This is a genomic window from Pseudomonas sp. S2_H01 (genome assembly GCF_054668305.1).
The window spans coordinates 6,193,783-6,642,931 of record NZ_CP162756.1 but is presented as its reverse complement, the minus strand read 5'-3'; the positions used below and the strand labels follow the sequence as shown (position 1 = coordinate 6,642,931).

421 protein-coding genes, 2 tRNA genes and 12 pseudogenes (2 of these 435 running past the window's edge) are annotated in these 449,149 nt (G+C 57.2%); 239 read left to right on the top strand and 196 right to left on the bottom strand.

The annotated features are described in order from the left end of the window. Both AB4N84_RS30010 and AB4N84_RS30005 read left to right on the top strand, forming a co-directional pair. On the top strand, positions 1-1,218 hold the 3' portion of the coding sequence (locus tag AB4N84_RS30010; RefSeq protein WP_074753427.1) for an MFS transporter. Its footprint begins 108 nt before the window's first position; the window shows 1,218 of its 1,326 coding nt (coding positions 109-1,326); the start codon falls outside the window, past its left edge; the stop codon is at positions 1,216-1,218. Positions 1,219-1,283: 65 nt separating this feature from the next. Then, on the top strand, positions 1,284-2,090 hold the full coding sequence (locus tag AB4N84_RS30005) for an IclR family transcriptional regulator (protein ID WP_460044628.1): 807 nt from the start codon (positions 1,284-1,286) through the stop codon (positions 2,088-2,090). A gap of 156 nt (positions 2,091-2,246) precedes the next feature. Here AB4N84_RS30005 and AB4N84_RS30000 read toward each other — a convergent pair whose 3' ends face one another. Then, positions 2,247-3,182 carry an NAD(P)-dependent alcohol dehydrogenase gene (locus AB4N84_RS30000; protein WP_460044627.1) on the bottom strand — a complete coding sequence of 312 codons (936 nt, stop codon included), beginning with the start codon at positions 3,180-3,182 and terminating at the stop codon, positions 2,247-2,249. Between the two features lie 313 nt (positions 3,183-3,495). Between AB4N84_RS30000 and AB4N84_RS29995 the strand changes: the two genes are divergently transcribed. Continuing rightward, the gene (locus AB4N84_RS29995; RefSeq protein WP_460044626.1) at positions 3,496-4,548 is read left to right on the top strand and encodes an NAD(P)-dependent alcohol dehydrogenase; all 1,053 of its coding nucleotides are present in this window, start codon (positions 3,496-3,498) and stop codon (positions 4,546-4,548) included. Between the two features lie 292 nt (positions 4,549-4,840). On the opposite strand, the gene AB4N84_RS29990 is transcribed toward AB4N84_RS29995, so the two are convergent. From AB4N84_RS29990 to AB4N84_RS29975, 4 genes are all read right to left on the bottom strand, one after another. Further along, positions 4,841-5,386 (bottom strand): hypothetical protein, encoded by a 546-nt coding sequence (locus tag AB4N84_RS29990; RefSeq protein ID WP_460044625.1) that lies wholly within the window; start codon positions 5,384-5,386, stop codon positions 4,841-4,843. A gap of 84 nt (positions 5,387-5,470) precedes the next feature. After that, positions 5,471-6,712: a hypothetical protein gene (locus tag AB4N84_RS29985; RefSeq protein ID WP_460044624.1), complete on the bottom strand. Its 1,242-nt coding sequence runs from the start codon at positions 6,710-6,712 to the stop codon at positions 5,471-5,473. Between the two features lie 308 nt (positions 6,713-7,020). Continuing rightward, positions 7,021-8,112, bottom strand: a complete 1,092-nt coding sequence (locus tag AB4N84_RS29980; protein ID WP_460044622.1) for a DUF3800 domain-containing protein — start codon at positions 8,110-8,112, stop codon at positions 7,021-7,023. A 386-nt stretch (positions 8,113-8,498) separates the two neighbouring features. After that, positions 8,499-9,422: an SDR family NAD(P)-dependent oxidoreductase gene (locus tag AB4N84_RS29975; protein ID WP_460044621.1), complete on the bottom strand. Its 924-nt coding sequence runs from the start codon at positions 9,420-9,422 to the stop codon at positions 8,499-8,501. Positions 9,423-9,561: 139 nt separating this feature from the next. Between AB4N84_RS29975 and AB4N84_RS29970 the strand changes: the two genes are divergently transcribed. From AB4N84_RS29970 to poxB, 3 genes are all read left to right on the top strand, one after another. Further along, a complete protein-coding gene (locus AB4N84_RS29970; protein ID WP_460044620.1) occupies positions 9,562-9,867 on the top strand; it encodes a hypothetical protein in 306 nt (101 codons plus the stop codon). Between the two features lie 516 nt (positions 9,868-10,383). Next, positions 10,384-11,634 carry an MFS transporter gene (locus tag AB4N84_RS29965; protein WP_460044618.1) on the top strand — a complete coding sequence of 417 codons (1,251 nt, stop codon included), beginning with the start codon at positions 10,384-10,386 and terminating at the stop codon, positions 11,632-11,634. A gap of 35 nt (positions 11,635-11,669) precedes the next feature. After that, positions 11,670-13,391 (top strand): ubiquinone-dependent pyruvate dehydrogenase, encoded by a 1,722-nt coding sequence (gene poxB / locus AB4N84_RS29960; RefSeq protein ID WP_460044617.1) that lies wholly within the window; start codon positions 11,670-11,672, stop codon positions 13,389-13,391. Between the two features lie 119 nt (positions 13,392-13,510). Here the strand turns inward: poxB and AB4N84_RS29955 are convergent, their stop codons facing one another. From AB4N84_RS29955 to AB4N84_RS29935, 5 genes are all read right to left on the bottom strand, one after another. Continuing rightward, positions 13,511-14,377, bottom strand: a complete 867-nt coding sequence (locus AB4N84_RS29955; protein ID WP_460044615.1) for a hypothetical protein — start codon at positions 14,375-14,377, stop codon at positions 13,511-13,513. Between the two features lie 128 nt (positions 14,378-14,505). Then, the gene (locus AB4N84_RS29950) at positions 14,506-15,207 is read right to left on the bottom strand and encodes a hypothetical protein (RefSeq protein ID WP_460044614.1); all 702 of its coding nucleotides are present in this window, start codon (positions 15,205-15,207) and stop codon (positions 14,506-14,508) included. A gap of 409 nt (positions 15,208-15,616) precedes the next feature. Further along, the gene (locus AB4N84_RS29945) at positions 15,617-17,998 is read right to left on the bottom strand and encodes an RNaseH domain-containing protein (protein ID WP_460044613.1); all 2,382 of its coding nucleotides are present in this window, start codon (positions 17,996-17,998) and stop codon (positions 15,617-15,619) included. Further along, the gene (locus AB4N84_RS29940; RefSeq protein WP_460044611.1) at positions 17,995-21,057 is read right to left on the bottom strand and encodes an ATP-dependent DNA helicase; all 3,063 of its coding nucleotides are present in this window, start codon (positions 21,055-21,057) and stop codon (positions 17,995-17,997) included. Before AB4N84_RS29940 ends, AB4N84_RS29945 begins: the two co-directional genes overlap by 4 nt. Next, positions 21,041-22,078, bottom strand: coding sequence for a restriction endonuclease-related protein (locus AB4N84_RS29935; RefSeq protein ID WP_460044609.1), 1,038 nt, complete (start codon positions 22,076-22,078; stop codon positions 21,041-21,043). The genes AB4N84_RS29940 and AB4N84_RS29935 overlap by 17 nt, the downstream gene beginning before the upstream one ends. 489 nt (positions 22,079-22,567) lie before the next feature. Between AB4N84_RS29935 and AB4N84_RS29930 the strand changes: the two genes are divergently transcribed. After that, the gene (locus AB4N84_RS29930; protein WP_460044608.1) at positions 22,568-23,509 is read left to right on the top strand and encodes a type II toxin-antitoxin system RelB/DinJ family antitoxin; all 942 of its coding nucleotides are present in this window, start codon (positions 22,568-22,570) and stop codon (positions 23,507-23,509) included. 222 nt (positions 23,510-23,731) lie between these two features. On the opposite strand, the gene AB4N84_RS29925 is transcribed toward AB4N84_RS29930, so the two are convergent. Next, a complete protein-coding gene (locus AB4N84_RS29925; RefSeq protein WP_460044607.1) occupies positions 23,732-24,010 on the bottom strand; it encodes a helix-turn-helix domain-containing protein in 279 nt (92 codons plus the stop codon). Between the two features lie 318 nt (positions 24,011-24,328). Here AB4N84_RS29925 and AB4N84_RS29920 point away from each other — a divergent pair, with 318 nt between their 5' ends. Next, a complete protein-coding gene (locus tag AB4N84_RS29920) occupies positions 24,329-24,817 on the top strand; it encodes a hypothetical protein (protein ID WP_460044605.1) in 489 nt (162 codons plus the stop codon). A 95-nt stretch (positions 24,818-24,912) separates the two neighbouring features. Here AB4N84_RS29920 and AB4N84_RS29915 read toward each other — a convergent pair whose 3' ends face one another. After that, positions 24,913-25,362 carry a helix-turn-helix domain-containing protein gene (locus AB4N84_RS29915; RefSeq protein ID WP_460044604.1) on the bottom strand — a complete coding sequence of 150 codons (450 nt, stop codon included), beginning with the start codon at positions 25,360-25,362 and terminating at the stop codon, positions 24,913-24,915. A 265-nt stretch (positions 25,363-25,627) separates the two neighbouring features. On the opposite strand from AB4N84_RS29915, the gene AB4N84_RS29910 reads away from it, so the two are divergent. From AB4N84_RS29910 to AB4N84_RS29885, 6 genes are all read left to right on the top strand, one after another. Beyond that, positions 25,628-26,356, top strand: coding sequence for a metallophosphoesterase family protein (locus tag AB4N84_RS29910; RefSeq protein ID WP_460044602.1), 729 nt, complete (start codon positions 25,628-25,630; stop codon positions 26,354-26,356). Then, positions 26,356-26,733, top strand: coding sequence for a hypothetical protein (locus AB4N84_RS29905; RefSeq protein ID WP_460044600.1), 378 nt, complete (start codon positions 26,356-26,358; stop codon positions 26,731-26,733). Before AB4N84_RS29910 ends, AB4N84_RS29905 begins: the two co-directional genes overlap by 1 nt. 22 nt (positions 26,734-26,755) lie before the next feature. Further along, positions 26,756-27,115, top strand: a complete 360-nt coding sequence (locus AB4N84_RS29900) for a hypothetical protein (protein ID WP_460044599.1) — start codon at positions 26,756-26,758, stop codon at positions 27,113-27,115. A gap of 326 nt (positions 27,116-27,441) precedes the next feature. After that, positions 27,442-27,846: a DUF6957 family protein gene (locus AB4N84_RS29895; RefSeq protein ID WP_460044598.1), complete on the top strand. Its 405-nt coding sequence runs from the start codon at positions 27,442-27,444 to the stop codon at positions 27,844-27,846. Between the two features lie 7 nt (positions 27,847-27,853). Next, positions 27,854-28,312, top strand: coding sequence for a DUF6957 family protein (locus AB4N84_RS29890; RefSeq protein WP_460044597.1), 459 nt, complete (start codon positions 27,854-27,856; stop codon positions 28,310-28,312). A 393-nt stretch (positions 28,313-28,705) separates the two neighbouring features. After that, complete coding sequence (locus tag AB4N84_RS29885) at positions 28,706-29,362, top strand: HAD family hydrolase (protein WP_460044595.1); 657 nt, start codon at positions 28,706-28,708, stop codon at positions 29,360-29,362. A gap of 45 nt (positions 29,363-29,407) precedes the next feature. On the opposite strand, the gene AB4N84_RS29880 is transcribed toward AB4N84_RS29885, so the two are convergent. Beyond that, the gene (locus AB4N84_RS29880) at positions 29,408-29,893 is read right to left on the bottom strand and encodes a transcriptional regulator (RefSeq protein WP_460044594.1); all 486 of its coding nucleotides are present in this window, start codon (positions 29,891-29,893) and stop codon (positions 29,408-29,410) included. 485 nt (positions 29,894-30,378) lie between these two features. Here AB4N84_RS29880 and AB4N84_RS29875 point away from each other — a divergent pair, with 485 nt between their 5' ends. Beyond that, positions 30,379-32,481, top strand: coding sequence for an acyltransferase family protein (locus AB4N84_RS29875; RefSeq protein WP_460044593.1), 2,103 nt, complete (start codon positions 30,379-30,381; stop codon positions 32,479-32,481). A 210-nt stretch (positions 32,482-32,691) separates the two neighbouring features. On the opposite strand, the gene AB4N84_RS29870 is transcribed toward AB4N84_RS29875, so the two are convergent. Next, entirely contained in the window at positions 32,692-33,048 is a 357-nt protein-coding gene (locus tag AB4N84_RS29870) for a hypothetical protein (RefSeq protein WP_460044592.1), read from the bottom strand. 446 nt (positions 33,049-33,494) lie between these two features. On the opposite strand from AB4N84_RS29870, the pseudogene AB4N84_RS29865 reads away from it, so the two are divergent. From AB4N84_RS29865 to AB4N84_RS29855, 3 genes and pseudogenes are all read left to right on the top strand, one after another. Next, positions 33,495-33,735 (top strand): annotated as a pseudogene (locus tag AB4N84_RS29865) (hypothetical protein). 1,583 nt (positions 33,736-35,318) lie between these two features. Further along, positions 35,319-35,639: a DUF6966 domain-containing protein gene (locus tag AB4N84_RS29860; protein ID WP_460044590.1), complete on the top strand. Its 321-nt coding sequence runs from the start codon at positions 35,319-35,321 to the stop codon at positions 35,637-35,639. Positions 35,640-35,702: 63 nt separating this feature from the next. Then, complete coding sequence (locus tag AB4N84_RS29855; RefSeq protein WP_460044589.1) at positions 35,703-36,455, top strand: DUF3841 domain-containing protein; 753 nt, start codon at positions 35,703-35,705, stop codon at positions 36,453-36,455. Here the strand turns inward: AB4N84_RS29855 and AB4N84_RS29850 are convergent. From AB4N84_RS29850 to AB4N84_RS29835, 4 genes are all read right to left on the bottom strand, one after another. Continuing rightward, positions 36,380-37,084 (bottom strand): PhzF family phenazine biosynthesis protein, encoded by a 705-nt coding sequence (locus AB4N84_RS29850; RefSeq protein WP_460044587.1) that lies wholly within the window; start codon positions 37,082-37,084, stop codon positions 36,380-36,382. The genes AB4N84_RS29855 and AB4N84_RS29850 overlap by 76 nt on opposite strands. A 226-nt stretch (positions 37,085-37,310) precedes the next feature. Continuing rightward, positions 37,311-37,643, bottom strand: a complete 333-nt coding sequence (locus AB4N84_RS29845; RefSeq protein WP_460044586.1) for a hypothetical protein — start codon at positions 37,641-37,643, stop codon at positions 37,311-37,313. A 392-nt stretch (positions 37,644-38,035) separates the two neighbouring features. After that, positions 38,036-38,692 carry a peptidase M15 gene (locus tag AB4N84_RS29840; protein ID WP_460044584.1) on the bottom strand — a complete coding sequence of 219 codons (657 nt, stop codon included), beginning with the start codon at positions 38,690-38,692 and terminating at the stop codon, positions 38,036-38,038. A gap of 64 nt (positions 38,693-38,756) precedes the next feature. Continuing rightward, positions 38,757-39,947 carry a hypothetical protein gene (locus AB4N84_RS29835; RefSeq protein WP_460044583.1) on the bottom strand — a complete coding sequence of 397 codons (1,191 nt, stop codon included), beginning with the start codon at positions 39,945-39,947 and terminating at the stop codon, positions 38,757-38,759. 213 nt (positions 39,948-40,160) lie between these two features. On the opposite strand from AB4N84_RS29835, the gene AB4N84_RS29830 reads away from it, so the two are divergent. Beyond that, the gene (locus AB4N84_RS29830; RefSeq protein ID WP_460044582.1) at positions 40,161-41,048 is read left to right on the top strand and encodes a DMT family transporter; all 888 of its coding nucleotides are present in this window, start codon (positions 40,161-40,163) and stop codon (positions 41,046-41,048) included. Between the two features lie 95 nt (positions 41,049-41,143). Here AB4N84_RS29830 and AB4N84_RS29825 read toward each other — a convergent pair whose 3' ends face one another. From AB4N84_RS29825 to AB4N84_RS29785, 9 genes are all read right to left on the bottom strand, one after another. Next, a complete protein-coding gene (locus AB4N84_RS29825) occupies positions 41,144-41,431 on the bottom strand; it encodes a DUF1330 domain-containing protein (RefSeq protein ID WP_460044580.1) in 288 nt (95 codons plus the stop codon). 238 nt (positions 41,432-41,669) lie between these two features. Continuing rightward, positions 41,670-42,425 carry an SDR family NAD(P)-dependent oxidoreductase gene (locus AB4N84_RS29820; protein ID WP_460044579.1) on the bottom strand — a complete coding sequence of 252 codons (756 nt, stop codon included), beginning with the start codon at positions 42,423-42,425 and terminating at the stop codon, positions 41,670-41,672. Between the two features lie 12 nt (positions 42,426-42,437). Next, the gene (locus tag AB4N84_RS29815; RefSeq protein WP_460044578.1) at positions 42,438-43,205 is read right to left on the bottom strand and encodes an SDR family NAD(P)-dependent oxidoreductase; all 768 of its coding nucleotides are present in this window, start codon (positions 43,203-43,205) and stop codon (positions 42,438-42,440) included. 69 nt (positions 43,206-43,274) lie between these two features. Then, positions 43,275-44,288 carry a GlxA family transcriptional regulator gene (locus tag AB4N84_RS29810; RefSeq protein WP_460044577.1) on the bottom strand — a complete coding sequence of 338 codons (1,014 nt, stop codon included), beginning with the start codon at positions 44,286-44,288 and terminating at the stop codon, positions 43,275-43,277. A 158-nt stretch (positions 44,289-44,446) separates the two neighbouring features. Further along, complete coding sequence (locus AB4N84_RS29805) at positions 44,447-45,793, bottom strand: NAD(P)/FAD-dependent oxidoreductase (RefSeq protein WP_460044575.1); 1,347 nt, start codon at positions 45,791-45,793, stop codon at positions 44,447-44,449. Further along, positions 45,790-47,307 carry an aldehyde dehydrogenase gene (locus AB4N84_RS29800; RefSeq protein ID WP_460044574.1) on the bottom strand — a complete coding sequence of 506 codons (1,518 nt, stop codon included), beginning with the start codon at positions 47,305-47,307 and terminating at the stop codon, positions 45,790-45,792. Before AB4N84_RS29800 ends, AB4N84_RS29805 begins: the two co-directional genes overlap by 4 nt. After that, complete coding sequence (locus AB4N84_RS29795) at positions 47,300-48,211, bottom strand: dihydrodipicolinate synthase family protein (protein ID WP_460044572.1); 912 nt, start codon at positions 48,209-48,211, stop codon at positions 47,300-47,302. The genes AB4N84_RS29800 and AB4N84_RS29795 overlap by 8 nt, the downstream gene beginning before the upstream one ends. A 293-nt stretch (positions 48,212-48,504) precedes the next feature. Continuing rightward, a complete protein-coding gene (locus AB4N84_RS29790; protein WP_460044571.1) occupies positions 48,505-49,743 on the bottom strand; it encodes an aromatic ring-hydroxylating oxygenase subunit alpha in 1,239 nt (412 codons plus the stop codon). 587 nt (positions 49,744-50,330) lie between these two features. Further along, positions 50,331-51,284 carry a LysR family transcriptional regulator gene (locus AB4N84_RS29785; RefSeq protein ID WP_460044569.1) on the bottom strand — a complete coding sequence of 318 codons (954 nt, stop codon included), beginning with the start codon at positions 51,282-51,284 and terminating at the stop codon, positions 50,331-50,333. A gap of 433 nt (positions 51,285-51,717) precedes the next feature. Here AB4N84_RS29785 and AB4N84_RS29780 point away from each other — a divergent pair, with 433 nt between their 5' ends. The 7 genes and pseudogenes from AB4N84_RS29780 to AB4N84_RS29750 all read left to right on the top strand — a co-directional run bounded on the left by AB4N84_RS29780 (position 51,718) and on the right by AB4N84_RS29750 (position 58,743). Then, positions 51,718-52,755, top strand: coding sequence for a quaternary amine ABC transporter ATP-binding protein (locus tag AB4N84_RS29780; protein WP_460044568.1), 1,038 nt, complete (start codon positions 51,718-51,720; stop codon positions 52,753-52,755). Between the two features lie 46 nt (positions 52,756-52,801). Beyond that, entirely contained in the window at positions 52,802-53,767 is a 966-nt protein-coding gene (proW, locus tag AB4N84_RS29775; RefSeq protein WP_460044566.1) for a glycine betaine/L-proline ABC transporter permease ProW, read from the top strand. A gap of 109 nt (positions 53,768-53,876) precedes the next feature. Then, positions 53,877-54,857 carry a glycine betaine/L-proline ABC transporter substrate-binding protein ProX gene (gene proX, locus AB4N84_RS29770; protein WP_460047183.1) on the top strand — a complete coding sequence of 327 codons (981 nt, stop codon included), beginning with the start codon at positions 53,877-53,879 and terminating at the stop codon, positions 54,855-54,857. A 79-nt stretch (positions 54,858-54,936) separates the two neighbouring features. Continuing rightward, a complete protein-coding gene (locus AB4N84_RS29765) occupies positions 54,937-56,274 on the top strand; it encodes an MmgE/PrpD family protein (RefSeq protein ID WP_460044565.1) in 1,338 nt (445 codons plus the stop codon). Positions 56,275-56,323: 49 nt separating this feature from the next. Further along, positions 56,324-57,385: a GlxA family transcriptional regulator gene (locus tag AB4N84_RS29760; RefSeq protein WP_460047182.1), complete on the top strand. Its 1,062-nt coding sequence runs from the start codon at positions 56,324-56,326 to the stop codon at positions 57,383-57,385. Between the two features lie 290 nt (positions 57,386-57,675). Then, positions 57,676-58,109 (top strand): annotated as a pseudogene (locus AB4N84_RS29755) (MFS transporter). Positions 58,110-58,122: 13 nt separating this feature from the next. Continuing rightward, positions 58,123-58,743, top strand: a complete 621-nt coding sequence (locus AB4N84_RS29750) for an MFS transporter (RefSeq protein ID WP_460044563.1) — start codon at positions 58,123-58,125, stop codon at positions 58,741-58,743. A gap of 572 nt (positions 58,744-59,315) precedes the next feature. Here AB4N84_RS29750 and AB4N84_RS29745 read toward each other — a convergent pair. Beyond that, on the bottom strand, positions 59,316-59,537 hold the full coding sequence (locus AB4N84_RS29745) for a hypothetical protein (protein WP_460044562.1): 222 nt from the start codon (positions 59,535-59,537) through the stop codon (positions 59,316-59,318). Positions 59,538-59,660: 123 nt separating this feature from the next. Here AB4N84_RS29745 and proX (AB4N84_RS29740) point away from each other — a divergent pair, with 123 nt between their 5' ends. The 3 genes from proX (AB4N84_RS29740) (at position 59,661) to AB4N84_RS29730 (ending at position 63,002) form a co-directional block, all read left to right on the top strand. Next, positions 59,661-60,641 carry a glycine betaine/L-proline ABC transporter substrate-binding protein ProX gene (gene proX / locus AB4N84_RS29740; protein WP_460047181.1) on the top strand — a complete coding sequence of 327 codons (981 nt, stop codon included), beginning with the start codon at positions 59,661-59,663 and terminating at the stop codon, positions 60,639-60,641. A gap of 139 nt (positions 60,642-60,780) precedes the next feature. Next, positions 60,781-61,716 (top strand): DMT family transporter, encoded by a 936-nt coding sequence (locus AB4N84_RS29735; RefSeq protein ID WP_460044561.1) that lies wholly within the window; start codon positions 60,781-60,783, stop codon positions 61,714-61,716. A gap of 296 nt (positions 61,717-62,012) precedes the next feature. Then, positions 62,013-63,002 (top strand): isopenicillin N synthase family dioxygenase, encoded by a 990-nt coding sequence (locus AB4N84_RS29730; RefSeq protein WP_460044560.1) that lies wholly within the window; start codon positions 62,013-62,015, stop codon positions 63,000-63,002. A gap of 962 nt (positions 63,003-63,964) precedes the next feature. Here the strand turns inward: AB4N84_RS29730 and AB4N84_RS29725 are convergent. Beyond that, entirely contained in the window at positions 63,965-64,507 is a 543-nt protein-coding gene (locus tag AB4N84_RS29725; RefSeq protein WP_460044558.1) for an NMCC_0638 family (lipo)protein, read from the bottom strand. 176 nt (positions 64,508-64,683) lie between these two features. On the opposite strand from AB4N84_RS29725, the gene AB4N84_RS29720 reads away from it, so the two are divergent. Next, the gene (locus AB4N84_RS29720; RefSeq protein WP_460044557.1) at positions 64,684-64,809 is read left to right on the top strand and encodes a hypothetical protein; all 126 of its coding nucleotides are present in this window, start codon (positions 64,684-64,686) and stop codon (positions 64,807-64,809) included. Between the two features lie 1,430 nt (positions 64,810-66,239). Further along, the gene (locus tag AB4N84_RS29715; protein ID WP_460044556.1) at positions 66,240-66,599 is read left to right on the top strand and encodes a lysozyme inhibitor LprI family protein; all 360 of its coding nucleotides are present in this window, start codon (positions 66,240-66,242) and stop codon (positions 66,597-66,599) included. A gap of 196 nt (positions 66,600-66,795) precedes the next feature. Here the strand turns inward: AB4N84_RS29715 and AB4N84_RS29710 are convergent, their stop codons facing one another. Then, a complete protein-coding gene (locus tag AB4N84_RS29710) occupies positions 66,796-67,149 on the bottom strand; it encodes a winged helix-turn-helix transcriptional regulator (RefSeq protein WP_460044555.1) in 354 nt (117 codons plus the stop codon). Between the two features lie 102 nt (positions 67,150-67,251). Between AB4N84_RS29710 and AB4N84_RS29705 the strand changes: the two genes are divergently transcribed. Further along, on the top strand, positions 67,252-67,998 hold the full coding sequence (locus AB4N84_RS29705) for an NADPH-dependent F420 reductase (protein WP_460044554.1): 747 nt from the start codon (positions 67,252-67,254) through the stop codon (positions 67,996-67,998). 92 nt (positions 67,999-68,090) lie between these two features. On the opposite strand, the gene thpR is transcribed toward AB4N84_RS29705, so the two are convergent. Continuing rightward, complete coding sequence (gene thpR / locus AB4N84_RS29700) at positions 68,091-68,648, bottom strand: RNA 2',3'-cyclic phosphodiesterase (protein WP_460044552.1); 558 nt, start codon at positions 68,646-68,648, stop codon at positions 68,091-68,093. Between the two features lie 18 nt (positions 68,649-68,666). Further along, positions 68,667-69,383, bottom strand: coding sequence for an SOS response-associated peptidase (locus AB4N84_RS29695; protein WP_460044550.1), 717 nt, complete (start codon positions 69,381-69,383; stop codon positions 68,667-68,669). A gap of 99 nt (positions 69,384-69,482) precedes the next feature. Between AB4N84_RS29695 and AB4N84_RS29690 the strand changes: the two genes are divergently transcribed. Together AB4N84_RS29690 and umuC are read left to right on the top strand one after the other, a co-directional pair. Then, on the top strand, positions 69,483-69,914 hold the full coding sequence (locus AB4N84_RS29690) for a LexA family protein (protein WP_460044548.1): 432 nt from the start codon (positions 69,483-69,485) through the stop codon (positions 69,912-69,914). Further along, positions 69,901-71,181, top strand: coding sequence for a translesion error-prone DNA polymerase V subunit UmuC (umuC, locus tag AB4N84_RS29685; protein ID WP_460044546.1), 1,281 nt, complete (start codon positions 69,901-69,903; stop codon positions 71,179-71,181). Before AB4N84_RS29690 ends, umuC begins: the two co-directional genes overlap by 14 nt. Positions 71,182-71,254: 73 nt before the next feature. On the opposite strand, the gene AB4N84_RS29680 is transcribed toward umuC, so the two are convergent. Continuing rightward, on the bottom strand, positions 71,255-71,785 hold the full coding sequence (locus AB4N84_RS29680) for a hypothetical protein (RefSeq protein ID WP_460044545.1): 531 nt from the start codon (positions 71,783-71,785) through the stop codon (positions 71,255-71,257). 111 nt (positions 71,786-71,896) lie between these two features. Between AB4N84_RS29680 and AB4N84_RS29675 the strand changes: the two genes are divergently transcribed. Continuing rightward, entirely contained in the window at positions 71,897-72,136 is a 240-nt protein-coding gene (locus tag AB4N84_RS29675; RefSeq protein ID WP_460044544.1) for a hypothetical protein, read from the top strand. On the opposite strand, the gene AB4N84_RS29670 is transcribed toward AB4N84_RS29675, so the two are convergent. Continuing rightward, complete coding sequence (locus AB4N84_RS29670) at positions 72,112-72,354, bottom strand: hypothetical protein (protein WP_460044542.1); 243 nt, start codon at positions 72,352-72,354, stop codon at positions 72,112-72,114. The genes AB4N84_RS29675 and AB4N84_RS29670 overlap by 25 nt on opposite strands. 364 nt (positions 72,355-72,718) lie before the next feature. Further along, a complete protein-coding gene (locus AB4N84_RS29665) occupies positions 72,719-72,781 on the bottom strand; it encodes a hypothetical protein (protein WP_460047180.1) in 63 nt (20 codons plus the stop codon). A gap of 478 nt (positions 72,782-73,259) precedes the next feature. Here AB4N84_RS29665 and AB4N84_RS29660 point away from each other — a divergent pair, with 478 nt between their 5' ends. From AB4N84_RS29660 to AB4N84_RS29650, 3 genes and pseudogenes are all read left to right on the top strand, one after another. Next, positions 73,260-73,637: a termination factor Rho gene (locus tag AB4N84_RS29660; protein WP_460047179.1), complete on the top strand. Its 378-nt coding sequence runs from the start codon at positions 73,260-73,262 to the stop codon at positions 73,635-73,637. Positions 73,638-73,734: 97 nt separating this feature from the next. Continuing rightward, positions 73,735-74,166 carry a DNA methylase gene (locus AB4N84_RS29655; protein ID WP_460044540.1) on the top strand — a complete coding sequence of 144 codons (432 nt, stop codon included), beginning with the start codon at positions 73,735-73,737 and terminating at the stop codon, positions 74,164-74,166. Beyond that, positions 74,163-74,920: pseudogene (locus AB4N84_RS29650) on the top strand (DUF72 domain-containing protein). The gene AB4N84_RS29655 and the pseudogene AB4N84_RS29650 overlap by 4 nt, the downstream one beginning before the upstream one ends. 115 nt (positions 74,921-75,035) lie before the next feature. Here AB4N84_RS29650 and AB4N84_RS29645 read toward each other — a convergent pair. Both AB4N84_RS29645 and AB4N84_RS29640 read right to left on the bottom strand, forming a co-directional pair. Next, positions 75,036-75,209, bottom strand: a pseudogene (locus AB4N84_RS29645) (DUF2188 domain-containing protein); the annotation flags it as partial. A gap of 2 nt (positions 75,210-75,211) precedes the next feature. Further along, positions 75,212-75,301 (bottom strand): annotated as a pseudogene (locus tag AB4N84_RS29640) (exodeoxyribonuclease III); the annotation flags it as partial. 167 nt (positions 75,302-75,468) lie between these two features. Here AB4N84_RS29640 and AB4N84_RS29635 point away from each other — a divergent pair. Next, positions 75,469-75,702, top strand: coding sequence for a hypothetical protein (locus AB4N84_RS29635; protein WP_460044538.1), 234 nt, complete (start codon positions 75,469-75,471; stop codon positions 75,700-75,702). Between the two features lie 72 nt (positions 75,703-75,774). On the opposite strand, the gene AB4N84_RS29630 is transcribed toward AB4N84_RS29635, so the two are convergent. From AB4N84_RS29630 to AB4N84_RS29620, 3 genes are all read right to left on the bottom strand, one after another. Further along, complete coding sequence (locus tag AB4N84_RS29630; RefSeq protein WP_460044537.1) at positions 75,775-76,764, bottom strand: methyltransferase; 990 nt, start codon at positions 76,762-76,764, stop codon at positions 75,775-75,777. Next, positions 76,761-78,125 (bottom strand): iron-containing redox enzyme family protein, encoded by a 1,365-nt coding sequence (locus tag AB4N84_RS29625; protein ID WP_460044536.1) that lies wholly within the window; start codon positions 78,123-78,125, stop codon positions 76,761-76,763. The genes AB4N84_RS29630 and AB4N84_RS29625 overlap by 4 nt, the downstream gene beginning before the upstream one ends. Before the next feature lie 389 nt (positions 78,126-78,514). Then, the gene (locus tag AB4N84_RS29620) at positions 78,515-79,648 is read right to left on the bottom strand and encodes a sensor histidine kinase (protein ID WP_460044535.1); all 1,134 of its coding nucleotides are present in this window, start codon (positions 79,646-79,648) and stop codon (positions 78,515-78,517) included. 696 nt (positions 79,649-80,344) lie between these two features. Here AB4N84_RS29620 and AB4N84_RS29615 point away from each other — a divergent pair. Continuing rightward, on the top strand, positions 80,345-80,596 hold the full coding sequence (locus tag AB4N84_RS29615; protein ID WP_460044533.1) for a hypothetical protein: 252 nt from the start codon (positions 80,345-80,347) through the stop codon (positions 80,594-80,596). Positions 80,597-80,656: 60 nt separating this feature from the next. Here AB4N84_RS29615 and AB4N84_RS29610 read toward each other — a convergent pair whose 3' ends face one another. Next, on the bottom strand, positions 80,657-80,923 hold the full coding sequence (locus AB4N84_RS29610; protein ID WP_460044532.1) for a hypothetical protein: 267 nt from the start codon (positions 80,921-80,923) through the stop codon (positions 80,657-80,659). Between the two features lie 186 nt (positions 80,924-81,109). Here AB4N84_RS29610 and AB4N84_RS29605 point away from each other — a divergent pair, with 186 nt between their 5' ends. Then, positions 81,110-81,520: a response regulator gene (locus tag AB4N84_RS29605; protein ID WP_460044531.1), complete on the top strand. Its 411-nt coding sequence runs from the start codon at positions 81,110-81,112 to the stop codon at positions 81,518-81,520. 35 nt (positions 81,521-81,555) lie between these two features. Here the strand turns inward: AB4N84_RS29605 and AB4N84_RS29600 are convergent, their stop codons facing one another. Next, positions 81,556-81,759 carry a hypothetical protein gene (locus tag AB4N84_RS29600; protein WP_460047178.1) on the bottom strand — a complete coding sequence of 68 codons (204 nt, stop codon included), beginning with the start codon at positions 81,757-81,759 and terminating at the stop codon, positions 81,556-81,558. A gap of 78 nt (positions 81,760-81,837) precedes the next feature. Continuing rightward, positions 81,838-82,089: a hypothetical protein gene (locus AB4N84_RS29595; RefSeq protein ID WP_460044530.1), complete on the bottom strand. Its 252-nt coding sequence runs from the start codon at positions 82,087-82,089 to the stop codon at positions 81,838-81,840. 369 nt (positions 82,090-82,458) lie between these two features. Between AB4N84_RS29595 and AB4N84_RS29590 the strand changes: the two genes are divergently transcribed. From AB4N84_RS29590 to AB4N84_RS29575, 4 genes are all read left to right on the top strand, one after another. Further along, positions 82,459-82,767 carry an RcnB family protein gene (locus AB4N84_RS29590; protein WP_460044528.1) on the top strand — a complete coding sequence of 103 codons (309 nt, stop codon included), beginning with the start codon at positions 82,459-82,461 and terminating at the stop codon, positions 82,765-82,767. A gap of 119 nt (positions 82,768-82,886) precedes the next feature. Then, the gene (locus tag AB4N84_RS29585; protein ID WP_460044526.1) at positions 82,887-83,744 is read left to right on the top strand and encodes an SDR family oxidoreductase; all 858 of its coding nucleotides are present in this window, start codon (positions 82,887-82,889) and stop codon (positions 83,742-83,744) included. 17 nt (positions 83,745-83,761) lie between these two features. Beyond that, positions 83,762-84,274, top strand: a complete 513-nt coding sequence (locus AB4N84_RS29580) for a hypothetical protein (RefSeq protein WP_460044524.1) — start codon at positions 83,762-83,764, stop codon at positions 84,272-84,274. Positions 84,275-84,284: 10 nt separating this feature from the next. Next, positions 84,285-84,725 carry a DUF421 domain-containing protein gene (locus AB4N84_RS29575; protein ID WP_460044523.1) on the top strand — a complete coding sequence of 147 codons (441 nt, stop codon included), beginning with the start codon at positions 84,285-84,287 and terminating at the stop codon, positions 84,723-84,725. 132 nt (positions 84,726-84,857) lie between these two features. On the opposite strand, the gene AB4N84_RS29570 is transcribed toward AB4N84_RS29575, so the two are convergent. Both AB4N84_RS29570 and AB4N84_RS29565 read right to left on the bottom strand, forming a co-directional pair. Next, a complete protein-coding gene (locus AB4N84_RS29570) occupies positions 84,858-85,079 on the bottom strand; it encodes a PLD nuclease N-terminal domain-containing protein (RefSeq protein WP_460044522.1) in 222 nt (73 codons plus the stop codon). Between the two features lie 19 nt (positions 85,080-85,098). Continuing rightward, complete coding sequence (locus AB4N84_RS29565; RefSeq protein WP_460044519.1) at positions 85,099-86,322, bottom strand: zinc-dependent alcohol dehydrogenase; 1,224 nt, start codon at positions 86,320-86,322, stop codon at positions 85,099-85,101. A gap of 202 nt (positions 86,323-86,524) precedes the next feature. On the opposite strand from AB4N84_RS29565, the gene AB4N84_RS29560 reads away from it, so the two are divergent. Next, a complete protein-coding gene (locus tag AB4N84_RS29560) occupies positions 86,525-87,019 on the top strand; it encodes a CinA family protein (RefSeq protein ID WP_460047177.1) in 495 nt (164 codons plus the stop codon). Between the two features lie 277 nt (positions 87,020-87,296). Here the strand turns inward: AB4N84_RS29560 and AB4N84_RS29555 are convergent, their stop codons facing one another. Beyond that, on the bottom strand, positions 87,297-87,521 hold the full coding sequence (locus AB4N84_RS29555; RefSeq protein WP_460044517.1) for a DUF2188 domain-containing protein: 225 nt from the start codon (positions 87,519-87,521) through the stop codon (positions 87,297-87,299). 123 nt (positions 87,522-87,644) lie between these two features. Next, positions 87,645-88,160 carry a DUF4142 domain-containing protein gene (locus tag AB4N84_RS29550; RefSeq protein WP_460047176.1) on the bottom strand — a complete coding sequence of 172 codons (516 nt, stop codon included), beginning with the start codon at positions 88,158-88,160 and terminating at the stop codon, positions 87,645-87,647. Between the two features lie 249 nt (positions 88,161-88,409). Between AB4N84_RS29550 and AB4N84_RS29545 the strand changes: the two genes are divergently transcribed. The 4 genes from AB4N84_RS29545 to AB4N84_RS29530 all read left to right on the top strand — a co-directional run bounded on the left by AB4N84_RS29545 (position 88,410) and on the right by AB4N84_RS29530 (position 90,920). Further along, positions 88,410-88,910, top strand: a complete 501-nt coding sequence (locus AB4N84_RS29545) for a YciE/YciF ferroxidase family protein (RefSeq protein ID WP_460044515.1) — start codon at positions 88,410-88,412, stop codon at positions 88,908-88,910. A 191-nt stretch (positions 88,911-89,101) separates the two neighbouring features. Beyond that, positions 89,102-89,986: a manganese catalase family protein gene (locus tag AB4N84_RS29540; RefSeq protein WP_460044514.1), complete on the top strand. Its 885-nt coding sequence runs from the start codon at positions 89,102-89,104 to the stop codon at positions 89,984-89,986. A gap of 69 nt (positions 89,987-90,055) precedes the next feature. Beyond that, complete coding sequence (locus tag AB4N84_RS29535) at positions 90,056-90,256, top strand: hypothetical protein (RefSeq protein ID WP_460044513.1); 201 nt, start codon at positions 90,056-90,058, stop codon at positions 90,254-90,256. Positions 90,257-90,695: 439 nt separating this feature from the next. Further along, complete coding sequence (locus AB4N84_RS29530) at positions 90,696-90,920, top strand: DUF6555 family protein (protein WP_074758833.1); 225 nt, start codon at positions 90,696-90,698, stop codon at positions 90,918-90,920. Positions 90,921-91,176: 256 nt separating this feature from the next. On the opposite strand, the gene AB4N84_RS29525 is transcribed toward AB4N84_RS29530, so the two are convergent. Continuing rightward, on the bottom strand, positions 91,177-91,419 hold the full coding sequence (locus AB4N84_RS29525; RefSeq protein ID WP_460044512.1) for a hypothetical protein: 243 nt from the start codon (positions 91,417-91,419) through the stop codon (positions 91,177-91,179). 175 nt (positions 91,420-91,594) lie between these two features. On the opposite strand from AB4N84_RS29525, the gene AB4N84_RS29520 reads away from it, so the two are divergent. Further along, on the top strand, positions 91,595-91,846 hold the full coding sequence (locus tag AB4N84_RS29520) for a DUF1652 domain-containing protein (protein ID WP_460044510.1): 252 nt from the start codon (positions 91,595-91,597) through the stop codon (positions 91,844-91,846). 1,886 nt (positions 91,847-93,732) lie between these two features. Further along, positions 93,733-94,365 carry a LysE family translocator gene (locus AB4N84_RS29515; RefSeq protein WP_460044509.1) on the top strand — a complete coding sequence of 211 codons (633 nt, stop codon included), beginning with the start codon at positions 93,733-93,735 and terminating at the stop codon, positions 94,363-94,365. Positions 94,366-94,514: 149 nt separating this feature from the next. Here the strand turns inward: AB4N84_RS29515 and AB4N84_RS29510 are convergent, their stop codons facing one another. The 3 genes from AB4N84_RS29510 to AB4N84_RS29500 are packed head-to-tail and all read right to left on the bottom strand — an operon-like array spanning position 94,515 to position 98,397. Next, entirely contained in the window at positions 94,515-95,729 is a 1,215-nt protein-coding gene (locus tag AB4N84_RS29510; protein ID WP_460044508.1) for a c-type cytochrome, read from the bottom strand. Between the two features lie 11 nt (positions 95,730-95,740). Continuing rightward, positions 95,741-97,933 carry a xanthine dehydrogenase family protein molybdopterin-binding subunit gene (locus AB4N84_RS29505; protein ID WP_460044507.1) on the bottom strand — a complete coding sequence of 731 codons (2,193 nt, stop codon included), beginning with the start codon at positions 97,931-97,933 and terminating at the stop codon, positions 95,741-95,743. Between the two features lie 11 nt (positions 97,934-97,944). Further along, a complete protein-coding gene (locus AB4N84_RS29500; RefSeq protein ID WP_460044505.1) occupies positions 97,945-98,397 on the bottom strand; it encodes a (2Fe-2S)-binding protein in 453 nt (150 codons plus the stop codon). Between the two features lie 743 nt (positions 98,398-99,140). Here AB4N84_RS29500 and AB4N84_RS29495 point away from each other — a divergent pair. Both AB4N84_RS29495 and AB4N84_RS29490 read left to right on the top strand, forming a co-directional pair. Continuing rightward, positions 99,141-99,770: an FMN-dependent NADH-azoreductase gene (locus tag AB4N84_RS29495; RefSeq protein ID WP_460044504.1), complete on the top strand. Its 630-nt coding sequence runs from the start codon at positions 99,141-99,143 to the stop codon at positions 99,768-99,770. Positions 99,771-99,803: 33 nt separating this feature from the next. Further along, the gene (locus AB4N84_RS29490) at positions 99,804-100,094 is read left to right on the top strand and encodes a YciI family protein (RefSeq protein ID WP_460044503.1); all 291 of its coding nucleotides are present in this window, start codon (positions 99,804-99,806) and stop codon (positions 100,092-100,094) included. Positions 100,095-100,832: 738 nt separating this feature from the next. Here AB4N84_RS29490 and AB4N84_RS29485 read toward each other — a convergent pair. Next, positions 100,833-102,377, bottom strand: a complete 1,545-nt coding sequence (locus AB4N84_RS29485) for an MFS transporter (protein WP_460044502.1) — start codon at positions 102,375-102,377, stop codon at positions 100,833-100,835. A 153-nt stretch (positions 102,378-102,530) separates the two neighbouring features. Here AB4N84_RS29485 and AB4N84_RS29480 point away from each other — a divergent pair, with 153 nt between their 5' ends. Continuing rightward, positions 102,531-103,427: a LysR family transcriptional regulator gene (locus AB4N84_RS29480; protein ID WP_460044501.1), complete on the top strand. Its 897-nt coding sequence runs from the start codon at positions 102,531-102,533 to the stop codon at positions 103,425-103,427. A 114-nt stretch (positions 103,428-103,541) separates the two neighbouring features. Here AB4N84_RS29480 and AB4N84_RS29475 read toward each other — a convergent pair whose 3' ends face one another. From AB4N84_RS29475 to AB4N84_RS29465, 3 genes are all read right to left on the bottom strand, one after another. Next, positions 103,542-103,991, bottom strand: coding sequence for a lipocalin-like domain-containing protein (locus AB4N84_RS29475; RefSeq protein WP_460044500.1), 450 nt, complete (start codon positions 103,989-103,991; stop codon positions 103,542-103,544). A gap of 63 nt (positions 103,992-104,054) precedes the next feature. After that, entirely contained in the window at positions 104,055-104,357 is a 303-nt protein-coding gene (locus AB4N84_RS29470; RefSeq protein ID WP_460044499.1) for a hypothetical protein, read from the bottom strand. A 237-nt stretch (positions 104,358-104,594) separates the two neighbouring features. After that, positions 104,595-105,497 carry a LysR family transcriptional regulator gene (locus AB4N84_RS29465; protein ID WP_460044498.1) on the bottom strand — a complete coding sequence of 301 codons (903 nt, stop codon included), beginning with the start codon at positions 105,495-105,497 and terminating at the stop codon, positions 104,595-104,597. 125 nt (positions 105,498-105,622) lie between these two features. Here AB4N84_RS29465 and AB4N84_RS29460 point away from each other — a divergent pair, with 125 nt between their 5' ends. Further along, positions 105,623-106,015 carry a tautomerase family protein gene (locus AB4N84_RS29460; protein ID WP_460044497.1) on the top strand — a complete coding sequence of 131 codons (393 nt, stop codon included), beginning with the start codon at positions 105,623-105,625 and terminating at the stop codon, positions 106,013-106,015. 69 nt (positions 106,016-106,084) lie between these two features. Here the strand turns inward: AB4N84_RS29460 and flgE are convergent, their stop codons facing one another. Further along, entirely contained in the window at positions 106,085-107,410 is a 1,326-nt protein-coding gene (gene flgE, locus AB4N84_RS29455) for a flagellar hook protein FlgE (protein ID WP_460044496.1), read from the bottom strand. A 499-nt stretch (positions 107,411-107,909) separates the two neighbouring features. Next, the gene (fliD, locus tag AB4N84_RS29450; RefSeq protein ID WP_460044495.1) at positions 107,910-109,334 is read right to left on the bottom strand and encodes a flagellar filament capping protein FliD; all 1,425 of its coding nucleotides are present in this window, start codon (positions 109,332-109,334) and stop codon (positions 107,910-107,912) included. Positions 109,335-110,266: 932 nt separating this feature from the next. On the opposite strand from fliD, the gene flgD reads away from it, so the two are divergent. From flgD to AB4N84_RS29435, 3 genes are all read left to right on the top strand, one after another. Next, on the top strand, positions 110,267-110,965 hold the full coding sequence (gene flgD, locus AB4N84_RS29445) for a flagellar hook assembly protein FlgD (RefSeq protein WP_460044494.1): 699 nt from the start codon (positions 110,267-110,269) through the stop codon (positions 110,963-110,965). 1,273 nt (positions 110,966-112,238) lie between these two features. Continuing rightward, complete coding sequence (locus tag AB4N84_RS29440) at positions 112,239-112,541, top strand: hypothetical protein (RefSeq protein ID WP_460044493.1); 303 nt, start codon at positions 112,239-112,241, stop codon at positions 112,539-112,541. Further along, a complete protein-coding gene (locus tag AB4N84_RS29435) occupies positions 112,474-115,770 on the top strand; it encodes an EAL domain-containing protein (protein WP_460044492.1) in 3,297 nt (1,098 codons plus the stop codon). Before AB4N84_RS29440 ends, AB4N84_RS29435 begins: the two co-directional genes overlap by 68 nt. A 63-nt stretch (positions 115,771-115,833) precedes the next feature. Here AB4N84_RS29435 and AB4N84_RS29430 read toward each other — a convergent pair whose 3' ends face one another. Together AB4N84_RS29430 and AB4N84_RS29425 are read right to left on the bottom strand one after the other, a co-directional pair. Beyond that, positions 115,834-116,340 (bottom strand): winged helix-turn-helix transcriptional regulator, encoded by a 507-nt coding sequence (locus tag AB4N84_RS29430; RefSeq protein WP_460044491.1) that lies wholly within the window; start codon positions 116,338-116,340, stop codon positions 115,834-115,836. A gap of 351 nt (positions 116,341-116,691) precedes the next feature. After that, positions 116,692-117,432, bottom strand: a complete 741-nt coding sequence (locus AB4N84_RS29425; protein WP_460044490.1) for an SDR family NAD(P)-dependent oxidoreductase — start codon at positions 117,430-117,432, stop codon at positions 116,692-116,694. A gap of 94 nt (positions 117,433-117,526) precedes the next feature. Here AB4N84_RS29425 and AB4N84_RS29420 point away from each other — a divergent pair, with 94 nt between their 5' ends. The 3 genes from AB4N84_RS29420 (at position 117,527) to AB4N84_RS29410 (ending at position 120,899) form a co-directional block, all read left to right on the top strand. After that, positions 117,527-118,966, top strand: a complete 1,440-nt coding sequence (locus AB4N84_RS29420) for a TolC family outer membrane protein (RefSeq protein ID WP_460047175.1) — start codon at positions 117,527-117,529, stop codon at positions 118,964-118,966. 126 nt (positions 118,967-119,092) lie between these two features. Continuing rightward, positions 119,093-119,713, top strand: coding sequence for a cysteine hydrolase family protein (locus AB4N84_RS29415; RefSeq protein ID WP_460044489.1), 621 nt, complete (start codon positions 119,093-119,095; stop codon positions 119,711-119,713). 187 nt (positions 119,714-119,900) lie between these two features. Further along, positions 119,901-120,899 (top strand): quinone oxidoreductase family protein, encoded by a 999-nt coding sequence (locus AB4N84_RS29410; RefSeq protein ID WP_460044488.1) that lies wholly within the window; start codon positions 119,901-119,903, stop codon positions 120,897-120,899. 125 nt (positions 120,900-121,024) lie between these two features. Here the strand turns inward: AB4N84_RS29410 and AB4N84_RS29405 are convergent, their stop codons facing one another. Continuing rightward, entirely contained in the window at positions 121,025-121,648 is a 624-nt protein-coding gene (locus tag AB4N84_RS29405; RefSeq protein WP_460044487.1) for a TetR/AcrR family transcriptional regulator, read from the bottom strand. 359 nt (positions 121,649-122,007) lie between these two features. After that, positions 122,008-122,520 (bottom strand): winged helix-turn-helix transcriptional regulator, encoded by a 513-nt coding sequence (locus AB4N84_RS29400; RefSeq protein WP_460044486.1) that lies wholly within the window; start codon positions 122,518-122,520, stop codon positions 122,008-122,010. Positions 122,521-122,787: 267 nt separating this feature from the next. Here AB4N84_RS29400 and AB4N84_RS29395 point away from each other — a divergent pair, with 267 nt between their 5' ends. The 3 genes from AB4N84_RS29395 (at position 122,788) to AB4N84_RS29385 (ending at position 125,918) form a co-directional block, all read left to right on the top strand. After that, entirely contained in the window at positions 122,788-123,411 is a 624-nt protein-coding gene (locus AB4N84_RS29395; RefSeq protein ID WP_460044484.1) for a cysteine hydrolase family protein, read from the top strand. Positions 123,412-123,543: 132 nt separating this feature from the next. After that, positions 123,544-124,164, top strand: a complete 621-nt coding sequence (locus tag AB4N84_RS29390) for a cysteine hydrolase family protein (protein ID WP_093469463.1) — start codon at positions 123,544-123,546, stop codon at positions 124,162-124,164. An 83-nt stretch (positions 124,165-124,247) separates the two neighbouring features. Next, the gene (locus tag AB4N84_RS29385) at positions 124,248-125,918 is read left to right on the top strand and encodes an FAD-dependent oxidoreductase (RefSeq protein WP_460044483.1); all 1,671 of its coding nucleotides are present in this window, start codon (positions 124,248-124,250) and stop codon (positions 125,916-125,918) included. A gap of 44 nt (positions 125,919-125,962) precedes the next feature. Here the strand turns inward: AB4N84_RS29385 and AB4N84_RS29380 are convergent, their stop codons facing one another. Continuing rightward, a complete protein-coding gene (locus tag AB4N84_RS29380) occupies positions 125,963-127,432 on the bottom strand; it encodes a mechanosensitive ion channel domain-containing protein (RefSeq protein ID WP_460044481.1) in 1,470 nt (489 codons plus the stop codon). A 408-nt stretch (positions 127,433-127,840) separates the two neighbouring features. Between AB4N84_RS29380 and AB4N84_RS29375 the strand changes: the two genes are divergently transcribed. Beyond that, complete coding sequence (locus AB4N84_RS29375) at positions 127,841-128,125, top strand: OsmC family protein (protein ID WP_460047174.1); 285 nt, start codon at positions 127,841-127,843, stop codon at positions 128,123-128,125. A 31-nt stretch (positions 128,126-128,156) separates the two neighbouring features. On the opposite strand, the gene AB4N84_RS29370 is transcribed toward AB4N84_RS29375, so the two are convergent. After that, positions 128,157-129,062 (bottom strand): LysR family transcriptional regulator, encoded by a 906-nt coding sequence (locus AB4N84_RS29370; RefSeq protein ID WP_460044480.1) that lies wholly within the window; start codon positions 129,060-129,062, stop codon positions 128,157-128,159. A gap of 132 nt (positions 129,063-129,194) precedes the next feature. On the opposite strand from AB4N84_RS29370, the gene AB4N84_RS29365 reads away from it, so the two are divergent. The 15 genes from AB4N84_RS29365 to AB4N84_RS29295 all read left to right on the top strand — a co-directional run bounded on the left by AB4N84_RS29365 (position 129,195) and on the right by AB4N84_RS29295 (position 143,962). Beyond that, positions 129,195-129,884: a flavodoxin family protein gene (locus tag AB4N84_RS29365; protein ID WP_460044479.1), complete on the top strand. Its 690-nt coding sequence runs from the start codon at positions 129,195-129,197 to the stop codon at positions 129,882-129,884. A 79-nt stretch (positions 129,885-129,963) separates the two neighbouring features. Beyond that, positions 129,964-131,172, top strand: coding sequence for an HlyD family secretion protein (locus AB4N84_RS29360; protein ID WP_460044477.1), 1,209 nt, complete (start codon positions 129,964-129,966; stop codon positions 131,170-131,172). Between the two features lies 1 nt (position 131,173). Further along, positions 131,174-131,935, top strand: coding sequence for an MFS transporter (locus AB4N84_RS29355; protein WP_460044475.1), 762 nt, complete (start codon positions 131,174-131,176; stop codon positions 131,933-131,935). After that, positions 131,899-132,753 carry an MFS transporter gene (locus AB4N84_RS29350; RefSeq protein WP_460044474.1) on the top strand — a complete coding sequence of 285 codons (855 nt, stop codon included), beginning with the start codon at positions 131,899-131,901 and terminating at the stop codon, positions 132,751-132,753. The genes AB4N84_RS29355 and AB4N84_RS29350 overlap by 37 nt, the downstream gene beginning before the upstream one ends. Positions 132,754-133,341: 588 nt before the next feature. Next, the gene (locus tag AB4N84_RS29345) at positions 133,342-134,814 is read left to right on the top strand and encodes an ATP-binding protein (RefSeq protein ID WP_460044473.1); all 1,473 of its coding nucleotides are present in this window, start codon (positions 133,342-133,344) and stop codon (positions 134,812-134,814) included. 219 nt (positions 134,815-135,033) lie between these two features. Beyond that, positions 135,034-135,702 (top strand): LysR substrate-binding domain-containing protein, encoded by a 669-nt coding sequence (locus tag AB4N84_RS29340; RefSeq protein ID WP_460044472.1) that lies wholly within the window; start codon positions 135,034-135,036, stop codon positions 135,700-135,702. A gap of 67 nt (positions 135,703-135,769) precedes the next feature. Next, positions 135,770-137,221: a catalase gene (locus tag AB4N84_RS29335; RefSeq protein WP_460044471.1), complete on the top strand. Its 1,452-nt coding sequence runs from the start codon at positions 135,770-135,772 to the stop codon at positions 137,219-137,221. Positions 137,222-137,394: 173 nt separating this feature from the next. Further along, positions 137,395-137,631, top strand: coding sequence for a hypothetical protein (locus AB4N84_RS29330; RefSeq protein ID WP_460044470.1), 237 nt, complete (start codon positions 137,395-137,397; stop codon positions 137,629-137,631). Positions 137,632-137,743: 112 nt separating this feature from the next. Next, positions 137,744-138,733, top strand: coding sequence for an alpha/beta fold hydrolase (locus tag AB4N84_RS29325; protein WP_460044469.1), 990 nt, complete (start codon positions 137,744-137,746; stop codon positions 138,731-138,733). 72 nt (positions 138,734-138,805) lie between these two features. Then, positions 138,806-139,231, top strand: coding sequence for an OsmC family protein (locus tag AB4N84_RS29320; RefSeq protein WP_460047173.1), 426 nt, complete (start codon positions 138,806-138,808; stop codon positions 139,229-139,231). A gap of 69 nt (positions 139,232-139,300) precedes the next feature. Further along, positions 139,301-140,323, top strand: a complete 1,023-nt coding sequence (locus AB4N84_RS29315; RefSeq protein ID WP_460044467.1) for an aldo/keto reductase — start codon at positions 139,301-139,303, stop codon at positions 140,321-140,323. A 149-nt stretch (positions 140,324-140,472) separates the two neighbouring features. Next, positions 140,473-141,303, top strand: a complete 831-nt coding sequence (rfaP, locus tag AB4N84_RS29310; protein ID WP_460044465.1) for a lipopolysaccharide core heptose(I) kinase RfaP — start codon at positions 140,473-140,475, stop codon at positions 141,301-141,303. A gap of 141 nt (positions 141,304-141,444) precedes the next feature. Further along, positions 141,445-142,920 (top strand): sensor histidine kinase, encoded by a 1,476-nt coding sequence (locus AB4N84_RS29305; RefSeq protein ID WP_460044464.1) that lies wholly within the window; start codon positions 141,445-141,447, stop codon positions 142,918-142,920. Beyond that, a complete protein-coding gene (locus AB4N84_RS29300) occupies positions 142,920-143,543 on the top strand; it encodes a response regulator transcription factor (protein WP_460044462.1) in 624 nt (207 codons plus the stop codon). Before AB4N84_RS29305 ends, AB4N84_RS29300 begins: the two co-directional genes overlap by 1 nt. 50 nt (positions 143,544-143,593) lie before the next feature. Beyond that, positions 143,594-143,962 (top strand): response regulator transcription factor, encoded by a 369-nt coding sequence (locus AB4N84_RS29295; RefSeq protein WP_460044461.1) that lies wholly within the window; start codon positions 143,594-143,596, stop codon positions 143,960-143,962. 92 nt (positions 143,963-144,054) lie between these two features. On the opposite strand, the gene AB4N84_RS29290 is transcribed toward AB4N84_RS29295, so the two are convergent. Further along, positions 144,055-144,312 (bottom strand): type B 50S ribosomal protein L31, encoded by a 258-nt coding sequence (locus tag AB4N84_RS29290; RefSeq protein WP_460044459.1) that lies wholly within the window; start codon positions 144,310-144,312, stop codon positions 144,055-144,057. A gap of 336 nt (positions 144,313-144,648) precedes the next feature. Between AB4N84_RS29290 and AB4N84_RS29285 the strand changes: the two genes are divergently transcribed. Further along, positions 144,649-144,849 (top strand): hypothetical protein, encoded by a 201-nt coding sequence (locus AB4N84_RS29285; protein WP_460044457.1) that lies wholly within the window; start codon positions 144,649-144,651, stop codon positions 144,847-144,849. Between the two features lie 284 nt (positions 144,850-145,133). Here the strand turns inward: AB4N84_RS29285 and AB4N84_RS29280 are convergent, their stop codons facing one another. From AB4N84_RS29280 to AB4N84_RS29270, 3 genes are all read right to left on the bottom strand, one after another. Next, positions 145,134-145,772, bottom strand: a complete 639-nt coding sequence (locus AB4N84_RS29280; protein WP_460044455.1) for a hypothetical protein — start codon at positions 145,770-145,772, stop codon at positions 145,134-145,136. 412 nt (positions 145,773-146,184) lie between these two features. After that, complete coding sequence (locus tag AB4N84_RS29275) at positions 146,185-148,524, bottom strand: putative bifunctional diguanylate cyclase/phosphodiesterase (protein ID WP_460044453.1); 2,340 nt, start codon at positions 148,522-148,524, stop codon at positions 146,185-146,187. 9 nt (positions 148,525-148,533) lie between these two features. Continuing rightward, a complete protein-coding gene (locus AB4N84_RS29270; RefSeq protein ID WP_460044451.1) occupies positions 148,534-150,162 on the bottom strand; it encodes a methyl-accepting chemotaxis protein in 1,629 nt (542 codons plus the stop codon). 591 nt (positions 150,163-150,753) lie between these two features. Here AB4N84_RS29270 and AB4N84_RS29265 point away from each other — a divergent pair. Beyond that, on the top strand, positions 150,754-151,338 hold the full coding sequence (locus AB4N84_RS29265; RefSeq protein ID WP_460044449.1) for a hypothetical protein: 585 nt from the start codon (positions 150,754-150,756) through the stop codon (positions 151,336-151,338). A gap of 311 nt (positions 151,339-151,649) precedes the next feature. Here AB4N84_RS29265 and AB4N84_RS29260 read toward each other — a convergent pair. From AB4N84_RS29260 to AB4N84_RS29250, 3 genes and pseudogenes are all read right to left on the bottom strand, one after another. Further along, a pseudogene (locus AB4N84_RS29260) lies at positions 151,650-152,443 on the bottom strand (NYN domain-containing protein). A gap of 58 nt (positions 152,444-152,501) precedes the next feature. Then, complete coding sequence (locus AB4N84_RS29255) at positions 152,502-152,726, bottom strand: AbrB/MazE/SpoVT family DNA-binding domain-containing protein (RefSeq protein ID WP_460044448.1); 225 nt, start codon at positions 152,724-152,726, stop codon at positions 152,502-152,504. A 70-nt stretch (positions 152,727-152,796) separates the two neighbouring features. Continuing rightward, the gene (locus AB4N84_RS29250; protein ID WP_460044447.1) at positions 152,797-152,991 is read right to left on the bottom strand and encodes a DUF7740 domain-containing protein; all 195 of its coding nucleotides are present in this window, start codon (positions 152,989-152,991) and stop codon (positions 152,797-152,799) included. Positions 152,992-153,122: 131 nt separating this feature from the next. Here AB4N84_RS29250 and AB4N84_RS29245 point away from each other — a divergent pair, with 131 nt between their 5' ends. Then, on the top strand, positions 153,123-153,494 hold the full coding sequence (locus AB4N84_RS29245) for a histone-like nucleoid-structuring protein, MvaT/MvaU family (protein ID WP_460044445.1): 372 nt from the start codon (positions 153,123-153,125) through the stop codon (positions 153,492-153,494). Positions 153,495-153,893: 399 nt separating this feature from the next. Then, a pseudogene (locus AB4N84_RS29240) lies at positions 153,894-154,304 on the top strand (IS66 family transposase); the annotation flags it as partial. Positions 154,305-154,355: 51 nt separating this feature from the next. Here the strand turns inward: AB4N84_RS29240 and AB4N84_RS29235 are convergent. Next, positions 154,356-155,366, bottom strand: coding sequence for a zinc-dependent alcohol dehydrogenase family protein (locus tag AB4N84_RS29235; RefSeq protein WP_460044443.1), 1,011 nt, complete (start codon positions 155,364-155,366; stop codon positions 154,356-154,358). A gap of 182 nt (positions 155,367-155,548) precedes the next feature. On the opposite strand from AB4N84_RS29235, the gene AB4N84_RS29230 reads away from it, so the two are divergent. From AB4N84_RS29230 to AB4N84_RS29220, 3 genes are all read left to right on the top strand, one after another. Next, the gene (locus tag AB4N84_RS29230) at positions 155,549-156,448 is read left to right on the top strand and encodes a LysR family transcriptional regulator (protein WP_460044442.1); all 900 of its coding nucleotides are present in this window, start codon (positions 155,549-155,551) and stop codon (positions 156,446-156,448) included. Positions 156,449-156,459: 11 nt separating this feature from the next. Next, positions 156,460-156,609 (top strand): hypothetical protein, encoded by a 150-nt coding sequence (locus AB4N84_RS29225; protein ID WP_460044440.1) that lies wholly within the window; start codon positions 156,460-156,462, stop codon positions 156,607-156,609. 386 nt (positions 156,610-156,995) lie between these two features. Further along, entirely contained in the window at positions 156,996-157,148 is a 153-nt protein-coding gene (locus tag AB4N84_RS29220) for a winged helix-turn-helix transcriptional regulator (RefSeq protein ID WP_460044439.1), read from the top strand. 41 nt (positions 157,149-157,189) lie between these two features. Here AB4N84_RS29220 and AB4N84_RS29215 read toward each other — a convergent pair whose 3' ends face one another. Next, positions 157,190-157,645, bottom strand: coding sequence for a winged helix-turn-helix transcriptional regulator (locus AB4N84_RS29215; protein WP_460044437.1), 456 nt, complete (start codon positions 157,643-157,645; stop codon positions 157,190-157,192). A 106-nt stretch (positions 157,646-157,751) separates the two neighbouring features. On the opposite strand from AB4N84_RS29215, the gene AB4N84_RS29210 reads away from it, so the two are divergent. Then, positions 157,752-158,690 carry an NADP-dependent oxidoreductase gene (locus AB4N84_RS29210; RefSeq protein WP_460044436.1) on the top strand — a complete coding sequence of 313 codons (939 nt, stop codon included), beginning with the start codon at positions 157,752-157,754 and terminating at the stop codon, positions 158,688-158,690. Next, the gene (locus tag AB4N84_RS29205) at positions 158,687-159,070 is read left to right on the top strand and encodes a hypothetical protein (RefSeq protein ID WP_460044435.1); all 384 of its coding nucleotides are present in this window, start codon (positions 158,687-158,689) and stop codon (positions 159,068-159,070) included. The genes AB4N84_RS29210 and AB4N84_RS29205 overlap by 4 nt, the downstream gene beginning before the upstream one ends. 403 nt (positions 159,071-159,473) lie before the next feature. Here the strand turns inward: AB4N84_RS29205 and AB4N84_RS29200 are convergent, their stop codons facing one another. The 7 genes and pseudogenes from AB4N84_RS29200 to AB4N84_RS29170 form a co-directional block, all read right to left on the bottom strand. Further along, positions 159,474-160,502 carry a restriction endonuclease gene (locus AB4N84_RS29200; protein WP_460044433.1) on the bottom strand — a complete coding sequence of 343 codons (1,029 nt, stop codon included), beginning with the start codon at positions 160,500-160,502 and terminating at the stop codon, positions 159,474-159,476. A gap of 71 nt (positions 160,503-160,573) precedes the next feature. Continuing rightward, positions 160,574-160,801, bottom strand: coding sequence for a hypothetical protein (locus AB4N84_RS29195; protein ID WP_460044432.1), 228 nt, complete (start codon positions 160,799-160,801; stop codon positions 160,574-160,576). Positions 160,802-160,992: 191 nt separating this feature from the next. Continuing rightward, positions 160,993-161,586 (bottom strand): annotated as a pseudogene (locus AB4N84_RS29190) (methyl-accepting chemotaxis protein); the annotation flags it as partial. A 312-nt stretch (positions 161,587-161,898) separates the two neighbouring features. Then, a pseudogene (locus tag AB4N84_RS29185) lies at positions 161,899-162,585 on the bottom strand (cache domain-containing protein); the annotation flags it as partial. 853 nt (positions 162,586-163,438) lie between these two features. Continuing rightward, positions 163,439-165,706 (bottom strand): DEAD/DEAH box helicase, encoded by a 2,268-nt coding sequence (locus AB4N84_RS29180; protein WP_460044431.1) that lies wholly within the window; start codon positions 165,704-165,706, stop codon positions 163,439-163,441. After that, complete coding sequence (locus AB4N84_RS29175; protein WP_460044429.1) at positions 165,678-166,973, bottom strand: ATP-binding protein; 1,296 nt, start codon at positions 166,971-166,973, stop codon at positions 165,678-165,680. The genes AB4N84_RS29180 and AB4N84_RS29175 overlap by 29 nt, the downstream gene beginning before the upstream one ends. After that, positions 166,970-169,432, bottom strand: a complete 2,463-nt coding sequence (locus tag AB4N84_RS29170) for a tellurite resistance TerB family protein (protein WP_460044428.1) — start codon at positions 169,430-169,432, stop codon at positions 166,970-166,972. The genes AB4N84_RS29175 and AB4N84_RS29170 overlap by 4 nt, the downstream gene beginning before the upstream one ends. Before the next feature lie 581 nt (positions 169,433-170,013). On the opposite strand from AB4N84_RS29170, the gene AB4N84_RS29165 reads away from it, so the two are divergent. Genes AB4N84_RS29165 through AB4N84_RS29155 form a run of 3 tightly spaced genes read left to right on the top strand, consistent with a single transcriptional unit; the run spans position 170,014 to position 173,050 of the window. Next, the gene (locus AB4N84_RS29165) at positions 170,014-170,625 is read left to right on the top strand and encodes a hypothetical protein (protein ID WP_460044426.1); all 612 of its coding nucleotides are present in this window, start codon (positions 170,014-170,016) and stop codon (positions 170,623-170,625) included. Positions 170,626-170,636: 11 nt separating this feature from the next. Next, positions 170,637-171,548, top strand: a complete 912-nt coding sequence (locus AB4N84_RS29160) for an NACHT domain-containing protein (RefSeq protein WP_460044425.1) — start codon at positions 170,637-170,639, stop codon at positions 171,546-171,548. Positions 171,549-171,553: 5 nt separating this feature from the next. Continuing rightward, the gene (locus tag AB4N84_RS29155) at positions 171,554-173,050 is read left to right on the top strand and encodes a hypothetical protein (RefSeq protein WP_460044423.1); all 1,497 of its coding nucleotides are present in this window, start codon (positions 171,554-171,556) and stop codon (positions 173,048-173,050) included. 647 nt (positions 173,051-173,697) lie between these two features. Here AB4N84_RS29155 and AB4N84_RS29150 read toward each other — a convergent pair. Next, a complete protein-coding gene (locus AB4N84_RS29150) occupies positions 173,698-174,471 on the bottom strand; it encodes a hypothetical protein (protein ID WP_460044422.1) in 774 nt (257 codons plus the stop codon). Beyond that, the gene (locus tag AB4N84_RS29145) at positions 174,468-175,367 is read right to left on the bottom strand and encodes a TIR domain-containing protein (protein WP_460044421.1); all 900 of its coding nucleotides are present in this window, start codon (positions 175,365-175,367) and stop codon (positions 174,468-174,470) included. The genes AB4N84_RS29150 and AB4N84_RS29145 overlap by 4 nt, the downstream gene beginning before the upstream one ends. A 319-nt stretch (positions 175,368-175,686) precedes the next feature. Here AB4N84_RS29145 and AB4N84_RS29140 point away from each other — a divergent pair, with 319 nt between their 5' ends. Then, on the top strand, positions 175,687-177,861 hold the full coding sequence (locus AB4N84_RS29140; RefSeq protein WP_460044419.1) for a KAP family P-loop NTPase fold protein: 2,175 nt from the start codon (positions 175,687-175,689) through the stop codon (positions 177,859-177,861). Positions 177,862-178,259: 398 nt separating this feature from the next. Here AB4N84_RS29140 and AB4N84_RS29135 read toward each other — a convergent pair whose 3' ends face one another. The 7 genes and pseudogenes from AB4N84_RS29135 to AB4N84_RS29105 all read right to left on the bottom strand — a co-directional run. Beyond that, positions 178,260-179,681, bottom strand: a complete 1,422-nt coding sequence (locus tag AB4N84_RS29135; protein WP_460044418.1) for a UvrD-helicase domain-containing protein — start codon at positions 179,679-179,681, stop codon at positions 178,260-178,262. Beyond that, positions 179,671-181,398 (bottom strand): ATP-dependent nuclease, encoded by a 1,728-nt coding sequence (locus tag AB4N84_RS29130; protein ID WP_460044417.1) that lies wholly within the window; start codon positions 181,396-181,398, stop codon positions 179,671-179,673. The genes AB4N84_RS29135 and AB4N84_RS29130 overlap by 11 nt, the downstream gene beginning before the upstream one ends. A gap of 621 nt (positions 181,399-182,019) precedes the next feature. After that, complete coding sequence (locus AB4N84_RS29125; protein ID WP_460044416.1) at positions 182,020-182,442, bottom strand: hypothetical protein; 423 nt, start codon at positions 182,440-182,442, stop codon at positions 182,020-182,022. A 1-nt stretch (position 182,443) separates the two neighbouring features. Then, on the bottom strand, positions 182,444-184,474 hold the full coding sequence (locus AB4N84_RS29120; RefSeq protein WP_460044415.1) for an integrase: 2,031 nt from the start codon (positions 184,472-184,474) through the stop codon (positions 182,444-182,446). Next, positions 184,471-186,378, bottom strand: coding sequence for a hypothetical protein (locus tag AB4N84_RS29115; RefSeq protein WP_460044414.1), 1,908 nt, complete (start codon positions 186,376-186,378; stop codon positions 184,471-184,473). The genes AB4N84_RS29120 and AB4N84_RS29115 overlap by 4 nt, the downstream gene beginning before the upstream one ends. Position 186,379: 1 nt before the next feature. Next, positions 186,380-187,864: a site-specific integrase gene (locus AB4N84_RS29110; RefSeq protein WP_460044413.1), complete on the bottom strand. Its 1,485-nt coding sequence runs from the start codon at positions 187,862-187,864 to the stop codon at positions 186,380-186,382. A gap of 119 nt (positions 187,865-187,983) precedes the next feature. Beyond that, positions 187,984-188,106 (bottom strand): annotated as a pseudogene (locus AB4N84_RS29105) (NAD(P)-dependent alcohol dehydrogenase); the annotation flags it as partial. A 179-nt stretch (positions 188,107-188,285) separates the two neighbouring features. Between AB4N84_RS29105 and AB4N84_RS29100 the strand changes: the two are divergent. Next, the gene (locus tag AB4N84_RS29100) at positions 188,286-189,191 is read left to right on the top strand and encodes an AraC family transcriptional regulator (protein ID WP_460044411.1); all 906 of its coding nucleotides are present in this window, start codon (positions 188,286-188,288) and stop codon (positions 189,189-189,191) included. Positions 189,192-189,406: 215 nt separating this feature from the next. Here the strand turns inward: AB4N84_RS29100 and AB4N84_RS29095 are convergent, their stop codons facing one another. Further along, positions 189,407-191,071 (bottom strand): electron transfer flavoprotein-ubiquinone oxidoreductase, encoded by a 1,665-nt coding sequence (locus AB4N84_RS29095; protein ID WP_460044410.1) that lies wholly within the window; start codon positions 191,069-191,071, stop codon positions 189,407-189,409. Between the two features lie 526 nt (positions 191,072-191,597). On the opposite strand from AB4N84_RS29095, the gene AB4N84_RS29090 reads away from it, so the two are divergent. The 9 genes from AB4N84_RS29090 (at position 191,598) to AB4N84_RS29050 (ending at position 198,944) form a co-directional block, all read left to right on the top strand. Next, complete coding sequence (locus tag AB4N84_RS29090) at positions 191,598-192,347, top strand: electron transfer flavoprotein subunit beta/FixA family protein (protein ID WP_074753422.1); 750 nt, start codon at positions 191,598-191,600, stop codon at positions 192,345-192,347. Further along, positions 192,347-193,276: an electron transfer flavoprotein subunit alpha/FixB family protein gene (locus AB4N84_RS29085; RefSeq protein WP_074753421.1), complete on the top strand. Its 930-nt coding sequence runs from the start codon at positions 192,347-192,349 to the stop codon at positions 193,274-193,276. Before AB4N84_RS29090 ends, AB4N84_RS29085 begins: the two co-directional genes overlap by 1 nt. Positions 193,277-193,418: 142 nt before the next feature. Then, the gene (locus tag AB4N84_RS29080; RefSeq protein WP_460047172.1) at positions 193,419-194,240 is read left to right on the top strand and encodes a substrate-binding periplasmic protein; all 822 of its coding nucleotides are present in this window, start codon (positions 193,419-193,421) and stop codon (positions 194,238-194,240) included. A gap of 21 nt (positions 194,241-194,261) precedes the next feature. After that, on the top strand, positions 194,262-194,615 hold the full coding sequence (locus tag AB4N84_RS29075) for a DUF4398 domain-containing protein (RefSeq protein ID WP_460047171.1): 354 nt from the start codon (positions 194,262-194,264) through the stop codon (positions 194,613-194,615). Beyond that, positions 194,612-195,427 (top strand): OmpA family protein, encoded by an 816-nt coding sequence (locus AB4N84_RS29070; RefSeq protein ID WP_074753419.1) that lies wholly within the window; start codon positions 194,612-194,614, stop codon positions 195,425-195,427. The genes AB4N84_RS29075 and AB4N84_RS29070 overlap by 4 nt, the downstream gene beginning before the upstream one ends. Before the next feature lie 243 nt (positions 195,428-195,670). After that, entirely contained in the window at positions 195,671-197,110 is a 1,440-nt protein-coding gene (locus tag AB4N84_RS29065) for an aminotransferase-like domain-containing protein (protein ID WP_074753418.1), read from the top strand. A gap of 131 nt (positions 197,111-197,241) precedes the next feature. Beyond that, positions 197,242-197,931 carry a translation initiation factor 2 gene (locus AB4N84_RS29060; RefSeq protein ID WP_460044409.1) on the top strand — a complete coding sequence of 230 codons (690 nt, stop codon included), beginning with the start codon at positions 197,242-197,244 and terminating at the stop codon, positions 197,929-197,931. Between the two features lie 95 nt (positions 197,932-198,026). Then, positions 198,027-198,284, top strand: coding sequence for a YkgJ family cysteine cluster protein (locus AB4N84_RS29055; protein ID WP_460044408.1), 258 nt, complete (start codon positions 198,027-198,029; stop codon positions 198,282-198,284). A gap of 54 nt (positions 198,285-198,338) precedes the next feature. Continuing rightward, positions 198,339-198,944, top strand: a complete 606-nt coding sequence (locus AB4N84_RS29050; protein WP_460044407.1) for an START domain-containing protein — start codon at positions 198,339-198,341, stop codon at positions 198,942-198,944. A gap of 82 nt (positions 198,945-199,026) precedes the next feature. Here the strand turns inward: AB4N84_RS29050 and gltA are convergent, their stop codons facing one another. Continuing rightward, positions 199,027-200,316, bottom strand: coding sequence for a citrate synthase (gene gltA / locus AB4N84_RS29045; protein ID WP_062381071.1), 1,290 nt, complete (start codon positions 200,314-200,316; stop codon positions 199,027-199,029). A 362-nt stretch (positions 200,317-200,678) separates the two neighbouring features. Between gltA and sdhC the strand changes: the two genes are divergently transcribed. The 10 genes from sdhC (at position 200,679) to brnQ (ending at position 213,985) form a co-directional block, all read left to right on the top strand. Beyond that, entirely contained in the window at positions 200,679-201,053 is a 375-nt protein-coding gene (gene sdhC / locus AB4N84_RS29040; RefSeq protein ID WP_074753414.1) for a succinate dehydrogenase, cytochrome b556 subunit, read from the top strand. Beyond that, positions 201,047-201,415, top strand: a complete 369-nt coding sequence (gene sdhD, locus AB4N84_RS29035; RefSeq protein WP_074753413.1) for a succinate dehydrogenase, hydrophobic membrane anchor protein — start codon at positions 201,047-201,049, stop codon at positions 201,413-201,415. The genes sdhC and sdhD overlap by 7 nt, the downstream gene beginning before the upstream one ends. Before the next feature lie 3 nt (positions 201,416-201,418). Further along, positions 201,419-203,191, top strand: coding sequence for a succinate dehydrogenase flavoprotein subunit (gene sdhA / locus AB4N84_RS29030; protein ID WP_074753412.1), 1,773 nt, complete (start codon positions 201,419-201,421; stop codon positions 203,189-203,191). A gap of 11 nt (positions 203,192-203,202) precedes the next feature. Next, positions 203,203-203,907 (top strand): succinate dehydrogenase iron-sulfur subunit, encoded by a 705-nt coding sequence (locus AB4N84_RS29025; protein WP_460044405.1) that lies wholly within the window; start codon positions 203,203-203,205, stop codon positions 203,905-203,907. Positions 203,908-204,197: 290 nt separating this feature from the next. Next, positions 204,198-207,029 (top strand): 2-oxoglutarate dehydrogenase E1 component, encoded by a 2,832-nt coding sequence (locus AB4N84_RS29020; protein WP_460044404.1) that lies wholly within the window; start codon positions 204,198-204,200, stop codon positions 207,027-207,029. Positions 207,030-207,070: 41 nt separating this feature from the next. Then, positions 207,071-208,309, top strand: coding sequence for a 2-oxoglutarate dehydrogenase complex dihydrolipoyllysine-residue succinyltransferase (gene odhB, locus AB4N84_RS29015; RefSeq protein ID WP_074753409.1), 1,239 nt, complete (start codon positions 207,071-207,073; stop codon positions 208,307-208,309). A gap of 170 nt (positions 208,310-208,479) precedes the next feature. Beyond that, positions 208,480-209,919 carry a dihydrolipoyl dehydrogenase gene (gene lpdA, locus AB4N84_RS29010; protein ID WP_460044403.1) on the top strand — a complete coding sequence of 480 codons (1,440 nt, stop codon included), beginning with the start codon at positions 208,480-208,482 and terminating at the stop codon, positions 209,917-209,919. A 204-nt stretch (positions 209,920-210,123) separates the two neighbouring features. After that, positions 210,124-211,290, top strand: coding sequence for an ADP-forming succinate--CoA ligase subunit beta (gene sucC, locus AB4N84_RS29005; protein ID WP_460044402.1), 1,167 nt, complete (start codon positions 210,124-210,126; stop codon positions 211,288-211,290). Then, the gene (sucD, locus tag AB4N84_RS29000; protein WP_074753406.1) at positions 211,290-212,174 is read left to right on the top strand and encodes a succinate--CoA ligase subunit alpha; all 885 of its coding nucleotides are present in this window, start codon (positions 211,290-211,292) and stop codon (positions 212,172-212,174) included. Before sucC ends, sucD begins: the two co-directional genes overlap by 1 nt. Before the next feature lie 497 nt (positions 212,175-212,671). Next, positions 212,672-213,985, top strand: coding sequence for a branched-chain amino acid transport system II carrier protein (gene brnQ / locus AB4N84_RS28995; protein ID WP_460044401.1), 1,314 nt, complete (start codon positions 212,672-212,674; stop codon positions 213,983-213,985). 101 nt (positions 213,986-214,086) lie between these two features. Here the strand turns inward: brnQ and AB4N84_RS28990 are convergent, their stop codons facing one another. Next, entirely contained in the window at positions 214,087-214,341 is a 255-nt protein-coding gene (locus tag AB4N84_RS28990) for a hypothetical protein (protein WP_460044400.1), read from the bottom strand. A 327-nt stretch (positions 214,342-214,668) separates the two neighbouring features. Here AB4N84_RS28990 and htpG point away from each other — a divergent pair, with 327 nt between their 5' ends. Together htpG and AB4N84_RS28980 are read left to right on the top strand one after the other, a co-directional pair. Continuing rightward, on the top strand, positions 214,669-216,573 hold the full coding sequence (gene htpG, locus AB4N84_RS28985) for a molecular chaperone HtpG (protein WP_074753498.1): 1,905 nt from the start codon (positions 214,669-214,671) through the stop codon (positions 216,571-216,573). Between the two features lie 78 nt (positions 216,574-216,651). Further along, on the top strand, positions 216,652-217,377 hold the full coding sequence (locus AB4N84_RS28980) for a dienelactone hydrolase family protein (RefSeq protein ID WP_074753403.1): 726 nt from the start codon (positions 216,652-216,654) through the stop codon (positions 217,375-217,377). 151 nt (positions 217,378-217,528) lie between these two features. Here AB4N84_RS28980 and AB4N84_RS28975 read toward each other — a convergent pair whose 3' ends face one another. Further along, positions 217,529-218,392: a pirin family protein gene (locus tag AB4N84_RS28975; protein WP_460044399.1), complete on the bottom strand. Its 864-nt coding sequence runs from the start codon at positions 218,390-218,392 to the stop codon at positions 217,529-217,531. Positions 218,393-218,592: 200 nt separating this feature from the next. On the opposite strand from AB4N84_RS28975, the pseudogene AB4N84_RS28970 reads away from it, so the two are divergent. Together AB4N84_RS28970 and AB4N84_RS28965 are read left to right on the top strand one after the other, a co-directional pair. Next, a pseudogene (locus AB4N84_RS28970) lies at positions 218,593-219,312 on the top strand (MCP four helix bundle domain-containing protein); the annotation flags it as partial. 42 nt (positions 219,313-219,354) lie between these two features. Continuing rightward, positions 219,355-220,218 carry a methyl-accepting chemotaxis protein gene (locus AB4N84_RS28965; protein ID WP_460047170.1) on the top strand — a complete coding sequence of 288 codons (864 nt, stop codon included), beginning with the start codon at positions 219,355-219,357 and terminating at the stop codon, positions 220,216-220,218. 194 nt (positions 220,219-220,412) lie between these two features. Here AB4N84_RS28965 and fabB read toward each other — a convergent pair whose 3' ends face one another. The 3 genes from fabB to AB4N84_RS28950 all read right to left on the bottom strand — a co-directional run bounded on the left by fabB (position 220,413) and on the right by AB4N84_RS28950 (position 224,296). Then, positions 220,413-221,633, bottom strand: coding sequence for a beta-ketoacyl-ACP synthase I (gene fabB, locus AB4N84_RS28960; protein WP_074753401.1), 1,221 nt, complete (start codon positions 221,631-221,633; stop codon positions 220,413-220,415). A gap of 10 nt (positions 221,634-221,643) precedes the next feature. Beyond that, a complete protein-coding gene (fabA, locus tag AB4N84_RS28955; protein ID WP_074753400.1) occupies positions 221,644-222,159 on the bottom strand; it encodes a 3-hydroxyacyl-[acyl-carrier-protein] dehydratase FabA in 516 nt (171 codons plus the stop codon). Between the two features lie 211 nt (positions 222,160-222,370). Continuing rightward, positions 222,371-224,296 carry a response regulator gene (locus AB4N84_RS28950; RefSeq protein ID WP_460044398.1) on the bottom strand — a complete coding sequence of 642 codons (1,926 nt, stop codon included), beginning with the start codon at positions 224,294-224,296 and terminating at the stop codon, positions 222,371-222,373. Positions 224,297-224,601: 305 nt separating this feature from the next. Between AB4N84_RS28950 and AB4N84_RS28945 the strand changes: the two genes are divergently transcribed. From AB4N84_RS28945 to AB4N84_RS28910, 8 genes are all read left to right on the top strand, one after another. Continuing rightward, positions 224,602-225,627, top strand: a complete 1,026-nt coding sequence (locus tag AB4N84_RS28945) for an NAD(P)H-dependent glycerol-3-phosphate dehydrogenase (RefSeq protein ID WP_460044397.1) — start codon at positions 224,602-224,604, stop codon at positions 225,625-225,627. Positions 225,628-225,720: 93 nt separating this feature from the next. Further along, positions 225,721-226,011: a DUF4389 domain-containing protein gene (locus AB4N84_RS28940; RefSeq protein ID WP_244165849.1), complete on the top strand. Its 291-nt coding sequence runs from the start codon at positions 225,721-225,723 to the stop codon at positions 226,009-226,011. After that, the gene (sixA, locus tag AB4N84_RS28935) at positions 226,008-226,466 is read left to right on the top strand and encodes a phosphohistidine phosphatase SixA (RefSeq protein WP_460044396.1); all 459 of its coding nucleotides are present in this window, start codon (positions 226,008-226,010) and stop codon (positions 226,464-226,466) included. The genes AB4N84_RS28940 and sixA overlap by 4 nt, the downstream gene beginning before the upstream one ends. Positions 226,467-226,645: 179 nt before the next feature. After that, the gene (locus tag AB4N84_RS28930; RefSeq protein WP_460044395.1) at positions 226,646-227,089 is read left to right on the top strand and encodes a hotdog fold thioesterase; all 444 of its coding nucleotides are present in this window, start codon (positions 226,646-226,648) and stop codon (positions 227,087-227,089) included. 113 nt (positions 227,090-227,202) lie between these two features. Further along, positions 227,203-228,036, top strand: coding sequence for an alpha/beta fold hydrolase (locus AB4N84_RS28925; RefSeq protein ID WP_074753394.1), 834 nt, complete (start codon positions 227,203-227,205; stop codon positions 228,034-228,036). Then, on the top strand, positions 228,033-228,887 hold the full coding sequence (locus tag AB4N84_RS28920) for an alpha/beta fold hydrolase (RefSeq protein ID WP_460044394.1): 855 nt from the start codon (positions 228,033-228,035) through the stop codon (positions 228,885-228,887). Before AB4N84_RS28925 ends, AB4N84_RS28920 begins: the two co-directional genes overlap by 4 nt. A gap of 150 nt (positions 228,888-229,037) precedes the next feature. Then, positions 229,038-229,856, top strand: coding sequence for a DUF4892 domain-containing protein (locus AB4N84_RS28915; protein ID WP_460044393.1), 819 nt, complete (start codon positions 229,038-229,040; stop codon positions 229,854-229,856). A 97-nt stretch (positions 229,857-229,953) separates the two neighbouring features. Continuing rightward, complete coding sequence (locus AB4N84_RS28910) at positions 229,954-231,006, top strand: AI-2E family transporter (RefSeq protein WP_074753391.1); 1,053 nt, start codon at positions 229,954-229,956, stop codon at positions 231,004-231,006. Between the two features lie 58 nt (positions 231,007-231,064). Here the strand turns inward: AB4N84_RS28910 and xopAW are convergent, their stop codons facing one another. The 3 genes from xopAW to AB4N84_RS28895 all read right to left on the bottom strand — a co-directional run bounded on the left by xopAW (position 231,065) and on the right by AB4N84_RS28895 (position 234,049). Further along, positions 231,065-231,940, bottom strand: a complete 876-nt coding sequence (gene xopAW / locus AB4N84_RS28905; protein WP_460044392.1) for a XopAW family type III secretion system calcium-binding effector — start codon at positions 231,938-231,940, stop codon at positions 231,065-231,067. Positions 231,941-232,196: 256 nt separating this feature from the next. Continuing rightward, positions 232,197-233,300 (bottom strand): sensor histidine kinase, encoded by a 1,104-nt coding sequence (locus AB4N84_RS28900; protein ID WP_460044390.1) that lies wholly within the window; start codon positions 233,298-233,300, stop codon positions 232,197-232,199. Next, on the bottom strand, positions 233,297-234,049 hold the full coding sequence (locus tag AB4N84_RS28895) for a response regulator (RefSeq protein WP_460044388.1): 753 nt from the start codon (positions 234,047-234,049) through the stop codon (positions 233,297-233,299). Before AB4N84_RS28895 ends, AB4N84_RS28900 begins: the two co-directional genes overlap by 4 nt. Positions 234,050-235,264: 1,215 nt before the next feature. Here AB4N84_RS28895 and kdpF point away from each other — a divergent pair. The 7 genes from kdpF (at position 235,265) to AB4N84_RS28860 (ending at position 243,391) form a co-directional block, all read left to right on the top strand. After that, on the top strand, positions 235,265-235,360 hold the full coding sequence (kdpF, locus tag AB4N84_RS28890; RefSeq protein ID WP_037009437.1) for a K(+)-transporting ATPase subunit F: 96 nt from the start codon (positions 235,265-235,267) through the stop codon (positions 235,358-235,360). A 5-nt stretch (positions 235,361-235,365) separates the two neighbouring features. After that, positions 235,366-237,060, top strand: a complete 1,695-nt coding sequence (kdpA, locus tag AB4N84_RS28885; protein WP_460044387.1) for a potassium-transporting ATPase subunit KdpA — start codon at positions 235,366-235,368, stop codon at positions 237,058-237,060. 10 nt (positions 237,061-237,070) lie between these two features. Next, the gene (gene kdpB / locus AB4N84_RS28880; RefSeq protein WP_074753385.1) at positions 237,071-239,143 is read left to right on the top strand and encodes a potassium-transporting ATPase subunit KdpB; all 2,073 of its coding nucleotides are present in this window, start codon (positions 237,071-237,073) and stop codon (positions 239,141-239,143) included. Between the two features lie 69 nt (positions 239,144-239,212). Next, positions 239,213-239,773: a potassium-transporting ATPase subunit KdpC gene (kdpC, locus tag AB4N84_RS28875; protein ID WP_074753496.1), complete on the top strand. Its 561-nt coding sequence runs from the start codon at positions 239,213-239,215 to the stop codon at positions 239,771-239,773. A gap of 24 nt (positions 239,774-239,797) precedes the next feature. Further along, on the top strand, positions 239,798-239,986 hold the full coding sequence (locus AB4N84_RS28870) for a hypothetical protein (protein ID WP_143024394.1): 189 nt from the start codon (positions 239,798-239,800) through the stop codon (positions 239,984-239,986). Continuing rightward, positions 239,983-242,640 (top strand): DUF4118 domain-containing protein, encoded by a 2,658-nt coding sequence (locus AB4N84_RS28865; protein ID WP_460044386.1) that lies wholly within the window; start codon positions 239,983-239,985, stop codon positions 242,638-242,640. Before AB4N84_RS28870 ends, AB4N84_RS28865 begins: the two co-directional genes overlap by 4 nt. A 61-nt stretch (positions 242,641-242,701) precedes the next feature. Further along, positions 242,702-243,391, top strand: coding sequence for a response regulator (locus AB4N84_RS28860; RefSeq protein WP_074753383.1), 690 nt, complete (start codon positions 242,702-242,704; stop codon positions 243,389-243,391). 624 nt (positions 243,392-244,015) lie between these two features. Here AB4N84_RS28860 and AB4N84_RS28855 read toward each other — a convergent pair. Beyond that, positions 244,016-245,080 (bottom strand): patatin-like phospholipase family protein, encoded by a 1,065-nt coding sequence (locus AB4N84_RS28855; protein ID WP_460044385.1) that lies wholly within the window; start codon positions 245,078-245,080, stop codon positions 244,016-244,018. Between the two features lie 223 nt (positions 245,081-245,303). On the opposite strand from AB4N84_RS28855, the gene AB4N84_RS28850 reads away from it, so the two are divergent. The 7 genes from AB4N84_RS28850 (at position 245,304) to AB4N84_RS28820 (ending at position 252,023) form a co-directional block, all read left to right on the top strand. After that, positions 245,304-245,696 (top strand): tautomerase family protein, encoded by a 393-nt coding sequence (locus AB4N84_RS28850; RefSeq protein WP_460044383.1) that lies wholly within the window; start codon positions 245,304-245,306, stop codon positions 245,694-245,696. Positions 245,697-245,859: 163 nt separating this feature from the next. After that, positions 245,860-246,138, top strand: a complete 279-nt coding sequence (locus AB4N84_RS28845; RefSeq protein ID WP_062381160.1) for a hypothetical protein — start codon at positions 245,860-245,862, stop codon at positions 246,136-246,138. Positions 246,139-246,435: 297 nt separating this feature from the next. Then, positions 246,436-247,353 (top strand): AAA family ATPase, encoded by a 918-nt coding sequence (locus tag AB4N84_RS28840; RefSeq protein ID WP_460044382.1) that lies wholly within the window; start codon positions 246,436-246,438, stop codon positions 247,351-247,353. Beyond that, the gene (locus tag AB4N84_RS28835; RefSeq protein ID WP_460044380.1) at positions 247,353-248,306 is read left to right on the top strand and encodes a DUF58 domain-containing protein; all 954 of its coding nucleotides are present in this window, start codon (positions 247,353-247,355) and stop codon (positions 248,304-248,306) included. The genes AB4N84_RS28840 and AB4N84_RS28835 overlap by 1 nt, the downstream gene beginning before the upstream one ends. A gap of 13 nt (positions 248,307-248,319) precedes the next feature. Further along, complete coding sequence (locus AB4N84_RS28830) at positions 248,320-250,320, top strand: transglutaminase TgpA family protein (RefSeq protein ID WP_460044379.1); 2,001 nt, start codon at positions 248,320-248,322, stop codon at positions 250,318-250,320. 28 nt (positions 250,321-250,348) lie between these two features. After that, entirely contained in the window at positions 250,349-251,119 is a 771-nt protein-coding gene (locus tag AB4N84_RS28825; RefSeq protein ID WP_460047169.1) for a CHAD domain-containing protein, read from the top strand. 109 nt (positions 251,120-251,228) lie between these two features. Continuing rightward, positions 251,229-252,023 (top strand): acyl-CoA thioesterase, encoded by a 795-nt coding sequence (locus tag AB4N84_RS28820; RefSeq protein WP_074753376.1) that lies wholly within the window; start codon positions 251,229-251,231, stop codon positions 252,021-252,023. 55 nt (positions 252,024-252,078) lie between these two features. Here AB4N84_RS28820 and AB4N84_RS28815 read toward each other — a convergent pair whose 3' ends face one another. From AB4N84_RS28815 to AB4N84_RS28805, 3 genes are all read right to left on the bottom strand, one after another. Then, positions 252,079-252,300 (bottom strand): hypothetical protein, encoded by a 222-nt coding sequence (locus AB4N84_RS28815; RefSeq protein WP_460044378.1) that lies wholly within the window; start codon positions 252,298-252,300, stop codon positions 252,079-252,081. A 147-nt stretch (positions 252,301-252,447) separates the two neighbouring features. Next, complete coding sequence (locus AB4N84_RS28810) at positions 252,448-253,767, bottom strand: methyl-accepting chemotaxis protein (protein WP_460044377.1); 1,320 nt, start codon at positions 253,765-253,767, stop codon at positions 252,448-252,450. Positions 253,768-253,848: 81 nt separating this feature from the next. Then, a complete protein-coding gene (locus AB4N84_RS28805) occupies positions 253,849-254,688 on the bottom strand; it encodes a TatD family hydrolase (RefSeq protein WP_074753373.1) in 840 nt (279 codons plus the stop codon). Positions 254,689-254,875: 187 nt separating this feature from the next. Between AB4N84_RS28805 and AB4N84_RS28800 the strand changes: the two genes are divergently transcribed. The 3 genes from AB4N84_RS28800 (at position 254,876) to AB4N84_RS28790 (ending at position 257,923) form a co-directional block, all read left to right on the top strand. Then, a complete protein-coding gene (locus tag AB4N84_RS28800) occupies positions 254,876-256,297 on the top strand; it encodes an MltF family protein (RefSeq protein WP_460044376.1) in 1,422 nt (473 codons plus the stop codon). Between the two features lie 100 nt (positions 256,298-256,397). Further along, positions 256,398-256,835, top strand: coding sequence for a DoxX family protein (locus tag AB4N84_RS28795; RefSeq protein WP_074753371.1), 438 nt, complete (start codon positions 256,398-256,400; stop codon positions 256,833-256,835). 770 nt (positions 256,836-257,605) lie between these two features. Further along, positions 257,606-257,923: a class I SAM-dependent methyltransferase gene (locus AB4N84_RS28790; RefSeq protein ID WP_460044374.1), complete on the top strand. Its 318-nt coding sequence runs from the start codon at positions 257,606-257,608 to the stop codon at positions 257,921-257,923. A gap of 227 nt (positions 257,924-258,150) precedes the next feature. Here AB4N84_RS28790 and AB4N84_RS28785 read toward each other — a convergent pair whose 3' ends face one another. Then, complete coding sequence (locus AB4N84_RS28785; RefSeq protein WP_074753369.1) at positions 258,151-259,167, bottom strand: zinc-dependent alcohol dehydrogenase family protein; 1,017 nt, start codon at positions 259,165-259,167, stop codon at positions 258,151-258,153. Between the two features lie 209 nt (positions 259,168-259,376). Between AB4N84_RS28785 and AB4N84_RS28780 the strand changes: the two genes are divergently transcribed. Then, positions 259,377-259,847: a RidA family protein gene (locus AB4N84_RS28780; RefSeq protein WP_074753368.1), complete on the top strand. Its 471-nt coding sequence runs from the start codon at positions 259,377-259,379 to the stop codon at positions 259,845-259,847. Positions 259,848-259,894: 47 nt separating this feature from the next. Here the strand turns inward: AB4N84_RS28780 and AB4N84_RS28775 are convergent, their stop codons facing one another. After that, positions 259,895-260,797 (bottom strand): LysR family transcriptional regulator, encoded by a 903-nt coding sequence (locus AB4N84_RS28775; protein WP_460044373.1) that lies wholly within the window; start codon positions 260,795-260,797, stop codon positions 259,895-259,897. A gap of 99 nt (positions 260,798-260,896) precedes the next feature. Here AB4N84_RS28775 and AB4N84_RS28770 point away from each other — a divergent pair, with 99 nt between their 5' ends. Next, on the top strand, positions 260,897-262,066 hold the full coding sequence (locus AB4N84_RS28770; RefSeq protein ID WP_460044372.1) for an acetylornithine/succinylornithine family transaminase: 1,170 nt from the start codon (positions 260,897-260,899) through the stop codon (positions 262,064-262,066). Positions 262,067-262,174: 108 nt separating this feature from the next. On the opposite strand, the gene AB4N84_RS28765 is transcribed toward AB4N84_RS28770, so the two are convergent. The 3 genes from AB4N84_RS28765 to AB4N84_RS28755 form a co-directional block, all read right to left on the bottom strand. Continuing rightward, on the bottom strand, positions 262,175-263,410 hold the full coding sequence (locus tag AB4N84_RS28765; RefSeq protein WP_460044370.1) for a M20/M25/M40 family metallo-hydrolase: 1,236 nt from the start codon (positions 263,408-263,410) through the stop codon (positions 262,175-262,177). Positions 263,411-263,519: 109 nt separating this feature from the next. Continuing rightward, on the bottom strand, positions 263,520-264,455 hold the full coding sequence (locus tag AB4N84_RS28760; protein WP_460047168.1) for a hypothetical protein: 936 nt from the start codon (positions 264,453-264,455) through the stop codon (positions 263,520-263,522). Between the two features lie 14 nt (positions 264,456-264,469). Next, a complete protein-coding gene (locus AB4N84_RS28755) occupies positions 264,470-265,171 on the bottom strand; it encodes a hypothetical protein (RefSeq protein WP_460044368.1) in 702 nt (233 codons plus the stop codon). Between the two features lie 218 nt (positions 265,172-265,389). Between AB4N84_RS28755 and AB4N84_RS28750 the strand changes: the two genes are divergently transcribed. Then, positions 265,390-267,753, top strand: a complete 2,364-nt coding sequence (locus AB4N84_RS28750; protein ID WP_460044367.1) for a DNA polymerase II — start codon at positions 265,390-265,392, stop codon at positions 267,751-267,753. Positions 267,754-268,245: 492 nt separating this feature from the next. On the opposite strand, the gene AB4N84_RS28745 is transcribed toward AB4N84_RS28750, so the two are convergent. The 4 genes from AB4N84_RS28745 to AB4N84_RS28730 all read right to left on the bottom strand — a co-directional run bounded on the left by AB4N84_RS28745 (position 268,246) and on the right by AB4N84_RS28730 (position 272,099). Then, on the bottom strand, positions 268,246-268,932 hold the full coding sequence (locus AB4N84_RS28745; protein ID WP_460044366.1) for a tetratricopeptide repeat protein: 687 nt from the start codon (positions 268,930-268,932) through the stop codon (positions 268,246-268,248). A gap of 14 nt (positions 268,933-268,946) precedes the next feature. Further along, complete coding sequence (locus AB4N84_RS28740) at positions 268,947-269,612, bottom strand: hypothetical protein (RefSeq protein WP_083370684.1); 666 nt, start codon at positions 269,610-269,612, stop codon at positions 268,947-268,949. 149 nt (positions 269,613-269,761) lie between these two features. Next, positions 269,762-271,105 (bottom strand): MFS transporter, encoded by a 1,344-nt coding sequence (locus AB4N84_RS28735; protein WP_460044365.1) that lies wholly within the window; start codon positions 271,103-271,105, stop codon positions 269,762-269,764. Positions 271,106-271,175: 70 nt separating this feature from the next. Next, positions 271,176-272,099, bottom strand: a complete 924-nt coding sequence (locus AB4N84_RS28730; RefSeq protein WP_460044364.1) for an amidohydrolase family protein — start codon at positions 272,097-272,099, stop codon at positions 271,176-271,178. Between the two features lie 228 nt (positions 272,100-272,327). On the opposite strand from AB4N84_RS28730, the gene AB4N84_RS28725 reads away from it, so the two are divergent. Together AB4N84_RS28725 and AB4N84_RS28720 are read left to right on the top strand one after the other, a co-directional pair. Next, positions 272,328-273,899, top strand: coding sequence for a gamma-glutamyltransferase family protein (locus AB4N84_RS28725; protein ID WP_460044363.1), 1,572 nt, complete (start codon positions 272,328-272,330; stop codon positions 273,897-273,899). A gap of 130 nt (positions 273,900-274,029) precedes the next feature. Further along, entirely contained in the window at positions 274,030-274,722 is a 693-nt protein-coding gene (locus AB4N84_RS28720; protein ID WP_346830238.1) for a GntR family transcriptional regulator, read from the top strand. 266 nt (positions 274,723-274,988) lie between these two features. Here the strand turns inward: AB4N84_RS28720 and AB4N84_RS28715 are convergent, their stop codons facing one another. Genes AB4N84_RS28715 through AB4N84_RS28700 form a run of 4 tightly spaced genes read right to left on the bottom strand, consistent with a single transcriptional unit; the run spans position 274,989 to position 280,792 of the window. Then, complete coding sequence (locus AB4N84_RS28715; RefSeq protein ID WP_460044362.1) at positions 274,989-276,215, bottom strand: amidohydrolase family protein; 1,227 nt, start codon at positions 276,213-276,215, stop codon at positions 274,989-274,991. Beyond that, positions 276,212-278,704, bottom strand: coding sequence for a branched-chain amino acid ABC transporter ATP-binding protein/permease (locus tag AB4N84_RS28710; RefSeq protein WP_460044360.1), 2,493 nt, complete (start codon positions 278,702-278,704; stop codon positions 276,212-276,214). Before AB4N84_RS28710 ends, AB4N84_RS28715 begins: the two co-directional genes overlap by 4 nt. Continuing rightward, the gene (locus AB4N84_RS28705; RefSeq protein WP_460044359.1) at positions 278,701-279,570 is read right to left on the bottom strand and encodes a branched-chain amino acid ABC transporter permease; all 870 of its coding nucleotides are present in this window, start codon (positions 279,568-279,570) and stop codon (positions 278,701-278,703) included. The genes AB4N84_RS28710 and AB4N84_RS28705 overlap by 4 nt, the downstream gene beginning before the upstream one ends. A 34-nt stretch (positions 279,571-279,604) precedes the next feature. Then, complete coding sequence (locus AB4N84_RS28700) at positions 279,605-280,792, bottom strand: ABC transporter substrate-binding protein (RefSeq protein WP_460044358.1); 1,188 nt, start codon at positions 280,790-280,792, stop codon at positions 279,605-279,607. Between the two features lie 186 nt (positions 280,793-280,978). Here AB4N84_RS28700 and AB4N84_RS28695 point away from each other — a divergent pair, with 186 nt between their 5' ends. The 7 genes from AB4N84_RS28695 to xylB all read left to right on the top strand — a co-directional run bounded on the left by AB4N84_RS28695 (position 280,979) and on the right by xylB (position 288,728). Continuing rightward, positions 280,979-281,377, top strand: coding sequence for a nuclear transport factor 2 family protein (locus tag AB4N84_RS28695; protein WP_074753351.1), 399 nt, complete (start codon positions 280,979-280,981; stop codon positions 281,375-281,377). Positions 281,378-281,811: 434 nt separating this feature from the next. Further along, positions 281,812-282,192 carry a COG4315 family predicted lipoprotein gene (locus tag AB4N84_RS28690; protein ID WP_460044357.1) on the top strand — a complete coding sequence of 127 codons (381 nt, stop codon included), beginning with the start codon at positions 281,812-281,814 and terminating at the stop codon, positions 282,190-282,192. A 298-nt stretch (positions 282,193-282,490) separates the two neighbouring features. Beyond that, a complete protein-coding gene (locus AB4N84_RS28685) occupies positions 282,491-284,041 on the top strand; it encodes a sugar ABC transporter ATP-binding protein (protein ID WP_460044356.1) in 1,551 nt (516 codons plus the stop codon). Between the two features lie 141 nt (positions 284,042-284,182). Further along, a complete protein-coding gene (locus AB4N84_RS28680; protein WP_460044355.1) occupies positions 284,183-285,175 on the top strand; it encodes an ABC transporter permease subunit in 993 nt (330 codons plus the stop codon). A 63-nt stretch (positions 285,176-285,238) separates the two neighbouring features. Then, positions 285,239-286,180, top strand: a complete 942-nt coding sequence (locus AB4N84_RS28675; protein ID WP_074753348.1) for an ABC transporter substrate-binding protein — start codon at positions 285,239-285,241, stop codon at positions 286,178-286,180. Between the two features lie 36 nt (positions 286,181-286,216). Then, positions 286,217-287,215 (top strand): LacI family DNA-binding transcriptional regulator, encoded by a 999-nt coding sequence (locus tag AB4N84_RS28670; protein ID WP_460044354.1) that lies wholly within the window; start codon positions 286,217-286,219, stop codon positions 287,213-287,215. 28 nt (positions 287,216-287,243) lie between these two features. Then, the gene (gene xylB, locus AB4N84_RS28665; protein WP_460044353.1) at positions 287,244-288,728 is read left to right on the top strand and encodes a xylulokinase; all 1,485 of its coding nucleotides are present in this window, start codon (positions 287,244-287,246) and stop codon (positions 288,726-288,728) included. Between the two features lie 66 nt (positions 288,729-288,794). On the opposite strand, the gene AB4N84_RS28660 is transcribed toward xylB, so the two are convergent. From AB4N84_RS28660 to AB4N84_RS28635, 6 genes are all read right to left on the bottom strand, one after another. Continuing rightward, positions 288,795-289,067, bottom strand: coding sequence for a hypothetical protein (locus AB4N84_RS28660; RefSeq protein WP_460044352.1), 273 nt, complete (start codon positions 289,065-289,067; stop codon positions 288,795-288,797). Between the two features lie 126 nt (positions 289,068-289,193). Beyond that, on the bottom strand, positions 289,194-289,457 hold the full coding sequence (locus AB4N84_RS28655; protein ID WP_074753344.1) for a hypothetical protein: 264 nt from the start codon (positions 289,455-289,457) through the stop codon (positions 289,194-289,196). Between the two features lie 149 nt (positions 289,458-289,606). After that, on the bottom strand, positions 289,607-290,026 hold the full coding sequence (locus tag AB4N84_RS28650) for a cupin domain-containing protein (protein WP_143024391.1): 420 nt from the start codon (positions 290,024-290,026) through the stop codon (positions 289,607-289,609). A gap of 109 nt (positions 290,027-290,135) precedes the next feature. Next, positions 290,136-291,467 (bottom strand): OprD family porin, encoded by a 1,332-nt coding sequence (locus AB4N84_RS28645; RefSeq protein WP_460044350.1) that lies wholly within the window; start codon positions 291,465-291,467, stop codon positions 290,136-290,138. A 232-nt stretch (positions 291,468-291,699) separates the two neighbouring features. Beyond that, positions 291,700-292,023 carry a putative quinol monooxygenase gene (locus AB4N84_RS28640; RefSeq protein WP_460044348.1) on the bottom strand — a complete coding sequence of 108 codons (324 nt, stop codon included), beginning with the start codon at positions 292,021-292,023 and terminating at the stop codon, positions 291,700-291,702. A gap of 240 nt (positions 292,024-292,263) precedes the next feature. Next, complete coding sequence (locus AB4N84_RS28635) at positions 292,264-292,581, bottom strand: hypothetical protein (protein WP_460044347.1); 318 nt, start codon at positions 292,579-292,581, stop codon at positions 292,264-292,266. A gap of 548 nt (positions 292,582-293,129) precedes the next feature. Here AB4N84_RS28635 and pstS point away from each other — a divergent pair. The 4 genes from pstS to pstB all read left to right on the top strand — a co-directional run bounded on the left by pstS (position 293,130) and on the right by pstB (position 296,869). Next, positions 293,130-294,149 (top strand): phosphate ABC transporter substrate-binding protein PstS, encoded by a 1,020-nt coding sequence (gene pstS, locus AB4N84_RS28630; protein ID WP_460044345.1) that lies wholly within the window; start codon positions 293,130-293,132, stop codon positions 294,147-294,149. Between the two features lie 70 nt (positions 294,150-294,219). Continuing rightward, positions 294,220-295,215, top strand: coding sequence for a phosphate ABC transporter permease subunit PstC (gene pstC, locus AB4N84_RS28625; protein ID WP_460044344.1), 996 nt, complete (start codon positions 294,220-294,222; stop codon positions 295,213-295,215). After that, positions 295,212-296,090 (top strand): phosphate ABC transporter permease PstA, encoded by an 879-nt coding sequence (gene pstA, locus AB4N84_RS28620; protein WP_074753338.1) that lies wholly within the window; start codon positions 295,212-295,214, stop codon positions 296,088-296,090. The genes pstC and pstA overlap by 4 nt, the downstream gene beginning before the upstream one ends. Then, positions 296,090-296,869: a phosphate ABC transporter ATP-binding protein PstB gene (gene pstB / locus AB4N84_RS28615; RefSeq protein WP_062387611.1), complete on the top strand. Its 780-nt coding sequence runs from the start codon at positions 296,090-296,092 to the stop codon at positions 296,867-296,869. The genes pstA and pstB overlap by 1 nt, the downstream gene beginning before the upstream one ends. Before the next feature lie 264 nt (positions 296,870-297,133). Here the strand turns inward: pstB and AB4N84_RS28610 are convergent, their stop codons facing one another. Beyond that, positions 297,134-298,066: a LysR family transcriptional regulator gene (locus AB4N84_RS28610; RefSeq protein WP_074753337.1), complete on the bottom strand. Its 933-nt coding sequence runs from the start codon at positions 298,064-298,066 to the stop codon at positions 297,134-297,136. A gap of 362 nt (positions 298,067-298,428) precedes the next feature. Between AB4N84_RS28610 and AB4N84_RS28605 the strand changes: the two genes are divergently transcribed. From AB4N84_RS28605 to AB4N84_RS28595, 3 genes are read left to right on the top strand one after another with little or no spacing between them, the layout of a single operon-like run. Further along, a complete protein-coding gene (locus AB4N84_RS28605; RefSeq protein WP_460044342.1) occupies positions 298,429-299,229 on the top strand; it encodes an SDR family oxidoreductase in 801 nt (266 codons plus the stop codon). Then, on the top strand, positions 299,222-301,081 hold the full coding sequence (locus AB4N84_RS28600; RefSeq protein ID WP_460044341.1) for a glycoside hydrolase family 15 protein: 1,860 nt from the start codon (positions 299,222-299,224) through the stop codon (positions 301,079-301,081). The genes AB4N84_RS28605 and AB4N84_RS28600 overlap by 8 nt, the downstream gene beginning before the upstream one ends. A 16-nt stretch (positions 301,082-301,097) precedes the next feature. Beyond that, complete coding sequence (locus tag AB4N84_RS28595) at positions 301,098-301,307, top strand: hypervirulence associated TUDOR domain-containing protein (protein WP_460044340.1); 210 nt, start codon at positions 301,098-301,100, stop codon at positions 301,305-301,307. A gap of 711 nt (positions 301,308-302,018) precedes the next feature. Here the strand turns inward: AB4N84_RS28595 and AB4N84_RS28590 are convergent. The 6 genes from AB4N84_RS28590 to AB4N84_RS28565 all read right to left on the bottom strand — a co-directional run bounded on the left by AB4N84_RS28590 (position 302,019) and on the right by AB4N84_RS28565 (position 308,429). Further along, the gene (locus AB4N84_RS28590; protein WP_460044338.1) at positions 302,019-303,449 is read right to left on the bottom strand and encodes a DUF2723 domain-containing protein; all 1,431 of its coding nucleotides are present in this window, start codon (positions 303,447-303,449) and stop codon (positions 302,019-302,021) included. A 27-nt stretch (positions 303,450-303,476) separates the two neighbouring features. Further along, positions 303,477-304,475 (bottom strand): lysylphosphatidylglycerol synthase transmembrane domain-containing protein, encoded by a 999-nt coding sequence (locus tag AB4N84_RS28585; RefSeq protein WP_460044337.1) that lies wholly within the window; start codon positions 304,473-304,475, stop codon positions 303,477-303,479. Then, positions 304,472-305,224 carry an SDR family oxidoreductase gene (locus tag AB4N84_RS28580; protein WP_460044335.1) on the bottom strand — a complete coding sequence of 251 codons (753 nt, stop codon included), beginning with the start codon at positions 305,222-305,224 and terminating at the stop codon, positions 304,472-304,474. The genes AB4N84_RS28585 and AB4N84_RS28580 overlap by 4 nt, the downstream gene beginning before the upstream one ends. Further along, positions 305,221-306,537 carry an FAD-binding oxidoreductase gene (locus tag AB4N84_RS28575; RefSeq protein WP_460044334.1) on the bottom strand — a complete coding sequence of 439 codons (1,317 nt, stop codon included), beginning with the start codon at positions 306,535-306,537 and terminating at the stop codon, positions 305,221-305,223. Before AB4N84_RS28575 ends, AB4N84_RS28580 begins: the two co-directional genes overlap by 4 nt. After that, on the bottom strand, positions 306,534-307,985 hold the full coding sequence (locus tag AB4N84_RS28570; RefSeq protein ID WP_460044333.1) for a UbiA family prenyltransferase: 1,452 nt from the start codon (positions 307,983-307,985) through the stop codon (positions 306,534-306,536). The genes AB4N84_RS28575 and AB4N84_RS28570 overlap by 4 nt, the downstream gene beginning before the upstream one ends. Positions 307,986-308,159: 174 nt before the next feature. Next, positions 308,160-308,429 (bottom strand): transmembrane sensor/regulator PpyR, encoded by a 270-nt coding sequence (locus AB4N84_RS28565; protein WP_074753328.1) that lies wholly within the window; start codon positions 308,427-308,429, stop codon positions 308,160-308,162. Positions 308,430-308,645: 216 nt separating this feature from the next. On the opposite strand from AB4N84_RS28565, the gene norR reads away from it, so the two are divergent. After that, entirely contained in the window at positions 308,646-310,205 is a 1,560-nt protein-coding gene (gene norR, locus AB4N84_RS28560) for a nitric oxide reductase transcriptional regulator NorR (RefSeq protein WP_460044332.1), read from the top strand. Positions 310,206-310,361: 156 nt separating this feature from the next. On the opposite strand, the gene AB4N84_RS28555 is transcribed toward norR, so the two are convergent. Then, on the bottom strand, positions 310,362-310,550 hold the full coding sequence (locus tag AB4N84_RS28555) for a hypothetical protein (protein ID WP_460044330.1): 189 nt from the start codon (positions 310,548-310,550) through the stop codon (positions 310,362-310,364). Positions 310,551-310,625: 75 nt separating this feature from the next. Beyond that, a complete protein-coding gene (locus AB4N84_RS28550) occupies positions 310,626-312,071 on the bottom strand; it encodes an MFS transporter (RefSeq protein ID WP_074753325.1) in 1,446 nt (481 codons plus the stop codon). Between the two features lie 178 nt (positions 312,072-312,249). Here AB4N84_RS28550 and AB4N84_RS28545 point away from each other — a divergent pair, with 178 nt between their 5' ends. Continuing rightward, positions 312,250-313,506 (top strand): Nramp family divalent metal transporter, encoded by a 1,257-nt coding sequence (locus AB4N84_RS28545; protein ID WP_244165847.1) that lies wholly within the window; start codon positions 312,250-312,252, stop codon positions 313,504-313,506. 187 nt (positions 313,507-313,693) lie between these two features. Here the strand turns inward: AB4N84_RS28545 and AB4N84_RS28540 are convergent, their stop codons facing one another. Together AB4N84_RS28540 and AB4N84_RS28535 are read right to left on the bottom strand one after the other, a co-directional pair. Next, a complete protein-coding gene (locus tag AB4N84_RS28540; protein WP_074753323.1) occupies positions 313,694-314,152 on the bottom strand; it encodes a DUF2214 family protein in 459 nt (152 codons plus the stop codon). 362 nt (positions 314,153-314,514) lie between these two features. Continuing rightward, positions 314,515-315,624: a peptidase C39 family protein gene (locus tag AB4N84_RS28535; protein ID WP_460044328.1), complete on the bottom strand. Its 1,110-nt coding sequence runs from the start codon at positions 315,622-315,624 to the stop codon at positions 314,515-314,517. 90 nt (positions 315,625-315,714) lie between these two features. Between AB4N84_RS28535 and AB4N84_RS28530 the strand changes: the two genes are divergently transcribed. Beyond that, complete coding sequence (locus AB4N84_RS28530) at positions 315,715-317,295, top strand: RimK family protein (RefSeq protein WP_074753321.1); 1,581 nt, start codon at positions 315,715-315,717, stop codon at positions 317,293-317,295. A gap of 4 nt (positions 317,296-317,299) precedes the next feature. After that, positions 317,300-318,232, top strand: a complete 933-nt coding sequence (locus tag AB4N84_RS28525; protein ID WP_460044327.1) for a magnesium transporter CorA family protein — start codon at positions 317,300-317,302, stop codon at positions 318,230-318,232. A 13-nt stretch (positions 318,233-318,245) separates the two neighbouring features. Here AB4N84_RS28525 and ehuA read toward each other — a convergent pair whose 3' ends face one another. The 4 genes from ehuA to ehuB form a co-directional block, all read right to left on the bottom strand. Next, complete coding sequence (gene ehuA, locus AB4N84_RS28520) at positions 318,246-319,040, bottom strand: ectoine/hydroxyectoine ABC transporter ATP-binding protein EhuA (RefSeq protein WP_074753493.1); 795 nt, start codon at positions 319,038-319,040, stop codon at positions 318,246-318,248. 86 nt (positions 319,041-319,126) lie between these two features. Further along, positions 319,127-319,786, bottom strand: a complete 660-nt coding sequence (gene ehuD, locus AB4N84_RS28515; RefSeq protein ID WP_460044325.1) for an ectoine/hydroxyectoine ABC transporter permease subunit EhuD — start codon at positions 319,784-319,786, stop codon at positions 319,127-319,129. Beyond that, positions 319,783-320,442, bottom strand: coding sequence for an ectoine/hydroxyectoine ABC transporter permease subunit EhuC (gene ehuC / locus AB4N84_RS28510; protein WP_460044324.1), 660 nt, complete (start codon positions 320,440-320,442; stop codon positions 319,783-319,785). Before ehuC ends, ehuD begins: the two co-directional genes overlap by 4 nt. 82 nt (positions 320,443-320,524) lie before the next feature. Next, positions 320,525-321,382 (bottom strand): ectoine/hydroxyectoine ABC transporter substrate-binding protein EhuB, encoded by an 858-nt coding sequence (gene ehuB, locus AB4N84_RS28505; RefSeq protein ID WP_460044323.1) that lies wholly within the window; start codon positions 321,380-321,382, stop codon positions 320,525-320,527. 316 nt (positions 321,383-321,698) lie between these two features. Here ehuB and ehuR point away from each other — a divergent pair, with 316 nt between their 5' ends. The 5 genes from ehuR (at position 321,699) to doeB (ending at position 327,762) form a co-directional block, all read left to right on the top strand. Beyond that, positions 321,699-323,093 (top strand): MocR-like ectoine utilization transcription factor EhuR, encoded by a 1,395-nt coding sequence (ehuR, locus tag AB4N84_RS28500; protein ID WP_460047167.1) that lies wholly within the window; start codon positions 321,699-321,701, stop codon positions 323,091-323,093. A gap of 464 nt (positions 323,094-323,557) precedes the next feature. After that, positions 323,558-324,529: a hydroxyectoine utilization dehydratase EutB gene (eutB, locus tag AB4N84_RS28495; protein ID WP_074753316.1), complete on the top strand. Its 972-nt coding sequence runs from the start codon at positions 323,558-323,560 to the stop codon at positions 324,527-324,529. After that, positions 324,526-325,518 (top strand): ectoine utilization protein EutC, encoded by a 993-nt coding sequence (gene eutC / locus AB4N84_RS28490; protein WP_460044322.1) that lies wholly within the window; start codon positions 324,526-324,528, stop codon positions 325,516-325,518. Before eutB ends, eutC begins: the two co-directional genes overlap by 4 nt. 48 nt (positions 325,519-325,566) lie before the next feature. Then, positions 325,567-326,757 (top strand): ectoine hydrolase DoeA, encoded by a 1,191-nt coding sequence (gene doeA, locus AB4N84_RS28485; protein WP_460044321.1) that lies wholly within the window; start codon positions 325,567-325,569, stop codon positions 326,755-326,757. 3 nt (positions 326,758-326,760) lie between these two features. Further along, complete coding sequence (gene doeB / locus AB4N84_RS28480; protein ID WP_460044320.1) at positions 326,761-327,762, top strand: N(2)-acetyl-L-2,4-diaminobutanoate deacetylase DoeB; 1,002 nt, start codon at positions 326,761-326,763, stop codon at positions 327,760-327,762. Positions 327,763-327,845: 83 nt separating this feature from the next. Here the strand turns inward: doeB and pbpG are convergent, their stop codons facing one another. Then, positions 327,846-328,781, bottom strand: coding sequence for a D-alanyl-D-alanine endopeptidase (gene pbpG, locus AB4N84_RS28475; protein WP_460044319.1), 936 nt, complete (start codon positions 328,779-328,781; stop codon positions 327,846-327,848). Positions 328,782-329,062: 281 nt separating this feature from the next. Between pbpG and AB4N84_RS28470 the strand changes: the two genes are divergently transcribed. After that, entirely contained in the window at positions 329,063-329,623 is a 561-nt protein-coding gene (locus tag AB4N84_RS28470; RefSeq protein ID WP_074753311.1) for a DUF5336 domain-containing protein, read from the top strand. 102 nt (positions 329,624-329,725) lie between these two features. Here the strand turns inward: AB4N84_RS28470 and AB4N84_RS28465 are convergent, their stop codons facing one another. The 3 genes from AB4N84_RS28465 to AB4N84_RS28455 all read right to left on the bottom strand — a co-directional run bounded on the left by AB4N84_RS28465 (position 329,726) and on the right by AB4N84_RS28455 (position 330,985). Next, entirely contained in the window at positions 329,726-329,908 is a 183-nt protein-coding gene (locus AB4N84_RS28465) for a hypothetical protein (protein ID WP_460044318.1), read from the bottom strand. Between the two features lie 207 nt (positions 329,909-330,115). Continuing rightward, positions 330,116-330,310 carry a hypothetical protein gene (locus tag AB4N84_RS28460; RefSeq protein WP_074753309.1) on the bottom strand — a complete coding sequence of 65 codons (195 nt, stop codon included), beginning with the start codon at positions 330,308-330,310 and terminating at the stop codon, positions 330,116-330,118. Positions 330,311-330,619: 309 nt separating this feature from the next. Continuing rightward, a complete protein-coding gene (locus AB4N84_RS28455; RefSeq protein WP_074753308.1) occupies positions 330,620-330,985 on the bottom strand; it encodes a hypothetical protein in 366 nt (121 codons plus the stop codon). A 223-nt stretch (positions 330,986-331,208) separates the two neighbouring features. On the opposite strand from AB4N84_RS28455, the gene AB4N84_RS28450 reads away from it, so the two are divergent. Continuing rightward, positions 331,209-332,024: a shikimate 5-dehydrogenase gene (locus AB4N84_RS28450; RefSeq protein ID WP_460044317.1), complete on the top strand. Its 816-nt coding sequence runs from the start codon at positions 331,209-331,211 to the stop codon at positions 332,022-332,024. Between the two features lie 29 nt (positions 332,025-332,053). Here the strand turns inward: AB4N84_RS28450 and AB4N84_RS28445 are convergent, their stop codons facing one another. Beyond that, on the bottom strand, positions 332,054-332,734 hold the full coding sequence (locus AB4N84_RS28445; protein WP_460044316.1) for a YceH family protein: 681 nt from the start codon (positions 332,732-332,734) through the stop codon (positions 332,054-332,056). A gap of 119 nt (positions 332,735-332,853) precedes the next feature. On the opposite strand from AB4N84_RS28445, the gene AB4N84_RS28440 reads away from it, so the two are divergent. Beyond that, positions 332,854-333,363 (top strand): DUF1993 domain-containing protein, encoded by a 510-nt coding sequence (locus AB4N84_RS28440; protein ID WP_460044314.1) that lies wholly within the window; start codon positions 332,854-332,856, stop codon positions 333,361-333,363. Between the two features lie 195 nt (positions 333,364-333,558). Continuing rightward, positions 333,559-334,716 carry an MFS transporter gene (locus AB4N84_RS28435; RefSeq protein WP_074753304.1) on the top strand — a complete coding sequence of 386 codons (1,158 nt, stop codon included), beginning with the start codon at positions 333,559-333,561 and terminating at the stop codon, positions 334,714-334,716. Between the two features lies 1 nt (position 334,717). Here the strand turns inward: AB4N84_RS28435 and nhaR are convergent, their stop codons facing one another. Continuing rightward, on the bottom strand, positions 334,718-335,614 hold the full coding sequence (gene nhaR / locus AB4N84_RS28430; protein WP_460044313.1) for a transcriptional activator NhaR: 897 nt from the start codon (positions 335,612-335,614) through the stop codon (positions 334,718-334,720). Positions 335,615-335,744: 130 nt separating this feature from the next. On the opposite strand from nhaR, the gene AB4N84_RS28425 reads away from it, so the two are divergent. Beyond that, positions 335,745-336,509, top strand: coding sequence for a TerC family protein (locus tag AB4N84_RS28425; RefSeq protein WP_460044312.1), 765 nt, complete (start codon positions 335,745-335,747; stop codon positions 336,507-336,509). A 102-nt stretch (positions 336,510-336,611) separates the two neighbouring features. On the opposite strand, the gene AB4N84_RS28420 is transcribed toward AB4N84_RS28425, so the two are convergent. Further along, positions 336,612-336,788 carry a hypothetical protein gene (locus tag AB4N84_RS28420; protein WP_460044310.1) on the bottom strand — a complete coding sequence of 59 codons (177 nt, stop codon included), beginning with the start codon at positions 336,786-336,788 and terminating at the stop codon, positions 336,612-336,614. Between the two features lie 218 nt (positions 336,789-337,006). On the opposite strand from AB4N84_RS28420, the gene AB4N84_RS28415 reads away from it, so the two are divergent. After that, positions 337,007-337,702 (top strand): peptidase C39 family protein, encoded by a 696-nt coding sequence (locus tag AB4N84_RS28415; RefSeq protein ID WP_460044308.1) that lies wholly within the window; start codon positions 337,007-337,009, stop codon positions 337,700-337,702. Positions 337,703-337,732: 30 nt separating this feature from the next. On the opposite strand, the gene AB4N84_RS28410 is transcribed toward AB4N84_RS28415, so the two are convergent. Then, complete coding sequence (locus tag AB4N84_RS28410; protein WP_460044307.1) at positions 337,733-339,016, bottom strand: NAD(P)/FAD-dependent oxidoreductase; 1,284 nt, start codon at positions 339,014-339,016, stop codon at positions 337,733-337,735. Between the two features lie 204 nt (positions 339,017-339,220). Here AB4N84_RS28410 and AB4N84_RS28405 point away from each other — a divergent pair. Further along, positions 339,221-339,297 (top strand) — tRNA-Val (locus tag AB4N84_RS28405). A gap of 90 nt (positions 339,298-339,387) precedes the next feature. On the opposite strand, the gene AB4N84_RS28400 is transcribed toward AB4N84_RS28405, so the two are convergent. From AB4N84_RS28400 to AB4N84_RS28385, 4 genes are all read right to left on the bottom strand, one after another. Continuing rightward, positions 339,388-339,621 (bottom strand): hypothetical protein, encoded by a 234-nt coding sequence (locus AB4N84_RS28400; RefSeq protein ID WP_244165842.1) that lies wholly within the window; start codon positions 339,619-339,621, stop codon positions 339,388-339,390. Between the two features lie 163 nt (positions 339,622-339,784). Continuing rightward, on the bottom strand, positions 339,785-340,132 hold the full coding sequence (locus AB4N84_RS28395; RefSeq protein WP_074753299.1) for a hypothetical protein: 348 nt from the start codon (positions 340,130-340,132) through the stop codon (positions 339,785-339,787). A 99-nt stretch (positions 340,133-340,231) separates the two neighbouring features. Continuing rightward, on the bottom strand, positions 340,232-341,251 hold the full coding sequence (locus tag AB4N84_RS28390; protein ID WP_460044306.1) for a hypothetical protein: 1,020 nt from the start codon (positions 341,249-341,251) through the stop codon (positions 340,232-340,234). Further along, positions 341,248-341,382 carry a hypothetical protein gene (locus AB4N84_RS28385; protein ID WP_279616215.1) on the bottom strand — a complete coding sequence of 45 codons (135 nt, stop codon included), beginning with the start codon at positions 341,380-341,382 and terminating at the stop codon, positions 341,248-341,250. The genes AB4N84_RS28390 and AB4N84_RS28385 overlap by 4 nt, the downstream gene beginning before the upstream one ends. A 102-nt stretch (positions 341,383-341,484) precedes the next feature. Here AB4N84_RS28385 and AB4N84_RS28380 point away from each other — a divergent pair. The 3 genes from AB4N84_RS28380 to AB4N84_RS28370 all read left to right on the top strand — a co-directional run bounded on the left by AB4N84_RS28380 (position 341,485) and on the right by AB4N84_RS28370 (position 342,787). Beyond that, positions 341,485-341,561 (top strand) — tRNA-Val (locus AB4N84_RS28380). A gap of 242 nt (positions 341,562-341,803) precedes the next feature. Beyond that, on the top strand, positions 341,804-342,361 hold the full coding sequence (locus AB4N84_RS28375) for a DUF4174 domain-containing protein (protein WP_074753298.1): 558 nt from the start codon (positions 341,804-341,806) through the stop codon (positions 342,359-342,361). Between the two features lie 81 nt (positions 342,362-342,442). Further along, positions 342,443-342,787 (top strand): hypothetical protein, encoded by a 345-nt coding sequence (locus AB4N84_RS28370; protein WP_074753297.1) that lies wholly within the window; start codon positions 342,443-342,445, stop codon positions 342,785-342,787. A 166-nt stretch (positions 342,788-342,953) separates the two neighbouring features. Here AB4N84_RS28370 and AB4N84_RS28365 read toward each other — a convergent pair whose 3' ends face one another. Next, positions 342,954-343,586, bottom strand: a complete 633-nt coding sequence (locus AB4N84_RS28365; protein ID WP_074753296.1) for a DUF5666 domain-containing protein — start codon at positions 343,584-343,586, stop codon at positions 342,954-342,956. Between the two features lie 263 nt (positions 343,587-343,849). Next, positions 343,850-345,316 (bottom strand): D-alanyl-D-alanine carboxypeptidase/D-alanyl-D-alanine endopeptidase, encoded by a 1,467-nt coding sequence (gene dacB / locus AB4N84_RS28360; RefSeq protein ID WP_074753295.1) that lies wholly within the window; start codon positions 345,314-345,316, stop codon positions 343,850-343,852. Between the two features lie 321 nt (positions 345,317-345,637). Here dacB and AB4N84_RS28355 point away from each other — a divergent pair, with 321 nt between their 5' ends. Further along, the gene (locus AB4N84_RS28355) at positions 345,638-345,982 is read left to right on the top strand and encodes a YggL family protein (protein ID WP_460044305.1); all 345 of its coding nucleotides are present in this window, start codon (positions 345,638-345,640) and stop codon (positions 345,980-345,982) included. A 58-nt stretch (positions 345,983-346,040) separates the two neighbouring features. On the opposite strand, the gene AB4N84_RS28350 is transcribed toward AB4N84_RS28355, so the two are convergent. From AB4N84_RS28350 to AB4N84_RS28315, 8 genes are all read right to left on the bottom strand, one after another. Next, entirely contained in the window at positions 346,041-349,697 is a 3,657-nt protein-coding gene (locus tag AB4N84_RS28350; protein WP_460044304.1) for a transporter substrate-binding domain-containing protein, read from the bottom strand. A gap of 8 nt (positions 349,698-349,705) precedes the next feature. After that, positions 349,706-350,332: a response regulator gene (locus AB4N84_RS28345; RefSeq protein ID WP_460044303.1), complete on the bottom strand. Its 627-nt coding sequence runs from the start codon at positions 350,330-350,332 to the stop codon at positions 349,706-349,708. A gap of 379 nt (positions 350,333-350,711) precedes the next feature. Further along, positions 350,712-351,110 carry a response regulator gene (locus tag AB4N84_RS28340; protein ID WP_074753291.1) on the bottom strand — a complete coding sequence of 133 codons (399 nt, stop codon included), beginning with the start codon at positions 351,108-351,110 and terminating at the stop codon, positions 350,712-350,714. Positions 351,111-351,413: 303 nt separating this feature from the next. Beyond that, entirely contained in the window at positions 351,414-352,745 is a 1,332-nt protein-coding gene (locus AB4N84_RS28335) for a deoxyguanosinetriphosphate triphosphohydrolase (RefSeq protein ID WP_074753290.1), read from the bottom strand. A gap of 85 nt (positions 352,746-352,830) precedes the next feature. After that, positions 352,831-353,994 carry an EAL domain-containing protein gene (locus AB4N84_RS28330; protein WP_460044302.1) on the bottom strand — a complete coding sequence of 388 codons (1,164 nt, stop codon included), beginning with the start codon at positions 353,992-353,994 and terminating at the stop codon, positions 352,831-352,833. 156 nt (positions 353,995-354,150) lie between these two features. Next, positions 354,151-354,492: a hypothetical protein gene (locus AB4N84_RS28325; RefSeq protein WP_074753288.1), complete on the bottom strand. Its 342-nt coding sequence runs from the start codon at positions 354,490-354,492 to the stop codon at positions 354,151-354,153. After that, positions 354,489-354,875 (bottom strand): phage holin family protein, encoded by a 387-nt coding sequence (locus AB4N84_RS28320; RefSeq protein WP_074753287.1) that lies wholly within the window; start codon positions 354,873-354,875, stop codon positions 354,489-354,491. The genes AB4N84_RS28325 and AB4N84_RS28320 overlap by 4 nt, the downstream gene beginning before the upstream one ends. Positions 354,876-354,880: 5 nt before the next feature. Further along, entirely contained in the window at positions 354,881-355,195 is a 315-nt protein-coding gene (locus AB4N84_RS28315) for an ElaB/YgaM/YqjD family protein (protein ID WP_074753286.1), read from the bottom strand. Between the two features lie 357 nt (positions 355,196-355,552). Here AB4N84_RS28315 and AB4N84_RS28310 point away from each other — a divergent pair, with 357 nt between their 5' ends. From AB4N84_RS28310 to AB4N84_RS28300, 3 genes are all read left to right on the top strand, one after another. Continuing rightward, positions 355,553-356,761, top strand: a complete 1,209-nt coding sequence (locus AB4N84_RS28310) for an ammonium transporter (protein ID WP_460044300.1) — start codon at positions 355,553-355,555, stop codon at positions 356,759-356,761. Positions 356,762-356,899: 138 nt separating this feature from the next. Beyond that, positions 356,900-357,985, top strand: a complete 1,086-nt coding sequence (locus AB4N84_RS28305; protein WP_460044298.1) for an acyltransferase family protein — start codon at positions 356,900-356,902, stop codon at positions 357,983-357,985. 36 nt (positions 357,986-358,021) lie between these two features. Further along, entirely contained in the window at positions 358,022-358,258 is a 237-nt protein-coding gene (locus AB4N84_RS28300) for a glutaredoxin family protein (RefSeq protein ID WP_074753283.1), read from the top strand. Between the two features lie 27 nt (positions 358,259-358,285). Here the strand turns inward: AB4N84_RS28300 and AB4N84_RS28295 are convergent, their stop codons facing one another. Then, positions 358,286-358,552, bottom strand: coding sequence for a hypothetical protein (locus tag AB4N84_RS28295; RefSeq protein WP_074753282.1), 267 nt, complete (start codon positions 358,550-358,552; stop codon positions 358,286-358,288). On the opposite strand from AB4N84_RS28295, the gene AB4N84_RS28290 reads away from it, so the two are divergent. After that, the gene (locus tag AB4N84_RS28290; protein WP_460044297.1) at positions 358,532-358,810 is read left to right on the top strand and encodes a hypothetical protein; all 279 of its coding nucleotides are present in this window, start codon (positions 358,532-358,534) and stop codon (positions 358,808-358,810) included. The genes AB4N84_RS28295 and AB4N84_RS28290 overlap by 21 nt on opposite strands. Positions 358,811-359,023: 213 nt before the next feature. After that, a complete protein-coding gene (locus AB4N84_RS28285; protein WP_460044296.1) occupies positions 359,024-359,914 on the top strand; it encodes a pseudouridine synthase in 891 nt (296 codons plus the stop codon). 182 nt (positions 359,915-360,096) lie between these two features. Here AB4N84_RS28285 and AB4N84_RS28280 read toward each other — a convergent pair whose 3' ends face one another. After that, on the bottom strand, positions 360,097-360,732 hold the full coding sequence (locus tag AB4N84_RS28280; RefSeq protein WP_460044295.1) for a histidine phosphatase family protein: 636 nt from the start codon (positions 360,730-360,732) through the stop codon (positions 360,097-360,099). A 392-nt stretch (positions 360,733-361,124) separates the two neighbouring features. On the opposite strand from AB4N84_RS28280, the gene AB4N84_RS28275 reads away from it, so the two are divergent. Next, positions 361,125-362,462, top strand: a complete 1,338-nt coding sequence (locus AB4N84_RS28275; protein WP_460044294.1) for a PQQ-dependent sugar dehydrogenase — start codon at positions 361,125-361,127, stop codon at positions 362,460-362,462. A gap of 479 nt (positions 362,463-362,941) precedes the next feature. Here AB4N84_RS28275 and AB4N84_RS28270 read toward each other — a convergent pair whose 3' ends face one another. Next, positions 362,942-363,976, bottom strand: coding sequence for a LacI family DNA-binding transcriptional regulator (locus AB4N84_RS28270; RefSeq protein ID WP_460044293.1), 1,035 nt, complete (start codon positions 363,974-363,976; stop codon positions 362,942-362,944). Between the two features lie 234 nt (positions 363,977-364,210). Here AB4N84_RS28270 and AB4N84_RS28265 point away from each other — a divergent pair, with 234 nt between their 5' ends. Then, on the top strand, positions 364,211-365,104 hold the full coding sequence (locus AB4N84_RS28265) for a DMT family transporter (protein WP_460044291.1): 894 nt from the start codon (positions 364,211-364,213) through the stop codon (positions 365,102-365,104). A 12-nt stretch (positions 365,105-365,116) separates the two neighbouring features. Here the strand turns inward: AB4N84_RS28265 and AB4N84_RS28260 are convergent, their stop codons facing one another. After that, on the bottom strand, positions 365,117-366,013 hold the full coding sequence (locus AB4N84_RS28260; RefSeq protein ID WP_460044289.1) for a DMT family transporter: 897 nt from the start codon (positions 366,011-366,013) through the stop codon (positions 365,117-365,119). 133 nt (positions 366,014-366,146) lie between these two features. Here AB4N84_RS28260 and AB4N84_RS28255 point away from each other — a divergent pair, with 133 nt between their 5' ends. Together AB4N84_RS28255 and AB4N84_RS28250 are read left to right on the top strand one after the other, a co-directional pair. Further along, on the top strand, positions 366,147-367,481 hold the full coding sequence (locus tag AB4N84_RS28255) for an aminotransferase-like domain-containing protein (RefSeq protein WP_460044288.1): 1,335 nt from the start codon (positions 366,147-366,149) through the stop codon (positions 367,479-367,481). Positions 367,482-367,657: 176 nt separating this feature from the next. Continuing rightward, positions 367,658-368,341 (top strand): ATPase, encoded by a 684-nt coding sequence (locus AB4N84_RS28250; RefSeq protein WP_460044286.1) that lies wholly within the window; start codon positions 367,658-367,660, stop codon positions 368,339-368,341. 247 nt (positions 368,342-368,588) lie between these two features. Here AB4N84_RS28250 and AB4N84_RS28245 read toward each other — a convergent pair whose 3' ends face one another. Beyond that, positions 368,589-371,012 carry a glucose/quinate/shikimate family membrane-bound PQQ-dependent dehydrogenase gene (locus AB4N84_RS28245; protein WP_460044285.1) on the bottom strand — a complete coding sequence of 808 codons (2,424 nt, stop codon included), beginning with the start codon at positions 371,010-371,012 and terminating at the stop codon, positions 368,589-368,591. Positions 371,013-371,336: 324 nt separating this feature from the next. Between AB4N84_RS28245 and AB4N84_RS28240 the strand changes: the two genes are divergently transcribed. Both AB4N84_RS28240 and AB4N84_RS28235 read left to right on the top strand, forming a co-directional pair. Then, positions 371,337-371,747: an ester cyclase gene (locus tag AB4N84_RS28240; protein WP_460044284.1), complete on the top strand. Its 411-nt coding sequence runs from the start codon at positions 371,337-371,339 to the stop codon at positions 371,745-371,747. 121 nt (positions 371,748-371,868) lie between these two features. Next, on the top strand, positions 371,869-374,079 hold the full coding sequence (locus tag AB4N84_RS28235) for a bifunctional diguanylate cyclase/phosphodiesterase (protein WP_460044283.1): 2,211 nt from the start codon (positions 371,869-371,871) through the stop codon (positions 374,077-374,079). 11 nt (positions 374,080-374,090) lie between these two features. Here AB4N84_RS28235 and AB4N84_RS28230 read toward each other — a convergent pair whose 3' ends face one another. Further along, positions 374,091-374,525, bottom strand: a complete 435-nt coding sequence (locus AB4N84_RS28230) for an NUDIX hydrolase (RefSeq protein WP_460044282.1) — start codon at positions 374,523-374,525, stop codon at positions 374,091-374,093. A gap of 206 nt (positions 374,526-374,731) precedes the next feature. On the opposite strand from AB4N84_RS28230, the gene yghU reads away from it, so the two are divergent. Together yghU and AB4N84_RS28220 are read left to right on the top strand one after the other, a co-directional pair. After that, positions 374,732-375,571: a glutathione-dependent disulfide-bond oxidoreductase gene (gene yghU, locus AB4N84_RS28225; protein WP_460044281.1), complete on the top strand. Its 840-nt coding sequence runs from the start codon at positions 374,732-374,734 to the stop codon at positions 375,569-375,571. A gap of 981 nt (positions 375,572-376,552) precedes the next feature. Further along, entirely contained in the window at positions 376,553-377,491 is a 939-nt protein-coding gene (locus AB4N84_RS28220; RefSeq protein ID WP_460044279.1) for a Dyp-type peroxidase, read from the top strand. 63 nt (positions 377,492-377,554) lie between these two features. Here the strand turns inward: AB4N84_RS28220 and AB4N84_RS28215 are convergent, their stop codons facing one another. Beyond that, positions 377,555-377,908, bottom strand: coding sequence for a hypothetical protein (locus AB4N84_RS28215; RefSeq protein WP_074753268.1), 354 nt, complete (start codon positions 377,906-377,908; stop codon positions 377,555-377,557). A 277-nt stretch (positions 377,909-378,185) separates the two neighbouring features. Between AB4N84_RS28215 and AB4N84_RS28210 the strand changes: the two genes are divergently transcribed. Further along, a complete protein-coding gene (locus AB4N84_RS28210; RefSeq protein ID WP_460044277.1) occupies positions 378,186-380,390 on the top strand; it encodes an OsmC domain/YcaO domain-containing protein in 2,205 nt (734 codons plus the stop codon). A gap of 100 nt (positions 380,391-380,490) precedes the next feature. Continuing rightward, positions 380,491-380,925 (top strand): GFA family protein, encoded by a 435-nt coding sequence (locus AB4N84_RS28205; protein WP_460044275.1) that lies wholly within the window; start codon positions 380,491-380,493, stop codon positions 380,923-380,925. Positions 380,926-380,949: 24 nt separating this feature from the next. Here the strand turns inward: AB4N84_RS28205 and AB4N84_RS28200 are convergent, their stop codons facing one another. Further along, entirely contained in the window at positions 380,950-381,411 is a 462-nt protein-coding gene (locus AB4N84_RS28200; protein WP_074753265.1) for an Hsp20 family protein, read from the bottom strand. A 163-nt stretch (positions 381,412-381,574) separates the two neighbouring features. Then, the gene (locus AB4N84_RS28195) at positions 381,575-382,078 is read right to left on the bottom strand and encodes a thioredoxin family protein (RefSeq protein ID WP_460044274.1); all 504 of its coding nucleotides are present in this window, start codon (positions 382,076-382,078) and stop codon (positions 381,575-381,577) included. A 217-nt stretch (positions 382,079-382,295) separates the two neighbouring features. Here AB4N84_RS28195 and AB4N84_RS28190 point away from each other — a divergent pair, with 217 nt between their 5' ends. Both AB4N84_RS28190 and AB4N84_RS28185 read left to right on the top strand, forming a co-directional pair. Then, complete coding sequence (locus AB4N84_RS28190; RefSeq protein WP_460044272.1) at positions 382,296-383,066, top strand: SDR family oxidoreductase; 771 nt, start codon at positions 382,296-382,298, stop codon at positions 383,064-383,066. A 109-nt stretch (positions 383,067-383,175) separates the two neighbouring features. Then, on the top strand, positions 383,176-384,174 hold the full coding sequence (locus AB4N84_RS28185; protein ID WP_460044271.1) for an NAD(P)H-quinone oxidoreductase: 999 nt from the start codon (positions 383,176-383,178) through the stop codon (positions 384,172-384,174). Between the two features lie 53 nt (positions 384,175-384,227). Here AB4N84_RS28185 and AB4N84_RS28180 read toward each other — a convergent pair whose 3' ends face one another. Together AB4N84_RS28180 and AB4N84_RS28175 are read right to left on the bottom strand one after the other, a co-directional pair. Then, positions 384,228-384,530, bottom strand: coding sequence for a DUF1330 domain-containing protein (locus AB4N84_RS28180; protein WP_074753261.1), 303 nt, complete (start codon positions 384,528-384,530; stop codon positions 384,228-384,230). 196 nt (positions 384,531-384,726) lie between these two features. After that, on the bottom strand, positions 384,727-385,317 hold the full coding sequence (locus AB4N84_RS28175) for a type 1 glutamine amidotransferase domain-containing protein (protein ID WP_460044269.1): 591 nt from the start codon (positions 385,315-385,317) through the stop codon (positions 384,727-384,729). 189 nt (positions 385,318-385,506) lie between these two features. Between AB4N84_RS28175 and AB4N84_RS28170 the strand changes: the two genes are divergently transcribed. Further along, on the top strand, positions 385,507-386,415 hold the full coding sequence (locus AB4N84_RS28170) for a LysR family transcriptional regulator (protein WP_460044268.1): 909 nt from the start codon (positions 385,507-385,509) through the stop codon (positions 386,413-386,415). A 26-nt stretch (positions 386,416-386,441) separates the two neighbouring features. Here the strand turns inward: AB4N84_RS28170 and AB4N84_RS28165 are convergent, their stop codons facing one another. After that, complete coding sequence (locus AB4N84_RS28165; protein ID WP_460044266.1) at positions 386,442-386,876, bottom strand: GNAT family N-acetyltransferase; 435 nt, start codon at positions 386,874-386,876, stop codon at positions 386,442-386,444. A 299-nt stretch (positions 386,877-387,175) separates the two neighbouring features. Here AB4N84_RS28165 and katG point away from each other — a divergent pair, with 299 nt between their 5' ends. After that, on the top strand, positions 387,176-389,440 hold the full coding sequence (katG, locus tag AB4N84_RS28160; protein ID WP_460044265.1) for a catalase/peroxidase HPI: 2,265 nt from the start codon (positions 387,176-387,178) through the stop codon (positions 389,438-389,440). A 419-nt stretch (positions 389,441-389,859) separates the two neighbouring features. Next, positions 389,860-390,006 carry a hypothetical protein gene (locus AB4N84_RS28155; protein WP_460044263.1) on the top strand — a complete coding sequence of 49 codons (147 nt, stop codon included), beginning with the start codon at positions 389,860-389,862 and terminating at the stop codon, positions 390,004-390,006. A gap of 228 nt (positions 390,007-390,234) precedes the next feature. On the opposite strand, the gene moaA is transcribed toward AB4N84_RS28155, so the two are convergent. Further along, positions 390,235-391,233 (bottom strand): GTP 3',8-cyclase MoaA, encoded by a 999-nt coding sequence (gene moaA, locus AB4N84_RS28150; RefSeq protein ID WP_460044262.1) that lies wholly within the window; start codon positions 391,231-391,233, stop codon positions 390,235-390,237. A 409-nt stretch (positions 391,234-391,642) separates the two neighbouring features. Between moaA and AB4N84_RS28145 the strand changes: the two genes are divergently transcribed. The 5 genes from AB4N84_RS28145 (at position 391,643) to AB4N84_RS28125 (ending at position 396,714) form a co-directional block, all read left to right on the top strand. Further along, positions 391,643-393,967 carry an FdhF/YdeP family oxidoreductase gene (locus AB4N84_RS28145; RefSeq protein ID WP_460044261.1) on the top strand — a complete coding sequence of 775 codons (2,325 nt, stop codon included), beginning with the start codon at positions 391,643-391,645 and terminating at the stop codon, positions 393,965-393,967. Positions 393,968-394,149: 182 nt separating this feature from the next. Further along, on the top strand, positions 394,150-394,722 hold the full coding sequence (locus tag AB4N84_RS28140; protein WP_460044260.1) for a DUF3833 domain-containing protein: 573 nt from the start codon (positions 394,150-394,152) through the stop codon (positions 394,720-394,722). Further along, positions 394,719-395,030: a DUF6482 family protein gene (locus AB4N84_RS28135; protein WP_460044259.1), complete on the top strand. Its 312-nt coding sequence runs from the start codon at positions 394,719-394,721 to the stop codon at positions 395,028-395,030. Before AB4N84_RS28140 ends, AB4N84_RS28135 begins: the two co-directional genes overlap by 4 nt. A 2-nt stretch (positions 395,031-395,032) precedes the next feature. Further along, entirely contained in the window at positions 395,033-396,565 is a 1,533-nt protein-coding gene (locus tag AB4N84_RS28130) for a cryptochrome/photolyase family protein (protein WP_460047166.1), read from the top strand. Beyond that, complete coding sequence (locus AB4N84_RS28125; RefSeq protein WP_460044258.1) at positions 396,562-396,714, top strand: DUF2256 domain-containing protein; 153 nt, start codon at positions 396,562-396,564, stop codon at positions 396,712-396,714. The genes AB4N84_RS28130 and AB4N84_RS28125 overlap by 4 nt, the downstream gene beginning before the upstream one ends. Here the strand turns inward: AB4N84_RS28125 and AB4N84_RS28120 are convergent. Beyond that, a complete protein-coding gene (locus AB4N84_RS28120; protein WP_460044257.1) occupies positions 396,705-398,609 on the bottom strand; it encodes a sigma 54-interacting transcriptional regulator in 1,905 nt (634 codons plus the stop codon). The genes AB4N84_RS28125 and AB4N84_RS28120 overlap by 10 nt on opposite strands. A gap of 240 nt (positions 398,610-398,849) precedes the next feature. Between AB4N84_RS28120 and AB4N84_RS28115 the strand changes: the two genes are divergently transcribed. From AB4N84_RS28115 to AB4N84_RS28085, 7 genes are all read left to right on the top strand, one after another. Next, a complete protein-coding gene (locus AB4N84_RS28115; protein ID WP_062387355.1) occupies positions 398,850-399,332 on the top strand; it encodes an MSMEG_0572/Sll0783 family nitrogen starvation response protein in 483 nt (160 codons plus the stop codon). Positions 399,333-399,474: 142 nt separating this feature from the next. Further along, positions 399,475-400,467, top strand: coding sequence for a Nit6803 family nitrilase (locus tag AB4N84_RS28110; protein ID WP_460044256.1), 993 nt, complete (start codon positions 399,475-399,477; stop codon positions 400,465-400,467). Continuing rightward, positions 400,454-401,536 (top strand): MSMEG_0568 family radical SAM protein, encoded by a 1,083-nt coding sequence (locus AB4N84_RS28105; RefSeq protein ID WP_460044255.1) that lies wholly within the window; start codon positions 400,454-400,456, stop codon positions 401,534-401,536. The genes AB4N84_RS28110 and AB4N84_RS28105 overlap by 14 nt, the downstream gene beginning before the upstream one ends. 26 nt (positions 401,537-401,562) lie before the next feature. Beyond that, a complete protein-coding gene (locus AB4N84_RS28100; protein WP_460044254.1) occupies positions 401,563-402,123 on the top strand; it encodes an MSMEG_0567/Sll0786 family nitrogen starvation N-acetyltransferase in 561 nt (186 codons plus the stop codon). Beyond that, on the top strand, positions 402,116-403,156 hold the full coding sequence (locus AB4N84_RS28095; protein WP_460044253.1) for a sll0787 family AIR synthase-like protein: 1,041 nt from the start codon (positions 402,116-402,118) through the stop codon (positions 403,154-403,156). The genes AB4N84_RS28100 and AB4N84_RS28095 overlap by 8 nt, the downstream gene beginning before the upstream one ends. Before the next feature lies 1 nt (position 403,157). Then, complete coding sequence (locus AB4N84_RS28090; protein ID WP_460044252.1) at positions 403,158-403,478, top strand: MSMEG_0570 family nitrogen starvation response protein; 321 nt, start codon at positions 403,158-403,160, stop codon at positions 403,476-403,478. A gap of 186 nt (positions 403,479-403,664) precedes the next feature. Then, positions 403,665-404,945 carry an MSMEG_0569 family flavin-dependent oxidoreductase gene (locus tag AB4N84_RS28085; RefSeq protein WP_460044251.1) on the top strand — a complete coding sequence of 427 codons (1,281 nt, stop codon included), beginning with the start codon at positions 403,665-403,667 and terminating at the stop codon, positions 404,943-404,945. Between the two features lie 46 nt (positions 404,946-404,991). On the opposite strand, the gene AB4N84_RS28080 is transcribed toward AB4N84_RS28085, so the two are convergent. The 3 genes and pseudogenes from AB4N84_RS28080 to AB4N84_RS28070 all read right to left on the bottom strand — a co-directional run bounded on the left by AB4N84_RS28080 (position 404,992) and on the right by AB4N84_RS28070 (position 407,248). Further along, complete coding sequence (locus AB4N84_RS28080; protein WP_460044250.1) at positions 404,992-405,288, bottom strand: endonuclease/exonuclease/phosphatase family protein; 297 nt, start codon at positions 405,286-405,288, stop codon at positions 404,992-404,994. A gap of 371 nt (positions 405,289-405,659) precedes the next feature. Next, positions 405,660-405,752, bottom strand: a pseudogene (locus AB4N84_RS28075) (hypothetical protein); the annotation flags it as partial. A 650-nt stretch (positions 405,753-406,402) separates the two neighbouring features. Continuing rightward, on the bottom strand, positions 406,403-407,248 hold the full coding sequence (locus tag AB4N84_RS28070; protein ID WP_460044249.1) for a hypothetical protein: 846 nt from the start codon (positions 407,246-407,248) through the stop codon (positions 406,403-406,405). 250 nt (positions 407,249-407,498) lie between these two features. Here AB4N84_RS28070 and AB4N84_RS28065 point away from each other — a divergent pair, with 250 nt between their 5' ends. The 6 genes from AB4N84_RS28065 to AB4N84_RS28040 all read left to right on the top strand — a co-directional run bounded on the left by AB4N84_RS28065 (position 407,499) and on the right by AB4N84_RS28040 (position 412,511). Then, complete coding sequence (locus AB4N84_RS28065; RefSeq protein ID WP_074753241.1) at positions 407,499-408,230, top strand: GntR family transcriptional regulator; 732 nt, start codon at positions 407,499-407,501, stop codon at positions 408,228-408,230. Between the two features lie 227 nt (positions 408,231-408,457). Next, entirely contained in the window at positions 408,458-409,744 is a 1,287-nt protein-coding gene (locus AB4N84_RS28060) for an MFS transporter (protein WP_460044248.1), read from the top strand. Positions 409,745-409,801: 57 nt separating this feature from the next. Next, positions 409,802-410,647 carry an amidohydrolase family protein gene (locus AB4N84_RS28055; protein ID WP_460044247.1) on the top strand — a complete coding sequence of 282 codons (846 nt, stop codon included), beginning with the start codon at positions 409,802-409,804 and terminating at the stop codon, positions 410,645-410,647. 395 nt (positions 410,648-411,042) lie between these two features. Further along, entirely contained in the window at positions 411,043-411,453 is a 411-nt protein-coding gene (locus AB4N84_RS28050; protein WP_460044245.1) for a PA0061/PA0062 family lipoprotein, read from the top strand. A 184-nt stretch (positions 411,454-411,637) separates the two neighbouring features. Then, on the top strand, positions 411,638-412,366 hold the full coding sequence (locus AB4N84_RS28045; RefSeq protein WP_074753237.1) for a zeta toxin family protein: 729 nt from the start codon (positions 411,638-411,640) through the stop codon (positions 412,364-412,366). After that, on the top strand, positions 412,353-412,511 hold the full coding sequence (locus AB4N84_RS28040) for a hypothetical protein (protein ID WP_167362069.1): 159 nt from the start codon (positions 412,353-412,355) through the stop codon (positions 412,509-412,511). Before AB4N84_RS28045 ends, AB4N84_RS28040 begins: the two co-directional genes overlap by 14 nt. Positions 412,512-412,557: 46 nt before the next feature. On the opposite strand, the gene AB4N84_RS28035 is transcribed toward AB4N84_RS28040, so the two are convergent. From AB4N84_RS28035 to AB4N84_RS28000, 8 genes are all read right to left on the bottom strand, one after another. Further along, positions 412,558-413,949 (bottom strand): sensor histidine kinase, encoded by a 1,392-nt coding sequence (locus tag AB4N84_RS28035; RefSeq protein ID WP_460044244.1) that lies wholly within the window; start codon positions 413,947-413,949, stop codon positions 412,558-412,560. Then, positions 413,927-414,610, bottom strand: coding sequence for a response regulator transcription factor (locus AB4N84_RS28030; RefSeq protein ID WP_065988603.1), 684 nt, complete (start codon positions 414,608-414,610; stop codon positions 413,927-413,929). Before AB4N84_RS28030 ends, AB4N84_RS28035 begins: the two co-directional genes overlap by 23 nt. Positions 414,611-414,822: 212 nt before the next feature. Beyond that, positions 414,823-415,761, bottom strand: coding sequence for a formate/nitrite transporter family protein (locus AB4N84_RS28025; protein WP_460044243.1), 939 nt, complete (start codon positions 415,759-415,761; stop codon positions 414,823-414,825). Positions 415,762-416,002: 241 nt separating this feature from the next. Next, a complete protein-coding gene (pncA, locus tag AB4N84_RS28020) occupies positions 416,003-416,653 on the bottom strand; it encodes a bifunctional nicotinamidase/pyrazinamidase (protein ID WP_460044241.1) in 651 nt (216 codons plus the stop codon). Between the two features lie 78 nt (positions 416,654-416,731). Beyond that, the gene (locus tag AB4N84_RS28015) at positions 416,732-417,697 is read right to left on the bottom strand and encodes a D-2-hydroxyacid dehydrogenase family protein (protein ID WP_460044240.1); all 966 of its coding nucleotides are present in this window, start codon (positions 417,695-417,697) and stop codon (positions 416,732-416,734) included. A gap of 280 nt (positions 417,698-417,977) precedes the next feature. Further along, positions 417,978-418,631, bottom strand: a complete 654-nt coding sequence (locus AB4N84_RS28010; RefSeq protein WP_460044238.1) for a DUF1345 domain-containing protein — start codon at positions 418,629-418,631, stop codon at positions 417,978-417,980. Positions 418,632-418,774: 143 nt separating this feature from the next. Beyond that, positions 418,775-420,118, bottom strand: a complete 1,344-nt coding sequence (gudD, locus tag AB4N84_RS28005) for a glucarate dehydratase (RefSeq protein ID WP_346830389.1) — start codon at positions 420,116-420,118, stop codon at positions 418,775-418,777. 92 nt (positions 420,119-420,210) lie between these two features. After that, complete coding sequence (locus tag AB4N84_RS28000) at positions 420,211-421,560, bottom strand: MFS transporter (RefSeq protein ID WP_460044237.1); 1,350 nt, start codon at positions 421,558-421,560, stop codon at positions 420,211-420,213. A 346-nt stretch (positions 421,561-421,906) separates the two neighbouring features. On the opposite strand from AB4N84_RS28000, the gene AB4N84_RS27995 reads away from it, so the two are divergent. Then, positions 421,907-422,620 carry a FadR/GntR family transcriptional regulator gene (locus tag AB4N84_RS27995; protein WP_460044236.1) on the top strand — a complete coding sequence of 238 codons (714 nt, stop codon included), beginning with the start codon at positions 421,907-421,909 and terminating at the stop codon, positions 422,618-422,620. A gap of 39 nt (positions 422,621-422,659) precedes the next feature. Here AB4N84_RS27995 and AB4N84_RS27990 read toward each other — a convergent pair whose 3' ends face one another. Then, positions 422,660-423,742, bottom strand: a complete 1,083-nt coding sequence (locus AB4N84_RS27990; RefSeq protein WP_460047165.1) for an alpha/beta hydrolase — start codon at positions 423,740-423,742, stop codon at positions 422,660-422,662. 256 nt (positions 423,743-423,998) lie between these two features. Between AB4N84_RS27990 and AB4N84_RS27985 the strand changes: the two genes are divergently transcribed. Further along, on the top strand, positions 423,999-425,084 hold the full coding sequence (locus tag AB4N84_RS27985; protein ID WP_460044234.1) for a sugar diacid recognition domain-containing protein: 1,086 nt from the start codon (positions 423,999-424,001) through the stop codon (positions 425,082-425,084). Between the two features lie 120 nt (positions 425,085-425,204). Then, a complete protein-coding gene (locus tag AB4N84_RS27980; protein ID WP_460044232.1) occupies positions 425,205-426,341 on the top strand; it encodes a glycerate kinase in 1,137 nt (378 codons plus the stop codon). Positions 426,342-426,495: 154 nt separating this feature from the next. Here AB4N84_RS27980 and AB4N84_RS27975 read toward each other — a convergent pair whose 3' ends face one another. Both AB4N84_RS27975 and AB4N84_RS27970 read right to left on the bottom strand, forming a co-directional pair. After that, the gene (locus tag AB4N84_RS27975; RefSeq protein ID WP_460044231.1) at positions 426,496-426,753 is read right to left on the bottom strand and encodes a DUF2790 domain-containing protein; all 258 of its coding nucleotides are present in this window, start codon (positions 426,751-426,753) and stop codon (positions 426,496-426,498) included. Between the two features lie 126 nt (positions 426,754-426,879). Next, the gene (locus tag AB4N84_RS27970) at positions 426,880-428,424 is read right to left on the bottom strand and encodes an MFS transporter (RefSeq protein WP_460044229.1); all 1,545 of its coding nucleotides are present in this window, start codon (positions 428,422-428,424) and stop codon (positions 426,880-426,882) included. Positions 428,425-428,654: 230 nt separating this feature from the next. Here AB4N84_RS27970 and AB4N84_RS27965 point away from each other — a divergent pair, with 230 nt between their 5' ends. Continuing rightward, positions 428,655-429,530: a LysR family transcriptional regulator gene (locus tag AB4N84_RS27965; RefSeq protein ID WP_460044228.1), complete on the top strand. Its 876-nt coding sequence runs from the start codon at positions 428,655-428,657 to the stop codon at positions 429,528-429,530. Here AB4N84_RS27965 and AB4N84_RS27960 read toward each other — a convergent pair whose 3' ends face one another. Then, positions 429,531-430,388 carry an NmrA family NAD(P)-binding protein gene (locus AB4N84_RS27960; RefSeq protein WP_074753220.1) on the bottom strand — a complete coding sequence of 286 codons (858 nt, stop codon included), beginning with the start codon at positions 430,386-430,388 and terminating at the stop codon, positions 429,531-429,533. A 113-nt stretch (positions 430,389-430,501) separates the two neighbouring features. Between AB4N84_RS27960 and AB4N84_RS27955 the strand changes: the two genes are divergently transcribed. Next, complete coding sequence (locus AB4N84_RS27955; protein WP_460044226.1) at positions 430,502-431,407, top strand: LysR family transcriptional regulator; 906 nt, start codon at positions 430,502-430,504, stop codon at positions 431,405-431,407. 18 nt (positions 431,408-431,425) lie between these two features. Here AB4N84_RS27955 and AB4N84_RS27950 read toward each other — a convergent pair whose 3' ends face one another. After that, on the bottom strand, positions 431,426-433,243 hold the full coding sequence (locus tag AB4N84_RS27950; RefSeq protein WP_460044225.1) for a monovalent cation:proton antiporter-2 (CPA2) family protein: 1,818 nt from the start codon (positions 433,241-433,243) through the stop codon (positions 431,426-431,428). Between the two features lie 202 nt (positions 433,244-433,445). On the opposite strand from AB4N84_RS27950, the gene AB4N84_RS27945 reads away from it, so the two are divergent. The 3 genes from AB4N84_RS27945 to AB4N84_RS27935 all read left to right on the top strand — a co-directional run bounded on the left by AB4N84_RS27945 (position 433,446) and on the right by AB4N84_RS27935 (position 434,661). After that, positions 433,446-433,634 carry a hypothetical protein gene (locus AB4N84_RS27945; protein ID WP_460044224.1) on the top strand — a complete coding sequence of 63 codons (189 nt, stop codon included), beginning with the start codon at positions 433,446-433,448 and terminating at the stop codon, positions 433,632-433,634. Between the two features lie 183 nt (positions 433,635-433,817). After that, entirely contained in the window at positions 433,818-434,084 is a 267-nt protein-coding gene (locus tag AB4N84_RS27940) for a PepSY domain-containing protein (RefSeq protein ID WP_074753217.1), read from the top strand. Between the two features lie 139 nt (positions 434,085-434,223). Next, on the top strand, positions 434,224-434,661 hold the full coding sequence (locus tag AB4N84_RS27935; protein ID WP_460044223.1) for a GNAT family N-acetyltransferase: 438 nt from the start codon (positions 434,224-434,226) through the stop codon (positions 434,659-434,661). A 39-nt stretch (positions 434,662-434,700) separates the two neighbouring features. Here the strand turns inward: AB4N84_RS27935 and AB4N84_RS27930 are convergent, their stop codons facing one another. Continuing rightward, a complete protein-coding gene (locus AB4N84_RS27930; RefSeq protein ID WP_460044222.1) occupies positions 434,701-435,939 on the bottom strand; it encodes an NAD(P)/FAD-dependent oxidoreductase in 1,239 nt (412 codons plus the stop codon). A gap of 138 nt (positions 435,940-436,077) precedes the next feature. On the opposite strand from AB4N84_RS27930, the gene AB4N84_RS27925 reads away from it, so the two are divergent. Then, positions 436,078-437,109, top strand: coding sequence for an Ldh family oxidoreductase (locus AB4N84_RS27925; RefSeq protein WP_460044221.1), 1,032 nt, complete (start codon positions 436,078-436,080; stop codon positions 437,107-437,109). Here AB4N84_RS27925 and AB4N84_RS27920 read toward each other — a convergent pair. Next, positions 437,106-437,303, bottom strand: a complete 198-nt coding sequence (locus AB4N84_RS27920; protein WP_460044220.1) for a hypothetical protein — start codon at positions 437,301-437,303, stop codon at positions 437,106-437,108. The genes AB4N84_RS27925 and AB4N84_RS27920 overlap by 4 nt on opposite strands. 280 nt (positions 437,304-437,583) lie before the next feature. Here AB4N84_RS27920 and AB4N84_RS27915 point away from each other — a divergent pair, with 280 nt between their 5' ends. Beyond that, positions 437,584-437,790, top strand: coding sequence for a hypothetical protein (locus AB4N84_RS27915; protein ID WP_460047164.1), 207 nt, complete (start codon positions 437,584-437,586; stop codon positions 437,788-437,790). A gap of 60 nt (positions 437,791-437,850) precedes the next feature. Here the strand turns inward: AB4N84_RS27915 and AB4N84_RS27910 are convergent, their stop codons facing one another. After that, on the bottom strand, positions 437,851-438,012 hold the full coding sequence (locus tag AB4N84_RS27910; protein WP_460044218.1) for a hypothetical protein: 162 nt from the start codon (positions 438,010-438,012) through the stop codon (positions 437,851-437,853). Positions 438,013-438,202: 190 nt separating this feature from the next. Between AB4N84_RS27910 and AB4N84_RS27905 the strand changes: the two genes are divergently transcribed. The 3 genes from AB4N84_RS27905 (at position 438,203) to map (ending at position 439,678) form a co-directional block, all read left to right on the top strand. Continuing rightward, positions 438,203-438,553, top strand: coding sequence for a helix-turn-helix domain-containing protein (locus tag AB4N84_RS27905; protein WP_074753211.1), 351 nt, complete (start codon positions 438,203-438,205; stop codon positions 438,551-438,553). 88 nt (positions 438,554-438,641) lie between these two features. Beyond that, complete coding sequence (locus tag AB4N84_RS27900; protein WP_460044217.1) at positions 438,642-438,896, top strand: ParD-like family protein; 255 nt, start codon at positions 438,642-438,644, stop codon at positions 438,894-438,896. Beyond that, positions 438,893-439,678 (top strand): type I methionyl aminopeptidase, encoded by a 786-nt coding sequence (gene map, locus AB4N84_RS27895; RefSeq protein ID WP_460044215.1) that lies wholly within the window; start codon positions 438,893-438,895, stop codon positions 439,676-439,678. The genes AB4N84_RS27900 and map overlap by 4 nt, the downstream gene beginning before the upstream one ends. A 191-nt stretch (positions 439,679-439,869) precedes the next feature. On the opposite strand, the gene AB4N84_RS27890 is transcribed toward map, so the two are convergent. Then, positions 439,870-440,124: a hypothetical protein gene (locus AB4N84_RS27890; RefSeq protein ID WP_074753208.1), complete on the bottom strand. Its 255-nt coding sequence runs from the start codon at positions 440,122-440,124 to the stop codon at positions 439,870-439,872. Positions 440,125-440,208: 84 nt separating this feature from the next. Next, a complete protein-coding gene (locus tag AB4N84_RS27885) occupies positions 440,209-440,433 on the bottom strand; it encodes a DUF6555 family protein (RefSeq protein WP_460044214.1) in 225 nt (74 codons plus the stop codon). 484 nt (positions 440,434-440,917) lie between these two features. On the opposite strand from AB4N84_RS27885, the gene AB4N84_RS27880 reads away from it, so the two are divergent. Then, positions 440,918-441,247, top strand: coding sequence for a hypothetical protein (locus AB4N84_RS27880; protein WP_460044212.1), 330 nt, complete (start codon positions 440,918-440,920; stop codon positions 441,245-441,247). Positions 441,248-441,330: 83 nt separating this feature from the next. Here the strand turns inward: AB4N84_RS27880 and AB4N84_RS27875 are convergent, their stop codons facing one another. Then, on the bottom strand, positions 441,331-442,395 hold the full coding sequence (locus AB4N84_RS27875) for an endonuclease/exonuclease/phosphatase family protein (protein WP_460044211.1): 1,065 nt from the start codon (positions 442,393-442,395) through the stop codon (positions 441,331-441,333). Between the two features lie 94 nt (positions 442,396-442,489). Next, on the bottom strand, positions 442,490-442,774 hold the full coding sequence (locus tag AB4N84_RS27870; protein ID WP_460044210.1) for a DUF1654 domain-containing protein: 285 nt from the start codon (positions 442,772-442,774) through the stop codon (positions 442,490-442,492). A gap of 174 nt (positions 442,775-442,948) precedes the next feature. Between AB4N84_RS27870 and AB4N84_RS27865 the strand changes: the two genes are divergently transcribed. Further along, entirely contained in the window at positions 442,949-443,173 is a 225-nt protein-coding gene (locus AB4N84_RS27865) for a YgdI/YgdR family lipoprotein (protein WP_460044208.1), read from the top strand. Positions 443,174-443,233: 60 nt separating this feature from the next. On the opposite strand, the gene AB4N84_RS27860 is transcribed toward AB4N84_RS27865, so the two are convergent. Then, positions 443,234-444,337, bottom strand: coding sequence for an asparaginase (locus AB4N84_RS27860; protein ID WP_460044207.1), 1,104 nt, complete (start codon positions 444,335-444,337; stop codon positions 443,234-443,236). Positions 444,338-444,834: 497 nt separating this feature from the next. On the opposite strand from AB4N84_RS27860, the gene AB4N84_RS27855 reads away from it, so the two are divergent. From AB4N84_RS27855 to AB4N84_RS27840, 4 genes are all read left to right on the top strand, one after another. After that, entirely contained in the window at positions 444,835-445,794 is a 960-nt protein-coding gene (locus AB4N84_RS27855) for a sugar ABC transporter substrate-binding protein (protein ID WP_074753201.1), read from the top strand. 64 nt (positions 445,795-445,858) lie between these two features. Then, a complete protein-coding gene (locus tag AB4N84_RS27850; RefSeq protein WP_460044206.1) occupies positions 445,859-447,409 on the top strand; it encodes a sugar ABC transporter ATP-binding protein in 1,551 nt (516 codons plus the stop codon). Continuing rightward, on the top strand, positions 447,409-448,404 hold the full coding sequence (locus AB4N84_RS27845) for an ABC transporter permease (protein WP_346830422.1): 996 nt from the start codon (positions 447,409-447,411) through the stop codon (positions 448,402-448,404). The genes AB4N84_RS27850 and AB4N84_RS27845 overlap by 1 nt, the downstream gene beginning before the upstream one ends. A 1-nt stretch (position 448,405) precedes the next feature. Continuing rightward, positions 448,406-449,149: the 5' portion of a LacI family DNA-binding transcriptional regulator gene (locus AB4N84_RS27840; RefSeq protein ID WP_074753198.1), read on the top strand. 279 nt of this gene lie beyond the right edge of the window; 744 of the gene's 1,023 nt are visible here — the first part of the coding sequence; the start codon lies at positions 448,406-448,408; the stop codon falls past the right edge of the window.

Sequence of the window (449,149 nt, the reverse complement as noted above, 5' to 3'; positions counted from 1 at the left end):
GACCGCAGCAACCTTTCCATCGCCGCGCCTGCGCTGACCAGCGAGCTGAACATCGACCCGGTACACGTAGGCCTGGTGTTCTCGGCATTCGGCTGGACCTACGCCGCCATGCAGTTGCCGGGCGGCTGGCTGGTGGACCGCGTTCCGCCACGCATCCTGTACACCGTCGCGCTGGCCCTGTGGTCGATCGCGACGATTTTCCTCGGCTTCGTTGGCAGCTTCGTCGGCCTGTTCGTGCTGCGCATGGCAGTCGGCGCGCTGGAAGCGCCGGCGTATCCGATCAACAGCCGCGTGGTCACCGCCTGGTTTCCGGAAAAGGAACGCGCGACCGCCGTGGGTTTCTACACCTCGGGCCAGTTTGTCGGCCTGGCGTTTCTGACCCCGGTCCTCGCCTGGTTGCAAGCCACGTTCGGCTGGCACATGGTCTTCGTCGCCACCGGCGGCGTGGGCGTGATCTGGGCCGTGATCTGGTACATGGTTTACCGCGAGCCGCGTGATTTCAAAGGCGTCAATCAAGCTGAGATCGACCTGATCAAGGACGGCGGCGGCCTGGTCGACATACAAACCGATACCGATAAAGCCAAGAGCGGTTTCAGTTGGAAAGACCTGGGCATCGTTCTGACCCAGCGCAAGCTGTGGGGCATCTATCTCGGTCAGTTCTGCCTGAACTCGACGCTGTGGTTTTTCCTGACCTGGTTCCCGACCTACCTGGTGAAGTACCGCGGCATGGATTTCATCAAGTCCGGTCTGCTGGCGTCGTTGCCGTTTCTGGCGGCTTTCGTCGGTGTGCTGTGCTCTGGCTTCTTTTCCGACTGGTTGATTCGTCGCGGCCACACCGTGGGATTCGCGCGCAAGCTGCCCATCATTGCCGGGCTGTTGATCTCCACATCGATCATCGGTGCCAACTACGTGGACTCGACACCGTTGGTCATCGCGTTCCTGGCCCTTGCCTTCTTTGGCAACGGGCTGGCGTCGATCACCTGGTCGCTGGTTTCGACCCTGGCCCCGTCGCGTTTGTTGGGTCTGACCGGGGGCACCTTTAATCTGATCGGCAACCTGGCGGCCATTGCCACCCCAATCGTCATTGGTTTTCTGGCCTCGGGTGAGTCGTTCGCGCCTGCCATCACGTACATCGCTGTGCTGGCATTGCTCGGGGCGCTGTCCTACATCCTGCTGGTGGGCAAAGTCGAGCGAATCGAGCTGGATAATCCTCGCTGACGATTGGCATGCACTGAAGCGGGCGACGATAATGCCGCCAGCTTTCTGATTCGATAAGGCGTGATATGCAAGATTCTTCCGACACCCCGAGCCCGATGGGCAAAGACACCGCGCCGACCGGCACGCAAACGCTGTTGCGGGGGTTGGGCGTGGTGCAAGCGGTGGCCAGTGGCGCCCGAGACCTCAAGGAGATCGCACGGCTGATCGGGACGACGAAAAGTACGACGCACCGGTTGGCCAGCTGTCTGGTGGAAGAGCGCTACCTTCGGGTGTTGCCACAGGTGGGCTACCTGTTGGGGCCGAAGCTGATTGAACTGGGTTTCCAGGCGCGTGAGGAGTTGCCGTTGGCGATGCTCGCGCGCCCCTTCCTCGATGAATTGTCGGCGTTGACGGGCGACACCATCCATCTGGCAATTCGTGACGGGGACGAGGTGTTGTATCTGCATAAGAATCCCGGTCGCAACGGTCCGGAGATGCGTTCACGGGTAGGCCACCGGATGCCGCTGGCGCGCACCGGCATCGGCAAGGCGCTGTTGCTGGACAGCCCGGAAAGCGAATGGCGCCGGCTGTATGACCTGAGCGTTCCGGAAGTGGCCAGGAATTCGCTGTGGCCCGCACACCAGGAGCAGACGTGGGAGCAGGTGCGCGACCGGATGCACGAGTACGTGAAGGGCGGTTACGCCTTCGACCTGGAGGACAACGAGCCCTCGATTCGCTGCGTTGCCGCGCCGGTCCGCGATGCCAGCAAACGCATCGTCGCGGGGATCAGCATCGCCAGTACGGTGCCGTACATGCCGCTGGAAAAGATGACCGAGCTGGTGCCGGTGATCAAGGAAACGGCGGCGCGCTTGTCGGCGGAGCTGGGTGGGTAGCTGGAGGGTAACGTTCGTCTTGTCGCGCGATCCTGTGGGACAGAATCATTCGGGATGCGATGTTTCGGCCGATGAAGGTGTGTCGGATGTTCCGGCCTCTCCCGAATGAATTCGGTCCCACAGGTTTGGCCCCGCGCCATGCGGGGCGAATTGTCCTTACGCTTTCAGGGTGGCCATATCAATCACGAACCGGTACTTCACATCACCGGCGATCATGCGGCTGTACGCCTCGTTGATGTGCTTGATGTCCAGCATCTCGATGTCGCAGCTGATGTCGTGTTCAGCGCAGAAATCCAGGACTTCCTGAGTCTCTGCGATGCCGCCGATCAATGAACCCGCCAGTACACGACGCTTCATCACCAGATTCGCCGCGTGCAGTGCGGGATCGACCGGCTCGATCAGGCCGACCAGAATGTGCACACCGTCGAAACGCAGGGTTTCCAGGTACGGGTTCAGGTCGTGCTGGACCGGAATGGTGTCGAGCAGGAAGTCGAAGTGGCCGGCGGCGGCTTTCATCTGCTCGGCGTCGGTGGACACGATCACGTGATCGGCACCCTGACGACGGGCTTCTTCGGCCTTGCTCGCCGAGCGGGTGAACAGCGTGACTTCTGCGCCCATGGCTTTGGCGAACTTGATGCCCATGTGACCCAGGCCGCCCATGCCCAGTACGCCAACCTTGTCGCCTGCTTTAACGCCATAGTGTTTGAGTGGCGAGTAGGTGGTGATGCCGGCACACAGGATCGGTGCCGCGGCGGCCGGGTTCAGCTTTTCCGGAATCCGCACCACGAAGTGTTCGCTGACCACGATGCTGCTGGAATAACCGCCCATGGTGTTGGTGCCGTCGATCCGGTCCGGCGTGGCGTACGTCAGGGTCGGGCCTTCGAGGCAGTACTGCTCAAGGTCCGCGGCGCAGGCTTCGCAGTGACGGCAGGAGTCGACCATGCAACCGACGCCGACCAGATCGCCGACCTTGTGTCGCGTGACGTTGGCGCCGACTTCAGTGACCTTGCCGACGATTTCGTGGCCCGGCATCAACGGATAAACGGCGATGCCCCATTCATTGCGTGCCTGGTGGATGTCGGAGTAGCACACAGCAGATTTTAATACCTTGCATTGACAACCTTCTTAACCCCATAAAATAGGGCTTATGAGGCAACAATAGGTTAGATCATTGACACAGTTTTTTCAATCAGAAACATTGACACTCTGAGCTTCTTTCGAACCCGAAATTGACTGAAAAGATAGCGAAAAAATCTTTCTGCCACCAAGGATTGACACCCTTCATCCAGCAACGAACCCTGAATTTCAGGAGCATTAGGCAAAAGACTCGTAGGATCGGTTATCGCTGGCAGGTGCAATTGTTTGGAAAATTAGCGCGTCAAATTTGTTTTCGTTTGAGGTGCCTATGTACACAGCTATTGGATACGCCGCTCAATCCGCCACCGCTCCGTTGGCCCCTATGACCTTTCAGCGTCGTAATCCACGTGCCGACGATGTCGTCATCAAAATTCTGTACAGCGGGGTTTGTCACAGCGATATCCATCAGGCTCGAAACGAATGGGGGATTGCGGTTTATCCGCTGATGCCGGGGCACGAGATCGTGGGCAAGGTCACCGAGGTGGGCACCAGCGTTACCAACCACAAAGTCGGCGACTTGGTCGGTGTGGGTTGCATGGTCGACTCCTGCCGTCATTGCGAAGCCTGTGCGGCGGATCTGGAGCAATACTGCCTGGAAGGCCCGACCCTGACCTACGCTACGCCCGATCGCGTCGACGGCAGCAACACGATGGGTGGCTACTCGAACAGCATTGTGGTCAGTGAGCATTTCGTGGTGCGCATCCCGGAAAAGCTCGACTTAGCGTCCGCTGCACCGATTCTCTGCGCGGGCATCACTACCTACTCACCGCTCAAGCACTACGGTGTTAAAGCGGGTGACAAGGTCGGCGTACTGGGCATGGGCGGCCTGGGCCACATGGGCATCAAGTTCGCCAAGGCCATGGGCGCGGAAGTCACTCTGTTCACCCGTTCCGCCAGCAAGGCCGAGGAAGCCCGCCGTCAGGGCGCCGATCACGTGATCGTGTCTGCCGACGCCGAGCAGATGAAGGCCGCTGCCGGTCACTTCGACTTCCTTCTGGACACCATTCCGGTGCAGCACGACCTGAACCCGTATCTGGAAACCCTGCGCTTTGACGGCGTGCATATTCTGGTGGGCCTCATCGAGCCGATCGACCCAGCCGTGCATGCAGCCAATCTGGTGATGAAGCGCCGAGTGCTGGCAGGCTCGTTGATCGGCGGCATCGCCGAGACTCAGGAAGTGCTGGACTTCTGCGCTGAGCACGATATCAGCTGCGATATCGAGATGCTCGACATTAAGAACATCAACGAGGCCTTCAGTCGAGTGGTTAGTGGCGATGTTAAGTATCGATTCGTGATTGATATGTCTACGCTGGCAGCATGACAAGCAGTTCTAAGACCCGTGCGCTGAACTCGCAGTCGTAGATTGTTTTGTATCTGCTTCGTCCGTGACAAAATATGCGCTTCGCTAGCGAAGCGCTTCAAGCGGCTAAGAGACTGTTAAATTAGCTCATCACCTCTCGCAGTTATTATTCGCGGTTAACAATGCTGTCCTATACGTCCATGACAGGGTATTGTCGGGGGCTGGCGTCGCCATAATGGAGGGGGTCGCCACTCTGAATGCGGGATAGGGCGTTATTAAAAGTTGATAGTGCGAGCCCACATATGTCGATTTTCTACCAATGTGTTGGGTAAGGAAAACCATCACTCCGAAAGTTTTCACCAGTATCCCATGTTGTTTTGGGGGGGGTGGCCCAACGCGCAAGCCATTTTTCTGGGCGATAACTGTAAAAAGCCCAGCCAGGGCCGTCGATGTAACTAAGGTAGGTGTACATGTTTCCGAAAGGAGTTGCCAGAATTGTTTTGAAGTCGGCAATGTCTTTATTGAGCACCTTAATTGCGTCTTTGCATGTCTGGATTCTCCGATTGTAGGCGGAAACTCTATATTCTAGAGTAGAAATAAACCGCTCGCATTGCTCTAGGTCTATATTTTTTAGTTGTTCATTAATATATGTGCTGGCGTCAATGCAATCCTTGAGGGCCTTACTTCGACTTTCACTCCGTTTTATAAGAGAGGTAAGTGCTTTGGCTGCTAAAAGGTGCCTTCTTGATGCTTCCAACTGAAGGGTATGGTACCGAAGGTCTTCTTTGTAGGGGGAAAGAAGTTCTTCAGCTAGCTCCATTGCTTTTTGGACGTCTACATGATTTATTTGTGGAAACATTTCAGATTTTCCAGATTGGTAGGATCAGTAGGCTGAGTTCTTTAGATACTTGCTCGCTAAGTCTTCCCAGCTTAGTCGAAAAGCTTATTCGGTGTGTTCATAACCATAGGTGTCCGAGAAAATGTCTATCGAACTGCCAAGGTAATCACTCGCTAGAATTTTGAAGAACCCAGACTCCTCTTCGTCAGACAGAGCAACGCGAACGAGGTGCGAACTGGATACTGTGGTGGTCGCATTAGGGTGTATCATTGCAATTCTTGGCTTGGCGAGTGACTCGGTTGTACTTGCACGAAACGTATGATATTTACTCAAAGTTCGCTCCATTTCCTGGAGTTGAAACTCATAGAAGCTAGCGTGCCGATCCATCCGTGCTTGTATCTGATTATGGCTTTCCCCGTCCTGCTTTAACCGATTGATTTCTTCTTCATTATTCAAAACGGTGAACATCAACGTGTTAATACGGCCATACATGGCGGTAACTGGCATGTTGCGTCCCGGATTACTCTTGCTCTTCGGATATTCACTGCTATCGTCTCTGACCTTCCAGTAAAAAGAACCTGCACCATAAGCATCATTCGCCCAAGGATATTTCATCTGAAGCTTACGCATCACCCCGGGATATACCGTACTCCAAATGCCACTCACCGCTGGCCCGCGATCCTCGGTAAACAGTGATGTCACATGGATCGCTTCGCATCGTCCCAGACTGACCATCTGGTCTATGCGACGTCGGTGTTCCGGCTTAAGAGACTGGCCTTTGTTATCTACGAACAATAGAAAGAAACATCTGTCTAGACCTTCACATTCAAAGGCATCAAATATTTCGCAGATTGCCCGACCTGAAACTACCGTGTCGACAAAGATGAATTTTTCACTCGGTGCGATTCTTGGATTCACATAAGACGGCCAATGACCTTTTACCAATTTTTCTATAATGCACCGATATGTCTGCAAATGAGGACTTGTCTTATCCCGCCTGATGATTGCGGCTAGCACCTTTGTCCAGAACAACCTGATAGCAGCTGAGGTCTGACACGTTTCATCCGGATCTGCAGAGAACGGTAAAGTCAGTTCCCGATGTATGGGCGACGAAAGCTGCTCATACTTCGCGGCCAACCGGGCATCAAAACCCCCATGGCGCCGTATCTCTAGCTCCCAAAGTGTTTGAGCTAAATCGAGGATTGGATAGGCTCCTCTGCTTGGTATGACGATTGAGTCATACCCATCCAAAAACAGTACCCGATAATGGCTATTGATTTCTCGTGCCGCCTGCGCGTAGCTCTTGAGGTTTTGGTGCGAAAACACGGTTTGCCAAGCTGACGCCATATCGCTGCCTACTCTGATACCCCATCCATATACCTCGAATATAGCGATACGCCATCAATGTGTAAAATTGATACGCGGGCCTGGGCGCAAGCAACCGACCTTTGGAAAGCAGCATAGAACGGCCGCAGTGTTTACCTGGAGCCGGTCACGATACCCATTCCAGAGATCCCAAAACGTGATGGTCGTTTGCTTACAGGTGGCAATCGCGCATGCGAGGCTTTGGGCTTCAGTAGCTCAGTCAAGCTTTGCAATTTCCCGATCTTGAGGGGCGCTGCCCGCCCCGTGGCATTAGCTGATTCGCTGGTTCATTAACGAGGCAGATCTTCGGCTCGGATGATGTAGTGTGCCATGGCATCAGCTGGGTTCTGGCCGTGCTCATTACCTGCTCGACCTAATGACTCTGGGGTTACGTCCAGGCTTGGCCAAATTGAATCTGCAACCAGTTCATCAAGCTTATTCAGTGCGTTGAGCTTGAGGTAAAATTCGTCAGTCCCGTCACTGTAGTGTTTTTTGTTGAGGTAATACGCCAGCGCGCTAGTGATGACATCAGTTGCCTGGACTCCATCAGATTCATGCGATGCGGTAAACCTCAAACTGCGTAGCTTGAGGGGCAGCTCGAAGCTGTTGGGCCCATGACCTATTACCTCGGTTGGCTGCCTAGGATCAGCGACCAGGGCAAAAAAATCGGATTGCTTTTCGACAGGCTCCGAATCGTCGCAGATTGCGTCGAATGCGGCGTACTGCCTTCCCCACATCACGCACAGTGAGAAAAATGCTGGTATGGCCGGGTTGAACGTGCTGTCTTCAATAATCGCCAGTGTTTCCCGGACATTTCGCTGTGTCATCTGCAGTAGCTGCAGTTCGAACTCTGGATTCAGCGTTCCACTGGCAGCAACGGTCTGCATCTGCTCTATATGAGTATAGAAGGCAGCAATGTCGGCCTCTGTCTTGCTCAGGCACATGTCGTAGTACAGCCGAAGGAATTGGTCGAAGAGCTCCTCGCCAACGGCAAGAGGCAGCACGCAGAAAAGCATGTTGCAAAACGCTCGGTTCTGACCATTTTCGTAAAAATTAACGTTCAGGTCGTCTAACAGGTTTTCGAGCAGGTCATCCATTATCTTGGTGAACAGCATAAACCGTTTGTTAAACACCATTGCCTTGAAACGGGCGGGGGATACAAGGGGAGACTGTAGCAATTCGACAATCCGATCTTGCCCTCGACCGGATTTACGAAGCCGCTTGAAGTGAATCTCTGGTGCCTGACGAGACCTCAGTGGGCCTAGTAGTGCCTCACACTCCGCGTGGGTGAAGTCGCAAGACCCCAGGATGAAAATCGGTTGATCCAGATCTCCTAATTGCCTGCCGGTGTTGCCTGATTCGTCGAAGTAAATCGTCGTCATATCCCGCGTATCCATTCAGGTTCATAGGGGCTGGGTCGACTGCTCCCAGGGCTGATGCCAATGCCTATCAATCGTCGAGGGCCGTAGCCCAGCGCTGTCATGACGTCAATTGTGGCTCAGGCTTCTGTTTGCAAATCCGCACACCACATCATGTTCTCTACTCTTTTTTCTGCTTACATCCCGCACGGTTTGCTCCTCAATATCCCAACTGCCAAGCGCCCTCGGCCGGGCTACAGACGCTGGCATCCCATGCGTGACCCGCTATGCATTTATCTCAGCGAGGAGAAGATGGGCCTCTACGCTAACAGCACATGGCTCGGTACAGCGCCCCGTGCCGTAGCGTCGAGCTCATTCAGCGTTTCGCTTGCCAGTGCAGGCGCTGAGAATCAATGCAGCCCATACCGACTTGCAGGCACTCCAGTCTGTGAGGCACTGAAAAGTGCCTGACCTGCGGCTTGGAGCTTATCGAAGAGATTTTTGTCCTCGACTGACGTCATGGTTACCTTTTCCCTCAAATCTAGACCCGCTAGGGCTGCATCAACGCAGTGCTCAGGCGTCATGATGGAGGCAGGGTCTAGGTTTGAAAGCGGGAAGCCTGAGTTTTCCCAGATGTCTGTCGAGGTCGACGCAGGCATTACAAGCTGCACAAATACGTTGGTGTTCTCCACTTCACTTTGCAGACCTAAAGTGAAGTTCATAACGTATGCCTTGGTAGCACTGTAGATTGCGCTGATGGGAAGGGTGAATGCACCAAGCACGGATCCGATATTGATCAGCGTTCCTTGGTTGCGCTCTTTGAATTTCCTCAGAGCCACCTGACTGAGTACCGTAAGCGCCATCACATTCACGCCCATCATTGCCTCACGTTGTTCCTGGGTCGTGTCACCCACAAACGCAAGCTTTGATGCGCCTGCATTGTTGACCAATAACGTAATGCGCGAGTCGTGCTCGACCTCTGTTGAAACCCGCTGCAGATCTTCGCGATCGGATAGATCGGCACTTACCGTTTTCACCTGAACATCATATTTCGCCCGCAGCACAGCGGCCACTTCTTCGAGTTTGTTAGCTCGACGAGCAATCAGCATCAGGTCATAGCCCCGCTCGGCGAGTCTGTGTGCATAAATTTCGCCTAGGCCGCCTGAAGCGCCTGTGACGACCGCCGTCCCCAGCACACCGCCCTTACCTTGGATTTGTCCGCCAGCACTCATAAACGTCTCCGAAGCTTTGAAAGGAACAACCTCGGCGTAGCGCCTCAGTTGGTTTGGTGACATGAAGCACACAAGAAACCGTCGGCCGTGCATATCGGTCATGTTGCTTCAAAAAATGAAGGATGTTATCTATGCCGATGGGTGTCAAGGGGCGGAATGAGGGTTTAGAAGCCTTCATGGCGCTCCTTGCACTAGGAAAATAAGACAACGCCCGCTTGGGGCCACGACGAGATACAAGCCAATGCCACAGATTGATAAAGAAGAATTGCAGTACAAATACAGCTGGACGACAACGATGGGGGATAACCCTCACCTGATCCACGAGGATGCAAAGCATCTCAGTCGAAACGAAGGCTATGAGATGCTCAGTTACCTGAACAACCTAGGCTGGTCGGGTGACGAAACCACGCTTGTCTATGGGAGTGGGAGTGACATGCCGAAAAACGATCGCTTGCGTGCGGAGCGGATGATCAAGATGCATTTTCACTCCACGTCTCCGGGTCGTGGCACCGTTACTGAGTGGCTTAACGCTCATTGGGTACATTAAAAAGGTCGTTCTAAGCCTTAGCTGAGCTCTAAACTGCATAAGGCATGATCGCGAGTTCACTCGGGATCCTGCCTCCTGCGCGATCGCCTTACAGGCGACCGTGGTCTGGCAATGGACGCGACGGCAGCGTCATCTCAACCTCTCCCATGTTTTTTCAAGGCCAGGTTTCTTTCGCTCCGGCCTCTCTGCTCAAGCACTCTTGAACAAAGTATCGCGATCAAGAACTGCTACTAACCTCCATCAGTCCGTCAAGTCTCTCAGCAACGAGCCTGATAATCAGAGGAGTTTGTTCGCCTCGTCCACCATTGAGCGTGACTGATTAATACGTTCGGATAGTATTTATATCCCTAAGCACAATTTTCATTGGCTTTTGGATGATAGGACTCGCACGGCGTTCTTGATAGTTTGGGTGCTGTTTTGCTTTTTCGCAAACTCTATGGGTTTTCTCATTTGAACGGCCTGATCGAGAATGCAGACCGTCTTAATCTATTGCGATAGTCAAGCGGGAGCGACTTGGTGGCGAATATACAACTATTTGATGTTAAGCCGAAAATCGCACATACCGCGCTTTTTATGTTCGTCTTGTGTGGTTTGTTTCATTTCAGTCAGTACGCAGCCAGGTCTGCGCCTGGAGTGATGCTTCCAGAGCTCGGTATGAATTTGGGTATCACGACTGCATCCCTTGGAGCCCTGATCGGCAGTTATTACTACACCTACTCCTTGACTAGCGTGGTAGCGGGCGGGGTGCTGGATAAATTCGGCGCCCGCGCTCCCATTGCTATAGGGATGGTCGTGATGGCGATCGGCTGTGTGCTGTTCACGAACAACCACTACGGCGTCGCGCTTTTCGGCAGGCTTTTACAGGGGGGCGGAGCTGCGCTGGCGTTCACTGGCGCTGTGTACATTGCCACAAAAAGCTTCCCGCCAGAACGGCTCGCTTCAGCCATTGGCATCGTCCAGGCGTTCGGTATGTTCGGTGGATCTGCAGGGCAGTACGCGGTTGCCCAATCTGTTCATCAGTTTGCCTTGCCATGGGCGTACATCTGGTTTGGTCTTGGTGCCTTGGTGTTTGTACTCGCGATAGCAATGCTCTTGCAACGTGCTCTTCCTTTGCACCCAAATCTTGATAGTCAGTCCGCAAAAAAAAGTGCGCTCGATGGTTATCGAGTTGTTTTCTCAAACCCTCAATCTTGGCTCTGCGGCTTTTGCGCCGGCTTTTTATTCATTCCTACAACCGTGGGAGACATGATCTGGCGAGTCGCGTTTTTTACCGAGGGCCTGGGCATCTCCTACGAGGATGCCGTCCGAAGTGCAGCGCTCGTTCTGTTCGGCTGGGTGATCGGTTGCCCCTTACTGGGTTGGATTTCTGACCGTCTCAAGCGACGCAAACCAGTTGTGATCGGTGGCGCGTTCGCGTTGCTGCTTTCTGAAACGGTGATTGTGTACGGGCCATCGACGGTCGTAGACAGCATAGGGCTGAGCCTCTTCTACGGGATCGTCTCGGGCGCAGCGATGATCCCTTACACCATGATCAAAGAAGCCAACCCACCAATGGTGGCAGGAACGGCTACCGGCATCATGAACCTGCTTGTTTTCGCGACCAGTGCGTTGGTCGCACCTATCGCCAGTGCGCTTTATTCCCACGCGGGCCATACCGACGGGATGGAGGTACTCCAATTTCGCGGCATTGGTTTCTTGATGATCGGCTGTGCAGCAAGCGCAATCGTTCTCGCGTTTTTTCTCAAAGAAAAGCCTGCTCAGCGCTGACGCTTTTCGCATCACTACGTGTAGGAGTTGATCAGATGACCAGAACAGTGTCGGATTTTGTGGTTGAGGCTTTGCGAGGCGCTGGTGTGAAGCGCGTTTATGGCGTGGTTGGAGATTCGCTCAATGGTTTTACCGATGCACTGCGCCGAGATGAATCCATCGACTGGATTCATATGCGTAACGAAGAGGCCGCTGCATTCGCGGCAGGCGCTGAAGCGCACATCACCGGTCAACTGACTGTCTGCGCCGGCAGCTGTGGCCCTGGAAATCTTCATCTGATCAACGGGCTTTACGATGCCCACCGCAGCCGCGTTCCTGTTGTGGCCATTGCTGCTCATATACCCAGCACCGAAATCGGGATCGACTACTTCCAAACCACCCACCCGGAAGTGCTCTTCAAAGAATGCAGCCACTACGTGGAGCTCGTCTCGCGTCCTGACCAACTTCCGCAGGTGCTAGAACGCGCCATGCGGGCGGCCATATCGAAGAAAGGCGTTGCTGTGGTGGTACTTCCGGGCGACATCGCGTTGCAGCCTTTATCCAAAGCCGTACCCCGTTGGCTCGTGCCGAGAGAGCCGGTTATTCGCCCGCCCCGAGACCAGCTTGAACAACTCGCGCTGTTGTTAAACGAAGGTGGGAAAATCACCCTGCTGTGTGGGGCAGGCTGCGTGGGTGCACACGATGAGATTCTGGATCTTGCTCAAACGTTGAAAGCTCCGATCGTGCATGCACTTCGTGGCAAAGAATTCATCGAGTATGACAACCCTTACGATGTGGGGATGACTGGGCTGATCGGGTTCTCCTCAGGGTATGCCGCGATGAAGGAGTGCGACACGCTGCTCATGCTGGGTACCGATTTTCCATACCGTCAGTTCTACCCCTCGGATGCCCGCATTTTTCAGATTGACGTGCGCGCGGAAGCGCTTGGGAATCGGTGCAGCCTGGAGATGGGTTTGGTTGGCCAGGTGAAACCCACATTGCATGCGCTGCTACCTCTGCTTGATGAGCACAATGACCGCACCCACCTTGATGCTGCGCTGGAGCATTACAAGGAGACGCGTGCAGACCTTGATGCACTTGCTGAAGGGGGCTCTGATGGCGCGATGATCCACCCGCAGTTTGTGACTCGCATGGTCAGCGAGTTGGCGTCTGAAGATGCCATCTTTACCTGTGATGTGGGTACTCCAACCGCTTGGGCCGCGCGCTATTTGAAAATGAACGGCAAACGTCGCCTCATCGGTTCGTTCAATCATGGCTCCATGGCCAATGCGATGCTGCAGGCTATTGGCGCGCAGAGCGCTTTTCCAGGTCGCCAGGTCATCTCGCTTTCCGGTGATGGCGGTTTCGCGATGATGATGGGCGACGTACTAACGCTCACTCAGCAGAAACTGCCTATCAAAATCGTCGTGTTGAATAACGGCACATTGGGGTTTGTGGAGATGGAGATGAAGGCACACGGTTTTCTGGACGTTGGCTGTGAGCTGCAGAACCCCAATTTCGCTGCGATGGCTCAGGCTATTGGAATCAAGGGCATCCGGGTTGAGAAATCCGGAGATCTGGCCGGCGCATTAAAGGAGGCATTCAGTCACCCAGGGCCAGTGATAGTTGACGTCGTGAGCGAGCGCCAGGAACTGATCATGCCGCCCAAGACTTCATTTGCCGAGGCGCAAGGTTTTGGGTTCTTCATGTTAAAAGCGGTGCTTGATGGGCGGGCAAAGCAGCTCATCGACCTCGCCAAAGTGAATTTGGTGCGTTGAGCCGTTAGGTTCCACCGAGCCAGCACTCAACTGTCTGGTTCGACGCCCCATCATCATATCGCCGCGCATGATCCGTATTGAGCCCTCCATGGACAAGCGATTTTTACTGTAAGTTGTTACTAAGCACCTTCGTTGAAATTGATCACAACCATTTCTCTCGGGATTTTAGCGAAAGAGCAGAGTTCAGATAAAATGCTGTATGTGAAGCGAGCGGCAAGTCCCTCTATCATAAACTGTTCACCAGGTTCAAGCTCGTAGGGCAGCATGAGCGAATATGATGTGCTGTGCATAATTGAGCTCGTATAGTCATAAAGAAAGTCATGCATCCTGCCGAGCCCTACGATTGCTGCTTTATCTTTCCATGAGCGTTTATCTGTGAGTTCCTTGTCCACCCGGCTTGTCTGTCCCTTGAAGTCGAAGAGTGCAACTGCCTCTGGGTCTTGAATTAGTTCTTTTTTTAGTAAGCTCCATTCATCTTCAATCTCTTTTTCGCGGATGCTATGACTCAAGAGGTACTGATCTATGTAGTGGCTAAGCATTCCAGTCCCAAACGACTCAGCGGCATCTAGAAAAACAGAAATTTCATTATTTAACTCTTCATACAAATCGTCTGTCCGCTGTTTGTTAATGGCAAAATTTTCACTAATGTCAAATTGTCTATTTATGTCAAGCTCTGCTTTCGCTAGGGTTTTTAGCCGAGCCAAGTCAGAGCGTGCTTGAACTCCGAGGCTTTTAGATTTTTCGAGTTGATGCCTGTATATCGAGAAACGTATTTTGAATTTGTAGTTTGCTTCTAGGTTAAGTAAGCGAGTGCTGATGCATGTCTCAAAAATGAATCTCAGATTTGTAATTAATGCCAAGGTGGAATTTTTCTGAGTACCGACCTCTCGCAGGCAGCGTTCAACCGCATCTGTGATGTGGATGGTGAGGTCTTGGATAATGGAGTCCGTGGTGAATACGCCATTGAGTGCTCGAATTTGGGCCATCAGTTCGTTGTTATGCTTCGAGACCCTAGCAACCCTTGATTTCGTGTACTTAGCAAGTCCAGTTTCGTAGTTTATCACAGTGTCGAGCGCTCAATTTGAGGTGGGGGCGAGGTGGTTGGTCGGAGAATTTAAAACGCAATATCCGTCCTTAGATTGTTTACTAAATCTTCGTCTGAGATATCTGAGTACGCAAAATCTCCAGCGAGGAAGAAACGAATTAGCGGAATATATTCGGGGTCGTCACGCGTTACGACTTGCTTAAAAGACACCTTTCCTTTTATTTCTCCAGAAATATCAAAGCGTTCGGCTTCGCCTATCATTTCGAAAACTACGTAATTCGGGCCCCAATTTACCCAAGTTTTGAGTTTTGGTGTTGGGTCGTATATTGCACATTGGAATATAGTTTGACGAAACACTCTATGGGTGAGCTCAACAAACAATAATGCTGTATCTACTGCCAGCTCAGCCTGCTCGCGGGTAGGATTTGTAAAGTCATGCTCGATCGAATTTCTTAATTTATTGATTTTTTCGAGAATGCGCGGTGCGACTAGTCCTATTTTGCGTATAGAAGACAGCCGTGATGGGAATCCTCCATTAGCGCGGAGTCCTAATGTTTTGAGTACGGCCTCAACTTGGCAGTCAATAGCTCTTTTGGCATTAGAGACAGCCTCGCGGTTACCTCCCAATGTAAGCCTCGACAGTGACTCTTCTGCTTCGGCCAGGTAGCTGTGAGGCGTGACTTCAAACGGGAATTGAAAGTCACGGAAGGCACCACGTGAAAACTCTGTCAGCAATGGTTGAAAGTCGTGAAGGAAACGTTGCAAATTCATGCTGCTCTGCCTTTCTAAGATGCTTCCGACGTGCGATGCCGGATACTAAAATTTATCGTGCATCATGGTACTCCCCCCGCGCTGTGCTTAGCTACCGCGCATAGGCCGGCCGTTGCCTTGGGAAGATATCTGCGTAGTTCTCGTCGGTGAAGGTTACCAAACTCGCTGCGTTTGACTGGTTCCACGGGAACACGCGGTAAAAAACCCTAGGCCAGGTAACCTAAAGTGAACAACCGTGCAAAAATTTGTGATAGGCCAACAAGGGAGTTTGTAAACATTTAATTTAGTTCTCAAGATGCATAATTTCTCAGAAGTTTTGATCATAAATTGTGCTGTCTTTATAAACTTACCAGGGGCACATGGATCACCCATCTCCATTAACGTGGTTGATTCAGCTGCGCCCCCGTTGTCAGTTAACGATTACCGTGTCCGCCCGCCTTTCAGCACTGGCCGCCTGCCTGTTCGCATCACTCTTACGGCGCATTTCCATGATTGGATGGTCATTGGCAATCTGTGCGCCCAGGTGCATTGGGCTGGGCAGTTTCAAATGCCCATCCCACATCGGAGCGTTGCGACAAAGCAATGCGACCTGCTCGGCTACCTGAGTTGCGGTCGCAAAATGTCCCGGCTCGATGACGGTAATTTCGGTGACGCTCAGTTGTTGCCATGGATCTTTCAGATCCCGTCCGCTTACGTCATACCGGGTGTGCTTGCGAAAGGAAATCGTCGCGTTGTAGAGCTTCGACGGACTGACGAAGTAGTAGACACGGTCGCTTCGCAGGGACTGGAAAACACCTATCCGTTGCCCTACGAAAGCGGGCTTGTCGGGTGATACGGTATGGTCGCCGCTGATTTGTGCGATGTCTTCATCCACCCGGATCCTGATCACCGCTGCCCGAGGTGAGACAGGAGGCAGACCTTGTCCCGGACTGTCTTTCAATGACCCATAGAACGTTCTGAGCCCGCTATCCAGACACAGGATCAGAGGAGCGTTCGCCTTGGTAGTAGGCACCAGAAGCGATTGGGTGATCAGGTCTTTTACCGAGTCCTGATCAAGTAACGTACGTCGGGCATGGATAGCGGCTACGCCATCGGTGAACTCATACCACTTTCCGTTCTGCACTTGATCTGACTCGAACCAGAAAATCTGTGCATGTGGGGTACCAACCACTGCGCGGGTGATGACCGGGAGGTAGATGGATTTCCCCTTGTTGGTGATTCGATCGAGGCGAACGGATAGCACTGTGGTCTCTGCAGGGATCGCGGAGGATTTCATGAATGCAGACGGGAAGTAGCCACTGAGTCTTAGCACCTCTGTCACGGCGTTCAGCGCCTTGAAATCCCTTTTGTCCTTTTTCGACTCTGGACTGTCGCCGATCGTCGCAAGCATCGGGTCATGCATGATGAACTGCGTTGCCACGCCATGCTCGGCAAGCACGCGCCGAATGAAGTGCTTGGGATCCTGATCTCCTTCGCGGGCAGCTGCTTCGATGCTCGTCTCCACGACCGCCACTTTAGACTCTTGCTTGCGTATTTGCGGCAACACCGACTCAACCAACCACTGCTTGAGCTCTACGAGGGTGGCGTTACCCTCTAGCATGCGGCCGGCATCAGCAAGGTCAAGCCTCGACAGATTGATCTGCGGAGGGGAGACCTGTTTGAAGTAGGGCATAGCTGCGCCCAGGGTTTCGCTGGCTTTCAGCAGACGGAGCATTACTTCCGCATGCGCAGCGATGACGACGGCCTGGACAGTAATTGATGGTGCGATGGGGATGGATTTGGTCTTCGCCAAGCTGGAAACGGCTTTTCGTGCGAGCAACGCTCGCGTTCCGTTGATGGTTGAAAGCAAATGGAAACAGGCCTGATCCAGAAATAGCGGGCCGGGGCCCGAACCGATCATAGGCGTCGATGGGGGAGTGGCGTAGATAGGTCTGACAGGGCTGTCGACAGGGATGGCCCCGTCGGTTAAATCCGGAAGGGGAGCGTGCCCCAAAAACGCCAGGAGTTTATTCGTTGGGAACTCGTATTGAGTCTTCCATCCCGAATCGCTCATCCGGCTCTTAACGCCGGCCCGAAGAATGACGTTCTCTGTCTGCACCCATGCGTGCTTTTTACGACCCACCCAGCTCGGCATCACCTGACTGAGTTGTACCTTCAACTGAATAAACGGCTCATCGCAGTCTCGAAGAAGTTTGAGCTCAGGTTCAATGAGGTGAAGTGCACTCGCGTACCTCACATCATTCTTGGCAACGATAGGATCGTCCCATGCCAACAGCGTATTGCTTGAGCTCTGGTGCAGGGCAATGGGCTTGGATGATTGAAGCGGTTTCTGCGACATGGCCTGACCCACCAGCCATGGAATCGCACCATAAGCCAATGGCGAGACAAATCCGGGCTTGATGAGATCACCGGCCGCGAGAGGGATGACGTCTATAACAGCCAGCTTGCTGTCCAAGCCGTCTATGAACTCCCCCCAGATATTCATGACTTCAAGTGACCACAGGTGAAGTGTTTGATTGATCTGGTCAACGGACATTGGTTTGAGCATCAGAATCGCCGAGGCGCCGCCATCCCGATAAGGGTTTGCGCTCACACTCACCGGCCCGCCGGAGTACACCGCCAGCAGCTCGTTCAGCGCATGAGTAGGGAGGCCTGGGTGATGCTTTCTTCCCAAGTTCTGCAGCACTTGCCATGCAGCCAGGTAGTGTTCGCCGACCTGGACTCTGTAGACGTGGCCGAGCTGGGTTGGATCAAAGCTGAATTGGCTGGTACGCAGGTCGAGATGTTTCATCGGCTCTCCGGTACTGAATGGATGATGTACTGCTCAATCGCCGAGGCGACGCCATTGTGATGGTGAGCGAACTGCTGCCATTGCCCTTCTTCCTTGAGGCACCGAACGCTGTCTGAAAGAAGCTTGGCCCAGGTCATTCGGCCTGTAACGAATGCCGCATCCGCGAAGTAGCAGGTCACAGGTGTACCGCCCCGGCGGCCCCGTCCAATCAATTGCGTCAGCACAACCAGAATGTTCATGACCGTGTAATGCCTGATGTCTTTGGGTTGCTGGCTGAATGCAGGAGGCGCACTGCGAATGCTGTTGAGCAGTGAGTTCGCCAGTCCCCGCTCCACGCGCAAAATCTCCCCGAGATCTTCTCGGGGCTGAATGGTGTTCATCGTCTGGTAGCAGATGTGCGCAAGGTTGTCTTCAGGACTGTCAGATGAGGGCAGAGGCCGCACGCACAATACGACGCCACCAATAGCGGAAAGACCATCTACGTTTACTACGTTGTGGCCACGCGACATTGGGTGAAGAGCGCTGACGAGTATCTTTTTATCGCGGTGTTTGCCCGTGATGAATTGGGTGAGGTCATCGTAAATGAGCGCGTGCTCAGGGCTAAGCAGCGTCGGCTTGTGTTCGCTGGAGCGGCCGCGTACCCACCCAACGATGGGCTCTTGAGCAAGATTGGCCAGCGTCACCGCAAGCAGCTCGGCGTCAGCATCACTGGTTGCAACCAACAATAGCCTGGCCCGGTTTTGGGTTTCGGGATCGCCAGCCAGGATTTCCAGGCGGCGCATCAACCAAGGCCAAATCTCTACTGCGAGCTTCTTGATCCTGTCTTTGCGTTCAAAGAAAGGTGCGCCCGAAACAACGGTAGTCAGGCCTACGTTTTCAAACGTCACCTGACCCGTCGCATCAGGAACATCGATGAAGTCGCGGGCCTTGAGATCGAACGCACTGGCGCCCGGAAAATACGCGGTGGCCGAAAACCCCATGGACATGCGCTTTACTCCCGCATACCCCAATGCCACCAGATCAGGCATCGCGAGGAGAGTCCCGTGAGGATCGCCGCGCATAGCAACCACGTTGAGTGAGGATTCGGTCTCGCTGGTCTGAATGCGTTTGAAACCAAAGACCGTGCGATGGAGCGGGCCGATCGGGCTGAACGAAAGCGGCTCACGTCCTTTGAGATCACTCTGGACTTCGTGGGCATATGGCACCTGAGCGCCGGCAAACAGTGGAAGCTCGATCTGCAGGTTGCGCAATGCGACCTCAATCAGGCTGAGTGTCCCTCTCAAAATCAGAGACGCTTTCAGGCGCACCTGGTCGAGATTGTTGAGCTTGCGAGGCAGGTGGTCGCTGTCAGACAGGTGCTTGATCAGGCGGCTCAGCTCTGCTGCCATGAGCTCCGGGCGATTGGAAGGATCGTTGATCCGCCAGAACGCGAGGTTGGTGCGTAAGGATCTGAGGTGTTCCGGGACGTCATCGGAGCCATTGTAGAGGCGATCCAGTGTGGCGATGCCGATGCCTAGTTTCGCCATGATGAAAGCGTCGTCAGCCTGAGGCCAGGTTGTCTCTTTCTTTGGCCACTCGAAATGTCTGCGCTGCTGCAAGTTCATCAACTGATCAACGCTGACCGAACAGTACGTCAACGCCCACCTGATTCGGATCAGACTTCCTTGGTCGATGCCTGGAATTTTTGCGCGGTTACTGACGGTACGCATCAACTGAATGAGAGAGCTTTGCTCTTGAATATTGCCGAGCTCAAGCTTGACCGTGCTGCTATCGATGGCAGTCTTGAGCAAGCCGTCAATTTCATCGACTAAAAAGATGGGTGCGGCTCTGAGCAGCAACTCGATAAGACTGCGGGGGCCTTGGAATTGATCGGAATCCGCCAGCGGAATCCGCGTGCTGCCCGACAACAATGCATGGTGGTTGACGACAATGATGTCGGCCTCCATGGCTTCTGAAAGCACGCGTGTGCGACCACATTTGAAGAGAAAAGGGCAATGAGCAAGACGTTTGGTGGTGTCTGGCTTGCCAGCTTTCTGACTGACTAGGTGCAGATGAAAGCAAGGTTCCTTGTCTGCGGGCATGGCCTCCAGATCATCTGCGAAGGCATTGAGCAGGCACGCATAATCGTACGGGTGATGTTCGCTGTGTTGAGCGAAGTGGACAGCCGCTCGCTCGTGTATGCGTGACAAGGAGTGCAGTGGAGCGACTTTGAGGTGTTCTGCGACGACGGCTGCGGACTGCTTGAGTGCGCTAACCGTGTTCTCCACCTCCACCAGGCTTGGGACAGCAATAACAACCTTGTGGCCACGCTGGGCTGCGTCCAAAGCCATCATGACCATCGCGACTGACTTGCCAGCACCGGTAGGTGCGTTGACTCGGTAGAACTCTCCAGCGCTCGCAGAGCGCCGTGTAGCATCACCCCAGATATTGTTAAGGGACGCCACATGTTGTTGATGGAGTCGCGTGGTTTGGTCAAGTCGCTGAGCGATGGAAAGAAGCGCGTCCTTATCCCAGCTGATGTCATTGACCGCGCTGGCCGGTCGCAGATCCAGATGTTGGTTGGGCGTGGGAATGACAGATCGCTCAGCGTGGGGTATTACAAAAATCCGGGTTTGCTCGGCGGAAATATGCTTGAGCACAACGTCGCCTGAGGCAGGAAGAGCTACTGGCTTGGGGGGCTGATGCCAGCCCTTGAGCGCCTCGATGTTTTCCCGGACGACCTGATCCATATCCAGGCCTGGTTTGATCCGGTATCGGTCAGCCTCAAGCAGCCTTCCACCCTGTTGCTCCGGCGCCGATAATTCGAAAGGGCAGAATTCGTCCTGAAAAACCAAGTCTGCACTTTCCAGGAAGCGACCCGGCTGAGCCAGCGGAGGCGGGCGTAGCCTGAGCCCCACGGCGATGGTGGCTTGTTCTGTCTCGCTCAGAGAGCTCCACCGAGTCCATTTGTGTGTTCTGCCAGCGATGAGAGCCGCCGCATCAGCCAGGCTTGGAGCGCGAGAGTGACGTGCCGCCAGGGCCAAAAAAAGTGACGTTGCGATATCAGAAAGGCTTCGCATGTTTTTTCAGCTCCTTGCTGCAATCGCTTTGGGTGAAAACCTCGATACCAGGTGGGCAGTGCTCACGCAGCGAAGGCACATGCGATTTCTGGTAGTCGGGTACCACGATCCAGCGAGGTGTCTTGCTCGGTAGCTGGGCAATGTGTCGTGAGAGCGCTTGGGTTGAAATCCATACCTTGGCGTCCAGCTCCAGCGTTTTGTCTGGCAGGCGGATCGCAAGATCGGATCGGTCAACATCAGGCCACAACGTCACATCGAACCCATCCGTCGCGAGCTGAGTCGCCAGGCGAAGTTCAAGCAGGCCCGGGATCAGGGTAAATTTCCACAACGCGCTCTTGAGCATCAGTCGTTCCCCGACGGGTTCGCCCCTGAGCTCTTCGCCGGTCACACGGTTGATCAATTTTTTCCCGTCTCTCGTAAACAGACTCTGATGCTCACGGCACCATGCTGAGTCGCATTGAACCTCGCTTCTGCGCAGACTCATGGGCCACTGACATTCAGGGCAGCGGAAGATGTGCCCGTCGTCGCGCACCGCTTGAGGAATAGCCTCGTAGAAGTCTTTTATCTCCAGCCCCAGGGGGATGAAGACGACGGCAGCTTCGTAGGGGAGGACAACGGCGTGCTCGATGAGGAAGCGTCTGAATCGTCTGTAATGCAGGTCACCATCCTTGCGAAAGCGGCAAAGGTCTCTCACCTCTTTCACTCTCAACTGGATGCTCTCCCAAATCTGTTTTGCGTCGAGCTCCAGCAGTAATTCGTTGCAGGTGTGGGTGGGCAGATTTCCGGAGAGAAGGGCCCCGTTGTAGTCGACCCTTACGATCTCGGGGAGCCATTGCTCAAGCGGCACAGACAGCATTCGTTCCAGCTCGCTGGCGGTCAGCAATGGACTATCAGGCACGAATCGCCAGAGATGGGCTTGTGCCTCACGGAGGAAGAGAAGGGCTTGGGTGCGGTTTGTCTCGACCAGATGGGCCGCTTTTGCCAATAGTCCAAGAAGGTGCTCGGAACGTTGAACATCCATGGCTACGCCCGCTTCGCTGCTGATTTTGTGGTTTGCTGCAGGAAGGATAGCGTGCGCGAAGAAGTGCAGGATCCAATCTGCTGCGACCTGAATTTATACGCTGTGATGTCGCGTCGCTACTATCCTTGAGGATGAGTTGACCCAGGCGGCGAACGGGGTTTTGCTGCCGGGTGAGCAAAGCACGTCATGTCGTGATGCTAAGAGTGTCTTTGGCTCAAAATCGTACCTTTATGCAGATGGCCGGTCTGTGGTTTTTAGCCTTTCCATTACTTCCACAGCTCGACTTGCCATCCTGGAGGTGAGCGCTTTGCACTCGCGCTCTTGGGATTTCGATTTCTTAGAAACCCAACACTATTGAAAGCCTGATCGCCCTGCTTGAGGAAAGGCATTCCAGTTCCGAAAAAGTGGCGTATCGCAAATTTGGCGTTTTCGTGAATCGCTGCGTGCCCTCGCCGGTGTGCAGCTTCTTACCGTGATGAGGAGCAGTTGATGGCGCAGTTGAACGCCCGTGTTGCTGACGAGGATAAAGAGAAGGCCGAGAAAATAGTGAAATCCTTCGGCCTTTCTCTGACCGGATACGTTGCCAGTATCATTGAGTACATCGCAGACAGCGGGACGATACCGTTTGAGGTCAGACGACTTCTAGAGAAAGTGAATCTGGACGATTCCTATGCGGAGGCTGTCCATAAATTTGAAGATTTGTACCATGGGCTTCTGGCGTTAAAAAACGTCATGAAACCTGGAATCGAAGATCAGATGGCGCGCAGCCAATCCCTGAGAAATGACCACTCTTTGGTTGCAGGCTTTCTAAAAGAGAACCAGCGATATGTGTACAACGCTCCCTGTCAGATTGACACAATTGGCGGCAGTGAAGGGAGAGAGTTTTCGCTGAGCCGCGAGAAGTTTGCCGTGCTGGATACATACCTGTCAGGTGCGTTGGCCTGTACGTACGACAACAGCCGGCCGCTCGCTCAGTTTGACCTCGATGAGATGACGGACTTGTTATCCAGCGCGGAGGAAGTCATTCAGTCTTTGCTTGCCATGTGCCCTGCGGGAAGCTCCGAAGAGTCTCGTGTCGCATCGTTCGTAGCAGCGGCAGATGATATGGCTCGGTCTGCGAGAGCACTCACCGACGGGCCCTATGATCCTCACGTTTTTCCTGCTCGATTCTCACGGCTCGACGCGGGTAGCCGTGACGTCCAGGCCAATCGCCGACGTATTGGTAAGAGCCGATGGGACAGGGATATCTTTGAGCTTTCAGAACACCTTGTGGAGCTGAGACGTAGCATTGATCGGTGGAATGAGGAAAGGCTGGGCTACGCCACTCGCAACAACTACCAATGGCTTGCTTTTGACGCCTCCGATATTGAGATTGCCGAGGGGATGGTGCGCGCATTGCAACGGCGGATTGACAGGGCTACGGCTCGGTAACACTGATGGGGGCGGAACACTGCGCCCCCGATTAAGATTTCTTCCAGATATCGTTTATCGTCGACCAAGCGATCCCGAGCTCCTGAGAAACCTCTCGTTTACTCTTTCCGGCCATCTTGGCTTCCAGCACGGCCTTTACTTTAGCAGGATCTGTGCGGCGGCCAGGTTTGTGCGTGACCACGTCACCCTTCTGGTAGTACTCATGGATCCGTTCATCGATGCCTAGGGCCGCAAGCTTTTCAAGTTCATTCCCCAAAAGCCCGATGTATTCCCTCGCTGTAATCCCTTTTCTACCTTCGAGGCATAGGCAAGCAGCGCGACGGGATCGACGTCCAGTCGCTGAGCGATTGTCTCCAGACGATCAAGGGTGATGCTGCTCTTGGCGTTTTCGATGTTATGAACGTGTCTGGCTTCCACCGCGCCTGAAAGCTCTTCCTGAGACAGTCCTCGTGAAAGCCTGACGAGCCTGAGCATTGCCCCGAGTGGGCGCATGAGCGGCATGAATAATCCTCAAAAACGAGGATAGAGCCATATTGAAGCGCTCGGAACTATGCAACATAGTGCGTATATCCGTATTTCGTAACGCCATCCCTGTTGATAAGCCGTACCTTGTGGGGCGGGGTGGTTGGATATCGCAAGCCCAAGTTGGCCTAGATCTCCCAACGGACGGTAAACCTCAAATCAATAACTGCATTAATTGTGCAGACCTTGCGGTTCTCAAATCTCAATAAATTTCGCCGGCCAGGTAAGCGTGCGCATTCGCAAACGCTTGCCAAGGCTTTGTCTTGTCCGGCGTGGGCGTTTTCAATGGAGTGCAGTATGAGTGACGTCAGCGTCGTGAGCGGTAAGTTGGAAGTAATGGGGCCGTCTTCGGACAAGCCCGACGGTTCGGAGTACACCTACATCCGGATTGCCGAAAAGGGTGGCAATGTGAAGCTGATCAAAAAAGTCGGAGTAGGACAGTTGATCGAGTCTTACCTGAGGCCTGGTCTGGAGGGCGATTTTTTCTTAGTCAAACTCGGCCGGCTGGGCTACATCCTGTTCGCCATCAAGAAGGAGGATGGGCAGAAGGTCTACGAGGAAAATGGTTTCAAGACGTGGATCAAGAAAATGCGCATGACCGCGTTTCTGTTAGTTCTGTTGTTCTTGCCACTGAGCTTCGTGGGTTTATTGATGGGTGGCTACCTTGGGGTCATTGTACCAATCGGTTTCATCTACGTGATATGGAAGCTGGCGATTGGTTTCCCGAAGGTGCTGAACGAGCGTTTTCTGAGGGGGCAGCTCGACCAGCTCGGCTTCGGAAGATGAGCATCAGTTTGAACGATGCCTGAGCAACTCCTGCACCGTTAGAAGCTTGCCTCCACTCTGGGGCATTCCTGGCTGACTGGCCTGGTTGTTGATGGTCAGGTCAGCCGGTTCCAGTGACGCCCAATTGTCGAGGTGGAAAGCCCCAATGCTTTTGCTACCTGCGCTTGGCTAAGACCTTCACTCTTTAACTGTTGCACCGCCTGAGTGGTTTGCACACCTTTGGCTGTAATCGGATGCAGGATTTCATCTGCATTGATCACCTCATCCAGAAACGCACGGCCATCCAGATCATCCTCGATTCGTTTCAGCAATTTCCGAGGAGTGCTGTCCTCTTCGGCTGCGTAGGCGAGAACCAGCATCGAAAGTGGATGAAGTCCTAGGACGCGTGCCAAGCGATCATTTGCATCAACGGTCACCGAGCTTTTGCCCGACTCCAACCTGCTGACATACGACGCGTCCACCGCCCCCGCAATGTCCGACTGCGACAGGCCCAGGCGCTGACGTGCGAACTTGAGTGCCTGAGCGAAAGCGTGGCGTAGCGGCATACCAATCGTCCCTTAAACAGAACTGTATGCCGGGATTGCACTATCCCTCACAAATGCATATAGTCATTCGAAAGGGATAAATGATGCTCACGTCATTTCGCCGGCAAAGCTGTTGGATAGTCGTGTTCGCTACGATCTTCCCGCTGAAAATCTGGCGTTCGAAGGAAGTCGTTGCAATATACGGCTTAACCGAACTCTAGCTTACGTGGGCCCCTTGCCGAATTTTGGCCCTCGAAATGAAGCAGCGTTGCGGAATTTAGCTCTTATGAAAATTCAGATTTATTCAGATATGCACAACGAGTTTTCGATGTTTGCGCCGACAGCAGGGGACGCAGAATTAGTCATCCTGGCGGGCGACATCGATCACTCCGCGCGAGGCGTGAAATGGGCTAATGAAACCTTTTCTTGTGAGGTGATTTACGTCTGCGGCAATCACGAGTTTTACAAAGGCCACATCGATAAAACCCTGACCAAGATGCGCGACCTTGCGGCGCCACATGTACACATTCTTGAAAATGAAGCGTTGGTCTGGCGTGGAGTTCGTTTCTTGGGTAGCACCTGTTGGACTGATTTTACGTCGTCGGGTGACGTCGTTGCGGCGAGTAATCTTGCGTGGCAATGGATGAATGATTTTAGACAGATCAGGGCAGATGATTCCTTCCGCCGGCTTCGTCCAGATGATGTTGCTGCCCGAAATAAATTGGCGAAGGCGTGGCTGGAGACTGAGCTTTCGAAACCCTATGTCGGGAAAACGGTGGTGATCACTCACCATGCGCCTACCACCACGGTCGCCGGAGACAAAGTTGATGGGCATCTGAGCGCGGCCTACTCGAATCATTGGCCATCCCTTCTGGAGAAAACAGATCTGTGGGTTTTCGGACATACCCATCGAGGCGTTGATACCACCATCGGCGACTGCAGAGTCGTGTCGAATCCCAGAGGCTATCCAGGTGAGGTAACCGGATTCAGAGCTGGCTTCGAGATTGACCTCTGATGGATTTTGATGCTGTCAACACTTCAGCGCCCGGGTACGCCGACTACCTGATAAAGCATTTTGGTGCGACCCGCGACGACCTCTATTTTTTCAGGTATCCGAAAGTGATTTTGAGGGCGATGGAAGCTGTTTCTCATGGGGCTATCGTTGGGTACCTCGCCTGCGCACTTGAGCGACCGACGACGATGACGGGGTTGATGTTTGGTGATCGCCGTCGCGCTTTCCCTGATGGGCTGCCTATTCGCGCACCTGCGGTTTCAAACTGCTTTTTATGTAACGGATTTAGGGTTGTTCAGGTGAAAACAGGGGGCCTGTATGTGATCGCGCACTGGCTTTTCGAGAATGGTGAGATTGGGCCGTTTTATTCGCTTCAGTGAAGTTAAGTGCGAAGGTGGGTTGATGAGCGCAACAGGCAAGGATCGAATCGGAACCATTCCGATGATGGTCAGAGCGGCCAAAGAGATCAATTTCGGTATTAGCGTCACGGCGTATTTGTGCCATGTGTCGTTTCGCGGTCGCTGTGCCGTGGGGATTGTTTTCTGTGATGTATTCGGTCGATTTGAAGATGGCCATGGCATTCACACCTCGAACATCATGAGCAAGGTCATGGTTGGCAGTCATACCATTTTAAGGACGGTCAACAGCGTGTACATCGTATGCAGCTGGTCAGGGAGGGCCTTGAAACTCGTATGTGTCATCGGCTGCACTGACAACGGAAATGGTGATGGGAATGTGGTTTCGGAAAAGGCGGGCACCTGACGGTGATGCCCAAGCAGTGACTGATTCGATCAAATCTTTGAAGACGCTTACTTGTAGAGATGGACGGGTCTCCGTCGATCCTCGGGAGATTTTGGAGTGGCCCGGGTATCAAGAGGCTCGGCGTAGTGCTGCCGCACTTGTCCGGCAACCCTGGTCTCAACACAGTCGAAGCCAGGCTCCTTCGGATTGGAGAAGCTTTGATGAAATAGGCGTTGAGGCGTGGGTCACTGAGGCGATTTCAGTGATGTTGAAAGCGCGAGCGAGCGGAGAATGCTTCTTCGGCGCGATCGAGCAACTAAAGCATTTACGAGCCGAGGGTTTGCGTCATGAATGACGTGTTACATGACGTAGTGGAGTTGTTAAACGGGCCAGGCGAAGCGATGGTCGGGTTCAACGGTAGCGAAGATCAGGCCGAGGCTGCGGCCATTCTGCTTTCCAATGGTAAGCAGTACTGCCTCGTCCGAGATTGGATGATCATCGAGATTGAGGTCACAGACGCATTTAGAGAGTCGCTCGCCCAGGATGGCCTTGAACCTTATGTCCTCTATGCGGGCAAGGTCGTCTGTCACAGCACAATGAAGCGACAACGAAATGATTGGGTTAGAAGCACGTTTCAGCGTTCCTTGCGCGAAGGCTATGTGTTTGAAACTCGGAACACTGCCTATCTGCTTTTTGGGGCGGGGCAGAGAAAGAAAGCCAGAGCTGAGACGGTCATGGCGATAGTTGAGTGAGCTGCGGGTGAAAGAGATTCAGAATAAATTTGCTAGACCGTGGTCAGCGGATGACGAGGCTGTCGGAAACCTTCTTTGGGGGCCAGCGTCTGCGCTTTTGGGATCAAAACTTGCCGATGAGCAGATTTGGCAAGCCGCATCTGAAGCATTCCCTGAAAGAAGGGTATGTATCGCACGACATTGGATGTTGATAGACATCACTCTCACCCATCAACACAACCATTTGATCGATGCACATGGGGTGCAGCCGATGGTGCTCTACGCCAATACGTTGGTTGAGCCAGACGATGCGAGGGAATGGCCGCTGGGCTTTTTGTCCGGCTTCAAAGAGCGCCTGGAAGATTGCTTCTTTGAAACAGACGGGACAATTTATGTACTCGCAGGCAGAGGTGCTCGCAAACACGCGAGCGTTCGATGTGTCCAAGCATTAGCCCGCCGATGCGGAACAGAGCTTATCGATATGTGAAGGGTGATCTGTTGTCGATGCTGCGCCTCAAATATCCAGAACTGTGCAGCGATCCGAACCTGCGCGCATTGGAATATGAGGCCGGCTGGTATGACTTCTGGATAGCCTCTGCAACAGCCTGCAAGCCCATGCCGACGCTCATCCAAAGGTTCAGCCAGTATCGTCCCCATAAATAGAAATGGGGTGAGCTTTGGGTGCACTACAACGGAGGAGACGCATTTTGCAGGCAGATTACCGATGCCGCGAATGTGCGTCGCTGTCGACCTGCGAAGCCTGCGATGCGCCAGGACTGCGGCGTGGGTCTCACTGCTTGAACGTGCGCTGTCCTCCACATTGGAGTGACACCGGGGCAGTATCTTGAGCAGAAAGGCGCCATGAGGTGAGGATGTCGGCATGAAACCGCAACCAGTTACCGGGGTGATTTTTGATGTTTTCGGAACGCTGCTAAGCATTGAAAAACCCACTCAGCCGTACCTGCGACTCTTGAACCTTGGAGCGAGCCAAGGCAGGCGGAGGAGTGCAACTGATCTGCGTCAGCTAATGACGAACCCACTGACCCTTTCAGGTGCGGCGAACCTATTTGGGATCGAAATTACTGATGCGCAAATGCAGATCCTGGATGACCTCTTGACCGAGGAGCTTGCTTCGATCAAGGCTTTTCCCGATGCGCTAGACGTGGTGTCGGCGTTGGATGATGCGACGGTGCGAGTTGGTATCTGTTCCAACCTCGCTCTGCCCTACGGCGCGCCGATCATGCACCTTTTCCCCCAGATCGAATGCCATGCCCTGAGTTTTGAGCATGGAATTATGAAGCCTGACCCCTTGCTCTATCAGATCGCTTGCCGGCAGCTCGGCATTGCACCAGGCAACTATTTTACGGGTGACGGCGGTCGAGTGGTCATGATTGGAGATTCCCGTAAATGTGATCGGGATGGGCCGCGCCTAGCCGGGATTACAGGCTTTCATTTGGATCGTTCAGGGAAAGGCGGGATCGATAATCTTGCGCAGTTTGCTCAATCGATTGTTGAGAGCAATAGCCACAGTGCTTAGTTTTGCAGTGCTTCGACTCAGGTAGCTGCGTTCCAGAGTTTACATCTAACCCGTAATAGCCCCCTCACTGTCCGACTGCCCGTCATCTTCCCAGAGTCGCGCCACCGTAGTTTTCGGGAAGCCCAACGCGGTTTCGACTTGGCTGCGGCTCATCCCCTGATTCTTCAGATCCTGAACCAAGCGTTGCTTTTGTTTTGCTGCGGTCACTCGTGGTGGTGCCAATTTCTGCGGCTCTGCCGGCAACAGTGTGTCCGCGAGCCTCAGCCTTTCTAAATCCGATAAGGCAGATAACAAGACTTCTCTCGGAGTACGTTGCTGCTCGGCGGCGATCACCATTGCAAAGAAGGTCGTTGCGTCCACCTCCAATGCCTTCGCCAGCGAGGCCGTCGTGTCAATTGTTGCTGTCGCTTTTGAGGACTCCAGAAGGCTGATATGGGCCTGGGTGACGTCACCGGCGATCGCATGCTGCGCGCGATTCAAGGATTTGCGAAGCAGTTGCAAGGTGGCAGCGTAAGGACGTCGCAGCGACATTTGAGTGGCTCGTCAAAAAGAGACGGTATGCCGCGTTTGATAAAGACCGTTCAAACATATATAATTATCAGATTGGTCTTTAGGTCAGTCTTCTCCCATGCAAGCCCGACAGACCGACCGAGCGATCTGTTTGCCGGTTTTGTGTTTGGCCGAGAGTGGTGTGCTGCATCGCGGAATAAAAAAGGTGGCCTAGGCGCAAAACCGGATTTTTCAAGATGCTTGTCTGCCCAACCTTTTTTGCGTGCGATACGCCACTTGATCTGTGGAAAAACGGTTGGGTGCCATATGGGATTCAGCCGAATATCCAGCGCTCAAAACCGATCCACGTAGCTAAGGCACATTAGCTTCGCGCTGCAGGCCACGAGACCCGTTTTAAAACCTTAAAGCATGACCGAACCGCTCGATTTTTTAATCGGACGGAGAACGGTCTCGCCTCCATTTTGAGCACGACAACCCAGCAGAGTTGTTCCAAGAGGAAGTAGTCATTGGAAATTGGAAGTGAAGTCGCTGGTGCTTCCCGAGCGGCTAGCAACAGTCTGAAGGCATTGGATGAAGCCGGTAACCGTTCGGCAACAACCCATACCCCAATGCCAGAAATCAGTGAGCGAATGAAGTACCGAGCCGACGTGGACGGTCTGAGGGCCATCGCAGTTTTGCTGGTTCTCCTGTTTCACGGGGGAAGCTCGATTTTCTCGTCAGGCTTCATCGGGGTTGACGTGTTTTTTGTCATCTCGGGCTATTTGATTACATCAATCGTGCTCAACGATTTGGGTGCAAACCGCTTCAGCTTCGCGCAGTTTTATGCGCGTCGTGCTTGGCGATTGCAACCGGCGATGATCACGGTGTACCTGGTGACGCTGATGGTTGCTGCGCTGGTTTACCTGCCGGCTGACTTCATCGATTACCTGAAGAGCGGCAAGTACGCGACGATGTTCTTGGCGAATCAATATTTCGCCCGAACGACCACGGCATATGCGGCGGATGACAGCTCGTGGTTGCTGCTCCTGCACACTTGGTCGCTGGCTATCGAGTGGCAGTGGTATTTCTTGCTTCCAGTCTGCCTTGCGATCCTGCACAGAAAAGCATCGGCTTTTGCCCTCAAAATCATTGCACCTTCAATAGCGGTAATTGCAGCCGCCATCGCGCTGATGCTCTCATCCCACCAGCCAGACGATAATTACTACTCGTTCATCTCCCGCATATTTGAGCTGCAGGTAGGCGCCTGCGTCGTGATTTTGCGTGCTGATTTGCTCAAACTGAGCCGAGTCAGTGCAAGTGTGATCGGGCTCCTTGCCTTAGGCGTTATCCTTTTCTGCGCCACTCGCACCGGCATTCTTCGCGGCTTCCCGGATTTTCATGCCATCTTGGTCTGCCTTGCCACCGGCGTTCTGTTGTTCAAGGACGTAGGCGAGAAGGGTATTCATGGCAGTATCATCGCAAGTCTGTTGCCTCGATCATTGGGTAAGATTTCTTACTCCCTTTATCTTTGGCATTGGCCTGTGTTGGCGCTGACCGCCTACCTCGGACTTACCTCAGCAAAATATTCACAGATGGTTTACTACATCGCAGCCATCGTGCTTGCGATCGTGTCTTACCGGTTTATTGAGAAGCCCCTGCGTCGAGTAAGGCTGAAGCTCATTCCCACGTTGGCAATCCTTGTGATCGTTCCGGCCGTTGCGTACTCGGTAGCGTATAAGATCGCCGATTCGAAAGGCGGCTTCCCTCAGCGCTTCGGCTCACAGTACGCCGAAAGTCAGAAAACGCTTCAGGATTACGAGCTCGAAAACCGACGCTATTGCATTGATGGCGCTACGGATGAGTCCGATCCGCGCTGCGTCGTTGGCGATGTCCACTCTTCTGCCCGTGCACTGATGCTCGGGGACTCATTCAGCAATCAGTACATGGCCTTCATGGATGTACTAGGAAAGGATGCCGGGGTCTCTGTCACGGCCCTGAGCACTTCAGCTTGCCTGGCTCTGCCGGACGTCTACCTCTACAACTGGTGGAAGTCAAAGGACACGCTCTACTACAAGTGCCATGACCGCGCTGTAGAATTCTACAATTTGGTCAAAGCCAATCGTTACAAGTACGTCATGCTTGGCCAGATCTGGGACAACTATGCGGGGGACAGTGTCGTGCATGCGCTGACGGACGAGCGCACAGTAGAGCTGTCGAGGAAGAGGGTTGAGGATTCGATGCGTAACGCGCTCGATGTAATCACTCAAACGGGGGCCACGCCGGTAATTATCAAGGCCGTCCAGACTATGCCGCCTGGCGTGAACGAGTGCCTTTCACAGCATCTGAAGATGCGCGGGCTCATGGGCAGTCCCGAGGTGTCGGCTGGCTGTGTTTCCACGCCTGAAAATCCAAAAGAGAGCAGTTGGTTCGAGACCTTGTTCGTACAGCTTAAGCGCGATTACCCAAGCATCAGGTTTATCGACCCGAAGAACGTCCAGTGCGTGCAAAATGTCTGTAAGACCGTTTTGGAGGGTGTGCCGGTGTATCGGGATGTAGGTCACATCACTGACTTCGCTTCACGCAGATTTGGTGAGCAGTACCTTCAGACATTTGGGAATCCGCTTAAGTAGCGATATCTGCTCGCCCCCAAAGCTAATGGGCAGCTTTGGGTGCGTTCCAGCAACCTTGCACAGATCCTCACCAAACCGGTGGCTCGATGGAGCAAGGCATGCAACGCGAGATCCGTTTGATGAACCGACAGTGTAGAAGCTTGGGTTATGGACAGCGCTTGCAATGAACTCCTCGCACCAGAGTGGTGGAGGAGTGCGGTTGGTCGACGTTCAATTCGCGGGCTTGTACACCCAGTGGTTCAGCCTGCCGAGGGTCTGCGCAGTTTGATGCAGCTGTGCACCTATGACTGCGACTGCCTCATACGTAGTGTTGGGATCACGAACGAGGTGGTATAGCTCATCGAGCTCCGCCAGATAACTCCTTAGCGTCGCCCGGTCTCTGTCTGTGAGGCTAGATGCCCCGAGGTCTGCAAGAATATTACTGCGATAGGAAAAGTATTCACGGCGCATCCGCTTGGCGTGTGGGTAATTCGTGATCGGAATGAGAAAGCAGAGGGCGGCGGATACATAAAATGCTGCTGAGGTGGTAGCAGGGTTCAACCAGCCTGACGACCACAGAGCTGCCATGACTATTCCTGGGAACGCGGTCATCAGGTTGAGGTAGGTCTCCCGCTTGGCTGGTGCCTTATGCCGGGCCGGGAGGTACTTTGATCGCTTCATTCGTTTTGCTTCTCCAAATGCAGGGAACAATGATCATGGAGCTTTTGGTCTTCATACGCATCCCGACTCGATGTAATTCCCCCTGGCCTATGTTGCTCTTGCTAGCGCTCATGAGTCGTTAACTGGCGCTTTGAGCCATATAGGCACCCAGTCGAGCAGTCGTTCGTGGACTCGGCGCCAAGATGCCTTCCAGGTTTGACTCAGCACGTCACGCATTTCCTCTGCTCAGCAGAGCGGTACCACGTCAGAATTGCTAAGTTGCTCGCCGCGCCGAGGCTGCCGAGTACACTGCACATTTTATCAGCCTTGATATTAGGTGCGATGGCTATCCACGCGGTCACGAGGATCCAGTCATGCTCCAGGAACGCATCGAGTACTTAGGCTCCCTAAACCCATTCAGGGCCCGGTGGACGACCTTGTGCGATCGCTAAACGCTGCGAGCACGAAAGAGGACATCGAGAGAGAGGCTGAGATGCAGATCGCCTTCATCATCGACTGGAGGCAGCTCGTCGCTTACGTCCGTCGGACATCGAAGCTCTCTACATAATCTTTGATGATGCCGTGCAGGAAAGGCTTGGTCGGTTGCAGAGTTGAGAGGAGGGCGGTGATCTCGGTTACCTAATGCCCCTCCCTCGACGCTCATCGTATTAGCAAAGCGTCGACCCTTTCCGCTGCGCTGCCCTCAATGCATTGAGCTCGGCTGTCAGCGCATCATTCATAGCCACCAACGTCCGAGTATCTCCCTTGAGTCTTCTGATGTCTGCCCATGCTTCATGGAGTTCATCCAGAAGCATGAGGCATTGGTGTTGGTAGCTTTCGAGCTCAGTGGGAACACCAAGATCGAAAGCTGAATGAGTGGTATGAGTCATGGGAAAATGCCGTTAGGAGTACATTTGTTCTCTTTCTAGGGTAGGCTCAGATGCTGGATGGATCAACAGTGTTTTGACGAATGGGATCAGTTGAAGAAAAAGTGTAATTTTACCCGGGGCGTGCCCTGAGGGTCGGCTGTCGTAAACCAAGCCACACGCTGCGCGGATGTCTTGGCCCTATCGGGCTTCCATCCTCACGCCTGCGCGCTCCGCTTGCTGCTCACAAAAGACGTTAGCTCTATCACTAAGGCGTTGGCGCGGGCACACCAGAAAGACCTTCGGAAGTAAATGCATGGAGCAGATGGACGGTACGATCAAAGCAGCAGGCTTGACCCCGATGATCGTCATCACCGTCGTCTTGGTGTGGCGCTACCGCGACCCGTGACGCGAAGAGTTCGAAGCTCAATTCAAGCGCGCTTTAGCCAGCCTGGACATCAGCGATCACGAGTTCATTGTCGATCGGGTCATCAGTCCGAGGGGAGGCCAAATTGCAGAGGTCTATCGGATTCTCCGAGATCCAAACGATAGGTATTTTCTGTTCATGCAGACCGGGGGGTCAGCCGGGATACTGAAGCCGCTTACGAAAGAGCGAGCGTTCTTGGCAGCCAAGCTGAGTGGCTTTGGACAAGCAGCTCCCCATATGAAACCGAGATCTCCAAATGAAGGGAGTTGGGCGTCTGCCTCTGAGTCTGAACCCGCGTCATGGGGCGACGTAGAAGGTGAGCCGGAAACGACGCAAGACGCACCGCCCGTACCGACGGGTATGCGGTCAACCTTGCATACCGTGCTGGTTAAGCTGTGTCTGTACCTTGTGATCTGGCCCAATATTATCTTGACCTCTTTTCTCACCATCGTAGGATTTGTAGCCCCGCCCGTGCTCATTTTTGTGCTCATTGGCTGGTGGGGGTTGGGATCGCTATTGGTGCTTCACCGCAGGTTTGCCGGCAAGTGGCACCCGCCCGGTAAGCCCGTGTGGTGGGGGTTATTTTTTGCCAGCTTGTTCGTCGCAGGCATCGGCTGTAGAGAGGGCGTAGCCAAGCTAATGGCGCCTTCGATCTACTGGTTGCCGGTGTCATGTATCCCGATCTCTTTCTACTGGGCGTGGCTCAGCCACAAGGGATTTCGGTTTTGAGATCAGCCTCGTGCCGATAGGTCTACATGGCTTGGCGCGCAGTGTCCTTTTAGAGGGATCTAGATTGAAAGGGGTCGTCACATTGCACGTTTTCAAAGTGCTTTTAGGGCTGGTGTCCATGGCGAAATGCCTGGTTCTAGGTACGCAGGCCTTTAAGTGATTGCCGAGGAGTAGTGATGGGGCCAAAAACCGCAGAGTTAATCCGCGTTCTTGAGCAGATCGCTTCGCTCCTGAATAACGAGGGGGTGGATCACTGGTGCCGATGGGCGTGCAAAGCCCGCGCCCGATTACTCGATTCCGACTATTCGGGGATCGAGTACGTTCTATCCGCTTACGGTGGGATGGGATCGTTCAATGACCTCGTTCTTGGACAGAAGTATGAGGACGGCATGTTCAGCACCACATCCGACTACGTTTTCCTAAACGACAAGCTCGAAAAACTCCGTTCAGATGCAGGACGGCTCGCAGAGGAAATTCGCATGTCGCAGAAACCGTGAGTATGTGAGATGTGTATTGATCCAGGCGGGGTGTATTGCACCTTTCTCCAAGGTCACTCACCAGTGTGGCCGCTCCTCTCAATCATTGAGCTTAAACCCCAGATGCATTCGTCACCGACATCCGGCATTCAAAAATGGCAAATGGAGTTTTCCAAAAATGGTCGGATACAGTGCTGGACGCTGATGGAACGTTCGATCTGGCTAATGCTGGAGGCTGAGGGCGAGCTCACATGCCCCATCCGTGAAGCCAACGACGACCCGGTCTTCCAGGACGCGTATGCCTGGATGAAGGGCTCGATGGCGAGCGCTGGGATCTACCCACCGGGGCCCGATTTATCCCCCTGGTGGTGCTGGGTAAGGCGTGAGCAGAATCATCCTGAGCCCTACATTGAGGACACGGAAGGCCTACATGATCCTGTGGTGCTTGAGCTATCTATTCCCGCCGAAAAGATTGTGCTGTCGTGCTTCGATCTTTGGCATTTTGTCCTCAACAAGTGCTACGTCTGGGCGTCGGAGCTTGATGAGCAAGATTTTGATAGGGCTCAGGAGAGTGCAGAGGAGGGATCCGACGCTGCGGTGCAGCTCCAACAGCGGATGCAGAAATCGTGGTCAGCGGTGTTTGAGCTAGATCAATGTGCTGTGGATATGGGCCCACTTGAAGCCAAGAGCATCCAGGGATGTTTTTGGAAACTGAGCTTGGCGTACGTGACAGCTGTCATTGAACGGGACGTGCTGACATCCTACGACCAATCTGAAACCGAGCCTGTACTGCTCGCCTCGAATACCATGCCGCCAACGCTGATTGAACCATCCTGACGAGAGGCGCTGATCTGACAGCGATTTCCTAACCTGACTCCTTGTGAAACAGTAATGCTTTTAGCGAGCAACACGCTGAGCGCGCCTGCTGCGACGCCAGTCGCGGCGTCCTCAAGATTCTCGTAAAGATGATTAAAATTTCGTCCTTCGTATTTATCCGGCTCTCGATGCGCGTAGGCGTAGATGCCACTCACGGCTGATTGCTTCCCCCAATCGACAACCTCCTGTAGCCGAGGACGCAGCGCGTACAACTCATCCGTTGAGACCATTTCGACCAACAACTTGGGACTGCCGATTGACGATATCACGGCAGGTGGCCTGATGGCCGATTCCGCGCAATTAAGCATTTTTGCAATGGTATCGATGGGAGGCGAGAGCATTGTTAGCTGGCCAGGGGTTACGCTGACGTGCAGCTCATTTCCCGAATGCTTGAAGGACAGCAGCTGCCTGGTCATAGAAGTCAGCACCGAGCCGGAATACTCCGCGATCCCATGGGCATGCAGGTAACGCGCAGCCGCAAGGGATGCATGCAGGCATAGGGGGCTTCTAGCGTGTGGGTAATAAAAGTCCAGAACGCATGGCCCGGCATCATCTTCGTTTGAGGTGATAAACACGCACGCGTTGGCCATTTTTGCGGCTGCGAATTCCTGGCGCGCCTCTATCGATCATCCGGAGGACGCACCGAGAAACACAACCAGAGCTTCGTTTCCGGTATCAGGGCCTGTTCCGAAACACTTGTATCGTTTCATGTGCATTCGAGAGTCCTGCTGCGATGGAAATGCGAGGGAGCACGGTCTCGGCGGATGACAGAGTCAAGCAGCCATATTGTGCTAATTTGTCCCCAACAATACGGTGTTACATCGACTTGATGGAAACCACCTCAACGTACCTGAATTTCTTTCGGGCTGTTTTCACTGCTTCTTGCTCAGCGAGAAGTGTGCTCAGCGTGTCAGCTTCGTGAGTTATGTCCTGGGTCTCTCCCTCGAAAACATTCCCTACTCGTAAGGTCACCCTCAGTCTGGGCGTGAACGCTTTCGCCACTTTCTTTTTCGCAACTGATTTTGCTGGCGGCACGATGACGACTTCTGGAACCGACTCTTTTGCTACCGCAGGGGTGATTGGAGCAGATACCTCGGCATTGCCAAAGAGGGCTCGGCGCATCTCTTCTTCTGTTAGTTCAGGGTTCATGCGGTGTCTCGGTGTAGGAGGTTGGGGCATGTTCAATTCTACCAGTATCGCTGATTGACTCTGCATTGCCTGGGTAGATTCGCGGTTTCAAATTTCGCTCGACTTGCTCGGGCGCGCCCTTGCGGGAAAGCTGTCGTGAACCAAGCCCCCAGCATGCGCTGGTGTCTTGGCCCTATAGGCTTAGCGCCTGCGCGCTCCGCTTGCCGATCCTGACCCTCAGCTTGTAGTTTTGAGATGCAATGTCCACGAAAGATCGAGCCAACCAGAAACGAAGATCCAGCTTCGTCCATCGTGTTTGCGCCCGTGCTCGTAGGAAAACAAAGGGTGATGAACCTGCCATATGTCTACGACCTGTGCATCTTCACGGTTTCGACTATCCGCCGTCCTAGCTCTCAAATCCCTAGAAAATTTGTACGCGGATATAACCGATCAACGTTCACGAGTTCTGGGAAGCCTGGATAGGCATCGTCGTGCAAGCCGTTTCGGTTGTCAGCTCCTGGCTTCGTGAGCACACCACGGGGATGGACATAGCTGGAAATTCTCTTCAATGGCTTCTCTCTCCAGGCGATATTGAACGCGCTCAGTCTGGGGAAAAACTGCAGTTCGCTGTACGGAAGATGGTCATGAATCCACCAAGCCATGGACTGCCATTGATGATGGGCTGATATGTGATCAACCAGCCACGGAACGACTATCGTGACCATCGCTCCGGCCATGCCTTCATCATCTCTTTGATCCCAGATATGCCTGCCTCTGTCTGCCTTGTTCGAAGCGCAGCTCAAATTATTGGCGTTGCCAAACTCGTTTACCGCAGGCGACCGGTAGCCTGAACGAAGCGCTATGCGTCCGAACGTTGCCTGAAGTGGCTCTAGAAGCTCCTCACAGAGCTCCCGGCCTGCTGCAATGGCCAGGTCAGGATTGTCGGGCAGATTGGGGATACCATGAATGTTGGTGATTTCGCTGTACAGGAACTCGCGAAGGAAGAAGTTCTTGGAAAGGCGCGTGCGGCCTAGAGACTCAACACCTCGAACGGTAGCGGGCTTTTTCATTCAGCACTCCTATCGGTCGAATACCCACTGGTGTCTGTGGGTACCTCTATGCTTGTATGTGGCCTCACTCTGACCACCAATCTTTCTCTGCACGGATCATGCTGTAGCCGGTAAACCAGCAATCGATGGCCATGGTCAAGGATGTTACGGATGTGCTGTTAGCCCGTAGCGGGTCGAGCATATCGGCTTGTGCAGACGCCCATGAGACCCATAAGGCCGTTTGCTCCTGGACATGCTGTGGGCTGTTGGCGTGTGCCTCACAGGTTGCCTGAATGAAGGCGCGAAGTTCCTGCGCTCGTTGCCAGCTCTTCGAATTCTTCACAAGCATATGACGCAAGCGCCGTTGGCTTTCTTCATGCCTGGCTCGTTCCAGTCGCCGTGCTTCGCGGATCAGGCTTTGCCGCGATTCCTCCTCTCGCCTGGCTCGCATGGCTTTGATTGAAATGGCGATCAAGGAGAGCCCATCGACGACGTCCGCCAGCCTATCTTCAAGCCTCTTCGTTTTGGTGTCCGCCCAGTTCTTGCGCGTGCCGTATTCGGTATCGGCCTCCAGCTGCAAGCTCAGTTCCCCAGTTGGCACCCAGTCATACTGAGGGGCGACCCGAGGCTGAAAGTCCGGCGTCCATGGAACGCCGCGTTTAGGTGGGGGAGGCGGAGGCGGGGGGATGGTTATCCTGGTGATACGCTCCTTCAGCAGTAGCTTCAGCTCTTCTCCGTCGATCTCAATCGACGTTTCGTTGTGAGCCGTTGTTGTCCAGCGCTGACCCAGTGCCTCACTCGCCTTTATGAGAGTGTCAAAAATCAGCGCTGAGCGATCTACCTGAGCAGCTGAAATGTGGGAGCGCAACACATGCTTCCCAGCAGTCATTAGATGGCCTTCGTGAGTCTTAGCAGACTGGGCTTGCTTTAGCCATTTGACTACCAAAGGATGAGGATCAACCAGTGCCTGGGGAACCTCAAGCCGCGTGATAACGGATTTCACCTTCGCGGGGATTTCGGGCCGTGGCGGAAGTGACGCTCTATCCAAAACTTGGAAGCTTATCGATCCCATTTCGGTCGGGGGCTTGGGCCTTGCTGGGCGTTTCGAGGGTTGCTTGGCCCAGTAGCCGCGAGGCGGAAGTGGGATACCTGCTTTACGGCAGGCTTTGGCTAACCCTACGTCCGACACGCCAATCTCTTGGGCGAGCTTCAACACAGGTGTTTCCCATACCTTTTCGAACAGTTCCAAAGTCGTGAAAGTGATCGTCTTGTACATTGGCAGTGTCTGCTGACGTTGCTCGGAAATCGGCGTAGATCCAATGTCAGCCAGCGGAAGGTCTGCGTACCTGGTGATCACACCTAGTCACCTACTGCTCCTTCAGGGAGTGGCGTTGTTGCGCATCACTGAGTCGTTCCTGAGCGAGCATGAGCTATGACCACGCCGCATGATCCTATTATTAAGGACTCACGTGCATAGGCAATGGATTCAATGAGCGCTTCCCCGAAAGGTATCCACCTACCACATGAGGTCTTAAATCCTAGACTCGGCATTGTTCTCTGCTTGTTGTCGATGCTTGTCTTCGCGAGCCAGGATGGGATCACGAAGGTATTGGTAAAAGATCTGCCCATTGCGCAGCTTGTGATGGTGCGATATTGGGTTTTCCTCGCTTTCGCCATTGCCTACAGTGCTTATCAAGGCGGCGTACGAAAAGCCGCCCGCAGCTCCCATCCTGTACTCCAAATCGTTCGAGCACTGCTCGGCGTCGGAGACATCGTATTGTTTGGTTTAGGGCTCCGGTATCTCGGGCTTGCTGAAATGCATGCGCTCTACGCAGTTTTCCCGCTCATGACCTTAGCTCTGGCTGGCCTGTTTCTCCGTGAACTCATCGGCATTCGTCGGTGGTTAGCAGCAGCAATTGGCTTCGGCGGCACCGTCGTGATTCTTCGCCCAAGCAGCGGCGTCTTTGAGCAGGCCGCGTTGATCCCTTTGGTATCTGCTTTGGGCTTCGCTGCCTTCAGCGTACTGACACGGCGTATCAGCCGAGACGACTCTTTTGCGACCAATATGTTGTATATGGGGATTTTTGGCGCAATCGCCATCACGTTGATTGGCATGCCGGGCTGGGTTTCTCCTACCAGCAGCCAATGGTTACTGATGGGCGTGCTCTCCGCCACTGGCGTAGTGGCCCAGCTTCTCCTTCTTCAGGCTCTGAAGTACACAAATGCCTCTACCCTCCAGCCCTTCAACTATATGCTGCTCGTATTCGCAACCTTCATCGGGCTGTTCGTATTTGGTGAACTACCCGATGCATGGACGGTGGTGGGGGCATGCGTGATTATTGCGTCGGGGATTTATGCGGCCCGAGTAAAGGGCTGACGGCCGCCACATCGCTCGATTCACCTGCCGTCGACCTCAGAACCTCATTGTCTTCGACATGAACTGGTTTCGAACAGATGCCGGGCTAACGGTCGTCAAACGAGTAGGCCCTCTATAATAATCAGCTCACGCTTGGACGCGCGAAGCGCAAATACTTTCGCCTCTGTGTAGGCCGGATCTTCATAGCAAGCCTTCGCCTGCTCATACGACTCAAATTCAACAGCTAGAACCCGGTTGCTGGCGCTGGCTTCTTTGAGCACGCCGTCTAAAAGCTTAAGCTTGGCATCGTATTTTTCAGCTATCGGTTTCCACAACCGACCGTATTCTTGCTGAGCGTCGGAGTCGGTGACTTCCGCGCCGAGGATGATCCAGTAACCTTTCATTTTTGTCTCCGTTTGCAGTGGCGAGCAGATCACTCATTGGCATATCAGCAACTCCAGAGAGCCCAGGATATCCAACGATATCCGCCCAATACTCAGATAAGATCCGTGCCATTTGGGCGTGAGTGAGTCAGGTGAGTCCGCAGCGGGTGCGGTGCCTGATTATGGAGCTCGCCAAGACGCTTTAACCCGAAGACATCGCGAAGGGAGTCGGCCTCATTTTCCAGTGAGGCCGAGCTATTCAGAAAGGCAACGGTAGTTTGGCAGTGCGTCCGCCATCCACTACCAGCACTTGGCCGGTAATGAATGCGGCAGCCTCGGAGGCAAGAAATACCACTGCACCGCCAACGTCCGTTGGCAAGCCCGTACGACCCACTGGGTGCAGACCTAGGAGCGCTTCACGCGCCGTGGCAGGGTCAGCTTGCGAATCGATGTAAGCGTCGCTCAGTTCGGAATTGATCCAGCCTGGGGCGATGGCATTGCATCGAACACCATCCTTGCCGAGATCGACAGCCAATGCTCGGGTCAAACCATGAATGCCTGCCTTCGAAGCACAGTAGGCGGCGTGTAGAGGATTGGAACCCAGACCTTCAATGGAGCCAATATTGATGATGCTTCCACCGCCGCGTTCACGCATCTGAGGAAGCAGCGTCTTGATCAGAAATGCAGGCGCTCGCAAATTCACGATCATCATCCGATCCCAATCAGCCTCGGTTAAATCGTCGATGCTTTTCTCGAACATGAACCCCGCGTTGTTCACGAGTACATCCGCCGCGCCGAAATAGCCTCTGGCAGCCTCAGCGATAGCCTGAGGTGCGTCTGGATGCGTGAGGTCGGATGACACGTAAAAGACATCGGGAAGAGAGGCGAGGTCATCGTCCAGCGGCTGACGTTGCGCGACCAATACTCGGGCGCCGGCAGAGAGGAGCTTTTCAGTTATCCCGCGCCCTATGCCTTTGCCTCCGCCGGTGACGACAATGTTTTTACCATGCAGCATTCGATTTCTCCCTCAACCAGAGACGGGTTTGGCACCGGTAACTTCCAACGTTTCGCCAGCGATGTATCGGGCTTCATTGGATGCAAGAAATGCTATGACGTCAGCGATATCCTCGGGCTCGGCGATGCGTCCCAGGGGAACACTTTTGTTCAACTCTTCCACCGCTTTGTCCGGGTCGAGGCCACGGCGTTCAAAACCTGTGCGGATCATTGGCGTGTTTATTTCATGTGGGCACACAGCGTTGACCCGGATTCCGAGCGGAGCGCAGTCGCGCCCTAGGTTTTTGCTGAGTGCCGCGACTGCGCCCTTGCTGGTGCAGTACGCGACATGGCCGGGCCCTGGATATACCCCCCAAACCGATGAGGTGTTGACGATCGCCGCGCCTGGCCGACCTTTCATGTGAGGAATTGCTGCGCGACAAATGTAGAACACTGCGTTGAGATTTACGCCCATCGCGTCAAACCACATATCGTCGGTTGTTTCTTCAATCGTTCCGCGAGGGATGATGCCGGCATTGTTCAAGACGACATCGATGTGTCCAAAACGATTTATGGCTGTACTGACGATCGCCTCGCAATATTCTTTGCTGCGCAGGTCACCGGCGAGATACTCGACTTCACCACCTGATTTCCTGGCCTTGGCGGCGATTGCCTCGCAACCCGCTTCGTCGCGATCAGATAGGAACAGCTTCGCGCCTTCTCCAGCGAACAACAACGCCAGGGCTTGGCCTACGCCCCCGGCAGCGCCGGTTATAACCACCACTTTTTCGGAGAATCTCATTCAGTACACTCCTTTGGTTTTAATCATTCGGTGAGCAATTGCCTCATCCGTGATGGATGTCGGGACGGGTTATGTGGCGTGCCGAATCTCCTTGGAAGGCCGGTAGCCGAAGTAAGAGCTGTAGCATTTGCTGAAGTGGCTCGGGGAGACGAACCCACAGGCGACTGCGACTTCTGTGTGAGATAGGTCGGTATGCTGGATGAGGCGACGAGCCTCCGTAATGCGTAGCTCAAGGTAATAGCGCTGTGGTGTTGTACCGAGTTGCTCCTTGAACAGTCTCTCGATCTGACGGCGAGACCGGCCTGCGTATACGGCCAACTGTTCGAGCTCCAGAGGCTCCTCAAGATTCGCGTCCATCAGTTTGACAACCTCCCTCAAAGGGGCACTGACGGACAGATGCCTTGACGGTTTGATCCTGCGATAGCGAGAGGCTTCGAAAGACAGAATGTCCTCGATTCCCTCAACCAGCTCCTTATCGTGCAGGCCTTTGATCCACTCCAGCACCATCTGAAATGCGCCGGCTGGGCTCGAAGCAGTCATTCTGTTTCGATCCAGCACATAGGCTTCACTGGTCACGTGGGTGATCTTGGATATCTCGGCCAGAGCAGAGCGGTGCTCAGGGTGAATGGCGCACCTATAGCCATCAAGCAGCCCCGCAGCGCCCAGAAACCAGGCGCCATTCCATAACCCGGCCAGAATGACGCCGGACTCCGAAGCGGAGCGAAGTATTGTCGTGAGACATGGCTCGATTTTGAGCTCTGTCCGATAGCCGCCGCAGACGACCAGAAGATCAAGTTCCTTGAGTTCGTCGGCATTTAAAGCGGCATCAGGACGGATGATCAACCCCAGATCGCTTTGAACCTCTTGATCGGTCAGCCCGAACGTTCTGGACGTGAACAGATTGGGTCTGAGCAGGTTCGCGGTGACAACGGTATCCAGTGCCTGGGTGAAGGCGGGGAGGGAGAAGTGCTGAAGCAATAAGAAACCTACTTTAGCCTGGGAGGGCGTTTCTCTCTCGCCCTTGTCCAGATAACGGAAGTTTTTGCACAGTGTTGTACCGCTGAACTCTCTTCGCTCGACCATCTTCTCTTCACCTGAACATCGCCACAATCGTACGGCTCATGCAAAGCCCTACTGCCGTGGCGATGTTTCCGATAGCAATTTGTATTGAAGATGCATGCCTGTCTGAAGCTGTGATCTGGATTGAGCGATGCGAACAACTACAGCCTGTTTGCGCGGCTTTATCCTTCCCGACCGGCTCTGAAGGCCTGCCAGCCGATCACCGAACTCACCCCGAGCTTCGTCAGGATCTTGGGCGGCAATTTGCTTGGCCCTGGCGCTTGGCTGAAGCGATCCAGAAAGGCCGAGCGTGTTCCGGTTGCCAACTCGGCTGCCATCACACCCGCGAGAGTGCTTTTCACTGTACCCAGGCCGTTCTCACAACATGCGGAGTAAAGGTTTTCCTCAACTTCGCCAAACGCCGCAGCGTTGTTACGACTCAGGCACAGTCGACCGGCCCAACTGAATTCGAAGGGGGTGTTCCTCAATTCGGGATAACGAGCATCGAAAGACGCACGTTGCTCTTTCGCCACAGCCGCTACGCGACTCGGTGAAACCTGAATGCTGGGGTCGTAGGTGAACTTGGTACGAATGACGATCCTCGACTCACCATTGGTTGTGATCTTGCGAACTGTGGCGCCCATAGGATCAGCAGGTAGCAACGCCCAACGTGGCTGGCCGGTATCTTCTCTGTCAAATCCGCTGTGGTCGTAGCCAGCTGTCATCGAGGCGTAGGTAAACACGTGAAGCAAACGACCCTTGAAATGGCCAAAGTCTTCAATGTGCCCATTGACTGCCAGAATCACTTTCGGCGCCGTGACTCGGCCCTGATGAGACACAGCGACCCAGTCACGCCCTGATCGGGTCAACTCAACAACAGGGGAGCGCTCGTACAACGTAATTTTGCCGCTCAAGCCATCGGTGAGATCCTTGATGTATTGAGCTGGCTGAATCATCACTGCGCCGGGGGTATACAGGCCCCCGTGGTAGTAATGAGAACCTGTGATCTCGCGCATCTGAGCGGTATCGAAAAGCTCATAGCGCTCGCCGATTGCTTTCAGCGATGCCGCGTAATTGATGTTTAGTTTCAATCCCCGCTCAGTCGCAGCAGCGTTGATTTTCCCGGACGGGTCAAAAGTCTCGGCAGACATTCCGTACTCTGCTGCGGCCTCAGCGGCGAACTTGATGGCAAAGCGGCTCTGCGCTATCTCCAGTGCCGTTGCAGATTCGCCTGCCACCGAATACTCCCCAGTGGTGAGACTATGGGGTACATCGATCATAAACCCTGAGTTGCGGCCTGCCGGGCCTTTTGCGACCTCGTGCGCATCAACCACAACGATCTTCTCGCCAGGTCGAAGCTGAGACAGACGGCGGGCGGCTGACAAACCGGCAAAACCTGCACCGATGATCAGCCAGTCCGCAGTCACATTCCCATCAAGCACTTTTACGGGAGTCTTACGTTTTGAGATGGCCTCCCAACCGGAAATGCCAGTATCTACCGGAAGGCGCTTGATGGAATGGGTATTCATTTTACTGTCTCGTCGACCGACCGATCAGACACATCGATCCAGATGGTTTTGATTTCTGTGTACTGGTCGTGAGCAAACACAGACTTGTCGCGGCCACCGAAGCCCGATTCTTTGTAACCACCGAAAGGCGTCGATGCGTCACCTTCGCCGAAGCAGTTGACGGTAACGATCCCGGCGCGGATTTCGCGCGACAGCTTGATGGCGTTGCGCAGGTTGCTGGTGTACACGGATGCCGCCAAGCCATACACGGTATCGTTGGCCAGCGCGATGGCTTCAGAGATCGAGTTGAAGGTGGTCACTGACAGCACCGGCCCAAAGATCTCTTCCTGGAACAGACGGTTGTCGCGGTCTACCCCATCAATCACCGTCGGTTGTACGTAAGCGCCGTCCTGGGTGTCGCCGCCGTAGACAACGTCGAGTTTTCCTTGAGTCGCGTATTCAAGGTAAGACTTCACTTTGTTGAAATGATCAGTGCTCACCAGCGCGCCTACGCGGTTGTGCGGATCGAGCGGGTCACCCATTTTCCATTCGCGAATGTAGGCACCCATACGTTCCAGCAACTCATCTTTCACGGATGCATGAACCAGCAGGCGAGAGGTCGCCGAGCAGTTTTCGCCCATGTTCCAGAACGCGCCGTTGACCACCTGTTCGGCGACCAGATCGAGGTCTTCCGCATCGTCCATAACCACGGCGGGATTCTTTCCGCCGCATTCCAGGACAACACGTTTGAGGTTTGAATCTGCGGAGTAATGCAGGAAGCGGCGGCCAGTTGCCGTCGAGCCAGTGAAGCTGACCATGTCCACATCTTTATGCAGACCGATAGGCTCGCCGACCTCTTTACCGGTGCCAGTGATGATGTTCAAAACCCCGGCCGGCACGCCTGCTTCGAATGCGAGTTCAGCGACGCGCAGTGTTGTGAGACTGGTTTGCTCGGCAGGCTTGACGATGACTGAGCAACCGGAGGCCAGCGCAGGGCCGATTTTCCAGGCGAGCATCAAAAGCGGGAAGTTCCACGGCAGCACGCAACCAACCACGCCAATAGGCTCACGCACGACCATGGTCAGCGCATTGTTGCCTACTGGAGCTGTGTGGTCGTAAAGCTTGTCGATCACTTCTGCGTGCCAGCGCAGGGTGTGGATTGTGTCTGGCACGTCCACTTGCTGGCATTCGCTCACTGGTTTGCCGCTGTCCAGGCTTTCAAGGACGGCCAGTTCGTGACGGTTGTTCTCCAGCAGTTTGGCGAACTTAAGCAACACGGCTTTGCGCTCACCAGGAGGCAGCAGTCTCCAACGACCGTCATCGAACGCTTCCTTGGCCTTACTGACGGCGTAGTCGACATCTTCCGACGAACACGCTGCGATTTCGGTCAATGTTTCCCCAGTGGCCGGGTTGACGGTGGCGAGGGTGTTACCTGAGATCGCGGGTTTGAACGCGCCGTTGATGAACGCATTGGTTGGAAACGAAATCGATTTGGCGATGGCAGCGTATTCCGCTGCGGTAAGAAGATCACGCATGGTTAGCTCCCGATGTGATGTGTGCGACGGTGCGTTTGACGTTGGTGATGACGGTCTGCAGGCTGCGCTTGTCCCCCGAGTTCAGTGGGCGAAGCGGTGCTCGGACATCTCCGACTTTCAAACCATTGAGTTCACAACCGAACTTGATGCACTGCACAAACTTGCCGCCATCGAGGGCGTTCATCAGAGGCATCATGGCGGACATGATTTGCCGTCCCTTGTCGAAGTCCTTCTCGACTACGCAAGCTTCATAAAGGGCAACGTGCTCTTTTGGCAGAAAGTTGGAGCCTGCGCATACCCAACTCCGCGCACCCCATGCGAAAAACTCCAGGGCTTGATCATCCCAGCCGCAAGAGAGAGCAATGTGCGGGTACTCACGGGCAAGCAGGTGCACGCGTCCCATATCACCAGAGCTTTCTTTGATTGCTACAACGTTTTTCGATTTGCCGACCCGAGCGAGGTATTCCTCGTTCATCTGAACGCACATCCGGCCTGGATAGTTGTAAAGCATGATTGGCAGGTTTGCTGCGCGGTCGATGGTCAACGCATGGATCGCGTTTTCCTGATCGGTGGGCAGAGCGTACGGCGGGGTGGTGACCAGGATCGCGTCTGCTTTGATGCGCTTGGCATCTTCGGCGTAAATAACAGCGTCTTCAGTGCGGATAGCACCGGTACCGACGATCATCTGGACGCGGGAGCCAATTACGTCTTTGGCGTACCCAGCCAGCTTGATACGTTCTTCGGCGGTTTGTGCGTAATACTCACCTGTAGATCCACCGATGATAATCCCATGCACCTTGGCCTCAATGAGAGACTCCAAGACTTCGCCAAATACACCCCAGTCAATTTCCCCATCTGGCGTGTGCGGTGTTACCGCTGGTGTATAAATACCTTCGAATCTCAAGACGATATCTCCGAATGTTTGATGCCTGACCGAGCGTCATCCCCACTTTGGAGATAAACGGCAAGGCGATTTATCATTGAGCAGTTTTGCCGGGATCGCTGTAATCAATCCGATTTCAATTCTGGAAAAGATGCAGTCTCATTTATGTCATGAACGCACAGTTTTTATTATTGGTTTAAAAACTAATAGTCGAATGTGATGAACACGATCTGGCGCTAACCAAACATTCGCACTCGATTAAAATACTCAGGGCTTTAGCGGGCGATGACCGATGACGGTCATCGCCTAACCACCTAGCCGACAGACTTAAGGAATACCTTATCGCCAGTGAGACGTTGTTGCATGATGTCGCAGTACCAGTCGTCAAATTGGCAAACGCCATTTTCAGCGACCTCGGAAAACGGCCCTGGCTCATAGGCGGGTGAGTTAACACCAACCTGCGCACCCTCAACCAAGACTCGGTCTTGGTCATTGGTAGCAATCCAGACCTTGGTCAGACGATCCAGGTCGTAATCCACGCCCTCTTGGGCGGTCTTCTTGACTAGCCACTTGGTAGTGACGAGGGTTTCATTCGGCCCAATTGGCAGTACGCGGAAGCTCAGCGCGTGATCGCCCAAGAAATGGTTCCAGGTTGACGGGTAGTTGAAGTAGAGCAGGGCGCCGATGTTCGGCTCGCCACTGTTGTCCAATCTTCCGGCAACGCCTGGTTTGCCATCCATGGTGTAGCTGACTGCGCCGGCGGAAAGCGGGATGCGAGTCATACGGAAACGACCGTCTTTATCCATTACAAGGCGGCTTGGCAGACCGGCTGCCTCGCAACGATCCCAGTGTCCGGTCAGTTCAGGATCATCATCGCCACCTACGCCCGCTACCGACAAGTTTTCTACATAGGAGTTGAGAAGTTCCGGGTGGGAACCATCGCAGTGGTAGCACTCACGGTTGTTCTCGAACACCAGTTTCCAGTTGCCTTTTTCGATCAGATTCGATTCGAAGGCGACCTTGCAGTCATCCAGATTATGGGGCGCAATGAACGGCGATACGGCATTCCGGAACACCGAAAAATCCGGTGCCACTTCAGCCACACAGACGTAGATGTATGAGTTGACGATTTCACAATGCGCCGGCTTCAGGCCATGCTGAGATTTGTCGAAATCCTGGCCCATATTGCCTGCAAACATAAGCCGGCCATCCAGCTCGAATGTCCACTTGTGGTACGGGCAAACCAGCTTGGCGACTTTGCCATGAGACTCAGGGCATACCTTCGAACCACGGTGACGGCATGAGTTGTGAAAAGCACGAATCTGCCCGTCTGCGCCGCGTACGACAGCTACCGGATATTCGCCAACCTGTAGGGTGAGATATTGCCCGGTCTTTTCAAGCTCGAAGGTATGGCCAGCGAAAATCCAGTCTTTATGCCAGATCTGTTCAAGATCTTGTTGGTATACGTCTGGATTGCTATACAGCTCACGCGGCAGCGCATGGCGTGGTTTACGCTGGGCGATGAGCTTAGCTACTGATGACTTAGTATCCACTTTAAATACACTCCAAAAGCTACGGCGGTGCACCCCTTAGGTAGGAGCAGCGCCGGCTAACCATTCGTTACAACACGGTGCTGGGGGCATCTGGGTACCCATCAAAACCATGCCGCCCTTACCCCGAAGGATTGCGTCCGGGGCGCCACTTCAATTTTCGGCAGTCCAAATGAGAATTGAATGCAGCTAATTTTTATTGTTCAGTCAGCCACGCTAAGCATCATGCTGAAGCGGAGATTCTGAAGAAAAGACATTCCACCTATGTCGCGGAGTGCCTCTTGCTGAAAATCACCTTGCCGTTAGTCATCACGGCTTGTGTGAAGATTACGTGTAGAAAATAGGAAGCAACAAGAAACATTTATGCACGGCTATACATAAACAAAAGTTATCAATCCTGTGCGGGTTGCCTCTGCTCAGAAGTAGAAAGAGCCGGTTTCAGGCAGAAGAATGGGAGCGAGAAGGGCGGATACGCTCGCTTAAATACAGTCCACGCTCGGACGCGGTGGGTTGATTGACACAGGACTAGGGCGGGCAATGCTGCCGGTATGAGCGCCGAAAAAGGATGCTCATACCGGTTAGGCGTTTGTTCAAGTGAGCTCGGTGAGCAGCCACTCGCGCAGTTTGCAGCAGGCTGCGTTGCTCTCTCGATCTTCCTTGAATGCCAGGTAGTGTTGAGAATCCTTGTGCACGACCTCCTCCTTGATAGGCCGAACAAGCGCGCCGCTCTCGATCAGCGCTATGACCAAGTGATTCCATCCAAGCGCTACACCTTGGTTGGCCAAGGTCATGCTGATGATCATGTTGTAGTCGTTTGCAGAGAAGACATGCGGGCTGGCAGAAGGGCGGCGTTCGATGTCTGTCTCGTGAAACGCGAGCCAGACGCCCCAATCGACATGCTCTGCTACCTGAGATCTGCCGTAAGGACTGAGGTTCAGTAGAGCGCCGTCGCGCAGGCCTTCTAGGGTAGACAGTTCCGGGTGATCGTCTCGGTATTGTGGCGTGCACACCGGGTAGATCACGTCGTGGAAGAGGGGGTAGCTGCGGTACCCGCTCTGGAAGCTCGCAAATTTGGTAACAAAAATATCAGGTGTGACGCCAGGCTCCATCGACAAAAAGTTTTGCGTGGTGATCAGGTTCAGGTCGATGTCTTCATGCTGACTGAAGAAGCTTGGCAGCCTCGGCGCGAGCCACAAGGCCGAGAATGCTGGCGAACAGCATAGGGTGACTTCAGACTTTCCAGTGCGGTGAGCCCGAACCCGCTTTGCCGCCTGAGAGATATTGACGAACGACAGTTGCGCGGCGTCGAAGAACGCTGCTCCAGCCTCCGTCAGTTCCACGGTGCGTCCAACTCTGCGAAACAACTCAACGCCGAGGTAGCTTTCCAGTTCCCGGATCTGACGACTGATGGCTGCTTGCGTCACGCAAAGCGATTCGGCTGCACGGGTAAAGCTCTGGTATCTGGCAGCGGCAACGAATGACTTGACCGCTTTGAGGGATGGCATCTGCAGCAGGGTGTTATCAGGATCGATGTGCTTAACCATAGCGTCGGGTATCGGATCTCAAAAAGCCTACGTACGTCGCCTCAAGACGGCTCTCTGCCGCTGTCTAAAGGCCTGTCTGTCGGCCCGAGGATAGCTGATAGCCAAGCGGGATAACAGGGATCAGCTACGCTCAATGAACGATGCTTGCTCGGAATGATGGGCTTGTGACCCGCTATTAATAACCTAGCGTTATTGATAGGCCTGACGAAATGTTGTTAGACGCGCTGGGGCTAAGGTAATAACTTTGTCATCACGGCCCCAGTCCAAAAAAGGGTCAACCTAAAAAAATAAATAATAATAAAGGATAGTCCTAATGACTTATCATTTTTCCTTCAGAAAGTTCGTCTGCCGCGATAAAGATTTTGAACTTTGATTTGGTTGTTCAACTAACGAATTTCCATATCTTCCATAGCACTCGCAGAGGAAAGGGAATATGAGTCTTGGCGACGAAATACTCTCAGTCAAAAATATCTACAAAGTATTTGGCCCCCAGCCAAAACTCGCGATGGATATGCTTAAGGGCGGTGCCGACAAGAGCGAAATCTTCACGAAAACCGGCCAGGTCGTGGGCGTTTTCGATGCCAGCTTCACCGTGAAGCGTGGCGAGATTTTCGTAATCATGGGTTTGTCCGGCTCCGGCAAATCAACCATGGTTCGCCTGTTCAACCGTTTGATTGAACCGACCTCAGGCACCATACACCTGAACGGGAAGGAAATCACCGGTCTCTCTGATGACGCGCTTCTGGATGTGCGACGCAGAGAAATGAGTATGGTCTTCCAGTCTTTCGCGTTGATGCCGCACATGACGGTGATCGATAACACCGCATTCGGCCTTGAAATTTCAGGCGTGGATGAGAAAGAGCGCCATGACCGCGCTCGCGATGCGCTCAAGCAAGTTGGCCTGACCGGCCACGAATACAGCTACCCTCATCAATTGTCTGGCGGTATGCAGCAACGTGTGGGCCTAGCCCGTGCTTTGGCCAACGACCCCTCCATTCTTTTGATGGACGAAGCATTCTCGGCTCTCGACCCGCTGATTCGGCATGAAATGCAAGGTGAGCTGATTCGCCTTCAGGCAGAGCAGCATCGCACCATCATCTTCATCTCCCATGACATTGAAGAAGCTATCAGGATCGGACATCGAATCGCGATCATGGAAGGCGGGCGGGTTGTACAGATCGGTACGCCACAGGAGCTGCTTTGCAGCCCGGCCAACGATTATGTAAGGGCCTTCTTCAAAGGCTTCGATGCCTCGAAAATTCTCCGGGCTGGCGACGTCGCGAAAATTTGCGTCGAACATCCCTTCAATGGCGATGCTTCCAAACCGACACTTCAGGCTGACACGCCTCTCCAGGACATTTTCCATATCGTTGCCGATGCTCCGCATCCGGTGGCGGTACTTGATAGACAAGGCGTGTTCCAAGGCACCATTTCCAAGAGTGTTTTGCTCCAGACAATGAGCCGTCACTGACAGTGTCAACTGAGCAATCTCCAGCTCAGAAATTCAGGTATACACCATGTCCGATTTCAGCTTTCTTGACCCGTTCCAAAACATGACGATCCCTCTCGGCCAATGGGTTGAGGTAGCGCTCAACTATATGGTGCATAACTTCCGAGAGGTATTCCGTTCGATTAGATGGCCAGTGGATCAGATCCTCAATGGCATTCAGTTCGGTCTGCTGTCGATCCCCCCGACCATTTTCATCATCCTCGCCACCCTGATCGGCTGGCAGGTGGGTGGTAAACGTGTCGGAGCGCTTTGCTTCGTTACGCTCACGCTCCTAGGATTGATCGGCGTCTGGGCGGACGCCATGACGACGCTTTCTCTCGTGCTGACCTCTTTAGTGTTTTGCGTGCTCATCGGTGTGCCGCTGGGCGTGTTGTGTGCTCGCAGTGATCGTCTGGAGCGAATCCTACGTCCGGGCCTCGATGCGATGCAGACATTGCCGGCATTCGTTTACCTCGTACCGGTCGTGATGCTCTTCGGTATCGGCAACGTTCCCGGCGTACTGGTCACGATCATCTTCTCCGTAGCGCCTCTGGTGCGATTGACCAATCTCGGCATCCGTCAGGTGCCAGAAGACAAAGTTGAAGCTGCCCGAGCGTTCGGCTGCACCCGACGCCAGATGCTCGTCAAGGTTCAGCTCCCTCTGGCTGCTCCTACGATCATGGCGGGTTTGAACCAGGCGTTGATGCTTTCGCTCTCTATGGTGGTCATCGCATCGATGATTTCGGTAGGGGGTCTAGGGCTCATGGTACTTCGCGGTATCGGTCGGCTGGATATGGGACTCGCCACTGTTGGCGGTGTAGGTCTGGTGCTCCTCGCCATCTTCCTTGATCGACTAACTCAGGCCATGGGCGAGCGCAGCAATATGGCAGTCAAGGGTGAGCGCTGGTACCAGACAGGGCCGGTAGGGATTCTCTACAGACTCAAAAGAAAAAATCACCCCAAGCAAGCCGTCGCTCGTTTGAAACAGAGTTGAGTCTTTCAAGACAGCACTTCCTGACTAGAAGTCTGACCAAAAAAATCTCGCAAGGCTGATCACGATGAATGATGGAAGTCGCAGTATGAAAGCAAAATTTATTCGTTGCATGGCACTTTTTGCCATCGCTGTAGCGCCTACCTTGAGCATGGCGGCTTCGGCCACGGAGCCCGGTAAAGGCGTCTCGATCACTCCGATTTTCCCTACGATCGCTGAAGAGCGTTTCCGGGGTGAGATCGCCATGGCTGGTCTAAAGGAACTGGGTTACGACGTTAAGACTCCGAAAGAGACTGACTACCCGGCGATGATGCTCGCCTTGTCGTATGGCGATGCTGATTTCACCGTGCATGCCTGGGAGCAGTTGCACGCTTCCTTCTACGCCAAGGCTGGCGGCGATGACACGATGGTGAAGGTCGGCAACATCATGCCTGGCGTCTTGCAGGGGTACATGATTGACAAAAAGACTGCCGACCAATACCACATCACCTCGATTGAAGATCTCAAAAAGCCCGAAATTGCGAAGCTGTTCGACAGCGATGGGGATGGAAAAGCCGACATGACAGGCTGCAACCCGGGTTGGGGTTGCGAGGTCATCGTCGAGCACCATATGAAAGCGTACGACCTTGAAAAAACGGTGACCGATAACCGTGGTTCGTACTTTGCGCTGATGGCCGACACCATCGCGCGCTACCAGCAAGGCAAGCCGATTCTGTTTTTCACCTGGGTACCGCAATGGATTTCCAGCGTGCTTGTTGAAGGCAAGGATGTAGTCTGGTTGACCGTTCCGAAGACAGATCTTCCGGGTGGCAAGAACGACGTCAACACCACCTATGATGGCAAGAATCTCGGGTTCGCAGTGGATACCGTTCGAGCTGTCTTGAACAAGGATTTCGCTGAGAAGAACCCGGCAGCGGTGAAATTCCTCTCAGAGATGCAGATCACCACTGCTGATGAAAGCGCCCAGAACCTGAAGATGCACAATGGCGAGAACAAACCAGCGGACATCACGCGTCACGCCGCTGAATGGATTGCTGCGCATCGTGCTGCTTACGATGGCTGGCTCGCCGACGCCCGCGCTGCCAAGAAATAATCCGTTCTGCATGCTGCCAAGCAAGGTTGCCCGAGGTTTGGGCAACCTCTCTCCCACATGAACCTTACGGAAGTGCCACATGTCGCTCTATTCGTTCATCCGGAATTTCAAATTCAGCGATGCCCCCGTCAAGACGCAGGAGCTGCTCAAAACCTGCCTGCTGGACATCATTGGCGTTGCATCGGGAGCTCGGGCGAACCACACCAGCATGACGCTCAAGAATTTTGCCGCGACGCACTACCCAGCTTCATCGTTATCGAGTCGGCTCTGGTTCGACGGCAGGGCAGTGCATCCTTTCGGTGCTGGGTACGCGGGTGGGTTCAACGTCGACAGCCTGGATGCTCACGAAGGTCACTTCACATCCAAAGGTCATGCAGGGGCGACAGTTGTTCCTGCTGTGATCGCTTTGGTGGATGCTTGTCGCGCGCAGGGCAAGGACATCAGCGGCGAGGAGTTGTTGACCGTTCTCATGCTCGGCTACGAGACAGGCCTTAGGGCCGGAAACGCTCTAATGGCAATCGCGCCCGAGTATCACGCCTCTGGCGCGTTTTCAGGCCTTGGTGTGGTGTGCGCCGGCGCGCGACTTTTGAAAATGGATGAAGAGACTTTCCTCCACGCCCTTGGCATCGCCGAATACTTTGGGCCACGTTGCCCCATGATGCGGTTGGTTGACCATCCTTCAATGCTTCGTGATGCGCATGGCGCTGGAGCTTATGCGGGGCTGAACGCGCTGTTCATGGCGCAATCTGGCGTCACAGGTGCACCCGCCGCAACGGTCGAAGCAGTAGATGTTGTCGAATTCTGGGATGGCATCGGTGAAGACTGGGAAATCGATAAGCAATACTTCAAACCCTGGCCTGTATGTCGTTGGGCTCAGCCGGCATTGACAGCGATGACCGCCCTGAAGCTCCAACATGCTGAGATCCTTCCGGAGGCGGTTGAGACTGTAGAAGTCGAGACTTTCCATGAGTCAATGCGCCTGCAAGGCCATCGCCCAAAAAACGCCGATGAGGCGCAATACGCCTTAGCGTTCCCCATGGCCGCGTTGATAGCTCGCGGGCGGGTAGGTGCCGATGAGGTAACTGGCGATGCCATTCACGCTCCTGACATCCTGAACATCAGCGAACGAGTCATCATCACGGAAGCTGCTGATCTGTCAGCAAGGTTCCCTGCGGAAATTCTGTCCCGCGTCACAGTTCAGCTCAAAGGCGGCACCTCCTTTATCAGCCCGATCACAGCAGCAAAAGGTGATCCGGAGAATCCGATGTCGGATGCTGAGTTTGCGGATAAATTCCACATGTTTGCAGACGTCAGCCTGGGCGCCTCCCGTAGTCAGGCCATTCAGGACTCTGTCCGTAGTCTGGCGGGAAAGTCGGACTGTGAAGATTTCCTGAATTTGCTTCTGAAGCCAGTGTGATGCTTCGGCGTACCTGATGTACCACCGTGTAGATTGGGCTTTGAAGGTTATGGCATACGTTTTCGAGAGCGTACTCAAAAATCAGAATATGCTTTATTCATCGGTTGCGAAGGAAGACGCGAGTAGTCCATCTGCAGTGCGCGTCGCCTTTGTGCTGATGGATAACTTTTCGATGATGTCGTTCACAGGTGCAATGGATGCTCTTGTGACGGCAAATCTGATGAGTGAAACACCGGTTTTTGAGATCCTCAAAGTCGGTCTGGCCGGCCGTAGCGCAATGAGTGACCTAGGCATCGCCATTCCTACGGACATGGAGCTTTCCCAGCTTCGCACCCGCCAAGATCTCCTGATGGTCGTTGGAGGGTTGAGGGTCGATCTGAAAGTTAACCAATCCTTGAGACGCAAGCTTGTCAGTGCCGCAGCTGCAGGGGCTATGATCGGAGGCCAGTGGAACGGTGCGTTCTTCCTGGCTGATGCTCATGTGATGGACGGCTATCAATGTGCATTCCACCCGGACGGGCGCGCCATGATGGCCGACGCATTCCCGAAAGTTGAAATCTGCGACCGTAGCTATGCCATTGATCACGACCGGGTTACCTGCGCAGGGGCGAGCAGTTCGTTGCGGATGATGCTGGAGTTCATCCGTGTCAGAAAAGGTAACGCGCTGACTCAGGCGGTAGAAGAGGTGCTTGGCTGCGACGAGCACGATCATCTGGCGGGGATTTCCGCTATTTCTGTTGATACAGATCCAACGCTCCCAGAGACGTTAAAACTTGCCCTTGAGCTGATGCAAAAGAATATTGAAGAGCCATTGAGTATTCCCGAGCTCGCGTCCTGCACCGGGATTTCAAAACGGCAATTGGAGCGCCGGTTCGGTCGTTTCGTAGGTGCCACTCCCTCTCGGTATTACTTGGAGCTCCGTCTGACCCGGGCGAGACAGTTGGTCTTGCAGACCAACCGATCCATTACTGAAATCGCCATCTCGACTGGTTTCGTGAGCCTACCTCACTTTCAGAAGCGCTTTAGGGATTTCTTCGGCGCAGCTCCGGGCAGCTACCGGGCTACCTACGAAAGACGAAAAACACCTATGCCAGCCCAGCTGCGGGCATAAACGCTAATTGATCTACATGGATCGAGCGTTCCAGGCTGCACTGACAACTTTGAAAGCTCATCCCTGCTCACCTTTTCCCACAAAGACGTGGCTGATCTCATGCAGTCCGCAGTTCGAAGGGTATCTCTACAACAAATACCTCAAGGTAGGATCAGGGGTAGACAAAGGGAGAAATATCAGTGTCAACGCAAGCTACCTGCGCGATATCAACGGCGGACACGGCGCCGCGAGAAATATCTGCCAAGCAGCGCAATTTCATCATCAAACTCACCATTCTGTTTTAGGGTGGCATGCTCATCGATGGATTCATCCTCGGTAGCATGGGCATTGTGATGCCTGCCAATACTAAGGATCTGGCGCTATCTGTGACGTGGCAGGGACTTATCGGAGCTTGGGCTCTGATCGGAATCCTCATCGGCGCGCCGCTGGGCGGTTACTTCGCGGACAAAGTAGGTCGGCGCCCCATGTTCACGATCGATCTGGCGGTCTTTTTATCGGCTCGGTCGCTCAGTTTTTTGTGGTGGATGCGTGGCAGCTGTTCGCAGTGCGATTGCTTATGGGAATCGCCATAGGTGCAGACTATGCCATCGGTTGGCCATTGCTCGCCGAATTTGCCCCAGCGCGGGTACGTGGACGTTTGCTCTGCATCCAGGAGGTGGGCTGGTACGTCGGGTACTTGATCTCCTATGTGCTGGGTTGGGCATTGACTGTCAGGTACGGCTAACTGGAATGTCATCTTGGGCTTGAGCACCGTTCCTACCGTCATTGTTTTTCTGATGCGTCTGGGCACCCCTGAATCACCTAGGTGGCTGATGAGCAAGGGGCGAGTGGCTAAAGCGAAGGAGCTGACAGAGGAATATATGGAGGAGGATGAGCAAGCCGATCTGAAGCACCAGAAGTCCGACTCCCGCCACGGTTTTACCTGCCTCTTCTCTCGCAAATACATCAAGGCGACATTGTTTGTCTCAATCTTCTGGGTGTGTAACGTCACTCCGTATTTTGCCATTGGCACATTCGTACCCATCGTTCTGGAGCAGTTAGGGCTTGAAGATGGCCTGACAGCAGGCCTGGCTCTGAATACCATCGCCGTTCTGGGGACGTTGATCGCTGCTGCTTTAATCGAACGAGTGGGGCGACGTAAGTTGGCTATTCCACCTTTTGCGATCTCTACCGTCGCTTTGGTCATCGTGGCTGTTTTCCCCCATGACTCACCGACCTTGGTCGTCGTTTGTTTCCTGGCGTTCTCGTTGGTCAATGCCATCTCGACCACGCTGACGGGTGTATTCCCAAATGAGATGTTCCCAACGGAAATACGCGGCGTGGGAGTTGGTTTTGCCACGGCTGCATCTCGGTTGTAGGCTGCGGCGGGCACATTTCTCCTGCCGCTGTCGATTAGCTCGATGGGGGTGGGCTTTACCATGTTTATCGCAGCAGCGATTCGCCTGATTGGGTGGGTAACTTCTCACTTCCTCGCACCGCAGACGATGGGCAAAAAACTGAGCGGAACGTCGGCTCCCTCGGTTTAGGGGCTCTGGCCGTCGGATCGACGTTTGTAGCTTTTTCCAGCGGGCTGGACACCAGATCCTAAACTCTTTGGGTCTGGTGCTCCAAAGGCGCGCGCTGACGCATTCCTACCTGTTCAAAAACTTGGGAGAAGGTGGCCCAGAATTGTAATGTCTGATGAGTCGGCGCCAAGGAATGCTGCGATGATGTTGCAAGGAACTTGGCGCCAACTTTTTATCAAAAATGACACCCATAGGTGCGTCGATTGATAACGTGCGGTTATCCATTCCCTAGCCTAAATGTTGTTAGACTTGCTGGCCATATGGTAATAATTTAACTCCACCGGCCCGCGTCAGGCCGGGCCATAAGCGAACTCTTCAATAATAATAAAAGGACGGTCGCTATGCTTCAATTCGGTAATTTTCTATCATTTGTTTCCTGCTATTTCATCCGGATTTTCGGCAATCACTATTTCGATATCTCCTGCTTTGCGGTCGTCGTTCGATCTCGAATCGCGGGTTGAGTAAGTTGGCTTGAAAGTGTTGTTGTCACAGCCTTCAGTCCCAGATTGCCCATCGGGCGATTGGATGACTAAAAAGCCCTGAGTGGCAGCTGCCTGCAAGCTGGTTTTGAAAGTCAGGCTGAACACGGCGGCTAAATAACAAGCTGTGCAGTCTCTGCAATCCAAAGGTAAATCTGCCCCTTGATACCAGCCAGGTAGGACGATATGTACCGAGAAATCTACAGCATGAAACAAACTGCGATTCGGATGATGGCCGCATTGGCGTTGGCCATGTCGCCTGTTCTGAGCTTCGCTGCCGACCCCCAGCTTCCGGGTAAAGGCGTTTCCGTCACGCCGGTTTTTCCGACAATCGCTGAGGAGCGGTTTAGGGGAGAGATTGCCATGGCCGGGTTGAAGGCGCTTGGTTATGACGTGCAGCAGCCCAAGGAGACAGAATACGCAGCGATGCTGCTGGCGATTTCCTATGGTGACGCGGATTTCACTGTCCACCTGTGGGAGCAACTCCACGCGACGTTCTACGCCAAGGCTGGTGGTGACGATACCATGGTGAAAGTCGGGAATATCATGCCCGGCATCTTGCAGGGCTACATGATCGATAAGAAAACTGCAGAAGCCTATAACATCAAGGATATTTCTGATCTCAGAAAACCGGAAATTGCCAAGCTCTTCGATAGTAACGGAGACGGCAAAGCTGATCTTACAGGCTGCAATCCGGGGTGGGGTTGTGAACTGATCATTGAACACCATATGAAAGCTTACGATCTGGAAAAAACGGTCACCCATAACCGTGGTTCGTACTTCGCACTGATGGCCGACACCATCACCCGGTACAAGGAAGGCAAGCCAATCCTGTATTACACTTGGGTGCCTCAATGGATTTCCGGTGTGCTGATCGAAGGTAAGGATGTCGTCTGGCTCGCAGTCCCGAAAACGGATCTTCCAGGCGGTAAGAATGACGTTAACACGACTTTCAACGGCAAAAATCTTGGGTTCTCGGTTGATACAGTCAGGGCGGTTCTGAATAAAAAGTTTGCAGAGAAAAATCCGGCAGCGGTCAAGTTTCTCTCGGAGATGCAAATCACCACTGCCGACGAGAGTGCTCAAAACCTGAAGATGCATGACGGTGAAAGCAAACCCGCCGATATCAAGCGGCATGCTGCAGAGTGGATTTCTGCGCACCAGCAAAAGTATGACGGCTGGCTGTCTGATGCTCGGGCCGCTGCTAAATAGCCTAATGACTGCCTGAAAGAAAGGGACTCCATTGGGGGCCCTTTTTTCTATGTCAAACTTGGGCGAAGAGCCTTAATGCACAGCACTCGCTGCCCTTAATATAACAAAGCCTTGAACCTGGCCAATCAGGAAGTATTACATGTCCGATTCGCCTGAGTACGCATCGTCGTTTTTTAAGCGTGCATCTATTTGGGTGGTGCCGCTTCCCCTCCTTGAAGCTGCGATGGTATTAACGTGGAGCTCTGGCTTTGTCGGCGCAAGATTTTCCATCGACTATGCTCCCGCGTTCCTGGTCGTTTTCTGGCGTTGTGTGTTGGTTTCAATCGTCCTGTTGCCGTTCGCGGTGGCTGAATTGCGCAGGTCTTCGCTCAAGACAATCGTTCACTATGTCGGGATCGGTTTGCTCGCAATGGCCGGCTACCTTGGCGGGGTAGTTCAGGGTATCGCCTTGGGAGTGCCGGCGGGGCTGGCAGCGCTCTTGGCGGATTTGCTTCCTATCGGCACTGCAATATTGGCTACGACTCTGCTTAAGCAAAAGCTAGCAGCACAGGTATGGTTCGGCCTAGCGATTGGTCTGGCAGGCGTGATGGTGGTTACCTGGAGCGCTTTGGTTTCGGGCAGCGCTCCTCTGTGGGTCTACGTTCTTCCTTTCCTTGGGATGATGTCCTTAGCCGCCGCCTCTATCTGGCAGAAGCACTCGGATACCTTCAGTTCGATGTCTCTGATTCCTAACCTGTGGCTGCAAAGCACGGCGTCGGCGGTCGTTTTTGGGGTGGTATCCAGCGCCCAAACGGGCCTGACTCCGATTCCCACCACAGGGTTCTGGATTAGCGTTTTGTGGACGGCTGGGATCGCCTCTCTCGGCGGGTATGGCTTGTACTGGTTGTGCTTGCGCCGTTCATCGCCCACGCGAGTGGCAACCGTCCTGTACTTGAGTCCGGCTGTGACGCTGATCTGGGCGTGTGCAATGTTTGGCGAACCGCTGTCATGGCTAATGGCCGTAGGTGTTGCCGTATCCGCATGCGGTATCTGGCTAGTGATACGGGGGGAGAACCCGCGTGAACAACTGATCTGAACTACCGCGGTGGGCGTAATCGCTTTCGGCTCTAACTGGGTCTTTGGTCACGTGCAAGTCAGGCCACGCTAAATATAAAATTTAATAACCTGAAGTTATCTTTTGGCTGGAATAAATGTTGCCTATGCATGTGAACATGGAGGGAAGTTAGTCATGCGATAATAAGCGGCGATGGTGTTTTCGATCAAGCTCTCCTGTCTCAGGTGAGCACAGTAATGTGGAAAAGAAAAGTTAGCTGCGTGAGATGCGGTGATACCTGCTGGCCGCGCAATCATCGATGTTTGGGAAACAAATAAATGACAGAGATTACTGACGTTCGCCTAGCGAGCAAGCAAATAGCATTCAACGAAATTCCAATTATAGATGTAGCTCCCTTGATTGACGGAAGCGATCCGGCAAGTGTCGCTCAGCAGATTGGTCATGCCTGTGAAAAGGTTGGATTTTTTTATATAAAAAATCATGGCGTAGATCAGGCGCTCATTGATGATATGTATGCCTTGACCAGGGAATTTTTTGATCTGCCTTATGATCAGAAGAACAAACTGAACGTCGTCAACTCGGGACAAACCCTGCGCGGCTACATTCCGATGTACGCGGAAAACGTAGATCCTGTCAACACCCGGGATTTTAAAGAATGTTATGACTACGGTGCCCATTCAGAAGTGGTTTCACCGTTTTTTGGCCCGAACCAGATGCCGGCTGAGCTGCCTCGCTTCAAGGTGGTGGCTGAGGACTACTACGCCCAGGTGTTCGCCCTCTCCAGAAAGCTCATTAGTGGGATTTCGCTGAGCTTGGGGTTGCCGGCAGATTACTTCGAGAAGCTTCAGAAAAAGCCGATTACGATTCAACGCATCCTCCATTACCCTCCTCAGATGGGTGAGGTTTCCCAGGAGGAAATCGGAATCGGCGCTCACACTGATTATGGCTTTCTGACTGTGCTGTCCCAAGACACTGTCGGTGGCTTACAGGTGCGGAATCGAGCCAATGAGTGGGTCAGCGCGCCGCCGGTCGAGGGTACTTTCATCGTCAACATTGGTGACCTGGTTCAAACTCTCACCAATGATCGTTATGTCTCCACCATGCACCGTGTGGTCAATATCAGTGGTCGGGAACGTTACTCTATCCCACTGTTTATAGATTTGGATTTCGATGCGGTTGTGGAACCGGTTTCCACCTGTGTCAGCGAGACGCGGCCTGCAAAGTATGAGTCCTATACCTGCGGACAGCACAAGTTCAAGCGATTCGTTGACAGCTATGCGCACCTCAAGGATTTACAACCAGTTTAAGGTACCCCTACCCGAGCCAGCGCACTGTGGTTGAGATCCTGAGTCTGAAAAAACCTCATGTCGCCCCTTGGCCGATGGCCAAGGGCGTCGATAGACGTGTTCATGGCCCGGAAGGAGCTCCTTGGGTGTCTCTAAACAACGGGTAATGCAGAGTTGGTGTTGGCGCCGATACCGCTTTTGGCACGCGCGCTCTGCTGGCTGTATCCGCTTTCGTCTTAATCGGACTGCTGTTGGACGTCGCCGTTTTGCAGCCATTCATGCTCGTTGACGTGTTCGACCCGGTAAGCTTGAGTGTGGCTGGAATCGCTCTCTGCGCAGTCGCGTGTGTTACGCGAGATGTGCAAAGGAAAGGGGCAGAGGCCCTGAACGTTGTTGCAGCATCAGTCGCAACCCAACATCAAGTTGATTAGATGCCTAATCTATTAAAGCTGCAAAAGCACAAAGGTTTCTCGTGACGCTTAGCGGAAACGCTTGGCAGCAGCCTCCATCCATCATGCATCGGAGGCCTTACGATGTTCGACGCATATTCTGAACAGGCGCGAGGCCGCTCCACTGCGTTGTGGATAGTCATTGTCTCAGTGATTATCGGGGGCTGTGCTTCTGGGCAGGAGCCTTAGCGACTGGATTTGCTTTCTCAGTCGTAATCCTTATCTTTCTCCCTGCACCAATGTTTTGCAGCTATGCGGCGTTCGAGCCTTTATAGGCGCTTCTGGAGCTCTATTTCTTGGTTCGGCTAGTAGCAAATGTTGAGCAGGATCTGGGGACGCGCTCGATCTTTGTTGCTCTTCTGATGTTGGGAGCAGGTCATGTCCAAGATTCCAAAGCCCCAAACAGTGTCAGCCCCGTGTTGATGATGTCGGACACCGTCACCGGCGCTGGTTTGTGTATGGTCATGTGCACGCCCCATTCGATTCCCAAATCCTACTTAGATGCGGACGTTCGGTGTGATACCGGCAGGCTGGCTACTGACTTACGATTGCTGCAGAACCTAGCACTTGAAGCTGTGCAGTTTCAGACGCGGCAGTAGTGAGTGTGAACAACATTTTTCTAGCACCGTTTGGAACCGACCATTCGTACGAGACTGTGTGAGTTACTCCGTTAGCCACCGTCTGCTTGTCCTCGTTCATCACCATTCTCGACGTGAATGGGGCAGGGGCATTTGCCACCAGTTTTTGGAACAGGGTATTGGCGACATCTACGTCTGCTCTGCGAGCATGGACGGCACACAGGTGCTTGCCGCTTGGTACGGCAAGCACGAACGTGCCGTGTTTGTCCGGCACCGGCCATGCGTCCCCCGGATCACCTCCAAGAAAGAGAGCAGCTTTGTCAGTTGGCAGCTTCGGCATGGGCGCCAGCTTTTGGCGGAGAGCCTCAAGGTTGGGCAGATTTTGCAGGCAAAGGGATGCGTAGATTTTTGCAAACGAGTTGGCCTGATCATCGGCTTCGCTGGCCAGGCAAAGGTTCATACCCAAGATGGCGGTGAGTGAAACGAAGAGTCTGAACATCAAATTCCTCCATGAATTATCTTAGCCAGGCTGTTGCAGGGTCTGGGCCTGTGGCTGCCGCGAGGGCACTTTTTCTTGGTGATCCTATCCGATGCTGCACGCAGAGCTGAATGATATGCCCTGAACCTCTCAGATTTTCGAATGCCTGATCAAGTACAGCCCCCGATGACATAACCATGGCTGAAGCAAAGAAGGCAACGACCAAGGAAGACGCACTGGCGCACTCCACTGAGCAGGAAAAAGAGCGCCTCGAAGACTTCATTAAAGACGGTATTCCCCTGGATCGAGCTAGGAGTTATTAGCCTCGTTCGTCGTCGAGTATCTGATGCAGCTCAGCCCAAGGCGCCTCGCAGACTTCATCCCTCGCCTTACATTTTGACTCGTGGGTAAAACGCAGGTCACTTTGAGTGATTGGTTGGCTTCGCATGCAGCCGGTGCATACCACCGTCCCACCTATCAATGCCCAAGCGCTTGACCATGTGATCATGCGTTGCTTGCTGTCCATGTTGTCGCGTCCGTTGCGAGAGTTGGTGCTCAGCCTAAGGCTTGCAACCTGGTCTGTACACGCTCAAACAGATGACCTCAAACGGGTATCTTCGGGAACGGTACAACGGTTAATGCTCGCTCAGTTTCACGATCTTCCCCCCCAGCGTCCCTCGCATGCCGGCGAACCTTTACTTCAGCGCGCTCAATGCCTTTCGCTAGGTCAACCACAGGCCTCTTGATCCTGGCCGGTTTCGGCCAGTCGTACTGACGCACTCAACAACGAGGTGTAGGAGCTATTCAGCGTTGTGGCGACCTCTCGCATGCTTCTGATGAACTCAGCGGTGGGCGCATTTGTGTGTACTTGTCTGTTCACAGGCGCCTACCTAGATTGATCGGTCGAAATCTTGACACGGCCTAAGCATATCTCAGAGACAGCTAAACCGGACTTGGTTGCGGCGCCAATGCTTCGAGCATCACCGGTTTACCTAGAGCCGCAGCAAATCGTCTCAATCCTTGGTGACGCGTACCATCCGCTGCACCATAGCCTGTAAGGGCAATCGCTGGCATCGCAGCCTAGCCCGGCAGTTTGCGTAGCGCAGCAAGGAACTCACGGCCATCCATGCCCCGGCAATCCTATGTTCGAAACAACCACACAAAGCGTTGCGACGTCGCAACAGCCAGTGCGTTAGACGGGTGATCAAATGCGGGTAACTGCGCGTAGCAGTTGTGCCTCCAGAACCTCCGGCGAATCGCCTAAAAGTGTCATCAGAATCCCAGCCAGCTGACCTTCTTCCTCATCAGGATTACCGCTAGTAGTCCGATCGGCCACCTCGACCAACGCAATTCCAAGGTGAAGCATTCACCCTTGCCCGTGCCTTCGTAATAGCGCGCATTCGGCCATAGTGGCTTTCGACCCATTGCTCGACCAGTGCCAGGCCAATCCCCAATCCACCCAGGTGTTGACCCGAAGGGCGATGATTGGCCTGGCTGAACATCTCGAAAATGCGTTCCACTAATCCTGTTCAATTCCCGGCCCCGTATCGATCACCTCGATACGCACTGATTGAGCATCAGTTTTCCATAAGTCGCCCGCTCATGCGTTCCTACTCCATGGCCAGCCCGAACTGGGAAGAGCATCTGCAGATCCTCCCGACCGCTGTGAATGGGTCGTATAGATTTTTCCCAGTCCGGCGAAGCGATTGGCGATCAGTGACTGTCCAACCGCTAAATCCCAGCGAGCACCATCATGTACCGACTATTGGCAGTTCTACCCACCGTCCTCTCCGGCCTTGCTTTGTCTGTTTCAATCGAAGCCCAGGCCGCAAGCTTTGATTGCAACAAGGCAGGAACGGCTGATGAAAAGGCTATCTGCAGGGATCTCGTCTTGAACGACAAAGATGTTCGTATGGAGCTGCTCTACAGCATTGACCGGCGATTCATGGGCATGGGTGCCCGAGGCGCCTTAATCGACGAGCAAAGTGACTGGCTAAAACGTCGCCGTGCTTGTGGTGCAAAAACTGACTGCCTGAACGAGCAGTACGACCAGCGAATTGCCGCGCTACGCAAATTCATCGACGAACGCGTGGTAACCCACGGGCCGTTTTAGAAGATCTTTTTTAAATAAAAATCAGCCGGCAGGATCGCCGAGTCAAAGCCGTATCTGGACGAGACATTGATCACTTAAGTCGCGAATGCTGGTAGGCGTGAATCTATCGTACCGGGGCGCGGCAAACCGGTCAGCCTCGGCGATGCGGCTATCATCTAACTTGGCGAAAAGGGCATTCGGTTCGAAGCTTGATCTGTTACGCCTGATCGCGCTTCATCTCCGCCCATTCAATCAACGCCTGGATTGACGGCCCAAGCGCATGGCCGATAGGCGTGAGCTGGTACTCGACCCTAGGCGGCACCTGTGGATATACCGTCCGCAGCACGATACCGTCCTTTTCCAGCTGCTTAAGCTGCTGGATCAGCATTTTCTGATTGATCCCTTCGATAAGCTTCTCCAGGTCGGAGAAGCGAAGCGCATCCTTTGCCGCGAAAAGCTGGCACAAGATGATGATCTTCCACTTACCTTCCAGAACGCGAAGAGTTTCAGTCGTCGCCTCAGCCCAGGCTCGCCGATTGTTCGGGTCGCCGCAGTTCCACTCTCGCTCCATTTCTTCCTCATCGGTGTGTAACCCACCTTTTGGTGTGTACTTACGATTATCTCATGAGCTCACTAAAATCGGAGTTGTTTAATTTATTAAAGAGGCTCAGCCATGAAAATAGGTGTCATTGGAACCGGTAACATTGGGGGAACTCTCGCTCGTAAGCTCATAGCTGCTGGGCATGAGATTCGCGTAGCGAACTCCGGGGGCGCCGATGCTGTCCGCGCGTTTGCCGAACAAATTGGCGCTGAGCCTGTAGATATTCGAGGCGCAGTGGATGGGGCGGACGTAATCGTGCTGTCGATACCCCTACCTGCAACCAGCGCGCTTCCTGCTGACCTTTTTGCCTCCGTACCTGACAGCGTACCAGTGGTCGACACCAGTAATTACTATCCGGGTTTGCGTGACCCTCGAATTGATGAAATTGATCAGGGGATGACGGAGAGCGTCTGGATTACGAAGCAGATTGGGCGACCTGTAATCAAAGCTTTCAACAATGTACTGGCCTATACATTGGCACAGCTAGGTCTTCCGGAGAGTACTGAAGGTCGCCTTGCGGTAGCGGTGGCGGGTGATGATCGTGGGGCCAAAGAGACGGTGATGTCTCTGGTTAACCAAGTTGGCTTCGATCCGGTCGACGGAGGTTCTCTTGCAGAGTCCTGGAGGCAACAACCGTCCACACCATGCTACTGCTGTGACTATGACGCCGATACCATGCGCAAGGCTCTATCGCTAGCAGTTAAGGGACAGGCAGCAGCGAAGCGAGATGAACTGCCCCGAGACTTCAAGTGGCTTGGGCCGAACCCAAGCCATGAGGACGTCGTCGCCATGAACCGCTCCTTCAATCCATTGGATTGACGTTCGCCAAAGGCCGGCGTGTTCAAAATGGAATCCACGAAACCATCTATCGACCGCTATCCCGTTCGTTATTGATAGCATCCTTACCCGAACTAGATGCTCCGGTCATCGTCAGCTGATGGGACTAGAGGCCATTCAGTTATGACTCGATACCGGCCCTTATAGGACTCGTAAAGTGCAAAGCGGTCGGCTCGAAGAAAAAATTCTGGCGGGTTACCTGCCTCTGGAGCTGCGGACTGATAGTCGCGCGCCAACGTGAGATGAGGTCGAAATTCTTTGTACTCTTGATCCTGTCCGAACCTCGACATTGCTTGCTCTAGCGCGTATGACAGTCGCATCAGCTCTGGCGGAGCATCGTCTGGGGTGAGCACCATCGCCTTTGATTTACGCCAAACCTCCAGGCGGTCAAGGACTAGCGTCAGCGGCTTCCCGGGTACTTTAATCTTCGAGGCGGTCGTGCAAATTTCCGCGATCTGACCCTGATCAACTGATCCTAGAAAAAGCAGCGTGAGATGGAAATTAGCAGCGGGAACCGGGCGCCCCGCTCGGAGCGAGAGAAGCGCACGCCATTGGGAGATCGCCTTCCTTAGGGGAGCTGAGCATGTGAGCGCGAAAAACAGTCTCGATTGCGGTTCATTGATCAACGTCATGCCTCGCTCCACACCAAGTTATTGTTCCTCTGGGCCTTCATGCTTCAAGTCGACGGGCTCGATCAACTGCGGCCCCTGGTTACGAACATTGCCGACATCCTTTCCTACTTTGTACCAGTGGAAATCGGTGACAGGTCGGCATCCCTCCACCGCAATTTCCCTAGCGCGTTCAGGTGAGGTTCCTAGATCTATCCACTCACGCGCATGCTTGGGGGAGAGCACCAATGGTTTACGATCATGGATGTCGACCATCCCCTGATCGCTCGCAGCAGTGATGATGACGAAGCCGTCGCGCTCGTCCGGCTCCAAGCCTTGATGCACCTCAGCCAACCCTGCAAAGAACATCGGAATCTGCTCTTTCAACGTGATGAAGTAAGGCTGTTTCTTCTTCGGATCAGTGGGATCTTTGACCCACTCGTACCATCCGTTAGCCGGTGCCAAAATACGTCCGTTCGGCCACAGCTGTTTGAAGAACTTTCCCGTCATGACCGTCTCGACCCTGGCGTTTATCGGATCAGGGCGCTTGCCTTTGGCCCAGAATGGAGCCCATCCCCATTTCACCCTGTCGACACTCAACCCGCCCGCAGTTGGACGGATGATCTCCACGCGTGTCGTCGGCGCGACGTTGTAGCGTTCAATCGGCCAGAGATCGTATCCATTGATCACGAGCTGCTTTGGAGCGAGCTCCTTGAGGTAGTGATCCATGGATTCGTAGATCGAGTACCGTCCACACATGCTGTCACCCGTCGAAATTTCGTGCTTATGAGATTGACCGCAAGCCGAGTAGAACGTTAACTGTATATCCGTACAGTAACCCACAATAAGGCTTGCATCATGAGCATCACACTCCTTGGCCCTGTCGCCAGCGGCGGCGAAAAACTACCTCTCTTTTCGTTTCACGTGCCAGCAGGCTTTCCATCGCCTGCCGCCGATCACATTGAGAAGCACATTTCGCTGGATGAGCTGTTCGATGTCCGTGCACCTCACGTTTACCTGGTAAAGATCGAAGGCGACAGCATGCAAGGGGCGGGGATCTACAACGGCGACATGGTGATCGTTGACCGCAGTTTGTATGCGGAGCACGGGGACATCGTCATCGCAGCCCTCAACAGCGAGCCGGTCTGCAAGCGCCTAGACATGCACGGTAACTCGGTGATTCTGAGATCTGAAAACCCGAAGTACCCACCTCGTCATGTGATGGAAGGCGACGAGTTGGTGATCTGGGGCGTCGTGAAATACAGCATTCGCGATCATGACAACACCTGAGCCAGTATTTGCCCTGATCGATTGCAACAGCTTCTATGCGAGCTGTGAGCGCGTCTTCAGACCGGATCTCGCCCGCACTCCCATCGTGGTGCTTTCGAATAATGACGGCTGTGTAATCGCCCGGAGCTACGACGCCAAGCCTTTCGTGAAAATGGGCCAGCCGTACTTCCAGATCAAAGATCATCTGCGACGTAATGGCGTGGTTGCTTTTAGCAGCAACTACGCCCTCTACGGCGATATGAGCGAGCGTGTGATGACCATCATCGAGACCATGGTGCCGGCGCTCGAGGTCTACAGCATCGATGAGGCGTTCGCTGATTTAACGGGTATTCCAGGTGATTTGACAGCCTTTGGCCGAAACATCCGTGCGACGATTTTCAAGCACACCGGCATACCTGTCGGGGTCGGGATCGCTCGAACCAAGACCTTGGCCAAGCTTGCGAATCACACTGCCAAACGCTTGATCGATCAGACTGGCGGCGTGGTCGATCTTTGCGACCAATTCAAGTGCGACTGGACGCTGCGCAACACCGAGGTTGGTGAGGTCTGGGGTGTTGGTAAGCGGATGAAAGCGCACCTTGAAGTCATGGGCATCAAGACTGCGATGGACTTGGCGAAGGCCGATGCCTGGACACTCCGGCAGAAATTCAGCGTCGTGATCGAGAAGACAGCTCGTGAGCTTGCTGGCATTCCATGCCTGGAGCTCGGAGAGGCTGACCCACCCAAGCAAGAGATTTGCTGCAGCCGTATGTTCGGCAATCGCCTGACAGACATTGAGCCCATCAAAGAGGCTGTGGCCACTTACACCCAACGTGCGGCGGAAAAACTCAGGGCGCAAAACTCACTTTGCAAGAAGATCCGCGTCAGCATTCGTACAGGGATGTTCAATCCGGAGGAAGCGAAGTACGCCAATGGGGCTTTGGTCGAGTTGCCGTACCCCACCAACGATGTGCGACTCATGACCAAGGCTGCCACCGAGGCGGTGAATCGCCTGTTTAGGCCAGGCTTCAAGTACAGCAAGGCTGAGGTGCTTTTTCTGGATCTACGCCAGCCAGGCGAGTACACGGACGATCTGTTCGCGCATTCGCAGCCTGCTGTAGCTGACAAAGTGATGGGGGTGCTGGATGAGATCAATGGCCGCTGGGGGCGGGGCGTACTTCGTTTAGCCAGTGTGCCTGCGGCACCTGGATGGGCGATGCGCCGGGATCTCATGAGCAGAAGCTATACGACCAAGATTGATCAGCTTTGGACTGTAAAAGCGAGGTGACGGTGAAGGACGGGGCCGGCACGCGCTGATACCACTCAGGCTTATGGCGCCCGAAATGTTGGAGATGATCACCTCAAGCTTTTCTCTGAGATTGATGCTGGTTCGACGCATGGCGCCAAACCTTCCAGTAATAGGCAAACGCAAAAGCCATAGATACGATCAGCAAAGCCCATGAATTTTCGTTCCTTTGGGCCGTCGCGACCGCGACTTTGATGTTTTCACACTGAGGCCCTGAGGTGCATTTGGGGGTACAAAGCTGCTGACCATTTAGCTCACACGTCAGGATTTGATCGTTGATGATCTGGAGGCTGAAGATCTTGCCTTTATCCCTATCAAATGACATCACGGTGCGAGTGAAGAGGTCATACAGTTTTTTCAGCTTCCCCGTTTCAACGTCTACAAACAGATACTGTGATGGGGCATAGCGGGATTTCCCTGGCCCAATTACATGGGCGAACTTTCCGTGCATGAGCCGAGCTTCAGATTCAGCGTATCCGAATGGCCCAGGATGGCGGCTATAGCCATACAGCCCCCAGGCGAGGAGGGACTCGACCAGAAGGAAAACGATAGTTATTGCGATAAAACCCAGGCTCCTGAATTGCATCTTTCACCTCCTGTGGATGTGCAAAAGCGTAGGTGAATCTGACGGGCAGCGCACAGTTATCCCAATTCATTGCCGATAAGGCATCAGTGGAACCAGACAGGAGCCTCGAGCATGACCAGTAACAACAACACTCTTCGAAGAGATCTCCAAGGCCTGGCCGCAGATCTTAAGTGGTCGGCAGTCGAGCTGGTCAGAATTGCTGATCGGTTGAGTCAGGCGGGTAACGAGCCTGACGCCCAAGCGCTTCATCGCATGATCGCTATGTTTCAGCGAGAGGAGAGCAAGCTCAGTTCAATCGTGATCGAAATCGTGGCTGGGCGGATTGCTCAGATAGACGAAGCATCTGTTTGAGATGCGGGATTGAGCCCGTCGACGTTCTCGTCGTATCGAGCGGCTAGTTGTCCGATCAGACTGTTCACCTGGGCACTGAATTGTCCCAGCATGCATAGCACTTCATCGATATCACCATCGGATGCCCCGTGCGCCGCCTGATCTGAGACCTGGGACTCAATTGTTGAAGTCAGCTCAACTTTTTTCGCCTCTTGGCGCGCTGGGATGCTGCTATCCATGATGCGACCAGAATCACAACCATGGCAGGCCATTGAATAAAATTCATGGATTCCTTTAGCCTCTCGAACGCACACGTGCATAATCGGCAGACAGCCCGTCGGTCACCTATCTGGAGTTATATGTAGGGATCGTTCAACCGTGTCGGTAGCTGGACGACCCTAAGTGCAAGAGATCCGGATGGTGGGGCGTGGTAACGGCCTGCCACCAACTGATGTGCTTTGAGGGTCGATGTTCATCGCTCGGATAGGCGTCATTCAACAGAAAGAAAAAGTCGTTTGCCCCCCGTTCTTCAAAGCGCAAGCTACCCAAATGGCTGATAGTTGATTGAGGAGTTATCTATCAGCCATGGGGGCATCCACATCGTCATGGAGTGGGGTCGTTACTTGCGCGTGCAGGGTGTGGCGGATTGATTTGAGGATCGGACACCTCTGACGAGTCAGGGTCGAACCTCAACTCTTGCGCTTAACTCGCGCCACCGTCTTCACGGTTCGTCTGGGCATCCTGATCGGAGCCCGGATTTCCTGGTGGAGGACTCCAGTCCTCTGGTCGCTCTTGCGAGCCTTGCTTGGGCTCGGATGTCGTTTTTTCCAGGCCTGAGTCATGACCCTCTCCGGTATCAGGCGCTTCCTCATCTGGGCCGGGATACGCAGCGTCTGGCCCGTTGTTATCAACTGACATGGCAATTCTCCGTTCTTCACGCAGTTCATCCGCGTATAGGGTTCAGAGGGAGAGTGTGTGACAGAAGTGCTCTGGTAGCGACGAGCGGGGCTCGATGGGTGTTCGGGTATGATTCGCGGTACTGTGGATCGATAGAAAACTCGGTGAACTTTCTCTGAGAAATCGACTTCCTTAATGGCATAGACGCGAACGCGCGTCCTTGATTTTCGACTTTGGGGTATCAGTCATGCCACGTGGAAGCAAAGCCAAGTACACCGAAGAGCAGAAACGAAAAGCGGAGCATATTGAAGAAACCTACGAGGAGAAGGGCACGCCCAAAGATGAAGCGGAGGCCCGTGCCTGGGCGACCGTGAACAAGCAGTCTGGTGGAGGTGAGAAGGCGGGTGGTTCAGGTAAGAAAACATCTGCCTCTGCCAAGGCCCAAGCCAAGTCTGATTCGGGCAAGAGGGCTGCGCAAACTCGGAGCGGCCATGGTCGAGACTCTAAGTCATCACTTGAAAGTCAGAGTAAAGCGAGTCTCATGACAGAGGCGCGCTCTCGCAATGTGGCTGGACGCTCGAAAATGACTAAGGCCGAGTTGATCCAGGCGCTCGGGGCGAAATGACTCTCTGATTGGCGCGAACGCTTTAAAGAGTCGGGCATAGGCGTTTGCATAACTGGCCGAGTAGTTGAAACGTCGTGCTGCCTGAAGGAAGTGAGCCATGAGCAAGATTATCAGTGCTGCGGATCTGAATATTGATCTGAGCAGCGAAGATGAGCACGAGCTGTTCAAATGGTTTATCGCCAGCTTTTTGATGGGGAAACGGATCCGCTCAGACATCGCCGCAGCTGCTTACCGGGTCATCATCGAAAAGAATCAACGTGACACCGCGCGCAAGCTAGGCTCGTGCACCCATGGCGAATTGGTGAAAATGCTGGGCGAAGGGGGCTACGCACGATACGACGAATCTACTGCGCAACGCTTATTCAAACTTAGCAAAAAACTGAGCGATGAATACGGCGGGAAAATTGAGAACATTCGGCAGGCAAGCCATGACCGGACAGAGTTTGAAAAGCGTCTCGCGGAATTTGAAGGGATCGGCCCCAAGACCGTTGAGATCTTTATGCGTGACGCGCAACAGGTACTGTTTTGAAAACCGCAGAGGTTTACGTAGGGTGCGCTGGCTGGAAGCTGGCACGGGAGTTCGCGCCTGAATTTGAAGGCGAAGGTACGCATCTGCAACGTTACGCATTACGGCTGGGCGCTGCTGAGATCAACAGCTCCTTTTATCGCCCACACCGACCTGCAACCTATGCGAAGTGGGCATCATCGGTAAGCAGCGATTTTCGCTTCTCAGTGAAAATCCCCAAGTCGATCACTCATGAGAGCCGGCTCGTGGACTGCTCAGAGCTGCTTGATAAATTCTTGTTGGAGATCACTGCACTGGGCAGCGCGCTCGGCTGCCTGCTGATCCAACTTCCACCCTCTCTTTCATTCGATGCCCGGTCGCAAGTCACTTCTTCGACTCGCTGAGAGCTCGCTTTTTAGGGCATGTAGTGATCGAGCCGCGTCATGAGTCCTGGGTGGATGCCCATCAGCTATTGGTCGAGCAACACATAGGACAAGTGGCGGCTGATCCTGCCGGGTTGAGCAACGGCGCGCAGCCAAGTGGCTGGCCGGGAGTTCGCTATTGGCGCTTGCACGGAGCCCCGAGAATTTACTACAGCGCTTATGAACCGCGTTGGCTGGAACAACTCTCGCAGCGCATTAAAGCCTTGGCGAAGGAAAATGTGCCCACTTGGTGTATTTTTGACAACACTGCTGGCGAAGCCGCACTTGAAAACGCTCTGCTCATGCAAAAGTTGCTGAAGATGGGTTGCCTCACTGAGCAGGAACCGGGCAGATAGTCTGCGAGTATCCCCTGCGGCCTCAGTTGCCAAGGCAAAGTATCAACGCTCCTGCCATGGTCACCTGATCATTCGCAACATGGATAAGCATAGAGTCGAGGAACAAGGGATATGCTTAGCCTTTCGTCTTGGCCGGGTCAGCCTTTCTAGGGTACGTGCGCTCTTCTTGGATCGTGCCATTCTCGTTGTGAATCTTCAGTGAAGCCGTCTTGCCCTCAAGGAACTTGCTGGCGAGGGCGGTGATTTCCGCTTTGGTCGACGCCGTTTTCGATGCACGGTCAGCGCCCTGCCAGGCTGCTCGCGGTCAAGCCATTGCAACAAATTGGGCAGTCGGGCACCGATGCCATTCACGTTGTACGTGGCGATCTTCAAGTCTTGCACCTTTGCGTACCTTCGAGCAGTCCGCCTACTCATCTGAGGATCTCCAGGTAGCGGAGTCCGCAATTTATCACTGGACGATGACCGTTCGAGAACTTCATCGAACGATGGTTCATGCATGGATTCTCAAACTTTGAGCCACGACTTATTCGTGGCCAAGCGAGGTGGGTATGAATACTTCAGCAGGAATTCCTGGCGGTACCGAAAACGCCGTCGACTCTATTGAACCGCTGGAACCCGGCGGGCCTGATGTTATCCCCAATCCTCCACCTGGAAGCGACGATCTCGGGCCCAATGAAGGTGAGATTCCTTTGGAGTCAGATGACGAAGCGGCACTTGAGGAGGATACGTCCGATGTTGATGCCAACAATGAGGTATCGACTGAGCATCCTCAGTCAACTTGATCGGTTCGAGGGATGAAGTCTGATGCGTTGTGACGAGGGAAGGTGTTCCTGTCGCAGCGCATCGTCGTGGCCTCATGAATACGCTTTGGTCACCGTCAGAACCACCGCCGCAATCCGTTCGGCCTGGGTATAGTTTTCAGTCTCAAGCTCTTCACCGAAGACGTCAGGGTCAACCTCGCGATACGACCAGGTGAAGCCTGACTGATCCACTATAGGTCGGGCGTGCTCAAGGAACAGATCCACGCCATCAACCCAGGATGTGCCGGTGTAAAGCACCAGACTGCCGCCAGGCGTTAGGCGATTTATGGCCTGTTTAACGATGCGGACGGACAGAGCAGAACCCAGCCGCTCTCCGCCATGCCGGTAGGCTCGTTTCCGGGAATCCTGCATGTAGGGCGGATTGGCGACGATGAGATCGAAATCTCCCGATGCGCTGTCGAGTAGATCGCTGTGCCATGCAGAGACGTTCTCCGTCTCAGCCAGTGCTGCATTCACTGCGGTGAACCTCAGCGCCGTGGGGTTGATGTCCAACGCGAGTACTTGGGCGTCGTGCCTGGCCTTGGCGATCAGGATGGCGCCTGCACCACTGCCGCAACCGATATCGACTGCCGTGCGAACTGGATGAGTCGAGGTGCGCAAGTGTTCTTCGATGGCTTGGGCGAAGCGATAGGTATCGGGGCCGAAAAATACCGAGTCATGGGCCACGGTCGGATAGCCTGAATGGGCAAAAAGCATGTCTTTCAGACTCGACCATCTGACGTCGCTGATCCACAACCCGGCATGAGCCCTGATAACACTACTGCTAAGCAATGCCTTGAGCTCGGCATCAGGCAGCAGCTGTGATTCAAACGGACGATTCCAGCCGAAGATGCCCCGTAAATCCCGGGCCTGCTGATTGCCTTCACGTTGGTTATTGCGTTGATGGGTCAACGGCGTGACGGTCGTGAATTGATACCCGTCTGCCTGAAGACGCCGGCCCAGTTGCAGCAAGGCTACGTTGTGCGTCTGGTCTTCCAATACAGCGGCATCGTTTGAGGTGGCGAATGCAGGGGACTGACTCATAGTGCTAACGATCCTTCGGCGAGTTGGCGAGCGTAGGCTCGGGTGGCGAGCAAACCCTCGGGGGTGCAGTGATGGGCAGGCGAAAGTAGATCGATCAGACGAGATGTTGAGTGAGGGGTCTGTGCCGATGAGGCAATCTCAGCGGCCTCGGCTCGAGGGCGATTGCGAAATTGTGATCGGAATGGATTGGCGGACTTAGCGGTGCCCGTTTCTTTCCAGTCCCCGGTGATCCAGTCTCGCAATAGCTGCATTTCATAGCCGCTGAACACACCAAACATCACGGCACCCGGCCCGTCAATCATTTGCCAGAAACGACTCTCCGACGGATCTTGATAGCGTTTTATCCAGCCCTTGTTTTCAAGCGCCGCCAGGAATGCCCTGCATTGCCCTGGCTTGGCCAGCCACTCATTGACTGTCAGGCCCTCAATACGGCAGTAATCGGAGTGCATGTGTTGGCCGAACGAGCGCTTGCGCTCCAACATCGCCACCACTTCTTGTTCCAGATCGAAGGAGCCAATGACGGCTTGGGTGCCTTTGCCCAATTCATTTAACAGGTACCCGTTGCGCAGTCGCGCGATGAAGTCTGGTCGAGATTCGTCATTCGGGAGCAGATCGAGCACGGTCTTGACCGCTTTGTGCGCGTGGCCGGTGCTGGCGTTATCGATGGTGACGTGGAGAGTGAAGTAATAGGGATCGATCCCCAGTTCATTGAGTTCGAATGCTGTGATCAGCAGATGCAACGGCAGCTGCTCGTAGCCCAGGTTGTAGCCTAACAGCTCAGGCAGGAACTCATCGCCCAGATGTCCCAGTGCTAACTGAATGGCGCCTTGGAGGTAGTACTCGTCATCAAGCGGTTCAGATGGTGCACAGTCATGATTTGCCAATAGTTTGCGGTAGAGCACAACATGATTCAGCGCCGGCTCCCCATCCCCAAGTTCTTCCAGATAGGTGCGAATGAGGTCGCGATAGCGCCAGTCATCAGCGTGCGAGACCGAGCTGTACAGCCAGGCACCGTCGACCAGCTTGGTGGGGGCCACTTGCTGTAGAAAGTACAAGGCATGAGCTTTGCTGCTGAAGAGTGTTCTGTCACGGCCGGAGCGTCGCCCCTCCAAATATTCCCGATACTCAGACGCCACATTGCTGGCATTTATTTCTACCCATTCCGCCAGACCGTCGAGGTCGTCAGGCAGCGGGTTATGGTGCTGTTCTGCCGTGGCAATTTGCTCCGCGAGAAAACTACGGATCAGTTGGGCATCGACATTTTCAGGTTCATGGAGCAGCGCGTGATAAACGGCAGCGGGGCCGGATGATAGCGCTGGATCTAGCATCAGGCGGTCAGCAACACTTCGCAGAGAAGTCATAAGGGGGCCTACACAATGTTCTTGAGATGTAGTTGAGAGGTTGGCCTTTTGAGATAAATTCAACGAAGTTTGAACGGGAGGGACGGGTGACACCTGTCGTTGAAGTGGTGTGGGGGCTTCATCGGGCGTTCAGAGGCACGACCGGCGCTTTCTTGTCCCAACGTGGCGTTTATGAGTAGCGTGAACAACTCGTCAGTGTGGAATATGAGGCTTACAAACGTGCGAAGCTGAGCGGTAAGTTCGGGTTCAACCTTAAGGTTCCAGACGTTGCGTTCGTGAAAGCGCGTATGGCGCTTCGAAGCTCCAATACACATTGGTCTAGGGATAGCGGAACAGATTGGTCACGGATCCCCAGCAAGGTCTGACGATTTACGCGCTTGCGGGCTGACCTAGTGGCTGAGATGTGTAGCAACGCTGAATTTGGTGATGCAGATAACGCCAGGCTCGTTGTTCACAAATACGAAGTCGGCGTTCAGCTGGCGGCAGAGAGAGGCAATGATCTTCATCCCTAGAGATTTACTTTTGCGAGGATCAAATCCGCTGGAGAATCCTTTGCCCTTGTCAGCCACGGTCAAAACCATCGACTCATTTTCTGGTTTCATAGTGATGGATACTGACCCGAAGGACTGGGAGGCGTAGGCATACTTTAGAGCGTTGGTGACCAGTTCATTCACCAGTAGAGCCAGTGGGATAGCAGTGTCGAGCGATAAGCGTGCCGGGGTGATGTCGAGTTCAAATGTGATCTCATGAGATGCCGTCGCACGAATACCCGCAATCACCTGGGACAGATACGTTGCTGCGTTTACAGTGCCTGCCTCATCGGTTTGATAGAGCCGTTCATGGACAGCGGCGATGCTCATGATCCGACGAGATGTGTCCATTAGCGCCGTTTGCGCCTCCTTGTCATGCACCTGGCGAAGCTGGAGCCGGATCAGGCCTACGATGAGCTGGAGGTTGTTCTTCGTCCTGTGATTGACTTCCTTGAGCAGGATTTCTTTTTGCTCAAGCAGAAGGGTTTTCTGACGGAGCGAACGTCTCAACTCCAACTGCGCCATCACCTGATTTGCCAATGTTTTTAGCGCTGACTGCTGCCGTGAGGTAAGTAAACGCGGGGATCTATCCAGCACACATAGTGTTCCGATTCCATGTCCGTCCGGAGTTTCCAGCAAGCAGCCCGCATAAAAGCGAAGTCCTTCGTCTGCTGTCACCAGAGGGTTTGCACACATCCGAGGATCATCCCGTAGATCGGAGATCATCGTGATGCCTGGCTGCAAGAGCACATGCCTGCAGATCGACACATCCAGCGGAGTTTCCCTGATCCCTAGGCCCACTTCAGCTTTAAACCATTGTCGATGGTCTTCGATCAGATTCACGACTGAAATAGGGGCTTCGCAGATTTCTGCCGCCAGTTCCACGAGCTCGTCAAACTCTGATTCGCGTGGAGTATCGAGTATTTCGTACCTGCGCAGGGCGGCAAGTCGCTCAACAGATTCAGCAGGATCATAGTGATTTGGCATGAGCATTCGCTTGTTCCCGGGATTGACGGCCAGCAAGCGTCATTACGGTCTTGGAGGCTCCCCAAATTGGAGGGGGCTATTCAGTGCAAGCTGATAGCTAATGTGGTGGATGTAACTCTCTGACCTTCAAAATCGACGAGAGTTTGATTGGCATCAAAGCTCGACGGCGGCAGGAGCTGCGTCGGATGGCGGAGCGTTGCCTGGATTAGGGTAATAGCCGGGATAGCTGCTGCGGTCAACGACCTAAAGTGCCAAGCGGTCTGGGCACAGGGTGCGTATTCGCTGCACAATTCTTAGCGTGTGTAAAGTCCTCCTCCGTCGCAGACAAAGGTTGTCGTCTGCCGCAACTGACGCAAACGATTTTTCCATCTAGCAAACTCCATTCGGCCATCCAGGCACTCAGGATCTCTGTTTTCGCACCCATGCTACATTCCTTGTTGGATCCAACTTGCATTCACTGTAGATCACCCGACCATAGGTCGAACGGCCCGCCGACGCGTGGCATTTGCAAAAAAGACGCCGAGATAGCGCTGAAGTAAGAGCGCCGCGATTCCGGTACACGTCGTCCCGCTAGGAAACCTGACTAAGGGTGTGGAACCATCGTGCCACTATTTCCTCAAAAGGGATTGGAGGCATTGCGCACCTCTTAACCAGGCCATGGACGATTCTGGCATTCACCAACAGGCATCCCAGAGGACATCCATGCAAAACAATCCGAACACTACTACGCTCCTTCATACGATCCTAAAAAACCAACATGCCATTACGGATGCGTTGGTGAAAATCGCTGATTGGGTCGAGGTGACGGAGAACAACGATGCCAAGGCTGTTGCCCATTCTGTTCGGCGGTCGCTGAAGGGCGTCGATGATAGTCGACTAATCCTTGGGCAATGCATCAGCGAGATCATGAGGGCTTCAAGCATCGAGCGAGAAGAACCGCCGTTCACGAGGTAAATCTTGTGAGCGCGATTGGATGAGTCTGATGTCCTAAGTGTTATGAAGCGGGTGGTTCTGTTATGGAAATTGCCGGGGCCCATCCTCTTTGCCCGCCAGATCCCTCAGCATGATTTCCAAGGTAGCTTCAAAAAGGAGGTAAAGCCGTTTGGCCTGCTCATCGGTGATAACTCCGCTCAACTTCAATCCTTTGACCGTATCCTCAACCGCGATGGAAGTGTGGAGTGCTTGAGTGGTAGAGATACAGCTCCGTAGATTTTTCAAAGCTTTCTCTGCCGCATCCAGTGCGGCTGAGGGCAGAAAAGGTTCTTCATTAAGCGTGAGCATTAGATTTAGCCTTTTGCTGCCAGTATTGCGTACGTCGATGCGGTCATCGAGGCGACAGGCGCAGCCAGTCTGTATAAGGCTGTGAGTTGTGAGCCTTAGGTAAATTCAATAATTCAGATTGACTACTGGCGGCGTTAGGCGGGGAGTGAAACAATTCCTGCGACTAAATGGCGCGCAGGTAAGCAAGTGCTAACGAATTGGGAAGGTGTGTTGCCAATTGAGGACTCGGTCATCGTCGTCGAGGACGACGATATCCTCCGCACGGTAATGACTGAGATTCTCACGGACATAGGTGCGCATCATGTGGCTTTCGTCACTGCTGATGACGCACTAATCCACATGCTAACGAATCCTGGTAGCGCCGCGTTGGTAATTGCTGATCACGGCGTTCCAGGGCAGATCAGGGGCGCCGAGTTTCTGAGCATGGTGGCTCAGCGTTGGCCTGGGCTACCCTCCATCCTGACAAGTGGATATGAGCTGGAGGCGGCCCTAGTACCTGAGAGCACCGTCTACCTTCAGAAACCTTGGTCGATTGATGTCCTGGTGATCGCAATCGCAGAGCTGCTACAGCCTGGTATTCCTGTCCGCCGGATTTGACCGACGCGCTCCACCGCGCTTCGAGACCTCTTAAGTCACTGGCCTTTGAAGTTTTTCCTGAAACCTCGCAAGTTCAATCCGAACAAGCATATTTGAAGAGCGATCAGGGCGTAAGCGTGAGCTGGCCATCCCCAGACGATCCAGAGAACGTTGCTCAGGATGAAACACCAAAAACCTATCATCCGCCGACGGGCCCGCTGCGAGCCGATCAGCCATGCGGCTAAAACCGTCACGAGCATCGCAGGCCATTGCACCCAGTCAAAAGTATTCAATACGCCGCCCCGCTTTCAGACCAAAAAGTAACTAGCAGATCTATCTCAAGGTGCATGAGCTGCACTCCGTTCTGTTGCGGCGTTGTTCCTGAGAAATCCCCTCAGGTTCATTCCACATAACATCATGTCCAGCAAGGCTAGTGCATAAGCCTCGACGTAAAGTCCCCAGATAACACAAAGCACGTTGCCTACGATAAAGCCAAGGAAAGCGATCTTCCTGCGCTCGGCACGCTGAGATCCAACAAGCCATGACGCCAAGACAATCACCACCATGGCTGGCCACTGGACAATATCCATGATGGGGCGGGCGCTCCGTTCTTGTGGTTTTGAACCGACTGATGAGCCTCCAATGGCCTAGTAATAAGGCCTCTGGTGAGCGCAGCGAGCTAAGGGGCAGTCGGGGCACCAGATCTCTTGAGGTAACTCGTAACCATGCCGAGAACTCATCGTCTGGGAGGGAGCTTGAAAGAAAACGTTCAGTCTTATTGTGTTCGGCAGCAGTAAGTCAGCCACTCCTACTAGGCGAAGATGTTGAGCTCCAGCTTCAAGGATGATTTGACCGGGAAAAAAGATGGAAACATCTGCCGCTACCTCGGTCGATAGAGCGGAATGGGCGAGCTATCGCCCGATTACAGCCGCCCTATCGGACGGGCCAAACGGAGACTCATGATGATTCGTAACAAAACTCTATGTCATCTGACCTTTGCTGCCTTGTGCGGCTTGAGCAGTTTCAGCTACGCCGCTGAGGAACCGAGCGTGACGATGGACAGGCCTGGTGCGGGCGTCAGGCAGATCAAGGAAGGAGACAATGTGCCTGATGAATTTCAACGTCCGAGCCTGGCCGTAAGGGATTGGCAGAAACATCACCTGAGCGCACCTGGCAAAGATGAGCAGTGGGTCAAGATTCAGGACAAATTCGCACTTGTCAGCATCCCCACCGGCACGATTAAGCAAATGGTTGATCAGTCCAGATAGCACCGCACTCATCAGGCTGCGCTCCGAGCGCAGTGAGATTAAATAGAACGAACTCGGATGCAATGGGCAGAGTCCACTTTTGAGAATGACACTTTGCCCAGCATCCCAGGAGAACAGAGATGAGTGATTATCCAGTCCCGCCGTTTAAACCCCAGCAGCAGTCCGTTCCAGGCGATCAGAGCAAGATGGAACCGTACCCCGATTGCGGCGAGGCAAGCTATAAGGGCTCCGGTCGCCTGACTAACAAGATTGCCTTGATCACCGGGGGTGACAGCGGAATAGGTAGGGCTGTTGCCATCGCTTTCGCGCGCGAGGGTGCGGATGTCGCTATCTCTTACCTCGATGAGCATCAGGACGCCAAGGAAACCGCAAGGTGGGTCGAAGAGGCAGGCAGGCAATGCATCCTCATGCCGGGCGACCTTGCAGACAAGGCGCATTGCTCAGCAATAGTTGATGCAACGGTCGAGAAATTTGGCCGTATCGACGTCCTGGTCAACAATGCCGCCTTTCAGATGACCCACAAAACGCTGGAAGAGATTCCTGACGAAGAGTGGGTGAAGACTTTTGATATCAACATCACCGCCATGTTCCGCATCTGCAAGGCTGCTCTGCCATCAATGCGGGCAGGCAGTTCCATCATCAATACGAGCTCGGTGAATTCCGACTCCCCAAAGCCTACCTTGTTGCCTTATGCGACGACCAAGGGAGCTATTGCTAACTTCACCGCCGGTCTTGCCCAAATGCTGGGGCCTAGAGGAATCCGAGTGAACAGCGTCGCTCCAGGCCCGATCTGGACGCCATTGATCGTATCGACGATGCCTGAAGAGGATGTGAAGACCTTCGGTGAGGAGACTCCATTGGGCAGGCCTGGCCAGCCGGTCGAAGTGGCTCCTATCTACGTACTGCTCGCTTCTGATGAGGCGAGCTATATCTCTGGCTCGCGCTACGCTGTAACGGGCGGCAAGCCGATTCTCTGAGCAGGTAGGCCACATCGATGCTTACACACGACCAGGAAATGCAAGACAGGCGTCATCCAGTCGATGAAGACATTGCCTTGCAGCGCAGAATCTGGCGCTTCGAGCGGGTAGGTTGGTATTTCCTGGTTGTGGTTGTCCTGTTGACGCTGTGCGGCCTTTTCTCGCATGGACTGCTTAGCTCGACAACCGTGACCTCAGCGCAGAAGGATCTAACGGTGGAGTACGAGCGATTCCATCGCAGCGGAGGCATCAATCCAATGATCATCCGGAGCCGCGGAGCGCCCGGAAAGTCTCACACCATCATTCTTGGTCGCGCCATGATGGAGGGTTTCAGCATTGACTCTATACAACCTCAGCCGGTCAGCTCAGCAGGCACTGATCAGGGGCTAAGACTGACCCTGCCGGGGGATGAGCGTGGTGACAGCACACTCTACCTGGCATGGCGCAGCGATGGCCTCGGGATGTTCAGGAGCGGCGTCAGTGTCGAAGGCGGCGGCCAGGTGTCCATCAATCAGTTTATCTATCCGTAGGTACAAGAACATGGATGCAGTCTTACGGGCAGGTGCCATCTACATAGCGTTGATGGTGCTGTTTCGGATATCCGGACGTCGGGCGCTGGGTGAGCTGACGTCTTTCGATTTTGTGCTGCTGTTGATCATTGGCGAAGCGACGCAGCAAGCTTTGCTCGGTGACGATTTCTCTGTCACTAACGCCATCTTGGTCATCGTTACGCTTCTGACCATTGATATTGGCTTTTCATTGCTTAAGAGACGTTCAAAGCGTATTGGAAAGTTTATCGACGGAGGCCCCACGATCATCGTGGAGAACGGCATATTCCTGCGCCATCGGATGCATGAGGCCCGGGTGGAGGAAGACGACATCATGCAAGCTGCGCGCCTGGGGCAGGGCGTTGAAAACGTCGAGCAGATCAAGTTCGCCATTATTGAGCGCAATGGCAAGATTTCGATTATTACCCGGTAGTCAGGTTATTTCTGATGGCAGGCCTGTATTAAGTATCCGCACCCGGTAATAGCTTTTGCAACCGATTCGTTAGCAAGTCAAACAGCGGGGAGCCCGTCGATCTGATCATTCTGGCGGGCTCTCCTCAAGCAATCAACCCTTGCTGTGTTCCTTGGAAGTAGGGGGGTGGGCAACACCGCGTGGCCCAGCGATGCCCCAGATGACCAGACCGATCACTGGCAGCGCCAGAATCAAAAAGGCCCAGCCGACTTTAGTGCCGGATGGTTTGGTCGTGTGCCAGACATTCGCGATGGCCCAAAGGTCGACCAACAGCACAATCACGGGCAACGCCACCCAGAAAAAAGTCATTTCCATCACACACCTCCCTTGTCCGCTACATGGCGGGCACAGCTACGGTTTCGTCGATTTCGGGTGTGGCAATATCGGTTCCACCCGGTGTCAGGATGACCTTGCGGCAGTCTTCCTGTTTCTTGTCAAAGATCTTGTAGCCCTCAGCCGCTTGCTCCAGCGACATGCGATGAGTAACGATGGCTTCGGGCTCAAGACGGCCCATCTCGATATGCTCAAGCAGCTCCGGCAGGAAGCGCTGAACGTGGGTCTGGCCCATTTTGAACGTCAGTCCTTTATCGAACGCATCGCCGAACAGGAAGCCGTGGATGAAGCCCGAATACACACCGGGAACACTGACCACGCCACCACGTCGCACTGCAGCGATGCATTGGCGCAGCGCTTTACCGCTGCTGCCTTCAAGCTTGAGCGTCGCCAAGACAGTTTCTGTGGTGCTGCCTTTGGCTTCAAAACCGACAGCGTCGACGACGCCATCGACACCGCGCATGCCAGGCGTCTGGCGGATGATGGTATCCGCAGGGTCGTCGTCTTCATCGAAGTTGATCGGGATCACTCCGTACGTTCGCTGGGCATAGGCGAGGCGGTAGGGGTGATGGTCGACCATGAAAATACGGTCGGCGCCTAGCATACGAGCGACCGCAGCGCTGAGAAGTCCGACTGGGCCAGCGCCATAAATGGCGATGCTTGAGCCTTGACCAATACCGGTATTCGTCACGGCCTGATACGCCGTGGGGAGGATGTCGGAAAGGAACAGCACCTTCTCATCGGCAAGCGTCCCCGGCACTTTGAATGGCCCGGTGTTCGCCTTCGGCACTCGCACATACTCGGCCTGTCCGCCAGGAACTCCGCCATACAGATGGCTAAACCCGAACAACGCCGCCCCTGGGGGAATTGCCTTTTTATTGATGATCGCACCGCGTCCGGTATTGGTGGTCTCACAGGCAGCATAAAGGTCTTGCTGGCAGAAGAAACAGTCACCGCACGCGATCACGAAGGGAATGACAACCCGATCACCGGGTTGGACAGCCATCACAGCAGAGCCGGCCTCTTCAACGATACCCATGAACTCATGGCCGAAAATATCGCCGTGCTCGACGGTCGGTATCTTGCCCCTGTAAAGATGCAAGTCTGAGCCGCAAATAGCGGTAGCAGTAACGCGCAGGATGATGTCGTCGGCGTCTTGAATCGTGGGGTCTGGAACGGTGTCCACTTTCACGTCATGCGCGCCATGGTAAGTCAGTGCTCTCATATCGATCTCCGCAGTTTGAAGGGCCTGTAATTAGCGGAGCGGGCATGAGCGCAATTAGTTCATGGAGTTGATAGGCAGCGGGGATCAGCGGTAGGGATCGAGAACTCGTTTCACGAAGACTTTCAGCTCGCTGGTAAGTATCTGAGACGAAGGTATTGCTCACGTGTCCAAAATTAAGCCAAGCCTCAAAGAGGTGCGCGTGATGGTCGATGACATTGTTTACTACCTGAGGCAGCACTCACTCCTGTTGGCAACGGCTGAGTCTTGTACGGCGGGCCGGATAATCGCTTTGCTTGCCGAGGCTCCTGGTAGCGGCTCACTGGTCGAGTGCGGATACGTGGTTTATTCGCCCGAAGCCAAACAGCGGCTGCTAGGGGTTCGTGCAAAGACTATTGAGCATTTCAACCTCACCAGTCTTGAGGTGGCCAGGGAGATGGCGCTGGGCGTCCTTCAGGACAGTCCTGCAACGGTCGCCATAGCGACTACTGGACTGTGTGGGAATGAGGATGTCGATGGTATCCCTGCGGGAACTGTTTGCTTTGCTTGGGGGTTTCAGAGCGACGGTCGCACAAATTTGTTCGCGCGTAGAGAGCGTTTCTTTGGGGACAGGAAAGAGATGCAACAAATGGCAGCGCTCCATGCACTCAAGCTTTTGCCTCATCTTCACCAAAGGATGCTCGCCGGCGAAGCAAGCTGAGAATAGTCTCAGTGCATCTTCATACTCTCATTTTACTGTCGTCTCGCTCTCATTTGCATGGGTTTACTTCTCAGATTTGCCTAGTAGGTAGCACCGGTGAAACCGCCCGTTCGAATGAGTCTTCACTACGACGCTGAGAAGCTTCCCGCCGTCCTGAGGCGTCACATTTGCATCGTTCGCGGATAAGGCGTCAATCACGTCGGAGGCTTCAGACCATTGGATAAGCTTTCCCCTGTGATTCCGGAAAACTCAGGCGCACGGGGCAGGCTTCATGCAATCAACCCTTGGTCTTCGCTGGGTCTGCACTGCGTGGATAGGTACGCTCTTCCTGGATTGTCCCGTCTTCCTTGTGGACTTTGAGCGATGCCGTTTTGTCCGAAAGAAATTCGCCTGCGAGCGTCATGATCTCTACCTTTGTAGTAGCCGTTTTTGACGCTCGCTGGGCACCCTGCTTTGTCAGCGCCCATCCGGTCTCAGATTTGGTGATGTGATAGTTGTCCATTGTTTCTCCCGCGTTGATTACCACCTAGTAAGGGCTACCCATAGTTTGAGCTGCCACTACAGGCCGACCTAAAAAAGGCCGACCCTTTGTGGTGTTGCGCATTGTCATATCAGCTTTTCAACATCATTTTGCGGCATCGCCGCCATGAGCTTTCGACAGAGCCTGAGCTTCGGACAGATGCGCTTTCAGCTTTGGCAGCGTCTCAGCTGCAAAGGCTTTCAGATCCGCATCCTTGCCGTTTGCGGCTTCTTCCTCGAACAATTTGATCGTCGCTTCATGAGCCTTGACCTGATTGTTCGCATAGGCCTGGTCAAAAGATTTCGCGCTTCGCAGTTCAAGAATCATGGCCTTGGCCTTATCCATCAGCTGGGCGTCATCGGACACTTTCAGGTTCTTGGAGGTCGCCAGCGTTTTGAGTTTGTCGTTGGCAGCGGTGTGATCCTTGATCATCATTTCAGCGAAGCTCTTCACGTCGGCAGCTGTACCTTTCTCTTGAGCCAGCTTGCCAGCTTCGACTTCGGCCACCCCCTTCGCAGACGCGTCTTCCACGAAGTCATCGTTGTCTTGAGCCGCATAGGCTCCCTGGCTTGCCATTCCGATAAGAATCGCCAGCACAGAGGTACGTACTAAGTTGGTCATCTGGTCACTCCTTCGCTGATAAAAGATTGGTGCCCCAGGCACCTAGATCTCGACTGGTCAATTTTTTCACGGTTCCGAGAATCTTCATCAACGGTCAGCAAGCGTGTCGGTGACCGTAAAAAAGTGCATTTCGTCGGCGTGCTTCGTGCACGCTCGAACGTCTCTCGTTTGTGCAGGGTCGAGTATTTACTGGCGCGCAGTCGCCCAGTACACGATTGACTAACCCCTTCATTGGATGAGGATGTAATCATGGCAAGAACCACCGTTGACGATCTGTTTATCCACGAACTGTCCGACGTTTATAGCGCGGAGAAGCAAATCACCAGGGCGCTTCCGCGACTGGCCCGTGCGGCGACTAACCCTAAACTTTCAGAGGCGTTTACATCCCACCTTGAGGAGACCCAAGGTCAGATCGAACGCATTGATAAACTCGTTGAGCAGGCCGGACTGAAGCTCAAACGCATGAAGTGCGTGGCCATGGAGGGGCTGGTCGAAGAGAGCAAAGAGTTACTCGATGAAATCGAGAAAGGCGAGGTGCTGGACGCAGCGCTGATTGGTGCCTGCCAGAAAGTTGAGCACTATGAAATTGCCAGCTACGGCACGCTGATCGCGATGGCCAAACATCTCGGGATGACCGACGCGGCTAACCTTTTGGCCGAGACGCTCGCAGAGGAGAAATCGGCTGATGAGAAACTCTCGGCTATTGCTGAGCAGGGCGGGAACCAAGCGGCGACGATGACCAAGAAGTAAGTAAGTCTCGTGGGTTTAAGTATTTTTATGAATTTGCAATGGGGCGAATTAGCTTGGTAACACCCCGTTTTTTGCACTAAGTCATGACCGTGCCATAGGCATCTAAAGAGAAGTTCGCGTGCAGCCAGTTGCGTGTATTTATGCAGCGAGGATCTGCTCGTCTCATGAAAAGTTCTGATGGGAGAATCACCATGTTTCTTCACAACAAACGACTTCAATACACCGTGCGAGTAGCCGAGCCGAACCCCGGTTTGGCGAATCTGCTTCTTGAGCAATTCGGCGGGGCCCAAGGTGAACTGGCAGCCGCTACCCGCTACTTCACCCAAGCGCTGGCTGAGGAAGATCCAGGCCGCAAAGATCTGCTGCTCGACATCGCGACGGAAGAATTGAGCCACCTTGAAATTATTGGCTCGATCATCGTGATGCTGAACAAGGGGGGCAAAGGCAAAATGGCAGAGGGCGTCCAGGAGGAGGGCGAGCTGTACAGAGATATCAACGGTGCGGGCAATGACTCACACATCACCAGCCTGCTCTACGGTGGGGGTGCGCCATTGGTCAATTCTGCGGGTGTTCCCTGGACGGCGGCCTACATCGATACCATCGGTGAGCCTACGGCTGATTTCCGCTCGAACATCGCTGCTGAAGCCCGCGCAAAGATCGTCTACGAACGCTTCATGAACGTCACAACCGATCCAGGCATCAAGGACGCTCTCGGCTTTCTCATGACCCGCGAGATCGCTCATCAGTTGTCATTCGAAAAAGCACTTCATTCGATCCAGCCGAACTTTCCTCAAGGAAAGCTTCCGGGCATGCCTGAGTTCTCTCGCACCTATTTCAGCATGTCCAATGGCGAGCCGAACGTCCGGGGGCCTTGGAACAGCGATGCCGAGTTTGAGTACGTCGAGAATCCGCATCCAGCTGTAGACGGAGGGGACGGGACGGCGTCGGTGATCCTGAGCGAAGACGACTCAGTAACGCTCACCATGATGAAAGAGCGAACCAAATCCGACACAGAGAATGATCCGGTCACGGGCGCAGACCTGGGTTCTGGATTGGCTCAGGGAGTCAAGGAATGAGCGGCGGTGTGAACGTCCGCGACTGATCCGCGCAAGCCGGCATGAATAAACACTGTGAGGGTGACAGCCATGAGTGCATCGACAAAGACCACCATTACGAGCGGCGGCGCCGATGGAGCAGAACGCCCGATAAGCTATGAGGCCTATTTGCGACGCTTCGAGGTTGAAGCGGCGGCCTTCGAAAGAGGGTTCAAAACGGCGTTGTTCATCGAGCAGTTCAAAGCGGGTTTGCTGCCAAACGCTGATCGCAAAAGCCAACGCCTGCAGTAGCCGTTCATCTCATTTTGATGAAAATTCGAAAGCGAGATGAGTGTTTACGACTCAGACCTTTTGAGTCTCCATTTGTAACTCCTTTACTTGCCCGCATCTGATGCGGGCTCTTTTTGCTCTTCGCAGGTATGTATGTTCGGCAAGCCTGGGCGCACGCGCGAGCAGCCACGTGAGAAGGCCTAGGAAGTTGCACCGATGAGGACATGAGCGACGCAGAGGGGGAATAATTTGGTCGCCGCAGCTCATCCAACGCAACCTTACGTAGAAGCTAACGACCCCGACGTTGTGCCGGGGTCGTCTCTGTGTCGCGCCTCCGGCATCGCGGTAAAGCTACACGCCCGTCAGCGGCGGATTGTCGCCATTCTGCTGTTCAAAAAGGGAATTTTTTCTGTGGCGGACAATCTTTGGCTTATCAGAAGGAGCATGCCAAGGAGTAAAAATGGCTCAGGAAAAACATTACCGCGTCGACTACCTGCTGAATGGGAACTACAAGACCTTTTACATCCGCGCCTCCAAAATGGACAACGCCGAAGCCTGGCATTGGGCGACCGTCGACGCTGGTGTGGGGCAGTTGCCAAAGTACAGAACTGACCCGGTTACGAAGCTCAGCAAGCCGCAGGCTGAGAAGCATGGCATCACTGATGTGGAATGGCGCTCGGCTTGAGTATCCCTGACGGTCGACCCTCTGCGTATTTGGGCAGTTCTGTCTTGAGTCCCCGCCGGTGGTAAGAGGCGACTCTGGGGAATTGGGCCTCAGCAACAGGGGCAGGGTGTGTCTCGGTGCTGGACGACAGTCAAGGGTGCTGTGCCCCGAATGTCCACTCGTGGATCCCCTAGCGGTTCGCTGAATGGAATTCTTTGCGTTCATCTGTACAAAAGCTGTGACACGCCTTTGGTTGCAGCAGGGTTACGTACGGTGATCAGAGTTCGCTGACTTCTCCCGTGGCTTCGGCCATAGAGGCGAGCCCGTTTTCCATATCAGTGATCGAGTCTTGAAAATTGGCAAAACACTGGGAAATCGATTGCTGTGAGTCCACAGTTTGGTCGCCCGTCAGGTGCTTTACATGGGCCAACTCGATTTGCTCAAGCTCAGTGACCGCATCGCGCAGTGATCGTAGCAAGGACGCGATCTGGGTAATGTGTACCGCGTTGGCTGAAGTCATGCGCGCTCCTGGAAATGCGAAGACCGGAAACATTTGGACACCATGAGTTCTTTCGCGTGCGTAGCAAATTGGCTAAACAGACAGCGTATGGTCGCTAGGCATTTGCCCACTTAAATATCTCGAATCCTCCGGTTACACGAGAGTCCACCATGAACAACAACAAGGAGTTTTCGTCATGGCAATATCACCCCTAGAGCTGCGCCACATCGTTGAGTGTGGATTTCTGCCCATGCAATGCCGATGCTCGATAGACGAGAGAGGATTTTTATCGATTGATCTGGTCGACCCAACCTCTGGCAGGAATCTCGTAGCAGGCAGCATATCGGTTGCTGAACTCAGCACGAGTCGCGCCATTGCGAATTTCATTGCCGAATTGAAGACTAAGGTCGCCTCCAGCTCCGATGCGAATATTAGAAATACTGCGTAATCGCCGCGAATCGAGCATTTCTGACCAAGTCGACTATTTTTTGATGACCCTACGCGATTATGTCGCTGTCAGTATTTCCAAGGTCATGGCGATCTGCGCGACAATGTCAGAAGTGGCGGCCCTAGCTCAGTTGCCCTCACCACATAGCGATTGGTAGTTGGCACCATCCAAGGCGGGATCACAGGGCGTAATGGCTATTTCCAAAACACGGGAGCTGTCCGGTTTTGAAGATATTAACGAGGTTGTGAATGGATCAAGACAGCACTGAACCACCATCCCCAGCACAGGTTCAGCCTCAGGATGCTTCAGAAGACGCTTCTGAACGTCTGCAACTCGCATTGGATGCCGGCGCAATTATTGGCACCTGGGTGTGGGACATTCCAACCGACTCCGTGACTGCCGATGAGCGGTTTTCCCGCTCATTTGGCCTCTCGGCTGAACGGTGCAAAATTGGAATTCCTACGGGACTACGTTCCGCACAAGCAAGGCGGGAGGTCGACAGATTGCGAGGGGTAGGCGTTTTAGAGTTATCAAAATCGAAACGCGGGAGCCTCGTGCCAGCGCTTCCTGCTTGGTTCGCAGCTTGGCTGTTACCCCATCTCGATTTGCGATGAGCGATCAATAAGCGCGACTCTCAAAATCGAGGCTCGGGCTGGGTATCAATTGTGCACTGCCAAGTGATTTCGTCCGTGCTCTCAGCTGAGGGAATAAAAGGCGCTCGCCCGGCGGATTTCCACGGCCAGCTTCATCCAAACTTAAATAAATGCGACAAAACCTTTTCATCTTGCGACGACTTACGATTTCCAGTCTGTAAAAAAAATTTTTGAGACGGAGTTGTTATATTTGAGACCAAAGAAAAAGCAGCAGGGTTTCGGACGCGTCATTTCTCTGAAAAAATCCGGTCTTGAGAAGATCGCTTGTCGCTTTAAGTGAACGTCGATTGAAAGCAGAAGAGGGCCTTGCTGCGAACCATGGGCATGAGGGCCTAGGGGAAATCGCCTTGATTGGTAGCGTCAGCTACCGCTGCTTTTATCTTTGCTATCAAAGACCTATCGCCAAAATCAAAAAAAATGCCGAAACCACAATAGGTTGTGCTTAGTTAGCATTTTAAACCCATATATTGTGTTTCTGCGATCGTCAGCGAACGTTTTATGACGGCAAGTTCTAGATGGCGCGATTTTTTTTGAGGTATTGACTTGTGCTCGCCCTTACATTTCGCTGAATCGAAACTCCGCTTCAGGCCTCCAGAAGCCTCTTGGCGCTCGTTTATTTGCAGGGCCCTACCAAGGTATAAAGTTATGGGGATCTCTTTGCTGTGGAGTCCATAGGGGCTTTGGCAGAGCCTGCGACGAGGTCTATGTCCACTATCCGTTGGATTGTCTTAACGATCACTCCAATACAGCAACAATGCAGGAGGGAAAGGTGATTACTGACATTGAGCGTCTGGTATGGCTCAGCGCGTACGAGTTACTCAAAGATGATTTTCAGTCAGTTCTCCACGTGGCAGTACAGAGCTACAAACGTCAGCCAGGCCTAGATTCGTTAACCCGAATGCATGAGTGCCACATCGGGCTGGTCGGATTGATTGCTCTGAGGTCAGCACTCGCTGCGCACCCTAGGTACAGCCATGACACGGGCCCAGCGACCTATGTGAACGTGAGATCAAGGCTGCGTACTCATCTGCAGCGACATTTGCAGTGGCATATCATGCGCAGCGGCGAGTCGTTTGGCGTGATGGATGAGGATTTTCTGACTTCCGATCTCGGACTCTAATCACTGAGGCGATACCTATGCGCTGTCACTTCGACTGCGCATGTACAGATGTGGGCCCTGCGAGCTCCTCGTCATAACCAAATATTTTCATTCCCGATTAGCTGGAAACAATGATGATCGTGGTTACCTTGCAGCAGGTGATTGGTTTTCTGATAGCAGCACTTCTGATCACCGCAACCCCCGGGCCAGACAATTTGATGGTGCTCGGGATGGGGATGTCTAGAGGCCGCCGGCAAGGAGTAGCGTTCGGCTTAGGATGCGCTTTCGGCTGCGTCAGCCACACGCTTCTCGCTGTCGCCGGTATCAGCGCGCTGATCGCGGCTTCGCCTCTGGCGCTTACCCTTCTCAAAGGGGTGGGCGGGTTGTATTTGATCTGGCTGGGCTATCGAGCGTGGCGGAGTGCGGGGGGCGTTCGAACCCGCACGGTGGCTGAGAATGAAGAGCCCCTTGCAAAGCTCTTTTTGAGGGGCTGCATCGCCAATGCGATCAACCCCAAGGTCGCTCTTTTTTTCCTGTCTTTCCTGCCGCAATTCGTCATTGCCAGCAACGGTGAGGTTGCCGGTCAGGTCGCGTGGCTGGGGATCCTCTTCACGATCCAGGCTGGCATCCTGTTCGGATGCCTTGGTCTTTTCTCAGGGGTGATTGGTCAGTGGCTCAACAGCAAGCCTGCTGCTGGAGTGATTCTGGATCGCGTAGCCGGAACCGTGTTCATTGGATTAGGGCTGAGGATCATGTTGGGCCGCTGAGAAATTTGTTGAGCAACCACCGGGAATGACTGGTGATGTTCTGTCGGAAGACCACGAGGTTTGTAGCGCCGCGCGCGAATAAAGACGAATTGGAGGCTTCAACAAACGTGGCCTCGGACAGGTAAAGTCCGAGGCTGTTTTGGCAGCTATCAATGCAACGAGTTTCCCCGTCCTTTGGCGATGTCCTTGGCGCTGATTTCTCCGCCGCTCTGTCCGAAGCGACGCAACACAAATGTGCTGACGGCTGCGAGCTCGGTATCGTTGTAGGCGCGGCCAAAGTCCGGCATGCGTTGATCGGCTCTCACTGCAGACGGCGTGTGGCCTTCCAGCAGCGTGGCGATCAGGTTGGTGCCGGCTGGGTCGTTGACAGTCTTGAGCCCCATGAGCATGGCGATCGGTGACTGATTGCCACTGCCATCCGGACGATGACATGCGGCGCAAGCGTCCGAGAAAAGCTTGTGACCCAATGAGACACCAGGTTGATCAACGACCGCTGGTGTGGGCCTGGAAATGCCCTGGCTTTGCGCTGGCGTAGATTTGAGATACACCACAATCGCCTTAACGTCCGCCGGGTCGAGGAAGCGCAGGCTGTGTTCAACAGCATCCGCCATTGGCCCGCCAGCCCCACCGTAACCAGGCGCGTAACCTTTTGACAGGTAGTTGATCAACGATTCCTGTGGCCATGCGCCAATCCCGTACTTGACGTCTGAGCTGATGTTGTAAGCCCGCCAATTGCCGACCTCTCCGCCTGCCAGCGACTTTCCAGAGCTCATTGCCTGGAACATGTTGCGTGGCGTGTGGCACTCACCGCAGTGACCTGGCCCTTGAACCAAATATGCTCCGCGATTCCACTCTGCTGACTGCTTGCTGTCAGGTACGAAGCGCTCGTTTGATGCGAAAACCAGATTCCAGAAAAACATACCCCAGCGTTGATTGAACGGGAACGACAGATCGTTCTGCGGTGGTTTCTGATTGACCGGCTCCAGGCTAAACAGATAGGCCTTGATCGCGAGAATGTCTTCACGGGACATCAGGGTATAGGAGGTATAGGGAAAAGCCGGATAGTAATGTTTGCCATCCTTGCCTACGCCTTTTTGTAATGCGCTGACGAACTCATCGTCGCTCCAGTTACCAATCCCGGTTTCCTTATCTGGGGTGATATTCGGGGAATACAGCGTGCCAAACGGCAGCTTGAAAGACAGACCTCCGGCGAACGGTTTACCACCTGGTGCCAAATGACACGCGAGGCAGTCTGCCGCGCGTGTCAGGTATTCCCCTTTGCTGACCAGCGCCGGGTCGGCGGCCTGCGCTGTCACTGCTAATGCACCGATCAAGAGTGCGAAGACGAATTTAAGCATTTTCATGACGTCGCCCCTTAAACAGTGAAATAGCCGAAACGGCTGAGTGGTAACCGACGCTCGCGGACTCCGCAAGCGGCATGCAGCGCATTCACCAACGCAGCTGCGGCTGGCACCACGCCGGTTTCTCCAATTCCGCCAGGGCTCTCAATACTTGGCATCAAATGCACGTGTACAGCGGGGGCGTCGCTCATCCGAATCTGCCTGTACGCATTGAAGTTGCGCTGCACTACCTGGCCTTTCTCTACAAGGATTTCGTTAAACAGAGCTGCTGATAATCCGAACAAAGTGCCGCCCTCCATCTGCGATGCAACCGAAGTCGGGTTGTTGACGAATCCGCAGTCGACCACGGAGGTCAGCCGTTTTATGCGAATGCCTTTTTCTCCCTGCATCTCAAGCTCAATCACCGTAGCGACGAAACTGCCGAACACTGCGCTGACCGCCACACCTCGTCCCTGGCCGGCTGGCAATGCCTCTTTCCAGCCAGCAAGCTCCGCTACTTTCCTCAATACTGCCTGCGCACGTGGCTGTTCCTGCATCAGCCCCAATCGGTATTCCACAGGGTCGGCTTTCGCGTTGCGTGCTAGCTCATCGATAAAGCATTCGATTGGGAAGGTGCTGCGCAAAGGGCCTACACCACGCCACCAAGAAACCGGAATGGCCTCAGGGTCTTGCCGGATGTAGCGCACCTGCAAGCTCTCCAGTGCATAGACTGGCTCGATCGCTACTTCCACCGCGTCGCCATCCACTCCACTTTCCGGCAGTTGACCAAGGTAAGACGCGACAATTGAGGCACCAACAATACGGTGCTCCCAGCCCACCGGTCGAAGATCTTTGTCCAACGCCGCGTTGAGACGGTCGACATAATGGGGGCGATATTTGTCGTGGGTCATGTCTTCTTCGCGACTCCAGATCAGCTTGATTGGATAGCTGACTTGTCGAGCGATATCCACGGCCTGAAAGATAAAGTCGGACTCAAGGCGGCGACCAAAACTGCCACCAATGAGCTGGTTATGGATAACGACTTTTTCCATGGGCATGCCGCTGATTTTGGCTGCACCCATCTGCGCGAAAATAGGCGCTTGGCAACCGACCCACAGCTCACACATATCCGGGCGGACATGGGCGACGCAGCTCATCGGCTCCAGCGGTGAGTGCGAAAGAAATGGTTGTTGATAGACCGCTTCAAAATGATTAGGCGCACTTTTTATCGCGGCCGCGATGTCGCCCGTTTGCTTGGCAAATACGCCATCTCTGGAACTTGCATCGAGCAAGGCGTTGTCCAACTGAGCAGAATCTACGGAACCGTGGGCCCCGAAATCCCACTCGACCTCCAAAGCTTTGAGTGCCTGCTGGCAAGCCCAGAAATTGGTAGCTGTCACCGCAACCGCATTGTCCAGTCGAACTACGTCTCGTACGCCTTGAACTTTACGTGCCGCCTCGTCCTTGACGCTTCTGAGCTTGCCGCCGTACACCGGGCAGGTTAGCGAGGAGGCAATCAGCATGTCCGGTATTTTTAGATCGATTGTGAATTGCGCAGATCCGTTGACCTTGTTTGGCGTATCGAGTCGCTGCGCGGGAGTGCCCAACAGTTTGAAATCTGCGACGGGCTTGAGAGCTACGTCATTTGGAATCGGAAGCAGAGATGCTGCGTCTACCAAGTCTCCGTAATCTGCATGTTGGCCGTCAGGCCCTAAGACTTGACCGCTTAGAGCTCGGCATTCGCTTGGCGCGACATTCCATCGTAGCGCCGCAGCTTGAACCAGCAATAGGCGAGCGGTGGCGCCAGCACGCCGGAGCGGTTCCCAAGTGAATCGGGTCGAAGTCGAGCCACCAGTCGCCTGGAACTGCAGCAGCGTGTCCGTATACAGAGCCCCGTTCGGAGGCGCTTCTTCGATGCTCACCTGACTGAGCGGCACCTCTAGCTCTTCGGCGACCATCATGCCGATGGCCGTCTGTACGCCTTGGCCCATTTCGATTTTCGGTGATATCACGGTAACGCGACCGTCGCGCGCAACCTTCACATATGCACCGAAGCCTGGCGCAGCATTGTCACCCAGCCGCGCCGTCGCGACCGTTCCGGCGGCAAAGCTGCGGCCGACCATTGGAGGTAACCAGGCACTTATAAACAAACCACCCAATGAAAGAGCGCTGCCCTTAAGAATGCTTCTGCGTGAGACCTTCGCAACCATTCGATCATTATCTGTCATGGGAATTTTCCTCAGGCCTTGCTCACGCTTTTGATGGCTGCGCGAATGCGGGTATAGGTCGCGCAACGACAAAGATTGCCGGCCATTGCCGTCGTGATCTGCTCATCGTTGGCGTCGGGGTGGGCTTGAAGCAGACCGACGGCAGACATGATCTGGCCAGGTTGGCAGTAGCCGCACTGAGCGACCTCATGCTCCAGCCAAGCCTTCTGCACTTGCTGACCTACCGGCAAATCTGCCATCCCCTCGATTGTGGAGACCCTGCGTCCTGCTACTGCGCTGACGGGCAGTACGCATGAGCGAGTGGCTTGTCCGTCCAGATGCACGGTACAAACGCCGCATTGAGCAATGCCGCAGCCATATTTAGTGCCTGTCATTCCCAGTACATCACGCAATACCCAGAGCAGTGGCATGTCATCAGGGACATCCACAGCGTGATCCTGACCATTGATCAGTAATGTCTGCATCGAAACCTCCGGCGTTGATCACGGTTGCCGCTGACTCATTGCCCAAAGGGAACGTTGGCCTACAGCGGCGTGTTTATGTTGGTCGTAGCTGACCCGACGTAACGCTGACGTAGGGATTCGGAGCCACAAGGTGAGCACAGGCGCGGCTCATAGGTCGCTTCAAAAATTGATACTACAGGGGCAGGATCAGGATGCGGAGCCCTTTTTAAAAACATTTTTCACTGTTGCGTGACTCCGGGCCTTACGTTCTGGAAGGCTCAATCAGCTTGTTCTGAGAAGAGACTGGACGGCCGCGCATTTTCAGCGGGTAGCTGAAAGAGCTGGATCTGTCAGGAAGCCATTCGACGCAGTTGGCGGGAGATTCTCGAAGGGTGGTGAGGGTGGGAAAAAGCGAGCATCACCGTTCCTCCTTGGATCTTTGAGGTTTCGGAACGACTTGGCAGGCCTTGATGGTTAGGCGCAGCTGAGCTTCATCCACGCAGATGGCTATTTGGCTCTCGCAGAGAATACGTGTACGGATAGCGAACCTGCCGCAGCGCGACGCGCAAAGAGCCTACCAATGCAGCGCTGTATTGACCCGTGACTGGCAAAATTCATTTCTTTACCGCTTTAAAAACTGAAGCTACTATCCGGGTAAGGATGAACTAAAACGTGAAGACCTGTGCATCCACGAAATAGATTATCAATGGACGGAATACTTCGCTTTTACCCCTACCAATGACATCACTTATGCAGAGGGTTTCATGACAAATCTATTAAAAATTGACGTAAGTACGCGGGGCGAGCAGTCGGTCTCAAAGGCTCTTAGTCAAAAGTTTGAACTCGAATGGCAACGTCATCACCCGGAAGGCGAAGTATATCATTGCGACTTGTCGGAATCAGCACCACCATTTGTAGATATCGAGTGGATCGGCGCAGTCTTCACTCCGGTGGATGTTCGAGATGAAGCGCAGAAAGCGGCGTTAAAGATAAGTGATGATTTTGTCGAGCAGTTGCATCGTTGTGATCATTACCTTATCGCTACCCCTATGTACAACTTTGGGTTGCCTGCTGCACTGAAGGCGTGGGTTGATAATATCGTTCGAGCTGGCGTTACCTTCAAAGCGAACTCAGACGGTTCTTATACGGGCCTGCTGAGTGGCAAGAAGGCGACACTCATCGTGGCCAGTGCTGGCGTTTACCTAGCTGATACTCCCACTTTTCCCTATGATTTTCTCACGCCTTACATGCGCCATATTCTCGCATTTGTTGGCGTTACCGATGTCGCTGTCGTCCAGGCGGGCGGGACATATACGATCGATGGCGAAAAGGTCACGATCGATTCCTTTGTAAAGTCCGCAGAAGAAGACGTTTCCAGTGCTGCGAAGCGCTAGTGAATTTTAGCAAATAATAGACAGGTGGATTACATGTATTTTTTACATCTCAGTTTGACCGAGAAGTTTGGTAGTGTTGAGCCTTATAGGGACGCGCATGTCGAATGGGTAAAAAAATACGTTGATCGAGGCGTATTTCTACTCGCTTCTGCAAAGGTTAATGGCCTGGGAGGTATGATCATGTCCAAGGGAGTTGATAAGAAAGAGCTCCGATCCATCATCTCAGAAGATCCGTACTATGCTAATGATCTAGTCGAATATCAGATAATCGACGTCGATGTCAGGATGGTTCAGCCTGAACTCAAGTTTCTAGAGAATGTTTGAATCAAAGCTCTGTTACCATAATTAGAAGTGTTCAAAATTCTTGTGAGTGCGTGCCTTGAGTGCTTGCTGTGAGTAAGTTTACCTCGTACCCGTATCAATGATGCGGGTATTTTTTTATATTTCACCGGCTTGGGTTGACTGCTTCTCCAGCGAGCCGCTTTCAAAGCAGTTCCAGCTGTTGTGTTATTACTGTCATCACGACAGATCAGCGCGCTAAAGTTGACTATGCTCTGATGATCGATGCTGTGCGGGCAGTCCGTATGGTCAGATACGCCACGCAAGCGCCATCCTAGGCTGTGCCGGCGGCATTTCTGATATGTATTAGTCCACATCCCACAAGAACTAAGGCAGTGACACGCAGCCAGGGATATTCACCAGCGATTCCAGCGGTTCATTGAAACGGGGGGATCTTCGCGTCAATCGACTGGGGATAATTTTGGGAGAAGTACAGTTGCGTCCACCTGTATGGTGTCGAGCAGCACCGTTAGGAGCATACCCGCGTACATACGTCGACAACAGAACATTGATCCAGCTGCCACTGTTGGCACCTTTTCTGAGTCGAGACCGGACGGCATCAATGCCGGTTAAGCTGAAAATCGGAAGGTTCGGCATAAAAGCGGCTAGGGCCTCAGGCACATCTGTGTGACGCGCTTGAGGCCTGCCGAATCGACGGAATTGGGAAATTAGGTATCTATTGATAACCAAGGGTAAGCACTAGTTGTCCATCTCCCTCCGCGTTCAGGTTGGCTGATCAAGGTTTGCGCGTTCAATGTCTGTTTCGTCCTCAACATTTCCCCTGTCCAGGAATAAGAACACCACTGCGGCGGTTAGGATGGTGATCGAGGTTAAAATCAACAACAGAGTACTGAATGCAGCACTATAACTAGCGACCAGCAACTCATGAGCGGTATCCGGCAGAATAGAGGCTGCTGTCGCGAGATCACCCGTGACAAGTCGTTGCGCGGCCTCATTCATGTTTTTCGACTGCTCGGTTGTTGACGCAGCAAGATGTTGTGCGGTCAATCCTGACAGCACGGCACTGACGACTGCTACGGCAACACCTTCGCCAGCGACCCTGGTGGTACTGAATATTCCTGTGGCCATCCCTGCGCGTTCCTTGGGCACTACGCTGACCGCAAGGCCGTCCATCAACCCCCACGGCAGGCTGATCCCCGAGCCAATGACCAACAGAGGCAGCATCACATCAAGGGGTGTACTGCCGACTGGTTTGTGACTCAGCCAAAAGAGACCAACTGCCGAAACCGACAAACCGAGGCCACAAATGGTGGAAGGTTTGAACCATCTGGTCATGTGACCTGCTGCGATCGGCAGAAACAGCAAGGGAGCAGAAAGTGCAATCATGAGTTGGCCAGCTGCGATCTCACTCATGCCATCAATTCCAACAAATCGTATGGGCAGCAGGATCAGTAGAACGACATATGCGTAGGCAGGAGCGGCGGCCAGCAGCTGTACGCCCACAAATCGCGGATAGCGAAACAGCGTGAGATCAAGCATGGGTTGCGCGACCCTTCTCTCAATCAGCACAAATGCGGCGAAGGACACCAGAGCACAGACGAGCAAGCCGATCACTGCAGGATCGCTCCACCCATTTTCAGGCGCCTTAAGAATACCGTAAGTGAACACAGTCAAAGCCCAGGTAAAGCTCAGCGCACCGGGCCAATCGACACCATTCGCATCCGGGTTGCGCGAGTCCCGCATGTATCGCGCACCTAGCACCGTAGCAATCACTGCAAACAAGGTGATCAGAAGGAAAACAGTTTGCCAGCCGACAGTGGAGATCATCAGTCCTGAAGCAATGGGGCCAAATGCCAAGCCGATTCCGAAACTACTGCCCACGTAACTGAATGCCCGCACCCGTTCGGCGCCGTCAAATTCTTGCGCTAACGAAGCCATCCCGCCGGAAAATGCCGCTGCAGCAGCAACACCCTGAGCTGCGCGCAAGAGGTCAAAGCAAAGAAGGTTTGGGGCAAAGGTCGATGCCGCAGAAAACACTGCGAATCCTGAAATACCGGCAATGAAGACCGTCTTGCGACCATAGTGGTCAGCAAGCGCGCCGGCGGCCATTAGTCCACTGCCGAACGTCAACATGAACGCGTTGGTCACCCAGTTCAAGGCCATGGGAGTGCCCTCAAAACTTCGACCAATCGCCGGTATCGCGACTGCAGCAGCCGTGAAGTTCAAGGGCATGGTGATTGATGCGATGCAAACTGCGATCAGAATCAGCGTTTTCTGCATCGCAGTCAGCGCTATTGACGTTGGCATTATTGAGTTCCTCGATCTTACGATGCAGGCGACTGGGATTTGTTGCGCGAGCCTGCGGGAGATCGGGAGAGGATAAAGACGTCGTAATCGTTTAAAAAACGCTTTAAATTCCGCGTATACCGGAACGAAACGATTGAATTGAAAGGGGCGAATGTGGATCGGCTAAGCGGACTGATGGCGTTTGTAAGAACCGCCGAACTCGGTAGCTTCGTTGCCGCAGGAAGAGCTCTGGGGCTATCTGCCTCTGCGGTCGGGAAGGGCATCACCAGGCTTGAGCAGCAGTTGAGCGTCCGTTTGTTTCAGCGCTCCACCCGAAGCTTGCGTTTGACGGATGAAGGAAAAGAGTTCCTGGAGCGGTGTCGGCGAATCCTGGATGACCTGGACGATGCACAAGCCACTATTTCGCGCAGCACCGAAAAGCCGCGTGGTCGGTTACGCGTCAGCACTCCAACGGTCACCTATCACCTCCTGCTTCCCATTCTTCCTGAATTCCTCAGCCGCTTTCCGGACATAGATCTGGATATAGATTTCAATGACCACATGGTTGATTTGATCGACATGGGAGTAGATGTAGCCATTAGAAGTGGGCCCTTGTCGGACTCTCGATTCATGTCCAGACCGCTTCGCTCTGTGCAGATGCTGATCTGCGCTGCTCCGGCCTATCTTGAGGCGCACGGCGTCCCTGAGTGCATTGAAGACTTATCGAGACACACTGCGATCAGATTTCGGTTTCCAACCAGTGGAAAGCTTCAGGAACTGCCGTTGTCCCTGACACCGGGAAAACCGGAACCGCACCCTGAGACAGTGTTTACCTGCAACAACATGGAGGCATTACGTGGGGCTACGATCGCCGGGTTGGGGATAGGCTGCATGCCTGACTTCCTGGCGCGTGAGCCACTGGCTAGCGGCACTCTGAGAGCTATTTTAAACGACAGTATCAGGAGACCGAATCCGTTGAGCCTGGTTTGGCCATCGAGCCGACACCTGTCGCCAAAGGTCAGAGTATTCGTTGACTATGTTGGGAAGGCATTGGCAGCAGCCGACGTCTAGCCACAAAGTGCCGCTACAGATTGCTATTTGGTGCTTCATCAAGAAGGGGGCTTGATGCGGGGGGTGAAATGTACGCGATCAGTGCCCCCTTTTGAGCAAGGGCGAATCGATATCTCAGGCAGTTTCGGCACGATGCCAGACGAGTTTGGAAACCACCGACTTGCCTTTGGATTGAATCGGGATAGCGGTCGATAGGGTCAGCACTGTGCCCTCAAGGCTGACCAGACGGGGTTGATTGTTTCCAATCCAGTTTGGCAACAAGGAGACGAACACGCTATGGGTGACCATACTTTTCTCTTCATCGACCACAAAAGGGCCTGAGTATGCAACGTAGGTCGAGGCGGCTGCTTTGTACTCCTCAAGAGTCCCTTGATAGAAATCATTGACAGCGAAGTTTGCTCTTTCAGCGAGCATGAATTGCGCTGACATGTATCCATCGGGTGTGTACATGATTATACCCTTTGGGTTAGTGCCCATTGGGTGAAAGGGTTCCGTGCCATCCACCGGTGTCTCAGTGTACGAGCATAATTTCCAAGCACCTACGATACTCTCGCGCAAACTCATTCCACACTTCCTATCAAAGGTTAAATGGCGGCTGCCAATGGTGGTTCCTAACCATCATCAGGCTTACAGAAGTTCCTCGACATTTTTGATAGAGATTGCCCGCTTAGCTTGGAGGTCAACGCTCAGTCGCGCGAACTGTTCGTTTTCATTGTCGTACCAGCGAAGAGCTTCTGCCTGGGAGGCTTTCCAGCTAACCCCTTGCACAGGCTCAGACTGGGCAGAGTGATCATCGTCATGGGAGACTGCAAAAATGTTGCCGTCAGAACCCCCAATTATCCCGGCCTTGGCCTTCTTGATTTCCTCCGCAGTGATGGATCTGCCCGCTGTGAGAGTCACTGAGGATCCGACATTTTCAACGCTGCTCATAGCCATCTCCGGTTTTAGTTTTCATGAGATCTTTCTCCAGCTGCATGCAGAGCACATGGGGTGAATGATGAAATGTATGCTCAATCACTTCAAAAAATAAAGCAACAAGGCGGTTGATGAAAATTTTTGTTCGATGGGGCGGCAGAGGCACAGGGAGGCACGAATGATTGGGCCAAAGCGGGGGAGAGTAGGGAAGGGGTGCAGAATGGGGTGGATTCCCGCCTAGAAGCAGCCCCCTTACTGAACTGAAACTCGAAATGCATCGATGACGTGTCGCTTGAGCAGGTCGTTTGCTTGCTTCAGATTTCCCTGTTGCAATGGGTAAACGACCCAAATATTCATTTGAAGAGAAAAGTCCGATACCTCGACAATTGATAACTCGTCGCTAAGTGAGCTTTCCTCAAGTACTTTTTTCGGCAGCAGCCCCAGTCCCAAGCCGGCAGCAATCATGCGCATCTGGATAGCTGCACCATGGGTATCGACAGCAAGCTTCAGCACTTGCCCGTGTCCTCCCATTGCCGACTCCAGCGCTGCTCGGTAACCACAGCCCTTTGGGTTCAAGACCCAGCCACAGTCAGACAAGCTTCTTATAGTGGTTAGTTGCTCCACCACTGGATGCCTTTTGCTTTGCACCACTAGAATATCGAGAGTCGCTACATGTGTCCCATCGAGGCCCGGCGGCGGGCTGCTGGGGGCAGAGAGCAACAGGGTTGCGACATCAAGCTCCCCCTCAACCAGCAGGTGTTGAAGTTCGGAACTCCAATGGGTTGCCACCTGCATCTCCAGCCCAGGAAAAGCCTTTCTGATTGATGTCACTGCATCCAGCACCACGACATCAGCCACCATCTGAATAAATCCCACCCGGAATTTCCCACTGGGCGACGCAGTTTCCCGGGGAATCCGTCGTAACTGTTCGGCATCGTGAAGCAAATCCAATGCCCCCTCATAAATCCTAAACCCCATCAGGTTTGGTACAGGAGGCCTGCTGGTTCGATCAAAAAGCAATGTCCCAAGCGACTCCTCCAGATTTTGGATGCGTCGCGATACTGCCGACTGAGTCAGACGTAGTCTTTCAGCAGCTTTCGTAAGTGACGCGCACTCCACTACAGCAGCAAAGGCTCTCAAGTCTTCCAGTAGCATGCGAATACCTCATGATTAGCAGAAAAACTATGCGTTTGATGAATTCAAACCGATGCCATAGGGTAGGTCAACCTCCGCTTGCTGATAGCGGGTGAAGCAAAAAAATTCCAGAAAGGATCGCTCCAATGCCATTAGCGCGAATTGATGTAGCAGCCGAAACCAGCTTAGAAACCGTCGCGGCAATCGGTGAAGTGGTGTACGACGCCATGGTGAATGCCGCCGGAGTTCCGGAGCATGACCGGTTCCAAGTCATAAACCGGCACGCCAAAGACGAATTGGTTTATCCAGCGGCCGGCTACCTCGGCGTTACCTACACACCAAAAATAGTCTTTATTCAGATTACCTGGAATGCAGGGCGAACCATTGAGGTGAAAAAGGCATTTTATAAGGCAGTGGCTGATGGGATTCATGCCAATACCGGGATTCGTAAAGAAGATGTCTGGATCAGCTTGGTGGATGTGAAGCGTGAAGATTGGTCATTTGGCAACGGAGAAATGCAGTACGCTCCCGTGGAATGAAAGCTTCAATGAGCATGCTTCAAGTCAGGTAGTCCTCCGTAAAGGGCTACCTGACGGCTGAACGGTGCCTTAGGTCATCTGAATCGTCGTCTGAAGAATGGTGCTTTCTGTGGAAATTGTTTTGGCGTTGGCCTGGTAGTTGGCCTGGGCCTTGATCAACTCTACAAGCTCAGCACTAAGGTCAACGTTGGACTCCTCCAGAGCCGAACCATTGATATAACCCAGCGTGCCTGAGTCGGGTTCCCCTGTGACAGGGGTACCAGAGGCATAGGTCTCACGCCACATTGTTCCCCCTGCCGGTTCCAACCCTTGAGCGTTTGCAAACGTGGTAAGTGATACCTGGCCGATTACCCGGGATTCTCCGTTGGTGTAGGTTGCAAACATATTGCCCGAGTGATCCACGCTCATGCTCGTAATTTGCCCGGTAAAATTCCCGTCTTGGTGCTTTGAGGTAGCTCCGCTACTCGCATCAGTTTGGGTGGTAGCGAGCATGTCCAGTTTCATGCCTGCGGGAGCTACGCCTGCGCCGTTGGCTGTCCAGGTAGTAACAGACCCCGTCGTATGTTTTTCGGCCGGCACCCAGTTTTTTACAACAAAAGTGCCATCGGCATTGACGCCGATGTTTGCAGTCGAGGTAGGCGACGGGGATGTGATGAGATTGCCCGCAGAGTCAAATTTCAACTCAGTTTCATCCGCGACCACAGGATCGGTTGCCGGATCCGAAATACCTCGTCCGTCAATCAGTGTATGCATGCTCCATGTGTTAGTTCCTGTTTTAGTAAAATACTGATCTAGCGTGTGCGCATTACCCTGATTATCGTAGATGGTTGTAGTCATGGTCGTTGAGTATGAATCAGTTGCTTTTGGATCGAATGTTTTAGTGATAACGGGCATTGAAGAATTTAAATTGGAGGCGATCGAAATCTCCCCAGTAGCTTTGGGTGGCATGTTTGAGCTGTCCACTCGCAGATTCGTCAGGGCTCCCTTCTGCACGTTGCCGTTAGCATCTACGCCATAACCTTGCAGGTTGTTGCCATTGTTATCGATAACGTACCCGTTCGGGTCAGTGTGGAAGTTGCCCGCTCGGGTATAGAGTTTTTCCCCATTGTTACTGACCATGAAAAAACCATTCCCCTGAATGGCTAGGTCAAGACTGCGTCCGGTACCGGTGGACAGCGTGCCTTGGCTGAATTCCTGAGTCACTGCTGCGGTGTATACGCCGTTGCCCACATCTGTCCCACCGGAAGTACCGCGTATTGATTGGGCATACTGATCAGCGAATTCAGCCCTGGAGGCTTTGAAACCAACCGTTGCGACGTTCGCGATATTGTTACCGGCAACATCCAGGCTTTTGTTCGCAGCCTTTAAACCACTCAGACCAATATTGAAAGACATGTTCACGCTCCTATTGAGAAATATGAAGTAATTCTAGGGTTGGGGCATAGCTTCGCCGCTACGTAAGAGCGAGTACTCTCACGTCATAATTCTTATCGAGGTTGGCAGAGTTAATAGCGTCTCAGGTAAGCATAAGTGACTCTCATGCACTTTATGGGATCGAAACTTTAACGGAGCATTTTTTATGCCAGATATGTCAAAAAAGGGTTGCTCAATGTTTACTGGGCAATAGCTTTAAAAAGTGAAGCTGGTGGGGTCTCGGTGGTGAGACTTTGCCGCTAAACGGCAATTTCTCTCCGCAACACGTTCAGTTTCTAGTTGTAAGTTTTGCAAGAATTTGGGATCGACATTCTCAGGGGCTGCACGATGAGTTCGGACGTCAGTTCATGAGGGTTTGTTGCGGGGTGCAGGGTTCTAGATTAGTTTTAATCCATTTACCAAACGGCGCCGTAAGCAGATAACCCGGCGCTCGGCCGGGTTTCAGGCTGCTGATCCGTCATCAAGATTTCTGTGCGTTCAGCGAATCGAAGAAGGAAGTGATGCTGGAGGCCGTAGCTTTCAGCTGACCTACCAGCGAGTCCATCGAGTTGTACTTGGCTGTCAAGGTGGCGGTGAGACTCTGAACGTGCAGGTCAAGTGCCGCCTGCTGGTTCTGAAGGTCGTCCTCCTGAGTGGTCAGCCTGCTCTTCCTGTCGTCGAATAGGCCGCCAGTCTGGGTGTACGGCGTGAGCGCGGTGTTCATCCGTGTCAGCAATCCGTTAGCGTCATCGGTACCACTGAACAATTGCTGCACATCACCGCCCAGTCCCTTGTCCATTGCTGCGGAGAACTTTTTGTCATCGAGCGACAAGGTACCATCAGTCTGAGAGGTGCTGATACCCAACTGCGACAGCACCGACAAGTCACCGCCAGAGCCTGTGGTTGTCAGTACCCCACGCATTGCGGAGAGAATCTCGCGAGGCATCGAATCGCCAGTCAATGCTGCTGGCGTCACGGTTGCGCCAGTTGTTGGATCTGGCGTATCGCTGATTGTAGCTTTGGTCACAGTGGAAATTGCGGTGACCACATTGTTATAAGCCGTGATGAATGATTGCAGCGAGGTCTTCAAACCGTCGGTGTTAGTGCTTACGTCCACTGTTGAATCAGCATTGTTACCCAAGAGAGTAAGGGTCATTCCCCCAACTGTCTTGTCGATTTTATTGCTGCTGCTTGTGATGGCCATACCGTTGACAGTGAAGGATGCGTTTTCAGGCTGGTTACCGATGTACCCTGCGCTGTTGGCGGACGATGGATCCAACGCTGTATTCGACGCGATTGTGAAACCTGCGATATCGCTGCTTGTGGTGATGTCGGAGCCCTTGCCAGTGATCGTAGAGTTGAACACGAGCCGAGTGCCCTTATCATCGGTGACGAGGTTGGCGCTGACATTGGTTGTCTTGCTCTGCGCGTTGATCTCTTTGGCTACCGATTCCAGCGTAGCGCCGGCAGGTATGGAATAGCTTTGCGTAGTGCCATTTTGAGTGACACTCAGGCTGCCACTCGGAATTGCACTGCTGGTGCCGCCCGAAAACGCGGCGGTCGCGACGGAGGAGCTGGTGGCGATATTGTTGACGTGGATTTTATAGGTGCCAGGTACTGCATTATTATCGGAAGTCACTGTCAGGGTGTTTTCATTAGATGACTTTGCCGAGAAACCGTTGAAAACTGGGTTGTCCTTATCTCCAAGCTTTTTCAGCACGTCCTGAAAGGCGGCCACTGCTGACTGCAACGTACCGATACCGGACAATTTGGTCGTAACCAGCTTTGTCTGAGTAGTGATTTGGGTTTGTTTTGCTAGCTTGTCTGCGTCGACAAGTGCGGTGACAATCTTTCCGAGTTCAAGACCCGAACCTAGACCGACAATCGGGGTAATAGGACTAGCCATTTGCTTCTCCTTTAAACGTTAATCTGGTTTGATGGTCTGGAGCTGGTATGTGCCAGCTCGCATTTCGTATGACGTATCCTTGGGTCAACCCCGAAGCCTTTCGATCAGATCGCTGTCGATAATTCGCCTCGGACTAAAGTCCTGAGCGCCGTTCCAATAGCGTGATGTAAACAGCCGAAATAGATGATGCATGTCTTTATTTATGGTCTTGTGTCCTGCTGGTGGTGGCCTGACCATTGCTGTGTCGCGTCACTGAATATAGATCTCAGTCAAAGATACTCTCAGCCATGGCATGAGTCTGAGAGCGCGTAAACGTCAGCTCACGGCACTAAGCCGGAGTGTCTGGCTACCCCCTCACCAAAGAACCTTTGCCCAAATCTAGTAAACCCGAACAGTCTGGGCGGTGAGAGAAAACCTCACTGTAAAAATAACACTCAAGCTGCACCGCTGTTGAGCCTCCACCACACTTAACAGCATTCCAAGCGAAGCAAATCATGGCTGGGGTTATGAAATATGGTTTTACAATACGACCCTTTAAAAAATAAAGCAACTGATCCGAGCTGCGACTTAGAACATGACAAAATTCGCGAAAAATCCTTATAAATCAGATAGATATGCAAAGTTATGTGGTGTTGGCTACAGCAGCTAGGCCAAAAAAATGAACTTTTTTACGTGCTGGGCATTTGAATGCGGCAACCGGTGGCACTATTGCATAGGCAAGAAATTGCCACTACCGGCTAAATATTGCCGCGCATAAAATTATTGCTTTAGATTTTGAAGTGTATAAGATTTGCCCATCGACGCTGTTGTCGTCCGCAGTGATCTAGATCTGTGCGGCAAAAAAGCAAGGAATATGTATTGATCGTCAACGGGTACCTGTATTTGGTTTTCCTTCGGCAGGATAATTTCTACTTAAGCAGTGGGTGGCGGGGATGAGTGCTTCTGTTAATGGCAATGCTAGCAGCGATTTTGTGAAATCCTTACAACAAGGATCCTCAGGAAAGTCCGGCAATACTTACACGGGCGACAGTTCACTAGGAAAAGACGCGTTCCTCCAACTCCTTGTTACTCAGATGCAAAACCAGAACCCTCTTGACCCTCAAGATAACAGTCAGTTTGTCGCACAGCTCGCTCAATTCAGCAGTCTTGAAACGATGCAGAATCTGAGCACCTCAGTTGATGGGATCGGTGGCATGTATCAAGCTTCCCAAGCTCTCCAAGCTTCAAGTTTGGTTGGGCGCACGGTTATAGTCGACAGCAGTTCGACGCATGTAGATACTAGTAAGGACATGGTTGGCACAGTGAACCTGCCGAGTTCCAGCACACAAACCACCGTCAAGATCTACAATAGTGATGGTGACCTTGTGCGTACTATTGATTTGAAAGAGCAAAAGGCTGGTGATGCAAAATTTACCTGGGACGGCAAGGATGATGATGGAAAGGCGGTGGCGGCCGGGGATTACAGCTTCAAGGCAACGGGCAGCCTGGATGGCAAAAGCACTGACCTGAAAACTTATCTTCCCAATACTGTTACAAGCGTGACGATGGGGGGAGCAGGCGCCGCAATGACGCTCAATCTTGCTGATGGTACAAACGTAGGGCTATCAAAAATCCGTCAAATCGGCATATAAGTTCGCTTGTAATGCGCACAGTCCCCGTTTATGCCCTCTTGAAATGGCAACTCGCAGTGGCGGAGATCTGCCCACCAATGCAACGAGGGCAGAGCGGACACATACTTTGGTGCGATGGATCCGGTTTGATCTGCGATTAGGCAGGATGATCTATTAGCGCGTTGACTATCAAGATCTCCTGTTGATTGCTAATGTTGCAGTGTTGAGGTGCGAAATAATTACCGGACTTTAGACTGCCGCCAGCCTATTAATGCTTCACTAGTCTTGATGCCACTGCTACTGGGTAGACATGAAATCGGCGTGGCTTTATAGTCGGTTCAGTCTACGGTGATCGCGAGAGACCAAGTGGTCTGCGTATCTCAAAGCTTTTGCCCAGCATCCGGCTGCGTAAAGACAGATGCTACTATACGTTCTTAAAGTGACTGGTTAGGACTATTTCAAGAGATGTAATCACGACCGAAAGTCGAAATTTTTAATAATATTTCGATTTTCTCGTTCCGCATATTGTTATTCGTGTTCACAAACCATGCACTGCTCTAGCTAAGTCCTATGTTTGTTTTTGATGTGTGGTCTTTTGCCGTAGCTAGGTACCATTGTCGCGGTAGTAGGTATGATCGTCAGTGTCGACTTGATCAATAATAATTATCTTTTGTCGCGTTTCTCAGTGTTTTATAAGCCCTTTCAGTTGAACGAATATTCTCAATATCTGAAGTTTGTGATGCTGTGCCCAAGTTGGTTGTTTGTCTACATGCAATCTCGGCCCTGTCAAGCTTACTTAAGTATGATGCGTGATGGCCCTTCGCGTGGTAGAGGGGGGGGGGGCTTGGAAGCACTCGTTCAGTGAATATGCCTTGCATCTGCCTTGCCATAAAGCCTAATAAAAAATGGGCCTAGCGTAGAGATCAGACACGGCTCTGATGCAAACGTATCGACGTAGGTGCCTGCGTATTGAACGCTTCAATTATTGAACCTATATTGATTTAGGGCCGTATACCGACGGCCCTTCGGTGATGCAGGTGCTGTTGATGATGCGCGTAATTCGGCTCCTCGAAACTGCGGGGGCGACAAATAGGTAGCTAGGCTCCCGGATTGCGATGCTGGCTTGTAGGTCAGTAGAGGGGTTGCCCGAAAATATTTATATCCTTAATCGACTAAATGGGGTCATTGGACTTCAACCCAGGGGAGGTAGCTAATCCTAAAGACTGATGACTTGGTTGTCTTCAATTATTAGTAGTCAGTCCACGAATGATTTAGGCATGTGTTAGGTAAGACCATGGTGCAGAGTTGGGGCGACGACGCCATTACTAAATTAATACGCTTTGATCTGCTCGGGAGTGAAGGTATGCGGGTGGCTAATTCTTCCCACAATGAGGTGGGGATGGGTTCAAAGCGGGAAGTCGCCGGTTTTTACGAAGTGATGGACTGGTTATTGGCTATTTTGGTAAAGGCCTCCTCTGTTAAGTGTGAGCATTCCCTTTTATTTGTTGGTTCTTTTGGTTCGAATACTCATGTCGTCGCTGGTGGCGATCTGGGTGATTTTCCCATGCGAATGGAGGAGGTTGATTTTTTTTCTTGAGTTGTTCTCTAGAGAACAGCTATCGGAAACACCTAGAAATTATGTGCCCCAGAAGTTTAAGGCCGATTACGTTAAAGGGATAAACGCAGCCGGGAACAATGTGGGCTTGCCGATCTTCCTGGCTGATGGAAGTCGATTGGGAACCCTATGCTTGTTTGATGCGTCAACGCTTGAGGCTGAGAGCGAGTGGGTTAATATATTGACCCGTTTGGCGTCAACTATTGAGAATATTTTCTCAAGCGCATACTTGATGACTGTCGAGTCAGGAGCACTACAGTTATATGGCTCTCATAAGAAACAGTCGTTAGTGCAGGCGCTGACTCAGCGCCTGCTGAACGTTGTGGATGCTCAGAGTCTTGATCTGCATGAGAGGCGTCAGCGCAAACTTCAAAAAAATCCAACTGCTTTTGAAATGCTGCAAGTCAGTACCTGGCAGGTATGGCCATCGCTCGGAAAGTTCGAGGTCAGTGACTCCTGGGTTCGCTTGACAGGGTTGAGCTCAGATGCCGTGTCCGAATATACGGCGCCAAGACTGTTTCAAGATTTTCACCCTGACGACTTTGACGCCTGCCTGCTTCAGTTCAACCAGTTCCTGTCAGGCGAATCCACTTCTTATAAAACTGAAGCGCGCGTGCGAGGTGCAGAAAATACATGGGTCTGGTTGTCCACCCAAGGTTGGGTTACCGAATCAGACTGCGAGGGCAAGCCCGCAGAGGTTCTATTCACCCATGTGGACGTTTCCGATCAAAAAAAACAAGCACAACATCTAGAAAACAGCCAAGCGTTTCTGGATCGAACCAGCCGGCTGGCTGGAGTGGGCGGTTGGGAGGTCGATTTTCAGAACAACACCGTCACTTGGTGCAATGAAACGCGTCGCATCTACGGTGTCGGGCCCGATTTTGAGCCAGTCGCTGATCACTACATCAAATATTGTGCCCCTGACGCCCGCCATATCATCCAAGCCGCTGTCGATATTGCTATGCAAGGCGGCCCCGGTTTTGATCTTGAACTCCCGTTCGTGCGTCTGGATAAACAAGGCATTTGGGCCAGGGTTGTTGGCACAGTCGAGTTTTTAGGGTCGACAGCTATTCGAATGGTTGGGTCGCTTCAGGACGTCAGCGATAGGGTGCTAGAACGGTTGGAGCTTGCTCAAGCGAACGAGCGGGCAACGCTCGCGACGAATAGTGGAGGAATTGGGATTTGGGACTGGGATGTCATCAACGATATGTTGCGGTGGGACAGTTGGATGTACCACTTGTATGGCGCTCTCCCGAACGACCTGGCCAACAGCATATCGTGGTGGACTCGACAGATTCATCCGGACGATATTTCCTCAGTGGAGCGCGCCTTGCGCACGGCGTTGCAGGGTGGGCCTTCCATTGATGTCGAGTTCAGGGCGGTCTGGCCAGACGGCAGCCTAAGATACATTCATTGCACGGGGCTTGTGAAATACAGTGATTTGGGCGAGCCAATTCGCATGGTGGGTACCAACCGCGATGTAACCAACGCACGTCATTTGGCGACGGAGCTGTCGGAACAGCATGAGATGTTACGAGTTACGCTTAAGTCCATTGGTGATGCGGTGATCACCACGGACGCGAAGGGCAACGTTGCTTGGCTCAATCCTGTTGCTGAAAACTTAACTGGTTGGTTAAGTTCCGAAGCGAGTGGCCTACCGCTCTCCCATGTATTTCATATTATTCATCAGAACACCGGCCTCCCCGCTGAAGATCCCGTCGCCATCTGCTTGCGCAAAGAAATTGCCAGCAGTCCTAACAACCAGACGTTGCTCGTGTCAAGGACGGGGCAGGAGTATGGAATCGAGGATTCCGCTGCCCCCATCAGAAACGAACATGGTGAAATTTTGGGGGCGGTCTTAGTCTTTCACGACGTTACGGAGCAACGCAGACTTTCCAGTGAGCTGAATTACCGAGCCTCACATGACCATCTCACTGGCTTGGTCAACCGCGCAGAGTTCGAAACTCGATTAGGGCGTGCACTGCGTCGCACCCATGAAAGCGGCGCATGTCATACGCTCCTTTACATCGATCTCGACCAGTTCAAACTCGTCAATGATGCGTGCGGCCATGCGGTGGGAGATCAAGTGTTGCAGCAAGTGTCCAAGTTGCTCTCAACATGTGTTAGGGAAAGAGATACGCTTGCTCGCTTGGGCGGTGACGAGTTCGGTGTGATTCTCGAACATTGCTGTGCGGAGCACGCTCTACGAGTCGCTCAGAATATCTGTGACGCGATGGAAAAATTCAGATTTTTGAACGAGGGGCGGCGCTTTCGCATCGGAGCAAGTATCGGATTGGTTCCTGTAGATTCCAGGTGGAACACGACACTCGCGCTCCAGCAAGCTGCGGATACTTCATGCTACGCAGCCAAGGAAGCGGGTCGGAATCGCGTGCACGCCTGGTTTGATAGTGATACGGCGATGCATGCACGCCATGGGGAGATGCAGTGGACGATGAGAATCGAGCAAGCATTGGATGAGGGACGTTTTGTACTCTATGCGCAGCGAATCACGCCTCTCAATCACTCATCCAACGCAGTTCATGCGGAAGTGTTGCTGCGCATGCTGGATGCAGATGGCGCGCTAATTCCTCCCGGAGCGTTCCTGCCAGCAGCAGAACGTTTTCACTTGGCTTCTCGAATTGATCGATGGGTGCTCACGCGGGCTATTGAGTGGATGGAAGCCTTACCTGCGGATGCAAGAGTCGAAACCCTCAGTATCAACTTATCAGGACAATCTGTCGGTGACCGGGCGTTTCACGCGTGGACGCTTGAGGTTTTGTTGAGTGCCGGCAGTCTAGTTTGCTCGCGGCTGTGTTTCGAAGTCACAGAAACGTCTGCAGTCACTAATTTTTCCGACGCAGCGCTTTTCATTGAACAAATCAGGGCCGTCGGGGTGCGTGTGGCCCTTGATGATTTTGGGGCGGGGGCATCGTCTTTTGGGTACCTTAAAACTTTGCCGGTCGACTATTTGAAAATAGACGGGCAGTTTGTCAAAAATGTGGTGACCGATTCATTGGACGATGCGGCTGTCAGATGTTTTATAGACGTTGCTAGGGTCTTAGGAGTGAAGACAGTTGCGGAGTATGTAGAAAACATTACCGTCCAAAATCACCTCCGAGACCTAGGCGTTGATTTTGTACAAGGCTATCTGCTGCATCGGCCATCACCGATCAACGACTTGGTCGGTAATCAAAGCCATCTCTACTGTTAGCAGAGGCGGCAAGTCGCAATGTGTCTCAGTTGGGCAGGAAGGCCTTGCGAATTTCACGCATGTTTACCTTCCGCTTTTCCTAAAGTTACGCCGCTTGGCTTCACGTTCGGCCTCGAACCGCTCGCTGATTCGCGCATCGAGAGAGTCAAGCGAGAATGGCCATTCGTTCTCAGGTATACGCCAATGCTCGTCCACCACTTCGCCCGTTGGTCTATGGGTCAGGTGTACTGCCGGCTCCTCGACGGGAGTGTGGGTACAATATTGCATCCCCCAGGCACGGAGCATCAGCAGGATAGGGTCAAGCGCTCGTCCCTTAGGCGTCGCGTAATACTCATAACGTTCCGGTTTCTCGCGATATAGACGCCGCTCGATAATTCCGTCCTGCTCTAGTCGTTTTAACCGCGTTGAAAGCAGGTACGAAGATGCGCCAAGTTGAGCTTGGATGTCGTCAAATCTGCGAACGCCCATGCTGAGTTCCCGCATGATCAAAAGCGTCCAGCGGTCACCCACGGCAGCGAGTGATTTCGCAACAGGGCAGACTGTTGAGCCTGCCTCCTCTTCCCATCCCATTAATTGTCTCCATCGTACAACTGGTGATGCTAGACGTAGGCGTTACGCGCTTAGCATCTCGATTCGTGTGACTCCAATATACATTGCAGGCGTAATTTATTGAAGGGCGCCCATGGCCGCTTGGGGCGATATTCATCTTCGCGAGATTTATTTGCGCTGAGTGGTCGTGGTTTTGGGGGAATGACAAGGTAGTGGGCTGATATATCAGCCCAATCAATGTTCAGAGCAGTCGCGAGGGGTGAGCGTCGGATCCAACCAGCTGGAAGGATCGCTTAGGGGGGAGGGACGGTGTTAGCAGCAATCACTCCATCAAGCGACGCTCCGTCCCGACTAAAACGAAGTTGAGCTGGCTCAAAATGTTTCTTCGTTGGATCGCAGGTCAATCTCCGCTGTCCAGGCGGAGCGGGGTTGTCGATGAATCTGGAGGTAGACCTGAGCCACCGCGTCGTAATCCATCAGGCCCCTTTCAGGTCTGTTGCGAACATTCACCGCTGATTGAGCCGTTGTGTGCTCGCGCATGATGCCTCCATCAAGGATGACATGGGCTACATGCACACCCATTGGCCCAAGCTCTCTTGCGATGCTCTGCGAGATCATTCTTAACCCAGCCTTCGCGGAGGAAAAGTGGGCGTAATTGGCTTTTCCGCGAAGGCTGGCTGTTGCCCCACTAAACAGCAAGGTACCTCCGCCGTGAATTGTCATGGCCTTGGCCGCTTCTCGGCCGACTAGAAAGCCTGCAAAGCATCCGCCACGCCAGTGTTCTTCGAACTCCACTGCAGACATTTCCCTGATGGGGGTACGCGCGAAGCTGCCCCCATTGAATACCACTAGGCTAGGGGGTTCGTGGTTCAGATGCTGCTGGTTGGCTGCGGCAAAAAGTTCGACTACCTGTTGCTCGTTGGAAGCATCCATGACGGCCGGTTCGGCTGAGCCACCGCTTGAAATGATATGGTCGATGACTGCTTGAAGTTTGTCCTCAGTTCGCCCCGCGACCCAGACATGAAAGCCTTCAGCTGCAAAAAGCTTACATAGGGTTGCACCCAGCCCATTGAATGCCCCCACTCCTACGACAATAGCTGTTGGTTTTTTCATCGGTTGACCCATCCAATTAGCACAGTGACGCTTCAAAAAATGAAGTATATTCTTGGAAGTGGCAATCGACCATCTTCTATCCGAAGGAATTTCTATGCAGTGCAACTCACCACTGCCTTTGGCCGTGCTCTGTGTCTTTGGTCTGGGTATTGGAGTGACGGATAATGTCTGTGCATCTCAGGCGAATCTGGTCAGTGTTTACAGCGAAGCGCTTCAGAACGACCCGGATTTGGCTGCGGCTAAGGCCGAGTACCAAGCCCGGCGGGAGGTGGTTCCTCAGGCAAAGGCTACTTTACTTCCCAACCTTTCTGCGGGAGCGACCTTAAGCGACACACGTACTGCATTCGACCAACCGTCCGTGACTTCAAATCGGAGCGGAAACGCCTACCAGGCCACGCTAACACAACCTGTTTTTCATGCCGATCGTTGGTTCCAGCTCAGCGCGGCTGAAGCTGTCAATGAGCAGGCAATGGCGCAACTGGCTGTGGTACAGCAAGACTTGATAATGCGTAGTGCCCAAGACTATTTTGGCGTTTTGCGAGCGCAGGATAATTTGGCTGCAACCAAAGCAGAGGAAACAGCCTTTAAATATCAGTTAGATCAGGCAAGTGCGCGTTTTGCCACGGGCCTTGCAGACAAAACGGATACGCTTCAAGCCCAGGCAAGTTACGACACATCGCGTGCAAACCGGATTCTCGCCGAACGGCAGGTAGACGACGCATTTGAAGCATTGAACACCCTTACGGATCATGAATATCGATCTCTGCAGGGGGTTATGCATCAGTTGCCACTCGTCCCTCCTTCGCCAGCAAGTGCAAGCGATTGGGTCAACGCAGCTGCGAAGCAGAATCTGGACTTAAAAGTCAGTAATTACGCAGTAGATTCGGCGCACGAGACAGTTAAACAACGTAAAGCTGGCCACGCACCCACTCTGGATATCGTCGCACGCTTGCAAAAAGGTGATAACGACAGTCTTGGTTTTACAAACCCTAGCAAGACCGGCGCAAGGTACAGTGGGGACGTCGAGCAGCGCACAATCAGTCTCCAGTTGAATATCCCGATTTACAGTGGCGGGTTGATTAACTCCCAAGTCGCGGAGGCTGTCGCACGTCTCGATGAGAGTGAGTATCAGCGGGAAGGGGTGCGACGACGGGTGGTGGAGTCGACGCGAAACTTTTATCGAGCCGTGGTTACAGATGTTGAGCAAGCGAAGGCTCGCAATCAATCGATCATTTCAAATCAGAATGCTGTTCAGGCCACTGAAGTGGGTTACAGAGTCGGAACGCGCAATATTGTGGATGTCCTTGATGCGCAACGCCAGCTCTTCACTGCTGTGCGCGATTATAACAACTCGCGATATAACTACCTACTAGATACCCTGGAGCTGAAGCGCGCCGTGGGCACATTATCCCCCGCCGATCTGAAAGCGCTGCAGGGCTATTTCAAAGCAGATTATGACCCTGACAAAGATTTTCTTCCTCCTGAGATTAGTCGTGGATCAGACGAGGCTGTGGACTTAAACAGTATCCAGTGAGCACTTGCTTAAGTGCCACGGCGGGCGGCGCAGTAAGAAACTGGCGCAGTGGGGAAGACCGTTTTTCACTCAGTTAGCGATTCTAGCCGGTAAATATAAGCGTATCACAATGGTGGAGCGTTTCAGATGAGCATGAGTTATTCAGCAGGAAGTACAGCGTTGTTGCTTGTGGACGTGCTTAATGATTTTCTTGATGAGAAAGGAAAACTTGCAGGCGCGATTGGCCCCATGGTTGAAAAGACCAATCTCAGGTCGCAGCTGCAGCGACTGTTGGGGGGCGCACGCAAGGCTGGGATAAAAGTGTTCTATGTGCCTCATGGTTTTCACGAGCACAGCTTTGATGGGGTAAAGCATGTGTTGCCGCGCTGGCAGTTGGCACTACAGAACAAGGTGTTCTGGATCGGGGAGTGGGGAGCTGAATTCTATGAGCCTCTTCGTCCCTTGGAAGGAGAAGTTGTTGTCTCTCGTCATCGTAGTTTCAACGCGTTTGAGGGAACAGATCTGCATGAGCAGCTGCGGGATGCTAAGGTTGAGAATGTGGTTTTGGCGGGTCTCACTTCGAACACCTGTATACAGGTCACCGGCACGCAAGCGTTGGAGTCCGGCTTTCATGTAACATATTTAACCGACGCTGTAGCGGAGTTCGATGAGGCTGTGCATAAAGTAGCATTGGAAGTTTCATACCCTGCGTTTGGCCACGAACTGTTCACCGTGGATGGATTCTTGAACGCCATTGTTACTGGTTGACAAAATAAGTGGCGGCCGCTGGTAACTTATCTCACCCACAGTTGAGTATTAAGCTTTGCTGTTGAGTGCGATTTGGTTCAGAATTTCTAACCTCTCCTTGTTGAGTGAGCGGTCTGCTGGTAGCGGTAATGAATAATTATAACTTTAAACTTGACCCGTGTTTCGCATGTCCAAGTGAGGAATGTTGATGTCTCTCTCTCAGCAGGTGATTGCTAAAAGTTTTGGAAGTCCTGACGTTCTAACGTTGCTGGATTTAAATGCGCCTTCCCCGCGACCTGGTCAGTTATTGGTAAAGGTCGCAGCGGCGGGGGTGCTGTTTGGTGACACAGTACGACGCGCCAACCGCTATATTGTGCCTACGGAACTGCCTTATGAACCCGGCAATGAAGTTGCAGGTACCATTGTTGAGATGGGTAAATCTGTATTCGGCTTTGAGATCGGTGATCGAATCCTGTGCCGTGTCGCCTCGAAAGGCTATGCGCGTTATGCGGTGGTCGATGCAGCCAATGCCATGTACCTGCCAGAAGAGATTGAGTTCGGCGCGGCTACTGCGCTACTGGGGCAAGGGGTGACCGCATATCTGCTCACTCGACACTTGGTTGCACTCAAAGGCAAAGCCATTTTTGTTGAGGCCGCAGCGGGCGGTGTCGGGATCCAAGTGGTTCAACTCGCAAGGCAATCCGGTGCGTCAGTAATCATTGGTTCTGCCAGCACCCAAGCGAAACGGGATTTCGCGCTTGGCGTTGGTGTTGATCTCGCCGTGGACTTGAGTAGTAGTGATTGGGTTAAACAGATACTTGATGCGACGGGGGGGAAAGGCTTAGATATAGTCTATTGTGCCTCCCGTTCAACGGCCCAAGACCTGGTTAAATCTCTCAACGAATTTGGTACGATAATTCACTACGGGGTGGAAAGTTGCGCAGCGCCGCTTTTGGAAAGCTGCACACGTGTTTTACACAATCAGCGTTTTACGAAGTTTTATCTACCAGGGTACTTTACGCCAGCCTACACTTCACTGTTGAACTCAGCAGGAAACTCACTCATGAAACTGGCTATTTCCGGGCATCTAAAAATACACGCTGACACACGGTATTCGTTGCAGGATGCGGCAAAAGCCCACCGAGCGCTTGAGGAGAGAACAACCATCGGGAAGCTAGTCATTGAGCCATGGGGCAGGGAGGCTTGAAGTTTTAGGGGTAGAAAGGAAGTTCTAGGCTTTCAACAGCACCGGATCTTGTGGGTGTGGTCACTTCCGGTGCTGGGCATATACTTGGTCACTGAGATGCTGTGCTGGTAGTAAAGGGGGCGACGTCATGACGTCGAATTCTTTTGACCGTCCAGTTGTACATCATCAACCCCTAAAACCGTTCGGGCGCTCTTGAGGATTTCCTCGGATAAGTCGGTGCTCCTGGCTGCTCGTGCTAAGGTCAGTGCTCCAATCATGACGGAGTATTCATTCAGGGCCTGCTGTCTCAACTCTTCGGGTGAAGATGCCTGATCGAGCGCTTCCATATAGATTCCTAGGAGTTTTGCAAGGCCATCAGAATACGTCGCATTAATTCTAGAATCATGATCTTCTTGGGACACCTCGCTCGAAAAGGCCACGACGGGACAGGTTTTCTCGCTCTTCTGTACTCTATGTTGAGACAGATAATCGGCGATGATCAGCTTTCTCGCCGTTTCTTTATTCGGTGCCCCTGCAATGAGCTGCCTCCAGAACTGGACAGCCTGTTCAAACGCGTGGTTACAGGCTTCGTTGGTAAGTGCTTCTCTTGATTCGAAATGTCCGTAGAAGCCGCCCAGCGTCAGTCCCGAAGAAGACATGACTTCAGAGAGCGGGATATTTCTGAAACCTCGTTCTCGAAAAAGCCTGGCGGCATTTTCTACGATGGTTACTCTGTTAAGCTTTGCCTGCTGGCGCGATACTCTTGGCATGTGGCCTCGGTAATATTCATAAGGTTCATACCATCCTGGCGGTTAATGTGTGAGTCCTGCAGGAGGCAGCTGTGAGTTGACTCCTGGTTGTTAGCTTAAATGGTTAACAGAGGATTACTTTCACTAAGCAAATGTGTGAAGGCTATCGCGTAGTCAGAAGGGGTAAGGTCAGCAAGCCAGTCGCCGAGGTCTGAGCTACTGACCACAAACAGAATCTTCATGCACTGCTCCTCGATAGGGGGTCAGGTTGCATAGGATTGCGCCCGACATGAATAGTCTCACCGAGGAGCAGCCATCATTTGAAATCAAAAGATGTTGGGTCTGCTATCGATCTCATGGATGGCTGGAGTCCGCCCAGCTCAGGAAGCTTTTTTGGTTTTCCTAAAGTTGCGGCGTTTGATCTCTCGCTCAGTCTCGTAATCAGTGCTCATACGTCCTTCCAGCGTGTCGAAAGAAAATGGCCATTCCTGATGAGGGATTTTCCAAAACTCGTCAACGACCTCACCGGTTGCCTTGTGACGAAAGTGGACAGCGGGTTCTTCGTTGGGCACATGGTCGCAGTACTGGATTCCCCAAGATCGAAGCATCAGAAGAATAGAGTCCAGCGCTCTGCCTTTGGCCGTTGCATAGTACTCGTACCGTTCAGGCTTGGTGCTATACGGGCGGCGCTCAATGATGCCGTCTTTCTCCAGCCGTTTTAATCGAGTAGATAGTAAAAATGACGACGCCCCCAGCTGGGCTTGGATGTCGTCGAATCTACGTACGCCGAAAACCAGCTCTCGCATAATCAGAAGTGTCCAACGATCTCCGACGGCCGACAGAGACTTGGCAATCGGGCAGAGCGTGGTACCTACTTCCTCTTCCCAACCCATGATGAAGATGCTCCCATTTCCGACCTAGCCTGATAACAGCTCATCTCTGATGCAGCTGCGCTATTTTCGAACCGCTCCCAATAAATATACATTACTCGCTTCATCTATTGAAGCCTTGACCTTCCGAATCATTGCTTTATATTTTAAAGCTTGCAGATTCGGATTTGCTGCATTGACCAATAAAATCAGTACCTTCCGGGCGGTTTCCGCGATTCGTCACGTAAGCCAAAATGCCAAGAGGGCCGCTCTTTCCTTTTCGGAGCTCTCATGAATCATAACCCCTATTCCGTCGAACGTACGGCGCTGCTCCTCGTTGATCCTTATAACGATTTCCTCAGCCCTGGGGGCAAGTTATATGAAATGATCAAGGATACGGCGGAGCAGGTCGGGCTATTCGAAAATCTACGGGCCATTCTGCTCAAGGTAAGAACTGCGGGCATGCAGGTCTTCATTGTCCCTCATCATCGCTACCGCGAGGGCGACTATGAGAAATGGCAGCATCTGAGTCCAATGCAGCAGGCTGCCAAGCAAAGCAAGTCTTTTGCTGAGGGTAGCTGGGGAGGCGAATGGCACCCTGAGTTTGGCCCTCAGTCAGGCGACGTCATCGTTAAGGAGCATTGGGCTCAGAGCGGATTTGCGAACACCGACCTTGACGAGCAACTGAAGCAGCACGGTATTCAAAAAATCATTTTGGTCGGCATGGTTGCCAATACCTGTATCGAGTCCACCGCGCGGTACGGTATGGAGCTTGGATATCACGTGACGCTCGTGCGAGACGCCACTGCCGCGTTCAGCGCAGAGGCGTTGCATGTTGCTCACGAAGTTAACGCACCAATGTTTGCTCACGCTGTGCTGACGACAGCCGAATTGATTGAGTTGCTGCCTGAGTAATACATCATCGCATACGAGCTTTTTAGCTCGCATGATGGGTAGACCAGGCTGTGCTTCGAGTAATTCGTGAAATGTCAGCGACCAGCCGATCGATTTCACGTCTCGATAAACCATCTGAAAGAGACTAAACGAATGACCACTGAATATCCTGCCGCTCGCACGGCTTTGCTGGTTGTAGATCCCTATAACGATTTCATGTCCGAAGGTGGCAAGCTCTACGGGGCTATCAAGCCCACCGCTGATGAGTCGGGCATGTTTGACAACCTGCGCAAGATCATTCCCGCCGCGCGCCAGATTGGCCTGCAGATCTTTGTACTGCCGCACCACCGCTCTCATGCCGGTGATTTTGATGGTTGGCAGCACATGACTCCTTTTCAGAAGCAAGGTGTGCCGCTGCAAGCCTTCGCTGTAGGTACCTGGGGTGGTGAATTCAACAGCGAATTTGGCCCTCAGAAGGGTGACATCGTTGTTCATGAGCACTGGGCCCAGAGTGGTTTCGCGAACACCGACCTGGATCAGCAGCTGAAGCAACATGACATCCAGCGCGTTATTTTGGTTGGCGTGATCGCTAATAGCTGCCTTGAATCAACGGGTCGCTTCGCAATGGAGCTCGGGTATCACGTGACGCTTGTGCGAGATGCTGCTGCCGCTTTCAGCCCTGAAGGAATGCACGCAGCTTTCAATGTCAACGGCCCTACCTATGCACATGCGATTTTGACTACCGCTGAACTGCTGGAGCGTCTACCAGCCTGAGTAAGGCTGCGCCTTCTGAGGTGGGAGCGTGTTTGGCGCTCTCACCTAGGTTCCTTGATCGTCTCCTACCCCAGGTAACTTCCATGAGCTCCAGCGACGCTCGTCTTCACCAAAAATTTCCCATTCTTACAGAACTTCAGATCAATGATGCCTTGCGATTTGCTATCAGGGAGCCGCAACGCTTCGCTGTGGGTGAAGTAATATTTGAAGTTGGGGCCCACGGGGCCGCTATCTGGCTGGTTCTCGATGGTGCCATCAGCGTTGTTCGGCGTGATGGTCTAGGTCGTGAAGCGTCAATCGGCAGTGGAGGCAGAGGGCATTTCACCGGAGAAATTGGATTACTCGGTGGGCGGGCTGCTCTGGCTCAGGGGAAGGCTGGCCCTGAAGGCTGTGTCGCGGTTCCCTTTGATGCAGCCCACCTTCGGGCGCTAATCATAGGGTCGGCCGATCTGGGTGAGATAATTGTGCGTGCGTTGATCTTGCGCCGGGTTGGAATGCTTGAATCTGACCGAGTTGGATCGGTGATCGTAGGGCATCGAAATGATATGGAGACAGTGCGTCTTCAAGGTTTCCTAACGCGTAATGGATATCCGCATTCCTTCGTAAGTATCGATGAAATGGACGATGAGACGCGAGGTCTCATCGAGCGTATAGGTATCCTGGATGAACAGAAACTCCCATTGATGATTTGTCCCAACGGGAACGTGCTTGAACAGCCAACTGACGCTCAAGCTGGAATTTTCCTGGGGATTACACCGGAGATCGATCCGCTCAAGGTGTATGACATCGCCGTAGTTGGTGCCGGCCCGGCCGGGTTGGCGACGGCGGTCTACGCCGCGTCGGAAGGTTTGGAGATCGTCGTCCTCGATCAGCGAGCTTATGGTGGACAGGCTGGAGCATCGGCGCGAATCGAAAACTACCTCGGTTTTCCAACTGGCGTTTCGGGTCAGGCACTCGCGAGCCGGGCGTTCGTTCAGGCTCAGAAGTTCGGCGCAAAAATGGGCATCCCCCTGCAAGTCGAGAAGCTTGATTGCAGCGAGCCTGATCAGCCTCTGCGGTTGGTGTTGACGACGGGGGCTGTAATCCAGGCCAAAAATATCGTTGTGGCCACTGGTGTGCATTACCGAAAGCTTCCAGTAGAGACCGCTGGGCAGTTCGAGGGCGTGGGTGTGTCGTATTGGGCATCCCCAATAGAGGCTAATCTTTGTAAGGGTAAGGATGTCGCATTAGTTGGGGCGGGCAACTCTGCAGGTCAAGCTGCAGTATTCCTTGCTCCCTTGGTCAAGCATCTTCATCTGGTCGTACGAGGGCGGGGGCTTGAGGCGTCGATGTCCAAGTACCTCATAGACCGGATTGCTGCTCTTCCAAACGTTACCCTCCATACCGATACGGAGGTCAGTGAGTTGCAAGGTTCAAAGCAAACCGGCTTGGAGCGTGCAGTCCTGCGTCACCGATCCACTGGAGCTCTGCAGACCGTTGAACTGTGCCACCTCTTTCTGTTCATCGGTGCCGATCCCAATACACAATGGTTGAGTGGTTGCGTCGAGACGGATGAGATGGGTTTTGTACTCACGGGCGCAGCACTCTCTAAAGATGTTGAGAGGGAGTGGTTGGTGCTGCCTTTGGAGACCAATCGTAAAGGCGTATTTGCGATCGGAGATGTGCGGGCAAATTCGACTAAACGCGTAGCGTCGGCCGTTGGTGAGGGGGCATCAGTGGTTGCGCAGATATTCGAGGCGATCACCCGAGGGTAAAACGCAACTATTTAAAGGGATCTGCGTTTCCGAGCAGAGCCCCTCTACGAATGTCTTGTCTTGCCAGTATCTCGCGGCTTGTTCACTCGGCCGCGAAACCAATGCAGCAGCCCTGTCGGTGTATCTTCTAGCGGGCGATGTTGCAGAAGTGGCTCACGAGCTTTTGTGCGAGTGCGAACAAGCTCGACCAAAGCTCGTCGCAGCTCGCTGTGCTCGTCAAAAGTAGCAGTTATGTCTGTGCGATCCACTCGATAGATGACGCAGTCCGTAAGCGCGGTAAATCTTACTGCGGTGGGAGATTCGCCAGTCACGCCGCCTTCACCCATCAGCTCCCCAGGCCCCATCCTACCCAGTTCGTATGGGCCGTCGGATCGCTCCATGGTGACCGTAACGACTCCGGATTCAACGATGAGTAATGCATCTGGGACAACAGCTAACTCAAGAATCACCGCGCCGGCGGGGTAAGAACTCAAACGCATGTGTTGTTCCAGCTCCAGGCGATCCTCGGATGAAAGCGTGCGCAAAGCGTTCACGCTATCCAGCGCGGCCAATTGCCGTGTCGTCGCGACTGGATGTGCGGAGCTCTGCCGCACTGACTCTGATGCCGCAAGTTGGCGATAAATTAGGTCATGCAACTGGTTTCTGGCGATGCCTCGCCGGTCTCTGGAGTGTACGTAGCCCGTGACTTCGTACTCCACGCTTCTCAAGCCTGACTTTTTGACGACTGCGCTACCTTCGGGCTCGGACATGAGTTCACGGCAACCCTTCAATGCCTTGGTGAGTGAGTCCAGAACGGAGGCCGGGCGAAGCCGAACGGGAAGCTCCACCGTGACTGTCACTGAATGAAAGTGATCAGGGCGACTCAAGTTGATGATTCGTGTTTTCGCAGCCATTGCGTTAGGGATGACGACCATGCTTCCGGCTGAGGTCAGGAGGTAGGTTGAGCGCCAGTCGATCTCGACGACCTTCCCCTCCACGCCATCAATATTGATGACGTCGTCTACTCTGAACGGTTTTGTAGCATTCAATACGATGCCTGAAAATACGTCCGCCAAGGTGCTCTGTACTGCAAGTGCGAGAATAATTGCGACTGCCCCCGAGGTGGCAAGTAGCCCTTTTACCGGAAGGTCAAGGATGTAGGCCGCAGCGGCAACCAGCGCAACCAGAAAAACCCCTGCGCCAATCAAGTCCTGCAATAGATGACCCTTGCGTTCGATACGGGATTCCAGCAACAGGATCATCAACCCGGTAATGGCGCGAGCCCCGAAGAGCCACCACGCAATGCCCAACGTCACGGCGAGCGTGTGCTCGGCACCGTCGAACTGATCTGGAACAGTGTTTAAGGGGGTGAGGCCGGCCCCCAGTAGTCCCGCGCTGAACATCACAAACAGAGCCGACCTGATCGCGATTTTCCAGTGGCTGCGGGTTTCTGAAATCAGGCGCCAAAGGATGAGGTCTGCCACCAAAATCGCGGCCGTCCAGAACAATGGATGGGAAAGCTTCAACGGATCCATCTGACACTCCTGGCTGAATCTGGCGTTTTTCCGTCAAGCGGGCCAGGAGCCAAAAAGGTAATTGCATCAAGTAATACGCCTGCAGATAGGGAGGGTAGCTTTATAAATTGAAGCAGTCAATCTGCCTTGCACTGCTCGAAAAACCGCCAATTGCTTTCAGCTTTGAACGGAAAAAATCGTTATCAGTGGTGCCGATCGCTGGTGTATGCTTTAAAAAATAAAGCGACATGATTTTTCCCATTTAAGCTGAGAGGTACGTGGTATGAAGGCTACTGGCTATTCAACTTGGCAGGGGACGTGGAAAGAGGGGGTGGGTACGCTTTCTACTGAAAGTGAGACGCTTAAAGATAAGCCTTATAGCTTCTCCAGCCGCTTTGAAGGCACCCCGGGGGGAGTCCTGAGGAGCTTCTGGGAACTGCCCACGCAGGGTGTTTCAACCAGGCATTGGCCAATAACTTTGGCATGAACAACTTCATCGCTCAGTCGATTACGACATCTGTGGCTGTTGATCTGGGGTATGGCGATGATGGCCATCCAGCTATCAAGGGTGTGCACATTGTCACTCAAGCCGCAGTCCCTGGAATTTCGGAAGAAATGTTTCGGCATTGCGCCGAGCGAGCTCGCACCAACTGTACGTTGGCCAAGCTCTTCAAATGCGAGATCACGATGGATGCAACGCTGAACGACATCTGATCCAGCGGCTGGATGCGTTGTTCGCGAGGTGTCAGTGCTCTGCGCAAAACTCTTGCAACTGGTTACGCAGCCAGATGCGGGCAGGGTGGTTGTGGGTTCGATCGTGCCAGACCATGGAGATTCCAAACCCCGCCACCGGTACCGGCGGGGCAAACATGTCGATCCTGTCTGAGTAACGCTCGGCAAGTCTCTGCGGCGCAACCGCTAGGAGCTCGCACTGTGAAACTGCCTCGATCATGAACATGAACGACGAAACGGCGAAGCCCACCTTTCGGGTTAGTCCGACCGCCGCCAGTGCGTTATCGGTCGCTCCCTTAAATCCGTCCCCCCTGGGTGAAACAATGATATGCCTGGACTGTATGAATCGATCGATTGGCATAGGGCGTTCGCCAATGGTGCCCTTTCTCGCGATGCCGACATAGCGTTCAGAAAGCACCTCCTTGTGTCTAAGCTCACTCCCTTCCAAGCCTTCTGTCACCAGGAACGCGATATCGGTCAGGCCTCGCTCAAGTTCAGTTTTCAGAATCTGGCTGTCTGGAAGCTGCCTTACCATCACCTTCACGTTGGGGGCCACAAGATGCACTTTCAGCAAAAAAGGCATGAGGATCGCGATCTGCATGTAGTCGCTTGCGGAGATAGTCAGGGTGGCGCTAGCGGTGGACGGATCGAAGATGCGTGCGTTGCTCACCAGCTCCCGCATTTGATCGAGGGTTTTACGTAGAGGTGCTTGGAGCTCAAGCGCCATCGCCGTTGGCAGTACGCCACGCGAAGTAGGTATCAAGAGTTCGTCGCCAAATACCCCTCTCAGCCGGGAGAGCTGAGCGCTTAAGGCGGGTTGGCTTAGATTCAGGCGTTTGGCTGCGCGAGTGACGTTGAGCTCCGCGAGCAACGCTTCCAAGGCCAGCAAAAGATTCAGATCGAGTTTTTTGTCATCCATAGTGTGGATAACACCACCTTTGAGGTGCGAATTCAACAGATGGCGACTTCGGTGCCTGCGAAGATTTCATCGGCCGTCAATTATCGCTCATACCGCCGTATTCAAAGCGCCGATTAGGTGTACGGAGATCAAATGGTCAAGGTTGCAATTGTTTATTCCACTGGGCACGGGCATACCCTCACTGTGGCTGAGCACATCCAGAAAGGTGCGAGCGCTTTTGCAGGGGTGCAAGTAGATCTTATGCAAATTGTTCCAGAGCAGATTGGTGCTAATGGGCGATGGTTTGATGAAGCGATCATGCAGAACCTCGCTGCAGCTGATGCCATTGTGTTCGGCGCCCCAACCTACATGGGATCCATGCATGGGCTCTTCAAGCTTTTTCTGGAGCACGCTTTCGCACCGTGGGTGGGGCAGGAGTGGAAGGACAAAATCGCGGCTGGTTTTACCAACTCAAGTTCGCGGTCTGGAGACAAGCTCATTGCCTTGGAGCAACTAGCGATCTTCGGAGCGCAGATGAACATGATATGGGTCGGCGTGGGTGATCAGCCTGGTGGCAATTACTCCGCAAGTCAGAACAGTGATGTGAATCTATGTGGCTCTTGGCTTGGGTTAGCTACCCAGAGCATTGGAGACGCTGCTCCCGAGGACTCCCCCCATGCTGGCGACAGGCTCACTGCAGAGCGTTTCGGTCGTCGGATTGCCCGAACCACCGCTCGCTGGATGCTAGGCGCTCAAGCTTTTCCTGCTCAACCCGTTAGCGCCGCCGAAACGCGCAGGCGAAATATCGCAGGTGTCGAGGAGTGGAGGCGTTTTGATGATTGATCGCGATTTGGCGTGTCCTCAACGCGGTAGGGGTTCGGCATGTGTTGCGCTTAGATCCTGATGTCAGTGCAGCGTACTCATGATGCGCGCAGCGGAAGGCAATCAGCCCGAAGCAGCACCCCATTTGTGTTTCCTTTCAATTTATTTGCTCTGCGATATCACTATGAATGAAGCCGTAAATTCCAAGTCGACACCTGCGTCAGAGGTCGACATAGAACAGCCGCCAAAGCCAAATCACTGGGGGCTAGTAGCGCGTTTCGCAGTTGTTCTTTTGGCCGTAGCGACGGTGTGGGTCTTTGCCACGAACTGGAATTTCTGGACGGGGTTGAAGGCGGTTCAGATTACAGATGATGCGTATTTGGAAAGCAACGTCATCCCGCTATCGGCCCGTGTGTCTGGGCTCGTCAGTAACGTATCAGTAAATGATTACCAGACTGTGCACCGCAATGATGTATTGGTGCAACTCTACGACGGGGACTACAAGGCTCAGGTCGCTCAGGCCAAGGCCGGCCTGGATAGGAGCTTGGCGCAGGTAACTGTTCTGGAGAAGCAACGAGCCCAGCAGGAGGCCACGATAAACGCGAACGCCGCTGGCGTCGTGGCATCTGCAGCAGGCGCAGAGCTGAGAAAGCTGGAAGCCAATCGACAGCATGATCTATTGACCCGAGGTAATTTTGCCTCACAGCAGGCGGTTGACCAGGCAGATGCAAGCAACAAGCAGGCGGCGGCTGGGCATGTGCAACAGCAGGCACAATTGATGGCTGTGCGTCGTGCCCTCGACACGATCGACTCCCAGATCCTGGTCGCTCAGGCCGATGTTGCCAGTCAGCGCGCCGCATTGGATCTTGCAATGATCAATCTGGATTACACCCATATCCGGTCGCCAGTTGATGGTGTGGTCGGCGCGCGGCAGGTTCGCCCGGGTCAGTACCTGGGGATTGGTGCGCAGGTCATCACGGTTGTCAGCTTGCCAGAGGTCTGGGTGGTTGCAAATTTCAAGGAAACGCAGATGACTCATGTTCGCAAGGCGCAATCTGCGACCGTGGAAATCGATGCTTTCCCTGGCGTGGTCTTCCACGGGCATGTCGATAGTTGGGCGCCGGGTTCAGGCTCCCGTTTTGCTCTCTTACCACCAGATAACGCGACGGGGAACTTTACTAAAGTTATACAGCGAGTGGCTGTGAAAATCGTGCTCGATGACTTGTCGAGTGAAGACGCGAATGCACTCTTAAGGCCCGGTCTTTCGGTCGTCGCCTCGATTGATACCTCCTCCTCGGACAACCGCTAGCATGGCATTTGCGAGCAAAAATCCGCTGATTAACCTGTTGCACTTGTCCGATGGAATGCGCAACGAGTCCACTCGACCCTGGATTGGGATTCTGGCGGTAATACTTGCGGCGTTCGTGTCTACGCTGTCCAGCCGGCTTACTAACTTTGGGGTTGCTGATATTGGCGGTGCCTTAGGCGCGAGTTTTGACGAGAGGGCTTGGATCACCACCTCGTTTAGCTCTGCACAAATGCTGATGGGGCCGTTAGCTGTCTGGCTTGGCCTGGTATATGGGCCAAGGCGTGTTTTGCTAACGGGAACGTTGGTATTTGGCTTTGCCGAATTGCTTCTGCCAATGTGCAGAGAGCTTGAAGGCTTTCTCGTATTGCATTTTTTAGCTGGCTTGGGGTCGGGTACTTTCGTGCCTCTAGCGATTGGCGTGGTCGTCAGGAATTTGCCAAAACACCTATGGCCGTTGGGAATCAGCGTCTATGCCATGAATCTGGAGTTGTCCCTCAACATCGCGGCGACTCTCGAAGGCTGGCATCTGGATCACGGTGGGTGGCAATGGATTTTTTGGCAAAACCTGCCCTTGGCAATTGCATTGGTGATCTGTGTCTATTTCGGAATACCCCGTGAGCCGATCAAGCAAGACGTAAAGGGGAAGGGTGACTATTGGGGGATGGCATTCGCGGGCTTAGGCTTCTCACTCGTTTATGCTGCGCTGGATCAGGGGAACCGATTGGATTGGGGGCTTCAGGCCTGGTGGTTGGCCTGTTGGTAGGGGGAGGGGGACTAATCGGTGCGTTCATCTTCCACGGCTATAAAAATCCCCAAGCATTTATTGATTTCCGGTTCCTTCTGGCGCGCAACATCATTCCACTGGTGTTGCTTCTAGTCACCGCTCGATTGCTAGTACTCAGCAGCAATTTTATCGTCCCGCAATTTTTAACCCAAGTGGCAGGATTTCGACCGCAACAAGTCGGCGAAATCCTCCTATGGGTGGCATTGCCGCAGTTTTTGATCGGGCCGAGCGTCGGCTTAATATTGCGATACGTAGATGCCCGCATTTTGATGACTATTGGAATGAGCTTAATCCTTACAGCTTGCATTCTCGCTAGCAGATTGACATCGCTTTGGTCGGAAAGTGAGTTCATCCCATCGATGTTGATGCAAGCGATAGGACAGACCATGGTACTCACGTCCTTGATCTTTTATACCGTCCGGCATCTCAACCCTGTCCTCGTCATCACTTTTGGGGCCGTCATCCAGACTGCCAGGCTCATGGGTGGGGAATTGGCAAGTGCGCTCGTGCAAAGCTTTGCCAGGATTTCGACCCAGATACATTCCAATTTGTTGGGAATGCACGTCGTGGCGGGACAATCTGCACTTATCGAGCGTTTGTCTGGGTTTACCCATGGCACTTTGTCCCGATTTGGAATCGGGGATCCCTTGAATGCAGCGCGCGGGACGGCATTGTTGGCCGGCCAGGTAAGGGCGCAAGCCCAGACCTTGGCCTATTCCGACGCTTTTCTACTTGCGGCTGCGACCGCTGTGATCGGGTTATGTTTGATAGCTACCCTTCGCCCTCCACCCGCTTGATCACGCCAGGATCGATTGGATCAAGCCAGGCAGAGACGCTTCATCAATTAAAGCAACTATTGCTTGACGCGTAATGGGCTATGGTTTAATAATTGAATCTACATCTGTATTAGATAGTACGCTGCAATGTTGCCTAAAACTGTCTGTAAAATAGATGACGCGTTAAATATATAATAAATGACGAGGGTCATATCACGTGAACCATCAGTCTGCCAAGGGTTGAATCATGCTCTTATCTTTAGTAGCTGGATCAGCGGCCCGTCAAAATGTAAATAGCAGCTGGGTGATTGCGGCGGTGATGATGTTGATAATCGCAGCGTTGGCAGTGTGTTTGTTGATGCGCAACCATCTGGTTGAGTCTGGGTTTGCTCTCGACGGAAAGACCGATATCGCTCTAGCTACGCATGTACCCCCAACAAGTTTGGGTAAAGGGCTTTTGGCGCCCTTGATGAGATTTCGAAATGCCTTTGGGTCGATGACATTCTGGATCCTGTTTACGACCTTTTTCATATGTGGAGCCTCGTCTGTAGGCCAGAGCTTCAATGCAACGTGAGCTTATTAAGTCGCGAATCTGCGAGGGCACTCGCCATGTCTTCTGAGTGGAAAAAAGCCGGGGCACTGTTTATCGCAGTTGTCATATTTCTAGTGGACGGGTTCAGTTCTCTCGATATTGCTGTTGCGGTGCTCTATATTCTCGTAATTTTGATATCGGTCGATCTGTTTTCAAAGAAAATGCTGCTCGGCATCACCTGTCTGTGCATCGTTCTAACGATTGTCGCTTTCCTCATCTCTCATGGTCTGGAATGCAATGACGAGTCTTGTGGACGAGGTGGTATCAGCATAGCCGCAATTGCGATCGCTTCGCTGCTGGCGTTAAAAAGTAGCGCTAGTCGAGTACAGCTCAGGGCGCAGCTTGAGCTTTTAGCGCGAAGCCAGGCGTTCCTGGCGGGTGCGCAGCGACTAAGCCTCACTGGAAGTATCGGGTTCCGTGTCCCACCAACTGACATGTATTGGTCGGAAGAGGCCAAGAGAATCTTTGAATTCAAGAAAGCTGTGTCGCCCACTCTAGATCTCATGCTTGGGATTACTCACCCAGATGACCAAGAGCGTTTGAGATCCGTGTTGGAGGATGTGTGCGATAGCCAAAGCCAGGTCGAAGTGGAGTTTCGTCTTGTCATGGCGGACGGGCGAATCAAATACCTCCAAATGTGGGCCAGACAGTACGAGATCGCGGGGCCCGAGTGTGAGTTTATTGGGGCTCTGATGGACATAACTACTACGCGAAAAGCGGAAGAGGCTTTGCACAGGAGTCAGGCTGAGTTGGCTCACGTCACCAGGGTGACAATGCTGGGAGAGTTAGCCGCCTCCATTGCACATGAGGTTAATCAGCCGCTCGCGGCGGTGTTAACGGATTCTCAAGCTGGCCTGCGTTGGCTGGGTCGAGTCCCGCCCGACTATCATGAGGTCACTAAGGCTGTTGAAAGGATTGGAGCGCAAGCACAACGTGCGGCTGATGTGATACGGCGGGTGCGAGATCTCTCGAAGAAGGGAACAATCTTTCAAGAAAAACTCGAGCTTCATAGCCTGTTAGCCGAGTCATTACTGCTGGTTGAGCGAGAACTGTATATCAACAAGGTGACAATCAGCATCGACAACGGAGTTTTGCCGGCCACTATCTACGGAGACAAGGTGCAGCTACAGCAAGTCATTATCAATTTGGTAATGAATGCAATGCAGTCTTTGTGCGCTACGCGTGATCATGGTCGCAGGATAGTGGCTCACATCAATCGTAATGACGCAGATCATCTGGAGTTAATCGTACGAGACAACGGTGGTGGCATCCCCCAGCAGGACGTTGTCAACGTGTTCTCTCCTTTTTTTACGACCAAGTCCTCGGGCATGGGGGTAGGTCTTTCAATATGCAGGTCAATAATTGAGTCGCATGCTGGCCAAATTTGGGCTGAAAATGAATCGGCTGGTTGGGTTGCTGTTGGTTTTCGTTTGCCTTCATATGAACTGAAAGAGAGGATGCGCGAAAATGATGCATTCCTAACGAACTAGATCTCAATCGGTTCTGATAAATCACACTCTTTTCTGGCGGTGGGGAGTTGTTCGGCTTCTAATTTCCTTATATCTGATCGCTAATACCATTGTATGATGAACCAGAGTTGTAAATGTTCTACTGTGGCTTCTCCGCTAGTTAAGCCCCGCTAGCGGTTGAGTACGTGCATTAGGTTCTCTTTGAGCTGAATGCCGAACCTATACGCGCAGGTAGGTAGAATGATGAAAATTTCAGCGTTGAGAACTAGCCCTTTTTCTGAAGATCCTATGAGGTTTTCAAAGAGGTTGCGCGTCGGCGTATCCACGGACGTAGAATACGTATTTCTACAGTCGCTTCTGTGCAAATTGCGCATTGAAATGCCCAAGGTTCCCCTGAGCGTGCAGCGAGTAGACCCATCAGCGATGCCGTCCTTGCTGGCTTCTGGGGAGATTTCCTTCGGAATTGGCTTGGATTCGCGTAATCACCGCCTTGCAAATATGCAACTATTGCGAACTAGCAAGTCTGTGGTTCTCCGTGCCGACACGGGGCCAGGGCCATTGTCGTTGAAAGAGATCTGCTATCGCCCCCACGCATCTGTCAACTATTCAATCAATGTCGACGTGCAGATTGACGAAATGATGCGAGAGCTCGGTCACAACAGAAAGATCTCTGTCGAAATCCCCCACTTCGAAAATTTACCAAGTGTGTTGGCAAGAACTGATTACCTGGCGATCGTACCTGATTACGTGGGTGAACAGTTGGTCAAGCGTGGAGGTTTGCGTTCTGAATTGATGCCGATGCAAGAGGGTAATTTCGGACTGTTCATATCTTGGCGAGCAGGTGCAGATGACAGCCCGTCTACTCGCTGGCTTCGATCTAGATGCTCCATGATTCTCGGTTATCGATAAATCTATCAATACGATTGATCCAGTTTCATTTGTAGCTTTATTAACTATACATATTGGTGAATAAGACATGACTAACCCGAACGTGCTCACTACTGCAGGTGGCTCGCCAGTCGCGGATAATCAGAACTCTCGCTCTGCTGGTATGCGAGGCCCGCTCCTTCTTGACGATTTTCATTTGATTGAGAAACTGGCTCATTTCAATCGTGAGAATATTCCTGAGCGTCGGGTGCATGCTAAAGGTTCTGGAGCACACGGAACATTCACTGTTAGCCGCGATATCAGTCAGTATACCTCAGCGAATGTTTTCTCTACCGTTGGTAAGCAGACGCCCATTTTCATTCGGTTTTCAACTGTAGGCGGAGAGCGTGGATCTGCGGATACCGAGCGAGATCCTCGGGGCTTCGCGGTCAAGTTTTACACCGAAGAAGGCAACTGGGATATCGTCGGCAATAACACACCGGTGTTTTTTATCCGTGATCCATTGAAGTTTCCTGATTTTATTCATACCCAAAAACGTGACCCGCAAACTAACCTCAAAGATGCGCAAATGATGTGGGACTTCTGGTCTCACTCACCTGAAGCGCTCCATCAGATAACCACGCTGTTTTCTGATCGCGGAATCCCAGATGGCTACCGCCACATGCATGGTTTCGGGAGCCACACGTATTGTCTCGTCAACAGCGCTGGTGCTCGCTTTTGGGTCAAATGGCATTTCAAGACCCTGCAAGGCATCAAGAACCTCGCGCCATCAGAGGCTGCTCGCCTCGCGGGCACTGATCCAGACTATGCACAGCGGGATCTGTTTTCGGCGATCGACCGTGGGGATTTCCCGAAGTGGCGAGTCTGTATTCAACTGATGACTGAGCATCAGGCAGAAACCCACACAGAGAATCCGTTCGACGTCACAAAGGTTTGGTCTCAAAAAGAATACCCTTTGATTGAAGTTGGTGAACTTGAGCTGAATCGAAATCCTCTCAATTATTTTGCTGAAGTCGAGCAGGCAGCATTTGCTCCTAGCAATATGGTGCCGGGGGTAGGGCTTTCTCCTGACAAGATGCTGCAGGGCAGAGTATTCGCCTACGCAGATGCGCAGCGTTATCGGGTAGGTACGAATCATCAGCAGTTGCCTATCAATGCGCCGGTGAGCCCGGTCAACACTTATCAGCGTGACGGCTCGATGCGCTTTGGTTCTAACGGGGCAAGTACGCCCAATTATGAGCCCAACAGTTACGCTGATTCGCCTAAGCAGGACAGTGCGTTCGCGGAACCGGCGCTGCCGCTGCGGGGCGTAGCGGGGCGACACGATCAGCGTGAGGACACCGACTATTACAGCCAGGCTGGTAAATTGTTCAATTTGATGAGTGATGAACAAAAATCCGCTTTGGTTCTTAATATCGCTGGCGCTATGCGCGGTGTGTCTAAGGAAGTAGTAGATCGACAACTTAAGCATTTTTATCAGGCTGATCCTGCCTATGGATTATTTATTGCTGAGCTAATCAGCGAAATGCAAGCTCTGTAACCGATGACGCCTTTTGGATGCGCAGCTCAAATTGTCCATAGGCGTCTAATGCTATTAAAAAACTAGCTGCTTATATGGTTTTGATCTTGATAGTTGGTTTCGGAAATGCCATTGCCAACGCAGCTGATGACGACACTTTACCTCCTGTGGTGGCAGAGAACGGAGCCGAGCATGTGAGACCTCGATCCGTCGCATCGGAGGGTGCGGATCACGTCGGTGCGCATTCACTTGCTTCGGATGGCACTGACTACGTGGGCGCAGGAGCGGTGGCCGACAGTCGTGTTGAACGCTGGCTGGCCTTGGATGGCTCCAACAACAGCAAGACCGGCGTTGTGCCGGCGGATCAGTTGGATCGTATGAACGCAACAGAGCTCGCGGGCGAGCTCTGTTATGACTGTTCGACCCGGTGATTTTTTGTAAACCCTTGGCGTGCGGCCCCGAATATTTCAAGGGGAACGCTGGAGCCAAGGTTTTGGCTCAGACACTGAGTTTTGAAAACCCTAAAAAAAGGCGGGTTTACCCATGTTGATCAAACCAATTCGCGCACTCGGGCATCTCGCGCTGGCCTCTACCTTGGTTGCGCTGGCTTCGCTTGCTTTTGCTTCCGAGCGTAAGGACATTTCTGATGCGGCGCTGGTGAAAGCTCTGCCCGGTTTTAGTAATGGGTATGCAGAGGTTAATGGGATACGGCTGCATTACGTAAGTGGAGGGAAGGGCGAGCCAGTGATACTGCTACCTGGTTGGCCGGAAACATGGTGGGCATATCATAAGATTATGCCGGAGTTAGCCAAGACGCACCGTGTGGTGTCTGTTGATTTTAGAGGCATGGGGTCTTCGTCTAAGCCAGCTGGCGGTTATGACAAGAAAAGCATGGCTAAAGACATCTCTGAATTGATCCGTCAGTTGGGTTACGAGAAGGCCGACGTGGTGGGCCACGACATCGGAGCGATGGTGGCTTTCAGCCTTGCCGCCAACCATCCCGACCAGGTGAGAAAGCTTGTGATGCTTGATGTCGCTCATCCGAGCGCCGGTTATCTGAAAATTCCGATGCTTCCGGAAGCCGGAACGTTCAATGAAAAGATCGATGAGAATCACCCTTACCTTTGGTGGTTTGCATTCCACCAGGTGAAAGGGCTTCCAGAAGATTTATTGGAAGGGCGCGCGGGTATAGAACAGGCCTGGTTCTTCCGTTATATGCTGAAGAACGAATCCGCTATCGATAAACGCGATCGTGCTGTATATGCGGCGGCGTATTCCAGCCGAGACGCAATACGCGCGGGAAATGGATGGTATCAAGCGTTCGATCAGGACATCAAAGACAACGAAACCTACTCCAAAATTAAGATGCCTGTTTTGGGGCTGGGTGGGCCAGGTTATCCCCGGCTAAAGAGTGCCCTAGATGCTCAGGCGGAAAACTCTCAAACTTTCCGGGTGGAGGGTAGTGGCCACTTCATTTCCGAAGAAAAGCCGAACGAACTGCTTGCGCATCTCAAGGACTTTTTCGGTGAATGACGTTCATTTGCTCTAAAAATCTTTATAATCAATGCCTCTCTGCTCTTCCGCGCTAAGGAGTTTATCGTGAAAATTAAAAGAATTGGTTCTGCAAAATGGCAAGGTGGTTTCAAGGATGGCGGTGGCTCAGTTTCGACCGCTAGTAATGCCTTGTCAGAGTATCCGTACGCAGTGGGCACCCGTTTCGATACCAGACCAGGCACCAATCCTGAGGAACTCATCGGCGCGGCACATTCCGCATGCTTCACCATGGCGTTCTCGATGATTCTTGGAGAAGAAGGATTCACTGCCAGTCAGTTGGAAACCTCTGCAACTGTTGCCATTGAGTCCGTAGAAAAAGGTTTTGCTATCACGTCCATTTCGTTGGATCTAAGGGCGAGTATTCCCGAGATAACAAACGATCAATTTCAGCAGTTGGCATCGTTGGCAAAGCTCCATTGCCCAGTATCAAAACTGTTCAACGCCGAAATCAGCTTGGAAGCTACGCTACTTAGCTGATAAATGACCGCTCTAGGCAACTAGAGCGGTGTGTCTCAGAGTGTCAATAATTTTTTGTGAGGAATCGCCGTGATTTATCGTCATTTGGGAAAGTCAGGTCTTCGAGTTCCGGTTCTTAGCTTTGGCACCGCCAGCTTCGGGGGCGGAAATGAATTTTTCAAGGGATTTGGGTCAACAACTGCCAACGCTGCCTCGCGTTTGATTGATGTTTGCCTCGATCACGGGGTTTCCCTGTTCGACAGTGCTGATGTGTACTCCGATGGGCTATCCGAGAGCATTCTTGGCGAAGCGATCAAGGGGAAGCGTGAAAGATTGCTGCTCTCGACAAAGCTCACCTTTCCAACCGGTGAGGGCCCGAATGACTATGGTTCCTCGCGGATGCACCTGATCGATGGCGTTGATAAAGCACTCGCCCGTTTGGGCACCGATCGGATCGATCTGCTGCAGCTCCATGGCCAAGATTTGAACACACCTGTTGAAGAGACGCTCAGTACTCTGGATCAATTGGTGCGCGACGGTAAGGTCAGGTATATCGGGGCCTCGAACTTCTCCGGTTGGCACCTGATGAAATCGCTGGCATGTTCAGAGCGCCATGGCTACGCCCGATATGTTGCGCATCAAGCTTACTATTCGCTTTTGAATCGCGATTATGAGTGGGAGCTGAAACCACTCGGGATGGATCAAGGTGTGGGAGCGATCATCTGGAGCCCACTGGGCTGGGGCAAATTAACCGGCAAAATTCGCCGCAATCAGTCGGCGCAACCAGGAACAAGAGCTCATGATATTGCAGGGACGGGCCCGCAAGCTCCTGAAGAGCGTCTGTTCCGGATCATCGACGCGATTGATGTCATTTCTGAGCAAACAGGCAAGTCCGTTCCGCAGATTGCACTTAACTGGCTGCTTCAGCAAGCGTCTGTGTCGAGCATCTTGATTGGAGCGCGTAATGAGTCGCAATTGTTGGAAAACTTAGGCGCCATTGGCTGGAACCTCAACACTGAGCAACTTGCCAGTCTGGATGCTGCTAGTGCACAACAAGCGTCATACCCAACCTGGCATCAATCAGACTTTCCAATGCTAAACGGTGCTGCATAAACGGGATGAATGTCCGTGGGTTTTGCGGATGGCGGCAAGGACGTTTTGGCTGCGCAAATGCTGTTACGGCGCTTGGTTTTTATCCGCATATGAGCTAGTTCTTGTGCGGCTGAGTACCAAGCCATTCAATTTTTTCAGAAGGCTTAGTCATGACGTTGAGAGATATGTTGAGTTGTCGGCCAGCAGTCGTACTCGCACCACCTTTCAATTCATTGTGGAATGAGGAAGAGGCCTTTGACAGAGTGAATGCGCTCAGTGGCGAAGAATTCAGGAAGGTCGCCGGCCGCCGTACTTTCCGCATTGACTTAGGTAACACGGGATATTTTGTTAAAACCCACACAGGAGTCGGCTGGGGTGAGGTTTTCAAGAATTTGATAACAGGTAAACTCCCGGTCTTAGGTGCGGAATCGGAATTTCGCGCGGCGACCCACCTTACGAAGCTAGGCATATCGACGCTGACCGTGAGCGCTTTTGGGTCAAGAGGATTTAACCCAGCCCGAGCCGAGTCGTTCTTGGTAACGGAGGAAATTGCTCCCGCTGTTGACCTCGAAGTACTCACTAAACATTGGGAGATTGAACCGCCTTCGTTTTCGTTTAAGCATTCTTTGATAGGCGCGCTTGCTCGCTTGATCCGAGACATGCATGAGGCAGGTGTAAACCATCGAGACTGCTATCTTTGTCACTTTCTTCTGCACAGTGATTCCCAAGCCGGGGTGATAAGGTTATCCGTAATCGATCTTCACCGTGCGCAAATACGTGAATCGGTATCGGGTCGCTGGATGATTAAGGATTTAGCCGGACTCGCCTTTTCGGCTTTGAACATCGGTCTCACCCAGCGTGATTATCTGCGGTTCCTGATGATGTATTTTGAATGTGACACGGATTCGATTTTTGAGGGACGTAGGTATGAATTAGAGGCGATAAAACGCAGGCTTGATAAGTTTGCCAGGAGAAAAAATAAGTATGGAGATTTGCTGTGATTTTTTTTCAGTTTCCGGTGTTGTTATCCGAAGGGCTGTATCTGGCGCTTCGGCACGCGTTCTGTCTCCGCCAGTCGCAACGACAACAGGGTTATGCAATGCATCTTATAGCAACAATAGATAAAAAAGGTGAGATTGAAAATGACCAATGCAACTGACTGCGGGCGTGCTTGGTCTTCAAGTGGCGCCGCTATGCGCGGAATCATTTTGCTCTTGATGTTGATCTTTTTTTTATTGGAAAGTATTGGCCCATTTGGTACGGTTGCCAGTTTTTTTTACATTTTAGTGGTCGCCATTTCTGGCGAAGCCGGTGATCGGCGCTGGGTCATAATTGTTGCGTCCGGATCCGGACTTTTGACCGTGCTATCAAATCTGTTATTTCATGATTCAAACTTACATTTCTCCTTGGAAGCGTGTTTGGCCAGTCTTCTCGCGATATATATCGTTGCGCATTTGGTACTGGGTAAAAAAGAGGCAAAGTACAGACTGACATTCCAGCAGCAAATTCTCCATCGTACCCAGGCTTTACTTGAAAGCACGCAAAACCTGAGCGCTGCGGGGAGTATTTCGTTTTTATTCCCATCTATGGATATGCAGTGGTCTGTAGAGGCGAAGCGAATTTGTGGATTTGATCGCAATGATTCGCCGCTGATATCAGATCTACTGAGGTCGACTCACGTAGACGATCACGACCTGGTGCTGCAGACCATTCAAGGGCTTTGCTGCCAGCAGTCTTCTACCGATTCCGAATTCCGCCTTGTCCTGGCTGACCGTAAGACTAGAATTATTCGCTTCGTTGCCAGCCCTATTGGATCAGTTGATGAACTGTCTGAAGTCACCGTGATCTTGATTGACGTCACTTCTGCTCGTGAATCCGAAGATAGATTTCAGCAACATCAGGCAGAGTTGGCACATATTAATCGAGTAATGGTATTTAACGAAATCATTGCCTCTATTGCGCACGAGGTAAACCAGCCGCTTGCAGCTGTTGTCACAAGTGCACAGTCGGGATTGCGATGGCTGAATCGTGAGACTCCCAATCTTGCGGAGGTTGATTTGGCACTGCTGCGTGTTGTAGAGCAAACTAATCGTACGAGTACGTTTATGAATAATCTAAGAGAGCATTCTGTCGAAAGTGTACGGGTAGCGGAGCCGACCTGTATCCGTGAAATTTTTAAAAGCGCCGATATTCTGTTGAAGCGTGAAGCCCGTGCGTATCAGATTGACGTGAGTTTTCACATCAATAGCGATACTCCTCTGGTTGCTGCAGATAGAGTTCAGATTCAGCATGTGATAATGAATTTAGTGTCTAACTCGATAGAGGCCGTGTCGCAATGTTCTAGTGGTGTTCGTGAGATAATTATTGTTGCAAGTCGTTCTATTAGTGGTGATTTGTCCGTTTCCGTCCGTGATAGCGGAACTGGAATCAGAAGTGAACACTTCGAGAATTTATTCATTCCTTTCTTCACCACCAAGAAGCACGGGGTCGGTGTGGGACTGGCTATTTGCCGGTCAATAGTCGAAGCCCATGGCGGCAGGATTTGGGCCGGAAGCGAACGACGCGCAGGTGCGATATTCAATTTTTCGTTGCCGCAGCTCGGCAAAGTGAGCATCTAATGGCTGCTATTAAAACGGCAGATGTTTTTGTTGTAGACGACGATGTGGCTTTATGTGAGTCAATCAGTTCGCTGTTGCGATCGATTGGGCTAAAGGTAAGAACTTTCTCCTCCGGATTGAGCTTTTTGAATGCGGCCGAAATAGAGCGCCCTGATTGTGTAATTCTGGATGTGAGGCTGCAGGGAGAAAGCGGATTGGATTTGCCATTGATAATGCGTAGCAAAAATATAGACAGTCCGGTCGTATTTATTAGCGGCCATGGGGATATCAAGATGTCAGTCAGTGCCATGAAGACAGGGGCATTGGATTTTTTAGCGAAGCCTTTCCGTGATCAAGAGTTGCTTGACAGCGTTGCGATGTCCATAAAACAGTGCAACGAGCGTCGCAATTCATCCGATATGTTGGCATTACTACGCACTCGCTATTCGACGTTAACGATGCGGGAGCGCCAGGTCATGACTCATGCTGTAAGCGGTTTGATGAACAAGCAGATTGCCTCCCTACTAGAGCTTAGTGAGGTGACCGTTAAAATCCATCGCAAGCAAGCGATGGACAAAATGTGCGCTAAAACATTTGCGGACTTGGTCAAGATGGAAGTGATGATCTCTGATGTAGCAAAATAGTGGGGACGGCCTTGCAGAGTTTTCAATTTTATTCGTGAGAGGGTAGGTGTATGGTTCAAGGTGCCGTCATATCAGTCATTGATAATGAAGATTCAATACTTTCATCTGTTGGAAGTCTGATCAGGTCTGTCGGTTTTTCGGTGAATCTCTTTTGCTCCGCTGAAAGTTTTGTCTATTCAACCGCCTTTTCTGAGACTGTATGTTTGATTGTCGATATTCAAATGCCTGGAATGAGCGGGCTTGAGCTACAGGCGTTGCTGATCAAATCTGGGATCAACATTCCTATCATTTTCATGACCGGATTTGCTGATCCCTCCATTCGCAAGCGTGCAATGGAAGGCGGAGCAGTATGCATCCTGGATAAGCCTTTTCAGAGTGATAATCTTATCAGGTGTGTTGAGCGCGCGCTGAGTGCCTAGTTTAATGTAATACGATTTTTTTCTGTCCAAAAAGAAGCCCCTTCAAGGGGCCTCATGTATATTTTTAATTTCAAAGCTTTCTATTCACTTCTCTACCGTTTTGAGCTGATGGAACCGAATCGTTTATTGAATCCTGCGATCCTGCCCTCGGTAGTCGCTTGACGTTGTTGGCCCGTATAAATAGGGTGGGATGCGCTGGAGACATCGAGGATGACGTAAGGATATTCGATACCGTCTGTGTGCAGTTGTGTCCTGTCAGTTTCAACCGTCGAGCCTATGACGAAATAGACGTTTGCCGCCGTATCGTGGAACAATACGTTGCGATAGTTTGGATGGATGTTCTCTTTCATTTTTGTATTCCTCACTTGACCTGGGTAATCGTGATCATAGTACAGGTTCAAAAAATGAAGTGTCAATTTTTCATGCGCTCTTTATCGGGCTGGGGGAGCCTCTATGCTCTGGGCTTGTTAGGGTTAAATTATCTGATTCGGCTTTGGGTTGAAAATAGCTTGCCGAGCTTTGCGCAGACTTTGGCCCACAGACCAACAGGCCAACAAAAAACATCTCGTCAATAATACTTAAGCGTTACCTACCGCCTCCGGCGTAATACTTTTGTTTGTGTATGCGCTTTAGAAGTAAATGCGTATGATGTTTCATATAGCACCCGTCATCTGAGGACTTTCGAAATGGAAGTAATTGTTAAAGAGCGCACTGAAGATCACATGTCTCATGATGCGATCAGCGCAGGCGTCACGATGTGGGAGGTTGTGCAAGGGGACGTATTGGTAGGCGTGTACCATCGAGAGTCTGATGCAATTGCGTACAAGAATCTTTTGGAAAGTGGAGCGCTCACCCAGTTGGATCACATCACGTCCGTTCATAAGTAAATTTTCAGGTGTGATGCATTGTTTATGCCTGATTTAGTGACATTGGGTCGGCTTTTTTCTAAAGCCGCTCTTGTGTGTATGTAAAAAGGTGATGGGCATGATCAGGTCGCACAGAGAGCTTTCTCGTATTGACAATTTTCGACATCCCTAAGATTGGCTGGGCATTTGCCAGCGCGCTGCCCTTTCCTGGCTGAAGGATTGGGCAGTGCTATTTTTAAAACCGTTTAGATTTTGATCAAGTCCTCTCAGTAATTCTTCCTGCCTCCCCTCAAGACAAGTGATGTTTAGATTGCTTGTGAGTCCATTGTTTTTGCGAGTGCTATTTTGGCCTTTAGCTGTACTTGCGCTATTTCTTGCTTCTTCTTGAGCAATTGCTCAAGCTTTTCATCCACGGCTAATTTCTCCTCAGGCGACATCTGGTCGTACTGCTCCTTGGTCACGCCTGTCAGTTCTTGACGCAATTTCTCAGCGTCTGTTTGATTCATGTAATCCATGAAGTCATTTCTGGCTGAGTGTATCTTTGGTTGACTTGTAGACGCATTGAGTGACTCGCTATCGTTGCTTCTACTCTCTGCCACATCATTTTTTTGGACGCTATCCACCGCGTTTTTGGTGGCATCTGCATTTTTTCTTGGAGTTGGATAGATGCTGCTGGCGGTCGCTTGGCTGTCGGGCGTTCTCGTTGGTAAGTTGACCATCATTCGAGCGAACGACTCTTGGTATTCGTCTGGCTCAGGGTTCTTGATCGAGGCTGAACTGGTGAGTTTATCTTGTGAGACTCCAGCAACGGCGTAAACGCGCTTTTTAAGGCTTTCAGTGTTTACCTCCGCTCCTGTCGTTCTCGTAACGGTTACTAGCATTTTCTGGTGGTAAGGCCTTGGTGCATGGGCTCTTGGCTGAGCCGGAACGTTGGCATTAATCATTTAGAGATCCAGTTTCTTGTTGGTTCAATAATTGAAGCAATAATCGTACCGGATAGGATATGACTCCCTCTAGTGCGTCTAGCCCGATTTCACCACTGTTCCCGTGGTTCGAATGCCGTTTTTTGCTTCAGAAAAATTGGCAGCGATCTAAAGACTGACGCCCAAACGTTCCTCTTTGCCGCTATCGGCACTTTTTTGCCGACTGGAGAGCATTTCGCGATGACAGCCAGCACCTTCTAGTGATTGGTCGCGATGCCCACTGGGCTAAAAATCCTCCACGACACAAACCACCATTGGTGGTGAAGCGCTCGCGAACACCCGAGGGAGGTCAATAACTCGAACAAGTCCTGAGAGGAATGCCAGAGGCCTTTGCTTAGCAGGCACGTGGATCGTGTTCAGCGACCGCGAAGAATCAGACCCAACGTTGGGATCTGAACGAAGACTCAATTCGATCCTGTACAAAATCCTGGAACGCGGTTGCGCTGAGCGCCTCTGCGTAGAAATAACCCTGCGCCTGGTTGCATCCGTGGGTTGCCAATGCGTTACGAATACCAATCTCTTCGACGCCTTCAGCGATGACGGTCATGCCGAAGCTGTGGCCTAGAGTAATTATCGCGCGCACGATCGCTTCATCCTGGGCGCTCGTCATTACACCGCGAACAAATGACTGATCAATCTTGAGCTTATCCACGGCGAACCGTTTTAGGTAGGACATGCTGGAGTAGCCTGTCCCGAAGTCATCAATGGACATACCTACCCCTAATGCTTTTAGCCCGCGCATCGTTTCAATGACATGTTCGGAGTGCTCGATCAGGATTGATTCCGTCAGCTCAAGCTCCAATAGTCTCGGGTCGAGTCCGCTGTCGTAAAGCGCCCATCTGACTTGCTGCACCAGGTTTCCCTGACGAAATTGCACTGCCGAACAGTTCATTGCGACGCTGAGGTTGCCAAGGCCTGTCTCATTCCAAGCCATCGCCTGCGCGCAGACCTCCTTAACCAACCAATTCCCAATCGGCACGATGAGTCCGCTAGCCTCTGCGACCGCGATAAACTCATAAGGCGGTATTTGCCCGTGGATTGGATGATCCCATCTCAGCAATGCCTCCGCACCAACCACCTCCTCTGTAACGAGATCAACCTGTGGCTGATAGAAAATCTGGAGTTCTTTTCGTTCAAAAGCCTGACGAAGTTCGCTTTGAATATGCAGAAAGCGCAACTCGCGCACGCCCATGGTTGCCTCGTAAAAAGCCCATGTGTTGCGCCCGTTTTGTTTGGCCTGCGTCAAGGCGGTGTCAGCCGCTTTAAGCAATGAGGTGAAATCGTGGCCGTGGCTGGGGTAACAGGCAATCCCGGCCGAAATGGACACAGATAAATTGTAGCCATCGAATACGAGCGGTTTCTGTATGAATTGCAGGATGCGGCTAACCAGTTGTGCGATGCGGTTTGGGTCACTGTCATCTATCAAGACCAGAAACTCATCACCGCTGATCCTCGCGACCTTTTCCACTGAAGGCTTGAGGGCCTCAAGCCGTAGGGCAAGGCACCTGAGGATTGCGTCTCCTGTAATATGTCCGAGCGAATCATTAATCGTCTTGAAGTTATCTACGTCGAAGTAGACAAGCGTCAGGTGCCGGCCGCTGTCGTCTGTGATGCTCTGATTAACGTGCTCCAAGAGATAGCGCCGGTTGGGTAAACCGGTCAGTTCGTCTTGAAAGGCTGATTCTCGCAACTCTTCTGCCATTTGTTGGCGACGAGCGCGATGGGTCTGCAGGCGCAAGCTCAGCCCGATGATCAGCAGGTACAGGGCCGCACAAACACTACTTGAGGCAATTGCCGTGTACTTCCATCCCGCGAGGTAATCCTCCGCCGCCAGTCCGATGACTGATACCACTGGTAGATTGCCGATCCGCTTGAAGTTGTACAGTCGCTCGATACCGTCCACGCGGGATCGCATCGAGAGCGAACCTTCCTCAATGCCTTGCGCCAATAGTTGATCGATCCCGTCGGCCCTATAGAAGCGCGGGTAGCTCTTGCGCGATGGGATTCGCAGTATGGTCTGCGGTTGATCAGTTCGACGTAAGGTGATTACGCCATGAGTACCCACATTTATTTTGCTAAGAACGTCGATGAGCTCCTTCAACGGTTTGCTGGTGGCGATCCAGCCGAGAGGCCGTTGCTGTCCGTCAACGACAGGAACGGCCAAGTACAACAAGTCCTTGTTAGTGCTACTGCCCAACACCATGAATGTCGCACCTAGTCCTGCGACCTGCTGTGTAAGCGAGGCTCGGAACTGTTCCAGTCCGTCAGAGGTGACTGGCGGGCGCGCATTGGAATCAAACAAGAAGCTACCGTTAACCGTGAGCACGTCAAAATGCCCGATAGCGGGATAGCGTTGAACCAATGAGCGTAGCTGCCAGGGCTGAATCGATGGGGCTCCATCGCCCTGACTAAGCGTCGCATCCATATGTGATGCAATACCTTGCAAGCTTGCTTGGGCCTCACGCAGAGTGCTGTTCAGGCGGGTCTCCAGCATCTGATTGAGATTACTTGCGTCCAGCGTTGCTTGGTGCTGCGCTTCTAGATACGAAGAGATTAACAAGGTAGCCAGCAGCGCTACGATGGAGATGCCCAGTACCAACCACCCCCACCATTGCAATCCCTGTGCTTTACGAGTGGGCGAAATCGCATCAGGGTTTTCTGCGCAAACACGAGCCCTGCGCTCTATTGTTTCGTTGATCGCATGATCACTCATAGGTAGGGCTCAAATAGAGAAACGGGAGATCATGCCGTTTAGGTCAACAGCTAACCGTGACAGCTGGCCGCTGGCGTGGCTCGTTTGGCTAGCTCCTGTCGCGGACTGCGTCGAAAGGTCACGAATGGTGACGAGACTGCGATCCACTTCCCGAGCGACTTGGGCTTGTTGTTCCGTTGCGCTGGCAATCACCACATTTCGTTCGTTAATTCTCGATATAGCTAGCGTGATCTGCTCCAAGGCTTGACCCGCCGAGCGAGCGCGTTCGAGCGTTTGCGCCGCTTTAGTCGCACTGCTGTGTAGTGCCGCCACAGTGGCGCCCGTTCCTGTCTGGATGCTTTCGATCATGTTGCCGATTTCGACGGTCGACGCTTGAGTACGCTTGGCGAGGAAGCGAACCTCATCAGCGACCACGGCAAAGCCCCGTCCCGCATCGCCGGCACGCGCTGCTTCTATTGCGGCATTAAGGGCCAGCAGATTCGTTTGATCAGAGATGCTATGTATCACGCTGAGTACTGTGTTGATCTCAGAAGCATGCCGTGACAAATGGTTGGCCTGGTCGGAAGCCAACATCACATCCTGAGCCAAGCCTTGAATCAGAGCGATGGTTTCGTTGACCTGCTCGTGCCCTTTCTGGGTTTCATGATCAGAAGCTTGAGACAGGTTGGAGGTGCTGACGGCGTTGCTCGCGACTTCATCGACCGCGCTGCTCATTTCGGTAACGGCCGTCGCGGCCTGTGCGATCTGATCGGACTGCTGCTGCAATCCTTGAGTGCTTTGCCCCATGATTGCCGTCATTTCTTCGGCCGCTGCCGCCAGTTGCTGGGCAGAGTCTCCTATGCCTTCAATGGTCGACCGCAGGTTTGTCTGCATTTCCCGCATAGCCCCGAGCAGAGCCGCAGGTTCGTCCGAGCCTCTGACGTCGATGGGCCCATTGAGAATGCCCCCGGCAATTGTCTGAGCGACCAAAACTGCCTGGCGTATCGGATAGATAATGCTACGCGTCAGCACAATGGCCAGCGCAACCGTCACTACAACCGATAACGCCAAAATAAGGCTGATGATCAGTTGCATGTTTTCGTACAACTGATGAGATTCCTGCGCGGCAGCGGATGCGCCGGCTTCGTTGAGTCTCACCAGTTGATCCACGTTGTGCGTCAGCTCATCGCCGACGTTCGCAAGAATAGAACTCAACCGCTCCATTTCCCTCACATCGGGATCTCGGTTGCCGAGCAGCGCGACGAAATCATGCAGGGCAGGCAGATAGATATCTAGAGAGCGTTTCAAGGCGTCGAGCAGCGCGACCTCGTCGCTCCCAGCCTTACGGTTGCGAAACTCCACCATCAGGGATTCCAGGTTTCTCTCAGTACTGGCGATGAGTGCCTGACTCTTCAAACGCACCTGCGGATCCTTGGAAGCACGCATACGCTGGCCTTCCAGCCGTATGGTGTTGATACGCACAGACAATTTTTGTGCTGAGGTAATGCCAGCTATCCAGATCTCATTTGTGCGGTTAGTCGCTCGATCCAGCGCTGCCATCTGCATCAGAGAGAACAAGCCAAGGAATAATACGATTAGTGTGATGACTGAGAATCCGGCTGCTGCCCTGATTCCGATGCTGAATGACCTAAGATGCATGCGTTGTCTTCCCCTATTTTTCTCGGCCATTGCTGAGGTGAATTGACGAGCTGACCGCGCCACTTTTAATGTGGCTTCAAGACTTGAAGGGTAAGCTAACACTGAAACTTTGTGATGCCGATTGGCTATCCGACTGATGCGATCATACTTACGTATAGGGGCGTCCTTAGTCGGGAAAAATGTGCTGTAAGCTAACTGAAACACTTTCCGGTTTCGGGCCATTGACGGCGAACGCGCGCGTCCACGACACGAACCGTAGCCAAGGGTACAAATGGTGTTGACCAAGGTTGTATCTAATAGATGTCCTTCAGCTCCCACTGGCTTTTTTAAGCGGCCCAACGGTGCTCTCGATCTGCGGAAACTGCATTGAGACGATCTTGATTAACCGAGGCGAGCTTACCGTTGCCATGTCTGCATCGGCCGATGCATGAGGGATATGCGTGATTGTTGATCCGCATGTGGGAGGGCCTCACAGGAGTATTTACCTCCATCGAGACCCCGCGAGATTTATTCTCTTTAGAGCTTTCCAATCTTGCGATGGCTAAGGTGGGAGCCGTTGAACCCCTAGGACACTATGATGGAAATTGAGGTATGGCGGTGAGCGAGATTTTGGCAATCAAGGATCTGGTCAGACAGTCCGCTGAGGCGTTGCAGGATGCCGTCCAGCATCATTGGCCAGTGGTTAATCCCGAGCGTAACGGGCTGCAGGAATCTAACCTGACGATTCACTTTGCGGCTCGTGCTTTGAGCGCCGGCTTGCATGTCTATCCCGAGGCATCAAACCATAACGTAGTGGATGGTCACAGCCGAGTGGATCTGTTTGTTAAGGGGCAGATTGGCGGAAATGATGTGGCAATTTTGGTTGAGTCCAAGAAATTGTTTTCAGCGGGCAAAGCGGCAGAGATGCATGCGGATTACCAGAAGATGCAAAATTTCCAATTTGCAAACAGCCAAGGGGCGAACCTGGAGAAAGAACAGGGATGTTTGAGGTTGGGGGTTTTACTGGCCGTGACTGCAGATGTGAACAACAAGGACTGGTGGATCGAACCCTATCCATACGACGGTAGGTCATGGGACAGGTTGGCCGGAGTCTTGACGAAGGCGTGCGATAAGGGGAGTTACGAAATAACGGGGTTGTATCCACAACACATTCTTTATGCTGTGTTCCGACTCTAACGCCTGCTCGTGGCGGGGCCATGCTACTGCCCGGCTATAGGCAGCTCCGAGATGACGTTCTCCCTTGGGCATGCCCGTTAGCGAGAGAGGGGATTTCAGTTCGCGGTGCATTTCACTAGGCGCCGGGAAGCTAATGGAAAGGTGTTTCAGGTGGAGGATCCCGAGAACCTCACGCTGATGGGCTTGCGCAGCGAGGCCCCGAAAGCCCGTCGATAAGGCAGTCAAGGAATTCTCACTTCATCAATGACTCGGCTAGGAAACTGTCGGGTGCTGACTTGGAGAAGATAACTGCTATCGCAGGATCACCCATGTTATTTGCCCGGCTGCCTGTGCCTTGCATACATGACTGCGGTACCACCTGAGCTGCCCCGCGCTTGCAGCTCGAACGACTGGGGATAGCCTTTAATGAGATCACTGAGTTTTTTGTAGCCGTGGGTGCGAGGGTCGAACTCTGGACGAAGTTTGGTGATGTTCGTTCCTAACGCGCCGAGCTGCACCCAGCCATCCTCGTCAGCGATGTCGTCCAGGATCTTCGCAATGAAACCGATTGGAGCCTTTGGCTTTTTGGGCGATTGCGCTGCAGCGGGTTTCGACACGTCGAAGGGTGCAGCCGGGTCTGCGCTGGGCTCTTCGGGAACAGCTGCAACGGCATCTTCGCGCAGTAGTTCGATGTAGATGAATTTGTCGCACGCCGCCACGAAAGGCCGAGGAGTTTTTCTTCGCCAAACCCGTACACGGTCAGTCCTTCTTCACGCAGGCGAGATGCCAACCGTGTGAAGTCGCTGTCGCTAGAAACCAGGCAGAACCCGTCGAAGCGGCGGGTGTAGAGCAAGTCCATCGCATCAATGATCAATGAGCTGTCAGTGGCGTTTTTGCCCTTGGTATAGGCGAATTGCTGGATGGGTTGAATGGAGTGGTCGAGGAGAACTTTCTTCCATCCACCCAGCTGCGGCCCAGTCCAGTCGCCATAAATTCGCTTGACGCTTGCGACACCGTATTTAGCGATCTCCTCGAACAGGCCCTCAACGATCGCTGCTGGCGCGTTATCGGCATCGATCAGAACTGCGAGGTGCTTCTGGGCGTTACTACTAGTATTCGTAGCCATGGATCATCCTTGAGTGAAAGCACCACCATACCCGTAATCGGAGGATTATTCCGCGCTTCTACTGGGGTGTTGCCTTGTCCCAGGCTTCAGTCAGTTCATCCAAGCGATCAGGGATCTTCGGCGTTTTCGACAGGATCAAGCAGCGGCTATTCCCTACATACTCTTCGATTAGGAAAACCGAGTCCCCGACATCTACACCGAGCTCTTGGAGAACAGCGTCGGGAATGCGGATGGCGCCATCGCCGTTCCAGTCCTCAATCGTGATTTTCAGTGGTTGGCTCAAGGGGATTCTCCAGCATACGGTGGTGAGGAGGGCAGGCGATTTTGGGATTGCCGACCGAGACGTAGTGTCTTCATGTATCGAGATTCTCTGCGATTAACTCGACCATCAACAGTGGGCTTTTGCTGTCGATCACCTTATAAATAATTTCTCGTTTGCTCCGTGGCAGCTTCTTCACAACACTTTTCGCAGTCGCGCGGACTGCTTGATCGGTGCCGTGAATGCGCGCCGCCAGCAGTAGAGCAATGATCGCGTCTGTGAGGTTCATCTGGCGTCCAGCGGCTTCGGATAAAGTTTAGGACTTTAACCCAGTTTTGGACTCAATAGAGGTGACCCCATGAGGGCTTTGAACTAGCATTACACCACTGAGCATCATCATTAGGATTCAAGGAGCTTCACATGTCTCGTCTCGCAGAATTTCGCAAACTTGAACAGCAGCTGGCTGCTCAACTGGCCGAGCTGGAAACACTGAAAAATGACAGCGGTTTGAAGAAAGAAATCGAGTTTGAAACCAAATTGCGCACGCTTTTGGGTGAGTACGGCTACAGCCTGCGTGAGATCGTTGGCATTCTGGATCCGCAAGCGGGTGGGGGTCGCAAGGGGGCGCCGGTCGTGGCCGAGAAAGCAACTCGCAAGGCCCGCTCTGTAAAAGTCTACAAGAGCCCACTAACTGGCGAAGTAGTAGAGACCAAAGGCGGCAACCACAAACTGCTCAAGGCTTGGAAAAACCAGTTTGGTAGCGCAGAGGTTGAGTCCTGGCTAGTGAAGTAAGCTGTTGCTGGAAGCAAGAGCCGCCCTCGGGCGGCTTTTTTGTTCCGATGTCCGATTTACGAAGGGATTCACCACGCTTGGCAATTTCCATGCGACCCACCTCATCTACATCGACCTTTCCTCAAGAACGCCCATAAAGGATCTCTCCTCAGTTGTGATGAAGTGGAATAGCAGATCGAATGTGTCCGCGCCCGTCACATGCCCCACCTGGTGCCCTGTGCGGATCCTTCCGCCTCTGTAGGTGCTCGTGATGGCAGTGCCATCGACTTAGTACTTAAAAGCAGCGCCGACCCCGGAAAGGCCATGGGTATCGCTGGGGAAGTGACATGGGTTTGTAAGCAAATAAGAACGCGTGAGGATGGAAGCCCGAAGGGCCGAGACGCCCTGGAGCCAGATTTACGGCGCCAATTACGGCAGGAAAAAGCCGTCCCGGTGATGGAGAGGCTGCATACTTGGATGATCACCCAGCGAGATCTCGTGCCCGAAGGTTCGGCCATCAGCAGAACGCTTGATTACAGCCTAAAACGCTGGGCAGCGCTGTCGCGCTACCTCGATGACGGGGCCGTACCCATTGATAATAATTGGGCAGAGAACCAGATCCGGCCATGGGCTCTGGGACGCAAGAACTGGCTCTTCGCAGGGTCATTACGCAGTGGCAAACGGGCGGCGGCGATCATGAGTTTGATCCAGTCTGCACGGCTCAACGGGCATGATCCGTACGCTTACTTGAAGGCCGTGCTCACGCGCCTGCCGTCGCAGCGGGCGAGTGAGATTGCCGATCTGCTGCCACATAATTGGGTGGCCATCTGACCGCGCATATTTCAATGCGGAAATTTGCGGCGTAACTCCGGTGGCCTGATTCTACTCGATTTTGATTACTACCTTACCAAAGGCGCCTCTGGCCAAATGTTCGTACGCTTCGCGTGCTTGATCGAATGGATACACGTGGTCGATTACCGGGCGAATCTTGTGCTCATTCAAGAATTCGTTCATTCGGTCAAATGACGAGCGTGGAGCAACGGCTATGCCGCGAATCGTTGTTTGTCGGAAAATCATAGGCATCAGGTTCAGGGCAGAGGTTTGGCCTGTCAGAAAGCCGATCTGTGCGATACGTCCACCTACCTTTGTTGCAGCAATCGATTGATTGATGCCGTCACCGCCTGCCACATCCAGCAGAAGATCCACTCCCTTGCCGTCAGTGAGCTTCAGAACTTCCTCTGCCCATTCAGGGGTAGTGCGATAATTCACACCAGCAACAGCGCCCAGTTTTTTTACAGCTTCCAGATTGTCATCACGGCTGGAGGTGACGATAACCTTGGCTCCCAAAGCCGTAGCAATTTGTGCTGCAAAAACAGAAACACCTCCAGATCCCTGAACCAAAACGGTTTGGCCGGTCTCGATCTGGCCATAATCGACGAGCGCATACCACGCCGTCAGAGCAGCAATTGGAAGGGTCGCTGCTTCCTCATCTGACATGTTGTTAGGGGCACCTACCGCGCTGTCTTCATGGATGATCATGTATTCCGCCAGACCACCAGGCAATGGCGATCCAAAGCAGTAGTTAGGCTCATCTGGGCCAGGCATGCCGTCCAACCAACGTGAGTAGAGGTGTGAGTTTACCCGGTCTCCGATAGCGAAGCGGCTGACACCATCGCCAACTGCCACGACAGTCCCCGCCGCATCGCTGACGGGGATCAGTGGTTTGGGCACCATGTGAGGTTCATAGATGCCGTCAACGATGGCCTTGTCCCGGAAATTGAGTGATACAGCGCCTACTTTGACCAGCAGTTCACCAGCTTGGGGCACGGGTGTTTCCGTTTCGCCCTGTACCAGATTATCCAAGCCGAAATCTTTCAGAAGCCACGCTTTCATTTTTTGTCTCCAACAATTTTGAATGTGCAGGTGAGGAAAGCTCCTCCCTTACGCTGAGGACATTGTTGAGGTTTCCCGGCTATAGATAAATGTGCAGAAACGAACAGGATTGTTATCCTGATCAGCAACAATCACCCAGTTAACAGGTTCCCGAGAAGAGACTTATGGAGCTTCTACAGTCGATGCAAGTATTCGCCAAGCTAGCGGAGTTGGGGAGCTTCACCAAAGTCGCTGAGGCAATGCAGGCCGGACGCCCGCACGTCACACGCACCATTCAGGATTTGGAAGCCTCGCTGGGTGTCCGTCTGTTCCAGCGCACTACGCGTAAAGTAAAACTGACGGCTGAGGGCGAGCGGTTTTACGAACGCGTCAAAGAGATTTTAGCAACCATCGCAGAAACCACTTCCATGTTCGACCGTAGTGGATCGACGCTGCGAGGTCGGCTTCGAATTGACATCCCAACTGCATTTTCCCAGCGCAGCTTCATGGAAAGCCTTAGGAGATTTACAGAGGCATTTCCCGAAATCGAGCTTGCGCTAGGCGTGACCGACCGTACGGTAGATCTCGTCGCCGAGGGCATCGACTGTGTATTGCGAATTGGTGACCTCCCGGATTCAAGCATGGTGGCCAGAGAAATTGGCACCGCCACCATGGTGACCTGTGCGTCTCCAAGTTATCTCCAAGCCTGCGGGGCACCCATAACCCTACAAGATCTAGCAGACCACCAATGTGTAAGCTTCCTTTCCGGTCAAAATTACAGACCGCTGCCTTGGCACTTCTCGGTAGACGGCAAAGATCGTCCACACACGCCTCATGGTGGAATCACTGTGAATGAGTCGAATGCCTACGTTCAGTGCGGTGTTGCAGGCTTCGGCATTGTTCAAGCTCCTGGCATTGCCGTTGAGACATTCCTCGCAAGCGGAGAACTGGTTGAAGTGCTCAGGGCATTTCGTCCAAAGCCTCGCCTGGTATCCGTGCTTTATCCAAGCAGAACGCATCTTGCGCCTCAGGTCGACGCATTTGTGGATTGGCTGAAGGAACATTTTCCTGTGCTACACCCCAGCTGGTTCACAGCGCACTGACCTTCGCTCATATGCTGACCCCGCACCAAAACGGGCTGGTGCAAGATGTGTTCGGCAGACGCTTACAGCTGGTCGAGACTAACGGCGGAAATCATAAGACGCCGAAAGCTTGGAAAGCTGAGCACTGTAGTGATGAGGTTGAGTCTTGGCTCACCAAGTAACGATTTAGTGCGTTGAAGTGGTCGCCTGCGTGATTGCATCTGACTTGACCACCTAATCGCATCGCTACTGACCAGTCGTTTGCATCCGATTTGACCAGTCATTAGCATTCGCGCTGACCAGCTGTTTGCAGCTGATGGGTTCAGCGGATGCCACTCAAGGACTGCAACCGACCGACTCTGTTGAAAAAGTCGGTTTTCTCGAACGGCGAGAAGACTGATCGGTGAAAGCCCCGTTTTTGCGCATTGCTACGTGAAATCTGAGTCTGAATGCCTTTACGGCGATTCGAGATTTCAATCTCACGCGCGCGCTTTTCTGACTTGAAAACCGCATCCGACTTTTTCAACAGAATCTACCCCAAGGAGACATTCGGTTGTATCCATACAGGATGAAGAACCTGATTTCGCAGAAAATGCTGGCTCAGTGGTTGCGCAGGTTAGAACACGATGGGCTGCTCACTCGCACCATTTACGATGAGATTCCCCGTGCGTGGATTGCCGCTCACAGCACGGGGCCGGCAGCTTCTTCCAGTGCTGGATAGCATGCTGAAATGCGCGGATCGCTAAGGGGCTAAGTGGGTTGTTATCGTTCGCTACGCGCTTTCGTGGAGCTTGGTCGAAGTTGCTCCTCCCGAGCCATGCGGGTGTCGTAATTGAGCCGCGCCACCAACACCGGTTTTAAATTGTCCTGCGCCCAGAGGCACATCTGTTCAGTGATTGCGGTGATGCTGACCCCAAGCGGCGTCAGCGAATACTCCACACTGGGCGGCGCACTCGGGTAGACCTCTCGCAAGACCAGACCGTCTCGTTCCAGCAAACGCAAGGTTTGAGTCAACATCTTCTGCGTCACGCCGCCCACTTGCCGGCGCAGTTCGCCGAATCTCATCGGCCCACGCGACAGGGAATCGATCACCAGCATCGTCCATTTATCCGCGAGCATCTGAATCACGCTGCGTGACGGGCAGGTGACGTCGTACACGTCACCTGCCCGAATTTTACCGATTTCGGTACGAGAGAGATGGTTGAAGGTAGTATCCATTGGGTACCTATAGCACTTAAAGGTGCCTAATTTACAAAGGAGATCACGTCGCCGAGTATAGCTGCGCCAGCTCTATTTCAGAGCTTTTATCTGGGAATTTGAAACCGTGAAGAGCTTGATTCAATACCGCGTAGGCGGCCCCGAGGTGCTTGAGTTGGTCGATGTCCCCAAGCCTGTGCGCAAATTCACCGAGGTGTTGGTGCGGGTGCATGCGGCTTCGATCAACCCTGTCGACCTGATCGTACGATCGGGCGTATTCCCATTACTGGGTGAAGTACCCTTCGTGCCGGGTTGGGACGTGTCCGGGGTGATTGAAGAAGTCGATATTGGTGCTACTCGCTTCAAAGTGGGAGACGAAGTTTTCGGCATGCCGTTATTCCCGCGTGCCGCCAACGCCTACGCCGAATACGTTGCCGCGCCATCGCGCCACTTCTGGTTAAAACCCGCGCGCCTTAGCCATGTGCAAGCAGCGGCGCTGCCACTGGTTGGGCTGACAGCGTTGCAGGCGTTGGGCGAAATCGCACAGGTTGAGCCGGGCCAGCGCGTGCTGATCCATGGCGGCGGAGGCGGGTTAGGTCACGTCGCGGTGCAGATTGCCAAAGCGCTCGGGGCGTATGTCGCGACCACCGCCAGCGCCGGTAAACGCGACTTCGTTCGCAGCCTTGGGGCCGATGAAGTGATCGATTATCAGACGGTTGATTTCACCACAGTACTCAGTGACATTGATGTGGTGTTTGACACCGTGGGCAACGGTTACGCGGAACGCTCATTGTCGGTGCTCAAGCCAGGCGGCATTGTCGTCACGGCATTGGGGCTCAGTCATGCTCACCTGCCAGCCTTGGCAGCGGCCGCTGGACGACGCTTCTCAAGCGTTGCCGTTGAGCCCGATAGCGCCGGAATGCAACAACTCGCTGCGTGGGTTGAATCGGGCCAGTTGACGCCGCACGTCAGTCATGAGTTTCCATTAGGTGAAGGCGCGAACGCGCATGCACGGGTGGAGCAGGGTAGCACCCAGGGCAAGGTCGTATTGAGGATCGTGTCATGAGCCCGCCGTCTGCACCGTTATTATCGCCACCCTGGCTGCATCAGTTGACGCCGGATGCCACCCTGATCTCATCAGTCCTCAATCGCTCGTTGCAGGGTAGGGAAGCGATTATCAAGGTCGTACAGGCCGCAGGCGGGATGTATGAAAAACACTCGGTGGTATTCCGGGCCGCTTTCGCGGACAGAGAATTGCTCGAATACGACGCGCTGGTTTTGGGCGGCGTGGCCATCCATGGCGTTGTAACGCTCAGCAGAAATGCGGCAGGCGATATCTCAGGTGTGGGTATTCATCACGGCCCTTTGAGCGCGGTATACAAGTTGTCTGCCGCATTGAAGGAGTGCTTGGGTAACGAGTTGGGGGCTGAGTATTTCCAGCCTTGAGCTTGGGTGGGGCTAGCGCTCTGATTGGCGCTGGCACTACCGCTTGCGGGCTTGATCAATCGGTGCGGCTCAGCCGATAGTAGGTGTTATATCGATCCACGCCAGCTCCTTTCAGGAAGTTGACGTAGAGAATATTGATTGCACATCACTGGGTAGGTATCTGAGCAAGGTGCTGCATGGAGGGATCAGATTGGGCGACTGTTCGGCAGGCAGCTTCTGGCCGTTTTCTGCCTGTCGTCACGACTGCGTACTCCGGTCATGTCGAATGCAAACGGTTGGTCAGTGGCAATGCAAATGAGTGGTCAAGTCCATGCAATTACGCAGTCGCCCCCGTGGCGACCCTTTTCCACTGTTCGACGTACCTGCCAATCACCTGCAGCCATGCGCTTTCCAGTTCCTGGAATTATCTGGGAAGCTTTAGCAAAAAATCATCGGCGATTTCAAATAAACAGTCTGTCGGATCCTCGCCGCGCTCCTTCATATGGAGCATTTCACAGACCTTTTCATCATTGAGGATGAGCATCAACTTACCGTGTTCTCGCATAGCGCCTTGCGTCATTGCAACTGCGTGATCCTCAGCCCCCACCCTAGTCATGATGATGGCTACGCGCCGAAGGCCGCGCTCCAGCAGATATTTTTCGGTTGTGAGGATTTGGCCTTGTTTGATTTTCCCCGCGTAATTTTTGAATTCAAAGAGCACGTATCGGCTGTCGAGGTGATCAATGATGAATTTCCAGAATTCGGTCGTCGGTCTTACGCGACAGACGTAGTCATAACGATTCAGCCCATCATCCGTCCGTTTTTGCGAATGCCAGCCGTGGAGATCGTTGAGGAACAAATATTTCAAAATCCTTTCGCAGACCTTTTCGTACTTGGCCCATGACGATTTGCCCTTCGATAAGCTTTTAAGCTCAAGACACAGCTCAGTACCCTGAGTGTCAGCCTCTCGGCGTGTATATCTGCGTGGTTTGCTGCTTACTATTGGGCTGCCGCGTTTCGGTAGTGACGCTTGTGGCTCGCTAGGATCTGTCTCTAACAGTGCATCCAGTTCTCCGATGAGCTCGGGGGATGCTGAGCACCAGGATCGCAGGTCACCCTGATCCACCACGTTGATGCCATGTTTCTCTTCAAGCGCCTGCCTCACGTCCTTCGCAAGGACGCACGACACTATCAGAATTGCGTTTGTGAATTGCGCCTCGAAGCTGTTGATAGCTAGGCGTGCAGCCGCCGTATCGATGAGTGTTGGCTGCGCCCGAGCGGTGCGGTAGTACTTTACCTCAATAGCCCATCGCTCACCTCCAAAGTGACCCTTTAGGTCAAATCCTGCATCACCTCGGATGCTGTTGCGCAAGATTTGGAAGTTGTTCGCCTCAAGGATGCGCCGGACAAGATCCTCAAAGGACTGCCACGTCGGAATTGATGGTGGGGTCATATGTGTGCGCTTTTTGGTTGATGAGTGCGGGGTGATGCTCGATTAGGAGTTGCCAACGCGGTGCCAAAGCACTATTCATCGACTGTATCTGGATAGATGGTTTGATCCACGCCAGTGGCATGGAGCTTGTCCAGTTCTTCATTCATATGATTATTTGCAGACCAGAATACGTCCATAACTTTGACCAGCAGAAGATGCTCAAGCGAGCCGGGCTTTGATTGCATTGCTTGGTCTCCCAATCTTGCAAGCATCGCCACGCGCTCGTTGAGGCGATCTCGTTGTTCGCGATAATGACCCATTTCTATACTCCTCAAGAAAGACGAATTCGTAGAAATACTCCCGGAAAGCTCCCGGCTGATAATTGCATTGTGACCCTCGAGCGACAGCCTTCAGGCATTTCACCCTTTCCCCACGAGCGGGCTGCCTTAGACATTCGCCTAGCGGTTTTGGTAGTGGTGAAGGTCGACTCCAACTAGACCACAGGCTCCAGTCAAATCCTGAATTGCTTGATAGCAGCGTCCAAATCAGAGCTCAGTGAAGAAAGCTCGCGTGCTGTATCGGCTCCTCTTTGAGTGTCTTGTGCAACCGTCTCGATGGAAACGGCAATTTGCTGCACGCTTCGATTGATTTCTTCCGAGACAGCGGTTTGCTGCTCGGCGGCGCTGGCAATTTGCGCGTTCATAGAGTTGATGGTTGAGATGAGGGTAGCGATAGCCTCCAGCGACGTCATTGCGCGCACTGCCTGATCGCGAGTCTTGCTGCCAGCTTCGCCGGATTGCTTCATTGCGCTGACAGTATTGACGGTACCTGCTTCTAGCCTTCCGATCATTCCGTGGATTTCTTTGGTGCTTTCTTGCGTGCGGCTTGCGAGCGCGCGAACTTCATCAGCCACGACGGCAAATCCACGCCCAGCTTCGCCTGCGCGAGCAGCTTCGATCGCGGCATTGAGCGCGAGTAAATTGGTTTGCTCTGCGATTGAGCGGATGACCGCCAGGACGCCTGCGATCGCGTCGACTTCCGTCTGAAGCTGTGTCAGCGACACACCGCTGGTGTTCAGGTTTGCTACCAACCCATTAACGCTGTCCACGCTGTCGTTCACAATCTGTTCCGCAGCAGCGCCTTCATCTTGCGCCTGGTTTGCAGCTTGGGCTGCTTCCTGGGCGTTCTGCGCAACCTGCAGAGCAGCGGTGGACATCTCGTTGATAGCGGTGGCGACTTGATCAGTCTCCTGACGCTGAAGATCCATCGCTCTTTCTGATCTCTGAGCCTGATCCGTTACATCCGTGACCAGGTTATTCAGGCGGTACGTCATGCCGGCAACATTGCCGATCAAACCGTGAATCTTGTCTACGAAACGATTGAACGCCTGGGCGAGCTGCCCCAGCTCATCGTCGGCAGCAATCGGAAGGCGACGTGTCAGATCACCATCGCCCGAAGCAATGTTATCAAGCTGCATTCGAAGCTGAAGAAGCGGCGAGAAAAGCCTTTTCACCTGCCAGGCGGCTAGGAGGGCCAAAAGAACGGAGGCGACAATACTGAGTGCGAGGATTTGCCACACCAATTCGGAGCGACGTGATTTCAGTTCCTCGGTCACTTGGGCAACCTGGGCGTCGATGTCATCTAGGTTCACTGCCGTCCCAATCATCAAATTCCACTTTTCCAGATACATCGCATAGCCGATCTTAGGCACGACCTTATCGCTGTTCGGGACAGGGAAGCGGTAGCTCTGATAGTGCGATCCTTCCTTGGCAACGCGAACCAGTTCGTTGATCACCGGGACGCCGTCAGGATCCCGGAAGTCGCGGAAGCTCTCGCCGATTTTGACGTCTTTGTCAGCCCAGAAGACCCTGACGCTGTCGGCGTCGTATCCAAAATAATAGCCGTCCGTTCCATACCGCAATTGCTTGAGCACGCTGATGGCTTTGTCGCGAGCGGATAAGTCTCCCGGAGCTGATGCGTCGTAGATGGATGCAATAGCGCTCTGTGCCACTTGGACGGAGTGTTCCAAGGCGCTTTTACGGCTGGCAATGAGCGTGGTGCGGGTGTCGTTTACCTGATCGTCGGCTGTCTGCTGAAGGAGCATGACAGAGAGGCCAGCGATCATGAAAGCGAGCAGCAGAGCAGGAGCGACGCAAAGCACAACGACTTTGCTACGGATGGACAGAGTCATGGTTAGCACCGGAATTGTTGTTGGGTATTCGGCACGAATGCGGGTTGATGATAATCAGCATTTAACTTTCGAGATGCTCGTATTACTACGTAGGCCTTGACGCTGAAGTCGCTGCTAGGATGGGATTGGGCGCAGTTGGCCGGAGCGGTGCATTACGCCCCCGTGATGCGCTGAACAGTTTAGGGCTTCAAAGCGCCTCGATGATCGGCTCCGACTCTGTTTCCGAGTTGCATTGGCCCAGGCAGGTGCATTGCAGTCCTACAACGGGGCGTGCGATCAGTTTCGTGCTTGTTAGCGGTATGTGCTGTCAGGCCAAGAGGAAATTTAGACGCAGATGAGGCGAAGCGAGAAAGCCGTGAAGGTTTCGCAGATGTGTGCGGAAGAAAAGCTGCCTGGCATTTGATGCGGACTACCAGGCATGGTTTCCAGATCTATTTACTGCGTGGCTTGCCTGCGTCATTACGTTTGTCGCGGATCTGACCATCTTGATTGCGGGAACGCGGCTGCACGCCGCCACCTGGTTTGGGAACGTTAACGTCTTTGTTGATTGGGCGTCGATCGGTCATTGCAAAATCCCCTGCATTAATGAGAACTCACAACCCTTGTCAAAGCAGATCACCGTTATAAACACATTATGTAGTGTTTATCTATGATCTGAAACACAAGATATGCCCTTATCCTGTTCGGCGCAAGCGCTGAAGCTGTGAATGTCGACAACTGAAAAAAAACGAGTGGTGAAGCGATTCACCCCCCTTGAATCATGGTTTCAATCCCCGATGCCGCGCGCAAAAGCGATCGCAGTATCTAGGTCGAGCGAGATCGACGCATATGACTTCATCAGCAAAGGACGGGGCAGCGCCCAATCCCATTTCTCTCGCTGCATGTTTTCAACGTTCGCGAGAATCGACTGCAAGTCACGGCCATCGAGCTTGCCTACGTCGCCAAGCGCTTGCTTTGCCTGCTCGATACCGCCGCCGATCTCCATGAACAGTCCAGCGTTGTCGCACGATGTGCCGACATGATTCAGAAGCAATCGCAGAGCGTCGTTAGCGTAATCGCCTAGCCAGCTGACCAGATAACACTTGCCGCCGGCCTCGATCAGATAACGATCCCCAAGCCCCAGCGCACTGAAAATCTTACGGGCTTCAGCCAGCAACTCCTGGGCGCCCGAATCAATAAACGGGCATGGCGTGGTTTCAGCCAAAACCGTTCTCATTTCCTGCCGAACCGTGTCATGCACCATGGCACCCAGTCCGTCAAAATGAGGCGGGGCGCCTCCCCGCGCTGCAGAGACGACAATCACTTTGGCTTGCAGATCTACGTCTCTGACCTGCCACCTTCGACCACCAAAAATGATGCGCTGATCTTTAGTGAGTGGGCGGCTGACGGGTACCGAACCGAGCGCTTTACCGTCACAAACAAGCCGAAATTCTTCATCGCTGGTGAACGCGCTATAGAACTCATAGTGGTTGATCAGGCGCTCCCCGACTGTACCTGGCAATAGCAGTCCAGAACTGTCCTGAACGATGAGTTCGTGCTCCCCGAGAGATTTGAGCAGCCCAATGAAATCGGAATTTTCAACGTTGGGGAACGCGCCTTCTGCGATCAAGCTTTTCCAGAGCTCGCCAGCCGGCGCGCCGCCACATTGCGCGATAATGGAAAGGGTTTGCTGCACCAGAGTCGAGGCATGCAGACCCTGAGCTCGGGGAGGTTCGAACCATCCCTTGATCAGCAACCGAATCATCGCAATGGTCTGTACCAGCCCTTGCCGGAGCTGATCAGACAGGCTGGAGTCGTCAGTGAGGGGGGACTCTTTGCAATATGCCCGCAAGGTCGCCTTCTCACCCGGGCGCCTTCCTGATCGACCTAAACGCTGACGTAGGCTTGCAACCGAAGGCGGCGATCCAATCTGCGCGACCGTCTTGATGCTCCCGATATCAATGCCCAGCTCAAGGGTGGTGGTGCACACTGCCGAAGCCGCGTGACCGCCTTCCTTGAGTGCATGCTCCGCTTGCTCTCTCAGGTCTTTGGACAGGCTACCGTGGTGTGGCCAAAACTCGTTAGGCACACCATCCTGCTCGCACCGTCGACGGAGCTGATCCGCGTACCATTCCACCTGGGTGCGGCTGTTGGGGAATATGAGGTTGTTGCTGCCACGCAAAACTTTGTACAAATGATCCGCGATCGCGAAGTCCGGGCTCGATTTGTCATCGTCTTCGACTTTGCTCTCTGTCGACTCTACCGCCTGTTCTTCAGCCGGGATCTCAGAGGAGGGGAGTTTGGGCTTCTGGACTTGGCTCATCAGTGGCTGAATGTAGCCACGCACCTGCACTTGAAGCTCTTGGTTGGAGTGCTTCGACTCGATGATAGTGACGTTTTCAGAAGCTCCTGGACGCAGAAACTCAGAGCCAAGCCGCATATCTCCGAGCGTGGCGGACAGGCCGACCCGGGGAAGCTTTCGACCCACAACTAATTCGACTCGATGCATCAGCGACTGGAGCTGTTTACCTCGTTCGCTGCCAATAAACGCATGCAGTTCATCCACGACGATGTAACGAAGGTTTTGAAAGACTCCACCTAGGCTGGAACCACGATTAACAAAAAGAGCTTCCAGCGACTCCGGGGTTATCAGCAGCACACCTTCAGACGATTTGAGGAATCGATGCTTCCTGCTGGAGGAAATGTCGCCATGCCACGCAACGACCGGCACCTCCAACTGCTCACAGAGCTGGCTAAGTCTGCCCCATTGGTCGTTGATCAACGCCTTCAAAGGGCTGATGTACAGTACCGAGCCTGGCGGATCATTACGATTGAGAAGGTTGGTCAGAATGGGCAGAAACGCCGCTTCTGTCTTACCAGCAGCAGTCGCCGCTGCAATGATGACGTCCTGATCAGCATCCACGAGAACGGGCACTGCGCGCTCCTGCGCGTCCCTTAGTGATGTCCAGCCCTCAGCCCAGATCCATCGCTGGATCCGGGTTTCAAGCAGCTCAAAACCTGAGGAGTCAGAGCTTGAAGGTGGCAAGTTCGTCATCCGCATCAACCTTGGTGTCTTCCTCACCGCCGGAGTCTTTGATGACTTCGACCGCACCCAGCAAGGTCTTCCAGTCAGAGCCAGGATTTTGCTCAAGGATCGCTAACAGATTGATGAAGGCGGTGATCGTGGTGCGTGGAGTCCGGAAGTACGCTTCTCCCATTCGCTGGTTGCAGTGGGCCATGAACAGCGGCAGCGCTTCGTCAGGAAGCAGGTACTTTTCTGGTTCACCGCCTGCGTACACATGACGCAGCTTCTGCAGCAGGACATAAAAGTCTTCAGGCGTCAGGCTGGTGAGGCGAATAACAGGGCCAGAGAGGTCAACGAGACCCGTCTTTGCGAAGGAGTTTTCTGCAAGCCGCGACTGAAGGGCTGGGTAGCTGAACAGCCCACGGCGAGTGTCCATCAAAAACTCGGGGGTGCCGCCCAAGACAAAGCCCAGTCCCTCGGATGAACCTTGAAGGGAGTCATTCAGGATTCGCAGAATTTGTTCGTAGTTGGCGTTGCGCGCTTGCGTATTGGCGAGCTTGTAAAGATTGACCAATTCGTCCAGACAAATCATCAGCCCGCCAAACCCTGCAAGTCGTACAAAGCGGGAAAGCAATTTGAGCTGGTCGTACACCGAGGCGTCGTCAATGATCGTCCGAACGCCCAGCGCTGCCCGAGCATCGGTCTTGGTCGTGAACTCGCCACGTAGCCAGCGTATCGCATCGGCCTTCAGCTGCTCATTACCCTCGTCAAAGCCCCTGCAGTAGGCCGCAATCGCTTCGGCAAAGTCGTAGCCGTTGACCATCTCGGTCAGCTCACTGAGGTGCTGGCGAATCACGGTCTCGCTATCAGTGCCTGCGGCTTTGGCTTCGGTCTTCGCCTGAGAGATAAATTTCTCGACGATACCCTGCATTGCACCGCCATCTGGCTTAGTGCGAGTCGACATGTTCTTTGCCAACTCGGAGTAGAGCGAACGCGCCTGTCCTCCAGTGGCATGCAAGCGACGATCAGGGTTCAAGTCAGCATGCATGGTGACGAGCTTTCGCTCCATGGCGATGGCTCTTACAAGGTTCAGGAAAAACGTTTTCCCCGCTCCGTATTCGCCAATCACCACTCGAAACGCGGAACCGCTATCCGCCAAACGATCCACATCCTTGATCAATGCATCGAGCTCACCAGCCCGGCCAACCTGAATCAAGTGCTGCCCTACGCGCGGGACAACACCAGCGCGAAGGGATTGGATGACCGCGTCGCGATCCTTTGCTCTGATAGCGCTCATAGGGCTAATTCTTCCAGAATGTCTGCGTTAATTTCGACGGGGTCATCGCCTTCAGTGACGGGCATGTTGAACCGGTCAAAGGCCATGTCGTTGATTTGTTCCAGCGCGCCATCCAGCATCAGTTCCATGTCGCTGGCGGCTGCTTCAAGCTCGGAGCGACTCCACTCTGTTCGAGACACCAGGAGGCGCAGGAACGCTGAATGCTCCAAGTCCAATCCGGAGATGTCAGCGCTCGGCTCGTTCGTAGGCTTGCTTTTTTCGCTTTCCGACGATGGTTGATCAGCTGCCTGCAGCTGAGACTGGCCAGACTCGCTGTCCTGTTTGGTAATTGAATCGCCCGGTTCCTCATCGGTAAAGACTTGGGCCAGTAACGCTGAAACGGCGGCGGTCTCTTGTTGCAGTTGCGCGATCCGGTCGTGGTCGAGCGCAAAGGCTTGAGGTGATTGTGGTGATTTCGCGGGTGCTGTCTTTGGCGTTGTCGAGGTGGAAGCACGGCCTGAAATGCTTGCCGCACCTGCCGCAGCCCCATGAAGATCGCTATAAAGCAGCTGGGTATCTAGCTGCAGCGTTTTATAGACACGCTCCAGCAGCTTGACCTCGGATGGACTAACGACACCGTCCGCCTGCGCAAGGTGAGCGAGGAAACGGGCGATCGTTCGTCTCGCGTCTTCAGGTAACGGATCTAGGCGCTTTTTCAAACTGGCGAGCGTAGGAGGTTGCTGTAGCTGAATTTGTAGATGAGCTTTGAGGCGCTTCTGATGAGCAACGCTCAGATGGCTCCAGGAATCGATGTGCTGCGAAAGCAGCGATACTTCCTCGGGCGAGGTGTCCCCATCAGCAGATGCAACCGCACTCGCCAGATCCAAAGTGACTGATGCCGCGTTGTAGGCATCGGATGCTCGCAAAGCGCCGTCTTCGGGATGAGTCACGAACAAGGCAATCTTGTCCTCAGCCTTCGGTGTCTTGCTACCTGCAAGTACATCTGGTTCCATGCCGATGTGACGAGATTCCAAGGCACGAGCGAGACCCAATACTTTGTCGCGCGACAACGCACCGGCGCTTTTGAAACGGCCGGCAAGCTCGCCAAAGCTCATGACGATCAGGTCATCCGCGATCCTGCTTTCAAGATCATCCAGTTCTGTACGAGCCGACGCTGGCCACAGCATCACAGGAAGCTGTAGCAACCCTTCCAGCGTTTCAGCGCCGTTGGGGTTGCGTCCCAGGTAGCGACTGTAGGGCTCAAGCTCCGTAGTACAAACATCCACAAGACGTTGCAGGATCTTGCGCGTACCCGACGTTGCCATGACGTCAGGCAGGTCATCAATGTTGGTTGCGGGTATGCGCAGTGCAGCGGACGCCGGTCGATAGCTCGCTTTGAGCTTGGTCTTGTTCTGTGGAAGTATCAACCCGGTGGGGTGAAAACTGGCGAAGCGAACCTTGAACAGCGTTGCAAACACATCACTGCAACGTGTCACAGGAGTACGTTTGCCGATGTTGGGATCCGCAAGCGCCCATGCCAAGCTCCAATCAACATCCACCGGATGTTTGTTTGCAGCGTGTTGGCCCAAGCCAATCCGAAGTGGCAATGGCATCTCGTATGAGTTTGAGACAACCTCGGGTGGACGGCCTAAGTACGTATTGGGGTCGGTAGCAGTGCCGCCAATGTGGCTGAGGAGTCCAGTGGCGTAGCCTTTGAACGAGCGATTCTCACCGTATATCTCCAGTAGGCGTTTCACCTCGTCGATGATCAGCGGGATTTCTGCTGTTGCTTCTGGATCAGCCGGAGCGTCAATCAATGCTCGACGTTCGAGCCCGTAGAAAAACAAGAAGACGTAGCCGGTGTCGGCAACGGGGTCAACACGACCGCCAGCCAACCATTGCAGATAACCCCGCCGCGCCTCTGGAGAGATCGAGTCGTAGCTTGGCCAGTAGGACATCAGCCGTTCTTGGACGTCGATGTACGACTTGGAGACCCTAAGCTTCGGATTGATGAGAGACGGCTCAGCTGTGCCGTAATCACCGAGCTGGCTTCCTATATAGAGCATGCCATCAGGTATCAAGAAATCGCCAACGGTAACTGACTCCCCATATGGCACCCAGCGTGCGTCAGCAATGGGTGAGGTAGGGGCTGGGATCTTGAAAGAGGGAGATGTAGTTGAGCCCAGCTGGACAGTAAAGAATTCTGATTCTGTCTGCATTTTTTGAGGGCTTCGGAAGGCTTTGAGAGCGTGATTCGAGTCGTCTCGGTCGTTACCGTTACCTGAGCCATAAATAACAGGCGTGTTATCTCGTTGACGCCTGGCCCGGCGGGCCAATAACCAGAGAATGACTCCGACAGAAGTCACCACAGCAATTGCTATCCATGCGTTCTTCGGGATCGATGCCAACGCGCCAATGAGCAGCGCAAACATGATCAGAACGCCGGTGCCGGCAGAGTTGCCAGCCTTCTTCCTTGCCATAAATATTCAACCCTGAAAAATTGTTGCTGGCCGAATGGCATTATTAGCCGGATCTGTCATCCGCGCCAAGAGAATAGCGGTGCCAATGGTCGCGTTGAACGCAGCGTTGTTTAAGCCTTTGTGCGATCGTCCGGTCATCGGGCCCATCTGATACCAGGTATGCATTGCGCTGTGACGATGGTGTGTTAGCTCCGATGTGACGTCGGCTCTGACCCGCCGGGTAACAAGACAAAATGGGTCAACTCTGTCTGGCACCCGGTGCTTGCGGACGATTTATCGATTCATCCCCTGTCGAGGTTAAAGTCGCCACGACAAAAAGCGATACCAAGATAGATCTCCTTGCCAACAGACGTCGCCGGCCTCATCATTTCGTGTGATGCCAATGTGCTATGTGGCGCGTGGTAAAAGCGAAATCTGTCTCAGTTCATCTTTTTGATCATCCAGTCTTGGGAAGTCTTCCCCGGACGTGGCAGGACGTGGGCCCCCGAATGGGTGTGTATGGCCGCAGCAGATGAGATCGGTAATAGTAAGCTGCAGGATTAACTTAAAATTCAGTTGATTATATAGGCACGGAGCTTTAGGTGGCAGATAGTAAAGAGGCAGCAGCCCTGGGAGAAAAAGGGCTCGATTACGCATTTCAGATCATCAGTACATTGTTAAATTCAAACGAGTCGAGAGATTTATGGCATTGGCTTGTCTTAGCTCTCCTGCTGGTTTTGGTATTCGCAGCAGCAGCAGCCACGATATTAAGAACTGTAAATAAGACAATAGAGCTGTTGGTTAAGTTGGTGACTGCTTACAAGTCGAGCGGATTGCCCATACTTTTGAGTGCGGATAATAAATACAGGGTCAAGCGGCGTAAGCAGTTCTGCAATGTTATGATTAGAGATCTCGTCCAGTTGTCGACGGCGGAGAACTGGAATGACCATAACTTTACTGATCTTGAAGCTGAAGTTGAAATCGAGGGCGGTTATTACGCAAGTGCGTGGGATCGGTTGAGAAGAAAGAAATCTTTCGGACTGCGTAAAGAACCGTCCCTCGTACGGGCCATAACATCCAGCGCTGAGCGTGCACTTCAGTTGGTCGGGGAGCCAGGATCCGGAAAAAGCGTTGCACTCCGCCACCTAGCTATGCAAATTGCAGAGCATGGGAAAAAACGAATGATAAAGACGCAATCGTACCGCTCTACATAAACTTGCGGGAGATGGAAGAGGGATATTCTTCAAGCGTTTCAGCGAATGATGTTAGAAAATTTGTACTGGAGAATATTCGTCGTGGAGACGCCGACACCTCGTCCTATGTTCGTGAGAACTGGGATGATTACTGCAATCGAGGTATTTGGCTTTTTTTGTTTGACTCATTTGACGAGATCCCGGCGGTTCTCCACTCCGCAATAGGCAGTACCGTCATAAAGCAATATTCGGAGGCCATCCGGCAATTTTTGGATGGGATGGGTGAGTGCAAAGGGATTCTTGCGTCCCGTGAGTTCAAAGGGCCTGAAGCTCTGCCTTGGAAGAAACTGAGGATATTGCCTTTGAGCGGGGAAAAGCAAGATGAGTTGATACAGAACTCACTTTTGCCAGAAGGTCGTCTGAAATTAGTTCGCCAGCACCTTGCGGGCTCGCATAGCAGTACCGGCTCCACTCCTCTGTTCTTAACGCTGTTATGTCGGTATGTAAGGGACGAGAATCGTGCACCTAGTAATGATCATGACATACTATTAAGGCATATTGACAGGTTGGCAAGTAGAGAGCCTGAACATTTGCTACTAAAGTATCGGTTTACTGCCGAAGAATTAGTGCGAGGTGCAGAGCGCCTTGCACGGTTGTTTGCAGAAAATGAAAATCTTAGTCTGGCGCCAACGCTTGACCAAATCAAAGCGCACCTACCTGATGATGAAGTGCCTACAAAGTCGATTGAGCGACTCGTACTTGCGCTGGTGGACTGCAAAATTGGCAGGGCAGATGTACCTAATGCTGCAAACGGGGATCGTCGGTTTGCATTCGCCCATCGGCGATATCAAGAGGCTTTGTTCGTGGGGTATCTAGCGAAAAATCCTAAAGTCATTTCTCCAGAAAATCTATTAACTGAGCCCGCTGGCGTGAGTACGCAGTAACGCTGTTGCAAATCTGCGAATTTAGCGAAATTCAAGGTTTGCTCGAAACTGCGCGGACATTTATAGATGAGCGCGCGATACGTCAGGTTCCTGCTTGGAAATCCGTTGCTCCTCTACCTTCCTCGGTCACCTTCTACGATTGGCATCAAGAGCCGGCGGTACCATTGTTGGCTTTGTTACAGGAGGGGTTAGCGCGAAGGTTACAACATGTTCCTTTAGAGCTCTCGGCTGCCGTCGGAAGATTTCTAGAGCCTCGTTGGAGCAGTGGTGATGTCGAGGATCGGTGTCAGGTTCTACGACTTGGCGGGTTGCTGCCTCAAAAAAATCTTTTGAGCTATCTGAGTACTGCATTTCGTGAGGGAACCAGAGCCGAGTGTGCGCATGCGTTCAGATTAGCCGTGTTCGCTCCGGACTTGCCTAACGAAATTCAGGAACAAGTGATGGAGGCGCTTTCTGATGAGGTCATACAGGCTGAAACTCGCGCTTCACAACTCAGCATCGAGGCGTTGGCTGCAAGACTGCCTGAGCTTCTGGGGGCAAACTTTGTGGTAGAGCGCAGTAACAAGATTCGTCAACGATTTCAGATAATAAGTAAGTTGGTTTCATCGTTTATAGATATCATACCGAAGTGGGTATTGGAGCGAACCCGATTACTTGCTCCAGACCACAGTGATGCCACCAAGAGGCGGGAAATGATTCGAGGGGTAATGCCTCCTGTCGTTATCACATTTCTCCCGCTGATACTTGTCGGTTTTTTTCTATTCACAAAACTCCTGGATCTGATTAAAAAATCAGATATGCAAGGATGGGTCACTGTAGGTTTATTGCTATGTGTTTTTGCAATGCTTGGCTCAATCTGTTTTCCCTATATGGTTCGGACTTACGGGAAGCGGATAGGGCCGACCGATCTCGTAAAGTTGATTTTTCGTCTTGCTAATATAAAAAATTTCTTGGGTGTCGGGAAGGTTGTTGGCGGTATTGTGGTTTTCATGACTCTGACCGTACCTTTTGGATATCTGATCGAATGGTCTGCAAGGAAGATCCTAAACGTTACTTTGGTGACGGAGCAAGGTTACACCTATCCCAATATGATGAGTATTGGATTTATCGCGCTAATGTTGCTTCTGTATAGCTTTGGCTTCATCATGTTGGTTAGGGGCATTTATAAAAATAGAACGAATAATCGCCGCTGGTCAAGAAATTTGATAGCAGCGAAACAGGCAGAATCTACAGATTTCTATATTTTGTACTCTGCGTCAGATTTGGAAGAGCTAAAATCTTGGCTAAAATCCGATGAGCAGCTGCTTAGTCAGCAGGAGTCCTTGCGAGCGTTCTCTAGTTTGATTCTTAACCGATTGCGTTATTTGGCAGAAGATGAAGCGTCTAAAAGTTCAAGTGAAGCAGGTGATCTACCAGTTTGCTTTCGCGGTAAAAAAATTGCCAGGTATGAGCTTACAAGCGTCCTCAGAGCGCTAGAGGGAAAACACGTTAGAACTTTTTAGTTCAGTGATAAGCAGGCTCTAAAGTGCCGCTTGTGGTGAGTAGTGCTCTCCCGTCATTATGTTCGTACTTTGAGGGCGGGGGGTGAGGGTTGTCAGCAGTTTTAACAAGATGATGGAGAGGGTTTGTTCGAACAAGAAGCGGCATAGGGCTCAGGGCAGCATCAGCGTCCAGGTCGAATATGGTGTCGGATCACATTTTAATTATGAGTTAATCCAGTGAAGAGACCCAACTGTGGAATCCTCCCCAGCAGCTCTTTTTCAGTGTCCCAGCCTTGCGCTCGATTTATATGGTAGACCCAGCCCCCCAGTTGGGCCCAAGCCGCTGCTCCCTGACCAAACCCGGAGTTGATACTGGAAGTCGCCGTCGTGCCTCTGAAAGCGCTGTCGACGTTTCCAGCAACGTGCTCGCGCAACCTCCGATCTTCCCCTCTGAGCGGTATGCCATCCTCGAAAGCGATGTCGGGGGTAATTTTGTCCGTGCCGTATTAGCGATCGCCGTAAGGCTGCGCTTCTACCTCATTGTTGTTCGGAAGAATCGCCTTGAATGTTGCTTTCATCTTTATCATCTATGATGAGCGAAAACGGGCACAAGGGGCTTTGTCTCCCCATGAGCGTTTTAGTAAATTGAGCCTGCATCTCATGCTGAGCTAGCCCGCTTTACGTACCTCGAAGCCAGGCACGGAATATTTGTGTGAGTCCAGGCGAGTAAATTTCAAACTCCCGCCCTTTACCGATGGCCAAGCGGTTTTCAAATCTTCAGACACATTTACGCGGTTGTAGCCGGCGCTGAGCTTCGATGCTTCCCACACGCATTGCCCGATAGCTTTGGGTTGCATGCTGCCGGGGAGCCCCACCATGGTCACCATCGCCTTGCTCAGGGAGAGGCCGGCACCTATATCTAGGCTTGGTAGCTTGAACCTTTCGAAAAGAAGGTCGTTGACGATTTTTCTGCTTATATCAACACACCTTGCGGCCGCGTTGTAGGCAGCCTTGATCGTTTTTGGGCGATCATCTGTGTCGACCCTGAACAGAATCAAGACACCGTCTCCGAGATACTCGGTTACATGACCGTCCTTGTGCAGGGCGGTCTGGGCCAAGGCCGGAAGTAGAGCCGACGTTTCGTAATAGACGCGCTGGAACCCGTCTTCGATTCCAGGAAAGCTTGCGCGTGTTTTGAGACGCTCGGACGATTTGCGCATGTCGACCACCAATGCAACAAATTCATCCACCTCTGGCTTTTCCTCGTCGACAAAGGGGTGGCCTGGGATCACGCTTTCGTTTACTGCGTAGGCTTCGCTGGAGATGCTATCCAACACCATAGCCTTGCGCATCTGGGAGCCTACTTGGTTCCAGTTACGTATGGCTCTATTCAAACCCTGCGTTGCCGCTTGAGTGATTTCTGCTCGCTCTTTGGGGGTCATTTTATCAATCCCCGGAAATGTTTGGTGACCTGACGCCAAGCACTCGCTGCGCTGGCTGGGTTTTTTACGATGTCAGTGTCGTATCGAACGATGGTGATACCGCTTATGTCTGTTGGCAGCTTGATGTCCATCTTTGTAGGAGCCATTAAAATGGTTCTTTTTCGGCCAAGCACACCAATGAATAAGCCAAGTTCGAAAATCACGTTGTCTCGTGGAGCGGCAGAATGCGCCTTGCGTGATTCAACTATGTCATCGCCTTGGGCGATGGCAATAGCAAAATCCGCTTTCATGAGCTCTGCCTCAAGGTCTTCCATGGGATAGTTCCCAAGCTTAAAAACCTCTGCAGTCCACGGCGCATACTCGAAGATATCTCCGTGATGGATAGCGTCATAGCCGGTATGCGCGACGTCGAGCGCTTCGGATGAGGAAATCGCAAAGATACGGTGTTTCTTGCCAGGTTTGATGATGTTGGCGTTGCGAGTTTCAAGTCGGCCAGCGAGATCCTTGGCTAACGCAAGACCTGCCCCAGGAAACTGCGTCAAGAATTCCTTAAAATCTGTTTTCCCCAATCTCAAGACGATCACCTCGTCTAAAGCTGTCACCGTGGCAGAGCGTGCGACCACCTGCAGCGCTGCAATCTCACCGATGTGATTACCTGCGCCGAAAGATTCGCTGATGACGTGTTTTCCTACATGGATTTTTGTTTCGCCAATGAGTATGAAATACACATCACTTTCGAATTCTCCGATGGTTACCAATGGCTCGCCAGCGGCCACGCTCATCAGATCACCGTGTTCGGCGAGAAAAGCCGCGCGAGTCGGCTCATGCTCTACAAGCTGCTGTCTGAGCAGAAGTTCGTGAACCTCGGATGGGTCTTTTTTCAATCGGTCGAGCATGTGGCACCCCGAAGGAGGAAGAGGAGAGCGGGGTATATTAAGAAAGTAATGTCAATATGCAACTATTGAGTGCAATTTTTGAAGCGCCTAGGCCGAAAGCTGACGTGATGAATGAGCCGCACCTGGGCTCTGGCTGATTCTTGAGGCTTTGTGGCGGCAAGCCTCGCCTCATGCTAGGTCTTCAGGCCCTTTGAATGACTGGGGCAGGCGTCAACGGTGACGCGTGGCATCATCCGCACCTTCATGAAAACTTTCCTTCCATAAGCCTGTGCTTGGGGTGCGTAAGATAAAGCTAATCCGGATTTGATAAGGAGCTGTAATGGGGAAGAAATCCGCTCGTGAGAATAAAACTGGTCGCAGGGCTGATATCGACTTCGACCTACCTCTTCATCCAGACACTGCTCTGGATCGTGATCAGTTGGGACGTGAGGGATTCGCAGCCATCGCCGCTTCCGCCCTTGAGAAGGTATCGGGTTCCGCCGGCTTCGTCTTATCCATTGAAGGCCCGTGGGGGAGCGGGAAAAGTTCTACGCTCGCGATGATCCAGGCATTGCTGGATAAAGAAGAGCCCGAGGTTGCGCCCGTCATCGTTCACTTCAATCCATGGTTGATTGGGGATAAAGATGCGTTGCTTCGGCAGTTCCTCTCTAGCATTGCCAATGCCATCAAGCTCAGTGACCATGCCCGAGATGGCAAAAAAGTCGCCAAAGAATTGAAGGCTTATGCGAAGGTTTTCGACTTCGTGAAATTTATGCCGGGAGCTGAGCCATGGGCGTCACTGTTCAAATCGGTGGTGGAGGCCGCCGGAGAAGCCACTGGATCAGTCTCAGAGTACAAAACCCCAGATATTGAGGCGTATAAGCAGAGGGTGGACGACGCTTTAAAAAAATTTGATCGTCCCGTTATCGTTTTCATTGACGACACCGACCGTCTGTTCCCTTCCGAAGTTTTCGAGATGATCAGGATCATCAAGGCGGTTGGCGGGTTATCGCAGGTGGGCTATGTGGTGGCCTGGGACGCGGCATACATCAGCCGCGCCCTCCATAACTTGAACGTTCCGCATGCAGCGTCATATCTGGACAAGATTGTGCAGGTGAGAATGCCGCTCCCTAATTTGTCATTGGCGGCCCGCGCCAGGTTGTTTGAGAATGCCTTGGCAGCGTTGGACTCCGAAGCGTTAGGCAATCATTTTGAGGATCAGAACAAACGTTTAGGCTTCCTCTATCACTCGGGCCTGCGCGAGTTGCTTGATCAACCTCGGGACGTCGCTCGGGTGTTCAATGCTGTGCGTCTCATGGAGCCGCTTCTGCGGGGGGAAATCGTATTCGCAGACATTTTGGGTATGGCAGCTCTTTCCGTGAAAGCGCCCACAGTGTTTGAGCTTTTGAAAAAACAACCTCGACTGTTTGTGGGGCGACTCTCCGCTGATGCTTATGAGCTCGGGGATACCCAAGCACTCATTGATGCCGGGGTGGAGGATCGCAAGCGCGCCTACGATGCTTGCACGGATGCGGCCGTGAAGAAGGTCGTTCACTTCCTCTTTCCTGCGGTGGCAGTGGCTGAGAAAAGCCGTTCGCTTGGAGCAGGCAGTTATGCAGAGGGCGTCATATCGCACCCATCGCGCTTGATCGTCGCATTGCAGCTTAGCGTCACGGATGGGGATGTGAGCATCAAAGCCGCTCGCCAGTACCTTCAGCGATCCGGACAGAGGGATGAGATCGTTTCTGGCTTGAGCCTAGAAAACTGTGTTGAGTTCGTCGATATGGTTGGTGAGGTCGGCTCGTCACTTCCGGCGGATGAGATAGACGATATCGAAGACACCTGTGTTTCGATAGCCCGGCTGGTGGACACGCCAATTTTTGTAGAGCGCAATGAAGCTAAGCTATTTTTCAGTGCCGGAGTCGAGGATCTGGCGCTGCAGAAGATCAGAATGCTTACCGATGCCCACAAGGGGGCAGACTTTACTTCCGTCATCAAAACTACGGTGACCGATCCCGAAGCGCTCACTTGCGCGGCAGAAATTCTGAGGCGAAGTTATCTGGATACCCGCAACAGGCATGGGGCTGAGTTTGAATTTGCAGCCGATCTAAAGGACAACATCATTGCGGGTTTCGCGGCCAATGTGACCGAGGCGGCGAGGAGGGGAAACCTTCTGGATAAGAACCGTGCGGGTTTCATATTGTGGACGCTGTCGCGTCTAGCTCCTAAAGCGTGCCCTAAGGTCTTTGGCTTCATGAAAGCCAACGAGCCAAGCCTTGATCGCTTCGCGCTTCAGTTCTTTAGCAGCAGTTGGGATTCAACCAATGGCCAGGCATATGGTTTTCCTAAAGAGGAGTCGCTCATTACCGCCTACTGCCCTATGGCCGAATTCAAAGCTCATGCACGCAAGAGGCTACGAGATGATGAGTTGAAGTATCCCGAGCGGGCGGCGTGGCGATCTGTAGTAGAAGGCAAGATTTTGTATGGAGTTGATGGCACTGAGATGATTCGATGACTACGTAGGGTGCGCTCGCGCTAGTCCTCGTTAGGTGGAAGGCATGGGCTAGGGCAACGTTTATTTGAATCAGGTGTTGGTTAGGGCTGATAGCGTGCTCAGGATCCAGCTAGCCGATCCCCATTTGAAACAGCGCAGCTTCTATTTGGCTTCGCTGCCGAGTCAAGCCGAGAGCTTGCATTCAAAGGCGGCTCGGAAAAGCCCAAGCTATACCTCAATGCGGTATAGCTTGGGCGTGTTTCTGGCAAGGGATTTCGTACGCAGAGGTGCCAGCTACTGGTCGAAAGCTCCAATACAGGATTCTGGGCGATTTGCGCCGCAATAATATTTCGGAGTCAGTGCGTCGGCATCCGCCAAAACGCTCATGGTGGGGGTTAATCGCTCTGCGACGTATCCGTTCAGATTGCCGGGCGTTGAAGTATTGGGGTATCGGAACAGACCAGCACCCGCTTTGCCCCACGAGTGAGTGCCACGTAGAGATTTTTGGCGTTCATTTCTTCAGGCTGCAAAATCACTACGACGTCGGCTTCCAAACCTTTGAGCAGTAACGTGCTGCCTACTGCCCGGCGAGATAGTGGGCGGCCCAGTAGGCGGTTTCTTTCGCGAATTTGGACTGCAGCCGCAGGCAGGGTAAGAGCTCCGGTTTCAGCAGCCCTCAGCGCCGCCAGAGAGCAGCGTAAAACCTCAGGTCGATATACGTGCGCACCCTGCTGTTTGGAGAAGCACTGCAGCAGTTCGGCAGCGCTACTGTAAGTCTGCGCATTGAGGAAGGTCACTGCACATTGCTCGGCAGGGGTCGGCGCGGTTCGATTTCGACCATTGCGGATGATTTCTACCCTGGGCATAAATGCAGCTGCTCCAACCGCTGTCATCATACGCGCGGCGAACTGAACAAGATCATTCAGGGCCTGATCAGCAGTGGGAACGAATGATCGGGCAAACGTTATGAGGTCTGGCAGATCGACGCTCTCAACGATGGTGGCTCCGGCGGTTTGGCTTGTGAGTCGTTGGCGACCCGCCGTATCAACTGAGTTACCAATGATCAAGACACCTTGGCCTGCCTGAACTCGTACTAGTGCAGCTCCGCGACGCTGGGCATCTGCCGTAGCCGCTACTATTTGCACCCATTCGACTTCACGAGGCGCAGCACGTAGGTCAACGGGCTGACCTAGCTGCAAGCGCGTCCGCACATCCAGCAGCCATACGCCTAACGCTTCAGTACCTGCTCGGCGCCATCGCCACGGAATGTTTAGAGTACCTAGTGGTGGAAAATGAGGCATCACGTCGATAGTCCAGTCGACAAGCCTGTTCTGTCCAAAGTTAAAGATTGCCTGCATCGGGTCGCCCAAGACATAAGTGCGCAGCACGAGCGCCAGCCATGTCACGATTGCATGTTGTGGCTCGTTGCAATCCTGGTATTCATCGACCAGAAGGTACGCATAACTGGCTCGCAGCACGCTATCGAGATGCCTGGCACTTAGCAGCCTTAAGGCGGCTGCTCGTATAGCAGGGTAATCATGTCTTGGGCTTTCTACGCGCAAGATCGCAGGATCATGTCCGCTTCTGGCTGGGAACCTACTGATGAGCTTCATGGTGAACCCATCAAGCGTCGCAATCACATACGAGGCACTGGGGATGTTCGCGCGTGCCATTCGGGCGCGTAGCGCCGTAGCCCCAGCGTTGGTGTGGGTCAGAATCAGCACAGGTTTGGCGCCAGCATGCTGAGCGAGGGTATCGGCGATGAGTTGTGTTTTTCCGCACCCCGCAGGCGCCATCACCGAGCCACGCTCAAAAGCGAGGAGATTGATTTCAGGCGGCATGAATCCAGTCCCTGACCCTGTCGATAATCGCCCGAAACCCTGGGTGCGCGTTTGCTAGGTCGGGGCCAATGATGTGCTTGGCGATGTACTCGTAGGTGGTGACCGATTTATACCAACCATTTCTGCGAACGCTTGAGGCAACACCAAGAACGCTTCGAACCGTTGGGGGGTAGGGAAGCGCTGGCCTCGTAGATTGGATAACCTCTAACGTTAGGGCGCCGGCAGATTTTTCACGAATGTGGGCTAGCACAAGCTCAGGCTCACGAACTTCAAGCGCCTTTGTCAGTAGGGCATCAATGGCCTGGTCAGAGAGGCTCTGGAAAAGCTCAACCTCTAAGCAGCGGCCTTGGCCCCATGTCGCTGACTGCCCTCCAGCTTGAAGAAAAGCGTTTTGCACTTCGGGCGTCACCTCCTTATCGGCATCCACGATAACGAATACTTGGTAGCCCAAGCTCAACAGCGCCTTGCCTCTCACGTAGCAGTTGTCAGGGCTTCCGCCGTTTACGTTTACGTATGCACCACCAGTAGCCAGAAATGATGGTCGTCCCTCCGAGCACCAGAACTGATCCAGACCACGCATGAGACCGACTTCGCTCGCGCCCTCGCACACGATGATTCGTTTTGCCAAAAACGCTTCGGGGTCAGCGCGAAGGGTGCTCTGGATGGCGTCGGTTACGCCTGCCTGCCGCACATGGTGGGCTCCGTTGAGAGCACGAACGATGAATAACTGATCACCAGAGAGCTCGCGCAGCGCCACCGGCGAATGGGTGGTCAGAAACACCTGTAGTGGCGGCTGCGCTTCCTTGGCTCCAAGGGAGTCCATGAATCGAACCAATCGATGGGGCTCTAACCCGAATTCGACCTCATCAACCAAAGCCATTGAGGCAGCCTGGGAGGCGCGGCGTTGAAGCCCCGCAACCAACAGACGAGATGACCCCGTGCCTAATGACCGCAGGGGTATGCCTTGATCATTGTGCAGCGCGATTGCCCCATCACCGATCGACACCGAATGTGCATCAAGTAGTGCCTGGGCGAATACGCCGACTGGAACGCCAAGGCTTCTTGCCGTTTCGCTTACGATTTGAAGCGGCTGCTGAAGCTGCTCGCCCGCCTGAGACCCAAAATTGTTCCGTGCCTCCCTGGCCGCGTTAGCGAGTGCTTCCCCTAGCGCAGGACGCTCATCCGTCAGGCGATTGAGAATGGAGTTGCGGCTCCAGGAAAGATTCGTGTTAGCGAAGCTACCAATTCTCGCCGGTGCGATACGGGAGCGATCTTTCCAGGAAAGGTTGCGCTCCAACCCCTGTTGCTCGGCGCGCTCGGAAAAAAGGCTCCACTGCGGCTCAAGGTCACTGTGAACGATCAGACGTTGGGTCAGTACTGTTTCAAGCCCAAACCCAGGTTCGTCTTCTACGGTGTCGAATACGTCCTCGAAGCCACGAAGAAAGTCGCCATAGCTGTCGAGGTTAATCAGGTCGTCCGGCAAATCACCTAGCGTGATCGCTATGACTACGGGGGCGTTGACATTGAGGTTATAGAAGTCGTTGTCGCCAAAGGGGGATGTGCGCCTGGTGCCAATACAAAGCTCAATGGCATCCAGGATGGTGGACTTACCGCTGTCACCGGGCCCAATCAGGCAATTAAAGCCGGGGGCGGGTGACCAAGTCAGGTGTTGGATCGAGCGGAAGTTTTGAATTTCGAGCTTGCGAATCCGTGCCATTGCCGCGCCTCCATGCGTACAGACCCGTGCTAGGTCAGTACATCACTGGATCATAGCGCTGCGCCAACCGGAGGGCTACAGTATGTCTTTCTTGATCCTCATTGCGCATGCTAGATAAGGTCTTAGGTAAGTATTCACGGCATGCTTGAAACACCGGGGATGGTTCGGCTTGCCGTCGCCTAAGATTTTTAATTTGTTCTCAGGTGAGGCGCGTCTGCGAAGGTGTTGTGGATGGCGCACAGTTCAGAAGGCGCCGTACCAACAAGGCGTTGTCCAAAGGCTTGAGCTGAACGTCCAACGGCACGCGTTGCGCATTCTTGAAGTTCAGCGGTGAAGCTAGCGACGGGTGCGACGTCTCCAACGAATGAAACCCACCAATCAGCCATGCAAGGGTTAGGCTGCTCTGCGCCCGTTCCAGCTTTGAGACGTATGTTCGAATGCTGACTTCAGCGACGTTTTTCGGTGAAAGCCCTCTGGGGGCGCGTATCCTTTTTTAGCACCGCCGCGAATGCCGTCTTTAAAGACAAGGTCGACTCCTAGAAGTTTGCAAGATCAGTGCCCAGGTCTCCGAGGTGGTACAGCAAAAGCTAGTAGCAGAGGTGAACACTCCCTCCGCCTAAGTTAGTGATTATTTTTTATGGTCGACACATTCGAATGAGCAAGTAGTTGCTGTTCTAGCAACCGTACACGTTCGACGAGCTGCAAATTTTGAGCGACAACATTTTGGACAAGTAAGGTCATCTCGTCGACAGCTTTTGACTGATCTTTATACTTCTTCTGAGCAATCTTTAAATCATTCGCGAACTTGGGCGCTTTAGCCTTGGCACCATTCCGATAAGCTTCGATCTCGAGAATCAAATTACGATGCGGCAACCTTGATTTTTTTAGATAGCCTCGGTCGAAGCCTGCTTCAAAACTCACAACGGCCGGCGTGACCCTTGACGGGGGGAGCCCAATGTGGGCGTCGACCTTCGGTGTTCCTGACTTCAACCGTTCAAATGCAGCTGTACAGGCTTCGACGCCATTGTTATAAGTAGCATCCATATTATTTACTCTTAACATGCTTGGTATGAAAATCTGTGAGTTTATTTAATTCAGATTCAGTTATTTGGTATTCCCCCGAGCCCTTTGAATAGTTAAGCAAATCCTTACGGGTTTGCTCAATTGTCTTGTCAAGCTTTTCAGGAGATATTGCAGCACCATCACAACTTAAGCAGGTCGTCACCTGTCCCAACATGTAGGTATCGCAGTCCCCCTGCTTCATGCACCCTCCTAGCATAGTGCTCCTCCAGACGAAATCCCCGGCTTTGACTCGCTTGACAGTGTCCTCTCGAAAATCGCGAATATCAAGTTGTTCGGTTGCAATAAGCTCCCGTTGACGCTGAATTTGAGCGCCTCCGCCCCCATAAAGCGGCATTTCTCCAAGCACCTCATTAATAAGTTCGAGCGCAGTATTCATTGGGGTAGCAAGTTGAAACTCATAAAGGAAATGCGTGTGTGGAATCTTGTATTCATCCGTTTTTGGATCATAGTAACCAAAGATAGTTTTGATCTTTTCAAAGTGGTTGGCGTAATATCTAGCCATTTGTTTGCAAAAGTGTTTGAATTGTTTTGCTATACTTGGCAACGATATAAATCCGCTGCTGCTTCCATAAAAAGCTAGTGAGCGGCGAAGCTGGTGGGTGCTGATGGGCCAAGGTTTGCCAACTTCAAAACCGTCGTCAATCGAAAATGTCCGCTCAGGGTTGGAAAGTAGTAATTCATTCAAGTCCGATTGTGAAATAATTAGTCTGCTAAAAAGCGCGGGCTCATTCTTCTTGAGCAGTTGGGTAGGTCGCGGCGTACGGTCGGTGATATGAATCGGCGATGAACGAGTGAACAGCAGCATGGATTCCGGAGGGATGCCAAGAATGCGTGAAAGACCTCGACATAGGGCTTGCGCGACCCCAACGGCCTGGACAACCTCTGTCGTAGCCAACCACGAGGCATCTTTGCGGTAACCTGTGTGTTTGGTAGTCGTAGAAATAATGTCAATAATAAGCCCGGGATCCCGAATCAGGCCTTGATCATCATAGACCTCTTTCTCAACTACCTCCTTCATGAGGCAATCATAAGGTAAACGACCGACCTCCTGATCACGCATCCCGGTAAAGGTGTGAATTATATATTTGAGCGAATGCTGTATAACTGCAACGAGATGACTAAAGCTTACTCGGTTTTTGCAGGAGAAATCATCTTTGAAAAAATCGCTTAATGAGTGATCGCGAGTGGCAGTTTCGAAGTCCGGTTGGAGCTGGATTCCAGTGTCCTCAGCTATGCCATGCTGAGTTCTGGGTTGCACACCGTAAGCTCTATCTGCGCACGCACCAATAAGATTTTCCAAATTGGAAGAATAGCTGGCAAAACGCGAGAGATCCGCCAAGAGCCCGTCGATTAGACCCACGTACAACTTCGTTGGGATAACCGGGTGTTGTACCCTGGGGCCTGGAGGGGGGACAGAAAAATCATCAAAGTTAGTACTTACTCGATACCCTAGATTTTGCTCACCCATTGCACCCAGCCGGGAAATAATATTTAAAATGTTGCGCTGCTGGCTGGGCCTGTCCTTAATGCTTTTCAGCATGGCTCCGAGGTAAACTGGATTGGTCATAACTTGCCGCAAGGACAGTGTGCCCACCAGCGGGTTCGCTTTCATGGCATCACAGAACCTTGCCATCAAGCGAACAGTGTTGGAGTAGTCAAGAACTCCCGCAGCCGAAACCGTTCCACCATACCCACTGGCTGAATAATACATAATGCAAAACAAAATGTACTTTGCTTCCTCAATCAAGTCGTTTTGCGCTAAGCTGACATCTTTTTTCGGATCGAAATAATTGTCAAAGTGAATCTTTGACATGAGTTTAGCGCTTAGACGAAGAGGGTTTATATCCCACACCAACTGACCATAGAAGGTTTTCTGTCCATTCATGCTAGTGCATAAGATGAAATTATCTGGCGGGCGAAAGCCCCGGGGTACCGGGCTGTTAAGCTCGGTAATTCGTTCGGCGAGGGATTTATGTGGGTCTGGTTTAATCATATAATTCCCATTTCCTCATAACGCTGAAGTCGTGCTTCCCAGAATGGGGTCAGTATTCCAAGTCCAAACACCCGGTGCTGTAACGTGGCCACAAGGTTTAGTGAGTCTAGAGAGCGATCAGCAATGCAGCTGATCAGCTCAATTAATCTGCAGTTAAGGTCTTTAAAAAGCTGATCAGTATGTGATCTGGATATGGCAGCGTTGCGGAGGGTTTCAACTACGAATTGGATGCTCAGGAGTTTGAACACATCTTCTTCATCTGCATGGCAGGAATAATGCTCACAATAGAGGCAGCCTAATTGAGACTCACATACCGGGGTAATGGGGATCAAGCTGTCGATTGGGGCTGGATGGTTAAGATGGTTACAATGGCCTGCTGCGATAGATGTCGCTTTCTCTTCACCTTTATCTCGGATGACATTAATGATTTTCCGGACTGACGCCCAATAATTCTGGAATTCTTGGCGTTGACCATCGAGTGTTGGGTGAGAGTAGTTGCGGAGGTTGATGTCAGTCGTGTGGTTTAAAACATCAGCTACTACATCAGGATCGTTCGCTAGCTGATGCAGTACGACACTTTTTATTTTTCTGGCGAGTTTGGGGGTGATGTGTGGAGTATTAACGGCGAAATAGTAACTCTTCAAGCGGTCGATTAATACGTTAGAAAATTTTGGATTGAGTGGTGCGATTGCATTCAGGCCATGGTTGAAACCCAGAAATAAGAAATCGGAATGCTCGCTATTCAGTGCCCAAGCACGAAAATCCAAATATTCCTTCAGAATAGCAAGTCCAGTTTTTCGCCCAATTGTATATTTGGTAACCTTTCCACGAGCCCGAAGTTTTATCGCTTTTAGCTGTTTTCTTAACGTCGTTTCCGTGACGAGCACCGCGTCGTCGTACTGAAATTGCACAAGCTCTGCCGCCGATGCGCCCGTGATGAAGATGAACAAGCTTGCGTAGCAGTTCAGTACGAGGGAAATCAGTTGCCGTCTTACGCGGCAGCGAGAGTTAGTGTTTGCATCTTTAAGCGTTCTTCTCACGCCCTTCAGGCAATTTAGCGCTTCAGATCGCTGCATGCCGAATTTTGATGTTAACTCTTTAATAGAGCGAATTTGACAAGAATCATTGTCTATTGCACGAACTGCGTTAGGTTTTTTTTCAGTGCTCATCGAGCCCGTTATGTATGGGAGAAAGCAGGTTTCAGATGAGCCAATTGTTAACTTGAAGGGAAAGGGTGTAGTATTCATCAGCTCTCTAGAGAGCTTTATAGTAATGTCTCGTAGTATTTGAGTATGTTCTCTCACATATTTTTCTTGAGGTATTTCGCCTACGCTGTGACGATCATGCCGGATTGCACTAATGCCAGCGACAATTGACTGGCCCATTGCTGAACCAAAATTCAATACGATCAAATCCTTCATCGCGGATTGATAGGCTGCCCCTCTGACTGGCCCTAATGTTAATTGCGTGTAAATCCGGTGGCGTAGGTCAGTGATATACTGAAGGTAGCACATTCTGGCTGAGTCAGGATCTAAAAATATGTTAGAACAGTTATGGCTGTCGCACCAGTCAATCACAAGCCTATATTTGGAAAGCCTTAAATAGACCGTCAGATCCGAATTTGGTGTGATAAATACTTCATCAACAATGTTTCTTATTAGTTTGATTCGCTCTTCCCGTAAAGTGCTTGCTAGTACTTTGACTGGATCTAGTTTACGACTGCTCACTTTCCGGTTTGCAGGAATGCACCGGTTAGCGTACGCCAGAGCCCCTAGATCAAACGGAGCAGCAACCGACTCCCTAAATTGGATGTTCACTAGCTCAGGGAATTCGATATCGCAACCTAATTCATCTCGATGATAGATGATGGTGGGACGAATGATCATGGGCTCAATAGAGTTCATTTCAAATATCACCCATATCGGTTTCCGGAACCAAAAGGTGTTCGCCGCCGATCAACCAGTCTTCCCACCCTTCTTGAGCGGCGAGGTTTTCATTAATCATCATGAAAAGTCTGAGATAGTGCTCGGTGATCTCCCTGTACGAATGTGCAAGTCGAATTTGGATGATCGAAATTTCATCCCCAGGCCTGAGCAGCTTTTTTTTAACTGCTAGCTGGAGATATTGGAACAGCTGGTAGGCAAACGTTGCGCGCAGCCAGTGGAACGTAAAATCTTTCGGCAGCGATTGATTTGATAATTTCAGGATCTTCTTTCGTATGGTGGAGGTTACTTGCCCCGTGGGCACCGTTTTGACATAGGCGTAACGCGGATCATTTTTTGCCATGTAGTACGCATTACCTTGGTCTGAAAGGAATACATACATGTCGTCGTCCGAGAGCAACGGCTTGCCGCTTTGCAGACCCGATGTCTGCTCGATGAACTTGCGCCGCCGGTTGCTCGCCACGGGGCTAGCGTCCCAAGTGATAAGCCTTTCTGCCAATTTTTGGGGGACAAAAATCAAAAAGCTCTTGCCAGATTTCGTATCGATACCCGTGCCGGGGCCGACCGATAACGCATACGTGTTGTCCCTACGCAGATTTTTAGAATTGAAAAATTTCAGATGCCTGCGTCTGATCGTCAGAACGGTTTGTTTCCGCGCGCCGGTCATCAAGGCTGTGTCCACGATTAATCTGTCTTGTACCGACCAGCTTCGGCTTTTCATCACTTCACGAAAGATCAGGAGCTCAGGGTTGGTCAGGGGTCTTAAATCTTCGCCTTCATCACGTACAAAACCCATCTCTGGGGATGTGGCGGGAGGGGTGGTGAACGTTTGGCTTCGCTTGACTCGATCTACTAGGAAGGATCCGCGAGCAGTAGAGACATACTGCTTCATAGATTTGACAGTATCTACGAGCTCTAGGTTGATCGCGTGCCAGTATCGGGACACGTGCACGTAGAACTCGTACACGATGCCGGTGTAGTGATTGGCTACGCGGCCGCTGCGTTGTCCAGCATTTTTAAGGTGGTTGAAATACTTGTAGGTTGGCCTCTGCGAGGGGCGGCTTCCCGAAAAATCTTTCCAATCGATGCCTGTCTGCTCGCAGTAGGTTAGGTACTCCATTAGCTCTGCAGAGTCTCTGCGCGCGTTGTCGGTGGGGCGGCTGCTGGAATGGTGATTCTGAACTCGGGAATAGAAGAACGAGTTCACCTCGATCCAGGGCGTCCCGTTCTTATGCAGAACGAAGGGATAGTTGTACGCGTTCTTGCCGGCCTGTTCCGAGCCGACTTCGTCTTCCCTGTATAGAACGCTTCCATCTTCTGCACCGTGGATAGGTTCCTCGACAGCGCTGGGTGGGGCCACCGAAACGTATACCGTCGCGAACACATTGGGCACCACTGCGACCTGGATGATTCGGTCTCTGTGGGCCGTCTTTTCGTACGATGCCATGGACTACGGTCTCTGTGAGGAATCCGTTGTCAAGGTTTCACGTTATGGGGCTAGCTGTCAACGTGATGTCAATATCTTATGTTACGAGATGAAGTCAATATTCATATGTTACATGTTGGGCAGACGCCGCAATACAGGATCTCGATCGCCACGTCGTCAGGGCGAGGGCTGCGACGGTTGAAGGTCATGGGGGCGAGGGGAGTGGTGGCTGACTGGGCGGCATAACCGATAGCTGTGTACATGTGTAACCTCGCATAAACGATGACAGTGGAGGCGGTGCATTCTCCTCAGCAGGGCCCTGACCGGCCATGACCATTCCTCCGTGAGTCATGCCTAATCGTCCGAACCTGTCATGTCGGGTGATGCGCAGAGCGGCAGATCTGCGATCATTGCAGTGTCTAATCCTCCGCCTCGGTTCCTCATGCACCTGACTTCCCGTTCCGATGCCAATGCCACGCTGGTTTCGCTGATCAAGCCGCTGTCCCACCGTCCAGGCTTTCTCGACAGTGGTTTGCCCGGTGTGCAGACCATGTCGTGGAGCTATTACGTTGCCAGTTGCCCGCAAATCTACGAGCCCAGCCTGATCATCCTCGCCCAGGGCAGCAAATTGGCGCGCCTCGGCGCGCGCACCTTTGAATACGGTGCAGGGCATTACCTGGTGCAAGCGCTATCTGTGCCGTTCATGTGCGAGACCTTCGCCACCACAGAAGAGCCGTTGTACGGCGTTTCGGTCGCCATCGACCGGATCGTGCTCGGTGAACTGGTGCAGGCCATGGCACTGCCCATCGATGCCTCGGTCAAGGCGCAGACGCCGGAGTCTATGAACTCGGCCGAGCTGGACACGCAGATGCGTGAGAGTGTCGAACGGTTGCTGCGTTGCCTGCACGACCCGATGGATTGTCAGGTGATGGGTCCGGCGCTGGTGCGTGAGGTCTTGTATGCCGCGCTGCGCGGACCGCAGGCGGGTGTGTTGCGAGCGCTGGTGGAGCAACAGGGGCATTTCGCAAGGATTGCCGCCGCGTTGCAACACCTGCGCGATCACTACAGCGAGGCGCTGAGTGTCGATGATCTCGCGCGTTGCGCCAACATGAGCACCTCGACCTTCCACGAGCATTTCAAACGCAGCACGTTGCTGTCACCGGTGCAGTACCTCAAGCGCTTGCGGCTGTTGAAAGCGCAGCAAATGCTCATCGGCGAAGGCATGGGCGTGGCGCAGGTTGCGCACAAGGTGGGGTATCAGAGCACGTCGCAGTTCAGCCGCGAGTACAAACGTTACTTTGATCGCAGTCCGGGAGAAGAGGGGGCCCAGTTGAAGGCTTCTGCGTGACGGCCGGCCGCTGAGCATACTGTGGGAGCGAATTGATTCGCGAAAAATGTTTCATGCGATGAAGGCGTGTCGTCGTTACCTCCGCATCGCGAATGAATTCGCTCCCACAGTGAGGTGGCCTTACCAGGCATCGTCAGGTTGACGCCCACAAAAAAGGCGCCAACCAGGGCGCCTTTCTCTTGTCGCTTGCAGCTCAACACTTGCCGCTGCGTCTATTACATATTCGGGTAAGTCGGCCCGCCCGCGCCTTCAGGGGTGACCCAGGTGATGTTCTGGGACGGATCCTTGATGTCGCAGGTCTTGCAGTGGACGCAGTTCTGCGCGTTGATCTGGAAGCGCTTGGCGCCGTCTTCCTGAGTCACCACTTCGTAAACGCCCGCCGGGCAGTAGCGCTGTGCAGGCTCATCGTATTTCGGCAGGTTGACGCTGATCGGGATGTTCGGATCCTTCAGCTTCAAGTGGCAAGGCTGCTCTTCTTCATGGTTGGTGCCGGAGATGAACACCGAGCTCAGCTTGTCGAAGCTCAGTTTGCCGTCCGGTTTCGGGTAGTCGATTTTTTTCGAATCGGCTGCCAGCTTCATGCACGCGTAGTCAGGTTTGTTGTCGTGCAGGGTGAACGGCATCTTGCCGCCGAACAGGTTCTGGTCGATGAAGTTGAAGGCGCCGCCCAGCACCGGGCCAAACTTGTGGATCGCCGCGCCGAAATTACGGCTGGCAAACAGCTCTTCGTGCAGCCAGCTGCCTTTGAAGGCTTCGACGTACGTGTTCAGCGCATCGCCCCCTTCATTGCCGGCGAACAAGGCGTCTGCCACTGATTCAGCGGCCAGCATGCCGGACTTCATTGCGGTGTGGCTGCCTTTGATCTTGGCGAAGTTCAGCGTGCCCAAGTCGCAACCGATCAATGCGCCGCCCGGGAAGACCATCTTGGGCAACGAATTCAGGCCGCCTTTGCAGATCGCGCGCGCGCCGTAGCTGATGCGCTTGCCGCCTTCCAGGTACTGCTTGAGGATGGGGTGATGCTTGAGGCGCTGGAACTCGTCGAACGGCGACAGGTAAGGGTTGGCGTAGGACAGGTCAACAATCAGACCTACCACCACCTGATTGTTTTCCAGGTGATAGAGGAAGGAACCGCCGGTGTTCTCGGTGCCCATCACGTCCAGTGGCCAGCCGGCGGTATGCACCACCAGGCCTTGTTGGTGCTTGGCGGGGTCGATTTCCCAGATTTCCTTCAGGCCGATGCCGTAATGCTGAGCGTCGGCTTCGCTGTCCAGATTGAAGCGTTTGATCAGTTGCTTGCCGATGTGGCCACGGCAGCCTTCGGCGAACAGGGTGTATTTGCCGCGCAGTTCCATACCCGGCGTGTATAGGCCCTCTTTCGGATGGCCTTCGCGGTCGACGCCCAGGTCACCGGTGATGATCCCGCGGACCACGCCGTTCTCGTCGATCAGCGCTTCCTGAGCGGCGAAGCCGGGGTAGATTTCCACGCCCAGGTTCTCGGCCTGCTGAGCGAGCCAGCGGCACAGGTTGCCCAGGGAAATGATGTAGTTGCCTTCGTTGTGCATGGTCTTGGGCACGAACGCGCCAGGGACCTTGGTACCTGCATCGGCGCTGGTCAGCACATAGATGTCATCGCCTTTGACCGGCGTGTTCAGCGGTGCGCCGAGTGCTTTCCAGTCAGGAAACAGTTCATTGAGCGCGCGAGGTTCGAACACCGCACCCGAGAGGATGTGCGCGCCGACTTCAGAGCCTTTCTCCACCACGCAGACGCTGATTTCCTGGCCAGCTTCGGCGGCCTTCTGTTTCAGACGGCATGCGGCGGACAGGCCTGCGGGGCCGGCTCCGACGATGACGACGTCGAATTCCATAAATTCGCGTTCCACTGGCTATCTCCTGATCAAGGCTCAACGGGTATTTTTTTATAGGTTGCTCAACCGACGCACGTAAACGGTTTGCCCGCGCGTCATCTCAAAGGGGCGCATTATATCTACACCACCTTGCAGGTCCAATACAAACGTTTGTTTGAATCGGCTGAAACCCTGATAAATCATAGGGAGACGGCTCATGACTGGCGTTTTTGTCGTATTGACCGGAATAGGCGTTCCGGTCAAGATACGGGCGGTTTTGCGCTCGCCGTAGGCTGAACGTCAGACGCGAGAACGCCTCTAAAAGCAACGCGACGGCGTGTGTGCGATCCCGTTCTGTGCCTCTGCAGGGCAGGCGCGGTGCAGTTTACACGCCGGGTGGCGGTATGGCTTGGATTGCCGGGGAGGGGCGGTTGTTTTTTGCCGAACTCCCCGTTAAGCAACGACGAATACGCTGTTTTCAGAGGTGTTCTTTACACTGACGTGTACCCATCGCCAGGCCGGGCCTGGCGACTTCTTTTCACCGGAGAGTAACGAGGAATCCATGAAGGTTCTTGTAGCTGTCAAACGAGTGGTCGACTACAACGTCAAGGTTCGCGTCAAAGCGGATAACTCCGGCGTCGATCTCGCTAACGTCAAAATGTCGATGAACCCCTTCTGCGAAATCGCTGTGGAAGAAGCCGTACGCCTGAAAGAAAAAGGCGTTGCGACCGAGATCGTCGTCGTCTCCATTGGCCCGACCACCGCTCAGGAGCAACTGCGCACCGCGTTGGCACTGGGAGCCGACCGCGCCATCCTCGTTGAATCCGCTGACGAGCTGACCTCCCTGGCCGTGGCCAAGCTGCTCAAGGCTGTTGTCGATAAAGAGCAACCGCAACTGGTCATCCTCGGCAAGCAGGCGATCGACAGCGACAACAACCAGACCGGCCAGATGCTGGCGGCCCTGAGCGGTTACGCCCAAGGCACCTTCGCCTCCAAGGTTGAAGTGTCTGGCGACAGCGTCAACGTCACCCGTGAGATCGACGCCGGTGCACAGACCGTTTCGTTGAAGCTGCCGGCCATCGTCACCACGGACCTGCGCCTCAACGAGCCGCGCTATGCGTCGCTGCCTAACATCATGAAGGCCAAGAAGAAGCCGCTCGAAGTACTGACGCCTGACGCGCTGGGTGTGTCGACTTCTTCGACCAACAAGACCCTCAAGGTCGAAGCGCCTGCTGCCCGCAGCGCTGGCATCAAGGTCAAGTCGGTGGCTGAACTGGTCGAGAAACTGAAAAACGAAGCGAAGGTGATCTGATGCCTATTCTCGTAATCGCTGAGCACGAAAACGGCGCAATTGCTCCCGCCACCCTGAACACCGTTGCCGCTGCCGCCAAGATCGGTGGCGACATCCACGTCCTGGTCGCGGGCCAGAACGTGGGCGCCGTGGGTGAGGCCGCTGCGAAAATCGCTGGCGTCGCCAAGGTGCTGGTCGCTGACAATGCGGCCTACGCGCACCAACTGCCAGAAAACGTTGCGCCATTGGTTGCCGAGCTCGCCGCCGGTTACAGCCATGTGCTGGCCGCTGCCACCTCCAACGGCAAGAACATCCTGCCGCGCGTTGCCGCCCAGCTGGACGTTGACCAGATCTCCGAGATCATCTCGGTGGAAAGCGCTGACACCTTCAAGCGTCCGATCTATGCCGGTAACGCCATCGCCACCGTTCAGTCTTCGGCTGCGATCAAGGTCATCACCGTTCGCGCCACCGGTTTCGACGCGGTTGCTGCTGAAGGCGGTTCTGCAGCCGTTGAGTCCGTGTCGGCTGCACACGATGCAGGCAAGTCCTCCTTCGTCAGCGAAGAGTTGGCCAAATCCGATCGTCCTGAGCTGACCGCTGCCAAAATCGTCGTTTCCGGCGGCCGTGGCATGCAGAACGGCGACAACTTCAAGCACCTGTACGCGCTGGCTGACAAGCTGGGCGCTGCGGTCGGCGCTTCCCGCGCTGCCGTTGACGCAGGTTTCGTACCCAACGACATGCAGGTCGGCCAGACCGGCAAGATCGTTGCGCCGCAGCTCTACATCGCCGTCGGTATCTCCGGCGCGATCCAGCACCTGGCCGGCATGAAAGACTCCAAGGTGATCGTTGCGATCAACAAGGATGAAGAGGCGCCGATCTTCCAGGTGGCTGATTACGGTCTCGTGGCTGATCTGTTTGAAGCGGTACCCGAGTTGGAGAAGCTGGTCTAAACCAGCCGTCTGACTTATAAAGAGAACCCGTTCGTTTCGGGCTGTTCGAAAGTGCTGATCATCGGTTGTTGTGATGATGGATGCCTTCCTCAGCCTCGACTGAACGGGTTTTTTATTGGGCCGAAAAAAGGATTCAGTCATGTTGTCGCCAAGGCAGACGCTGACGTCGCTGGTTGTCGGGCTGTTGTTGCCATCGATGGCAGCCGTTGCAGCTGGCAAATGCGAGCGACTGGTTGTCACTGGAAGTCCTGATGCACCTCCTTATTTGTGGCGCGATCCGCAAGATCCGAAACGTCTGATGGGCGCCAACGCCGACCTGCTCAAGGACGCTGCGAGCCAGATGGGCGTCAAAGTCGAGCTCTTGTTTGCCGGTAAGCGCAGTCAGGCGCTGGAAGAAGTGCGGACCGGACGCATGGATCTCCTGGTGGATACGCCGCTCAATGCCAGTGAGCTTGAAACGCTGGATTTTATCCATCCGCCCATTGCGCAAAACGAGATCATGGTCTGGACCCGCGCGGGGCATGCGCAGCCCTTCAACTCGCTGGCGGATTTGAATGGGCACTCGGGCGCGATATCCGAGAAAACCCGTGTCACCTCAGCGTTCGAAAGTGCGATCAAAGAGCATTTGACGCTCGAGAAGCAGCCGAACCTCACTCAGGCGTTGCAGAAGCTGATGCTGGGGCAGGTGGAGTTCGTGCTCGCCGGGCGCTATGCCGGCATGGCATTGACCCAGGCCCTCGGGATGTCCGGAGACCTGCAGGCGCAACCCCTGCCAGTCGACAAGCCGGGACTGTATCTGGCGCTGTCGTTCAATTCAGCCTGCAACGATCCTTGGTTGCGCGGACAGCTGGCAAAAAAAATGACAGAATTGGCGGCTTCGGGCCGCTCCAGTGAAGCGGTGGCGCGCAACCTGGCGTTGTGGAAAGCCCAGTTGCAGCAGCCCGCCAGCACTCCCAATCAGTAGGAACGTTTTTTGAGCTTTCTTTTGAGAACAAGACCTTTATTCGTTGCCATGGCCATTGCTTCTTTATTCGGCTGTGCAAATGATCCCGCGCCGAATGAGCAGCTGAAACTCACGGAACAAGCCGTCGCTCAGGCGACGGCGGTGGGTGCCACTGATGACGAGCCGGACATGGTCACGGCGCAATCGAAATTGACCCAGGCACGTGCCGCCATGGCGGAGAAGTCCTACAAGGACGCCCGTATGCAGGCCGAGCAAGCAGAGCTCGATGCGCGACTGGCCGAGGCGCGAGTGCTGACCGAAAAGAGTGACGAACAACTGGCACAAGTGAGCGCGCGTCTGGATCGCTTGCGCAAGCAATTGGGAGCGGCGCAATGAACCGTCTTCCTCGTGTATTGAGCGTCTGCCTGCTGTTGGGCAGTGCCGGGTTATATGGCTGCGCAGGCCATCAGAACAGCGAGAAGGCGTTGCAGGGCGCCAGTGCCGATTTCCAGAAAGTGAAGGGCGATACCAATGTGCTGCGCAGCGCGCCGAGGGACGTGATCCGGGCGGGTGAGCTATTAGCCAAGGCCGAGCGTCTTTCGGGGTATGTGGGCAGTTCCGACGACGTGAGCCATTACGCTTATCTGAGCAGCCGCTACAGCGCTATCGCAGCCGAGCACAGTCAATTGCTGTTGAATCAGGAAAAGCTCGCCCGTCTTGAGCTTGAGCGTCAGCGCCTGCAATTGGCGCTGCGCGAGGCAAAACTTTCCGGTGCCCAGCAGCAAGGTAAATGGGCCGAAGACCAGGTGATCAGTCTTTCGACCCAGCAGAGTGAGCGGGGGTTGGTCATGACCTTGGGCGACATGTTGTTCGACACCGGGCGTGCCGAGCTCAAAAGCTCCGCGAACCGCACAGTGTTGAAAGTCGTGCAGTTCTTGCAGTTCAACCCCAAGCGCGTCGTGCGTATCGAGGGCTACACCGACAGCACCGGCGACAGTCAGGAAAACCTGCGGTTGTCGCGTGATCGCGCACAGGCAGTTGCCGACGTGCTCTCGGACCTGGGCATTGAAGACGAACGCATTCAGGTGGAAGGTTATGGCGACCAGTTCCCGGTTGACGTCAATTCGTCCGAGCGGGGAAGGGCGCTCAACCGGCGCGTAGAAATTGTGTTTTCCGACGAGAAAGGACACCTCAGCGCTGCCCGCTAAAAAATATTTCGACTTGAGCCCGGTTTTTTCCTAAAAACCGGGCTTTTTTTGTGCGAAAAAGCGGGCGAATTGGCAGGTATGTCACATTAATTTTTTTGTCACACCCAAGTATGACTAGCCCTTCCCTGAACTGTCCCCGTACACTTCTCAACTGTGCCGGTGATCTCTTGCGCTGATCGCCACGCTGCCGACCTCCAGATCAAGAAAGAGGCAGTTTGAAAGAGTGAAGTCGAGGGACGCAAAATGACCAATCTTTTGCTGTATCAACGTATCGCCCAGCAGTTGGCTGAAGATATTCGCCGGGGCGTTTACCAGCCTGGCGAGCGCGTGCCGTCCGTGCGCAAGATGAGTTCTCAGCTCAACGTCAGTCATGCCACCGTGCTGCAGGCGTATGCCAATCTTGAAGATCAGGGGTTGATCCGGGCGCGTCCCCAGTCCGGCTATTACGTTCACCAGACCCCCGCGCTGACCGCCCCCACGCCTGATATCGCCCGTGTCGAGCGGCCTGGCCTGGTCACTCGGGCCAGCATTATTCAGCAGGTGCTGGTGGAGGCGCGTCGCGAGGGCGTGTTTGCGTTCGGCGCCGCAGTCCCTCACATCGATTACTTGCCCCTGCGCGCCTTGCATCAGCAACTGGCCAAGGTCACCCGATTTCAGAGTCCTCGGGCCTTCAATTACATGTTCAGTCCGGGATTCGAACCGTTACGCCGTCAGGTGGCGATCCGGATGCGGGATGCCGGGGTCGTCGTTGACCCTTCTGAAGTGGTGATCACCCACGGTTGCGTGGACGCGCTGCAGATGTCGCTGCGTGTGCTGACCAGTCCCGGCGACCTGATCGCTGCCGAGTCACCGACCTATTACGGTCTGCTGCAACTCGCAGATTTGTTGGGTTTGAAGGTGATCGAGATCCCGAGCGACCCCAACACCGGTATCAGTCTCGAGGCCTTGCAGCTGGCGGCAAACCAGTGGTCCATCAAGGCGCTCGTGATGACCTCGCGGTTGAGCAATCCGCTGGGCAGCACGATGCCGGAAGAGCGGCAAAAGCATCTGCTGCGACTGGCGTCGGATTTCGACATTCAGGTGATCGAGGACGACATCTACGGTGAGCTGATGTACGAGCAGAACAAGACCAAAGCGTTGAAGGCGTTCGATCGCCTGGGACGCGTGATCTACTGCTCAAGTTTCTCCAAGACGCTGTCGCCCGGGGTGCGCATCGGCTGGATGATCGCGGGCAAGTATCAGGCGGAAATCCAGCGCTTGCAGACGTTCAGTACCCATTCGGCGTGCAGTGTGACGCAAATGGGGGTCGCGTCTTATCTGGAGAATGGCGGCTACGATCGTCATCTGCGCTACATCCGCCAGGAACATCGCAAGAACCTGAGCGCGTTTCAGCTCGCGGTGCAGCAGATGTTTCCTGAGGGTACGCAAATCAGTCGGCCGGCTGGCGGGTTCATTTTATGGATCAGCCTCCCGGGCCGGGTCAACACGCAGGAGCTGCACGTACGTGCACTGGAGCAGGGCATCAGCATCGCGCCTGGCTTGATCTTCAGCAATACAGAACAGTTCAATCACTGTATCCGGCTGAACTGTGGGTTGCCCTGGAACCGTGAAGCGGAGCGGGCGCTGATGACCCTCGGCATGCTGGCCAAGCAGCTTTGTCAGGACGCCGGTCAGGCGTGGTGATTCAGATTCAGTGAACTCGCGCGCGTAACTGTTTTTCACATATTGAGGGGCTGACTGACAGGGCATTCACTTGTCATCGGCCATGCAAAGAGCCAGCATGTTGGCTTCTGCCTATTTCTGCCGAAGACGTTATGAAAACACTGCGTTGTCTGGGTGTGCTATCGGTGCTTCTTCTGACTGCCTGTGATGCCGAAAAGGCGCCTGCGCCACCCCCTAAAGTTGTCGCTACAGCCGCTGTTTCAGCCCCTGAGGTCAAGACGGTTCAGGCGCCTGAGCCGATAGAGAAGGCTGCGGCAGCAGTGCCTTCTGTGCACGAACTGGCGCCGAACGTCTCTGCCGTGCGCGTCCTCGCGGCCAGTAAGCCTGAACCGGCGAAAGCCGACGCTTCAAGAAAAGTCTCCACGCCTGTCAAGACGGTTGAAATCGAGCAAAAGACGCCCAGCGTGAACGCCAAATCCGCCAAGGTTAAAGCGGTTAACGCCGAGATTGCCAACCGTGCGCCCGTCGCAAGCAAGAGCAAAACCCCTGCGCAGGTGGTCAAGGAGACGAAATTGCCGAAAGCCTCTCTCGACTTGAGTCTGCCGCCTGAGATGGTTAAGCAAATGACGCCACCTGCGAATGTCATTACCGCGCAAACCAAGGAGAAGTCCCCATCTGGCGGCGCCAAACCGCTGCTGCCTAAAATGTTTCCGGACACCAACAGCGACCCCGACTTCCACCTTCAGGGTCGTTTACTGAGCAATGAAATGCAGTTGCAGCTGCGCAATGAAGCCCGCAAGGAGGTCGAAGGTGCTGCCGTGGACTTCACGTTCAAGCAGTAACTCGGTCTGATCGGACTCGAATCCTTCATTTTCAAACGCGCGTTTTAGCGGGTAAGATCCTTTCATCTCTCATTGCCTCTCAAGAGGAAGTTTCCATGGAATGCCGTCCAGGCTGCGGCGCTTGCTGCGTTGCGCCTTCGATCTCGTCCCCTATCCCCGGCATGCCTCAAGGGAAGCTCGCGGGAGAACGGTGTCTGCATTTGTCCGTCGACATGCTGTGCGACATCTTTGGCAGGCCTGACCGGCCCTTGGTGTGCAGTCAGTTTGTTGCGGATCCCGAGGTGTGTGGCGGCAGTTCAGAAGAAGCTATCCGGATATTGGGGTGGTGGGAGCAGGCCACGTCGGTCGCATGATGGCGATGGGTCGTTGAGTCGAGACAACTGAACTTCACAATAAGGAATAAGACAATGGGTTCGCTGTACCGGATTGCATTTGGAATCGGCATGACTGTATGGGTCGCCGCCGCTGCTCAGGCCGAGAGTTGGACGGTTGCCAAGAACGAGGACGGCATCAAGGTTTCCCTCAGCGATGTCTCAGGGTCGCAATATAAGGCCTACCAAGGCGTGACCACGATCAAGGCCAGCGTTGCGAAGTTACGCAGTCTGCAGGAGGACGTTACAGGGGCCTGTGCTTGGGTCCACGAATGCAAGTCGCAAAAAATCCTCAAGCACGAGGGCGACAAGACATGGACGTATTCTCAGTTCAACACGCCGTGGCCGGTCACTCCGCGAGATTCCGTGTTGCAGATCACCACGGTTGAGGGGGCTGACGGCAGTCTGACTCGAAACCTGCTGGGCCAACCCACGTATATTCCTGAAGAGAAGGGCTTTGTACGGGTCTCTCAGGTGGAAGGTTTCTGGAAGCTTGTGCCCAAGGGTGCCAACGAGACGGAAGTGACTTATCAAGTTCACACCGAGCCGGGTGGCAGTGTGCCGTCGTGGTTGGCCAACAAATTTGTGGTGGATGCGCCGTTCAATACGCTCAAGGCCTTGAAAGAGCGGGCTGAGAAGTAATACCGGTACAGTTTTCCCCAAAACGAAAAAGGCTGCCAGTGGCAGCCTTTCTTGTTTCCGGAGTGACCGGTTCGCGAAGCGCTTACTTGCGTTCTGCGAGTGGAACGATGTCTCGAGAAACTTCACCGGTGTACAACTGGCGTGGACGGCCGATCTTGTACGGGCTGGACAGCATTTCTTTCCAGTGCGAGATCCAGCCGACGGTGCGTGCCAGGGCGAAGATCACGGTGAACATGCTGGTAGGAATGCCGATTGCCTTCAGGATAATGCCCGAGTAGAAGTCGACGTTCGGGTACAGCGAGCGCTCGATGAAGTACGGATCGGTCAGTGCGATCTCTTCGAGGCGCATGGCCAGTTCCAGCTGCGGATCGTTGGTGATGCCCAGCTCGCGCAGGACCTCATCACACGTCTGCTTCATGACGGTGGCGCGTGGGTCGCGGTTCTTGTAGACGCGGTGACCAAAGCCCATGAGCTTGAACGGATCGTTCTTGTCCTTGGCCTTGGCGATGAATTTGTCGATGTTCGACACATCGCCAATTTCGTCCAGCATGGTCAGCACGGCTTCGTTGGCGCCGCCGTGAGCAGGGCCCCACAGTGCGGCAATACCGGCCGCGATACAGGCAAACGGGTTGGCACCCGAGGAGCCGGCCATGCGGACGGTGGAGGTCGATGCGTTCTGTTCGTGGTCGGCGTGGAGGATGAAGATGCGGTCCATTGCCTTGGCCAGCGTCGGGCTGATCGGTTTGATCTCGCACGGCGTGTTGAACATCATGTGCAGGAAGTTTTCCGCGTAGCTCAGGTCGTTGCGCGGGTACATCATGGGTTGGCCCATGGAGTACTTGTAGACCATCGCTGCCAGCGTCGGCATCTTGGCAACCAGACGGATCGCCGAGATTTCGCGGTGCTGCGGGTTATTGATGTCCAGCGAGTCGTGGTAGAACGCGGAAAGAGCGCCCACTACGCCGCACATGACGGCCATGGGGTGAGCGTCGCGACGGAAGCCGTTGAAGAACGTCTTCAGTTGCTCGTGCACCATGGTGTGGTTCTTCACGGTGACAACGAATTGGGCTTTCTGCTCGGCAGTCGGCAGTTCGCCGTTCAGCAGCAGGTAGCAGGTTTCCAGATAATCCGACTGTTCGGCCAGTTGCTCGATCGGGTAGCCACGGTGCAGCAAAATGCCGTTGTCACCGTCGATGTAGGTGATCTTGGATTCGCATGAGGCGGTCGACATGAAGCCTGGGTCGAATGTGAAGCGTCCGGTGGCGGTCAGGCCGCGTACGTCGATTACATCGGGACCAACGGTGCCGGTCAGAATGGGCAGCTCGACGGGGGCTGCGCCCTCGATGATCAACTGCGCTTTTTTGTCAGCCATGTGGCCTCCTATTTATGCTTCAAATCATCAGACAGGCCCCCCACGCAGGGCCCGCATCACTATAGTGAGATAAATTCTAAAGTCAATTTGCCAAAAGTCTTGTGGCAGAAGGCTTTAAGCCGAGGTTTTCCTCGAATTTCCCTGCCATTTACGCCTTTTATTCCCCTAAAGCAATCAGCCATTAGGGGAGGGTCTGCGCGTTGTCATTAGTTGGCTAACTGTCTATACTCGGTGCCCGACCGCCAGGGGCTCTGAGACCTGTTTTTCTGGGGGTCGCACTTCCTGGGTAGTGGGTACCTGACCAGTGCACTTCCCAACAACTTGCCCTGATTCCTAGGGGCTCTTCAGTGTGAAAAAAAGCCGTGAAAAGCCAACGACCTGTAAACCTAGACCTAAGGACCATCAAACTCCCCATTACCGCGATCACGTCGATCCTTCACCGTATCTCCGGCATCATCCTCTTCATCGGCCTCGCTTTCATGCTCTACGCACTGAGCGCGTCGCTGGGTTCTGAAGAGGGCTTTGCCAACGTGAAGTCGACCTTGACCAGTCCGCTGGCCAAGTTCATCGCATGGGGGCTTCTGTCTTCCCTGCTGTATCACCTGGTGGCCGGTGTTCGTCACCTGGTCATGGATGCGGGAGTCGGTGAAACGCTGGAAGGCGGGAAGCTGGGCTCGAAAATCGTCATCGTCGTTTCTCTGGCGCTGATCGTTCTGGCGGGAGTTTGGATATGGTAACCAGCGTTACGAACCTGTCTCGTTCGGGCCTCTATGACTGGATGGCGCAACGCGTCTCCGCTGTAGTGCTCGCGGCTTATTTCATTTTCCTGATCGGATACCTGATCGCGCACCCTGGCATCGACTACGCCACGTGGCACGCTCTGTTCTCCCATAACGCAATGCGCATCTTCAGTCTGCTCGCCCTTGTTGCCCTGGCGGCTCACGCCTGGGTCGGCATGTGGACCATCGCGACCGACTACCTGACTCCCATGAGTTTCGGTGAGTCCGCGACAGCGGTGCGTTTCCTGTTCCAGGCGGTGTGCGGCATTGCGATGTTCGCGTACTTCGTCTGGGGTGTGCAGATTCTTTGGGGTATCTGATTCATGGCTAAAATTAATACCATCTCGTTCGACGCCATCATCATTGGCGGCGGCGGTGCAGGCATGCGCGCTGCGCTGCAGCTGGCTGAGGGCGGCCACAAGACCGCTGTAGTCACCAAGGTCTTTCCGACCCGCTCGCACACCGTTTCCGCCCAGGGCGGCATCACCTGCGCCATCGCGTCGGCCGATCCGAACGATGACTGGCGCTGGCACATGTACGATACCGTCAAGGGTTCCGACTACATCGGCGACCAGGACGCTATCGAGTACATGTGTCAGGAAGGTCCGGCTGCGGTCTTCGAACTGGACCACATGGGTCTGCCGTTCTCGCGTACCGAAACCGGTCGAATCTACCAGCGTCCGTTCGGTGGTCAGTCCAAAGACTTCGGCAAAGGCGGTCAGGCTGCACGTACCTGTGCCGCGTCCGACCGTACCGGTCACGCACTGTTGCACACCCTTTATCAGGGCAACCTGAAAGCGGGCACTACCTTCCTGAACGAGTACTACGCCGTTGACCTGGTCAAGAACCAGGATGGCGCGTTCGTGGGTGTGATCGCTATTTGCATCGAAACCGGCGAAACCATGTACATCAAGGCCAAGGCCACTGTACTGGCCACCGGTGGTGCGGGTCGTATCTACGCGTCCACCACCAACGCCCTGATCAATACCGGTGACGGTATCGGCATGGCGTTGCGTGCCGGTGTTCCTGTTCAGGACATCGAAATGTGGCAGTTCCACCCGACTGGCATTGCCGGCGCAGGTGTACTGGTCACCGAAGGTTGCCGTGGTGAAGGTGGTTACCTGATCAACAAGCATGGCGAGCGTTTCATGGAGCGCTATGCTCCAAACGCCAAAGACCTCGCAGGTCGTGACGTCGTTGCGCGTTCCATGGTCAAGGAAATCATCGCCGGTAACGGCTGTGGCCCGAATGGCGACCACGTCATGCTCAAGCTCGATCACCTTGGCGAGGAAGTGCTGCACAGCCGTCTGCCTGGGATCATGGAGCTGTCCAAGACGTTCGCTCACGTCGATCCGGCGGTTGCGCCGATCCCGGTTGTTCCGACCTGTCACTACATGATGGGCGGCGTTGCCACCAATATTCACGGTCAGGCCATGACCATGGATGCCGAAGGCAAGGATCGCGTGATTCCTGGTCTGTTTGCGGTCGGTGAAGTGGCGTGCGTATCCGTTCACGGCGCCAACCGTCTGGGCGGTAACTCGCTGCTCGACCTGGTCGTGTTCGGTCGTGCTGCTGGTCTGCACCTGGAAAAAGCGCTGTCCGACGGTATCGAATACGCCGACGCCAGCGACACCGACATCGATGTCGCGTTGGGCCGTCTGAACGCGCTCAACGAGCGTACCGAAGGCGAAGACGTCGCCACGCTGCGCCGTGAACTGCAGAACTGCATGCAGAATTACTTCGGTGTGTTCCGCACCGGCGAATACATGCAGAAGGGTATTGCTCAACTGGCTGATCTGCGGGCCCGTATTGCCAACGTCAAGATCAATGACAAGTCCCAGGCCTTCAACACCGCGCGTATCGAAGCGCTCGAGTTGCAGAACCTGCTGGAAGTTGCCGAAGCAACCGCAGTGGCTGCTGAAGTGCGCAAAGAGTCCCGCGGCGCTCACGCCCGTGAAGACTTCGAAGATCGCGACGACGAAAACTGGCTGTGCCATACCCTGTACTACCCGGGCGAGAAGCGGGTTGCCAAACGTGCAGTCAACTTTGCGCCGAAAACCGTACCGGCGTTTGAACCGAAAATTCGGACTTACTAAGGGTGGCCGCTATGTTGAAAGTCGAAGTTTATCGCTACAACCCTGACACCGATTCGGCGCCCAAGACCCAGGTCTTCGACGTGGATACCGGTGGCAAGGACCTGATGGTCCTGGACGTGCTGGCGCTGATCAAAGAGCAGGACGAAGGCTTCTCTTATCGTCGCTCCTGCCGCGAAGGTGTCTGCGGCTCCGACGGCATGAACATCAACGGCAAGAACGGCCTGGCGTGCATCACGCCGCTGTCTTCCGTGGTGAAGGGCAACAAGCTGGTGGTGCGTCCACTGCCTGGTTTGCCGGTCATTCGTGACCTGGTCGTCGACATGAGCATCTTCTACAAGCAATACGAGAAGGTGAAACCCTTCCTGCAGAACGACACGCCGGCTCCGGCCATCGAGCGTCTGCAGTCGCCAGAAGAGCGTGAGAAGCTGGACGGCCTGTACGAGTGCATTCTGTGCGCTTGCTGCTCGACCTCCTGCCCGTCGTTCTGGTGGAACCCTGACAAGTTCCTGGGTCCAGCTGCACTGCTGCAAGCCTATCGTTTCCTGGCTGACAGCCGTGACACCAAGACTCAGGAGCGTCTGGCTTCCCTGGACGACCCGTTCAGTGTGTTCCGTTGCCGCGGGATCATGAACTGCGTGAACGTCTGCCCGAAAGGCCTGAACCCTAACAAGGCTATCGGTCACGTTCGCAGCATGCTTCTCAAGAGCGGTATCTGAGTTCGTGGCAGCATCGAAGCATCTGTAAGTTTGTAAATGTTGTACCCGTAAACGCTACGGCGCAGGCTGAAACCGGCGCCGTAGTTTTAACCTGAGCAGCAGTTTCAAAGGCTGCAGCTCTTATTTGATGAAATGAGAACCAGCAGGGGCATCCGGGCTGGTACCCGGACTATCTGCGCGATTCCTAGCGACTTGGTGCAGTCGGCGACTCGATACGGTCGCTGCACGGACTTTTCAGGTTGGCAACGGTGTCGACGCCGATGGTGTCCCCTAACCGAGGGTGACCAAGCATGCAAGAAAGCGTGATGCAGCGCATGTGGAACAGTGCCCACCTTTCCGGTGGTAACGCTGCCTATGTGGAAGAGCTCTATGAGCTCTACCTGCACGACCCTAACGCTGTGCCAGAAGAATGGCGCACCTACTTTCAGACGCTGCCGGCTGACGACAGCACTGCCACCGATGTATCGCACTCGACGGTTCGCGATCATTTCGTGTTGCTGGGAAAAAACCAGCGCCGCGCTCAACCGGTCTCCGCCGGTAGCGTGAGCAGCGAGCATGAGAAGAAGCAAGTTGAAGTATTGCGACTGATCCAGGCATTCCGTATGCGCGGCCATCAGGGTGCGCAACTCGATCCTCTGGGTCTGTGGAAGCGTACTGCGCCAGCTGACCTGTCGATCAACCATTACGGTTTGACCAACGCTGACCTCGATACCACATTCCGTGCCGGCGACCTGTTCATCGGCAAGGAGGAGGCGAGCCTACGCGAAATCGTAGAGGCGTTGCAGAAGACATATTGCCGCACCATCGGCGCCGAGTTCACGCACATCGTGGATTCGACCCAGCGCAACTGGTTCATGCAGCGCCTCGAAAGCGTGCGTGGCCGTCCAGCTTACTCCGCCGACATTCAGAGCCATCTGCTCGAGCGCGTCACCGCGGCCGAGGGTCTGGAAAAGTACCTGGGTACCAAATACCCGGGCACCAAGCGCTTCGGTCTGGAAGGTGGTGAAAGCCTGATCCCGATGCTGGACGAACTGATCCAGCGTTCCGGTTCCTACGGCACCAAGGAAATCGTGATCGGCATGGCCCACCGTGGTCGCCTGAACGTCCTGGTCAACACCTTCGGCAAGAATCCGCGCGAGCTGTTCGACGAATTCGAAGGCAAGAAGAAGGTCGAGCTGGGTTCCGGTGACGTGAAATACCACCAGGGCTTCTCGTCCAACGTCATGACCACCGGTGGCGAAGTCCACCTGGCGATGGCCTTCAACCCGTCTCACCTGGAGATCGTTTCTCCGGTGGTCGAGGGTTCTGTGCGCGCTCGTCAGGATCGTCGCAACGACACCACGGGCGAAAAAGTCCTGCCGATTTCCATCCACGGTGACGCTGCCTTCGCAGGTCAGGGTGTGGTACTGGAAACCTTCCAGATGTCGCAGACCCGCGGCTTCAAGACCGGCGGCACGATTCACATCGTGATCAACAACCAGGTTGGCTTCACCATCAGCAACCAGGAAGACTCGCGCTCTACCGAGTACGCGACCGACGTTGCCAAGATGATTCAGGCGCCGATTCTCCATGTAAATGGCGATGACCCTGAAGCGGTGTTGTTCGTGACCCAACTGGCCATCGATTACCGCATGCAGTTCAAGCGTGACGTGGTCATTGACCTGGTCTGCTACCGCCGTCGCGGTCACAACGAAGCCGACGAGCCAAGTGGCACTCAGCCATTGATGTACCAGCAGATTGCCAAACAGCGCACGACGCGTGAGCTTTACGCTGATGCACTGGCTACCGGCAACATCCTCAGCGCTGAAGCGGCTCAGACCAAAGTGGACGAGTACCGCAACGCCCTGGACAACGGCATGCACGTTGTGAAGAGCCTGGTCAAAGAGCCTAACAAGGAACTGTTCGTCGACTGGCGTCCGTATCTGGGCCACGCCTGGACGGCACGTCACGACACCCGTTTCGACCTCAAGACCCTGCAGGAACTGTCGGCCAAGCTGATGGAACTGCCAGAAGGTTTCGTGGTGCAGCGTCAGGTCCAGAAGATCTACGAAGACCGTCAGAAGATGCAAGCCGGTGGTCTGCCGATCAACTGGGGTTACGCAGAGACCATGGCCTACGCCACACTGGCGTTCGAAGGTCACCCGGTGCGTATCACAGGCCAGGACGTCGGTCGCGGTACGTTCTCGCACCGTCACGCCGTGCTGCATAACCAGAAAGACGCAGCCACTTACATCCCGTTGCAGAACCTGTATGCCGGTCAGCCACGCTTTGACCTGTACGACTCGTTCCTGTCGGAAGAAGCGGTTCTGGCGTTCGAATACGGCTACTCCACCACCTCGCCAAATGCGCTGGTGATCTGGGAAGCCCAGTTCGGTGACTTCGCCAACGGTGCGCAGGTCGTGATCGACCAGTTCATCACCAGCGGCGAGCACAAGTGGGGCCGTCTGTGCGGTCTGACCATGCTGCTGCCACATGGCTACGAAGGTCAGGGGCCTGAGCACTCCTCCGCGCGTCTTGAGCGTTACCTGCAGCTGTGCGCCGAGCACAACATTCAGGTGTGCGTGCCGACCACTCCGGCACAGATCTACCATCTGTTGCGTCGTCAGGTGATCCGTCCGCTGCGCAAGCCGCTGGTCGTGCTGACGCCGAAGTCGCTGCTGCGTCACAAACTGGCAGTGTCGACGCTGGAAGATCTGGCCGAAGGCTCGTTCCAGACCGTCATTCCGGAAATCGACACGCTCGATGCCGCGAAAGTGACCCGCCTGGTTATGTGCAGCGGCAAGGTGTACTACGACCTGCTGGAAAAACGCCGTGCCGAAGGCCGCGAAGATATTGCCATCGTGCGTATCGAGCAGCTCTACCCGTTCCCGGAAGACGACCTGATGGACGCCATTGCGTCCTATACCAACCTGACCCATGTGGTCTGGTGTCAGGAAGAGCCGATGAACCAGGGCGCCTGGTACAGCAGCCAGCATCACTTGCGCCGTAGCATCGGCAATCACAACCGCAATCTCGTCCTCGAGTACGCTGGCCGTGATGCGTCTGCTGCACCTGCTTGTGGTTACGCTTCGATGCACGCCGAACAGCAGGAAAAACTGCTGAAAGACGCGTTCACTGTTTAACGCCTTCGCGCACTAGAAACCGAATTAAGGAATTACAGACAATGGCTATTGAGATCAAAGCCCCCTCTTTCCCGGAATCCGTTGCCGACGGCACCATTTCCAAGTGGCACAAACAGCCGGGCGAAGCGGTAAAACGCGACGAACTGCTGGTCGACATCGAAACCGACAAGGTGGTTCTCGAGGTACTGGCTGAAGCTGACGGCGTACTGGCGTCGATCGTGAAAGGCGAGGGCGACACCGTCCTGTCCAACGAACTGATCGCAACCCTGGACGCTGGCGCCACTGCTTCGGCCGCGCCTGCTGCCGCTGCGGCCCCGGCTGCTGCACCTGCCGCTGCTGCCGCGCCGGCTCCTGCCGCCGCTGGCGACGAAGACGCCATCGGCGCTCCGGCTGCGCGCAAGCTGGCTGAAGAAAATGGCATTGCACTGGCCAGCATCAAAGGCACCGGCAAAGACGGTCGCGTCACCAAAGAAGACGTCGTTGCTGCCATTGAAGCGAAGAAATCGGCTCCGGCCGCTGCGCCGGCTGCCAAGCCTGCTGCCGCTGCACCTGCTGCGCCTGTGTTCGCCGCTGGCGACCGCACCGAGAAGCGTGTACCGATGACACGTGTACGTGCCACCGTTGCCAAGCGTCTGGTCGAAGCACAGTCGAACATGGCAATGCTGACAACCTTCAACGAAGTCGACATGACCGAAGTCATGGCGCTGCGTTCGAAGTACAAGGACCTGTTCGAGAAGTCCCACAACGGCGTACGCCTGGGCTTCATGTCGTTCTTCGTCAAGGCCGCTACCGAAGCGCTGAAGCGTTTCCCGGCTGTCAACGCGTCGATCGACGGCACTGACATCGTCTACCACGGTTATGCTGACGTCGGCGTTGCCGTCTCCAGCGACCGTGGTCTGGTGGTTCCGGTTCTGCGCAACGCCGAACACATGAGCCTGGCCGAAATCGAAGGCGGCATTGCCACCTTCGGCAAAAAAGCCCGCGATGGCAAACTGTCCATCGACGAGATGACTGGCGGTACCTTCACCATCACCAACGGTGGTACTTTCGGTTCGATGATGTCGACCCCGATCGTTAACCCGCCGCAAGCGGCCATCCTGGGCATGCACAACATTCTGCAGCGTCCTATGGCGATCAACGGTCAGGTTGTTATCCGCCCGATGATGTATCTGGCGCTGTCCTACGATCACCGCTTGATCGACGGTAAAGAAGCTGTGACGTTCCTGGTGACCATCAAGAACCTGCTGGAAGATCCAGCTCGTCTGTTGCTGGATATCTGATTCAAGGCAGCTGCAAGCCACAAGCGCCAAGCTGCAAAAAATGCAGCCTGGCGCTCGTGCTTGGGTCGTCGCAACATCCTAATGAACAGGCTGCAACTCGTCTGTAGAGCATCACGGATCAGCTTGCAGCTTGTGGCTTGAAGCTCGCAGCTAAAGAGGAACTCTTTTTTATGTCCCAGAAATTCGACGTGGTAGTGATTGGCGCAGGCCCTGGCGGTTATGTTGCCGCCATCAAGGCCGCGCAACTTGGTCTCAAGACTGCCTGCATCGAGAAGTATCAGGATAAAGAGGGCAAGCTCGCTCTCGGCGGTACCTGCCTGAACGTAGGCTGCATTCCTTCCAAGGCGCTGCTGGACAGCTCGTGGAAATTCTACGAAGCCAAGAACCAGTTCAACGTGCACGGCATTTCCATCTCCGGCGACGTGCAGATGGACGTCCCGGCCATGGTTGGCCGCAAGTCGCAGATCGTCAAAGGCCTGACCGGCGGCGTTGCCAGCCTGTTCAAAGCCAACGGCGTTACTTCCCTGCAAGGCCACGGCAAGCTGCTGGCCGGCAAGAAAGTCGAGCTGACCAAGCCTGACGGCACCACCGAAGTCATCGAAGCCGACAACATCATCCTGGCTTCCGGCTCGCGTCCGATCGACATTCCACCGGCTCCGGTCGATCAGAACGTCATCGTCGACTCTACTGGTGCCCTGGAATTCCAGTCAGTGCCTGAGCGTCTGGGTGTGATCGGTGCGGGCGTTATCGGCCTGGAACTGGGTTCGGTATGGTCGCGCTTGGGTTCCAAGGTCACCGTTCTGGAAGCGCTGGAGAAGTTCCTGCCTGCCGCTGACGAAGCCGTTTCCAAGGAAGCACAGAAGACCTTCACCAAACAGGGTCTGGACATCAAGCTGGGCGCTCGCGTCACCGGCTCGAAAGTCAACGGCAACGAAGTGATCGTCAACTACACCGATAAAGACGGTGAGCAGAACATCACGTTCGACCGCTTGATCGTTGCAGTAGGCCGTCGTCCGGTGACCACCGATCTGCTGGCGTCCGACAGCGGTGTCGATATCGACGAGCGCGGCTTCATCTTCGTCAACGATCAGTGCGAAACCAGCGTTCCTGGTGTTTACGCGATCGGTGACGTGGTCCGTGGTCTGATGCTGGCACACAAAGCGTCGGAAGAAGGCATCATGGTTGTTGAGCGCATCAAGGGCCACAAAACCCAGATGAACTACGACCTGATCCCGTCGGTTATCTACACGCACCCGGAAATCGCATGGGTCGGTAAAACCGAGCAGACCTTGAAGGCCGAAGGCGTTGAGGTTAACGTCGGCAGCTTCCCGTTCGCGGCGAGCGGCCGTGCGATGGCGGCGAACGACACTGGCGGTTTCGTCAAAGTCATCGCTGACGCCAAGACCGACCGTGTACTGGGTGTACACGTCATCGGCCCAGGCGCAGCAGAACTGGTACAGCAGGGCGCGATCGGTATGGAGTTCGGCACCAGTGCCGAAGACATCGGCATGATGGTCTTCTCCCACCCGACGTTGTCCGAAGCGCTGCACGAAGCTGCTTTGGCTGTGAATGGCCACGCCATCCACATCCAGAACAAGAAAAAACGCTAAGAAAAAAACCACGACGGACCGCCCGTCGTAGACCTTGCTCGCAAGGCTTACCGCGGAAGGTCCGTTGGACTCGAACTCCCGGTGTGTTCCGATCGGCACTGATGTGCAGGTCCGGGCCCTTCCGGGAGAAGCGGTCACAGGTGGTGCGGCACGCTTAGACGAGCAGCACCGAATGCGCAGTACCTAACGAAGACGGTAATAAGCATGAATCTTCACGAGTATCAGGGTAAGCAGCTGTTTGCTGAATACGGCCTGCCAGTATCCAAGGGCTTTGCAGTAGACACCCCGGAAGCAGCAGCAGAAGCGTGCGACAAGATCGGCGGAACCGAATGGGTCGTCAAAGCCCAGGTTCACGCAGGTGGTCGCGGTAAAGCGGGCGGCGTCAAGCTGGTTCGCAGCAAGGAAGACGCAGCTGCGTTCGCCCAACAGTGGTTGGGCAAGCGTCTGGTCACTTACCAGACTGATGCCAACGGCCAGCCAGTCACCAAGATCCTGGTTGAATCCTGCACTGACATCGCCAAAGAGCTGTACCTGGGCGCTGTAGTGGACCGTTCGAGCCGTCGTATCGTGTTCATGGCCTCCACCGAAGGTGGCGTGGACATCGAGAAAATCGCTCACGAAACTCCTGAGAAGATTCTCAAGGCCACGATCGATCCACTGGTTGGCGCTCAGCCATTCCAGGGTCGCGATCTGGCATTCCAGCTGGGTCTGGAAGGCAAGCAGGTCACTCAGTTCGCCAAGATCTTCGTCGGTCTGGCCAAGCTGTTCCAGGACCACGACCTGGCCCTGCTGGAAGTGAACCCGCTGGTGATCAAGTCTGACGGCGATCTGCACTGCCTGGACGCCAAGATCAACATCGACGCCAACGCCATGTACCGTCAGCCTAAGCTGAAGGCTTTCCACGACCCATCGCAAGATGACCCACGTGAAGCCCACGCTGCCAAGTTCGAACTGAACTACGTGGCACTGGAAGGCAACATCGGCTGCATGGTCAACGGTGCCGGCCTGGCCATGGGTACCATGGACATCGTCAACCTGCACGGCGGCAAGCCAGCCAACTTCCTCGACGTAGGTGGTGGCGCTACCAAAGAGCGCGTGACCGAAGCCTTCAAGATCATCCTGTCCGACAGCAACGTCGCCGCAGTACTGGTCAACATCTTCGGCGGCATCGTTCGCTGCGACATGATTGCCGAAGGCATCATTGGCGCGGTGAAAGAAGTCGGCGTGAAAATCCCGGTCGTTGTTCGCCTTGAAGGTAACAACGCTGACCTGGGCGCTAAAGTACTGGCAGAAAGCGGCTTGAACATCATCGCTGCTACCAGCTTGACCGACGCTGCTCAACAAGTCGTCAAAGCTGCGGAGGGCAAATAATGAGCGTCCTGATCAATAAAGACACCAAAGTTATCTGCCAGGGCTTCACCGGCTCTCAAGGTACTTTCCACTCCGAACAAGCCATTGCCTACGGCACCAAAATGGTTGGCGGCGTGACCCCAGGCAAAGGTGGCACCACTCACCTGAACCTGCCGGTGTTCAACACCGTTCGTGAAGCAGTGGAGCAAACTGGCGCTACCGCCAGCGTGATCTACGTTCCGGCTCCTTTCTGCAAAGATTCGATCCTGGAAGCTGCTTTCGGCGGCATCAAGCTGATCATCTGCATCACCGAAGGTATTCCTACCCTCGACATGCTGGATGCCAAGGTCAAGTGCGACGAACTGGGTGTCACCCTGATCGGCCCGAACTGCCCAGGCGTGATCACTCCGGGCGAGTGCAAGATCGGCATCATGCCAGGCCACATTCACTTGCCAGGCAAAGTCGGTATCGTGTCGCGTTCCGGCACCCTGACTTACGAAGCTGTGAAGCAGACCACTGACGCCGGTTTCGGTCAGTCCACCTGCGTTGGCATCGGTGGTGACCCGATCCCTGGCTCCAACTTCATCGACATCCTGAAGTTGTTCCAGAACGACCCACAGACCGAAGCGATCGTCATGATCGGTGAGATCGGTGGTTCGGCTGAAGAAGAAGCCGCTGCCTACATCAAGGCAAACGTGACCAAGCCAGTCGTTTCCTACATCGCTGGTGTGACTGCTCCTCCGGGCAAGCGCATGGGCCATGCTGGCGCGATCATCTCCGGCGGCAAAGGTACTGCAGACGAGAAATTCGCTGCACTGCAAGACGCGGGTGTCAAAACCGTGCGTTCGCTGGCAGACATCGGCAAAGCCCTGGCTGAGCTGACCGGTTGGGAAATGAAAAAGTAAGCATCGCTTGCTGATCATTGTCTGATCGACAAAGGCCACCTTCGGGTGGCCTTTGTGTTTTCAGGGCTCAACCCCGTTTGCCTGTCGTTTCCCATCGCGAGCACGCTCACGCCTACAGGATTGCAGTTACCCTCTGTAGGAGCGCGCTTGCCCGCGAACAAACGATGACGCGGTAGACCTGGAAAACCGCGTTGTTTTCCCTCGTAAGCAAGACACCCATTCACCCATTCACCTGTGCGTTCGTGCTTAAGCAGCCAGGCTGCCTGCGTACCAAATGCTGTAGGAGTTTTCCGATATGCGACAGCTACGTGCATACATCGGTCGCCTCGCCCTGTATCGGTGCGGGAAATAGGGTAGGCTACGCGCCATTTTGCGTGGCCGGCCCCCATAAGGAGCTGCTGCGCGCAGACGGGTCTGTTCTAAAAGGACGGGCAGCATTTCCCTCACCCTCAGGGAAATCCTCTTCTTAATTCCGATTCAGCAGTGTGGTTTCTTTGATGAAAGTGTTGAAAGGTCAGGACATCCTGGCGCTTGGTTTCATGACGTTCGCGTTGTTCGTAGGTGCTGGCAATATCATCTTCCCCCCTATCGTTGGTCTACAGGCCGGTCCGCACGTGTGGATGGCGGCGCTGGGCTTTCTGGTAACGGCGGTAGGCCTCCCGGTCGTGACCGTAGTTGCACTGGCCAAGGTAGGCGGGGCCATGGACGCGCTGAGCAGCCCGATCGGCAAAGTCGCCGGTACCGTGCTCGCCGCGGTCTGCTATTTGTCCGTGGGGCCGTTGTTCGCAACGCCGCGCACGGCCACGGTGTCCTTTGAGGTCGGCCTGGCGCCGATCACCGGTGAGAGCCCGCTGGCGCTGTTCCTGTACAGCCTCGTGTATTTCCTGCTGGTCTTCTGGATCTCGCTCTATCCCGGCCGCTTGCTCGACACCGTCGGACGCTTCCTTGCGCCATTGAAGATCATCGCGTTGGCGGTCCTGGGCATTGCGGCCTTCGCGCTGCCTGCCGGTGATGTCGGGGTTGCACAACCAGCGTATGTCGCCGCGCCGTTCTCCCAAGGCTTCATCAATGGTTACCTGACCATGGACACGCTGGGTGCGCTGGTGTTTGGCATCGTCATCGTCAATGCCATCCGTTCTCGGGGCGTGGAGTCTCCAAAACTGATCACCCGCTACGCGATCATTGCCGGTCTTATTGCCGGGCTGGGCCTTGCGCTGGTCTACATCAGCCTGTTCCGTCTCGGCGCCGCAAGCCATGCCGTCGCTGCAGGTGCCACCAATGGCGCGGCGGTGCTGCACGCCTATGTGCAACATACCTTTGGGACGCTGGGCAGCGGTTTTCTCGCGGTGTTGATTTCCCTTGCGTGCCTGGTCACGGCAGTGGGGCTTACGTGCGCTTGCGCCGAGTATTTCAGCCGACTGCTGCCGCTGTCCTACAAGACCCTGGTGATCCTCCTCGCCGCGTTCTCCCTGTTGGTGTCCAACCTGGGCCTGACCAAGCTGATCCAGTTCTCCATTCCGGTGCTGACCGCGATTTATCCGCCGTGCATCGCATTGGTCGCATTGAGCTTCTGCAAGGACTTCTGGCAGTCGCAAGGGCGCGTCGTTGCGCCCGTGATGCTGGTGTCATTCGTGTTCGGCATGATCGACGCGGTCAAGGGGGCGGGATTTGCGGATGTGCTGCCTGATGCACTGGCGCATTTGCCATTGAGCGAGCAAGGGCTGGCCTGGTTGATCCCGTCGCTGATCACGCTGTTCGTGGCGTTCGTGGTGGATCGCATGCTGGGTCGGCGCAGCGAAGCGCTGGCCTGAGGGGAGGGCGGCAGCGTCCTTTCATGACGATGCTGCTGAACTTGACGGTATAAAAAATAAAGCCCGCGCAATGCGGGCTTTATTTTCAGGAACTTTGGAACTTACTGCTTAGTTGGTGCAGGCGCCTGTTCGTTAGCCTCTTTTGCGCGCTCTTGAGCGGCTTCGGCATTCTTCTGGGCGGCTTCCTGACTTTCTTTGGCGGCGTCGTTCACTTTGTCTTGAGCCTTTTGCATCGACTCCTGAGACTGCTGGGCGGCCTGGTTGGCATCTTGCTGTTTATCCTCGGATTTTTTGTCGCACGCGGCGAGGCCCAAGGTGGCAGAAAGCATGAGGGCAATGGCTAAAGTCTTACGCATGGGGTATTTCTCCTTATTGAATATCTACGAGCCTTCGAGCGCGCGCTTATTCCGTTAGTTCCATCATGCACACCGATAAATAAATAGCTGTTTCATTGGCGTTACGCGGGAAACCCGGATTCATGCGGGTTAAACGATTTTGCTCGCGCCGTCGCACCCGACCTGAACGGGGGCCATTAAAGAGCGCATGAAGAATGTGCGGTCACGTTGCCGGCGCTCTTGAAATCTGCGACCCAGCCCCCACCTTGATGACAACCCGTCGTCCAGCGTCAGAAGGGCATCGGACGGCTACCCCTATTTGTATGGACTGATTGGAGTTTGATGACCATGAGTGTGGAAACTCAAAAGGAAACCCTGGGCTTCCAGACCGAGGTGAAGCAACTGCTGCACCTCATGATCCATTCGCTGTATTCGAACAAGGAGATTTTTCTCCGCGAGCTGATTTCCAACGCTTCCGACGCGGTGGACAAGCTGCGTTTCGAAGCACTGTCCAAGCCCGAGCTGCTGGAAGGCGGTGCCGAGCTCAAGATCCGCGTGAGCTTCGACAAGGACGCTCAGACCGTCACCCTTGAAGACAACGGCATCGGCATGAGCCGCGAAGATGTGATTACCCACCTGGGTACCATCGCCAAGTCCGGCACGGCCGATTTCATGAAGAACCTCACTGGCGATCAGAAGAAAGACTCGCACCTGATCGGTCAGTTCGGTGTGGGTTTCTACTCCGCGTTCATCGTCGCCGATCAGGTTGAAGTGTTCAGTCGTCGTGCCGGTCTGCCGGCCAGCGAAGGCGTCCACTGGTCCTCCAAAGGGGAGGGCGAGTTTGAAGTCGCGACCGTGGAGAAAGCCGATCGCGGTACGCGCATCGTGCTGCACCTCAAGAAAGCGGAAGACGAATTCGCTGACGGCTACCGCCTGCGCAACATCATCAAGAAGTACTCCGACCACATCGCCTTGCCGATCGAACTGCCGAAAGAGCAGATCGCTGTCGAAGGCGAGCCAGCGCCTGTGCAGGAATGGGAAACCGTTAACCGCGCCAGCGCCCTGTGGACCCGTCCTCGTACCGAAGTGAAGGATGAGGAATACCAGGAGTTCTACAAGCACATTGCCCATGATTTCGAAAACCCGCTGGCCTGGAGCCATAACAAGGTCGAAGGCAAGCTGGAATACAATTCGCTGCTGTACGTGCCGGCCCGTGCCCCGTTCGATCTGTATCAGCGTGAAGCGCCGCGCGGCCTGAAACTGTACGTGCAGCGCGTATTCGTCATGGACCAGGCCGAGTCTTTCCTGCCGCTGTACCTGCGTTTCATCAAGGGTGTGGTCGACTCCAACGACCTGTCGTTGAACGTCTCGCGTGAAATCCTGCAGAAAGACCCGATCATCGACTCGATGAAGTCCGCGCTGACCAAGCGCGTGCTGGACATGCTGGAAAAACTGGCGAAGAACCAGCCGGAAGAATACAAAGGCTTCTGGAAAAACTTCGGTCAGGTCATGAAAGAAGGCCCGGCCGAAGACTTCGCCAACAAGGAAAAGATTGCTGGTCTGCTGCGTTTCGCGTCCACCTCCGACGAGAGCGGCGAGCAAAGCGTTTCCCTGGCCGAGTACCTGGCCCGTGGCAAGGAAGGTCAGGACAAGATCTATTACCTCACTGGCGAAAGCTACGCGCAGGTCAAGAACAGCCCGCACCTGGAAGTCTTCCGCAAGAAAGGCATCGAAGTGCTGCTGCTGACCGACCGTATCGACGAGTGGCTGATGAGCTACCTGAGCGATTTCGACGGCAAAGGCTTCGTTGACGTGGCACGTGGCGATCTGGACCTGGGCAAGCTTGATTCTGAAGAGGACAAGAAAGCCCAGGAAGAAGTGGCCAAGGATAAGGAAGGTTTGATCGAGCGTCTGAAGGCCGCACTGGGTGACGCTGTCAGCGAAGTCCGCGTCTCGCACCGTCTGACCGACTCGCCTGCGATCCTGGCCATCGGTGAGCAGGACTTGGGTCTGCAAATGCGTCAGATCCTGGAAGCGAGCGGCCAGAAGGTTCCGGATTCCAAGCCGATCTTCGAATTCAACCCGACGCACCCGCTGATCGGCAAGCTTGACAATGAGCAGAGCGAAGAGCGTTTCGGCGAGCTGTCGCACATTCTGTTCGATCAGGCAGCGCTGGCCGCCGGTGACAGCTTGAAAGATCCGGCCGCTTACGTGCGCCGTTTGAACAAGTTGTTGGTAGAGCTATCGGTTTAACATTTGTGTGCAGTCAAAACCCGCTCCGGCGGGTTTTGTCATTTGGTATTCCTTCATTCTCAGCAGCAGGAGTCGGCAATGAGCAACGTTACTGTGCAGTCCGTGGTGTATCAGATTGACGGGCAGAGCTACGAAAGTCGTCTGGTCTTCAGTGAAGGTGCCCAGGCGGCGCCAGGGCTGGTGATGGCGCCTAACTGGATGGGCATCAGCGAAGACGCCGAGCAGATCGCCAAAGAAGTGGCGGATAAGGGGTACGTGGTCTTGCTGGCTGACCTCTACGGCCAGAACGTGCGGCCGAAAAACGGCGATGAAGCTGCGGCGGCCATGATGCCGATGAAAAATGACCGTGCCTTGCTGAACAAACGCATGACGGCAGCGCTGGATCAACTGACCGCGCAGACCGTCGCCAAGGTGGACAAGGCAAGCCTGGCAGCATTCGGTTTCTGCTTCGGCGGCTGCTGCGCGCTGGAACTGGCTCGCACAGGCGCGCCATTGAAGGCTGCCGTGTCATTCCACGGCACGCTGGATACCACCAACCCGGCCGATGCGAAAAACATCAAGGGCAAGGTCCTGGTATTGCACGGCGCATCCGATCCACTGGTGCCGAAAGAGCAATTGCCAGCGTTCGAAGCCGAAATGAATGCCGCCAACGTCGACTGGCAGCTGCTGAGCTACGGCGGCGCGTTCCATTCGTTTACCGATCCGCATGCCAACAACCCTGGCGTGCAGATGTACAACCCGACAGTTTCAAAGCGCGCGTTCACGGCGATGCACAATCTGCTGGATGAAGTGTTCGCGGGCTGATGCAACGTTTTTGACACACCATTAATCCTGTGGGAGCGAATTCATTCGCGATGCGATGGCCCAGGCGATATAGCGGTCGCCGCTGTGCCGACGTCTCGCGAAAGAATTGGCATCCACCGGTTGTATGTCCGGCGTGACTGGTTGCGTGGTGCTACTTTCTGCTCACTGGCAACTCAATCCGCTCCACTTCCCCGGCCACTGTCGGCCAGTCTCCCGCCGCCCATTTCGCCCTTGCCTGATCAATCAAGGCCGGATCGCTGGCAACGAAATTCCAGTTCATTCTGCGTGGCCCATCCAGTGGCGCGCCGCCAATCAGTACCGCGTGGGATTCGCTTTCAGCGCTCAGTGTCGGTTCGTCACCTGTGTCCAGCACCACCAGGCTACGAGGCTCGACCGGTTCGCCATCCAGCAACATGTCGCCCGCTATCACGTACAACGCCCGTTGCTCATGTTCAGCGGGAATCAGCAGCGTGGTGGCGGTCTGCATCATCACTTGCGCATACAGCGTCGGCGACAAGACCGGAACCGGTGACTCAAGGCAGAAACCGTTGCCAGCGATCATGCGGATGCTGATACCCATGGCGTCGCTGACGGGCAAGGTCGCCGCCGGATGATGGCTGTAATGGCCAATGCCTTGCTCGTGGGTTTTGGGCGATGCCAGCCAGACTTGCAGGCCGTGCAGCCGCGACCCACTGTCGTGAAGCGCCTGCGGCGTACGTTCGATATGCGCGATCGCGCTCCCGGCGGTCATCCAGCTCACTTCGCCCGGCATGACATGCTGATCGCTGCCGAGGCTGTCTTTGTGCTGGATCTGGCCTTCAAAGAGGTAGGTGAGGGTCGACAGGCCGATGTGCGGATGCTGGCGGATGTCCATGCCACGCCCCGGCTCATAGGTGGTTTCCAGCATGTGATCGAAGAACACGAACGGTCCGACACTTCGACATTGGGCCGAGGGCAAGGGACGCAGAATCGGTTGGCCTTCGACGTCTTCCGCGCGGGGTTTGATGGTCAGCATGGCAGGGCTCTCGATAAACAGGGCAACAGAATACAAAGCATAAACGCAGCCGTCTGGATCGTCTGTGCTCACAGCTGGCGGTCATAAATTATTACGAACTAGTTAGTGAATTGTCCTACAGCTTTCGGGAGCGTAAGCCGATACAGAAAGCGACAACCGGCTGCTCTTTTTTCAGCGCAGGGTTTGGGAAGGGACCCACTATGACCGTCAGAAACATGAATATCGCACCCCGGGCCGCACTGGGTTTTGGTGTGCTTGCCCTGCTGGTTTTCGGTCTGGGGGCGTTTGCCCTGCTGCAGATGTCCAGCATGCGCAAGCAGTCGGACCTGGTGGAGAGTAAATGGCTGCCCAGCGTCATGGACCTGGGGACGATGGGCCAGGACTTGATGCGGATCAGGACGTTGACGCTGCGACTGATGCTCAACCGCAGCGCTGATGCGCTGCAGGAGAACTACGCCAAGATCGATCAGCTAAAAGCCGGGTTGCAGTCCACCGATCAGCACTATGTCGCACTGATTGAATCGCCCCGTGAGCGTGAACTGTATGAAGGTTTTGCCACCGCCAAACAGGCTTACTTTCAGCGGCAAAATCGCGTCATGGAGCTGTCTCGGCAAAATCAGATGGACGATGCCTTGCAGGTCATCAACGGCGAAATGAATCAATACGCCGACAAGATGACCCAGGCACTCAACGAACTGACGGCGATCAACAAGAAAGGCGCGGGTGAAGCCACTGATCTGGCGCAGCAGGTCTTCGGCAGTGCCCAGAGCTGGGTCATGGGGATGATCGTCCTGACCGCGCTCATTACGCTGGCGCTCGCGTGGGGGTTGACTCGCAGCATTGTGCAGCCGCTGGCTCAGGCGCTGGGTATCGCCCAGGTCATCGCGGCTGGCGACCTTACCGCTGATATCGTCGTTCAGGGACGCGATGAGCCTGCTCGTTTGCTGGAAGCGCTGAAGGCCATGCAGCTCAGTTTGCGCCGCACGATTTTGCGGATTTCCGATTCGTCCAGCCAACTCGCCTCGGCGTCGGAGGAGCTGAGCACGGTGACCGAAGATTCGACACGCGGTCTGCACCAACAGAGCCTGGAAATCGATCAGGCTGCCACGGCGGTCAACCAGATGACCGCAGCGGTCGAAGAGGTGGCGCGCAACGCGGTTGCGACCTCGCAGGCTTCCGACGAGTCGGAGCGTATCGCTGAGCGTGGCCGTCAGCAGGTCAAGGAGACGGTTGCCTCGATCAACCACCTGGCTGAGGACGTCACGCAGACCGGTGATCAGGTCGGCGTCCTTGCGCAGAAAGTGTACGGCATCACCAAGGTGCTGGACGTGATCCGCTCGGTGGCCGAGCAGACCAACCTGTTGGCGCTCAACGCTGCCATTGAGGCGGCGCGTGCGGGCGAGGCAGGCCGCGGCTTTGCCGTGGTCGCGGACGAGGTGCGTGCTCTGGCCCATCGCACTCAGTCGTCGACTCAGGAAATCGAGCAGTTGGTCAGTGATATTCGCCAAGGCACGGATCAAGCGGTCGAGGCCATGCAGGGCAGCAACAGCCGCGCACGTTCGACCCTGGAGCTGGCGCAGTCGGCGGGCGTGGCGCTGGACGAGATCGCAGCAGCGATCACGCTGATCACCGAGCGCAATACGGTCATCGCAAGCGCGTCCGAAGAGCAGGCGCAGGTCGCGCGTGAAGTGGACCGTAACCTCACCAACATCCGCGATCTGGCGTTGCAGAGTTCTGCCGGTGCCAACCAGACCAGCGCGGCGAGTCATGACCTGTCGCGCCTGGCGACAGACCTTAATGGCATGGTCGCGGCGTTTTCGGTGTAGGCATAAGGCGGCATTCGTTCCGGAGCGCGCTTGCCCGCGAAAACGGTGTGTCAGTCCACATCGTGTCGTTCGGTGTGGCGCATCGCGCGCCAGGCGCGCTCCTGCAAAAGCGACAGTGAGTCAGCTAACACAGGTATTCACGCCCACAAAAAAGGCGCCTCGAGAGGCGCCTTTTCATGTTGCGGCAGACTGTATTACTTGCCGGTCCAGCGCTTCATCACCAGCGTGGCGTTGGTGCCACCGAAACCGAAGCTGTTGCTCATGACCAAGTTGATCTCGGCGTTTTCGCGCGTCTTGGTCAGGATTGGCAGGTCAGCCACTTCCGGGTCCAGTTCGTCGATGTTGGCCGAGCCGGCCATGAAGTTGCCTTCCATCATCAGCATGCAGTAGATCGCTTCGTGAACGCCTGCGGCGCCCAGCGAGTGACCCGACAGGCTCTTGGTGGAGCTGATGGCCGGAGCATTGTCGCCGAACACTTCACGCACGCCTTTCATTTCCGCAACGTCGCCGACCGGGGTCGAGGTGCCGTGGGTGTTCAGGTAGTCGATCTTGCCGTCGACGGTGGACATCGCCTGCTGCATGCAGCGGATGGCGCCTTCGCCGCTTGGAGCGACCATGTCGTAGCCATCGGACGTCGCGCCGTAGCCGACCAGTTCGGCGTAGATCTTCGCGCCGCGTGCCAGAGCGTGTTCCAGTTCTTCAACCACGACCATGCCGCCACCGCCTGCGATGACGAAGCCGTCGCGGTCGGCGTCGTAAGCACGCGAAGCCTGTTCAGGGGTTTCGTTACGCTTGCTCGACAGTGCGCCCATGGCATCGAACAGGAACGACTGGCTCCAGTGCTCTTCTTCACCGCCGCCGGCGAACACGATGTCCTGTTTGCCCATCTGGATCTGTTCCATGGCGGTGCCGATGCAGTGAGCACTGGTGGCGCAGGCAGAAGCGATGGAGTAGTTCAGGCCCTTGATCTTGAAGGGCGTCGCCAGGCAGGCCGAAACGGTGCTGCTCATGGTGCGGGTCACGCGGTACGGACCGACGCGCTTGACGCCTTTCTCACGCAGGATGTCCAGCGCTTCCATCTGGTTGAGGGTCGACGCGCCACCGGAACCGGCGATCAGGCCGGTACGCGGGTTGGAGACCTGCTCTTCGGTCAGGCCGGAGTCGGCGACCGCGTCTTTCATGGCCAGATAGGCATAGGCCGCAGCGTGACCGACGAAGCGGTAGATCTTGCGATCGATCAGCTCTTCGAGGTTGAGGTCGATGGAGCCGGATACCTGGCTGCGCAGACCCATTTCGGCATATTCCGGATTGAAACGGATGCCAGGGCGACTTGCACGCAGGTTGGCGGAAACGGTGTCTTTGTCATTGCCCAAGCAGGAAACAATGCCCAGACCAGTGATAACGACGCGGCGCATGCGAATACCCTTAGAAATTGTCAGTGGAGGTGAAGACGCCGACGCGGAGGCCTTCGGCGGTGTAGATTTCGCGACCGTCCACGGTCACCGAACCGTCGGCGATGGCCAGGTTCAGTTTGCCTTTGAGGACGCGCTTGATTTGAATGTTGTAGGTGACTTTTTTGGCAGTCGGCAACACCTGACCAAAGAATTTCACTTCGCCCGAACCCAGCGCACGGCCGCGGCCCGGCAGGCCTTGCCAGCCCAGGAAGAAACCGACCAGTTGCCACATGGCGTCCAGGCCCAGGCACCCCGGCATCACCGGATCACCTTCAAAGTGACAGGCGAAGAACCACAGGTCCGGAGTGATATCCAGTTCGGCGACCAATTCACCTTTGCCGTACTTGCCGCCTTCTTCGCTGATATGAGTGATGCGATCAATCATCAGCATATTGGGGGCGGGCAGTTGCGCGTTACCCGAGCCGAACAGCTCGCCGCGACTGCAGCGCAGCAGATCTTCCCGGGTAAAGGCGTTTTGTTTGGTCATGCGAGCTCCTCGATAATCCTGTGCGGCAGGGTGTGGCAATGCTTACCCAATCTGACCAGCGGGTCATTCCTCAGCTGGCAGCCTACTCATAGACTATTGCGTTGTAATGAAAGTCACAGCACAGGCGAAATGAAAGTACACCTGTGCACTGAAATTTTCCGTCCGCGCGTCGGCGCAGTTCGATCACGGCACACAAGACTGCCGCAATTTATCATTTATCGCCAGTCGCAGATGCCTTAAAGGTCAGCCAACGCTGTAAAACCTGCTGTAAATCAGTGCGTTTGAACGGCTTGGCCAGGTAATCGTTCATACCTGCCTGCAGGCAGATCTCGCGATCACCGTGCCGGGCGTTGGCGGTCAGGGCGATGATGGGCAGCGTTTCGAGCTCTGGAAGCTGGCGAATTCTGCGCGTGGCTTCGTAGCCGTCCATGACCGGCAGGCGGCAATCCATCAGGATCAACGCGTATTTTTCCTGGCTGGCCATGCTGACGGCTTGCGCGCCATCCCCCGCGACACTGACCTGAAGCCCGAGGCTGCGCAACATGGCTTCGACCACGGTGCGGTTGACCGGGTTGTCCTCGACCAGCAGGACACAGCCGTCGCGCTCTTGCGGCATTTCGCCGACAGCGCCCGATGGCGGCACAGGTTCTTCCTGCTGGACCTGTTGTAGCGGAATCTCCAGATGGAACACCGAGCCCAGTCCCTCGCTGCTTTCTGCGTACAGCGATCCGCCCATCCTTTCCGCCAGATTGCGCGCGATCGGCAGGCCCAGCCCGGTGCCGCCGTAGCGCCTTGAAATGGAGTTATCGGCCTGCTGGAACGCGTCGAACATGGATTCCAGCAGTTCCGGAGAAATACCGATGCCGCTGTCGCGCACCGCGCAGGTAAAGAGAATGTGTTGCGCGTCACTCTGACGCCAGGCGGTTTCGACCCGCACGCTGCCGAACTCGGTAAATTTCAGCGCATTGCCGATCAGGTTGACGAGGATCTGGCGGATACGGGTCGGGTCGCCTTTGACGCGCAGCAGATCCAGCCCGGGCTGCACATCCAGCTCGAGCGCCAGGCCGCGCTGCTGTGCATTGTGGGCGAACGCCTGAACCGAGGTGGCAATCAGGTCGGCCAGGTTGAACGAAATGTTTTCCAGTTCCAGTGCGTCGCGCTCAAAGCGCGAGAAGTCGAGGATGTCGTTGATCACCCGCAGCAGGTGCTCGGTGGACTCGGTGGCCAAGGCGGAATATTCAGCCTGTTCCTCGGTCATCTTCGTCGTTCCCATCAACTGCAGCATGCCGAGCACACCATTCATCGGCGTGCGCAGCTCATGGCTCATCATCGCCAGAAATTCGGACTTCGCGCTGTTGGCACGCTCCGCTTCCTCGCGGGTTCTGATCAACTCGTCCATGGCTTGTTTCTGTTCGCGACTGGCTTTCTCCAACCCAAGCGCCAGATTGTTGATATGGCGGGCAAGGTCGCCCAGTTCGGCGTCGTCGGCCACCGGCAAAGGAGTGGTGTAGTCACCGTGCTGGATGGCCTTGACCGCATCGCTCATGGCACTGATGGGTTGAGACAGGCTGAGGGACAGGCGTCTGGCCAGGATGTAGGTAAAGAGGAGGGCGAACAGCGCAAGGATCCCGGCCTTCAACAGGATTTCCTGCTCGCGCACGTTGAACGCGTCGCTGGACATGCCCACCAGAACGCGCCCTAGATAGTCTTCGATGGGCACGCCGGTCATGTCGTCACTGTCGTCCAGGCGATTACCGTCCTGCTTGACCTGTTGCAAACGGATAGGCGCCTGGAAGATTTCCATCTGCCGTGAGCGTGTCCCGTCTGGCGCTTGCTCGACATGCACGAGCACTCTGCCCGTGTTGTCCTGAACCTCGAGAAAGCGTACGTGGGGCGTGCTCATCGTGGCTTTCATCAGGCTTTCGAGGACATCGTTGTTGCCCACGATCACGCCATATTCCGACGCTGGCGCCAGTTGGTTCGCAATCAACTGGCCCGTGTGATTCAGCTCCTGACGCAAGTCCTGAATGCGCACCACGGTGAAAAAACTGATCAATAAAAGCGTCAACAGCAGGGCGGGGCCCAGACTGAGAATTTGCGTGCGGGTGCTGATGTTCCAGCCACGTTGCGACGTCATGGCCTGATACCGGCTGTCATGGGTTGCTTCATGTGCCACTGCTCACGCAAGACAGGGGGTGCAGGTGCACGGGTGTGCCATGGAATCGAATCTCATCGGGAAAACGACCTAACGATAGCTCAACGGATGGGTTGCGGAATTTTCATCCGAGGTGCGCATCTTAACCGAGCCGTAGGTAATTTCCTTGTGAAGAGTAGGGCCACGGCGAGAGGCGTGCCGCTGTCGTGTTTTGCCGCTGGTGGCGAGCCCGGCGCTCCGTATAATGCAGCCATCGCCAGTTCTGATGGCTCTAGATGGATTGTTTTATGACCCAACAGCAACCGATCGCAGTCCTGGGTGGTGGCAGCTTCGGGACAGCCGTGGCCAACCTGCTGGCCGAGAATGGCCACCGGGTCTTGCAGTGGATGCGTGATCCCGAACAGGCGGAGGCCATCCGCGTCAACCGCGAGAACCCGCGTTACCTCAAGGGCATCAAGGTGCTCGAAGGGGTCGAACCGGTCACCGACCTGCAGCGCGCGTTGAGCGACAGCGAACTGGTCTTCGTCGCATTGCCCTCCAGCGCGCTGCGCAGTGTGCTGACACCCCATGTCGATTTGCTGAGCGGCAAGATGCTGGTCAGCCTGACCAAAGGCATCGAAGCCCAGACCTTCAAGCTGATGAGCGAGATCCTCGAAGACATCGCGCCGCAAGCGCGCATCGGTGTGCTGTCAGGGCCGAATCTGGCGCGGGAAATCGCCGAGCACGCGTTGACGGCCACGGTGGTCGCCAGTGAGGACGAGGACCTTTGCCGACAGGTTCAGGCGGCACTCCATGGTCGCACCTTCCGCGTGTACGCCAGCGCCGACCGGTTTGGTGTGGAGCTGGGCGGGGCGCTGAAGAACGTCTATGCCATTATTTCCGGCATGGCCGTGGCGCTGGGCATGGGCGAGAACACCAAAAGCATGCTGATCACCCGCGCGCTGGCAGAAATGACCCGTTTCGCGGTCAGCCAGGGCGCCAATCCGATGACCTTCCTGGGGCTTGCCGGTGTAGGGGATCTGATCGTGACCTGCTCGTCGCCGAAAAGCCGCAATTATCAGGTGGGTTTCGCGCTGGGGCAGGGGCTGAGCCTGGATGAAGCCGTGACCCGCCTGGGCGAAGTGGCAGAAGGCGTCAATACGCTTAAAGTGCTCAAGGTCAAAGCGCAGGAGTTGCAGGTGTACATGCCGCTGGTCGCCGGGTTGCATGCGATTCTCTTTGAAGGCCGCACGCTGGAGCAGGTCATCGAGCTGTTGATGCGGGCCGAACCCAAGACTGACGTCGATTTCATCTCTACCAGTGGGTTCAACTGATCCCATTGCCCTTACGTTTTCCCCTCCATGGAGAAGCCCTTGAACGAGTCAAAACTCAAGCAGCACGAATCGATTCTGCTGCGCATCCTGTGGATGCTGGTGTTTGTGGTGGTCTGGCAGGTGGCCGAGATCGTCCTGGCGGTCGTGGTGCTGGTGCAACTGGCGTACCGGTTGTTCTATGGCGCGCCGAGCCTGAGCCTGATGTCGTTCGGTGACAGCCTGAGCCAGTTTCTGGCGCAGATCGGTCGCTTCGGCACCTTCCACACCGATCAGAAACCCTGGCCATTCGCCGACTGGCCAGCGCCGCGTCCGCCGGAAGGTGAAGCGCCACACACCGTTCCCGCCGCCGCGCACCCGGTGCGTGATGAGGAACCGAAGCTATGAAAGTGTGGATTCTGCGTCACGGCGAGGCTCAGAACCGGGCGCGCACGGACGCTGAACGTGAACTGACGGACAATGGCCGTGAAGAAGTCCTGAACAGTGCGGCGCATCTGCTGGGCCAGCCGCTGCGCTGGATCATCGCGAGCCCCTATGTGCGGGCGCAGCAGACCGCTGAACTGGTGCGTCAGGCCTTGGGGTTTGCCGATGCGGTGGTGACCGTGCCTTGGTTGACCCCGGAAAGCGACCCGCGCAAGGCGCTGTCCAACCTGGACCTGTATGCCTCGGACGATGTGTTGATCGTCAGCCATCAGCCGCTGGTGGGTTCACTGATTGGTCTCGCAGTGCATGGCGATCTGCAAACCGCTGAGCCGATGCACACTGCCAGCCTGGCCGAGCTTGACGCGGACTTTCCGTTGGCCGGGGCGATGGAGCTGGTCAGGGTTCGGCATCCGGAGTAAAAGCCCTGACCTCTCTTTGTAGAGGCGCGCTTGCCCGCGAACGCGGTCGATCAGACACAGCCATGCTGGCTGATACGACGCAGCCGCGGGCAAGGGCGCTGTCATCACCGTTCGGCATTCTCCGCCATCCTATGAATTCATGGCACCGGCAGAGGTGCCTCCAACAACAAGGAAAAACCATGGCCCTATGGCGTGAAGCACCCAACCTCGACGCGCTCAACGCGATGCAGAAAAACACCATTGGCGAGATGCTCGACATTCGTTTCGAGGCCTTCGACGAACAATCCCTGACCGCCAGCATGGTCGTCGATCACCGCACGCATCAGCCGTACGGCCTCCTGCATGGCGGTGCATCGGTGGTACTGGCGGAAACCGTGGGGTCGTCGGCCAGCTATCTGGTCATCGACACCAGCAAATACTTTTGCGTCGGGCTTGAAATCAACGCCAACCACCTGCGCGGCCTGCGCAGTGGTCGGGTGACCGCGGTGGCGCACCCCGTGCACATTGGCCGTACCACCCACGTCTGGGACATCCGCCTGACCAGCGACGAAGGCAAGGCCAGCTGCATCTCGCGGCTGACGGTCGCGGTGGTTCCCCATGGCGAGCAGCCGCCCGCGCGCTGATCGGGCGTGCCCATGACCGGAGTGTCATCGCCGATGGCAGTTCCGGTCATTGCCGCGTCAGCCAGCGGGTGCGCACAATTGCCGCCTGTTCAAGGTTCTCTGGATGCGCTGGCATGACCCAACCCGTGTTTTTCGCTCACGCCAATGGCTTCCCCTCGGCGACTTACGGCAAGTTGTTCGCAGCGCTGGGTGATGAGTTTCAGGTGACGCACCTGGATCAGCATGCCCATGACCCGCGTTTTCCAGTGACCGATAACTGGCCCAACCTGGTTGACGAGCTGGTTCACCATTTGCGCGAACAGTCTCAACCGGTGTGGGGCGTGGGGCATTCGCTGGGCGGCGTGTTGCATTACCACGCTGCCTTGCGCCATCCCGAGCTGTACCGTGGTGTGGTCATGCTCGATTCACCGGTGCTGACCCGTTTTGATCAATGGATGATTCGTGCCGCCAAGCGCTTCGGCTTCATCGATCGCATCACACCTGCCGGTCGTACGCTTGGACGCCGCGAAGTGTTCAGCGATCTGGACGCCGCGCGCCGTTACTTCTCTGGCAAAAATCTGTTCCGTCGGTTCGACCCTGAATGTTTTGAAGCGTATCTGCTGCACGGCTTGCAGCCCGATGGCGAGCAGTTGAGGCTGCGTTTCGACCCGGCCACCGAGATCAGCATCTATCGCAGCGTGCCGCACACCAGCCCAGGGATGGCGCGTCATTTGCGCGTGCCGCTGGCGATGGTGCGTGGCGAGCACAGCGACGTGGTGCGGCGGCATCATGCGATGTCGGTGAAAAGCATGCGCGAAGGCGAGTATCTTTCGGTACCGGGCGGCCACATGTTTCCGCTCGAACACCCAGAGGATACCGCGCAGATGCTCAAAAACCTGTTCTCCCGCTGGTCTGCGCGCAGTCGCGCCGCCAACGATTTGCTGGCACGCCAGCAAGCCCGCGCATGAGTTGTTCGGTTGAAGAAGTGCGTCTGAGCCTGCCGCACATTGAGCTGGCGGCGCATTTGTTCGGGCCGCAGGACGGCCTTCCGGTCATTGCCTTGCACGGCTGGCTTGATAACGCCAACAGTTTTGCCCGTCTGGCACCCAAGCTGAAGGGACTGAGGATTCTGGCGCTGGACATGGCCGGTCATGGTCACTCCGACCATCGGCCTGCGGGCGCCGGCTACGGCCTGCCGGACTACGCCCACGACGTGTTGCAGGTCGCCCAGCAGATGGGCTGGGAAAAGTTTTCGCTGCTCGGGCACTCATTGGGCGCCATTGTTTCGGTGATCATCGCGGGGGCGTTGCCCGAACGCATCAACCGGCTGGCCTTGATCGACGGCCTCATTCCGCCGTTGGGCGAGCCCGAAGGCGCCGCGGAGCGCATGGGGGCGGCCCTGCAGGCGCAACTCACGCAGTCGAGCAAACGCAAACCGGTCTACGCGGACATGGACCGCGCGGTGGAGGCGCGGATGAAAGGGGTGGTCGCGGTGAGCCGCGAGGCCGCTGAGTTGCTGGCTCAGCGTGGCTTGATGCCGGTGCCTGGCGGTTACACCTGGCGCAGCGACAGCCGCCTGACCCTGGCATCGGCGATGCGTCTGACCCGCGCCCAGGCGCTGTCTTTCGTCAATGCGATCCGCTGTCCTGCGCAGTTGGTGGTGGCAGAGGAGGGCATGCTGGCTCAGAACCAGACGCTGCTGGCGAGTGTGCCGTTCGAGGTCACTGCACTGCCAGGCGGGCATCATCTGCACCTCAACGACGAGGCGGGTGCATCCGCTGTTGCAGACTGTTTCAATCGGTTCTTCGCCGTTCCTTGACTTGCGCGGTGCAACTGTCGAGGCTGGGCGGGTTGAAACAGGAGACTGCATGATGGACCACCGCCCACGCCCGACGATTTCACCTGCCCGCAAGCCGCACCGTCGTGCGGCATTCGTTTGCCTCCCGATGTTCACTCCATGAGCGCCCCTATGCATTTATCACGTGCTTTAGGGGTGGTGCTGTGCCTGTCCGTCTACGCCAGTGTGAGTCAGGCAGCGGATGTCACTGGCAGCCAGGACTTCGCCAATCTGCCGCGACCCACGGATGCCGAGATCGTCGATTACCGGCCAGCCGCCGAACTCGAACGTATCTACCCGATGGGCTCCATTCGCAAGATCAGCGGCCAGTTGCGTTTCGACGGCCAGGTTTCGTCGCGGGGCAATGCGACTTCCGTGACCTATGAATTACCGCCTGAGCGCTCTGCCGACGAGGCGTTTACCGCTGCCCGTGAAGCTTTGCAAAAGCAGAATGCACAGCTGTTGTTCTGGTGCCAGGCGCGCGATTGTGGCGAAAGCAGCCTGTGGGCCAACGAAGTGTTCAGCAACTCCAGGCTCTACGGTGCCGACAGCGGGCAGGCGTATTTACTGCTGCGCCTTGCCGCACCGGACAACGACACCCTGGTGGCGCTGTACAGCATCACGCGGGGTAACCGCCGGGCGTATCTGCACGTCGAGCAATTCCAGGCCAGTGCGCCGCTTGGAGAGTTGTTGCCCACCTCGGCGACCCTGCTGCGAGAGCTGAAGAGCTCAGGCGATTTGAACCTGCCCATGCTCACTGGCGCACCTGCCGAACCGTGGATCACCTTGTTGTCACGTGGTTTGAATCTGGACAGCACGATTCGCGTGACGCTGTCCGGGGCGCAGAACGATGCCTGGCGCGAAGCGCTGGTCAGCAAAGGCGTTCGCGCGGCGCGGCTGGAAGCGGGCAGTGTAAAGACCTCGGGATTGACCCTTGAACTGATTCGCTGAGACGCGCTCTATCACAAGCGTTGCAGACGGCAATGGGCGAGCCGCAGGGTTCGCCGTTATGCTCATGATCTTGACCCCTTTATCTGCGGAATAACCCATGCTCAATAACGATCGCCTGTTGGTGCAGATTCTTCTGCTGGCGTTGCTCGGTGCGTGTTTATGGGTGATGGCGCCATTCTGGTCGGCGCTGTTCTGGGGCGCGGTGCTGGCGTTTGCCAGTTGGCCGCTGATGCGCCTGCTGACGCGTGCGCTCAACGGGCGCGAGTCGCTGGCGGCAGGCATCCTGACCCTGGGATGGATGCTGCTGGTGGCGGGACCTCTGGTGTGGCTGGGCTTCAACCTGGCGGATCATGTGCGCGACGCTACGGCGTTCGTGAAGGACGTACAGGTCGACGGGCTGCCGGATCCACCGACCTGGCTGGGCAGCATTCCTTTTGTCGGTGAACGGCTGGTGGGTTACTGGACCACGATCGACCAGCAGGGCGCCGCCATGCTGGCCAGCGTCAAACCGTATCTGGGACAGGTCGGCAACTGGCTGCTGGCGCGCAGCGCGCAGATCGGCGGCGGCATTCTGGAACTGACCCTGAGCCTGGTGTTCGTGTTCTTTTTCTATCGTGACGGGCCGCGTCTGGCGGCGTTCGTGCTCAGCCTGCTGGAGCGGCTGATCGGTGAACGCGCGCAGTATTATGTCGATCTGGTGGCCGGGACCGTACAACGGGTGGTCAACGGGGTCATCGGCACGGCGGCGGCTCAGGCGCTGCTGGCGCTCATCGGCTTCCTTATTGCTGGCGTACCCGGTGCGCTGGTGCTGGGCATCGGCACCTTTCTGCTGAGTCTGGTGCCCATGGGACCGCCGCTGATCTGGATTCCGGCCACGGCCTGGCTCGCCTGGAAGGGCGAGTACGGCATGGCGATCTTTCTCGGCTTGTGGGGCACGTTCATCGTCAGCGGCGTCGACAACGTGCTCAAGCCTTACCTGATCAGCCGCGGCGGCAACCTGCCTTTAGTGATCGTGCTGTTGGGCGTGTTCGGTGGTTTGCTGGCGTTCGGCTTCATCGGTCTGTTCATTGGTCCGACCTTGCTGGCAGTGGCCTACAGTCTGTTGCTTGATTGGGTGGGGGACAGTCGGGCGCGGCAATTGCCGAAGTAGAGGAGAGACAACCTGCGAAAACCGCCGTCGGGCTATGTCCGACGGCGGTTTTGTTTTTTCAGGCAGACGTACTGACGTATTTACCCGCCGTCGCGCTGCTGTTGAGGTTATAGCGATCGCTCAATGCCGCGACCATGCGGTTCAAGGCTTCGGTGGCCTGCGTCGTGGTCTGTTGCTGACGGCTGCTGTCGGGTGTCAGCGCTGCGGTTAATTCATCGGCGCTGACGCCGCCGCTGCTGTCGGCATCCAGTGCATTGAACAGCGAAGTGACGTCATCGGTGCTGCTGGTAGCGCTTGTGCTGCCGGTGGAACTGCCGCTTTGCAGCGCGCTGGTCAGTTCGGCGGCGGTGATGCTGCCGTCACTGTCGGTGTCCAGGCTGCTGAACAGCTCGCTGGAATCCTGCGCGGGCGGGGGAGGTGGCGGTTGCTGCGTTTGCAGGCTGGCGGTCAGTTCGTCGAGGCTGACGGTGCCGTCCTGGTTGGTGTCCAGCGCGTCGAACACCTGGCTGCTGTCGGCGCTGCTGGCCGAGCTGCTCAGCGCGGCGGTCAGTTCGTCACTGCTGACGTTGCCATCGCCGTCGGTGTCCAAAGCGCTGAGCAGGTCCTGAGCTTCATCGGCGGCAGAGCCTGCGTCCATTTGCATGGGAGGCGGCGGGGGTGGGGTCATTGAGGCCAGTTCGTCGGCATCCAGACTGTCATCGTCGTTACTGTCGAGGTCACTGAACGCTTTGCTCAGGCTGACGGTGATGCCGTCTTTGGAGTCCGACGTCAGGGCCGAGCTCAATTCGTCCTTGTCGATACTGCCGTCGCCGTTGGTGTCGAGTTTCTTCAGCAATTCGTCGGCGAACTTCTTGCTGTTGCCAGTGGCGCTGGTGGTACTGCTTGAGCTGACGTAACTGGAATAACTGCTGCTGCCGCTGACGCCTGTGATCATCGGACTGACTCCCATCAGATGGATAAAACCGGCTCAGTGCACCGGCTTATGCAGCGTCTACGGGGCGCGTGTCGTGGGTATGTGGGGTTTGTAACGAGGGGCTTACGCAGGCAGGGCTCGCATCGGGTTCACGCTGTGGGAGCGAATTCATTCGCGATGCGGTGGCGAATCTGGCGTGGACGTACTGGATTTGCCGGCCTCTCGCGAATGAATTCGCTCCCACGTAAAAACGTATTCGGCTCAAACCGTCAGGGTTTCAGACTCTTGGCAGGTCCAGCACGGCTGTCAGACCGCCACCGGGTGTTTCTTCAAGGCGAAGGTCGCCGCCCATGCGTCGGGCGGCTTCGCGGGCGATGGTCATGCCAATGCCGACGCCGCCGGAATTACGGTTGCGCGAGCCTTCGACCCGGTAGAAGGGCTCAAACACCGCTTCGCGCAGGTTGGCAGGAATGCCGGGGCCGCTGTCGGCCACACGCACCACGAGGCGATCGCTGGCGTCTTCGATCATCACCCTGGCGTGCCCGGCATAGCGCAGTGCGTTGTCGATCAGGTTGTGCAGGCAGGACCGCAGGGCCATGGGCTGGGATTTGAGCGGGCGACAGGTGCCGCTGGCTTCGACATCGTCGCCATTGTCCTGAGCGTTTTCGGTGAGCGATTCGATCAAGGCCTGCACATCGAAATACTGCAGGGCTTCGCTGGTGCGTTGCTCGTTCAGGTAGGTCAGGGTCGCGTCGAGCATGGCGATCATGTCGTTCAGATCCTGAGTCATCTGCCCGTGCAGTTTGGGCTCTTCTATCTGCTCGACGCGCAATTTCAGTCGCGCCAAAGGCGTGCGCAAATCATGGGACACGGCGGCGAGCATGCGCCCGCGCTGCTGCACCTGTTCGCGGATGCGCTCCTGCATGAGGTTGAAGGTCAGGGCCGCTTGACGGGCTTCGCGCGGGCCATTGAGCGACAGCGGCATGCTGTCGAGGTTTTCACTGAGGCGCTCGGCTGCCTCGCTCATGCGCCGGATCGGCCGGCTGAGTGCCTTGGCGCCGAACCAGGCAGCGATCACCAGGCTGATCAGTTGAAAGAGCAGGGGAATAAGCGGAATCCCCAGAATCGGCGGGCGTCCAGGTGGCGGCGGCGGGGGGCGCAAGGCGTCCATCGCGCTGTGTGCAAGCGTTCCGTCCTGCCGGGGAGGCGGCGGTTGTTGCGGCGGATGCCCGGATTGCCTGGACTCCCAGCGCGCGTCGGGCGGTGGCATCTTCGGCCCGTAGTAGTGAAACCAGGCGAAGGCGAGCAGGTGTGCCAGGATGATCGCCAGCAGCGCGCCCCCGAACAGTCGGGCAAACAGTGTGTCGGCGGAGCGGATCAACCAATGTCCCTGGCGTCGAACATATAGCCTTCGCCACGTACGGTCTTGATCAGTTGCGGGGACTTGGGATCGTCACCCAGTTTTTGCCGAAGGCGCGACACCAGCAGGTCGATGCTGCGATCGAACGCTTCGATCGAACGACCACGTGCGGCATCCAGCAATTGCTCACGGTTGAGGACGCGGCGCGGGCGTTCGAGGAAGACCCGCAGCAAGCGGAACTCGGCGTTGGAGAGCGGCACGACCAGCCCGTCCGGTGCGGTCAACTGGCGCAATACGCTGTTCAGGCGCCAGTTGTCGAAACGCAAGGTGGTGCGTTCTTCGGTGCGGTCGTCACGGACGCGGCGCAGGATGGTCTGGATCCGGGCCACCAGCTCGCGGGGCTCGAACGGCTTGGCCATGTAGTCGTCGGCCCCCAGTTCCAGACCGATGATGCGGTCGGTGGGCTCGCAACGGGCGGTCAGCATCAGGATGGGGATATCCGACGAACTGCGCAGCCAGCGGCACAGCGACAAGCCATCTTCCCCCGGCAGCATCAGGTCCAGCACGACGACGTCGTAGGTTTCTTCTGCCAGTGCTTCACGCATGGCGTTGCCGTCAGTGACGCCGGTGCTCTGGATATTGAAGCGTGCGAGGTAGTCGCACAGCAGTTCGCGAATGGGTACATCGTCATCGACGATCAGCGCGCGGGTAGTCCATCGGCGCTCGTCAGCCTGTGCGTTGGCGGTGTTGCTGTCTGGGGTTGTCTGCATGTTGCTGCCGCCATGTGATGCCGCCGGGGTGGGCTGCGGGTAAGGAACGACGCTGCCATGCTACTTCGCTGGCGAGCGGGGCGGAAGGGTGAGGGGGGCAGGTGTCGGTGGATTGTCGTGAATGTATCAAGAAATGTACAAGGATCGGGTTTCGGCGTTGCGCTGGCTTTTCTGGCGCGGCGTATCGTGTGTATATCTGATATTCAGGGTGGCGCGGGGTTTGGGTTCTGCCTAACGGCAGAAGCGTTCCGCCTTCGGCGGGTTACTTGAAAGGACCCCAAGTAACCAAGGGTCTGAGGCTCCCGGTTTGGCCCGACTTCGTCGGGTCCCTTCACTCCGGCGACGCTCCGTGGGCCCGCCGCCATCGGCCATCCATGGCCGGGGGCGGCTCTCGCGGCATCCATGCCGCTCGGCCCACTGCGCGTCGCCTGCGTTCAGCCTGCACCCAAGTCGCGTTTGGTGGTGCCTGCGCTATCGCGTACTAGGAGCGACGCGTGCTGGAGCTAACGCTCTTCGCTTTTTTGGGTTATGCATCCATTTCCAGCACTCCACTTCTTAGTGTAGGAGCGCGCTTGCTCTGGGCCGCACTCGGACGATCTGGCGGGAACCGGCAGCAAATCCTGTGCATGCGGAGTTCCAGACACAATTGAGTCGTCTGATTTTGCTACCGCTGCGCGGTAGATCGCGGGACAAGCCACGCTCCTACAGGATTCGCGTTATTCGATGCTTTTGATTTTGCTGTTCTAGCGCGATAGTCCAGACACCACAAATCGCGACTTGGGTGCAGGCTGAACGCAGGCGACGTGGAGTGGGTCGAGCGGCATGGATGCCGCGAGAGCGCTGCCAGGACATGGATGTCCGTTCAGCGCGGGCCCACGGAGCGTCGCCGGAGTGAGGGTACGACGAAGGAGTCGCCAAACCAGGCGCTAGGCCCTTGGTTACTTGGGGTCATCAAGTAACCCGCCGAAGGCGGAACGCTTCTGCCGTTAGGCAGAACAAATATCCGCACCACCGCAAAAACGGATATACACCCAAATCCCAAATCCCAAATCCCGGTGACCCAGTAAACCAATCCTTTACACCCGCCCGCCCAACAAAATCAGCAGTCTTTACGCTTTCTTTATGCCCTGAACCCCCTCTCGGTCTCGTTCCTTTACACCCTGCGTGACGACAATTCCTACACACGGCAATCGCCGTATGACGGAGAGTTTTTTCATGAGCGTTCTGGATGGGGTGTCACTGCTGTTGGCAGCAGGGTTGTTCGTGTACTTGCTGGTCGCGCTGCTGCGTGCCGGCCGGGTCGAGGAGTGACGGCCATGCACGCTTACGACTACCTGCTGATTCTGGCCTTCTTCGCGCTGGTGCTGCTACCCGCGCCACTGCTGGGCCGTTTTTATTACAACGTCATGGAAGGCAACCGCACGTTTCTGACCCCGGTCATGGGCCCGGTCGAGCGCGTGTGTTATCGCCTGTCGGGCGTTGACCCGAAGGTCGAACACAACTGGAAAACCTACACACTGGCCCTGCTGGCGTTCAACCTGGCGGGTTTTGTCGTGCTGTTCTCGGTTCTGCTGTTCCAGGGCGCGTTGCCGCTCAACCCACAAGGTTTGCCGGGCATGGAGTGGTCGCTGGCGTTCAACACGGCGATGAGCTTCGTCACCAACACCAACTGGCAGAGTTACAGCGGCGAAGCCTCGCTGAGTTACCTGAGCCAGATGGCCGGGCTGACCGTTCAGAACTTCGTCAGCGCTGCGACCGGGATTGCCGTGCTGGTTGCGTTTTGCCGTGGGATTGGTCGTCGTTCGACCCAGCACCTGGGTAACTTCTGGACCGACATGACCCGCGCCACCCTCTACGGGTTGCTGCCGTTGTGCATCATTCTGGCGCTGTTTCTGGTCTGGCAGGGCGTGCCGCAGACGTTCGCTCACTATATCGACGCTGTCACGCTGCAAGGCGCCGACCAGACCATCCCGCTCGGACCGGCCGCCAGTCAGATCGCGATCAAGCAACTGGGCACCAACGGTGGCGGTTTCTTCGGCGTCAACTCGGCGCACCCGTTCGAAAACCCGACCGCGTGGACCAACCTGTTCGAACTGGTCTCGATCATCCTGATCCCGGTGGCGCTGGTCTTCACCTTCGGCCACTACGTCAAGGACATGCGCCAGAGCCGCGCCATCGTCGCCTGTATGTTCGTGTTGTTCCTGATCGGTGGCGCGACCGCGCTGTGGGCTGAATACCAACCCAACCCCGCGCTGAACATCGCGTCGGTCGAGCAGACCGCGCCGATGGAAGGCAAGGAAACCCGGTTCGGCACCACCGCGACCGTGCTCTGGGCGACCGCTACCACCGCGGCGTCCAACGGTTCGGTCAACGGCATGCACGACAGCCTCAACCCGTTGAGCGGCATGGTCGCACTGGCCAACATGATGGTCGGTGAAGTGATCTTCGGTGGTGTGGGCGCCGGTCTCTACGGCATGTTGTTGAACGTGCTGATTGCGGTGTTCCTGGCCGGACTGATGATCGGGCGCACGCCGGAGTACCTCGGCAAGAAACTGCAGGCGCGGGAAGTGAAATTGCTGGTCGCGACGCTGATCGTGATGCCCGTGGGCGTGCTGGTGTTCGGTGCGCTGGCGGCGTCCTTGCCTGGCCCCGCCGGTGCCGTCAGCAACCCGGGTCCCCATGGTTTCAGCCAACTGCTGTACGCCTACACCTCGGCCACCGCGAATAACGGCTCGGCGTTCGGCGGTTTCAGTGCCAACACCGTGTTCCATAACCTGATGCTCGGCCTGTCGATGTTCATCGGACGCTTCGGTTACATCCTGCCGGTGCTGGCATTGGCGGGCAGTCTGGCGGCCAAGAAAACCTCGCCGCTGGGCCTGAACAGCTTCCCGACCCACGGCCCGCTGTTTGTCACCCTGTTGACCGTGACCATTCTGCTGGTGGGCGGCCTGACCTTCCTGCCGACCCTGGCGTTGGGCCCGATCGCCGAACATTTGAGCCTGGGCTTCTGAGGACCGAATCATGAACATGCAAGCACCTGTGTCCAAGAACCCTGCGACCGACAATGTCGCGCACGCCACCCCGGCCAAGACCGGTTTTGCAGACCTGTGGCGTCCGGCGCTGATCCAGGCGTTCGTCAAACTTGACCCGCGCCAGTTGCAACGCGCGCCGGTGATGTTGGTCGTCGAACTGACCGCCATCCTCACCACGATTCTGTGTGTGATTCCCGATCCGGCAGTACCGACGTTTGTCGCCGTGCAGATCGCGATCTGGCTGTGGTTCACCGTGTTGTTCGCCAACTTCGCCGAAGCCTTGGCCGAAGGTCGCGGCAAGGCCCGTGCCGACAGCCTCAAGGCGGGCACTGAAGGCCTGAAAGCGCGCTTGAAAGGTGCGACCGGAGACTTTCTGACCGTCAACGCGAGCACCTTGCGCAAGGGCGATGTGGTGCGCGTTGAAGCCGGGGAGCTGATCCCGGGCGACGGCGAGGTCATCGAAGGCATCGCGGCGGTCAACGAAGCGGCCATTACGGGCGAGTCTGCGCCAGTGATTCGTGAGTCCGGCGGTGATCGCTCGGCGGTCACCGGCAACACGCGTCTGGTGTCCGACTGGCTGCTGGTGCGGATCAGCGCCAACCCTGGCGAGTCGACCCTGGACCGCATGATCGCGTTGGTGGAAGGCGCCAAACGCCAGAAAACCCCCAACGAAGTGGCGCTGGACATCCTGCTGATCGGCCTGACCCTGATCTTCCTGCTGGTGGTGGTGACCCTGCAGCCATTCGCCCATTTCGCAGGCGGCAACCTGCCGCTGGTGTTCCTGGTTGCGCTGCTGGTGACGTTGATCCCGACCACCATTGGTGGCCTGCTCTCGGCCATCGGTATCGCCGGGATGGACCGCCTGGTGCGCTTGAACGTCATCGCCAAATCCGGCCGTGCCGTGGAAGCCGCAGGCGATGTGCATGTGCTGCTGCTCGACAAGACCGGCACCATCACCTTCGGCAACCGTCGTTGCTCGGCGGTGTATGCCGCTCCAGGCGTCAGCGCCAAGGAGCTGGGTGAGGGCGCATTGCTGGCGTCGCTGGCCGATGACACGGCGGAAGGCAAGTCCATCGTCGAATACCTGCGTGCGCTGCACCCGATGGTCGAGCCGGCACCGAGCCAGCTGACTGCCGTGCCCTTCAGCGCGGAAACCCGTTTGTCCGGCGTCGACTACGACGGTCGTGTGTATCGCAAAGGTGCTGTGGATTCGCTGCTCAAATTCCTGGGCCGTGATCGCAGCGATCTGCCGCTGACCCTGTCGCGGGAAATCGACAAGATCGCCAAGACCGGCGGCACGCCGTTGCTGGTATGTGGTGACAACAAACTGCTGGGTGCCATTCACCTCAAGGACGTGGTCAAGCCGGGTATTCGTGAGCGTTTCGAGGAGTTGCGCAAGTTGGGGATTCGCACGGTGATGGTGACCGGCGATAACCCGCTTACCGCCGCTGCGATCGCCGCCGAGGCCGGTGTGGACGACGTGCTTGCCGAAGCCACCCCGGAGAAGAAACTGGAGCGCATCCGTCAGGAGCAGAACGACGGTCGCCTGGTTGCGATGTGCGGCGACGGCGCCAACGATGCCCCGGCGCTGGCTCAGGCGGACGTCGGCATGGCAATGAACGACGGGACTCAGGCCGCGCGTGAAGCCGCCAACATGGTCGATCTCGACAGCGATCCGACCAAGCTGCTGGACGTGGTACAGATCGGCAAGGAATTGCTGGTCACCCGGGGCGCGCTGACGACCTTCTCGATTGCCAACGACGTGGCCAAGTATTTCGCGATCCTGCCTGCGCTGTTCGCGGCGATCTACCCGCAACTGGGTGTGCTGAACATCATGCACCTGGCCAGCCCGCAGAGCGCGATTCTGTCCGCCATCGTGTTCAACGCGCTGATCATCGTCGTGCTGATTCCGTTGGCACTGCGTGGCGTTCGGGTTCAGGCGGCCAGCGCTGCGCACCTGCTGCGTCGCAACCTGCTCATCTATGGTCTGGGCGGCATCGCGGTGCCGTTTGTGGGCATCAAGCTGATCGACTTGCTGCTCACCGGGCTGCACCTGGTTTAAGCGTCACGGTTTGCTTGCAGGGCGGGCGAACGGTCGCCCGCCACGCTTAACTTGATTGAGGATTGAATGATGTCCAGTGTATTGCGTCCGGCCGTGAGCCTGATCGTTCTGATGACCCTGATCACCGGTGTGGCTTATCCGCTGGTGGTGACGGGTGTGGCGCAGGTTGCGTTCCCGGAACAGGCCAACGGCAGTCTGGTGTACGACGATCACGAAAAGGTCCGGGGATCGGAGTTGATCGCCCAGAACTTCACCGGCGAAGGGTGGTTCCATCCGCGTCCGTCAGCCGGTGCCTATGCCACGGTCGCCAGCGGCGCGAGCAACCTGTCGCCGAGCAACCCTGCATTGGCGACGCGGATCAGCGATGATGCGGCCAAAGAGAAGGTCGATAATCAGGGGCCGGTGCCGTTGAACCTGCTGACCACGTCGGGCAGCGGTCTTGATCCGCATCTTTCGCCGGCGGCAGCGGAATATCAGGTGGCGCGGATCGCGGCAGCGCGTAATCTGCCACGCGATTCGGTGCAGCAGTTGATCGCGGCCAACACCTACAGCCCGCTGATTGGGCCGCCGGTGGTGAACGTCTTGGCTTTGAATCAGAGCCTGGAAGCATTACCGTCACAGTCAAGATAAACACCGGCCCTGTAGGAGCGTGGCTTGTCCCGCGATCTGCTGCGAAGCAGTAGTAAAACCAAGCGCCTGTGCAGTGTTAGACGCTTAACAACGATGCACGTGCTGCCGGTTCCCGGCAATTCGCGAGACAAGTTGAAGCGCCACCCCGGCAGCTCCTACAGTGATGAGCGGCAGTACAACAACGTCACCAACGCACCAGGACAACCATCGTGAACTCAAACAGCCGTGCTGACGCCTTGCTGGCCAATCTGCCCAGGGATGACCGTGGGCGGCTGAAGGTGTTTCTTGGCGCCGCGCCCGGCGTGGGCAAGACCTTCGCCATGCTTCAGGCGGCGCACACGCAAATGCGTCAAGGCGTTTCGCTGCTGGTCGGCGTTGTCGAGACCCATGGCCGCGCCGAAACCGAGGCCTTGCTTGGTGGCTTGCCGCAGCTGCCGATGCTGCGTTCCGAGTACCGGGGCGTGATGCTCGAAGAGATGGATCTGGACGGCTTGCTGCGCGCCAAACCGAAGCTGGTGCTGGTCGACGAACTCGCCCACAGCAACGCACCGGGCAGCCGGCACGCCAAGCGCTGGCAAGACATTCAGGAACTGCTCTCCGCCGGTATCGACGTCTACACCACGGTCAATGTTCAGCACCTGGAAAGCCTAAACGACCAGGTGCGCGGCATCACCGGCGTGCAGGTGCGCGAAACCTTGCCGGACTGGGTGCTGCAGGAAGCCTACGAGTTGGTCCTGATCGACCTGCCGCCCCGCGAACTGCTGGAGCGGCTGCGCGACGGCAAGGTCTACGTGCCGGAGCAGGCGAGGGCCGCCATCGATGCCTTCTTCACCCAGACCAACCTGACCGCGCTGCGCGAACTGGCAATGCAGACCGCGGCCGCTCAGGTGGATAACGATCTGGCGTTGGGGTATCGGCAATTGGGTCAGGCCGCGCCTGCGGTGCGCGGTCGGCTGCTGGTGGGGGTGGACGGTGACGCGCAGGCTGAACGGCTGGTGCGCCATGCCAGCCGCGTAGCCCAGCGCCGGCACCTGCCGTGGAGTCTGGTGCATGTCGACAATGGCCGGTTTTTCGATGAGCTGGCGCGCACGCGTTTGCAGAACGCTCAGCAACTGGCGGAGCGGCTGGGCGGGGAAGTGGTGGTCCTGCGCGCCCCGGAAGTTGCGAAAACCCTGATTCAACATGCCGCCGAGCGTCGCGCCAGCCTGGTGCTGGTGGGGCAGTCACGGCCTTTGTTGCGTCGTCGGCTGTTCGGCGGCGGGCTGGCGGCACGTTTGCTGCGAAACGCCCATGGCCTGGAAATCAACGTGCTGGACAGCGAGGCGCGTGCCGACCAGCCACGTTCATCCACGCCCCGCACGCTGCGCTGGTTCGATTACCTGCTGGCGGTGGTGGCGACGGTCTGTGCCAGCGCCCTGGCCTGGGCGGTTTCCAGCGTGCTGGCGTTGCCCAACATCTCGCTGGTGTTTCTGGCGGCGGTGTTGCTGGTGGCGGTGCGCAGCAGCGTCGGGCCCGCGATGGTCTGTTCGGTGCTGTCGTTTCTTGCGTATGACTTTCTGTTCATTCCGCCGAATTTTTCCCTGACCATCCAGCGCGAGGAGGACGTGCTGACCTTGCTGTTTTTCCTGTTGATGGCCGCGTTGACGGGCAATCTGGCGGCGCGTCAGCGTCGACAATTACAGGCGTTGCGCGATACCCAGCAGGAAACCAGCGAACTGCTTGACCTGTCCAGACGCCTGACGGCGGCGACGGATCGTCAGGCGGTGCTCAGTGCCGCCGAACAGCATCTGGCGGGTTGGCGCGAGCTTCAAGTGTGCGTGCTGGACAACGACGGTCAGCAAGGCTGGAAGCTTGAAACAGGCAGCTCGGTCGAGTTCTCCGAGTTTGAGCGCGCGGCGGCCGATTGGGCCTGGCAGCACGGGCAACCTGCGGGGAAGGGCACCGGCACCTTGCCGTCGGGCGATTGGTGGTGGCTGCCGCTGTGGGTTGACGACGCGCCGCTGGCGCTTCTGGGGGTCAAACCAAACGAAGGCGAGGCGTTCAGTCCCCAGCGCCGGCGATTGTTGACGGCGTTGAGCCAACCGTTGGGACAGGCATTGGCCCGCGCGCGACTGGCCGAAGACCTGGAAGCGGCGCGACTTCATGGGGAAACCGAGCAACTGCGCAGCGCCTTGCTGGCCTCTGTGTCTCACGACCTGCGCACACCGTTGACGGCCATGCGTGGCAGCATCGACAGCCTGTTGGCCTTGGGCGAAGCCATTCCGCTGGACGATCGCCGGGAACTGCTGGAAGGGACGCGCGATGAGGCCGAGCGCCTGGACCGTTACATCCAGAACCTGCTGGACATGACACGCCTGGGCCACGGCGCGCTGAAGCTGGCGCGCGACTGGGTGTCGCCGGGCGACATCGTCGGGAGCACCCTGAACCGGCTGCGTGCGGTGCTTGCGCCGTTGCAGGTCAGCACCGATCTGCCCGCAGACCTGCCGTTGCTGTATGTTCATGCCGCCTTGATCGAGCAGGCACTGATCAATGTGGTGGAAAACGCCGCGCGCTTTTCGCCGGCTCATGGCCGTCTGCAGATGCAGGTGAGTGCGACGGACGATGAACTGGTCTTTGCCGTCAGCGACGAAGGGCCGGGTATTCCAGAGGCCGAGCGGGCCAAGATTTTCGACATGTTCTACACCGCAGCGCGGGGCGACCGAGGCGGGCAGGGCACAGGGCTCGGGCTGGCAATCTGTCAGGGCATGGTCGGGGCGCACGGTGGACGTATCAGCGTCGGTGAGGGGATCGAAGGAAGGGGCACCTGCATCAGCCTGCATCTGCCGTTGCAGGCACAGCCGCAGGCTGAAATGGAGCAAGCGGTGTGAGCAGAGGCCGGGTTACGCTGGCGATGTTCTGCAATCGAAAATCATGGGTAACGGGAAAAGCATGAACCAGGCGGCAACCATTCTGGTGATCGATGACGAGCCGCAGATTCGCAAGTTTCTGCGCATCAGCCTGTCGTCACAAGGCTACAAGGTGCTGGAGGCCGGCACCGGGACCGAGGGCCTTAGCCAGGCGGCGCTGAACAAGCCTGACTTGCTGGTGCTCGACCTGGGTTTGCCGGACATGGACGGTCAGGACGTTCTGGCGCAATTTCGCGAGTGGTCGGCGGTGCCTGTACTGGTGCTGTCGGTGCGTGCCAGCGAAGGGGAAAAGGTGCGCGCACTGGATTCCGGGGCGAACGACTACGTGACCAAGCCGTTCGGTATTCAGGAGTTTCTCGCGCGGATTCGGGCCTTGCTGCGGCAGGCACCGGAGACGGGGCAGGTCGACTCGGCGCTGGTGATCGGCCCGCTGACCATCGATCTGGCCTACCGGCGCGTGTTGCTCGACAGCGTCGAGGTGGCGCTGACACGCAAGGAGTACGCCGTGCTGGCGCAGCTGGCGCGGCATCCGGGGCGTGTCATTACCCAGCAGCAGTTGCTCAAGGACATCTGGGGCCCGACCCATGTCGACGATACCCACTACCTGCGCATTGTGGTCGGGCATTTGCGTCAGAAACTCGCGGATGATCCCGCTGCTCCTCGGTTTATCGTGACTGAGGCGGGCGTGGGGTATCGGTTGGTGGAGAGCTGAGGCAGGTCCGGAGTAATTGATTTAACCCAGTTGGAATCGACCTGCTCACGAAAGCGGTAAGTCATCCACGACTGAGGTGGCTGATCTGGCGCCTTCGTCAGCAAGCTGACCTGTATGGTGTGCATTTTCACTATATGGGCTGACGCTGATGGTTGGGTTTGTCCTAACGGCCAAACTGTTCCGCCTTCGGCGGGTTACTTGAAAAGACCCCAAGTAACCAAGGGTTGGCTCCCGGTTCGGCCTCGACTGCGTCGAGGTACCTTCACTCCGGCGACGCTCCGTGGGCCCGCCGCCATCCGCCATCCATGGCGGGGGGCGGCTCTCGCGGCATCCATGCCGCTCGGCCCACTGCGCGCCGCCTGCGTTCAGCCTGCACCCAAGTCGCGTTTTGTGGTGTCTGGCCTGCTGCGGTATGAAGATCAAGATCAAGATCAAGATCTGAAGCGAAAGCGGAGCGCGTCTTGCGCTTTCTTGATGGTTCCCACGCTCCGCGTGGTAACCCAGTCAATGACGCTCTGCGTCATCCGGGAGGTGGCGCAGGCTGTCAGGCTTTGCGACCCTCAAGAAGCGGACTGACACCACGGGTTTGAGAGCCATGGAAGCTCCCGCCGCCCGCTGTACCTTTCAATGCTCCCGCTCATAGCGGTCTAGCGTATCTCGGGCGATCTCACGGCCGAGGGCGATGAGCTCCGGCGCTTTGTAGAACTCGAAGAACCGGCACACGCGCTTGGGGACGTTGATCAGGATGTCCGGCGGGTAGCCGGCGATTTTGTACTGCGCCAATGACGTCTGCATCACCTCGAAACTCTGGTTGATCAAGTCCAGCAAGGATGCCGGGCCCACGTTGTCGACGATGATCGATCCACTGGCAGACTTCGGCGCACCGGCCGACTGGGGTGCTGCGGCCGGTTGCTGGCCTTGCGGGTCGGCGGAGTCGGTGTTGCTGCCGGTCAGCCAGGGGTTGGTCGGCAAGGTGGCGGCGGTCGCCTTGAGGCTGTCCTGTTCCAGTCGCAATACATCATCGCCCGCCACGTCCATTTTGCGACGGAACGGCAAGTGCGAACCGATGGAGCTGATCAGGCTGTCAAAGCGCTTTTTCACGGCCGGCGGGCGCTCGATCACGGGCAACTGGTACTGCGTCTGGTTGGTCGAGTTGAGGTTGACGGCGACGATCAGGTCGCAGTGGCTGGACACCACCGGCACGATCGGCAACGGGTTGAGCAGACCGCCGTCCACCAGGGTGCGGTTCCCCTGAACCACCGGCGTGAACAGGCTGGGAATCGCCGCCGAGGCGCGCATGGCCGAATGCAAGTTGCCTTCCTGGAACCAGATTTCCTGCTGGTTGGTCAGGTCGGTGGCCACGGCGGTGTAGGGAATGCGCAGGTCCTCGATATTGATTTCACCGACGATTTCGCGAATCTGCCCGAAGACCTTTTCCCCACGAATGGCCCCAAGCCGGAAGCTCACGTCCACCAGTCGCAACACATCCAGATAATCCAGGCTCTCGATCCAGGCTTTGTATTCGGGCAGTTTCCCCGCCGCGTAGATTCCGCCCACCACCGCGCCCATCGAACACCCGGCGATGCAGGCAATGTCGTAACCGCGGCGTTCCAGCTCCTCGATGACCCCAATGTGCGCATATCCCCTGGCACCCCCGGAACCCAAGACCAGCGCAATTCTTTTTTTCATGTGCAGGCTCCCCGTTGCAAGGGTTCTACCCTACGCCCAAGGCAGCAGTGATTCATCTGGTCTTTAACGAGAATCTCTCACGCCGTCGCGCGCGAACGTGTGGATGTCGGCGATGCGTTCGAAAATGACGATATCTTTTTTGGATGGCGAATGTAATCTTAATGGGCGGGCAGTTGGCTCTCCTGTCCGGACCTACTCATTTCCAAGCAGAAGGAGTTACCCGATGCCCCTGGTCAGAATCGACGTTGCTGCTCAAACCTCCTCCGACACCGTTGCGACGATCAGCGATGTCATCTACGAAGCGATGCTCAGCACGGCCAATGTGCCTGAGCACGACAAGTTCCAGATCGTCCATCGCCATGCTTCGGAAGAACTGGTTTACCCGGCGGCGGGCTATCTGGGTGTGACGTACACCCCAAACATTGTGTTCATCCAGATCACCTGGAATGAGGGGCGAAGCATCGACGTCAAGAAAGCGTTCTACAAAGCCGTGGCGCAGGGCATTCACGACCGGACCGGGCTGCGACAGGAAGACATCTGGATCAACCTGGTCGAGGTCAAACGCGAAAACTGGTCGTTCGGCAACGGTGACATGCAGTACGCGCCCAAGGACTGATCGACATCCGCGCCAACGCGCAGACGGCGATGGCCGATCACAAGGCCTTCATGATCAACATCCACGATAGAAATCGATAGGCTCGCACGGCCGACTGTGGCACTTTTGCATCGCCGGGCCGTCAAAGCCGCATCATCGATTTCCATTGTTGAGGTAACACCGCATGAAAGCCTGGATCTGCCTGCCTTTGCTTGCCCTTGTTCTCACAGGCTGCGCGGGTAAAACCGCCTACCGCGACAGCTGCGCCACCAATCTGGATGCCGCCTGGCATGAGCTGGATCTGGCCAAAGCGGAAGGTTTTGCCGGTACGGTCAGCTACTCCAAAGCGTTGTCGTTGCTGACAGGCGCCAAGACCCAGCAGCAGTTCGAAGCGTTCGAGGGCTGTTCCGAGAAAGCCGAGAAAGCCCGTTTCTATATCCGTGAGTCCCGCGCCGGTCGGTAATCCGGGTCGGGTGCGACGTTATTCCCTGTGGGAGCGAATTCATTCGCGAGAGGCCGGTCCGGGCGCAGTCGCTTGATTGCCTGATCCATCTGATCGCAAATGAATTCGCTTCCACAGTGCTTTCCATCCGCTGGAATTCCGTGGTCAATCAGCAAGTCCTCACCCTCGCGTAACAAATCCTCTCCAATCGCTCCATCCGCTCTGGCGAAAAGGCCTACGCTGACTTTAAAGTGGCTGCATGTCTGGCATCTTCTGCCGTCCTACTAGCCATGAGCAGTCGCCTGGGGAGGCTTTCCAATGGGCAGAAAACTGGATGCTTGTCTAAACGCGATCAATGAAGTGGTGCTGGGCAAGGAGCCTCAGGTTCGTCTGGCCATGACGTGTCTGCTGGGCGGGGGGCATCTGTTGATCGAAGATTTGCCCGGCATGGGCAAGACCACGCTCAGTCAAACGCTGGCGCGGGTGTTGGGATTGAGTTTTCAGCGGATTCAGTTCACCTCCGACCTGCTGCCAGGGGATATCCTCGGTACGTCGATCTTCGACCGGGAAACAGGTCAGTTCACCTTTCATCCCGGACCGATCTTCGCCGAACTGGTGCTGGCCGACGAGATCAACCGGGCGACACCGAAAAGCCAGAGCGCGCTGCTCGAAGCGATGGAAGAGGGGCAGGTGACCATCGAGGGTGCAACCCGCTTGTTGCCCGATCCCTTTTTTGTCATCGCCACGCAAAACCCGTTCAGCCAGGGCGGTACGTTTGCCTTGCCCGAGTCGCAACTGGACCGTTTTCTGATGCGATTGTCACTGGGCTACCCCGCGCGCTCGGCGGAGAAAGCCTTGCTGCTGGGCGAATCGCGGCGCGAGTTATTGCCACGCATCGAGCCAATTCTCGACCACACTGAACTGGCGGCCCTGCAGGGAGAGGCGCGCCGGGTAAGGGCGAGCGACGCGCTGGTGGATTATGTGCTGCGGCTGGTCGATGCCACGCGCAGCCAGCCACAATTTGCCTATGGGTTGTCGCCCAGGGCGAGCCTGGCGATTCTCTCGGCGGCGCGGGCCTGGGCGCTGTTGGTCGGGCGTGATTACGTGATACCTGAAGACGTTCAGGCGATTTTGCCGGCCGTGATCGGTCATCGTCTGCGCGAGCGTTCCGATCCGACCGGGCACGGCGGCGGGGCGTTGGTTCAATGGTTGCTGCGTGAGGTGCCGGTGCTTTGATGCCACAGTTCAAACCGGTCTGGCAGCGCTGGGTGGGACGTCGTATTCCCCCGGCGTCGCGGATCGAGCTCGATCACCGCCGAATCTTCATACTGCCGACCCGGGTCGGCGGCACGTACGCGCTGGTGCTGTTTTTACTGTTGTTGGTGTCAATCAATTACCAGAACAGCCTGGCCTATGGCCTGACCTTCCTCATGGTCTCGGTGGGGATCCTCGCGATTCTGCACACCTATCGCAACTTCAGCGGCCTGATCCTCAGCGCCAGCAATGCCCGCTCGGTGTTCGTCGGGGAGCCGGTGCAATTGCGACTGCGTCTGGAGAGCAGTTCGAGCGGTCATCAGGCCATCGCGCTGGGTTGGGACAGCGAGCAGCTGGAACAGACCGACGTCGACCCAGCGCGTCAGGTCGAAGTTGCGTTGACCTTGCCCGCCGTCAATCGGGGTTGGTTGCGGGCGCCGCGTTTGCGGGTCGAAAGCGTGTTCCCGTTAGGCATTTTTCGCGCCTGGAGCTGGCTGGATCTGGAGCAGACGGTGCTGATCTATCCGCGCCCGGTGCCGGGCAGCATGCCATTGCTGCAAGGTGTACAGCCCCATGCCGAAGACGACGGTCAGGCCACGCGGGGGCAGGGCGTCGATGATTACCAGGGGCTGCGCCTGTGGCAGCCAGGCGATTCGATGCGCCGTATGCACTGGAAAGCCTGGTCGCGCGGGCAAGGGCTGATGGTCAAGGAGTTCACCGACCTCAGCGGCCACGACTTGTGCCTGGATTTCATGGCGTTGGGCGGCGACATCGAAGAGCGACTGTCGCGCCTGTGTTACTGGGTGCTGGAATTGTCTCAGCGCCAACAACCGTTTGCCTTGCGCCTGCCGGGTTTTTTGTCGGCGGTGGACAGCGGTGACGCGCACCGGGAAGCGTGTTTGCGGCAGTTGGCTCTGTACGGCGTACGGGCATGAAGGTGGGACGGTCATGACATCGGCTCATCTTGCCCAGCCTATTCCGCGTGTCAGCCTGAACTGGCTGTTGATTGCCCAGGCACTGGTCATCGTGCCGTTCGCGCTGCACATCCCTGTTTCCCTGATCGTCTTGTGGCTGGCCTGCACGTTCTGGCGCATTCAGATCTTCCGTATGCGCGTGCGGATGCCGGGCACTTGGGTCAAGTCGGGTTTGCTGGTGGGCACCGCGGGCGGGATCTTTCTCGCGCGGGGCAGTCTGGTCGGGCTGGATGCCGGGGCGGCGCTGCTGATCGCCGCGTTCATCCTGAAGATGCTGGAGATGCAGACCCGGCGCGACGCGCTGGTGTTGATTTTCCTCGGGTTCTTTTGCGTTGCCGTGGGCTATTTGTTCGAGGACGCGATGCTCTGGGGGCTGTTCACGCTGCTGCCGATTGCGACCTTGCTCGCCGCGTTGATCGGGCTGCAGCAATCGGCGGTGTCCAGCAAACCTGCGAGCACCTTGATGCTGGCGGTCAAGCTGCTGGTGCAAGCGGTGCCGCTGATGCTGCTGTTGTTTCTGTTCTTTCCGCGCCTGGATCCCTTGTGGTCGCTGCCGCAACCCAGTAACAAGGCGCTGACGGGGTTGTCCGACAGCATGGCGCCGGGCGACATCGCCGAACTGAGCAAGTCTGCGTCCCTGGTATTCAGGGCCAGTTTCGAGGGGCCCACGCCACCGCGCAATCAACAGTACTGGCGTGGCCTGACCCTGGAGCAGTTCGACGGACGGCGTTGGTCGCAATCCTCACGCGCGCAGGTGCCGGATGCGCCTGACTGGCACAGGGAAGGCGAAAAGCTCAGTTACAGCATCGTCATGGAGCCGACCGGCAAGCCATGGCTGATGGCTCTGGATATCGGTGACGTCGAACTGGCCGGCGTTCGTCAGATGAGCGATTTTCGCTGGCAGCGCCGACGCCCGATCGACCAGTCGATGCTCTACAACGTCAATTCGTGGCCGGATGCCGTGCGTGAAACCGTCCTCAGCGATGGCGGGCGGATGCAGAATCTGCAACTGCCGGCCAAGGGCAACCCCGAAACGCGCGAGTTCGCCGCCGATCTGCACCGCCGCTACGGTAAACCCGACGCGCTGGTGGACGCACTGTTGTCTTATTTCACCGAGCAGCCTTTCCACTACACCCTCAAACCACCCTCGCTGGGTCCCAACAGCATCGATGACTTTCTGTTCGGCAGCCGCGCCGGGTTCTGCGCCCATTACGCAGGCGCGATGACCTACGTGCTGCGGGCCGCAGGTATTCCCGCACGCGTGGTAGCCGGTTATCAGGGCGGCGAGCTGAACCCGGATGGCAACTACATCAGCGTGCGCCAGTTCGACGCTCACGCCTGGGTGGAATACTGGCAGGCGGGCATTGGCTGGCGCAGCGTCGATCCAACAGCCGCTGTGGCACCCGCGCGGATCGAGCAGGGTCTGGAGCAGGCACTCGCCGCTGATGAAGATTTTCTCGCGGACTCACCGATGTCGGCGCTGCGGTATCGGCATCTGGCGTGGCTCAATTCGATTCGCTTGAGTTGGGACAACCTCAATTACGGCTGGCAGCGCTGGGTCCTCGGTTATCAGGGCCAGCAACAACTGCAGGTGTTGGGCCGCTGGTTCTCCGGTTTCGAGACGCCGGCCTTCGTCGGTGGCGCCATGGTTATCCTCGGGTTAATTGCGTTGTGGCTGTTCAAACCGTGGCGACGTGAAAGCGATTCGCAGCTCCGTTTGTTCAACGCGTTCGAACGACTGCTGGCGCGCCACGGTCTCAGACGTCAACAGGGTGAAGGTGCGCAAGCGTTCGCAGCCCGCGCGGCCCGGCGCTTCCCGATGCACGCGGACGCCATTGAAGGATTTGCCCGCGAGTTCGAAGCGCAACGTTATGCTGGCGTTTGCGGTTCGGTCGCCCAATTGCGTCGACGTTTGAAGTACCTGCGTCGCAGCTTGCCCTGGCGCCTGTCCGCCGTGAAGGACAGGCAGCCTTAACAGACAATAGGAGTGCCTCATGTCTACCATGGTCGATCATCTGATCGCCGAGATTCTCAGCCTCAACATCAAGTTGCTGGCGTGTCATGCTCGCCTAGTCGCCTCTACGGACAGTGAGGCGCTGCATGATCTGCGCACCACGGTCCGGCGTCTGCGCAGCGTGCTTCGGCCGCTGCGCGGGTTGCCCGGCATGGAGCAGGTCGACGAGGCCGCCCAAGGGGTGGGTGACCTCACGACGCCCCTGCGCGACATGCAAGTGCTGGCCGCGTACCTGCGTGTGCAGGGCATGGATCAGGCCGCCGTCAAACGCGAAAAACACCTCGCGTCAGCCTGCCCTCGGGTCGCCAGCTCGGCTGAGCTCAACCGCTTGTTCGGCGTGCTGGACCAGCTCCCGTCGTTTCTGCGTGCGCAACAGCGCCATGGTCTGCTGAAGAAGCTGCGCCAACGCATCGAAAAGCGCATGGACAAGCAGTGGAAGACCCTGCGTGAAGCCATGGCCGATCCCGCCCATGATCGGCATCGCCTGCGGTTGTTGATCAAGCGTGTCCGGTATGCCGCCGAAGCGTATCCCGAGCTGAGCCACCAGCCGCAAGGCATGCAGAAGCGGCTCAAGTCGGCACAAGGCGCGCTGGGTGACTGGCACGACCACCTGCAATGGTTGGCGCAGGCTGGGCATCAAAACGATCTGGCGCCCTGTGTTGCCGGCTGGGAGCTGGGGATTCTGCGCGCCGAAGAGAAGTCCGACAAAGCGCTGGAGCGGCTGTTTCACGCCTGCTTTGGTGACGCCCCTGCACATTGAACCCGATCAGGCCGCAGGATTGGCGCATATGAGCGCTGTCCTGTGGCCGATGCCTCGATAAGATCCTGCACTCCACCCATCGATTCGTTGGCTGCCACATGGAGTGCGCATGACATTCTCCCAATTGCTCGACGCCGTTCGCGATCACCCGCAGTCAGTGACCATTCCCGCATCGTGGTCCCAGGGCCGTTCGTGTTTCGGTGGCCTGATCGCGGCGCTGCAGTTCGAGGCTATGCGCGCCAAAGTGCCGGTTGATCGGCCGGTTCGCTCACTGGCGATCTGTTTTGTCGGTCCTGCGGCGATCGATACGCCGATTTCATTCGAGGTCGAAATCCTGCGCGAGGGCAAAGCGGTCAGTCAGGTGCTGGGACGCGCCGTGCAGAACGGCGAAACCGTGACATTGATTCAGGGCAGTTTCGGCGCCCCTCGTGAATCGATGATTGCGGTTGAAGCCGAACCTGCGCCGGCGCTCAAACCCGTGGAGGATGTCCAGGCATTCCCGTTCATTTCCGGGGTGATGCCTGAATACCTGCGTTTCATCGACATGCGCTGGGCATTGGGCGGTCTGCCGTACACCCACACGAAGTCGCCCGCCATTGGTGGCTACGCGCGTTTGAAGGATGTCGAGGAGGAGAAACTGACCGAGGCGCACCTGCTCGCGCTCGTCGACAGCTGGCCGCCTGCGGTATTGCCGCACCTCAATAAACCGGCGCCGGGCAGTTCGCTGACCTGGACCATCGAGTTTGTGCAGCCGTTACCTGAGCTGACGACCCGTGACTGGACGCAGTACAAGGCGGTGATCGAGCACGCGCGAGACGGTTACGGCCACGTAGCAGCCGGACTCTGGACGCCGAAAGGGGAGTTGGTTGCTATCAGCCGTCAGACGGTGACGGTGTTCGGTTGAACGCAGCGGCATTGCGCCGGCAGCGCTAAAGCAGAGATACGCAACGCCCGAGACCTTACTGGCCTCGGGTTTTGATGGCCTGCGCAGCGACCAGACCCAGCACGCCAATCGCGGCAGATGTCACGCTGGCACTCAGAGCACCGTCCAGCAAGAGCAGGCCCGACACAATCGACAGCGGGAACGCCAGGGATGACAGCACCATATTGGACGGCAGGCCGGATCTGTTGGCGGCCGTGAAGAAGTGTTCAAGGTGCAGGTTGGTAATGAACTTGGGCATGATGGTGACCTCGTAAAGCCTGAATAAGAACCGTTTTCGATGGATTCAGAATAGGCCCGCTGCCGTCAGACGGCGAATCGAGGTTTGCTATCGGTGTGATAGCCAGCACGTGGGAAAGGTAATAGGTCGAAGACGCGCTGCCCAGATCTATCCCGTCACCTTCAACTGCCCGATGGCCGTATTCAATTCACCCGCCAGCGTCGCCAGTTCATCGCTGGTGCTGGCCGAGTCGACGGTCTGGCGCACCGTACGTTCCGTCACGTCGCGGATGCTGACCACCGCGCGGTTCATTTCTTCAGCCACCTGACTTTGTTGCTGCGCGGCCACGGCAATCTGGGTGTTGCTCTCACGCATTTGCGCGACGGCTTCGGTGATTGCCGTCAACGCTTCCCCGGCCTCCCGCGCTTGCTGCACGCAATCGTCGGCCTTGTACGAACTCTCCTGCATGAAGTCCACGGCATCGCGCGTGCCGGCCTGCAGGTCCGACACCATGGTCGTGATTTCGTCGGTCGAGGTTTGCACGCGTCTGGCCAGGTTGCGCACCTCATCGGCGACCACCGCGAATCCACGGCCCATTTCTCCGGCCCGTGCCGCTTCGATGGCGGCGTTGAGCGCCAGCAGGTTGGTTTGTTCGGCGATGCTGTGAATCACGCTGACCACGCTGTTGATCTTCTGGCTGTCCTCGGCAAGGCGCTGGATCATGCCCGCCGTCTGCTGCACGCCATTGGACAGCCCCGAGATCGACGCCTGCACCCGGTCCACGACCTCTTTGCCGCTGCCTGCGAGCGTGTCGGCGTTCTGTGACTGGTCACGGGTGGCGCTGGCGTGCTGGGCGATGTGATAGACGGTGGCGGTCATCTCGTTGATGGCCGTGGCCACCTGGTCGGTTTCGCTCTGCTGACCCAACATGCCTTGGCGCACATCACTCATGCCGGAGGCCAGATGCACCGCGCCTTGATCCAGCCGCGCCGCCGATTGCGCCACGGTGCCAACGATGCGTTGATAACCCGCCTGCATGGCGTTGAACGCCTTGGCCATTTGCCCGACTTCGTCCTCGCCGGCCAGCGGCACCCGGGCGGACAGGTCGCCACTGTGCTCGACGTGCAGCATCACGTCCTTGAGGGTGTTGAGGTGGGTCAGCAGGAAGCGGATCAACAACTGTGAGGCGCCGAGCATCAGGAGCATCAGCACACACACGGCGATGGCGTAATGGCCGGCATGCTCGGCCAGCAGTCGGTCGAATGAAGGCGGGGCGCCGAGAAGCGGGAGGCTCGGAAGCGCTTGCCCTGCCGGCCATGCAGCCAGCAGGTGTTGCTGAGCCTGATGGAACGCTTCAGCGTCGGCGGCTCGGGCGTGTTGTTCGATCTGAAGGGCGTAAAGCACCAGCAGCAGGGTGGTGATGAACGCGACTGCGTTCACCGCCCAGAACTTGTATTTCAGCGAGATGTTGCTCAACCAGCGGCCCATGAGAAAGCTCTTCTGTGAGTTGCACGTGTCGGTGATGACGCGTGGCAAGGCAAGGTGCCAGCATTTTCCCAGTGCAGCAGGTCAACGGTGTTGATCTGGATCAACACCTGCACTCAGCTCGAGCGCCGGCAGAGAGAAGAACGCGCGTGCACATGCCGTGGTATGAGCGGCGACGTCGGCTTCGGTTTCCCCGCGATGCAGTGCGACTTCGCGCAGTACTTCGGGAAGGTAAGCAGGCTCATTGCGGCCGTTTTTCGGTTTGGGTCGCAGGCTGCGGGGCAGGAGGTAAGGCGCATCGCTTTCCAGCATCAAACGGCCACGGGGGATGTCGCGCACCAGCGGGTGCAAGTGAGTGCCTCGGCGCTCGTCGCAGATCCAGCCGGTGATACCAATGTGCAAGTCCATGTCGAGGTAACTGAACAGCGCGCGCTTTTCTCCGGTGAAGCAGTGCACCACCGCCGCCGGCAATTGATCCCGATAGTCCCGCAAGATCGCCAGCAGCCGTTGATCGGCATCGCGTTCGTGCAGGAACACGGGCAACTGCAAGGCGACCGCAAGGGCCAGGTGCGCTTCCAGAACCTTTTCCTGTTGCGGGCGGGGCGAGAAATCGCGGTTGAAATCCAGCCCGCATTCGCCGACGGCACACACGGAGTTTTCTTTTAACAGGGCATGCAACTGTTTTTCGGTCTCAGGGGTCCAATCGCTCGCCGAATGGGGGTGAACCCCGGCGGTGCTGAACAACCGCTGGCCGCTTTCGTCGAGTTGACGGCACATCTGCAACGCCTGTTCGCTGCTGTCGACGCTGGTGCCGGTAAGGATCAATTGAGCCACGCCCGCGGCGTAGGCCCGGTCGAGAACCTCCCGCTCTTTGGCGGCGAAGCTTGGGTTGGTCAGGTTGACGCCGATGTCGATTAGTTGCATGGTGCACCTCAGGCCGGAGGCCGAGAAGAATACCAGAGCGATTGAAGCGATAAAAAAACAAGCAGTCTCAACTGCTTATAATTATTAGATCCCTGTGATGTTGTTGGCTGCAGAACCCGTCTGCGGCACGTGCGACTGCCCAACACAGACTTCAAGCCCGTTTTTTCGGCATTTTCCCGGAGCGTCAATGATCCGAGCCTCTCTGATCTCGTTGTTGTGCCTGTTGCTGGTCCCCACCCACGCCAGCGCACGTCCCGTCGGACCTCCGGTCATCATCAAGAAAACCCAGATTCGTGACCTTGCGGCCATTCGCAGCAGCAAAGTGCTTCGCGTGTTGGTCAACCAGAGCCGCAACAGTTCCGGCGAAGTGCAGGGTGAGCCCATCGGCGTGGAGTACCGCCGTCTGCAAGCGTTCGAGAAATACCTCAATGGCCATGCCAGAGACGGCCAGAAAGTCTCGATCAAACTGATTCCCAAAGCCAAGGACCAACTGCTTGCCGCGCTGCAACGCGGGGAAGGCGACATGGTCGCGCCCGGCGAACTGCTCGATGCCAGTGCCGCGCACTATGTCGATGCCACCGAGCCGGTGGTCAGTCATGTGCCGCTGGTGGTGGTCGGGGTGCGTGGCGAACGCAGTTTCAGGCACCCGGAACAACTCTCGGGCCGCACCCTGATGCTGGCCAATGGCAGCGCGGCGGACGAGGCCATCGCGCAACTCAACCAGAAACTGGCGCTGCGTAAGTTGCCGCCGGTGAAGATCGAATGGGTTGACCCCAGCCTGGCTGTGGAAGACGTGCTGGAGATGGTGCAGGCCGGTATCTATCACCTGACCGTGGTCGAGCAACCGATTGCCGAGCGGTGGGCGCGGGTCATGCCCAAACTGCGGGTTGACCGTTCGGTGGCCTTGAGCGATCCAGGGGACATGAGCTGGTACGTGCGCAAGGACGCCGTGATGCTGCATGCCACGGTCGACCGGTTCCTGGAGACCTACGAGCCGCCAGCGAACCAGGATGTCGCGTTCCAGAAAGCCTACAAAGACCTTTACCGCGTGCATTACCCGTTGGCCCGCGAAGACCGCCAGCGTCTGGAAAAACTGCGCCCGACCCTGCAACGTCACGCCGATGCACAAAAGATGGACTGGCTTGACCTCGCCGCGCTGGCGTTCAAGGAGTCAGCGCTTAACCCGGTGGCGAAGGGCGGCAGCGGCGCAACGGGGCTGCTGCAAATTACCCCGTCGGCGGCGCAGCGGGTGGGCGTCGACAATATCCATGATGTCGATGGCAACGTGCAGGCCGCGAGCAAATACCTGGCGATGATCCGCCGCAAGTTCTTTGCCAGTCCGAAAATCAACGAACGGGAGCGGATGGCGTTTACGCTCGCCGCTTACAACCTGGGGCCTGAGCGGGTGCAAGCCATGCGCACCGAGGCCAAGCGTCAGGGTTTGAACCCCAATCAATGGTTCTTTCAGGTCGAGCGCGTGGCGATGGAGCAGGTGGGGATGAACGTCGTGAGCTACGTTAACAGTGTGAACAAGTACTACCTGGCCTATGACCAGGAGCGCAGTTCGCTGGAGAGTCCATCCTCACGGAAGGTGGCGATCAGAGACTAATCGATTAAATCGATGTTTATGACGCGCTTTTTGCGATTTTCATATTTATTGATTCGATTATCATGGCGCCAATCCTTCATACCAAATGGAATTAAACGCCATGAACGCTTCTCTTAAATCGCTTTTCTCCACTCGCGCCGGTTATGGCATCGCTGTTCTGCGCATTATCGTTGGCATCATTTTCATGGCTCACGGCAGCCAGAAGCTGTTCGGTATGTTTGGCGGCTATGGTCTCGAAGGGACGGGCCAGTACATGGCCAGTCTGGGGTTGAATCCGGGTTACCTGATGGCGTTGTTGTCGGGCAGTGCGGAGTTTTTCGGCGGCCTGGCGTTGTTCCTCGGTTTGCTTGCACGCCCTGCGGCGGTGGTGTTGATCGTGATGTTGGTGGTGGCGATTCTTTCGGTCCACATTCACAACGGTTTGTTCATGGCCAATAATGGGTTTGAGTTTGGTCTGGCCTTGTTAGGTGCTGCGATTGCGGTGTTGATCGAGGGTGCCGGTCGGGTGTCGCTGGATCGTTTGATTGCCAGCAAGTAACGGTTAGCGGTTTTCTGAAGAATCCCGGTCTTTTTAGATCGGGATTTTTTATGGGTGCTTTTTTGTGTTGCGGTTGGCGGTGGATATCGGTTGCCTGTGTTGTCGCTGATGGGGCTTGGCTCGCGCCAGACCTGTGCCACCTGCGTTCAGCCTGCACCCAAGTCGCGTTTTGTGGTGTCTGGGCTATCGCGTACAAGAGCGACGCGTGCTGGAGCTAACGCTCTTCGCATCATGATTCATGCATCCATCTCCCGCACGCCGTTCTCAACTGTAGGAGCGCGCTTGCTCTGGGCCGCACTCGGACGATCTGCCGGGAACCGGCAGCAAATCCTGTGTGTGCGGTTTACCTGACACTGCCGAGGTGTTTGGCCTTACTACTACTTCGCAGCAGATCGCGGGCAAGGTGGAACGCCACCCCCGGTCGTTCATACGCCCTGCGGGCAGAATCAAAATCAGGGCAGCCACGTGGTTCACTGTTTGCCTGGCCGTGGCTCTTGATGCTGGAGCAGTCCAGCTGACATCAGATGCGACTCGGGTCCCGGCTAGGTGACGCGCAGCACGCTTTTTATCCCTGAATCCGGGAATCGCCACCCACCGCCAATTGACAATGCCCAAGCCGCTTCTCTAGGATGCCGCTCATGCGCCGATTTAAACAGCTACTTGCGGGGCGCCTGATGTCGTGAAAACGCCGTCGAAATACCGCTAAAGCGCTGGTTCGGTGTTGCCTCTCACCGCTGCCCAGCGGAACACTGAGGCCGAGAAAACACACGATGAGCACCCAATCCAATCTGCGCCCCCTCGTTCGTCTGGCGCCTATCGCCAGTCAATTCAATCGCCGTAATCCGAAAATCCTGCTGGGCGGTGCCCATCAGCCCACGCTGTTGCGATACCTCGATGGCTGGCCCCGTCGTCAGAACGGCCCCCACGCGTTTCTCATCCAGTTCATCGACGCCAACGAATCCCTTGAACGCTTCTCCAATGACCAGTTTGACCTGGCCGTCGTCCAGGCGCCTTGCGCCGAGCATGCTGACGCGGTGATTCGTCACCTCACGCGCATTGCTCGCCAGGGGTTGATCACACGTTGCTGATCAAGCGAGTCTGAGCGAGTTCGCGCCAAACCGGCGAACGGCGCAGCCGAGTTCGGGCCAAACGATGACCTGTGTCAGGTCGACAGGGAATCAAAGCAAAGGGATTCGGAGGAAGGGGAACTGATGTTCTTCTGGCGTTTACCCTCAACTTCAGTAAACGCCCATACGTGATGGAGACCGCTCGGCAGCAGGGCGCGGCCGCGCGGGGGGGAGGTGCCTGTTGTTGTTCAGCGCACCCTCAGCACCACGCGACCCCGGACCGGATCATCGTCCAGATGGTTATGCGCCTTGCCGTATTGCTCGAATGGCCAGGTGCGATGGATGTCCGGCTTGAGCAGGCCCTGAACGGTCAGTTCATTGATGGTGTCCAGCGCGCGCTTCATTGCAGGCCCGTCCTGTTCGATACCCAGCTCAGGTTTGCCGGTGAAGTTCTCCAGGCAATGCACGAAGAAACGCATGTTCTTGCGGAAAGCCTGCAATGCCGGGAACGGCGTCTTGTTACCGCCGCGCAAGCCGTACAACACGAGGCTGCCGCGTGGAGCGAGGACGTCGCCGAGCATCGACATCTGCATGCCGCCGAAGCCGTCGAACACCGCCTCGATGCCTTGACCTTTGGTCAGTGCTTCGATGCGCAAGCAAATATCGTCTTCTTCGGTCACGATCACCCGCTCGGCGCCATTGGCCAGGAGGTACTCGCGGTCCTCTGCATGTTGGGTCGCCGCGATGACACGCAGGCCCAGCGCCTTGCCCAATTGCACAAAAGCAATACCGGGACTGTAGGCCGCATCGGTCACCAGCACGGTCTGGCCGGGTTGCACCTTGGCCAGGTCGACGAAGGCGAAGTACGCCAGCAGCATTGGCGTGTAGTGAACGCTGGCCTCGATCGGGGTCAGGGCGTCGGGATAGCGCGTCAATGCGTTGCGAGGGACCAATACATGGTCGCCGCACACCGGATAATCGTTGGCGCTCATGGCCTTGAAGCTGGCGACTTTATCGCCCACTTTCAGATCGGTCACGTCGCTGCCGACGGCTTCGACGATGCCGGCCATTTCGCTGCCGATACCCGCAGGCAACTGGACGTTGGTCAGGGCAAGGTTCTGCCGCCACAACACATCGTCCCAGCTGATGCCGATGGCTTCGGCACGAACCAGCACTTCCTGTGGACCCGGCAAGCGGTCAGGTTGCTCCTCGCAGCTGAGCACATCGGCTTTGCCGAAGCGGTGAAATTTGATGGCGCGGGACATTTCCAACCTCGACTCATTTAATGAAGGATGTAATGACTGTATCGACGCAGGGCTTTTCACACTATTTCTCTCTGTCGATACCCGACATGCCCGTTATCAATTGCGATCCCGGGAACTCCTGATAGGGCACGGCAGCGCCCACGCCGGGCCGTGTGGGTTTATGATTCGGGCGCGGGACACCCACCACCTTCGAACAACAGGGACTGACAATGTCGTGTGATGTGCGCTTCAAACAGGCGTGTGAGCAGTTGGGTCATGACTTCGAGGGCGAGATCAAGATTGGCGGCAATTACGTGCCGCTGGTCCGTCATGAGGATCAGATCTACATCAGTGGGCAAATTCCCCGTGTGGGCGACACGGTGGTCGTCACGGGGCGGGCCGGTGCCGATGTCACGCTGGAACAGGCGCAATTGGGCGCGAAAATCAGCGCCTTGCGCGCCATCGCGTTGCTGCAGCGCAGCCTGGGCAGTCTCGACAAGGTCAGGCGCGTGCTGCGCATGACCCTGTTCGTGCAATGCACCGACAGCTTTACTCAGCAGAGCGAAGTGGCCGATGGTGCGTCTGAGTTGTTGTTCTTCGTGTTCGGTGAGGCGGGCGCGCATACCCGCAGCTCGGTCGGGGTGTATCAGTTGCCGAAGAATGCCACGGTGGAGATGGACCTGATCGCCGTTGCCGAGTAACCGGGCCAGTGCAGCGCTGTGCGGTGGCGTTCACTCGGGTCGTCGGTTCATTTCCCCCACGCCGCCAACGCACATTCCACAAAATGCCTGACCTTGGGCAGGCGGTAGCGGTCCTGCGGGTACATCAGCCACAGCGGGCGACTCGGCGGTTGATATCCTTGTAGCAGCGGCACCAGCCTGCCGCTCTGCAGGTCTTCGCTGATCAGTACGTCCGGCAGCATCGTCACGCCCATGCCGGCCAGCGCAGCCTGGCGCAGCGCCGGCGTGCTGTTGACGATCATGGGTCCGGACACCGGGATTTCGATCACGCCTTCAGGGCCGGTGAGTTTCCATAGCTTTTCGGCTGCTCGCCAGTCGTCACCGGCCGGGTAAGCGAACGAGAGGCAGCTGTGGGCGCTCAGGTCGTCTGCCGTCAGGGGCGTTCCGCGCCGTTCGAGGTAAGCCTTGGAGGCGCAGATGGTCAGCGTGTAGTCATTCAGCGGGCGTGCGATCAGCGCAGACGATTCGGGAATGCCCAGGCGAATGGCGGCGTCGAACCCGTGCTCCACCAGGTCCATCGACTGGTTACTCAGCACCACCTCGACCTTGATCTCCGGGTAGCGCAAGACGAAATCGCTGAGCATCGGCGACAAGCGTTCGGCACCGAACGCAGGCGGTGCGGTGATGCGCAAGGTGCCGCTGGGCTCGGTCTGCAGGTGTTCGGCCATGCGTTCGGAATCTGTTACTAAGCCCAGCACCTCGACGCACCGACGGTAGTACTGAACACCGAATTCCGTGAGGTTCTGTCGCCGGGTCGTACGCTGCAACAGGCTGACCCCGAGTCGTTGCTCCAGCGCTTTCAAGTGATTGCCAACCATTGTGGTGGACATTTCGCACTGCCGCGCCGCCGCCGTCATACTGCCGCTCTCGACCACGTTAACGAATACGTTCATCGCCTGAAGCACATCCATTATCAAGCCCTGCTTTAAAGTGACTCAAGGAAGGCGGTCTTTATACAACAAATCGGGTTAACGATACTGGCCTCACTAAACCGTGATGGAGCAATGGACATGACCGCCGCCTGCCTGATGAACACTTACAAACCCCTGCCGTTGAGCTTCGTCAGAGGTGAGGGCGCGCGACTCTGGGACGACAGCGGTCGTCAGTATCTGGACGCCGTGGCGGGCGTGGCGGTGACCAATGTCGGCCACAGTCACCCGTGGATCGTCTCGGCGATCAGCGAACAGGCCGGTTTGCTGCTGCACACCTCCAATCATTACCGCATTGACTGGCAACAACGGCTCGCCGCGAAACTCACGCGGCTGTCCGGGCTGGAACAGGTGTTCTTCAACAACTCGGGCGCTGAAGCCAACGAGACGGCGCTCAAGCTGGCCCGGTTGTACGGCTGGGCCAAGGGCATTGAGCAACCGCTGGTGCTGGTGATGGAAAACGCCTTTCATGGGCGCACGCTGGGTACTTTGTCGGCGAGCGACAATGGCGCGGTGCGCTTGGGGTATCAGCCGATGTCCGGGGAGTTCGTCAAAGTGCCGTTTGGCGACATGGACGCGATCAAACAGGCCGCACGGACCTACGGCGAGCGCATCGTCGCGGTGATGCTCGAGCCGGTTCAAGGGGAGGGCGGCGTCACCCTGCCGCCACCGGGTTATCTGAAAGCCGTGCGGGCGCACTGCAGCCAGAACGGCTGGTTGATGATCCTTGATGAAATCCAGACCGGCATTGGCCGTACCGGACGCTGGTTTGCCTTTCAGCACGAAGGCATCGTGCCGGACGTCATGACCCTGGCCAAAGCGCTGGGCAACGGCATCCCGATTGGCGCCTGCCTGGCGTCCGCCGCCGTGGCGAGGTTGTTCACGCCGGGCAGCCATGGCAGCACCTTCGGCGGCAATCCGCTGGCATGCCGGGTGGGCTGCACCGTGCTGGATATCGTCGAGCAGCAAGGTCTGTTGAACAACGCGGCCGGGCAGGGCGAGCGGCTGCTGGCACGTCTGCGTGAGGCGCTGGCCGGGCATCCTGATGTGTTGCAGATTCGTGGGCTGGGTTTGATGATCGGGATTGAACTGAACCGGCCCATTCGTGACCTGTGCCTGACCGCCGCCCAGGACCACGGTGTGCTGATCAACGTCACCCGCGGAAACACCATTCGACTGTTGCCGCCGTTGATCATTGATGAAGCGGATGTGGAGCGCATCGTCAGTGCGGTGGTGGGCGCATTGGGATAGTTGACGGGCTGCGCTTGGCTGGATGCCGTGGAAGCCTGGCTGACACACCTGGTTCCACGGCCCTGCGCCAGACTTAAAAACAGTGACTGAGTGGCCTTGGTAGAGAGGCTACTTCTCGGACAAGTCCATGATCATTGCCACCGTCAGGTACAGCCTGGGTGCGATGCTCGACAGGTCGGCGTATTCGTCGTCGGCGTGCAAGCCGGCGCCGACCACGCCCATGGTTTCCAGCACGGCAGGCTTCTGGCTGTCAGGCACATACGCGTAGCCGGCGTCGGTGCCGAAACGCATGGCGATCGGTTCGACCGTGCGACCGATCTTGCTGTACAGCGTCTGGGCGGTTTTCGCGAGGCCTTCCGACGCGGGGTTTTTCACCAGCGGTGGGCGACCTTTGTCGAGACGAAAACTCACTTCCGTTCCGTCGATCAGCTTGTTCTGCACGATGCGTTGACCGTCAGCCAGCACGCGGTCCGTCTCGCTCAGGTCCGAATAACGCATGTCGCCTTCGGCCGCCGCGCTGGAGGGGATGATGTTGCGCTTCTCGCCGCCCTTGATCAGCGTCCAGTTCACCGTCGTGCCTTTGGCCGGATCGCCAAGGTCTTTGAGCTGAAGCAGTTGATGGGCCAGCTCCATCGCGGCGTTGCGTCCGGCTTCGGGCGCGGAGCCCGCATGCGACGACTTACCCTTCACGTCCACGAACACCCCGTTGATGCCGTTGGTGGCGACGGTGACGGCGTCTTTGTCGGGCGGCTCGTACGAGAACACGTAGTCATGTTTTTTCGCCAGGTCGGCGATGAGTTTCTTCGAGCCCGAGGAGCCTGTTTCTTCGTCCGGGTTGAACAGCACGGTGATGGTGCCGAAGCCCTTGAACTTCTGATCCTGCAGCAGCTTGAGCGAGTGCAGCACCATGGCAACGCCACCTTTCGCGTCGGCCACGCCAGGGCCGTAGGCGTGCTGCGCATCGACGCGGAACGGCCGTTTCGCGGCAGTGCCGGGCCCGAACACGGTGTCGTAGTGAATCATCAGCAAGAAAGTCTTGGTGCCGTTGCCCTTGATGGTGCCGACGATGTTATCGCCCGCAGAGGGCGTCGCCGGTGTGGTCTCGACCGTCGCACCCAAGGCCTTGAGCCGCTCGACCAGGACTGCGCTGACCGTCTTCAGTCCAGCGGCCTGTCCTGTGCCGGTGTCGATGTCTACCAGTTGTTTAACGGTCGCAAGATAGGGTTTTTGTTCGGCTTCGGCCTTTTTCAAAAGCTGATCAGGCGGCAGGTCGGCGGCAAAGGCCAGTGAGCAGAAAAGCGTGGCGGCGACGGCGGTCGCCAGAGAGGTGCGTCGAACAAGCATGCTGGATCCCTCAGAAGATGTGCGAGTCATCTTCTGATACCTGAGTGGCCGGCTTGTTCCCTGAGGTCTACAGAGAGGTCCGCGTCATCGCCGACGCGAACCTTCCGGGTCATGGCTGTAGCGAGGGCACCACCTGAGCGGGCGCCCCGGCAACCTGCTGCAACGCAGGCAAAAGCGTCGAGTCTTCCAGCTTCACGGGGGCCGACCTGACTGCGCCATCCAGGCTGCGGTAGCGCACGTAGGTGTCGCTTGAGGACAGCAACTGACCTCGCTCTACATGGCGTTGACCGTTGATCACGTACCGAATGGTCTGTTCGCGTCCCGCGTTGCCTTGTGCCTGCAGGTCCTGAGCCAGGACTTTCATCGACTCATCGATGCTGGCGTTCAGCACCGTGGTGACGTTCGCCAGATCGAGCTGGCCGTCGTCGATGCACGATGCTCCACACCGCCGAAAGGACTGGCTGAAGACCTCGATGCGCGCGTGATAGAGCGCCGAACCGGCGATGTCCTGAAGCTCGACTTCGTTGAGCAGACTGAAGCTGCCACGGTCGGGCGCCAAAACGATGTGGGGCCGTATCACGAGCCGTCCGGCAATCGGGTTCTGCGCTTGCCTGAGGCCCGCATCCGCGCTCGCCTGCCGGTAACGCTCCTGCAACTGGCTGTCGAGGGGGTTACCCGCCAGCAACGATGCCATAGGCTTGGCGTCGTTTTCGGCTTCATGGCGAGCGTCGCGCTCCAGCGCGCCACTGCCCATTTGCGAATGAAGCGCGCCGAGCACCAGGAGCCCGGCAAGTCCCGCGCCGTGCGCGGCATTGGCAGCGTTCTGGCTGGTTTGCTGGGCAGCCATCGCGGTCTTGGCGTCAATCACCATCGAGGCGGTGACGAAGTCCTTGGCTGGTATCTGCACGTCAACCCGCAGGCCGTGATCATTGATGTAACGCATCGCAGCAGGGTCGTTGAAGCTTCGTGATGGCGCCGGGGACTGGGCGCAGCCGCCCAGCATCAGCCCGAGTGCCACGCCCAGGCCGATGTGCCGGCCTGTCATTAGGCTCAATCGCTTCATTTATTGAACGCAGACAGGATTTGTTGACGGCTGCCATCCAGCGCCTGGTAGAAGGCATTGGACAGGTTGCTGTAACCCGGCTGGTCCCATTCACCTTGGGCAGGCTGCACCACCACAAACGGCTTGTACCAGACCAGGCGGCTGTCCTTCGGGTCGACCAGCATGCCAATTCCGCCGACTTGAGGCGTAGGAACGCTGGTAGGCACGACACTGTAGTAACTGCGGAATGCACCTGTGGTGGTGTAGGAGATCAACAGAAGGCGGTCTACGCCGTATTTGCTTTTCAGGTCACTGATGTTGCGCGCCAGGTAACCTTCGCGCTTTTCAGTTTCTTTGAATGTTGTCAGGTCGATTGCGTCAGGAATGCGTTTGGCGTTGAGACCTTTGGCTTTCAGGCTGGCGACGACTTCATCCGGCAGGCTTTCGAGGTCGTGCAATTCCCAGGCGCTGACCTGATCGCTGAGCTTACTGTTCACGCCTTTGTTGATTGCCAGATCCAGTAAACCCTGATTCCCGGTCAATGCCAGTTGCGGCGCTGGCAGCGGGCTCAGCGCGACGCCGATGACAGGGTCCTTGTCATTCCAGAATTGGGCGTCGAGGTCGATGGGTTTCTGGACGAAGCTGGAGCAGCCGGTGAGAACGGCGGAAGCGGACAGCAAAACGAAGACAAGGCTGTAGCGGATGAGGCGAGCGATCATGGGCAAATCCCTTTGGGTGGCGTTGAACTTTTATGATGCCATGGTGATGGCGCATTGCGGGCGGCATAGTGCCATAATCTGTGATTATTTGGCGCCAATTTTTTGATGGGCGGTCATTCTTGAGAACGTTGTGACTGCGACGACAACAGGGTGACGCGCTTTCATACGCCGATGGCCGTAGAATCCCGCCTCTGAAATACGGTTTTGAGGTTGCAGAGGTGGAATTACAGCAGGGCTTTGTCCTGACTCGGCATTGGCGCGACACCGACGCGGGGACGGAGGTGGAATTCTGGCTGGCGACCGATCACGGGCCACGGCGCGTGCGGTTGCAGCCGCAGATCTCCACCGCCTTCATTCCTGAGCAGCACCGCGAGCGTGCCGAAGCGGTACTGCGCAACGAAAAGGGCGTCGAGCTGAAGGCGTTGGAGTTGTGTGATTTTCGCCATCGTCCCGTCCTCGGGTTGTACACCCGTCAGCATCGCCAGCTCATGAACCTGGAAAAAGACCTGCGCCGCGCCAGCGTCGATGTCTACGAGGCCGACGTGCGTCCGCCCGAGCGTTACTTGATGGAGCGCTTCATCACCGCGCCGGTGCAGTTCAGCGGCACGCCGGACGCTCAAGGCGTGCTGCTCGACGCGCAGATGCGGCCGGCACCGGGCTATCGGCCGACGCTGAAACTGGTGTCCCTGGACATCGAAACCACGGAGCGTGGCGAGCTGTATTCCATTGCGCTGGAAGGCTGCGGTGAGCGTCAGGTGTACATGCTCGGCCCGCCCAATGGCGATGCCTCGCAGGTGGATTTCAAGTTCGATTACTGCGACAGCCGCCAAGGGTTGCTGGAAAAACTCAATGAGTGGCTGGCGCTGCATGACCCCGACGCGATCATCGGCTGGAACGTGGTGCAGTTTGACCTGCGTGTGCTGCACGAGCATGCCCGGCGGCTGAACGTGCCGCTGCGCCTGGGGCGCGACGGTGAAGCCATGGGCTGGCGCGAGCACGGGGCGCGCAATAATCACTACTTTGCCTCGGCGGCGGGGCGCTTGATCATCGACGGGATTGAGGCCTTGCGGTCGGCGACCTGGAGCTTTCCCTCGTTCAGTCTGGAGAACGTGGCGCAAACGCTGTTGGGTGAAGGCAAGGCGATCGACAATCCCTACCAGCGCATGGACGAGATCAACCGCATGTTCGCCGAGGACAAGCCGTCGCTGGCGCGCTACAACCTCAAGGACTGCGAGCTGGTCACGCGGATTTTCGAGAAGACCGAGCTGCTGACGTTTCTCCTGGAGCGCGCCACGGTGACCGGATTGCCCGCCGACCGCAGCGGAGGTTCGGTGGCGGCGTTCGAGCACTTGTACATGCCGCTGATGCATCGCCAAGGGTTCGTCGCGCCGAATCTGGGCGAGCGGATGCCAGAGGCCAGTCCCGGTGGCTTCGTCATGGATTCTCGGCCCGGCCTCTACGAGTCGGTGCTGGTGCTGGACTACAAGAGTCTGTATCCGTCGATCATTCGCAGCTTCCTCATCGATCCGGTCGGGCTGATTGAAGGCCTCAAGCATCCGGATGACAGTGACTCGGTTGAGGGCTTTCGCGGGGCCCGTTTCTCGCGCACCCGGCACTGTCTGCCATCGATCGTTTCACGGGTGGCGGAAGGTCGCGAAGCGGCTAAACGCGAGCGCAACGCGCCGCTTTCGCAAGCATTGAAAATCATCATGAACGCCTTCTACGGGGTGCTTGGCTCCAGTGGGTGCCGCTTCTTCGACACCCGGCTGGCCTCGTCGATCACCCTGCGCGGGCATCAGATCATGCGTCAGACCCGCCAGCTCATCGAGGCGCAGGGTTACGAAGTGATTTATGGCGACACCGATTCCACGTTCGTCTGGCTCAAACGTCCCCACGGGCAGGAAGAGGCGGCGCAGATCGGCAAAGCGCTGGTCGCGGGCGTCAACGATTGGTGGCGCGAGCATCTGCGTGACGTCTACCAGCTGGAAAGCGCGCTGGAGCTGCAATTTGAAACCCACTTCAAACGCTTCCTCATGCCCACGATCCGAGGGGCCGAGGAGGGCAGCAAAAAGCGCTACGCCGGCCTCGTCACGCGGGCCAACGGCGAAGACGAAATGGTCTACAAGGGCCTGGAAACCGTGCGCACCGACTGGTCGCCGCTGGCGCAGGCGTTCCAGCAGGAACTGTACCTGCGCATCTTCAACCGCAGGCCCTATCAGGATTACGTGCGTGACTACGTACGCCGGACCCTGGCGGGCGAACTGGACGATCAACTGATTTACCGCAAACGCCTTCGCCGAGCGCTGGACGACTACGAACGCAACGTCCCGCCCCACGTACGCGCGGCCCGAATTGCCGACGCGTACAACCACGAGCAGGGCCGTCCGTTGCAGTACCAGAATCGCGGCTGGATCAGTTACGTGATCAGCGTCGCAGGCCCCGAACCCCTGGAAGTGCGCAGCGCACCGATCGACTACGACCACTACATCACCCGCCAGCTGCAACCGATTGCCGACGCCATCCTGCCGTTCGTGGACGACGACTTCGAAACGCTGATCGGTGGGCAGATGGGGTTGTTTTGAAGCGGGTGACCTCCTGGGGTAACCGCGAGCTCGCTCTCACAGGTTCTGAGGCAGCCACGATCTCCCGGTCTGCCCGTTCCGTGTAGGAGACGTCGGAGGTTACGACGGCAGCGAATGCGGAGTGTCAGTCGCCGGTTATGTAACTGCCCCACTGCTTTCGCCACTGTCGTAACCTCCAGCAGCTCCTACAGGTAATGCGGCGGGTAGAACATCTCGGTCTGCCCGGTCCGTGTAGGAGACGTCGGAGGTTACGACGGTATGGGCCGCAGTCGGACGAACGCGGTGGATCAGCCACCGGTGATGTTACTGTCCCACCGCATTCGCCACTGTCGTAACCTCCAGCAGCTCCTACAGGTTATGCGGCGGGCAGAACATCTCGGTCTACTCGGTTCGTGTAGGAGACGTCGGAAGTTACGAGGGTATAGGCCGCGGTCGGACGAATGCGGTGGGTCAGTCACAGTCTTCATGGCTGACCCACATGCGGATCCGTGGTCAGGGGAGGGTGATCCTGTACTCGTCCAGCTTGGCCTTCTGCTCCGCCAGCACGTACTTCTTGTTGGCAATCTGCGAGAACTTCACAAAGTCGGCCTTGGCGTCGTCCTTGTCGCCCAGATGGTCGTACGCGATCCCGCGTGCGTAGTAACCCCATGCGTAGTCCGGTTGGCGCTGAAGGCCGGTGCTGAACGCTTCGGCTGCTTCTCGGTATTGACCCAGGTCCGTCAGCGCAAGGCCCAGATGGTAGTAGGTCGGCATATGGAAACCGGAACCCTTGCCGGCTTCACCCAACCCGTTGTCGAGGTTGTACTGCACCAGCTCGAGGGCTTTTTTCGGGTTGCCCGCGCCACGGTACATGTAACTCAAATCCAGGTTGTCGCGCGGGTCGGGCTTGACCGCCAGCTGCATGGATTTTTCCTTGGCAGCCACGGCTTCGGGAAAGCGCTTCAGGTTGTTATAGGCGTCAGCCTGTACCGCGTAGATCACGCTTTGCAGCGAGGTGGGGAGCGCATTTTTCTGCAGGCATAAATCGCCTTCCTGCAGCACCAGCGAGTAATTTTCGGCTTTTGACGCCTGAAACTGATTACGGCAGTGGGCCAGGTTGGCTTTCTGCGGGTTCTGCATCCCGGCACACCCGGTGAGGATGATGGAGCAGGCAATCAATGCGGGCCAGCGAGCATTCATGAAAAACATCCTTGTCAGTCCAGCAGGTGGGCGTTGAGGTCAGGGCGATAGACCTGCAGCAGCGGCGCGGTCACGGTGCCTTGTAGCGAGCAGAACACAGTGGTGTGTCCGGCAAGCGGCGGTGTGCTGTCGCCCGAGTCGACCATCAGCACACGGTCAACGAAACCAAATGGCGTGGCGACGCCGGGACCGGTCAGTCCTTGGGTGCGCCATTGGCCGATCGGGTCACCGACGCGGCGAATTTCTGCGCGGGTAATGGCGTTGCCCTGATTCACGAAACGCGCGTTATCTACGATCAGCGGCTTGAGTTTTGCGGCGACTTCCTGAGGTGTGCCATCGGCCACGAACCCCCAGAACAGGAAGTTTCCGAAGTTTTTGATGGTCTCGGCCTGATTGTAGTAGCCGACCATGCGCACGCCGTTGATGGTCAGGGGTGTTGCGAAGTGTTGGTACGTGCCGCCTTCCTGCAGCGGACTCATGATGGTCGGCGCCTTGACCGAGCCATAATCGCTCAGTCGCAGGGTATCGGCAGGCAGGCGGGCGTCGCGCAGGCTTTCGAAGAAACGCGCATCACAACGTGAGAATTCAGTGAGCAGTTGTTCAGGCGTGGTGACGGTCTGGGCGTGGGCCGTGGAGGCGACGGCGAGCAGGGCAACGCCGGTAAAAAGAGGGCGGAACATGTGAATCATCCGTGACGGGGAAAAGGAGTCTGTCGGCCCCCGGGTCGCGAACTTTAACAAAAGAGGGCTGCCGAGAGGGGGCATGGTTGCAGGAATGCCCCGTTAAGAGCCTCGATGGCGATCATCCGGATCGCCACCGAGGGTTAGTATTATTTCTCGCCAGACAGCGCGGGCGACTTGTTCACCCGCTCCGCAGGCACCGTCAGAATCAACAGGCCGCCAACCACCAGCACGATCACCATCAGCCACACGGCGGACTCGGTGTTGCCGCTCAGTTGTTTGGCGTAGCCGACCAGATACGGGCCGAGAAAACCGGCCAGGTTGGCGAAGGAGTTGATCAGCGCGATACCGGCGGCGGCCGCCGCGCCACCCAGGATGGCGGTCGGCAGGTTCCAGAACAGCGCCGGAATGGCGAGGATCCCCATATTGGCGATGCACAGGGCGAAGATGCCCAGCGTCGGGTTGTGTTGCCAGACGATCGACAGGCTCAGACCCACCGCGCCCAGCGCGTACAACAGCATCAGGTGCAGGCGTCGCTCGCCGGTGCGGTCTGAATGGCGGCTGACCAGAATCATGCTGATGACGGCAAACAGGCTCGGAAGCGCTGACATCAGGCCGATGCTGAGGTCACTCTTGACGCCCATGTTGTTGATCAGCGTCGGCATCCAGAAACCCAGGCCGTACATGGCGAAGATGTCGCAAAAGAAGATCAGGCTCATGACCTGCACCAGCCGGTTGCCGAACAAGACGCGCAAGGGCATGTGGCTCTTCTGTTTTGATTCCGCGTCGATCAGCATCTTCACATGCTGCCGCTCTTCAGGCGAAAGCCACTTCGCCGACTGCACATTGTTGTCAAGCTTGGTGACCACCAGTACGGCAATCAGTACCGTCGGGATGGCCTCGATGATAAACAGCCATTTCCACGCCGCCAGCCCACCGACGCCTTGCATGGTTTGCAGGATGAGCCCGGACACCGGCCCGCCGATAAATCCGGCCAGGGCGAGGGCGATGTAAAACACACCCATGATCCGACCGCGACGTTGCGACGGGAACCACAGGGTCAGGTAATAGATGACCCCGGGAATGAAGCCCGCTTCGGCAACCCCCAGCAGAAAGCGCACCAGATAGAACTGCCACGGCGAGCTGACAAACATTGTCAGCGCGGAAATGATGCCCCAGGTCGCCATGATCCGGGCGATCCACAGGCGCGCGCCCACCTTGTGCAAAATCACGCTGCTCGGCACTTCGAACAGGAAGTAACCGAGAAAGAACACCCCGGCGCCAAATCCGTACACGGCGTCGCTGAAGCCCAGTTCCTGAGCCATGTGCAGCTTGGCGAAGCCGACGTTGACCCGATCAATAGACGCCGCCAGATACCCCAGCATCAGGATGGGCAAAAGGCGCCAGGCGATCTTGCGGAAGAGGGTGTCTTCATAAGTGGCAGTGCCTGCCACTGTCCCCGCTGACGGGGATGCACTGTGTGTGGTGTTCATGGTCTGGCCTTTTTCTTGGAGTTATCGGGTGCAGAGCGTTGACGGGTTTGAGCGATGATTCGTGAAGGCATCACATTCGGTAAAACACGCGGGCGTTGTTGGCGAAGACGTTGTCGACAGCGACTTGATCCAGCTCGGACACGGCATCGAGTACGCCGGCAAACAGCGTTTCGAAACGTGCGCTCAGGCCCGAGACCGGCAAGTTGCTGGCGAACACCGCGCGCTCGCTGCCGAAGATCGACAGTGCATCGCGCAGGACCTGACGATTGGAAACCGGGTCCCAGCGTCCACCGCGCAAGCCCAGCTCCGAGAGCTTCACGTACACGTTGGGCGCGTCCGCCAGCGCTTCCATCCCTTCGCGCCATGCGGCCAAACCCTCTTCGGAACGGTCCAGCGGCAGCCCGGTGTGATTAAGGATGATTCGGATCCCGGGAAACTGCTTCGCCACGTCCGCCGCTTCCAGCAGGTGCCAGAAGGGCACGCGCAGGTCCCAGGACAAACCGAAGGCTTGCAGCTGTGACAGCCCTTCAAGCCAGGCGGGATCCTGCAGTGTCCCCGGCTGGCCTTGCACCGAAATACCCGGCCCTGAAGCCGTGACGGGCTTGGAGCGGATGCCGCGCACCTGCGCAAAGGCGGTGTGGGCGGTCAGCACCTCGATCAGATCGGGCTGGGTGAATGACACGTGCGGCACCACCACCGTTGGCAGACCGCTGCGCTCGCGCAACCCATGCAACCAGCGGGTTTCTTCCACCTGCTGGGTGCGTGAGCGTTCCGCCTCGATGTGCACCGTGCCGACGATGCGATAGCCCTCGGTGTCTGCGCGGTAGTCGTCAGGCAAATAGTCACGGCGCAACTGTTCGTACGGTCCGAGAAAAAACTGCTCGCCCAGATAATCCTGCTGCAACCACGGGTAGTTACCTTGGGACAGATCCCAGCAATGATGATGCGCGTCAATCACCTCAACGGTGCGCGGGTCGCGGCGGTCGGCGTTCATGGTTTGCACACGTCGGTGCGAACGGGAAGGGTGGAGCAAAGCATGACGATGACCTCGATGACTGACTTGTTGTTATGGGATGAATATGGAGGCGTTCGTCATGCCGAACCAATGAGTATTTGAGACCCATAGATAACGAGGGGTTATAGCGACACCGCACGGCACACCTTTTGCTTTGCTAGCTACCAGAAAATAAATAGCTAGCAATATGCGCAAGGACCTTCATTCATGATTGCGACTTCACGCCGTGCGGTGATCACCACTCCCCATGCCGAGGCCAGTGCCGCCGGGCTGCGCATTCTCGAGGCCGGAGGGACGGCCATCGATGCGATGCTGGCTGCCAGCGCGATGCTCAGCGCCGTTTTCCCGCACATGACCGGGCTGGGCGGCGATGCACTCTGGATGATCCACGACCGCAAGGTGCGCACCATCGTGGGGATCGGGCAGGCAGGTATGCGCTTGCCTGACGCGGGTGGCATCGGGTTGCGCGGGCCGAGTTCGGTGGCTAGCACTGCCGGTGCATTGGCCAGTTGGCAGACGGCCGCCAATATCAGTCGGCATGAGTGGGGTTCGCGCTTGGGCTGGGCTGATGTGCTCGGTGACGCCGCAGTGATGGCGGAACAGGGCGTGCCGGTGTCTCAGTCTCAGTTGTTCTGGCAAACGTTGCGTCAGCCCTTGATCGAGCAGTTGCCGGATCTGCATGCGCTGTGCCGAACGGAAGGCCGCTGGATGCGCGAAGGCGATGTATTGCGTCAGCCTGCGCTGGCGAACACCTTGCGGCACCTTGCGCGTCATGGCGTGGAGGATTTTTATCGGGGCGAACTCGCGGATGCCTTTGGCGAGGCGTTCGGGCGGTTGGGGTGTGGGCTGACCACCGCTGATTTGCGCGCGACGCAAGCGCCGGAGGTGGCGCCGATTTCGGTGCGTTATCGTCAGGGTGAGCTGTTCAACGTCGCGCCGCCGAGTCAGGGGTTGTACACACTGCAAGCGATGGGTGCGTTGCAGCACAGGTCGCTGGCGGGGATCGGCAATGGCAGCGCGGCCTACTACCATGTGCTGGTGGAGGCGATCAAACAGGGGTTGCTGCGGCGCAACGCCGAGCTGTGCGATTCGTCGCACATCGACTGGGATTTCGCGGCCAGTCTTTCACTGGAGAGCACTCAATCGTATGCCGCGGCGATAGACGATCAGCGGGCCGCGCCCTGGAACGAGCCGGGGCGTCCGGCCGACACCATCTGGATGGCGGCCACGGACCACGAAGGCCGTACCGCGTGCCTGATCCAGAGCCTGTTCCATGACTTCGGTTCAGGTTGCATCCTGGGCGACACGGGCGTGCTCTGGCAGAACCGTGCGGCGGGTTTCAATGCCGACCCCGCGCATGTCAACGGGTGGGCGCCCGGCAAGCGTCCGGCGCACACGCTCAATCCGTCGTGTTATCTGGCCGATGACGGTCGCCGGTTCTTCTTCGGCACCCAGGGCGGCGACGGTCAGCCGCAGACCCAGATGGTGCTGGCCACGCAGTTGATCGATTACCGTCAGCCCATTGATCGTGCGCTGCGCATGCCGCGTTTTCTGTTGGGTCGCAGCTTTTTCGACAGCACGGACAACCTGAAACTGGAAAGCGATATCCACCCCGACAGCGTGGCGGGGCTGGCAGAGCGGGGCCATGAGGTGGAACTGATCCCGGCGCAAAGCCCCATGACGGGCCATGCCGGGATCATCAGCATCGAACGCGACGGATTGCTTCACGCCATGCACGATCCCCGTGGTGAGGGGCTCGGGTTGGGGCTGAAAGCGTAGCGGTGCCGATGATTGAATGGCGGCCGCACGCCGGGTTTGCCGTGCCTCGGGCACTGGCGGATAATGCCGCCCGTTGCCCGCCCGCCACCCCTGCGCGCGGCAGAAGGTTTTCTGCAGAAACGAGGAATGGATGGGCTTGAGCACTGTCACCGCCAAACAGCTTGAGGTTCAGCGCATCGTCGATGCGTTGTACAAGGCCATTGCCCAGCATCGCCTGCCGCCCGGCACACGGTTGATCGAAGCGCAGATCGTCGAAACCCTGCACGCCAACCGCAACCATGTGCAGGCCGCGTTGCAGCGCCTGGCCTTGCAGAAGGTGGTCACCATCGAGGCCAACCGTGGCGCGATGGTATCGCAGCCGACGGCCAAGGAAGCGCGGGATATCTTCAGCGCCCGACGCGCCATCGAGCGCGCGATCGTCGAGTCCATCACCCCGGCGATCATGCGTAAGCAACGTCAGCGCATCGCCACCCACATGAACAACGAGCGCAAGGCCACCAACGACACCGACCGCCGGGCGATCGTGCGTGAGCTGAGCGAGTTTCATCTGATGCTCGGTGCCATCTGCGGCAACAGCGTGCTCAGCGATATCCTCGGCAACCTGATGGTGCGCAGCTCGCTGATCGTGGCGTTGTATCAGCGCAACGACGTGCCGTCCTGCGCCTCGGACGAGCATCAACAGATCATCACCGCCCTTGAAGAAGGCGACCATGAGAAGGCCGTTGCCGTCATGCTCGAGCACCTGGATGAGCTGGAAGGGCAGCTGGCGCTGGAAGCATCGGCGCCAGAAGAGTTCAACCTCAAGCAAGCGCTGAGCGACTGAAGAGGGCGTCTGATCGAAGCCACTCGCTTGATAAAAATGACCTGTGGGAGTGAGCTTGCTCACGAAGGCGTCATTCGATGCGCGGGAGATGGGGTGGATGGACCGGCCCTTTCGTGAGCAAGCTCACTCCCACAGGACGCGTCGCGTCTAGCCAGCCGAGGTGGCTGATGTTGCTGCCGGTTCTTGGCAGATCGCACGCAAGGTGGAACGCCACCCCGGTCGCTCCTGTGCCCTCCGGGCAGCCGCTGGAGCGAATCGTCCAAGGCTTAGCCGGGGAGCAGCAACCGGCCTTGCGGCCTTTCAAATGTTCGCTTCCCGTGTTTGTAGCCCATCAGTGGCGCGCTGATTTCAGCGATGACTGCGGCAGGCGAGGGAGCGTCGAAGACGATGAAGTCTGCGTTGCAGCCCGGCGTCAGTCCGTAATCTTTCAGGCGAAGCATCCGCGCCGATTCGCTCGACACCCACGCCATGCACTGCAGCAATTCCGCTGCCGTGCCCATCTGACTGACGTTGGCGAACAGGTTTGCCTGGCGCACCAAGGAGGCGTCGCCATAAGGTGTGAACGGGTTGCCGATGTTGTTGGTCGACACCGAACAGGTGACCCCGCACGCGTGCAGGTGAGCCAGCGGTGCGACACCTCGAGGCTTGTTGTGAAAGTGCTCGCGGCCGGTCAGGAACAGGTCAGTGCTTGGCAAACTGGTCACCTGCACGCCGGCTTCTGCCAGCCGGATACCCAGCCCGATCAGCGTCTCCATCGGCAGCGCCGACAGCTTGGTCACGTGCCCGACGGTCACTCGCCCAGCCCAGTCATGCTGCTCCGTACAACGCGCTACGTGCTCGATGGTCATGCCTTCGGGGTTGAGATCGAAGTCCAGGTGCATGTCCAGGTCGCAGTCGTACTCCATGGCGAGTTCGAACAATCGGTCGATCTGTGCCAGCGGGTCGCTGTCGGTGTAAGGGCAGCCGCCCAGCACGGTCGCGCCATTCTCCAGGCCGTAACGCAAGAGCGCCTCGGTGCCGGGGTTGTTGAGCATGCCTTCCTGCGGAAAGACGCAGATCTCAAGGGTGATTGCCCACGCGTAATCGGCCTGCAAGCGGCGGATCGCCTTGAAGCCGATCAAGCCAATCTGCGGGTCCAGTTCGACATGGGTGCGCATGTGCGTGGTGCCTTGCAGGATTGCCTTGTCCAGCACCTGCCTGCCGCGCTCATACACATCCTGCTCGGTGAATTCAGCCTTGGCGGCACGCGTCTGTTGCACGGCCTCGGCCAGGGTGCCCGCCTGCAACTGGCAGCGCTGCATGATGCAGGCCTTGTCCAGGTGGATGTGGGTTTCGATCAGACCGGGCAGGAGCAGTCGACCCTCAAGGTCCAGGGTTTCACAGGTCGTGATGTCCCGGCTCAGCGCGTCGACGAAACGTCCGTTTTCGATGTACAACGTCGCGAGATCCCGGGTGTCGTCCAAACGTGCATTGCGGATGATCAAGGCGTTCATGCGCAGGCTCCTTCGCCCAGATAGGCCGCAGCCAGTTCAGTGTCTTCGCGCAGTTCGGCGGCGCTGCCGGATTTGATCACGCAGCCGGTTTCCAGCACATACGCGCGGTCGGCGACTTGCAGCGCAAGGTTGGCCATCTGGTCCACCAGCAACAGCGTCACGCCTTCGTCGCGCAGGGCGGCCAGCGCGTCATACAGTTCGCCGATCATCGACGGCGACAGGCCCAGCGACGGTTCGTCCAGCAGCAGGATTTTCGGTTTGGCCATCAACCCGCGACCCACCGCGACCATCTGTTGCTCGCCGCCGGAAAGCAGACCGGCCGGGCTGTCGATCCGGTCACGCAGGCGAGGGAAACGCTTGAGGATCGCTTCGATTTCCCCCTCGGCGTCGAACGCTTCACGTCGCGAGTAACCGCCCAGCAGCAGGTTGTCGCGCACGCTCAGGTACGGGAAGACCTGGCGACCTTCGGGGACCAACGCCAGGCCCTGTCCCGCGATGCTGCTGGCGCTGGCCTGTTCAATGTTTTCGTTGTCCAGCAGGATGCTGCCGCCTGACGCACGATGCAGGCCCGCCAGGCACTGCAGGATGCTCGATTTGCCCGCGCCGTTGGCGCCGAGAATCGCCACCAGCTCGCCAGGGTTGACCACCAGATTGACCTTGTTCACCACGGGGGCAGCGCCGTAGTCGATGACCAGATCTTTCACGTACAGGCGCGCGTCATGGCTGCCGTTCCAGGCTTGGTCGCGGGGTGTCGCCCGATACTCGGTGCCCCCGAGATAAGCGGCGATCACCCGCTCGTTCTGTTGCACTTCCAGCGGCGTGCCGACCGTGATCGGTTTGCCCGCGTCCAGCACCAGCAAGCGTTCGGACACCGACATCACCAGTGCCATGTCGTGCTCGACCAGCATCACGGTCAGGCCATAGCCGGCGAGTTGCTTCAACACAATCGCCAGGGCGTCGGTGTCGCGGCGACTCAAGCCCGCAGCCGGCTCATCCAGCAGCAACACCGAGGGCGCAGTCGCCAGCGCCCGGGCAATTTCCACCAGCCGACGGTCGACGTGGGGCAGGTCGTCGGCGGCGATGTTGACTGCGCCTCGATAGCCCACCAGCGCCAGCAGGTCCAGTGCAAGGGAGCGCTGCTCGGCGGTGGCGCGATTGAAGATAAAACCCAGACGGCCTTTCTGCATGGCCACCAGCACGTTGTCCAGCACCGACATCTCGCCGAACAGTTGAGTGGTCTGGTAGGTCCGCGCGATGCCGGCACGCGCCGTTTTCCAGGCAGGCAATCCAGCCAGCGACTGGTCAAGCTCGATCTGTCCGCTGTCCGGGGTGTAGAAGCCGCTGATCATGTTCAGCACCGTGGTTTTGCCCGCGCCGTTGGGGCCGATGATGCTGGTGACGCTCCCGGCTGGCGCGTGCAGACTGACGCCCTGCGCCGCCTGCACACCGCCGAAACGGATGCCGATGTCACGAATGTGCAGGCCATCCCCCTTCACGCGAGCGCTCAGAAAATCGGCCATGCGTTTCTGATTGATCTGGCCCGGAGGTGTCAGCAGCGTGGGTTTGATCCAGCGACGGGCGAGGGCGCCAAGCAGGCCGTTCGGCGCTATCCACAGCACCACCAACAGCAACACCGAGAAAATCAGCAGGCGGTATTCGGCGAAATCCGACAGCAGTTCCGGCACCAGCACGATCAACAAGGCGCCGAGCACCGGGCCGAACAAGGTGCCGCTGCCGCCGACGATCACCGCCAGCACGAACAGAATCGATTGCGAAAACGGAAACGACTCCGGGTTGATGAACATCAACAACGGGGCCAGCAAGGCGCCGGCCAGTCCAGTGAGCAGGGCGGACAGTGCGAAGGCCAGGGTTTTGCTGACGACGGGATTGAAACCCAGTGAGCGCGCAGCGATTTCTGAAGCCTTCACCGCGCGCATCGCCTTGCCCCAGCCGCTGTGGTGCACGCGCTGGTAAAACGCCAATGCGCCGATCATCAGGACGGTGGCGATCAGCGCCAGCAAGACCGAGGGGTCCATGCCCGCGAACGCCGGCAATGGAATGCCCATCAGTCCATTCGAGCCGCCCGTGACATCACGCCATTCGATCAGGCTGTGGTGCACGACAAACGAGAACGCGATGGTGATCATCGCCAGATAAGGCCCGGTGACGCGTAACGCAGGAATGGCCAGCAATGCGCCAACGCCACCGGCCACGACGCCCGCGGCGGGAACCGCCAGCCACAGCGGCAGGCCCGCGAGGGTCATCAAGGCCGAAACATAGGCGCCCATGGCATAGAAGGCGATGTGACCGAAAGAGATTTGCCCGCTCAGGCCGATCAAGACGTTGAGGCCGACACCGACCACGGCGGCCAGTGCACACAAGGTGAAGACCAGCAGCGAGTAGCTGTCCAGGGTAAAGACCGCAATCACGCTGACAAGGGCCAGTACGGCAATGGACGCAGGGCCTAACAGGGGTTTCAGGTCTTTCATACTTTCACCAGTGCCTGGCTGCCAAACAGGCCGTTGGGACGAATCGCCAAGGCAAGAATCACCAGTGCGAAGGTAAAGATCTGGGTAAACGCCGAGCCGAAATACAGGGTGACCAGCGCTTCGGTCAGGCCGAACAGCAGCCCGGCCCCGAACACACCACCGGCGCTGGAAATGCCGCCGAGAATCGCCACCGCAAAGGCCTTGAGGCCGAACAACATGCCCATCTCGGCGTTAACGCTGAACAGCGGCGCGATCAGCAGGCCCGCAACTGCGGCGAACACCGTCGAAACCGCAAAGGCGATAGCGACCACGCGATTGACGTTGATGCCCATCAGCATCGCTGCCTTGGGATTTTGAACGCAGGCCTCCAGCACTTTGCCCAGGCGCGTGTAGCGGCGCACCAGGAACAGCGCGAGGGCGATGGCCGCGCCCATCAGCGGAATCAGCAACTGCAAGGCACCGATGCCGTTGCCGAACAGCTCGACCTTGAGGCTCACCAGGCTGCTTTCAAATTGACGCGGCTCTTTGCCAAAAGTGAACAGCGCCAGGTTGTCCACCAGAATGCCGCCCGCCACCGTCGCCATGAGCCAGGCCTGAGAGCCACGGCTGTGGAACGGCCGCACCAGCCAGCGTTCGATCACCAGACCATACAGCGCGCTGAGCAACAGCGTCAGCGGCAGTGCCAGCCACAGTGAAAAGCCCCAGGTGATGCACAGCGTATAGCCGAGCACTGCGCCCACCATCATCGCGCTGCCCTGAGCGAAGTTGACGGTGCGCGAGACCACATAGGTCAGGTGAAAGCCCAGCGCGAGCAGCGCGTACATGCTGCCCAGACCGAGGCCGGTGACGATGGCGGCGGTGAACATAATGTGATTCCTTAGCGTGCGGTGGCAGCGTCAATCAAGGCTTGAGCGGGACGATCTGGTCGCCGACGAAATGGGTGAACACGTAGTCGTCCGGTCCCAGTGCGTCGTGCTTCTGTGCCGTGAACGGCTGCTTGTAATCCTTGATCAGGCCGTCGTAGTCGGTGATCCCGTAGAAACCGTCACGTACGGCCTTGCCATCGGTATTCCCCGCCTTTTCGATGGCCAACGCGCTGAGGTGCAGGGCATCATAGGCGTTGGCGATACCGACCGCAGGCGTCACGTCAGCCAGGGTCTTGATCTGCGGGTAGGCGGTTTTCAACGAGGCCAGCAGCGCGTCGCCTTTGGCGTTGTTGTGCTCGGTGAACACGTACGTCTGGATGAAGTGAACGCGAGAGGCGCTGGGTCCGGCCAGCTCACCGAAACGTCCGCCAGCAGGGCCCCAATGCGACACCACCGGCACGTCCCAACCCATGCGGTCCAGTGACTTGACCACCTGCGCCGACGGGCCGACGTTGCCGACCATCAGCAGGGTGTCGGCGCCTGCGTTTTTCAGTCGGGTCAACTGCGGAACCACGTCCAGATCGCTGTCCTGAATGCGCTCGACCCCGGCGCTCTCCAGGCCACGTTTTTCCAGCGCGCGTTTGAAGCCTGCTTCGTTGGACTCGCCCCACGGGTTGTTGATCAGGATCATCCCGGGCTTCTTCATGCCTTGGTCGACGCCGTATTTCACCAGTGCTTCGTCGACGAGTTCGTCGACGGCCGAGACGCGGAACACGTAGTTGTCCGCCGCGCCGTTTTCGGTGATCTTGGTACCGGCCGCCCAAATGCCCATGAACGGGACTTTCAGCTGATTCGCCAGGGGCACGATGGCCAGGGAGACCGGGGTATCTAGGCCACCGAACAGCACCGTCACTTTCTCGCGCTGAATCAGCTCGCGGGCGGCAAGCATGCCTTTGGAAGGGTTGCTTTCATCGTCGCGGCGCACCAGTTCCAGCGGACGCCCCAGTACGCCGCCGTGCGCATTGACCTCATCGATGGCCATGGTCAGGCCACGGGTCAAGGCTTCGCCGGATTTCGCCGATTGCCCGGAAAGCGCGGCCACCAGACCGACTTTGATCGGCGGTTCTGCCGCCTGTGCACCTGCGGACATCGCAAGGGTCAGAGAGAAGGCCGCAGCCGTGGGGGACAACAGACGCTGCAGGGTTGGAAGCCGGAATGACATGGGTGATGCTCCTGATTGCTAGCACTTGTAAATTTATTGCTAGCAAGTAGGATGCCAGTCCAGTCACGCCCTGAAAGCGCAGGTTAAGGCGGTCATCGCCCGTAATCTCGCTCCATATTAAGGCGCTTCGCACCACGTGGATGCACATGGGCCGTCAGCGGTCATCATCGAGTCAGGAGAGCGGTTATGTCAGAAGTGAATAAAGACGTTCAGATTGTTAGCAATTTCCTTGAGGCCTCCATGACCCCGGACCCGGCCCGCGCCGCGACCTTCATGAGCGATGACGTGAAGATCACATTCACCGGCGGTCGCGCCATGCCGGACCCGCAAACCATCACCGCCTTCAACGGCTCGCGCTATGCGTGGGTCAAAAAGGCATTGGGGAATTTCGACTGGATGGACCGGGGTGATCACACCGTGGTGTATTCCACTGGCACCCTGTACGGCGAATGGCCGGACGGCCGGAGCTTTTCAGGTAACCGCTATCTGGATCGGTTTGAAGTGCGCAACGGCAAGATCACCCGTATGGACGTGTGGAATGACAGCGCGGAATGGATGCTGATGCCTGAGATTGGCAAGGCTTGAACGTAACGTTTGCAAAGCTGCGTTCGGCTAGAGCGCGCTCAGTATCAAAGCGTTTGTGCTGTAGGCCAGTAGAGTGCGTATGTCCATCATTTTGGGCAGTGGTTTTTGGATCTGGCTAACGCCAGACCCTGTTTCGCCTTCGGCGAGTTACTTGGGGTTATCAAGTAACCCGCCGAAGGCGGAACAGTTTGGCCGTTAGGACAAACCCGGCCCGCGCCGCGCCAAAAAAAGGAATAAGACACGCAATCCAGACGCAGCTCACCACTTCTCACCAACCCCAAACACCTGCACAAAAAATATTTCCGATCCCCATGGAATAAACCCCCTTCGACAAACGTTTACCTTCACTGCCCACACCAATCGGTGCCAGCAGCGGGAGCCTGGAAGGTTTCTGGCGTCTGCTCCCTACTCGAAAAACAATCAAGGAGTTCACCATGCTGAAGAACATCATCCTCACCGCCGCCGTCGCCCTGACGTGCGCCTCCAGCCTGGCGTTTGCTGCCAGCCCGGCAATGACCGGCAAAACCGACAAAGGCGAAGTGCTCACCGATCACAAAGGCATGACCCTGTACACCTTCACCAAAGACAGCGCCGGTAAGTCGGCGTGCAACGGCGACTGCGCCAAGGCATGGCCTCCGCTGATGGCCGAAGCTGATGCGAAGACCGAGGGCAAATATTCGGTTGTGACCCGAGACGACGGCAGCAAACAGTGGGCCTACGACGGCATGCCGCTCTACACATGGACCAAGGACGCCAAAGCAGGCGACACCACCGGTGACGGTTTCAAGGACATGTGGAAAGTCGCTAAACCGTAAGCGCGACGCAGGTTTAACGCCCGTCCATTGGGGCGTTTTATGATGAGAGGAAGGGCGACTGCGTTTGGTCGCCTTTTTCATGTACAGAAAAGCAAGCGCTTGCGTGAAACGATTCAGCTGGTCTAGAGTATTTCAAATTGATTCTCCAAAGCAGTTCCCGAGCGGCGCCCGTTTACGAGGTGGCCCAGGCATAAAAACAAGAAGCCTCGAGGATTCACATGAACAGTTTGTCTGCTCTGTCTTCACGCGCGCTTACCGCGCCTGAACCCCCAAGAAACCCTGCTGCGGACGCTCGAACATGAGCGCCGTCCTCGCCGAATCCCCAATCCCCGTGCTGGAAATGAACGCCATTTCCAAGACCTTCAATGGCCTGCGCGTGCTGAAAAATGTCGCCCTCAAAGTCTATGCCGGTGAAGTCCATGCACTGATGGGCGAGAACGGCGCGGGCAAGTCGACCCTGATGAAAATCCTCTCCGGCGCCTACCAGGCCGATCCCGGCGGCGAGATTCGCGTGGGTGGCCGGACGCTGCCGGCGTTCGATCCGCTGACCGCGAAAGCCCAGGGCATCGCGGTGATCTATCAGGAACTGAGCCTGTGCCCGAACCTCAGCGTCGCGGAGAATATTTATCTGGGGCGTGAGTTACGTCGGGGCTGGAGCATCGACCGCAAGGCGATGGAGGCGGGGTGCACCGATGTGCTGGCGCGACTGGGCGCCGACTTCAAACCCTCGACCAAGGTCAGCGTGCTGTCGATTGCCGAGCGTCAATTGGTGGAGATTGCTCGCGCGCTTCACGCCGAGGCAAAAATTCTGGTCATGGACGAACCGACCACGCCGTTGTCTTCCCGCGAAACCGATCGCCTGTTTGCGTTGATCAAACAGCTGCGTGATCAGGGCCTGGCGATCATCTACATCAGCCATCGCATGGCCGAAATCTACGAGTTGTCGGACCGGGTGTCCGTACTGCGCGACGGTGAGTACGTCGGCATGCTGGAGCGCGACGCGCTGTCGGCGGATGCGCTGGTGAAGATGATGGTTGGCCGCGACCTGTCGGGTTTCTACAAGAAAGAACACGCCCCGTATGACCCTGGCGACGTGGTGATGCGCGTGCGTGACATGGCCGACGGCAAGCGGGTGAAACCCTGCAGCTTCGACCTGCACGCCGGTGAGGTGCTGGGCATCGCCGGGTTGGTCGGAGCGGGGCGCACGGAGCTGGCACGGCTGATCTTCGCCGCCGATCCTCGCACCGCTGGCAGCCTTGAAGTGGCGGGCAAAGCGGTGACGGAACTGCGCAATCCGACTGACGCGATTCGCGCCGGCGTGGTGTATCTCACCGAGGATCGCAAGGCCCAGGGCCTGTTCCTCGACATGAGCGTGCGCGACAACATCAACGTCTGTGCCTGTGTTCCGGATGCTCATGCCGGCGGTGTGCTGGATCGAGGGCGCGGCGCGCAACGGGCAGTCGAGGCGATCCGGTCACTGTCGATTCGCGTGGCATCGGGCAAGGTCAACGTCGGTGCGTTGTCCGGCGGCAACCAGCAGAAGGTGCTGCTGGCGCGTCTGCTGGAAGTCAAACCGCATGTGCTGATTCTCGACGAGCCGACACGTGGCGTGGACATCGGGTCGAAGTCCGAGATCTACCGGATCATCAACGAACTGGCCAAGGCCGGGGTCGGCATCGTGGTGATTTCCAGCGAGTTGCCGGAAATCATCGGCACCTGTGATCGGGTGCTGATCATGCGTGAAGGGCAGTTGGTGGCGGAAGTCGGCGGCGCGTCGGGACACGAGATTTCTCAGGAGCGGATCATTGATCTGGCGACTGGGGGTGAGCAGGTGGCTGTTCAAGCCTGACACAGGACCTGGTAGGAGCGCGCTTGCCCGCGATTGCGGGGCATCAGGTGATGCATGCGTGGATGACCCACCGCAATCGCGGGCAAGCGCGCTCCTACAGGAATCGCAACTATCCGATAACAATAAAAAGGAGGCCAGGCCATGAGTCTGACCCTGGAAAAATCGCCAAGCGTGGCGGCCATCAGCAAACGTGAACGTGTGCGCGAGCTGATGCGAACCATTGGCATGCTGCCGGTGCTGATCCTGCTGTTGGTGGGCTTTGCGCTGATGACCGACAGTTTCATGACCTGGCAGAACCTGTCGATCATCACCCAGCAGGCCTCGGTCAACGTGGTGCTGGCAGCGGGCATGACCTTCGTCATTCTCACCGCCGGCATCGACCTGTCGGTCGGCGCGATCCTGGCAGCCTCCGCGGTCGTGGCCTTGCAAGCGTCGATGTCGCCGCAGTGGGGCATGCTCGGGATTTTCGCCGGAGTAGGTTTCGGCTTGCTGCTGGGGCTGGTCAACGGTGGGTTGATCGCCTTCATGCGTCTGCCCCCGTTCATTGTCACCCTCGGTGCGCTGACCGCCATGCGAGGCCTCGCGCGCCTGCTGGCCGACGACAAGACCGTGTTCAACCCTGATCTGCCATTCGCCTTCATCGGCAACGATTCAGTGCTCGGCGTGCCGTGGCTGGTGATCATTGCGGTCGCGGTGATCGTCATCTCCTGGTTTATTCTGCGGCGCACGGTCATGGGCGTGCAGATCTATTCAGTGGGCGGCAACCCCGAAGCCGCGCGGTTGTCCGGGATCAAGGTGTGGAAAGTCCTGCTGTTCGTCTACGCCGTCTCCGGCGCGCTGGCTGGCTTGGGCGCCGTCATGAGCGCGTCGCGACTGTTCGCTGCCAACGGCCTGCAACTGGGGCAGTCCTATGAACTGGACGCCATCGCGGCGGTGATTCTCGGCGGCACCAGTTTTACCGGTGGTGTCGGCACCATTGGCGGCACGCTGATCGGCGCGCTGATCATTGCGGTGTTAACTAACGGCCTGGTGCTGCTGGGCGTGTCGGACATCTGGCAGTACATCATCAAAGGCATCGTGATCATCGGCGCGGTGGCGCTTGATCGCTATCGCCAGTCCGGAGCGCGAACCTGATTCATCGTTTTGGCGTCACGCGTTTCAAACAATGGCTCTGACAATAATCACAAGAGAGAAATCATGAACTTCAAACGCAAATTCCCTGCTGTCGTATCCCTGTGCCTGGCCGCGTTGTTGGCGCAAGGCGTTGAAGCCCGAGAGTTGAAATCAGTCGGCATCAGCCTGGGTTCGCTGGGCAATCCTTACTTCGTGACCCTGGCCGACGGTGCCAAGGCCAAGGCGCTGGAGATCAACCCCAACGCCAAAGTGACCTCCGTGTCCGCCGACTATGACCTGAGCAAGCAGTTCTCGCAGATCGACAACTTCATCGCGGCCGGGGTGGACCTGATCCTGATCAACGCGGTTGACCCTAAAGCGATTGCCTCGGCGGTCAAGAAAGCCCAAGCGGCCGGTATCAAAGTGGTTGCCGTGGACGTGAGCGCGGCGGGCGTTGATGCGACGGTGCAGACCGACAACGTCGAGGCCGGCAAACTGGCCTGTCAGTTCATCGTCGATAAACTCTCCGGCAAAGGGAACGTGATCATCGAAAACGGCCCTCAGGTCACCGCCGTGACCGACCGGGTCACCGGCTGTAAATCGGCGTTCGCCGCCGCACCGGACATCAAGGTGCTGTCAGACGATCAGGATGCCAAGGGCTCTCGTGACGGCGGCTTGAACGCCATGCAGGGTTACCTGACACGTTTCCCGAAAATCGACGGCCTGTTCGCAATCAATGACCCACAAGCCATTGGCAGTGACCTGGCGGCCAAACAACTGAAACGCAGCGGCATCGTCATCACCTCGGTGGACGGCGCCCCGGACATCGAACACGCGCTGAAATCAGAGTCGTCGATACAGGCATCGGCCAGTCAGGACCCATGGGCCATGGCGCAGCAAGCGGTGGTTATCGGCAACGACCTGCTCAATGACAAGAAACCGGCTGAAGCGGTGACCCAGCTCACGCCGAAACTGATCACCCGCGACAACATCGGTTCCTACACCGGCTGGTCGAGCAAGCACTAAACGCTAAGCCAGACACGTCGCCAAGAGAGTGAAGCCGTGATCAAGATGGAGGATGTGGCGCGACGGGCACGGGTGTCGACTTCGACGGTGTCCCACGTGCTCAACGGCACGCGCAAGGTCAGCCCGGAAACCGTGGACGCGGTGCAGCAGGCGGTTCGCGAGTTGGGTTACATCCCCAACACGCTGGCCCGCTCGTTGGCCCGCTCGCGCACCCACACCATTGGCGTGGCGATTTCGGCGCTGTCCAACCACTACTTCAGCGAGACCGTTCACGCCATCGAAACCGAGTGCGCGCGCCACGGCATCATGATGCTGTTCGTCGACACCCACGATGATCCCGTGCAGGAGCTGCACGTGGTCAAGGCGCTGCACCACCGTCGGGTCGACGGCATCCTGCTCGCGCCCTGCAGCGATCCGCAACACGCCGCATTGGAGTACCTGCAGGCCAATGCGATTCCGACGGTGCTGGTGGATCGCATGGCAAGCGACGGTTTCGATCAGGTCGGCGTGGAGAACCTGCACTCGACCCGCGAGCTGGTGGCGCATCTGATCGGTCATGGCCACCGGCGCATCGGCATGATCGCCGGGCACCGTGGGTTGAGCACCACCGAAGAGCGCATCGAAGGTTACCGCCAGGCATTGGCGGACGCGGCCCTGACGTTCGATGACGCGCTGCTGGTCGATGGCGAGTCCAACAGTGAATCGGCACGGTGTGCCGCGCAGCAATTGTTGGGGCTGAGCGCACCGCCGAGCGCGATCATGGCGGCCAATAACCTGATGACCATCGGTGCGATGCATGCGCTGCGGGATGCGAACATCGCGGTGCCCGAGCAGATGGCACTCGTGGGATTCGACGATTTCGACTGGGCGGACTTTTTCCTGCCGCGTCTGAGCGTGATCGCCCAGCCGGTGCAGGCGCTGGGTGAGCGTGCGGTGCAGTTATTGTTGCAGCGCATCGAAAGCCCGGAAGGACCGAGACAAGCGCAGCGTCTGAGTGCGACGTTGCGCATACGAAATTCATGCGGATGCCCGTGAGTGCGGCCGCAGACAGGAACGAACATTGATGAGTGAAGCTGTCTCTCTGGGCATTGATCTGGGCACCTCGGAGCTCAAGGCCATTCTGCTCGATTCACACGGTGGGGTGCTGGCCCAGGCGGGCGCGCGGGTGAGCGTTGACCGCAGACAATCCGGCTGGTCGGAACAGCATCCGGCCGATTGGTGGCAGGCCTGCCTGGCTGCTCTGGGGCAATTGCGTGCAGAGCACCCGGCAGCGTGGGGGCGCGTCGCGTGCATCGGGCTGTCCGGGCAGATGCACGGCGCGGTGTTGCTGGATGCCGCCAATCAGGTGTTGTATCCCGCCATCCTCTGGGACGACTCGCGCGCGGTGGCTCAGGCCGAGCAGTTGAATCGCGACTTCCCTGACTACGCACAGCACACCGGCAGTCTGGCGATGGCCGGGCTGACGGCGCCCAAGCTGCTCTGGCTGCAACAACACGAGCCGCAGGTGTTCGGGCAGATCGATTGTGTGCTGTCACCCAAGGATTACTTGCGTCTGCTGCTGACGGGCGAGCGCATCAGCGATATGTCGGACGCGGCGGGCACGCTCTGGCTGGATGTCGCGCGACGGGCGTGGCACGAACCCATGTTGCACGCCACTGGACTGACACTCGGGCAGATGCCGACCTTGCTGGAGGCTGATCAGCGGTCGGGCGGATTGAATGAAGCGTCTGCGCGGGTTTTGAGCCTGCCGGTCGATTTGCCCGTGGCTGCGGGCGGCGGCGACAACCCGGTGTCGGCGGTCGGCATTGGCGCGATCAATGCGGGCGATGCGTTTGTCACCCTGGGCACCAGCGCGGCCATCGTCGCGATCACCGATCACGCGGCGGGCCATCCGCCGAGCGCGGTGCACAGCTTTTGCCATGCGTTGCCCCATCGTTGGTACACCATGGGCGCCATGCTCGCCGGTGCCAGTTGCCTGCGCTGGGTGACGCGCCTGCTCGGCCAGCCGGACGAGCAAACCCTGCTGGCGCTCGTGCAGGCCGAGTTACCGGTGGAGCACGCGGTGGCCGTCTCCAATCCCTTGTTCCTGCCTTACCTGGCGGGCGAGCGAACGCCACACAACGACCCGTTGCTGCGCGGCGGCTTCATGAGCCTCGGACACGACAGCACGCCTGCCATGTTGGGGTACGCGGTGCTGGAAGGGGTTGGCTTTGGTCTGTTGGATGCAATGAATGCGGTGCTGTCGGCCGGCGCCACGATCAACGCCTGCGCCTTGGTAGGCGGCGGCGCCCGGAGTGAATACTGGGCGCAGTTGCTGGCCAACATTCTTGATCGCGAGGTCTACACCCTGCACGGCAGCGAACTGAGTGCGTGCATCGGTGCGGCCAAACTCGGGTTCTTGGCGATCGGGCAGGGCGGTGATCTGTTACACAAGGGGATGCCGGTCAAGGCGCGGTATCAGCCCATGGCTTCAGTGCAACCCGCGCTGCGCGAGCGGTATGGAAAGTTTCGGGGGCTGCTACCTGCGGCGCAGGGGTTGAATGGGTGACGGGTGACTCAAAGGACCGACGCTAAAACAGTCTCTTGGGCCACTGCACCGCAGTCGACAACGCCGTTACCCGTGGTCCCGAAGCCTGAGCGCTGAGATCGAGGAGGAATCGCGTTTTTTCCCGAAGTCAGCGCGAATGCGAGCGATCTCCTCACGCAGCCTGTCCCTGACGAGCATCTGGTCTTGCTCGGACAACGATTCATACCAGCGTCGCTGGGCCGATCGGGTCGATGCGTCGTGCCCGCGGTCGGGAAGTGCGGACAGTATCGATTGAACAAAATCAGAGGCGGGGTCGGTTCCGTCCTCGGCGCGGATATCCTTTGCGGCCGGGTCCATCATGTTGCTCCTAATGACCGTCTCGCGACGGAAAGGGGAATCACAGTCATCTAAAAAGGATGGCTATCATCTTGCCTTGCGGTCATTAAAACAATACGGATCGTAGGAAAAGTTACCGGTCCGCAACGCTTAATGCACCGCCCAGGACCGTGGCGCGGGGGTGTGGGTAAATTTCGAGATGCCTTTGACCCAAAATCGCCGGTGTGAGGTTTCATTCGGTGGCAGCAGCGGCTGGCTGGACCATTGATGCTGGCGCTTGGACTCTTCGCGATACGCTTTCCACTCCATCGCTTCTGCGGTGTCTTTCGCTGCGCGTTCGTCATCGAACCAACCGATCACAGACACTTCGCCCTGATCGCGGCCATGTTCTACCAGCAGAAAAATGTCGTACATACCTGTGCCTTTCACTCATCAAGTCCGGCCCACTTTTCGGGCTCTACTGATGGCTTATCGACACCGATGGAAGAATGTTTAGTTTTTGAAACACCCGCGCTGACCAGCGGTGCCGCGCGCCAGAGCGGCACACGATGGATCGGGGCCTGTTATTTGGGCAGAGGGGTCAGGATTTCACCGTTGTCGTCCAGCAGGATGAACACCAGCAGTTTCGCCGGCTGGGTGGTGCTGGCGTTTCTGGATTCGTAGTGCTTCGAACCGGCAGGCTCGTACCAGGTCTGACCGGCCTTGTAAGTGATCGCCTTGCCGTCGTTGACCCGCGAAATCACCTCGCCCTCCAGCACATAGGCAATCGCGCTGCCGCTGTGGCTGTGGGGAATGGACACTTGCCCCGGTTTGTAGTCAACGGTCAGCACCATGGCTTTTTTACCCGGTGCGTTGAGCATCGGGTGAGTCTCCAGCACGGTGACTTTCTCGTGTTCGGCGTCGTGGGCTTGCGCGTTGAAGGACATGGGCAGCGAAAGGGCCAGGCAAGAGAGGCTGGCGGCAAGCAATTTTATCGGGTTCATGATCGGTCCTCAGTGAACGAAGTGACAGATGACACGCTATGCCTGCGTGCCCATCCGTCACACCGCCAATCCGGGGAAAGATCATGAGGCCAATTTCACATCCGGGCTTTCACAGGACTGAAATGGGGTAATCCACGATCAGGCGAAACTCGTTCTGATCGCCTTCGGCCTGATCTGCATTGCCGCGATGCCACGCCTGACGGATGCGCAACGACAAGTCTTTGGCCGGCCCGTCCTGTATCACGTACTTGGCTTCCAGGTTGGTTTCGTGGTGCTTGCCGTCCTCGCCATAGCCATAGGCTCGGTAGGGGCTGTCCACGGCCATTTTGGTCCCGTCGATGTCGCGGCCGTTGGCATAGCGGGCCATGAAACTCAGCCCCGGAATACCGTACGCGCTCATGGCCAGGTCGTATCGCGCCTGCCAGGATTTCTCGCCCGGGCCATTGAAGTCGGAGTACTGAATGGAGTTGGCCAGAAAGATCGAATCGCCGGTCGTGCCGGGACCGTTATCGCCGAACGCTACATAGTCGAACGGCTCGTCCCCGTGCACTTTCTGGTAGGCGAGGGTAAAGGTGTGACCGGCCATGAAGTTATAGGCGGCGGCCAATGACCACGTGGTGTTATCGATGCTGCCGGCCTTGGCCTGACCTTCATCGAGCGTGCGGTAAATATTGAAATCGAAGGTCAGCGACTGATCGCTTGGCATGGCCAGTACATAGTTGGCGTTACCGTAATACTGACGCCAGATGTCTTCAAACTCCGATCCATACACTTGCACGCTGAACGCGTCATTGATGGCGTACTTGCCACCGACAAAGTCGACGCTGTTAGTGGTGACGTTGGCATAACTGGCAAAAAGCTCTCTACTGGCGCTTGTATGCTGCGGACCGTTACCGGCGGTGAAGTGTCCTCCCTCCAGATCCAGGCCAGTGATTTCACTGCTTTGTAAACTGAAGCCTGTCGCCGTTTGAGGGAAAAGCCGTGTACCGCCCGCTGCGAATACCGGTGCGGTGGGTTGCAAGGTCCCCCATTTGAGTTCGGTCTTGGATATACGCGCTTTAAGGGCGCCGCCGGCGGTTGAAAACTCGTCTTCCGGACTGCCGCTGCTGTCCACCGGGATGTTGCCGGTGCCCGAGTGCCCGGCGCCTCCATCCAGTTTCAGGCCGTACCAGCCGTAAGCATCGACGCCGAAACCGACGGTGCCCGGTGTGAACCCGGAACTGAAGTTGGCCATGGCCGCCTGGGACCAGTCACGTCGATCCTGAGCGCCACTTTTTCCATCGCGATTGAAGTAATAGTTGCGCAACAGCACATTCAGTTTTGCGTCTTCGACAAAGCCTTTGGCGTCGGCCTGGTCACTGACGAAGGGTTCTGCTTCTACGGATTGGACATATCCTGCTGAAACCGCCAGTGCGATCAGACTTAGACTTATCACTCTCATAATGGCATTACCTCTGGGGTCTTTGAGGCAGTCGGCTGTTACTTCAAGCAGTCATAACGCCAACGGGCCCGCAAGACGCAAAGGATAATCCGTGATTTTCAGTTCGCCACTTAACGCGCGCAATCAGGCCGCTTACGGCGGCTTTTCTGACGATTGGTTTAGTTAACAGGCAATTAAGCGGCTTTTCTAAAGTGGATGTTCATCCGTCGCCCGACATCGACACAGACATTGGTCAGCGCGTACCGGGCAGACTGCAGCGTTCGATGTCGCTCTCGAACGCCACCTGGCGCACGAATTGATTGATCAGCAGGCCGTTGAGGTTCTCATTACTCGGTTTGGCAAAGTGTTCTGCCATGGCCTGGCAGGATTCCCACTGAACGCTGATCACCCACACGTTGCTGTCGTTCTCATCCTGGCTCAGGGCGCTCTGTTGGCAACCGGGCAGGCGCTGGAGGTTACTGACGACCGTTTGCAAATATTCGCCCAGTTCTTGCGAGCGGCCGTGGGCTGCGTGAATTCGAACGGTATTGCTGGCTTCCTGGTTTTCCGGGGTCATGCGGGTTCTCCATCGCACCGAGATCGTTTCTCAACCGTTGCCATAGTAGTGGGGACCGCAGCAATTGCCAGTATCCAATAAGGCTATTGACGAGAAGACCAATCAGGGAGGAGGGAGTTGACACGGGATGGAGGAAGAAAATGATCAAGCTTGGTCACGGTTTCAGCGGATTCGTCCCCTTGTGCGGAACGTACGTACGCTGTCGTGATCAAGCTCGATAGATAGGCAAGTTTGGCTTATTTATTTACTGCCGCTGGATCCATCGCCGCCGCCGCTGGTGCCGCCACCGCTGCCGCCCATGCCATTTCCATTGCTCATGCCACCACCTTGGCCGGCCGTGCCATTGCCGTTGGAACTGCCCATGCCTTTAGTGCCGGGTGTGGAGCTGGTGCCGGTTTTTGGCGTGCCATCGGTGTTAGGACCTTGGCTGCTGGTACGTGGGCCAGTGGTGTTCGAGTCGACTGGATCAGTCGGGCCGGTGGAGCCGGCAAATGCGGAGCCCGTCGCGACGGCGAGCAGGCTTGCCAGGGTCAGGGCAGTCAGTTTTGTCTTGATCATGATGTGAATCCCTATTGTGGTCGTGGATACACATTGGTCTGGTGGCCATCAGCAGAGGTGCAGTCTTGCCGACAGACGGTCAGCGTTTTTCCGGCGAGGCCGGCGTCACGTGACAAGCGACCAAGCCCGCTATCGCCATGAGCCGCAAACCACCTGTGTGGCGGATGAAAAGCAGGAATCGCAAAACTTCGAAACAAATCGGGCGAAGGCGGCCATCGCGAAATAAACGTCTCCAGTCGAGACGCACGCTCAAGCGTTTTTTTGCCTTGTAATTGTCACAATTCGCGCCGAAAAAGGCTGAGAAGAGCGGTTTTTACGGCGCTGTGTGGCGCATTGATATTAAATTCTTCAGCAGTAGACAACCCCCGATTTCTTCAATGAAACCGGGGGTTTCGTTTTTACAGCCTGTAAGAAATCGCCTACAGCACGGGGCAGATTTCGACCTATGTCTAAAGACTGTCATCAAACAGAAATGTTTCGGGTTTTAAATCTGCATCGGGTCTTCAATGTGACCGCACACACACAAATTCTTCTGCTGAGGTATTGCCGTGAATCTGCTGACAAAAACACGCCTGTCGCTCCTGCTGGCTTCGATGTGCCTGACTGGAATGGCACACGCTACGGACGTCACTGGTGCTGGTTCGAGCTTCGTGTTCCCAGTCATCTCCAAATGGGCGCAGGACTACAGCAAAAGCTCCGATAATCGCGTCAACTATCAGTCGATCGGTTCGGGCGGCGGTATCGCTCAGATCAAGGCGGCGACTGTTGACTTCGGCGCATCCGACGCTCCTCTGTCCGCAGAAGACTTGAAAGCCGCAGGCTTGGGTCAGTTCCCAAGCGTGATCGGCGGTATTGTTCCAGTGGTCAACCTGGAAGGCATCGAGGCTAACGGCCTGAAGCTGAGCGGCCAGGTTCTGGCTGACATCTTCCAGGCCAAAATCACCAAGTGGAACGATCCAGCGATCGTCGCGCTGAACTCTGGCGTAAAACTGCCTGACACCGCTATCACCGTCGTTCACCGCTCTGACGGCTCGGGCACGTCCTTTAACTTCACCAGCTACCTGAGCAAAGTCAGCGAGGCGTGGAAATCCGGTCCTGGCACTGGTTCTGCCGTTCAGTGGCCAGTCGGTGTGGGTGGCAAGGGTAACGAAGGTGTGTCTGCCTACGTAAAACAGATCAAGGGTTCGATCGGTTACGTCGAGTACTCCTACGCAACCCAGAACAAGATCGCTTACACCCAGCTGGAAAACGCTGCTGGCAAATTCATCAAGCCTGACGCCAAAGCCTTCGCCGCGGCTGCCGACACCGCCGACTGGGCGAGCGCCAAAGACTTCAACCTGATCATGACCAACGCCCCTGGCGATGCTGCATGGCCAATCACTGCCACCACTTGGATCATCATGTACAAGCAGCCGAAAAACGCCGAGAAAAGCGCGGCCGCTTTCGACTTCTTCAAATGGTCCCTGGAAAAAGGTCAGGCCCAGGCTGAGTCGCTGGAATACGTAGCTCTGCCTAAATCGCTGGTCAGCAAGATCGAAAACTACTGGAAAACCGAGTTCACCAAGTAACTCGACGTAATCCGGCTTACCCCTGTCATCGAGCGCTCGATGACAGGGTTTCCTTGCGAGTGGACCCACCATGACTGAAAACACCCAATATATGTCCGCTGTGATTCCGGATGCGACATCCGAGAGCGAAAAACGCGCGGCCCGCGATCACCGACACGACGCCTGGTTCCGGCGCACGATGCTGGGAGCGGCTCTGTTGGTGCTGCTGTTGCTGGCGAGCATCGCCGGCTCGACACTCTGGGGCGGTGCCCTGGCGTTTAAAACGTTTGGCTTTGAATTTCTTACCAGCACTGAATGGGATGCGGTCAACGGCCATTTCGGCGCGTTGGTCCCGATCTACGGCACCTTGGTGACATCCTTTCTCGCGCTGCTGATCGCCGTTCCGGTGAGTTTCGGCATCGCGATTTTTCTGACTGAAGTGGCGCCGCCATGGTTGCGGATGCCGATTGCCTCCGCGGTCGAACTGCTGGCGGGCATTCCTTCGATTATCTACGGCATGTGGGGCCTGTTCGTGTTCGGCCCGTTCATGGCCGAATACATGGCGCCGTGGATCAACGACAACCTCGGCGCACTGCCGCTGATCGGTCAGATCTTCCAGGGGCCGCCACTGGGCATCGGCATGCTGACGGCCGGTATCGTCCTGGCCATCATGATCACGCCGTTCATTACTTCGGTGATGACTGAAGTGTTCCGCAGCGTACCCATCGCGCTCAAAGAGTCGGCGTACGCACTCGGCGGCACGACCTGGGAAGTGGTCTGGGACATCGTTCTGCCCTATACCCGTTCGGCTGTGGTCGGCGGGATTTTCCTGGGTCTGGGTCGCGCACTGGGTGAAACCATGGCCGTGACCTTCGTACTCGGTAATGCTCACCAGTTCTCCGCGTCCCTGATGATGCCGAGCAGCTCGATTGCCTCGGTGATCGCCAACGAGTTCAGCGAGGCTTACACCGACCTGCATCGTTCGTCGCTGATCGCGTTGGGCTTCCTGCTGTTTGTCGTCACTTTCATCGTGCTGGCGATTGCCCGTCTGATGCTGTCCCGTCTGTCGCGCAAGGAGGGTCTATGAGTAAGGCCGATAACGAAAACCTGTACCGGGCCCGCGCCTTCAAGAACATGATCGCGATGGTCCTCAGCTGCGGCGCCACCGTCTTCGGTTTGCTGTGGCTGGTGTGGATCCTGCTGACCACCATCATCAACGGTTTCCAGGCACTGAACCTGCGCCTGTTTACCGACATGACCCCGCCCCCGGGTTCGGCGGGCGGTCTGGCCAACGCCTTTTATGGCAGCTTCCTGATGTCCGGCATCGGCCTGTTGATCGGTACGCCGATCGGCCTGATGGCCGGCATCTGGCTGGCGGAGTTCGCCCGTCATTCCAAGCTCGGCAACGCGGTTCGCTTCATCAACGACATTCTGCTGTCGGCGCCATCGATCGTGCTGGGTCTGTTCGTTTACACCGCCGTCATCCTGCCGGTCAGCGCCCTGACCAACCACCAGGTCGGCTTCTCCGCCATTGCTGGCGCGCTGGCCCTGGCCTTGCTGGTGATTCCGGTGGTGGTTCGCACCACCGATGAAATGCTCCAGCTGCAACCGTCGACCATGCGCGAAGCCGCACTGGCACTCGGTGTGCCGCAGTGGAAACTGACCTTGCAGATCGTGCTGCGTGCCGCCAAGGCCGGCGTGGTCACCGGTGTGTTGCTGGCCCTTGCTCGCATCACAGGCGAAACCGCCCCCTTGCTGTTCACCGCCTTCGGTAACCAGTTCTGGAGCAGCAACGTTCTCAAACCGATTGCAAGCGTTCCCGTGGTGATTTTCCAGTACGCGATGAGCCCGTTCGATGACTGGCATTCCCTGGCATGGGCCGGTGCCTTGATTCTGACCTTGTTCGTTCTGGTGTTGAGCCTCAGTTCCCGTCTTCTCCTTTTGCGCAATAAGGCATCCTGATGAATAACCTTTCCCTTGCCGACGAAAAAACCAAGATTCAGGTACGCGGCCTCGATTTCTTCTACGACGGTCATCGCTCGCTGAAGTCGGTCGACATGACCATTCCCGAGAAGCGCATCACCGCGATCATCGGCCCGTCGGGTTGCGGCAAGTCGACCTTGTTGCGCGTGTTCAACCGCATTTATTCCATGTACCCGAAGCAGGAAGCCAAGGGTGAAGTGATCCTGAACGGCGAAAACATCCTGGCCCCTGGCTATTCGATGAACCGCCTGCGCAGCCACGTCGGCATGGTGTTCCAGAAGCCGGTGCCGTTCCCGATGTCGATCTACGACAACATCGCCTACGCCGTGCGTCACCACGAAAAACTCTCCCGCCGCGAGATGGAAGAGCGTGTGGAAGAAGCCTTGCGTGGCGCCGCGTTGTGGGACGAAGTGAAAGACAAGCTCAAGCAAAGCGCACAAAGCCTGTCCGGTGGTCAGCAACAGCGTCTGTGCATCGCACGGACCATCGCGCTGCGTCCACAAGTGTTGCTGCTCGACGAACCGACCTCGGCGCTCGACCCGATCTCCACCGGCCGTATCGAGCAGCTGATCACCGAGCTCAAAGAGCAGTTCACCGTGGTCATCGTGACCCACAACATGCAACAGGCAGCGCGCTGCTCGGACTACACCGCGTTCATGTTCATGGGCGAATTGATCGAACACGGCGACACCGACACCATCTTCACCAAGCCGTCCAAGACCCAGACCGAAGACTACATCACCGGTCGTTTCGGCTGAGGCTGTAGGCCATTGACGGCAAGGACGCCGTCATCTGTAGGCGCGTGGGTGGTGTCTGGGCCGCATTCGAGGACCGACTGCGAAGCCATAGTCAAACCCTGCGACGCGATTGTGTCAGGCAGCCAGCGTTCGCAGGCTTCACTGCCTAACGAAACACAGGTAGGAGCCGGCTTGCTGGCGAATGCAAAAGGCCAGTCGACATCTTCATGACTGGCCCACCGCATTCGCCAGCAGGCCGGCTCCTACACGTTGTGGTTCATACGATCATCCCAGCGGGGCAGGGGTGATCGTGCTGTGATCCCCCATGAACTGCTCCAGTCGTTTGCGCAGCCAGCGTTCGGCGGGGTCGCTGTCCATCACGCTCAGCCAGACCATCGACAGCTCCAGATTGGGCGTGATGAACGGCAGCGGCTCTCCTCGCAACACCCCCGTCTTGTTCAACGCCAGCGTCAGGTGATCCGGCAGGTTACACAGCAGGTCGGTGCCCGCCATCAGGGCCGGCAGTGTGCTGTATTGCGGCACGGACAGCACCGCTTTGCGCTTGCGTCCGATCGCTGCCAGCCATTCATCGGCGAAGCTCGAAATGTTGGCCACGTGAGACACCACCACATGTGGCCGTGAGCAGTATTCGTCGAGCGTCATCGGTTCCTGCGAATCATCGGCCCGCGCCACCATCGGCTGCATGGTGCGCAGCAGTTTTCGCTTGGCATTGGCCGGCAGCTCGCGGGTCAGGCACACCGCGACAGTGATCTCGCCGGACATGAGCAATTCCGAGACATTCCAGAAATTGACCTGTTTGATGACGATGACAATGTCCGGCGCTTCCTGGCGGATCGCGCGCAGCAAAGGCGGCAACAGGCTGTACTCGACGTCGTCGGAAAGGCCGATGCGAAAGGTCATGTCGCTGCTGGCCGGGTCGAAGTCGCGGGTCAGGCTCAAGGCCACGGACATTGCGTCGAGCGCGGGCGACAGATGATGAATGATCTCGTTGGCCCGCGCCGTGGGCTCCATCCGGTGGCCGACGCGGATGAACAACGGGTCGTTAAACAATGCACGAAGGCGGTTCAAGGCGGCGCTGATGGTGGGTTGGCCGAGGAACAGTTTCTCGGCGGCACGGGTCACGTTGCGCTCCTGCATCAAGGTTTCGAACACCACCATCAGGTTGATATCGGCCTTGCGCAGCTCATTGCGATTCATAAATCGTCCCCGTAGCGCGGCATGTGTCATCCATTTTGTAACGAAATGATGGGCAACAGTTTATGGAGCGCCATTGGTTCACGTCCAGCGCAACCCGATGTTTCGAGGGCCGAGGGGGTTAACCGGTGAGGGAGACTCAACGGTAGGAGACGTCGGAGGTTACGACGGTATGGGCCGCATTTCGGACGAACGCGGAGTCATTCAGCACAGCACCCCTGCACCTGCGGCATTGCGTTCGTCTGCTCCAGGCCCGTTCAAGCGGTCTACCCCAACGCTTGTGCCTAAGTGAGATCAATCCCAATGAACTTACTCCGAGCCCCGTCAGTCAGCATTGAAATGCTCATCATGAGGCTCGACATTCCATGCAGATTTCCTTGAAGGGCCAGGTTGCGCTGGTCACCGGCGCCAGTTCGGGACTTGGAGCGGGCGCAGCCCAAGGGTTGGCAGACGCCGGCGCGGCCGTGGTGATCAACTACCACTCCCAGCCCGAACCCGCCGAAAAATTGGCTGAGCAGATACGTGCCGCAGGTGGCCAGGCCGTTGCTGTGGGTGCTGATGTGTCCAGGGAGGACGAGGTCGAGAAGCTGTTCGCCGAAACGCTCAAGGCGTTTGGCAGGCTCGACATCCTCATCGCCAATTCCGGTCTGCAGAAAGATTCGCCCATCGCCGAGATGACCCTTGAGGACTGGAACACCGTCATCAACGTGAATCTCACCGGCCAGTTCCTCTGCGCGCGCGCCGCCTTGCGCCAGTTCGCACGGCAGGAAATACGCCCCGAGGTCTCCCGCGCGCTGGGGAAGATCATCCACATGAGCTCGGTGCATCAGGTGATCCCGTGGGCCGGGCACGTCAATTACGCGGCGTCCAAAGGCGGCGTGGACCTGCTGATGCGCAGCATCGCCCAGGAAGTCGGCGAGCAACGGATCCGCGTGAACAGCATTGCGCCCGGCGCGATCCGCACTGCGATCAACACAAAGGCCACGTCCGGTGACGCTGAAAAGAAATTGCTGGAGCTGATTCCCTACGGGCGCGTCGGCGAAGCTGAGGACGTCGCCAATGCCGTGGTCTGGCTGGCGTCCGACGCGTCCGATTATGTCCATGGCACCACGCTTTTCATCGACGGTGGCATGAGCCTGTACCCGGAGTTCCGCAACAATGGTTGACCGTGTGGGACACACTCAAAAGCCTCAGAACGACTTACGCGACGAGGCGCAGAACCCCATCGAGAATCACGGCATCATCGGCGACATGCGCAGCGCTGCGCTGGTGGCCGACACCGGCAGCATCGATTTCTGCTGCTGGCCGGATTTCGACAGCCCCAGCATTTTCAGTGCGCTGCTCGACACGCCGGACGCCGGGATCTTCCAGTTGTCACCGCTGTTGCCTGACGCCCGTCGGCAACAGTTGTACCTGCCGGAAACCAACGTGTTGATGACGCGCTGGATCGCCAAGGATGCGGTCGTCGAGGTCACCGATTTGATGCCGATTGCCTCCGATGTCGACGATTTACCTCGGTTGGTTCGTCGGATTCACGTGCGCTACGGCACGGCGCGCGTGCGCATGCTGTGCCGGGTGCGCCACGACTACAGCCGCGCAGACACGCAGGCTCAGATGGCGGGCGAGGACGTGCTGTTCACCGCCCTTGCGCAGCCGGCCTTGCGTCTGTCTGCCACCACGGCATTGACGATTGAGGGGCAGGCGGCCGTTGCCGAGTTCCAGATGAAGCAAGGCGAAATCGCTGAGTTCATGCTGGGCGGTGCTGGGGACGAACAGGTCAAGGCCAGTCGGTGCGACTGCGACCTCAAGAGCACGGTGAATTTCTGGCAGCACTGGAGCCGACATTCCAATTACCGGGGACGGTGGCGGGAAACGGTCAATCGCTCGGCGCTGGCGCTCAAGCTGCTGACCTCACGCAAGCACGGTGGAATCGTCGCTGCCGCCACTTTCGGACTTCCGGAAGAAGAGGGCGGCGAGCGCAACTGGGACTATCGCTACACCTGGATTCGCGATGCGTCCTTTACGGTCTACGCGTTCATGCGGCTGGGCTATACCGACGAGGCGAACGACTTCATGAAGTGGGTGCGCGGGCGCATGGGGGACTGCTGTGAAGAGTCCACCCGGCTGGGGATTCTGTACGCGCTGGATGGCCGTGAAGAACTCCCGGAAGAAAACCTCGAACACCTGTCCGGTTATGGCGGCGCAACGCCGGTCCGTATTGGCAATGAAGCGTTTAAACAAACGCAACTCGACATCTACGGCGAGCTGATGGATGCGGTGTACTTGGCCAACAAGTACGGTGAAGCCATTTCGCACGAAGGCTGGAAACATGCGAGTCGGCTGGTCAATGACCTGTGCGAGACCTGGAACACCAAGGACGTCGGCATCTGGGAAATGCGTGGCGACGATCAGCATTTCCTTCATTCCAGATTGATGTGCTGGGTAGCGCTGGACCGCGCGTTGCGTCTGTCGCTGAAGCGTTCGCTGCCCGCACCGTTTGAAAAGTGGGACAAGACACGCCAGGCGATCCACGACGACATTTGGGACAACTTCTGGGACCCCGAGCTAGGGCATTTCGTCCAGCACAAGGGCAGCAAGAACCTGGATGCGTCGATGCTGTTGATGCCACTGGTGAGGTTTGTCGGCGCCAGCGACCCCAAGTGGATCAAGACGCTGGAAGCCATCGAGCGCACGCTGGTACGCGACGGCATGGTGTTCCGCTATCGCAACGACGACGATTATGGGGACGGCCTGGAGGGTGACGAAGGCGCCTTTGTGGCGTGCTCGTTCTGGTACGTCGAGTGTCTGGCACGGGCCGGACGCGTCGAGCAGGCGCACCTGGAGTTCGAGCAACTGCTGCGCTACGCCAACCCGCTGGGCCTGTACGCTGAGGAATTCGACACCCACGGCCACCATCTGGGTAACACGCCGCAGGCGTTGAGTCACCTGGCGCTGATCAGCGCGGCGAGCTTTCTCGATCGAAAACTCGAAGGCAGCCAGACACTCTGGCAGCCCTGATTAGAGGAGAAGCATCATGGCTCACGCTTTCAAGGTCGGCGATCACGTGCGCTGGAACTCCGATGTCGGGCACGTGGTGGGGAAAGTCACCAAGGTGCATACCCAGGACTGCGAACTCATGGGCCGTCACCGCCCCGCGTCGCCGGACGCGCCGCAGTACGAAGTCAAAAGCGACAAGACCGGGCATCTGGCGATGCACGAGGAAGAGGCGTTGGAGAAGGCTTGAGTATGTTGGGTGAGCGCGCTTGGTAGCGCTTCAACCGTCGGCAAGCGCGCTCCTTCGGCCTGCGGCCAGAGTCAAGGGCCTAAACGTGTCGCTTGCCTGCTTCTGCCGAAGGCGTAGGAGCGCGCTTGCCCGCGATCTGCCGGGGACCGGCAGCAAACCCGGCTGATGCGGTCTTTCTGGCACACCGAGTTGCCTGAATTTACTGCCGCTTCGCGCCAGATCGCGGGCAAGCGCGCTCCTACACTTGAGGCAGAAGTCAAAAGCATTGAGATGTGTCGTTCGCCTGCGGCCAGAATCAAAAGCCTCGAAACATGTCGTTCGCCCTGCGGCCAGAATCAAAAGCATTGACAGTGTCGTTCGCCCTGCGGCCAGAATCAAAGGCCTTGAAACGTGTCGCTGGTCCGCTTCTGCCGAAGGCGTAGGAGCGTGGCTTGTCCCGCGATCTGCCGGGAACCGGCAGCAAACCCGGCTGATGCGGTCTCTCTGGCACACCGAGTTGCCTGAATTTACTGCCGCTTCGCGCCAGATCGCGGGACAAGCCGCGCTCCTACGGCCAGAATCAAAAGCCTTGAACGTGTCGTTCGATCTGCGGCCGGAATCAAAAGGCTGAAACGCGATGCTCGCCCGCTTCTGCCGAAGGCTTAGGCGCGCCCAGATTCAGGAGCCCAGAAACGTGTCGCTCCCACACCCTGCGGGCGGACGCATTACGCGCTACTTCGCCCTTAACTCATACCCCAGCGGCAACGTCTGCAGATCGAACCGGTCGGCGATCGTTGCGCAGTAACTGGTGCGCGCCAGGTAAGCACCAGGTCCTTTCAGGTAAGCGTCGATATTCTCCACTTCCTCGCACAGTTCAAACGTCCGGTTTTGCAGCACGCCCGCGGCCTGCGCCGAGCGCAGGGCGCCGTTCGGGGTCCAGTCAGAGATGATAAGGGCGCCTTGGGGGGCGGATTTTTCGTAGCTCAAGACAAATTGTTCGGCGGAGCGATCACGCAGGTAAGGCGCCATGAAGTAGTGAATGTCATCCCGAAACGGCAACGCTTCCTTGTGGGTTGGCAGGTTGACCGCACCGCTGGCGTAGATGGCAAAGACCGCCAGAAGGGTCGCCGGCGCCGCCAGCGGTGAGGCATTGACCAGCGCAGCAGCTGCGGTACGTTGCAACAGGGCCTGAAGCTGCATCACGCCGATGATGCTCAACAGTACCGCGCCCGGCAGGAAGAAGGTGAAGCGATCGGTGACGTTGTAGGAGACCGCGAAGATGAAATTCATCATTGCCGCGCACCACAACAGCCTCAATTTCGGGTTCTTGGGGAACACCAACAGCCCCAGTAGCTGAGGGCCGATCAGCGACAACATCAACAGCATGACGGAGTTCTTCTCGTGCCACATGTCGTCGAAGCGGAACAGCGACCCTTGCCAGCTTTGTTCCGCAGCGCGGTCGGGAATGCCGATCAGGTAGCGATGCCCGATGTCGTACAGCCCGACGCCCGCCCGCAGCTCGTTGGCGACGCCGGGGAACGCCACGCTGAAACCCAATGCAAACCCCGGCAGCGTCATCAGCGTGCGCCATTTGTGTTGCCACAGCAGTTGCACGTACAGCGGCAACAGCACGATAAAGGTCAACTGATGAATGGCGCCTGCAAGCCCGGTCAGCACGCCGATCAGGAACAACTTCTGCAACGCACCCAGGCGAAACTTTTCATCGACGTGCAGCATGTACGCCAGCGTGACGAGCACCACGTGCAGGAGGTAGACCTCCGCCTTGGTCGACACCCAGAACACGCAATGGCACAGGATCGCGGCGGCGGCGGAGAGCAGGGCGAGCTGCGTCGTGGCGCCCACGCCTTTTGCCAGGCGGTAAATGGCCCACGCCAGTGGGATGAGCAGCAGTGAATTCATGAAACTCAGCACCAGCGGGCCAAATCCGGCATAGAGCGCGGTGGTCACGAACAGGTAGAGCGGATGATCAAGCGGCCCCAGGGTCTGGCTGAAATACACGCCTTGGGACGCATCGGCGAGAAAGATGCCGTTGTCCATCCATTGAATCGGCCCGCTCGAGGCGAGAAAACTGGCGAGGATTGCCCCGATCACCAGCAGCAACGGAATCACCGTCGCCGCTCGATAACGTACTGCTGCCACCATGAACTGCACTCCTGTCCCTGTCTTAACCTATGAATCGTGTGATTGAAGCGGTTGGCCTTCGGGCGTCTGCTCGCCGTTGAGCCTGAACAACATCAGTGCGCCAATGGCCACGGCGAACCACAGCGTGGCCAGGCGGATCAGCACCGTGGCCGCCACGGCGTCGGCGCTGTTCATGCCTTTCCAGACCAGCAGACCGACCATCACCGCTTCTGCGCCGCCCAGGCCGCCGGGCATGAAACTGACGGCACCGGCCAGCATCGCGAGGGCGTACACGAACACCGCGAAGGTCAGCGGAATGTCAGCGCCCATCCATTTCAGAATCCAGTCGAAGGCTAACGCTTCGGCGCTCCAGGCGATCACGCTGAGGAGCGTCAGGCCGAGCATCAGGCGCAGGCGATGACACTGTTGGGCGTGCAGCAATACGTGCAGCAAGTGCCGCAGCAACCCGATGACCTTGCCGCCCTCGGCCGGCACCCTCAGCGTCAGGCGCTCGAGCAAACGACGCTGCGACAGCACCAGCAAACCGACCATCACCAGTGCGACGCCGACCACGATCATCGGCAGCGCTTCGGGGTACAGCGACAGGCCAAACAGCGTCAGCAGCACCACCGCGAACAGGTCCGACAGTCGCTCGCTGAAAAACGCCGCGAAGCTCTGCGGATACGGCACGCCCCAGCGCTTGAGCAGCACACCGCGCAGGGCCTCGCCGGCCTTGCCGGGGGTGGTGGTCAAGGCGAATCCGGCCAGGTAAATGTTCAGGCTCGGGCGCCACGGCATCGGGTGACCGAGTACCTTGAGGTAGGTCTGCCAGCGCACGAAACGCAGGCCGTAGTTGACCGAGGACATGAACAGCGCGATGACGATGCCCATCAGACCGACTTCGCTCACCGCCGCGCCCACCGCGTGCCAACCGCCCCACAGTGAGAAGCCCAGGTAACCCAGCGCAGACCCCACGACCGAGAGCAACACCGCGCGGTAACGCCAGCCGGACAGCTGCAGTCGCTCGTGAGCAGCCGCGGGATTCACAGGTTCAGCCTCTTGAACACCGGTTGCGGGATCGAACGAATGACCAGCATGATCACGCCCCAGAACCCCGGTGCGTAAAGCGTGGGCACTTTGTTGGCGATGCCTTTGACGATCCGTTGCGCAACCTGGGCCGGTTGCGCGAGCAGCGCGGCGGGCAGCGACTGGCCTTGGGTCATCGGTGTGTCGACGAACCCCGGTTTGATCGTGGTGACGTGAACCCCGACCTTGAAAAGGCGCGCCTGCAAGCCTTCGCAATAGGTCGACACGGCGGCCTTGGCGCTGCCATACAGGTAGTTAGAAGGCCGTCCGCGATCGGCGGCCACCGACGAGATAATCGCCAGGCTGCCGCAACGCTGGGTTTCGAACTGCATCGCCAGGCAGGTCAGCAGGGCGATGACCGAGGTGCAATTGTTGGCGAACTCGCGCAGGGCGAGATTGACGTCGCGTTCGCAGGCCTTCTGATCGGGCAGGGTGCCGTGGGCGATCAGGGCAATGTCGATCTGGCCGAGGGCGGTCAGGCATCGCCCCAGCATCAGCGGGTGAGCGTCGATGTCGTTGGCGTCCATTTCGTGCAGGGTCACGTTCTTTGCCCCGCGCGACTTGAGGTCGGCGGCGGTCTGCTGCAGTTTGTCGACGTTGCGCGCCACCAGGAAAAAATCGCTGCCTTCGCTGGCCCACAGACGGGCGCAAGCGCTGGCGATAGCCGAGGTTGCGCCGATGATCAGGACTTTTTTCGATGCGTTTTTCATAACAGTACGCGGCTCCAGAAACGGGACATCAGGGAGGGATCGCGCAGCGCTTCCAGTCGCTCCCAGGCGGGGTACGCCTGACGAAAGTCCGCGCCGCTCATATGGGCATCCTTGGCCGGATACAAGCGGCCTCCCGCCGCCCGGACAATGTCGTCCAGACGCGGGAATACAACGTTTTCCAGGTGTTCGCTCTGCGGGAAGTCCAGCGCCAGTGACGTACCCGGCATCGGGAACGACAACAGGCCGGGTGAACGCACGTCGCCGCAGCGCTTGAGCACGGCCAGAAACGAGCCTTGCCCGGAATCGGCAATCGCCCGCAACAGCTCGCCCATCGCGGCCTCGGCGTTGGCGGTCGGGATCACGCATTGGTACTGCTGAAACCCCCGACGACCGTAGATGCGGTTCCAGTGCAGGATGCGGTCGAGGGGGTAGAAAAACGGCTCGTAGGCGCTGCGGCCTTGAGTACGTTGACTGGGGTGCACGCGCCAATACAGATTGTTGAATGCATTGAGGGACAGCGAGTTGATCAGCGAAACCGGCGGTGTGATCGGCATGCTCAATTTCGCGCGCTTGCCCACCTCGAGGGAGCCGTAGTGCGCGTGGTCGCCGACGATGAACACCCCGCGTCCGGTGTCGGCCCCTTTGGCCAGGCAATCCACCCACGCCACGCTGTATTCGTGTTGGTCGTCGAGCTCGTCGGACAGGCTGAAGAACTCCGCCAGATGGGCGAAGCGCACGGTGCTGGTGTCGATCTGGCTGGCGCGGATCGGCATCAATTGCAGTTGCGCCCAGTGAATGACCCCGGTCAGCCCCAGGCCGCCGATGCTTGCGCAAAACAGCGATGCGTTAACGCTGGGCGAACAGGCCATTTCAGGCTGACCGTGGCGCAACAGCCCGAAGCTGCGGACGTGGCGGCCAAAGGTGCCGCGCACGTGATGGTTCTTGCCGTGAACGTCGTTGGCGATGGCGCCACCCACCGTGGCGAACTGGGTGCCCGGTGTTACGGGCAGAAACCAGCCACGAGGAATGGCCACCGCCAGCACCTCGGCCAGGGTGATGCCGGCCTCGACCTTGAGCACGCCGGCGTCCCAATCCGCCTCGATCAGCCGATCGAGCGAACGCATGTGCAGCACCTGATCGCTGGCCGCCAGACAACTGTCGCCATAGCTGCGGCCATTGCCATAGGGCAGGCTGCTGCTGTGGTCCTCGATGACCCGGTTCAGGTGTGCGGGCAACTCGCCCAGCCAGACGCAACTGTGACCACGTTGCGGACGACGGGGGAAACGCCCCCACGAATACAGCGGTGTGCTCATGCGGCAATCCAGAACATCAGGAGGAATACGGCGCCGATCAACTGGCTGGTGCGGTCGCGAATCGCGAAAACCACCGGGTCTTCATTCATCTGCCCGCGGTGGGTGAGCATCCACACCCGGGTCACCCAGAACAGCAGCAGCGGGCAGGCCAGCCAGATAACGTGAGGCGTTACATACAGGGCAGTGGTCTTGGCGTCCTGGATGTACAGCGCCAGTACCATCACGGCCAGGTAACCCGACGAGGCACCCAGTGAGGCGATCATGTCCAGGTCGCCCGGGTAATAGCCGCGTCCGCGGGCCATGGTGGTGACGTCACGCACCCGCGCATCGCGCAATTCGGCGTAGCGCTTGACCATCGCCAGACTGAGGAAGATGAACATCGAAAACGCGAGGATCCAGAAGGTCAGCGTCAGGTTGAATGCCGCCACCCCGGCGATGATCCGGGAGGTGTACAGCATGGCCAAAACGATCACGTCTACCGCCATCAGGCGTTTGAGTTGCAGGGAATAGGCGAGGGTCAGGGCGTAATACGCCGCCATCACAGCGCTGAACTGCCACGGTAAAAGCAACAGCGCTGCGCCGAATGCCGCGAGCAAGAGCGTGGGCACGGCGATCAGCCCGGCCTTGATCGAGAGGCGACCGCTGGCGAACGGACGATTGCATTTGCTCTTGTGGTGTCGGTCGTCGCACAGGTCCAGCAAGTCATTGAGGATGTAGACGCTGGAGGCGCAGAGGCCGAAGCAGAAGAAGGCAAACACCCCGTCGCGCATCAGGTCGAACTGGGTGAATCGATGGGACGCGAGCAACGGTACGAAGATCAGGGCGTTTTTCAGCCATTGGTGCAAGCGCATCGCCCTGCGCCAGTCGCGCAGGCTCGCCGTGTTGGTGCGCAGGGTCGGCTCGACCTGAGTCATCGCCTTGACGCGCCCTTCGACGCCGGGATCCGGGTTGACCACATAGGCCTGGCGAGACACCTTCCAGATCGGCAAATCATCTTTGGAGTTGCCGATGTAGTCGAAGGCGCCTTCGCCATAATGTGCAACTAACAGGTCGCGTTTGTTGCGGCCGGACAAGTTTCGGTTGGCGTTGGACGCCAACACCAGATCAAACAACTGCAAGTGCTCGGCAATACGCTCGGCCAGACTTACGTGGCTGGCCGTGGCGAGCACGATCATCCGGCCGGTGGCTTTTTCGGCAGTGATCAGTTCAATGATCTGCGGATCATAAGGCAGTACGGAAACATCGATCTGTGTCTCCAGGGCCAGGCCTTCCTTGAGCGCAGCCTTGCCCTTGAGCAGCCAGCCCAGCAGCTTGAACACCTTTAATGGCTGGCTTCTGACGAAGGCCATCGCCGTTTCCATGAGCAGATCCGAGCGCAGCAGAGTTCCATCCAGATCCACTACCAAAGGTGGAAAAGTCTCTTGAACTCTTCCCTGAATTCTTGCCATGTCGAGTGCTCCGTAGCGAGTCCACTCGACTATAAACAAAAACCTTTTTTCGCAACTTCATTTAAATTAAACGACTCGCCGATACCCGGCGGGCCGTTGGCGTCAGAATAAACGGCGCTGTGCAGGGCAAACTTTTCGCGGTGACAGTTTCACTTTTGAAACACTCGGCGCCGTTTAATTGGCGACCAACTTATGACTGTAAGCGGGTTGAGCCCGGACCTTGCGAAGATTGTGTTGCGACAGCAGGCGCATGACATAACCGATCTTGATGAGGGTCGGGCCAATGATCGTCATGGCGTGCAGACTGACCAACGCGAACAGGTTCAGTTGCAAATCCAGCAGGTAGGCGCCGACGATGCCGGTCAGCAGCATGGCCAGGCCAACCAGCAGGACACGGCTGGACAGGCGCAGCACGTTGGCGGGTTGGAGGAAGAAATCAAACATGACGGTGACTCCTGTTCGGTGAAGGCATGGCCATTGCCAATGCCGTTACTCAAGCGGTATCAGGATCCGTGCCAGCTCAATTGTTCAATTACTTCATCAGGTTAAGAAAAACGAGTCATAACGACCTCTAGGGCTCGCTGTCGTTTTAACCCGCACGGGTGTCATAATGACCGCGTTTTCACCTTCCTGATCTGGATCGCTGCATCTGGAGTGCGCATGACCAATCCCTTGTTGCTGGCGCTTGTCCCTCTGGTGGCCGACCTCTCTCGTGATCTGCCGGATGACGAACGCTACCGCCGTCTGTTGCGCTCGTTGCGTCAGCTGTTGCCGTGCGATGCCGTTGCACTGCTCAAGCTCGAAGACGATGTGTTCGTGCCGCTGTCGGTCGAGGGTTTGAGCCCGGACACGCTGGGGCGCCGTTTCCGTTTGGGCGAACACCCGCGTCTGGACATCATTTCGCAGAACCGCGAGCCGACGCGTTTTTCCACTGACTGTGACTTGCCGGACCCCTATGACGGGCTGGTGGACGGGCTGCACGGGCATCTGGAAGTTCACGATTGTCTGGGCTGTCCTCTGTATGTGCAGGACACATTGTGGGGCTTGATCACACTGGACTCGCTGGACCCCTCCAGTTTTGGCCGCGTGGACCTGGACAATCTGCAGGCGTTCGCCAGTCTGGCGGCGGCCACCGTGATGGCCAGTGAGCGCATCAACCAGTTGGCCCGCAGTTTTGAAGACCAGCGGCAGCTGGCCGAGGTCTACAAGCGGGCGGCTGGCGGGCGAGGGCCACGCGAGCTGATCGGACAAAGCGCGGTGCATAAACGCCTGCAACAAGAAATCCAGCTGGTGGGCAACAGCCCGCTGACCGTGCTGATCACCGGTGAAACGGGCGTCGGCAAAGAATTGGTGGCCGAGGCTATTCATCTGCAATCGCCACGTGCGCAGAAGCCGTTGATCAGTCTTAACTGTGCCGCGCTGCCCGAGATGCTGGTCGAGAGCGAGTTGTTCGGGCATGTCAAAGGCGCGTTTTCGGGCGCTGTGAGTGGGCGAAGCGGCAAGTTCGAGCTCGCCGATGGCGGCTCGATCTTCCTCGACGAAGTGGGGGAGTTGCCGCTGCCAGTGCAAGCCAAGCTGCTGAGGGTGTTACAGAGCGGGCAATTGCAGCGCGTCGGTTCCGATCAGGAGCATCACGTAGACGTGCGCATCATCGCCGCGACCAACCGCGACCTCGCCGAAGAAGTCCGCGCCGGGCGTTTTCGTGCCGACCTCTATCACCGCTTGAGCGTGTACCCGCTGGTGGTGCCTCCCTTGCGCGATCGGGGCCGCGACGCCTTGCTGCTGGCCGGTTACTTTCTGGAAGAGAACCGCGCGCGGATGGGGCTGCGCAGCCTGCGCATGAGCCCCGAAGCGCAGAAGGTGCTCATGGCGTACCCATGGCCGGGCAACGTCCGTGAGCTGGAGCACTTGATCAGCCGCGCCGTGCTCAAGGCGCTGTCGAGCCACGCTCAAAGGCCGCGAATTCTCACCATCGAGCCACAGGCGCTGGGACTGGAAGATGACGTGCAGGTGCCCGCCACCGCGCAACCAACGTTTGCAGGTGCCTTACCGGTGGTCAAGCCGGGAGAAGGGCTGAAGGAAACCGTCGATGCGTTTCAGACAGGGGTGATCAACGATGCGTTGGCGCGCCATCAGGGCAAATGGGCCGAGGTGGCGCGTGAGTTGAACCTGGACCGGGCGAATCTCAGCCGGCTGGCGAAGCGGTTGGGGATTCGTTAGGTAGACAATCGTTCACCCCCGGCAGCAGTGAATGCCATCCGGATACCCTGTGGGCGTGAGCTTGCTCACGAAGCGTAGCGCCAGTCACGATCAACGTGCCTGACCTGCCGAATTCGTGCGCACGCTCACTCCCTCAGGTCTGTTTGTTGGCAACCCTTAACGTTCCGGTCTGGAATGAAAATCCCCTTTCTCCGGCACCATTTCGGTGCCCGGTTCAAAGCCGGTCTCGGGGTTACAGCCCTCGTCGACCGGGTCGCAGTCCGGCTCCACAGGGTCGGGAACCGTTTCCGGAAAGGTCACGTCCTGCGCATTGACGTCCGGGTTTTCGGGGCGTGATCCGCTCATGATCTCCTCCAGCCAAAGGTGATAGTGGTTGGAGGAGTCAAGCACATGGATGCCCGGGTCGTGGGATAAAAAGCCTCAGCGGTGGGCAATGTCTTCCAGTGCCAGGTTGCGCGTCCGTGGGCCGAAGGCGCCGATGGTGATGATCACGATCAGCATGCTGACGACGATGAACGTCAGCACGCCGGGCGTGCCGAAGTGGTCGAGGAACATCCCGATCAGCAGGCTGCTGAACACGGTCGAAAGCCGACTGAACGAGTAGCAGAACCCCACGGCGCGGGCGCGGATGTTGGTAGGGAAGAGCTCGCTCTGATACGAGTGGTACGCGAAGCTCAGCCAGGCGTTGCAGAACGTGATCATCACCCCGCAGACAATCAGCCCGGCCGCTGTGCTTTGCTGGGCGAACAGGGTGCCGAAGACCATCGCGCCCAGAGCGGAACCGACAATCTGCCATTTGTTCTCGAAGCGATTGGCGAACTTGACGAACAGCAGAGGGCCCAGTGGGTAGGCGAGGGTGATGATGAAGGCGTACGCCAGGCTGTGCGTCACGCTCACGCCTTGCCCCGAAAGCAGCGCGGGCAGCCAGTTGCCGAAGCCGAAGAAGCCGATGGCCTGGAACACATGGAACACGATCAGCATCAAGGCGCGGCGGCGATAGGGCGGCTGCCAGATGTCGGCGAATCGGCCTTTGCCTTCGACCGCAACGTTGTGGGTTTCCGGCTCGTCCAACGCCTTGCCGTGATCCTTCACGCAGCGTGCTTCGAGGTCATCCATGATCTTTTCGGCTTCGGCGAAGCGCCCGTGCTGAGCCAGCCAGCGAGGTGACTCGGGCAGCCGCGAGCGCAGCCACCAGATGAACAGCGCGAACACGGCACTGGCCAGCACCACGAAGCGCCAACCGGCGATGCCGAACGGGTCTTGCGGCACCAGCCACCAAGACATCAGCGCCACCGAGGGCACCGACAGAAACTGAATGAAGAAGGCGAACGCGAACGCCGAACTGCGCATGCGTTTAGGCACGAGTTCCGACAGGTAGGCGTCAATCGTCACCAGTTCGATGCCCAGGCCGATGCCCACCAGAAAACGCATGCAGATGATGCCCAATGCCGAGGTCTGCATGCCCATCAGCACAGTGGCGATGGTGTACCAGATCAACGCGAAGGTGAAAATCGCGCGGCGGCCGAACCGGTCGGCAATCGGGCTGAGCAAGCTGGCGCCGAGGAACAGGCCCAGAAAGGTCGCCGACGCGAAGGCAGCCTGATCGGAGAAACCGAATACGCCTTGCGCACCGGTTGCAAAAAGACCGGCGCGAATCAGACCCGGGCTGATGTAGGCGGTCTGGAACAGGTCGTACAGTTCGAAGAAACCGCCAATGGACAGCAGCGCCACCAGCTTCCAGACCGTTGCCACGGCGGGCAGACGGTCGATGCGGGCGGAAATCAGCGCGGCGCGAACCGGGTCGACGCCATCGGTGGAGGTTTGCGGGGCACCAGAGGTGCCAAAGGTGTGAGACGGGGAGGACATTATTGTTTTCCAGATCCGTGGGACGACGCATGTTAGAGCTTTTACAGAGATTCAAGACAAAACATTTCTGCGAGTTTAAGCTCCGTGGCTGATTAATAGCATTTGCCGGACTCCCGTGAAATACAGACTCCCGACCACCGCAACCGCTCCGTTCTGCCCCTCAGCCGTGACTGACAGCGTGGCCATTCCGGCCAACGCCTCCTTCCTGCGCAAAATGATGCTGTTCGTCGGCCCCGGCCTGCTGATCTCCATCGGCTACATGGACCCTGGCAACTGGGCCACGGCCATCGAGGCGGGCTCGCGCTTTGGCTATGCGCTGCTGTTCGTGGTGGTGCTGGCCAGCCTGTCGGGTATGGTCTTGCAGAATTTGTGTTCGCGGCTGGGCATCGCCACCGGCCGTGACCTCGCCCAACTGTCCGCCGAGCGCTACAGCCACCGGGTCGGGATGGGGCAATGGATTCTGGCCGAACTGTCGATTCTGGCGACCGACCTTGCCGAAGTGCTTGGCGCCGCGCTGGCGTTTCACCTGCTGCTGGGGGTGTCGATCACCACGGGCGTGGCCCTGACCGCGTTCGACACCGTGATCGTGCTCGCGCTTCAAGGCGCCAACTTCCGCCGTCTCGAAGCGATCGTGCTGGGTCTGATCGCGACCATCGCCACCTGCTTCTTTATCGAGCTGGTACTGATCAAACCGTTCTGGCCGGACGTCGTTGCCGGGCTGAAACCGTCATGGGATGTGCTGAGCCATCAGGAGCCGCTGTACATCGCCATCGGTATTTTGGGCGCCACTGTCATGCCGCATAACCTGTACCTGCACTCATCGGTGGTGCAGACCCGGGTCAACGGCACCTCCGTGGAGAGCAAGGCCAGCGCAATTCGCTACGCGCGGGTCGACACGATCGCCTCGTTGAGCATGGCGTTGGTGATCAACGCCGCGATCCTGATCCTCGCCGCTGCCGCGTTCCACGGCACCGGTCATGCCGATGTGGTGGAAATCCAGGACGCTTACCACCTGCTCGACCCGTTGGTGGGCGGCGCACTCGCCAGCGTGCTGTTTGGTGTTGCGTTGCTGGCGGCGGGACAGAGCTCGACGTTTACCGGCACCATCGCCGGTCAGGTCGTGCTCGAAGGTTTCCTCAATGCCAAGATCCCCTGCTGGCAGCGCCGCCTGATCACCCGTGGACTGGCGTTGATTCCGGCGCTGATTGGCGTCATCTGGTTCGGTGACGGCGCGGTGGGCAAGATGCTGGTGCTCAGTCAGGTCGTGCTCAGCCTGCAACTGCCGTTTGCGCTCTGGCCCTTGATTCGCTTCACCAGCGACAAACAACTGATGGGCCCGTTCGCCAACAACGCCCTGACCAAGACACTGGCCTGGGGGTTGTTCGGCTTGATCTCGGCGGCGAACCTGGCGTTGATGTTTTTCTGGGTGAGCTGATCGTTCTCACGCTCACCCAGGCACAGACAGCAATCTGTCGATCAGCGTGCTTTGTGTTGATGGTTCCCACGCTCTGCGTGGTAACCCCGATCCGGACGCTCCGCGTCCCAGGCGCATTGACGCAGAGCGTCAAGGGCTGCATGCCCACGCGGAGCGTGGGCACGATCAAAAAGAGTGTGCCCGACCGTCAACTCAACAATATCCCCCGCGCCATCCCCGTCGCCGCGATGACGATGATCACCATCAATGCCGCTTCCATGTGGCTGATCCGCGCGAAACGCCGTGAGCGGGAGGTGTCGATGGGCTGGTTTCGCTTGAACGCGATGCGCCATTTGATCAGGGCGAACATCGGCACGATTTCCAGCGCGAGAATCGCGATGAATGCCGTCATTTTCAGGTGAAACAGCGGCTGATGCAGGTAATAGAACGAGCCTTTTTCCAGCCCGCCAAACGCCCGAAATGCGCCTGTGATCAGCAGTAGCCCGGCCGATACGCCCCAAATGTTGTCAACCACAAACACATCGCGAAAAGAGCGCGGGTCGTCGGTGCGCAGCCGCCGCAGCGCCCGCCCTCGCGCCAGAACCGCCGCCAACGCAAAGCCGAAAGCCAGCAAGTGCAACGCAGCCACAACCCATTTTATGAGCATGGTTCAACTCCCCCGAGCGATGTCTAAAGCAAGCGTCAACAGAGCAAGCGTAGCGGGTGATTGGCGTTATGCCTTGTTGCACAGCTCACGACGTCGTTATTGAAAGGGTCCGATGCAAATCGTTGTCATCTGTCATGTTTGTCGTGACTTCGGTTACGGTTGGGGTGCACGAAGTCGAAGTAAAAAGCGGAAATGCCAAACACCGATATTGCAGAAACAATAATCAGACCGATGACTGAGTGATCCACGTTGATCATCCATCAAGACGCCCGCAGGCAGAAACGCTATTGATCCCGTTAATGCGCTACGTCGCAATGAATACGACGATCTCTTTACGCGGACGATGAAACGCATGACGCGACTTATACAACGGTGGCGTCCGGCGGATATAAAACCACCGCAGCGCGAAGTTTGTCTGCACCGAAACAACTCATGCCCACGAACGCTTGATGGCTGACCGGCATGTATTGGCAATCCATCGCTCGACGTTGCTGACTGTGATCGACATCAGGGTCATGCAAGTACACGAAGTCTGCGTCGCAACCGGCGACCAGCACCCAGTGTGGGGCCTTGGAGCGGGTCAGCCGATAGCTGCTGATCAGGACCAGCGCGAGCGCATGGCTGGCTTGTAAGTGATCCAGGTTGAGTGCAGCGCTGCCCAAATGGCGCACTCGGCTGCCGGCCAGTTCGCGACTGAACTCCTCGTGCACCAGGCGCATGACCTCGCGTTTTTCCTCGCTGCGCACGCCTGCCAGAAACAGCGGGCCTCTGACCGACACCTGAAGCCCGACCTCGAAGCCGCGCCGCAACGCCGCCAATGCCAGGCCTTGTGGGCTGCAACCGCCATGGCCTGACGTCATGAACACCGTGGTCGCCTCTCGCCAGAGCTGCACCTCCTCGTGGCGCTGCATGGAACGCTCTGGCTGCAAGGCCTTCATGGCCATCAGCAGGCACGCGGGGCCACAACTAAAATCAAGCGTCTGCGCGTAGTAGGGCACTTGTCGGGGAACGCTCACGGCGAAATCGCGGATGCGCTTTTCGTAGCGCAGCGCCGGCGCATGGTCCGCGTAGTAGTCGTCGATGTGATCGAACAGGCGATAGCCGTTGCGCTCATACAGGCGGATCGCCGAGGGGTTATCCGGCCGCACTTCAAGGCGCAGGTAAGCGCACTCGCGACTCACCGCGCACTGCTCGGCCCGCTCAAGCAACTGCTGACCGAGTCGCTGGCCGCGCGCGCGTTCACTGATGGCGAGGGAGTAAAGCCGGCCCAGCGAGGTGCCGCGATGAAACAGGACCAGCGCGTAACCCGCCAGATGATGATCGGCCTCGGCCACCAACAGGCAAGCGTTGGCACGACTGACCATCCACTGAAAGTTGCGCGCATTCAAGCGATCCGTTTCAAAACATTGATTTTCCAAGGCCAACAGTTCATCCACATCGGACAGTTGGGCCAGGCGATATATAAAGTTCATGTCGGCGACCGTAAAGAGTGAGTAACGAAACGGGACATTTCTACAAAGCCATGTTTTATAGAAAGGACTTGTTTCCCGAAGGATCCACTCATGAATGCGGTGCCGGTGAAGACCGAAGTATTAACACACGCTCAACGTTCAGCAACTTTTAATATTGAATCGCTGCGTGCCGTCACTGGCCAGAGTCAGTTGCTCATTGTGGTGGAGCGTCTTGAGGACTGGTCCTCCTACTTGCCCAGCGAAGACCTCATCACGGCGCAGGACTACCTCGAAAACCCCGTGCAAGGCACCGCTGGCAAACGGGTCCAGGTGATCAATCTGTGTCGCAGCTATCGCTACCTGGGGCATGGTTATTACTGTTCGTTACTGGCCGAAGCGCGGGGGCACAACGTCATTCCGTCGGTGAAGACCATCAGCGAGCTGACGCGTAAATCCCTGTACAGCCTGTCGCTGGATGATCTTGATAAACGTCTGGAGCACACGCTACGCGACCACCCCTACGATGACACTGAAGGTTTCACCCTGACCCTTTACTTCGGGCAGACCGATCTTGTGCCGTTGCAGGACCTGGCCAGGCAAGTGTTCGAAGCCTTTCCCGCACCGATTCTGCTGGTGGAATTTCGCAAGCGCGACAGCTGGCACATCACAGGGATCAAGACGGGGTCCATGACCCGCTTGCGTGATCATCAGCAGGACCAGTTCGCCCAATCGCTGGACAGCTTCAGCCGCAAGATCTGGCGCCAGCCCCGTTCGCGCCGCACGTTCCGCTATGACCTGGCGATCCTGCACGACCCGCAGGAGGTATTGCCGCCCTCCAACCAAAAAGCCCTGGAGAGCTTCATCCGCGTTGGCCAGCAACTGGGCGTCGACGTCGAGCTGATCGAGAAAAAGGACTACGCCAGGCTTGCCGAGTACGACGCATTGCTGATTCGTGAAACCACCAGCGTCGACAACCACACCTACCGGTTTGCCAAAAAAGCCGAAAGCGAGGGCTTGGTGGTGATGGACGATCCGGCCTCGATCCTGCGCTGCACCAACAAGGTGTATTTGACCGACTTGCTCAAGCGTCACGACCTGGGCATGCCCGCCACGGAGGTGCTGTACAAGGAACGACCCGATGAACTTGAGCAGGTGGCCCGCCGCCTGGGGTTTCCGCTGGTGCTGAAAATCCCCGACGGCTGTTTCTCCAAAGGGGTTATCAAGGTGCAGAACGCTCAGGAGATGCAGGAGGCGGCGAGCACGTTGTTCGAGCACTCGGTCTTGTTGCTGGCGCAAGAGTACCTGTACACCGAATATGACTGGCGGATCGGGGTGCTGAACCGCAAACCGATTTTTGCCTGTCAGTACTTCATGTCCAAAGGGCACTGGCAGATCTACAACCACAAGGCCACCGCCACTGACATCAATGGCGAATGCCGTACGCTCGCCATTCACGATGCGCCAAAAGCGGTGGTGGATCTGGCGGTCAGGACCGCCAACCTCATCGGCGACGGCCTCTACGGCGTCGACCTTAAGCAGTCGGGCGAACGGGTGGTGGTGATCGAGGTCAACGACAACCCCAACCTGGACGCGGGCATCGAAGACGCCTGGCTGCAGGACGATCTTTACGTTCTGGTCCTCGAAGAGTTCATACGCCGACTGGACGTCAAGCGTCGCGGTCTGGCGAGCTGAGGCCTTGATCAAGTACCACCGCCTCGAGGCGGGCACCTTGCGCGAGTGCACTGAACAGGACGCGAGCGTGCTTTGGTTCAGTCATCCCGACCCGGCCGAGAAGGCGATGCTGCTGGAGCGCTTTCATCTCGATGATCACGCGCTGGCGTCGGCACTGGACCCTGACGAGGTCTCGCGCATCGAGTTTCATCCCAACGCGCTGTTCATGATCTGGAAGCGCCCGGAAAACTATTCGGGCCAGGACAGCTTCTGTTTCGACGTGTCCTCGTTCGGGCTGTTACTGACTCAGGAGCAGATGGTGTTGATCTGCGCGGATGACAAGCAGATCAGCGATCTGGCGCATTCTCGTCCCATGAGTGAGCCGCTGGATGTCGTGCTCGAAGTACTGTTTCACAACATCCACCATTACTTGGGGCACCTGAAGGTCATCAAGATGATTGCCCGTGAACTGCAACAGCAGTTCAATGCCTCAATGGACAGCCGCCATCTGGTGCAGATGTTCAACCTCAGCGAAAGCCTGGTCTATTACATCAACGCCATCGACAGCAACGGCTCGGTGCTGACCCGCCTGCGCAATCATGCCCACAAGCATCAGTTTTCCAGCGACAGGTTGAGCCTGATCGAGGACATGATCATCGAGAACGAGCAGTGCCATAAGCAGGCGAAGATCTACTCGACGGTGTTCGCCAGCCTCATGGACGCCCGCGGCAATCTGGTGAACAACAACACCAACAACCTGTTGCGCAAGCTGACGTTGATCAACGTGGTCTTCCTGCCGTTGAACCTGTTGGCGGGCATCGGCGGGATGTCGGAATACAGCATGATGACCATGCCGATTCCCTGGTGGATCAGCTACCCGGCCTTGCTGCTGGGCATGGCCGGGCTGGGCGTGGCGATGGTGGTGGTACTCAAGCGCATGGCGAACAGCAAGGCCTGAGCGCGCCTTGCGCTCAGTTCGCCTCTTTGACGGCGCTCAGAAATGCACAGGTGCGTTCCTGTTGCGGGTTCTCGAAGATCTGCGACGGCGAACCCTGCTCGTGGATCTGGCCCTTGTAGAAGAAACACACGCGGTCGGCGAACTCCCGTGCAAACCCCATCTGGTGGGTGACCATCAGCATGGTCAGCTTGTGTTCGGCGCCGAGCTTGCGAATTACGTTGAGCACTTCACCGCAGAGTTCGGGGTCGAGCGCCGAGGTCACTTCGTCGAACAGCATCACCTTGGGGCGCATGGCTAATGCGCGCGCGATGGCGACGCGCTGTTGCTGACCACCGGAAAGCTGCGAAGGATAGTGCTCGAGCTTGGCGCCCAAGCCGACCAGTTCCAGCAGGTCGGCGGCACGTTCGCGGGCTTGCTTGGCATTCATGCCCAGCACATGCACCGGCGCTTCGATGACATTCTGCAGCGCGGTCATGTGCGGGAACAGGTTGAAGCTCTGAAACACCATGCCGATCTTGCCGCGCACTTTACGAATGTGGCGGTCATTGGCCGGGACCAGCAGCCCGCCACGACCCGGCATGTGGGTCAGGGATTCGCCATCGACGTAAATCTGCCCTTCGTCGATGCCTTCGAGTGTCATCAGCACCCGCAGCAGGGTGGATTTACCTGAGCCGCTGGGGCCGATGATCGCGACTTTCTCGCCGGGCGCGACGTCCAGGTTGAGGTTGTCGAGCACGGTGAAGTTGCCGTAACGCTTGGTCACGTCCTTGAAACTCACCAGAGGCTGGGCCGCGTCGGACAGGGGCATGGCGTGGGCCTCATGTGGGTGCGCGATCGGCGAGCGCTGTTGACGTTGCGCAAAGGCAGCCGATGCGTTGGATACGGTAGAAGTCATTAGCGTAGCTCCAGGCGCCATTCGAGGCGCCGTACCAGATAGGCCAGAACGATACTCAAAGCCAGGAAGAACAGGCCGACCATGGTGATCGGCTCCAGATAACGGAAGCTTTCCGACCCGATGTTTTTCGCCTGCTGCATGATCTCTACCACCGTGATGGCGGACAGTACCGGGGTGTCCTTGAGCATGGCGATCAGGTAGTTGCCCAGTGGCGGCAGAATCGGCCGGAACGCCTGGGGCAGGATGATGTTGCGGTAGGCGATGTAGGGCGTCATGTTCAACGCGGTAACCGCTTCCCACTGGGCGCGGGGTACGGCGTCCAGACCGCTGCGATAGACCTCGGCGATGTAGCAGGCGTAATGCACGCCGATGCCGATGATCCCCACTTGCATGGCGCTCATGCTGACGCCGTAGTTAGGCAGCACGTAATACAGGAAGTACACCTGAATCAGCAGCGGCGTGCTGCGAATAAACTCGATCACCAGCGTCGTCGGCCAGGACAGCCAGTAGCGCTTGCTGCGACGTCCGATGGCCAGGAACAGACCGAGCACGATGGCGATCAGGAAGCCGATCAGGGTGATGCCCAGCGTGTTGAGGGAGGCGCGCAGCAACTGGGGAAGGATCTGCAGCGCGTACTGCCAGTCGAAAAAGTTGTTCATGACAGCCCTCCGCGCATCCGGCCACGGCTCAGGCGGCGTTCGAAGCGACGCATGGCGAAGTTGATCACCTGCGCCAGAACGAAATACATGATCAGCGCCAGGCTGAAAATCTTCAGGGTTTCGAAGGTGGCCTGATCGAGCTGGCGAGCACGAAAGCTCAGGTCCGACAGGGTGATCAGTGACACCAGCGAGGTGTTCTTCAGCAGCTCGATCAGCAAGTTGGTGCCCGGGGGAATCGCCGCCAGCAGGGCTTGCGGAAGGATGATCCGGCGAAAGCGTGTGAACGCGGTGAAGTTCAGCGCCACCGAAGCCTCGTACTGACCTTTGGCGACCGAGCTGATGGCGCCGCGCATGACCTCGGCCCCGTAAGCGCCGATGTGCAGCCCCAGGCCGACGATCGCGACCGCAAACGGGCTCATCTCGACATTGAAAGGCGGGAGCGGCAGCACGAAGAACAGCCAGAACAGCTGCACCAGCAGCGACGTACCCCGAAACAGTTCGATGTACGCGATGGAAAACCAGCGCACCGGCAGCCAGGGTGACATGCGCCCCAACGCAGCAAGGATCGCGGCGACAATCGCCAGCACCGAGCCGTAAAACGTGACCTGGAGGGTGACCCAGGCGCCCTGTAGCAACAACGGTAGTAATTCGCCCATGGCTCGACCCAACACTCAGGTTAACGCAGGGAATGGGCGCGGTCCGCAGGAGCCGCGCCCGGCGGGGTTCAGATCGACCGGATCACTGGCCGCACAGCTCGGCGGCGGTCTTGGTCGTGATGTTGTCCTTGTCGAAACCGAACGGAGCCACGGTCTTGAGGTGATCCTCGGTGCCCAGCCATTTCTTCAACTCGGCATTGACCGCATCGCGCAGGTCCTTGTCTTCCGGGCGGAAGGCCAGGGCGCCATAACCGATGTGTGACGGATCGTCCTTGAAGTCGGTCTCGGCCATCACTTTCTCGCCGCCCTTGCTCGCCAGGCCTTTCATGGTCAGCTGGGTACCGACGGCAGCATCGGCACGACCGGCGCGGACGGCCTGCAACTGCGCCGTGGTGTCCGGTACCTGCAGGATCTGCGAGTCCTTCACGCCGCTGTCGCGGGCATATTGCAGGTTGACGGTGCCTGCCATGATCGCCAGTTTCACGTCAGGATTTTTGGCGATGTCTTCGTAGCTGTGGAGTTTTTTCGGGTTGCCTTTTTCGACCAGCAACGCGTCTGGCAACTGATACTGCGGGTCGGTGAAGATCACTTGCTTACAGCGGGCCGGGGTGATGTACATCCCCGCGGCAATCACGTCAAAGCGTCCGGCGCGCAGGCCTGGAATCAACGAGCCCCATTCGGTGAGCACGCCATCGACTTTATTGATGCCCATCCTGGCGAAGATGATCTTGGCGATCTCCGGTGATTCGCCGGTGACGTTGCCGTTGGTTTCGGTGTAGGCGAACGGCGATTCGTTGGCATAGCCGATGCGGATGGCGCTGTTGGCCTTGACCGTTTCCAGGGTGGTCGCCGCCTGCGCGCCGGCTGTCATGCCGAGCAACGCACAAGCCACGAACAGGCGACGCAAGGGGAGGGTGACGCTGTGTGCAAAATGGCTCATCGATAAAATCTCCTGTTTCTTGTGGACCCGTTGCAAACGGCTCTGTGTTAGGAGGCAGTGACGCTAAGCGCAAACGTACTGGAGCCGGCGATTGTGTGCCGGTCGTACGGCCAGGCCGTATCAGTACCAGTCGATATGACGTTGTTTGACTGCGTTGATGGCAGTTTTACATCGACCTGTGATTGAGCATACAAAAGGTCTGCCCGTGATGGCATTGCACTAGGACAATTGCCCGCAGCGTATTCTCGGGAGATGCTGTGCCCATGAATCGCAACTCCTCAGTGTGATGGCGTAAATCTAAGGGCAACTGACGATGATGCAGAAATGGCGAGCCGCCGTGGATCAGGCCCGGGGCGGCGAATCCAAATACAAGATTCTGGTGCAGGCCATTGCCAGCGACATTGAAAAGGCCGTTCTGGTCGACGATCAGCGCTTGCCGCCGCAGCGGCAAGTGGCCGATGCGGTCGGTATCAGCGTGCAGACCGTGACCAACGCCTATAAAGAGCTGGAGCGTCAGGGACTGGTGCGCTGTGAAGTCGGGCGCGGCAGTTTTGTCTCGCGACGCATGAGCGACCGGGTCGCGACGTACATTCTGGACAGCCCCGAGCGGGCGCTGGTTGACTTCTCCACCGCACGGATCATGCACACCCGGGAACATGACCGTTTCTGGCGTGATACCTGCGCCGAATTGAGCACCGAAGAAGACCAGCCGTGGATCCGCGCCTGCAGACCGATTGCCGGGTTCGAATCCCATCGTGAGGCCGCTGTGCACTGGATCGGGCAACAGGGCCTGAACGTCCAGCGTGAAGACATCCTGATCACCAACGGCGCGGCCCACGGCATCTTCCTGGCCCTGGCGTCGCTGGCTGGCCCCGATGACGTGGTGCTCTGTGAAGGCCTCACCGACCATGGCGTGATCGGTGATTCGCAAGTCCTGGGTTTTACGCTCAAAGGCCTGGAAATGGACCGCCACGGCATTGACCCCGAGCATTTCGAGGACATGTGCAGCAACGAACGCATCACGGCACTGGTCTGCACGCCGAACCTGAACAACCCCACCACCAGCCTGATGCCTGACAGCCGCCGTCGAGAGATCGCTGACATTGCCCGGCGTTTCGGCGTGCATATCATCGAAGACGACGTTTACGGGCCCTTGCTCGACGAGGAGCGGGCACCGCCCATCAGCCATTACCTGCCGGAACTGTCGTTCTACTGCACCAGCATGACCAAGTCGATTCTCACCGGCATGCGCATCGGCTTCCTGACCGTGCCCAAACGGCTGGCGCTGCGCACAGAAAGCATCTTGCGGGTGAACAGCTGGATGGCCACGCCGATGATGGCCGAAGTGGCCGCACGCTGGATCCGCGACGGCCGCGCCGACACCTTGCTGCGCCTGCAACGCCGCCTGTTGAACGGGCGGCAGGCGATGGTCAGCGAGTACCTGAGCGAATACATCCAGGGCCAACACCCTAACTCGCTAAACACCTGGCTCGGCATTCCCAAGCATTGGGAGGTGGACAGTCTGGTGCGAACCCTTCGCCAGCGGCACATCGCCGTGGCATCGCCCGACCCGTTTACCGTACGCGGTGTGCCCCGGGCGCGCGGCATCAGGCTGTGTGTCGGTGCCGAGTGCAACGACGAGGAGATGCGCGATGCGCTGGCCAGCATGCGCGAGATTTTCGGGCAGTACCCGAGCATTCATGAATTTTAGCCGGCGGTGGGTCAGGCGCATCACGGTTGAATGACCTGCCGCCTTCGTCAGCAAGCTGACTCCCACAGGTGATGCAGTGAATCAAGAGGCGCATTTGGCCCAAGGTTTTTGGGGCTTGGTAAGCCAAGTTTTTATCGCGTGCATATCCGTTGTTTTGGGGCGCTCATGGGGTCTGGCTAACGCCAGACCTGTTCCGCCTTCGGCGGGTTACCCCCCGAAGGCGGAACAGTTTGGCCGTTAGGACAAACCAAAACAGCAGCGCCACCCGACATAACGGACATGCACACTATTCAAGACTGGCTTGCCAGGCTCTCACGCCTTTGGCCAGCTTGAAGGCGATCATTCGCAGGTCAGACAGCGATGCGGAATACCAGGCAAGTTTTTCCAGAAAATTGCCCTAGTACATTCATCAGCACAATTTGCGGCTTTTAGACTGCGACCAACACCTCAGTCGGGACGCGGTCATGTCAGGGTTGCAGCTCAACGATGTCTTCCTCGCTCGCCAGCGCATCGCGTCGCAGGTGCGGGTCACGCCCATGGAGCATTCGCCCAGTCTGTCGAGGCGCATGGGCGTTCCGGTTTACCTGAAGCTGGAGTCGCAGCAGATCACCGGCAGCTTCAAGTTGCGTGGCGCGAGCAACGCCATCGCGCAACTGGACACTGAGCAACGCGCCAAAGGCGTGGTCGCCGCATCGACGGGTAATCACGGTCGCGCGCTGGCGTATGCCGCTTCACAACTGAAGGTCAAAGCCACTGTTTGCCTGTCGCACCTCGTGCCGTCGAACAAGGTGCAGGCGATCCGCGATCTCGGCGCCGAGGTCTGCATCGTCGGTCAATCCCAGGATGACGCTCAACGTGAAGCGCAGCGAATGGCTCGCGAACAGGGCGCGGTGCTGCTGCCGCCGTTCGATCACCCCGCAATCATTGCCGGCCAGGGCACTCTCGGTCTGGAAATCATTGAACAACTCCCGGAGGTCGCGCAGGTACTGATTCCGCTGTCCGGTGGCGGCCTGTTCAGTGGTGTTGCCCTCGCACTGAAAGCCGCCAACCCGCACATTCGTCTGCACGGCATCTCCATGCAGCGCGGTGCCGCCATGCACGCCAGTCTTCAGGCCGGTTACCCGGTTGACGTCGAAGAGTTGCCGACCCTCGCCGACTCACTCGGCGGCGGCATTGGCCTGGACAACCGCTTGACCTTTTCCATGACGCGCGCGCTGTGCGATCAGGTTCACCTGCTGGATGAAGCCTCGATCGGCAACGGCATCCGGCACGCCTACTTTCAAGAGCGGCAAGTCGTCGAAGGCGCGGCCGCCGTGGGGATTGCAGCCCTGCTCGATGGCGTGATCGAACCCCGTGGACCCATTGTGGTGGTGGTCAGCGGGCGCAATGTGGACCTCGAACAACACCTGCGTGTACTGGCCGGAGCCAATCAATGAGTGAAGTCACCCTGTTGAGCGAAAGCGATCTGCGCAGCTGCATCGCGCTGGATGTCGCGAGTGTGGACGCCATCGAACACGCGTTTCGTCTGCTCGCCACCGCGGCGGTGGCCATGCCGCCGATCCTGCGGCTGGACATCCCTGAACACAACGGCGAAGTCGATGTGAAGACCGCCTACCTGCCGGGGCTGGAACGCTTCGCGATCAAGGTCAGTCCGGGCTTTTTCGACAACCCCAAACTGGGTCTGCCGAGCCTGAACGGGATGATGATGCTGCTCTCGGCGCGCACCGGGCTGCTGGACGCATTGCTGCTGGACAACGGCTATCTCACAGCCGTCAGGACAGCCGCGGCGGGCGCCGTCGCGGCTCGCTGGTTGTCACGCGAAAACAGCCGCAGCGTGGCGCTGATCGGGGCGGGCGAGCAGGCGGCGTTGCAGTTGCAGGCATTGCGGCTGGTGCGGCCCATCGAAGAAGTCCGCCTTTGGGCGCGGGATGTCGCCAAGGCTGAAGGCTTCGCTGCGCAGTTGGGTGATGAGTCCGGCCTGACCATTCGCCTTTGCCAGACCCTGGATGAAGCCATGGACGGCGTCGACATCGCCGTCACCTGCACCCCGAGCCGCGAGCCGCTGATCGAAGCACGCCACCTGCAGCCGGGTTTGCACATCACGGCCATGGGCTCCGATGCTGAACACAAGAACGAAATAGCCCCGCAGGCCCTTGCGCAGGTGGATCGCTACGTCGCCGATCGCCTGAGCCAGACCCGTGTGCTGGGCGAGCTGCACCACGCGCTGGCGTCTGGCGCCGTCAGCGATGAGTCGAATTTCGCCGAGCTCGGTCAGGTCATCGCCGGGCACAAGCCGGGCCGCAGTGATGAGCATCAAATTACCTTGTGCGACCTCACCGGGACCGGCGCTCAGGACACGGCGATCGCCAACCTGGCTTTCGATCGTGCCGTGGAGGCGGGCAAGGGCCTGCGCTTCGGTGGCTGAATTTTCCCCATCCTTTTTATCAGTGCGTCATCTACAGAGGGCATCTGCATGTCTCAGATAGTCGTCAATCTTCCTTTCTCAAGGGATGAATACGCCCAGCGACTGGCCAAGGTGCGCCAGTCGATGCAGGCGCAGGGTATCGAGTTGCTGTTGGTGACCGACCCGTCGAACATGGCCTGGCTGACCGGCTATGACGGGTGGTCGTTCTATGTTCACCAGTGCGTGTTGCTGGCGATGGACGGCGAACCGGTGTGGTTCGGCCGTGGTCAGGACGCCAACGGTGCCAAGCGCACGGTGTTCATGCAGCACGACAACATCGTCGGCTACCCGGACTTCTACGTGCAGTCCCGCGAACGCCACCCGATGGATTACCTGTGCCAGGAAGTGCTGGCGCCGCGCGGCTGGTCTGGGTTGAACATCGGTCTGGAAATGGACAATTACTATTTCAGCGCCGCCGCGTATCTGTCGCTGAAAAAACACCTGCCCAACGCGACGCTGATCGACGCTGTCGGGCTGGTCAACTGGCAGCGCGCAATCAAGTCGCCTCGGGAAATCGAGTACATGCGCATCGCTGCGCGCATCGTCGAAAACATGCACGCGCGCATCTATGAACGCATCGAACCGGGGATGCGCAAGAACGAACTGGTGGCCGAGATCTACAGCACCGGTATCCTCGGCGCCGACGGCTACGGTGGCGATTACCCGGCCATCGTGCCGTTGCTGCCGACTGGCGCCGACGCCAGCGCACCACACCTCACCTGGGACGACACGCCGTTCGAGAAAGGCGCCGGCACCTTCTTCGAGATCGCCGGGTGCTACAAGCGCTATCACTGCCCGTTGTCGCGCACGATCTACCTTGGCACGCCGCCCAAGCATTTCATCGAAGGTGAAAAAGCCGTCGTGGAAGGCATTGCCGCAGGGCTGGAAGCCGCCAAACCGGGCAACACCACCGGCGACATCGCCAAGGCGTTTTTCGGCGTGCTGGAGAAATTCAACATTCACAAGGACAGCCGTTGCGGTTATCCGATCGGGATCAGTTATCCGCCGGATTGGGGCGAACGCACCATGAGCCTGCGCCCGGGCGACACCAGTGTGTTGCAGCCGGGCATGACCTTCCACTTCATGCCGGGCCTGTGGATGGACGATTGGGGGCTGGAAATCACTGAAAGCATTCTGATCACCGACACCGGCGTCGAAACACTGTGTAACGTGCCGCGTCAGCTGTTGGTGAAGGATTGATCCATGAATGATTTAACCGACAACCCGATCAGCGCCACCGTCGATTTCGAGCGAAACGGCGTGCAGCACGGTTTTCTCAAGCTGCCGTATTCCCGAGACGACTCGGCGTGGGGCGCGGTGATGATCCCGATCACCGTGATCAAGCGCGGCGCGGGGCCTACCGCGCTGTTGACCGGTGGCAATCACGGCGATGAGTACGAAGGTCCGGTGGCGCTGAGCAAGCTGGCACAACAGCTGAGTGCCGACGAGGTCAGTGGGCGCGTGATCATCGTGCCTTTCATGAACACGCCGGCGTTTCAGGCGGGGAGGCGTACGTCGCCGATCGACAAGGGTAATCTCAATCGCAGTTTTCCTGGCAAGCCGGACGGCACGGTCACGGAAAAGATCGCCGACTATTTTCGGCGGACCCTGCTGCCGCTGGCCGACATCGTACTGGACATCCATTCCGGCGGCCGGACGCTGGATTTCCTGCCGTTCGCCGCCTGCCACGTGTTGCCGGACAAGCACCAGCAGGCACAGTGCGAAGCGGGTATGCGCGCGTTCAATGCGCCTTACAGCATGCGCATGCTGGAGCTTGACGCAGGCGCGATGTACGACACGGCCGCCGAACAACAGGGCAAGGTGTTCGTGACCACCGAGCTCGGTGGCGGCGGTTCGTCCAGTGCCCGCAGCGTGGCGATTGCCGAGCGTGGGGTGCATAACCTGCTGGTGCATGCGGGGATTGTCGAGGGCGACATCGCGCTGCGCCCGACCGTGATGCTCGACATGCCCGACGGCGACTGCTTCATGGCAAGTGAACATGACGGCTTGCTGGAAATGTGCCGCGATCTGGGTGAGGAGGTGAGCAAGGGGGAGGTGATCGCGCGGGTGCATGACATCAAGCGCACCGGGGCGGCACCTGTGGAGTACCGGGCCCGTCGCAGCGGCCTGCTCGCCGCCCGGCATTTTCCGGGGCTGGTGCAGTGCGGGGATACGCTGGCAGTGGTGGCTGAGACAGTGGGCTAGGGCGGACACTGTCCTTCTCGGCGTGGGAGTGTGTGCACGCCCCACCCTCAGGGTTTGAACCCTGAGGGTCACGGGTCAGCCGATCACTCGGATGCCTGAAGCCCTTTCTGCTTCATCATCAGGTTCTTTTCCTTCTTGTACTGCAGCGCGACTTCTGGCGCAGGGCCGCTCTTGCCGGTTTCCATCCACAAACGCATGCGGCTGGCGTCGGCGAAGTGGGTGAACTTGCCGAAGGCATCGAGAATCACCACCGACACCTGACGGTTCGCCATGCTGGTCAGCAACACCAGGCAATGCCCCGCCTGATTGGTGAAGCCGGTTTTGGTCAGCTTGATGTCCCAGTTGGATTTGCGGACCAGATGGTCGGTGTTGCTGAAGCCCAGGCTGTAGGTCGGCTTGCGGAAGGTCACGGTTTTTTCCGGGGTCGTGCTCAGCTCGCTCAGCATCGGGTAGCTGCGTGCCGCCAGCGCCAGCTTGGTCAGATCACGCGCGGTCGACACGTTGAACACCGACAGGCCGGTTGGCTCCATATAAACGGTGTGGGTCATGCCCAGCGCCTTGGCCTTGGCGTTCATCGCCTTGATGAACGCCGGATAGCCGCCCGGATAACTGTGGGCGAGGCTCGCCGCGGCACGGTTCTCCGAAGACATCAGGGTGATCAGCAGCATGTCGTGGCGGTTGAGTTCGCTGCCCAGTTTGACCCGGGAAAACACGCCTTTCATTTCAGCGGTCTGCGAGATGTCGACCTTGATCATCTCGTCCATTGGCAGCTTGGCGTCCAGGGTGACCATGGCGGTCATCAGCTTGGTCACCGAGGCAATCGGCACGATCACGTCCGGATTGCTCGAATACAGCACCTGACCGGTTTTCAGGTCGGTGATCATCGCGCTGCCGGACGCCAGATGAAGATTGGCAGGATCACGGTTGAAAGCAGCGGGTTCGTTCGCAAGGGCACCGGTGGAAAGTGCGGAGCCTGTAAGTGCAAATAATAGGCTGATAAGGGATGCGCGAATTTTCAAGAGCAAAGCTCACTTATTAGGGTAACGACGTGGACGGCCGCACTTTAATCAAGCGCGACAACAAGATCGGCGCATTTTAGGAGCAAGTTTCTAAATATGTCGATGGGGTGCGCTGGACGTTTAAGTAATAAAAGCAGGTTGTATGGCATTCGTTCAGGTTAAGGATCCAAAAAGCCTGTATTTAAACGGGTTGCTTCGATATTCATGGCACTGCAGCCGGTCACCGATTAGCATTCCACGCCATCGATGCTCATCACTCAATCTGACCTAGGAGTTGCGCAATGCCCAAAGGGTTTATCAGCAAGGATTACGCCGCGTTGGTGTTCATCGCGGCGATCGTTGCGGTGCTCTTGCTTGTCACAGGCCTGTTTGTAAGACCTTCCGATTGGGCAGGCTGGATTCAGGCGATCGGTTTGATCGTCGGGCTGATGATGGCGGTGGCCGTGCCGGCAATTCAACGTCGTCAGGAGCTGGCGGCTCGGCAAAAACAGGTACGGGACCGGGAAACCGGGTACGCGCGGCGCATGCAGTACCTGTGCGGCGAACTCAATGAGCTGCTGGCGAAAATCACGGTCAATCTCGTTCACCTGCGCGCAACAGACCGGCATCGCCTGCAGCGTACGCTGGAGGATTACCTGCACCGTCTGTTTGAATCGCACAAGCTGGACCAGAACGACGACCGCGTGGTCATTGCCCACGAGCTGAGGCTGGTGGCCAACGAGATGATCGAAGAGCTGGAAAGCGGCCGTTCCGACCGCATAGTGCTGGGTGCCCTGGAAAAACGCCTGCAGAAGTTGGCCCACCGATGCCAGGTCAATGCCACTCAGGCCGAGCGAATCTGATAAGCGCGTCAAATTCAGGGCAAAAAAAAGCCCGCGTCAGGGGATGCGGGCTAAAGGGAAGTGCGGAGCAACGCACGATTTCAGGGAAGAGCGAATTCGGTTTCAGCTGTTGAGCGTTCGGGTTGCCATCTGCTGCGACAGCGCCTGGGCGGCTGGCAAGGACAGGAGTGGACCACTGACGGGCTCGCCGTTCTGCATCAGGTACCAGCAGGCCAGCAGACCGCGCTCACGAAGCTGTGCGGGGACTGCGCTACCAACTACCGACATGATTTGAACCTTGGTCATAAGTGCCTCCATCAATCTATGGGGCTACTTTACGGCGCGGTGACAACGAGCAGAAATCACTGCTCTCGATAGTCGTCATTGATGAGCCAGAGGTCAGTTCTTCGGCAGGAAGATGCGTAAAGGCGTGAGACGCGTCACACGGTTGCGTGGCGCTGACTTCAGAAAAGCCTGGACTGCCGATTAGCGCAGCGGGGGCGCTTCACCCGGTCAGTCAACGACTTGATCCAGCATGGCGATCACTTCGGACTCGGACAGCAGGCCTTTCTCGACCAGATTTTGCGTCAACAAAGACACAAATTTTGCGGTGCGGTGGCCTTCCAGACTCTTGAGTTCGGTGAGGGCGTTGTAGACCTTGCTCGAAGTGCAGAGTCCTGTGGCGCGATGCGGGTTTTGTGTCGGCATGGACATCCCTTCTTATTGATGGCTGACCCAACGGCAGCTTTAAGCACAACTTGCCGGAGTATGAACATGCCGATCGATCATCACTGTTCTGTTCGCGACCTGTTTTATCGCAGTGAGCACGTCGTCAGCTGTCCGCCAAATGAAAAAACCTTCATTTCGATCATGTTCAATCGTCGGGGTTTCAATACTCGAGATTCGAGCCCGCTTCAAACCATCACGCCCTGAAAACGATAACCCCGCCTGTTGAGCGGGGTCGTGTATTCAGCTACTGACAATCCGAGACCGGCAGTCGTTATCGCGCGGACGCTGTTACCAGCGACCGCCGCCATGGTAGTAACCGTGCGGCGGGCCGTAGTAGCGGGGTGGGCCATAGTAACGAGGGCCGTACACAACCGGGCGCTCAACTACGTAGGCTGGCTGGTAATAAACCGGCGGTGGCGGCGGCGCGTAATAAACAGGTGCGGGCGCTGCATATACAGGTGGGGGCGCCGCATAAACAGGGGCAGGGGTCGCATAAACAGGACCGGAAGCCACCGCTGCGCCAACCACGCCGCCGACGACTGCGCCAATGACTGCAGCCCCACCCCAGCCTGGGCCGCCGCCATGGGCTTCAGCCTGACCTGCGAGGGCGAGGGCACCTAACAACAAGGCAACCTTGGGGATGTGACGAATCATGACTAATCCTCGATCAGTCCCGTTGTCGCGAGCCTGCGTTACGCTCAGGCACTGCCACGGGATAACTACTCAGACAACGAATTCCGGGATATCTGCGAAGCCGTTGCGTAAATTTTGTGTAAGGTGTTTGATAACTTTAATGACAAATGCTGCGTTGACAGGCGCAAGCAACTGAATTCTACGCCTTTCTCAAGGCGTTACCTAATACCGTTCAGGAGATTTCATGTCCGTTACTGCAAGCAAGGAAACGCTGTTGTGTATGTCGCTCGCCGGCCGACCGGGCAACTTCGGCGTGCGCTTTCATAACCATCTGTATCAACAGTTGGGACTGAATTTCTATTACAAGGCCTTTGCACCCAGCGACCTGCCCGCCGCCATTGCCGGCATGCGTTCGTTGGGAATCCGTGGGTGCGGGGTTTCCATGCCCTTCAAGGAAGCGAGCATTGCCTTGGTCGACGAACTGGACGCGTCGGCCGCCGCCATCGACTCGATCAACACGATCGTTAATACCGATGGTCATTTAAAGGCCTACAACACGGACTACCTTGCCGTCGCGCAACTTCTCGAGACCCATAACGTGCCCCGCACGCGCTTTGCATTGCGCGGTAGCGGCGGGATGGCCAAGGCGGTGGCATGCGCCATGCGCAATGCCGGGTTCAGCGACGGGCTGATCGTGGCCCGTAATGAACAGGCGGGCAGGGCGTTGGCGCAAACCTGCGGGTTTGAATGGCAAGCCGATCTGGGCAGTGAACGGCCGCCGCTGCTGGTCAATGTCACCCCGCTGGGGATGGCAGGGGATCAATCCGACACGCTGGCGTTCGAGACGGCGGCCATTGAGGCGGCCGACACGGCTTTCGACGTCGTGGCGACCCCTGCACGCACGCCTTTCATTTGCCACGCCGAACAGTACGGCAAGCGCTTGATCACGGGCGATCAGGTGGCGGCCATTCAGGCGCTGGAACAATTCATCCTGTATACCGGCGTGACCCCGACACAGGAGCAGTATCAGGCGGCTGCGGCGTTTGCGCGGGGCGTCTGACCCGCGCTGCCTGAGCTGGGGTTGCGCGATCAACCTTCGAGTTTGGCCAATCGTTCTTCCAGCGCCGCAATTCTGGCTTCCAGTTCTTCCACCCTCTCCGCCAGCGCCGAGCCACCAACGCTTGAGCGCTCGGACGGGTTCTGGCGAGCGGCCAGGATGACCTCCATGTCGGCCGGATCCCCGATCGCGTGCATGTAACGGTCTTCGCGCTGCCCGGCCTGTTTCGGAATCAGGACCGCCAGGCCGCGCCCAATCAGGCGTTCCAGTTGATGAATGACCGCGTCGGTGTCCTCGAAATCATGCATGCGGTTGCTGCGGGTCAGCAGCTCGTTGACCGTCTGCGGGCCTCGTAACAGCAGCAACCCGGTCAGGATCACCTGCGCGGGCACCAGCTCCAGCGTTTTGTCGACCCGGTGCTCCCAACGATCGGCGCGGCTGCCCATGACCAGGCGAGTCAACTGCAGGCTTTCCAGCGCGCGCAGGCTCTGGCCGACCTGACCGGGCGTGAGGTTCATCACCGGCTCGCGGCTGGTTTTCTGATTGCAGGCCAGCACCAGGGCGTTGAGCGTCAGCGGGTAGGTTTCGGGATTGGTCGCCTGCTTCTCGATAAGGCAACCCAGGATGCGTACTTCGGTGCTGTTCAGTTGCAGCGCGTCTGAACCTTCGGCGGTGTTCTCGGCGTTGTTCTCAAAATCCGGCTCGGTCGACATGGCCCTTTCCCTAAGCGTTAAAAAGGCTATGAGGGTAGGGGCTGGATGAGGTAAAAGACAAGCCGCGTTCGCATGCTCGGCATGCCCCTCAATGCGATTCTTCTTATCAGGAACTGCCCATGACTATTTCCCTGTACGCCGCTTCGATTCCTGTCTTCAAGCAAATGCTGACCGCGCTGGGCGCTGTCCTGGCCAAAGGTGAAGCCCACGCCACCGCCAAAAACATCCAGCCAGACGCGCTGTTGCAAGCACGCCTGTTCCCGGACATGTTCCCGCTGGTTCGCCAGGTGCAGATCGCTGTCGATTTCGCCAAAGGTGCAGGCGCACGTCTGGCCGGCGTTGAAATGCCGAAGTATGACGACACCGAAACCACCTTTGCCGACCTGCAAGCACTGCTGTCCAAAGTCCTGGCGTTTCTGGATACCATCACGCCTGACCAGGTCAACGGCAACGAAGAGCGCGAAATCGTTCTGCGTCCGGGCACCGACAAGGAAAAGCGTCTGAGCACCCAGAGCTACCTGCTGCATTACTCGCTGCCGCAGTTCTTCTTCCACGTCACCACCACCTACGACCTGCTGCGTCACAACGGCGTTGAAGTCGGAAAACGTGATTACATGGGCACGTTCTGACCTGCTCTCCCGGCAGCGCGGACTGAACGTCTGAACTGCGCCGCCGTCTGAATCTGCTCAGGCGGCGGTTACGCTCATTGCTCTGGATTCGCCGGCCCCCTGCGCGCCGGTCTCTGATACCATCCGCGTTCCGCTTAATGGCACCCTGACCGACCTCTCTTCACTGACGGGTCGTTTTGTCGTTCTGGAGTTTTAATGTTTTTCCCCATCTATCTGTTGTCGGCAGCCGGTTTCACGGTGCTGACCACGGAGTTCGTCATTGTCGGTCTGTTGCCGGCCATCGCTCGCGATCTGGCCGTGACAATCCCTCAAGCCGGCCTGCTGGTCACCTTGTTCGCCTTCACCGTGGCCTGTTTCGGTCCTTTCCTGACGGCGTACTTTTCGCGCTTCGAGCGCAAGCGCCTGTTTATTTCGGTGCTGATCATGTTCGGTTTCGCCAATGCCGTGGCGGCGATGGCGCCGAACATCGGGGTGATGGCGATTGCCCGTTTGATACCGGCGCTCGGTCTGCCTGTGTTCTGGGCGCTCGCCAGCGAGACGGCGGTTGACATTGTCGGGCCGGACCACGCTGGACGCGCGATTGCCAAGATCGGCTTCGGCATCGTCTGCGCCACGGTGTTCGGCATTCCGGTCGGTACGCTGATTTCCGACGCGTTCGGCTGGCGCAGTGCATTTGCGATCCTGTCGGTCGTTGCCTTCGCCAAGGCGTTGCTGCTGTTCATCTACCTGCCGAAAAGCGTGCACAAGGATCAGGCATCCTTTCGCAGTCAGTTCCGGATCCTGCGCAGCCCGGTCATGCAGGGCCATGTCCTGCTGTCGGTGTTAGTGTTCAGCGGCATGTTTACGGCGTACACCTATCTGGCGGACATGCTTGAGCGTCTGGCCGGTTTCAACGGCACCGTCGTGGGCTGGTGCTTGATGGGCTTCGGTGCCGTCGGCTTGTTGGGCAACTCGCTGGGCGGACGTCTGGTGGATCGCCACCCGCTGATTGCCAGCCTGACGTTTTGCACGTTCATGATTGGCGGGATGGTCATGGTGGTGCCAAGCATGCATTCTCTGCCTGCGCTGGCCCTGGCCCTCGCGGTATGGGGCGTGACGCAGGCCGCCTTGTTCCTCGTCAGCCATGTGCGTTTGATGAAGGCGGCGCCACAGGCTCCGGCCTTTGCCGCGTCGCTGAACATTGCCGGGGCCAACCTGGGCATCGGCATTGGCGCGATCATCGGCGGTCGGGTCATCGACCACCTTGGCCTGGCCAGTCTGGGCTTCGCAGCTGCCGGGATCATTCTGTTGTCGATCCTTCTGGCGCTGTTGTTGATGGTCGCCAAGCCAGGCGCTGCGGCCTGCAGCGCCTGATTCAGTCGGTGAACAGCTGGCTTCGGGCGCCCTCGGTGATGGCCACGATGCCGGGGTGCTTGACCTTGCGCTCGACCGAGATCGCGTAAAACGACTCGGTCACGGCGTCGGTCTGACCAATCAGCACGACGTCATACTGCTCCATCACCTCATCGGCAATCACGCTCGGCGCAATGAAAATTCCGCTGCCGGACTTACCGAATGCCTTCATCAAGGCGCTGTCATCGAACTCGCCGACGATCTTCGGCTGCACATTCTGCTCGGCGAACCAGCGCATCAAACGGCTGCGTACCACCGTCTGCTGACCGGGAATCAGGAGGGGCGCGCCCTGCATCCCATGGGGGAAATCCTGGCCATACGTCGCGGCCAGCGCTCGGGTCGCGAAGAAGCTGACGCCGCATTCCCCCAGCTTCTGGCTATAGCCTTTGATGTCCAGGTGCGACGGCATGGGGCTGTCGGATATCACCAGGTCCAGGCGCTGAATCGCCAGGTCCGCCAACAACCGCTCCAGCTGATCCTCGCGGCAGGTAATGCGTATCGGCTCGCTCAGCGCCATTGTAGGCGCGATCAGTCGATAGACGATTGACTTGGGCACGACATCAGCGACGCCCACGCGAAACAGGATCTGCTGCTCTTGCGGTTGCGCGCGCAGCAAGGCTTCGAGGTCGCCGCCCAGTTGAAACATTTGCTCGGCATAGGGCAGGGCGGTACGACCGGTTTCAGTCAGCTCCAACTGACGCCCGACCCGCTTGAACAACTCCACACCGTAGGTCTGCTCCAGCAGACTGATTTGTCCGCTCACGGTCTGGGGCGTCAGGTTCAACTGCTCGCAGGCCCGCACGATGCTGCCGGTTTTGGCGACCACCCAGAAGTAATGCAGTTGTCGGTAATTGAGCATGTGTGGTCTCGGAACGTTGAATACTTCGTAAAAGCCGAAGTATACGCCTAAAAAATACGAATTTTTCTGAAGTGTTTGTCCGTCTAAACTGCCGGCTTATCTCCTCCAACAGAACCTGGACAACCGGTATATGGAATATCTTCTGCAATTGGCCGCCAGCCCCACGGCCTGGGTAGCATTGGCGACCCTGGTGGTCATGGAAATCGTGCTGGGTATCGATAACCTGATCTTTATCTCGATCCTGACCAACAAGCTGCCGGTCCATCAGCGCACCAAGGCGCGTCGTATCGGTATCAGCATGGCGCTGATCCTGCGTCTGGGTTTGCTGACCACCGTGGCGTGGATCGTGCAGTTGACCGAGCCGGTGGTTGAAGTGTTCGGTCAGATGTTCTCCTGGAAAGACATGATCCTGATCGCCGGTGGTCTGTTCCTGGTGTGGAAAGCGACCACCGAGATTCACCACAGCGTCGACATCAAGAGCGAAGAAGAGAAGGCGGTGTCCAAGACCGTCGTTATGGGCATGGCCGCTGCGATCGGTCAGATCCTGATGCTGGACCTGGTGTTCTCCATCGACAGTATCGTCACCGCGGTGGGCATGACCGAACACCTGCCCATCATGATCATCGCCGTGATTTCCGCCGTGATCGTGATGCTGGTGGCCTCGGAGCCATTGGCGAAGTTCATCAACGACAACCCGACCGTGGTCATGCTGGCGCTGGGCTTCCTGATCATGATCGGCATGACGCTGATCGCCGAAGGTTTTGGCGCCCACGTACCCAAAGGCTACGTGTACACCGCCATGGCGTTCTCGGCCTTGATCGAGGGCCTGAACATGTTGGTTCGACGCGCCAGACAGAGGCGCCTCGAAGCCGAGGCTCAGGCAGAGAAAGCCTGACGGCAGGCTGAAACGAAAAACGGTCGGGGATGAAGTTCATCACCGACCGTTTTTTTTTGACTGCGTTTTGCAGGGTTAATCTTGAAAGGTTAAGCACTCGCGTCAATGCGCGGCGGCATGACGGTGTTTGCGCTCTACAACCTGTGCCATCTTTGCTGCATCGGCACTCCGGTAGTGCGGATGGTGGCGGCGGGAAATCCGCAGCACACCCCATAGCATGGCCGCGGCAACCGCCAGCCAGCCAACGATCAACATCACAAGGGTCATTCCGAGGCTCATAGGTTCCTCCGGCGTCTTCGCTTTTCGTCTCTTAGTAACCGACAGTCTAGTACGCTGGTTGTTGCTGAAAATTGACCGATGGTATGAATTGCATGACTGATTTGTTCTATCGGCGCGTGCTGACTGCGTATTGAGGCTATACCCGGGGCGTCGGCGGCTCTATGATCGGCGTCCAGGCCGGGTCGTGGGTTGCCCGGCACCTGACAAGTGGGTGAAGCATGTTTCGATCGGATGTCCCTGGAACCAAACGGAAGTGGATGGCGCTGGGCATGGTATTGGCCTTGGCCGGTTGCGCGGATCCCCATGCCTATGAACCGGGCGTTCCGGCGCAATACAAGCGCCTGCCAGACCGCGTCGAGCTCAACTCGGTGCCGTTCTTTCGGGGGAAGGCTTATCAAAGCGGGCCCTTCGCACTGGCCAGCATGTTGAGCGTGCAGGGTGTGCAGACCACGCCGGGTTTGCTTGAGAAGCCGCTGAAGCTGCCAGGCGCTGAAGAAAAGCTTGATCAGAACATGGCGAACCTGGCGCGTGAATACGGTTTCGTCGTCTACCCCGTCGATCATCAGTTCCCCGATCTCTTGGCTCAAGTCTCTGCGGGTTACCCGGTGCTGCTTCGATTCTCCGAAGGCTCGATGTGGTGGAAAGACCAACGTTACGGTGTGTTGGTGGGCTTCAATCAGAACAAGCGCACCGTGTTGATCTATACCGGGCTCGGTCGCCTGACCGTGAGTTTCGAAGCGTTCACCTCGGACTGGGACAACGCGGGCAATTGGGCCGTGCTGGTGCAGAGCCCTCGTCAGCTTCCGGTCCCGGTCGACCGCGAGCGCTGGCTCAAGGCTGCCAATGATCTGGCTCAGGCCGGGCAAGAGCAGGCCGCGGGCGAAGCGGTCAAGACGCTTAATAACGCGCATTGATGCTGCGCGTTATCGTTTCTGCTTCTTGAATCAGAACCCAAGCTTATCGCGCAGGCTGTAATACCACGCACCCAAGGCGGTCAGCGGAGTACGCAACATCTGTCCGCCCGGGAACGGGTAGTGAGGCAGGCCGGCGAACGCATCGAAACGCTCGGCCTGTCCGCGCAATGCCTCGGCCAGCACCTTGCCTGCCAGGTGCGTGTACGTCACGCCGTGGCCGCTGCACCCTTGTGAATAATAGATGTTGTCGCCCAGGCGACCGACCTGCGGCAGGCGGGACAAGGTCAAAAGGAAATTGCCTGTCCAGGCGTAATCGATCTTCACATCCTTCAATTGCGGAAACGCCTTGAGCATCTTCGGTCGAATGATCGCTTCGATGTTCGCCGGGTCCCGTGCCCCGTAGACCACACCGCCGCCGAAGATCAGGCGCTTGTCGCCTGAGAGTCGGTAGTAGTCGAGCAGGTAATTGCAGTCTTCCACGCAGTAGTCCTGCGGCAGGAGTGTGCTCGCCAGTTCTTCGCTCAGTGGCTCGGTAGTGATGACCTGCGTGCCGCATGGCATCGATTTCGCGGCCAGTTCCGGCACCAGGTTGCCCAGATAGGCGTTGCCGGCAACGATGATGAACTTCGCGCGAACCTTGCCTTGCTCCGTGTAGACCACCGGATTGGCGCCGCGCTCGATGCGAATCGCCGCCGACTGCTCGTAAATCGTACCGCCCAGAGATTCCACAGCGGCGGCTTCGCCCAGCGCCAGGTTCAGCGGGTGGATATGGCCGCCGCTCATGTCGAGCATGCCGCCAATGTATTGGTCGCAGGCCACCACTTCACGAATGCGACGCTGGTCCATCAATTCCAGCTGGGTATGGCCATAGCGCTCCCAGAGCTTTTTCTGTGACTCCAGATGGCCCATCTGCTTGTCAGTGATCGCCGCAAATACGCCGCCGTCCTTCAAGTCGCATTGAATTCGATACTGGGCGACGCGCTCGCGGATAATGCGACCGCCTTCGAAAGCCATCATGCCCATCAGCTGCGCTTGCCTGGGTCCGACGGTGCGCTCGATCACATCGATATCGCGGCTGTAACTGTTGACGATCTGGCCACCGTTTCGGCCGGACGCCCCGAAGCCAACTTTTGCTGCCTCAAGCACCGTGACCTTGAAGCCGTTCTCCAGCAGAAAGAGCGCGCTCGACAGACCGGTGTAACCGGCACCGATGACGCACACATCCGTATCCACTTCACCTTGCAATACCGGTCGGGCAGGGGCGGGGTTGGCGGAGGCAGCGTAGTACGACTGCGGGTATGCGGTGTTGGTCATCCTGAAGGCCCCTGTCTAATATATTTTACGAATGCGCCGATCCTACCTGAGATAAAAAGCCGCCACCAGCGGGCGGGAGGATAAAGTGTCCTAAATATGTGCCACTTGATCGGGAGTCAGATTAAAAAATCAAAAATTTCATGGGTTTACTAAAACGGCACTGTTGACAGTCTGTTGAATATCCGTAGAATGCCGCCCCACAGCAGGCACGTAGCTCAGTTGGTTAGAGCACCACCTTGACATGGTGGGGGTCGTTGGTTCGAGTCCAATCGCGCCTACCAGACAAAATCCGCTCTGCTGGGCGGTAATAAAAAGGGCGACCCGAAAGGGCCGCCCTTTTTGCATTTCGACTCACATTGAGCGATGCGAAATCAGTCTGCCTTGCTGCGCGTGATTCGCCCGGCTTTGATCTCGTCGACGTACGCGCGCAGTCGGTCGGCATCCTTGTATTGTTGATTCATGAGGTGGAGCACGGCCACGACGTCAACGTCTTTAACACGTTCAGCCAAACGACTGATCTCGCCCGCCGTGCTTTCCAGATTCGCGGCAATTGCGTTCAGGTCACGCTTGAGTTCCAGCGCGGATTTCTTTATTCCCACGGTCATCTTCCTCAAAACCGAAAGGGCAGAGCGAACACCGTATCCGCCTTGCTCCTTTTATTAACAGCGCTTTGTAACAGGCCCGTGATGATACGCGACCTGTCGACGGTTTTGAGGTTCACATCCAGGCAAGGTCAGCGTCTGGCCATATGCGCCTAAGCCTTTCGGTCTAGCCTCCTGCACCGCCGGCGCTGGAGGCGCCACCTGCTGAGCCTTTCGATCCGCTGCCTGCGGCGCCGCCTCCCGTGGTGTCACCACCGGGCAAGTCGGCATCATTGCTGCCGCCGGTACCGTTGCTCATTGCGCCGGTGTTCATGCCGCGACGAATGCCGGTAGCCGGGTCGCCTTTGTCCATGTCGGTTCCTTGCCTTTGAATATCGTTGCCCTGGGTCCTTGGGTCGACGCCGGTTTGCGAGGGCGGAGGCCCCATGTCGGGTGACGTGGAGCCAGCCATGGCCGCCAGCGAAGTGAGAGTGAGGGTGCAACCCAGCGCGAATGCCGCAAATGATTTGTTCATCAGGTGATCTCCATGTCTTCGGTCCTAACTGCACATTGGGCCGTCGGACTTCAAACATAGTGCCATCACGGCGACCAGCGGCAGTCGCGCTCAGTGGTTTTACGGGGTGTTCAGGCTGTCCAGCGGTGACGGCAACAAGGGCGCGTCGCCCAGACTGCCTTCAATCTGACCTGCTACGTAATAAACACCGGCCAGCACGCCAAACTCCGGATTGTCGATCAGGCTGCGTTTCTTCTCGTTGAGCGCCGCATAAAGGCTGTTGCGCAGCTGCTCTTCCATTTCGGCCCGCTCATTCTGATGGGTAATAGCGCCGAAACCCGCCATGCCGACTGAGATCATCAGGCCAGCAACCCGACCCACTGCGGCAGCAATGGCACTGGCCGCTCCGCGCGGGGCGAGGCTGGCTTCAAGCTTCTCGCTGGAGTGGATCGCTACCGAAGAAATGCCGGCATCAGGCCGCCCCGCATCGGGTCCGGTGGCTGCTTTATGAACCTGGTCGATGAGCGCGACGTAGGCGGGCATCTTCGCCAGCGGCTCGGCATGGGTCAGTTGATACAGTGTTGCGTTGCTGGTCGCAGGTGGCGCCAGTGTGATGGCGGGAATTCCGTTCAAATGGGCGTCGAACTGCTCGTTCGGAATGTTGTAGCGCTGGGCAATGGAAGGCAGTTGCTGACCCAGCAGCTGGATGTAGTAGGCCGTTGCCTGAGCGGTGACCGCATCGGGATCGATCTGCTCGGACACCGGGTCCAGCACGCGCTCGTGGTATTGCTCCTGTAAGTAGCCGTCCAGACGTTGCGCGGGTGTCTGTTCACCTTTCTGGCTGCTGACTTTGTACCAGCTGACTTTGACGGTCAGCCACTGCTGGGTCCAGTAACCGGTGAACCAGGGGATGAAGTCGGACTCGGTACGCTGATAGACGCTGTCCATCCAGCTGTCCATGGTTTGCGTGGCGTAGCGGCGGGCCGGCGCGGTGGCAGTCTTCGATGCGGCCAGTATTTCCTGGTCGACCTGATGCCACGTTTGGGGCGAAATCTGCACGACTGCGGGCGCGGTTTTCTGGGCGGACGTGCAGCCCGTCAGGATCACCAGCAGCGTAACGATCAGGGTGCGCACGTTCACGATGGCAATCCCTTGAATGTGGCGAGGGCGATGGATCCTTCGACGTCGATCAGCGCGTCGCCCTGCGGTTTTTTCAGTATAGGAGGCGAAAAGTGCGGGGCGCCGGACGCACCGTTGACGTTGTCTGCCATTGCGGGCGTCGGTAGCTGCAAAAAATTCGCATATTCATAGGGTTAGTGTGAAAAAAAGACGTTGACAGCTATCTGAATATCCGTAGAATGCCGACCCACAGCAGGCACGTAGCTCAGTTGGTTAGAGCACCACCTTGACATGGTGGGGGTCGTTGGTTCGAGTCCAATCGCGCCTACCAAACAAAATCCGCTCTGCTGGGCGGTCCGAAAAAGGGCGAATCGAAAGATTCGCCCTTTTTTTTGTTCACGATTTTCTCCCCATGGCAATCGCTCACCTTCAACCGTGCTGGTCCTCTCACGGCTTTCCTGCGGTTTTTTACCGCCAGCGCTTCAGAAAAAAATCCTGATTTTTCAACCAATCGCCTGGACCTTTTGCCACGATGCGCGATCATCAGTGCATGGATATCGAAAGGAGGTGCGTATGTTAAGTCGGTCACTGACCCTCGCCATTCTGTTTGCCGTGTCCAGCCCGTTGCTGGCGGCAGACAGTGATACCCCGCTGGGACAAGAGCGGGGCAGGTCCCGTCCGTTGATCATCATTGCCTCGAGTTCGGTGGATCCGACGTTGGTGAGTCTCAAGAAGAGTCTTGATGAGCCGGCCAACAAGGAGGCCTTTGCCAAGCGCAGCATGGTGCTCTACACGATCGTCAACATGATCGGCCAGCGTAACGGCAAGGACATGGATGCGCAGTCGACCATGGCGTTGATACGTGATCTGAAACTCGGCGCGCGGCCGGGTGATCAAGCGCAGGTGCTTCTGGTCGGCAAGGACGGAGAAATCAAGATCGACCGTAAAGGCAGCATCGATCCCAAGGAAATCTTCAGCACCATTGACCAGATGCCGATGGCCGAGAAGGAAGCCGCCGCGGCAGCGCCGGTCGCGCCAGCTGCCGAACCTAAATCGACAGCGCAGGGTGGCAAGCCCGGTAAGGGAGGGAAGGCGGCTCCGGCTGCGCCAGCCGCGCAACCTGACGATTGATTGGCTGTAATCAACCCACCCGTCGGCGCGGCGCTTGGCCTTTGCTGCTAATATCGCTCCTTTTTTATCGAAAGGACTGTCATGAAACACTGGGCGGGAGCAGTAGCGCTGGCAATGCTGGCGGGTTGCATGAGCTTGAATCACACGCGCTCGGCGGGTCCGGCACAGGTGTACACCAGCCAGAAGCCGGCTGCGGCGGTCGCTGAGTGCATTAAAGTGACCTGGGCCAACGTGCAACTGTTCGGTGATGTCGCCGACGTGTTCATGGATAAAGGCAATTCTGGCGAATTCACCGTCTACACCACCGAAGGCGAGTACTTCGCTGACGTGATAGGCAAAGGGGCGTCAACCACCATCAATTTCTATGGCAAGGCGGGCGCCAAGGCCGTCGACCAGCGCGGTGCCGTGTTGGCGACCTGCCTGTAACGGGTCATCCGGACGCAGCAGAAGGGCGTTCATTCGCGGGGTTGGGGGCGGGGATGCTTGCGTATCGCCTCACCGTATTTGCCGCGAATGATTTCCCCCTCAAGCTCATTGGCAAGCCGTCGTTCCTTCTGCTGATTGCTTATGCTGATTGCTTACGTCGGCTTCCTCACATCGGCGGTGTCACGCCATTCTCTCCCGCAGAAATCGACACAGCGTTCAACGCACCGTCATCGGTTTTCTGTGCCTGCAACACCACCTTCACGCCAGGCTTGAGCAGGCTTCGGTCGGCGGGTACCAAGTTGACGATGGGCACGTCATCGGGGATGACGATCTTCTTTTGACCGCCTTTGTAATTCACCGTGATGGTGCGACCGTTACTCGTCACCAGATCCCCCACCGAGCCGTTGGTCATGGTGCTGTCCTTGCCCAGATCGAATGCCCGGTGGCCATCGCCAGTACCGGCCATTTCCGGCGGGAACACATGAACCTCGAGTGCCTTGAGCGTGCCATCTGCCTGTGGAACTGCCGCTGAGCCAATGTAGCTGCCGGGTTTGATCTCGGACACTTGGGCGAGGGTCACGCCACGTACCTGGGTCTCCTTGGTCAAGTTGATCTGCAGGTCCTCACCCCGGTTGCTATGCACCTTCAGCAGGTCACCTTCGACGGCGGTAATCGCGCCGCGTACCCGGGTCGGCTTGGCGTCTTCGGCTTGGGAAGGTGTGGCGATCATCAGCGCCGACACCAGCAGGCTTGAAACCAGCAAGGTGTCACGCAGTCGTTTGCCAGTGGATGTTTTCATGAATGTCACAGTCCTGTGTGGGTTGACGAGCGCCGAGCTTAGCGCTGCTCGCGACAGGCGTGGATGACATCCTTGTCAGAAACGTCGGATTGCGTCTGCCCGGTGCCGAATGACATGGCCTGAGCGGCAGGTCTTGGGATGATCGTATCTGCAGGACGTGCGCAAGCAGGTCCTCGGTCCTCTGAGGGTGGGCGGGCGCTGACCGCTGGCAGGAGACGTCGCGCGCGCTGTGTAGAACGGCAGCGCGCACGAGGTTTGAAAGGTTACTGCTGCAACGAGATGGCGGTATTGGCCAGTTTTGGCTGATTGAACATGCTCACCAATACTTCATCGAGCACCGACGACGCGCCCCATGGACGTGGGTCGTTAAGGATGGCGACGACGACCCAGGTGTTGCCGTTGCTGTCGCGGCTGAAGCCCGCGATCGCACGGACCGTATTCAAGGTGCCGGTCTTGATGTGCGCTTCGCCGCGCAAGGCGGTCCGTTTCAGGCGCTTGCGCATGGTGCCGTCCATGCCTGCCAGCGGCAGCGAACTCATGAACTCTGCCTGATACGGGCTGTTCCACGCGGCCTGAAGCATCTGTGCCATCTCACGGGCGCTGACGCGTTCAGCGCGGGAAAGCCCCGATCCGTTTTCCATGACCAGATGCGGCGCAGTAATGCCTTTCTTTGCCAGCCACTGACGAATCACGCGCTGTGCGGCCTTTGCGTCATCGCCGTCGGCTTCATTGCGGAACTCCGACCCCAGGCTCAGGAACAACTGCTGGGCCATGGTGTTGTTACTGAATTTGTTGATGTCGCGAATGATCTCGGCCAGGTCTGGCGAGTAGGCTTTTGCCAGCAACTTTGCGCCGCCAGGCACGACGTCCAGACGGTCCTTGCCGAGGATGGTGCCGCCCAGTTCTTGCCAGATGGCGCGAACGGCACCTGCGGTGTAGGTCGGATGATCGAGCAGCGACAGATACGTCTGCGAGTTGCAACCGTCGCCCAGCTGGCCGGAAACCGTAACCGTGATACCGCCATCGGCTTCCGGAACCGGGTTGTACAGCACATCGCCCGTGCACTTGTTCGAGGACAGCGCCTTGACCTGATTATTGATGTGGATCGCGGCAATCGGCGGCTCCACCGACACCAGAATCTTGCCGCCGTCGTTGCGAGTCACGAAGCGCAAGGCCTTGAGGTTGACCATCAACGAGTCCGGGCGAACCAGAAACGGCTTGTTCTTGTCATTGCCGTCGTCATCGAACACCGGCAATTGCGGCTGAATGAAGTGGCTACGGTCCAGGACCAGATCCCCCGTGATCTGCTGCACACCGTTGGCGCGCAGATCTCGCATCAACAGCCAGAGCTTCTCCATGTTCAGCTTCGGATCGCCACCTCCCTTGAGGTAGAGGTTGCCGCGCAACACGCCGTTGCTCAGGGTGCCATCGGTGTAGAACTCGGTTTTCCATTGATGGGTCGGGCCGAGCATTTCCAGCGCGGCGTACGTGGTCACCAGCTTCATGGTCGAAGCAGGGTTGACCGAAACGTCGGCGTTGAAGACGGTCGGAGTGCCAGGCCCTGTGACAGGCAGCATGACCAGCGAAAGGGCGTTGTTATCGAGTTTGCTTGCCTTGATGGCTTCCTGGACCTTGGGAGGCAGGGCGGTATTGATCGGGGCAGCAGAAACGGAGATTGAAATCGGCAGAAGCAGGGTGGCAAAAAACAGCGGACGCAAAGACTTGATCATTCAATAAAACCCTACTGCGTAAAGAGGGGAACATAGGAGGGGATGGATTCCCTCGTGACGTAAAAAAGGTAGCCGAAAAATAGTGTCTCCCCTAAGCGGCTGAAACATGGCGACCTGATAAAGCGGCATTATGCCCCAAGCTTTCGTGACTTGCGCCGGGGTAGGGCCGTCAAACCGGGCTATTTTTTCAAATGCCACCGGATTGTCACGTTAAAACGCGATTTTCTGTGCTGCGTCGTCGCCTGATGGCGCGGGTTTCGGGCTTTTGTGCGGCCAAGCTGGTAGAGTGCCGCCCGATATTTTACTTTTGAGGATGTTTCCATGGCGACTAACCGTTCCCGCCGTCTGCGCAAAAAACTCTGCGTGGATGAATTCCAGGAGCTGGGTTTTGAACTGAACCTGGATTTCAAGGAAAACCTGGGCGACGAGGAGATCGAAGCGTTCCTCGACGCCTTCCTGGAAGAAGCGATGGATGCCAACGGTCTGGATTACGTCGGTGGCGATGACTACGGTCTGGTCTGCCTCGCGAACCGTGGTTCGGTTACCGAAGAGCAACGCGCAACCGTTGAGAGCTGGTTGAAGGCTCGTGAAGAGCTGACCGAGGTTAAAGTCAGCCCGCTGCTGGACGCCTGGTACCCGGAAAAGCCAATCAACAAGCCTGCCTGATCGCAGTCGAGTGGGTAAAAAGGGAAGCAGGCGACGAGCCTGCTTCCCTTTTTTATGTTTACCCTTCTGTAAAACCCTGGCGTGCGGGCTGCCGGTGCTTCAACAGGCCGAGTTCGAGCGCGGCCATTGCCTTCACCAACGCTTCGGTATGGGCCGAAAGGGTCGACCCTGAAGCGGCGGCGTCACACGCCTCCTCGAGTCGTTCGCACAGATCGATGACAGTGCGGGCGCTGATGATCCGGGCCGCACCTTTGATCTTGTGCGCGACGTCCTTGATCGCTTCGGTGCTGCCTCGCGCGCTCACTTCGCACAATTCTTCGACATCGTCCCGACTGCTGGTGATCAGTTGGCTGATCAGGTGCTGAATCATCTCGGGGCGATTACCGGTCAATGCCACGATGCTTGCCATGTCGAACGCCGCAACGTCTGCCGTCTGGTTCTGGTTGGCTGGCCTGGCGGCGACTCGGGACAGTCGGTCGTTGAGCGCGGTCAGACTGATCGGTTTGAAGAGGCAGTCGTCCATTCCCGCATCACGGCAACGCTGTTTCTCCTCTGGCTGCGCGTTGGCGGTGAAACCGAGCACGGTGCATGGCGCCTGTGCATGCCCCCGTTCATGGGTGCGTATGGCCCGGGTCAGGTCGTAACCATTCATCACCGGCATGTTGCAGTCGACGATCACCAGATCGAACGGGCGGGCCAGCCACCGCTCCAGGCCTTGAGCGCCTTGTTCGGCGACGTCGCAGCGATGGCCCAGAAAGCCCAGCTGCTGGCACAGCAGCAGGCGATTGGCCGGATGATCGTCGACCACCAAAATGTCCAGTGTCGCGCAGGCGCGCTCGTCGTCCTCCCGCACGGGCGCCAGATTTGCGACCGGGTCGAGTGAGGTCAGTTCGAACATCATTTGAACCTGTGTGCCCTGGCCTGGCTGGCTGTGGAGGGCCAGTGTGCCGCCCATCATTTCGCACAGGCTGCGGCAAATGACGAGCCCGAGCCCTGCGCCTGTCCGGGCGAGGTGACCGCTGTTGTCGGCTTGTGCAAAAGGGGCAAAGAGGCGCAACTGGTCGTCTTCGGTGATGCCGATACCGCTGTCCTGAATGATCACTTCAAGACGGATCTGTTGTTCGTGGGAAGAGTCTTCGACCTGCAGGCTGATGCGGACCTGGCCCTCCTGGGTGAACTTGATGGCGTTGCTGATCAGGTTGGAGAGAATCTGTTTGAACCGCAGGGGATCGATCAGTACGTCGACGTTGATTCGGCTGTCCAGATCCAGTTGCAGCGTCAGGCTCTTCTGACGCGCGAGGCCATCGAACACCCTGACCACCGACTCCACGAGCTGGCGCAGGTTGGCACGCTCGGGGCTCAAGGTCAGGCGCCCGGATTCGATACGGGCGATGTCGAGAATGTCGCCGATCAGTTCCAGCAGATCCTTGGCCGAACTGTAGGCGACCTCGATGGCGGGGCGATCGAGTTGACCTTGATCCGCCCGTTTGAGCGCGAGCTCCAGCATCCCGATGACTGCGTTCATCGGCGTGCGTATCTCATGGCTCATGGTGGCGAGAAAGGTGCTTTTGGCGCGGTTGGCGTCATCGGCTTGCTGTTTGGCGGTCTGCAATTCCTCGATCAACTGACGTCGCTCACTGATGTCTATCCAGCCGCCGATGATGCCCTGGACTTTACCGAGCGAATCGCGAAAAGGCAGGATCCAGTGATAGATGGTCAACGACCGGTCGCCGATGTGCAGTGATCGATCAAGGATCAATGGCGTGTCCTGCTCCATGACGGTCTGGTAGTCCGCCACATACTGTTGTGCTTCCTGGACATCGCTCAGCACGCCATCCAGGATGGTCATGCCGATCACCTCTTCGCGCTTGGCGGAGAACGCCGTCAGGTAGCTTTCGTTGCACATCTGCAGCAGGCCGTTGCGGTCCCGTACGTAGATCGGGTGCGGCGTGCCGTTGACCAATGCGCTCATGAACTCGAACTGGTCGCTCAAGGCGCGTTCGGCGCGTTCGCGTTGTTTGATCTGGCGGCGCATCCACGCATTCCAGGCAAGCGACCCAAACAGCAGCAGGCTGGCGCCGGCGACGATCTGATAGACCAGTAGCTGGTAGTCCTGCCACCCACCGCGGCCAGGTGGAATGTAGGTCCGCCAACGGTTGTTGATCACCGCAAGGTCTTCGGGTGCGATGCTTGATAGCGCCTTGTCGATAATGGCGCTGAGTTCCGTGGCGTTGCGGGAGGTCGCCATGGCGATGCGGGCGGGCTCCTGGCCAACGGTGACGCGCATCTGCAAGGCATCGTGAAGGGCGCGCGAGGACAGGAAATAACTGGCGCTGAACAGCGAGGTGATGGTGCCTTCCACGCGGCCATGAGCGAGCATGTCCAGGGCCTGTGCGGGGTTGTCGACCTCCACGGGATAAATACCGGGGTACGCCTGCTGCAGGTACGGCAGGATCGGGCTGCCCAGGGTCAAGGCGACGCGTTTGCCGTCCAGTTGATCAAGGTTGGCGGGGCTGGATGTTTCCTTGCGGGTCACCAGCACGAACGGGTTGTCCATGTAAGGGCGACTGAAGTTGAAGCGATTTTCACGTTCGTCGCTCTGGACCATCGCACCGATCAGATCGGCCTGCCCCTGACTGAGCCGGTTCATCATGTCGTTCATGCTGGGCGCATGGGTGACTTCGAATCGCAATCCGGTCCTGAGTCTGATCAGGTCGAGCAGGTCGGCTGTCACGCCGCGAAAATTACCGCTGGCGTCAAAGAACGTGAGCGGGGCGTAGGCATCGTTGATCACCACCCGGATCGTCGGGTGCTGGGCGATCCAGCGCTCTTCACGCTGGGTCAGCTGTAACTTCTGATCGGTCAGCATCAGGTCGCTGCCAGCGCCCCAGCGCTTGGAAATCGCGATGCGCTCCTCAATGGGAATGCCCTTGAGGATCAGGTTCACGATCTCCAGCAACGCGGTGTTACCGGTGCGCACCGCGAAGCTGAAACCATTGGCTTCGTGCTTGCCGAAATTGGCCATCTGCACGTTGTTGAGGTAACCCTTGTTGATGACGTAATGCGTGGAAATGGCGTCGCCCAGGAAGACATCTGCCTGATTGAAGGCCACGGCATTGATCGCGCTCTGAAACGAGGGAAAGGTCTGCAGGCGCGCTTTGGGGTACAGCGCTGCAATCTCTTCGGGGGGCAGGTAGTGATAGGCCATGCTCAGGCGCAGGGCGTTGAGGCCCTCGGTCAACGGGCGGCTTTCGCCGACACGCGTCACCAGTACCGGTTGGTCGACCGCATAGGGTAATGACAACGTAATATTTTGCGCGGCCGCTTCGTAGCCGTTGGCGCTGCCGAGCAGATCGATCTCGCCGTTCGACAGCGCCTGGATCGCGAGGTCGCGGGATCCATAGCGCAGCACCCGGACTGGCAGGTCCAGTGCGCGACCGAGGATGCCGACGTAATCTGCCGTGAAGCCTTCGTAGTCGTGACCGGTGAGGGTCATGTCGAAAGGGGGGTAGTCAGGCGCCGAGGTGCCTAGAACCAATTCGCGTTTGTTACGTACCCACTGCCATTGGGTTCGGTCCAGCGTCACGTCCATGTGCGCGGGGTTGGAGCGACTCAGCAGGGTATAGCGTTCGGCAGCAACGGATTGAGCCTGGGGCGTGATGCTCAGGCAAACAAGTACGGCCGCTATCCAATAGTCCTTTATCCCCTTCGACATCCTGTTTCTCACACTAGCGCGTTACGTTTTGCCATCTCGATAAGTTCTACCAGAGTTTTGGCTTTGAGTTTTTGCATCAGACGGGTTTTGTATGTACTCACGGTCTTGTTGCTGAGAAACATGCCCTTGGCGATTTCCTTGTTTGTCCGGCCCTGGGCAAATAACTGCAAGACCATGAGTTCGCGGTCATTGACCAGCTTGAAACGTTCGAGTTCGTTAGGGTCACCGATTTGTGTGGTGGCAGTGGCGAGCGCCTGGCTCGGGAAATAATTGTAGCCGGAAAGTACGGCTTTCACCGAACTGACAAGTTCTGTGAGGTCTTCCTGCTTGCAGACATATCCCGCCGCGCCCGATTGCATGCAGCGTATTGCGAACAGGCTGGGCGCTTGCGCCGTCAGCACAAGAATCTTTGCCGGAAGGTTCATCGCATTGAAGCGCGACAGCGCTTCCAGGCCATCGAGTTTGGGGATGCTGATATCGAGAATGATGAGGTCTGGCATGCATTCGCGCACCATCTGCATGGCGTCCACGCCATTATCGGTCTCGCCGACAATCTCGTAATTTTCGTTTTCCAGCAGCATTCGGATGGCCATGCGAATGACCGGGTGATCGTCAATGATAAAAACTGAGTTCATGATTCAATCCATAACAAGCAGCGAAGAATGCACGCACCATATCCCAGATGTTGGAAGGCGCACATGAAGAGAACAGGCCTGCAACGGTATATGGGAAAGATCCTACAAAAATTACCGCATTGACGTACGTCAATATCCATGGGGACCATAAATGTTTAAAAAAGTCGAGGTTTTCTACGTTGAAAAAGTTATCAGAATAAATATGTTTATTTCGAACAGTCATGATCCTGCACGGGCGTATATCGGCGGCGCTCCCTCTAAGCGATTGATGTTTTCAGACAGCAAGCCTGTGCGGTATGTCTGCGAAAACTTAGCGTACAAACATAGTCGTTATTCGCAGTCGGGTGCAGTTAAGTGTCCGTGAGATGTTCAAGAAGCGTCAGGGGTCACTGTCCGTGGGCGTAATGAGTCGTAAGAGTTCCAGCGTGTTCAGTGGCTTGTTCAGGCAGCCCAATAATGGGACGCCTCGCGCCCGGGCCTCGCGTTCGATGTCGGCCAGTTGCGAGGCATCGAGACCGCTGAGCAGCACGGCGTGATCGACCCATCCATGCTGGCTGGCTTTCTCCACCAGTTCGATGCCGCACATGTCCGGCAGACGCTGATCGCACAGCAGCAGGTCGTAGGGTTTGTCGCTGCGTTCCAGCGCGGCGAGCGCCTCACGGGCATTCAAGGCCGGTGTCAGCAGGTAAAGGCCATGGTTGTTGAGCAAAATCTGCAGGGCGATGAGCTGGAACGGGTGGTCCTCTACCAGCAGGATTCGCAGGTTGCGTTTGAACATCGGTCTTTCCAGGCTGAGCGACAAACCCTGATCGGGCGCAGCCACGGGACGGGGCGCTCGACAGGAGTGGTTGCGAATGAGGTCGGCGAGCAGGTAATGACTCGAGTCTGCCGGCGTTAACGAGCTGGCGGATTATTCGGTAGAGGTGTGAGGGCGGCGATAGGACGAGTCTGATTGGTGCGTGGGAAACATCCGAAGATTCGGTTTTCTTTTCCGGATGTCATGAAAAGAAAAGCCCAAACTCCTGACGGAATTCGGGCTGCTGAACGATCAGGCTGATTCGGTCGCGTCAGCCCTGGCGGTTCAGATCGGGCTCGATCGGCCCGTCATCTCGCGAGCCATTTCGCTGGCGTAACTGTCAGTCATTCCCGCGATGAAATCGATGACCCGCAGGAAGGACGTGTGCAGGGGCGCCTTCGGATCCGGCGCGCTGTTGCCCAAGAGATCCAGAATGCGTCGGCTTTTGAACGACGGTGTATGGCCGCCAAATTGCTCCAGTGCGGCGCCACAGAACGCGTTCAACAGAATCTCCAGCGTGGTGTAGGCGCCGATCTCGTGCAGGGTCTTGCGTTTGTCCTGGAAGATTTTCTTGCGTGCCATGTCCTTGGCATTCAGGACGCAGCGCTTGGCCGGGCCGTGCATGTGCTCTACCAGGTCGCCCTGCAACGTGCCCGCAAGCAATGCATCCTGTTGCTCGACGAAGGCGCGTGCGGCTGCATTGGTCAGGTGTTCGATCGCTTTGCCGCGCAGGATCGCCAGCTTGCGTCGACGGGAATCACCCGGGCCGAGTTGACGATAGGTCTCGGGCAGGTCGTCGCCTACCAGGCCCAGCAGCAGGGATTCCACTTCCGGGTAGGTCAGCAACTCCATCTCCAGCCCGTCCTCAAGGTCAATCAAGGCGTAACAGATGTCGTCAGCCGCCTCCATGAGATAGACCAGTGGGTGGCGTGCCCAGCGCTGTTCTTCCAGCTGCGGAAGGCCGAGCTTGTGAGCGATCTGCTCCAGGATCGGCAGCTCGCTCTGATAGCAGCCGAACTTGTGCTTCTTGTACCCAAGAGAGTCGGCGTGCCGGGCGGTCCATGGATATTTCAGGTAGGTGCCCAGTGTCGCGTAGGTGAGCCGGGTGCCACCTTCGAACTGGTGATATTCGAGCTGGGTCAGGACCCGGAAACCCTGGGCGTTGCCTTCGAAATTAAGGAAGTCGTTGCGCTCAACCTCGCTCATGCCATCCAGCCAACCGCGTCCGGCCGCTTGCTTGAACCAGTTGCGAATCGCGTCTTCGCCGGAGTGGCCGAACGGTGGATTGCCGATATCGTGGGCCAGACACGCCGATTGCACGACCATGCCCAGATCGCTCGGCTCGCACCAGTCGGGCAGCGCGCTGCGCAGGGTTTCGCCGACACGCATGCCCAGCGAACGGCCCACGCAGCTGACTTCCAGTGAGTGGGTCAACCGTGTGTGAATGTGGTCATTGCTGGTGACTGGGTGAACCTGGGTCTTACGTCCGAGGCGGCGAAAGGCGCCGGAGAAAATGATCCGGTCGTGGTCCTTGTGGAACGGGCTGCGCCCCAGTTCTTCAGGGCTGTGCAGGGTTTTGCCAAGGCGCTCGCGGGTGAGCAGGGTTTGCCAATCCAAGGCCGGTACTCCATCGGGTGATTACCGGCCTAGCTTCCCGGTTCGTCCGTCGGGCTGCAAGCAGAAGATGGGGCCGAGTGCGGGATTAAAATCCCGCCGCGTCGACGTCGATCAGCAACAGTCGCTGTCCGTTGTCGAAGAACTGCCCAGCGGTGAGGCAGTACTGGTTGCTGGTGGCGTCACGGTAGGTGTTGGACAGCGTCAACCGCCGCTCATGCCAACCCTCTGCAAGCAGATGATAGAAGTAGGGGCGCCACGACCAGTTATGGCCCAGGTAGCGGGTATCGGCCGTCCACGCGCCGTTGCGCCGCTCGACGTTGGGGGTGAGTTGCGTGCCGTGTCGGTCACACTGGTAGAACCGCAGAAGCCAGGGGTACTCCTGAACGTCCGGCAACTCGTCTAAAGGGGCATCGCCCTCGGCCCAGGCTTGCAGGCGCAGCATCAGCTGACTGAGCTGTTTGCGCAGATTCATCAGGCGCTCGCGCTCGACCACTTTCTGCATCACGTAGCGATCGCGCAGTTCGGCGAATCGTTCGACAAACGCATCGGCCGCGAAGAACTCCATTTCTGCCTTGGCGAACAGAAAGCCCTGCACGTAGCGTGAGCCGCACTCCAGTGCGAAGTGGAGTTCGGCCTCGGTTTCGACACCTTCGGCGATGATCCAGCAGCCCGTTTTTTCAGCCATCTGGGCCAAGGCCCTGACCACATCGCTGCTGGGTCCGCCGCGGGCAGCGGCCTGAAACAGGCGCATGTCCAGCTTGAGAATGTCCGGTTGCAATGCGAGGACGCGATCCAGCTGCGAATAACCGGCGCCGAAGTCGTCGATGGCGATGCGCGCCCCGGCTTCACGGTAACGCGCCACGACGTCACTCAAGCGCTGGCTGTCGCCGCCCAGTTCGGTGATTTCGAAGACGATGCGCTGAGGTGGGATGCCATGACGTTGCAACTGTTTGAGGCTTGGCAGCGGTTGGCCGGGGCGCAGACGGCTGATCCAGCGCGGTGAAATATTGAGGCTCAGGAACCAGTCGCCAGGAACCTCATGCAAACGCCCCAGGGCGTTATCCCGAATCAGGCGGTCCAGTCGACGCAACTCGGCAGCGGGGCGTTTGGGGTCTGCGAACAGGGGGCCGACCGACTGCAGGCGGCCGTCATCCTGACGCAGGCGTCCCAACGCTTCTACCCCGGCAATACGGCCTGTGGCGGTATCGATGAACGGCTGAAAGCAAGCTAGCGGTTGCCCATCGATCACATGGCCTCCTCATGAGTGGTTATTGGCTTTGTTGTTCTTGCACAACGTTGCTGCGCGCAGCATTTTCTGACGCGACGACGCGCTTTTGTCCAATGTGAACCATTGGACAAAGGCGCGGGTCAGGTTTGTTTGCAAGAATGCAGCCAAATGGCCAGCTCAGGGACGGCGACCGCGGCTCTGAAGGATGAGTCTAATCAGCGGCATGAGGGTGGCGCTGAGTTTGACCAGTCGCGTGACGCTGCCGGTTCGTTTGCTCCGCGCACCTTTGCCGGTCAGGAAGCCCAGCAGGGAAACGATGCCGACTCCCCACAGCGGCGCGTGTTTGATACCCAGTGAACCGGGGAAGTCGTGGGCCATACCGCGCATACGATGCAGCGGACGCATCAGTTGGGCCGATTCGTGGCGAATCTCCTGGCGATGCATTTCCATGCGCAGGCGAATCAACGCCTTTCGCAGTTCTCGACGATTATGGGTCTGAGGCAATTCAGGCAGGCTCATGGCATCAGTCGCTCGCGGTCGTTGGCCAGTTCTTCCAGCGTCGAATGGAAGGGTGAAGACTCATCGAAAATCGCTGCCTTGAGGCGCATGGCACAAAACAGCGCGGCCAGCGTATAGAACACGCACAAGCCAATGATGCCGGCCAGGCGGTAGCTGTCCCACACCAGAATCAACAACAATGCCGACAGCCCGATGAGCAGCAGAAGGGCGAATACCAACGCCAGCCCGGCGAACAACAACAGGCTGACGGTGCGGGCTTTCTGCTCCTGCAGTTCAATGCCGAACAACTCGACATGGCTGTGCAGCAGGCCCAGGAAGGCCGCACCCAGACGGCGCGGCGACGACGTGTGATCGGTCTCGGATGGACCTGTTCCCGGCGTCATATCAATCAGCGCCTTGTGGCCAGCAGGCCCAGAAGGAACCCGACACCGGCGGCAATGCCGACGGACTGCCACGGGTTGTTCTGAACGTATTCTTCGGTCGCAACGACCGCTTCCTTACCGCGTTCGCGAAGGGTTTCTTCGGCAAGGGCCAGGGTTTCACGGGCGCGCTGCAGGCTTTCATTGATCTGATCGCGCAGGACGTCAGCTTGATCGCCTGCGAGGGAGGCCGTGTGCGCCAGCAGTTTTTCCGTGTCGGCAACCAGTGTCTGGAAGTCTGCCATCAAAATGTCCTGGGCTTTCTCTGCTGTTGGGCGAGCCATGGTGTTCTCCGTTGGGGTGGCGATATGGGATTTCGAGTATGGCGCATTACTGAAGGTTCATTCCAATTCCCGCAACTTGTCTGCATAAGGGCTGGTACAACTTTTGCTGTGGGATGGTGCGCCAGGGAGGCGGCGCGCTCCAAAGAAGAGCGCGCAGTGTCGGCAACGTCGACGAGACGTTGATTCATCACCTTAAAATCGAGAAAACCACTCAGGCGTGCAATTTTTCGATCTGTGGTCGTGCACCAAAGCGGGTGAGCCAACCCTTTCCTTGCTCTGTATTGGTGCTATTTGCGTGCGACGACGGAAGGATTGTTCTGCCTTGGTGCTTTTCATTAATTGCAGGCCTGCCCCTCGATGGAAAATGTCCCAAGTGCGGTGGACACTCTCGTCCATAGCACCAATACCCTGTTCATTCTGATCGGCGCCGTCATGGTTCTGGCCATGCACGCCGGTTTCGCCTTTCTTGAAGTTGGCACCGTTCGGCAAAAGAACCAGGTCAATGCGCTGTCGAAAATCCTCAGTGATTTCGCGGTATCGACCCTGGCGTACTTTTTCATTGGCTACTGGATTTCCTATGGCGTGAGTTTCCTGCAGCCGGCGGCGGTCCTGGCCACTGATCACGGCTACAGCCTCGTCAAGTTCTTCTTCCTGCTGACCTTCGCTGCCGCGATCCCCGCGATCATCTCCGGCGGTATTGCCGAACGGGCGCGTTTCGCCCCGCAATTGTGCGCGACGGTGCTGATCGTGGCGTTTGTCTATCCCTTCTTCGAGGGCATGGTCTGGAATGGCAACTTTGGCCTGCAGTCATGGTTGCGAAACACGTTCGGCGCCAGCTTCCATGACTTCGCAGGCTCCGTGGTGGTGCATGCCATGGGCGGCTGGCTGGCGTTGGCGGCGGTGACCTTGTTGGGGGCGCGCAACGGCCGATATCGCGACGGCAAGCTGGTCGCGTATCCGCCTTCCAGCATTCCCTTTCTCGCCCTCGGGTCATGGATTCTCATTGTCGGCTGGTTCGGGTTCAACGTGATGAGCGCTCAGACACTGGACGGCGTGAGCGGCCTGGTGGCGGTCAACTCGTTGATGGCGATGGTCGGCGGCACGGTGGCGGCCTTGCTCGTCGGTCGCAATGACCCCGGCTTCTTGCACAACGGACCGTTGGCGGGACTGGTGGCGGTCTGCGCAGGATCTGATTTGATGCACCCGGTCGGCGCCCTGGTCACCGGTGTTATCGCGGGAGCCCTGTTCGTCTGGTGTTTCACGGCTGCGCAGGTCCGCTGGAAAATCGACGATGTATTGGGTGTCTGGCCGCTGCATGGGCTCTGTGGTGTGTGGGGTGGTGTTGCCTGCGGCATCTTTGGCCAGACAGCGTTCGGGGGAATCGGCGGGGTCAGTCTGATCAGCCAGCTGATTGGCAGCGCACTGGGCGTACTGATCGCGCTGGCAGGCGGATTCCTTGTCTATGGCGTGATCAAGCTGTGCCTGGGGCTGCGATTAAGTCAGGAGCAGGAGTATTACGGCGCCGACCTGTCGATCCACAAGATCGGTGCCGTCAGCCACGATTGAGGCGTGATGTTGGCGCTTGGCTATGCTTATCCGCGAACGGGTAAGCACGGCCTTGCGCAGCGTAGCGCCGGATGTTTGCCCGTCGACCTTCCTGATTTGTCGCCATCCTGTGGATCGCGTCCGTTGTAGGAGCAGTCGATGGAACGCATTTATTCCCTTCAGGGGCTGAGGGGCGTTGCCGTGTTGGGCGTGGTGCTCTTTCACATGACGGCGGTGGAACACAAATATTCAGGCGGGGACATTTTGTTGCCGCCTTTGCTGGATTTCTTCCAGCTGGGTGTCGATCTGTTCTTTATTGTCAGCGGCTTCGTCATGGTGATCGTCAGCCGCGGGCGGTTCCAGAGCGTGGCCGAGTCGAAGCGTTTTTTGTTCAATCGCGTGTCGCGCATCTACCCGACCTACTGGCTGTATTACGGCCTGACACTGGCCGTGCTGCTGGTGCAGCCGGGCATGGTCAACAGCACCCACGGCTCGTCCAACCTGCTGATGTCATTCCTGTTGCTGCCCAACGATAAAGTGCTGCTGGTGATGGTGGCCTGGTCGCTGCTGTTCGAACTGTGGTTTTACCTGGTGTTCACCGGCCTCATGTGCTTTCGCGAGCGCTCGCTCCCTGCGTTGCTTGTCGGTTGGGCCGCGATGCTGGTGATCTTCAACAGCGTTCAAGACTGGCAGGACTACAGTCCCGCCTTGCAGATCATGCTGCATCCGTATGGGCTTGAGTTCATCGTCGGCGTTGCGCTGGCGTTGCTGTTTTACAGTCGTCTCAGCGCGAGGATTCCGACATCGCTCGTCGGTGCTGCGCTGGTTGCCGCGCTGCTGCCGGGTATTGGACTGATCGGCTATTACCGACTGTTCGACGGCGTGGGAATGCTGCGCATGCTGGCCGTGAGCGCCGTGTTCGGCACGCTGATTCTGGGCTTGGCGGTTTTGGAGCGCCGTAGGCACCTTCGAATGCCTGCTTTTTTGGTCGCCGTGGGCGACATGTCCTACACCGTGTACCTGTCGCACCTGCTGGTGCTGGGGGTGATCGGGCGTGTCTGGCAAATGCTTGGCGCGCGCCCTGACTCGCTGCTGGACAATGTGCTGTTCTCGGCGCTGATGATGACGGCGGTGTTGTGTTATGGCTGGGTCGGTTATCGATGTTTCGAAAAACCGGTGCTGGACCGTTCCAGCGCGTTTTCCAGACGGCGCTTCAGACTCGACGGCATTTCAGGGCAGGCCTAAACTGGCATTCCCGTGTCTTGCTCGAAGGGTCTCGTCATGCCGCCGGAATGCCAACTGTTCAGTACGCTGGGTTGTCACTTGTGCGAAGTCGCAGAGGCCGAGTTGATGCCATTGGTCGAGCATGGACTGTTGGTGGAATTGATCGATATCGCTGAGAGCGAAGCCATGAACGATGCCTATGGCCTGCGCATCCCGGTGTTGCGGCGCACTGACACCGGTGCCGAACTGGACTGGCCGTTCGACACCGGGCAGGTGGTGATGTTTTTGCGTTAGGCCAGAGCAGCCTTGCAGACAGCGGCCTTACAGGTACTGAGTGTCCACGACCATGGCCTTGGCCACGGCTTCTTTCTGCGCTTCGCTCATGCCATCCCAGACGTGCACTTTGGCGTAGTAGCCAAGGCCGGCGACGACGTAGAGGCTCAGGGTGAAGACGATGGACACCGACATGAAGGTCCAGCGACCGACATCGCGCTCTTCGTCAGAGAACGATTGCGAATAGCTGTCTTCGCTCTCGGCAGTGGTACCGGTGGACAGGCGTTTGATCCATTGAAACAGTTGACCGAGCATGGTGAAACCTCAAAGTTTGAAATAGAAAATCTGTCGTGGGCAGTGCAAGACACCGGGTGTCTCGAGTCTTCAGTGCCGACGTTGCAAGTCCGGCGTGGGCGCATGGCGCGCTGTACAAACGCTGAAAACGAAAAAAGCCCGTCGAGGACGGGCTTTCTTTTTATGAGTTCAGGTCTGGCAGGCGTTTTCGAAGTCGACCTTGAAAAAGGTCGTTTACCTTCGGTTTCGCGCCTGCTTGCCGATTTAGAAACATTTTAGAACAAATCAAATCCGCCATCTACCGCTGTCATGTAGATGTCAGACAACTGGTACGCGATTGGCCTGCGACATTTCGTCACGCGCACGCGAAGGGCCTGGAAACACAGGCTCAACGGGGTGAGGGACCTGCCTTGGCCGCGTCGCTCGCACAAGCCCAAGGCGCTGGGTAATAATGCAGCGCTGTCGCGTCTGCCATCCCGATCCGAGTTACCCATGTCCGAACCCGTTTTCACGCCCGCCCACCGTCAGGCCAGCACCCTTTATTTACCGCCGGGACCTTGGCTGACGGTACTCGATTGCCTGTGCGAACGGTTCAATGCGATCCCCCGTGAGCAGTGGCTCGATCGTATTGCCCGGGGCCGCGTGCTGGACGGTGAGGGAAATCCGATTGCAGTGGATCTGGCGTATCGCGAGGGGCTGCGGATTCATTACTTCCGTGAAGTGCCCAACGAAACGGTGATTCCGGTGCAGGAGACGATCCTGTATGCCGACGAACATCTGGTGGTCGCGGACAAGCCGCACTTTTTGCCGGTGACGCCCGCCGGTGAATACGTCGAACAGACCCTGCTGCGGCGTTTGATACGCACGCTCGACAACCCGAACCTGGTGCCGCTGCACCGAATCGATCGGCACACGGCGGGTCTGGTGTTGTTCTCCGCCAACAAGCAAACCCGTCCGGCGTATCAAGCCTTGTTCCCCACCCGCCAGATCGATAAGCGCTACGAGGCCATTGCCCGTGCGCTGCCCGAACTTGAATTCCCGCGGGTGCACAAAACCCGACTGGTCGATGGCGAACCGTTCTTCCGCATGCAGGAAGGGGAAGGGCAGAGCAACACCGAAACCCGGATCGAAGTGTGCGAGAAAAACGGCGAACTGTGGCGCTATGGTCTTTACCCGGTGACCGGCAAGAAGCATCAACTGCGGGTGCACATGGCGGCGCTCGGAGCGGGCATCTGTAACGACCCGTTCTATCCCGAGGTGATCAAGGACGCGGTGGATGATTACGACAAACCGTTGAAGCTCTTGGCCCAAGGCTTGCGCTTTGTCGATCCGGTCAGCGGCCAGGAGCGGTTTTTTGAGAGCCGGATCACGCTGGATTGGTGAAAGGTGTTCGTGCATGTCATGGAACATTCGCGAAGCGGTTTTTCTTCAGGCACTCAGCATCTGTGGGAGTGAGCGTGCTCACGAAGAAGCCAGTCCATCATCCCTGCTGAACGCCCGACCATCAGTCTGCCTGAGCACATTCACTCCCACCGTTAAGTGCTCGGTCCTGCCCATCATTCAGCTCACTGACAGCGAAGGCCCTCTGCCGCCAGGCTGACCCGCATCCAGGCAAACCTGCCGCCGCGAATCACCAGCACCTGATCCTGAGGAATCTCCAGCAAGGGGACCTCGGCGTCGGGCACCTCAGTCAACAACGCCAGGCAGCTTCGTAGCACGCCCGCATGGGCCACCAATACGGTGTCGCGCTGCAGCGCCTTGAGCAGGTTGCCGACGCGTTCAAACACGTGTGGATAGTTTTCACCGTCTTTGGGAATGAAATTCAGCGGGTCGGCCTGACGCGCCTCGAAGCGTTCAGGCTGACGCTCGGCGATTTGTTGCCAGTCCATGCCTTCCCACTCACCAAAATTGATTTCAATCAGGCGGTCGTCAGTGCGGTAGTCCGCCGCATCAAGGCCCAGTTGCCGACGAACGATTTCCATGGTCTGGCGGGTTCTGCTCAACGGGCTGGCGATGAAGTCCACTGACGCATTCACGGGTAACAGCCACTTCAGGCAAGTCCCTGAAACCACGGCCTGACCCTGGCCGACCTCATTAAGTGGGATGTCCCGGCGACCTTGCAGCAGGCGCCTGGCGTTCCAGTCGGTTTCACCGTGGCGGATCAGGTAGAGCGTTGGAGCATTGGGGTCGTTGATGTCCATCAAAAATTCCGGTTATGAAAACGGTCTGTGCGTGCTTGTCCAGCACTGCGTGAACTCTTAACGCAAATTGTCTTGGCAACGTTAATAAATAATAGAAATGGTAAAAATCCACAGGGCTAATCGTGTTGCGTAGGCTCGTCTCGCTGATGCTGAGCGAACTGCGCGCAGAACTCGGTCCTGCGCCTGGCCTGGTGAGCGGATACGAGCGTGCCGGGTGGGTTGCGCATGAAGCGTTGAACCGATGCCTCGACGACACGGTCGGTAGATTCGTGCCTGAAAAACAAATCTGATGTGTGCCCCGCACGCTGTTTGACGTCAGGCGACATGGCCATACTTCGAAAGACGTTGATTTTTAAACACTGGCCCACGGATGGCCGTCGCGAGGTTACAAGATGATTGTGTTGCGCCGATGTGCACTGCTGATGACCGCTGCTGCGTTGCTCAGCGCCTGTGGTGAGTCTTCCAAGTTGCCTTTTCAGGCCGGTGTTGGTCCCAAGCCGCAATTGCCCGAGCCTGTCAGCTCTGTCATCCCGACCTTGAAAGTGTCCAAGGCGGTAGGCTGGAGCGGGAGCGAGACGCCGAAAGCGCCCGACGGTTTCAAGGTCCAGGCGCTGGCGGACAATCTTCAGCACCCGCGCTGGCTGTACAGCCTGCCGAACGGCGACGTGCTGGTGGCCGAAAGCAACACGCCGCCCAAGCCTGAAGGTGTCACCGATGGCGGGACGGGGTTGATGGCCTGGGTCAAGCGCACGGCGTCGGGCATTGTGATGAGCCGCGTCGGTGCTGAAGCCCCGAGTGCCAATCGCATCACGATCCTTCGTGACGCTGATGGCGATGGCAAGGCCGAGGTGCACAAGGTGTTCGTCAGCGGACTCATGTCGCCCTTCGGCATGGCGCTGATCGGTAACGAGCTGTTTATTGCCAACGCCGATGCGATCGTCAAGGTGCCTTACACGGACGGCCAGACCGAGATCAGCGCGACGCCGGTAAAGGTCACTGATCTGCCGGCGGGCCTGAACCATCACTGGACCAAAAACATCGTGGCCAACCGTGACGGCTCCAAGCTGTATGTCACCGTGGGTTCCAACAGCAATGTCGGTGAAAACGGCCTTGAGGCGGAAGAAGGTCGGGCGGCCATTTGGGAGGTCGACGTCAAGAGCGGGCAGAAACGCCTGTTCGCCAGCGGCCTGCGCAACCCTAACGGGCTGATCTGGAAGCCAGGCAGCGATGAACTGTGGACGGTGGTCAACGAGCGCGACGAAATCGGCAGTGACCTGGTGCCTGATTACCTTACGTCGGTGAAAGACGGGGCGTTTTATGGGTGGCCGTGGAGCTATTACGGCAACCACGTCGACAGCCGCGTGCAGCCGCCGCGTCCTGAAATGGTCGCCAAAGCCATCGCCCCGGATTACGCGCTGGGCACCCATGTTGCCCCGTTGGGCCTGACCTACTCCGACGCCCGCGGTATGCCACACAACTTTGCCGAGGGTGTGTTCGTCGGCGAGCACGGCTCGTGGAACCGCAATCCGCAGGCGGGTTACAAGGTGGTGTTCATTGGCTTCAAGGACGGCCAGCCATCAGGGATGCCGGTGGATTTCCTGACCGGGTTCCTGAATGCCGACGGCGACGCGCAAGGCCGGCCGGTAGGCGTGATCCTCGACAAGCAAGGTTCGTTGTTGGTGGCCGACGATGTGGGGAACCGGGTCTGGCGTGTGAGCCGTAGTCGGTAGGAGAGGCTTCGGGATGCCAGGTGTTTGATGTTGGGCGGTGGTCGTCACCTGGCGTGCCATCGATCTGCGGAGTAAGGGCAGCGAAGTCGGCGACCGCGGTGTATCTGGAGCGTCGATGCGGCTGGCTTTACTGCCGCTGCGCGCCAGATCGCGGCCGTCGTAACCTCCGACTGCTCCCACGCCCTCCGGGCAGAAGCGGGACTGCGGTCTGCCCCCACGCCCTCCGGGCAGAAGCGAGTTGCGATAACCGCTGGGTCGCGATCTGACGGTCTACCGTCTGTTATTGATCTGGCCGGAGGCCGTAGCAACTGTCTTCCTCACGCCACATGTACAGCCTCTTCTGGAGGCTTTGATTCTGCCCGCAGGGCGTAGGAGCGCGCTTGCCCGCGATCTGGCGCGCAGCGACAGTAAATCCAGTAGACGCGGTCAGTCTGATACATCGCGCTAGATGATTTCAGGACCGCTGCCAGGCTAACGCGTCAGGTGCTCTCTCTGGCCAGGATTTCGTACCCCGTCACCACCACCGCTGAAGGCCGCGGCAGGCCTTCGCGGCGGGCGTTGGCGCCTGCCAGCAGCAGCTCTCCCGCACGACGGCCGATGTCATAAGGGTCAACGGCAATCGTGGTGATGCTCGGCGTGCAATAGCGTGAAACTTCGAAGTCGCCGAATCCGGCCACGGCTATGTCACGCGGCACGTTCAGGCCTCGGCGATGGCATTCCATGATCGCGCCGAACGCTGAGAGATCGCTCACGCACATCACGGCATCCGTGTCGGGCCATTTCTCAAACAGCAATGCCACAGATTCGCCGCCATGACTCATGGTGATCGGCGATTCCCCATGTTCGATGATCCGCGGTTCCAGCCCCAGGGCGGTCAGGGCGGTCAGGTAGCCCCGCTGGCGCTGTTGGCCGCGATGGTCGAGCATCGAAGCGCCGCCGATGAACGCGATGCGCCGATACCCCTTGTCGTGCAGATGACGAACCATGGTCGCGGCGGCGTCGGCGTTGGAAAAACCCACGGACTGTTCGATAGGGTCGTCGGGCACGTCCCAGGTTTCGACCACCGGGACCTGCGCCTGGCGCAGCATTTGCCGGGTGCTGTCCAGGTGCGAACTGCCCGTGAGCATCACCCCCAGCGGACGGTGCCGCAGCAAGGTGCGGACCAGCAGCGCTTCCTGTTCAAGGTGGTAATCGGTGTCGCCGAGCAACAGGCACAAGCCCTGTTTGCTAACCACGTCGTTGAGGCCGCGCACGGTGTCGGCAAAGTTGGAACTGACCAGCGAGGGCACCAGCGCGACGACGAACTCGGAGCGTCCGCTCGACAGCATCCCGGCCGAGGCGTCCGGCAAGTAGCCGAGGCTATCGATCGCTGCTTGCACCCGTTGAGTCGTCGAGGGCGACACATCCCGCCCGGCCAGCACCCGCGACACGGTCATTTTGGAGACGCCCGCCAGTTTGGCGACATCGGCCATTCGCGGCACGGCGCCGGATTTTTCGGGTTCCTTGACACTCATATCGTGTGGCGACTTCCTGAAGGGGACGGGCGAGGGCGGGCAATCGAGCGCACGCGGAGGCGATTATATAGGCTGAAATTGACCGCCGGGTCGCTGCTGCGCATCTGGCGCGCGTTTTCAGACTACCCGAGGTGGCGCAAACCCGGCAGTTTAGGCTGCGCATTGGACGCGGTGCCTGCTTGTGGTGTACTCCGCCCGGTGTTCCCGTCTTTCACTCCATCCCCGGTTGGCCCGATGAATTCGTCTACCCGTTCCCACCGTCATGTCATCGGTATGTGGTTGATGGCCAGCGTAGCGCTGGCGTTTGCCAGTCACGATACGGTGTCCAAAGTCCTGATTCTTGCGCTTCCCGTGATATTCGTGGCGTGGGCGCGCTACCTGATTCACACCGTGCTGGTGACCAGTGTCATCCTCCGGAACCGGGCGAAGAGTGGCGACAAAAACGTCTTTCACACCCAACGTCCCTGGCTGCATCTGCTCAGAGCGGTGGTGCTGCTGGCCGACAGCCTGACCTTTTTATTTGGCCTCACCCATGTGCCGTTGGCGGAGTCGACAGCACTGGTGTTTCTCGCGCCGGCCTTCGTCACGCTCCTGTCGCCCTTGCTGTTCGGCATCAAGGCGGATCGCTTGCAGTGGTTGTCGGTGATCGTGGGCTTTGTCGGCGTGCTCGTGGTGATCAACCCGACGGGGGATGGCTTCTCGCTGTGGATGTTATTTCCGCTGGCAACGGCGTTCTTCTTCGCCCTGTATCAACTGTTGACGCAGCTGGCGAGCGAGTCTGACAGCCCGTGGGTGTGCAGCTTTTACGTGGGCGTGTTCAGCACTGCGTTGCTGAGCCTGGTCGTGCCCTTTTACTGGGTGTCGCCCAGTGCATCGCAATGGGTGCTGCTGTTGATTCTGGGTGGCATGGGGCTGTCGGCGCACTTTTTGATTTCCAAGGCCTACCAGTACGCGTCGTCCTCCTTGCTTGCTCCGCTGGGTTACTTGCAGATCGTTTTCGCGACCGGGTACGGCATGGTGTTTTTCGACAGTTATCCGGTCATGTCGTCGGTGTTCGGCATGGTGCTGATCTGTTTGAGCGGTTTGCTGGTGTACATCAAGCGCGCATCGAACGCCCTGGCGAACTGAGTCCGCTCAGGCTCAGCGGGAAAACCGGCGTGCACCCGCCACACACAGGATCACCGCGACGGTCACTGCCAACATGCCAGGGCTGACCTGCTCGTGCAGCAGGGTTGCGGCCAGGGCCAGTCCGAAAAACGGTTGCAGCAATTGAAGCTGGCCGACGGCGGCGGTACCGCCCTGCACCAGACCCCGGTACCAGAACACAAACCCGATCAGCATGCTGAACAGCGACACGTAACCCAGGCTGAGCCAGGCAGGCAGCGAAATGTGCGAAAGCGAAGGGGGCGCGGTGAACTCCATCAGGATCAGCATGACCGGCAATGACAGCACCAGTGCCCAGCAGATCACTTGCCATCCGCCCAGTGTCTTCGAGAGCTTCGCACCCTCGGCGTAGCCCAGGCCGCACACCAGGATCGCCAGCAGCATCAACAGATCGCCAACCGGCGAGGCCGTCAGCCCCTGCGAGACGGCAAAGCCCACCACCACCGTACTGCCCAGTGTCGAAAACACCCAGAACACCGGCCTCGGACGTTCGCCACCCCGCAACACGGCAAAGGTCGCCGTGGCCAACGGCAGCAGGCCGACAAAGACGATCGAGTGCGCCGAAGTCACGTATTGCAGTGCCAATGCGGTCAGCAGGGGAAAGCCGACCACCACGCCCAGAGCGACGATAAACAAGGGCAGCAGCTGTGAGCGCGCGGGGCGTTTCTGTTTCAGCAGCAGTAGCACGCACAACGCCACGACGCCTGCAATGGAGGCTCGGGCCACCGTCAGAAAGACCGGCGCGAACTCCAGCACGGCGATGCGGGTTGCGGGCAGTGAACCACTGAAGATGATCACGCCGATCAGTCCGTTGAGCCATCCACTCGATGTCTTTTCAATGTTGCGCTGCTGCAGGTTCGATGCCTGTTCCATGTGCGACGGACTCGATAATGACCGGCACGCAAGCCGCGATGACTATCGCGTTCGGTGACGCGGTCGGTTGTGTGGGATCAATCCTAGGGTGCAGAATCATGACAATCAAAAAATTGTCATGGATACATCGCCCGTGCCCCGTGCTCGTTACAAACTCATCGTCGACCGCTTCGCAAGCGAGATCGCGTCCGGTGCGCTGCCGCCCGGTACGCGTTTGCCCACGCACCGTCAGCTGGCTGAAGAGCAGGGCCTGGCGCTGGTGACGGCCTCCAGGGTCTACGCGGAACTTGAGGCGATGGGCCTGATCAGCGGTGAAACCGGGCGAGGAACATTCGTCCGGGAAATCGCCCTGCCGCTCAGCCATGGCGTTGATCAACAGGCCACGACCGCCGGCATGCTGGACCTCAACTTCAACTACCCGGCGTTGCCCGGGCAGGCAGAGTTGCTGCGTGGCGGCTTGCGGCAGTTGGCGTTGTCGGGGGATCTTGAGGCCTTGTTGCGTTATCAGCCGCACGCCGGACGAGGGCATGAGCGCGCGTGCATCGCCCGGCACCTGGCCGATCGTGGGCTGACGGTCGAGCCAGAGGAATTGCTCATCGTCAGTGGCGCGCAGCACGGCCTGGCCACCGTGGTGATGGCGTTGCTGAAGCCGGGGGATGTGGTGGCGGTCGATGCGCTGACGTATTCCGGTTTCAAGGTCATCGCCGAGGCGTATCGGCTGGAGCTGGTCCCGATTCCGCTGACCGGGCATGGCCCTGATCTGGAGGGACTGGAGAGGCTGTGTCACAAGCGACGAATCAAGGCCGTCTACACGATGCCGACTTTGCACAATCCCATGGGGTGGGTGATGGATGGGCCGTGGCGCCAACGTCTGGTCGACATCGCGCGGACTCATGGCTTGATGCTCATCGAAGACGCCGCTTACGCCTTTCTCGCCGACGGGGCGCCTGCACCCTTGAGGGCGTTGGCGCCGGAACTGACGGTTTACGTATCGGGTTTCTCCAAGAACATCGCCACTGGATTGCGGGTGGGTTACGTGGTTGCGCCGCTGCAGTGGGTGCCTGCCATGGAGCGCGCCATCAGGGCGACCACCTGGAACACACCGGGCGTCATGACGGCGCTGGTCTGCGGCTGGATCGAAGACGGCACGGTCGCCAGGCTGGAGGCGCAGAAACGCGTCGATGCCCGGCACCGCCAGACGCTGGCCGCGAAGGCCCTGGCGGGGCTGCAAATGATCAGCCATCCGTCTTCGTATTTTCTGTGGCTGCCCTTGCCGGAGGAGGTACGTGCCGATCAGGTGGCCGTCGCGCTGCTGTCGGAGAATATCGCCGTGTCCACCGCCGAGCCGTTCGCGGTTTCCACGCCGGTGCCCCATGCGATTCGTCTCGCGCTGGGCTCTCTCGAACCGGGCGCCTTAGTGCAGGCGCTGCATAAAGTTCGCCAAGTCATCGGCAACTTTGCCTGGTGAGTTAGTCTGTATAAGCATATTGAAAAGTTGCTTTATTCAGGAAAACGTAAAGGACTCTTTCTGTGCACGTACCATTCGTGCAATCGATAGTTAACATCAAGGATTGAGAGTTCTTTTTTTCCAGCAAAGGAGCAGGATAGAGCCATACCGAACTGGCTTCAGAAGGATGCCCCGCGATGAGAATTTCAACGTTACTGACTCTTGTCGCTGTACTGGCAGGTGGCGCCGCTGCCACTGTTCCGGCCTACGCTTCCGACTACGTTTCCAAGGAGCAGGCGTGCCACTTCCTTCCGGTGGCGGACAGCACCTTTGCCCTGAAGCACACTCAGTCTGTCGGTGTGCTTTACAGTGAAAACACCGTCGCCACCCTTGAGTACCTTGAGCGTTACCACGCGGTTGCGTTGAAAGGGGTCAAGAACGGTGCACTGGATTCACGTATTCGCAATGCCTTCGTCAACAGCTCCGATCCCAAACTCGCCATTGAATGGTTGCACGGCTCGCTGGCGAAGGAGTTTGCTTCGATCACGGTCTACGACAACCTGGATGCACTGATGAAGGCGCGTCCGGATGTGGTGGTGATGCTCGACACGTACAGCCAGTTGGTGACCCAACGTAACAGCCAGGTCGAGGCGCGGTTCGTTGCCAAGTTCTATGACTCGAACCTGCAGTACATCGGCAAAGCGCAAGGCGTCGGTGCGAAGGCGCTGACGTCGGTCTGGGTGCATGACAAGGCAGCACCGGAAATCGCCGCTCAGATTGATTCGCAACGTGACCTGCAGATCAATGCGCTGAAGCAGTTCGACATGTCCCTCAAAGCCCTGGTGACCTCGGGTGAGGTGGCTCAGGTTGCCGGCAACTGATCGTCTGCTGGAATAAAAAAACCGCTGTCTTAACGACAGCGGTTTTTTTTGACGGCGCCTGATCAGGTTGATCGTTCCACGCTCCGCGTGGTAATGCTCGACAGGACGCTCCGCGTCTCAATTGACGCAGAGGGTCAGTACCTGCGTGACCACGCGGAGCGTGGGAACGATCCATCACAGGGTTGGGTGCTCGCGGAGCACTTTCGCTGACAGGTCCAACCCATCACTGCTCCGCCAACCTCATCTGTCAGTGACTGTCCGGCAACCCATAAGCAATCACATAATCACCGCGATCTGCCGACTGACGCGCACCGCCTGCGGTGATCACGATGTACTGCTTGCCGGTCTTCGGCGACACAAAGGTCATCGGCCCACCCTGGCTGCCCACAGGCAGACGGGCTTTCCAGGCTTCCTCACCGTTGGCGCTGTTGAAGGCGCGCAGGTAGTAGTCCTGGGTCCCGGCGATGAAGATCAGGCCGCCCTGAGTCGAGAGCGTGCCACCCAGCGTCGGCATGCCGATCGGCAGTTGCATGTGCATCTTGATGCCCATCGGGCCGGTGTCCTGCACGGTGCCGACCGGTACCTGCCAGGCAATCTTCTGCGTCTTCATGTCAATGGCGGTCAAGGTCCCGAACGGTGGCGCCTGGCACGGAATGCCGGCGACCGACAGGAAGCGGTTCTTGTTCACCGCATACGGAGTGCCCTTAAGTGGCACAGCGCCCATGCCGGTGTTCAGCGCTTCGCCGCCTGAAGACGCTTTTGCGTCCTTCTGCTGTGGCACCATCTGGCTCCAAAGGCCCAGACGCATGTCATTGACGAAAATGAAACCGTGCACCGGATCGGTCGACAGGCTGCCCCAGTTCATGCCGCCCAGCGAGCCCGGGAAGCTCAGGGAAACGTCGGTGCCCGGCGCGGTGTACAGACCGTCATAACGCATTTTCTTGAACGAGATACGGCATAGCAACTGATCGAACGGAGTCGCGCCCCACATGTCCGACTCGGTCAGGGTTTGCGCGCCGATTTGCGGCATGCCCACCGATTTCGGCTGGGTCGGCGAGTACGGCTCGTTCGGGATGTTGGACGGCTTGACCGGCACTTCCTTGACCTCGGTCAGCGGCTGGCCGGTGTGGCGATCCAGCACATAGATCTGACCGGCTTTGGTGCCGATGACGACTGCCGGAACCTTGCTGCCGTCCTTCTTGGTGAAGTCGATCAGGCTTGGCTGCATCGGCAGGTCGAAGTCCCACAGGTCATTGTGGACGGTCTGATACACCCACTTCTGCTCACCGGTGGTCGCGTTCAGCGCCAGTACCGAGGCGCCGTAAGTGTGATCGAGCTGGGTGCGTTCAACGCCGTAAATGTCAGTGGACGAACTGCCCATCGGCAGGAATACGGTGTTCATGGCCGGATCGTAAGACATCGGCGCCCAGCTGTTCGGTGTACTGCGCACGTAGGTGCTGTCGGCCGCAGGGGCTTTCTTGTCTTCAGGGTTGCCCGGGTCGAACGCCCAACGCATCTCGCCGGTGACGACATCGAAACCACGGATAACGCCGCCTGGCATGTCGGTCTGCACGTTGTCGGCAACGCGACCGCCCACCACCACGGTAGTGCCTGCCATCAACGGCGCGGACGACAATTGATAGTAGGAGTCCGGTACCTTGCCCAGGCCGGCTTTCAAATCCACCTGGCCGTTGTTGCCGAAGCCTTTGCAGAACTCGCCGGTGTCGGCGTCGACAGCAATCAGACGCGCGTCGATGGTGTTGGTCAGCAAACGGCGCTGGCAGTTGGCACCGGCCGGTACGGTCACGGGAGCCGCCGGGGTGCTGCCGTCAGTCGGCTGAGCGACGGCGGCGGTGGCGTCGAAATACGCAAGCCCGCGGCAACGCTGCCACACCGCCGACTTGGCGTTGATTTCGTTCTTCCACAGCTGTTTGCCGCTGTCGGCATCCAGGGCGATGACGTTGTTGTGCGGCGTGCAGATGAACACTTTGTCGCCGACCTGAAGCGGGGTCATCTGGTCTTCCGCACCGTTGCCGTCACTGAGGGCGACGTCGCCTGTGTGGTAGGTCCAGACCGGCACCAGTTTGGCGACGTTACTGCGGTTGATCTGGTCCAGCGCCGCAAAACGGCTGCCGCCTTCGTCGTTACCGTAATGGGCCCAGTTTTTCTGCGCCCTGGCCGGATCGACCTTGGTCAGTGCAGGGCCGTCACCGGTAGGGGGCACCGACGCGTGAGGCTGAAACATGCCCCAGAAACCGGCTGCCATGGCAATCGCCAGAAGGCCGCCCAACAGGTAACCGCCTTGACCGCCCGGCAGACCGTTGGCCTTGCGCAGTGTCGGGTAAACCAGCGCCACCAGCAGGCTCAATACCGCCAGCGCGAACAGGCGCGAGACCAGTGGCCAGAACACCAGTCCAGCATCCACCAGCGCCCAGATCACGGTCAGTACCATGACCGTGGCGAACAGCCAGGCGCCCGCGACGCGCTGTTTGAACAGCAGAAACGCCGAGGCGATCATACCGAGACCGGCCAGCAGGAAGTACCAGCTGCCACCCAGCGTAACAAGGTAGCCGCCACCCGCTGCGAATAGTAATCCAAAAACAAGCACGCCCAGTGCGACGACCCAGATGGGCCAGCGACTGACGGATGCCGAAGGTCGAGACGTTGTCATGTTGCGTGATCCTGCTGACGATGAGCGCTGTGCGTGCGCTCAAGGGATTGGGGAGAACGGTTTTTCAGCACGACGGCCGCCCGGTTGTCAGCGCCGGAGGGATGTCGAAGGGTAATTAACCAGTTAGTTAATTTGGTAAAGATAGCAAAAATTGGCCCGCCTGCGGCAAATTGTCCGGGATAAACAGTGTTGCGCAACGGGTAACAATGTGGGACCGAGCGTTGATTGACCGCCAACAACCAGTGCGCCCATTTGAACCATCACGCCCGTCGGCCGCCCTAAACTCTCGAGTGCTAATGGCGCAACTGCAGAAGGGTGCTTCCCATGGATAAGCAGGAACTGAGAGATCGCTATCGCGGTTATATCGATTGTCTCAATCGTCAGGACTGGCCCGCACTGGGTGAGTTCGTCGATCAGGACGTTCATTACAACGGCCAACGTATCGGGTTATCCGGCTATCGAACGATGCTCGAAAACGATTTTCGCGCCATCCCGGACCTGCATTTCACCCTTGACCTGCTCATCACCGACCCGCCGCATGTGGCCGTGCGGCTTTGCTTTGACTGCACACCGGTCGGTGAGCTTTTTGGTCTGCCGGTCAACGGAAGGCGTATTCAATTCACCGAGAACGTGTTCTATGCGTTCAGGCAGGGGCGTGTCTGTAACGTCCATTCGGTCATCGACAAAGCAGCCATCGCATCGCAGCTTCTGCCTCTGAAGCCAAATGATGGCTAGCTCCTGCATAAACAGCCAGTTACGATAGCCATTCGCAATCATTGGCCGGTATGACGAAGCGTATCGTCAGTCGAGCCTGACGCGCTGCCCATCGTTATTCTCGATGTATTCAGGTGTCCGCATGTCCACACCCACCCCCACGCTGACCGGCTGGGTTGCCACCCGTCGAAGCCGACAGCTGATCCTGCGCCTGTTTCCAGCGATTCTTGCGTTGCTGTTGCTCATTGGTCTGGGCGGTTACCTGCTGGTCAAGAACGCCCTGAGCCAGGACCTGGACGTGCAGCAGCGCTCGCGCACATTCATCTCGCGCACGATGGAGCAGGTGCGTAACGAAGTGGGGCGCAACATCATCAATTACGCCAAATGGGGTGAGGCCTACAAACACCTGCACATGACCGTGGACAAGACCTGGGCGGACGATCAGCGCAACGTCGGTCCTATTCCGTTCGAGCTGTACGGCTACAACGGAGTGCTGGTGATCAACGCCCAGGACCGCACGGTGTACGCGGTCATCGACGGCAAGCCCTCGATGCTGCAAGCCAGTGACTGGCTGGAAGGGGACTTGAATGGGTTGATCGCCGACGCCCGGCAATCGACCCAGGAGAACGATGGTGTCGTGCGTGCGCTCAAGGTCGGCGGGCAGCCGGCACTTGCCGCCGCGGCTACGATCAGTCCGGGATGGGACCCGCTGATCCAGCCCGTGCCAGGGCCGGCTTCAGTCATGATGTTCGTCACCGTCCTCGATGCCGACAAGCTTGCGCATCTGAGTGAAACCTACGGATTGCCGACCATTTCCGTTTCGACCGGGCCGCAGCGCGGCGTCGATTCAATGCCGTTGCTGGGGTCGGGCATTCAATTGAGCTGGATGCCGCCAAGCCCCGGCATGGACCTGCTGCGGCAAACGTTGCCGCTGTTCATCGCCGGTGTTCTGGCGCTGGCGATCGTGCTGACCATGCTGGTGCGATACGCCCTGGCGTCGGCCCGGCAGATCGACGCTCAGTTCGAAGCGTTGCACGCCAGCCAGAAAGAACTCACGCAACTGTCGTTGCACGATTCGCTCACTGGATTACCCAACCGTTTTCGGCTTCATCAGTTTCTGGGTGAGTATCTGGACAGTGCGGTCAGGTCGCCGCTGGCGGTATTGAGTCTGGACCTGGATCGCTTCAAACCGATCAACGACGCGCTGGGCCATGCCTTTGGCGACCGGGTCTTGCAAGAAGTCGCCGAACGTCTGCTCCGCCATGTGCCTTCGGACGGCATGGTCGCGCGGCTGGGCGGCGATGAATTCATCGTGGTGCGGCTCGGCAGTTTCGATCAGACCGAGGTCGGGGCGATGTGCGCGGCGCTGGTCGATGACCTCTGCCAGCCCTTCGATCTGGACACGCAAACGGTGTTCATCGGCACCAGCGTCGGTATCGCGCTGGCGCCGACTCATGCGCAAACGCCCGCCGAGTTGCTGCGAATGAGCGACATCGCGCTGTACCAGGCCAAGGCGGCCGGGCGCAACACCTGGCGGATCTACGTCGACGGTATGAATGCCCACTTGCTGGCGCGGCGTCAACTCGAACAGGCGTTGCGCCAGGCGTTGGCCGAGGAGCAACTGCGTATTCACTATCAGCCACGCTACACAACCCTCGGCGGCTCGTTGCGCAGCTTCGAGGCATTGGTGCGCTGGCAGCACCCGGAACGTGGCCTGTTGCCGCCCGATACCTTTATTCCGCTGGCCGAAGAAACCGGCCTGATTCAACCGCTGGGCCGCTGGGTGCTGGAACATGCCTGTCGCGAGGCCATGACCTGGCCGAGCGATATTGGACTGTCGGTGAACCTTTCGCCCGGTCAGCTGGCGGAAAACGAGGACGTGGTGGCGGTCGTGGCGAGCGCGCTGCACAGCAGCGGATTGCCGGCCAGCCGGCTTGAACTGGAGATCACTGAACGGGTGCTCCTGGACCACGCCCACAGTGCGCTGAAAACCCTTACCGCCTTGAGGGCCCTGGGCGTTCGCCTCAGCCTCGACGATTTCGGCACCGGGTTTTCTTCGCTGGCGTACTTGCGCAAATACCCGTTGGACGGCATCAAGATTGATCGCAGCTTCATCGCGCACCTGACCGAGCGCGGCAACGATCAGGCGATCGTACAGGCGATGATCGACCTGGGGCGCTCGCTGGGCATGACGGTGACGGCGGAGGGCGTGGAAACGCTGGAACAACTGGAATGTCTGCAACGCCACCCGTGTGATGAAGTTCAGGGGTTTCATTTCAGTAAAGCGGTGCCAGCGGATCAGCTTGGGCCCCTGTTCGCAAAATCGGTGGCGGGTGAGCCCGGCCCGGTCTGACATACCGCGGATCAGGTGTCATCGGACAGGCATTCGCGCAGTCGCTGTTGCAAGTGGGGAATGGCCTGGTCCATGTCCAGAAAGCCGCTTACCGTCTTGATTTCCCAACGCTGACCCTCGTCGCCAAATATCACCCGCTCAAAGGTTCCGGCCGGCACGTGGGCGACGAAGAACCAGGTGTCGAGGCCGTTCATGCCCTGTCCGCGGTACATCCGTTTCCAGACAATCCAGGCAGGGTCGAGTATCAGGCCGAACTCTTCGTGGGTTTCCCGCAGTGCGCATTGCTCGGGCGTTTCTTCGCCCTCACGGCCCCCGCCGGGCAGGTCCCACAGACCGGGCCAGGGGATCGCGGGCGTGTCGTCGCGCAGGTAAGTCAGCAGACGGCCTTCGCAGATCACGGCGATTTTGGCGCCGGAGAAGGGTGGGTGGTAAGGGGAATCGGGCATGGGGATCGACTCACCTCAATGCGGCAATGTGAAGAACAGGGCGTCGATGGCAGGCAGTGAAATGTCACTTGAGCGCCAGCACGGTAAACACATACCCTGAACCGCTCTCACTTCTGGCCGGTCTCATCATGACCCACAGTATCGTCCCGCGGCGATACGTGTGATCCAGTGATCAACCTTAATGGCCCCACAAAGAGGTTTGTTTCGTGACTAAAGCAGCTTACGTTCCCCCGAAAGTCTGGAAAAACGAGGCCGAGTCCGGTGGCCAGTTTGCAAGCATCAACCGTCCCGTGGCCGGTCCTACCCACGACAAAGTCCTGCCTGTCGGCAAGCATGCGCTGCAGCTGTATTCGCTGGCCACGCCAAACGGTGTCAAGGTCACCATCATGCTTGAGGAGCTGCTGGCGCTCGGGCACAAGGACGCTGAGTACGATGCCTGGCTGATTCGCATCGGCGAAGGCGACCAGTTCTCCAGTGGTTTCGTCGACATCAACCCCAACTCCAAGATTCCGGCGTTGCTGGACCACAGCACCACGCCACCGACTCGCGTGTTCGAGTCCGGTTCGATCCTGCTGTACCTTGCCGAAAAGTTCGGCGCACTCTTGCCGACCGATTTGGCGGGACGTACCGAAACCTTGAACTGGTTGTTCTGGCAGATGGGTGCGGCGCCGTATCTGGGGGGCGGGTTCGGGCATTTCTATGCCTATGCGCCGGAGAAGATCGAATACGCGATCAACCGTTTCACCATGGAAGCGAAGCGTCAGCTGGACGTGCTGGATCGTCGCCTCGGCGAGAGCCCATACATGGCGGGCGACACCTTCACCATCGCCGACATCGCGATCTGGTCCTGGTACGGTCAACTGGCACTCGGCAACGTTTATTCGGCAGCCGAATTCCTGGCGGCCGAGGAGTACACCCACGTGCAGCGCTGGGCGAAAGAAATCGCCCGGCGACCCGCGGTGGTCCGTGGTCTGCGGGTGAACCGCACCTGGGGTGATGAAGACAAACAGGTGCCAGAGCGACATGCTGCGTCGGACATCAGCTGAGTTGGGTAAGGTCTGTCTGTAAGCTTCGATGTGTCTGATGCAGCCTTCGCCAGCAAGCCGGCTCCTACAGAGGCTGTATCAGCCGCGAATCTAGATTACGCCGCGATAACTGTAGGAGACGTCGGAGGTTACGACGGCAGCGAATGCGATGGGACAGCCGATGACGATGTCGGCTGACATGACGCCTTCGCCAGCAAGCCGGCTCCTACAGAGGCTGTATCAGCCCCGAATCCAGATTACGCCGCGATAACTGTAGGAGACGTCGGAGGTTACGACGGCAGCGAATGCAGTGTGTCAGCCAAGGGTGATGTCGGCTGACATGACGCGTTCGCCAGCAAGCCGGCTCCTACAGAGGCTGTATCAGCCCCGAATCCAGATTACGCCGCGATAACTGTAGGAGACGTCGGAGGTTACGACGGCAGCGAATGCAGTGTGTCAGCCAAGGGTGATGTCGGCTGACATGACGCGTTCGCCAGCAAGCCGGCTCCTACAGAGTCTGTGTCAGCCCCGAATCCAGATTACGCCGCGATAACTGTAGGAGACGTCGGAGGTTACGACGGCAGCGAATGCGATGGGACAGCCAATGACGATGTCGGCTGACATGACGCGTTCGCCAGCAAGCCGGCTCCTACAAAGTCTGTGTTAGCCCCGAATCCAGATGATGATGTCGGCTGGCCTGACGCCTTCGCCAGCCAGCCGGCTCCTACAGAGTCTGTGTCAGCCGCGAATCCAGATTACGCCGCGATAACTGTAGGAGACGTCGGAGGTTACGACGGCAGCGAATGCGATGGGACAGCCAATGACGATGTCGGCTGACATGACGCCTTCGCCAGCAAGCTGGCTCCTACAAAGTCTGTGTCAGCCGCGAATCCGAGTGACGCCGCGATAACTGTAGGAGACGTCCGAAGCGCGTGTAGGAGTGGTAATCTCCCCCGGTCCATCGTCAGGCGATGGTTGGAATCGTCGAGGAATGCACGGGCCATGATGAAAAACACTCCTTATCCGCAGGGCGTCGACACGCCGATTACCAGCAGCGCTATTTTCATGGTAGCGACGCTGTCCTCCGGTGAAGAGGCTGCACAAGCAGTCAGAAGCTGGTGCGCGGACATTGCCGGGCTCGTGCGCGCTGTCGGCAAGCGAGTACCCGACGGCAATTTATCCTGCGTGCGCGGGTTCAGCTTCAATGCCTGGGATATTCTGTTCGGTAGCACCCGGCCGGCTTCTCTGCACACCTTTCGCGAATTCGGCGTGGAAGGGCGCAAGGCAATCGCCACGCCGGGCGACATCCTGCTGCATCTGCGTGCCGACCGCATGGACCTCTGCTTTGAGCTCGCGACTCAACTCTTGGCGCCTTTAGGCGACGCGGTTCAGGTGGTTGACGAGGTGCACGGGTTCCGCAATTTCGACATGCGCAGCATGGTCGGCTTCGTCGATGGCACCGAGAACCCGGTCGGCAACAAAGCCGTCGAGGCGACGATTGTGGGTGACGAGGATCCGACGTTTGCCGGAGGCAGTTATGTGATCGTGCAGAAGTACCTGCACGACATGAACGCCTGGAACCGTCTGACCGTGGAGCAACAGGAACGCGTCATCGGTCGCAAGAAGCTGTCCGATATCGAGCTCGATGATTCGGTGAAACCGAGCAACTCTCACAGTGCACTGACGGTGATCGAAAAAGACGGGAAAGAGGTCAAGATCCTGCGGGACAACATGCCGTTCGGCCGTCCCGGGTCGAATGAATTCGGCACCTATTTCATCGGTTACGCCCGATCGCCGGAGCCACTGGAGCAGATGCTCGAAAACATGTTCGTCGGGCGGCCCGTCGGCCATTACGACCGATTGCTGGATTTCAGCAAAGCGGTCAGCGGGACGTTGCTTTTTGTCCCATCCTCGGACTTTCTTGAAGCGCTGGGCGACTGACAGATCGGAGGCGTCAACGGTGGTGGCAGCGTGAGGGATCCGCTGCCACGGATGTCTTCCCTGTCAGCTTCTCAGGTCCGTGCGCTTGTCGCCGGACGGCACCTTGTCCTTCTCGTCCGGGAGAAACTCACCTTCCAGTTGCAGTTCGCCGATGCGCACGTTCAGGGCCTGCTCGACATGGCTGACCGCTGGCTTGTCGTGCAGATCATCGACCAGCAGCCACAAGCGGGGCAGGTTCTGAAAATACACATCGTCGATTTCCACGTCCCGGGTCAATTCACGGTCGGCTCGCCAGAGGCACACCCGTTGTGCCGTTTCCGGATCCTGAGGCCAACGCTCTGAAGTCGTCAGCCAGACCTCGTGATAATCCTGCAGATCAATCTCTTCGAGCTTTTCCAGCGCAATAAATGTATTCACCGTGTCACCTGTAAGCGAGTGGATTCCATAAGCACAGCGTCGTGCGCTCTGTGCCTGCCCCCATGCATCAGCACCGTTTCAGAGGCGTACAGGGTATAGGGCCGGAATTGTGCCCATGAGTTCCATGAATATGCCGTTCGTCAGGCACTCGACGCTCGATCTGGCGGCCAGGTGAATGCGGGTCCTGCCGACAGCCGTCGTCCGACGAAAACCAAGACTTCCGCCTGAAAAGCCGGATAATGGCCGCCAAATCGTTTTCTCGTTTCGGTAATCCCCCATGGAAATCAAGGTCAACTTTCTCGACAATCTCCGACTTGAAGCCAAGTTCGACGACTTCACGGTGATTGCCGATCAGCCCATTCGCTATAAGGGTGATGGTTCGGCACCGGGGCCGTTCGATTACTTTCTGGCGTCTTCGGCGCTGTGCGCGGCCTACTTCGTGAAGTTGTACTGCGACACGCGCAACATCCCGACCGAGCACATTCGTCTCTCGCAGAACAACATCGTTGACCCTGAAAACCGCTACAACCAGATCTTCAAGATTCAGGTCGAACTGCCTGCCGACATCTCCGACAAGGACCGCCAGGGCATCTTGCGCTCCATCGACCGCTGCACCGTCAAGAAGGTCGTGCAGGCCGGGCCCGAGTTTGTGATCGAGGAAGTCGAGAGCCTGGACGCCGACGCCCAGGCGCTGTTGATGCCCTCATCGACTTCAGAGGCCGGCACCTACATTGCCGGCAAGGACCTGCCGTTGGAGCAGACCATTGCCAACATGTCGGGCATCCTGGCCGGCCTGGGCATGAAGATCGAAATCGCCTCATGGCGCAATATCGTGCCCAACGTGTGGTCGCTGCACATCCGTGACGCTCACTCGCCAATGTGCTTTACCAACGGCAAGGGCGCCACCAAGGAAAGCGCGCTCGCCTCGGCACTGGGCGAATTCATCGAGCGCCTCAATTGCAACTTCTTCTACAACGATCAATTCTGGGGCGAAGACATCGCCAACGCGGCGTTCGTGCATTACCCGGACGAGCGCTGGTTCAAGCCCGGCCCCAACGACGCGCTGCCGACCGAGATCCTCGACGACTACTGCCTGGCGATTTACAACCCGGACGGCGAGCTCTCGGGATCGCACCTGTACGACACCAACTCCGGCAACACCCAGCGCGGCATCTGTTCGCTGCCTTTCGTGCGGCAGTCGGATGGCGAGACGGTCTATTTCCCGTCCAACCTGATCGAAAACCTGTACCTGAGCAACGGCATGAGCGCGGGCAACACGCTGGCCGAAGCGCAGGTGCAGTGCTTGTCGGAAATCTTCGAGCGCGCGGTCAAGCGCGAAATCCTTGAGGGTGAAATGGCGCTGCCGGATGTGCCGCAGGACGTGCTGGCCAAATACCCGAGCATCCTGGCGGGCATCAAGGGTCTGGAGGACCAGGGCTTCCCCGTGTTGGTGAAGGACGCATCGCTCGGCGGAGAATTCCCGGTGATGTGCGTGACCTTGATGAACCCGCGCACGGGCGGTGTGTTCGCGTCGTTCGGCGCCCACCCGAGCCTTGAGATCGCGCTGGAGCGCAGCCTGACCGAATTGCTGCAAGGGCGCAGTTTCGAAGGCTTGAACGACCTGCCGCAACCGACTTTTGAAGGTCAGGCGGTGATCGAGCCGAATAACTTCGTCGAGCACTTCATTGATTCCAGCGGTGTGGTGTCGTGGCGGTTCTTCAGCGCCAAGCCGGATTTCGAATTCGTCGAGTGGGACTTCTCCGGCTGCGGTGAAGACTCCAATGACCAGGAAGCGGCCACCCTGTTCGGCATCCTTGAAGGCATGGGCAAAGAAGTGTACATGGCGGTCTACGAGCACATCGGTGCCAAGGCCTGCCGCATTCTGGTGCCGGATTACTCGGAGATCTACCCGATCGATGACCTGATCTGGGACAACACCAACAAGGCCCTGCAGTTCCGAGCCGATATCCTGAACCTGCACAGCCTGAGCAAGGTCGGCTTGCGCACGCTGGCCAAGCGTCTGGAAGACAGCGAACTGGACGATTACACCGACATCAAGACATTGATCGGCATCGAGTTCGACGACAACACGGCGTGGGGTCAGTTGACCATTCTGGAGTTGCGGCTGCTGATCTACCTCGCGCTGCAGAAGTACGAGCAGGCCAAAGATCTGGTGGAAGCGTTCCTGCAATACAACGACAACACGGTCGAGCGCGGCTTGTTCTATCAGGCCGTCAACGTCGTGCTGGAGATGGAGCTGGATGACGATCTGGAGCTGGCCGACTACGAGGTGAACTTCCGTCGGATGTTCGGTCACGAGCGCATGGACGCCGCCATCGGTTCGGTGAACGGCAGCGTGCGTTTCTACGGCCTGACCCCGACCAGCATGAAGCTCGAAGGGCTCGACCGGCATCTGCGGTTGATCGAAAGCTATCAGAAACTGCATTCGGCCCGGGCCGCCACCGTGGTGGCGTCCAGCTGATTGCAGTGACAGAAAAAGCACCCTCGGGTGCTTTTTTGTCAAGAGCATCGCGGCTTGGCATGCGCAGGCCGAACGACCCTATGTCAGGAGGAGGACGATCATGAACAAAGACATTGAACGCTTCAACGGGCAGTGCCATTGCGGCACGGTGCGTTTTGCGGTGCGGTTGACCGATGGCCTGCACTCCGCACGCCGTTGCAACTGCTCGTATTGCCGCGTGCGCGGCGCGGTGGTGGTGAGCGCGCAACTGTCGGATCTGACGATTACAGCCGGGGAGGAGGCGCTGACGCTCTACCAGTTCAATACCGGCGCTGCGAAGCATTTCTTCTGCTCTGTCTGTGGCATCTATACCCATCATCAACGCCGCTCAAGCCCCGATCAGTACGGGATCAACGCCGCGTGCCTGGACGGGATCAGCCCGTTCGATTTCGAAGAAGTGCCGGTCAATGACGGCGTCCGTCATCCGCTGGACAACCCGGAACGGGGCAATGATGGGGTGGTCGGCACATTGAAGTTCATTCCGGGCGCTTCCTGATCTTCGTCAGCTGTCAACCGGCGTTCAGTGGCGATTGATCGATCGTCGGTCGGGACCGTCGCCGGGGCGATTGATAGGAATGCGCCGCGGCTTGGCCTCATCAGGCACCACACGCAGCAGGAAGACGATCAGCAAACCGTTTTCGAACGTCGCACCTTGAACTTCGATGTGGTCCGCCAGGTGGAACACCAACCGAAATGCGCCATGGGCAATGCCCTGATGCAGATAGGTCACGCCCCCGTCGGACTCCCGCTTGCCGCCGCATATGGTCAGTACGCCTCTCTCGATCTGCAAGTCCAGGTCGTCCGCCGAGAGGCCGGCGGCGGCGACCGCGATCCGGTAATGGTCGTCGCCGTACCGTTCAACGTTATGAGGGGGATAGCAATGGGCTGCTTCAGTGTGCAGCGCCGACTCGAAAAAATCGTTGAAACGGTCGAAGCCCACGGATTGTCGAAACAGCGGTGCCAATGTACTTGCAATAGCCATGTCAAAATCTCCTGGGCGTGGCGCAAGTGATCAAGACGCGAGTCGGTTTTCGGCTCAGCACGCTACTCAGTAAGGCTCACCGGCTGGATAACACAAGCGGCTCCGCGAAATTTCGTCATCATCACACGCCGCACCCGGGCATCCGCACGCGCCGTAATCAGCGTCAGACAGCGGCCTCGAAAATGTCGAGCAAGTCCTGCACGGTGCTTTCCAGATACCCGCCAGCCCGGTAACCCGGTTTCACGGCATCGCCACCGTCGATGACGGCGCGCGGCTGTTCGACGAAGCGACCAACGGGCAGAAATTGATCGTTCAGCACCAGCACGAACGGAATCGAAATCCGCTCAAGTTCCAGCCGCTGTTTCAGCTCGTTTTCGGCGCGCCCCTTGGTGATGACCCCGAGCTGGATATTTGGTTGGGTGCGTTGCAGGTAATCCATGACGGTGACGTTGATCTGGCAATCGGGGCACCACATTTCGCCTGCCACGAGCAGATGAAAACGGCCTTTGACGTCCCGCACGCGCTGCAGCGTTTGCGGCTTGATCGCGTCAGGTTCGTCGATCCTGGCCTTTATCTCGGCCACAGCGGCGATTTCCGTCGGCAGGCCGCGACGGACAAACGAGTCGAAACCCTCGGCGAATTCGAACAGTTCCTGATACGACAGCATGCTGATGACTCTCTGAGGGAAAGGGTCACATCCCAGCAGAATTGTCGGCAGGCGACAAGCGCTTCAAGGCGTACGGCTGCGCGCCGTGTGGCGCTTGCGCAGAAGACTGAACGGACCGGATGGTGCGCGGATTCACTGTTTTCCGCGTGTTGCTCTGGCGTAATGTGGCCTTCGTTTCAGGGTGGCTGACACCTTCTCAAATCAAGGAAACAGGGTCATGAAGAGCTTTGACGCAAAGGTTGTGCTGGTCACGGGCGGTTCCAAAGGCATCGGGCTGGCGTGTGCCGCGCAGTTTCTCGCAGAAGGTGCCCGGGTCGTGATCAGCTCACGCTCGCAAGCCAACATTGATGCCGCATTGGCGACGTTGCCGGGCGCTGTCGGGTTCAGTGCGGATGTGTCCGACGAGGCGTTTGCCGCGGCGTTGGTGCAACGCGTCGAGCAGGAAGTCGGCCCTATCGATGTGCTGGTCAACTCGGCCGGCGCGGCGAAGCGTTCTCCACCCGAAGACCTCACCCCGGCATTCTGGCGCGCGGCGATGGACGCCAAGTTCTTCTCGACGATCAATGTGCTCGATCCCGTGGTGAAACGCATGGCTGCGCGCGGTCGGGGCGTGGCCATCAACATCATCGGTGCGGGTGGCAAAGTCGCCAAACCCATTCACCTCGCCGGTGGGTCGGCCAACGCCGCGCTGATGCTCGCTACGGCGGGCCTTGGGAACGCCTATGCGGGCGCGGGCGTGAGGGTCGTGGGCATCAACCCCGGCTTGACCGAAACCGGACGTGTCGCCGAAGGCATGGCCGCCGATGCCCAGCACTCTGGCATCACCGTCGAGGCCGCGATCCAGCGCAGCGTCCAGAAAATCCCCATGGGGCGGATGGCCAGACCGGAAGAAATCGCCGATCTGGTGCTGTTCCTGGCGTCTGACAAGGCGAGCTACATCACCGGGACTGTCATCACCATGGACGGCGCGGAACACCCGATCGTGTGAGGCCTGTGTCGTCGCTGCGCAGGCAGGCGAGAGCAGATCGAGCAAGTATCTTGAATGCCTTGGACGAACCCCTGTCAGAGCTCGTAACCCGTTCTTGTGAGGAGCACCCATGAATATGCCCAAACGCATGCGCTACATCGAAATTACCCAGCCCGGCGGTCCGGAGGTGTTGAATCTGGCCGAGGCGGACGTTCCGCAGCCCGCTGAGCATGAGCTGCTGATCAAGGTTCACGCGGCGGGCATCAACCGCCCTGACGTCATCCAGCGCGCGGGTCACTATCCGATGAAGCCTGGCATGAGCCCCGTGCCCGGCCTTGAAGTGGCCGGCGAAGTCGTGGCACTGGGTTCGGCGGTTTCCGGTTTCAGCGTGGGCGACCGGGTCTGTGCGTTGACCAACGGCGGAGGCTACGCCGAGTACTGCGTCGTGCCCGCGTCTCAGGCGCTGCCGGTTCCGGAGGGCGTCGAGATGATCCAGGCGGCGGCCATTCCTGAAACCTTCTTCACCGTCTGGGCCAACCTGTTCGAGCTGGGCCAGGCTCGCGAAGGCTCAACCGTGTTGATCCATGGCGGCACGAGTGGGATCGGGACGACCGCGTTGATGTTGTGCAAGGCGTTGGGGGTCAAAGCGTTTGCCACGGCAGGGAGCGAAGCCAAATGCGAGCAGATCCGCGCATTGGGCGGCGAGGCGATCAACTACCGTGAAGCTGCGTTCGACGACGTCATCTCTCGGCAGACCGGTGGCAAGGGCGTTGACGTGATTCTCGACATCATGGGCGGCAGCTATTTTGAGCGTAACCTCGCGTCTCTGGCGCGGCGTGGACGGCTGGTGGTCATCGGCTTTCTGGGCGGCGCTCACGTCAAGGACCTGAACCTGGCGGCGCTGAGCGACAAACAGGCGTCGGTCACCGGCTCCATGATGCGTTCGCGCAGCAAAGAGGAAAAGGCCGAGATCGCCCAGGCGGTGCACACCTCGGTCTGGCCGCTGTTAAAGCAGGGCCAATGCCTGCCGATCATCGACCGGGTTTACCCGCTGGCGGAGGCGGCCAATGCCCATCGGCGAATGGAAGAGGGCGAACACATCGGCAAGATTGTGCTGAAGGTTGTGTGAGGGCAACACGACTGGCGCGCCGACGATGGGCCGGCGCGCCTGCCAGACCTGGGTCAGACCGGTAACGCGTCAACCCCTTCAACCAGCAGCATGCGGTACTCGGCGCCTTTGAAGCGATGCTGACGCGCCGCCTCATAAGCCGGGCTGTCATACCAGGCGCGGGCGGCGGCCATGTCGGGGAAACGCAGGATCGCGACGCCTTCGGCCGATGGACCTTCCAGCACGTCGAGCTGGCCGTAAAACGCCAGGCGGGTGATGTCGTGACCTGCGCGCGCGGCCGGTGCGGTTTCTGCGTACTGCTGCATTTCTGCGGCATCGGTGGTTTTTTCGCGGATGAAGATAACGTAGGCGGACATGTTGGGTTCCTCGGTGAATTCAGCAATAACCACTGTGTTGTCGGAATCGACGACCCAACCGATGTCGGGTCTTGGGTGACACCCGGCGCGGCATCCGCCGGGTTCGACGTCTGCGTTTTTCAGCGCAGGGCCTGGACCATCGCTTTGGCCAGCGCACCACCCGATCCCGGGTTCTGCCCGGTCATCAGGCGACCGTCTACGACGATGTTCTCCTGCCAGACTTCGGCCGCCGATATACGGCACCTTCCGCGCGCAGCGCATCTTCCAGCAGAAACGGAACATCCGCCTGGGCGTAACCCAGCTCTTCAGCGTTCGAGAACCCGGTCAGCTTGCGACCTTGAACCAGCGGTGTACCGTCTTCGAGTTTCACACCCAGCAGGGCAGCGGGCCCGTGGCAGACCGCGGCGACGATCTTGCCACCTTGCCAGGCGCGTTCAATGGCGCGCTGGATCTGTGGGTTGTTGGCAATGTCGACCATCGGACCCAGGCCGCCAGGGAAGAAGATCGCGTCGTAATCCAGGACATCGACCTGCGACAGCGGGCGGCTGTTGCCCATGCGGCGGAAGGAGTCGCTGTGACGGAAGGCCACTTGTGCAGGGTCGGTGTCGTCATACCCGTCTTCCGGCGGGGTGCCGCCCAGCAGCGACGCGTATTCCACCGCGATGCCCGCTTCGGCGAAGACCTCGAATGGGTGAGCGATTTCAGGGAAGAAATACCCGGTGCTGCGGCGGTTCGGGCCGATTTCAGCGGTGTTGGTCACAACGAACAGCACGTGTTTGATGCTCATGGTCATTTCCTCGAACGTTAAGAAGGTCTGGGTTGAAGGTCAGCGTTGAAGCGCTTTGCATCGGATCGATGCCGGATCGTCTCTCACTTGAGTTGGCCGATCCCGTTGAATGCGCTAACTTTGCCCCACGCCAAGATATTCGAGAAATTTACTTATCTGATTCTAGATATTCACATAGCGTTATGAGTCATGCGATACGACCTCAATCTTTTGCCGGTTTTCATGGCGCTGATGGAAGAGCGCAGCGTCACGCGCGCCGCTGCGCGTCTGGGCATTACCCAGCCTGCGTTGTCGAACGCACTCAACCGGCTGCGCGACACACTCAAGGACCCGCTGTTCATCCGTGAACGCTATGGCATCAAGCCCACGCCATTCGCCGAGGAAATCGGCCCGGTGATCCTGGAAACACTGGCGAAGCTGGATGACGTCATTCTGGGGCGGCAGCATTTCGATGCCGGGACCTCTACCCGTGTGTTCAACATTGCGCCAAACAGTTATGTGGAGATCGTGCTGATTCCGAGCGTGGTGGCAAGGCTTCGTCAGTTGGCCCCTGGGATCAAGGTCTCGCTGGCGCCATTTGGCGCGGACCTGACCGAAGCAGGATTGGTGTCAGGCACGACGGACATGGCACTGGGCCGGATCGTCGACCCGCCCGACAACCTGGTTGTTCAGCACCTGATGGACGACGGACTGGCGTGCGTGGTGCGCGCCGACCATCCCGATGTCGGCGAGAGCCTGTCGCGAGAACAGTATGAGCAATTGCGGCATGTCAACGTGTTGCCGCCGGGGCGCATGAGGGTGGGCCTGTTTCAGGCACTGGAACGGCAGGGATTGCGGCGTGAACTGGCGATTTCAGTGACGCATTTTCTGGCGGTGCCGGAAATCATCGCGGTCACCGACTACTGCGCGACATTGCCTCGGCTGATCTGCAAACAGATCGCCAAGGACCCGCGGCTCAAGGTCATTGAATCGCCGGTGGACCTTGGCACCTTTCCGGTGGACATTGCCTGGCACGTTCGCTATCGCAACGACCCGGCCCACCAGTGGTTTCGCCAGTTATTGGTTGAAACGGCGGCTGAACTGATGGACAACCACTGATCGGCAAACAGAGGCCCCGTGCAGGCTCAGGCGTTCTCGTTGCCGGGCCGGGTGAACGAATAGCGGTCGATGTCGACCCGCAGCGTCCAGCCCTGATGCTGCCAGTAGCGCGCAGCGGACTCATTGGTTTTGAACACGTCGAGGTGGCATTTGGCGATGCCCAAGGCTTGGAGACTCGACAGGCAGCGTTCAACCAGTCGGTTAGCGATGCCCTGACGCCGATACTCGGGCAGTACCAGCAGGTGTTGCAGGTAGCCGCGACGCCCGTCGTGGCCCGACATGATGCACCCGCAGAGGCCCGTTTCGCCTTCAGCCACAAAGCTCAGGCCGGGGTTGCGTTGCAGATAGCGGGCGGTCGCTTCGCGGGAGTCGGCGTCGCGCAGCGAGATACCCGGGGTGTTGCTCATGAGGGCGATGACGGCATCGTAGTCGTCCATCGTCATGACACGGATGTTGATCATGGGGGAACCTGTCGACAGTCGGGACGGGCAGGGTAGCAGAGCGCTGCGGTGCTGTTATGAACGCGGCGGGTCAGCCCGCCCTGAGGGCTGAGAGTCTCCCTCTATCAGCCACCAATGCTTTGACTATTAGAACTCTGGCCGATCGGGTCTACCCTTGATCTAGCGTCGGCCTGGGCCGTCCAGTTGAAACCTGATAAGGCGATAACAATAAGCACCTTGTGCTACTGAGTTCCCTCGTCGCTGTCTTGAGCCTGTAAAGGGCGGGCAGTCGATGGACACGACCAAAGGTAGATCAAAACATGGCAACTGAATCGAAATGCCCGTTCAACCACGCTGCTGGCGGCGGCACAACGAACCGCGACTGGTGGCCGAATCAACTGAATCTGAAAATTCTGCATCAGCATTCCTCGCTGTCTGACCCGATGGGCGAGGAGTTCGACTACGCCAAGGAGTTCAAGAGCCTGGACTTCGACGCGGTGAAGAAAGACCTGCTGGCTGTCATGACCGAGTCGCAGGATTGGTGGCCAGCGGATTTCGGGCACTACGGCCCGTTTTTCGTACGTATGGCCTGGCACAGCGCGGGGACGTACCGAACCGCCGATGGCCGTGGTGGCGCCGGTTCGGGGCAACAGCGCTTTGCACCGCTCAACAGCTGGCCCGACAACGTCAGCCTCGACAAGGCCCGTCGGCTGATCTGGCCGGTGAAACAGAAGTACGGGCGCAAGATTTCCTGGGCGGACCTGATTGTCCTCACCGGCAACGTGGCGCTGGAGTCCATGGGCTTCAAGACCTTCGGTTTTTCCGGCGGTCGTCCTGACGTCTGGGAGCCTGACGAAGACGTGTACTGGGGTTCTGAAACCACATGGCTGGGGGGCGAAGAGCGCTACGGTGCGCACAAGGAGATGGAGCAGCCCGGTCACGGCGATCTGGTCGCCGAACCGTCCAAACACGGTGAACAGCAAAGCCGTACCGAGGGTGAACGTAACCTCGAAAACCCGCTCGCTGCGGTGCAGATGGGGCTGATTTACGTCAATCCGGAAGGCCCGGAGGGTCACCCTGATCCGGTCCAGTCGGCCCATGACATTCGGGAAACCTTCGGCCGCATGGCGATGAATGACGAGGAAACCGTGGCGCTGATCGCCGGTGGTCATGCCTTCGGCAAGACACACGGTGCCGGCCCCGCCGACAACGTAGGGCCAGAGCCCGAAGCCGCAGGTCTTGAAGAGCAGGGGCTTGGCTGGCGCAACGCCTTTGGCAGCGGGAAGGGCGGCGATGCCATCACCAGCGGCCTGGAAGTGACCTGGACGTCCACGCCCACCCGGTGGAGTAACGAGTACTTCGAAAACCTCTTCGGCTTCGAGTGGGAACTGACCAAAAGCCCGGCCGGTGCCCATCAGTGGAAGCCAAAAGGCGGTGCAGGGGCTGGCAAGATCCCTCATGCCCACGACCCGAACAAACGTCAGGAACCGCGCATGCTGACGTCGGACCTGGCCCTGCGTTTCGACCCGGCGTATGAGCAGATTTCGCGGCGTTTCCTGGCCAATCCCGATCAACTGTCCGATGCATTCGCCCGTGCCTGGTTCAAGCTGACCCACCGTGACATGGGCCCGCTGGCTCGGTATCTCGGGCCTGAAACACCCACTGAAGAACTGCTCTGGCAGGATCCCCTTCCTGAGGCCAGTCATCCGCTGATCGACCACGACGATGCGTCTGCCCTGAAGAGCAAGATCCTCGAATCGGGTCTGACCGTCTCGCAACTGGTCTCGACGGCCTGGGCGGCTGCCTCCACCTTCCGTGGCTCGGACAAGCGCGGCGGCGCCAACGGCGGGCGTTTGCGCCTGGCACCGCAGAAAGACTGGGCGGCGAATCAGCCCGAGCAACTGGCGAATGTACTGCGGACCCTGGAACGTATTCAGGGCGAGTTCAATGGCGGGTCCAGTGGCAAGAAAGTTTCGCTGGCGGACCTGATCGTTCTCGCGGGTAACACGGGTGTCGAACAGGCCGCGAAAAATGCCGGGCAGACGGTCAGCGTTCGCTTCTCGCCGGGCCGCACTGACGCGTCTCAGGCGCAGACGGATGTGGAGTCTTTCGGCTTTCTGGAGCCCATCGCCGACGGTTTCCGCAATTACCTCAAAGGCCAGTATCGGGTGCCGGCCGAGAAACTGCTCATCGACAAGGCTCAACTGCTGACCCTGTCCGCGCCGGAAATGACGGTGTTGCTGGGTGGCTTGCGCGTCCTGGGCGGTAACGTGGGGGGAAGTAAGCACGGTGTCTTCACCACGCGGCCTGAGGCGCTGACGAACGACTTCTTCAAGAACCTGCTGGACATGAGCGTGGAGTGGAAACCGACGTCGGCCAGCAACGACACCTTCGAAGCGCGCGACCGCAAAACCGGTGAGATCAAGTGGACAGGCACCCGTGTCGATCTGGTGTTCGGTTCCCACGCGCAGTTGCGGGCGTTGAGTGAGGTGTATGGCAGCGCGGACGCTCACGAGAAGTTCGTCAGGGACTTCGTGGCCGCTTGGGCCAAAGTCATGGAGCTGGACCGTTTCGACCTTCGCTGATACGCAGGCCGACCTGTAAAACAACGCCTCCCGTGTGGAGGCGTTGTCGTTTCTGCCCTGTGGGGAGGCATATCAGGTTGGGCCGCGTGTATGGTGTTTGCTGCCGCTGCGCGCCAGATCGTCCGAGTGCGGCCCAGAGCAAGCGCGCTCCTACGGCCTTCGGCCAGAAGCGGAGCGGTGATGGACGCCGGATCGCGGTTTGACGGTATGGCGCAGATTTTCTGCTGACCTGACCTGTAGGAGCGCGCTTGCCCGCGATCTGGCGCGCAGCGGCAGTCAATCCTGCCAATGCGGTCAGCCTGCTCCACCACCCTGAAAATGTGCATCTGATCCGTATTTTTTAGTCAAACCTGGCGCTGTATTGAAACAGTGATCCGCTCCACACTGGCAACCACTCCAGACCTCCCAAGCGAGGCCGAATGGAGCAAATGATGCGGTGTGCATTCATCTGCACCGCAAACCTGTCGTTGAGAGGAGGCCTTATGGCCAAGATGACGATTTTCCTGTTGGGCTTCCTGGTCCTGACCATCACCATTGGCATGCTGGCGACCATTCCGCCGGGCTGATGCAGCCGCGGCGTCCCTGCAGCTCGGCCCACTCTTCGCCATCTGCGTTCAGCCTGCACCCAGGTCGCGCTTTGTGGTATCTGTGCTGCTGCGGTATGAAGATCAAAAGCAAAGCCCGCTTTAGCGAAGCGCGTTTTGCGCTTTTAGCGGCCAGAGCAATTGTGACTGCCCAAACATACAACCTGTGGGAATGAGCGTGCTGACGAATGCCGTGACTTCAATAAGCGATCAACCCCCGGTCATGTTCATGAAGCGGACAACTTGAACATCGTCATTGACTTCAAAGTGATGCCGATACGGTTTTAGTTTCATCGCTTCAATGATGGACGCTTCGAGTTTCCCCTGATCGCCCGGAAAGTTGCGCAGCACGCTTTTCAAGTCTGCGGAATGTTCATTGCCAAGGCACAGTAATAACCGGCCTTCAACGGTCAAGCGCACCCGGTTACAGGTCGCGCAGAAGTTGTGGCTGTGCGGAGAAATGAAACCGATACGCATTTGGGGTGCGTCGGCAGGGCGGCAATATCGCGAGGGGCCGCGGGTGGATTCTGCCGACTCGATCAGCGTGTGTTTTTCAGCAATCAATCTCCGGACCTGGTCGCTCGAAAAGAACGATTCGGCGCGACGGTGTTCGCTGATGGCGCCCAGCGGCATTTCTTCGATGAAGGTGATGTCCAGGTGTCGGGCGATGGCGAAGTCGACCAGATCGTTGATTTCGTGGTCGTTGCGGCCCTGCATCACGACACAGTTGAGTTTGGTGTTTCGAAACCCTGCGTCCCACGCGGCGTCCAGTCCTGCGATGACCTTGTCCAGGTCGCCGGTGCGCGTCAGTTCCCGGAAGCGTGCCGGGTCCAGGCTGTCCAGGCTCACGTTCAACCGTTTCACACCGGCTGCGCGCAGCGGGTGTGCGAGCTTTTCCAGTTGTGAGCCGTTGGTGGTCATGCACAGTTCCTGCAATCCCGGCAGTTCGGCGATGCGAGCACACAGGTCGACGATACCCGGGCGCACCAGCGGCTCTCCGCCGGTCAGGCGAATCTTGCGGGTGCCCAGTGCGACGAAGCCCTGTGCGACCTGAAACAACTCATCGGTGCTGAGCACCTGCTGACGGGGCAGAAAGCTCATGTCCTCGGCCATGCAGTACACGCAGCGGAAGTCGCACCGGTCCGTGACCGACATCCTCAGATAATCCACGGTTCTGGCAAAGCCATCGGTGAGCACGCGCTGGGACATGTCAGCCTCTTTTGGTGATGGGGCGCGGGGAGTGATCGTGCATTTCAACACGTCTCGATAAGAGGCTGCCCGCGTTGGTCTATCAGGCGGGCAGGGTAAACAGCGGCAATTTAACTGTCCAATCACTATGAATGACCACACGATAAGCCGTATCTATGAGGTGTGCTATTTAAACATTCGTAGCGGCGCTTAACCCTTACGTATAGGTTTTGTCGGGTGATAGACATCGCTTATTGTTTGTTCATTCCTAGCGATTGGACAGCGTTTTAGTGTGCGCGTACTGTCGTCTAAGGCCAGATTAGTTCAAGCACTTAGAACCCACTGGCGCCTCTTTCAATTAAGTAAAAAAGTTATAAGTCCGTCCCTGATACAGGTCGCGTATTCGATTGCGCGACCCTGGAGAACTCGCATGAGCCAGGTTGACCGTTATAAGCCCTATAAAGGGGCTGCCGCTGGATGGGGCGCTTTAATTGCCGTGACCAAGAACTGGCTGGGCAGTGAAAACGCATTCAAGAACATTCGCGCGATGCTCAAAACCAACCAGAACGGCGGTTTTGACTGCCCGGGTTGTGCCTGGGGCGAGTCGCCGGAAAGCGGCATGGTCAAGTTCTGCGAGAACGGCGCCAAGGCGGTGAACTGGGAAGCGACCGGTCGCCGCGTCGATCCGGCGTTCTTTGCCAAATACAGCGTTTCGGCGTTGTTGGAGCAGTCCGATTACTGGCTGGAGTATCAGGGGCGGCTGACTCATCCGATGCGTTACGACGCGGCGACCGATCACTACGTGGAAACCAGTTGGGAAGAGGCGTTCGCACTGATCGCCCGTCATCTCAAACAGCTGGATTCGCCCGATCAGGCCGAGTTCTACACCTCGGGCAGGGCCAGCAATGAGGCCGCGTTCCTCTACCAGCTCTTCGTGCGCGCCTACGGCACCAACAACTTTCCGGACTGCTCGAACATGTGCCACGAGGCCAGTGCCGTTGGCATGTTCGAGTCCATCGGCGTGGGCAAAGGCACGGTCGTGTTTCATGACCTGGAGAAGGCCGATGCGATCTTCGTGATTGGCCAGAATCCCGGCACCAACCACCCGCGCATGCTCGAACCACTGCGCGAGGCGGTGAAGCGTGGCGCTCAGGTGGTGGTGTTCAACCCGCTCAAGGAACGGGGGCTGGAGCGTTTTCAACACCCGCAGCACCCGCTTGAAATGCTCAGCAATGGCTCGGAACCCACGAACACGGCCTACTTTCGTCCTGCCTTGGGGGGCGACATGGCAGCGATTCGCGGCATGGCGAAGTTTCTGCTGGCGTGGGAGAAAGCGTCGCTGGCCACCGGCGGCGAACCGGTGTTCGACCGTGCGTTCATCCGCGACCAGACGTCCGGTCTGGATGAGTACCTGCGTGCCGTCGAAGCCACGCCGTGGGCGCTGATCGAAGAACAGTCCGGCATGGCGCTGTGGGACATCGAACGGGCGGCACGCATGTACGCCAAAGCCAGGCGCGTGATCATCTGCTGGGCCATGGGCCTGACGCAGCATACGCACTCGGTGCCGACCATTCAGGAAGTGATCAACCTGCAACTGTTGCGCGGCAATATGGGTCGCGAAGGGGCGGGCGTTTCTCCGGTGCGAGGTCACAGCAACGTGCAAGGCGACCGCACCATGGGCATCAACGAGATTCCGCCGAAATGGTTGCTCGACGCGATCGAAACCCGCTTCGCGTTCAAGGTGCCGCGCGAAGAAGGGCACAACACCGTGACCGCGATCAAGGCGATGGAAGCCGGCCGGTCCAAAGTCTTTATCGCCCTGGGCGGCAACTTTTCGCAAGCGACCCCGGACAGCCCCCGCACCCATGCCGCGCTGCGCAATTGCGACCTGACCGTGCAGATGTCGACCAAGCTCAACCGCAGCCACCTCGTGATTGGCAAGGACGCCCTGATCCTGCCCGCGCTGGGCCGTACCGACATCGACCTGCAAGCAACCGGGCCCCAAGGCATCACGGTTGAAGACACCTTCAGCATGGTTCACATTTCCCACGGTCAGCTGCGTCCCAAGTCCGGATTGATGAAGTCCGAGCCTGCGATCATTGCCGGCATTGCTGCTGCCACGCTGGGTGAGCACCCTATTGACTGGCATTGGGTGGTGGAGGATTACAGCCGTATTCGCAACCTGATCGCCGACGTGATTCCGGGTTTCAAGAACTTCAATCAGCGGTTGCTCAATCCAGGCGGTTTTCACCTTGGCAACCCGGTCGCCGACCGTCAATGGCACACCACCACGCAGAAGGCTCGGTTCATGCCCAACGCGTTGCCTGAACACCTGGTCAATGCCGCCATTCGCAGCCTCAAGGACACACCCGATTTGATCCTGCAGACCCTGCGCTCCCACGATCAGTACAACACCACGTTGTACGGGCTGGACGATCGCTATCGCGGGGTCTACGGCATGCGTGAAGTGGTGTTCGCCAACGAAGAAGACATCCGCCGTCTGGGCTTCGAACCGGGCGAGAAAGTCGACATGATTTCGCTGTGGAACGACGGTCGCGAGCGTCGGGTGTCGGGCTTTACCTTGATTGCCTACGACATTCCCAAAGGGCAGGCAGCGGCGTATTACCCGGAAACCAACCCGCTGGTGCCGCTCGACAGTTACGGCGACCGCACATTTACCCCGACCTCGAAGTTCGTCGCCATCAAGTTTGCCAAGGCAGCGCAGAGCAGTGTGATCGTGTCTTCGGTCGCCTGACGCGCCGGTTGCCCGTTTTTATCCCCTCGCTGCCCGTCATTCTCAAAGCGCCCTCCGGCGCTTTTTTTTTTGCGGTTGCAACGGATGCCTGTAACTTGTACAACACGACAATCTTGTACAGGTATTGGCCGGCCTGCCAACAAACCGCCCTGATCGGCAGATGCCGAAAGTTGGAGAAAATCATGCTCAAGCGTTTGCTGCTGTGGATATGCGTCGGGTTGGCGGGGTGTTCAAGTGTCGATGTCCAGCAATACCGGCAGGAAAAGCCGACGCTTGAGCTTCGCCGGTTTTTTACCGGGCATCTCGAGGCCTGGGGCATGTTTCAGAAACGATCGGGGGAGGTCACCAAGCGCTTTGTCGTGAAGATCCACGGTTATCCCCGTGGCGACCAGATGATCCTCGAAGAAAACTTCACCTACAGCGACGGTACTCGCCAGCAACGGATCTGGACGCTGACGCCCGACGGGGAAGGGCGCTGGCGTGGACGTGCTGCCGACGTGGTCGGCGAGGCGCTGGGTGAAGTGGCGGGTAATACGCTGCACTGGAAATACGTGCTCAGCCTGCCGGTGGACGGCAAAGTGTATCAGGTCGATTTCGACGACTGGATGTACCTGATGGACGACAGCACTATGATCAACCGGTCGTCCATGAGCAAGTTCGGGGTCGAGGCCGGCCAGGTGACGCTGTTTTTCCGCAAGCAACCTGAGGCGCCAACCCCCGTTGCCGCGCCTGATGCGCAGGCGATCGAGCAATGACCCTGACCGAATTGTGTGCCTGGGTGGCGTCCGGGCAGGAACCGCTGGAGCTTGAGCTGCTGTCGATCGAGGGTGGCATTTATCTGCTGCAAGCGCGGGTCGGTTCGGCCGTTCATCCGATCAGGACCCGCACGGGGCAAACCCTGCAACTTCGTTCAGTGACACACGCACGGGAGGTGCTCGAGGATTTGCCAGCGCCTGTGCCGTTCTATCTGGTGCATTGCGTGGTGCACACCGAAATGTGCGGGTTTGACCATGGGCCGCAAGAGCCCCTGCGTGTGCCCCTGGCGCTGGACTCGGCCTGGTGACTATGGTGCGCAGGTTGTGTCTGGTCCTTGGCGATCAGCTGTCCTTTGATCTGGCCTCGCTGCAGGACGCGGACCCGGAGGTGGACGAAATCCTGCTGGCGGAAGTGGTCGAGGAAGCCACCCACGTGCCGCACCATCCGCAAAAGATCGTGCTGGTGTTCAGTGCCATGCGTCATTTTGCACAGGCGCTGAGGCAGCGCGGCTATCGCGTGCATTACGTCACCCTGGAGGATGAGCAGAACACCGGTTCGCTGGCAGGCGAGCTGCAGCGCTGGCAGACGCTTTTGCAGCCCCGGGAAGTTCATCTCACCGAGTGCGGCGACTGGCGCCTGGAGTTGTCACTCAAGCACGGTGGCCTGGTGACCCATTGGCACAGCGACACGCGCTTTCTCAGTTCCCGTGCCGATTTTTCCGCCTGGGCGAAAGGCAAGAAGCAACTGCGCATGGAGTTCTTTTATCGTGAGATGCGACGCAAGGGCCATGTGTTGCTCAACGGTGACGGCAGTCCGGTCGGCGGCGCGTGGAATTTCGATGCCGAAAATCGAAAGCCGTTGCCCAAAGGCGTGACAGCGCCCTCGCCAGCACGCTTCCCCACGGATGCCATCACTGACGAGGTGCTCGCGCTGGTCGGCAAACGCTTTGCCGGTCATTACGGCTCGCTCAAGGACTTTGATTATCCGGTCGACCACGCGGGCGCGCAGACGCTCTGGGCGCATTTTCTCGACCATGGGCTGGCGTCTTTCGGCGACTACCAGGACGCAATGGCCACTGACGAAGCCTTTCTCTTTCACTCGCGCATCAGCGCTGCCTTGAATATCGGCCTGCTGAACGTGCGTCAGCTGTGTGCCGATGTCGAGGCAGCGTATTGGTCGGGACGCGTCGCCCTCAACTCCGCCGAAGGCTTCATTCGGCAATTGATCGGCTGGCGGGAGTACGTGCGTGGCGTCTACTGGCTGCTGATGCCCGATTACGCCGAGCGTAACGTCTTCAACAACGGCAGGCCGCTTCCTGAGTTCTACTGGACGGGCGACACCCAAATGAACTGCATGAGCCAGGCCATTGGCCAGAGCCTGCAGCATGGCTATGCCCATCACATCCAGCGCCTGATGGTGACCGGCAATTTCGCGCTGCTGGCGGGCATTTCGCCTCCGCAGATCTGCGAGTGGTACCTGGCGATCTACATCGATGCGTTCGACTGGGTTGAGCTGCCCAACACGTTGGGCATGGTGATGCATGCCGACGGTGGTTTCCTGGGTTCCAAGCCTTACTGCGCAAGCGGTCAGTACATCAATCGCATGTCCGATTATTGCCGGGGTTGTGCGTACAAAGTCAGTGAAAGCACCGGCGAGAATGCGTGCCCCTTCAACGCCCTGTACTGGCATTTTCTGATGCGTCATCGTGATCTTCTTCAGCACAATCACCGCATGGCGATCATCTACAAAAACCTTGGCCGTATGAATGAAGACAAACAACAGGCGTTGTGGCAGCGCGGCGAAGACCTTCTCGCCAGACTCGACGCAGGGCAGTCGCTGTGAAGAAGAGCGAACTGCCGTCCAAGGTCTGCGTCGTCTGCGGGCTGCCCTTTACCTGGCGCAAGAAGTGGGAGCGCTGTTGGGATGAGGTGCGTTACTGCTCCGAGCGCTGTCGGCGCAGCAAGCGCTCGTCGGCAGGCGATCAGTCGTGAAGGATATCCAGCCGCTTCAACCGTGATGCCAGCGTGGTGGGTTTGACGCCCAGCAACTCAGCCGCGCCGCCTTTGCCAAACAGCTTGCCGTTCGCCGCTTTGAGCGCGGCGTGGATGTTGTTGCGTTCCAGTTCGCGCATCTGGTCCTCGGTGAGGAAACCCTGTTCGGGGAGCGTGCTTTGGGAGGCCTTCGGGGCGACCTTGGGCTCGTCTGGCAGGTCGAGGTTCAGGTCGGCACCGGTCGAGGTGATCAGCGCGCGTTCGATGACGTTCTGCAGTTCGCGGATGTTGCCCGGCCAGGAGTAATGCTGCAGCCGCTCGATATCGCTATTGCGCAGGCGGCGCCCGGGCATGTTCAGACGTTTGCCGACCTGCTTGAGGAAATGCGCGGCGAGCGGCGCGATGTCCATCGGGCGGTCGCGCAGGGCAGGGGACTGGATGGGAAAGACATTGAGCCGGAAGTACAGGTCCTCACGAAAATGCTTGGCCCCGACTTCCTGGCGCAGGTCGCGGTTGGTGGCGGCGATGATGCGCACGTCGACCTTGCGCGTGCGTTCTTCGCCGACGCGTTCGAACTGACCTTCCTGGAGCACCCGCAACAGTTTGCTTTGCAGCTCCAACGGGATTTCGCCGATCTCGTCGAGAAACAGCGTGCCGCCGTCCGCCAGCTCGAAACGCCCGACGCGGTCACGCACCGCGCCGGTGAACGCGCCGCGTATATGACCGAAGAACTCACTCTCGAACAGCTCGGTCGGAATGGCCGCACAGTTGACCCGGATCAGTGGGTGCGCGCTGCGACGGCTGGCCTGGTGAATGGCCCGGGCAATGAGTTCTTTGCCGGTGCCGGACTCGCCGTTGATCAACACGCTGGCGTCGGTGGGCGCGACCACGTCGATCTGTTTGATGATCTTCAGGATCGGCGCGCTCTGGCCGACGATTTCACGGAAGTTGTGCTCGATATGGATTTCTTCCTGCAAGTAGGCGTTCTGGTCTTCCAGGCGCTGCTTGAGGTTTTTCAGTTCATCGAGCGCAGTTTGCAGTTGGGTTTCGGTGCTGCGCCGCTCGGTGATGTCGCGAAAGACCACCACCGCCCCCGCGATACGGCCATCGGAGATCACCGGTGTACTGGTGAATTCCACCGGGAAGAAGCTGCCGTCGCGGCGCCAGAACACTTCCTGTCGACCCTCATGCACCACGCCGTCGTGCACGGCCTTGTAGATCGGGCATTGCTCGACCGGATAGTGGCTGCCGTCCTCATGGCTGTGGTGATGAATGCGGTGGATGTTCTTGCCGATCATGTCCTTCACGTCCCAACCGAGCATGCGCGCCCCGGCCGGGTTGACGAAAGTCGCCAGGCCCTCGCTGTCGATGGCGTAGATGCCATCGCCCACCGAGCTGAGCAGCAACTGGTTGTCGCGTTCCGACTCCTGAAACAGGTTGAGGATGTTGCGCCATTCGATCAGGCCGCCGCGCATGGTGCGTTCGGTGTGCGCCTGATCCTGCTGGTACTTCTGCTGACTCGCCTCGCGCATGACCAGAATCAGCTGCGGGCTGTTTTTGACCTGCAGCGTCGTGGCGGAAATCTCAAGCTCGATGCGCTCGCCGGTCTTGATGTTGCAACTCAAGTCATCGGTCCAGCCTCGCCCCTTGTCCATCACGGCCTGGGTGAACACGATCAGGTCCGCCAATTGATGACCGAACAGTTTGCTCACCGGCAACGCCAGCAGCTCTTGCCGCGGGTAACCGAGCAGCTTGCAGGCGGCGATGTTGAGGTCGCCAAAGTGGTCGGTGAACGGGTCGAGCAGGGCGATGGCTTCGGCGCAGTGCTCGAACACCATGTGCCGGGAGGAGTAGGCGAGGTCGGCCCAACCGGTCAGCGAGTCTGGCTCGTTCATGATTACGAAATCTCGTGATAGGTCGCTACGAATATTCGTATTTCTACGGGAATGCGTAATGCCCGGAAAGCATCAGAACGTGGGTAAATCACCGGATCAGATCGGCATCTGCTTTTAAATCAAGTGGTTAACTCATGATGAAAACTACGTTTATTTTTTGGCACGGCGTTCGCTCTACCTCAGTGTCACCCGGTGAACGATCCAGAACACCGACAACACCTGAATGAACGGAGCGACGACATGCCAAGCGTAGACATCAACCACTATCAAGACGGCGACTTCCTGGTCAATTACGAAGAGAAGGTCTTCGAGGACGTCAAAGCCGAGCCGGGCGAAAAAGCCCTGCTGACCTTTCACACCATTGCGTTCGAAGGTTCGATTGGCCTGGTCAACATGCTTCAGGCCAAGCGTCTGCTGCGCAAAGGCTTCGAAACCAAGGTGCTCCTCTACGGACCGGGCGTGCAACTGGGCGTGCAACGTGGCTTCCCGACGCTGGGTGCCGAGGCGTTCCCGGGTCACCTCGCTGTGAACAATCAGATCAAGGCGTTCATGGCCGAAGGCGGTGAGGTGTACGCCTGCCGCTTCGCGTTGCAGGCCCTGTATGGCCAGACCGAAAAGGCGCTGATCGAAGGCATCCGTCCGATCAACCCGCTGGACGTGATGGACCTGCGTCTGCTGATGCGCCGTGAGGGCGCGATGATCATTGATACCTGGACGGCGTAACACTCGACGCCGCCGATTGGGCAGGCTGACGCCAATCTCTGTGGGAGCCGCTTTGGTCGCGAAAGCGATTGACCGACCCACAGAGAATCTCCCACAAGGTCCGCACAAGACCCTCATCACAACGCACGACCAGGACAACCCCATGACCACCATCCGCGCCGCCGCCGTTCAGTTCAGCCCCGTGCTGTACTCCCGCGAAGCCACCGTCGCCAAGCTGTGCAACACCCTGCTGGCGCTGGGTCGCGAGGGTGTGCAATTCGCGGTTTTCCCGGAAACCGTAGTGCCGTATTACCCCTATTTCTCTTTCGTGCAGCCGCCGTTCGCGATGGGCAAGGAACACCTGCAACTGCTGGAACAATCGGTCACCGTGCCCTCTGATGTCACCCGCCAGATGGGCGAGGCCTGCCGTGAAGCGGGCATCGTCGCATCCATCGGCGTGAATGAGCGCGAAGGCGGCACGATCTACAACGCGCAGCTGCTGTTCGATGCCGACGGCACGCTGATTCAACACCGCCGCAAGATCACCCCGACCTACCACGAACGCATGGTCTGGGGGCAGGGCGACGGTTCCGGCCTGCGCGCGGTGGACAGTGCCGTAGGCCGCATCGGCTCGCTGGCCTGCTGGGAGCATTACAACCCTCTTGCCCGTTACGCCTTGATGGCCGATGGCGAGCAGATCCACGTGGCGATGTTCCCGGGCTCGCTGGTAGGCGACATCTTCGCCGAACAGATCGAAGTCACCATCCGCCATCATGCCCTGGAGTCCGGCTGTTTCGTGGTCAACGCCACCGCGTGGCTCGACGCCGATCAGCAAGGGCAGATCATGCAGGACACTGGCTGCGCGTTGGGCCCGATTTCCGGCGGCTGCTTCACCGCCATCGTCTCGCCGGAAGGCAAGTTGCTCGGCGAACCGTTGCGCAAGGGAGAGGGCTGGGTGGTCGCCGACCTCGACCTCAAGCTGATCGATAAGCGCAAACGCATGATGGATTCGGTCGGGCATTACAGCCGCCCGGAGCTGCTCAGCCTGCTGATCGACCGCACGCCGACGGCCAAGGTCCACGAACGCGCGGCGCATCACATGGCCGTGTTTCCCACCGCTGCCAGTGCCGAGGAACTCGATCATGCAAACCAATGAACTGCTCGCCGACCTGCAATGCCACGGCGTGCGATGGCCCGCCGCGCAAAACGGCCTGTCGCGCCAGGGTGGCGCCGGGCCTTCTGATCACAAGGCGCTGACCTTTGGCGACCGGACCATGATGGTGCCGATCCTCAACCAGGCGTCGCAAAGCTCGCCGTACCAGGCTCAACCCAGCGCGGACGGCAGCCTGGCGCTGATCTTCCGCGAAGGCGTTCAGGTCGGTCAGGTGAAGATGCCCGGCGTGCCGAACTTCTACAGCCGCAGCACCGTCGACGGCATTCCCTATTGGAAGATCGCGACCCTGCACAGCAGCGATGTGCTGGCGACCACCGTCTTGCAGCACTGCATTCGGTTCAATGATCGCAGCACCTCCTGCCAGTTCTGCGCCATCGGCCAGTCCCTCGCCGCCGGCAAGACCATCGCCCGTAAACGCCCGCAGCAACTGGCCGAGGTGGCAAAAGCTGCCGTGGAGCTCGATGGCGTCAAACACATGGTGATGACCACCGGCACGCCGCAGACCCCGGACCGTGGCGCTGCGATTCTCTGTGAGTCGGCCGCCGCAGTGACCGCGGCCGTCGACCTGCCGATTCAGGCGCAGTGCGAGCCCCCGGACGACGACATCTGGTTCGAGCGCCTGGCCGACAGCGGCGTGGTCTCATTGGGCATGCACCTGGAAGCCGTCACCGATGAAGTGCGTCAGCGAATCATGCCGGGCAAGGCCGAAGTCCCGTTGAGCCGCTATTTCGAAGCCTTCGAAGCAGCGGTCAAGGTGTTCGGCCGCGGTCAGGTCAGCACCTACATCCTTGCTGGCCTGGGTGACAGCGAACGGGCAATCACCGACATGAGCGAACGCCTGAGCGCCATGGGCGTGTACCCGTTCGTGGTGCCGTTCGTGCCCATCGACGGTACGCCGCTGGCGCATCACCCCAAACCCGACAGCGCGATGATGGCCCGGCTGTATCCGCAGATTGGCGCCAGCTTGCGTCGGCACGGATTGCACTCGGAAAATATCAATGCGGGCTGCGCCAAATGCGGTGCGTGCTCGGCCTTGAAGAATCACGAATAGGCCTTTTGCGCCTCGGGAGACGGATCATGCAGAACCTGGCCTTTGCCCTTGTAGACAGCACCTTCGAACCCTTCCGTGCCGGTGAACTGGTGGTCAAGCCCGCCACGGAACACTGGGAAAAACAGGACTATTTCGCGTTGCGTCGGTCGGTGTTTTCCGATGAGCAGCAACTGCTGCCACAGGACAAGGACAGCCACGACTTTCAGGCCATTGCCATCGTGGCCCTGGCGGGCAGTTGCGGGATGGCGGATCAGGTGGTCGGCGCCGTTCGTATCTATCAGCGCGAGCCGGGACTGTGGTTCGGCGGGCGCTTATGCGTGGCCCAGGCTTACCGCCGTCACAGCATGATTGGCAAGGCACTGGTCAATGAGGCGGTCTCTCGGGCAAAAGACCTGGGCTGCGAAGTGTTCCACGCCACGGTGCAAGCGCCCAACGAGGCGTACTTTCATGCCCTGCAATGGCAGACGCTGGAGCACCTCGAACTGCTCGGCCAGCCGCACTGCCTGATGCAGGCCGACCTCGCGCGTTACCCGCTGATGCCGCGTCAGGTGTCGTTGCGTGCGTTGAAGGTGGCTCGCCATGACTGACTCGGTTGATTTGAGCGCACTGATGGACGTCCTGCGCAACACGCCGGCCATGCTGTCCAAACAGTCGATCCAGCAACCGGCCCGGGTGATAGGCCGCACTGAAAAACGGCTGACCCGGGCTCAGCTGTATGCGCTGCCCGGGGACGACACCGCGGCGATTGCGTGTGGCGATCATTTTCAGCTGCTGGCGATCGAAGGCATGCTGCCGGGCTTTGTCAAAGCCGCGCCCTGGTTCGCCGGTTGGTCGGCGGTCATGGCCAATGTCAGCGACATCACGGCCATGGGCGGACGCGCAACAGCGGTGGTCAATGCCTACTGGCACCACGACGATGCCGCCGCGCAGGAGATCCTCGCCGGCATCCGCGCGGCCTGCGACGCCTACGGCCTCATGCTGGCGGGCGGGCACACCAGCCTTTCAGAGCACAACCCAACGGCGCTGGCGGTGGCGATCACCGGTGTTGCCAGCAAGCTGCTGTCGACCTTGCACGTCAAGCCGGGTCAGGTGATCGCCATGGCGGTGGATCTGGAAGGCGATTGGCATGCCGACAGCACCTACTGGAAAGCCTTCGAAGGTGTACCCGCCGAGCGTCTGCGCAGCAAGCTGGAAGTCCTGCCGCGACTGGCCGAAGCGCAGTGGCTGCACGCCGCCAAGGACATCAGCAATGCCGGCGTGTTGGGCAGCTTGTTGATGCTGCTGGAGACCACCGGTTGCGGCGCAGACATCGATTTGCAACGGCTGCCGTGCCCCAACGATGCCGACGCTGATTTCGACTGGGCCCGCTGGCTGCAAGTGTTCCCCAGCTACGGCTTTCTCATGACCCTGGACGAAGCCGACTGGCCCAATGTTCAGGCGGCGTTCGCCTTTGAGGGCCTGCGCTGCGAGCGCATTGGCAGCGTCACCGACAGCGCCGAGCTCACGGTGCAACACGGCCTCCAGCGCCGCACGTTCTGGGACCTCAACGAGCAGCCGTTCACCGGATTCAGTTATCGCGATCTCGACCTTTCCCCTTTGACTACCCATCAGGAGCACTGACATGCCTGCCGTCAATTTCAAGATTCGCTGGCCCAACGGCAAAGAGGCCGCCGGCTATTCGCCTTCCACGGTGATCTACGAGCACTTGCAGGAGGGCGCCCGTTACCCGCTCGCGGAGTTTCTGCAGCGCATCGAAGGGGGCCTGAACAACGCGTCCGAGCGGGTGAAGGAGGTCAAGGGCTTCTACTGCAGTTCGGCCATGGACACCCTGAGTTCGCTCAAGGGTCAGGCTCACTATCAAGAGGACGGGCCGGTGGAAATTCTCAGCATGCGCACCGAAGGCGGTGGCCGGGTGACGGGCGCCGGGTGGAGTTCTTTTTGATTCAACACGATCCCCTGTGGGAGCGAATTCATTCGCGAGCGGCCGGTACATCCGAACCCTTTCGGTTGGTTGCAACACTGCGTCGCGAATGAATTCGCTCCCACAGAAAGATCGCGACTCTGCCGCACAAATTTCCGTAGCCCATACATGTTGACTTTCATGATTTGCACCCTGGAGACCCCGACCATGCCCACCTCAATCACTTCCCTCAAAACACCCCACCACAGCGTCATCGTCGTTGGCGGCGGGCAGGCCGGGTTGTCGGCCAGTTACTACCTGCAACAGCAGGGCGTCGACCATCTGGTGCTGGAGAAACACAGCTTGACCCACACCTGGCGCAACCAGCGCTGGGACGCTTTCAGCCTGGTCACGCCGAACTGGCAGTGCGCGTTGCCGGGTTATCGCTACAGCGAGGAACATGGCGGCAAGGACCCTCACGGGTTCATGAAGAAAGACCAGATCAACGACTACCTCGCCGGCTTCGTCAAGGCGGTCAACGCTCCGGTTCGGGAAGGGGTTGCCGTCAGGCGTGTAATCCCGCGTGCCGCCGGTGGCTTTGAGGTGCACACCTCCCATGGCGAGTTCACCGCCGATCAGGTGATCTGCGCGTCTGGCGGTTATCACACGCCCATCATTCCGCGTCTGGCCGAGCGTCTGCCGGTCGGTATCACCCAGATTCATTCCGAGCAATACCGCAATCCTCAAGCCCTGCCGCAAGGTAACGTGCTGGTCGTCGGTTCCGGTCAGTCGGGCGCGCAGATCGCCGAAGACCTGCATCTGGCAGGCCGCAAGGTCTATCTGGCAGTGGGCGATGCACCCCGCTGCGCGCGTTTCTATCGCGGCAAGGACGTGGTCGACTGGCTCGCAGAAATGGGTTACTACCAGATCGGCGTCGACACCCATCCGCTGCGCGAAGGCGTGCGTGACAACACCAACCACTACGTGACCGGACGCGACGGCGGGCGTGACATTGACCTGCGCAAGTTCGCCCTCGAAGGCATGGAATTGTTCGGCCGACTGGAAGGGTTGCAGGGCGACGTGCTGCAGTTCTCCGGCAACCTGAGTGAAAGCCTCGACAGCGCCGACGCGGTCTATAACCGGATCAACGGCTCCATCGATAAATACATCGCCGAACATGGCATCGACGCGCCTGCAGGCGAGCGTTACGAGCCGGTGTGGGTGCCATCGCAGGAGCGTGGCGAACTGAATCTGGCGGAGCAGGGCATCACCAGCATTATCTGGTGCATTGGCTTTACCCCGGACTTCACGTGGGTCGAAGCGCCGGTGTTTAACGGTCGAGGCCATCCGGGGCACGTGCGAGGCGTGACGGCGCAGCCTGGCCTGTATTTCCTCGGCCTGCCGTGGCTGTACACCTGGGGCTCGGGCCGTTTCTCGGGCGTGGCACGGGACGCGGAGTATGTGGTGGAGCATCTTGTGCGCGCTCAGGCCAAGCACAAGGTGGCTTGAGTGGGTGAGACCGTGTCGGTCCTGCTGACACGGTCTCGGCAAGCGGTTACGGGAAGCTGAACTCGAAGCTTGCCGCGCGATGGTCCGACGGTCCCGGTTCGTTCACCGTGCCCGTGGGCGTCATGGCGGTCGTCCCGTTGGTCACCGCGTAATCGAGCATGTTCTGCGGGGCAGTGCTGGGGTGAGTGGCGCTTGTGGACTGCACCAGTTGTGCGATATCGGGAGGCGATACCCAGTTCCCGCGCCTGGCGGGAAACGCTGGGTCGGGTTCCCTCGGATCCCTGTTGAAATCACCCACCACCGCGAACCGCGTAGGTGTATACCAACTGATCTCCCTGAGCATGCGCGGGGCGTTAACACCCCCTCCCGAGATGGCGTGAAAGTTAAAGACCGTAACGGTTTCCGTCGAGACACCCGAGACGCTGGACCTGCGTATCTCCAGCCCGAGCGCTGGCCGATACGTCGGGGCACCCTGCGCATCGGGAGGCCGTCGGAAATGACCACCGGACCGATGATGTTGATGTCTCGATAGTCGGCGACGAGTATGGCGAGGTTGACTCTGAAGCGACCTACATTGAAAAAGAACACTTGATACTGCTCAGAGCGCGAGGTGGTTCCTGCCTCCCACAAATAGTGCTGGACGGTGTGCGGGTAGCCGAATTGGTCCATGAGGGTTATGTCCTCAACATGGTGCGCGGACGCCGGGCGAACCCCTGCTTCCTGCAGCGCCACAACGTCATTGCTGCGCGCCAGCGCCAACACCTGATTGCGCCATTTGGTGTCGGTCGCCTCCGATGAGCCCTGCATGTTCCAGGTCGCTACCCGCAACGGCCTGCCCGCCACTCCCGGCAATCTGCCTACCTCTATCTGCAAACCATTGGGTCTTTCAAGAATCCGCACATGGTGATAGTCCCTGATAGCGCCGTGCAGTCGAATATGCGCATGCCAAGGGCCATAAGCGGCGCCCACGATGATCTGCAGCATTCTCAAGGCGTCCGCGTGATCCAGTCGTTCAGGACCCGAGGGTGCCCGCAGCCCGTTCATGATGAAGGCGTGGTGGAGGTGGTAAAGCAGTACCAGCAATGAGCGACCCTGTTGAGGTGCCCCGGAAGCGACGGCTTGAATGATGTCGGCTTCGTGGTACAGCCGACGAAAGAGGGAGGTCACCGCATCGGAATAATCGAGTTGAAGGCGGTCGTTGTCACTGCGCATATAGTTCAGTGACAAGAAGTAACAGAGGTAGCCGGCGGTGTGTGTTGCGCCGGACGGGTCCGTCTGAAACTGGTGGAATATATTAATGATCACGACCTCCAGTTGCGTTTGAAAGTCGGCCGCTGAAAGGGGGGGCGCCAGTTGTTGCTCAATGTAGTTGCGAATACGCGGGTGCACGGGCATTTGGATGTTCTCTGCGTCGGTGATACGGGACTCTGAGCGTGTGTGCAGGCGGAGCTGCCGGGTCACTTCGCACCTGAATAAAGAGCGGTCAGAAACCCGTCCTGCACTGCCAGCGCCGGGCTTGCCGTATCACACTTCAAGGACGTACTCGGTACCAGTGGGCTGACTGCGTTACCGTCATAGGCATATTGGTGAAGAACATGGGAAGCATCGGTGTAAATCAGCTTGAGCAACCCGTTGTGCACCGCAATGCCCGGTGAGTGCGCGTACTGTCTGGCGATCAATCGCGCAGGCCCGCTCCAGGCGCCTCCGTCGTTTTTTTGCAGGTGGCTTTCGCCGCTGACGTCGTCCTGATAAATGAGGTGGATCAGATTTTGATAGGTGATAGCCACCGGGCTTAGTTCGGTAACCGCCGTGTTGACGCCATCTGTTTTTATGATCGGCTGTGCTGTCCAATCGCGTACGTCGGTGGTTCGCTGGTGATAGATGTTCCTGCCCGATGGCCCTTTGTAAAACATGTGCAACACGCCGTTCAACTCGGCGAACGCCGGTGTCTCCGTCACGACGACATCGAGTTGGTCAGTTTGTTTGAACTTGCCCAGGCCTTCGTCATATGTGCACACGTAGGTGACATCGTTTGCGGCTTTATAGAACAGGTAAAGCGTGCCGTTGAACGACGCCAGTGAAGGAAGTTCGATAGCGCTCATTCTGCTTTGGGGTTCCGGGCTCTGCCAGGCTTCACCCTGGGGTTTTTTGATGAGGTGCACACGGCCGAAAGTGTCTGCGCGGTAGACGCAATACAGCGTGCCGTTATGAACGGTTGCCCTGCAGCCCGCTGCAATATTGGGGGCTATTGAAGTGGAGCCGCTCAAAATACCCTGGCTGTTGGTAGTGACTTGCAGATTCATGATGGTCTCGTGACTTGTGAGAGGAACCGCGACGTAATCTCGAATCTGAAGATGGGCATATCGGACGGGAGAGAGGGGAGGTGTAGGAGAACCTGACGCTGCCGGTAAGCTTCGCTGATCCCGGTGCGATGTGTCACGCGGTGGGCTGCAGTCGGAATTTGACCAGCGTCACTTGACGGCTTTTTGTAACGGGACAATACTTCGCTCAGATTCATATAGATGACTACATAACTACAACAGCGAAGCGCCTATGAACCGTCTATCCAGTGATGTCCGTCTGCCGCTCTACCAACGTCTGCGTGATCAATTGGCTGAGCAGATCGCCAATAATCGCTGGCGTCCGGGTGAAGCCATTCCTACCGAAGCCGCTTTGTCGAGCGAGTATTGCCTGTCCACCGGCACGGTGCGCAAGGCCATCGACATGTTGGTCAATGAGAACATTCTGGAGCGCCAGCAGGGGCGGGGCACGTTCATTCGTCGCCCGCAGTTCCAGTCTTCGCTGTTCCGTTTCTTCCGTTTTCAGAGCGTGTCCGGCGAGCGTCAGGTGCCGGAGAGCCGCATTCTGTCCATTGAGCCGGTGACGGCGCCGTCCGCTGTGTCCCAGGCGTTGGGGCTGCCGCTCGACGCGCCGGTGATTCGCATGATCCGCTTGCGTCTGCTGGACGCCCAGCCAGTGCTGGCCGAAGAAATCTGGCTGCCACAGGTTCAATTCCAGACCCTGCTGGACACTGATCTGAGTCGGCACGGCCCGTTGTTGTACCCCATCTACGAGGAGCTTTGCGGCCAGGTGGTGGCCTATGCGGAAGAGACATTGACCGCCGAGTCGATCAACGAGGTGCATGCGCGCTTGCTGCAAGTGCCGGTCAACAGCGCGGTGGTGGTGATCGAGCGCCTGGCCCGCAATTACGCTGGTGAGCCACTGGAATGGCGCCGGTCGCGCGGTCACGCCAGCCATTTCCGCTACAGCGTTGATATTCGATAACACGGCCCGTCCGGTTACATGCGAACTGGCCAGGCATCGCTGATCTTGTGGGCGCGAACTCATTCGCGAGAGGCCATCGGGATCAAGACAACTCTGCCGTTTGGAAGATCATTCGCGAATGAATTCGCTCCCACAGGAACGCGTTCGCCACAGGGATTTGCATAAAGCCCGTCATTGAGAGCGGGCTCAAACAACTGCCGCTTCACACCTTCATAAGGACAAGAATCATGTTCAACTGGTATCGCCAAGTCACTCCTCGGGAGCGTAAAACGTTCTGGGCCTGTTTCGGCGGATGGTCGCTGGACGCCCTTGAAGTCCAGATGTTCGGTCTGGCCATCCCGGCACTGATCGCCGCTTTCGCCTTGAGCAAGGGCGATGCAGGCCTGATCAGCGGTGTGACGTTGGTCACCTCGGCCCTGGGCGGTTGGGTCGGCGGGACGCTGTCTGACCGGTACGGTCGCGTGCGCACCCTGCAATGGATGATCCTCTGGTTCTCGTTTTTCACCTTTCTGTCCGCGTTCGTCACCGGCTTCAGTTCGCTGCTGGTGGTCAAGGCCTTGCAGGGCTTCGGCATCGGCGGTGAATGGGCGGCCGGCGCGGTGCTGATGGCTGAAACCATCAACCCGAAATACCGTGGCAAGGTCATGGGCACTGTGCAGAGCGCATGGGCCGTGGGCTGGGGCCTGGCGGTGGGCGTGTTCACACTGATTTATTCGTTCGTGCCACAGGACATGGCCTGGCGCGTGATGTTCCTGGTCGGCCTGCTGCCATCGCTGCTGATCATCTGGGTGCGTCGCAATGTCGAAGAGCCCGACAGCTTCCAGCGCCTGCAGAAAGAGAAAGCCATTGCGCAGAGCTTCTTCAAATCCCTGGCCGGCATCTTCCGTCCTGAACTGATCCGCGTGACGCTGCTCGGCGGCTTGCTTGGCCTTGGTGCTCACGGCGGTTACCACGCGGTCATGACCTGGCTCCCCACCTTCCTGAAAACCGAACGCAACCTGTCGGTGCTCAACTCCGGCGGTTATCTGGCCGTGATCATCGTTGCCTTCTGGTGCGGCTGTGTGGCCAGTGGTTTTCTGATTGACCGCATCGGGCGTCGCATGAACATCGTGCTGTTCGCCCTGTGCTGCGTCATCACCGTGCAGTGCTACGTGTTCCTGCCGCTGACCAACACCCAGATGCTGTTCCTCGGATTCCCGCTGGGCTTCTTCGCGGCAGGCATCCCGGCCAGCCTCGGCGCGTTGTTCAACGAACTCTATCCGGCCGACGTGCGCGGGGCAGGGGTGGGCTTTTGCTACAACTTCGGCCGTGTGCTGTCGTCAGTGTTCCCGTTTCTGGTCGGCCACATGAGTGAGTCGATGTCGCTGGGTTCGGCGATCGGCATCGACGCTGGCATCGCCTACGGCGTGGCTGTGATTGCCGCCCTTTGCCTGCCGGAAACCCGTGGCCGCAGTCTGGAAAACAGCCCCGCCGCCGCACAAGGCTCAGTCAGCAGCGAAACCGCTCGCGCCTGATGCGTTTTACCTGCGCGGTGTGCATTGCACCGCGCTTTTCTTCGATAGATGAGACCCATGTCCGATACCTTTCCCGCGTCGATTCTAGGCATCGACGGCCACGCACACGTATTCAGCAGGGAGCTGGATCTGACATCGGCACGACGCTATTCACCTGATTACGACGCCACCCTGGCGATGTATCAACACAACCTGCAGAGCCATGGACTGAGCCATGGCGTGCTGGTGCAGCCGAGTTTTCTCGGCACCGATAACCGCTACCTGCTCAATGCCTTGCGCCAAGCGCCGGAGCAGTTGCGCGGCGTGGTGGTGGTTGACCGCCAGATCAGCCGCAGTGAACTGGACGAGATGGACCGCCTGGGCGTGGTCGGTATTCGTCTGAACCTGATGGGCAAGGCGCTGCCGGATTTTTCCGTGCCTCAGTGGGCCGTGCTGTTCAGTTACATTGCCGAGCTGGACTGGCACGTCGAACTGCATCGTCATGTTGCTGATTTACCGGGTTTGATCCGAGCCTTGATGCCCTTTGGCGTGAAGGTCGTCATCGACCATTTCGGTCGGCCGGATGCGCGGCTGGGCCTCGACCAGCCGGGGTTTCGCGAGCTGCTCGAACTGGGCCTAGGCGGGCGCTTATGGATGAAGGTCTCCGGCATTTATCGACTCGAAGGCAGCGAACAGGAGAACCTCGATTTCTCCCGTGCCGCCTTGCCGTTGTTGCTCCAGAGCTTTGGTCAGCAGCGCCTGGTCTGGGGCAGTGACTGGCCTCACACTCAACATGAAAACCGCGTGAGTTATGGTTCTGTGGTCGAGCAGTTGCGGGCGTTGGACTGCTCGCCGCAAGTGATGCGCTCCTTGCTGATCGAAGCGCCGCAGGTGTTGTTTGATTTTATGGTGGTTGAAGCGTGAGCTGAACCCCGATTTCTGAATGCGGATGACCCTGTGGGAGATTCTATGGTTCTCAAAACAGGGGTGTCTGTCCGCATGCGTCACATTCCGGATGACGCAGAGCGTCATTGAATGTGTTCCCACGCGCAGCGTGGGAACAATCAGTGATGGGCATTCTGGCGGGCTTGTCTCGCCGTCCACCGACACCGATTTGTATGCAGTAGCAGCGTTCTCAGCGCAGTTTTGGTGCGGGCGCCTAACAGGCGGCTTTCAGCCGGATGAACAAATGGTTAGTCCGGCACACAAGGCGCTTTCATCGGGGATTCATTTGTTGTTCATCCAGCGCACGCGCAGCCTTGATCCATCGAAATTCACCCTGCGCCACAGGGACCTTTTCAACTGCCGAGGGTTGTGTCATGAACGCCAAATCATTGCTGCTTGTTCCCCTGTTGGGTCTGGTTGCTGTCCTTTCTGCCTGCGCGGGCCCGATGCCTAAGGCTGACCCGGGTGAGGCGTGGATCGGCTTGCAGGAAGAGCCTTCCGGCGTGTTGATGGCGGAGGATCTGGACGGAAAACGCTTGAATGACGGCCGCTATTTCGACGTGAAACCTGGGGCGCACACGCTGGATGTCGAGTTGATCGTCGCGGGCAACGGTGATGACGGGCAGATGAATTGTGGGGCAGGTATCCGCTTTCACCAGTTCAAGGCCGGTGAGCATTACAAACTCGTGGAGTCGAGTCTGGGCGAGGAGTATCGGGTGAAGCTTGAGGATTCGAGCGGGCATCAGATCGGGCAGAGCAAGGATTTCACCTGCATGCCGGGGTGAACTGACATTTCTTTCATCAATGGTTTTTATTGAGCCCCTGGCGGAAACGTCATGGGCTTTTTTGTGAATGGTCCCCAACGCGTCCTGTTTCGTTTTGTTGCGTCGGATAGGCGCGTCCAAAGCGATCACCAATAATCCCCACCGATTGACGCATGATGAACTCAACGAAAGGAAGCTGAGGGCAATGGGGCCAGATGATCAGAGAATTGCGGATGAGGCGCTGCTATTCGCTAAAGCAAATAGAAGGGAGATTGCGAAGAGGCTGACAGATACTTCGATTTATGTTCCGGAAGAGTATCCCGTCTCTATATTTATGGCAGGCTCGCCCGGAGCGGGCAAGACAGAGGCTTCGTTGGAGTTTCTGGCCAGGTTCGAAGCCAGATCGGTTCGAATCGACCCTGATTTGTTGAGGGCTGAAATACCTGCCTACACAGGAGGCAATTCTTGTCTGTTCCAGCGTGCCGTTTCGGTTTTGGTGGACAAACTTCACGACCAGGTTTTGAAGCAAAATCAGTCGTTCCTGTTGGATGGCACGTCGGCGAACTTCGAGACGGTAGCTCGTAATATTCGCAGGTCTTTAAGGAAGGGCCGATTCGTCCTGATTTTGTACGTTTATCAAGACCCTAAATTGGCATGGAGGTTTGTGACTGCAAGAGAGCAGGTAGAGGGCCGTAACATTCCTTTGAGTGAGTTTATCCGACAGTATTTCAGCGCCCGCAACGTTGTGAACCGACTCAAGATAGAGTTCGGTCATGCGGTCACGGTCGACCTTTTTATTAAAAATGAGAGCGGCTCAACGCGCTTCTACAAGGAGAATATCCAGCGAATTGACGATCACGTACCTGAAATCTATGATCAAACCTCGCTTGAAAGGACGCTGGACGACATGAGGGATATCAATGAACCCGTCTGAAAAGAACGCTCAGGAAATGAAGAGGTCGTTGTCGGACTTCGTGCGCAACGCAACCTCCGAAGAAAAGGAACGCGTTTATCAGGAGGTCATGAAGAAGGCGTGGGAGCGGCAGGACCGGATCATCGAGAAAGCCCGGAACATGTGACGTGAAATCCATACAACAAAGCCGCCGATGAGGCGGCTTTGTTGCATCACCCCAACGCCAATACCTGCCGACACTCAAGCACCAGGCTTGCACCCCCGGACGGGCTGTTTCCGATACGCAGCTTGAAGCCGTGCAGGTTGACGATCGCCGCGACGATAGACAGCCCAAGCCCAAACCCGCTCTGTTGATTACCGGTTTCGCTGCGATAGAACCGCTTGAACACGGCCTCACGTTCGGCGTCGGGAATGCCGGGCCCGGTGTCCTGGACTTCGATGAACGTGGTGTCGCCTTCGGCCCGGGCGATGAGCAAAACCTGGCCGCCCGGCGGGGTGAACTTGATCGAGTTGCTGAGCAGATTGGACAGTGCTTCGAACAGCAGGGCCCGGTCACCGATAACAGGCGGCAGCTGTTCGGCCATTTTCAGTTGAAGTGCGATGCGACCTTCTTCCGCCAGTGGCAGGTAGAAGTCGTACAGCTCGTGCAGCAACGGCACAGGGTCCATTTGACCGAACGCTGAACGGCGCTGATGATCTTCCAGTTCCGAAATCCGCAGCAGGCCCCGAAAACGTGCCATCAGAGTGTCGGCGTCGGCGATCACCTGCGCCATTTGTTCACCTTGAGGCGAGTCTTCGGCGGACTGCTGTTGAATGCGGTACAACTGCGCGCGCAGGCGGGTGAGCGGGGTGCGCAGGTCGTGGGCAATGTTGTCGCAGACCCCTTTGACCTCGTTCATCAGGCGTTCGATACGGTCGAGCATGGCGTTGACGATGTCCGCCAGCATGTCCAGTTCGTCGCGCCGGTTCGAGACCGGCAAGCGTTTGGTCAGGTCGCCCGTGACGATGGCCTCGGCGCTGGCCTGGATCGCCCCGATACGCCGCAGCGGTCGCTGACGTAACAGATGCCAGCCCAGTGCGCCGGGAATGATCGTCAACGAGACGCCCCACAACAACGCGCGCAGGATCAGCGTGGTCACGGCAAACAGCGAGCCGTTGTCGCGGACCAGCACCAGCCAGCGGTTGTCCATGGTGTGGATCGCGACGGCATCGCAGCTGGCACGTGGCAGGTCCGGGTCGTCGGAGTCGATGCAGGTGTCCAGCTCCTGAATCTCGCCGGTGAGTTTCAAGCCTTCGGGAATCTCGTGGACGGGGCCGCTGATCGGCTTCAAATCCTTATCAAACAGGCCGTAGGCGTCGACGGAGCGGATGTCGAATTTATCGCTGGTGTGCAGGGCATCGTCCAGCTGCGCGCCTTCGAAGCGCGAGAACAGCTGTTGACGTTGCATCAGGGAATGCCGGGCGAGGGTATTGAGGTAACTGGTGACTTCCCAGTACAGCACCCCCATGAGGATGCTGCTCCAGGCCACGAACAGAAAACTGTAGAGCGCCAGCAGACGGCTGCTGGAGGAGCGCCAGCCCTTAGACGGGTTCGGCAATGACATAACCTGAGCCTCGAACGGTACGTATCAGCGGCGTCAGGGTAGGGGGATCGATTTTCTTGCGCAAGCGACCGATGTGCACGTCGATCAGGTTGGTGCCAGGGTCGAAGTGATACCCCCAGACTTCTTCAAAGATCATCATGCGGGTGATGATCTGGCCGCTGTTGCGCATCAGGAATTCCAGCAGCTTGTATTCGGTCGGCAGCAGGTTCAGTGGCTGGCCGGCGCGGCTGGCCTCGCGGGTGATGAGGTTCAATTCCAGGTCCGCGACCTTGAGCATGGTTTCGGCCTGGGTCACCGGGTTGCTGCGGCGCAGCAGAACCTCAACGCGGGCGGCCATTTCATCGGAAGCGAAGGGTTTGGACAGGTAATCATCACCGCCGGCACGCAGGCCGCGGACACGCTCGTCGACGTCGGACAGGGCGCTGATCATCAGGATTGGCGTGGCAATCCCCAGCGCGCGCATGGTCGTGACAATGGCCAGGCCGTCGACTTCGGGGAGCATGCGGTCCAGGGTGATCAGGTCGTAGTCGCCGCTGACCGCCCGCACCAGGCCTTCACGGCCATTGTCGACCCAATCCACTTGAAGGCCATGGCTGCTGAGTTCGGCAACGATTTCCTTGGCGGTGACGGCATCGTCTTCGATTGTCAGGATTCGGGTCATTGAGATGTCTGAACCACGTAGTGACTGAAGGCTGTATTTTGCCTTTAAACGTAGCCGGTATTTCTTAAAAATAATTTAAGAAGGTCCAGGTGACTTGTCTTTCCAGATAACACCGACTGGTAGGAGCGCGCTTGCCCGCGATTGCGGTGTGTCATGCGACAACAATGAGGCAGACCTACCGCATTCGCGGGCAAGCGCGCTCCTACAGGTTCTCAAGTGCCCTTACGCGCTGCATCACCCTTGCGTTCTGTGTCCTCGCGATCCGGGACAGCTCGTTGTTTTTTCCGCAGTGACTGCTTCTGCGACGTCTGCTTCTTCGGTGTACCACTCTCGCTGCGGATCTGCGCGTGGCTGATCAAGGCAAAGATAAAGCTGCCGCCAATGATGTTCCCGGCCAGCGTCGGGCCGGCGAATACCATCCAGAAGTCCTTCCACGGCAGTTCGCCGGCGAACACCAGATAAGACACTTCGGCCGAACCGACCACGATGTGGGTGAAGTCGCCCAGGGCCATCAGGTAGGTGATCATCACGATGATCGCGACTTTGGCTGCTTCCATGGATGCGATCATCCAGACCATCGTGGCGATCATCCAGCCTGAAATAATGCCCTTGGCAAACATGGTGCCGACATCGTTTTCCATGACCTTGCGGCCAATTTCCAGGAAGGCCAGGTCAGTCTTGCTGTCGAAAATCGGCAAGTGCAGCATGACGTAAGCCACCAGCAAGGTGCCGCACAGGTTGCCGACCAACACCACCGACCACAGCCGCAGCAGGCGACCGATGTTGCTGAGGGTGAATTTGGTCATCACCGGCAGAACCGCCGTGATGGTGTTTTCAGTGAACAGTTGCTGGCGCGCCAGGATGACCGCCAGAAAGCCTGCGCTGTAACCGAGGCTGGCGATGGCGTGAAAGCCCTCGCCATCCGGCAGCCTGGAGTTGAGCAACCCCATGGCCATCAGGGACAACCCCATGGTCAGGCCCGCTGCCAGCGCCGACCAGAACAGCGCCGCGACATTGCGCTCCAGTTCCTGATCGCCCTGCATGCGGATGGTCTCGTGCAGGACGGCGGCCCGAGGCGGCTGGTTTTCGTCGATGTCGCGTTCTTCTTCGGGCGTCAGGCCCGGGGTCTTGCCGTCTTGTTCGCTGTCCATGGTCGATCTCGGTGTTCTTCGGGGAGGGAACGGCCCGTGCTGCCCGCTGGGGTCTGTGCCGTGCTGAAGGTTCAGACCCATTGGCTTCAGAGTCGTTCGCCAAGACCCAGCCGACTGCACGCTCGCTTTGTAGGAGCGCGCTTGCCCGCGATGGGACTGTGTCAGGCGCCGACCCTTTCGCAGGCATACCGCGCTCGTCCGGAGGCAGTCCAGACCAAGCGCGCTTCTACAGAGGCAGGGCTTATGCCGTCAGCTCGGCACTGTCGATCCGAACCACACCCGCCGCAGCCAGATCCTTCCACGCGGTGTCCAGCGAACCGTTGAGATCGATGGCCTTGCACGCGTCGGCAATGATCCAGGTATTGAACCCCGCCGCTCGTGCATCCAGCGCTGACCAGGCGACGCAGAAGTCCAGTGCCAGTCCGACCACGAAGACGCTGTCGATGCCACGCTCCTTGAGGTACCCGGCCAGTCCGGTCTGGGTGGTGCGGTCTGCTTCGACGAATGCCGAGTAGCTGTCGATCCCCGCGTTACAGCCTTTTCTCAGTATCAGCTGGGCGTGCGCGATGTCGAGGTCGGCATGCAACTGGGCGCCATGGGTGCCCTGGACGCAGTGGTCCGGCCACAGGGTCTGAGGACCATAGGGCAGGGTGATGCTGTCGAACGGGGCGCGTCCGGCGTGGCTGGAGGCAAACGAGATGTGGTCGACCGGGTGCCAATCCTGGGTGATCACCACGTTGCGAAATTGCGCGCCGAGGCGGTTGATCAAGGGCACCAGCGTGTCGCCCGCCGCAACGGCCAGCGCGCCACCGGGCATGAAGTCGTATTGCATGTCGATGACCAGCAGCGCGCTGCGTGGGTCAGAGGGCAAGCGATTGAGGGAAGCGGTCATCAGCCATGTCCTTGATGAAGTGTTTGAATCAATTGCAGCCCTGTGGGAACCGACTCCCACAGGGGGTGCCCGGTGCCGTCAGGCGAACACACGAATCGGCGCGCCCGCATGCCAGGCCTGGATGTCCTCGATCATCTGACTGAAGAACATCCGGTAGTTGTTTTCCGTGACGTAACCCACGTGCGGCGTGGCCAGCAGGTTGGGCAAGGTGCGGAACGGGTGATCGCCCGGTAATGGCTCGACGCTGTACACGTCCAGTGCGGCGCCAGCGATTTTTTTCTGTTTGAGCACGTCGATCAGCGCGTCTTCGTCAACGATCGGCCCGCGCGCGGTGTTCACCAGATACGCGGTCGGTTTCATGCGGTTCAACGATTCGGCGTCCACCAGGCCTCGGCTGCGATCACTGAGGACCAGGTTCACCGAAATCACGTCCGATTGCTCGAACAGTGCCTGCTTGCTCACGTAGGTCACGCCGTGTTCGGCGGCACGCTCAGCGGTCAGGTTTTCGCTCCAGGCGATGACCTTCATGTCAAACGCCAGGGCGTAGCGGGCGATTTTCTGGCCGATGCTGCCCAGCCCGACGATACCCAGCGTCTTGCCGTACAAGTCGCTGCCGATCCCGGTCTGCCATTGGCCGGCACGCAGAGAGTTGGCTTCGTCGACGATATTGCGCGTGACGGCCATGATCAGTGCCCAGGTCAGTTCCGGGGCGGCGTATTTGTAGCTTTCGGTGCCCGCCACGGTGATGCCCAGACGTGCCGCAGCCTTGAGGTCCAGCGCCGCATTACGCATGCCGCCGGTGACCAGCAGTTTGAGATTGGGCAGTTGACTGAGCAGGGCGTCGTCGAAGGTCGTGCGTTCGCGCATCACGCAGATCACGCTGAAATCTTTCAAACGGGCGACCAGGGTCGCGGTGTCGGCAGGATAATCGTGAAGGAAGCTGACCTCGCCGATGGGTTTGAGCACTGTCCAGTCCACGACATGTTCAGCCACGGATTGCCAGTCATCGAGCACGGCGATTCTCAGCGGGGAACCCTGAGTCATATCAGTTAGGCCTCGTTCAAGGAGCGCATTGGATGTGTGGCGCACACAGTACGCCTGAGCCCGTTGGAGTGGAACCCTGACAATGCTTGAGATCGAGCATCGCTCTCGGGCCGTGGCGCGATTGCGAACGTTGTGACGATCCTCTGTGGGAGCGAATTCATTCGCGAAAGATGTTCCAGACGACACGGATGCGTTGTCTGTGCCGGCGCATCGCGAATGAATTCGCTCCCACTGGGGATGGGTGTCAGGCATTGGATGTCGCGGTGCCTGACCATTGGGGCTAATTAAACAACCCCGCCGCGATATTGATCGAGAACCCCAGAATGGAGGTGTTGAACAAAAAACCGATCAGGCATTGCGCCAGGACCACCTTGCGTAAGCTCCGTGTCGCCACGCCCACGTCGGAAGTCTGTACCGCGACACAGAGCGTGAACGAGAAGTACAGGAAGTCCCAGTAATCGGGGTTCTGTTCGCCGTCGGAGAAACGCAAAGCTGCGTCTTCGCCGTCCCATGTGTAAAACATCCGCGCGTAATGGAGGCTGAAAATGACCCCGATCAACAGCCACGAGCCGAGGATGGTGAAGCCGGTGAACGTGTAGTGCAGCGCTTTGTCGCTGGCACTCATGTACTTGATCCCGGCGAGTTCCAGGACGATGGCGGCGAGGCTGGCAATGGCCGCCACGCAGACTACCATCAGCACCAGCCCGGCATTTTCATCTTCGACCTCGGCGATCCGTCTGACGTCTTCGGCACTGGATTTGAACGTACGTTGCATGATCAGAATCATGTAGATCCATCCGGCAACGTTCCAGGCGATCAGGCATTTGCTGGTCAGGGTGATCTCGGGTGCGATGAACGCGGATGCGATACCGGCCGCCACCCCAAGTGCAGTGGCAATGGTCAGGCGAGGGTGAGTCTGGGTGAGATGGGACATGGACGACTTCACGGCAGTGACAGGCGACAAACATAGCACGCGTGGGTCGATAAGACGGAAGGTAAGAAAAACGGCGCGCAAGGGGTTACGCGCCGGTCGCCAGTTGGCAATTAACGTGGAACGGTTTCAAACAGCCTCGGCGGTTAACGCACCAGGCATGGCTGCTTGTTGTTGAACGACCAGTTGGGAACGAGGAACTGCATGGCCACGCTGTCATCGCGCGCACCCAGGCCCATGCCTTTGTACAGTTCATGCGCCTTGGCCACCTGGTCCATGTCGATCTCGATGCCCAGACCCGGTTTCTTCGGCACCTGCACATTGCCGCCGACGATCTGCAGTGGCGCCTTGGTCAGACGCTGGCCATCCTGCCAGATCCAGTGCGTGTCGATCGCGGTGATGTTGCCCGGCGCAGCCGCAGCAGCGTGAGTGAACATCGCCAGCGAGATGTCGAAATGGTTGTTGGAATGCGAACCCCAGGTCAGGCCCCACTCGTTGCACATCTGCGCGACGCGCACCGAACCCTGCATGGTCCAGAAGTGTGGGTCGGCTAGCGGGATGTCCACCGATTGCAGTTGAATGGCGTGGCCCATTTCACGCCAGTCGGTGGCGATCATGTTGGTCGCGGTGCGCAGGCCGGTTGCGCGGCGGAACTCGGCCATCACTTCGCGGCCCGAGTAACCGTTTTCAGCACCGCACGGGTCTTCGGCATAGGCCAGCACCTTGTGCTGATCACGGCACAGACGAATGGCTTCTTTCAGCGACCAGGCGCCGTTCGGGTCCAGGGTGATGCGCGCTTTCGGAAAGCGTTCGGCCAGCGCCGTGACCGCCTCGATCTCGGCATCGCCGCTGAGCACGCCACCCTTGAGTTTGAAATCTTCAAAACCGTATTGGGCAAACGCCGCTTCGGCCAGTCGCACCACACCTTCCGGCGTCAGTGCTTCTTCGTGACGTACACGGAACCACTCGTTGTCGGCGTCGTTCTCGGTGCGGTACGGCAGGTTGGTTTTCTTCTGGTCACCGACGTAGAACAGGTAACCCAGCATCTTCACTTCGTCGCGCTGCTGACCTTCACCGAGCAAGGCGGCGACCGGGACTTCCAGGTGTTGACCCAGCAAGTCGAGCACCGCCGCTTCAATGCCGGTGACTGCGTGAATGGTGATGCGCAGGTCGAACGTCTGCAGGCCACGGCCACCCGAGTCACGCTCGGCAAAGGTGCGGCGCACGTCGTTGAGGATCTTCTGGTAGTTGCCGACGGTGCTGCCGACCACCAGCGAGCGGGCGTCTTCCAGCGTTTGGCGGATTTTCTCGCCGCCCGGAATTTCGCCGACGCCGGTGTGACCCGCGTTGTCCTTCAGGATCACGATATTGCGCGTGAAGTACGGGCCGTGGGCGCCGCTCAGGTTGAGCAGCATGTCGTCGTGACCTGCTACCGGGATGACGTGCATCTCGGTAATGACTGGGGTGCTGCCGGAGTGCTGTGTGGTCATGGCTAAATCCTTGGGTTTACAGGGCGCCGCGAGGGCGCCGTCAAAACGAGGTTCAGAGTGTTCGGGTTTCGTCACGCCTGACGTTCAAAGTGTCAGGAGTGGCTGGGCGTGGCATCGACCTTGGCCACCGGCACGGCGCCAGGTTTGGGCGAGGTGCGTACGGTGAACACCAGAATCGCCGCAATGATCGAGGTGGCGGTGAGGCCATACAGGCCACCCTGGATCGAGCCGGTCTGTTGTTCGAGGATGCCGAAGGTGGTGGGCGCGACAAAGCCACCCAGGTTGCCCACCGAGTTGATCAGGGCGATGACGCCAGCCGCGATGCGTGCATCGAGGTAGCCCTGCGGGATCGGCCAGAACAGCGACGAGGCGGATTTGAAGCCCATGGCCGCAAAACAGATCGCCACGAACGCGAACACCGGACCGCCCGTGGTGGACATGAACATCCCGGCGGCAGCGATCAGCAACGCTGTGGCGACCCAGGCTTGCTGATGCTTCCATTTGGCGGACAGCGCGGCGAAGCCGTACATGCAAACGATGGCGATGAACCAAGGGATCGAGTTGTACAGGCCGACCTGAAAGTCAGTCAGGTCGCCCATCTTCTTGATGATGCTCGGCAGCCAGAACGTGGCCGCGTAGATCGTCAGCTGAATGAAGAAGTACATCAGGCAGAACAGGATGATCTGCGGGTCCTTGAGCAACTTGCCGATGGACAGTTTCACCGGGTTTGCGGCTTCACGGGCTTGTTGTTCAGCGTCGATCGCGTTGACCAGCGCGTCCTTTTCGGCGGCACTCAGCCATTTGGCGTCATGCGGTTTTGAGTCCAGCCAGAACCAGACGAAGAAGCACAACACCACCGAGAACATGCCTTCGATGAAGTACATCCACTGCCAGCCATGAAAACCCAGGCCTTCGATCTGCAGCAACAGGCCGGAGAGCGGGCCGGAAATCAGCGACGCGAACGCAGAGCCGCTGAGGAAGATGGCGATGGCCTTGCCGCGCTCCACGCCAGGCAACCAGCGGGTGAAGTAATAGATCACGCCCGGAAAGAAGCCGGCTTCGGCGACACCCAGCAGGAAGCGCAGGATATAGAAGTGGGTTTCGGTCTGGATAAAGGCCATGCCGCAGGCGACCAGGCCCCAGGTGAACATGATCCGGGTCAGCCAGATGCGTGCGCCGACTTTTTGCAGAAGGATGTTGGAGGGGACTTCAAACAGTGCGTACGCGATAAAGAACAGGCCGGCACCGAAACCGTAGGCGGCAGCGCCAATGCCCAGATCGTGTTCCATGTGACTACGGACGAAGCCGATGTTGACCCGGTCGATGTAGTTGACGATGAACATGATGACGAACAGCGGCAGGATGTGACGTTTGACCTTGGACACCGCTGACAGCAACGCGGAATCGGGGGCGTCATTCACCCGGGATGAGGATGTGTTCACGCTGGTTAACTTCCACTGATTATTTTTATGCGGGTTGTTATTTCAATTGTGTGTGACAAGGTGTGTGCGCCTTGTTGCCAGTCATCATACAAGTACGATTGCGCGCTGCAAGCGATTTTACGGGGCTTGCAGGAAATATTTCGGCGGAATAGGCTTGCCTGTATGACAAGTTGAATGAGTGCGCTGTCATGGGCGTTGAGCCCGGAATTGCGAGCTCCGCAATGGGCTAAGCGGTTGAGCGAAACGCACGATGCGCGATCTTCTTCTGACCTGTCCCGCTGAAAAAATACAAGTGAGCCAGCGCCTGTTTTCGGCCCACACCCGTCACTGATCGGACAACCTCATCATGCAAACCCCTGAACGAGCGATTCCTAAACGTCGTCAGCACAACCTGGCGACCGATCTGGTCACCGACCTGAGCCAGCGCATTCTGATGGGGTCGATTGCGCCCGGTGACAAGCTGCCCTCCGAAAGCGAGATCGTGCGCGAATATGGCGTCAGCCGCACCGTGGTGCGTGAGGCGATTTCCAAGCTTCAGGCGTCGGGATTGGTGGAAACCCATCAGGGCAAGGGCACGTTCGTGCTGGCCCGCTCGCAGCAGAGCGGCTTGCATTTGAAGGTGGAGACGGCGTTCAGCGTGCGTCACATCATCGAGCTGAGGATGGGCCTTGAAACCCAGGCGGTCGCGCTGGCGGCGCAGCGCCGTACGCACGATCAACTGGCTAAGATGCGCGTGGCGCTGGACGATTATCAGGACTTGCTCGCCAAAGAAGACAGTTGCGTGGAAGCGGACCGGCGCTTTCATTTACTGATCGCCGAGGCGACCGGCAATCCGTACTTCGTCGAGATCCTGCAAAATCTGGGCAACGCGGTGATCCCGCGCAGTCGCATTGCATCCAGCGAACGGGCGGGGAGCAGTCTCACTCATCACGCCTATCTGGCGAACCTTGAACACGAAGCGATACTGGTCGCCATTCGCAGGCAAGACCCCGATGCTGCGCGGGCGGCGATGTGGACGCACTTGAGCAACAGCCGCGAACGGCTGGCGCCGGTGGAGTGAATGCATCAGCGGCGAGCGCCCGAATCCCTGTGTGCGGCTTCACTTTGCCGCGCCCAAAACTCCCATCATCACCCCCGTCTGCCACTCGAAATACGGGTTGAACGTCAGTCGCGCAAACACCTTGCCCGGCTCGCGATGGCCCCAGTCCGAGTACCACACCGGTTCGCCGTTCAGGCATTTCTGCATGCCGTCGGCCTGCTGACCGTTCCAGCAGATTCGCTGTTTCCCGTCTTTGCCGTACAAGGGGTCATCCGGCGAGAACATCAAGCCCATGTGCGAGAACTGGGCGATGCGGTCCTGCGGCAGGTAGTCAGTGCGCACCAGCACCCGGGGCGTCTTCGCTTGGGTGGCGGGGCTGTCGCCGTACCAGATCAATCGACTCGCCGGGTGGCTGAAGCGCGCGTTGAAGGTGTCGAGCACATACGCGGTGTCGAGCACCGAGTCATGCTGGGTAATGGCGATAAACACGGGCTTGGGGTAGGGCCGGTCCGCCAGATGGTCCTGCGCCAGCAGCGCACTGCGATAGAACTGCGCGAAGCCGTTGGTGGGCACATTCAGGTAGCGCACCGGCGTTTGCATGGGCCGGACATCGTCGTTCGGGCTCGCCAGCCAGGGCCGAAACCAGCCAATGTATTGCGTGAGCCAGGCGTAGCTGTTTTGTGGCCTGAACGCAGGGGAGAACAGCACCAGCCCGGCGATTTCCGGATGCTCGTAGGCGTAATCCAGCACCAGATTGGCGCCGGTGGAGAAGCCGCCGAGGTACACCGCGGGCACCTCGCTCTCCATGATTCGCGCCTGCTCGCCTACAACCTGTTGCCATTGTTTCAAGGTCACATCGAGCATGTCCGCAGGCTTGCTGCCGTGCCCCGGCAACAACACCGTGCGCACCAGGAATCCTTGCCCGGCGAGTGTTTGCCCAACATCCTTGAACGAAAAAGGCGAATCCCCAAGGCCATGCACCAGAAGAATGCCTCGTTTCGCAACCCCACTGGGCCGCCATTCACGAGGGGCATTCCACGACAGCTCTGCAGCGTGGTCGTCGGTCTGAAACGTACGATTGGCCTGGAGCCATTCGAGGGTCTGTTGACGATAGGCGGCAAAACTCGCCTGACCCAGCGGCACATCGCTGGAGGCGCAGGCTTGCAGGGTCAGCAGTGAGAGGAACAGGGCGAGGCGGTGTAGGGGCAAGTGGAAGTTACTCTTCGCGTCAGTTCTCTATCAGTCGGCACTCTGCCATGCCGGCGACGACTTGGGTATTGGTCGCGAACAATCGTGGCGCAGGACCTCTGCGTAAAAATCAGGCAGACTCCCCTTAACCAACAAAAACATGTCGTGATGTGTATGAACCTTCAATCGCCCAGCTCGCCGGATGTGCCCCGTGTTTGCCCTTGATCATGCCCTGGCCCAGGACATCGTCGATCGGGCGATGGCGATCTTGCCGTGCAACGTCAATGTGATGGATTACCTGGGCATCATCATTGGCAGCGGTGAGGCGGAGCGGTTGTACACGCGGCATGAGGGCGCTCAACTGGTGTTGGCCAACAGCCGCGTGGTGGAGATCGATTCTCACACGGCCAAGCAGTTGAACGGCGTCCGGCCGGGCGTGAACCTGCCGCTGATGCTGGATCAACAGCTGGTCGGGGTATTGGGCATCACCGGTGAACCGGATCAGGTTCGGGTGTATGCCGAGTTGGTCAAGATGACCGCCGAGATGCTCATGGAGCACCGTCGTCAGCAGGCGGATCAACAGTGGCGGCATCAGCGCAGCGAGGACCTTCTGTCGCGTCTGCTGTTGGGTGACAGCGCACTGCACTTGATCGACGAGGCGGAGCAACTCGGATTGCAGCCGCAACTGCCGCGCCAGGCCGTGCTGATCGAGCTGCCGGCAGATGCTGGGTATGCCGGCCAGCTTGCGGCCTGGCTCAACGGCCGTTATGCCAACAGTTGGTGCGTGTCCTGCGAGCCGAGTCTGGTTTACTGGTGCCGCGCGGCCGGTAAAGACCGGGATGACGCGCTGTTACTGGAACAGTTCGATGAGCAAGGCTGGCCGGTGTTGCGCATGGCGACGGTCGAACCTTCATCGGATCTCCAATCGTTGCGCAACGCCTGCGCCGCGGCCCGCGACCTGCTCGATTACGCCCGTCACGTTCAGCCGCAACAGAAACTGTTGCGCCTGGCGACTCATCGCCTGTCGGTGCTGTTCTGGCGCAACCGGCATGACTGGCTGGCTGAGGGCGTGGCAGAACCGGTCATGAAATTGCAAGGCAACGGGCAATTGCTCGACACCCTGCGTGCCTGGTTCGATTACAGCGGCGAAAGCCAGGCCTGCGCCGATGCGTTGGGGATTCATCGCAACAGTTTGCGTTACCGGCTGGAGAAAGTGGCCGAGGTCAGCGGGTGCGACCCGTATCGCACCGATGACCTGTTGCGGCTGTATCTGGGGATGCAGATGGTGGCGCGCTGAAGCGGTGCGCGTGATGTTTTGTTCGGATGAACAACAGGATGGCTGGGCCGTTGTGCGAAGGTCAGGCGGAAAAAATGGCGGGCAGTGAGAAGATCGCGACTATCGAACAAGGAGAACACCATGAAAATCGTCATTGCCCCGGATTCCTTCAAGGACAGCCTCAGCGCACAAGGTGTGGCTCAAGCGATCGCCACGGGTCTGCGTGACGTCTGGCCAGATGCACAGCTGATCGAATGCCCGATGGCCGATGGCGGTGAAGGCACCATCGAGGCCGTGCTGGCGGCGTGCGACGGGCAATGGATGAAAAACCGGGTGACGGGCCCGTTGGGTCAGCCGGTGGAGGCGCAGTGGGGCTGGCTGGCGGAAACCCGCACCGCAATCATCGAAATGGCCATGGCCAGCGGTTTGCAGTTGCTGACCCTGGAACAGCGTGACGCCACGGTCACGACCACCTACGGCACCGGCGAGTTGATCGCCGCCGCGCTGGAAGCGGGCGCTCAGCGCATCATCCTGGCCATTGGTGGCAGTGCGACCAACGATGCGGGCACCGGCATGCTGTCGGCCCTCGGCGCGCGTTTTCTGGACAGCAATGATGAGCCTTTGCCGCCGGGCGGGCTGGCGCTGAGCAAGGTCGCCCGGATCGAGATCGAGCACATGGACCCGCGCCTCAAGGACGTGCAATTCGAAGTCGCCGCTGACGTCAACAACCCGCTCTGCGGTGCGCAAGGCGCCTCGCATATCTTTGGTCCGCAAAAAGGCGCGTCGCCTGAACAGGTCCTGGCGCTGGATGCCGCACTGGGCCACTTCGCCAAACAATCAGCCAGCGTGCTGGGCAAGGACGACAGCGAGCATCCCGGCAGTGGCGCTGCGGGCGGCATGGGCTTTGCGGCGAAGGCCTATCTGAACGCGTCGTTCCGTCCTGGCGTGGACGTGGTCGCCGACCTGACCGGTCTGGCAGACGCCTTGGAAGGGGCCGACCTGGTGATCACCGGGGAAGGGCGTTTTGATGCCCAGACGTTGCGCGGAAAGACGCCGTTCGGTGTCGCCAAAATCGCTGCGCGCGCGAACGTCCCGGTGATCGTGCTGGCGGGCACGTTGGGCGACGGGTATGCCGATCTCTACGAACACGGCATCAGCGCCGCATTCGCCCTGACCAGCGGCCCGATGACGCTGGATCAGGCCTGTCGCACTGCCGCGACACTGCTGCATGACCGCGCTCGGGATCTGGCGCGGGTGTGGGCGCTGGCCGCGCGGTAGGTCTCCGAGGCCAACACACCTGATTCGCCGCGACCCCTCGCGTATCGGCAGGCCGAACGCAGGATCAGAATGTGCGTGGTCGTCATGAGTGCGAGAGGTCGCCGTTGTTATTGTTGAAAGCGACCTTTCTCAGGCAGCGACTGAGCCCTGCGAATCAGTTGTCGCCCAGGCAGGTGTTGCCGCTGGTTTCGTAGCGCAGGGTGTGCGCCTTGCCCATGTGATCGACATAACCCAGGTCCACTGGACGCACGCCGCAGAAGTTCAGGTTCGGTGTCTTGGTCACTTCAGCGATGTCGACCTTGGTGCCGTAGGTGTATTCCTGAACCTGCGGCATGTTCTTCACGTCCGCGTTGGCGGTCAGGACGAAGCTGCTCAGCGCGGTCAGGGTCAGGGCGATCAGTGTGGTTTTCATGGTGGGCTTCCTCATATCGAGCGGATGACTTTCTTGAGCCCGTATGACGAAGCGCAGCGAGGGTTATTCCCTGCACGGAGGATAAAAAGGGACGCGCCCGGCGAATGGCTCAAGCGGCAAGACTGATCAGGCGACGTTCGGCTGTAATGTCGGGATGGGTTTGCGCATCAACGTGCCCACCAGCAGCGCGGCGAACAGACCGACGAATCCCGCCACCCACAACACCGATGCAAACCCCGTGACGAACGCCTGTTGCGCCAGCGGTTGAACCACTCCCCGGGCGCTGGCACCGACGGATTGCAAGGCGGCCGTCATGTCCCCGGCCACCACGCGCGAGGCGATGAATTCGGCCTGATCCAGCCAGGCAGGCGCACTGTTGTGCAGGTTGGTGGTCAGGGCATTTAAGGCGTGGCTGGCGAGCAGCGCACCGTAGACGCCAACCGCCAGCATGATCGCGCTGAAACGCATCGTGGTGCTCATGCCCGACGCCATGCCGGTGCGTTCGCGCGGCACGCAGGCCATGATGTTTTTCTGGGTGTCGCCGTTGAGCAGACCCGCACCGGCTCCGGTCACCGCCATGGCCAGTGCGAACGCTGGGTAGCCCCCGGTGGACGTCGCCCAGGCGCACAACAGGTTGCCGGTGCTGACCAGCGTCAGCCCCAACGCCATCATCGCGGCCGCAGACAGATGACGCGACAGCCCTGGCCCCAGACGCGGGCACAGGAGCATGGTGATTGCAAACGGCAGCATGCCCAGTCCTGAATCAATCGCGCTGAAACCCAAGCCGTTCTGCAGGTAAAACGGCAGCAGCGTCATCATCACCTGCGCGCACCCGGCATAGGCAAACATCCCCAGCAGCGCGCCGACGAACCTCGCAGATTTGAACAGGTGCAAGTCCACCATCGGGCGGCGTTGCACGCGTTCGGCCAGAAAAAACAGTGCCAGCAGCAGGCCGCCGCCCATCAATCGGGCAAAGGTCAGCGGGTTGTCCCAGCCGATCCGGTTGGCCTCGATCAGGCCCCAGATCAGACTCAGCAGACTGGCACTGAAAAACAGGCTGCCCCACGGGTCGAGGCGCGCCGATTGTTCGTTGCGTGATTCGCCGATGTTGCGCATCACCATGCTCAGCAGGATCAGGCCGACCGGCAGGTTGAGGAAGAAAATCCAGCGCCAGCCGACCAGCTCGGCGATCAATCCGCCCACCGTTGGCGCGGCGGTCATCGCCACGCCCATGCACGCGCCCCAGAACGCCCAGGCCTTGGCCCGCTCGGCTTCGTCGTGGAAGACATGGCCGATGGTAGCCAGTGCCGAGGTCAGCAACAGGGCTGCACCGACGCCTTTGATGGCTCGTGCGATGTCGAGCAGCAGGATAGTCGGCGCTGCGCCGCAGCCCACCGAAGCCAGAATGAACAGCACCAGGCCAGTGAGCAGCATTTTCTTGCGACCGAAGCGATCGGCCAGGCTGCCCGCAGGCAGCAGCAACGCCGCGAAGGCCAGCATGTAGGCGCTGACCACCCACTCAATGTCGGCAAACCCGGCACCCAGATCGCGCGCAATACTGGGCAGGGTCACCGCAACAATGTTCGTGTCGAGGACGATCAGCGAGCACACGCCGGAGGCAGTGAGCAGGGTCATGCGAGGGCTGATGATTCGGGCGCTGGCTGACGGCATGGCGATGACTCCGGCAACAAATTAGGTTCTAGCTAATGTTTGCGAAACCGTTCTTTAGCGGTGCACTGGCCCTCAAGGGCCTGACGCCAAATGACCAAGGTGCTTCAAACATCGGCACTCATGGCGCGCCCGCTACAGAGCTGGATCGGTGAGGGGTTCACAATACCGCTGGATGGCCTATGCTGCGTTACCTGTGCCGAACGTTTTAATTACCTTTGAGGTAACGACTGATGGAAATTCGTCACTTTCGCTACTTCCTTGCCGTCGCCAGACACCGACACTTCACCCGGGCCGCCGAGCAGTTGGGCATCGCGCCCCCCACGCTGACCCGGCAGATTCAAGATCTCGAAAGCGCGCTGGGCACTCGGTTGTTCGTGCGCGAGCAACGGGAAGTCCGCCTGACCGATGCAGGTCGCGCCCTGCAGATCGAGGCGGAACTGGCGGTGCGGCAGTTCGAAACGGCGCAATACAACGTGCAGCGCGCCGGACGTGGCGAGGCAGGAAGAATCGAGCTGGGGTATGTCGCGTCTGCGGTGTTCTCCGGTGTGCTGCAGCGTCAGGTCGGCGAGTTTCGCCAGCGCTTTGCCGATGTCGATTTCAACCTCACCGAGTCCCCCATGCCGGCCTTGCCCAAGATGATCGAAGAAGGACGGCTGGACGTGGGTTTCATTCGTTCGCCCATGAGCTTGCCGGAGTCCGTCAGCGCGGTGAAGCTGCTGACCGAAGGCTTTGCGCTGGCGCTCCCGGCCAGCTCGTGGCTGTGCAAGCTCAAGGTGATCAACGCGATCCACTTGCAGGCCGAAACGTTCATCCTTCCCGAACAGATCTCCGGAACACTGGAAGTCGCCGCGCAAGGCGGTTTCGCGCCGACGCTGGGCCCGCAGCCTGGCGGCCTGGTGTCGGTAATTGCCTTGGTGAGTCTGGGGCAGGGGGTGGCGGTGGTGCCGGAGTCGGTGGTCGATCACATCACCTTGCCGAACGTGGTATTCAGACGCATCGAAGGCTGTGAGCCGACCTCCTATCTGTCATTGATCCACCGGCGCTACGAGAAAGCGCCGGCGGTTACGCGTTTCATTGAGCACGTCAAAGCGTTTCGCGCGCCGTGATCAACCGTGTCGGGCCAAGAGTGCTTCCAGCACGCTCGCCAGGCTGACACGACCTTTGCGGGGCAGGCCTTCGAAGCGAATCCAGCCTTCGTTGAAACCGTCGAGCATCTGCATGCGCGGCACCGGGTTGCTCATGCCCTGTGAGGTGAACAGTGCGTGCCAGGTCTCCCGAGGAACGACCTCCATGGTGACCGGTTTGCCCAGCAGCTCGCTGAACGTGTCGGCGATCTGGTTGGGCGTCACATGCTGCTCGCCCTCCAGTTCGACGATGCGTTTGCCAAACCACTGTTCCTGCAACAACTCGGCCGCGACGCGACCGACGTCGGCGGTGGCAATCATCGGTACAGGTTTGTCCAGCGGTTGTAAAAAGCTTGGGATCACGCCGGTCTGAAGGGCGGGCTCGACGTCCCACAAGCAGTTTTCCATGAACCAGCCGGGCCGCAGAAACGTCACGGGCAGGTCGAGTGCACTCAGGCTTTTTTCCAGCCACTGCAGTTGATTGAGCAGATTGGGCTCGGTGGCCTGCGCGCCGATGGTGGACAGGCATACCACTTTGCCGGGACGTGCGGCGGCCAGTGCGTCATGCAAGTGGGCGATGACCTTACGGGTTTCGGGAAAGCCTTCGGACGGCGAAAAGTTGGGGGGCAACAGGACGAATACCGCCGTGCTGTTCTGGAAGGCCTGGGTCAATGCAGAAAGGTCGTCCACATCCGCTATCGCGACATCGCAACCTTGGCTGGCCCAAGACTCGCCTTTCTCGGCACTGCGCACCACCGCGCGCACCGGCTTGCCCGCTGCCAACAGGTGACGCGCGACTTCGCTGCCCACTTGCCCGGTCACACCCATGATTGTGTACATGCTGAATGCCTCATTGAGGGCGACCTCGCGTCGCCGATTCGAGCAGTATTGCGCCGACGCTGTTGATTCTCCGATAGCATGAGCGTCATTGCAGGCATGCCAAGGAATCATTAATGAGTTTCGACGGACGTTTAGCGAGCGGTATGGGAGTTCTCTCGGCCGTGGTCGATACCGGCAGCTTTGTGAAAGCCGCCGATGTGCTCGACATGACCCAGTCAGGCGTGAGCCGCGCCATTGCTCGCCTGGAGGCTCGGCTGGGCATCCGGCTGTTCGATCGCACCACGCGCTCGGTGAAGCTGACCGATGAGGGGCGACGGTTGTATGAGGACATCGCGCCGCTGCTGGCCGGCCTGGAAGAAGCGGCGACGCTGGCATCGGGCAGTGCCACGGCGGTAAGGGGGCGTCTACGGGTCAACGTCGATCCATATTTTTCCCGGCTGATTCTGGCGCCGGCGCTGGGCGACTTCATGGCCACTTATCCTGAACTGGAACTGGATCTGCTCACCCGCGAGCAACTGGGCGATCTGGTGGCCGATGGTGTTGATCTGGCGGTGCGGTTTGGTGAACAACCGTCGTCTTCGCTCATCGGGCGACAGTTGCTCAAGACACGCGTGTTGACCGTTGCATCGCCGGCTTACCTGAAAAAACACGGCCGCCCAAAGCATCCCACGGACCTCGAAAGCCCTGCGCATGTGTGCATCGATTTTCGGGATTCGCAGACCGGACGGCCGTTTCCGTGGGAATTTCATCGGGGTGCCGAGCGCCTGATCGTCAACACGCGCGGGCGGCTGATGGTCAACGATGTGGGCACGATGCACCGGATCTGCGAGGAAGGGCAGGCCGTGGCGCAGGTGCTGGAACTGGGCGTGGAGGCGGCGATCAGCGACGGGCGGCTGATCGAGCTGTTTACGGACTGGCCAGACGAGTACTTCCCGCTGTATGCGTTGTACCCGTCTCGGCATTTGCCGCCGGCCAAGGTGCGCGCCTTTCTGGAATTCGTGGTCGCGCTGAGCCGCTGATCTCTCCCGCTGAAAGGCCTAGCCTTTGGCGGCCTGTTCAGCTTCCTCGTCGATGCGGTCGGACTCGAACAGTTCCGCCAGCTCCGCTCGGGATTCCAGCGCGCTCTGCATGACCTTGGCTGCGTCATCGTAGATCAGGTGTTGACGGTTGAGCACCTGTTCGTCGTGACGCTTGAAGCGACTGATGCGCGCGGCCGCCTGCGCCTCGCTCAAGCCCAGCCCTATAAGCGTGCGGCGGGTCATCTCAAGGCTGGAATAAAACGTTTCTCTCACCGGGTCGGCATCGAGGTCCATCAAGCGATGTACGTGCTGGCGGTTACGCGCACGGGCGATGATTTTCAGATGCGGGTAGAGCTTGCGCACCAGCTCGGCGGTCTTGATGTTGGTGTCCGGGTCGTCAGTGGCAATGACGAAATACTCCGCCTGATCAACCTTGGCGGCACGCAGGATTTCCGGGCGTAGCGGGTCACCATAAAACACGGCCACGTTGCCTCGGCTGCGGGTGAGCTCGATGGTTTCCACCGACGTGTCCAGGGCCACGAACGGGATCTTCTGTGCGCGCAGCACCCGCGCGACGATCTGGCCCATCCGGCCCATGCCCGCAATCACTACGCGGGGGTTGTCGGACTCGATTTCGCGATATTCATCCGGCACGGGTTTGTGCACCGGCTTGGGCTTGAGCCAACGCGACATGACCAGCAGCAACAGCGGCGTCAGCGCCATCGACAGGGTGATGGTCAGCACCAGCGTGTCGTACAGTTGCGCATCGAACAGGCCTTTGTCACGACCGATCTGGAACACCACGAAGGCAAACTCACCCCCGGCGGCCAGCACCAGACCGAGGCGCAACGCGCTTTGTTTGCCCAGTCCACCGGCCAGACGCCCGACCACGAACAGCAAGGGCAATTTGAGGCCGATCAGCAGCAGCGTCAGACCCAATACGACGATCGGAGAGCTGAACAGCAAGCCGATGTTGGCACCCATGCCCACGCTGATGAAAAACAGGCCCAGCAGCAAGCCTTTGAACGGCTCGATCTGTGATTCGAGCTCATGGCGGTATTCCGAGTCGGCCAACAGCAGACCGGCGAGAAACGCACCCAAGGCCATGGACACCCCGACCAGGTCCATCAGCCACGCAGTGCCGATCACCACCAGTAACGCAGTGGCGGTAGACACTTCTTGCAGCTTGGTCTTGGCCACGATGCGAAACACCGGACGCAGTAAATAGCGGCCACCGACCACCACGACCGCGATGCCGCCGAGCACTTGCAGGCCGTGACGCAATGAGTCGCTGGAGCTGGCGTTGTGATCGCCGCCCGCGAGCATGGGCACCAACGCAATCAAGGGAATGGCCGCGATGTCCTGAAACAGCAAAATGGCAAAGGCCAGGCGGCCGTGCGGCGCGTTCAGTTCCTTGCGCTCGGCCAGGCTTTGCAGGCCGAAAGCCGTCGATGACAACGCCAGGCCCAGACCCAATACGACCGCGCTGTTCAGTGGCTGGCCGAAGCCGAAGAGGGCGACCGCGCCGATCATGACACCGGTGAGCAACACCTGCGCCAAGCCAACCCCGAACACCGATTTACGCATGACCCAGAGGCGTTTTGGCGACAGCTCAAGGCCGATGATGAACAGCAGCAAGACCACGCCCAGCTCGGAGATATGCGATACGCTTTCCAGGTCGCTGATCAGCCCCAGACCTGCGGGGCCGATGATCACGCCGGCGATCAGGTAACCGATGACAGCGCCCAGTTGCAGCCGTTTGGCCAGTGGAACGGTGACGACGGCGGCGAGCAGAAACACGACTGCAACCTGCAGCGGGCTGCCTTCATGGGGCATTGGGGACTCCTTAACAGAAACAGTGAAATTTCCTACACAATGGCGCGTATTAAACCACGTCATAGTGACAAGAAACGCCGACCGAGACGCTTCGCCGCAGGTTCAGCGGGCGCTCCGGGATGCCAGCAGCGCTTGGAGGGCGTAACATGTCGGGCGCATTCGCGCCGCGCCTATGATTTCGACCGTTTTCAGGAAACTCGCAATGACCAACAAACAGCGTCTTATTTATTCGATCATCATCGCCCTGAGCGTACTGGTCATCATGCTCGGCTTGTCGCACCTGCAGACCATCGGCGTGCTCGACGAGAAGATCTTCCAGTACATCGCGATCTTCGTGGCGGTGGTGGTGGTCGTGTTGAACGGTGTCTTGCGTCGCAAGGTCAAGCGCTGATCTGAGAGCGACTCAATCCGGTCACGCCCCTATGACCGGTTTTCGGTGGGAGCGGGCGAGCTCTCTGCTCCTGCCAGCCGACTGCATCACTCGGTTACACAACCTCGCCTGAACTATTTTTTCCCCCGGCAACTCCAAAAACTCGCACGTCATAAAGCCCGCGAAGGGAAATGGAGTTCAAACATGATTAAACAACTTACCGCTGCCGTTGTTGCCACTGCTGCACTGGCCACTGCTCAATTTGCCTTGGCCGACAAACCCGCCCCGGGCTGGATCACCATCGAGAAAGCGATTGAAAAGGCCAAGTCGGCGGGCTACACCGAGATCTACAAGATCGAAGCGGACGACCATGGTTACTGGGAAGGTGAGGGCCGCAAGGCGGACAGCGTGACGTATGAGTTCCGCATCGACGCCACCTCCGGCAACGTGCTGCGCGACCAGAAGGACTGATTCGACGGCGTTCAGCCGCTCTTGTAGGTCCCTGCGGGAACACCGTTCGGTTGTTCCCGCACTGTTGGCGCAAGGCTTTACTCCTTTCATTGAATCCGACACCCTTGCCCCCCTATTTCCCGTCAGCAGGAAGCGACGCATGAGTGTGCGGATCGAATTCAAAAGCAATCCCGACGAAGATGAACGCCTGCAGATCCTCGAACCGCTCAAAGCGTACAACGCTGAGAAGGCCGGCGATGGGCTGTCAGAAAAGTTCGCGTTTTTTGTGCGAGACGAGCAGACCGATGCGGTATTGGGTGGTTTGCACGGACGGATCCTTTACCGCTGGTTGTTCATCGAATTGCTGGTGGTCCCTGAGCAGGCGCGGGGGCAGCGGATGGGCAGCCAGTTGATGGACAAGGCCGAAGCGTTCGCCCGTGAGCGGAACTGCGTCGGGATCTGGCTCGATACGTTTGATTTCCAGGCACCCGACTTCTACCGCAAACACGGTTATGAGGAATTCGGCCACCTGGATGATTACCCGCCGGGGCATCAGCGCCTGTTCTTCCAGAAACGGTTGATGCCGATGGTGAGGTGATCGGCGTTTAAGCCGATCTTCCTCGAGCAGGGCGACGAATTACCGAAAGCGCGCCGGGCTGTAAGGCGCTGGATCGGTAAACGTCGGCTTGCCCGTCATCATGTCCGCCAGCAGGCGTCCCGTCACGGGCCCGAGCGTCAAGCCATGGTGAGCATGGCCGAAGTTGAACCACAGACCGGGATGACGGGGCGCCTCGCCGATGACCGGACGCATGTCGGGCAAACACGGGCGGCGCCCCAGCCATGGTTCGGCGTCCAGACGTTCACCCAGCGGGTAAAGCTTGCGTGCGATGGCCTCGCAACGGCGCAGCTGGATCTCGTTGGCGGGCGCATCGCTGGCGGCGAACTCAACCCCGGTGGTCAGCCGAATGCCCCGTGCCATGGGCACCAACACATAACCCGCCTGGGCGTCGATCACGGAGTGCTCCAGCGCGGCGCCCGGTTGTGAGGCGTAGTGCATGTGATAGCCACGCTTGATCGCCAACGGAATGCGGTAACCGAACCGCGAAAACACGTCGGCCGATTGTGGACCTAACGCCACGACCACCTGCCGGGAACTGACCACCCCGTCCGCGCTGTCGACCTGCCAACCTTCATCCAGCTGGCGCAGGCTGCGTGCATCACCTTTGAGCAGCACGCCGCCACGCTGCACGAACAAGGCGGCGTAACCGCGCACCAGCGCACCGGGATCGGTCACGCTTTTCGGGTCGAGCCAATGGATGCCGCCCACGGCGCCGCTGAGGCTTGGCTCCCGATCACGCAATTGAACTGCGTCGAGGATGTCGCAGCGCAGTCCGTATGCGGCGTAGGTTTTAGCGTCGGCGACGGCCAGATCGAATTCGCGCTGATCGCGGTAGAGCTCGATCCAGCCTTTGGCGCGCATCAAACCGGTCATGCCCGACGCCTCTGCCAGCAGGTCATGCTCGATGACGCAGCGCTCGATCAGTGGTTGCATGGCGCGACTGGCCTTCGCCAGGTTGTCCGGCGAGGACTGCCGCCAGTACTGCAGCAGCCAAGGCGCGAGGCGTGGCAGATAAGCAGGGCTGAAGCGCATGGACGACTGTTGGTTGAGACCGTAGCGCAGCAGGCGTGACCATTCGCGGGGGAACGCATAAGGAATGATGCTGGAACGCTCGATCAGGCCCGCGTTGCCATGACTGGTGCCTCGGCCGGGTTCGTCACGATCCAGCAAGATGACGCTCTGGCCTGCGGCTTGCAGGTGCAGTGCGCAACAGACGCCGACAATACCGGCGCCGAGAACGAGGGTCTGACAATCCATGGATCAATCCTTAATCGGCTGAAGGCGAACGTGAGGCCGTCACCGTCGCGCAGTTTACCCATTTGTCGGCGCACAGTACTCTCCAGACGCTTACGTTCTGTTCGGCTTCCACTTCCAATAATCACACCGGAGCTTCAGATGTCTTCACCCCGCGATCCCGTAGACACCCAGACGATTTCCTTCAGCGATCTGACCGAACTGCTGCGGCAGATATTCATGCGCCACGGCACGTCGGCCGAGGTGGCGGCGGTACTGGCCGAGAACTGCGCCAGCGCGGAGCGCGACGGATCGCACAGTCACGGGATCTTTCGAATCAAGGGTTATTTGTCGTCCCTGGCGGCAGGTTGGGTCGACGGCCAGGCCGTGCCGAAGGTCGAAGACGTCGGTGCCGGTTTCGTGCGGGTGGACGCTGGTGGCGGCTTTGCACAGCCTGCAATGCAGGCCGCCAAGGCGCTGTTGATCGAGAAAGCGCGCACTGCCGGGATTGCCATCCTGGCGATCCGCAACTCGCATCATTTCGCGGCGCTGTGGCCAGATGTCGAGCCCTTCGCGCAGGAAGGGCTGGTAGCGTTGAGCGTGGTCAACAGCATGACCTGCGTGGTGCCTCACGACGCGCAGAAACCGTTGTTCGGCACCAATCCGATTGCTTTCGCGGCGCCTCGGGCGGGTGGTCAGCCCATCGTCTTCGACATGGCGACCAGCGCGATTGCCCACGGCGATGTCCAGATTGCCGCAAGGGAAGGGCGCCTGTTGCCGCCGGGCATGGGCGTGGATCGGGCGGGACACCCAACCGAAGACCCGAAGGCGATCCTTGATGGCGGCGCGCTCTTGCCCTTTGGTGGTTACAAAGGGTCGGCGCTGTCGATGATGGTCGAATTGCTGTCTGCTGCATTGACCGGCGGCAACTTCTCATTCGGCTTTGACATGTCCACCAAACCGGGCGCGCAAACCCCGTGGACCGGCCAGATGATCATTGTCATCGATCCGGACAAGGGCAGCGGGCACGCGTTTGCCGAGCGCAGCGAAGAGCTGGTGAGGCAGATGCATGGTGTGGGTCAGCAACGCATGCCCGGCGATCGTCGGTACCGGCAGCGTGAACAATCCCTGGCAGAGGGGATCGTGCTGTCGGCAGACGATCTGATTCGTCTCAAGGGACTTGCCAGCGCTTAAGCCTCCAGTTTCGGCAGCGTGCCCGGACGCTTCAGAGCAACCGGGCTTTGCTGGGCGATGTGCAGGGGCATCAGATGCTGGCTGTCGAGGGCCTCGCTGGACGATTTGCCGGCTTTGCCGCACGGCATGGCCAGGGCGGTGGCACTGACAGCGGCCAGCATCAACGTCATCAGTAACGCGATCAGGGTTTTCATGGTTGAACCTCGCAAACAGGCGCAAGCGCTCTGGAGAGGTGGCGCTTGTCAACCTGTGCAGGCTACGTCGCAGAGCCCTCTGGGCGTTATTCGGATACTGCGCCGTTCTTGCCTGATGCTGCGCTCCTGGTGCGTTTCAGTCCTCTTGGGTGCAGAGGTGATGGGTCCGATGGATCCGCCCACCCGAACGACCGCTCGTCGAATCATGACTTGCGTTTGGAGGTCGATGAAAATACTGTATGTTTAAACAGTATTCAGTGAAAGGGAATCGACCATGCTCATGAATCAAGCCGAAACCAGCATTGCATTCACCGTCCAGGCCGCAGAGCCTACCTTCAGCAGCGTCTGGGGCAATGAGATGCAGCGCGAGGATTTTCTTGCCCTTGCGGCAGGGGTACGTCAGTTCAGCGCCAGTCAGGTGGACCTGGCGTTTGTCTCGAACGTCGAGGTTTTTCCGGGCGGGCACGGCTCATCTGCGGCGGAATGATTTCCCCGCACATCGCTCGACAGGACTAAGGTGGTAGTGCAGCGCAGTGCAGTGACGGGCTCAGTGCTTCTGAGCCGAGACAGTCACCACGGCAACCTGAAGTGCCGGGACTTGGGTTTGATCGGCTTCCGGCTGACGCGCCTTGCCTGTTCTGATCAGGCTCAGTGCCAGCAGAGTGCCTATGACGGATAGAACGCACCAACCCAGCAAAAATGTAATCACGTCTGGTCTCCGAACTGCAAAATCGGGTTGCCATGAAAAATGACAAGCTCTCCATCCGAATCTATCGGCCATCATGACCATTTCATGAGGGTCGAAAAGCGCGCAGCTTGAACAATTGTCGGGTGGATCGCAACTCCCCCAGACCAATGGGGTCTTGCTTTAAACATAGTCAAATCAGAGGCCCATGTTTATGAAAGATCTTGGTTCACGCCTGAAAGAAGAACGCAAAAGCCTCGGACTCTCGCAACAGGAATTCGGCGCGATTGGGGGCGTAGAAGCCAATGCCCAAGGCAAATACGAGAGCGGCGAACGCATTCCTCGTTCCGATTACCTCGCAGCGCTTGGAAAAAAAGGTGTCGATGTCCTTTACGTCCTCTCCGGCAAACGAACGCCGATCGCTACCGATACCCTGAACGATGCCGAACGGGCAATCATTACCCATTACCGGGCATTGAGCGAAGACGATCAGGAGGCGATTTCTCAACTTGCCACCTCATTGTCTGAATGCGCGACGGACGCTGCTGCTGCTTCGTCTGCGTGATGCATTCGTCCAGACCCATGCCAAAAGGCGGTGTTGCGGATGAATATATGTAACGTATATGCTTCGTATATTCATCGCGAGGTCAAACATGGGACTGGTCAAGATTTCCGAACAGATGCACGACAACATACGCTCTGCCAGCGCGGCGCTGAGCCGTTCAATCAATGCGCAGGCCGAACACTGGATGAGAGTGGGCATGCTCGCTGAACTCAACCCTGGGTTGAACTACAGCGACATCTGTCAGTTATTGATCCGTGCTGAAGCCACGGGCGACGCGCTGCCGAGCCCGCAGGCCGAAGAGGCCATTGTTCACGAACCCCAGATCAGGGCGGTGTCGCGATGAGCATCAGTATTAAAAGCGAAGCCGATCTGGCGGGGCTGAGAATCGCCGGACGGCTGGCTGCGGACGTCTTGGCAATGATCGCTCAGCACGTGAAACCCGGCATCAGCACCGAGGCGCTCGATGACATCTGCAACGATTACATCGTTAACGAGTTGAATGTCATTCCGGCCAACGTCGGGTACCACGGTTTCACCAAGACGACGTGCATTTCGCCGAACGCGGTGGTGTGCCACGGCATCCCTTCAGCGGACGATATCCTCAAGGAAGGCGACATCGTCAACATCGATGTCGCGGTCATCAAGGATGGTTGGTATGGCGACACCAGTCGCATGTATTACGTCGGAGAAGTCAGCCCGTTGGCGCGACGTCTGGTCGAAACCACCTATGAAGCCACGTTGGCGGGCATACATGCAGTGAAGCCTGGCGCGACGCTGGGCGACATTGGTAACGCTATCCAGACCGTGGCTTACCGGGAAGGCTTCAGCGTGGTCCGCGAATACTGTGGGCATGGCATCGGGCGTAAATACCATGAGGAGCCACAGGTGCTGCATTACGGCGCCGCCGGGAAGGGCTTGAAACTCAAACCGGGAATGGTTTTCACCATCGAGCCGATGATTAACGCTGGCAAACCCGGAACCCATGTTCTGGATGACGGCTGGACCGTACTGACCCGGGATCAATCCCTGTCGGCACAGTGGGAACACATGGTGGCGGTCACTCAGACCGGGTTCGAGTTGTTGACGCCCTGGCCGGATGGGACGGGTGATTATCCGCCAGTGTGAGGGCAGTCACATCTGGACGAATAAAGTCACAATTGTACGAGTGACGAAGGGCCGACATACCTTGTAGGCTCCTTCTCGTTCCCCTGTGGTGCTGCTGCCTGACCGGCTCAAGGATGATCAGATCGGCAGCACTAGGGGAGAACACCACACTGAAAAAACCGGCCGAAGCCGGTTTTTTTGTGAGCGCCTGTTTAACCCCCTAGCTGCTTCGCGGCGTCGACGCCCGCAGAACTCAGCTTCACCGGGTACTTGAGGGTGCGTTCGCCCTTCTCGGGAATCTCGACACATCCATCATGGATAAGCCCTGCTTTCTGCAGTTCTTCCAGGGTATCCGCGACAGCGTGTTCCCCCCTGTAGTTATCCAGAACTTCTTTGCCCAGCCCCGCCGGATGTGCGTGTAACAACCGGGTCAGGACTTCTTTCTTGAGCGCGTTATCAATGGTCATATTTTTCCTCGCTTTGCTGGTTTCATGAGCGCTGCTTGTAAATACCGACCACTCGATATGAGGATGGTTTGGACTTTTATCGTCTTACGTACGTTTCCATTGGACCTGCGTCACGCCGAGTCCCTCGGCGTTGAGCTTGGCGAGTCGAAAGGGGCCCGCTGCGACACCGCCATCAAGGGTTCCGACGCCCGCGTGCAACGTGGCGAAGTGCAGCGCATCGCTTTCGCAAAGATGCCTTGCTTGATGAGAGAAATGCCTGGGTTCGCCTCGAAACTGGTAATAAATTTCAAAATCCTTGGAATCATTCATCGTCTTTAGCCCGTTAGACGTTGTGCACGTCCCGCTGAATGTGAGTACTTCCCCGTGTACCTGAACAGCATGGTCGCCGAATGCATCGACGGTGCCGTCACTTCATTTCGAGACCGATACAGGCCTGCCCGTACTGCAGGAGGGCCATGATCGTGGTGCGTTTTCTCTCCCTGAGACGAGTAGGGCGGGCATGCCGCTCAGCGCTACCGACCACCGGAGAATTGCATTGTTTTCCGACCTTTTGAACCGTGCGCCGATCAGCGGCAATGTGCCATATCTGTTTGGATGGAAGCGTCAATTCGTTGGTGTGCACCGCTACACATTTGCACGGTTTTGGATGTATGGACCGCTTCGGTTCCAGGAGGATTGTCGGGGGCATCCTTCGTGCAAACAAATATTCAGAGAAAGGACAATTTGATGGCCCGCGTATGCGTTGTTTTCTGGAAAAATCCTTCTTTTTCAGTCGATTCCGGGACGAGGGCGTATGCGTAGAGTGGGTTTGAGCGTAGCGGGGTTTGTGTTGATGATGACGGCACTGCCAACCCAGGCACGGGACCTCAGCAAGCACGATCTGGACGTCTGCAAGTGGGGCGCTGGCATGGCCGGTACGGCGCAGCAATCCAAGCTTTCCGGCACGACGTTGTACAGCGCACGAAAGAAGCTGCAGGTGCGGACGTTTTCCAAGCCCTGGATGCGCAAGATGGCGTTGGGTATCACGGAGCAAACCTACAAGAGCGCGTCACGTCTGAAACCGGCCGCGGTGAAGCAGACGTATTACGACGGCTGTGTCCAGCATGAGCTGGCGCGCAAGTAGAGGAATGTTTTTCTCGGCCCAGGGAGCGCCTGATGAAAGCGCCCCCTGGGCAAATGGCTCACGCGGTTTCAGGAGTGATGTAATCAGTGGCAGTTGCCCGCCAGATGATAATGCTGCGCTTCAGCAGCGGCAGCGTTGTCGAATTCAACCCGGTTTTTTTCTGACACTGCGTTATAGGACGGGCAGTCCGGGCGGTGGTAGACCATGGTTTTCTTGTTGCCACGAATTGCCAGTGTCAGATTCTTCCCGTTGTTGGCGCTGGCGGCCGCGGGTTTCATCGGATTAGGCCGCGTTGTTGCAGGTTGCGCAACGGCTGTGGACGCGCTGCCTCCACTGAAGTCGGCGCTGAGGAAAATCGGCGCATGGTCGGACACCCTGTCACGTCCCTGCGCGTGGGTCATGGCCAGGTATTTGGGGTAATTGAAGACCTGTACACTGTTGACCTTGATCGCCGAATGCTTGCTGACGAAGATGTTGTCGTAGAGGTTGGAGAATTTTCCATCAGTGGTCGAGAGCGTGCTCGCGCCATTGAGCACCAAGGGCCGGGCGCTGGCATCCAGGTTGTCCCAGGCAGGCGAGGTCGGTGGCGTATTGAAGTCGCCCATCAGCATGATCTGGTTGTTGCCGGGGTAGGTGTCTTTCAGCCAGGCCCAGTAGCTGGAGAGTGCAGTGATTTCCGAGGCGCGGTCGGACTGGCTCTTTCCATACAGAATATGCACCGTGGCGACCACAAACGTGGTGCCGTCCCTGAGCGATTTGAAGCGTGCAGAATACGGTTCCCGTTCGAAGGTGTCGTTGCGGTCAAGGTAGGTGACGGCGCCATCTTCGTAGGCGACCACGTCGTCACGCCACACGAAACCATACATCTCCTTGTAAGAGGATCGGCCAACTGCGTGTGAGGCCATCGAACTCCAGTGCTTGCCGGTCTGCTTGGTCAACTCCTTGGCCAAGGCTTGCAAGGCGTCCTCGTTCATCAATTCCTGCACGGCGAGAAAGTCGACCTTTTGCGCGACTTTGGCAATGCCTTGAAAATCCTTGTTTGGCCGCACACTCAGGTGCTCCAGGTTCCAGGTGCCGATATTGACGTCGGCGCAAGCGGTCTGCAGGAAAGAAAGGGTCAACAGCAACGAAACAAAAAATCTGAGCATTGTTTTCCAACTACGGGCTGGTTAAAGCGACGGCGAGCGCAGTGGCTCGCCGGAAGGGCGGGTTTGATCGGTTCGGGTTACAGCGGGGTGCTGATCAATCCTCCTTGGGCACGGTCCAGAAAATCTGTACTCCGCCGTCATCCCGGTAGGCGAGGGTGACGTTGTCGTTTTCGGCGATCTCTTCGAGCAACTGGTTCCAGTCATCTTCCTGCTCGTCAGGCAGGCGAAAGATCAGCGCGGCGCGGGATTTCTGCGCAGTGGGTGAATTGATGATCTTTTGAATGCGGATGCCCAAGCGCTCGTAGGCACCCGGAAGTTCAGCGGCTGAAGCGGCATGTTTAGACACGAAAGGTATCCCTTGTTTTTGCTGTATGTGCATACAGTATTTCACTGTGGGACGTTTCGCAAGATTGGAGTAGGGCTAGTCGCTCCAGTCGCTTCACTTGCATGATTTTTCCTACCCCTGTTCGGCTTGCGAACCAAAGCCGATCGAGTCGATCAGATCCTGTGTAAGCGAATCCGTTCGCAATGGCCGAAAGATTAAGGAGTTTTCATGACTATCAAAGGGTTGGGATTGCCTGTCGCATGGGTGTGCTGCGCGCTGCTGGCGGGCTGCTCGACGTCAACGGTGGTGACACTGCAGAACGGTACTCAATACGTCACCAAGGACGCGCCGAAGACCAAGAGCAAGGACGGATTTTACGAGTTCGAGGACATTTCCGGAAAGGCCGTGAAGGTGCGCGCGGACGAGGTGGCAACGGTTAAAGAAGAGGACTGAATCACCGAAGGAGCCTGATCCAGTGAATCAGGCTCCTTTTTTGGGGCCGGCAGGGATAAATCAGTATTCCCAGAACATCCGTTGCAGCTCTTTGCTGTCGTTGGTTTTCGTCAGCCCCACCATCGCCAGAATCCGGGCTTTCTGCGGATTCAGATCATGAGCGACCACCCAGTCGTACTTGTCATCTGGCTGCTCCGCGTTGCGCAGGACAAAGCCGCCGGCATTGACATGCGATGAGCGAATGATTTGTACACCGTCTTTGCGCAGCGCTTGAAGCGAGGGCACCACTTTCGAGGATACGGATCCATTGCCCGTGCCGGCATGAATGATTGCCTTGGCGCCTGATTGCGCCAGTGCCTTGTACGCCGTGTCGTTGACGTTGCCGTAGGCGTACGCGATGTCCACCTGAGGCAGGCTGCTGATCTGGCGGATATCGAATTCCGAGTTCTGTGTATGACGTTTCGCGGGCAGGCGGAACCAGTAGGATTTGCCCTCGACCACCATACCCAGCGCGCCCCACGGGCTCTTGAATGCTTCGGTCTTGATGTTGATCATCTTGCTGACGTCACGACCGGACTGGATTTCGTCGTTCATGGTCACTAACACACCTTTGCCTTTGGACTCCGGGTTGCTGGCTACGGCAACGGCGTTGTACAGGTTAAGCATGCCATCCGCCGACATGGCGGTGCCTGGACGCATGGACCCGACCACGACGATAGGCTTCTCGGTTTTTTCGACGAGGTTGAGGAAGTAAGCGGTTTCCTCCAGCGTGTCTGTGCCGTGCGTGATGACAATGCCATCGACGTCCGGGCTGTCAGCCAGTTCGGCGACTCGTTTACCCAGTTGCAGCAGGTTCTCGTTGGTGATGCTCTCTGACGCAATTTGTAGAACCTGCTCGCCGCGCACGTTGGCCAGCGTCGCCAGCTCCGGCACGCCAGTGATCAGCTTGTCGACGCCGACCTTCGCAGCCTGATAGGTCGCGCTGTTGGCGGTGCTGGCGCCTGCACCGGCAATGGTGCCGCCCGTGGCGAGGATGACCACGTTGGCGAGCTTCGATTTCTGTTGCGGTGGTTGTTCGGCGGTGTCCGCCCATGTAATGCCCGGAGCGAGGAGGAAGCAGAAGGCCAAGGCGCCTGATTTGAACGTATTGACTGCAGCATTCATTGTTATTTTTCCCGCTGTGTAGTGACGGTGCCGTCCTGACACCGGTGGAGCCCGTTGTTCCTGATCGAGAAAAACCCTGATCCAGAAAAACGCAGCGCCCTGGGAGGGTGCAGAATCCATACCAATCTGAAACTGGTCGAGCGGCGCAGGAATGCTCCCTGTTTCATTAAAGGGGTGAAACACATAGCGCTGCGGAATGTCCGGACTGCCGAATATTCGCGTGCGCTTTCATTCGGATATCCGAATGGAAAATGCTGGCCAGCGGCCCGACTTAGAGGTCGCGGCGTTTCTGATACACCGGTCCTTCAGAGCGAAAGCCAGATCGACAGAAAGGTGAGCCACCTCGCCTGTGACGCAGCCAAGCGTTTACGCTGTTGACAAATCGTGCAGCGATTCTCATAGTTTCACCCACGCAAACGTTTGCGATTGGTCGAGGTAGGTAACCGTCGACGCGCATTCGGTGCCGATAAAATAATCATAAATGTCGGAGTGATTCCATGAAGCTGCCATTCGCTGCACGTCTTCTTGCTGTTGCCATGCTCACCGCAAGTGCTGTATCCCTGCCTCTCTCTTCTGCCTACGCCGACGACGCGAAGAAACCCACCGTCGCGCTGGTGATGAAATCCCTCGCCAATGAATTCTTCCTGACCATGGAAGACGGCGCGAAGGCCTACCAAAAAGACCATTCTGCTGATTTCGACCTGATCTCCAACGGTATCAAGAACGAATCAGACACGTCCGCGCAGATCGATATCGTCAATCAGATGATCGTCAAGAAAGTCGATGCGCTGGTGATTGCACCGGCAGACTCCAAGGCGCTGGCGTCCGTGCTCAAGAAGGCCCAGGACGCCGGTATCAAAGTCGTCAACATCGACAACCAGCTCGATGCCGACGTGTTGAAAAGCAAGGGCATGGAAGTGCCTTTCGTAGGCCCGAACAACCGCAAGGGCGCCAAGCTGGTGGGTGACTACCTGGCCAAGCAACTGACGGCGGGCGATCAGGTCGGCATCATCGAAGGCGTGCCAACCACAACGAACGCACAGCAGCGCACAGCGGGCTTCAAGGACGCGATGGAAGCTGCGCAGATGAAAATCGTCTCCACGCAGTCGGGTAACTGGGAAATCGACAAGGGCAACGCGGTTGCCTCGGCGATGCTCAACGAATACCCGAACCTGAAAGCCTTGCTGGCCGGTAACGACAGCATGGCGCTGGGTGCTGTGTCGGCTGTCCGTGCAGCGGGCAAAGCGGGCAAGGTGCAGGTTGTGGGTTACGACAACATCAATGCCATCAAACCGATGCTCAAGGATGGTCGCGTACTCGCGACGGCTGACCAGTTCGCCGCCCGTCAGGCTGTGTTCGGCATCGACACCGCCCTGAAGATGGTCAAGGGCGAGAAACTCGACATCAAGGACGGTGTGATCGAGACCCCGGTTGAACTGGTCACCAAGCCCCAGTAATCCGGCTGTCCTAAAACACCTGTAAATACCGCCTGCCCGCAAGGGCAGGCGCGTGGAGAGCGTTATGTCAGCGTCTGCTCAGGCCGCTGTTCTATCTGTCAGTGGCATCGGCAAAACCTACGCCCAACCTGTTCTCGGTGACATCGACCTGACGCTGATGCGTGGGGAAGTGTTGGCGTTGACCGGGGAGAACGGTGCGGGGAAAAGCACCTTGTCCAAAATCATCGGCGGGTTGGTGACACCCACCACCGGTCACATGCAGTTTCAGGGACAGGCCTACGAACCGGCGAGTCGCACCCAGGCTGAAAAGCTGGGCGTGCGCATGGTCATGCAGGAGTTGAACCTGCTGCCCACGTTGTCGGTGGCAGAGAACCTGTTCCTCGATAACCTGCCCAGCCGTGCCGGGTTCATCAACCGCAAAAAACTGCGTGACGATGCGGTGAAGGCCATGGCTCAGGTCGGGCTGGACGCTATCGACCCCGACATGTTGGTCGGTGAGTTAGGCATCGGTCATCAACAGATGGTCGAAATCGCCCGCAACTTGATAGGCGATTGCCACGTTCTGATTCTCGACGAGCCGACTGCGATGCTGACGGCCCGTGAAGTGGAGATGCTGTTCGAGCAGATCACACGCTTGCAGGATCGCGGCGTTTCCATCGTTTACATCTCCCATCGCCTGGAAGAGCTGGCACGCGTCGCTCAGCGCATCGCCGTGCTGCGGGACGGCAAGCTGGTGTGTGTGGACGCCATGGCCAACTACAATAGCGAGCAATTGGTGACCCTGATGGTCGGTCGCGAACTGGGCGAGCAGATCGACCTGGGACAGCGCCAGATCGGTAACGTGGCGCTGTCGGTAAAAGGCTTGAGTCGCTCCGACAAAGTGCGCGATGTGTCCTTTGACGTACGCGCGGGCGAGATTTTCGGCATTTCGGGACTGATCGGTGCAGGCCGCACCGAGCTGCTGCGCCTTATCTACGGCGCGGATGCGGCAGACAGCGGCTCCATTGAAGTCGGCAGCCCGTTGAAGCCAGTGCGCGTGAACTCGCCGGTCGATGCTGTCAGCCACGGCATTGCCCTGATCACCGAGGATCGCAAGGGCGAAGGCCTGCTGCTGTCGCAGTCGATCAGCGCCAACATCGCGCTGGGCAACATGGAAGCGATTTCCAGTGGCGGCGTGGTCAACGGCGGTGCCGAAATGGCGCTGGCCAGACGTCAGGTCGACGCCATGCGTATTCGCAGTTCGAGTCCGACCCAACTGGTGTCGGAGTTGTCTGGCGGCAATCAGCAGAAGGTCGTGATCGGCCGGTGGCTGGAGCGCGACTGTCAGGTGATGCTGTTCGACGAGCCAACCCGCGGCATCGATGTCGGGGCCAAGTTCGATATCTACGCGCTGCTGGGCGAACTGACCCGTCAGGGCAGGGCGCTGGTGGTGGTTTCCAGTGATCTGCGCGAGTTGATGCTGATCTGCGACCGCATTGGCGTGTTGTCTGCCGGACGCCTGATCGACACCTTCGAACGCGACACCTGGACACAGGACGAACTGCTCGCTGCCGCCTTCGCCGGCTATCAAAAACGTGATGCGCTGCTGTCTGAAGCAGCGCCCAGGAACGACTGATGAAAACCTCGACTCCTTCGGCCGCGCTGCCTTCTCCCGGCAAGCGCAGCGGCAACTATTTCGGCCTGGGCACCTACCTGGGCCTGGCGGGCGCGTTGCTCGCCATGATCGTGCTGTTCTCGCTGCTCAGCGATCACTTCCTGTCCTATGAAACCTTCAGCACGCTGGCCAACCAGATTCCCGATCTGATGGTGCTGGCGGTCGGCATGACGTTCATCCTGATCATCGGCGGGATTGACCTGTCGGTGGGGTCGGTGCTGGCCCTGGCGGCATCGGCCGTCAGCGTGGCGATGCTCGGCTGGGGATGGGGCGTTTTTCCTTCGGCGTTGCTGGGCATGGTGTGCGCGACCGCGGCGGGTACGCTGACCGGCTCGATCACGGTGGCGTGGCGCATACCGTCGTTCATCGTCTCGCTCGGCGTGCTGGAAATGGCCCGTGGCGTGGCGTATCAGTTGACCGATTCGCGCACCGCCTACATCGGCGACTCGTTTGCCTGGCTGTCCAATCCGTTTGCATTTGGCATCTCGCCCTCATTCGTCATCGCGCTGCTGGTGATCTTCGCCGCTCAGGCAGTGCTCACCCGCACGGTGTTCGGTCGTTACCTGATCGGCATCGGCACCAATGAGGAAGCGGTGCGTCTGGCCGGGATCAATCCAAAGCCCTACAAGATTCTGGTGTTCTCGCTCATGGGATTGCTGGCGGGCGTTGCCGCGCTGTTCCAGATTTCGCGCCTGGAAGCGGCCGACCCTAACGCGGGCTCCGGGCTGGAACTGCAAGTGATCGCTGCCGTGGTCATCGGCGGCACCAGCCTGATGGGCGGACGTGGCTCGGTCATCAGCACGTTCTTCGGTGTGCTGATCATCTCGGTGCTGGCCGCGGGCCTTGCGCAGATCGGCGCAACGGAGCCGACCAAGCGCATCATCACCGGTGCGGTGATTGTGGTGGCGGTCATCCTGGACACTTACCGCAGCAATCGCGCACGGCGGCGCGGCTGATATGGCCACCATCAAAGATGTGGCTGCAATTGCAGGCATTTCGTACACCACCGTGTCGCACGTTCTCAACAGAACGCGACCGGTGAGCGACGAAGTGCGCAAGAAAGTGGAAGCCGCCATTGCGCAACTGGACTACGTGCCCAGTGCCGTGGCGCGCTCCCTGAAAGCCAAATCCACTGCGACCATCGGGTTGCTGATTCCCAACGGCATCAACCCTTACTTTGCCGAGCTCGCTCGAGGCATCGAGGATTACTGCGAGCGCAACGGGTTCTGCGTGATCCTCTGCAACTCCGACGACAATCTGGACAAGCAGCGCAACTATTTGCGTGTGCTGCTGGAGAAGCGAGTGGACGGGTTGATCGTTTCATCGGTGGGCGGCGGCGACAGCCTGGTCGACAGCCTGGCATCGGTCAGGACGCCGATGGTCATCGTCGACCGTGACCTGGAAAATATCACGGCCGATCTGGTGCGCATCGACCATGAGCTGGGCGCCTATCTGGCCACCTCGCACCTGCTGGGGTTGGGGCATCGGCACATCGCCTGTATCAGTGGACCCGCTGAAACCAGCGTTGCGCGCATGCGTCTGGCCGGTTATCACCGTGCGATGCAGGAGGCGGGTATCGACGTTCCGGACAGCTGGGTCGTGGAAAGCGACTTCACAGGGCCCAGTGGCTACAAGGCTGCAGGCACGTTGCTGGAAAACGATCGGCCGACGGCGATCTTTGCCGCCAACGACATGGTGGGG

What these genes read in the sequence shown, in the direction of transcription:
- AB4N84_RS30005 (WP_460044628.1), top strand. Translation starts at nt 1,284, where the DNA reads ATGCAAGATTCTTCCGACACCCCGAGCCCGATGGGCAAAGACACCGCG.
- AB4N84_RS29995 (WP_460044626.1), top strand. Translation starts at nt 3,496, where the DNA reads ATGTACACAGCTATTGGATACGCCGCTCAATCCGCCACCGCTCCGTTG.
- AB4N84_RS29990 (WP_460044625.1), bottom strand. Translation starts at nt 5,386, where the DNA reads ATGTTTCCACAAATAAATCATGTAGACGTCCAAAAAGCAATGGAGCTA.
- AB4N84_RS29985 (WP_460044624.1), bottom strand. Translation starts at nt 6,712, where the DNA reads ATGGCGTCAGCTTGGCAAACCGTGTTTTCGCACCAAAACCTCAAGAGC.
- AB4N84_RS29980 (WP_460044622.1), bottom strand. Translation starts at nt 8,112, where the DNA reads ATGACGACGATTTACTTCGACGAATCAGGCAACACCGGCAGGCAATTA.
- AB4N84_RS29975 (WP_460044621.1), bottom strand. Translation starts at nt 9,422, where the DNA reads ATGACCGATATGCACGGCCGACGGTTTCTTGTGTGCTTCATGTCACCA.
- AB4N84_RS29970 (WP_460044620.1), top strand. Translation starts at nt 9,562, where the DNA reads ATGCCACAGATTGATAAAGAAGAATTGCAGTACAAATACAGCTGGACG.
- poxB (WP_460044617.1), top strand. Translation starts at nt 11,670, where the DNA reads ATGACCAGAACAGTGTCGGATTTTGTGGTTGAGGCTTTGCGAGGCGCT.
- AB4N84_RS29955 (WP_460044615.1), bottom strand. Translation starts at nt 14,377, where the DNA reads ATGGCCCAAATTCGAGCACTCAATGGCGTATTCACCACGGACTCCATT.
- AB4N84_RS29950 (WP_460044614.1), bottom strand. Translation starts at nt 15,207, where the DNA reads ATGAATTTGCAACGTTTCCTTCACGACTTTCAACCATTGCTGACAGAG.
- AB4N84_RS29945 (WP_460044613.1), bottom strand. Translation starts at nt 17,998, where the DNA reads ATGAAACATCTCGACCTGCGTACCAGCCAATTCAGCTTTGATCCAACC.
- AB4N84_RS29940 (WP_460044611.1), bottom strand. Translation starts at nt 21,057, where the DNA reads ATGCGAAGCCTTTCTGATATCGCAACGTCACTTTTTTTGGCCCTGGCG.
- AB4N84_RS29935 (WP_460044609.1), bottom strand. Translation starts at nt 22,078, where the DNA reads ATGGATGTTCAACGTTCCGAGCACCTTCTTGGACTATTGGCAAAAGCG.
- AB4N84_RS29930 (WP_460044608.1), top strand. Translation starts at nt 22,568, where the DNA reads ATGGCGCAGTTGAACGCCCGTGTTGCTGACGAGGATAAAGAGAAGGCC.
- AB4N84_RS29925 (WP_460044607.1), bottom strand. Translation starts at nt 24,010, where the DNA reads ATGCCGCTCATGCGCCCACTCGGGGCAATGCTCAGGCTCGTCAGGCTT.
- AB4N84_RS29920 (WP_460044605.1), top strand. Translation starts at nt 24,329, where the DNA reads ATGAGTGACGTCAGCGTCGTGAGCGGTAAGTTGGAAGTAATGGGGCCG.
- AB4N84_RS29915 (WP_460044604.1), bottom strand. Translation starts at nt 25,362, where the DNA reads ATGCCGCTACGCCACGCTTTCGCTCAGGCACTCAAGTTCGCACGTCAG.
- AB4N84_RS29910 (WP_460044602.1), top strand. Translation starts at nt 25,628, where the DNA reads ATGAAAATTCAGATTTATTCAGATATGCACAACGAGTTTTCGATGTTT.
- AB4N84_RS29905 (WP_460044600.1), top strand. Translation starts at nt 26,356, where the DNA reads ATGGATTTTGATGCTGTCAACACTTCAGCGCCCGGGTACGCCGACTAC.
- AB4N84_RS29900 (WP_460044599.1), top strand. Translation starts at nt 26,756, where the DNA reads ATGAGCGCAACAGGCAAGGATCGAATCGGAACCATTCCGATGATGGTC.
- AB4N84_RS29895 (WP_460044598.1), top strand. Translation starts at nt 27,442, where the DNA reads ATGAATGACGTGTTACATGACGTAGTGGAGTTGTTAAACGGGCCAGGC.
- AB4N84_RS29885 (WP_460044595.1), top strand. Translation starts at nt 28,706, where the DNA reads ATGAAACCGCAACCAGTTACCGGGGTGATTTTTGATGTTTTCGGAACG.
- AB4N84_RS29880 (WP_460044594.1), bottom strand. Translation starts at nt 29,893, where the DNA reads ATGTCGCTGCGACGTCCTTACGCTGCCACCTTGCAACTGCTTCGCAAA.
- AB4N84_RS29870 (WP_460044592.1), bottom strand. Translation starts at nt 33,048, where the DNA reads ATGGCAGCTCTGTGGTCGTCAGGCTGGTTGAACCCTGCTACCACCTCA.
- AB4N84_RS29860 (WP_460044590.1), top strand. Translation starts at nt 35,319, where the DNA reads ATGGGGCCAAAAACCGCAGAGTTAATCCGCGTTCTTGAGCAGATCGCT.
- AB4N84_RS29850 (WP_460044587.1), bottom strand. Translation starts at nt 37,084, where the DNA reads ATGGCCAACGCGTGCGTGTTTATCACCTCAAACGAAGATGATGCCGGG.
- AB4N84_RS29845 (WP_460044586.1), bottom strand. Translation starts at nt 37,643, where the DNA reads ATGAACCCTGAACTAACAGAAGAAGAGATGCGCCGAGCCCTCTTTGGC.
- AB4N84_RS29840 (WP_460044584.1), bottom strand. Translation starts at nt 38,692, where the DNA reads ATGAAAAAGCCCGCTACCGTTCGAGGTGTTGAGTCTCTAGGCCGCACG.
- AB4N84_RS29835 (WP_460044583.1), bottom strand. Translation starts at nt 39,947, where the DNA reads ATGTACAAGACGATCACTTTCACGACTTTGGAACTGTTCGAAAAGGTA.
- AB4N84_RS29830 (WP_460044582.1), top strand. Translation starts at nt 40,161, where the DNA reads ATGAGCGCTTCCCCGAAAGGTATCCACCTACCACATGAGGTCTTAAAT.
- AB4N84_RS29825 (WP_460044580.1), bottom strand. Translation starts at nt 41,431, where the DNA reads ATGAAAGGTTACTGGATCATCCTCGGCGCGGAAGTCACCGACTCCGAC.
- AB4N84_RS29820 (WP_460044579.1), bottom strand. Translation starts at nt 42,425, where the DNA reads ATGCTGCATGGTAAAAACATTGTCGTCACCGGCGGAGGCAAAGGCATA.
- AB4N84_RS29815 (WP_460044578.1), bottom strand. Translation starts at nt 43,205, where the DNA reads ATGAGATTCTCCGAAAAAGTGGTGGTTATAACCGGCGCTGCCGGGGGC.
- AB4N84_RS29810 (WP_460044577.1), bottom strand. Translation starts at nt 44,288, where the DNA reads ATGGTCGAGCGAAGAGAGTTCAGCGGTACAACACTGTGCAAAAACTTC.
- AB4N84_RS29805 (WP_460044575.1), bottom strand. Translation starts at nt 45,793, where the DNA reads ATGAATACCCATTCCATCAAGCGCCTTCCGGTAGATACTGGCATTTCC.
- AB4N84_RS29800 (WP_460044574.1), bottom strand. Translation starts at nt 47,307, where the DNA reads ATGCGTGATCTTCTTACCGCAGCGGAATACGCTGCCATCGCCAAATCG.
- AB4N84_RS29785 (WP_460044569.1), bottom strand. Translation starts at nt 51,284, where the DNA reads ATGGTTAAGCACATCGATCCTGATAACACCCTGCTGCAGATGCCATCC.
- AB4N84_RS29780 (WP_460044568.1), top strand. Translation starts at nt 51,718, where the DNA reads ATGAGTCTTGGCGACGAAATACTCTCAGTCAAAAATATCTACAAAGTA.
- proW (WP_460044566.1), top strand. Translation starts at nt 52,802, where the DNA reads ATGTCCGATTTCAGCTTTCTTGACCCGTTCCAAAACATGACGATCCCT.
- proX (WP_460047183.1), top strand. Translation starts at nt 53,877, where the DNA reads ATGGCACTTTTTGCCATCGCTGTAGCGCCTACCTTGAGCATGGCGGCT.
- AB4N84_RS29765 (WP_460044565.1), top strand. Translation starts at nt 54,937, where the DNA reads ATGTCGCTCTATTCGTTCATCCGGAATTTCAAATTCAGCGATGCCCCC.
- AB4N84_RS29760 (WP_460047182.1), top strand. Translation starts at nt 56,324, where the DNA reads ATGGCATACGTTTTCGAGAGCGTACTCAAAAATCAGAATATGCTTTAT.
- proX (WP_460047181.1), top strand. Translation starts at nt 59,661, where the DNA reads ATGGCCGCATTGGCGTTGGCCATGTCGCCTGTTCTGAGCTTCGCTGCC.
- AB4N84_RS29735 (WP_460044561.1), top strand. Translation starts at nt 60,781, where the DNA reads ATGTCCGATTCGCCTGAGTACGCATCGTCGTTTTTTAAGCGTGCATCT.
- AB4N84_RS29730 (WP_460044560.1), top strand. Translation starts at nt 62,013, where the DNA reads ATGACAGAGATTACTGACGTTCGCCTAGCGAGCAAGCAAATAGCATTC.
- AB4N84_RS29725 (WP_460044558.1), bottom strand. Translation starts at nt 64,507, where the DNA reads ATGTTCAGACTCTTCGTTTCACTCACCGCCATCTTGGGTATGAACCTT.
- AB4N84_RS29720 (WP_460044557.1), top strand. Translation starts at nt 64,684, where the DNA reads ATGGCTGAAGCAAAGAAGGCAACGACCAAGGAAGACGCACTGGCGCAC.
- AB4N84_RS29715 (WP_460044556.1), top strand. Translation starts at nt 66,240, where the DNA reads ATGTACCGACTATTGGCAGTTCTACCCACCGTCCTCTCCGGCCTTGCT.
- AB4N84_RS29710 (WP_460044555.1), bottom strand. Translation starts at nt 67,149, where the DNA reads ATGGAGCGAGAGTGGAACTGCGGCGACCCGAACAATCGGCGAGCCTGG.
- AB4N84_RS29705 (WP_460044554.1), top strand. Translation starts at nt 67,252, where the DNA reads ATGAAAATAGGTGTCATTGGAACCGGTAACATTGGGGGAACTCTCGCT.
- thpR (WP_460044552.1), bottom strand. Translation starts at nt 68,648, where the DNA reads ATGACGTTGATCAATGAACCGCAATCGAGACTGTTTTTCGCGCTCACA.
- AB4N84_RS29695 (WP_460044550.1), bottom strand. Translation starts at nt 69,383, where the DNA reads ATGTGTGGACGGTACTCGATCTACGAATCCATGGATCACTACCTCAAG.
- AB4N84_RS29690 (WP_460044548.1), top strand. Translation starts at nt 69,483, where the DNA reads ATGAGCATCACACTCCTTGGCCCTGTCGCCAGCGGCGGCGAAAAACTA.
- umuC (WP_460044546.1), top strand. Translation starts at nt 69,901, where the DNA reads ATGACAACACCTGAGCCAGTATTTGCCCTGATCGATTGCAACAGCTTC.
- AB4N84_RS29680 (WP_460044545.1), bottom strand. Translation starts at nt 71,785, where the DNA reads ATGCAATTCAGGAGCCTGGGTTTTATCGCAATAACTATCGTTTTCCTT.
- AB4N84_RS29675 (WP_460044544.1), top strand. Translation starts at nt 71,897, where the DNA reads ATGACCAGTAACAACAACACTCTTCGAAGAGATCTCCAAGGCCTGGCC.
- AB4N84_RS29670 (WP_460044542.1), bottom strand. Translation starts at nt 72,354, where the DNA reads ATGGATAGCAGCATCCCAGCGCGCCAAGAGGCGAAAAAAGTTGAGCTG.
- AB4N84_RS29660 (WP_460047179.1), top strand. Translation starts at nt 73,260, where the DNA reads ATGCCACGTGGAAGCAAAGCCAAGTACACCGAAGAGCAGAAACGAAAA.
- AB4N84_RS29655 (WP_460044540.1), top strand. Translation starts at nt 73,735, where the DNA reads ATGAGCAAGATTATCAGTGCTGCGGATCTGAATATTGATCTGAGCAGC.
- AB4N84_RS29635 (WP_460044538.1), top strand. Translation starts at nt 75,469, where the DNA reads ATGAATACTTCAGCAGGAATTCCTGGCGGTACCGAAAACGCCGTCGAC.
- AB4N84_RS29630 (WP_460044537.1), bottom strand. Translation starts at nt 76,764, where the DNA reads ATGAGTCAGTCCCCTGCATTCGCCACCTCAAACGATGCCGCTGTATTG.
- AB4N84_RS29625 (WP_460044536.1), bottom strand. Translation starts at nt 78,125, where the DNA reads ATGACTTCTCTGCGAAGTGTTGCTGACCGCCTGATGCTAGATCCAGCG.
- AB4N84_RS29620 (WP_460044535.1), bottom strand. Translation starts at nt 79,648, where the DNA reads ATGCTCATGCCAAATCACTATGATCCTGCTGAATCTGTTGAGCGACTT.
- AB4N84_RS29615 (WP_460044533.1), top strand. Translation starts at nt 80,345, where the DNA reads ATGCAAAACAATCCGAACACTACTACGCTCCTTCATACGATCCTAAAA.
- AB4N84_RS29610 (WP_460044532.1), bottom strand. Translation starts at nt 80,923, where the DNA reads ATGCTCACGCTTAATGAAGAACCTTTTCTGCCCTCAGCCGCACTGGAT.
- AB4N84_RS29600 (WP_460047178.1), bottom strand. Translation starts at nt 81,759, where the DNA reads ATGCTCGTGACGGTTTTAGCCGCATGGCTGATCGGCTCGCAGCGGGCC.
- AB4N84_RS29595 (WP_460044530.1), bottom strand. Translation starts at nt 82,089, where the DNA reads ATGGATATTGTCCAGTGGCCAGCCATGGTGGTGATTGTCTTGGCGTCA.
- AB4N84_RS29590 (WP_460044528.1), top strand. Translation starts at nt 82,459, where the DNA reads ATGATGATTCGTAACAAAACTCTATGTCATCTGACCTTTGCTGCCTTG.
- AB4N84_RS29585 (WP_460044526.1), top strand. Translation starts at nt 82,887, where the DNA reads ATGAGTGATTATCCAGTCCCGCCGTTTAAACCCCAGCAGCAGTCCGTT.
- AB4N84_RS29580 (WP_460044524.1), top strand. Translation starts at nt 83,762, where the DNA reads ATGCTTACACACGACCAGGAAATGCAAGACAGGCGTCATCCAGTCGAT.
- AB4N84_RS29575 (WP_460044523.1), top strand. Translation starts at nt 84,285, where the DNA reads ATGGATGCAGTCTTACGGGCAGGTGCCATCTACATAGCGTTGATGGTG.
- AB4N84_RS29570 (WP_460044522.1), bottom strand. Translation starts at nt 85,079, where the DNA reads ATGGAAATGACTTTTTTCTGGGTGGCGTTGCCCGTGATTGTGCTGTTG.
- AB4N84_RS29565 (WP_460044519.1), bottom strand. Translation starts at nt 86,322, where the DNA reads ATGAGAGCACTGACTTACCATGGCGCGCATGACGTGAAAGTGGACACC.
- AB4N84_RS29560 (WP_460047177.1), top strand. Translation starts at nt 86,525, where the DNA reads ATGGTCGATGACATTGTTTACTACCTGAGGCAGCACTCACTCCTGTTG.
- AB4N84_RS29555 (WP_460044517.1), bottom strand. Translation starts at nt 87,521, where the DNA reads ATGGACAACTATCACATCACCAAATCTGAGACCGGATGGGCGCTGACA.
- AB4N84_RS29550 (WP_460047176.1), bottom strand. Translation starts at nt 88,160, where the DNA reads ATGACCAACTTAGTACGTACCTCTGTGCTGGCGATTCTTATCGGAATG.
- AB4N84_RS29545 (WP_460044515.1), top strand. Translation starts at nt 88,410, where the DNA reads ATGGCAAGAACCACCGTTGACGATCTGTTTATCCACGAACTGTCCGAC.
- AB4N84_RS29540 (WP_460044514.1), top strand. Translation starts at nt 89,102, where the DNA reads ATGTTTCTTCACAACAAACGACTTCAATACACCGTGCGAGTAGCCGAG.
- AB4N84_RS29535 (WP_460044513.1), top strand. Translation starts at nt 90,056, where the DNA reads ATGAGTGCATCGACAAAGACCACCATTACGAGCGGCGGCGCCGATGGA.
- AB4N84_RS29530 (WP_074758833.1), top strand. Translation starts at nt 90,696, where the DNA reads ATGGCTCAGGAAAAACATTACCGCGTCGACTACCTGCTGAATGGGAAC.
- AB4N84_RS29525 (WP_460044512.1), bottom strand. Translation starts at nt 91,419, where the DNA reads ATGACTTCAGCCAACGCGGTACACATTACCCAGATCGCGTCCTTGCTA.
- AB4N84_RS29520 (WP_460044510.1), top strand. Translation starts at nt 91,595, where the DNA reads ATGGCAATATCACCCCTAGAGCTGCGCCACATCGTTGAGTGTGGATTT.
- AB4N84_RS29515 (WP_460044509.1), top strand. Translation starts at nt 93,733, where the DNA reads ATGATCGTGGTTACCTTGCAGCAGGTGATTGGTTTTCTGATAGCAGCA.
- AB4N84_RS29510 (WP_460044508.1), bottom strand. Translation starts at nt 95,729, where the DNA reads ATGAAAATGCTTAAATTCGTCTTCGCACTCTTGATCGGTGCATTAGCA.
- AB4N84_RS29505 (WP_460044507.1), bottom strand. Translation starts at nt 97,933, where the DNA reads ATGACAGATAATGATCGAATGGTTGCGAAGGTCTCACGCAGAAGCATT.
- AB4N84_RS29500 (WP_460044505.1), bottom strand. Translation starts at nt 98,397, where the DNA reads ATGCAGACATTACTGATCAATGGTCAGGATCACGCTGTGGATGTCCCT.
- AB4N84_RS29495 (WP_460044504.1), top strand. Translation starts at nt 99,141, where the DNA reads ATGACAAATCTATTAAAAATTGACGTAAGTACGCGGGGCGAGCAGTCG.
- AB4N84_RS29490 (WP_460044503.1), top strand. Translation starts at nt 99,804, where the DNA reads ATGTATTTTTTACATCTCAGTTTGACCGAGAAGTTTGGTAGTGTTGAG.
- AB4N84_RS29485 (WP_460044502.1), bottom strand. Translation starts at nt 102,377, where the DNA reads ATGCCAACGTCAATAGCGCTGACTGCGATGCAGAAAACGCTGATTCTG.
- AB4N84_RS29475 (WP_460044500.1), bottom strand. Translation starts at nt 103,991, where the DNA reads ATGAGTTTGCGCGAGAGTATCGTAGGTGCTTGGAAATTATGCTCGTAC.
- AB4N84_RS29470 (WP_460044499.1), bottom strand. Translation starts at nt 104,357, where the DNA reads ATGAGCAGCGTTGAAAATGTCGGATCCTCAGTGACTCTCACAGCGGGC.
- AB4N84_RS29465 (WP_460044498.1), bottom strand. Translation starts at nt 105,497, where the DNA reads ATGCTACTGGAAGACTTGAGAGCCTTTGCTGCTGTAGTGGAGTGCGCG.
- AB4N84_RS29460 (WP_460044497.1), top strand. Translation starts at nt 105,623, where the DNA reads ATGCCATTAGCGCGAATTGATGTAGCAGCCGAAACCAGCTTAGAAACC.
- flgE (WP_460044496.1), bottom strand. Translation starts at nt 107,410, where the DNA reads ATGTCTTTCAATATTGGTCTGAGTGGTTTAAAGGCTGCGAACAAAAGC.
- fliD (WP_460044495.1), bottom strand. Translation starts at nt 109,334, where the DNA reads ATGGCTAGTCCTATTACCCCGATTGTCGGTCTAGGTTCGGGTCTTGAA.
- flgD (WP_460044494.1), top strand. Translation starts at nt 110,267, where the DNA reads ATGAGTGCTTCTGTTAATGGCAATGCTAGCAGCGATTTTGTGAAATCC.
- AB4N84_RS29440 (WP_460044493.1), top strand. Translation starts at nt 112,239, where the DNA reads ATGGTGCAGAGTTGGGGCGACGACGCCATTACTAAATTAATACGCTTT.
- AB4N84_RS29435 (WP_460044492.1), top strand. Translation starts at nt 112,474, where the DNA reads ATGTCGTCGCTGGTGGCGATCTGGGTGATTTTCCCATGCGAATGGAGG.
- AB4N84_RS29430 (WP_460044491.1), bottom strand. Translation starts at nt 116,340, where the DNA reads ATGGGATGGGAAGAGGAGGCAGGCTCAACAGTCTGCCCTGTTGCGAAA.
- AB4N84_RS29425 (WP_460044490.1), bottom strand. Translation starts at nt 117,432, where the DNA reads ATGAAAAAACCAACAGCTATTGTCGTAGGAGTGGGGGCATTCAATGGG.
- AB4N84_RS29420 (WP_460047175.1), top strand. Translation starts at nt 117,527, where the DNA reads ATGCAGTGCAACTCACCACTGCCTTTGGCCGTGCTCTGTGTCTTTGGT.
- AB4N84_RS29415 (WP_460044489.1), top strand. Translation starts at nt 119,093, where the DNA reads ATGAGCATGAGTTATTCAGCAGGAAGTACAGCGTTGTTGCTTGTGGAC.
- AB4N84_RS29410 (WP_460044488.1), top strand. Translation starts at nt 119,901, where the DNA reads ATGTCTCTCTCTCAGCAGGTGATTGCTAAAAGTTTTGGAAGTCCTGAC.
- AB4N84_RS29405 (WP_460044487.1), bottom strand. Translation starts at nt 121,648, where the DNA reads ATGCCAAGAGTATCGCGCCAGCAGGCAAAGCTTAACAGAGTAACCATC.
- AB4N84_RS29400 (WP_460044486.1), bottom strand. Translation starts at nt 122,520, where the DNA reads ATGGGTTGGGAAGAGGAAGTAGGTACCACGCTCTGCCCGATTGCCAAG.
- AB4N84_RS29395 (WP_460044484.1), top strand. Translation starts at nt 122,788, where the DNA reads ATGAATCATAACCCCTATTCCGTCGAACGTACGGCGCTGCTCCTCGTT.
- AB4N84_RS29390 (WP_093469463.1), top strand. Translation starts at nt 123,544, where the DNA reads ATGACCACTGAATATCCTGCCGCTCGCACGGCTTTGCTGGTTGTAGAT.
- AB4N84_RS29385 (WP_460044483.1), top strand. Translation starts at nt 124,248, where the DNA reads ATGAGCTCCAGCGACGCTCGTCTTCACCAAAAATTTCCCATTCTTACA.
- AB4N84_RS29380 (WP_460044481.1), bottom strand. Translation starts at nt 127,432, where the DNA reads ATGGATCCGTTGAAGCTTTCCCATCCATTGTTCTGGACGGCCGCGATT.
- AB4N84_RS29370 (WP_460044480.1), bottom strand. Translation starts at nt 129,062, where the DNA reads ATGGATGACAAAAAACTCGATCTGAATCTTTTGCTGGCCTTGGAAGCG.
- AB4N84_RS29365 (WP_460044479.1), top strand. Translation starts at nt 129,195, where the DNA reads ATGGTCAAGGTTGCAATTGTTTATTCCACTGGGCACGGGCATACCCTC.
- AB4N84_RS29360 (WP_460044477.1), top strand. Translation starts at nt 129,964, where the DNA reads ATGATGCGCGCAGCGGAAGGCAATCAGCCCGAAGCAGCACCCCATTTG.
- AB4N84_RS29355 (WP_460044475.1), top strand. Translation starts at nt 131,174, where the DNA reads ATGGCATTTGCGAGCAAAAATCCGCTGATTAACCTGTTGCACTTGTCC.
- AB4N84_RS29345 (WP_460044473.1), top strand. Translation starts at nt 133,342, where the DNA reads ATGTCTTCTGAGTGGAAAAAAGCCGGGGCACTGTTTATCGCAGTTGTC.
- AB4N84_RS29340 (WP_460044472.1), top strand. Translation starts at nt 135,034, where the DNA reads ATGATGAAAATTTCAGCGTTGAGAACTAGCCCTTTTTCTGAAGATCCT.
- AB4N84_RS29335 (WP_460044471.1), top strand. Translation starts at nt 135,770, where the DNA reads ATGACTAACCCGAACGTGCTCACTACTGCAGGTGGCTCGCCAGTCGCG.
- AB4N84_RS29325 (WP_460044469.1), top strand. Translation starts at nt 137,744, where the DNA reads ATGTTGATCAAACCAATTCGCGCACTCGGGCATCTCGCGCTGGCCTCT.
- rfaP (WP_460044465.1), top strand. Translation starts at nt 140,473, where the DNA reads ATGACGTTGAGAGATATGTTGAGTTGTCGGCCAGCAGTCGTACTCGCA.
- AB4N84_RS29305 (WP_460044464.1), top strand. Translation starts at nt 141,445, where the DNA reads ATGACCAATGCAACTGACTGCGGGCGTGCTTGGTCTTCAAGTGGCGCC.
- AB4N84_RS29300 (WP_460044462.1), top strand. Translation starts at nt 142,920, where the DNA reads ATGGCTGCTATTAAAACGGCAGATGTTTTTGTTGTAGACGACGATGTG.
- AB4N84_RS29295 (WP_460044461.1), top strand. Translation starts at nt 143,594, where the DNA reads ATGGTTCAAGGTGCCGTCATATCAGTCATTGATAATGAAGATTCAATA.
- AB4N84_RS29290 (WP_460044459.1), bottom strand. Translation starts at nt 144,312, where the DNA reads ATGAAAGAGAACATCCATCCAAACTATCGCAACGTATTGTTCCACGAT.
- AB4N84_RS29285 (WP_460044457.1), top strand. Translation starts at nt 144,649, where the DNA reads ATGGAAGTAATTGTTAAAGAGCGCACTGAAGATCACATGTCTCATGAT.
- AB4N84_RS29280 (WP_460044455.1), bottom strand. Translation starts at nt 145,772, where the DNA reads ATGATTAATGCCAACGTTCCGGCTCAGCCAAGAGCCCATGCACCAAGG.
- AB4N84_RS29275 (WP_460044453.1), bottom strand. Translation starts at nt 148,524, where the DNA reads ATGAGTGATCATGCGATCAACGAAACAATAGAGCGCAGGGCTCGTGTT.
- AB4N84_RS29270 (WP_460044451.1), bottom strand. Translation starts at nt 150,162, where the DNA reads ATGCATCTTAGGTCATTCAGCATCGGAATCAGGGCAGCAGCCGGATTC.
- AB4N84_RS29265 (WP_460044449.1), top strand. Translation starts at nt 150,754, where the DNA reads ATGGCGGTGAGCGAGATTTTGGCAATCAAGGATCTGGTCAGACAGTCC.
- AB4N84_RS29250 (WP_460044447.1), bottom strand. Translation starts at nt 152,991, where the DNA reads ATGAACCTCACAGACGCGATCATTGCTCTACTGCTGGCGGCGCGCATT.
- AB4N84_RS29245 (WP_460044445.1), top strand. Translation starts at nt 153,123, where the DNA reads ATGTCTCGTCTCGCAGAATTTCGCAAACTTGAACAGCAGCTGGCTGCT.
- AB4N84_RS29235 (WP_460044443.1), bottom strand. Translation starts at nt 155,366, where the DNA reads ATGAAAGCGTGGCTTCTGAAAGATTTCGGCTTGGATAATCTGGTACAG.
- AB4N84_RS29230 (WP_460044442.1), top strand. Translation starts at nt 155,549, where the DNA reads ATGCAAGTATTCGCCAAGCTAGCGGAGTTGGGGAGCTTCACCAAAGTC.
- AB4N84_RS29225 (WP_460044440.1), top strand. Translation starts at nt 156,460, where the DNA reads ATGCTGACCCCGCACCAAAACGGGCTGGTGCAAGATGTGTTCGGCAGA.
- AB4N84_RS29220 (WP_460044439.1), top strand. Translation starts at nt 156,996, where the DNA reads ATGAAGAACCTGATTTCGCAGAAAATGCTGGCTCAGTGGTTGCGCAGG.
- AB4N84_RS29215 (WP_460044437.1), bottom strand. Translation starts at nt 157,645, where the DNA reads ATGGATACTACCTTCAACCATCTCTCTCGTACCGAAATCGGTAAAATT.
- AB4N84_RS29205 (WP_460044435.1), top strand. Translation starts at nt 158,687, where the DNA reads ATGAGCCCGCCGTCTGCACCGTTATTATCGCCACCCTGGCTGCATCAG.
- AB4N84_RS29200 (WP_460044433.1), bottom strand. Translation starts at nt 160,502, where the DNA reads ATGACCCCACCATCAATTCCGACGTGGCAGTCCTTTGAGGATCTTGTC.
- AB4N84_RS29195 (WP_460044432.1), bottom strand. Translation starts at nt 160,801, where the DNA reads ATGGGTCATTATCGCGAACAACGAGATCGCCTCAACGAGCGCGTGGCG.
- AB4N84_RS29180 (WP_460044431.1), bottom strand. Translation starts at nt 165,706, where the DNA reads ATGACGAACTTGCCACCTTCAAGCTCTGACTCCTCAGGTTTTGAGCTG.
- AB4N84_RS29175 (WP_460044429.1), bottom strand. Translation starts at nt 166,973, where the DNA reads ATGAGCGCTATCAGAGCAAAGGATCGCGACGCGGTCATCCAATCCCTT.
- AB4N84_RS29170 (WP_460044428.1), bottom strand. Translation starts at nt 169,432, where the DNA reads ATGGCAAGGAAGAAGGCTGGCAACTCTGCCGGCACCGGCGTTCTGATC.
- AB4N84_RS29160 (WP_460044425.1), top strand. Translation starts at nt 170,637, where the DNA reads ATGGAAGAGGGATATTCTTCAAGCGTTTCAGCGAATGATGTTAGAAAA.
- AB4N84_RS29150 (WP_460044422.1), bottom strand. Translation starts at nt 174,471, where the DNA reads ATGACCCCCAAAGAGCGAGCAGAAATCACTCAAGCGGCAACGCAGGGT.
- AB4N84_RS29145 (WP_460044421.1), bottom strand. Translation starts at nt 175,367, where the DNA reads ATGCTCGACCGATTGAAAAAAGACCCATCCGAGGTTCACGAACTTCTG.
- AB4N84_RS29140 (WP_460044419.1), top strand. Translation starts at nt 175,687, where the DNA reads ATGGGGAAGAAATCCGCTCGTGAGAATAAAACTGGTCGCAGGGCTGAT.
- AB4N84_RS29135 (WP_460044418.1), bottom strand. Translation starts at nt 179,681, where the DNA reads ATGCCGCCTGAAATCAATCTCCTCGCTTTTGAGCGTGGCTCGGTGATG.
- AB4N84_RS29130 (WP_460044417.1), bottom strand. Translation starts at nt 181,398, where the DNA reads ATGGCACGGATTCGCAAGCTCGAAATTCAAAACTTCCGCTCGATCCAA.
- AB4N84_RS29125 (WP_460044416.1), bottom strand. Translation starts at nt 182,442, where the DNA reads ATGGATGCTACTTATAACAATGGCGTCGAAGCCTGTACAGCTGCATTT.
- AB4N84_RS29120 (WP_460044415.1), bottom strand. Translation starts at nt 184,474, where the DNA reads ATGATTAAACCAGACCCACATAAATCCCTCGCCGAACGAATTACCGAG.
- AB4N84_RS29115 (WP_460044414.1), bottom strand. Translation starts at nt 186,378, where the DNA reads ATGAACTCTATTGAGCCCATGATCATTCGTCCCACCATCATCTATCAT.
- AB4N84_RS29110 (WP_460044413.1), bottom strand. Translation starts at nt 187,864, where the DNA reads ATGGCATCGTACGAAAAGACGGCCCACAGAGACCGAATCATCCAGGTC.
- AB4N84_RS29100 (WP_460044411.1), top strand. Translation starts at nt 188,286, where the DNA reads ATGCACCTGACTTCCCGTTCCGATGCCAATGCCACGCTGGTTTCGCTG.
- AB4N84_RS29090 (WP_074753422.1), top strand. Translation starts at nt 191,598, where the DNA reads ATGAAGGTTCTTGTAGCTGTCAAACGAGTGGTCGACTACAACGTCAAG.
- AB4N84_RS29085 (WP_074753421.1), top strand. Translation starts at nt 192,347, where the DNA reads ATGCCTATTCTCGTAATCGCTGAGCACGAAAACGGCGCAATTGCTCCC.
- AB4N84_RS29070 (WP_074753419.1), top strand. Translation starts at nt 194,612, where the DNA reads ATGAACCGTCTTCCTCGTGTATTGAGCGTCTGCCTGCTGTTGGGCAGT.
- AB4N84_RS29065 (WP_074753418.1), top strand. Translation starts at nt 195,671, where the DNA reads ATGACCAATCTTTTGCTGTATCAACGTATCGCCCAGCAGTTGGCTGAA.
- AB4N84_RS29060 (WP_460044409.1), top strand. Translation starts at nt 197,242, where the DNA reads ATGAAAACACTGCGTTGTCTGGGTGTGCTATCGGTGCTTCTTCTGACT.
- AB4N84_RS29055 (WP_460044408.1), top strand. Translation starts at nt 198,027, where the DNA reads ATGGAATGCCGTCCAGGCTGCGGCGCTTGCTGCGTTGCGCCTTCGATC.
- AB4N84_RS29050 (WP_460044407.1), top strand. Translation starts at nt 198,339, where the DNA reads ATGGGTTCGCTGTACCGGATTGCATTTGGAATCGGCATGACTGTATGG.
- gltA (WP_062381071.1), bottom strand. Translation starts at nt 200,316, where the DNA reads ATGGCTGACAAAAAAGCGCAGTTGATCATCGAGGGCGCAGCCCCCGTC.
- sdhD (WP_074753413.1), top strand. Translation starts at nt 201,047, where the DNA reads ATGGTAACCAGCGTTACGAACCTGTCTCGTTCGGGCCTCTATGACTGG.
- sdhA (WP_074753412.1), top strand. Translation starts at nt 201,419, where the DNA reads ATGGCTAAAATTAATACCATCTCGTTCGACGCCATCATCATTGGCGGC.
- AB4N84_RS29025 (WP_460044405.1), top strand. Translation starts at nt 203,203, where the DNA reads ATGTTGAAAGTCGAAGTTTATCGCTACAACCCTGACACCGATTCGGCG.
- AB4N84_RS29020 (WP_460044404.1), top strand. Translation starts at nt 204,198, where the DNA reads ATGCAAGAAAGCGTGATGCAGCGCATGTGGAACAGTGCCCACCTTTCC.
- odhB (WP_074753409.1), top strand. Translation starts at nt 207,071, where the DNA reads ATGGCTATTGAGATCAAAGCCCCCTCTTTCCCGGAATCCGTTGCCGAC.
- lpdA (WP_460044403.1), top strand. Translation starts at nt 208,480, where the DNA reads ATGTCCCAGAAATTCGACGTGGTAGTGATTGGCGCAGGCCCTGGCGGT.
- sucC (WP_460044402.1), top strand. Translation starts at nt 210,124, where the DNA reads ATGAATCTTCACGAGTATCAGGGTAAGCAGCTGTTTGCTGAATACGGC.
- sucD (WP_074753406.1), top strand. Translation starts at nt 211,290, where the DNA reads ATGAGCGTCCTGATCAATAAAGACACCAAAGTTATCTGCCAGGGCTTC.
- brnQ (WP_460044401.1), top strand. Translation starts at nt 212,672, where the DNA reads ATGAAAGTGTTGAAAGGTCAGGACATCCTGGCGCTTGGTTTCATGACG.
- AB4N84_RS28990 (WP_460044400.1), bottom strand. Translation starts at nt 214,341, where the DNA reads ATGCGTAAGACTTTAGCCATTGCCCTCATGCTTTCTGCCACCTTGGGC.
- htpG (WP_074753498.1), top strand. Translation starts at nt 214,669, where the DNA reads ATGAGTGTGGAAACTCAAAAGGAAACCCTGGGCTTCCAGACCGAGGTG.
- AB4N84_RS28980 (WP_074753403.1), top strand. Translation starts at nt 216,652, where the DNA reads ATGAGCAACGTTACTGTGCAGTCCGTGGTGTATCAGATTGACGGGCAG.
- AB4N84_RS28975 (WP_460044399.1), bottom strand. Translation starts at nt 218,392, where the DNA reads ATGCTGACCATCAAACCCCGCGCGGAAGACGTCGAAGGCCAACCGATT.
- AB4N84_RS28965 (WP_460047170.1), top strand. Translation starts at nt 219,355, where the DNA reads ATGCAGCTCAGTTTGCGCCGCACGATTTTGCGGATTTCCGATTCGTCC.
- fabB (WP_074753401.1), bottom strand. Translation starts at nt 221,633, where the DNA reads ATGCGCCGCGTCGTTATCACTGGTCTGGGCATTGTTTCCTGCTTGGGC.
- fabA (WP_074753400.1), bottom strand. Translation starts at nt 222,159, where the DNA reads ATGACCAAACAAAACGCCTTTACCCGGGAAGATCTGCTGCGCTGCAGT.
- AB4N84_RS28950 (WP_460044398.1), bottom strand. Translation starts at nt 224,296, where the DNA reads ATGACGTCGCAACGTGGCTGGAACATCAGCACCCGCACGCAAATTCTC.
- AB4N84_RS28945 (WP_460044397.1), top strand. Translation starts at nt 224,602, where the DNA reads ATGACCCAACAGCAACCGATCGCAGTCCTGGGTGGTGGCAGCTTCGGG.
- AB4N84_RS28940 (WP_244165849.1), top strand. Translation starts at nt 225,721, where the DNA reads ATGCTGGTGTTTGTGGTGGTCTGGCAGGTGGCCGAGATCGTCCTGGCG.
- sixA (WP_460044396.1), top strand. Translation starts at nt 226,008, where the DNA reads ATGAAAGTGTGGATTCTGCGTCACGGCGAGGCTCAGAACCGGGCGCGC.
- AB4N84_RS28930 (WP_460044395.1), top strand. Translation starts at nt 226,646, where the DNA reads ATGGCCCTATGGCGTGAAGCACCCAACCTCGACGCGCTCAACGCGATG.
- AB4N84_RS28925 (WP_074753394.1), top strand. Translation starts at nt 227,203, where the DNA reads ATGACCCAACCCGTGTTTTTCGCTCACGCCAATGGCTTCCCCTCGGCG.
- AB4N84_RS28920 (WP_460044394.1), top strand. Translation starts at nt 228,033, where the DNA reads ATGAGTTGTTCGGTTGAAGAAGTGCGTCTGAGCCTGCCGCACATTGAG.
- AB4N84_RS28915 (WP_460044393.1), top strand. Translation starts at nt 229,038, where the DNA reads ATGCATTTATCACGTGCTTTAGGGGTGGTGCTGTGCCTGTCCGTCTAC.
- AB4N84_RS28910 (WP_074753391.1), top strand. Translation starts at nt 229,954, where the DNA reads ATGCTCAATAACGATCGCCTGTTGGTGCAGATTCTTCTGCTGGCGTTG.
- xopAW (WP_460044392.1), bottom strand. Translation starts at nt 231,940, where the DNA reads ATGATCACAGGCGTCAGCGGCAGCAGCAGTTATTCCAGTTACGTCAGC.
- AB4N84_RS28895 (WP_460044388.1), bottom strand. Translation starts at nt 234,049, where the DNA reads ATGCAGACAACCCCAGACAGCAACACCGCCAACGCACAGGCTGACGAG.
- kdpF (WP_037009437.1), top strand. Translation starts at nt 235,265, where the DNA reads ATGAGCGTTCTGGATGGGGTGTCACTGCTGTTGGCAGCAGGGTTGTTC.
- kdpA (WP_460044387.1), top strand. Translation starts at nt 235,366, where the DNA reads ATGCACGCTTACGACTACCTGCTGATTCTGGCCTTCTTCGCGCTGGTG.
- kdpB (WP_074753385.1), top strand. Translation starts at nt 237,071, where the DNA reads ATGAACATGCAAGCACCTGTGTCCAAGAACCCTGCGACCGACAATGTC.
- kdpC (WP_074753496.1), top strand. Translation starts at nt 239,213, where the DNA reads ATGTCCAGTGTATTGCGTCCGGCCGTGAGCCTGATCGTTCTGATGACC.
- AB4N84_RS28860 (WP_074753383.1), top strand. Translation starts at nt 242,702, where the DNA reads ATGAACCAGGCGGCAACCATTCTGGTGATCGATGACGAGCCGCAGATT.
- AB4N84_RS28855 (WP_460044385.1), bottom strand. Translation starts at nt 245,080, where the DNA reads ATGAAAAAAAGAATTGCGCTGGTCTTGGGTTCCGGGGGTGCCAGGGGA.
- AB4N84_RS28850 (WP_460044383.1), top strand. Translation starts at nt 245,304, where the DNA reads ATGCCCCTGGTCAGAATCGACGTTGCTGCTCAAACCTCCTCCGACACC.
- AB4N84_RS28845 (WP_062381160.1), top strand. Translation starts at nt 245,860, where the DNA reads ATGAAAGCCTGGATCTGCCTGCCTTTGCTTGCCCTTGTTCTCACAGGC.
- AB4N84_RS28840 (WP_460044382.1), top strand. Translation starts at nt 246,436, where the DNA reads ATGGGCAGAAAACTGGATGCTTGTCTAAACGCGATCAATGAAGTGGTG.
- AB4N84_RS28835 (WP_460044380.1), top strand. Translation starts at nt 247,353, where the DNA reads ATGCCACAGTTCAAACCGGTCTGGCAGCGCTGGGTGGGACGTCGTATT.
- AB4N84_RS28830 (WP_460044379.1), top strand. Translation starts at nt 248,320, where the DNA reads ATGACATCGGCTCATCTTGCCCAGCCTATTCCGCGTGTCAGCCTGAAC.
- AB4N84_RS28825 (WP_460047169.1), top strand. Translation starts at nt 250,349, where the DNA reads ATGGTCGATCATCTGATCGCCGAGATTCTCAGCCTCAACATCAAGTTG.
- AB4N84_RS28820 (WP_074753376.1), top strand. Translation starts at nt 251,229, where the DNA reads ATGACATTCTCCCAATTGCTCGACGCCGTTCGCGATCACCCGCAGTCA.
- AB4N84_RS28815 (WP_460044378.1), bottom strand. Translation starts at nt 252,300, where the DNA reads ATGCCCAAGTTCATTACCAACCTGCACCTTGAACACTTCTTCACGGCC.
- AB4N84_RS28810 (WP_460044377.1), bottom strand. Translation starts at nt 253,767, where the DNA reads ATGGGCCGCTGGTTGAGCAACATCTCGCTGAAATACAAGTTCTGGGCG.
- AB4N84_RS28805 (WP_074753373.1), bottom strand. Translation starts at nt 254,688, where the DNA reads ATGCAACTAATCGACATCGGCGTCAACCTGACCAACCCAAGCTTCGCC.
- AB4N84_RS28800 (WP_460044376.1), top strand. Translation starts at nt 254,876, where the DNA reads ATGATCCGAGCCTCTCTGATCTCGTTGTTGTGCCTGTTGCTGGTCCCC.
- AB4N84_RS28795 (WP_074753371.1), top strand. Translation starts at nt 256,398, where the DNA reads ATGAACGCTTCTCTTAAATCGCTTTTCTCCACTCGCGCCGGTTATGGC.
- AB4N84_RS28790 (WP_460044374.1), top strand. Translation starts at nt 257,606, where the DNA reads ATGAGCACCCAATCCAATCTGCGCCCCCTCGTTCGTCTGGCGCCTATC.
- AB4N84_RS28785 (WP_074753369.1), bottom strand. Translation starts at nt 259,167, where the DNA reads ATGTCCCGCGCCATCAAATTTCACCGCTTCGGCAAAGCCGATGTGCTC.
- AB4N84_RS28780 (WP_074753368.1), top strand. Translation starts at nt 259,377, where the DNA reads ATGTCGTGTGATGTGCGCTTCAAACAGGCGTGTGAGCAGTTGGGTCAT.
- AB4N84_RS28775 (WP_460044373.1), bottom strand. Translation starts at nt 260,797, where the DNA reads ATGGATGTGCTTCAGGCGATGAACGTATTCGTTAACGTGGTCGAGAGC.
- AB4N84_RS28770 (WP_460044372.1), top strand. Translation starts at nt 260,897, where the DNA reads ATGACCGCCGCCTGCCTGATGAACACTTACAAACCCCTGCCGTTGAGC.
- AB4N84_RS28765 (WP_460044370.1), bottom strand. Translation starts at nt 263,410, where the DNA reads ATGCTTGTTCGACGCACCTCTCTGGCGACCGCCGTCGCCGCCACGCTT.
- AB4N84_RS28760 (WP_460047168.1), bottom strand. Translation starts at nt 264,455, where the DNA reads ATGACAGGCCGGCACATCGGCCTGGGCGTGGCACTCGGGCTGATGCTG.
- AB4N84_RS28755 (WP_460044368.1), bottom strand. Translation starts at nt 265,171, where the DNA reads ATGATCGCTCGCCTCATCCGCTACAGCCTTGTCTTCGTTTTGCTGTCC.
- AB4N84_RS28745 (WP_460044366.1), bottom strand. Translation starts at nt 268,932, where the DNA reads ATGAATGCTCGCTGGCCCGCATTGATTGCCTGCTCCATCATCCTCACC.
- AB4N84_RS28740 (WP_083370684.1), bottom strand. Translation starts at nt 269,612, where the DNA reads ATGTTCCGCCCTCTTTTTACCGGCGTTGCCCTGCTCGCCGTCGCCTCC.
- AB4N84_RS28735 (WP_460044365.1), bottom strand. Translation starts at nt 271,105, where the DNA reads ATGAACACCACACACAGTGCATCCCCGTCAGCGGGGACAGTGGCAGGC.
- AB4N84_RS28730 (WP_460044364.1), bottom strand. Translation starts at nt 272,099, where the DNA reads ATGAACGCCGACCGCCGCGACCCGCGCACCGTTGAGGTGATTGACGCG.
- AB4N84_RS28725 (WP_460044363.1), top strand. Translation starts at nt 272,328, where the DNA reads ATGATTGCGACTTCACGCCGTGCGGTGATCACCACTCCCCATGCCGAG.
- AB4N84_RS28720 (WP_346830238.1), top strand. Translation starts at nt 274,030, where the DNA reads ATGGGCTTGAGCACTGTCACCGCCAAACAGCTTGAGGTTCAGCGCATC.
- AB4N84_RS28715 (WP_460044362.1), bottom strand. Translation starts at nt 276,215, where the DNA reads ATGAACGCCTTGATCATCCGCAATGCACGTTTGGACGACACCCGGGAT.
- AB4N84_RS28710 (WP_460044360.1), bottom strand. Translation starts at nt 278,704, where the DNA reads ATGAAAGACCTGAAACCCCTGTTAGGCCCTGCGTCCATTGCCGTACTG.
- AB4N84_RS28705 (WP_460044359.1), bottom strand. Translation starts at nt 279,570, where the DNA reads ATGTTCACCGCCGCCATCGTCACCGGCCTCGGTCTGGGCAGCATGTAC.
- AB4N84_RS28700 (WP_460044358.1), bottom strand. Translation starts at nt 280,792, where the DNA reads ATGTCATTCCGGCTTCCAACCCTGCAGCGTCTGTTGTCCCCCACGGCT.
- AB4N84_RS28695 (WP_074753351.1), top strand. Translation starts at nt 280,979, where the DNA reads ATGTCAGAAGTGAATAAAGACGTTCAGATTGTTAGCAATTTCCTTGAG.
- AB4N84_RS28690 (WP_460044357.1), top strand. Translation starts at nt 281,812, where the DNA reads ATGCTGAAGAACATCATCCTCACCGCCGCCGTCGCCCTGACGTGCGCC.
- AB4N84_RS28685 (WP_460044356.1), top strand. Translation starts at nt 282,491, where the DNA reads ATGAGCGCCGTCCTCGCCGAATCCCCAATCCCCGTGCTGGAAATGAAC.
- AB4N84_RS28680 (WP_460044355.1), top strand. Translation starts at nt 284,183, where the DNA reads ATGAGTCTGACCCTGGAAAAATCGCCAAGCGTGGCGGCCATCAGCAAA.
- AB4N84_RS28675 (WP_074753348.1), top strand. Translation starts at nt 285,239, where the DNA reads ATGAACTTCAAACGCAAATTCCCTGCTGTCGTATCCCTGTGCCTGGCC.
- xylB (WP_460044353.1), top strand. Translation starts at nt 287,244, where the DNA reads ATGAGTGAAGCTGTCTCTCTGGGCATTGATCTGGGCACCTCGGAGCTC.
- AB4N84_RS28660 (WP_460044352.1), bottom strand. Translation starts at nt 289,067, where the DNA reads ATGATGGACCCGGCCGCAAAGGATATCCGCGCCGAGGACGGAACCGAC.
- AB4N84_RS28655 (WP_074753344.1), bottom strand. Translation starts at nt 289,457, where the DNA reads ATGTACGACATTTTTCTGCTGGTAGAACATGGCCGCGATCAGGGCGAA.
- AB4N84_RS28650 (WP_143024391.1), bottom strand. Translation starts at nt 290,026, where the DNA reads ATGAACCCGATAAAATTGCTTGCCGCCAGCCTCTCTTGCCTGGCCCTT.
- AB4N84_RS28645 (WP_460044350.1), bottom strand. Translation starts at nt 291,467, where the DNA reads ATGAGAGTGATAAGTCTAAGTCTGATCGCACTGGCGGTTTCAGCAGGA.
- AB4N84_RS28640 (WP_460044348.1), bottom strand. Translation starts at nt 292,023, where the DNA reads ATGACCCCGGAAAACCAGGAAGCCAGCAATACCGTTCGAATTCACGCA.
- AB4N84_RS28635 (WP_460044347.1), bottom strand. Translation starts at nt 292,581, where the DNA reads ATGATCAAGACAAAACTGACTGCCCTGACCCTGGCAAGCCTGCTCGCC.
- pstC (WP_460044344.1), top strand. Translation starts at nt 294,220, where the DNA reads ATGACTGAAAACACCCAATATATGTCCGCTGTGATTCCGGATGCGACA.
- pstA (WP_074753338.1), top strand. Translation starts at nt 295,212, where the DNA reads ATGAGTAAGGCCGATAACGAAAACCTGTACCGGGCCCGCGCCTTCAAG.
- pstB (WP_062387611.1), top strand. Translation starts at nt 296,090, where the DNA reads ATGAATAACCTTTCCCTTGCCGACGAAAAAACCAAGATTCAGGTACGC.
- AB4N84_RS28610 (WP_074753337.1), bottom strand. Translation starts at nt 298,066, where the DNA reads ATGAATCGCAATGAGCTGCGCAAGGCCGATATCAACCTGATGGTGGTG.
- AB4N84_RS28605 (WP_460044342.1), top strand. Translation starts at nt 298,429, where the DNA reads ATGCAGATTTCCTTGAAGGGCCAGGTTGCGCTGGTCACCGGCGCCAGT.
- AB4N84_RS28600 (WP_460044341.1), top strand. Translation starts at nt 299,222, where the DNA reads ATGGTTGACCGTGTGGGACACACTCAAAAGCCTCAGAACGACTTACGC.
- AB4N84_RS28595 (WP_460044340.1), top strand. Translation starts at nt 301,098, where the DNA reads ATGGCTCACGCTTTCAAGGTCGGCGATCACGTGCGCTGGAACTCCGAT.
- AB4N84_RS28590 (WP_460044338.1), bottom strand. Translation starts at nt 303,449, where the DNA reads ATGGTGGCAGCAGTACGTTATCGAGCGGCGACGGTGATTCCGTTGCTG.
- AB4N84_RS28580 (WP_460044335.1), bottom strand. Translation starts at nt 305,224, where the DNA reads ATGAAAAACGCATCGAAAAAAGTCCTGATCATCGGCGCAACCTCGGCT.
- AB4N84_RS28575 (WP_460044334.1), bottom strand. Translation starts at nt 306,537, where the DNA reads ATGAGCACACCGCTGTATTCGTGGGGGCGTTTCCCCCGTCGTCCGCAA.
- AB4N84_RS28570 (WP_460044333.1), bottom strand. Translation starts at nt 307,985, where the DNA reads ATGGCAAGAATTCAGGGAAGAGTTCAAGAGACTTTTCCACCTTTGGTA.
- AB4N84_RS28565 (WP_074753328.1), bottom strand. Translation starts at nt 308,429, where the DNA reads ATGTTTGATTTCTTCCTCCAACCCGCCAACGTGCTGCGCCTGTCCAGC.
- norR (WP_460044332.1), top strand. Translation starts at nt 308,646, where the DNA reads ATGACCAATCCCTTGTTGCTGGCGCTTGTCCCTCTGGTGGCCGACCTC.
- AB4N84_RS28555 (WP_460044330.1), bottom strand. Translation starts at nt 310,550, where the DNA reads ATGAGCGGATCACGCCCCGAAAACCCGGACGTCAATGCGCAGGACGTG.
- AB4N84_RS28550 (WP_074753325.1), bottom strand. Translation starts at nt 312,071, where the DNA reads ATGTCCTCCCCGTCTCACACCTTTGGCACCTCTGGTGCCCCGCAAACC.
- AB4N84_RS28540 (WP_074753323.1), bottom strand. Translation starts at nt 314,152, where the DNA reads ATGCTCATAAAATGGGTTGTGGCTGCGTTGCACTTGCTGGCTTTCGGC.
- AB4N84_RS28535 (WP_460044328.1), bottom strand. Translation starts at nt 315,624, where the DNA reads ATGAACTTTATATATCGCCTGGCCCAACTGTCCGATGTGGATGAACTG.
- AB4N84_RS28530 (WP_074753321.1), top strand. Translation starts at nt 315,715, where the DNA reads ATGAATGCGGTGCCGGTGAAGACCGAAGTATTAACACACGCTCAACGT.
- ehuA (WP_074753493.1), bottom strand. Translation starts at nt 319,040, where the DNA reads ATGCCCCTGTCCGACGCGGCCCAGCCTCTGGTGAGTTTCAAGGACGTG.
- ehuD (WP_460044325.1), bottom strand. Translation starts at nt 319,786, where the DNA reads ATGAACAACTTTTTCGACTGGCAGTACGCGCTGCAGATCCTTCCCCAG.
- ehuC (WP_460044324.1), bottom strand. Translation starts at nt 320,442, where the DNA reads ATGGGCGAATTACTACCGTTGTTGCTACAGGGCGCCTGGGTCACCCTC.
- ehuB (WP_460044323.1), bottom strand. Translation starts at nt 321,382, where the DNA reads ATGAGCCATTTTGCACACAGCGTCACCCTCCCCTTGCGTCGCCTGTTC.
- ehuR (WP_460047167.1), top strand. Translation starts at nt 321,699, where the DNA reads ATGCAGAAATGGCGAGCCGCCGTGGATCAGGCCCGGGGCGGCGAATCC.
- eutB (WP_074753316.1), top strand. Translation starts at nt 323,558, where the DNA reads ATGTCAGGGTTGCAGCTCAACGATGTCTTCCTCGCTCGCCAGCGCATC.
- eutC (WP_460044322.1), top strand. Translation starts at nt 324,526, where the DNA reads ATGAGTGAAGTCACCCTGTTGAGCGAAAGCGATCTGCGCAGCTGCATC.
- doeA (WP_460044321.1), top strand. Translation starts at nt 325,567, where the DNA reads ATGTCTCAGATAGTCGTCAATCTTCCTTTCTCAAGGGATGAATACGCC.
- doeB (WP_460044320.1), top strand. Translation starts at nt 326,761, where the DNA reads ATGAATGATTTAACCGACAACCCGATCAGCGCCACCGTCGATTTCGAG.
- AB4N84_RS28470 (WP_074753311.1), top strand. Translation starts at nt 329,063, where the DNA reads ATGCCCAAAGGGTTTATCAGCAAGGATTACGCCGCGTTGGTGTTCATC.
- AB4N84_RS28465 (WP_460044318.1), bottom strand. Translation starts at nt 329,908, where the DNA reads ATGACCAAGGTTCAAATCATGTCGGTAGTTGGTAGCGCAGTCCCCGCA.
- AB4N84_RS28460 (WP_074753309.1), bottom strand. Translation starts at nt 330,310, where the DNA reads ATGCCGACACAAAACCCGCATCGCGCCACAGGACTCTGCACTTCGAGC.
- AB4N84_RS28455 (WP_074753308.1), bottom strand. Translation starts at nt 330,985, where the DNA reads ATGATTCGTCACATCCCCAAGGTTGCCTTGTTGTTAGGTGCCCTCGCC.
- AB4N84_RS28450 (WP_460044317.1), top strand. Translation starts at nt 331,209, where the DNA reads ATGTCCGTTACTGCAAGCAAGGAAACGCTGTTGTGTATGTCGCTCGCC.
- AB4N84_RS28445 (WP_460044316.1), bottom strand. Translation starts at nt 332,734, where the DNA reads ATGTCGACCGAGCCGGATTTTGAGAACAACGCCGAGAACACCGCCGAA.
- AB4N84_RS28440 (WP_460044314.1), top strand. Translation starts at nt 332,854, where the DNA reads ATGACTATTTCCCTGTACGCCGCTTCGATTCCTGTCTTCAAGCAAATG.
- AB4N84_RS28435 (WP_074753304.1), top strand. Translation starts at nt 333,559, where the DNA reads ATGTTTTTCCCCATCTATCTGTTGTCGGCAGCCGGTTTCACGGTGCTG.
- nhaR (WP_460044313.1), bottom strand. Translation starts at nt 335,614, where the DNA reads ATGCTCAATTACCGACAACTGCATTACTTCTGGGTGGTCGCCAAAACC.
- AB4N84_RS28425 (WP_460044312.1), top strand. Translation starts at nt 335,745, where the DNA reads ATGGAATATCTTCTGCAATTGGCCGCCAGCCCCACGGCCTGGGTAGCA.
- AB4N84_RS28420 (WP_460044310.1), bottom strand. Translation starts at nt 336,788, where the DNA reads ATGAGCCTCGGAATGACCCTTGTGATGTTGATCGTTGGCTGGCTGGCG.
- AB4N84_RS28415 (WP_460044308.1), top strand. Translation starts at nt 337,007, where the DNA reads ATGTTTCGATCGGATGTCCCTGGAACCAAACGGAAGTGGATGGCGCTG.
- AB4N84_RS28410 (WP_460044307.1), bottom strand. Translation starts at nt 339,016, where the DNA reads ATGACCAACACCGCATACCCGCAGTCGTACTACGCTGCCTCCGCCAAC.
- AB4N84_RS28400 (WP_244165842.1), bottom strand. Translation starts at nt 339,621, where the DNA reads ATGACCGTGGGAATAAAGAAATCCGCGCTGGAACTCAAGCGTGACCTG.
- AB4N84_RS28395 (WP_074753299.1), bottom strand. Translation starts at nt 340,132, where the DNA reads ATGAACAAATCATTTGCGGCATTCGCGCTGGGTTGCACCCTCACTCTC.
- AB4N84_RS28385 (WP_279616215.1), bottom strand. Translation starts at nt 341,382, where the DNA reads ATGGCAGACAACGTCAACGGTGCGTCCGGCGCCCCGCACTTTTCGCCT.
- AB4N84_RS28375 (WP_074753298.1), top strand. Translation starts at nt 341,804, where the DNA reads ATGTTAAGTCGGTCACTGACCCTCGCCATTCTGTTTGCCGTGTCCAGC.
- AB4N84_RS28370 (WP_074753297.1), top strand. Translation starts at nt 342,443, where the DNA reads ATGAAACACTGGGCGGGAGCAGTAGCGCTGGCAATGCTGGCGGGTTGC.
- AB4N84_RS28365 (WP_074753296.1), bottom strand. Translation starts at nt 343,586, where the DNA reads ATGAAAACATCCACTGGCAAACGACTGCGTGACACCTTGCTGGTTTCA.
- dacB (WP_074753295.1), bottom strand. Translation starts at nt 345,316, where the DNA reads ATGATCAAGTCTTTGCGTCCGCTGTTTTTTGCCACCCTGCTTCTGCCG.
- AB4N84_RS28355 (WP_460044305.1), top strand. Translation starts at nt 345,638, where the DNA reads ATGGCGACTAACCGTTCCCGCCGTCTGCGCAAAAAACTCTGCGTGGAT.
- AB4N84_RS28350 (WP_460044304.1), bottom strand. Translation starts at nt 349,697, where the DNA reads ATGTCGAAGGGGATAAAGGACTATTGGATAGCGGCCGTACTTGTTTGC.
- AB4N84_RS28345 (WP_460044303.1), bottom strand. Translation starts at nt 350,332, where the DNA reads ATGAACTCAGTTTTTATCATTGACGATCACCCGGTCATTCGCATGGCC.
- AB4N84_RS28340 (WP_074753291.1), bottom strand. Translation starts at nt 351,110, where the DNA reads ATGTTCAAACGCAACCTGCGAATCCTGCTGGTAGAGGACCACCCGTTC.
- AB4N84_RS28325 (WP_074753288.1), bottom strand. Translation starts at nt 354,492, where the DNA reads ATGAGCCTGCCTGAATTGCCTCAGACCCATAATCGTCGAGAACTGCGA.
- AB4N84_RS28320 (WP_074753287.1), bottom strand. Translation starts at nt 354,875, where the DNA reads ATGACGCCGGGAACAGGTCCATCCGAGACCGATCACACGTCGTCGCCG.
- AB4N84_RS28315 (WP_074753286.1), bottom strand. Translation starts at nt 355,195, where the DNA reads ATGGCTCGCCCAACAGCAGAGAAAGCCCAGGACATTTTGATGGCAGAC.
- AB4N84_RS28310 (WP_460044300.1), top strand. Translation starts at nt 355,553, where the DNA reads ATGGAAAATGTCCCAAGTGCGGTGGACACTCTCGTCCATAGCACCAAT.
- AB4N84_RS28305 (WP_460044298.1), top strand. Translation starts at nt 356,900, where the DNA reads ATGGAACGCATTTATTCCCTTCAGGGGCTGAGGGGCGTTGCCGTGTTG.
- AB4N84_RS28300 (WP_074753283.1), top strand. Translation starts at nt 358,022, where the DNA reads ATGCCGCCGGAATGCCAACTGTTCAGTACGCTGGGTTGTCACTTGTGC.
- AB4N84_RS28295 (WP_074753282.1), bottom strand. Translation starts at nt 358,552, where the DNA reads ATGCTCGGTCAACTGTTTCAATGGATCAAACGCCTGTCCACCGGTACC.
- AB4N84_RS28285 (WP_460044296.1), top strand. Translation starts at nt 359,024, where the DNA reads ATGTCCGAACCCGTTTTCACGCCCGCCCACCGTCAGGCCAGCACCCTT.
- AB4N84_RS28280 (WP_460044295.1), bottom strand. Translation starts at nt 360,732, where the DNA reads ATGGACATCAACGACCCCAATGCTCCAACGCTCTACCTGATCCGCCAC.
- AB4N84_RS28275 (WP_460044294.1), top strand. Translation starts at nt 361,125, where the DNA reads ATGATTGTGTTGCGCCGATGTGCACTGCTGATGACCGCTGCTGCGTTG.
- AB4N84_RS28270 (WP_460044293.1), bottom strand. Translation starts at nt 363,976, where the DNA reads ATGAGTGTCAAGGAACCCGAAAAATCCGGCGCCGTGCCGCGAATGGCC.
- AB4N84_RS28265 (WP_460044291.1), top strand. Translation starts at nt 364,211, where the DNA reads ATGAATTCGTCTACCCGTTCCCACCGTCATGTCATCGGTATGTGGTTG.
- AB4N84_RS28260 (WP_460044289.1), bottom strand. Translation starts at nt 366,013, where the DNA reads ATGGAACAGGCATCGAACCTGCAGCAGCGCAACATTGAAAAGACATCG.
- AB4N84_RS28250 (WP_460044286.1), top strand. Translation starts at nt 367,658, where the DNA reads ATGAGAATTTCAACGTTACTGACTCTTGTCGCTGTACTGGCAGGTGGC.
- AB4N84_RS28245 (WP_460044285.1), bottom strand. Translation starts at nt 371,012, where the DNA reads ATGACAACGTCTCGACCTTCGGCATCCGTCAGTCGCTGGCCCATCTGG.
- AB4N84_RS28240 (WP_460044284.1), top strand. Translation starts at nt 371,337, where the DNA reads ATGGATAAGCAGGAACTGAGAGATCGCTATCGCGGTTATATCGATTGT.
- AB4N84_RS28235 (WP_460044283.1), top strand. Translation starts at nt 371,869, where the DNA reads ATGTCCACACCCACCCCCACGCTGACCGGCTGGGTTGCCACCCGTCGA.
- AB4N84_RS28230 (WP_460044282.1), bottom strand. Translation starts at nt 374,525, where the DNA reads ATGCCCGATTCCCCTTACCACCCACCCTTCTCCGGCGCCAAAATCGCC.
- AB4N84_RS28220 (WP_460044279.1), top strand. Translation starts at nt 376,553, where the DNA reads ATGATGAAAAACACTCCTTATCCGCAGGGCGTCGACACGCCGATTACC.
- AB4N84_RS28210 (WP_460044277.1), top strand. Translation starts at nt 378,186, where the DNA reads ATGGAAATCAAGGTCAACTTTCTCGACAATCTCCGACTTGAAGCCAAG.
- AB4N84_RS28205 (WP_460044275.1), top strand. Translation starts at nt 380,491, where the DNA reads ATGAACAAAGACATTGAACGCTTCAACGGGCAGTGCCATTGCGGCACG.
- AB4N84_RS28200 (WP_074753265.1), bottom strand. Translation starts at nt 381,411, where the DNA reads ATGGCTATTGCAAGTACATTGGCACCGCTGTTTCGACAATCCGTGGGC.
- AB4N84_RS28195 (WP_460044274.1), bottom strand. Translation starts at nt 382,078, where the DNA reads ATGCTGTCGTATCAGGAACTGTTCGAATTCGCCGAGGGTTTCGACTCG.
- AB4N84_RS28190 (WP_460044272.1), top strand. Translation starts at nt 382,296, where the DNA reads ATGAAGAGCTTTGACGCAAAGGTTGTGCTGGTCACGGGCGGTTCCAAA.
- AB4N84_RS28185 (WP_460044271.1), top strand. Translation starts at nt 383,176, where the DNA reads ATGAATATGCCCAAACGCATGCGCTACATCGAAATTACCCAGCCCGGC.
- AB4N84_RS28180 (WP_074753261.1), bottom strand. Translation starts at nt 384,530, where the DNA reads ATGTCCGCCTACGTTATCTTCATCCGCGAAAAAACCACCGATGCCGCA.
- AB4N84_RS28175 (WP_460044269.1), bottom strand. Translation starts at nt 385,317, where the DNA reads ATGAGCATCAAACACGTGCTGTTCGTTGTGACCAACACCGCTGAAATC.
- AB4N84_RS28170 (WP_460044268.1), top strand. Translation starts at nt 385,507, where the DNA reads ATGCGATACGACCTCAATCTTTTGCCGGTTTTCATGGCGCTGATGGAA.
- AB4N84_RS28165 (WP_460044266.1), bottom strand. Translation starts at nt 386,876, where the DNA reads ATGATCAACATCCGTGTCATGACGATGGACGACTACGATGCCGTCATC.
- katG (WP_460044265.1), top strand. Translation starts at nt 387,176, where the DNA reads ATGGCAACTGAATCGAAATGCCCGTTCAACCACGCTGCTGGCGGCGGC.
- AB4N84_RS28155 (WP_460044263.1), top strand. Translation starts at nt 389,860, where the DNA reads ATGGAGCAAATGATGCGGTGTGCATTCATCTGCACCGCAAACCTGTCG.
- moaA (WP_460044262.1), bottom strand. Translation starts at nt 391,233, where the DNA reads ATGTCCCAGCGCGTGCTCACCGATGGCTTTGCCAGAACCGTGGATTAT.
- AB4N84_RS28145 (WP_460044261.1), top strand. Translation starts at nt 391,643, where the DNA reads ATGAGCCAGGTTGACCGTTATAAGCCCTATAAAGGGGCTGCCGCTGGA.
- AB4N84_RS28140 (WP_460044260.1), top strand. Translation starts at nt 394,150, where the DNA reads ATGCTCAAGCGTTTGCTGCTGTGGATATGCGTCGGGTTGGCGGGGTGT.
- AB4N84_RS28135 (WP_460044259.1), top strand. Translation starts at nt 394,719, where the DNA reads ATGACCCTGACCGAATTGTGTGCCTGGGTGGCGTCCGGGCAGGAACCG.
- AB4N84_RS28130 (WP_460047166.1), top strand. Translation starts at nt 395,033, where the DNA reads ATGGTGCGCAGGTTGTGTCTGGTCCTTGGCGATCAGCTGTCCTTTGAT.
- AB4N84_RS28120 (WP_460044257.1), bottom strand. Translation starts at nt 398,609, where the DNA reads ATGAACGAGCCAGACTCGCTGACCGGTTGGGCCGACCTCGCCTACTCC.
- AB4N84_RS28115 (WP_062387355.1), top strand. Translation starts at nt 398,850, where the DNA reads ATGCCAAGCGTAGACATCAACCACTATCAAGACGGCGACTTCCTGGTC.
- AB4N84_RS28110 (WP_460044256.1), top strand. Translation starts at nt 399,475, where the DNA reads ATGACCACCATCCGCGCCGCCGCCGTTCAGTTCAGCCCCGTGCTGTAC.
- AB4N84_RS28105 (WP_460044255.1), top strand. Translation starts at nt 400,454, where the DNA reads ATGCAAACCAATGAACTGCTCGCCGACCTGCAATGCCACGGCGTGCGA.
- AB4N84_RS28100 (WP_460044254.1), top strand. Translation starts at nt 401,563, where the DNA reads ATGCAGAACCTGGCCTTTGCCCTTGTAGACAGCACCTTCGAACCCTTC.
- AB4N84_RS28095 (WP_460044253.1), top strand. Translation starts at nt 402,116, where the DNA reads ATGACTGACTCGGTTGATTTGAGCGCACTGATGGACGTCCTGCGCAAC.
- AB4N84_RS28090 (WP_460044252.1), top strand. Translation starts at nt 403,158, where the DNA reads ATGCCTGCCGTCAATTTCAAGATTCGCTGGCCCAACGGCAAAGAGGCC.
- AB4N84_RS28085 (WP_460044251.1), top strand. Translation starts at nt 403,665, where the DNA reads ATGCCCACCTCAATCACTTCCCTCAAAACACCCCACCACAGCGTCATC.
- AB4N84_RS28080 (WP_460044250.1), bottom strand. Translation starts at nt 405,288, where the DNA reads ATGCTCAGGGAGATCAGTTGGTATACACCTACGCGGTTCGCGGTGGTG.
- AB4N84_RS28070 (WP_460044249.1), bottom strand. Translation starts at nt 407,248, where the DNA reads ATGAATCTGCAAGTCACTACCAACAGCCAGGGTATTTTGAGCGGCTCC.
- AB4N84_RS28065 (WP_074753241.1), top strand. Translation starts at nt 407,499, where the DNA reads ATGAACCGTCTATCCAGTGATGTCCGTCTGCCGCTCTACCAACGTCTG.
- AB4N84_RS28060 (WP_460044248.1), top strand. Translation starts at nt 408,458, where the DNA reads ATGTTCAACTGGTATCGCCAAGTCACTCCTCGGGAGCGTAAAACGTTC.
- AB4N84_RS28055 (WP_460044247.1), top strand. Translation starts at nt 409,802, where the DNA reads ATGTCCGATACCTTTCCCGCGTCGATTCTAGGCATCGACGGCCACGCA.
- AB4N84_RS28050 (WP_460044245.1), top strand. Translation starts at nt 411,043, where the DNA reads ATGAACGCCAAATCATTGCTGCTTGTTCCCCTGTTGGGTCTGGTTGCT.
- AB4N84_RS28045 (WP_074753237.1), top strand. Translation starts at nt 411,638, where the DNA reads ATGGGGCCAGATGATCAGAGAATTGCGGATGAGGCGCTGCTATTCGCT.
- AB4N84_RS28040 (WP_167362069.1), top strand. Translation starts at nt 412,353, where the DNA reads ATGAACCCGTCTGAAAAGAACGCTCAGGAAATGAAGAGGTCGTTGTCG.
- AB4N84_RS28035 (WP_460044244.1), bottom strand. Translation starts at nt 413,949, where the DNA reads ATGTCATTGCCGAACCCGTCTAAGGGCTGGCGCTCCTCCAGCAGCCGT.
- AB4N84_RS28030 (WP_065988603.1), bottom strand. Translation starts at nt 414,610, where the DNA reads ATGACCCGAATCCTGACAATCGAAGACGATGCCGTCACCGCCAAGGAA.
- AB4N84_RS28025 (WP_460044243.1), bottom strand. Translation starts at nt 415,761, where the DNA reads ATGGACAGCGAACAAGACGGCAAGACCCCGGGCCTGACGCCCGAAGAA.
- pncA (WP_460044241.1), bottom strand. Translation starts at nt 416,653, where the DNA reads ATGACCGCTTCCCTCAATCGCTTGCCCTCTGACCCACGCAGCGCGCTG.
- AB4N84_RS28015 (WP_460044240.1), bottom strand. Translation starts at nt 417,697, where the DNA reads ATGACTCAGGGTTCCCCGCTGAGAATCGCCGTGCTCGATGACTGGCAA.
- AB4N84_RS28010 (WP_460044238.1), bottom strand. Translation starts at nt 418,631, where the DNA reads ATGTCCCATCTCACCCAGACTCACCCTCGCCTGACCATTGCCACTGCA.
- gudD (WP_346830389.1), bottom strand. Translation starts at nt 420,118, where the DNA reads ATGACCACACAGCACTCCGGCAGCACCCCAGTCATTACCGAGATGCAC.
- AB4N84_RS27995 (WP_460044236.1), top strand. Translation starts at nt 421,907, where the DNA reads ATGCAAACCCCTGAACGAGCGATTCCTAAACGTCGTCAGCACAACCTG.
- AB4N84_RS27980 (WP_460044232.1), top strand. Translation starts at nt 425,205, where the DNA reads ATGAAAATCGTCATTGCCCCGGATTCCTTCAAGGACAGCCTCAGCGCA.
- AB4N84_RS27975 (WP_460044231.1), bottom strand. Translation starts at nt 426,753, where the DNA reads ATGAAAACCACACTGATCGCCCTGACCCTGACCGCGCTGAGCAGCTTC.
- AB4N84_RS27970 (WP_460044229.1), bottom strand. Translation starts at nt 428,424, where the DNA reads ATGCCGTCAGCCAGCGCCCGAATCATCAGCCCTCGCATGACCCTGCTC.
- AB4N84_RS27965 (WP_460044228.1), top strand. Translation starts at nt 428,655, where the DNA reads ATGGAAATTCGTCACTTTCGCTACTTCCTTGCCGTCGCCAGACACCGA.
- AB4N84_RS27960 (WP_074753220.1), bottom strand. Translation starts at nt 430,388, where the DNA reads ATGTACACAATCATGGGTGTGACCGGGCAAGTGGGCAGCGAAGTCGCG.
- AB4N84_RS27955 (WP_460044226.1), top strand. Translation starts at nt 430,502, where the DNA reads ATGAGTTTCGACGGACGTTTAGCGAGCGGTATGGGAGTTCTCTCGGCC.
- AB4N84_RS27950 (WP_460044225.1), bottom strand. Translation starts at nt 433,243, where the DNA reads ATGCCCCATGAAGGCAGCCCGCTGCAGGTTGCAGTCGTGTTTCTGCTC.
- AB4N84_RS27945 (WP_460044224.1), top strand. Translation starts at nt 433,446, where the DNA reads ATGACCAACAAACAGCGTCTTATTTATTCGATCATCATCGCCCTGAGC.
- AB4N84_RS27940 (WP_074753217.1), top strand. Translation starts at nt 433,818, where the DNA reads ATGATTAAACAACTTACCGCTGCCGTTGTTGCCACTGCTGCACTGGCC.
- AB4N84_RS27935 (WP_460044223.1), top strand. Translation starts at nt 434,224, where the DNA reads ATGAGTGTGCGGATCGAATTCAAAAGCAATCCCGACGAAGATGAACGC.
- AB4N84_RS27930 (WP_460044222.1), bottom strand. Translation starts at nt 435,939, where the DNA reads ATGGATTGTCAGACCCTCGTTCTCGGCGCCGGTATTGTCGGCGTCTGT.
- AB4N84_RS27925 (WP_460044221.1), top strand. Translation starts at nt 436,078, where the DNA reads ATGTCTTCACCCCGCGATCCCGTAGACACCCAGACGATTTCCTTCAGC.
- AB4N84_RS27920 (WP_460044220.1), bottom strand. Translation starts at nt 437,303, where the DNA reads ATGAAAACCCTGATCGCGTTACTGATGACGTTGATGCTGGCCGCTGTC.
- AB4N84_RS27915 (WP_460047164.1), top strand. Translation starts at nt 437,584, where the DNA reads ATGAATCAAGCCGAAACCAGCATTGCATTCACCGTCCAGGCCGCAGAG.
- AB4N84_RS27905 (WP_074753211.1), top strand. Translation starts at nt 438,203, where the DNA reads ATGAAAGATCTTGGTTCACGCCTGAAAGAAGAACGCAAAAGCCTCGGA.
- AB4N84_RS27900 (WP_460044217.1), top strand. Translation starts at nt 438,642, where the DNA reads ATGGGACTGGTCAAGATTTCCGAACAGATGCACGACAACATACGCTCT.
- map (WP_460044215.1), top strand. Translation starts at nt 438,893, where the DNA reads ATGAGCATCAGTATTAAAAGCGAAGCCGATCTGGCGGGGCTGAGAATC.
- AB4N84_RS27890 (WP_074753208.1), bottom strand. Translation starts at nt 440,124, where the DNA reads ATGACCATTGATAACGCGCTCAAGAAAGAAGTCCTGACCCGGTTGTTA.
- AB4N84_RS27885 (WP_460044214.1), bottom strand. Translation starts at nt 440,433, where the DNA reads ATGAATGATTCCAAGGATTTTGAAATTTATTACCAGTTTCGAGGCGAA.
- AB4N84_RS27880 (WP_460044212.1), top strand. Translation starts at nt 440,918, where the DNA reads ATGCGTAGAGTGGGTTTGAGCGTAGCGGGGTTTGTGTTGATGATGACG.
- AB4N84_RS27875 (WP_460044211.1), bottom strand. Translation starts at nt 442,395, where the DNA reads ATGCTCAGATTTTTTGTTTCGTTGCTGTTGACCCTTTCTTTCCTGCAG.
- AB4N84_RS27870 (WP_460044210.1), bottom strand. Translation starts at nt 442,774, where the DNA reads ATGCACATACAGCAAAAACAAGGGATACCTTTCGTGTCTAAACATGCC.
- AB4N84_RS27865 (WP_460044208.1), top strand. Translation starts at nt 442,949, where the DNA reads ATGACTATCAAAGGGTTGGGATTGCCTGTCGCATGGGTGTGCTGCGCG.
- AB4N84_RS27860 (WP_460044207.1), bottom strand. Translation starts at nt 444,337, where the DNA reads ATGAATGCTGCAGTCAATACGTTCAAATCAGGCGCCTTGGCCTTCTGC.
- AB4N84_RS27855 (WP_074753201.1), top strand. Translation starts at nt 444,835, where the DNA reads ATGAAGCTGCCATTCGCTGCACGTCTTCTTGCTGTTGCCATGCTCACC.
- AB4N84_RS27850 (WP_460044206.1), top strand. Translation starts at nt 445,859, where the DNA reads ATGTCAGCGTCTGCTCAGGCCGCTGTTCTATCTGTCAGTGGCATCGGC.
- AB4N84_RS27845 (WP_346830422.1), top strand. Translation starts at nt 447,409, where the DNA reads ATGAAAACCTCGACTCCTTCGGCCGCGCTGCCTTCTCCCGGCAAGCGC.